Annotated in this window: 477 protein-coding genes and 9 tRNA genes (2 of these 486 running past the window's edge); 317 read left to right on the top strand and 169 right to left on the bottom strand. The window is 47.6% G+C overall.

Annotation, left to right across the window (positions count from 1 at the left end; all coding sequences use genetic code 11):
• Positions 1-257: the 3' portion of a surface-adhesin E family protein gene (locus tag QUE65_RS03070; protein ID WP_286281820.1), read on the top strand. 190 nt of this gene lie to the left of the window's left edge; 257 of the gene's 447 nt are visible here — the last part of the coding sequence; the start codon falls outside the window, past its left edge; its stop codon occupies positions 255-257.
• 286 nt (positions 258-543) lie between these two features.
• The gene (locus QUE65_RS03075; RefSeq protein ID WP_286281822.1) at positions 544-1,059 is read left to right on the top strand and encodes a DUF1003 domain-containing protein; all 516 of its coding nucleotides are present in this window, start codon (positions 544-546) and stop codon (positions 1,057-1,059) included.
• A gap of 273 nt (positions 1,060-1,332) precedes the next feature.
• Here the strand turns inward: QUE65_RS03075 and QUE65_RS03080 are convergent, their stop codons facing one another.
• A complete protein-coding gene (locus QUE65_RS03080) occupies positions 1,333-2,193 on the bottom strand; it encodes an NAD(P)H-hydrate dehydratase (RefSeq protein ID WP_286281824.1) in 861 nt (286 codons plus the stop codon).
• Between the two features lie 2 nt (positions 2,194-2,195).
• Positions 2,196-3,611: an MBL fold metallo-hydrolase RNA specificity domain-containing protein gene (locus QUE65_RS03085; protein WP_286281827.1), complete on the bottom strand. Its 1,416-nt coding sequence runs from the start codon at positions 3,609-3,611 to the stop codon at positions 2,196-2,198.
• An 89-nt stretch (positions 3,612-3,700) separates the two neighbouring features.
• Between QUE65_RS03085 and QUE65_RS03090 the strand changes: the two genes are divergently transcribed.
• Positions 3,701-4,126, top strand: coding sequence for a universal stress protein (locus tag QUE65_RS03090; protein ID WP_286281828.1), 426 nt, complete (start codon positions 3,701-3,703; stop codon positions 4,124-4,126).
• 756 nt (positions 4,127-4,882) lie between these two features.
• Here the strand turns inward: QUE65_RS03090 and QUE65_RS03095 are convergent.
• Together QUE65_RS03095 and QUE65_RS03100 are read right to left on the bottom strand one after the other, a co-directional pair.
• Positions 4,883-5,620, bottom strand: coding sequence for a recombinase RecT (locus tag QUE65_RS03095; protein WP_286281829.1), 738 nt, complete (start codon positions 5,618-5,620; stop codon positions 4,883-4,885).
• The gene (locus QUE65_RS03100; RefSeq protein ID WP_286281830.1) at positions 5,617-6,588 is read right to left on the bottom strand and encodes a YqaJ viral recombinase family nuclease; all 972 of its coding nucleotides are present in this window, start codon (positions 6,586-6,588) and stop codon (positions 5,617-5,619) included. Before QUE65_RS03100 ends, QUE65_RS03095 begins: the two co-directional genes overlap by 4 nt.
• 131 nt (positions 6,589-6,719) lie before the next feature.
• Between QUE65_RS03100 and QUE65_RS03105 the strand changes: the two genes are divergently transcribed.
• The 3 genes from QUE65_RS03105 (at position 6,720) to QUE65_RS03115 (ending at position 8,893) form a co-directional block, all read left to right on the top strand.
• Positions 6,720-6,899 (top strand): hypothetical protein, encoded by a 180-nt coding sequence (locus QUE65_RS03105; RefSeq protein ID WP_286281831.1) that lies wholly within the window; start codon positions 6,720-6,722, stop codon positions 6,897-6,899.
• A gap of 797 nt (positions 6,900-7,696) precedes the next feature.
• Positions 7,697-8,662, top strand: a complete 966-nt coding sequence (locus tag QUE65_RS03110; protein ID WP_286281832.1) for a hypothetical protein — start codon at positions 7,697-7,699, stop codon at positions 8,660-8,662.
• 48 nt (positions 8,663-8,710) lie between these two features.
• Positions 8,711-8,893 (top strand): hypothetical protein, encoded by a 183-nt coding sequence (locus QUE65_RS03115; RefSeq protein WP_286281833.1) that lies wholly within the window; start codon positions 8,711-8,713, stop codon positions 8,891-8,893.
• A gap of 45 nt (positions 8,894-8,938) precedes the next feature.
• On the opposite strand, the gene QUE65_RS03120 is transcribed toward QUE65_RS03115, so the two are convergent.
• Positions 8,939-9,015: transfer RNA gene (locus tag QUE65_RS03120), tRNA-Met, on the bottom strand.
• 210 nt (positions 9,016-9,225) lie between these two features.
• Between QUE65_RS03120 and QUE65_RS03125 the strand changes: the two genes are divergently transcribed.
• The 3 genes from QUE65_RS03125 to radA are packed head-to-tail and all read left to right on the top strand — an operon-like array spanning position 9,226 to position 12,924.
• Positions 9,226-11,067: a potassium transporter Kup gene (locus QUE65_RS03125; RefSeq protein ID WP_286282414.1), complete on the top strand. Its 1,842-nt coding sequence runs from the start codon at positions 9,226-9,228 to the stop codon at positions 11,065-11,067.
• Positions 11,067-11,561, top strand: a complete 495-nt coding sequence (locus tag QUE65_RS03130) for a hypothetical protein (protein WP_286281835.1) — start codon at positions 11,067-11,069, stop codon at positions 11,559-11,561. The genes QUE65_RS03125 and QUE65_RS03130 overlap by 1 nt, the downstream gene beginning before the upstream one ends.
• A 1-nt stretch (position 11,562) precedes the next feature.
• A complete protein-coding gene (gene radA, locus QUE65_RS03135; protein ID WP_286281837.1) occupies positions 11,563-12,924 on the top strand; it encodes a DNA repair protein RadA in 1,362 nt (453 codons plus the stop codon).
• Positions 12,925-12,930: 6 nt separating this feature from the next.
• Here radA and prmB read toward each other — a convergent pair whose 3' ends face one another.
• The 3 genes from prmB to dapD form a co-directional block, all read right to left on the bottom strand.
• On the bottom strand, positions 12,931-13,800 hold the full coding sequence (gene prmB / locus QUE65_RS03140; RefSeq protein WP_286282416.1) for a 50S ribosomal protein L3 N(5)-glutamine methyltransferase: 870 nt from the start codon (positions 13,798-13,800) through the stop codon (positions 12,931-12,933).
• Positions 13,801-13,861: 61 nt separating this feature from the next.
• Complete coding sequence (gene dapE / locus QUE65_RS03145) at positions 13,862-15,010, bottom strand: succinyl-diaminopimelate desuccinylase (RefSeq protein WP_286281839.1); 1,149 nt, start codon at positions 15,008-15,010, stop codon at positions 13,862-13,864.
• Between the two features lie 3 nt (positions 15,011-15,013).
• On the bottom strand, positions 15,014-15,841 hold the full coding sequence (gene dapD / locus QUE65_RS03150) for a 2,3,4,5-tetrahydropyridine-2,6-dicarboxylate N-succinyltransferase (protein ID WP_286281841.1): 828 nt from the start codon (positions 15,839-15,841) through the stop codon (positions 15,014-15,016).
• Between the two features lie 177 nt (positions 15,842-16,018).
• Here dapD and smc point away from each other — a divergent pair, with 177 nt between their 5' ends.
• From smc to ligA, 3 genes are read left to right on the top strand one after another with little or no spacing between them, the layout of a single operon-like run.
• Positions 16,019-19,534 carry a chromosome segregation protein SMC gene (gene smc / locus QUE65_RS03155; RefSeq protein WP_286281843.1) on the top strand — a complete coding sequence of 1,172 codons (3,516 nt, stop codon included), beginning with the start codon at positions 16,019-16,021 and terminating at the stop codon, positions 19,532-19,534.
• Entirely contained in the window at positions 19,534-20,556 is a 1,023-nt protein-coding gene (locus QUE65_RS03160) for a cell division protein ZipA C-terminal FtsZ-binding domain-containing protein (protein WP_286281844.1), read from the top strand. The genes smc and QUE65_RS03160 overlap by 1 nt, the downstream gene beginning before the upstream one ends.
• Positions 20,557-20,565: 9 nt before the next feature.
• On the top strand, positions 20,566-22,581 hold the full coding sequence (gene ligA / locus QUE65_RS03165) for an NAD-dependent DNA ligase LigA (RefSeq protein ID WP_286281845.1): 2,016 nt from the start codon (positions 20,566-20,568) through the stop codon (positions 22,579-22,581).
• Here ligA and QUE65_RS03170 read toward each other — a convergent pair.
• Both QUE65_RS03170 and map read right to left on the bottom strand, forming a co-directional pair.
• On the bottom strand, positions 22,570-25,143 hold the full coding sequence (locus QUE65_RS03170) for a [protein-PII] uridylyltransferase (protein ID WP_286281847.1): 2,574 nt from the start codon (positions 25,141-25,143) through the stop codon (positions 22,570-22,572). The genes ligA and QUE65_RS03170 overlap by 12 nt on opposite strands.
• A gap of 27 nt (positions 25,144-25,170) precedes the next feature.
• Complete coding sequence (gene map, locus QUE65_RS03175) at positions 25,171-26,007, bottom strand: type I methionyl aminopeptidase (protein ID WP_286281848.1); 837 nt, start codon at positions 26,005-26,007, stop codon at positions 25,171-25,173.
• 185 nt (positions 26,008-26,192) lie between these two features.
• Here map and rpsB point away from each other — a divergent pair, with 185 nt between their 5' ends.
• The 16 genes from rpsB to QUE65_RS03255 are packed head-to-tail and all read left to right on the top strand — an operon-like array spanning position 26,193 to position 40,914.
• Entirely contained in the window at positions 26,193-26,942 is a 750-nt protein-coding gene (rpsB, locus tag QUE65_RS03180) for a 30S ribosomal protein S2 (protein WP_215371831.1), read from the top strand.
• Positions 26,942-27,823: a translation elongation factor Ts gene (gene tsf, locus QUE65_RS03185; protein WP_286281850.1), complete on the top strand. Its 882-nt coding sequence runs from the start codon at positions 26,942-26,944 to the stop codon at positions 27,821-27,823. The genes rpsB and tsf overlap by 1 nt, the downstream gene beginning before the upstream one ends.
• 5 nt (positions 27,824-27,828) lie before the next feature.
• The gene (pyrH, locus tag QUE65_RS03190; protein WP_286281852.1) at positions 27,829-28,539 is read left to right on the top strand and encodes a UMP kinase; all 711 of its coding nucleotides are present in this window, start codon (positions 27,829-27,831) and stop codon (positions 28,537-28,539) included.
• 12 nt (positions 28,540-28,551) lie between these two features.
• Positions 28,552-29,112, top strand: coding sequence for a ribosome recycling factor (gene frr, locus QUE65_RS03195; protein ID WP_215371835.1), 561 nt, complete (start codon positions 28,552-28,554; stop codon positions 29,110-29,112).
• Positions 29,113-29,130: 18 nt separating this feature from the next.
• Positions 29,131-29,919 (top strand): isoprenyl transferase, encoded by a 789-nt coding sequence (locus tag QUE65_RS03200; protein WP_286281854.1) that lies wholly within the window; start codon positions 29,131-29,133, stop codon positions 29,917-29,919.
• Between the two features lie 5 nt (positions 29,920-29,924).
• Positions 29,925-30,758, top strand: coding sequence for a phosphatidate cytidylyltransferase (locus QUE65_RS03205; RefSeq protein WP_286281856.1), 834 nt, complete (start codon positions 29,925-29,927; stop codon positions 30,756-30,758).
• Positions 30,759-30,772: 14 nt separating this feature from the next.
• A complete protein-coding gene (ispC, locus tag QUE65_RS03210) occupies positions 30,773-31,981 on the top strand; it encodes a 1-deoxy-D-xylulose-5-phosphate reductoisomerase (protein WP_286281858.1) in 1,209 nt (402 codons plus the stop codon).
• Positions 31,982-31,983: 2 nt separating this feature from the next.
• Positions 31,984-33,108, top strand: a complete 1,125-nt coding sequence (locus tag QUE65_RS03215; RefSeq protein WP_286281859.1) for a M50 family metallopeptidase — start codon at positions 31,984-31,986, stop codon at positions 33,106-33,108.
• On the top strand, positions 33,105-35,450 hold the full coding sequence (bamA, locus tag QUE65_RS03220; protein ID WP_458574766.1) for an outer membrane protein assembly factor BamA: 2,346 nt from the start codon (positions 33,105-33,107) through the stop codon (positions 35,448-35,450). Before QUE65_RS03215 ends, bamA begins: the two co-directional genes overlap by 4 nt.
• A gap of 17 nt (positions 35,451-35,467) precedes the next feature.
• Positions 35,468-35,995 carry an OmpH/Skp family outer membrane protein gene (locus QUE65_RS03225; protein WP_215372520.1) on the top strand — a complete coding sequence of 176 codons (528 nt, stop codon included), beginning with the start codon at positions 35,468-35,470 and terminating at the stop codon, positions 35,993-35,995.
• A 5-nt stretch (positions 35,996-36,000) separates the two neighbouring features.
• A complete protein-coding gene (gene lpxD, locus QUE65_RS03230; RefSeq protein WP_286281860.1) occupies positions 36,001-37,074 on the top strand; it encodes a UDP-3-O-(3-hydroxymyristoyl)glucosamine N-acyltransferase in 1,074 nt (357 codons plus the stop codon).
• Between the two features lie 21 nt (positions 37,075-37,095).
• Positions 37,096-37,542, top strand: a complete 447-nt coding sequence (gene fabZ, locus QUE65_RS03235) for a 3-hydroxyacyl-ACP dehydratase FabZ (protein WP_215371843.1) — start codon at positions 37,096-37,098, stop codon at positions 37,540-37,542.
• Positions 37,542-38,336, top strand: coding sequence for an acyl-ACP--UDP-N-acetylglucosamine O-acyltransferase (gene lpxA, locus QUE65_RS03240; protein ID WP_286281861.1), 795 nt, complete (start codon positions 37,542-37,544; stop codon positions 38,334-38,336). Before fabZ ends, lpxA begins: the two co-directional genes overlap by 1 nt.
• A gap of 6 nt (positions 38,337-38,342) precedes the next feature.
• Positions 38,343-39,506: a lipid-A-disaccharide synthase gene (lpxB, locus tag QUE65_RS03245; protein ID WP_286281863.1), complete on the top strand. Its 1,164-nt coding sequence runs from the start codon at positions 38,343-38,345 to the stop codon at positions 39,504-39,506.
• A gap of 3 nt (positions 39,507-39,509) precedes the next feature.
• Entirely contained in the window at positions 39,510-40,094 is a 585-nt protein-coding gene (gene rnhB, locus QUE65_RS03250) for a ribonuclease HII (RefSeq protein WP_215371848.1), read from the top strand.
• Positions 40,087-40,914 (top strand): TrmH family RNA methyltransferase, encoded by an 828-nt coding sequence (locus QUE65_RS03255; RefSeq protein WP_286281865.1) that lies wholly within the window; start codon positions 40,087-40,089, stop codon positions 40,912-40,914. Before rnhB ends, QUE65_RS03255 begins: the two co-directional genes overlap by 8 nt.
• A 6-nt stretch (positions 40,915-40,920) precedes the next feature.
• Here the strand turns inward: QUE65_RS03255 and ppsR are convergent, their stop codons facing one another.
• Complete coding sequence (gene ppsR / locus QUE65_RS03260) at positions 40,921-41,757, bottom strand: posphoenolpyruvate synthetase regulatory kinase/phosphorylase PpsR (protein WP_215371850.1); 837 nt, start codon at positions 41,755-41,757, stop codon at positions 40,921-40,923.
• A 131-nt stretch (positions 41,758-41,888) separates the two neighbouring features.
• On the opposite strand from ppsR, the gene ppsA reads away from it, so the two are divergent.
• Positions 41,889-44,270 (top strand): phosphoenolpyruvate synthase, encoded by a 2,382-nt coding sequence (ppsA, locus tag QUE65_RS03265; protein WP_286281869.1) that lies wholly within the window; start codon positions 41,889-41,891, stop codon positions 44,268-44,270.
• Between the two features lie 72 nt (positions 44,271-44,342).
• On the opposite strand, the gene smpB is transcribed toward ppsA, so the two are convergent.
• The gene (gene smpB, locus QUE65_RS03270; protein WP_215371861.1) at positions 44,343-44,792 is read right to left on the bottom strand and encodes an SsrA-binding protein SmpB; all 450 of its coding nucleotides are present in this window, start codon (positions 44,790-44,792) and stop codon (positions 44,343-44,345) included.
• A gap of 34 nt (positions 44,793-44,826) precedes the next feature.
• On the opposite strand from smpB, the gene QUE65_RS03275 reads away from it, so the two are divergent.
• The 11 genes from QUE65_RS03275 to QUE65_RS03325 are packed head-to-tail and all read left to right on the top strand — an operon-like array spanning position 44,827 to position 53,383.
• Positions 44,827-45,261, top strand: a complete 435-nt coding sequence (locus QUE65_RS03275; protein ID WP_215371862.1) for a type II toxin-antitoxin system RatA family toxin — start codon at positions 44,827-44,829, stop codon at positions 45,259-45,261.
• Complete coding sequence (locus tag QUE65_RS03280) at positions 45,251-45,613, top strand: RnfH family protein (protein WP_215371864.1); 363 nt, start codon at positions 45,251-45,253, stop codon at positions 45,611-45,613. Before QUE65_RS03275 ends, QUE65_RS03280 begins: the two co-directional genes overlap by 11 nt.
• A 54-nt stretch (positions 45,614-45,667) precedes the next feature.
• Entirely contained in the window at positions 45,668-47,134 is a 1,467-nt protein-coding gene (gene guaB, locus QUE65_RS03285; RefSeq protein WP_286281871.1) for an IMP dehydrogenase, read from the top strand.
• A gap of 19 nt (positions 47,135-47,153) precedes the next feature.
• On the top strand, positions 47,154-48,761 hold the full coding sequence (gene guaA / locus QUE65_RS03290; protein ID WP_286282419.1) for a glutamine-hydrolyzing GMP synthase: 1,608 nt from the start codon (positions 47,154-47,156) through the stop codon (positions 48,759-48,761).
• Positions 48,762-48,785: 24 nt separating this feature from the next.
• On the top strand, positions 48,786-49,484 hold the full coding sequence (locus QUE65_RS03295) for a hypothetical protein (protein ID WP_286281873.1): 699 nt from the start codon (positions 48,786-48,788) through the stop codon (positions 49,482-49,484).
• Entirely contained in the window at positions 49,460-50,212 is a 753-nt protein-coding gene (locus QUE65_RS03300; protein ID WP_286281875.1) for a hypothetical protein, read from the top strand. Before QUE65_RS03295 ends, QUE65_RS03300 begins: the two co-directional genes overlap by 25 nt.
• A 9-nt stretch (positions 50,213-50,221) precedes the next feature.
• Positions 50,222-50,875 (top strand): 7-carboxy-7-deazaguanine synthase, encoded by a 654-nt coding sequence (gene queE, locus QUE65_RS03305; protein WP_286281877.1) that lies wholly within the window; start codon positions 50,222-50,224, stop codon positions 50,873-50,875.
• A complete protein-coding gene (locus QUE65_RS03310) occupies positions 50,875-51,333 on the top strand; it encodes a 6-pyruvoyl trahydropterin synthase family protein (RefSeq protein WP_251371915.1) in 459 nt (152 codons plus the stop codon). Before queE ends, QUE65_RS03310 begins: the two co-directional genes overlap by 1 nt.
• Positions 51,334-51,339: 6 nt before the next feature.
• Positions 51,340-51,798 carry a tRNA adenosine(34) deaminase TadA gene (gene tadA, locus QUE65_RS03315; protein ID WP_286281879.1) on the top strand — a complete coding sequence of 153 codons (459 nt, stop codon included), beginning with the start codon at positions 51,340-51,342 and terminating at the stop codon, positions 51,796-51,798.
• On the top strand, positions 51,795-52,739 hold the full coding sequence (locus tag QUE65_RS03320) for an LD-carboxypeptidase (RefSeq protein ID WP_286281881.1): 945 nt from the start codon (positions 51,795-51,797) through the stop codon (positions 52,737-52,739). The genes tadA and QUE65_RS03320 overlap by 4 nt, the downstream gene beginning before the upstream one ends.
• On the top strand, positions 52,733-53,383 hold the full coding sequence (locus tag QUE65_RS03325) for an SOUL family heme-binding protein (protein ID WP_286281882.1): 651 nt from the start codon (positions 52,733-52,735) through the stop codon (positions 53,381-53,383). The genes QUE65_RS03320 and QUE65_RS03325 overlap by 7 nt, the downstream gene beginning before the upstream one ends.
• Here the strand turns inward: QUE65_RS03325 and QUE65_RS03330 are convergent.
• Genes QUE65_RS03330 through QUE65_RS03360 form a run of 7 tightly spaced genes read right to left on the bottom strand, consistent with a single transcriptional unit; the run spans position 53,367 to position 60,920 of the window.
• Positions 53,367-54,230, bottom strand: a complete 864-nt coding sequence (locus QUE65_RS03330; protein ID WP_286281884.1) for a 23S rRNA (adenine(2030)-N(6))-methyltransferase RlmJ — start codon at positions 54,228-54,230, stop codon at positions 53,367-53,369. The two genes, QUE65_RS03325 and QUE65_RS03330, sit on opposite strands and share 17 nt — an antisense overlap.
• A complete protein-coding gene (locus tag QUE65_RS03335; protein WP_286281885.1) occupies positions 54,223-54,996 on the bottom strand; it encodes a phosphatase PAP2 family protein in 774 nt (257 codons plus the stop codon). The genes QUE65_RS03330 and QUE65_RS03335 overlap by 8 nt, the downstream gene beginning before the upstream one ends.
• An 8-nt stretch (positions 54,997-55,004) precedes the next feature.
• Entirely contained in the window at positions 55,005-56,261 is a 1,257-nt protein-coding gene (locus QUE65_RS03340; protein ID WP_286281886.1) for a glycosyltransferase family 9 protein, read from the bottom strand.
• A gap of 46 nt (positions 56,262-56,307) precedes the next feature.
• Positions 56,308-57,321, bottom strand: coding sequence for a lysylphosphatidylglycerol synthase transmembrane domain-containing protein (locus QUE65_RS03345; protein WP_286281887.1), 1,014 nt, complete (start codon positions 57,319-57,321; stop codon positions 56,308-56,310).
• On the bottom strand, positions 57,318-58,835 hold the full coding sequence (locus tag QUE65_RS03350) for an ArnT family glycosyltransferase (protein WP_286281888.1): 1,518 nt from the start codon (positions 58,833-58,835) through the stop codon (positions 57,318-57,320). Before QUE65_RS03350 ends, QUE65_RS03345 begins: the two co-directional genes overlap by 4 nt.
• 6 nt (positions 58,836-58,841) lie before the next feature.
• On the bottom strand, positions 58,842-59,735 hold the full coding sequence (locus tag QUE65_RS03355) for an NAD(P)-dependent oxidoreductase (protein ID WP_286281889.1): 894 nt from the start codon (positions 59,733-59,735) through the stop codon (positions 58,842-58,844).
• A 9-nt stretch (positions 59,736-59,744) separates the two neighbouring features.
• Complete coding sequence (locus tag QUE65_RS03360; protein WP_286281890.1) at positions 59,745-60,920, bottom strand: MFS transporter; 1,176 nt, start codon at positions 60,918-60,920, stop codon at positions 59,745-59,747.
• Between the two features lie 40 nt (positions 60,921-60,960).
• On the opposite strand from QUE65_RS03360, the gene QUE65_RS03365 reads away from it, so the two are divergent.
• Positions 60,961-61,767, top strand: a complete 807-nt coding sequence (locus QUE65_RS03365; protein ID WP_286281892.1) for a DUF3047 domain-containing protein — start codon at positions 60,961-60,963, stop codon at positions 61,765-61,767.
• On the opposite strand, the gene QUE65_RS03370 is transcribed toward QUE65_RS03365, so the two are convergent.
• A complete protein-coding gene (locus QUE65_RS03370; RefSeq protein ID WP_458574767.1) occupies positions 61,764-62,738 on the bottom strand; it encodes a Bug family tripartite tricarboxylate transporter substrate binding protein in 975 nt (324 codons plus the stop codon). The two genes, QUE65_RS03365 and QUE65_RS03370, sit on opposite strands and share 4 nt — an antisense overlap.
• A 188-nt stretch (positions 62,739-62,926) precedes the next feature.
• On the opposite strand from QUE65_RS03370, the gene apbC reads away from it, so the two are divergent.
• The 11 genes from apbC to QUE65_RS03425 all read left to right on the top strand — a co-directional run bounded on the left by apbC (position 62,927) and on the right by QUE65_RS03425 (position 73,747).
• Positions 62,927-64,045 (top strand): iron-sulfur cluster carrier protein ApbC, encoded by a 1,119-nt coding sequence (gene apbC / locus QUE65_RS03375; RefSeq protein ID WP_286281894.1) that lies wholly within the window; start codon positions 62,927-62,929, stop codon positions 64,043-64,045.
• Positions 64,046-64,057: 12 nt separating this feature from the next.
• Entirely contained in the window at positions 64,058-64,618 is a 561-nt protein-coding gene (locus tag QUE65_RS03380; protein ID WP_286281896.1) for a DUF3305 domain-containing protein, read from the top strand.
• Positions 64,618-65,301, top strand: coding sequence for a DUF3306 domain-containing protein (locus tag QUE65_RS03385; protein WP_286281898.1), 684 nt, complete (start codon positions 64,618-64,620; stop codon positions 65,299-65,301). Before QUE65_RS03380 ends, QUE65_RS03385 begins: the two co-directional genes overlap by 1 nt.
• A gap of 21 nt (positions 65,302-65,322) precedes the next feature.
• A complete protein-coding gene (locus QUE65_RS03390) occupies positions 65,323-67,416 on the top strand; it encodes a 4Fe-4S binding protein (protein WP_286281900.1) in 2,094 nt (697 codons plus the stop codon).
• 9 nt (positions 67,417-67,425) lie between these two features.
• Complete coding sequence (locus tag QUE65_RS03395; RefSeq protein ID WP_286281901.1) at positions 67,426-68,061, top strand: TorD/DmsD family molecular chaperone; 636 nt, start codon at positions 67,426-67,428, stop codon at positions 68,059-68,061.
• A gap of 142 nt (positions 68,062-68,203) precedes the next feature.
• The gene (locus tag QUE65_RS03400) at positions 68,204-68,422 is read left to right on the top strand and encodes a formate dehydrogenase (protein WP_215371898.1); all 219 of its coding nucleotides are present in this window, start codon (positions 68,204-68,206) and stop codon (positions 68,420-68,422) included.
• Positions 68,423-68,480: 58 nt separating this feature from the next.
• Positions 68,481-71,459: a formate dehydrogenase subunit alpha gene (locus QUE65_RS03405; RefSeq protein ID WP_286281903.1), complete on the top strand. Its 2,979-nt coding sequence runs from the start codon at positions 68,481-68,483 to the stop codon at positions 71,457-71,459.
• Positions 71,460-71,487: 28 nt separating this feature from the next.
• Complete coding sequence (gene fdh3B / locus QUE65_RS03410; protein WP_286281904.1) at positions 71,488-72,138, top strand: formate dehydrogenase FDH3 subunit beta; 651 nt, start codon at positions 71,488-71,490, stop codon at positions 72,136-72,138.
• Positions 72,135-72,362 (top strand): hypothetical protein, encoded by a 228-nt coding sequence (locus tag QUE65_RS03415; protein WP_215371903.1) that lies wholly within the window; start codon positions 72,135-72,137, stop codon positions 72,360-72,362. Before fdh3B ends, QUE65_RS03415 begins: the two co-directional genes overlap by 4 nt.
• Before the next feature lie 48 nt (positions 72,363-72,410).
• The gene (locus QUE65_RS03420; protein ID WP_251371918.1) at positions 72,411-73,448 is read left to right on the top strand and encodes a formate dehydrogenase subunit gamma; all 1,038 of its coding nucleotides are present in this window, start codon (positions 72,411-72,413) and stop codon (positions 73,446-73,448) included.
• A 5-nt stretch (positions 73,449-73,453) separates the two neighbouring features.
• Positions 73,454-73,747 carry a hypothetical protein gene (locus QUE65_RS03425; RefSeq protein ID WP_286281906.1) on the top strand — a complete coding sequence of 98 codons (294 nt, stop codon included), beginning with the start codon at positions 73,454-73,456 and terminating at the stop codon, positions 73,745-73,747.
• Between the two features lie 48 nt (positions 73,748-73,795).
• Here QUE65_RS03425 and QUE65_RS03430 read toward each other — a convergent pair whose 3' ends face one another.
• From QUE65_RS03430 to QUE65_RS03440, 3 genes are read right to left on the bottom strand one after another with little or no spacing between them, the layout of a single operon-like run.
• Positions 73,796-74,422 (bottom strand): YbhB/YbcL family Raf kinase inhibitor-like protein, encoded by a 627-nt coding sequence (locus QUE65_RS03430; protein WP_286281908.1) that lies wholly within the window; start codon positions 74,420-74,422, stop codon positions 73,796-73,798.
• A 27-nt stretch (positions 74,423-74,449) separates the two neighbouring features.
• Positions 74,450-75,139, bottom strand: coding sequence for an ATP-binding cassette domain-containing protein (locus QUE65_RS03435; RefSeq protein WP_286281910.1), 690 nt, complete (start codon positions 75,137-75,139; stop codon positions 74,450-74,452).
• Positions 75,132-75,827, bottom strand: a complete 696-nt coding sequence (locus QUE65_RS03440) for an ABC transporter permease (protein ID WP_286281912.1) — start codon at positions 75,825-75,827, stop codon at positions 75,132-75,134. Before QUE65_RS03440 ends, QUE65_RS03435 begins: the two co-directional genes overlap by 8 nt.
• Before the next feature lie 74 nt (positions 75,828-75,901).
• On the opposite strand from QUE65_RS03440, the gene QUE65_RS03445 reads away from it, so the two are divergent.
• From QUE65_RS03445 to cls, 3 genes are all read left to right on the top strand, one after another.
• Positions 75,902-76,450 (top strand): LOG family protein, encoded by a 549-nt coding sequence (locus tag QUE65_RS03445; protein WP_286281914.1) that lies wholly within the window; start codon positions 75,902-75,904, stop codon positions 76,448-76,450.
• A 178-nt stretch (positions 76,451-76,628) separates the two neighbouring features.
• The gene (locus QUE65_RS03450; protein ID WP_286281915.1) at positions 76,629-77,408 is read left to right on the top strand and encodes an endonuclease/exonuclease/phosphatase family protein; all 780 of its coding nucleotides are present in this window, start codon (positions 76,629-76,631) and stop codon (positions 77,406-77,408) included.
• 1 nt (position 77,409) lies between these two features.
• A complete protein-coding gene (cls, locus tag QUE65_RS03455) occupies positions 77,410-78,879 on the top strand; it encodes a cardiolipin synthase (RefSeq protein ID WP_286281917.1) in 1,470 nt (489 codons plus the stop codon).
• A gap of 38 nt (positions 78,880-78,917) precedes the next feature.
• Here cls and cynS read toward each other — a convergent pair whose 3' ends face one another.
• From cynS to QUE65_RS03490, 7 genes are all read right to left on the bottom strand, one after another.
• Positions 78,918-79,361, bottom strand: a complete 444-nt coding sequence (gene cynS / locus QUE65_RS03460) for a cyanase (RefSeq protein ID WP_215372525.1) — start codon at positions 79,359-79,361, stop codon at positions 78,918-78,920.
• 16 nt (positions 79,362-79,377) lie between these two features.
• Complete coding sequence (locus QUE65_RS03465) at positions 79,378-80,286, bottom strand: ABC transporter ATP-binding protein (protein ID WP_286281919.1); 909 nt, start codon at positions 80,284-80,286, stop codon at positions 79,378-79,380.
• Positions 80,276-81,160, bottom strand: coding sequence for a nitrate ABC transporter permease (ntrB, locus tag QUE65_RS03470; RefSeq protein ID WP_286281921.1), 885 nt, complete (start codon positions 81,158-81,160; stop codon positions 80,276-80,278). Before ntrB ends, QUE65_RS03465 begins: the two co-directional genes overlap by 11 nt.
• Positions 81,161-81,165: 5 nt before the next feature.
• Positions 81,166-82,545, bottom strand: a complete 1,380-nt coding sequence (locus QUE65_RS03475) for a CmpA/NrtA family ABC transporter substrate-binding protein (protein ID WP_286281922.1) — start codon at positions 82,543-82,545, stop codon at positions 81,166-81,168.
• 156 nt (positions 82,546-82,701) lie between these two features.
• Positions 82,702-83,880: a CaiB/BaiF CoA transferase family protein gene (locus QUE65_RS03480; protein WP_286281924.1), complete on the bottom strand. Its 1,179-nt coding sequence runs from the start codon at positions 83,878-83,880 to the stop codon at positions 82,702-82,704.
• 2 nt (positions 83,881-83,882) lie between these two features.
• Positions 83,883-85,052, bottom strand: coding sequence for an acyl-CoA dehydrogenase family protein (locus QUE65_RS03485; protein ID WP_215371929.1), 1,170 nt, complete (start codon positions 85,050-85,052; stop codon positions 83,883-83,885).
• 2 nt (positions 85,053-85,054) lie between these two features.
• Complete coding sequence (locus tag QUE65_RS03490) at positions 85,055-86,149, bottom strand: choloylglycine hydrolase family protein (protein WP_286281929.1); 1,095 nt, start codon at positions 86,147-86,149, stop codon at positions 85,055-85,057.
• A 75-nt stretch (positions 86,150-86,224) separates the two neighbouring features.
• Here QUE65_RS03490 and QUE65_RS03495 point away from each other — a divergent pair, with 75 nt between their 5' ends.
• From QUE65_RS03495 to QUE65_RS03510, 4 genes are read left to right on the top strand one after another with little or no spacing between them, the layout of a single operon-like run.
• Positions 86,225-87,418 (top strand): CaiB/BaiF CoA transferase family protein, encoded by a 1,194-nt coding sequence (locus QUE65_RS03495; RefSeq protein ID WP_286281932.1) that lies wholly within the window; start codon positions 86,225-86,227, stop codon positions 87,416-87,418.
• Positions 87,418-87,918 carry a YqaA family protein gene (locus QUE65_RS03500; RefSeq protein WP_286281933.1) on the top strand — a complete coding sequence of 167 codons (501 nt, stop codon included), beginning with the start codon at positions 87,418-87,420 and terminating at the stop codon, positions 87,916-87,918. Before QUE65_RS03495 ends, QUE65_RS03500 begins: the two co-directional genes overlap by 1 nt.
• Positions 87,919-87,958: 40 nt before the next feature.
• Entirely contained in the window at positions 87,959-88,732 is a 774-nt protein-coding gene (locus tag QUE65_RS03505; protein ID WP_286281934.1) for a 3-hydroxybutyrate dehydrogenase, read from the top strand.
• A 35-nt stretch (positions 88,733-88,767) separates the two neighbouring features.
• The gene (locus QUE65_RS03510) at positions 88,768-90,096 is read left to right on the top strand and encodes an NAD(P)/FAD-dependent oxidoreductase (protein WP_286281936.1); all 1,329 of its coding nucleotides are present in this window, start codon (positions 88,768-88,770) and stop codon (positions 90,094-90,096) included.
• Here the strand turns inward: QUE65_RS03510 and QUE65_RS03515 are convergent.
• Entirely contained in the window at positions 90,093-90,719 is a 627-nt protein-coding gene (locus QUE65_RS03515; RefSeq protein WP_458574768.1) for a cysteine dioxygenase family protein, read from the bottom strand. The genes QUE65_RS03510 and QUE65_RS03515 overlap by 4 nt on opposite strands.
• A 102-nt stretch (positions 90,720-90,821) precedes the next feature.
• Here QUE65_RS03515 and QUE65_RS03520 point away from each other — a divergent pair, with 102 nt between their 5' ends.
• Genes QUE65_RS03520 through QUE65_RS03535 form a run of 4 tightly spaced genes read left to right on the top strand, consistent with a single transcriptional unit; the run spans position 90,822 to position 95,138 of the window.
• Positions 90,822-92,177, top strand: coding sequence for a cytochrome ubiquinol oxidase subunit I (locus QUE65_RS03520; protein WP_286281938.1), 1,356 nt, complete (start codon positions 90,822-90,824; stop codon positions 92,175-92,177).
• On the top strand, positions 92,178-93,194 hold the full coding sequence (locus tag QUE65_RS03525) for a cytochrome d ubiquinol oxidase subunit II (RefSeq protein WP_215371944.1): 1,017 nt from the start codon (positions 92,178-92,180) through the stop codon (positions 93,192-93,194).
• A gap of 40 nt (positions 93,195-93,234) precedes the next feature.
• Positions 93,235-94,398, top strand: coding sequence for a CaiB/BaiF CoA transferase family protein (locus tag QUE65_RS03530; protein WP_286281940.1), 1,164 nt, complete (start codon positions 93,235-93,237; stop codon positions 94,396-94,398).
• Between the two features lie 2 nt (positions 94,399-94,400).
• Positions 94,401-95,138, top strand: coding sequence for an enoyl-CoA hydratase/isomerase family protein (locus QUE65_RS03535; protein ID WP_286281942.1), 738 nt, complete (start codon positions 94,401-94,403; stop codon positions 95,136-95,138).
• A 12-nt stretch (positions 95,139-95,150) separates the two neighbouring features.
• Here the strand turns inward: QUE65_RS03535 and QUE65_RS03540 are convergent, their stop codons facing one another.
• Complete coding sequence (locus tag QUE65_RS03540) at positions 95,151-96,068, bottom strand: hydroxymethylglutaryl-CoA lyase (protein ID WP_286281944.1); 918 nt, start codon at positions 96,066-96,068, stop codon at positions 95,151-95,153.
• 102 nt (positions 96,069-96,170) lie between these two features.
• Between QUE65_RS03540 and QUE65_RS03545 the strand changes: the two genes are divergently transcribed.
• Complete coding sequence (locus QUE65_RS03545) at positions 96,171-96,752, top strand: urate hydroxylase PuuD (RefSeq protein WP_215371951.1); 582 nt, start codon at positions 96,171-96,173, stop codon at positions 96,750-96,752.
• A gap of 45 nt (positions 96,753-96,797) precedes the next feature.
• Here the strand turns inward: QUE65_RS03545 and QUE65_RS03550 are convergent, their stop codons facing one another.
• From QUE65_RS03550 to QUE65_RS03565, 4 genes are read right to left on the bottom strand one after another with little or no spacing between them, the layout of a single operon-like run.
• Complete coding sequence (locus QUE65_RS03550) at positions 96,798-97,697, bottom strand: amidohydrolase family protein (RefSeq protein ID WP_286281946.1); 900 nt, start codon at positions 97,695-97,697, stop codon at positions 96,798-96,800.
• Entirely contained in the window at positions 97,684-98,673 is a 990-nt protein-coding gene (locus tag QUE65_RS03555; protein ID WP_286281947.1) for a Bug family tripartite tricarboxylate transporter substrate binding protein, read from the bottom strand. The genes QUE65_RS03550 and QUE65_RS03555 overlap by 14 nt, the downstream gene beginning before the upstream one ends.
• Positions 98,674-98,705: 32 nt before the next feature.
• Positions 98,706-99,497 carry a 3-oxoadipate enol-lactonase gene (gene pcaD, locus QUE65_RS03560; protein WP_286281949.1) on the bottom strand — a complete coding sequence of 264 codons (792 nt, stop codon included), beginning with the start codon at positions 99,495-99,497 and terminating at the stop codon, positions 98,706-98,708.
• A 31-nt stretch (positions 99,498-99,528) separates the two neighbouring features.
• Positions 99,529-100,413: an LpxL/LpxP family acyltransferase gene (locus QUE65_RS03565; RefSeq protein WP_286281951.1), complete on the bottom strand. Its 885-nt coding sequence runs from the start codon at positions 100,411-100,413 to the stop codon at positions 99,529-99,531.
• 69 nt (positions 100,414-100,482) lie between these two features.
• Here QUE65_RS03565 and QUE65_RS03570 point away from each other — a divergent pair, with 69 nt between their 5' ends.
• From QUE65_RS03570 to QUE65_RS03620, 11 genes are all read left to right on the top strand, one after another.
• Positions 100,483-100,995 (top strand): HPP family protein, encoded by a 513-nt coding sequence (locus QUE65_RS03570; RefSeq protein WP_215371961.1) that lies wholly within the window; start codon positions 100,483-100,485, stop codon positions 100,993-100,995.
• A 138-nt stretch (positions 100,996-101,133) separates the two neighbouring features.
• Positions 101,134-101,559, top strand: a complete 426-nt coding sequence (locus QUE65_RS03575) for a universal stress protein (RefSeq protein ID WP_286281953.1) — start codon at positions 101,134-101,136, stop codon at positions 101,557-101,559.
• 58 nt (positions 101,560-101,617) lie between these two features.
• Entirely contained in the window at positions 101,618-104,053 is a 2,436-nt protein-coding gene (locus QUE65_RS03580) for a heavy metal translocating P-type ATPase (protein WP_286281955.1), read from the top strand.
• Positions 104,054-104,067: 14 nt separating this feature from the next.
• Positions 104,068-104,238 (top strand): cbb3-type cytochrome oxidase assembly protein CcoS, encoded by a 171-nt coding sequence (gene ccoS, locus QUE65_RS03585; RefSeq protein ID WP_215371966.1) that lies wholly within the window; start codon positions 104,068-104,070, stop codon positions 104,236-104,238.
• A gap of 81 nt (positions 104,239-104,319) precedes the next feature.
• Complete coding sequence (gene ccoN, locus QUE65_RS03590) at positions 104,320-105,765, top strand: cytochrome-c oxidase, cbb3-type subunit I (RefSeq protein ID WP_286281956.1); 1,446 nt, start codon at positions 104,320-104,322, stop codon at positions 105,763-105,765.
• Positions 105,766-105,778: 13 nt separating this feature from the next.
• On the top strand, positions 105,779-106,423 hold the full coding sequence (ccoO, locus tag QUE65_RS03595; protein WP_286281957.1) for a cytochrome-c oxidase, cbb3-type subunit II: 645 nt from the start codon (positions 105,779-105,781) through the stop codon (positions 106,421-106,423).
• Positions 106,424-106,434: 11 nt separating this feature from the next.
• Positions 106,435-106,602 carry a cbb3-type cytochrome oxidase subunit 3 gene (locus QUE65_RS03600; RefSeq protein ID WP_108508153.1) on the top strand — a complete coding sequence of 56 codons (168 nt, stop codon included), beginning with the start codon at positions 106,435-106,437 and terminating at the stop codon, positions 106,600-106,602.
• The gene (gene ccoP, locus QUE65_RS03605) at positions 106,599-107,522 is read left to right on the top strand and encodes a cytochrome-c oxidase, cbb3-type subunit III (protein ID WP_286281958.1); all 924 of its coding nucleotides are present in this window, start codon (positions 106,599-106,601) and stop codon (positions 107,520-107,522) included. Before QUE65_RS03600 ends, ccoP begins: the two co-directional genes overlap by 4 nt.
• Before the next feature lie 4 nt (positions 107,523-107,526).
• Positions 107,527-108,984 carry a cytochrome c oxidase accessory protein CcoG gene (gene ccoG, locus QUE65_RS03610; protein ID WP_286281959.1) on the top strand — a complete coding sequence of 486 codons (1,458 nt, stop codon included), beginning with the start codon at positions 107,527-107,529 and terminating at the stop codon, positions 108,982-108,984.
• Positions 108,985-109,001: 17 nt separating this feature from the next.
• Positions 109,002-109,190, top strand: coding sequence for a hypothetical protein (locus tag QUE65_RS03615; protein ID WP_286281960.1), 189 nt, complete (start codon positions 109,002-109,004; stop codon positions 109,188-109,190).
• Positions 109,187-109,447, top strand: coding sequence for a hypothetical protein (locus tag QUE65_RS03620; protein ID WP_215371978.1), 261 nt, complete (start codon positions 109,187-109,189; stop codon positions 109,445-109,447). The genes QUE65_RS03615 and QUE65_RS03620 overlap by 4 nt, the downstream gene beginning before the upstream one ends.
• Here QUE65_RS03620 and QUE65_RS03625 read toward each other — a convergent pair.
• Positions 109,440-110,204 carry a cyclic nucleotide-binding domain-containing protein gene (locus tag QUE65_RS03625; RefSeq protein WP_286281962.1) on the bottom strand — a complete coding sequence of 255 codons (765 nt, stop codon included), beginning with the start codon at positions 110,202-110,204 and terminating at the stop codon, positions 109,440-109,442. The genes QUE65_RS03620 and QUE65_RS03625 overlap by 8 nt on opposite strands.
• A gap of 50 nt (positions 110,205-110,254) precedes the next feature.
• Between QUE65_RS03625 and QUE65_RS03630 the strand changes: the two genes are divergently transcribed.
• Positions 110,255-110,977, top strand: coding sequence for a sulfite exporter TauE/SafE family protein (locus QUE65_RS03630; protein ID WP_286281964.1), 723 nt, complete (start codon positions 110,255-110,257; stop codon positions 110,975-110,977).
• Here QUE65_RS03630 and QUE65_RS03635 read toward each other — a convergent pair.
• On the bottom strand, positions 110,974-111,795 hold the full coding sequence (locus QUE65_RS03635; protein ID WP_286281966.1) for a sulfite exporter TauE/SafE family protein: 822 nt from the start codon (positions 111,793-111,795) through the stop codon (positions 110,974-110,976). The two genes, QUE65_RS03630 and QUE65_RS03635, sit on opposite strands and share 4 nt — an antisense overlap.
• Positions 111,796-111,885: 90 nt before the next feature.
• Here QUE65_RS03635 and QUE65_RS03640 point away from each other — a divergent pair, with 90 nt between their 5' ends.
• The 16 genes from QUE65_RS03640 to QUE65_RS03715 all read left to right on the top strand — a co-directional run bounded on the left by QUE65_RS03640 (position 111,886) and on the right by QUE65_RS03715 (position 126,838).
• Positions 111,886-112,749 carry an MBL fold metallo-hydrolase gene (locus QUE65_RS03640; RefSeq protein WP_286281967.1) on the top strand — a complete coding sequence of 288 codons (864 nt, stop codon included), beginning with the start codon at positions 111,886-111,888 and terminating at the stop codon, positions 112,747-112,749.
• An 11-nt stretch (positions 112,750-112,760) separates the two neighbouring features.
• Positions 112,761-113,066 carry an ArsR/SmtB family transcription factor gene (locus tag QUE65_RS03645; RefSeq protein WP_251371919.1) on the top strand — a complete coding sequence of 102 codons (306 nt, stop codon included), beginning with the start codon at positions 112,761-112,763 and terminating at the stop codon, positions 113,064-113,066.
• 23 nt (positions 113,067-113,089) lie between these two features.
• Positions 113,090-113,281, top strand: coding sequence for a YgaP family membrane protein (locus QUE65_RS03650; protein WP_458574769.1), 192 nt, complete (start codon positions 113,090-113,092; stop codon positions 113,279-113,281).
• A 10-nt stretch (positions 113,282-113,291) separates the two neighbouring features.
• Positions 113,292-114,677, top strand: coding sequence for a TAXI family TRAP transporter solute-binding subunit (locus tag QUE65_RS03655; RefSeq protein WP_286281971.1), 1,386 nt, complete (start codon positions 113,292-113,294; stop codon positions 114,675-114,677).
• Positions 114,674-115,876, top strand: a complete 1,203-nt coding sequence (locus QUE65_RS03660; protein ID WP_286281974.1) for a BaiN/RdsA family NAD(P)/FAD-dependent oxidoreductase — start codon at positions 114,674-114,676, stop codon at positions 115,874-115,876. The genes QUE65_RS03655 and QUE65_RS03660 overlap by 4 nt, the downstream gene beginning before the upstream one ends.
• A gap of 113 nt (positions 115,877-115,989) precedes the next feature.
• Positions 115,990-116,463 carry a 4Fe-4S dicluster domain-containing protein gene (locus tag QUE65_RS03665; protein WP_215371992.1) on the top strand — a complete coding sequence of 158 codons (474 nt, stop codon included), beginning with the start codon at positions 115,990-115,992 and terminating at the stop codon, positions 116,461-116,463.
• A 12-nt stretch (positions 116,464-116,475) separates the two neighbouring features.
• Positions 116,476-118,323: an aldehyde ferredoxin oxidoreductase family protein gene (locus QUE65_RS03670; RefSeq protein WP_286281976.1), complete on the top strand. Its 1,848-nt coding sequence runs from the start codon at positions 116,476-116,478 to the stop codon at positions 118,321-118,323.
• Between the two features lie 6 nt (positions 118,324-118,329).
• On the top strand, positions 118,330-119,586 hold the full coding sequence (locus QUE65_RS03675) for an NAD(P)/FAD-dependent oxidoreductase (RefSeq protein ID WP_286282425.1): 1,257 nt from the start codon (positions 118,330-118,332) through the stop codon (positions 119,584-119,586).
• Positions 119,587-119,595: 9 nt separating this feature from the next.
• Positions 119,596-119,847, top strand: a complete 252-nt coding sequence (thiS, locus tag QUE65_RS03680) for a sulfur carrier protein ThiS (RefSeq protein ID WP_286281978.1) — start codon at positions 119,596-119,598, stop codon at positions 119,845-119,847.
• 332 nt (positions 119,848-120,179) lie between these two features.
• A complete protein-coding gene (locus tag QUE65_RS03685; protein WP_286281980.1) occupies positions 120,180-122,237 on the top strand; it encodes a TonB-dependent receptor family protein in 2,058 nt (685 codons plus the stop codon).
• Between the two features lie 139 nt (positions 122,238-122,376).
• The gene (locus QUE65_RS03690; RefSeq protein ID WP_286281981.1) at positions 122,377-123,654 is read left to right on the top strand and encodes a PQQ-dependent sugar dehydrogenase; all 1,278 of its coding nucleotides are present in this window, start codon (positions 122,377-122,379) and stop codon (positions 123,652-123,654) included.
• Between the two features lie 14 nt (positions 123,655-123,668).
• Entirely contained in the window at positions 123,669-124,247 is a 579-nt protein-coding gene (locus QUE65_RS03695; RefSeq protein ID WP_286281982.1) for a c-type cytochrome, read from the top strand.
• A 4-nt stretch (positions 124,248-124,251) separates the two neighbouring features.
• Positions 124,252-124,650 (top strand): VOC family protein, encoded by a 399-nt coding sequence (locus QUE65_RS03700; protein ID WP_286281984.1) that lies wholly within the window; start codon positions 124,252-124,254, stop codon positions 124,648-124,650.
• A 266-nt stretch (positions 124,651-124,916) separates the two neighbouring features.
• A complete protein-coding gene (gene pufB, locus QUE65_RS03705; protein WP_108508170.1) occupies positions 124,917-125,069 on the top strand; it encodes a light-harvesting antenna LH1, beta subunit in 153 nt (50 codons plus the stop codon).
• Between the two features lie 12 nt (positions 125,070-125,081).
• Entirely contained in the window at positions 125,082-125,294 is a 213-nt protein-coding gene (locus QUE65_RS03710) for a light-harvesting protein (RefSeq protein WP_215372002.1), read from the top strand.
• Between the two features lie 104 nt (positions 125,295-125,398).
• The gene (locus tag QUE65_RS03715; RefSeq protein ID WP_286281987.1) at positions 125,399-126,838 is read left to right on the top strand and encodes a PucC family protein; all 1,440 of its coding nucleotides are present in this window, start codon (positions 125,399-125,401) and stop codon (positions 126,836-126,838) included.
• Positions 126,839-126,943: 105 nt separating this feature from the next.
• On the opposite strand, the gene QUE65_RS03720 is transcribed toward QUE65_RS03715, so the two are convergent.
• Positions 126,944-127,138, bottom strand: a complete 195-nt coding sequence (locus QUE65_RS03720; RefSeq protein ID WP_286281989.1) for a hypothetical protein — start codon at positions 127,136-127,138, stop codon at positions 126,944-126,946.
• 83 nt (positions 127,139-127,221) lie between these two features.
• Between QUE65_RS03720 and QUE65_RS03725 the strand changes: the two genes are divergently transcribed.
• Positions 127,222-127,671, top strand: coding sequence for a tetratricopeptide repeat protein (locus QUE65_RS03725; protein WP_286281991.1), 450 nt, complete (start codon positions 127,222-127,224; stop codon positions 127,669-127,671).
• A 5-nt stretch (positions 127,672-127,676) separates the two neighbouring features.
• Here QUE65_RS03725 and QUE65_RS03730 read toward each other — a convergent pair whose 3' ends face one another.
• Positions 127,677-128,636: a tripartite tricarboxylate transporter substrate binding protein gene (locus QUE65_RS03730; RefSeq protein WP_215372008.1), complete on the bottom strand. Its 960-nt coding sequence runs from the start codon at positions 128,634-128,636 to the stop codon at positions 127,677-127,679.
• A 72-nt stretch (positions 128,637-128,708) separates the two neighbouring features.
• Positions 128,709-129,776, bottom strand: a complete 1,068-nt coding sequence (locus QUE65_RS03735) for a tartrate dehydrogenase (protein ID WP_286281992.1) — start codon at positions 129,774-129,776, stop codon at positions 128,709-128,711.
• A 124-nt stretch (positions 129,777-129,900) separates the two neighbouring features.
• On the opposite strand from QUE65_RS03735, the gene QUE65_RS03740 reads away from it, so the two are divergent.
• From QUE65_RS03740 to ppc, 5 genes are read left to right on the top strand one after another with little or no spacing between them, the layout of a single operon-like run.
• Positions 129,901-130,908, top strand: coding sequence for a class 1 fructose-bisphosphatase (locus tag QUE65_RS03740; protein ID WP_286281994.1), 1,008 nt, complete (start codon positions 129,901-129,903; stop codon positions 130,906-130,908).
• Positions 130,909-130,928: 20 nt separating this feature from the next.
• On the top strand, positions 130,929-132,923 hold the full coding sequence (gene tkt / locus QUE65_RS03745) for a transketolase (RefSeq protein ID WP_286281995.1): 1,995 nt from the start codon (positions 130,929-130,931) through the stop codon (positions 132,921-132,923).
• An 8-nt stretch (positions 132,924-132,931) separates the two neighbouring features.
• Positions 132,932-133,996, top strand: coding sequence for a class II fructose-bisphosphate aldolase (gene fba / locus QUE65_RS03750; protein ID WP_215372015.1), 1,065 nt, complete (start codon positions 132,932-132,934; stop codon positions 133,994-133,996).
• Between the two features lie 30 nt (positions 133,997-134,026).
• Positions 134,027-135,049, top strand: a complete 1,023-nt coding sequence (gene gap / locus QUE65_RS03755; protein ID WP_286281996.1) for a type I glyceraldehyde-3-phosphate dehydrogenase — start codon at positions 134,027-134,029, stop codon at positions 135,047-135,049.
• A gap of 4 nt (positions 135,050-135,053) precedes the next feature.
• Positions 135,054-137,864, top strand: a complete 2,811-nt coding sequence (gene ppc, locus QUE65_RS03760) for a phosphoenolpyruvate carboxylase (protein WP_286281997.1) — start codon at positions 135,054-135,056, stop codon at positions 137,862-137,864.
• 10 nt (positions 137,865-137,874) lie between these two features.
• Here the strand turns inward: ppc and QUE65_RS03765 are convergent, their stop codons facing one another.
• A complete protein-coding gene (locus tag QUE65_RS03765) occupies positions 137,875-138,723 on the bottom strand; it encodes an ion transporter (RefSeq protein WP_215372021.1) in 849 nt (282 codons plus the stop codon).
• An 81-nt stretch (positions 138,724-138,804) separates the two neighbouring features.
• Here QUE65_RS03765 and QUE65_RS03770 point away from each other — a divergent pair, with 81 nt between their 5' ends.
• Both QUE65_RS03770 and QUE65_RS03775 read left to right on the top strand, forming a co-directional pair.
• Positions 138,805-139,938 carry an alanine--glyoxylate aminotransferase family protein gene (locus QUE65_RS03770; protein WP_286281999.1) on the top strand — a complete coding sequence of 378 codons (1,134 nt, stop codon included), beginning with the start codon at positions 138,805-138,807 and terminating at the stop codon, positions 139,936-139,938.
• 278 nt (positions 139,939-140,216) lie between these two features.
• Complete coding sequence (locus tag QUE65_RS03775) at positions 140,217-141,401, top strand: pyridoxal-phosphate-dependent aminotransferase family protein (protein ID WP_286282000.1); 1,185 nt, start codon at positions 140,217-140,219, stop codon at positions 141,399-141,401.
• Here the strand turns inward: QUE65_RS03775 and QUE65_RS03780 are convergent, their stop codons facing one another.
• Both QUE65_RS03780 and QUE65_RS03785 read right to left on the bottom strand, forming a co-directional pair.
• Positions 141,402-141,710: a chaperone modulator CbpM gene (locus tag QUE65_RS03780; RefSeq protein WP_286282001.1), complete on the bottom strand. Its 309-nt coding sequence runs from the start codon at positions 141,708-141,710 to the stop codon at positions 141,402-141,404.
• A gap of 11 nt (positions 141,711-141,721) precedes the next feature.
• Positions 141,722-142,663: a DnaJ C-terminal domain-containing protein gene (locus QUE65_RS03785; RefSeq protein ID WP_286282003.1), complete on the bottom strand. Its 942-nt coding sequence runs from the start codon at positions 142,661-142,663 to the stop codon at positions 141,722-141,724.
• A gap of 70 nt (positions 142,664-142,733) precedes the next feature.
• Between QUE65_RS03785 and yjgA the strand changes: the two genes are divergently transcribed.
• Together yjgA and QUE65_RS03795 are read left to right on the top strand one after the other, a co-directional pair.
• Positions 142,734-143,249, top strand: a complete 516-nt coding sequence (gene yjgA / locus QUE65_RS03790) for a ribosome biogenesis factor YjgA (protein ID WP_286282005.1) — start codon at positions 142,734-142,736, stop codon at positions 143,247-143,249.
• The gene (locus tag QUE65_RS03795; RefSeq protein ID WP_215372034.1) at positions 143,250-143,720 is read left to right on the top strand and encodes a methyltransferase family protein; all 471 of its coding nucleotides are present in this window, start codon (positions 143,250-143,252) and stop codon (positions 143,718-143,720) included.
• 27 nt (positions 143,721-143,747) lie between these two features.
• Here the strand turns inward: QUE65_RS03795 and QUE65_RS03800 are convergent, their stop codons facing one another.
• Positions 143,748-144,743 (bottom strand): substrate-binding domain-containing protein, encoded by a 996-nt coding sequence (locus QUE65_RS03800; protein WP_286282009.1) that lies wholly within the window; start codon positions 144,741-144,743, stop codon positions 143,748-143,750.
• 75 nt (positions 144,744-144,818) lie between these two features.
• On the opposite strand from QUE65_RS03800, the gene QUE65_RS03805 reads away from it, so the two are divergent.
• Positions 144,819-145,634, top strand: a complete 816-nt coding sequence (locus QUE65_RS03805; RefSeq protein ID WP_286282010.1) for an ABC transporter substrate-binding protein — start codon at positions 144,819-144,821, stop codon at positions 145,632-145,634.
• A gap of 1 nt (position 145,635) precedes the next feature.
• Here QUE65_RS03805 and QUE65_RS03810 read toward each other — a convergent pair whose 3' ends face one another.
• The gene (locus QUE65_RS03810) at positions 145,636-146,781 is read right to left on the bottom strand and encodes an alpha-hydroxy acid oxidase (RefSeq protein WP_215372039.1); all 1,146 of its coding nucleotides are present in this window, start codon (positions 146,779-146,781) and stop codon (positions 145,636-145,638) included.
• A gap of 98 nt (positions 146,782-146,879) precedes the next feature.
• Here QUE65_RS03810 and QUE65_RS03815 point away from each other — a divergent pair, with 98 nt between their 5' ends.
• The 6 genes from QUE65_RS03815 (at position 146,880) to QUE65_RS03840 (ending at position 150,977) form a co-directional block, all read left to right on the top strand.
• Positions 146,880-147,581: a haloacid dehalogenase type II gene (locus tag QUE65_RS03815; protein ID WP_286282013.1), complete on the top strand. Its 702-nt coding sequence runs from the start codon at positions 146,880-146,882 to the stop codon at positions 147,579-147,581.
• Positions 147,582-147,648: 67 nt separating this feature from the next.
• Entirely contained in the window at positions 147,649-147,924 is a 276-nt protein-coding gene (locus tag QUE65_RS03820) for a heavy-metal-associated domain-containing protein (RefSeq protein WP_215372043.1), read from the top strand.
• A gap of 29 nt (positions 147,925-147,953) precedes the next feature.
• The gene (locus QUE65_RS03825; RefSeq protein ID WP_215372045.1) at positions 147,954-148,214 is read left to right on the top strand and encodes a SemiSWEET transporter; all 261 of its coding nucleotides are present in this window, start codon (positions 147,954-147,956) and stop codon (positions 148,212-148,214) included.
• A gap of 33 nt (positions 148,215-148,247) precedes the next feature.
• A complete protein-coding gene (locus QUE65_RS03830; protein WP_286282016.1) occupies positions 148,248-149,033 on the top strand; it encodes a DUF748 domain-containing protein in 786 nt (261 codons plus the stop codon).
• A 14-nt stretch (positions 149,034-149,047) separates the two neighbouring features.
• Positions 149,048-150,097: a selenide, water dikinase SelD gene (gene selD / locus QUE65_RS03835; protein ID WP_286282017.1), complete on the top strand. Its 1,050-nt coding sequence runs from the start codon at positions 149,048-149,050 to the stop codon at positions 150,095-150,097.
• A 238-nt stretch (positions 150,098-150,335) separates the two neighbouring features.
• Positions 150,336-150,977, top strand: a complete 642-nt coding sequence (locus QUE65_RS03840; RefSeq protein ID WP_286282018.1) for a hypothetical protein — start codon at positions 150,336-150,338, stop codon at positions 150,975-150,977.
• 3 nt (positions 150,978-150,980) lie between these two features.
• On the opposite strand, the gene QUE65_RS03845 is transcribed toward QUE65_RS03840, so the two are convergent.
• A complete protein-coding gene (locus QUE65_RS03845) occupies positions 150,981-151,280 on the bottom strand; it encodes a hypothetical protein (protein ID WP_286282019.1) in 300 nt (99 codons plus the stop codon).
• A gap of 35 nt (positions 151,281-151,315) precedes the next feature.
• On the opposite strand from QUE65_RS03845, the gene QUE65_RS03850 reads away from it, so the two are divergent.
• Positions 151,316-151,726, top strand: a complete 411-nt coding sequence (locus tag QUE65_RS03850) for a thiol-disulfide oxidoreductase DCC family protein (protein ID WP_286282020.1) — start codon at positions 151,316-151,318, stop codon at positions 151,724-151,726.
• Here QUE65_RS03850 and QUE65_RS03855 read toward each other — a convergent pair.
• From QUE65_RS03855 to QUE65_RS03870, 4 genes are all read right to left on the bottom strand, one after another.
• Positions 151,711-152,310, bottom strand: a complete 600-nt coding sequence (locus QUE65_RS03855; protein WP_286282021.1) for an MOSC domain-containing protein — start codon at positions 152,308-152,310, stop codon at positions 151,711-151,713. The two genes, QUE65_RS03850 and QUE65_RS03855, sit on opposite strands and share 16 nt — an antisense overlap.
• Positions 152,311-152,365: 55 nt before the next feature.
• Positions 152,366-152,503, bottom strand: a complete 138-nt coding sequence (locus QUE65_RS03860; protein WP_215372058.1) for a hypothetical protein — start codon at positions 152,501-152,503, stop codon at positions 152,366-152,368.
• Between the two features lie 384 nt (positions 152,504-152,887).
• On the bottom strand, positions 152,888-153,751 hold the full coding sequence (locus tag QUE65_RS03865; RefSeq protein WP_286282023.1) for a ChaN family lipoprotein: 864 nt from the start codon (positions 153,749-153,751) through the stop codon (positions 152,888-152,890).
• Positions 153,751-154,002 (bottom strand): GNAT family N-acetyltransferase, encoded by a 252-nt coding sequence (locus tag QUE65_RS03870; protein ID WP_286282025.1) that lies wholly within the window; start codon positions 154,000-154,002, stop codon positions 153,751-153,753. The genes QUE65_RS03865 and QUE65_RS03870 overlap by 1 nt, the downstream gene beginning before the upstream one ends.
• A 110-nt stretch (positions 154,003-154,112) precedes the next feature.
• Here QUE65_RS03870 and QUE65_RS03875 point away from each other — a divergent pair, with 110 nt between their 5' ends.
• Both QUE65_RS03875 and QUE65_RS03880 read left to right on the top strand, forming a co-directional pair.
• Entirely contained in the window at positions 154,113-154,295 is a 183-nt protein-coding gene (locus tag QUE65_RS03875; protein ID WP_286282027.1) for a hypothetical protein, read from the top strand.
• Between the two features lie 8 nt (positions 154,296-154,303).
• On the top strand, positions 154,304-154,786 hold the full coding sequence (locus QUE65_RS03880) for an MEKHLA domain-containing protein (protein ID WP_286282029.1): 483 nt from the start codon (positions 154,304-154,306) through the stop codon (positions 154,784-154,786).
• On the opposite strand, the gene QUE65_RS03885 is transcribed toward QUE65_RS03880, so the two are convergent.
• Positions 154,771-156,327, bottom strand: a complete 1,557-nt coding sequence (locus QUE65_RS03885) for a cryptochrome/photolyase family protein (RefSeq protein ID WP_286282030.1) — start codon at positions 156,325-156,327, stop codon at positions 154,771-154,773. The two genes, QUE65_RS03880 and QUE65_RS03885, sit on opposite strands and share 16 nt — an antisense overlap.
• A gap of 225 nt (positions 156,328-156,552) precedes the next feature.
• Here QUE65_RS03885 and QUE65_RS03890 point away from each other — a divergent pair, with 225 nt between their 5' ends.
• From QUE65_RS03890 to soxA (QUE65_RS03915), 6 genes are read left to right on the top strand one after another with little or no spacing between them, the layout of a single operon-like run.
• The gene (locus tag QUE65_RS03890; RefSeq protein ID WP_215372067.1) at positions 156,553-157,002 is read left to right on the top strand and encodes a (2Fe-2S)-binding protein; all 450 of its coding nucleotides are present in this window, start codon (positions 156,553-156,555) and stop codon (positions 157,000-157,002) included.
• A gap of 10 nt (positions 157,003-157,012) precedes the next feature.
• Positions 157,013-159,223, top strand: coding sequence for a xanthine dehydrogenase family protein molybdopterin-binding subunit (locus QUE65_RS03895; RefSeq protein ID WP_286282031.1), 2,211 nt, complete (start codon positions 157,013-157,015; stop codon positions 159,221-159,223).
• Positions 159,224-159,226: 3 nt separating this feature from the next.
• The gene (gene soxX, locus QUE65_RS03900) at positions 159,227-159,664 is read left to right on the top strand and encodes a sulfur oxidation c-type cytochrome SoxX (protein ID WP_286282032.1); all 438 of its coding nucleotides are present in this window, start codon (positions 159,227-159,229) and stop codon (positions 159,662-159,664) included.
• Positions 159,661-160,104, top strand: coding sequence for a thiosulfate oxidation carrier protein SoxY (locus tag QUE65_RS03905; RefSeq protein ID WP_215372073.1), 444 nt, complete (start codon positions 159,661-159,663; stop codon positions 160,102-160,104). Before soxX (QUE65_RS03900) ends, QUE65_RS03905 begins: the two co-directional genes overlap by 4 nt.
• Entirely contained in the window at positions 160,101-160,430 is a 330-nt protein-coding gene (locus tag QUE65_RS03910; protein WP_215372075.1) for a thiosulfate oxidation carrier complex protein SoxZ, read from the top strand. The genes QUE65_RS03905 and QUE65_RS03910 overlap by 4 nt, the downstream gene beginning before the upstream one ends.
• Entirely contained in the window at positions 160,427-161,185 is a 759-nt protein-coding gene (soxA, locus tag QUE65_RS03915) for a sulfur oxidation c-type cytochrome SoxA (protein WP_286282034.1), read from the top strand. The genes QUE65_RS03910 and soxA (QUE65_RS03915) overlap by 4 nt, the downstream gene beginning before the upstream one ends.
• Here the strand turns inward: soxA (QUE65_RS03915) and QUE65_RS03920 are convergent.
• Positions 161,182-162,132 (bottom strand): XdhC family protein, encoded by a 951-nt coding sequence (locus QUE65_RS03920; RefSeq protein ID WP_286282036.1) that lies wholly within the window; start codon positions 162,130-162,132, stop codon positions 161,182-161,184. The two genes, soxA (QUE65_RS03915) and QUE65_RS03920, sit on opposite strands and share 4 nt — an antisense overlap.
• Positions 162,133-162,195: 63 nt before the next feature.
• On the opposite strand from QUE65_RS03920, the gene QUE65_RS03925 reads away from it, so the two are divergent.
• Together QUE65_RS03925 and QUE65_RS03930 are read left to right on the top strand one after the other, a co-directional pair.
• Entirely contained in the window at positions 162,196-162,798 is a 603-nt protein-coding gene (locus QUE65_RS03925) for a nucleotidyltransferase family protein (protein ID WP_286282038.1), read from the top strand.
• Positions 162,799-162,802: 4 nt separating this feature from the next.
• Positions 162,803-163,435 carry a class I SAM-dependent methyltransferase gene (locus QUE65_RS03930; protein ID WP_286282040.1) on the top strand — a complete coding sequence of 211 codons (633 nt, stop codon included), beginning with the start codon at positions 162,803-162,805 and terminating at the stop codon, positions 163,433-163,435.
• A 29-nt stretch (positions 163,436-163,464) separates the two neighbouring features.
• Here QUE65_RS03930 and QUE65_RS03935 read toward each other — a convergent pair whose 3' ends face one another.
• From QUE65_RS03935 to QUE65_RS03945, 3 genes are read right to left on the bottom strand one after another with little or no spacing between them, the layout of a single operon-like run.
• Positions 163,465-163,839 carry a DUF2784 domain-containing protein gene (locus QUE65_RS03935; protein ID WP_286282041.1) on the bottom strand — a complete coding sequence of 125 codons (375 nt, stop codon included), beginning with the start codon at positions 163,837-163,839 and terminating at the stop codon, positions 163,465-163,467.
• Positions 163,840-163,849: 10 nt separating this feature from the next.
• The gene (senB, locus tag QUE65_RS03940) at positions 163,850-164,821 is read right to left on the bottom strand and encodes a selenoneine biosynthesis selenosugar synthase SenB (protein ID WP_286282043.1); all 972 of its coding nucleotides are present in this window, start codon (positions 164,819-164,821) and stop codon (positions 163,850-163,852) included.
• Positions 164,822-164,823: 2 nt separating this feature from the next.
• Complete coding sequence (locus QUE65_RS03945; RefSeq protein ID WP_286282045.1) at positions 164,824-166,017, bottom strand: MFS transporter; 1,194 nt, start codon at positions 166,015-166,017, stop codon at positions 164,824-164,826.
• A 122-nt stretch (positions 166,018-166,139) separates the two neighbouring features.
• Between QUE65_RS03945 and QUE65_RS03950 the strand changes: the two genes are divergently transcribed.
• Positions 166,140-166,532, top strand: a complete 393-nt coding sequence (locus QUE65_RS03950; RefSeq protein ID WP_215372105.1) for a VOC family protein — start codon at positions 166,140-166,142, stop codon at positions 166,530-166,532.
• A 10-nt stretch (positions 166,533-166,542) separates the two neighbouring features.
• On the opposite strand, the gene QUE65_RS03955 is transcribed toward QUE65_RS03950, so the two are convergent.
• Complete coding sequence (locus QUE65_RS03955) at positions 166,543-167,091, bottom strand: GNAT family N-acetyltransferase (RefSeq protein ID WP_286282047.1); 549 nt, start codon at positions 167,089-167,091, stop codon at positions 166,543-166,545.
• A gap of 201 nt (positions 167,092-167,292) precedes the next feature.
• On the opposite strand from QUE65_RS03955, the gene QUE65_RS03960 reads away from it, so the two are divergent.
• The 13 genes from QUE65_RS03960 to QUE65_RS04020 all read left to right on the top strand — a co-directional run bounded on the left by QUE65_RS03960 (position 167,293) and on the right by QUE65_RS04020 (position 180,268).
• Positions 167,293-167,460 (top strand): hypothetical protein, encoded by a 168-nt coding sequence (locus QUE65_RS03960; RefSeq protein ID WP_286282049.1) that lies wholly within the window; start codon positions 167,293-167,295, stop codon positions 167,458-167,460.
• A gap of 19 nt (positions 167,461-167,479) precedes the next feature.
• Complete coding sequence (locus QUE65_RS03965; protein ID WP_286282051.1) at positions 167,480-169,177, top strand: cation:proton antiporter domain-containing protein; 1,698 nt, start codon at positions 167,480-167,482, stop codon at positions 169,175-169,177.
• A 28-nt stretch (positions 169,178-169,205) separates the two neighbouring features.
• The gene (locus QUE65_RS03970) at positions 169,206-170,324 is read left to right on the top strand and encodes a DUF3300 domain-containing protein (RefSeq protein WP_286282052.1); all 1,119 of its coding nucleotides are present in this window, start codon (positions 169,206-169,208) and stop codon (positions 170,322-170,324) included.
• Positions 170,325-170,335: 11 nt separating this feature from the next.
• Positions 170,336-170,701 (top strand): Rap1a/Tai family immunity protein, encoded by a 366-nt coding sequence (locus QUE65_RS03975; RefSeq protein ID WP_286282053.1) that lies wholly within the window; start codon positions 170,336-170,338, stop codon positions 170,699-170,701.
• An 87-nt stretch (positions 170,702-170,788) separates the two neighbouring features.
• Positions 170,789-170,980 carry a hypothetical protein gene (locus QUE65_RS03980; RefSeq protein ID WP_286282055.1) on the top strand — a complete coding sequence of 64 codons (192 nt, stop codon included), beginning with the start codon at positions 170,789-170,791 and terminating at the stop codon, positions 170,978-170,980.
• A 63-nt stretch (positions 170,981-171,043) separates the two neighbouring features.
• Positions 171,044-171,925: a DMT family transporter gene (locus QUE65_RS03985; protein WP_286282057.1), complete on the top strand. Its 882-nt coding sequence runs from the start codon at positions 171,044-171,046 to the stop codon at positions 171,923-171,925.
• 270 nt (positions 171,926-172,195) lie between these two features.
• The gene (locus tag QUE65_RS03990; RefSeq protein ID WP_108508243.1) at positions 172,196-172,477 is read left to right on the top strand and encodes an HU family DNA-binding protein; all 282 of its coding nucleotides are present in this window, start codon (positions 172,196-172,198) and stop codon (positions 172,475-172,477) included.
• A gap of 113 nt (positions 172,478-172,590) precedes the next feature.
• Complete coding sequence (locus QUE65_RS03995; protein WP_286282060.1) at positions 172,591-172,971, top strand: hypothetical protein; 381 nt, start codon at positions 172,591-172,593, stop codon at positions 172,969-172,971.
• Positions 172,972-173,031: 60 nt separating this feature from the next.
• Positions 173,032-174,321, top strand: coding sequence for a TolC family protein (locus tag QUE65_RS04000; protein ID WP_286282062.1), 1,290 nt, complete (start codon positions 173,032-173,034; stop codon positions 174,319-174,321).
• Positions 174,322-174,329: 8 nt separating this feature from the next.
• Positions 174,330-175,565 carry an efflux RND transporter periplasmic adaptor subunit gene (locus QUE65_RS04005; protein ID WP_286282063.1) on the top strand — a complete coding sequence of 412 codons (1,236 nt, stop codon included), beginning with the start codon at positions 174,330-174,332 and terminating at the stop codon, positions 175,563-175,565.
• Between the two features lie 3 nt (positions 175,566-175,568).
• Positions 175,569-178,646 carry an efflux RND transporter permease subunit gene (locus QUE65_RS04010; RefSeq protein WP_286282064.1) on the top strand — a complete coding sequence of 1,026 codons (3,078 nt, stop codon included), beginning with the start codon at positions 175,569-175,571 and terminating at the stop codon, positions 178,644-178,646.
• 23 nt (positions 178,647-178,669) lie between these two features.
• Positions 178,670-180,013 (top strand): FAD/NAD(P)-binding protein, encoded by a 1,344-nt coding sequence (locus tag QUE65_RS04015; protein ID WP_286282065.1) that lies wholly within the window; start codon positions 178,670-178,672, stop codon positions 180,011-180,013.
• A gap of 9 nt (positions 180,014-180,022) precedes the next feature.
• A complete protein-coding gene (locus QUE65_RS04020) occupies positions 180,023-180,268 on the top strand; it encodes a hypothetical protein (protein ID WP_286282067.1) in 246 nt (81 codons plus the stop codon).
• A 51-nt stretch (positions 180,269-180,319) separates the two neighbouring features.
• On the opposite strand, the gene QUE65_RS04025 is transcribed toward QUE65_RS04020, so the two are convergent.
• Both QUE65_RS04025 and QUE65_RS04030 read right to left on the bottom strand, forming a co-directional pair.
• Positions 180,320-181,327: an MBL fold metallo-hydrolase gene (locus QUE65_RS04025; RefSeq protein WP_286282068.1), complete on the bottom strand. Its 1,008-nt coding sequence runs from the start codon at positions 181,325-181,327 to the stop codon at positions 180,320-180,322.
• Positions 181,328-181,422: 95 nt separating this feature from the next.
• On the bottom strand, positions 181,423-182,382 hold the full coding sequence (locus tag QUE65_RS04030; RefSeq protein ID WP_286282069.1) for a sodium-dependent bicarbonate transport family permease: 960 nt from the start codon (positions 182,380-182,382) through the stop codon (positions 181,423-181,425).
• A gap of 260 nt (positions 182,383-182,642) precedes the next feature.
• Here QUE65_RS04030 and QUE65_RS04035 point away from each other — a divergent pair, with 260 nt between their 5' ends.
• From QUE65_RS04035 to QUE65_RS04050, 4 genes are read left to right on the top strand one after another with little or no spacing between them, the layout of a single operon-like run.
• Positions 182,643-183,929: a TolC family protein gene (locus QUE65_RS04035; protein WP_286282071.1), complete on the top strand. Its 1,287-nt coding sequence runs from the start codon at positions 182,643-182,645 to the stop codon at positions 183,927-183,929.
• A complete protein-coding gene (locus QUE65_RS04040) occupies positions 183,929-185,275 on the top strand; it encodes an efflux RND transporter periplasmic adaptor subunit (RefSeq protein WP_286282072.1) in 1,347 nt (448 codons plus the stop codon). Before QUE65_RS04035 ends, QUE65_RS04040 begins: the two co-directional genes overlap by 1 nt.
• Positions 185,276-185,286: 11 nt before the next feature.
• Entirely contained in the window at positions 185,287-188,382 is a 3,096-nt protein-coding gene (locus QUE65_RS04045; RefSeq protein ID WP_286282073.1) for an efflux RND transporter permease subunit, read from the top strand.
• The gene (locus QUE65_RS04050) at positions 188,379-188,714 is read left to right on the top strand and encodes a P-II family nitrogen regulator (protein WP_215372144.1); all 336 of its coding nucleotides are present in this window, start codon (positions 188,379-188,381) and stop codon (positions 188,712-188,714) included. Before QUE65_RS04045 ends, QUE65_RS04050 begins: the two co-directional genes overlap by 4 nt.
• On the opposite strand, the gene QUE65_RS04055 is transcribed toward QUE65_RS04050, so the two are convergent.
• Genes QUE65_RS04055 through wrbA form a run of 4 tightly spaced genes read right to left on the bottom strand, consistent with a single transcriptional unit; the run spans position 188,707 to position 191,681 of the window.
• Positions 188,707-189,261 (bottom strand): histidine phosphatase family protein, encoded by a 555-nt coding sequence (locus QUE65_RS04055; RefSeq protein ID WP_286282076.1) that lies wholly within the window; start codon positions 189,259-189,261, stop codon positions 188,707-188,709. The two genes, QUE65_RS04050 and QUE65_RS04055, sit on opposite strands and share 8 nt — an antisense overlap.
• Positions 189,258-190,676, bottom strand: coding sequence for an FAD-binding oxidoreductase (locus tag QUE65_RS04060; protein WP_286282077.1), 1,419 nt, complete (start codon positions 190,674-190,676; stop codon positions 189,258-189,260). Before QUE65_RS04060 ends, QUE65_RS04055 begins: the two co-directional genes overlap by 4 nt.
• A 9-nt stretch (positions 190,677-190,685) precedes the next feature.
• Positions 190,686-191,072, bottom strand: a complete 387-nt coding sequence (locus QUE65_RS04065; protein ID WP_286282080.1) for a DUF2069 domain-containing protein — start codon at positions 191,070-191,072, stop codon at positions 190,686-190,688.
• 3 nt (positions 191,073-191,075) lie between these two features.
• A complete protein-coding gene (wrbA, locus tag QUE65_RS04070) occupies positions 191,076-191,681 on the bottom strand; it encodes an NAD(P)H:quinone oxidoreductase (RefSeq protein WP_286282081.1) in 606 nt (201 codons plus the stop codon).
• Positions 191,682-191,729: 48 nt separating this feature from the next.
• On the opposite strand from wrbA, the gene QUE65_RS04075 reads away from it, so the two are divergent.
• The 3 genes from QUE65_RS04075 to QUE65_RS04085 are packed head-to-tail and all read left to right on the top strand — an operon-like array spanning position 191,730 to position 194,867.
• On the top strand, positions 191,730-192,581 hold the full coding sequence (locus QUE65_RS04075) for a YihY family inner membrane protein (RefSeq protein ID WP_286282082.1): 852 nt from the start codon (positions 191,730-191,732) through the stop codon (positions 192,579-192,581).
• A 15-nt stretch (positions 192,582-192,596) separates the two neighbouring features.
• Positions 192,597-193,700, top strand: coding sequence for a chorismate synthase (gene aroC, locus QUE65_RS04080; RefSeq protein ID WP_286282083.1), 1,104 nt, complete (start codon positions 192,597-192,599; stop codon positions 193,698-193,700).
• A gap of 6 nt (positions 193,701-193,706) precedes the next feature.
• Entirely contained in the window at positions 193,707-194,867 is a 1,161-nt protein-coding gene (locus QUE65_RS04085; RefSeq protein WP_286282085.1) for an MFS transporter, read from the top strand.
• Here QUE65_RS04085 and QUE65_RS04090 read toward each other — a convergent pair.
• A complete protein-coding gene (locus tag QUE65_RS04090) occupies positions 194,856-196,526 on the bottom strand; it encodes an electron transfer flavoprotein-ubiquinone oxidoreductase (RefSeq protein WP_286282086.1) in 1,671 nt (556 codons plus the stop codon). The genes QUE65_RS04085 and QUE65_RS04090 overlap by 12 nt on opposite strands.
• 102 nt (positions 196,527-196,628) lie before the next feature.
• Between QUE65_RS04090 and QUE65_RS04095 the strand changes: the two genes are divergently transcribed.
• From QUE65_RS04095 to QUE65_RS04180, 17 genes are all read left to right on the top strand, one after another.
• The gene (locus tag QUE65_RS04095) at positions 196,629-197,324 is read left to right on the top strand and encodes a CoA transferase subunit A (protein WP_215372159.1); all 696 of its coding nucleotides are present in this window, start codon (positions 196,629-196,631) and stop codon (positions 197,322-197,324) included.
• Positions 197,325-197,360: 36 nt separating this feature from the next.
• Positions 197,361-198,014: a CoA transferase subunit B gene (locus QUE65_RS04100; RefSeq protein ID WP_286282088.1), complete on the top strand. Its 654-nt coding sequence runs from the start codon at positions 197,361-197,363 to the stop codon at positions 198,012-198,014.
• Complete coding sequence (locus QUE65_RS10370; RefSeq protein WP_353506671.1) at positions 198,011-199,831, top strand: alpha/beta fold hydrolase; 1,821 nt, start codon at positions 198,011-198,013, stop codon at positions 199,829-199,831. Before QUE65_RS04100 ends, QUE65_RS10370 begins: the two co-directional genes overlap by 4 nt.
• A gap of 51 nt (positions 199,832-199,882) precedes the next feature.
• Entirely contained in the window at positions 199,883-201,862 is a 1,980-nt protein-coding gene (locus QUE65_RS04115; protein WP_458574777.1) for a RelA/SpoT family protein, read from the top strand.
• A gap of 18 nt (positions 201,863-201,880) precedes the next feature.
• Positions 201,881-201,957: transfer RNA gene (locus tag QUE65_RS04120), tRNA-Val, on the top strand.
• Positions 201,958-202,034: 77 nt separating this feature from the next.
• Positions 202,035-203,957 (top strand): threonine--tRNA ligase, encoded by a 1,923-nt coding sequence (gene thrS / locus QUE65_RS04125; protein WP_286282092.1) that lies wholly within the window; start codon positions 202,035-202,037, stop codon positions 203,955-203,957.
• 44 nt (positions 203,958-204,001) lie between these two features.
• Positions 204,002-204,523 (top strand): translation initiation factor IF-3, encoded by a 522-nt coding sequence (gene infC, locus QUE65_RS04130; protein ID WP_215372542.1) that lies wholly within the window; start codon positions 204,002-204,004, stop codon positions 204,521-204,523.
• A 114-nt stretch (positions 204,524-204,637) separates the two neighbouring features.
• Complete coding sequence (gene rpmI / locus QUE65_RS04135; RefSeq protein WP_108508271.1) at positions 204,638-204,835, top strand: 50S ribosomal protein L35; 198 nt, start codon at positions 204,638-204,640, stop codon at positions 204,833-204,835.
• 16 nt (positions 204,836-204,851) lie between these two features.
• Positions 204,852-205,214, top strand: a complete 363-nt coding sequence (gene rplT, locus QUE65_RS04140) for a 50S ribosomal protein L20 (RefSeq protein WP_108508272.1) — start codon at positions 204,852-204,854, stop codon at positions 205,212-205,214.
• 12 nt (positions 205,215-205,226) lie between these two features.
• Positions 205,227-206,270, top strand: coding sequence for a phenylalanine--tRNA ligase subunit alpha (pheS, locus tag QUE65_RS04145; protein ID WP_286282093.1), 1,044 nt, complete (start codon positions 205,227-205,229; stop codon positions 206,268-206,270).
• 8 nt (positions 206,271-206,278) lie between these two features.
• Positions 206,279-208,720 (top strand): phenylalanine--tRNA ligase subunit beta, encoded by a 2,442-nt coding sequence (gene pheT, locus QUE65_RS04150; protein ID WP_286282094.1) that lies wholly within the window; start codon positions 206,279-206,281, stop codon positions 208,718-208,720.
• A 65-nt stretch (positions 208,721-208,785) separates the two neighbouring features.
• Positions 208,786-209,106, top strand: coding sequence for an integration host factor subunit alpha (locus QUE65_RS04155; RefSeq protein ID WP_215372167.1), 321 nt, complete (start codon positions 208,786-208,788; stop codon positions 209,104-209,106).
• Positions 209,081-209,431: a MerR family transcriptional regulator gene (locus QUE65_RS04160; RefSeq protein ID WP_215372169.1), complete on the top strand. Its 351-nt coding sequence runs from the start codon at positions 209,081-209,083 to the stop codon at positions 209,429-209,431. Before QUE65_RS04155 ends, QUE65_RS04160 begins: the two co-directional genes overlap by 26 nt.
• 19 nt (positions 209,432-209,450) lie before the next feature.
• Positions 209,451-209,527: transfer RNA gene (locus tag QUE65_RS04165), tRNA-Pro, on the top strand.
• 21 nt (positions 209,528-209,548) lie between these two features.
• Entirely contained in the window at positions 209,549-209,962 is a 414-nt protein-coding gene (locus QUE65_RS04170) for a VOC family protein (protein ID WP_286282099.1), read from the top strand.
• A complete protein-coding gene (locus QUE65_RS04175) occupies positions 209,962-210,366 on the top strand; it encodes a PaaI family thioesterase (protein ID WP_286282100.1) in 405 nt (134 codons plus the stop codon). The genes QUE65_RS04170 and QUE65_RS04175 overlap by 1 nt, the downstream gene beginning before the upstream one ends.
• A 278-nt stretch (positions 210,367-210,644) precedes the next feature.
• Entirely contained in the window at positions 210,645-210,983 is a 339-nt protein-coding gene (locus QUE65_RS04180; RefSeq protein WP_215372174.1) for an H-NS histone family protein, read from the top strand.
• Between the two features lie 49 nt (positions 210,984-211,032).
• Here QUE65_RS04180 and QUE65_RS04185 read toward each other — a convergent pair whose 3' ends face one another.
• A complete protein-coding gene (locus QUE65_RS04185; RefSeq protein WP_286282103.1) occupies positions 211,033-211,713 on the bottom strand; it encodes a helix-turn-helix domain-containing protein in 681 nt (226 codons plus the stop codon).
• A gap of 304 nt (positions 211,714-212,017) precedes the next feature.
• Between QUE65_RS04185 and QUE65_RS04190 the strand changes: the two genes are divergently transcribed.
• The 9 genes from QUE65_RS04190 to bamC are packed head-to-tail and all read left to right on the top strand — an operon-like array spanning position 212,018 to position 223,395.
• Complete coding sequence (locus QUE65_RS04190; RefSeq protein ID WP_286282104.1) at positions 212,018-214,870, top strand: 2-oxoglutarate dehydrogenase E1 component; 2,853 nt, start codon at positions 212,018-212,020, stop codon at positions 214,868-214,870.
• Positions 214,871-214,920: 50 nt separating this feature from the next.
• Positions 214,921-216,123 (top strand): 2-oxoglutarate dehydrogenase complex dihydrolipoyllysine-residue succinyltransferase, encoded by a 1,203-nt coding sequence (gene odhB / locus QUE65_RS04195; RefSeq protein WP_286282105.1) that lies wholly within the window; start codon positions 214,921-214,923, stop codon positions 216,121-216,123.
• 10 nt (positions 216,124-216,133) lie between these two features.
• The gene (gene lpdA, locus QUE65_RS04200) at positions 216,134-217,570 is read left to right on the top strand and encodes a dihydrolipoyl dehydrogenase (RefSeq protein ID WP_286282106.1); all 1,437 of its coding nucleotides are present in this window, start codon (positions 216,134-216,136) and stop codon (positions 217,568-217,570) included.
• A 1-nt stretch (position 217,571) separates the two neighbouring features.
• Positions 217,572-218,675: a cell division protein ZapE gene (gene zapE, locus QUE65_RS04205; protein WP_286282107.1), complete on the top strand. Its 1,104-nt coding sequence runs from the start codon at positions 217,572-217,574 to the stop codon at positions 218,673-218,675.
• A gap of 9 nt (positions 218,676-218,684) precedes the next feature.
• Positions 218,685-219,527, top strand: coding sequence for a 3',5'-nucleoside bisphosphate phosphatase (locus QUE65_RS04210; RefSeq protein ID WP_286282108.1), 843 nt, complete (start codon positions 218,685-218,687; stop codon positions 219,525-219,527).
• An 18-nt stretch (positions 219,528-219,545) separates the two neighbouring features.
• On the top strand, positions 219,546-220,748 hold the full coding sequence (locus QUE65_RS04215; RefSeq protein WP_286282109.1) for a tryptophan--tRNA ligase: 1,203 nt from the start codon (positions 219,546-219,548) through the stop codon (positions 220,746-220,748).
• A gap of 11 nt (positions 220,749-220,759) precedes the next feature.
• On the top strand, positions 220,760-221,323 hold the full coding sequence (locus QUE65_RS04220) for a class I SAM-dependent methyltransferase (RefSeq protein ID WP_286282111.1): 564 nt from the start codon (positions 220,760-220,762) through the stop codon (positions 221,321-221,323).
• 23 nt (positions 221,324-221,346) lie between these two features.
• The gene (gene dapA / locus QUE65_RS04225) at positions 221,347-222,246 is read left to right on the top strand and encodes a 4-hydroxy-tetrahydrodipicolinate synthase (RefSeq protein WP_286282113.1); all 900 of its coding nucleotides are present in this window, start codon (positions 221,347-221,349) and stop codon (positions 222,244-222,246) included.
• A gap of 15 nt (positions 222,247-222,261) precedes the next feature.
• Positions 222,262-223,395 (top strand): outer membrane protein assembly factor BamC, encoded by a 1,134-nt coding sequence (bamC, locus tag QUE65_RS04230; RefSeq protein WP_286282115.1) that lies wholly within the window; start codon positions 222,262-222,264, stop codon positions 223,393-223,395.
• 63 nt (positions 223,396-223,458) lie between these two features.
• Here bamC and QUE65_RS04235 read toward each other — a convergent pair whose 3' ends face one another.
• On the bottom strand, positions 223,459-223,692 hold the full coding sequence (locus tag QUE65_RS04235; RefSeq protein ID WP_215372188.1) for a hypothetical protein: 234 nt from the start codon (positions 223,690-223,692) through the stop codon (positions 223,459-223,461).
• A gap of 157 nt (positions 223,693-223,849) precedes the next feature.
• Positions 223,850-225,145, bottom strand: a complete 1,296-nt coding sequence (locus QUE65_RS04240) for a cupin domain-containing protein (protein WP_286282118.1) — start codon at positions 225,143-225,145, stop codon at positions 223,850-223,852.
• 32 nt (positions 225,146-225,177) lie between these two features.
• On the opposite strand from QUE65_RS04240, the gene QUE65_RS04245 reads away from it, so the two are divergent.
• The gene (locus QUE65_RS04245) at positions 225,178-225,801 is read left to right on the top strand and encodes an FKBP-type peptidyl-prolyl cis-trans isomerase (RefSeq protein WP_286282119.1); all 624 of its coding nucleotides are present in this window, start codon (positions 225,178-225,180) and stop codon (positions 225,799-225,801) included.
• A gap of 25 nt (positions 225,802-225,826) precedes the next feature.
• On the opposite strand, the gene cysE is transcribed toward QUE65_RS04245, so the two are convergent.
• Together cysE and QUE65_RS04255 are read right to left on the bottom strand one after the other, a co-directional pair.
• Positions 225,827-226,585, bottom strand: a complete 759-nt coding sequence (cysE, locus tag QUE65_RS04250) for a serine O-acetyltransferase (RefSeq protein ID WP_286282121.1) — start codon at positions 226,583-226,585, stop codon at positions 225,827-225,829.
• 23 nt (positions 226,586-226,608) lie between these two features.
• Positions 226,609-227,364, bottom strand: a complete 756-nt coding sequence (locus QUE65_RS04255; RefSeq protein ID WP_286282123.1) for an RNA methyltransferase — start codon at positions 227,362-227,364, stop codon at positions 226,609-226,611.
• An 80-nt stretch (positions 227,365-227,444) separates the two neighbouring features.
• On the opposite strand from QUE65_RS04255, the gene QUE65_RS04260 reads away from it, so the two are divergent.
• Positions 227,445-228,239: an inositol monophosphatase family protein gene (locus tag QUE65_RS04260; RefSeq protein ID WP_286282124.1), complete on the top strand. Its 795-nt coding sequence runs from the start codon at positions 227,445-227,447 to the stop codon at positions 228,237-228,239.
• Here the strand turns inward: QUE65_RS04260 and QUE65_RS04265 are convergent.
• The 3 genes from QUE65_RS04265 to QUE65_RS04275 are packed head-to-tail and all read right to left on the bottom strand — an operon-like array spanning position 228,232 to position 230,339.
• Positions 228,232-229,020: a UDP-2,3-diacylglucosamine diphosphatase gene (locus QUE65_RS04265; protein ID WP_286282126.1), complete on the bottom strand. Its 789-nt coding sequence runs from the start codon at positions 229,018-229,020 to the stop codon at positions 228,232-228,234. The genes QUE65_RS04260 and QUE65_RS04265 overlap by 8 nt on opposite strands.
• Positions 229,021-229,035: 15 nt before the next feature.
• On the bottom strand, positions 229,036-229,539 hold the full coding sequence (locus QUE65_RS04270; RefSeq protein ID WP_215372199.1) for a peptidylprolyl isomerase: 504 nt from the start codon (positions 229,537-229,539) through the stop codon (positions 229,036-229,038).
• An 11-nt stretch (positions 229,540-229,550) separates the two neighbouring features.
• Entirely contained in the window at positions 229,551-230,339 is a 789-nt protein-coding gene (locus QUE65_RS04275) for a tetratricopeptide repeat protein (RefSeq protein ID WP_286282129.1), read from the bottom strand.
• A 79-nt stretch (positions 230,340-230,418) separates the two neighbouring features.
• On the opposite strand from QUE65_RS04275, the gene cysS reads away from it, so the two are divergent.
• From cysS to QUE65_RS04305, 6 genes are all read left to right on the top strand, one after another.
• Positions 230,419-231,837, top strand: coding sequence for a cysteine--tRNA ligase (gene cysS, locus QUE65_RS04280; protein ID WP_286282429.1), 1,419 nt, complete (start codon positions 230,419-230,421; stop codon positions 231,835-231,837).
• Complete coding sequence (locus QUE65_RS04285; RefSeq protein WP_215372203.1) at positions 231,837-232,475, top strand: DNA-3-methyladenine glycosylase family protein; 639 nt, start codon at positions 231,837-231,839, stop codon at positions 232,473-232,475. Before cysS ends, QUE65_RS04285 begins: the two co-directional genes overlap by 1 nt.
• Positions 232,476-232,513: 38 nt before the next feature.
• The gene (locus QUE65_RS04290) at positions 232,514-233,491 is read left to right on the top strand and encodes an acetyl-CoA carboxylase carboxyltransferase subunit alpha (protein WP_286282131.1); all 978 of its coding nucleotides are present in this window, start codon (positions 232,514-232,516) and stop codon (positions 233,489-233,491) included.
• Positions 233,451-234,731, top strand: a complete 1,281-nt coding sequence (tilS, locus tag QUE65_RS04295) for a tRNA lysidine(34) synthetase TilS (RefSeq protein ID WP_286282133.1) — start codon at positions 233,451-233,453, stop codon at positions 234,729-234,731. The genes QUE65_RS04290 and tilS overlap by 41 nt, the downstream gene beginning before the upstream one ends.
• 51 nt (positions 234,732-234,782) lie before the next feature.
• On the top strand, positions 234,783-236,033 hold the full coding sequence (locus tag QUE65_RS04300; RefSeq protein WP_286282134.1) for an aspartate kinase: 1,251 nt from the start codon (positions 234,783-234,785) through the stop codon (positions 236,031-236,033).
• 22 nt (positions 236,034-236,055) lie between these two features.
• Positions 236,056-236,150: transfer RNA gene (locus tag QUE65_RS04305), tRNA-Ser, on the top strand.
• 206 nt (positions 236,151-236,356) lie between these two features.
• Here QUE65_RS04305 and QUE65_RS04310 read toward each other — a convergent pair.
• Complete coding sequence (locus QUE65_RS04310; protein WP_286282136.1) at positions 236,357-237,001, bottom strand: YajG family lipoprotein; 645 nt, start codon at positions 236,999-237,001, stop codon at positions 236,357-236,359.
• A 156-nt stretch (positions 237,002-237,157) separates the two neighbouring features.
• On the opposite strand from QUE65_RS04310, the gene QUE65_RS04315 reads away from it, so the two are divergent.
• The 15 genes from QUE65_RS04315 to fabG are packed head-to-tail and all read left to right on the top strand — an operon-like array spanning position 237,158 to position 250,034.
• A complete protein-coding gene (locus tag QUE65_RS04315; protein ID WP_286282138.1) occupies positions 237,158-237,403 on the top strand; it encodes an acyl carrier protein in 246 nt (81 codons plus the stop codon).
• Positions 237,404-237,423: 20 nt separating this feature from the next.
• Entirely contained in the window at positions 237,424-238,665 is a 1,242-nt protein-coding gene (locus QUE65_RS04320) for a beta-ketoacyl-[acyl-carrier-protein] synthase family protein (protein ID WP_286282139.1), read from the top strand.
• Positions 238,666-238,679: 14 nt separating this feature from the next.
• Positions 238,680-239,396 (top strand): beta-ketoacyl synthase chain length factor, encoded by a 717-nt coding sequence (locus QUE65_RS04325; protein WP_286282141.1) that lies wholly within the window; start codon positions 238,680-238,682, stop codon positions 239,394-239,396.
• Entirely contained in the window at positions 239,375-240,163 is a 789-nt protein-coding gene (locus QUE65_RS04330; RefSeq protein ID WP_286282143.1) for a lysophospholipid acyltransferase family protein, read from the top strand. The genes QUE65_RS04325 and QUE65_RS04330 overlap by 22 nt, the downstream gene beginning before the upstream one ends.
• A complete protein-coding gene (locus QUE65_RS04335) occupies positions 240,150-240,410 on the top strand; it encodes a phosphopantetheine-binding protein (protein ID WP_286282146.1) in 261 nt (86 codons plus the stop codon). Before QUE65_RS04330 ends, QUE65_RS04335 begins: the two co-directional genes overlap by 14 nt.
• 58 nt (positions 240,411-240,468) lie before the next feature.
• Positions 240,469-240,984: a COG4648 family protein gene (locus QUE65_RS04340; RefSeq protein WP_286282147.1), complete on the top strand. Its 516-nt coding sequence runs from the start codon at positions 240,469-240,471 to the stop codon at positions 240,982-240,984.
• On the top strand, positions 240,977-242,641 hold the full coding sequence (locus QUE65_RS04345) for an ApeI family dehydratase (protein WP_286282148.1): 1,665 nt from the start codon (positions 240,977-240,979) through the stop codon (positions 242,639-242,641). The genes QUE65_RS04340 and QUE65_RS04345 overlap by 8 nt, the downstream gene beginning before the upstream one ends.
• Positions 242,638-243,378, top strand: coding sequence for a glycosyltransferase family 2 protein (locus QUE65_RS04350; RefSeq protein ID WP_286282149.1), 741 nt, complete (start codon positions 242,638-242,640; stop codon positions 243,376-243,378). Before QUE65_RS04345 ends, QUE65_RS04350 begins: the two co-directional genes overlap by 4 nt.
• Positions 243,375-244,289 carry a hypothetical protein gene (locus QUE65_RS04355; protein ID WP_286282150.1) on the top strand — a complete coding sequence of 305 codons (915 nt, stop codon included), beginning with the start codon at positions 243,375-243,377 and terminating at the stop codon, positions 244,287-244,289. The genes QUE65_RS04350 and QUE65_RS04355 overlap by 4 nt, the downstream gene beginning before the upstream one ends.
• Positions 244,282-244,890: an outer membrane lipoprotein carrier protein LolA gene (locus QUE65_RS04360; RefSeq protein ID WP_286282152.1), complete on the top strand. Its 609-nt coding sequence runs from the start codon at positions 244,282-244,284 to the stop codon at positions 244,888-244,890. The genes QUE65_RS04355 and QUE65_RS04360 overlap by 8 nt, the downstream gene beginning before the upstream one ends.
• Positions 244,865-247,171 carry an MMPL family transporter gene (locus tag QUE65_RS04365; protein WP_286282154.1) on the top strand — a complete coding sequence of 769 codons (2,307 nt, stop codon included), beginning with the start codon at positions 244,865-244,867 and terminating at the stop codon, positions 247,169-247,171. Before QUE65_RS04360 ends, QUE65_RS04365 begins: the two co-directional genes overlap by 26 nt.
• Entirely contained in the window at positions 247,164-247,706 is a 543-nt protein-coding gene (locus QUE65_RS04370) for a DUF3261 domain-containing protein (RefSeq protein WP_286282155.1), read from the top strand. The genes QUE65_RS04365 and QUE65_RS04370 overlap by 8 nt, the downstream gene beginning before the upstream one ends.
• Positions 247,703-248,863, top strand: a complete 1,161-nt coding sequence (locus QUE65_RS04375) for a beta-ketoacyl-ACP synthase (protein WP_286282156.1) — start codon at positions 247,703-247,705, stop codon at positions 248,861-248,863. Before QUE65_RS04370 ends, QUE65_RS04375 begins: the two co-directional genes overlap by 4 nt.
• Positions 248,860-249,303 carry an ApeP family dehydratase gene (locus tag QUE65_RS04380; RefSeq protein WP_286282157.1) on the top strand — a complete coding sequence of 148 codons (444 nt, stop codon included), beginning with the start codon at positions 248,860-248,862 and terminating at the stop codon, positions 249,301-249,303. Before QUE65_RS04375 ends, QUE65_RS04380 begins: the two co-directional genes overlap by 4 nt.
• Entirely contained in the window at positions 249,300-250,034 is a 735-nt protein-coding gene (fabG, locus tag QUE65_RS04385; protein WP_286282158.1) for a 3-oxoacyl-ACP reductase FabG, read from the top strand. Before QUE65_RS04380 ends, fabG begins: the two co-directional genes overlap by 4 nt.
• A 96-nt stretch (positions 250,035-250,130) precedes the next feature.
• Here fabG and QUE65_RS04390 read toward each other — a convergent pair whose 3' ends face one another.
• Positions 250,131-250,454 carry a hypothetical protein gene (locus QUE65_RS04390; RefSeq protein WP_286282160.1) on the bottom strand — a complete coding sequence of 108 codons (324 nt, stop codon included), beginning with the start codon at positions 250,452-250,454 and terminating at the stop codon, positions 250,131-250,133.
• 68 nt (positions 250,455-250,522) lie between these two features.
• Here QUE65_RS04390 and galE point away from each other — a divergent pair, with 68 nt between their 5' ends.
• The 5 genes from galE (at position 250,523) to QUE65_RS04415 (ending at position 253,719) form a co-directional block, all read left to right on the top strand.
• On the top strand, positions 250,523-251,512 hold the full coding sequence (gene galE / locus QUE65_RS04395; protein WP_286282162.1) for a UDP-glucose 4-epimerase GalE: 990 nt from the start codon (positions 250,523-250,525) through the stop codon (positions 251,510-251,512).
• Positions 251,513-251,889: 377 nt separating this feature from the next.
• Positions 251,890-252,354 carry a CIA30 family protein gene (locus QUE65_RS04400; protein ID WP_286282163.1) on the top strand — a complete coding sequence of 155 codons (465 nt, stop codon included), beginning with the start codon at positions 251,890-251,892 and terminating at the stop codon, positions 252,352-252,354.
• 91 nt (positions 252,355-252,445) lie between these two features.
• Positions 252,446-252,649, top strand: a complete 204-nt coding sequence (locus QUE65_RS04405) for a hypothetical protein (RefSeq protein ID WP_286282164.1) — start codon at positions 252,446-252,448, stop codon at positions 252,647-252,649.
• Between the two features lie 286 nt (positions 252,650-252,935).
• Complete coding sequence (locus tag QUE65_RS04410) at positions 252,936-253,091, top strand: DUF2256 domain-containing protein (RefSeq protein WP_286282165.1); 156 nt, start codon at positions 252,936-252,938, stop codon at positions 253,089-253,091.
• Positions 253,092-253,191: 100 nt separating this feature from the next.
• The gene (locus QUE65_RS04415) at positions 253,192-253,719 is read left to right on the top strand and encodes a superoxide dismutase family protein (protein WP_286282166.1); all 528 of its coding nucleotides are present in this window, start codon (positions 253,192-253,194) and stop codon (positions 253,717-253,719) included.
• A 6-nt stretch (positions 253,720-253,725) separates the two neighbouring features.
• Here QUE65_RS04415 and QUE65_RS04420 read toward each other — a convergent pair whose 3' ends face one another.
• Positions 253,726-254,751, bottom strand: coding sequence for an isocitrate/isopropylmalate dehydrogenase family protein (locus QUE65_RS04420; protein ID WP_286282167.1), 1,026 nt, complete (start codon positions 254,749-254,751; stop codon positions 253,726-253,728).
• Between the two features lie 64 nt (positions 254,752-254,815).
• Here QUE65_RS04420 and QUE65_RS04425 point away from each other — a divergent pair, with 64 nt between their 5' ends.
• Both QUE65_RS04425 and QUE65_RS04430 read left to right on the top strand, forming a co-directional pair.
• Complete coding sequence (locus QUE65_RS04425) at positions 254,816-255,406, top strand: malonic semialdehyde reductase (protein ID WP_286282431.1); 591 nt, start codon at positions 254,816-254,818, stop codon at positions 255,404-255,406.
• A 31-nt stretch (positions 255,407-255,437) separates the two neighbouring features.
• The gene (locus QUE65_RS04430; protein ID WP_286282168.1) at positions 255,438-255,614 is read left to right on the top strand and encodes a hypothetical protein; all 177 of its coding nucleotides are present in this window, start codon (positions 255,438-255,440) and stop codon (positions 255,612-255,614) included.
• A gap of 2 nt (positions 255,615-255,616) precedes the next feature.
• On the opposite strand, the gene QUE65_RS04435 is transcribed toward QUE65_RS04430, so the two are convergent.
• Positions 255,617-256,027, bottom strand: a complete 411-nt coding sequence (locus tag QUE65_RS04435; RefSeq protein ID WP_286282170.1) for a PaaI family thioesterase — start codon at positions 256,025-256,027, stop codon at positions 255,617-255,619.
• Positions 256,028-256,094: 67 nt separating this feature from the next.
• Between QUE65_RS04435 and QUE65_RS04440 the strand changes: the two genes are divergently transcribed.
• Complete coding sequence (locus QUE65_RS04440) at positions 256,095-256,400, top strand: hypothetical protein (RefSeq protein ID WP_286282172.1); 306 nt, start codon at positions 256,095-256,097, stop codon at positions 256,398-256,400.
• Between the two features lie 13 nt (positions 256,401-256,413).
• Here QUE65_RS04440 and QUE65_RS04445 read toward each other — a convergent pair whose 3' ends face one another.
• Positions 256,414-257,376, bottom strand: a complete 963-nt coding sequence (locus QUE65_RS04445; RefSeq protein ID WP_286282174.1) for a Bug family tripartite tricarboxylate transporter substrate binding protein — start codon at positions 257,374-257,376, stop codon at positions 256,414-256,416.
• Positions 257,377-257,462: 86 nt separating this feature from the next.
• On the opposite strand from QUE65_RS04445, the gene QUE65_RS04450 reads away from it, so the two are divergent.
• Entirely contained in the window at positions 257,463-258,440 is a 978-nt protein-coding gene (locus tag QUE65_RS04450; protein WP_286282175.1) for a Bug family tripartite tricarboxylate transporter substrate binding protein, read from the top strand.
• A 9-nt stretch (positions 258,441-258,449) separates the two neighbouring features.
• Positions 258,450-259,010: an SRPBCC family protein gene (locus QUE65_RS04455; protein WP_286282177.1), complete on the top strand. Its 561-nt coding sequence runs from the start codon at positions 258,450-258,452 to the stop codon at positions 259,008-259,010.
• Positions 259,011-259,289: 279 nt separating this feature from the next.
• Here the strand turns inward: QUE65_RS04455 and QUE65_RS04460 are convergent, their stop codons facing one another.
• Positions 259,290-259,688, bottom strand: coding sequence for a putative toxin-antitoxin system toxin component, PIN family (locus tag QUE65_RS04460; RefSeq protein ID WP_286282178.1), 399 nt, complete (start codon positions 259,686-259,688; stop codon positions 259,290-259,292).
• A gap of 58 nt (positions 259,689-259,746) precedes the next feature.
• On the opposite strand from QUE65_RS04460, the gene QUE65_RS04465 reads away from it, so the two are divergent.
• Positions 259,747-260,286, top strand: coding sequence for a TRAP transporter small permease subunit (locus QUE65_RS04465; protein WP_286282179.1), 540 nt, complete (start codon positions 259,747-259,749; stop codon positions 260,284-260,286).
• 2 nt (positions 260,287-260,288) lie between these two features.
• Positions 260,289-261,728, top strand: coding sequence for a TRAP transporter large permease (locus QUE65_RS04470; protein WP_286282180.1), 1,440 nt, complete (start codon positions 260,289-260,291; stop codon positions 261,726-261,728).
• 6 nt (positions 261,729-261,734) lie between these two features.
• Here QUE65_RS04470 and QUE65_RS04475 read toward each other — a convergent pair whose 3' ends face one another.
• Both QUE65_RS04475 and QUE65_RS04480 read right to left on the bottom strand, forming a co-directional pair.
• A complete protein-coding gene (locus QUE65_RS04475) occupies positions 261,735-262,823 on the bottom strand; it encodes a TRAP transporter substrate-binding protein (RefSeq protein ID WP_286282181.1) in 1,089 nt (362 codons plus the stop codon).
• Positions 262,820-263,086, bottom strand: coding sequence for a TIGR02450 family Trp-rich protein (locus QUE65_RS04480; RefSeq protein ID WP_286282182.1), 267 nt, complete (start codon positions 263,084-263,086; stop codon positions 262,820-262,822). The genes QUE65_RS04475 and QUE65_RS04480 overlap by 4 nt, the downstream gene beginning before the upstream one ends.
• Positions 263,087-263,133: 47 nt before the next feature.
• Here QUE65_RS04480 and QUE65_RS04485 point away from each other — a divergent pair, with 47 nt between their 5' ends.
• The 4 genes from QUE65_RS04485 to QUE65_RS04500 all read left to right on the top strand — a co-directional run bounded on the left by QUE65_RS04485 (position 263,134) and on the right by QUE65_RS04500 (position 264,881).
• A complete protein-coding gene (locus tag QUE65_RS04485; protein WP_286282184.1) occupies positions 263,134-263,502 on the top strand; it encodes a phage holin family protein in 369 nt (122 codons plus the stop codon).
• On the top strand, positions 263,486-264,265 hold the full coding sequence (locus QUE65_RS04490; protein ID WP_286282185.1) for a heme-dependent oxidative N-demethylase subunit alpha family protein: 780 nt from the start codon (positions 263,486-263,488) through the stop codon (positions 264,263-264,265). Before QUE65_RS04485 ends, QUE65_RS04490 begins: the two co-directional genes overlap by 17 nt.
• 17 nt (positions 264,266-264,282) lie before the next feature.
• Complete coding sequence (locus QUE65_RS04495) at positions 264,283-264,423, top strand: hypothetical protein (RefSeq protein ID WP_215372254.1); 141 nt, start codon at positions 264,283-264,285, stop codon at positions 264,421-264,423.
• Between the two features lie 77 nt (positions 264,424-264,500).
• Positions 264,501-264,881: a BLUF domain-containing protein gene (locus tag QUE65_RS04500; protein ID WP_215372256.1), complete on the top strand. Its 381-nt coding sequence runs from the start codon at positions 264,501-264,503 to the stop codon at positions 264,879-264,881.
• On the opposite strand, the gene QUE65_RS04505 is transcribed toward QUE65_RS04500, so the two are convergent.
• From QUE65_RS04505 to QUE65_RS04515, 3 genes are read right to left on the bottom strand one after another with little or no spacing between them, the layout of a single operon-like run.
• A complete protein-coding gene (locus tag QUE65_RS04505) occupies positions 264,882-265,271 on the bottom strand; it encodes a hypothetical protein (protein ID WP_286282187.1) in 390 nt (129 codons plus the stop codon).
• Positions 265,272-265,286: 15 nt separating this feature from the next.
• Complete coding sequence (locus QUE65_RS04510) at positions 265,287-265,667, bottom strand: glycine zipper family protein (protein ID WP_286282188.1); 381 nt, start codon at positions 265,665-265,667, stop codon at positions 265,287-265,289.
• 44 nt (positions 265,668-265,711) lie between these two features.
• Positions 265,712-266,137, bottom strand: a complete 426-nt coding sequence (locus QUE65_RS04515; protein WP_286282189.1) for a gamma-glutamylcyclotransferase family protein — start codon at positions 266,135-266,137, stop codon at positions 265,712-265,714.
• An 86-nt stretch (positions 266,138-266,223) separates the two neighbouring features.
• Between QUE65_RS04515 and QUE65_RS04520 the strand changes: the two genes are divergently transcribed.
• Positions 266,224-266,652: a CBS domain-containing protein gene (locus QUE65_RS04520; RefSeq protein ID WP_215372262.1), complete on the top strand. Its 429-nt coding sequence runs from the start codon at positions 266,224-266,226 to the stop codon at positions 266,650-266,652.
• On the opposite strand, the gene QUE65_RS04525 is transcribed toward QUE65_RS04520, so the two are convergent.
• On the bottom strand, positions 266,649-267,026 hold the full coding sequence (locus QUE65_RS04525) for a carboxymuconolactone decarboxylase family protein (RefSeq protein ID WP_286282190.1): 378 nt from the start codon (positions 267,024-267,026) through the stop codon (positions 266,649-266,651). The genes QUE65_RS04520 and QUE65_RS04525 overlap by 4 nt on opposite strands.
• Before the next feature lie 45 nt (positions 267,027-267,071).
• Between QUE65_RS04525 and QUE65_RS04530 the strand changes: the two genes are divergently transcribed.
• The 10 genes from QUE65_RS04530 to QUE65_RS04575 all read left to right on the top strand — a co-directional run bounded on the left by QUE65_RS04530 (position 267,072) and on the right by QUE65_RS04575 (position 273,779).
• Positions 267,072-267,338 carry a putative periplasmic lipoprotein gene (locus tag QUE65_RS04530; RefSeq protein ID WP_215372266.1) on the top strand — a complete coding sequence of 89 codons (267 nt, stop codon included), beginning with the start codon at positions 267,072-267,074 and terminating at the stop codon, positions 267,336-267,338.
• A gap of 27 nt (positions 267,339-267,365) precedes the next feature.
• Positions 267,366-268,010: an LON peptidase substrate-binding domain-containing protein gene (locus QUE65_RS04535; protein ID WP_286282192.1), complete on the top strand. Its 645-nt coding sequence runs from the start codon at positions 267,366-267,368 to the stop codon at positions 268,008-268,010.
• Between the two features lie 52 nt (positions 268,011-268,062).
• Positions 268,063-269,034 (top strand): tripartite tricarboxylate transporter substrate binding protein, encoded by a 972-nt coding sequence (locus QUE65_RS04540; RefSeq protein ID WP_215372270.1) that lies wholly within the window; start codon positions 268,063-268,065, stop codon positions 269,032-269,034.
• A gap of 4 nt (positions 269,035-269,038) precedes the next feature.
• Complete coding sequence (cnbZ, locus tag QUE65_RS04545; protein ID WP_286282195.1) at positions 269,039-269,809, top strand: 2-amino-5-chloromuconate deaminase CnbZ; 771 nt, start codon at positions 269,039-269,041, stop codon at positions 269,807-269,809.
• A gap of 15 nt (positions 269,810-269,824) precedes the next feature.
• Positions 269,825-270,652 (top strand): aspartate dehydrogenase, encoded by an 828-nt coding sequence (locus tag QUE65_RS04550; RefSeq protein WP_286282196.1) that lies wholly within the window; start codon positions 269,825-269,827, stop codon positions 270,650-270,652.
• Between the two features lie 15 nt (positions 270,653-270,667).
• The gene (locus QUE65_RS04555; RefSeq protein ID WP_286282197.1) at positions 270,668-271,348 is read left to right on the top strand and encodes an RraA family protein; all 681 of its coding nucleotides are present in this window, start codon (positions 270,668-270,670) and stop codon (positions 271,346-271,348) included.
• 46 nt (positions 271,349-271,394) lie between these two features.
• The gene (locus tag QUE65_RS04560) at positions 271,395-271,832 is read left to right on the top strand and encodes a Smr/MutS family protein (RefSeq protein ID WP_286282198.1); all 438 of its coding nucleotides are present in this window, start codon (positions 271,395-271,397) and stop codon (positions 271,830-271,832) included.
• A gap of 26 nt (positions 271,833-271,858) precedes the next feature.
• Complete coding sequence (locus QUE65_RS04565; protein WP_286282199.1) at positions 271,859-272,875, top strand: DUF6352 family protein; 1,017 nt, start codon at positions 271,859-271,861, stop codon at positions 272,873-272,875.
• Between the two features lie 79 nt (positions 272,876-272,954).
• Positions 272,955-273,131 carry a hypothetical protein gene (locus tag QUE65_RS04570; protein WP_286282201.1) on the top strand — a complete coding sequence of 59 codons (177 nt, stop codon included), beginning with the start codon at positions 272,955-272,957 and terminating at the stop codon, positions 273,129-273,131.
• Positions 273,132-273,779, top strand: a complete 648-nt coding sequence (locus QUE65_RS04575; protein ID WP_286282202.1) for a DsbA family oxidoreductase — start codon at positions 273,132-273,134, stop codon at positions 273,777-273,779. It abuts the gene before it with no gap.
• 5 nt (positions 273,780-273,784) lie between these two features.
• Here the strand turns inward: QUE65_RS04575 and QUE65_RS04580 are convergent, their stop codons facing one another.
• Positions 273,785-274,762 (bottom strand): tripartite tricarboxylate transporter substrate binding protein, encoded by a 978-nt coding sequence (locus tag QUE65_RS04580; protein ID WP_286282204.1) that lies wholly within the window; start codon positions 274,760-274,762, stop codon positions 273,785-273,787.
• A gap of 78 nt (positions 274,763-274,840) precedes the next feature.
• On the opposite strand from QUE65_RS04580, the gene QUE65_RS04585 reads away from it, so the two are divergent.
• Genes QUE65_RS04585 through QUE65_RS04610 form a run of 6 tightly spaced genes read left to right on the top strand, consistent with a single transcriptional unit; the run spans position 274,841 to position 279,310 of the window.
• Positions 274,841-275,509: an RraA family protein gene (locus tag QUE65_RS04585; protein ID WP_286282205.1), complete on the top strand. Its 669-nt coding sequence runs from the start codon at positions 274,841-274,843 to the stop codon at positions 275,507-275,509.
• A 29-nt stretch (positions 275,510-275,538) separates the two neighbouring features.
• Positions 275,539-276,066 carry an adenine phosphoribosyltransferase gene (locus QUE65_RS04590; protein WP_286282207.1) on the top strand — a complete coding sequence of 176 codons (528 nt, stop codon included), beginning with the start codon at positions 275,539-275,541 and terminating at the stop codon, positions 276,064-276,066.
• 49 nt (positions 276,067-276,115) lie between these two features.
• Positions 276,116-277,228 carry an S-methyl-5-thioribose-1-phosphate isomerase gene (gene mtnA, locus QUE65_RS04595; RefSeq protein WP_286282208.1) on the top strand — a complete coding sequence of 371 codons (1,113 nt, stop codon included), beginning with the start codon at positions 276,116-276,118 and terminating at the stop codon, positions 277,226-277,228.
• On the top strand, positions 277,221-277,838 hold the full coding sequence (locus QUE65_RS04600; RefSeq protein ID WP_286282210.1) for a class II aldolase/adducin family protein: 618 nt from the start codon (positions 277,221-277,223) through the stop codon (positions 277,836-277,838). Before mtnA ends, QUE65_RS04600 begins: the two co-directional genes overlap by 8 nt.
• Positions 277,835-278,587, top strand: coding sequence for an S-methyl-5'-thioadenosine phosphorylase (gene mtnP, locus QUE65_RS04605; RefSeq protein ID WP_286282211.1), 753 nt, complete (start codon positions 277,835-277,837; stop codon positions 278,585-278,587). The genes QUE65_RS04600 and mtnP overlap by 4 nt, the downstream gene beginning before the upstream one ends.
• 30 nt (positions 278,588-278,617) lie before the next feature.
• The gene (locus tag QUE65_RS04610) at positions 278,618-279,310 is read left to right on the top strand and encodes a fumarylacetoacetate hydrolase family protein (protein WP_286282212.1); all 693 of its coding nucleotides are present in this window, start codon (positions 278,618-278,620) and stop codon (positions 279,308-279,310) included.
• A 4-nt stretch (positions 279,311-279,314) separates the two neighbouring features.
• Here the strand turns inward: QUE65_RS04610 and QUE65_RS04615 are convergent, their stop codons facing one another.
• The 3 genes from QUE65_RS04615 to QUE65_RS04625 are packed head-to-tail and all read right to left on the bottom strand — an operon-like array spanning position 279,315 to position 281,717.
• A complete protein-coding gene (locus QUE65_RS04615; protein ID WP_215372289.1) occupies positions 279,315-279,698 on the bottom strand; it encodes a DUF2237 family protein in 384 nt (127 codons plus the stop codon).
• Positions 279,699-279,708: 10 nt separating this feature from the next.
• On the bottom strand, positions 279,709-280,494 hold the full coding sequence (locus QUE65_RS04620; protein ID WP_286282213.1) for an enoyl-CoA hydratase/isomerase family protein: 786 nt from the start codon (positions 280,492-280,494) through the stop codon (positions 279,709-279,711).
• On the bottom strand, positions 280,491-281,717 hold the full coding sequence (locus tag QUE65_RS04625; protein ID WP_286282215.1) for a CaiB/BaiF CoA transferase family protein: 1,227 nt from the start codon (positions 281,715-281,717) through the stop codon (positions 280,491-280,493). Before QUE65_RS04625 ends, QUE65_RS04620 begins: the two co-directional genes overlap by 4 nt.
• Positions 281,718-281,777: 60 nt before the next feature.
• Between QUE65_RS04625 and QUE65_RS04630 the strand changes: the two genes are divergently transcribed.
• Genes QUE65_RS04630 through QUE65_RS04645 form a run of 4 tightly spaced genes read left to right on the top strand, consistent with a single transcriptional unit; the run spans position 281,778 to position 283,992 of the window.
• Entirely contained in the window at positions 281,778-281,936 is a 159-nt protein-coding gene (locus QUE65_RS04630) for a DUF5993 family protein (RefSeq protein ID WP_215372292.1), read from the top strand.
• Entirely contained in the window at positions 281,933-282,496 is a 564-nt protein-coding gene (locus tag QUE65_RS04635) for a disulfide bond formation protein B (protein WP_286282218.1), read from the top strand. Before QUE65_RS04630 ends, QUE65_RS04635 begins: the two co-directional genes overlap by 4 nt.
• Before the next feature lie 6 nt (positions 282,497-282,502).
• Positions 282,503-283,468 (top strand): Bug family tripartite tricarboxylate transporter substrate binding protein, encoded by a 966-nt coding sequence (locus QUE65_RS04640; RefSeq protein WP_286282219.1) that lies wholly within the window; start codon positions 282,503-282,505, stop codon positions 283,466-283,468.
• A gap of 59 nt (positions 283,469-283,527) precedes the next feature.
• Entirely contained in the window at positions 283,528-283,992 is a 465-nt protein-coding gene (locus tag QUE65_RS04645) for a glycine zipper family protein (RefSeq protein WP_286282221.1), read from the top strand.
• Between the two features lie 3 nt (positions 283,993-283,995).
• Here the strand turns inward: QUE65_RS04645 and QUE65_RS04650 are convergent, their stop codons facing one another.
• The 5 genes from QUE65_RS04650 to trxA form a co-directional block, all read right to left on the bottom strand.
• Positions 283,996-285,387 carry an MATE family efflux transporter gene (locus QUE65_RS04650; protein WP_286282223.1) on the bottom strand — a complete coding sequence of 464 codons (1,392 nt, stop codon included), beginning with the start codon at positions 285,385-285,387 and terminating at the stop codon, positions 283,996-283,998.
• Positions 285,388-285,395: 8 nt separating this feature from the next.
• On the bottom strand, positions 285,396-287,114 hold the full coding sequence (locus QUE65_RS04655) for an ArnT family glycosyltransferase (protein WP_286282224.1): 1,719 nt from the start codon (positions 287,112-287,114) through the stop codon (positions 285,396-285,398).
• 99 nt (positions 287,115-287,213) lie between these two features.
• On the bottom strand, positions 287,214-287,591 hold the full coding sequence (locus QUE65_RS04660) for a type B 50S ribosomal protein L31 (RefSeq protein WP_215372302.1): 378 nt from the start codon (positions 287,589-287,591) through the stop codon (positions 287,214-287,216).
• Positions 287,592-287,711: 120 nt separating this feature from the next.
• Positions 287,712-288,974, bottom strand: coding sequence for a transcription termination factor Rho (gene rho, locus QUE65_RS04665; RefSeq protein WP_215372303.1), 1,263 nt, complete (start codon positions 288,972-288,974; stop codon positions 287,712-287,714).
• A 264-nt stretch (positions 288,975-289,238) separates the two neighbouring features.
• A complete protein-coding gene (gene trxA / locus QUE65_RS04670; RefSeq protein WP_215372305.1) occupies positions 289,239-289,565 on the bottom strand; it encodes a thioredoxin TrxA in 327 nt (108 codons plus the stop codon).
• 122 nt (positions 289,566-289,687) lie between these two features.
• Here trxA and QUE65_RS04675 point away from each other — a divergent pair, with 122 nt between their 5' ends.
• Together QUE65_RS04675 and QUE65_RS04680 are read left to right on the top strand one after the other, a co-directional pair.
• Positions 289,688-292,540, top strand: coding sequence for a PD-(D/E)XK nuclease family protein (locus tag QUE65_RS04675; protein ID WP_286282227.1), 2,853 nt, complete (start codon positions 289,688-289,690; stop codon positions 292,538-292,540).
• Positions 292,537-296,055, top strand: a complete 3,519-nt coding sequence (locus tag QUE65_RS04680; protein WP_286282228.1) for a UvrD-helicase domain-containing protein — start codon at positions 292,537-292,539, stop codon at positions 296,053-296,055. The genes QUE65_RS04675 and QUE65_RS04680 overlap by 4 nt, the downstream gene beginning before the upstream one ends.
• On the opposite strand, the gene QUE65_RS04685 is transcribed toward QUE65_RS04680, so the two are convergent.
• Positions 296,052-296,507, bottom strand: coding sequence for a RidA family protein (locus tag QUE65_RS04685; RefSeq protein ID WP_215372311.1), 456 nt, complete (start codon positions 296,505-296,507; stop codon positions 296,052-296,054). The two genes, QUE65_RS04680 and QUE65_RS04685, sit on opposite strands and share 4 nt — an antisense overlap.
• Before the next feature lie 145 nt (positions 296,508-296,652).
• Here QUE65_RS04685 and QUE65_RS04690 point away from each other — a divergent pair, with 145 nt between their 5' ends.
• Entirely contained in the window at positions 296,653-297,015 is a 363-nt protein-coding gene (locus QUE65_RS04690) for a c-type cytochrome (RefSeq protein ID WP_286282229.1), read from the top strand.
• A gap of 17 nt (positions 297,016-297,032) precedes the next feature.
• Entirely contained in the window at positions 297,033-297,374 is a 342-nt protein-coding gene (locus tag QUE65_RS04695) for a c-type cytochrome (protein ID WP_286282433.1), read from the top strand.
• A gap of 44 nt (positions 297,375-297,418) precedes the next feature.
• Here QUE65_RS04695 and QUE65_RS04700 read toward each other — a convergent pair whose 3' ends face one another.
• Positions 297,419-298,057, bottom strand: a complete 639-nt coding sequence (locus QUE65_RS04700) for a GntR family transcriptional regulator (protein WP_215372314.1) — start codon at positions 298,055-298,057, stop codon at positions 297,419-297,421.
• 151 nt (positions 298,058-298,208) lie between these two features.
• On the opposite strand from QUE65_RS04700, the gene scpA reads away from it, so the two are divergent.
• From scpA to QUE65_RS04745, 9 genes are all read left to right on the top strand, one after another.
• Complete coding sequence (gene scpA / locus QUE65_RS04705) at positions 298,209-300,386, top strand: methylmalonyl-CoA mutase (protein ID WP_286282231.1); 2,178 nt, start codon at positions 298,209-298,211, stop codon at positions 300,384-300,386.
• A gap of 9 nt (positions 300,387-300,395) precedes the next feature.
• The gene (gene meaB, locus QUE65_RS04710) at positions 300,396-301,427 is read left to right on the top strand and encodes a methylmalonyl Co-A mutase-associated GTPase MeaB (RefSeq protein ID WP_286282232.1); all 1,032 of its coding nucleotides are present in this window, start codon (positions 300,396-300,398) and stop codon (positions 301,425-301,427) included.
• 8 nt (positions 301,428-301,435) lie between these two features.
• Positions 301,436-302,968, top strand: coding sequence for an acyl-CoA carboxylase subunit beta (locus tag QUE65_RS04715; RefSeq protein ID WP_108508348.1), 1,533 nt, complete (start codon positions 301,436-301,438; stop codon positions 302,966-302,968).
• Between the two features lie 22 nt (positions 302,969-302,990).
• Complete coding sequence (gene accC / locus QUE65_RS04720; protein WP_286282233.1) at positions 302,991-305,003, top strand: acetyl-CoA carboxylase biotin carboxylase subunit; 2,013 nt, start codon at positions 302,991-302,993, stop codon at positions 305,001-305,003.
• Positions 305,004-305,008: 5 nt separating this feature from the next.
• Complete coding sequence (locus QUE65_RS04725; RefSeq protein WP_286282234.1) at positions 305,009-305,470, top strand: VOC family protein; 462 nt, start codon at positions 305,009-305,011, stop codon at positions 305,468-305,470.
• An 84-nt stretch (positions 305,471-305,554) separates the two neighbouring features.
• Positions 305,555-307,144 (top strand): malate synthase A, encoded by a 1,590-nt coding sequence (gene aceB, locus QUE65_RS04730; RefSeq protein ID WP_286282235.1) that lies wholly within the window; start codon positions 305,555-305,557, stop codon positions 307,142-307,144.
• Between the two features lie 16 nt (positions 307,145-307,160).
• A complete protein-coding gene (tsaB, locus tag QUE65_RS04735) occupies positions 307,161-307,886 on the top strand; it encodes a tRNA (adenosine(37)-N6)-threonylcarbamoyltransferase complex dimerization subunit type 1 TsaB (RefSeq protein ID WP_286282236.1) in 726 nt (241 codons plus the stop codon).
• Positions 307,858-308,373 carry a ribosomal protein S18-alanine N-acetyltransferase gene (gene rimI / locus QUE65_RS04740; RefSeq protein WP_286282237.1) on the top strand — a complete coding sequence of 172 codons (516 nt, stop codon included), beginning with the start codon at positions 307,858-307,860 and terminating at the stop codon, positions 308,371-308,373. Before tsaB ends, rimI begins: the two co-directional genes overlap by 29 nt.
• A complete protein-coding gene (locus tag QUE65_RS04745; protein WP_286282238.1) occupies positions 308,363-308,851 on the top strand; it encodes a DNA polymerase III subunit psi in 489 nt (162 codons plus the stop codon). Before rimI ends, QUE65_RS04745 begins: the two co-directional genes overlap by 11 nt.
• On the opposite strand, the gene lplT is transcribed toward QUE65_RS04745, so the two are convergent.
• Positions 308,852-310,171, bottom strand: coding sequence for a lysophospholipid transporter LplT (gene lplT / locus QUE65_RS04750; RefSeq protein WP_286282239.1), 1,320 nt, complete (start codon positions 310,169-310,171; stop codon positions 308,852-308,854).
• 48 nt (positions 310,172-310,219) lie between these two features.
• On the opposite strand from lplT, the gene alr reads away from it, so the two are divergent.
• Positions 310,220-311,305, top strand: a complete 1,086-nt coding sequence (gene alr, locus QUE65_RS04755; RefSeq protein ID WP_286282435.1) for an alanine racemase — start codon at positions 310,220-310,222, stop codon at positions 311,303-311,305.
• Here alr and QUE65_RS04760 read toward each other — a convergent pair.
• On the bottom strand, positions 311,298-312,164 hold the full coding sequence (locus QUE65_RS04760; protein WP_286282240.1) for an outer membrane protein assembly factor BamD: 867 nt from the start codon (positions 312,162-312,164) through the stop codon (positions 311,298-311,300). The two genes, alr and QUE65_RS04760, sit on opposite strands and share 8 nt — an antisense overlap.
• On the opposite strand from QUE65_RS04760, the gene QUE65_RS04765 reads away from it, so the two are divergent.
• The 7 genes from QUE65_RS04765 (at position 312,158) to QUE65_RS04795 (ending at position 319,794) form a co-directional block, all read left to right on the top strand.
• Complete coding sequence (locus QUE65_RS04765) at positions 312,158-313,192, top strand: RluA family pseudouridine synthase (protein ID WP_286282241.1); 1,035 nt, start codon at positions 312,158-312,160, stop codon at positions 313,190-313,192. The two genes, QUE65_RS04760 and QUE65_RS04765, sit on opposite strands and share 7 nt — an antisense overlap.
• Positions 313,189-313,980, top strand: a complete 792-nt coding sequence (gene pgeF / locus QUE65_RS04770) for a peptidoglycan editing factor PgeF (RefSeq protein WP_286282242.1) — start codon at positions 313,189-313,191, stop codon at positions 313,978-313,980. Before QUE65_RS04765 ends, pgeF begins: the two co-directional genes overlap by 4 nt.
• 143 nt (positions 313,981-314,123) lie before the next feature.
• A complete protein-coding gene (phaC, locus tag QUE65_RS04775) occupies positions 314,124-315,740 on the top strand; it encodes a class I poly(R)-hydroxyalkanoic acid synthase (protein WP_286282243.1) in 1,617 nt (538 codons plus the stop codon).
• 29 nt (positions 315,741-315,769) lie between these two features.
• Positions 315,770-316,510, top strand: a complete 741-nt coding sequence (locus QUE65_RS04780; protein ID WP_108508359.1) for a 3-ketoacyl-ACP reductase — start codon at positions 315,770-315,772, stop codon at positions 316,508-316,510.
• Between the two features lie 45 nt (positions 316,511-316,555).
• Positions 316,556-317,116, top strand: a complete 561-nt coding sequence (gene phaR / locus QUE65_RS04785; RefSeq protein ID WP_286282245.1) for a polyhydroxyalkanoate synthesis repressor PhaR — start codon at positions 316,556-316,558, stop codon at positions 317,114-317,116.
• A 51-nt stretch (positions 317,117-317,167) separates the two neighbouring features.
• Complete coding sequence (gene rimO / locus QUE65_RS04790) at positions 317,168-318,526, top strand: 30S ribosomal protein S12 methylthiotransferase RimO (RefSeq protein WP_286282246.1); 1,359 nt, start codon at positions 317,168-317,170, stop codon at positions 318,524-318,526.
• 83 nt (positions 318,527-318,609) lie between these two features.
• Entirely contained in the window at positions 318,610-319,794 is a 1,185-nt protein-coding gene (locus tag QUE65_RS04795; RefSeq protein WP_286282437.1) for an acetyl-CoA C-acyltransferase family protein, read from the top strand.
• A 3-nt stretch (positions 319,795-319,797) separates the two neighbouring features.
• Here QUE65_RS04795 and serB read toward each other — a convergent pair whose 3' ends face one another.
• Positions 319,798-320,670 carry a phosphoserine phosphatase SerB gene (gene serB, locus QUE65_RS04800; RefSeq protein ID WP_286282247.1) on the bottom strand — a complete coding sequence of 291 codons (873 nt, stop codon included), beginning with the start codon at positions 320,668-320,670 and terminating at the stop codon, positions 319,798-319,800.
• A gap of 13 nt (positions 320,671-320,683) precedes the next feature.
• Positions 320,684-324,298 (bottom strand): transcription-repair coupling factor, encoded by a 3,615-nt coding sequence (mfd, locus tag QUE65_RS04805; protein WP_286282248.1) that lies wholly within the window; start codon positions 324,296-324,298, stop codon positions 320,684-320,686.
• A 46-nt stretch (positions 324,299-324,344) separates the two neighbouring features.
• On the opposite strand from mfd, the gene ispD reads away from it, so the two are divergent.
• The 9 genes from ispD to QUE65_RS04850 all read left to right on the top strand — a co-directional run bounded on the left by ispD (position 324,345) and on the right by QUE65_RS04850 (position 333,300).
• On the top strand, positions 324,345-325,100 hold the full coding sequence (ispD, locus tag QUE65_RS04810) for a 2-C-methyl-D-erythritol 4-phosphate cytidylyltransferase (RefSeq protein WP_286282250.1): 756 nt from the start codon (positions 324,345-324,347) through the stop codon (positions 325,098-325,100).
• A gap of 9 nt (positions 325,101-325,109) precedes the next feature.
• Complete coding sequence (gene ispF / locus QUE65_RS04815; protein ID WP_286282251.1) at positions 325,110-325,604, top strand: 2-C-methyl-D-erythritol 2,4-cyclodiphosphate synthase; 495 nt, start codon at positions 325,110-325,112, stop codon at positions 325,602-325,604.
• A 53-nt stretch (positions 325,605-325,657) separates the two neighbouring features.
• Positions 325,658-325,744 (top strand) — tRNA-Leu (locus QUE65_RS04820).
• A gap of 50 nt (positions 325,745-325,794) precedes the next feature.
• Positions 325,795-327,126 (top strand): trigger factor, encoded by a 1,332-nt coding sequence (gene tig / locus QUE65_RS04825; RefSeq protein ID WP_286282252.1) that lies wholly within the window; start codon positions 325,795-325,797, stop codon positions 327,124-327,126.
• A gap of 31 nt (positions 327,127-327,157) precedes the next feature.
• On the top strand, positions 327,158-327,775 hold the full coding sequence (clpP, locus tag QUE65_RS04830; protein WP_108508366.1) for an ATP-dependent Clp endopeptidase proteolytic subunit ClpP: 618 nt from the start codon (positions 327,158-327,160) through the stop codon (positions 327,773-327,775).
• A 15-nt stretch (positions 327,776-327,790) separates the two neighbouring features.
• A complete protein-coding gene (gene clpX, locus QUE65_RS04835) occupies positions 327,791-329,158 on the top strand; it encodes an ATP-dependent Clp protease ATP-binding subunit ClpX (protein WP_286282253.1) in 1,368 nt (455 codons plus the stop codon).
• 157 nt (positions 329,159-329,315) lie between these two features.
• Positions 329,316-331,748 (top strand): endopeptidase La, encoded by a 2,433-nt coding sequence (gene lon, locus QUE65_RS04840; RefSeq protein WP_286282254.1) that lies wholly within the window; start codon positions 329,316-329,318, stop codon positions 331,746-331,748.
• Positions 331,749-331,774: 26 nt separating this feature from the next.
• Positions 331,775-331,850, top strand: a tRNA-Val gene (locus QUE65_RS04845).
• A gap of 13 nt (positions 331,851-331,863) precedes the next feature.
• Complete coding sequence (locus tag QUE65_RS04850) at positions 331,864-333,300, top strand: peptidylprolyl isomerase (protein WP_286282255.1); 1,437 nt, start codon at positions 331,864-331,866, stop codon at positions 333,298-333,300.
• A gap of 3 nt (positions 333,301-333,303) precedes the next feature.
• Here the strand turns inward: QUE65_RS04850 and QUE65_RS04855 are convergent, their stop codons facing one another.
• On the bottom strand, positions 333,304-333,966 hold the full coding sequence (locus QUE65_RS04855; RefSeq protein WP_286282256.1) for an arylesterase: 663 nt from the start codon (positions 333,964-333,966) through the stop codon (positions 333,304-333,306).
• Between the two features lie 40 nt (positions 333,967-334,006).
• On the opposite strand from QUE65_RS04855, the gene QUE65_RS04860 reads away from it, so the two are divergent.
• The 4 genes from QUE65_RS04860 to QUE65_RS04875 all read left to right on the top strand — a co-directional run bounded on the left by QUE65_RS04860 (position 334,007) and on the right by QUE65_RS04875 (position 339,778).
• The gene (locus QUE65_RS04860; RefSeq protein ID WP_286282438.1) at positions 334,007-334,657 is read left to right on the top strand and encodes an ABC transporter ATP-binding protein; all 651 of its coding nucleotides are present in this window, start codon (positions 334,007-334,009) and stop codon (positions 334,655-334,657) included.
• A gap of 38 nt (positions 334,658-334,695) precedes the next feature.
• Complete coding sequence (gene purL / locus QUE65_RS04865; protein WP_286282257.1) at positions 334,696-338,682, top strand: phosphoribosylformylglycinamidine synthase; 3,987 nt, start codon at positions 334,696-334,698, stop codon at positions 338,680-338,682.
• Positions 338,683-339,456, top strand: a complete 774-nt coding sequence (locus tag QUE65_RS04870; RefSeq protein ID WP_286282258.1) for a spermine/spermidine synthase domain-containing protein — start codon at positions 338,683-338,685, stop codon at positions 339,454-339,456.
• Positions 339,457-339,520: 64 nt separating this feature from the next.
• Entirely contained in the window at positions 339,521-339,778 is a 258-nt protein-coding gene (locus tag QUE65_RS04875) for a hypothetical protein (protein ID WP_286282259.1), read from the top strand.
• 80 nt (positions 339,779-339,858) lie between these two features.
• On the opposite strand, the gene acnB is transcribed toward QUE65_RS04875, so the two are convergent.
• Both acnB and QUE65_RS04885 read right to left on the bottom strand, forming a co-directional pair.
• A complete protein-coding gene (acnB, locus tag QUE65_RS04880; protein WP_286282261.1) occupies positions 339,859-342,444 on the bottom strand; it encodes a bifunctional aconitate hydratase 2/2-methylisocitrate dehydratase in 2,586 nt (861 codons plus the stop codon).
• A 96-nt stretch (positions 342,445-342,540) separates the two neighbouring features.
• Positions 342,541-342,729 carry a superinfection immunity protein gene (locus QUE65_RS04885; protein WP_286282263.1) on the bottom strand — a complete coding sequence of 63 codons (189 nt, stop codon included), beginning with the start codon at positions 342,727-342,729 and terminating at the stop codon, positions 342,541-342,543.
• 93 nt (positions 342,730-342,822) lie between these two features.
• Here QUE65_RS04885 and QUE65_RS04890 point away from each other — a divergent pair, with 93 nt between their 5' ends.
• Genes QUE65_RS04890 through ftsB form a run of 4 tightly spaced genes read left to right on the top strand, consistent with a single transcriptional unit; the run spans position 342,823 to position 347,042 of the window.
• Positions 342,823-344,484 (top strand): CTP synthase, encoded by a 1,662-nt coding sequence (locus tag QUE65_RS04890; protein ID WP_286282264.1) that lies wholly within the window; start codon positions 342,823-342,825, stop codon positions 344,482-344,484.
• Between the two features lie 10 nt (positions 344,485-344,494).
• Positions 344,495-345,364 carry a 3-deoxy-8-phosphooctulonate synthase gene (gene kdsA, locus QUE65_RS04895; RefSeq protein ID WP_215372347.1) on the top strand — a complete coding sequence of 290 codons (870 nt, stop codon included), beginning with the start codon at positions 344,495-344,497 and terminating at the stop codon, positions 345,362-345,364.
• 45 nt (positions 345,365-345,409) lie between these two features.
• Positions 345,410-346,702 (top strand): phosphopyruvate hydratase, encoded by a 1,293-nt coding sequence (eno, locus tag QUE65_RS04900; RefSeq protein WP_286282266.1) that lies wholly within the window; start codon positions 345,410-345,412, stop codon positions 346,700-346,702.
• Positions 346,703-346,715: 13 nt separating this feature from the next.
• Positions 346,716-347,042, top strand: a complete 327-nt coding sequence (gene ftsB / locus QUE65_RS04905) for a cell division protein FtsB (protein WP_215372350.1) — start codon at positions 346,716-346,718, stop codon at positions 347,040-347,042.
• On the opposite strand, the gene hslO is transcribed toward ftsB, so the two are convergent.
• The gene (gene hslO, locus QUE65_RS04910) at positions 347,043-348,017 is read right to left on the bottom strand and encodes an Hsp33 family molecular chaperone HslO (RefSeq protein WP_286282267.1); all 975 of its coding nucleotides are present in this window, start codon (positions 348,015-348,017) and stop codon (positions 347,043-347,045) included.
• 38 nt (positions 348,018-348,055) lie between these two features.
• Between hslO and gltX the strand changes: the two genes are divergently transcribed.
• The 8 genes from gltX to QUE65_RS04950 all read left to right on the top strand — a co-directional run bounded on the left by gltX (position 348,056) and on the right by QUE65_RS04950 (position 353,063).
• A complete protein-coding gene (gltX, locus tag QUE65_RS04915; RefSeq protein ID WP_286282439.1) occupies positions 348,056-349,459 on the top strand; it encodes a glutamate--tRNA ligase in 1,404 nt (467 codons plus the stop codon).
• 34 nt (positions 349,460-349,493) lie between these two features.
• Positions 349,494-349,569, top strand: a tRNA-Ala gene (locus tag QUE65_RS04920).
• Positions 349,570-349,588: 19 nt separating this feature from the next.
• A tRNA-Glu gene (locus QUE65_RS04925) sits at positions 349,589-349,664 on the top strand.
• A gap of 31 nt (positions 349,665-349,695) precedes the next feature.
• Positions 349,696-349,772 (top strand) — tRNA-Asp (locus QUE65_RS04930).
• A gap of 114 nt (positions 349,773-349,886) precedes the next feature.
• Positions 349,887-350,480 carry a hypothetical protein gene (locus QUE65_RS04935; RefSeq protein ID WP_215372354.1) on the top strand — a complete coding sequence of 198 codons (594 nt, stop codon included), beginning with the start codon at positions 349,887-349,889 and terminating at the stop codon, positions 350,478-350,480.
• 51 nt (positions 350,481-350,531) lie between these two features.
• Positions 350,532-350,711 (top strand): hypothetical protein, encoded by a 180-nt coding sequence (locus tag QUE65_RS04940; RefSeq protein ID WP_286282268.1) that lies wholly within the window; start codon positions 350,532-350,534, stop codon positions 350,709-350,711.
• A gap of 172 nt (positions 350,712-350,883) precedes the next feature.
• A complete protein-coding gene (locus QUE65_RS04945) occupies positions 350,884-351,957 on the top strand; it encodes a TauD/TfdA family dioxygenase (RefSeq protein ID WP_286282269.1) in 1,074 nt (357 codons plus the stop codon).
• Positions 351,958-352,067: 110 nt separating this feature from the next.
• On the top strand, positions 352,068-353,063 hold the full coding sequence (locus QUE65_RS04950) for a Bug family tripartite tricarboxylate transporter substrate binding protein (RefSeq protein WP_286282270.1): 996 nt from the start codon (positions 352,068-352,070) through the stop codon (positions 353,061-353,063).
• Between the two features lie 44 nt (positions 353,064-353,107).
• Here the strand turns inward: QUE65_RS04950 and QUE65_RS04955 are convergent, their stop codons facing one another.
• The 4 genes from QUE65_RS04955 to QUE65_RS04970 are packed head-to-tail and all read right to left on the bottom strand — an operon-like array spanning position 353,108 to position 357,237.
• On the bottom strand, positions 353,108-353,953 hold the full coding sequence (locus QUE65_RS04955; protein ID WP_286282271.1) for a M48 family metallopeptidase: 846 nt from the start codon (positions 353,951-353,953) through the stop codon (positions 353,108-353,110).
• Positions 353,954-353,993: 40 nt separating this feature from the next.
• Complete coding sequence (locus QUE65_RS04960; RefSeq protein WP_286282272.1) at positions 353,994-355,634, bottom strand: thiamine pyrophosphate-binding protein; 1,641 nt, start codon at positions 355,632-355,634, stop codon at positions 353,994-353,996.
• 22 nt (positions 355,635-355,656) lie between these two features.
• Positions 355,657-356,289, bottom strand: coding sequence for a hypothetical protein (locus QUE65_RS04965; RefSeq protein WP_286282273.1), 633 nt, complete (start codon positions 356,287-356,289; stop codon positions 355,657-355,659).
• 33 nt (positions 356,290-356,322) lie between these two features.
• Positions 356,323-357,237: a LysR family transcriptional regulator gene (locus tag QUE65_RS04970; protein ID WP_286282274.1), complete on the bottom strand. Its 915-nt coding sequence runs from the start codon at positions 357,235-357,237 to the stop codon at positions 356,323-356,325.
• Positions 357,238-357,365: 128 nt separating this feature from the next.
• On the opposite strand from QUE65_RS04970, the gene gcl reads away from it, so the two are divergent.
• Genes gcl through QUE65_RS04990 form a run of 4 tightly spaced genes read left to right on the top strand, consistent with a single transcriptional unit; the run spans position 357,366 to position 361,512 of the window.
• Positions 357,366-359,156: a glyoxylate carboligase gene (gcl, locus tag QUE65_RS04975; protein WP_215372366.1), complete on the top strand. Its 1,791-nt coding sequence runs from the start codon at positions 357,366-357,368 to the stop codon at positions 359,154-359,156.
• Between the two features lie 31 nt (positions 359,157-359,187).
• A complete protein-coding gene (hyi, locus tag QUE65_RS04980) occupies positions 359,188-359,964 on the top strand; it encodes a hydroxypyruvate isomerase (RefSeq protein ID WP_286282275.1) in 777 nt (258 codons plus the stop codon).
• 36 nt (positions 359,965-360,000) lie between these two features.
• Positions 360,001-360,900, top strand: a complete 900-nt coding sequence (gene glxR / locus QUE65_RS04985) for a 2-hydroxy-3-oxopropionate reductase (RefSeq protein ID WP_458574770.1) — start codon at positions 360,001-360,003, stop codon at positions 360,898-360,900.
• A 6-nt stretch (positions 360,901-360,906) separates the two neighbouring features.
• Positions 360,907-361,512: a YqiA/YcfP family alpha/beta fold hydrolase gene (locus QUE65_RS04990; RefSeq protein ID WP_286282276.1), complete on the top strand. Its 606-nt coding sequence runs from the start codon at positions 360,907-360,909 to the stop codon at positions 361,510-361,512.
• On the opposite strand, the gene QUE65_RS04995 is transcribed toward QUE65_RS04990, so the two are convergent.
• On the bottom strand, positions 361,513-362,373 hold the full coding sequence (locus tag QUE65_RS04995; RefSeq protein WP_286282277.1) for a LysR family transcriptional regulator: 861 nt from the start codon (positions 362,371-362,373) through the stop codon (positions 361,513-361,515).
• 82 nt (positions 362,374-362,455) lie between these two features.
• On the opposite strand from QUE65_RS04995, the gene QUE65_RS05000 reads away from it, so the two are divergent.
• The 6 genes from QUE65_RS05000 to QUE65_RS05025 are packed head-to-tail and all read left to right on the top strand — an operon-like array spanning position 362,456 to position 367,138.
• Positions 362,456-363,187, top strand: a complete 732-nt coding sequence (locus tag QUE65_RS05000) for a succinate dehydrogenase/fumarate reductase iron-sulfur subunit (protein WP_286282278.1) — start codon at positions 362,456-362,458, stop codon at positions 363,185-363,187.
• Entirely contained in the window at positions 363,187-363,537 is a 351-nt protein-coding gene (locus QUE65_RS05005) for a succinate dehydrogenase (RefSeq protein WP_286282279.1), read from the top strand. Before QUE65_RS05000 ends, QUE65_RS05005 begins: the two co-directional genes overlap by 1 nt.
• Positions 363,534-363,896 (top strand): succinate dehydrogenase, cytochrome b556 subunit, encoded by a 363-nt coding sequence (sdhC, locus tag QUE65_RS05010; RefSeq protein WP_286282280.1) that lies wholly within the window; start codon positions 363,534-363,536, stop codon positions 363,894-363,896. Before QUE65_RS05005 ends, sdhC (QUE65_RS05010) begins: the two co-directional genes overlap by 4 nt.
• A gap of 12 nt (positions 363,897-363,908) precedes the next feature.
• Entirely contained in the window at positions 363,909-364,784 is an 876-nt protein-coding gene (locus QUE65_RS05015; RefSeq protein WP_286282281.1) for a fumarate hydratase, read from the top strand.
• 8 nt (positions 364,785-364,792) lie between these two features.
• A complete protein-coding gene (locus QUE65_RS05020; RefSeq protein WP_286282282.1) occupies positions 364,793-365,401 on the top strand; it encodes a fumarate hydratase C-terminal domain-containing protein in 609 nt (202 codons plus the stop codon).
• Positions 365,402-365,416: 15 nt separating this feature from the next.
• Positions 365,417-367,138, top strand: a complete 1,722-nt coding sequence (locus QUE65_RS05025) for an L-aspartate oxidase (RefSeq protein WP_286282285.1) — start codon at positions 365,417-365,419, stop codon at positions 367,136-367,138.
• 44 nt (positions 367,139-367,182) lie between these two features.
• On the opposite strand, the gene QUE65_RS05030 is transcribed toward QUE65_RS05025, so the two are convergent.
• Positions 367,183-368,169, bottom strand: coding sequence for a Bug family tripartite tricarboxylate transporter substrate binding protein (locus QUE65_RS05030; protein WP_215372384.1), 987 nt, complete (start codon positions 368,167-368,169; stop codon positions 367,183-367,185).
• A gap of 95 nt (positions 368,170-368,264) precedes the next feature.
• On the opposite strand from QUE65_RS05030, the gene QUE65_RS05035 reads away from it, so the two are divergent.
• The 5 genes from QUE65_RS05035 to QUE65_RS05055 are packed head-to-tail and all read left to right on the top strand — an operon-like array spanning position 368,265 to position 372,498.
• A complete protein-coding gene (locus tag QUE65_RS05035) occupies positions 368,265-369,200 on the top strand; it encodes an NAD(P)-dependent oxidoreductase (RefSeq protein WP_286282286.1) in 936 nt (311 codons plus the stop codon).
• Entirely contained in the window at positions 369,197-370,207 is a 1,011-nt protein-coding gene (locus QUE65_RS05040) for an Ldh family oxidoreductase (protein WP_286282287.1), read from the top strand. The genes QUE65_RS05035 and QUE65_RS05040 overlap by 4 nt, the downstream gene beginning before the upstream one ends.
• A 27-nt stretch (positions 370,208-370,234) precedes the next feature.
• The gene (locus QUE65_RS05045) at positions 370,235-370,516 is read left to right on the top strand and encodes a UxaA family hydrolase (RefSeq protein WP_215372389.1); all 282 of its coding nucleotides are present in this window, start codon (positions 370,235-370,237) and stop codon (positions 370,514-370,516) included.
• A 46-nt stretch (positions 370,517-370,562) separates the two neighbouring features.
• The gene (locus QUE65_RS05050; protein ID WP_286282290.1) at positions 370,563-371,735 is read left to right on the top strand and encodes a UxaA family hydrolase; all 1,173 of its coding nucleotides are present in this window, start codon (positions 370,563-370,565) and stop codon (positions 371,733-371,735) included.
• 43 nt (positions 371,736-371,778) lie between these two features.
• Positions 371,779-372,498 carry a GntR family transcriptional regulator gene (locus QUE65_RS05055; RefSeq protein WP_286282292.1) on the top strand — a complete coding sequence of 240 codons (720 nt, stop codon included), beginning with the start codon at positions 371,779-371,781 and terminating at the stop codon, positions 372,496-372,498.
• Here QUE65_RS05055 and QUE65_RS05060 read toward each other — a convergent pair.
• From QUE65_RS05060 to QUE65_RS05080, 5 genes are read right to left on the bottom strand one after another with little or no spacing between them, the layout of a single operon-like run.
• On the bottom strand, positions 372,495-373,529 hold the full coding sequence (locus QUE65_RS05060; protein WP_286282294.1) for a dimethyl sulfoxide reductase anchor subunit family protein: 1,035 nt from the start codon (positions 373,527-373,529) through the stop codon (positions 372,495-372,497). The genes QUE65_RS05055 and QUE65_RS05060 overlap by 4 nt on opposite strands.
• On the bottom strand, positions 373,451-374,101 hold the full coding sequence (locus QUE65_RS05065) for a 4Fe-4S dicluster domain-containing protein (protein WP_286282296.1): 651 nt from the start codon (positions 374,099-374,101) through the stop codon (positions 373,451-373,453). The genes QUE65_RS05060 and QUE65_RS05065 overlap by 79 nt, the downstream gene beginning before the upstream one ends.
• The gene (locus QUE65_RS05070) at positions 374,094-377,006 is read right to left on the bottom strand and encodes a molybdopterin oxidoreductase family protein (protein WP_286282298.1); all 2,913 of its coding nucleotides are present in this window, start codon (positions 377,004-377,006) and stop codon (positions 374,094-374,096) included. The genes QUE65_RS05065 and QUE65_RS05070 overlap by 8 nt, the downstream gene beginning before the upstream one ends.
• A 30-nt stretch (positions 377,007-377,036) precedes the next feature.
• Positions 377,037-377,951 carry a bifunctional enoyl-CoA hydratase/phosphate acetyltransferase gene (locus QUE65_RS05075; RefSeq protein WP_286282300.1) on the bottom strand — a complete coding sequence of 305 codons (915 nt, stop codon included), beginning with the start codon at positions 377,949-377,951 and terminating at the stop codon, positions 377,037-377,039.
• Between the two features lie 5 nt (positions 377,952-377,956).
• On the bottom strand, positions 377,957-378,757 hold the full coding sequence (locus QUE65_RS05080) for an IclR family transcriptional regulator (protein WP_286282302.1): 801 nt from the start codon (positions 378,755-378,757) through the stop codon (positions 377,957-377,959).
• Between the two features lie 181 nt (positions 378,758-378,938).
• Here QUE65_RS05080 and xsc point away from each other — a divergent pair, with 181 nt between their 5' ends.
• Genes xsc through QUE65_RS05100 form a run of 4 tightly spaced genes read left to right on the top strand, consistent with a single transcriptional unit; the run spans position 378,939 to position 384,695 of the window.
• The gene (gene xsc / locus QUE65_RS05085; RefSeq protein WP_286282441.1) at positions 378,939-380,717 is read left to right on the top strand and encodes a sulfoacetaldehyde acetyltransferase; all 1,779 of its coding nucleotides are present in this window, start codon (positions 378,939-378,941) and stop codon (positions 380,715-380,717) included.
• Between the two features lie 32 nt (positions 380,718-380,749).
• Entirely contained in the window at positions 380,750-381,733 is a 984-nt protein-coding gene (locus tag QUE65_RS05090; protein ID WP_286282303.1) for a tripartite tricarboxylate transporter substrate binding protein, read from the top strand.
• Positions 381,733-383,151, top strand: a complete 1,419-nt coding sequence (gene sauS, locus QUE65_RS05095; RefSeq protein WP_286282304.1) for an acylating sulfoacetaldehyde dehydrogenase — start codon at positions 381,733-381,735, stop codon at positions 383,149-383,151. The genes QUE65_RS05090 and sauS overlap by 1 nt, the downstream gene beginning before the upstream one ends.
• A gap of 14 nt (positions 383,152-383,165) precedes the next feature.
• Positions 383,166-384,695 (top strand): AMP-binding protein, encoded by a 1,530-nt coding sequence (locus QUE65_RS05100; RefSeq protein ID WP_286282305.1) that lies wholly within the window; start codon positions 383,166-383,168, stop codon positions 384,693-384,695.
• Here the strand turns inward: QUE65_RS05100 and QUE65_RS05105 are convergent.
• The 3 genes from QUE65_RS05105 to QUE65_RS05115 are packed head-to-tail and all read right to left on the bottom strand — an operon-like array spanning position 384,692 to position 388,002.
• Complete coding sequence (locus QUE65_RS05105) at positions 384,692-386,308, bottom strand: GMC family oxidoreductase (protein WP_286282307.1); 1,617 nt, start codon at positions 386,306-386,308, stop codon at positions 384,692-384,694. The two genes, QUE65_RS05100 and QUE65_RS05105, sit on opposite strands and share 4 nt — an antisense overlap.
• 9 nt (positions 386,309-386,317) lie before the next feature.
• Positions 386,318-387,154, bottom strand: a complete 837-nt coding sequence (locus tag QUE65_RS05110; RefSeq protein ID WP_286282309.1) for a beta-keto acid cleavage family enzyme — start codon at positions 387,152-387,154, stop codon at positions 386,318-386,320.
• A gap of 8 nt (positions 387,155-387,162) precedes the next feature.
• Positions 387,163-388,002, bottom strand: coding sequence for an IclR family transcriptional regulator (locus QUE65_RS05115; RefSeq protein ID WP_286282310.1), 840 nt, complete (start codon positions 388,000-388,002; stop codon positions 387,163-387,165).
• A gap of 111 nt (positions 388,003-388,113) precedes the next feature.
• On the opposite strand from QUE65_RS05115, the gene QUE65_RS05120 reads away from it, so the two are divergent.
• From QUE65_RS05120 to QUE65_RS05165, 10 genes are all read left to right on the top strand, one after another.
• Positions 388,114-388,683, top strand: a complete 570-nt coding sequence (locus QUE65_RS05120) for an acetyl-CoA carboxylase biotin carboxyl carrier protein (protein WP_286282311.1) — start codon at positions 388,114-388,116, stop codon at positions 388,681-388,683.
• A complete protein-coding gene (locus QUE65_RS05125) occupies positions 388,680-390,164 on the top strand; it encodes a pyruvate carboxylase subunit B (RefSeq protein WP_286282312.1) in 1,485 nt (494 codons plus the stop codon). Before QUE65_RS05120 ends, QUE65_RS05125 begins: the two co-directional genes overlap by 4 nt.
• A 123-nt stretch (positions 390,165-390,287) precedes the next feature.
• On the top strand, positions 390,288-391,571 hold the full coding sequence (locus tag QUE65_RS05130) for an ABC transporter substrate-binding protein (RefSeq protein ID WP_286282313.1): 1,284 nt from the start codon (positions 390,288-390,290) through the stop codon (positions 391,569-391,571).
• Positions 391,568-392,341: an ABC transporter permease gene (locus QUE65_RS05135; protein ID WP_286282314.1), complete on the top strand. Its 774-nt coding sequence runs from the start codon at positions 391,568-391,570 to the stop codon at positions 392,339-392,341. The genes QUE65_RS05130 and QUE65_RS05135 overlap by 4 nt, the downstream gene beginning before the upstream one ends.
• Positions 392,342-392,368: 27 nt before the next feature.
• Positions 392,369-393,145: an ABC transporter ATP-binding protein gene (locus tag QUE65_RS05140; RefSeq protein WP_286282316.1), complete on the top strand. Its 777-nt coding sequence runs from the start codon at positions 392,369-392,371 to the stop codon at positions 393,143-393,145.
• A 5-nt stretch (positions 393,146-393,150) separates the two neighbouring features.
• A complete protein-coding gene (locus QUE65_RS05145; protein ID WP_286282442.1) occupies positions 393,151-393,930 on the top strand; it encodes a sulfite exporter TauE/SafE family protein in 780 nt (259 codons plus the stop codon).
• Positions 393,931-394,059: 129 nt separating this feature from the next.
• Positions 394,060-394,440 carry a nuclear transport factor 2 family protein gene (locus tag QUE65_RS05150; protein ID WP_286282318.1) on the top strand — a complete coding sequence of 127 codons (381 nt, stop codon included), beginning with the start codon at positions 394,060-394,062 and terminating at the stop codon, positions 394,438-394,440.
• Between the two features lie 2 nt (positions 394,441-394,442).
• On the top strand, positions 394,443-395,831 hold the full coding sequence (locus tag QUE65_RS05155) for an NAD(P)/FAD-dependent oxidoreductase (protein ID WP_286282319.1): 1,389 nt from the start codon (positions 394,443-394,445) through the stop codon (positions 395,829-395,831).
• Positions 395,832-396,178: 347 nt separating this feature from the next.
• On the top strand, positions 396,179-396,754 hold the full coding sequence (locus QUE65_RS05160; RefSeq protein WP_286282321.1) for an HNH endonuclease: 576 nt from the start codon (positions 396,179-396,181) through the stop codon (positions 396,752-396,754).
• A gap of 36 nt (positions 396,755-396,790) precedes the next feature.
• The gene (locus tag QUE65_RS05165; protein ID WP_286282323.1) at positions 396,791-397,771 is read left to right on the top strand and encodes a DUF3108 domain-containing protein; all 981 of its coding nucleotides are present in this window, start codon (positions 396,791-396,793) and stop codon (positions 397,769-397,771) included.
• Between the two features lie 4 nt (positions 397,772-397,775).
• Here the strand turns inward: QUE65_RS05165 and QUE65_RS05170 are convergent, their stop codons facing one another.
• The 6 genes from QUE65_RS05170 to mltG are packed head-to-tail and all read right to left on the bottom strand — an operon-like array spanning position 397,776 to position 402,728.
• The gene (locus tag QUE65_RS05170) at positions 397,776-398,258 is read right to left on the bottom strand and encodes an ion channel (protein WP_286282325.1); all 483 of its coding nucleotides are present in this window, start codon (positions 398,256-398,258) and stop codon (positions 397,776-397,778) included.
• 59 nt (positions 398,259-398,317) lie between these two features.
• Complete coding sequence (locus tag QUE65_RS05175) at positions 398,318-399,031, bottom strand: ankyrin repeat domain-containing protein (RefSeq protein ID WP_286282327.1); 714 nt, start codon at positions 399,029-399,031, stop codon at positions 398,318-398,320.
• Complete coding sequence (locus QUE65_RS05180; protein WP_286282329.1) at positions 399,028-399,816, bottom strand: TatD family hydrolase; 789 nt, start codon at positions 399,814-399,816, stop codon at positions 399,028-399,030. The genes QUE65_RS05175 and QUE65_RS05180 overlap by 4 nt, the downstream gene beginning before the upstream one ends.
• A gap of 11 nt (positions 399,817-399,827) precedes the next feature.
• Positions 399,828-400,967 (bottom strand): DNA polymerase III subunit delta', encoded by a 1,140-nt coding sequence (locus QUE65_RS05185; RefSeq protein ID WP_286282331.1) that lies wholly within the window; start codon positions 400,965-400,967, stop codon positions 399,828-399,830.
• A 53-nt stretch (positions 400,968-401,020) separates the two neighbouring features.
• Positions 401,021-401,656, bottom strand: a complete 636-nt coding sequence (tmk, locus tag QUE65_RS05190) for a dTMP kinase (RefSeq protein WP_286282333.1) — start codon at positions 401,654-401,656, stop codon at positions 401,021-401,023.
• A 4-nt stretch (positions 401,657-401,660) separates the two neighbouring features.
• Positions 401,661-402,728, bottom strand: coding sequence for an endolytic transglycosylase MltG (gene mltG / locus QUE65_RS05195; RefSeq protein ID WP_286282334.1), 1,068 nt, complete (start codon positions 402,726-402,728; stop codon positions 401,661-401,663).
• 99 nt (positions 402,729-402,827) lie between these two features.
• On the opposite strand from mltG, the gene ygfZ reads away from it, so the two are divergent.
• Genes ygfZ through QUE65_RS05245 form a run of 10 tightly spaced genes read left to right on the top strand, consistent with a single transcriptional unit; the run spans position 402,828 to position 410,020 of the window.
• The gene (gene ygfZ / locus QUE65_RS05200) at positions 402,828-403,760 is read left to right on the top strand and encodes a CAF17-like 4Fe-4S cluster assembly/insertion protein YgfZ (RefSeq protein WP_286282335.1); all 933 of its coding nucleotides are present in this window, start codon (positions 402,828-402,830) and stop codon (positions 403,758-403,760) included.
• 17 nt (positions 403,761-403,777) lie between these two features.
• A complete protein-coding gene (locus QUE65_RS05205; protein WP_286282336.1) occupies positions 403,778-404,635 on the top strand; it encodes an NRDE family protein in 858 nt (285 codons plus the stop codon).
• Positions 404,636-404,637: 2 nt separating this feature from the next.
• The gene (locus QUE65_RS05210) at positions 404,638-406,104 is read left to right on the top strand and encodes a protein adenylyltransferase SelO (RefSeq protein ID WP_286282337.1); all 1,467 of its coding nucleotides are present in this window, start codon (positions 404,638-404,640) and stop codon (positions 406,102-406,104) included.
• 21 nt (positions 406,105-406,125) lie between these two features.
• Positions 406,126-406,536 carry a peptide-methionine (R)-S-oxide reductase MsrB gene (gene msrB / locus QUE65_RS05215; protein WP_286282339.1) on the top strand — a complete coding sequence of 137 codons (411 nt, stop codon included), beginning with the start codon at positions 406,126-406,128 and terminating at the stop codon, positions 406,534-406,536.
• Positions 406,533-407,084 carry a septation protein A gene (locus tag QUE65_RS05220; protein ID WP_286282341.1) on the top strand — a complete coding sequence of 184 codons (552 nt, stop codon included), beginning with the start codon at positions 406,533-406,535 and terminating at the stop codon, positions 407,082-407,084. The genes msrB and QUE65_RS05220 overlap by 4 nt, the downstream gene beginning before the upstream one ends.
• Entirely contained in the window at positions 407,081-407,359 is a 279-nt protein-coding gene (locus QUE65_RS05225; RefSeq protein ID WP_353506676.1) for a BolA family protein, read from the top strand. The genes QUE65_RS05220 and QUE65_RS05225 overlap by 4 nt, the downstream gene beginning before the upstream one ends.
• Before the next feature lie 30 nt (positions 407,360-407,389).
• Positions 407,390-408,181 (top strand): peptidylprolyl isomerase, encoded by a 792-nt coding sequence (locus tag QUE65_RS05230; protein ID WP_286282343.1) that lies wholly within the window; start codon positions 407,390-407,392, stop codon positions 408,179-408,181.
• Between the two features lies 1 nt (position 408,182).
• Positions 408,183-408,566: a lactoylglutathione lyase gene (gene gloA / locus QUE65_RS05235; protein ID WP_286282444.1), complete on the top strand. Its 384-nt coding sequence runs from the start codon at positions 408,183-408,185 to the stop codon at positions 408,564-408,566.
• Positions 408,567-408,589: 23 nt separating this feature from the next.
• On the top strand, positions 408,590-409,783 hold the full coding sequence (locus QUE65_RS05240; RefSeq protein WP_286282344.1) for a GNAT family N-acetyltransferase: 1,194 nt from the start codon (positions 408,590-408,592) through the stop codon (positions 409,781-409,783).
• A gap of 3 nt (positions 409,784-409,786) precedes the next feature.
• Entirely contained in the window at positions 409,787-410,020 is a 234-nt protein-coding gene (locus tag QUE65_RS05245; RefSeq protein WP_286222961.1) for a DUF1289 domain-containing protein, read from the top strand.
• On the opposite strand, the gene QUE65_RS05250 is transcribed toward QUE65_RS05245, so the two are convergent.
• From QUE65_RS05250 to QUE65_RS05270, 5 genes are all read right to left on the bottom strand, one after another.
• A complete protein-coding gene (locus QUE65_RS05250) occupies positions 410,017-411,624 on the bottom strand; it encodes an ABC-F family ATPase (protein WP_215372424.1) in 1,608 nt (535 codons plus the stop codon). The two genes, QUE65_RS05245 and QUE65_RS05250, sit on opposite strands and share 4 nt — an antisense overlap.
• Before the next feature lie 71 nt (positions 411,625-411,695).
• Positions 411,696-413,336, bottom strand: a complete 1,641-nt coding sequence (locus QUE65_RS05255) for a gamma-glutamyltransferase family protein (RefSeq protein WP_286282347.1) — start codon at positions 413,334-413,336, stop codon at positions 411,696-411,698.
• The gene (locus tag QUE65_RS05260; protein WP_286282349.1) at positions 413,333-413,941 is read right to left on the bottom strand and encodes a protein-methionine-sulfoxide reductase heme-binding subunit MsrQ; all 609 of its coding nucleotides are present in this window, start codon (positions 413,939-413,941) and stop codon (positions 413,333-413,335) included. Before QUE65_RS05260 ends, QUE65_RS05255 begins: the two co-directional genes overlap by 4 nt.
• Positions 413,942-413,944: 3 nt before the next feature.
• The gene (gene msrP / locus QUE65_RS05265) at positions 413,945-414,913 is read right to left on the bottom strand and encodes a protein-methionine-sulfoxide reductase catalytic subunit MsrP (protein WP_286282351.1); all 969 of its coding nucleotides are present in this window, start codon (positions 414,911-414,913) and stop codon (positions 413,945-413,947) included.
• The gene (locus tag QUE65_RS05270) at positions 414,910-415,617 is read right to left on the bottom strand and encodes a queuosine precursor transporter (RefSeq protein WP_286282352.1); all 708 of its coding nucleotides are present in this window, start codon (positions 415,615-415,617) and stop codon (positions 414,910-414,912) included. Before QUE65_RS05270 ends, msrP begins: the two co-directional genes overlap by 4 nt.
• 95 nt (positions 415,618-415,712) lie before the next feature.
• On the opposite strand from QUE65_RS05270, the gene QUE65_RS05275 reads away from it, so the two are divergent.
• The gene (locus tag QUE65_RS05275) at positions 415,713-416,891 is read left to right on the top strand and encodes an acyl-CoA dehydrogenase (protein WP_286282353.1); all 1,179 of its coding nucleotides are present in this window, start codon (positions 415,713-415,715) and stop codon (positions 416,889-416,891) included.
• Here QUE65_RS05275 and mnmH read toward each other — a convergent pair.
• The 18 genes from mnmH to QUE65_RS05365 form a co-directional block, all read right to left on the bottom strand.
• Entirely contained in the window at positions 416,884-417,939 is a 1,056-nt protein-coding gene (gene mnmH / locus QUE65_RS05280) for a tRNA 2-selenouridine(34) synthase MnmH (RefSeq protein WP_286282354.1), read from the bottom strand. The two genes, QUE65_RS05275 and mnmH, sit on opposite strands and share 8 nt — an antisense overlap.
• A complete protein-coding gene (locus QUE65_RS05285) occupies positions 417,936-418,361 on the bottom strand; it encodes an acyl-CoA thioesterase (protein ID WP_215368372.1) in 426 nt (141 codons plus the stop codon). Before QUE65_RS05285 ends, mnmH begins: the two co-directional genes overlap by 4 nt.
• A gap of 48 nt (positions 418,362-418,409) precedes the next feature.
• Positions 418,410-418,847 carry a DUF2244 domain-containing protein gene (locus QUE65_RS05290; RefSeq protein ID WP_215368375.1) on the bottom strand — a complete coding sequence of 146 codons (438 nt, stop codon included), beginning with the start codon at positions 418,845-418,847 and terminating at the stop codon, positions 418,410-418,412.
• A gap of 5 nt (positions 418,848-418,852) precedes the next feature.
• On the bottom strand, positions 418,853-419,158 hold the full coding sequence (locus QUE65_RS05295) for a 4a-hydroxytetrahydrobiopterin dehydratase (protein ID WP_286279874.1): 306 nt from the start codon (positions 419,156-419,158) through the stop codon (positions 418,853-418,855).
• 8 nt (positions 419,159-419,166) lie between these two features.
• Positions 419,167-419,511 carry a protein tyrosine phosphatase family protein gene (locus QUE65_RS05300; protein WP_286279875.1) on the bottom strand — a complete coding sequence of 115 codons (345 nt, stop codon included), beginning with the start codon at positions 419,509-419,511 and terminating at the stop codon, positions 419,167-419,169.
• A 30-nt stretch (positions 419,512-419,541) separates the two neighbouring features.
• Complete coding sequence (locus QUE65_RS05305) at positions 419,542-419,979, bottom strand: YeeE/YedE family protein (RefSeq protein WP_286279876.1); 438 nt, start codon at positions 419,977-419,979, stop codon at positions 419,542-419,544.
• A gap of 4 nt (positions 419,980-419,983) precedes the next feature.
• Entirely contained in the window at positions 419,984-420,415 is a 432-nt protein-coding gene (locus QUE65_RS05310) for a YeeE/YedE family protein (RefSeq protein ID WP_286279877.1), read from the bottom strand.
• A 16-nt stretch (positions 420,416-420,431) separates the two neighbouring features.
• Entirely contained in the window at positions 420,432-421,559 is a 1,128-nt protein-coding gene (locus QUE65_RS05315) for a YeeE/YedE family protein (protein ID WP_286279878.1), read from the bottom strand.
• Positions 421,560-421,567: 8 nt separating this feature from the next.
• Positions 421,568-421,885, bottom strand: a complete 318-nt coding sequence (locus QUE65_RS05320) for a hypothetical protein (RefSeq protein ID WP_286279879.1) — start codon at positions 421,883-421,885, stop codon at positions 421,568-421,570.
• Between the two features lie 141 nt (positions 421,886-422,026).
• Complete coding sequence (locus QUE65_RS05325; RefSeq protein ID WP_286279880.1) at positions 422,027-422,461, bottom strand: DsrE family protein; 435 nt, start codon at positions 422,459-422,461, stop codon at positions 422,027-422,029.
• Positions 422,462-422,486: 25 nt separating this feature from the next.
• Complete coding sequence (soxB, locus tag QUE65_RS05330) at positions 422,487-424,217, bottom strand: thiosulfohydrolase SoxB (RefSeq protein WP_286279881.1); 1,731 nt, start codon at positions 424,215-424,217, stop codon at positions 422,487-422,489.
• A gap of 20 nt (positions 424,218-424,237) precedes the next feature.
• Positions 424,238-424,846, bottom strand: a complete 609-nt coding sequence (gene soxX / locus QUE65_RS05335; protein ID WP_286279882.1) for a sulfur oxidation c-type cytochrome SoxX — start codon at positions 424,844-424,846, stop codon at positions 424,238-424,240.
• 15 nt (positions 424,847-424,861) lie between these two features.
• Entirely contained in the window at positions 424,862-425,734 is an 873-nt protein-coding gene (gene soxA, locus QUE65_RS05340) for a sulfur oxidation c-type cytochrome SoxA (RefSeq protein WP_458574741.1), read from the bottom strand.
• A gap of 43 nt (positions 425,735-425,777) precedes the next feature.
• Positions 425,778-426,086, bottom strand: a complete 309-nt coding sequence (soxZ, locus tag QUE65_RS05345; protein ID WP_215368412.1) for a thiosulfate oxidation carrier complex protein SoxZ — start codon at positions 426,084-426,086, stop codon at positions 425,778-425,780.
• Positions 426,087-426,138: 52 nt separating this feature from the next.
• Complete coding sequence (gene soxY / locus QUE65_RS05350; protein WP_286279883.1) at positions 426,139-426,591, bottom strand: thiosulfate oxidation carrier protein SoxY; 453 nt, start codon at positions 426,589-426,591, stop codon at positions 426,139-426,141.
• Between the two features lie 96 nt (positions 426,592-426,687).
• Positions 426,688-427,773 carry a c-type cytochrome gene (locus QUE65_RS05355; RefSeq protein WP_286279884.1) on the bottom strand — a complete coding sequence of 362 codons (1,086 nt, stop codon included), beginning with the start codon at positions 427,771-427,773 and terminating at the stop codon, positions 426,688-426,690.
• Between the two features lie 7 nt (positions 427,774-427,780).
• The gene (gene soxC, locus QUE65_RS05360) at positions 427,781-429,154 is read right to left on the bottom strand and encodes a sulfite dehydrogenase (protein ID WP_458574742.1); all 1,374 of its coding nucleotides are present in this window, start codon (positions 429,152-429,154) and stop codon (positions 427,781-427,783) included.
• Between the two features lie 41 nt (positions 429,155-429,195).
• Positions 429,196-429,573 carry an ArsR/SmtB family transcription factor gene (locus QUE65_RS05365; RefSeq protein WP_286279885.1) on the bottom strand — a complete coding sequence of 126 codons (378 nt, stop codon included), beginning with the start codon at positions 429,571-429,573 and terminating at the stop codon, positions 429,196-429,198.
• Between the two features lie 154 nt (positions 429,574-429,727).
• On the opposite strand from QUE65_RS05365, the gene modB reads away from it, so the two are divergent.
• Positions 429,728-430,378, top strand: coding sequence for a molybdate ABC transporter permease subunit (gene modB / locus QUE65_RS05370; RefSeq protein ID WP_286279887.1), 651 nt, complete (start codon positions 429,728-429,730; stop codon positions 430,376-430,378).
• Positions 430,335-431,483 carry an ABC transporter ATP-binding protein gene (locus QUE65_RS05375; RefSeq protein WP_286279889.1) on the top strand — a complete coding sequence of 383 codons (1,149 nt, stop codon included), beginning with the start codon at positions 430,335-430,337 and terminating at the stop codon, positions 431,481-431,483. The genes modB and QUE65_RS05375 overlap by 44 nt, the downstream gene beginning before the upstream one ends.
• On the opposite strand, the gene QUE65_RS05380 is transcribed toward QUE65_RS05375, so the two are convergent.
• From QUE65_RS05380 to QUE65_RS05490, 23 genes are all read right to left on the bottom strand, one after another.
• Positions 431,484-432,689 (bottom strand): O-succinylhomoserine sulfhydrylase, encoded by a 1,206-nt coding sequence (locus QUE65_RS05380; protein WP_286279890.1) that lies wholly within the window; start codon positions 432,687-432,689, stop codon positions 431,484-431,486. It abuts the gene before it with no gap.
• 70 nt (positions 432,690-432,759) lie between these two features.
• Complete coding sequence (gene purF, locus QUE65_RS05385) at positions 432,760-434,298, bottom strand: amidophosphoribosyltransferase (protein WP_286279891.1); 1,539 nt, start codon at positions 434,296-434,298, stop codon at positions 432,760-432,762.
• Positions 434,299-434,300: 2 nt separating this feature from the next.
• Entirely contained in the window at positions 434,301-434,852 is a 552-nt protein-coding gene (locus tag QUE65_RS05390; protein ID WP_286279892.1) for a CvpA family protein, read from the bottom strand.
• Between the two features lie 2 nt (positions 434,853-434,854).
• Complete coding sequence (locus QUE65_RS05395; protein ID WP_286279893.1) at positions 434,855-435,625, bottom strand: SPOR domain-containing protein; 771 nt, start codon at positions 435,623-435,625, stop codon at positions 434,855-434,857.
• Between the two features lie 3 nt (positions 435,626-435,628).
• Positions 435,629-436,933 carry a bifunctional tetrahydrofolate synthase/dihydrofolate synthase gene (gene folC, locus QUE65_RS05400; protein WP_286279895.1) on the bottom strand — a complete coding sequence of 435 codons (1,305 nt, stop codon included), beginning with the start codon at positions 436,931-436,933 and terminating at the stop codon, positions 435,629-435,631.
• A 3-nt stretch (positions 436,934-436,936) separates the two neighbouring features.
• Positions 436,937-437,839: an acetyl-CoA carboxylase, carboxyltransferase subunit beta gene (accD, locus tag QUE65_RS05405; protein ID WP_215368453.1), complete on the bottom strand. Its 903-nt coding sequence runs from the start codon at positions 437,837-437,839 to the stop codon at positions 436,937-436,939.
• A gap of 19 nt (positions 437,840-437,858) precedes the next feature.
• Positions 437,859-438,659 carry a tryptophan synthase subunit alpha gene (gene trpA, locus QUE65_RS05410; RefSeq protein WP_286279897.1) on the bottom strand — a complete coding sequence of 267 codons (801 nt, stop codon included), beginning with the start codon at positions 438,657-438,659 and terminating at the stop codon, positions 437,859-437,861.
• Positions 438,660-438,663: 4 nt separating this feature from the next.
• On the bottom strand, positions 438,664-439,857 hold the full coding sequence (gene trpB, locus QUE65_RS05415; RefSeq protein ID WP_215368457.1) for a tryptophan synthase subunit beta: 1,194 nt from the start codon (positions 439,855-439,857) through the stop codon (positions 438,664-438,666).
• 31 nt (positions 439,858-439,888) lie between these two features.
• Positions 439,889-440,572, bottom strand: a complete 684-nt coding sequence (locus QUE65_RS05420; protein WP_286279898.1) for a phosphoribosylanthranilate isomerase — start codon at positions 440,570-440,572, stop codon at positions 439,889-439,891.
• Positions 440,573-440,574: 2 nt separating this feature from the next.
• On the bottom strand, positions 440,575-441,399 hold the full coding sequence (truA, locus tag QUE65_RS05425; RefSeq protein WP_286279899.1) for a tRNA pseudouridine(38-40) synthase TruA: 825 nt from the start codon (positions 441,397-441,399) through the stop codon (positions 440,575-440,577).
• Positions 441,400-442,773, bottom strand: coding sequence for a FimV/HubP family polar landmark protein (locus QUE65_RS05430; RefSeq protein WP_286279901.1), 1,374 nt, complete (start codon positions 442,771-442,773; stop codon positions 441,400-441,402).
• A gap of 13 nt (positions 442,774-442,786) precedes the next feature.
• Positions 442,787-443,950: an aspartate-semialdehyde dehydrogenase gene (asd, locus tag QUE65_RS05435; protein ID WP_215368492.1), complete on the bottom strand. Its 1,164-nt coding sequence runs from the start codon at positions 443,948-443,950 to the stop codon at positions 442,787-442,789.
• A gap of 25 nt (positions 443,951-443,975) precedes the next feature.
• Positions 443,976-445,046, bottom strand: coding sequence for a 3-isopropylmalate dehydrogenase (leuB, locus tag QUE65_RS05440; protein ID WP_286282449.1), 1,071 nt, complete (start codon positions 445,044-445,046; stop codon positions 443,976-443,978).
• A 53-nt stretch (positions 445,047-445,099) separates the two neighbouring features.
• A complete protein-coding gene (leuD, locus tag QUE65_RS05445) occupies positions 445,100-445,747 on the bottom strand; it encodes a 3-isopropylmalate dehydratase small subunit (RefSeq protein ID WP_215368494.1) in 648 nt (215 codons plus the stop codon).
• Between the two features lie 2 nt (positions 445,748-445,749).
• The gene (locus QUE65_RS05450; protein WP_286279903.1) at positions 445,750-445,962 is read right to left on the bottom strand and encodes a hypothetical protein; all 213 of its coding nucleotides are present in this window, start codon (positions 445,960-445,962) and stop codon (positions 445,750-445,752) included.
• A gap of 19 nt (positions 445,963-445,981) precedes the next feature.
• Positions 445,982-447,391, bottom strand: a complete 1,410-nt coding sequence (gene leuC / locus QUE65_RS05455) for a 3-isopropylmalate dehydratase large subunit (RefSeq protein ID WP_215372575.1) — start codon at positions 447,389-447,391, stop codon at positions 445,982-445,984.
• Between the two features lie 31 nt (positions 447,392-447,422).
• The gene (gene gltA, locus QUE65_RS05460) at positions 447,423-448,736 is read right to left on the bottom strand and encodes a citrate synthase (RefSeq protein WP_286279905.1); all 1,314 of its coding nucleotides are present in this window, start codon (positions 448,734-448,736) and stop codon (positions 447,423-447,425) included.
• Between the two features lie 31 nt (positions 448,737-448,767).
• The gene (locus QUE65_RS05465; RefSeq protein WP_215368502.1) at positions 448,768-449,025 is read right to left on the bottom strand and encodes a succinate dehydrogenase assembly factor 2; all 258 of its coding nucleotides are present in this window, start codon (positions 449,023-449,025) and stop codon (positions 448,768-448,770) included.
• Entirely contained in the window at positions 449,022-449,726 is a 705-nt protein-coding gene (locus tag QUE65_RS05470; protein WP_108508463.1) for a succinate dehydrogenase iron-sulfur subunit, read from the bottom strand. Before QUE65_RS05470 ends, QUE65_RS05465 begins: the two co-directional genes overlap by 4 nt.
• A 16-nt stretch (positions 449,727-449,742) precedes the next feature.
• The gene (sdhA, locus tag QUE65_RS05475) at positions 449,743-451,518 is read right to left on the bottom strand and encodes a succinate dehydrogenase flavoprotein subunit (RefSeq protein WP_286279908.1); all 1,776 of its coding nucleotides are present in this window, start codon (positions 451,516-451,518) and stop codon (positions 449,743-449,745) included.
• Between the two features lie 3 nt (positions 451,519-451,521).
• Entirely contained in the window at positions 451,522-451,887 is a 366-nt protein-coding gene (sdhD, locus tag QUE65_RS05480; RefSeq protein WP_215368507.1) for a succinate dehydrogenase, hydrophobic membrane anchor protein, read from the bottom strand.
• 10 nt (positions 451,888-451,897) lie between these two features.
• Positions 451,898-452,323 carry a succinate dehydrogenase, cytochrome b556 subunit gene (sdhC, locus tag QUE65_RS05485; protein WP_286279909.1) on the bottom strand — a complete coding sequence of 142 codons (426 nt, stop codon included), beginning with the start codon at positions 452,321-452,323 and terminating at the stop codon, positions 451,898-451,900.
• Positions 452,324-452,492: 169 nt separating this feature from the next.
• The gene (locus QUE65_RS05490) at positions 452,493-453,227 is read right to left on the bottom strand and encodes a GntR family transcriptional regulator (protein WP_286279910.1); all 735 of its coding nucleotides are present in this window, start codon (positions 453,225-453,227) and stop codon (positions 452,493-452,495) included.
• 108 nt (positions 453,228-453,335) lie between these two features.
• Here QUE65_RS05490 and QUE65_RS05495 point away from each other — a divergent pair, with 108 nt between their 5' ends.
• Both QUE65_RS05495 and QUE65_RS05500 read left to right on the top strand, forming a co-directional pair.
• Positions 453,336-454,325, top strand: a complete 990-nt coding sequence (locus QUE65_RS05495) for a malate dehydrogenase (RefSeq protein WP_286279911.1) — start codon at positions 453,336-453,338, stop codon at positions 454,323-454,325.
• Between the two features lie 36 nt (positions 454,326-454,361).
• Positions 454,362-454,381: the 5' end (the start) of a hypothetical protein gene (locus tag QUE65_RS05500; RefSeq protein WP_286279913.1), read on the top strand. It continues 361 nt past the right edge of the window; 20 of the gene's 381 nt are visible here — the first part of the coding sequence; the start codon lies at positions 454,362-454,364; its stop codon lies off the right edge, out of view.

Consider the following 454,381-nt stretch of genomic DNA (forward strand, 5'->3'; position numbering starts at 1 on the left):
AACAGTATGCCGAGTCAGTATTTCTATCCTATGAAATTGAATTGGAAATTAATTGCCTAAAGCAACAAGGGCGAATTCTTGGATTTGTTGACTTCTTAGAGCCAATGGGCAGAGGGCAACCCAATCGGATATCTTTTGTCCCGCAAAATTGGGTTTCATTAAGCTCAGCCGGTAAAGATGAGCTAATTTGGAGTTTGGCGTGCGAGGGGTCGCCAATTGCATTTGTACGGGGATGGTCGATTGCTAATACGAAATAGTTATTAATTGACTGTCAAGATTCTTCGATGTTAATTGAATAAAGTTAATCTTGTAATTTGATTGCTTGTTAGCATCTGAGCTTCGCCTCCCCCTGAGCGCACCAGATCTTGGAAATCGCTGTTGGATGGATTGGTGGAATTGAGAGTGAGATTGCTCACCGATGAGATTGATGGGAGTAGGGTGGTGATACCGGATGGAATCTAGTCACAATAAGCGTCTAATGGAATTTGTCGGGAAACCCGACAAATTAGGCGTACAGTAATAGTAACTATATAGGGAGGTTCTATGGTTACTACTACACCTACACATCAAGACCTGCAAACTTTAGAGACCCTTCGTCTTCATAGAAGAGCGCATCGTGAAGGATATCCCGAAAGGATTCCAGTTCATATCCAGCAACCCATAAGTGAATTAACAATAGGTCAACAAATATCAGATGTCGTAGCGAAGACGGTGGGATCTTGGAAATTCATCATCATCCAGAGCGTTTGTATTTTTGGATGGATTACTTATAACTCTATCAATAATCCCAATCCCTGGGATCCTTATCCCTATATCTTGCTCAATTTAATGTTGTCATTTCAGGCCGCCTATACAGCACCGGCGATTATGATGAGCCAAAATCGGTTATCGGAAATTGATCGGCAACATGCCAATAATGACTTTGAAGTGAACGTTAAAGCAGAGTTAGAGATTGAATTGCTGCATCAAAAAATAGATATGCTGAAAGAGAAAGAATTGTATACACTTACCAAGGCGGTCGAAAACTTAAGTCAGAAATTAGATAACTATAAAAGATGATGGCTTAAATTAATAATCATCTTAAAATACAGGGTGTTATTACATCGATGGCACTTTAGTTTTTAACTCTTTTTTGTAAGTTACTGGTTTAACTCCTGTTGTGCCCACCAATAAATTCATTTATAAAGATTTTTGCGACGAAGGTATTTGTTTCATCCGAAGCGGCTGCTACCACATTTGTTTGGTCACGACTTGGTATCGGCATCGCAAGGTACCCTGTCAAATGGAATCAAGAGTCTCCGCCCGGACCCCATTGGGGCCCATGGGGACAATCTAAGCCTGATTAATGAATTTACGAACTGCTTTGGCCAATTCCAGTGCGGTCATGCCATTGGGCCCAATCCCAGCCTCAACCAGTTGATCGGCGGCACGCGCATGAAGCTCAACAGCAAGACAGGTTGCCTCCCATAAATTGAGATGATGGCAAATCCCTTGGGCTGCAAGTGAAGCGATGAGGCCCGTTAAGACATCCCCCATGCCACCGGTTGCCATCCCAGGATTGCCTACATTGCAGGTATAGATCGCATCATTTGGCGAACCAACTAATGTATGGTGACCTTTAAGAACCACATAGCAGTGAAACAGATCAATCAGTAACTGAATAGCCCCTGATCGATTGGCTTGAATTTGTTGCGCCGATATGCCCAATAGACGAGCTGCTTCACCAGGGTGGGGCGTGATTGTGCAGGGATCTTTACGCTCTCGCAATAATTGGGATAACCGTGGGTAGTCAGCAATCAGATTTAAGGCGTCCGCATCTAAGATGAGTGGACCAGTGAACGCAAGACCTACCTCTAAGAATTGTAAAGCCTGATCACTTAAACCTAAGCCAGGGCCAATCGCAAGGCAATCGGGCTGCATGTGCTCAATGAAATCATGGGCGTTGACCACCTCACTAATGTCCTGAACCATCCACTCCGGTTGATCAATCTGCACATGGGCTGACTTCGAATCCAAGACCCCAATCATGGTCCAGCCAGCGCCACTATAAAGCGATCCATACGCGGATAAAAAAATAGCACCGGCCATACCGGGTGCGCCGCCTACGAGTAATACTTTCCCCATATCGCCTTTGTGCGCATCGGGTTTTCGAATCAAGCGTGAACGTAACGCCAGGGCATTTAGGTTTGGCATGATTAGAGAGAGTAGGTGCTATGGCTTTGAGGGATGTGAGGATGCTCCCAGCCCAGTTGGGTATGAATCGCTGCCTTCAGTTGTTCTGCAGCATAGGGTTCTCCATGCGTAATATAAACATGCGAGGGTGGTTTCTTAAACCCTTTTAACCAACGTATGAGTCCAGCCTGATCGGCATGGGCTGATAGCCCCCCAATGGTGTGAATGGACGCTTTCACAGCAACTTCCTTGCCGAACAAGTGCACGAGTTTGGCTTGATCAACCAAACGTCTACCCAAGGTGCCTTGTGCCTGAAAACCGGTGATGATGATCGCATTATTGCGGTGTGGAAGATTCCATTTGAGGTGGTGCACGATCCGACCTGCCTCGCACATACCGCTCGCAGAAATAATAATGGCGCCACCCTTAATGCGATTGAGTGCTTTGGATTCTTCAACGTCGGCAATAAAACGCAGATCTAAGCGATTAGGGTTGGTTTGATACCAATCGTAGATGGCTTGCGCGGCTTCATCGAGGGAGGAGCGATATTCCTCGGTCAATCGAGTCACCGAGGTGGCCATGGGCGAGTCGACCCAGATCGTGAGATAGGGAAGGTGTTTGCGTCGCACTAAATCCATTAATAGAAAAATGATTTCTTGAGTACGCCCAACCGCAAATGCGGGGATGATGATATTGCCATTGTGCTTTAGCGTGTTCGTAATGACCTCGACAAGCTCATCTTCCGTATCCTCAAGCGAACGATGGAAGCGATCGCCATAGGTTGACTCCACAATTAAGGTGTCAGCATGCTCAATTAGCTCCGGATCATTCATTAAAGGTCGCTCGAACATTCCCAAGTCTCCTGAGAAGACCGTGCGATGGCGTTGTTGATTCTCTTTTTGAATATCAATGATCGTAATTGCAGCACCTAAGATATGGCCCGCATCCAAAAATTGAATTTCAATGCCTTGACCTGGAGTAAACCGTTGGTGATAGGGTATGGTCTTGAGTTGTGCCAAGCAATCGATGGCCTCAAGGGTGCTATAGAGCGGAACTGGAAGATCGCCTTTCCAACGGCCCTGAGCTCGTTTGCGTTGGGCGCGTTCATAATCGGCTTCTTGCAGATGCGCGCTATCCAAGAGCATGATTTTGAGCAGAGCGGCTGTCGCAGGTGTGCAATAGATCGCCCCTCGAAATCCTTGAGCGCATAAACGCGGCAATAATCCACTGTGGTCAATGTGCGCATGGGTCAACACCACAAAATCCAGTTCACTGGGAGGAATTGGGAGTTCAGCTAAATTTTTATCGTCTGCCTCACGACCCCCTTGAAACATCCCGTAATCGACCATAAAGGAGTGGTTAATCCCACATGCTTTGCCACGGATTAGGTATTTGGAGCCAGTGACCTCTTGGCTTGCGCCAAGGAATTGGATATGCATAAAAACCTGTTGTATTTGATATAGATCAAAAAGATAGTTAACTAAAACAATACACTGGACTTATTAAATCAAATAGTGAAAGAGAGCATATGAAAATACTACTACCAATTGACGGCTCAAAGACATCATTGAATGCTGCCAAATATGTTGCTCAACTGGTTGCAAATATGCGTAGTAAGTGTTCTGTCACTCTAATTAGTGTTCATGATGATTTTGGTTTAAATCATGTGAAACAGTTTGTCAGCAAAAGCGTGGTGGATGACTATCTCCGTGAAATCAGTGAAAAAGAGTTAAAACCTGCCCAGAAAGCTCTAGATGCAGCAGGCGTTAAGCACAATATGATTATCAAGCGCGGTCATGTTGCTCAAGAAATTCTACAAACTGCCACAAAAGAAAAGTTTGACATGATTGTGATGGGTGCTAAGGGTCGTGGCGGTATGCTCGATCTCTTGATTGGATCGGTTGCTCAACGGGTTGTGTCGTCAGCCAAGCAGCCTGTTCTCTTGGTGAAATAAGTTATTTTTGGTAAAAAAGCACATGATTTCTTAGATCTTTCAATTGCTAAAAAATTGATTTTTCTCAACATTTATTTTTAATTACACTATTAATTGGTTTTATAGCAGGTATGTCAGTTTTCCTGACAACTGCCTGCATACACTAAACCCTCATGCGTGACCCCAGCTGACGATATTCCCCCAGCGTTTTGACGAACATTTATTCAGGGCACTGCAAGCCATTGTTGAGCATTGTGTTACGCAGATTTATCAGCCCTTCTAAGCCGCGGGCCGCTGGCCCGCCCCTTTACTTAGTTTCAATCCGTAGCGTTACTTAAAGTAACGCTTGCCCTGCGAATAACCGGGTTTACATTGTCAAAAATAAAGCTATCTTTATGCAATTTTTATTAAATACACAGTTTGATGGACACCTGACTGATTGCAAAAATTAACCTGTTGAATTCATTGAAGTCTTTGGAGCAATCATTTAATACAGCAATCTGGTTTAGAACATTGCTCCAAACCATCGAAATTACAGAAAATGAGTACTAGCCGTCAAATTCATTCATTTTCGCCACACAAAAACTCGCACACCGATAATTAAATGCTATAAGTCATTGAAATCATAATGGTTTTATTTGGTTGTCTGTTCTCATAATTGACTTATCCAACAGTCTTAATTCTTAAGATTGCAATGGTTCAAAATAATTGATGAATAACATAGAGTTAAATTCACCAAATTTAAGTTAAGTTAGGTTAGGTTAAGTTAGGCAGGTTTTATTTTTTATGAGTCTCTCGTAATAAATGGGCTTTGAGAATAGTGCCGTGACTTACTATCGAGGGTATCCCTGCATGCGGGACCGGGTTCTTAATATCTAGTTGAGTTTTTACCAATGCTGAAGCAGGGCTCTTACATTCAGGAACTGTAATGCCAAAGGCTAGCCGAGCGCATTGCTGCATAGCACGGTGTCGCAGCATGCGCCGTGGCATGACCTGCCAACAGGGGTGCTCGGTTTTGAGTTCGACTAGGTATTCTTTGACGGTAATGGGTTTCACGCGATCGGTGCGGTAGATGGTGCAACTCATCCAGCGTGGGATAGCCCCATCGTGTTCTTTGGATTCGGCAAATTCAATCCCACAAAAGGCAGGTTGGGCGTTAATCAATTTGGCCCAACCGTTGACGGTAATCAAGGCTTGCCACTGACCGGCTTCGTATTGCACGAGATCGATTTCATCGGCTTTGGGATCTAAGCGATACTGCGTAATTAATTGCAAGGTAATGGTGCGTGTATTGATACTCAGGTTTGGATAGCTAGCTAACCATGCCTCCAACTCGCTGCCTCGCATTCCAATGGCTTTAGTAGCTGCTCTTAGGACCGGATCTTTACGGACCGATTTAGCACCTATCTTCGTTTTGGGTATTCGGTTTGCGGCATTAGGTTTAGGGGCACTGGTTTTGGATGCCTTCCCTTTAGGTGGTGGTGAAGGAACAACTTGCGATGGATTGGCGATCATGCGACCTCCAGGGTCTTGTTGCCAGCACTCTGCTCGGTGATTGCTTTGATCACGAGCCGGCGACTTGCTTGATTCATCACTTTGTATTGATCAAAGATGGCAGCCTCTTCGCTTTGGAGTCGTTTGGTATCAATGCGATAACTGGGTTTAGGGGCTTTCCAGGTGGCTAATACGGATCCCTCGTGGGTGAGTATTTCCGCGTCTTGCATCTGGGCCATGATTTGCGTTTTGATGGCACTTAGCTCCCCCTCACACACTTCGCTTTGCTGTGAGAGCTGATGGAAGCGGCGCACAAGATCGACCGTTTGGGAGTTGGCCTCCACGCTGTGCTGTGCTTGACCCTTACTAAAGAGCAATTGGCAGTCGGCCTCCGATTGCACGGGTGGCGGGATGTCTTTTAAGACATGCTCATGCCAAAAGTGAAGGGCTTTATCCAGGACGAGGTTTTCCAGTTCCATGTCACGCTCAATGTGATAAATCCGAAAGTCGGTATTTCCAAAAAGAACCGCGACATCGGTTTGATTAATTCCTGTAACCGCCATGTACCAAATCGCTTGGCATAAATAACTCATTGGCACTTGATCGCTACCGGATTCACCCCATTGACCGCGCGAGAAGGGATTGGCGGTTTTGCATTCGAGGATTTTGGTGGGCGGCTCCTCTAGACCATCGGTATGAATGAAGCGATCAATGTGCGCGCCCATGAACTGGTAGGTCGGATGGATATATATAGACTCATCGTGACGTAAACAAAAACCCGTCGCCTTGGCGTATTCATTGGCGACAAATTCTTCCACAAAGGAGCCAAACCGCAGGGGTAGGCTATCGGGCTGCTTCACTGCTTTACCGGTTTTTTCCAGCCAGACGTCGATGGGGCTACGAAAACTCGATAAGCCTAAGATTGCGCCAATATCCGAGCCGCCTATATATTTAGTACGATCCTGTGTAAAATCATGATTTTTAAGCATATTTAATCTCCATTTAAATATATATCATTACATAAATGATATATTTAATATTATTATAGGTATAATTTAGATTGATTACAAGTGGTCAAATAAAGGCAGCTAGAGCACTTTTAGGGGTTACTGTTGCCGAAATGGCGAAATTGGCTGGTATTGGCTTCACTACTATGGTTCGACTTGAATCGGCTGACGGTGTTCCTGGGGGTAATCTCAAAACAATTACCTCGGTAAAAGATGCTTTTGAAAAAGCCGGCATCGAATTTCTTGGAAGTCCTCAGGAGGGCGCCGGCGTTCGCTGGAAAATTAAGCAGTAATTTTGACTGTGCGCTATGCGTCAGATGGTATGCAGTCCTCATGCGATGAAGTCATGGTGTATTAAGAGATAAAAATCCCAGCAAAGTACTACAACGTCCTACCAAAAAATACTTTGTAACACCAATTACAGGCGTATCGCTGATGAGTTGTTTTAGCGACAAATTTTTTTAAAAAAATTTGCAAAACACCATACCAAATTTTTTATTTTTCCCTATACTATGTTTACGGTATTGCATTTATTAAATGCAGTATCTAGTGGTTGACAAATCAACTACGCCAACATGGGGCCAAAACCCCGTGCACAAACAACGGGTGCTTATTCCCGCTATGAATACGAAATAAGCAACAAAGGGTTTCGTTTGTACCCGCAACAAAAAAGCAAATGCGTGCAGTAACCATTAGTCACCGCTAGTGGGGTTTTACAAGTCGCAATGGCCAAAACTGTTGTGCAATCATGGGCTCAAACACCTATGAACACCAAAATGTCTTCGGACCAAAATCCGATGACATACAAAACGGGCCGCTGACTCCTGCCAAAACTATGTCAGCACAGCAGTAACCACTGCACAAAACCAGTGGGGCGCTTATCCAACGTCTAGGTAAGCGGCAATGGTTCCTAGGGCCATTGCAAATGGACGCAGGGTTTCTTCGTTCCATCAAAACGATGCGTTTACGTAGCTGTTCGTGCGGCACAAACCCGTACGCGTTTTACAACCAGTGCCTTGCGCCATGACGTTGTCGTGGTGTTGGGGGTATCCATTTATTTTTGCCAGATTGGCAGAAAGGTATTGACATTATGAGTAGTAAATTTCAGGGCCAAACTGGGCCCAAAAGCGCGGCAGGCAAGCGAATCGCAAGTCTCAATGCGCTCAAGACCGGTTTATTTGCTAAATCCCCGCTGTTACCTTTTGAGGACGAAGCACAATACAAGCGGCATATCAAATCCGTATGGCAGAGCTTAAGTCCGGAGGACGCGGTACAGGTACAGCTGGTTCAGCAAATCGCCGATAGTATGTGGCGAGGTACTCGCCAAGAGTTTCGCGCAGCCTTGCACCGCGAGGAGGTCTTCAAGCAACTCACGCCTAAGATCCTAGCAGGCATGATGGGGCTTAGTGAAACGCTAGTCTCGCACGCACCAGCGTTTATTGTGACTCCAAATCACCGCTTTGGTCGCGCCTACTTAAAGCAATCGCGCCAACGCTTTGCACAGTACGAGCATTTACAGCGCAATGTGAAGGGGGTTCTCAACTACAACATGGTGTGGCGTAGCTACCCGGAGTTCTTTCAGGGTCTTGATTTATGGTCGAAAAAAGCCGTGTCACCAAATATTTTTATGTTCAATAACCAGGGTATTGAACTCTATTGGCAGACCCACCCCAAAGAACTCGAGGCGCTGATTTCTGAGTACGGCAGTTTCTTATGGTACGTCGTTAATTACGATGATTTGCGTCCTAAAATTCGTACATGGATGGCAATCTGGTTTTTTGTGCGTGGCCGTCACTGCCAAGAGGTCGAAATGTATGACGAGATTGTGTTACGTGAACGCCGCTCTTGTCAGCTCTTACTGGATGCATTTTTTAAGTTGCGTAAAAGTCAGATGGACCACGCACTTGTCATGCATTCACGACTCTCACTCGAGCCACCCAATACGTTATCAGGGATGGGTTCGATTGAATTAGGTGCTGAAGAGATTCCGGAACCCAAAACTCGTTCTGAAAAAAACGAAATGGCAGATTCCGCTGATGAATCAAGCACTTCGTGATTTTGGTCTGAGGTAATTTGCAGGACCTGGCGTGCAGTTTTGCACGCCATGCCACGTTCTTTAACAATTCGAGTGACGGTTAGCCGCGAGGTGGTCAAGGGACCATCTCGCGTGCTACGCTTTTACAAACGGCAAATTCCGATGAATACTTTTTTCCAACGCGTGCTGATCTTATTTGGTGTGCTGTACTTACTCACCGGCATTGCGAAGTATTTGGGGTGGTGGGGGTAGGGCTGCAGTTGAGGATTGTGTAGCGCACATCATCAACTAAAAGATTGGTTGCGGGGATAGGATTTGAACCTATGACCTTCGGGTTATGAGCCCGACGAGCTGCCAGACTGCTCCACCCCGCGCCTGAGACCATGATTCTAGCATTATTAGGCACTCCCTGTCGAGAAAAGCGCGACTGTAGCGTGCTTGGTGGGCGTATCATATAGGCACTTTTGTGAGGAAGGCTATGCGCTATGTCCATTAGTAACCCAGAATTCTCCAATTCATCGCTACTCAAGCCGGTTGAAATTCACGGCACCGATGCGCATCCGAAAAAGAGTTTGCCGCTTATCATGCTCGCTGCAATTGGGGTGGTGTTTGGTGATATTGGCACGAGCCCTCTGTATGCCCTCAAAGAATGTTTTGATCCGACCCATGGCATTGCCTTTAGTCGCGAGGCGCTCTTTGGTGTGATCTCCATGATGATTTGGGCGCTCTTGATTGTCGTCACGCTCAAGTATGTATTTGTGGTGATGCGCGCCGATAATAAAGGCGAGGGCGGCGTCCTTTCATTGATGGCCTTAGCGCTGCGCTCCATTAAGAGTGACAGCCGGCAATATTTTCTGATTATGGTGATGGGCATGTTGGGCGCTTGCATGCTGCTTGGTGAATCCGTCATCACGCCGGCGATTTCGGTGCTCTCCGCGGTCGAAGGCATTGCCATTGCGACCCCCACGCTCGCGAATGCGGTCCTACCAGTTTCGGTCATCATTTTAGTGGCGCTCTTTGTGATTCAACGCTTTGGCACCGCAGCCGTGGGTAATTTATTTGGTCCGATTACCCTCACGTGGTTTATTGTGCTCGCGATCTTGGGATTCATGAACATTGGCCGCGCTCCTGAAATTGTGAGCGCCTTTAATCCGCTCTATGCCCTGCAATTTGTGATCGATCATCCCTTGACTGCCTACATTGTGATGGGCTCGGTGGTGCTCGTCGTCACTGGAGTCGAAGCACTCTATTTGGATATGGGTCACTTTGGTAAAAGCCCCGTGCGCTACGCCTGGCTCTTCTTGGTATTACCCTGTTTACTGATTAACTACCTCGGCCAAGGCGCCTTACTCCTCACCAATCCAGAGGCTGTAAGTAACCCATTTTATTTAATGGTCCCGGAGTGGGCCTTGTGGCCGGTGGTGGGTTTAGCCACCGCGGCCACCGTGATTGCCTCCCAAGCTGTGATTTCAGGGGCTTTCTCCCTGATTAATCAAGCCATCTTATTAGGCTTTGTGCCGCGCATGAATATTTTGCACACCTCCAACGTCGAGCGCGGGCAAATTTATATCCCTGCAGTGAACTGGGCTTTATTGATTATGGTGATTGTGACCACGATGGAATTTGGCGAGTCGGTCAATCTCGCTGCCGCGTACGGGATTTCAGTGAGCTCAACCATGCTGATTACCACCATTTTATTGAGCATTGTGATGCGGCGGGAATGGCACACCAATCCCATCATCATTTTGGTGATGATTGTGCTGTTCTTTGTGATTGACTTTGCCTTTTGGACCGCAACCTTAATCAAAATTAAAGATGGGGGTTGGTATCCCTTGGCACTAGCCATTCTGATTTTCACCTGCCTCATTACCTGGTACCGAGGCCGACAGCTCTTGCGCAATAAGCTCATTCAGGGATCCATTCCACTGGAGATGTTCATTAAAAACTTATTGGCCCATCCACCCCATCGGGTGGAGGGCACCGCCATCTTTTTAACGCCGCACATTGATTTTGTGCCTGCCGCGATGTTGCATAACCTCAAACACAATCACGTGATGCACCAGCGCATCTTCTTTCTGAAATTGAGTACTTGGGATGTGCCCTTTGTGCGCGATGAGGAGCGCTTATCGATTAAAGATTTGGGGGGTAATGTCTATGTGGTGCGCAGCGTGCATGGCTTTAAAGAAATGCCCGACGTGAATAAAGTGCTCGATTTGATTACCAAGCAATATGGTTTGTCCTTTGATCTCATGGATACCACCTTCTTTTTGGCCCGGGACGCCATTACCCCATCCAAATCCCCTGGGATGGCGGTCTGGCGTGAGCGTCTTTTTGCCTGGATGATGCAAAACGCGGCCAAGCCATCGGATTTCTATAACATTCCAGCCAATCGTTTAGTCGAGTTGGGTGCTAAGGTTGAGATTTAATGACGGATCAAAATCGATCATTGGTTTTTGCCATGCTGTTGGCAATGTCCGTTGCTCCAGTCCATGCGATGACGAGTGATGAGCTTGAACTGGAAAAGCTCAATCAAATTGAAGCGCAACTCACGCTGCAGCGCGAATGGGTTGAATATCGCTGGAAAAAAACGAATGCGGAGTGTTATGACAAGTTCTTCGTGAATTCATGCCTTAGTGATGCGCGCGCAAAGTATCGTCGTGAAATTGATCCGATTCGGGCGCAGGAGGTCTTGCTCAACGAAAACCAACGCATTATCAATGAGCGCATCAAAACGGATCGCGATGCACGTCGTGCTGCTGAGCGAGCTGATCCAAAACGGGCACAAGAGCGAGCTGAGAATGAAAAAGCGTTTTTACAAAAACAAAAAGATGCCGCTGCACGCGCCGCTGACCTTGAGGAGCGTCGCAAGGATGCGCCACGACGCGCTCAGGAAAATAAGTCGGGCGTGAAATTAGACTGAGATGGCAAAGACCAAAACACTTTACGTTTGCCAGGCCTGTGGGGGCAGTTCTCCCAAATGGCAGGGACAATGCCCTGCATGCGACGCATGGAACACGCTTGAAGAGTCTCTCGCCGAGACTGCAAACCATCGTTTTCAAGGGCTTGCCAAGTCAATCCCACGACAAAGATTGGTGAGCATTGAGGCACAGGATTCGCCACGATTACCAACCGGAATTGTTGAACTCGATCGCGTCTTAGGCGGAGGATTGGTGGCAGGTGGTGTGGTCTTACTCGGCGGTGATCCAGGTATTGGGAAGTCCACCTTATTATTGCAAGCCTTAGCCGAGCTAAGTATGCAAGGGGTCGATGTTTTATATAGCTCCGGAGAGGAGTCTGCTGCTCAAATTGCATTGCGTGCTCAGCGAATTTCCCTTAATGCACCTCAACTTGAAATCTTGGCAGAGATTCAGCTCGAAAAGTTATTGCTCTCGGTTGAGGCGGCGCAACCGCAGGTTTTAGTGGTTGACTCGATTCAAACGCTCTATTCCGAGGCATTTACATCGGCGCCTGGATCGGTTGCTCAAGTTCGTGAGTGCGCCGCCCAATTAACGCGGCTCGCGAAATCAAGTGGGATCTGTATTTTATTGGTTGGCCACGTTACGAAAGATGGTCATCTGGCTGGTCCTCGTGTGCTGGAGCATATTGTGGATACCGTTTTGTATTTTGAGGGCGATACGCATTCGTCATTTCGCTTAGTGCGCTCCATTAAAAACCGCTTTGGCGCAGTGAACGAGCTTGGCGTCTTTGCGATGACCGAGAAAGGTCTTAAAGGGGTTAACAATCCCTCCGCACTTTTTCTGTCGCAACACCCGCAAACGGTGCCTGGTTCCTGTGTACTGGTCACCCAAGAGGGTAGTCGACCGCTGTTGGTTGAGATTCAGGCGCTGGTTGATACGGCGCATATCCCCAATCCAAGGCGCTTGGCGGTGGGTTTAGAGCAGGCACGCTTGGCTATGCTGTTAGCGGTTTTGCACCGTCACGCAGGCATCGCTTGTTTTGATCAAGATGTCTTTCTCAATGCCGTGGGTGGGGTCAAAATTACCGAGCCCGCCGCTGATCTTGCAGTTCTACTGGCCATCACATCCTCAATCCGCAATCGGGCTCTACCAAAACAGTTGGTGGTATTTGGTGAAGTTGGTTTGGCCGGAGAAATTCGTCCATGCCCTCGGGGTCAGGAACGACTCAAGGAAGCTGCTAAATTAGGATTTAAGATCGCCATTATTCCTAAGGCTAATTTGCCAAAATCAAAAATGACTGATTTACAAATGATTGCTGTTGAGCGGATTGATGAGGCAATCGCTGCGGCGAACGACCTTTTCTAATTGGCTTTAGTGGCGTAAATCGTCTGCCTCAATCAAACAGATTTGCCGATCACCTGCGGATACTTCCATCCAAATTGGTGAAAGATGTCCGAAGGCTTTTTGGAAGTGATCATACTCATTGCCAATTTCAAGTACTAATGCGCCGCGTTCATGGAGGTATTCACTGGCTGAGGCAATGATCTGACGAATCAGATCCATGCCATCTGCTCCACCAGCAAGCGCTTCGCGTGGTTCAGCACGGTACTCGGGTGGCAGACCTTGCATCGATTGCTCATTGACATAGGGTGGATTGCAAATAATTAAATCAAATTGCAAATCCTGCTTTGCAATCGGTTCCCATAGGTCTCCATGCAGTAATTCAATACGGTCACTTAAGTGATGGCGATCCAGATTGCGAGCAGCGAGAGCGAGGGCTGGTAGAGAAAGATCACTCGCTGTAACCTGAAGATCAGGGTAGCAAAGTGCCATCAGCACGGCCAACGAACCATTACCAGTGCATAAATCAAGCACCTGACCATCGGCAGGCAACCATGGCTCAAACGATTCATGAACAATTAACTCAGCGATGAAGGAGCGCGGGATGATGCTTTGCGGGGTGCAATCAAACGGTACGCCCATTAACCACGCCTCACCCAAAAGATAGGCTAGGGGTTGGCGCGATTCAATCCGTTTTTGAGCGATCTCCAGTGCTTTTTGGCTGAGCTCTTTAGAAATCGTGAATTCCAATTGTTCGAGCGTTTCGGAGGGCGACTGCTCCAATTGTTTGCTGACAATCCACAATGCCTCGGACTGTGCATCACTCGCACCATGTCCGTAATGAAGATCGGCTGATTCCAAAACATCCTGAACGCGTTGACAACATGCATCAATTGTCATCACAGACAAATTAGTTGGTATGGGAATGGGGTCCATGCGAATAGGTTAACCCAGCAAATCCTTAGGCAATTAGCTTTTCAAGCGCGCGACGATAAATATTTTTTAGAGGTTCAATTGAGTTCAGTGCCACACGTTCATTGATCTTGTGACTAGTTGCATTCACAGGCCCAAACTCAATGAGTTGGGAGCAAATTTTGGCAATGAATCGACCATCGCTAGTGCCACCGGTAGTCGAGAGCTCGGTCTGAACTTCAGTCTCTGCCAAAATAGCCTCGCGCATAGCGCCTGCTAATTCCCCATCACCAGTTAAGAACGGCTCACCACCTAAAGTCCAGTCGATGCTGAACTGAAGATTAGCTCCCCGCAAGATCGATTCAACCGCCGCTTTTAATTGCTCTGGGGTGCTTTCGGTTGAGAATCGGAAATTAAAGTCAATCACCAACTCACCCGGAATAATATTGTTTGCGCCCGTGCCCGCATGAACATTTGAGATCTGAAAGCTAGTTGGTTGAAAGTATTGATTACCATGATCCCACTCCTTAGCCACCAACGCTGCAAGCGCTGGAGCAATCTCATGAATTGGATTGCGTCCTAAGTGGGGGTAGGCAATATGCGCTTGCACCCCTTTGACTTTGAGTTTTCCTGAGAGCGACCCACGGCGCCCATTTTTGATCATGTCGCCTAAACGCTCGACGGATGTGGGTTCACCAATGATGCAGTAATCCAGTTTCTGACCCCGCTTTTTAAGAAGATCGCATACGATCACAGTGCCATCATGGGCGGGACCTTCTTCATCACTCGTAATTAAAAACGCAATTGAGCCAGAGTGATTGGGATGTGTTTTCACAAATTCTTCGGTTGCCACCACAAACCCCGCGAGGGAGGTTTTCATATCCGCCGCGCCGCGACCGTACAGAAATTGATCACGCTCCGTGGGTATAAAGGGATCATTGGTCCACTGCTCAAGTGGTCCAGTAGGCACAACGTCCGTATGTCCAGCAAACGCCAATACTTTTCCTTTGGGATTGGAACCCCGTTTAATTGCCCAAAGATTGGTCACTTGAAATTCCTTTGGTCCGCTAACGATGGTTTCAACTTCAAAGCCGATCGCTGTTAACCTCTTTGCCATCAGTTCTTGGCAACCGCCGTCCGCAGGGGTGACCGAGCGACATGCAATGAGTTCTTTAGTCAGCGAAAGGGCCGAGGTCATCAATTAGTCACGCAAGAGTTCGTTAATCGCTGTTTTTGCCCGAGTCTGGGCATCCACTTTTTTCACAATCACTGCCGCATACAGACTGTATTTACCGTTACTCGCTGGAATCGATCCTGGAACCACGACCGATCCTGCGGGCACCCGACCATAATGAACCTCACCGGTTTCGCGATCATAAATCTTGGTACTCTGGCCAATATAGACACCCATCGAGAGAACACTGTTCTCTTCGATCACAACCCCCTCAACTACTTCAGAGCGTGCGCCAATAAAGCAGTTGTCTTCGATGATGACAGGGCCTGCTTGAATGGGCTCTAAAACACCACCAATACCAACGCCGCCAGAGAGGTGAACGTTTTTACCGATTTGTGCGCATGATCCGACCGTGGCCCAGGTATCGACCATTGAGCCTTCGTCCACATAGGCGCCAATGTTCACATACGAAGGCATGAGCACAACGTTTTTGCCAATGAATGACCCGCGACGTGCAAAAGCAGGTGGTACTACCCGAAATCCGCCCTTGGCAAAGTCTTCGGGTGAGTAATTGATGAATTTGCTAGGCACCTTATCGTAAAACTGAGTAAACCCACCTGCAGCCATCGGTTGATTGTCCTCAAGGCGAAACGAAAGTAGAACCGCCTTTTTGACCCATTGATTGACATCCCATTGACCAACTGCCCGTTTTTCAGCAACTCGGATCGAGCCATTGTTAAGACCTTCTAAAACCGTGCTGACTGCTTGCTTGATATCGGTCGGAGCGGAGCTTGGGGACAGATTGCTGCGGTTTTCCCAGGCTTGATCAATGGTGTTTTGTAGGGCTTGCGTCATAAGGAGAGGTAACTATAGGATTGATAAGGATTTTTAGAAAATTTGATTTTTGATTGCTCAATAATCATTATATTGGGGCTTGCACGGAAGGGTTAAATGCCCCTGAGATTGTTATCATCATGGATTACAGCGTTTAGACCATTATTTCCCTAATTTGCCTTACTAAGAAGAACATCCGTGCAACTGAAATCAATCAAATTATCTGGCTTTAAATCTTTTGTTGACCCAACCCATTTTGAGTTACCCGGCCAGTTAATTGGTGTAGTTGGTCCGAATGGTTGTGGCAAATCAAACATCATTGATGCAGTTCGCTGGGTACTCGGAGAATCGCGGGCAAGTGAGTTGCGTGGCGAGTCAATGCAAGACGTTATTTTTAATGGCTCTGGCTTACGAAAGCCATCCGGCCGCGCCAGTGTTGAGCTCATTTTTGATAATGCCGATGGTCGTGCGCAGGGCCAATGGTCAAGTTTTGCTGAGCTTTCAGTCAAGCGGGTCTTGACCCGCGACGGTAACTCCAGTTACTACATCAATAACCAAGTGGTGCGCCGCAAGGACGTCCAGGATATCTTTCTCGGAACTGGCCTTGGTCCGCGCGCTTATGCCATTATTGGTCAGGGCACCATTTCTCGTATTTTGGAGTCAAAGCCTGAAGAGTTGCGGGTATTTTTGGAAGAGGCTGCCGGCGTCTCCAAATATAAGGAGCGTCGCAAAGAAACCGCTGCCCGCTTAGAAGACACCCAAGAGAATCTCGTGCGCGTGCAGGATATTTTGCGGGAGCTAGATCAGCAGTTAGCCCGCTTGGAGGCGCAGGCGCAGGTCGCTAGCCGTCACAACGAGCTTCAGACTCAAATGAAAGCGCAGCAGCAACTGCTCTGGTTTGTGAAGCAAACGGAATCGGGTAAGGAACAAGAGAAACACGCCAACTCGATTCGTGAAACCCAAGTGAAACTGGAAGAGGAAACAGCGAAGCTGCGTCACGCAGAATCTGAACTGGAAACAATGCGCACCGAGCAGTATGCACTGCAGGATGTGGTATCAAAAGCTCAAGGTGATCTGTACGAAACGAATGCGGAAATCAACCAAGTTGAAGCAGAGATTAAATACGTTCAAGAATCTCGTCAACGCCTTCATGATCAAGTAGCTGATTTACAAGCGCAACTTGATCGTTGGACGACGCAAGAGAAAGAGGCCGCTCAAGCACAGCGTCAAGCGGAGCAGGAGTTTCGGGCAGCCAGCGAAAACGAAGCAAAATTGCAAGCAGAGTTTTGCGACCTTCAAGCGCAATCACCAAGTCAAGATGAGCGTTTTCAGTTGGCGACCCAAGCACTTGATGAGGCACGCTCTGCATTAGCGAGCCTTGAGCAACGACTCGTTAGTTTGCAAGAGCGTATTCATGCTGGTGCGGTGCAGTTTGAGGATGCCACTGCTCGGGCAACGCGTTTGCAGGATGAGTTGGCGACGATGCGCAAACCAGATGAAGAAGCTCTACAAATGGCTACGGATCGTCACATCATGGCTCAACGCAAAGCCGATGAGGCAAAAGCAAAGGCTTCTCAGAATCAAGAACACGTACCCGCAACAGACGCCAAGCGTCAGTCGGCATTGGATCAGTTACAAAAGGCTAATCAGGATGTGCAGCAAAGCGAGGCCAAACTTGGTGCGCTCACTGCTTTACAAGCAAGCGTTCAAGCGCAAGGCAAGATCGGTCCGTGGTTAGAAAGCAAAGGTTTAAAAGAGAGTAAACGTCTCTGGCAAGAGCTCAAGGTTGAAAAAGGGTGGGAACCTGCTCTTGAATCTGTTTTGCGTGAACGCCTAGCGGCATTGACTGGTAAAAGTCTGAATGAGACCCTAAGCTTAGCTAAAGAGGCGCCACCGAGCCGTTTGGCTATTCTCTTAACGGATGATTTAGAGTCGGGCGATATTAAGGCTCCATCCGGATTTGTGCCATTTCTTTCTCGAGTTCAAGCATCTGGTGTGATTTCCAATGTTTTGCAAGAGTGGTTGAGTAATATTTATATTGCCGACACCTTGGAAGATGCTTTACGCCGACGGACGCAGCTCGGCCGCGGTGCTGCGTTAGTTACTGCACAAGGGCATCTGGTGACACGCGCTGGTGTTCAGTTGTATGCGCCTGATTCTGAACAGGCCGGGATGTTAGCTCGTGCACAAGAAATGGCAAGCCTTGAGAAACAACTCAAAGCACAGCAGTTGATTCAGAGCGAGTTACAAAGCGAGCTCGAGCAAGCCAATGCGAACTATCAGGCTGCACGCGCTGCCGCCGATCAGTCGCGAATCGCAGCCGATCAAGCGGTTCAGGAGGCGCATGCCTTTGAAGTTGAAAAAATGCAGCTAGTGCAAGCCAAAGAGCAGTACAGCACCCGGGCTGCACAAATCGATTCTGAGTTATCGGAAATCAATCACCAGCTAAAGAGTATTTCCGAGGCGAAGACCCAAACCGAGGGGCAGCTCCATGATGCCAACGCTCAAAAAGCGACTCTGGAGTCTCAGCTCGCTACTGCTCAGAATGGCTTAGAGCAGGCCAGTGCATCTCGGGAGCAATTACGTCTTGCCGTGCGTCAAGCAGAAATGACTGCCCAAGAGGCCGCATTTAATACCCGCTCTTTACAGCAACGCATTAGCGATTTACAGCGCGATCAAAGTACCGCCAGAACCCAAATTATGGAACTTCAGGACCGTTTTGATGCCAATCAAAATGAGTTGAAAACCTTAAGCGATGAGGCTGCACAAAATAAATTACAAAGCTTATTGGTAACCCGTTCTGAGCGCGAAGCTGCGTTAGCAAAGGCGAGAACAGAACAAGAGGCAATGCAGCACCAATTGCGTCAGGCGGATGAAGCACGTTTAATGCTCGAGCAAACCCTGCAGCCGATGCGCGACCGAGTGGTTGATTTGCAGTTGCGAGAGCAGGCAGCCCGCTTGAGTTATGAACAGTTCACAACCCTATTGAATGATGACGAGGCAGATTTCCAAGCCCTTGCCGAGCGTTACAGCCCCGATCTGCGTGCAAGTAGCTTGCAAGGCGAAGTCACGCGCCTGAATAATGAGATCCAATCACTAGGACCAGTGAATATGGCCGCTCTTGAGGAGCTATCAAGCAGCCGCGAGCGCAAGTCATTCTTGGATGCGCAATCAGCCGATTTAAATGAGGCGATTCAGACCTTGACCGATGCGATTGCGAAGATTGATGCAGAGACGCGTGATTTATTGCAAGGCACATTTGATCAGGTGAATACGCATTTCGGGCGATTATTCCCAGAACTCTTTGGTGGCGGTCATGCGCAATTAGTCATGACCGGTGAAGAGATTTTGGACGCGGGTGTGCAGGTCATGGCACAACCACCTGGCAAGAAAAACAGCACGATCCATTTGCTTTCGGGCGGTGAGAAAGCCTTGACAGCAATTGCTCTGGTCTTTTCCTTATTCTTGCTAAATCCTGCCCCATTCTGTTTGCTTGATGAGGTGGATGCCCCCCTTGATGATGCCAATACGATGCGCTATTCTGAGATGGTCTCAAGAATGTCAGATAAAACCCAATTTGTCTTTATTTCACATAACAAGATCACTATGGAAATTGCCAGCCAATTGATTGGCGTGACGATGCAAGAACAAGGCGTATCACGGATCGTAGCCGTTGATATTGCATCGGCTGTTTCGATGGTGGAGGCGGCTTAATGCCGCTTGACCAGTTCGCGTCTCAATTGGGTTTGTCTGAGCTTCAACTGGCACTTGGAGCGGTTGGGGTTCTATTCTTAATTTGGGTGGTGATTTATAACGTCCGTAATGCCCGAGCAAAATCAAATGAAACGGAAGAGCGTGTTGAGCCAAGTTCTAATACTTTCAGCACGGAGCCGCTCGAGACCGCCCCTGTTTCGGTAGACGTATTCAATCAACAACTCGGATCGCAAACCATTGATCCTCGGATCGATTGTGTGATTGCTTTGCGTTTTAACCAGGCTATTTCTGGTATCGAAATTTTAGAGGCTCTGAAATCCTGGGCCGATCTTCCCATTCCATGGATGGTCGATGGTCTTCATGCAACCGGCCCTCAGGAAGGCGTTTGGGAAACCCTTGAGGCGAATCACTCTTACCTTGAGATTCAGCTTGCAGTTCAACTCGCCAATCGACGTGGTCCGATTGGGGTTCTCGAGCTATCGGATTTTTGTTCTCGTGTTCAGGCGTTGGCGGAGTCCTTGGATGCCCAAATTGATATGCCAGCGGTAAATGCGATGCTCGATAGTGCAAAAGAATTAGATGCCTTAGCGGCTCAAAGTGACATTTTGTTGGGAATGAACATTGTGTTCGATCAGCAAACATGGTCTTGGCCCCACATTGAGTCTTCGTTAACGCAAAGAGGATATCGACTTAACACTGCAGCCAACTCTTTTGAATACATGGTCGATGGTAAGACAGTCTTTCGAACGGGGACTTTGGATCGGCAAGCGCCAATTGGACAAATTACCTTTCTATTGGAGGTGCCAGTTGTTGCCCGTCATTTGCGACCCTTTGAGCTGATGCTTAATGAGGCTGCCGATGTTGCTCAGGCCTTGCAGGGGCGCTTGGTTGATGACAACGGGGTTCACTTGACCGAGAACTCGGTTTATATCATTCGTGAGCAACTTGACTCTCTCTATGCACAGCTTGATAAAGCAGGCATTCCAGCAGGGTCAAGCGCGGCTCTTCGTTTATTTTCTTAGGATTCGATCTTGAGTCAACACAGATCCTCGGCTGCGGATCGTTATCACGATTTGCAGCGGGAGCTTGCCCGACTCGAGCATGCGTATTACGTTTTAGACCAACCCTTAGTTCCCGATGCTGAGTATGACCGCTTGTATCGTGAGTTATTGGAACTTGAGGCCCAACATCCGGATTGGGTGACCCCCGACTCCTTATCGCAGCGGGTTGGCGGCGCCCCTCTAAAAGAATTTATGGAGGTCAAGCACTCCGTTCCAATGCTTTCCCTAAATAATGCTTTTGAGGAATCTGAACTCATTGGATTTGATCGACGTTGTCGCGAAGGCTTAGGGCTAGACCATGTGGAATATGCGTGCGAACTGAAGTTTGATGGTTTGGCAATTTCCTTGCGCTATGAAAACGGCGTTTTAGTCCAAGCCGCAACCCGCGGAGACGGCGCAAGTGGCGAGGATGTAACAAGCAATATTCGAACAATTCGGGCAATCCCTTTGCGTTTGCAAGGCCCCAATCTTCCAAACGTGATTGAAGTTCGTGGCGAAGTATTCATGCATCGAGCCGATTTTGAGGCGATGAATAAAACTGCTGCAAAAAGTGGCGAAAAAGAGTTTGCAAACCCACGCAATGCGGCAGCGGGAAGCTTGCGTCAGCTCGATTCAAAGGTAACTGCAAAACGTCCCTTGAGCTTCTTTGCCTACGGCCTAGGTGCTTTAGAGCCAAGTCAATGGCTACCCTTAACCCATAGTGAGTTACTTAATCTGTACGAAGTGCTTGGCTTGCCTGTTTGTCGAGAGCGAACGGTGGTGAGTTCACTGGACGGTTTAATGAAGTTCTACGCGGGGATTGCTGCTAAGCGCGAACAATTACCGTATGAGATTGATGGCGTAGTTTATAAAGTGAACTCGTTTACCGAGCAACAGCAATTGGGTTATGTATCGCGTGCACCACGTTTTGCCATCGCGCATAAATATCCTGCCCAAGAGGAAATCACTACGGTTCTTGGTATTGATGTGCAAGTAGGCAGAACCGGAGCGATTACTCCTGTGGCCCGCTTAGCACCAGTTTTGGTGGGGGGTGTTACGGTAACCAATGCCACCTTGCACAACGAGGATGAGGTACGACGTAAAGATGTCCGAATCGGTGATACGGTGGTCGTTCGTCGCGCGGGGGATGTAATACCAGAAATCGTATCCGTGGTGTTAGATCGCAGACCATCTAACACCCAAGTATTTGTCATGCCAACCCGCTGCCCAGTTTGCGAGTCGCACATTGAACGCTTATCGGATGAAGCAGTTGCACGTTGCAGTGGGGGTCTATTTTGCGCGGCACAACGCAAGCAAGCGCTGCTTCATTTTGCACAGCGCCGCGCAATGGACATTGAGGGTTTGGGTGACAAAATTGTGGATCAATTGGTTGATCTCAACTTGGTTCGCACTCCAGCAGATCTCTATCGCTTAGGCTTTGCCGCTTTAGTGAACATGGAACGTATGGGGGAAAAGTCTGCGGATAACCTCTTGCAATCCATTGCTCAATCCAAGAAAACTACCCTGGCGCGATTTATCTTTGGATTAGGGATTCGTCATGTGGGAGAGAGTACTGCCAAAGATCTCGCGAAGCACTTTGGAGGTATTCGTGCCTTAATGGACGCACCAATGGATGAATTACTCATGGTCAATGACGTTGGACCAGTAGTTGCCGATTCAATTGTTAGTTTTATGTCAGAACCGCATAACCGCGAGGTAATCGAGCAACTATTGGTATCTGGAATTGAGTTTCAAAACGAAGAGCGAATCACAACCGTTGATCTGAGCGGTAAGACCTTTGTTCTGACTGGAACACTACCAACACTCTCTCGAGACCAAGCAAAAGAACTGCTCGAGGCAGCCGGAGCGAAAGTAGCAGGCTCAGTCTCTCACAAAACCTCATTCGTGGTTGCTGGTTCCGAAGCAGGAAATAAGCTAGATAAAGCAACTGAGCTTGGCATCCCCATTTTGGATGAAGTAGCCTTACTCAAACTTCTAGGCCGCTAACACTTCCAATAACTCAGTCTCGAGCTGAATTTGTAGTTTTGGGTTCTTGCTGAGGTTGCTGCCATCAAGCAACATGATGTCCTCGACGCGTTCGCCTAGCGTATTAATTCGGGCGGTATGAAGCGATATTTGGTATTTTGCAAGGGCCTTTGCTACCGCGTATAAAAGCCCTGAACGATCTGCCGCTGATAAGGTGAGGGCAAAGTACTGATTGCGCTCATCCGGTTGGAGGCTAACGCGAGCTTGGATTGGAAAGCTCTTCGACTGTCGAGATAAGCGTCCCATATTGGGTTCTGGTAGAGGCGCCGATTTTTTGATGGACTCTGCGAGTTCGTATTCGACTAACTGAATCAAATCACGATAGCTACCACCTTCTTCGACTAAGTGGCTGCCAGATATTTGGAAAGTATCTAAGGCATAGCCATGCTTCGTGGTATGAATTCGTGCATCCCAAATGGAAAAATGATGGCGCTCAAAATAGGCGCAAATTCGTGCGAATAAATCCAGTTGGTCTTTGACATAAACCGCAACTTGTAACCCTTCACCTGCCTGGGAGAGTCGGGCGCGGACAATGGGTTCATTGGTATGCACGTGTGAAAAGAGGTGTCGGGTAAGCCACGCAATATCGCTTGCTTCTTGGCGTAAGAAAAAGGCCACATCCAATTGTTGCCATAGGGCCTGTGGCGCTTCATTATCAATTCCCGCTAAACGTAGTTGGGTTAGGGCTTCTTCTTTGTGTTGAATCAGTTCAGACGATGGATCAGGTTTGGCGCCCCCAAGAACTCGTAGGGTTGCCCGATAAAGATCCTCCAATAACTTGCCTTTCCAAGCGTTCCAGACTTTAGGGCTAGTACCCCGGATATCCGCAACGGTCAATAAATAGAGTGCGGTCAAGTGCCGTTCGTCACGCATTCTTTTTGCAAAGGCGGTAATTACTGCAGGATCAGTAATATCTTGCTTTTGAGCAATCTGACTCATCGTTAGATGTTCGGCAACTAACCAAACCAATAGTTCGGTTTCATCAGAGGCTAAACCATGCTCTTTAGCAAAAGTTCGCGCATCGCGTTTTCCAAGTTCGGAGTGATCGCCACCCCGACCCTTCGCAATGTCATGGAAGAGGGCGGCTAAGACAATGATCCAGTTTTTATCAAAGCTTGCAATGAGGTTGCTACAGAATGGAAACTCATGCGTATGCTCAAGGATCAAGAAATGCCGCACGTTACGTAAGACCATCAAGATGTGTTGATCAACGGTGTACACATGAAATAAATCGTGCTGCATTTGACCAACAATGCGCCGAAACGACGGTAAGTAACGCCCCAGAACACTGGTTTGATTCATAAGACGAAAGGCGGTAGTTACGCCATCGGGCAGTTTGAGTAGCTCCATAAACACAGCTCGATTGCGGGGATCCTTACGCCACGACGCATTCATAAGTTGCCTTGCGTTATAGAGTGCTCGAAAGACGCTGGCTGAAAGGCCATTGATTGCTGGATTTTGGGCAAATACTAAAAATGTTCGTAATATTTGCTCGGGATGCTTTTGATAGAGCTGAGGATCGACAATATCTAATAAACCTTGGCGTTCGATAAACATGATGTTATCGGATCCGGGGATGGGGTAGGTCGTACGCGATTCATTTGGGAACAGGATTGCTTCAATGTTTTGGAGAAGAATCGTATTGAGTTGGCTCACGGCCTTCGCAGCCCAGTAATAACGGCGCATTAACTCCTCGCTGGCAAGTCGACCAGATTCTTGATGAATACCGGTTTGTTTGGCAAGACCTGCTTGAAGATCAAATACCAAAACATCCTGGCGGCGCTTAGCAAGTAAATGCAAATTCGCTCGAATGTTTTGCAGTAACTTCTGATTGCGACTAAGTTCTTTGAGCTCGCGTTCTGTAATTAAACCCCGTTTAAATAAATCGGAATAGCTATTGCCTAGCGAAGCTGCCTTACTGACCCACAAGATGATTTGAAGATCGCGTAAGCCCCCTGGACTCTCTTTACAGTTTGGCTCGAGTGCGTAGGGAGTTTCTTGATACTTGTAGTGCCGCTGCTGCTGTTCCAATAACTTTGCCTGGAAGAAGGTTTTGGGATCCATTGCCTCATCGAAGCTGCGCTTAAATAATTTGAATAGGCCGCGATGACCACCCAATAAGCGGGCTTCTAACACTGAGGTGCGAACTGTAATGTCGTGTTGCGCCTCGGATAGGCATTCCGAGAGAGTACGAACGGCCGAGCCAATTTCTAGACCAGAGTCCCAACAGAGCGCAATAAAGGATTCAAGATTGGACTGCAACTCAGGATCAGTGCTTCGAGCGTCATCAAGCAAGATCAAGATATCAATATCTGAGTATGGAAAGAGTTCAGAGCGACCATAGCCACCAACGGCTAGCAAAGCAGCATCCGTACTGAGATTGCAGCGATTCCATAAATCCAGAAGTTGTTGGTCAGTTGCTTGCGTTAAGCGTTGCATCAATTTGCCGACGTTCTGATGAGCTAAAAAATCAGAACACGCTAATGAGCGAGCATTTTTGAGTGGATGGGATTCCGAACTCATGGCCAAATTTACGAGGATGAAGTAAAACTAAGCAGCGATTGCGGTTGGTCGATAGCTCAGGTTGCCAACACAATCGGGAGCCTTGGGTGTATCTGCAGACCAGGTTAAGACCTCAACGCCATGTTGAGTGACCAAAACGGTGTGCTCCCATTGTGCTGACAGGCTGCGATCTTTTGTTTTCACAGTCCATTGATCCGGCATCGTCCGAATCTCGCGTCGACCGGCATTGATCATTGGCTCAATCGTAAAGGTCATCCCCTCCTCTAACACTTCCCCCGTACCTGGCTTTCCATAATGAAGAATTTGAGGATCTTGATGAAATACCTTGCCAATACCATGGCCGCAGTATTCGCGCACCACCGAATAGCCAGCCTGTTCGGCATGCGATTGAATTGCAAAACCAATATCGCCTAGGCGAGCTCCGGGTTTGACTTGGGCAATACCAAGCCACATGCATTCAAATGTGATTTGATTGAGCCGTGTAGCAAGGATTGAAATATCACCGACCGCAAACATCCGACTTGTATCCCCGTAATAGCCGGCTTGGGTGATTACCGTAATATCCAAATTGACAACATCCCCATTTTTCAGCACCTTGTCACCTGGAATGCCATGGCAAATGACATCATTCACTGAGGTGCAGATCGATGCCGGAAAAGGGGGGTAGCCTGGAGGTTGATAGTTCAGTGGGGCCGGAATGGTGTGCTGAACATCGCGCATATAAGTGTGGCAAAGGCGGTCTAGTTCCCCCGTGCTAACTCCGGGTTTGACAAAGGGGCCAATGTAATCGAGAACCTCGCTCGCTAGGCGGCCAGCTTCTCGCATCCCTTGCAGGTCTTTTTCATCAGTAAATACACTATGCATAGGTCATATTATGGCCGAATCCAATCGATATCGAGTAATTGATTGATCACTAGTGGATTGATATTTAAGGTATAATTTTGCAATCGGGCTCATGGTGAGACCGAAATCCCAGATCAAGCCATCCAGGGTGGCGCTTTTAAGCGCAGTCAGGACTTGATCTTAGAACCAACCCTTAGGAGATTGTAATGTCAGTGACAATGCGTGAAATGCTGGAAGCTGGGTGCCATTTTGGTCACCAAACGCGCTTCTGGTCCCCCAAGATGGCCCCTTATATTTTTGGCCATCGCAACAAAATTCATATTATTAATTTAGAGAAGACCCTGCCCATGTTTCAGGATGCCCTGAAATTTGTGCGTCAGGTGGCTGCTAATCGTGGCACGATTCTCTTTGTTGGCACCAAGCGCCAGTCGCGAGAAATTATTGCCCAAGAGGCGACCCGCGCTGGTATGCCATACGTTGATAGCCGTTGGCTTGGAGGTACGCTTACTAATTTCAAAACGGTTAAAGGCTCCATCAAACGCTTAAAAGACATGGCTGCCGCAAAAGAGGCTGGCGATTGGGAGAAGCTCTCGAAAAAAGACGCTCTCACCAATGAGCGCGAGTTTGATAAGTTACAGAAATCACTTGGCGGAATTCAGGACCTCAATGGTGTCCCCGACGCCATTTTTGTTGTAGACGTTGGTTATCACAAAATCGCTATTACTGAAGCAAATAAGTTAGGTATCCCAGTAATTGCCGTGGTGGATACTAACCATTCTCCAGAGGGTGTTGATTACATTGTTCCTGGTAATGATGACTCGAGTAAAGCGGTCATTCTTTATGTTCGTGGAATCGCAGATGCCATCCTAGAAGGTAAAGCAAATGCTGTGCAGCAAGTCTTGGACTCGGTGAAAGAGGGCGATGAAGAGTTTGTTGAAGAAGGGAAGGAAGACTGATGCCCGCGATTACTGCAGCAATGGTTGGCGAACTCCGCGCCAAAACCGATGCCCCCATGATGGAGTGCAAAAAAGCATTAACGGAGGCCGATGGTGATTTAGCCAAAGCCGAAGAAATTCTGCGCGTGAAGCTGGGAAGCAAAGCCAGTAAAGCCGCCTCACGAATTGCCGCAGAAGGTGTCATTGTTTCCTATATTCAGGGAACAACCGGTGCTTTATTAGAAGTGAACTGCGAGACTGATTTCGTATCGAAAAATGATGACTTCTTAGCGTTTAGTAATGGCTGTGCCAAACTGGTTGCCGAGAAGAATCCTGCAGATGTCACCACATTAGCTACTCTTGAGCTCAATGGTAAGCCTGTCGAAGCCGTGCGCACCGAGTTGATCGGAAAGATCGGTGAGAACATGAACCCCCGCCGCTTTAAGCGTTTTACTGGTGGTGGCCAATTGGTTTCTTATCTCCACGGTAACCGAATTGGTGTAATGGTCGAGTACGAGGGCGATGCAACAGCGGCAAAAGATGTCGCTATGCATATTGCGGCAATGAAGCCCGTTTCTCTATCAACTGCGGATGTTCCAGCAGAAAATATTGCTACCGAGCGCAAGATTGCTGAGCAAAAAGCATTGGAGTCGGGCAAGCCGGCCGATATCGCTGCCAAAATGGTTGAGGGTTCAGTGCAAAAGTATTTAAAGGAAGTCTCTTTGTTAAACCAAGCCTTTGTAAAGAACGATAAGCAAACCGTTGAGCAAATGCTAAAAGCAGCTAATACGACGATTAAATCCTTTACTCTGTATGTGGTAGGTGAGGGAATTGAAAAGCGTCAAGACGATTTTGCTGCTGAAGTCGCTGCCCAAGTTGCTGCTGCAAAGGCAACTGCGTAAGGTATATGCCGGGATATCAACGCGTTCTACTGAAGTTGTCGGGCGAGGCCCTGATGGGTGATGATGCCTATGGAATCAATCCGAAGACGATTGATTCCATGGTTACCGAAATCGCTGAAGTGGTTCAACTGGGTGTTGAAATAGCCATCGTAATTGGCGGCGGCAATATCTTTCGTGGGGTAGCTGGTGGTGCGGCTGGAATGGATCGGGCCACTGCGGATTACATGGGGATGTTGGCTACCATGATGAACTCATTAGCCTTGCAAGATGCGCTCAGACAAAAAGGTGTTGAGGCTCGAGTGCAGTCTGCTTTGCGGATGGATCAAGTGGTCGAGCCTTATATTCGGCCAAGAGCCATTCGAGCCATGAAAGAGGGTAAGGTCGTGATCTTTGCTGCTGGAACGGGTAATCCATTTTTTACCACCGATACAGCCGCTGCATTACGCGCTGCAGAAATGGGTGTTGAGGTGATGCTCAAGGCAACTAAGGTTGACGGTATTTACAGCAGCGATCCCAATAAAGATTCAAACGCAACGTTGTATCCCACAATTACTTTTGATGAGTGCCTCATCAAAAATCTTCAGGTGATGGATGCAACTGCATTTGCTTTATGCCGTGATCGAAAATTACCTATCCGTGTGTTTTCGATCTTAAAACCAGGTGCATTATTAAGTGTTGTTCGGGGTGAACCAGAAGGTACCCTAGTTCACGTTTAAAAGGAGAGTGGCATGTCGGCTGGACAAATAAAGACCAATGCAGATCAAAAAATGCAAAAGTCCATTGAGGCGTTTAAGGCTAATCTCGCAAAAATTAGAACTGGTCGAGCCAACCCCGGTATTTTGGAGCATCTGATGGTGGATTATTACGGTAATCCAACACCAATATCGCAAGTAGCTAATTTGGGACTCGCCGATGCGCGTACCATTAATGTGACTCCTTGGGAAAAAAATATGGTGGCAGTGGTTGAGAAAGCCATTCGCGAATCCGATCTTGGTCTAAATCCCGCAACCCAAGGCACTGTTATTCGGGTACCAATGCCTCCTTTGACCGAAGAGCGTCGTAAAGAACTTACGAAGGTCGTAAAGGCGGAGGGTGAAGAGACCAAAGTAGCGATTCGTAATCTGCGACGCGATGCCAATGAGCATTTAAAGCGCCTTACAAAAGATAAGGAAATCTCCGAGGATGATGAACGTCGTGCCCATGATGAGATCCAGAAGCTGACTGATAAGTTTGTGGCAGACGTGGATAAATTAGTGGTTGAAAAGGAAAAGGAAATCATGACGGTTTAACCGTCTTGATTTGGTCAAATGACCCAAGCCACTACCAGCTCCACGCTCGCCGTTCCTGCCGTTGGTAGTGTTCCCAAGCATGTGGCCATCATCATGGATGGTAATGGTCGATGGGCAACCAAACGATTTATGCCGCGCGTGGCTGGTCATTCAGAGGGGCTCGAGGCGGTTCGCAAAGTTGTTGAGGAGTGCGTTAAGCAAAACGTTGAGTACTTAACGTTGTTTGCCTTTAGTTCGGAGAACTGGCGAAGACCCCCAGAAGAAGTGGGCTTTTTAATGAAGCTCTTTCTTAAATCCCTCCGCAAAGAAGTTACGCGCCTTGCTGAAAATAATATTCGCCTCAAGATGATCGGCGACCTTAGTCGCTTTGGAAGTGCAATCACCGATATGGTTGAGTTCTCCGAAGAAAAAACAAAGGATTGCAATCGTTTAACGCTTACGATTGCAGCCAATTACGGTGGTCGTTGGGATATTTTGCAGGCTATGCAAAAAGCATTTGCTCAAAATCCCCAACTTGATCCAGGGAGTATTTCAGAGGAGTGGTTAACCCCTCATCTTTCCATGGCTTATGCCCCAGAACCTGATCTATTTATTCGCACAGGTGGAGAACAGCGGGTTAGTAATTTTCTTTTGTGGCAACTGGCCTACACCGAGCTGTATTTCACCGACATTCTTTGGCCAGATTTTGATGCGGCGGAGCTGCAAAAAGCCTTTCTTTGGTATGCCCAACGGGAGCGTCGCTTTGGTCGAACCAGTGCGCAATTGGTGAACGAATCCAACCCGATGCCCCTCTCCGATGCCGTCTAATTGGCATGCTTAAAACTCGGATCGCAACGGCTATCGTTATGCTGGGTATTTTGTTGCCAGTATTATTTTTGCTGCCCCCGATCTATCTCTCTGGTTTATTTTTTTTGGTTCTCGTGGCAGCCGCTTGGGAGTGGAGTCGCTTAATTGCTCCCAATGCATCGTATGCAGCTTATTTTTATGCTCTGGTGTGCGCCATGATTGTTCTTTTCCTAGGGCTCTTTGCAATTCCTTCGGTAGAAATTGCTTTACTGAGCATTGCTCTAGCCTTTTGGCTAATTGGTATGCCAATGATCCTATCCCAAGGAATTCATCTTTCATTGTTGCGGTGGCGATTTATTTTTAGTGTCCTCGGATTCATTATTTTGCCGACTGCGTGGTTGTCTTTGGATGTGCTCCGTGAGATTGGCTTGTGGTGGTTATTGAGCGCTTTGATATTGGTTTGGCTTGCTGATATTGGCGCCTATTTTGTTGGTAAGTCCTTTGGTCGACGAAAGCTTGCGAGCCAAATTAGTCCGGCTAAGTCAGTGGAGGGGGCTGTCGGTGGTTTAGTACTATGTTTAATGTATGCGACCGCCTGTGCATGGTATTTTCCTGCCGGCGATACCCTATTTGGGGCTTCTCAGAGTAAATGGGGTTGGGGTTGGATGCTCCTGATGACGGTAATTTTGGTGGCTTACAGCATTATGGGAGATCTGTTTGAGTCGCAGCTCAAACGGATTGCAAAAGTGAAGGACAGCAGTCATTTATTACCGGGTCATGGTGGGTTTTTGGATCGCGTTGATGCTTTATTACCCGTCATGCCAATTGCCGCATTATTCTCGATAATGGTGAGAAGCTAAAACCACCTCGTACTATGCACGATCTCATCACGCGAAAGCTTTGCATTTTAGGATCCACCGGATCAATCGGCGTGAATACGCTTGACGTGATACGTGCTCATCCAGATCAATTTAAGGTGACTGCACTCACTGCTGGTCGACAAATTGAACGTTTAGCCGAGCAATGTTTGGAGTTCAAGCCCAAGATCGCAGTCGTTCACTCTGCAGCTGACGCAAAAACGCTACAGGAACTCCTAAAAGGTAAGGGCCTATCGATCGCAGTGCATCATGGCGAGGCAGGTCTCATGAGTGCCGTAACGGAAAGCGAGTGCGATACCGTCATGGCTGCCATTGTTGGTGCCGCGGGTCTTTTGCCTACCTTACGAGCAGCTGAGCTTGGCAAACGAGTATTACTTGCGAATAAAGAGTCTCTGGTGATGTCCGGTGATATTTTTATGAATGCCGCGATCCAGGGTGGCGCAGAGTTGTTACCAATTGATAGTGAGCACAATGCAATTTTTCAGTGTCTACCACCACACTTTACAAATCCTAAACACACAATACGGATGAAAGAGCGTTTAGGGGTTGAAGAAATTTGGTTAACAGCTTCTGGTGGCCCTTTCCGAAATACCCCAATCGATCAGCTGGCCAATATCACGCCGGATCAGGCATGCGCCCATCCGAACTGGGTGATGGGTCGCAAAATTTCAGTTGATTCCGCAACGATGATGAACAAGGGTCTTGAGGTGATTGAGGCGCATTGGTTATTTGGTCTCCCCCTTGAGCAAATTAAGGTGCTCATTCATCCAGAGAGCGTGGTGCATTCCATGGTGCGTTATCGAGATGGCTCGGTCATGGCTCAGCTCGGGCAACCAGATATGCGCACACCGATTGCATTTGGTTTAGCTTGGCCCAATCGAATTGATGCTGGCGTTGCGCCTCTTGATTTGACTCAGTTATCAGGCTTGCACTTTACTGAACCAGATCTGCAGCGTTTCCCATGCTTAGGACTTGCATTTGCTGCTGCAAAGCAGGGGGGAACGAGCCCAACAGTTCTTAATGCTGCCAATGAGATCGCAGTCGCTGCCTTTCTAGAGGGCCGCTTACCGTATTTAAAAATAGCCCAGGCTGTTGAGTTTGCGCTTAATCAACTCCCCGGTCAAAAGGCCGGCTCTTTAGATGAAGTTTTAGCGGTTGATCGAGAGGCTCGCCTTAGAACCAGTGATTGGATTGCACGCCAATAAGCATGGAAGCGATTTCAACACTTCTTTATTTCTTAATCACCATCGGTATTTTGGTGAGTTTTCATGAGTTCGGACATTACACTGCCGCTCGCATGTGCGGGGTCAAAGTATTGCGGTTTGCAGTTGGCTTTGGAAAACCACTCCTGACCCTAAAATCAAAATCTGGAACGGAGTGGGTAATTGCTGCCATTCCTTTGGGTGGTTATGTAAAGCTTTTGGATGGGCGTGATTCAGAGCAGCAGATAGCGCCCGAGGAGCAAGCGATTGCCTTTGATACGCAACCTTTATGGCAACGTTCATTCATTGTTGCTGCTGGTCCACTTGCAAACTTCTTATTAGCGGTCATCTTGTTGGCATTCATATACATCAATGGTGTCCCACAACTTCCCGCTCAGATTCAAGCGCCGGCCGAACAAACCCTAGCAGCCAACTTAGATATGGAAAAAGGCGATGAGATTTTGGCGTGGAAGTCTACAGGCGATGACGAATTTATACCGATTGTGAGTTGGAACGATTTGCGTTGGCGTTTGTTGGATGCAATTACTGCAGAGCGCGGCTTTTCTTTAGAGCTTGAGGCAGAGTCTGGAAAGCGTCACGTCGTGGAATTTAAGGGAGATGCATTACCCCGTCTTTCACCAAACACCGACCCCTTTGCTCGTTTGGGTATTTTGCCAATTCCAGGCAAAGATGCAGATGGTCAGTCTACGTGGTTTGAGCTTCAGCTCGGTCCAATTGATTCACTTATTTATGCTGGCGAACGGGTTTGGTTGATTACCAAAGTCTCGACGCGAATGATGATTGGTCTGGTTACCGGGGAGACCTCCTTAAAGCAGCTGAGTGGCCCAATAAGTATTGCCGATATGGCGGGCAAATCAGCACAGTTTGGCTGGCAATCCTTCGTCTCTTTTCTGGCACTTCTCAGCATCAGTATCGGTTTATTAAACCTTATCCCTTTACCAATGTTGGATGGCGGCCAGCTCATGTATGATGCATGGGAACTAGTCACTGGAAGGCGCTTATCCATTGAGTTGCAAGCGGTCTTTCAGCGGTTTGGCTTTATATTAATCATTGCACTCACACTATTTGCTGTATTTAACGATCTACAACGCTTATTTCCGTCTTCATGATCCGTTTTTCGTCATTTCTCAATCGCCTGATGCGCTATTTGGCCGGTAGCTTTAGTGCTATCTTTTTAGCCATGGCTGCATTGACTCAACCAGCAGTTGCTGCGGACTCATTTGTTGTTAAAGATATTCGGATTGAAGGTTTACAGCGGGTAGAGCCTGGCACCGTATTTAGTTATCTCCCCGTTCAAGTGGGTGAGCGTTTTACCCCCGAAAAGGCTGCTGATTCGATTAAAGCCTTATATGCGACTGGATTCTTTCGAGATGTTCAGATTCAGGCACAGGGCGACGTCCTAATTGTGATTGTGGATGAGCGCCCCACGATCTCCCGGATTGAGTTCACGGGTATGAAGGAATTTGATCCTGAAGTGGTTCGCAAATCATTACGTAGCGTCGGGGTAGCGGATGCCCGTTTTTATGACAAGGCCTTGATTGATAAAGCGGAGCAGGAGCTTAAGCGTCAATATGTGAGTAAGGGATTGTTTGCGGCCGAGGTGGTTACAACGGTTACGCCAGGAGCGCGAAATCAAGTAGCGATCTTCTTCAATATTGATGAAGGGCCGGTAGCTAAGATTAAGGAAATTAATTTCATTGGTAATAAGGTATTTAGTGAAAGCACCTTGCGCAGCCAAATGCAGCTGCAAACCGGTGGTTGGCTGTCGTGGTACTCCAAAGATAATTTGTACTCGAAGCAAAAGCTAACTGCTGATCTTGAGACCATTCGTTCGTATTACCTAAATCGGGGCTATCTTGAGTTTGTGATCGAATCGACCCAAGTGTCCATTACCCCGGATAAACGCGATATCTATTTGACAATCAGTATTCGTGAAGGTAATAAATTTACCGTCAAGAACATTAGTCTGGCCGGGGAGTTATTAGGCAAGGAAAAGGAGTTTCAATCTCTATTGACCATCAAAGCTGGCGATACCTTCTCATCGGCAAAGTTGGCAGAAAGTACCAAAGCAATTGCTGAGAAACTTGGTTCGTATGGCTATGCTTTTGCAGTCATCAATCCACAGCCCGATATCCGTCGCGATTTGAATGAAGTAGATATAACGTTGGTGATCGATGCGGGGCGTCGAGTCTATGTACGCAAAGTCGAAATTACGGGTAATTCAAAGACGAGGGATCTGGTGATTCGGCGCGAAATGCGTCAGTTTGAGAGCGCCTGGTTTGATAGTGAAAAGATTCGGATTTCTAAAGAGCGAATTGGTCGAACAGGCTATGTGAAGGATAGCGAAATTACCACCGCCGATGTTCCTGGCTCGCCCGATCAAGTCGATGTGAGCGTCAAGGTTGAAGAAAAACCAACCGGTGCGATATCGATTGGTGCCGGATTTTCTTCTACTGAAAAATTAATCCTGACCGCCGGTATTAATCAAGAAAATGCGTTTGGAACCGGAACCAGTATTGGTCTTAATTTCTCGCTCGGTAAGATTAATCAATCCTTAGCACTTTCACAGTACGACCCTTACTTTACTGAGGACGGTATTAGTCGATACACTGACTTTTTCTATCGTTCTAATAAGCCACTGTATTACGTCGGCGATCCCGATTATCAAATTAAATCTTTCGGAACAAACTTAAAGTTTGGAGTACCTTACACTGAGGTTGATCGAGTATTTTTTGGAACTGGTCTCGAGTTTTTCGATATTTACGTGACTCAAAATACTCCGCAACCCTATCAGACCTATGTGCAAGACTGGGGCCAAACCATTCCAAGTCGATTGCAAACTTATAACATTCCAATTACGGTTGGCTGGGCACGCGATGGTCGCGATAGTGCTCTGATTCCATCCAAAGGATCGCTCCAACGTCTATCGGGAGAAGTTGGAACACCTCTTGGTAATCTGCTGTTCTATCAATTAAATGCCCAATATCAGCAATACCATTCATTCTCCAAAGGCAATATCCTGTCCTTTAATGGAGAGATTGGCTATGGCGAGGGTTATGGTAACAAGCCTTATCCCATTACCAAGAACTATTTCGTAGGCGGTATTGGTTCGGTGAGGGGGTATGCACCGGGTTCGCTTGGGCCAAAGTATTTCAACACCACCACGGGCACCTTCTTGCCAACTGGTGGCCAGTCTAAGATTGTCACCAATGTTGAATATACCTTCCCGGTCCCAGGTTCCGGGGTAGATAAGACCTTGCGCCTCTTTACCTTTGCGGACGGCGGTAATGCCTTCCAGGATATTAATTTAGTCCTGAAATATTCTTATGGTTTTGGTTTATCTTGGATTTCTCCACTAGGACCTTTAAAATTTAGCTATGGCATACCGGTAAATGCGCAGCCTACTGATAGAATTCAAAGGTTGCAATTCCAAGTGGGTACAGCGTTTTAATCGTAAGGAAAATGATAATGATTCAGGGATTAATGACCAAAGTGTCTAAATTAGTTATAACTGCATTCTTGACGGGTGTTTGTGCTGTGGCCTTTGCGCAAGATGCCCCGCCTCGCATTGCTTTTGTGAATGCCGAAAAGATTTTTGTTGAGTCCAATATGGCAAAAGCAGCCCAATCGCGTTTGCAAAATGAGTTTGCAAAGCGTCAGAATGAAATTCGGGATGGCGCTCAAAAAATTAAGGCGGCTGCTGAGAAATTAGATAAAGACGCTGCCGTAATGCCTGAAGCGGAGAGAATTCGAAAGCAGAGGGAGCTGGCTGATTTCGATCGAGAGTTACAGCGTAAGAATCGTGAGTTAAACGATGATGCCAATCAACGTAATGCCGAAGAGCGAGCAAAAATTGCAGAAAAGGCAAATATTGCAATTCGACAAGTGGCTGAACAGCGTAAGATCGATGTGATTTTTCAAGAGCCCCCAGCCTACCTCAATCCGAGACTTGATGTGACCGATGAGGTGATAAGGGTCTTAAATAATCTCAAGTAATTCAGATGCCAACCGCCATCGAGCTAGCCGAACAATTTCAAGTTAGCTTGGTGGGGGATGGTTCCCGATTGCTGCGCTCACTCGCTCCGTTAGAGCGAGCTCAATCTGACGAGATCTCCTTTCTATCCAATCCCCTCTATCGCCAACAGGCACTGGCAAGTGGTGCGGGTGCATTAATCGTTAGTGATGCGGACTTCCAGTTTTTGAAAGCCCACTCCCAGTCTGCTGAGACGACCTATTTTGTTTCTAAAAATCCTTACGCCAGCTTTGCCAAGATGGCTCAGTGGTTTGCAAAGCAAGGCGCATCAAGTTACTCCCCTGGAATTAGTCCCATGGCGGTCGTCGATAAAACTTCCAAAATTCCCGCCTCATGCCATATTGGGCCCTTTGTACAAATTGGGCCAGGCGTTTCTTTGGGTGAGCGCACGGTTCTTTTAGGTCAAATCAGTATTGGTGAGGGCGCTAGCTTAGGGGATGATTGCCTCATTTATCCCAATGTCACCATTTATCACGATTGCGTCATTGGCGATCGTTGCATTGTTCATAGTGGTGCTGTAATCGGAGCGGATGGTTTTGGCTTTGCTCCTGATTTTTCGTCGCAAGGGGGTCAATGGCTCAAAATCCCTCAAACCGGTGGGGTGCGCATAGGTCAAGACGTTGAAGTGGGAGCTTGCACAACGATTGATCGGGGAGCGATGGCCAATACCATGATTGGTGATGGTTGCAAGATTGATAACCAAGTACAAATTGCGCACAACGTGGTGATTGGTATTCATACCGTGATTGCTGGTTGTGCCGCTATCGCGGGTAGCACGACCATTGGCAATTACTGCGTAATTGGTGGCAATGCAAATTTTGCGGGCCATCTTCAGATCGCAGACCGAACAACCGTATCAGGCGGTACCCCAGTGATTCGATCCATTACCGAGTCGGGTACGCATATTACCGGCGTTTTTCCTTCAATGCCCCATTCCGCTTGGGAACGAAATGCTGCGATTCTGCGCGGACTGGATAAAATACGGGAGCGGATTCGGGATCTCGAAAGTAAATCTTCAGATTCGGTCACCAAACCCGATTAGTAACTTTTTTATGGACACGCTATGAGTCAAGCAGTGATTGATATTCACAGGATTTTGAAATTACTACCTCATCGGTATCCTTTTTTATTGGTGGATCGGGTCATTGAGTTGGACCCCGGAAAAACGATCAAAGCATTGAAAAATGTCACGATGAATGAACCGTTCTTTCAAGGTCATTTCCCAGACTTTCCCGTGATGCCAGGCGTTCTCATTATTGAAGCTTTAGCTCAAACGGCAGCGCTTTTAACATTCTCCGAAGAGCATGATCCCGAAGATGTGTATTACTTTGCAGGAATTGATGGCGCTCGTTTTAAGCGGATCGTGCTTCCCGGTGATCAATTGATCATGCACGCGACATTTGAGCGCGGTAAGGCTGGTATTTATAAGTTTCAGGTCAAAGCGACTGTCCAAGATGAATTGGCAGCCGAAGCAGCAATTACCTGCGCGGTTCGAAAGAAGAGTGCGTAATGGCCACGATTCACGCAAGTGCCATTATTGATCCCAAGGCGCAATTAGCTGATAACGTTGTTATTGGTCCGTATGCCGTGATTGGGCCACATGTCTCCTTGGGTTCAGGTTGTTCGATTGGATCGCATAGTGTCATTGAGGGGCACACGACCCTTGGGCAAGATAATCGAATTGGTCACTTTGCTGCCATTGGTGGCGAACCGCAGGACATGAAATACCGCGGTGAGCCTACTCAACTCATTATTGGTGACCGAAATACGATTCGGGAGTTCACGACGATTCATACGGGTACCGCGCAAGATCAGGGAATTACTCGGATTGGTAATGACAACTGGATCATGGCCTATGTGCATATTGCGCACGATTGCCAGATTGGTAATCACACCATTTTTTCTAGTAATGCCCAAATTGCTGGACATGTGGAGGTGGGAGATTGGGCAATTCTCGGAGGCATGTCCGGTGTTCATCAGTTTGTTCGGATTGGCGCCCATGCGATGTTAGGCGGGGCCTCAGCGCTAGTGCAAGATATTCCACCATTTGTCATGGCGGCTGGGGATAAGGCGGGACCGCATGGTATTAATGTTGAGGGCTTAAAGCGACGCGGTTATTTGCCCGAGGCCATTATGGAACTGCGCAACGCCTACAAGGTTTTGTATAAAGATGGACTGAGTTTTGAAGATGCAAAAGTCGCTATCGATGCCATGGTAAAGAAACAAACCGATGCTAAAACTCAAGAGGCCTTGGTGCAGTTTCATCAATTTCTAGCCGCCTCTAGTCGCGGCATTATCCGGTAATTCATTTTGCCGAGCCTGGCTTGTGTTGCAGGAGAGCCATCTGGGGATTTAATCGCAGCCCCCGCTCTTGCTGCCCTAAAGCAGATACCATCCACCCGCGATCTCCAGGTATTCGGAATTGGTGGGCCAGCCATGCAAGCAGAGGGTTTTATCTCGCGCTGGCCGATGGAGACCTTGAGTGTGCGGGGCTATGTCGAAGCATTAGCGCAATTACCTGCCATTTTGCGATTACGCTCTGAGTTATTGCATTACCTCTTAAAGGTCGAGCGGCCCGATGTCTTTTTGGGGGTTGATGCGCCTGATTTTAATTTGGGGGTTGAGACTCGATTAAAGCAGGAAGGTATTGCAACCATTCATTTGGTATCGCCATCGATTTGGGCTTGGCGAGGTGGTCGTATTCACAAAATAGCACGTGCGGTCGATCGGGTTCTGTGTTTATTTCCGTTCGAACCCGAGATTTATGAGAAAGCTGGGATTGCAGCAAGCTATGTTGGCCACCCTTTAGCTAGCGAGATCCCAGAGATTGTGGATCAGGTTGGAGCGAAGGAAAGTTTGGAGATTGATAGCATAACGATTGCGGTGTTACCCGGCAGTCGTCAGTCGGAGATTGAATTAATCGGTCCACTATTTTTTGAGACCATGGCCATTCTGGCAAACCAATTCAAGGGGCAAAACCTTCATTTTGTTCTTCCTGTTGCGGCACCCCATTTACGACCTGCAATTGAGGGTTTACGACAGCAATTAGTTACGAGTCATCCCGGTATTCAATTGATCTTATTGGACGGAGATGCCAATTTGGCTTTGGCTGCTGCTGACGTAGTGTTAATTGCTAGCGGCACCGCTACCTTGCAAGCAGCCCTTTGGAAAAAACCCATGGTCATATCGTATAAGGTGCCTTGGCTAACCGCACAGATTATGAAACGTCAGGGATATTTACCTTACGTGGGTTTGCCTAATATTCTCTGTGGTGAGTTCGTGGTACCGGAGCTTTTGCAAGATGCTGCTAAGCCCGAAGACCTGGCTCGCGAAGTAATGCATTGGTTAAATCATCCGGAGGCAGTTCAGGCTCTTCAAAAACGGTTTGAAGAGCTACATCGGATTCTGAAGCGACCGACTGGGCTTCTGGTAGCGCAAGCAATTGAACAAACCGTCCACGACCGAGTTCGGTAGGCCATGAGTACCATCTGGATTTGCGGTGTTGATGAAGCGGGGCGCGGCCCTTTGGTTGGCGCAGTTGTTGCTGGAGCAGTTGTACTGGATCCTCAGCAACCGATTGTTGGGCTAAAGGACTCAAAAAAATTAAGTCCCGCAAAGCGGGAAACCCTTTATACGGAGATTATGTCAAAGGCAAAGGCCTGGGGCATTGGCGAAGCATCTCCCCAGGAGATCGATCAGTTCAATATCTTGCAAGCGACCATGTTGGCTATGCAACGCGCAATACAGTCTCTAGTTGATCAGATGGGCGAGTGGCCAGGTGAAGCCCTGATCGATGGTAATCGTTGCCCTTCATTACCCATCCCAGCGCGCGCAATTGTTCAAGGGGATGCAAAAGAACCGGCCATCTCAGCAGCATCCATCCTTGCCAAGGTGCATCGTGATCGACAAATGCAAATTTTGCATCTGCAATTTCCTCAGTATGGCTTTAATCAGCATATGGGTTATCCCACTGAGGCTCACATTGCAGCTCTGAAGCACTATGGCCCATGCTTAGAGCATCGGCGCTCATTTGCGCCAGTGCGGGAGCTTATTAATGCATAACCCCAAGGGTATTATTTCATCAAAAGAAAATACCTTGCTCAAGCGAATTCGTCAGCTTCAGCAGGTAGGTAGTAAGGGTCAGAAGGCTCGCCATGAGCATCAGCTTGCCGTAATGGATGGAATCCATCTATTGCAAGTATGGCAAGGTGACCCTCGTTTGGAGAGCATCGTAATCACTCAAGGGGCCCTTGCTAATGCTGAAATTGCGCATATCATTCACACGCATTGCGAACAATGCCCAGAAGCTGAAATTCTGTTGGTTGATGAGGTCTTATGGCCTTCAATTAGTGAACTGGAGTGCGCACCTCAAATCATGGGTTTAGTTCGTCTAGAGCCTCTAAAAAATACGTCCAAGAACTTACTGGGCGACACTATTGTTTTAGATGCTGTTCAGGATGCTGGTAATGTCGGAACAATTTTGCGCACGGCTTTAGCGTGCCATTTCTATCAAATCGTGTGTACGGTTGGAACCGCTCATATTTGGTCGCCTAAAGTAATTCGGGCAGCGATGGGCGCACATCGCTATTTGACTTTTTATGAGGCGCAAAGTGTCGATGAGGTGACCAGTAATATTGAGGCACCTTTGTTGGCAACTGCCATGACCGCTAAGCGCTCGCTCTATTCTATGCAAGCACTTCTACAAAAGCCAGTTGCTTGGGTATTTGGTAATGAGGGGCAAGGGGTCTCTCCTGAGCTTTCACAACAAGCCACTTCGATTCGGGTTCCTCAAAATCCAAAGCTGGAGTCTTTAAATGTAGCGAGTACTGCTGCAGTATGTTTGTACGAGACCTTGCGTGTGCGAGGGCAATTTAATACTTAACCATGCCTAGCCGAGTATGGTTTTATCAGAGCGAATTGCCTGTAGGATTGTTGTTGCAATTTCTTCAATCGATTTACTGGTGGTCGAGACCCATGGAATGGACTCGCGCCGCATCATGGCAGTGGCTTCATTAATCTCGTATCGACAGTTTTCTAATTTGGCATAGTTACTTCCCGGTCGGCGTTCGTTTCGAATTTCTGATAAACGTTCGGGGTCGATCGTCAAGCCGAAAATTTTTTGTTTATGAGAGAGTAGATCCTTGGGTAGCCGTCCCCGTTCAAAGTCTTCAGGGATCAGTGGGTAATTTGCTGCTTTCAATCCATATTGCATGGCTAAGTAAAGACTTGTAGGTGTTTTACCAACTCGAGACACTCCCACCAGAATCACATTGGCATCCACCAGATTTTGATTGGACTGGCCATCATCGTGGGCTAAAGAATAGTTAATTGCTTCAATCCGATTTTTATACGCATCCGTATCGGCGTTGTGATGTAAACGATTGATTGCGTGGGTTGAGCGCATTCCCAGAGTTTCTTCAAGGGGTGCCACAAAGGTTTGAAACATATCAAGGACTAATGCCTTGGCTTTTCCAACAATCTGATTAACCTCTGGATTAACCAGGGTGGTAAAGACAATTGCTTGACCATACTTCGGATCAGTGCCATTAATTTGAGATACCGCGTCATGTGCTTTGTCCACAGTATCGACAAATGGAATACGAATCTGTCGAAAGCTGGCTTCAAACTGAGCCAAGATCGATTGACTAAAGTTTTCAGCGGTAATACCCGTCCCATCAGAGACGATATAAACAATGCGGGGCGCGGTATTGGCCAGAAGAGTCATGGTGTTAGATGAGATAAAGATTGATTAAAAAATAGGCAAATTAAGGTCCAGTAATACAATAATGCTCATTCAAGTATGCCCGATTTTAGGAGCAACGCTTTAGCCAGTTTTTTAACTTTACGAGAGTCTTTATGTCTATGCAAAATAAGCAAAACGCCTATGTTTTGCCTTTTGAGGAGCTGCGTGTTGGCGATGTCGAGTCGGTAGGTGGTAAAAATTCCTCATTGGGTGAAATGATTTCACAGTTGGCATCTGCAGGGGTCCGCGTTCCAACCGGTTTTGCCACCACATCGGTTGCATTTCGGGATTTCTTAAAACATAATCAACTCGATCAAAAGATTTCAGAGCGGCTTGCTAAGCTCAATGTGGATGATGTCCGCGCTTTAGCTGAGGCAGGTGCTGAGATTCGCTCATGGATCGAGGGGGCCGCCTTTCAACCTCAGTTAGAAGCTGATATACGCGCAGCTTTTCAAAAACTCGATACATCGAGTAAGGGATCTTTTGCGGTGCGATCCTCGGCAACGGCTGAGGATCTACCCGACGCTTCATTTGCAGGTCAGCAAGAAACTTTTTTGAATGTCTCTGGCATCGATGAGGTGTTAAAAAAAATCCGTGAGGTATTTGCATCACTATATAACGATCGCGCGATTTCCTATCGCGTCCACAAAGGGTTTGCTCACGCGGATGTCGCACTTTCTGCCGGAGTACAACGCATGGTGCGCTCGGATCTTGGGGCAGCAGGCGTGATGTTTACTCTCGATACCGAGTCTGGGTTTTCGGGAGTAGTTTTTATTACTTCTAGCTATGGTTTGGGTGAGACGGTGGTGCAGGGCGCAGTCAATCCCGATGAGTTCTATGTCTTTAAAGAGACCTTAGCCAAGGGCAAAAAGGCCATTATTCGGAAATCATTGGGGTCAAAGTTAATTCAGATGCAGTTTGCTCCCCAAGGTTCCGCAGAGCGTGTGCAGACCGTTGAAGTGAACCCTGAAGAACGCAATCGTTTCTCAATTAGCGATGATGATGTCACTGAGCTTGCAAAGTATGCAGTCATTATTGAGAAGCACTATGGGCGACCCATGGATATTGAATGGGGTAAAGATGGTGAGGATGGCAAGATCTATATTCTTCAGGCACGTCCTGAGACCGTCAAAAGCCAAGCAGCTGATCAAGTAGAGCTGCGCTATCGCTTAAAGGGAAATTCAAAAGTCATTACCACGGGTAGAGCCATTGGCCAAAAAATTGGTGGTGGTCCAGTACGGGTAATTCGAGATGCTAGCGAAATGGATCGGGTTCAGCCTGGTGATGTTTTGGTGGCCGATATGACCGACCCAAATTGGGAGCCCGTCATGAAGCGTGCTTCGGCAATCGTCACTAATCGAGGTGGTAGAACTTGCCATGCCGCAATTATTGCGCGTGAACTTGGTGTTCCTGCAGTTGTGGGTTGCAGTAATGCAACCGATGTCTTACAAGATGGTGCAGTAGTTACTGTTTCATGCGCTGAGGGTGATGAAGGACGTATTTATGATGGCCTGATTGAAACCGAGGTCACTGAGGTAAAGCGCGGTGTTTTGCCTGAGATACCTGTCAAGATCACCATGAATATCGGTAACCCTCAGTTGGCCTTTGATTTCTGCCAACTGCCAAACGCGGGTGTTGGTCTGGCCCGATTGGAATTCATTATTAATAATTATATTGGCGTGCATCCGCGAGCAGTATTGGAATATCCCAATATTGATGCCGATCTAAAGCGGGCGGTGGAGAGTGTGGCGCGCGGGTATCCAAGTCCACGGGCATTTTATGAGGATAAATTGGTTGAAGGGGTCGCAACGATTGCTGCCGCCTTTTATCCCAAGCCAGTCATTGTCCGATTATCGGACTTTAAGTCCAATGAGTACAAAAAGTTGATTGGCGGATCGCGTTACGAGCCAGATGAAGAAAACCCCATGCTCGGCTTTCGGGGGGCATCGCGGTATGTGTCAGAGGATTTTGGGGAGGCATTTGCCCTTGAATGCGCTGCGATGAAGCGAGTACGCGAGGAAATGGGCTTGGATAATGTGGAGATCATGGTGCCGTTTGTGCGAACCATTGCACAGGCAAAGCGCGTGATAGACATGATGGCTAAGTTTGGTCTGCAACGCGGGGTTAACGGCTTGAAATTGATCATGATGTGCGAGATTCCATCGAATGCCATTTTGGCCGATCAATTCCTGGAGTACTTTGATGGCTTCTCAATTGGCTCAAACGATATGACCCAGTTAACTCTAGGGCTTGATCGCGATTCTGGCATGGAGCTCTTGGCCATTGATTTCGATGAGCGCGATCCCGCAGTGGAGTTCATGATTGAGCGGTCGATTGATGCCTGCGTCAAGCAAGGGAAGTATGTTGGCATTTGCGGACAGGGACCCTCTGATCACCCAGACTTTGCCAGGTGGCTTGTGAAAAAGGGAATCACCTCCATCTCACTAAATCCAGACAGCGTCGTACAAACCTGGGAGTTTTTAGCCAAAAATTGATTTCTCATCCTTCACATGTCCAGTAGCGGCTTTAGAAATCCTTATTTGCACCCAAATAGTGCAAATAAGGATTCAGGAGAGTTGCCCGCGCACGATTCTGGCCTTCTCGCGCTCCCAATCACGCTCTTTACTGGCTTCGCGCTTATCGTGTTGTTTCTTACCTCGGGCAAGCCCAATTTCACATTTGACTCGACCTTTTGAGAAGTGCAAATTGAGGGGGACTAAGGTATAGCCACGTTGCTCAACCTTGCCGATTAATTTCCGAATCTCGCTCTCATTTAAGAGAAGTTTCCGTGTTCGGGTTGGGTCAGCATAGATATGCGTCGATGTCGATGAAAGTGGGCTGATATGAGAACCAATTAGAAAAATTTCAGCATTGCGAACGACCACATACGCTTCTTTAATTTGTGCGCGCCCAGCACGAATTGCCTTGACCTCCCACCCTTCGAGGACAAGACCCGCTTCATAGCGTTCTTCAATAAAATAATCAAAGAATGCTTTTTTGTTATCAACGATACTCATGGTTTAGAGTTTTTATAGGTTCCACAGTTTCATTATGGCAGACGTCAATAAGACGGTTTTGATTGGTCAATCCGCTGACCGCATGTATAGCCTAGTTACAGACGTTAGGCGCTATCCAGAGTTTTTACCCTGGTGCGGCGGTGTGGATATTTACGAGCAAACCGAGACGGTGCTTGATGCCAAAATCAAGATTCACTTCAAAGGCATTGAGCAGTTCTTTCATACTCGGAACACAAACCATCGCCCCGATTCGATTGATATGCAGTTTGTCGATGGTCCATTTAAAAAGTTCACTGGGCAGTGGCGCTTCATTCCCTTACGTGAAGATGCATGCAAGATTGAGTTTAATTTGCACTGGGAGTTTAAAAGCGTGATCCTAGATAAGATCATCGGTCCGGTGTTTTCTTATATCGCCAGTACCTTTGTGGACTGTTTTGTAAAGCGAGCGGAGCAACTGTATGGCCACTAAAGCTAAATCCATGGAAATACTTTTATGCGATGCGCGCCAGGATCCGCCATTACTGGAAATTCATCACCTTCCATTCCATGATGTCCAAAAGCCCACGGTGGGTTGGGCGCTTCAAATCTTGGGGATCGCTAACAATCAAGACGATCCAGCGATTAGCCGGAAGGGGTGTTATGGAGTATTTGGTAAGCGAAAGGATTGGGATAGCCCACTCTATGCCGGGGACCGTTTGGAGCTCTATGCACCATTACTGATTGACCCTAAATCGGCCAGGCGAAAGAAGGCTAATCGGGACAAAGACAGCCTTCTAAAAGCGAAAGCGCTGCGCCGCCAGGCAGCAAAACCCAGGCCATGAAGGAGCTTTCGACGCAGAACCTTTATAATCGGATTTTGCGACTAGGGGTTTTGCATGCGACTCATACAAAAAGCACTGACCTTTGATGACGTGCTCCTTGTGCCGGCTTATTCGGCCGTCCTTCCTCGTGACACCAGCTTGGTCACCCAATTAACCCGCGAGATTACGATCAACATTCCCTTGGTATCTGCTGCGATGGATACAGTGACCGAGGGCAGGCTCGCGATTGCCATGGCAAGTGAGGGTGGTATCGGAATCATTCATAAAAATCTAAAGCCGGCTGAGCAAGCCAAAGAGGTGGCCAAGGTAAAGCGCTTTGAGTCGGGAGTCTTACGCGACCCAATCACGATTTCTCCTGAGATGACCGTGCGTCAAGTGATTGCTTTGTCGAGGGAGCATGGATTTTCAGGGTTTCCAGTACTTCAGGGGAAAACGGTGGTTGGCATTATCACCAATCGCGACCTTCGTTTTGAAGAAGATTTAGATGCGACCGTAAAAGCAAAGATGACTCCGCGTGAGCGACTCATCACTGTGAAGGAGGGCGCGAGTCTCGAGGATGCTAAACGCCTCATGAGTAAGCACCGCTTAGAGCGCGTATTGGTTGTCAATGATGCTTTTGAGTTACGTGGTTTGGTCACCGTTAAAGATATTTTGAAAGCTACCGAGCATCCGAACGCCGCTAAAGATAGCGAAGGAAAATTACGCGTTGGCGCTGCTGTCGGCGTTGGTCCTGAGAATGACGAGCGCGTTGAGCTGCTGGTCAAGGCTGGTGTTGATGTCATTGTGGTCGATACTGCACATGGCCATAGCCAAGGCGTTCTCGATCGGGTGAAGTGGGTCAAGCAGAACTATCCTCAAGTACAAGTCATCGGCGGCAATATTGCGACTGGCGATGCTGCGAAAGCACTTGCTGACCATGGGGCAGACGGTGTGAAAGTGGGCATTGGTCCTGGCTCTATTTGTACTACCCGAATTGTGGCAGGTGTCGGCGTCCCACAAATTACAGCAGTGGTAAATGTTGCCGATGCCCTAAAGGGGACTGGTATTCCATTGATTGCAGATGGCGGAGTACGCTACTCCGGAGATGTTGCGAAAGCCCTGGCCGCCGGTGCCAATAGCGTGATGATGGGTGGTATGTTTGCTGGAACGGAAGAGGCGCCTGGCGAAGTCTTTTTATACCAAGGGCGATCCTACAAGAGTTATCGAGGCATGGGCTCCTTAGGCGCCATGGCCGATGGTGCCGCCGATCGCTACTTCCAAGAAGATATCAGTGCTGCCAATGCTGAGAAATTGGTCCCCGAGGGAATCGAGGGGCAAGTGCCATACAAGGGAAGCGTCCTGAGTATCTTGCATCAACTGAGTGGCGGCATTCGTTCGTCGATGGGCTATTGTGGCTGCACAACCATTACCCAGTTGCATGAGAAGGCCAGTTTTGTGGAGATTACTTCTGCGGGTGTGCGAGAGTCGCATGTCCATGATGTGAAGATCACGAAGGAAGCCCCTAACTATCACGTTGATTAAGAGTCGCTTGGGCAAAACTGTGCACGATACGATTCTGATTCTTGATTTTGGTTCTCAAGTTACGCAATTGATTGCCCGCCGTGTGCGGGAGTCAAAGGTCTATTCCGAGATCTGGCCCTATGACTCCGATCCTGAACGAATCAAAACATTTGTAAAAGAACGTCGCTGTAAAGGGATCATTCTCTCGGGTGGACCAAGCTCGGTCACTGAGCCTAACAGCCCCAGGGCTCCAGAGATCGTTTTTCAGCTGAATGTTCCAGTCCTTGGTATTTGTTATGGTATGCAAACGATGGCCGCCCAATTAGGTGGTCAGGTTGCCTCGGCAGAGTCATTGGGCAAAGCGCGTGAGTTTGGATATGCCGAGGTACGAGCCCGCGGCCATACGGATTTACTGAACAATATTGAAGACCACCGCACAGCCGAAGGCCATGGAATTCTAAAAGTGTGGATGAGTCACGGTGACTCGGTGACCGAGTTGCCACCCGGATTTAAATTAATGGCCTCAACGTCCTCATGCCCGATTGCGGGAATGGCCAATGAAGAGAAGCATTTTTATGGCTTGCAATTCCATCCTGAGGTAACCCACACCTTAAAGGGTAAAGAGATCCTAAATCGTTTCGTACATGAGATTTGCCAATGCAAGGCTGATTGGGTGATGGGGGATTACATTGCTGAAGCGGTATCGAAGATTAAACACCAAGTTGGCAATGACGAAGTAATTTTGGGACTATCAGGTGGCGTGGACTCGAGTGTGGCTGCAGCACTGATTCATCGAGCCATTGGACCTCAGCTAACGTGTGTATTTGTCGATCATGGTTTGTTGCGTCTTCATGAAGGTAAGATGGTGATGGATATGTTCGCTCGAAACTTGGGAGTCAAGGTGATTCATGTGGATGCCGAGCATGAGTTCCTATCCCAGCTAAAGGGTGTCACCGATCCAGAGCAAAAGCGCAAAATTATCGGAAAAGAATTTGTTGAGGTATTTCAGCGCGAATCTGGCAAGATCAAAAATGCCAAGTGGCTTGCCCAAGGTACGATTTATCCGGATGTAATTGAGTCGGCAGGTAAGGGTAAAAATAGTACCCATACGATTAAGAGTCATCACAACGTTGGGGGATTGCCTGAGGACATGCATCTTCAGCTTCTAGAGCCATTGCGGGAGTTATTTAAAGATGAAGTGCGAGCCTTGGGCGTTGAGCTCGGTTTACCAAAGGAGATGGTGGATCGCCATCCCTTCCCTGGACCAGGACTTGGCGTCCGGATTTTAGGAGAGGTCAAGCCGGAATTTGCGGATCTTTTACGCAGAGCGGATGCCATCTTTATCGAAGAACTTCGCAATACGATTGATCCAAATACCAAGCAATCTTGGTACGCACTTACGAGTCAGGCGTTTGCAGTCTTTTTGCCTGTGAAATCGGTTGGAGTCATGGGGGATGGTCGGACCTATGAATATGTTGTTGCACTGCGCGCAGTGCAAACCCAAGACTTTATGACTGCGCATTGGGCGCATCTACCACACGAACTGCTTGGCAAAGTATCCAATCGCATTATTAATGAAGTGCGCGGTATTAATCGCGTGGTCTTTGACATCAGTGGTAAACCACCATCCACGATCGAGTGGGAATAGCTATTTTTGTTCTAAGGAGTTTCTATGAACCCCCTACGTCGCCTTGTTATTAGTTCAGCTGCTTTAGCTCCACTGGGTTGCGCAACGGCAACCTTTGATCGCGGCATCCCAGTTGCCGCTCCTAAGAAAATACCCAGTGTGCGCTCGCCCCAATTAGGTCAGGAATGGATCTACTCGCAGTTCGATACATTCTCAAGTCGGTTACTTGATGTGGTAACCGAGCGTATTGAGATTGTGGGGCCAGGAGTTACGATCTCTCGCAGCAATCGCGACGGCGCAAATCTTGCCAGTGAGATTCAATCGTCCTGGGGGATGATTACAACGGATCCGCATTGGGGTCGTATTCTGAGCTATGGCCCTGCGATTCCTCTCTGGCCTGAGCAAATGCAGGCTAATTGGAGTAAGCAATTCACGACTCGTTATTCAATTGCGGGGTACCCAGGTAATTCGTTTGGTTGGCAGCAGTATATGTATTGTGCGGGCTGGGAAAAGCTTAAAGTTCCAGCTGGTGAGTTCACCTGTTTGCGCTATCAAAATCTAATAAATTTTCAGAGTGACGATGCCAATAAGCTGGATTGCATTCGTCACGAGATCATTTGGTTTGCCCCAGAAATTGGACGTTGGGTTGCGCGCGAGTCTTCTGGCTCCTATCAAATTCAGGGTCAAATTGGTGCGGTATTACTCGAGAACAGCACCGCGTGGCAATTGCGTTCCTGGAAGTAACGCGGATGTTGTTTAAATACCTTTCTTGGCGAAGTGCAACCACTGCCATAGCTAGTTTGTTGTTGACCGCATGCCTGGGTTCGGTATCTCACATTCCCAAGACCGAGATTGCGCCACCTCAGGTTGCCCCAGTTGTTCGAGCGCCGGCAGTGGGGCAGCAGTGGATCTATGAAGTTCGCAATGTTTTCAATGGCGAGTTGGTTGATATTTTGACCGAGACCATTGTATCTGTGGGACCAAAAATACAAATTGCCCGGAAGGGTAAAAAACTAGGTAAGTTACCCGATGAGATTCAAGAGCCTTGGGGAATGATTTTGCAAGATCCTCACTGGACCCCGCCACAACGGTTTACTAAGGTTGTACCCCTTTGGCCGCAAGAACTCAAGCCCGGCTGGTCTGGTTTTTACCGGACCCGCTATCAAGTGCTGGGATTTCCAGACAATGATTTCTATTGGGGCCTAACCATTCAAGCAAATGCTTGGAATCGGATTAAAACGCAAGCTGGTGAGTTTGATGCTCTCTATTATGTGAATACCGCAGATTATTTTGAGAGCGATGACTTCATGCGCTACGTTAATAATCGACGCGATCGGGTTTGGTTTGCCCCACAAATTGGCCGTTGGGTTGTGCGTGAAAGCTTTGGCGAGTACCTCTGGCTAGGTATGACTGGTTGGGCTCAATCCATCAAAGAGGACTATCTGCGCTGGGAACTCATTGCGTGGAAGTAATCTCTATTCATGTACTCGGTTAAAGAAATTTTTTCAACCTTACAGGGCGAGGGCGCTCAGGCCGGGCGTGCCGCTGTATTTTGCCGATTTGCGGGTTGTAATTTGTGGTCTGGGCGCGAGGAAGATCGCTCATCTGCCATTTGCCAGTTTTGTGACACAGATTTTGTTGGAACCGACGGCATTGGGGGCGGTAAGTTCGCGAGTCCCGAGGAGCTTGCCAAGGCCATTGAAAACGCCTGGATTGATTCGATGAGAACCCATCGTTATCGCTATGTGGTCATGACCGGTGGAGAGCCGTTATTGCAGCTTGATGAGCCTTTAATCAAGGCCTTGCATGCAAAGCAATTTGAGATCGCGATTGAAACGAATGGCACAATTGCGGTCCCCAAAGGAATAGATTGGGTTTGCTTAAGCCCTAAGGCTGGGGCTGATTTGATTGTGAAGCAGGCCCATGAAATCAAGTTGGTCGTTCCGCAAGCAGGTCATCAACCGATTGAATCAGTTTTACATCGCTTTGAGGCAATGGATTTTCGTCACCGTTACATTCAAGCGATGGATGGCCCCAATCTAAGCGACAATATGGCCTTCGCGGTTGAACTGTGCCAAAAGCATCCGCTTTGGCGCTTAAGCGTGCAAACCCACAAAATGATCGGAATTCGGTAATGCAGCAACTCACGATTACACGTCGCCTGGAATTTGATGCGGGTCATCGCATTCCTAATCATGGTGGGCAATGTCGCCACCTGCACGGCCATCGCTATGCAATTGAGTTAACTGTTCAGGGCCCCGTCCATGAAAGTCGTGGGAAAGCCGATGATGGGATGGTAATTGACTTTGGTGATGTCAAACGTATCGCTTTGACCCATTTGGTTGAGCCCTGGGATCATGCATTTTTGGTCGCTAAGCAAGATACTCTACTGGTTCAATTCTTAGAAAGTTTGCCAGATCATAAAACTGTGGTGTTGGATGATGTGCCAACGGTTGAGAACTTAGTCAAGTTTGCCTTTGATCGTTTGGCACCGATTTTTGCTGCACAGACCCAAGGAAAACTTTCGCTCTTTAGTGTGCGATTGTACGAAACACCCAATTGCTGGGCTGATTATCCTGTTCGAGTGGCTTAAGGACTGATGGTATCGCCACAAGACGAATCGTTTATGCGTCTTGCCATTTTGCAAGCTCAAAAGGCAGCAGCATGTAACGAGGTTCCGGTGGGTGCGGTCCTTGTATTTGACGATCAGGTCATTGGTCAAGGTTACAACCAGCCAATTGGGTTACATGACCCCAGTGCCCATGCAGAAATGATGGCAATTCGGGAGGCAGCTAAATCACTTGAGAACTACCGAATTCCCCAATCAACCCTTTACGTAACATTGGAACCTTGTGCAATGTGCTGTGGGGCTATCCTTCATGCTAGAGTCAAGCGTGTGGTGTTTGGTGCAACTGATCCCAAAACAGGAATGGCCGGTAGCGTCGCTAACCTCTTTGACCTGAAAGCGATTAATCATCAAACTGAAATTGAGGGTGGCGTATTAGCGGATGAGTGTGGCAACCTATTGAGAGAGTTTTTTAAACAACGACGTTCATGAAGATTCATTTAATTGCCCCGTCTGGCGCAAGTCCCGATATGCGCAGCCCAGAAGCTGCCTTGCGCTGGCTTAAGGAGCAGGGTGTAGTGGTGCATAACGCGGCATGCACTGAGCGAGTATTTGAGCGTTTTGCGGGTACGGACCAAGAGCGTTTAGCCGAAATCAATTTAATTCCCACGATTGATCCGAATGACATGGTCATGGCGGTTCGGGGTGGCTATGGCCTACATCGTCTTCTTGATGCGATTAACTGGAAAGACATTGCAATCTCAGTAAAGCAAGGTTTGCAGATTTGTGGTCATAGCGATTTCACCGGATTTCATTTGGGATTGCTTGCTAAAACTGGGGCAATGAGTTTAGCTGGGCCGATGCTCAATTATGATTTTGGTCCACTAAATGAGTATGGTGAGCCACAGACCCCGAGCGCCTTTACCTGGCGCCACTTCCAAACTGCGATTCAGTCGCGCCGCATGAGCGTAGCAGTACCCGATATTCAGCACTATGCTGGTGAAGTCGATCTCTCCCAAAATATTCAGGGGATGCTTTGGGGCGGTAATCTCAGTATTCTCACTACCCTGTTGGGAACCGCCTATTTTCCGAATGCAAAGCAGATTCAGGGTGGGATCTTATTTCTTGAAGACGTCAATGAACATCCATATCGTATCGAGCGTATGTTGTTACAGCTTCATGAGGCTGGAGTGCTTGCGAGTCAGCAAGCTATTATTTTTGGGCACTTTAATCAATACCGTTTATACGAAGTCGATCGTGGTTACCAATTGGATAGTGCGCTCAAGTATGTCCGAGAGCGTTTGACGAAGAAAATCCCGATACTTACTGGGTTACCATTCGGTCACGTGGCTGATAAATTAACGCTACCTGTCGGTGCTCAAGTCAATCTTCAAGCGAGTTTAAAAGGATTTGTATTGGAAGGAAAATGGTAAAACGTGCACGACAAGCAATTATCTCCAGCCTAATTTTTTTGGTATCCACCCCACTTATGGCGCTTGAAGAACCGAAATACACCGTGATTGAAAGCGCTGCTCCATTTGAGTTGCGCCAATATGCCCCTATGATCATTGCCGAGGTCACTGTGGACGGCGACATGAGTGAAGCGGGTAGTAAGGGGTTTCGTTTAATTGCCGGATATATTTTCGGTAAGAATCAAGTAAAAGCAAATGCATCCACTGATGCAAAGTCGAATGAAAAGATCGCGATGACCGTTCCGGTAACGATGGAACCTGCCAGCGAGAAGATTGCGATGACCGCACCGGTGACGATGGAAAATCAAGCGGGCCCTAATCAATGGCGCATGTTCTTTGTGATGCCTGGTCAGTACACCTTAGCTACCTTACCGACACCACTCAGCCCTGAGGTTAAGCTCAAAGAGATCCCGGCGCACCGTAAAGCGGTGATTAGTTTTACTGGGTTTAACTCGCAAGAGAAGACGCAAGAGAAAACAGCGGAACTGAAGGCGTGGATGAAGTCTAAAAATCTGACTCCATTAGGTGAGCCGCAACTGGCGCGGTATAACCCGCCGTGGAGCATTCCTTTCCTGCGGCGTAATGAAGTTATGTTGGACTACTAGTTTCTAAGTCAAACGTTGCTCCCGTATCTTCACCTAAGACCCTTTGTAAGATCGGCAAAGTTCTTTCTAAAAAGGGTGCCAAGGTCCAAACTGGATTAATCACCCATACCCCGCTGAATTGAAGTCGTTTCTCCCCAACTGAATGTGCAATACGCAGCTCGGCTCTTAACCATGGACGCTCGAATTGCTCAGATAAAGCGCGCAAGCGCTTGACCAGTTGCCTAGATTCTGGGCGTTGTAAGACGGGATACCAAATCAGATAGGTGCCAGTTGCAAATCGCTCTAAAGCTTCACTTAAGCTAGCTTCGACCGCTCGGTAATCCGACTTGAGCTCATACGATGGATCCATCAGGATCAAACCCCGACGGCTTGGTGGGGGTAGTAAGGACTTTAGGGACAAAAAACCATCGTGTTGGCGTGCATCAATTTGCGATTGATTGCCTAAGGTCGCAATATTGGTTTGTAAAACACCAATATCGCTTGGGTGGAGCTCAAATAATCGTAGGCGATCCTGAGGGCGAAGGAGGTGCGCCATGATAAATGGAGAGCCGGGATAAACATTCAATGCATCTTTGGAATTGAAATGATCAATTGCCTCCCGATACCCTCTAAAGTCAGGCTGATCAAACTCCGGACTTTTCCATAGACGATCGATCCCTCCTTGACATTCTTGGCTAATAGCCGCATAACCATCGCGTAGCAAATAGATACCGGCACCCGCATGAGTATCAACCAACATCACTGCCGCATCTTTCTCTTGCAGGTATTGCACGCTATGAATCAGTACTAAATGTTTTAAGACATCGGCGTGGTTACCCGCATGAAATGCGTGGCGATAACTAAACATTGGATTGCGGCTTATTTTGGCGCATCACAAACGCCAGCAGTGTGATCAGAACAAGCGCGCTACCGAGGTATTGCAAAAGTTGATTATGCGGAAAATCCAAGACCGTGGTTTGTAAGATATAGAGCTCTACGATTCCAGCAACCGCAATGATCCGAGGAATGAGGCTTGTTGGGTTTAAGTATTGATTCTTTACATGGGTCATTAAATGACTGGCAATCAGGCCACACCAGATGCCTAAGGCAGACCCAACCAAAATATCCCCAGGCCAATGGGCGCCTACAGCGCTGCGTGAGATGCCAGTTAGAGTAGCTATGACAAACAAGACTAGAAGTAAATTACGACGCGCTGGTGTAGTGGCAAAATAAAGTGCACTCGCTACGGAGAACACCGTGAGGGTATGACCAGAAGGTAGCGCATGTTGAAGCAGAGGGTTACCCAAAATCGTAAAACTATTCTCGGCTAGAACACCAGCTGGCCTGGGTAAATTAATCAATGGTTTTAGGATGAGGCTAATAATGGCAGCAAAGCTACCTGCAAGAAGAGCCGCGCAGAGTTGTCGTGGGGCAATCAAGAGTAGCGGAAAGCATAGGGCAAATACTCCCCAGCCATTACCTAAGAACGTAAACCATGCCCACACCCAGTTCGGTAGGATTTGCGCAGCCTGATTCATCCACAGAAAGAGCTGAATCTCTTGGCCACTCACTACCAATACGAGCCACAGGAGAAGGGGCAGAAGAGGAACTGCCCAAGCGCGACCCAGTGACATGGGCATCTTTATGACGCGCGCGCGTGATCGGCCGCAGTAATTTGCACGGCCAACTGCTCCATCACCTGAGACACTGAAATGGATTTCATGCAAACATTATCTTGGCACGGTGTCTTGCGATGGTTAGCAGCACTGACGCACGGTGAGCAGGCAAGATTCGCGGTAATTGGAATAGAGTTACCAAGAGAGCCATAGAGGGCTGGGGTCTCTGGCCCAAAGAGTACAACGGTATGCAACGCAGTAACGGATGAGAAATGCCCAGGACCAGAATCATTCGTGACCATGGCATGTGCAAGCGTATAGAGTGCCGGGAGCTCAGAGAAGCGAACATGGCCCGCAAAATTAAGAGCGCGTTTGACGCTGGCCGCCAGGCGCACACCCTCCACATAAGTATGTTCTGCGGGCGACCCGGTGATCAAGATTAAATCGTCGGGATAGCGCTGATGAACTGCCATGATGAGTTCTGAGAAACGTTCAGGAGCCCAACGCCGCTGGGGTAATAAATCACTTGCGTTTGGATTAATCAAAATGATGCGCTGCTGACCCACTTTGAATGGAATGAGGGCTTGCTGAGCCAAATTCTCAATCCGGATTTGCAAGTTTTGTTTGACGCTAGGATCAATGACTGCTTGGGCAAGACGGATCTCATCATCAGAAATTGTAATTTTGCTAAATGGCAACTCTTGCTGATCAGCAAAGGCAGCATATACCAAGGAAATGAAATTCTTCGCAATATGAATATGGGGGTTGTAATGCACTTTACGTGTCAGCATAGTGCCACGCCATAAACCTTCACCATGAAAAATATCGTACCCCACTCGCCGTCTTGCTCCACATAAGCCAGTTAACAAAGCCGTAAAGCGCGAGAAGAGTTCTAGGTCAATGACAGTATCGATACGATAAAAGCGGGCTTTAATCAAAAATCCCAAGGTATCAAGCGCTAACTTCCAAAGACTCGATGAGTCAATCGTAAAAATATGCTTGGGGTTTACAGTATTGAGTAAACCTAAGCTCGCTGCATTGCTTTTAAAGATTAAAAAATAAATCTCAGCACCATTTGCTTGTGCTTTACGCATTGCAGGATCAACTAAGATCGCACTGCCCATTTCAGAAAGCTCAATAAACAATAGTCGCTTGGGAGGACCTGGTTTTCTGAATGGTTTTGCAATCAAATCGAATAAAGCCACGATCGGACTGGCAAGTGCGCAAAGTGGCACACCGGCCCAGTGGTCAATGGTTCGCATTGCGTTAACGCTGATTGCCATTCTATTTTCCTAACAGTCGAAGACTGTATTTTATGCTGAGCAGGACCTACTTCCGTTTGAGCAGTTGATAAGCGCCCGGGAGGACGCATATCAAGGTGATGGCGCCATAACTAATTGAACCCAAAACGGTCAAGGATGGGCTAATTCCCCATAAGGCAAGCACCGAGGCTAATGTCGCTTCACGCAAACCCCAGCCCGAGATACTAATTGGCAGCATCAGCAATAAACTCAAGGCTGGCAATCCAATCATGAGGGCTTCGGTGGGTACATCGGCGCCATAGGCTTTTAAGCAAAAGCCAAGCGCCAAAATATTAAAACAATGAATACCGACCGCAAAAATAGCCTGACCGATATTGGTTGGCCAAGCAAAGGCAAACCGAATCCCTGGCAAGGAATGATCAAGCGCAAAGCGCGCCAAGAGCCTCTGAATCATTGCCATCAGTGGCTGGTAACTTAATGCAAAAGCCAATAGAGCGCCGCCGCCAAGCATCAGTGTTAAAACCCAATACCCCAACTCAGTTCCCCAAGAAGCGAGAGTGGCGCCACCCAGTACCAAACCAATGCCACCTAAGATATTGTTTCCCATGAGACCGACAACGCGATCTAAGAGGGTCATCGCAAATCCCAGTCGTAATTTGGGACTCTGTTTTGCTAATTCTTCAGCGTGAGACAGCTCTTTTGTTAGTTCATGTTGTTGACCGATTTGTCCGCTACGGGTTAAATGCGTACCGGCAATGGCTCGATAACTGTCGCCCCCTAAAGTACTGGGTAAACCTTGATTAATTAAGCCTCCCGAGAAATACAGTCCGATATATCCCGGCAGGCTGCCTTGAAAGCCTGCGCGTCGCATAAATAAACCCCAACGCAGGCCGCCGCATACGAAAGCAGCAGTGATGCAAAGCGCTCCAGCGATCAGCCATTGGGCTTCTAGCTGCAGCTCGGATTCAAACAGGGTTTTCCAATCAATACCACTCGTTGCTTTCCATAAAAGAGCAATCGACAGAATGATCCGAATAGTGGGCCAACTCTTTTTAAGGACTGTTTTCCATGAGGCACTCATGGGCGTAAGGATAACGCCTCTCGTTGCGGGTTCGCCTTTCCGCCCCAGCCCTGACAATAACTGAGCTCAAACTGGCTAAGTGCCTCACCCATATGACCAATACTAAGTCGATCTAGGGGGCGGCAGGTCCGAAATTGACCTTCGCCCACTGGAGGTTTAAAAGACATTTGTGACCAATTGAGCAAAATCACATTCGATCCCTCGGGCAAGGATCCAAACCACAAATCAAATTGATCAAATCGATCATCCAATACAAAAACAGAAGTCGGTCTGGCATACCAGGCCACTCGGCTTGCTAAGCTCCAATTTTGGACCGCGATGCCGCTCGCTTTTAGTTCTTTAACCAAGAGATTGGCAAGGGTTGATGCGGAGCGCCAGCCATATAAATCAGCAAGGGGATTCGATTTCATCTGATTCGCAATCGGATAGCCTGCAGTCATTACGAGTGTTAGTCCTACTGCAACCAGTGTCCCTTGGATTGCTAAAAATAAACTGATCAGCCAACGCTTGCCTTGCTCCCACCAAAGTGCAAGACCAATACCTGCTAGAGGGGCCAAGCAAAACCAAGCCGGCATTGTCCAATGCGGTAAACCACCACCTCCGGATAAAACAGCAAATACTGCAAAGGGTAGTGCGAAGAAGATGAATAACATTGCCAATTTCACCGAAGACTGGGTCGATGACCAGCGCATTACGCTCCATGAGCCGAGGAGGGGTAGAAATCCAAATACACCAATTTGAATTCCGATAAAGGCGGCAACTCGGCGCCATTGCCAGGTACCGCCGGCACCATGGTCAATTTGATAACGAAATGAGATCCAGTCATGGGTAGCATTCCACAAAATTACTGGGCTGATCACAACAAGTGCAATCAGAATAGCAATGTAAAAGCCTGGATTCTTAAGGGTGCTCCACCGCGGGACACTCAAGCAAGCGATGCTAAATGCCAGTGCGTATAAAACAGCAGTGTATTTACTCAGTCCGGCCAATCCAAACAACACCCCCAACAGAATCCATTGGGAAAATCGATAGTGACCATCTTGCATCATCCACCGCAAAGCCATCCATAAAATACCGAGGGCAAGAGGTGTTAATAGTGAGTCAGGTACCAATCCAACAGCAAGCACATGCGGTAAGGGTGCGAAAACAATGACGGCCACAGCAAATAATCCCGCGCGTGAGGATGACTGAGGCTGCGTTTGCGAATGGTAAAAATTCCATACTTGCTCGGCAATGTGATAGACCATCGTGCACGACACGATCCACAGCACAATCGGGATTAGTCGCAAAATACCATCGGGTGCGTTGATGGCTACGAGTGGCCACTGAATCCATCCCACTAGCGGTGGGTGATCAAAATAACTCCAGGCGAGACGATCTGCATATAAGGCGTAATGCGCCTCATCAACCGACAGCTCGGTAGTAAAACCTAACGCAAGATGGATAATTGTGCCGAGCGCAATCAGAATAAATGCCCAAGCATGCGGTGTTTGCTTGGCAATTAGTGATGACATAGAACGTCAGACTTTATTGGCGAGATACAGTTGGTACAGTGCGTGATAGCCATCGCGCGCCATCCCATCATCGAGCATGAGTTGGTAGAGTCGCTTCGCTTGCTCTAAGCCAGGTAAATGAAGCCCCATTTGCTCGGCAGACTCAATTGCTAGGCCAATGTCTTTAACAAAGTGCTCAGCCATGAACCCTGGGGCGAAGTCGCCCTTGATCATGCGCGGTCCTTGCACATTGAGCTGAGTTCCACCTGCAGCACCGCTCCCAATGACTTTGAGAACGGCTAAGGCATCAAGTCCTGCTGCTTGGGCGTAGCGAATACCTTCACAAACCCCCATGATGGTAGAGGCAATCACAATTTGATTGCAGAGTTTGGCATGTTGACCAGATCCTGCGGGCCCCAGGAGGGCAATGTTATTACCCATGCATTGGAAGATGGGTAAAACACATTCATATGCGCTTGGCTCGCCACCGACCATGATCGACAAACGTGCATCTCGGGCACCGATATCGCCACCAGATACCGGCGCATCAAGAACAAAAACTTGATGTTCACGAGCAAGTTGAGCAATCCGCACAGCCAATGCCGGACTTGAGGTGGTCATATCAATCGCAATACAGTTTGGCTTTGCGCCAGCCAAAATACCATCGACCCCCAAATAAACCTCCTCAACATCCTTTGGATAGCCAATGATCGTGATGATCACATCACAGTGAGCAGCCAACTCTTTTGGCGAAGAATGCCAAATCGCACCTTGCTCAACTAATGCTTTTGCTTTCTCTGGAGAGCGGTTAAAGAGATGCAGTGGATAGCCGGCTTTCAACAGATGCGAAGCCATGCTCTTGCCCATGATGCCAGTACCAATAAAACCAACTGCCGGTAGTGATGTTGTTGGAGAGTTCATGATCGTATTTTAAAGGGGCTGTCCTCGTGTCGGTTTGCGCTGAATTCCAAGCCAAATCAGGGCAAGGGCAATGATCGTGAGCGGAACAATCGATCCTAAATTAAGAAGAGTCCAGCCTTGCGTCGTAATTAGAACCCCAGAGCTCAGTGCTGACAAAGCAGTTGCAAGGAATACAAAGAAATTAATTGCGCCTTGGGCCTTATCGCGTTCCGATGGGCGATAAGCCTCAAGGGCTAATGTCGTACTGCTAGTAAATAGAAAGTTCCAACCCACTCCGAGTAAAAATAGCGCGGTCAAAAAATGAAAAAAGGTAATTCCAGAGAGTGCAATCATGACGCAGGCAATATTGAGTGCCACCCCCGTACGTAACACCCACATCACACCGATGCGCTTAATGAGGGTGCCCGTAAAAAATCCCGGAGCAAACATGCCAATCACGTGCCACTCGAGAACCCAAGCGGTTTTGTCAAAGCTAAATTGACAGGCTTCCATGGCTAATGGTGTGGCTGCCATGAGTAAGTTCATCACACCGTAGGCAAGTGCTGCAGTTAGAGTGCAAACAATAAATAAGGGCTGGCGCATGATTTCAGAAAGAGGCCGACCAGGCTCTTGGTCTGGATCAACGCGCTTTTCAGGAAAATGAATTTGACTAACGACCCCAATCGCAATTAAGGCAACACCGGCTAAAGTGATGTAAGCCCCCGCAAATGGTTGCATGAACCAATCCCGCGTCCAGCTTGCCATATTGGGTCCTAGAACAGCTCCCAAAATTCCACCAGCAAGCACCCATGAGATGGCTTTCTCTTTGGCTGTTTTATCGGCAAGCTCAGCGGCCGCAAACCGATAGAGTTGGGCATTGGCGTTATAAAAACCAGCAATCACTGTGCCAAGGTTCAGAAGCCAAAATTGTTTCTCAAGCGTTGCAAAGGCACACACGAGTGATGAAAAGAAGGCGACTAATAAAGCAATCTGAAATGAGCGTTTCCGACCCAAGCGTCGTTGAACTTTAGCCACGAGGGTCGTTGCCATGGCACTACCGACCACATAGGCCATAACCGGTAGGGTCGCCAGCCAAGGTTCTGGCGCCAGCGCAAAACCCACTAAGCCATTGATGGCAATAAAGGTAACGTTATTGGTGAGATAAAGCCCTTGAGCCAGGGTTAAAAACCAGAGATTTTTATTCATTCTGCATGGTCATAAAAGCTCTACGATAATGCATTGCATCATGGCCAAGTCATTTCATCATCGCATTCTTTATTTTCTTCTGAGCATCTTGATGCTGGGATGCGCAGCAACGGGCTCCAATTCTAATCAGTCTGGCGCAGAAAAATTAGATCCCTTAGTTCCCCGTGAGGAGATTACGAAATTTTCGGAGCAGTCAGTAAATGAACCTTTGCGAGGTTGGAGTTTTTATCGAGTAGCACCCTATAAAAAGAATACGGCCTATCGTCTTGAAAATTATCAGGGCCGAACGGTACTCAGTGCCAATGCAAAAAAATCGTCATCGGGATTGGCTGTAAAACTCAAACCGCGCCCATCGCAACATTTATGGCTTGAGTGGCAATGGAAAGCCACCGGGACTCTTGATAAGGCAAATAATCTAGATCGATATGCTGATGACGCACCTTTGCGGATATTAGTGGCGTTTGATGGCGATCAATCTAAATTGAGCATGAAAGATAAAATGGTAGGCGAGCTTGCACAAATCATGAGTGGTCAAGAGATGCCCTACGCAACGCTGATGTATATCTGGTCACCCAACGGACAGCTCAATCAAATCAAGCCCAATTCGTATACCAATCGGATCAAAATGATTGCGGTGGATGTGGGAAAAGAAAACTTAGGGCAGTGGCGCAAGCACAGCAGAGACTTGACTGCGGATTACCAGGCCGCCTATGGCTATGCTCCAGGCAATGTGATTGGTATTGCGCTTTTGACAGATACGGATAATACGAAGTCCGATACGAAGGCCTATTACGGTGATATCGAGCTGAAATACAAACCATTCTTAAAGTCTAATTCAAAAAACTAATCGATTTTTGCTCCCGCTTGTTTAACAACAACAGCCCACTTTGGCATTTCCTTTTTTAAGAAGGCAGAGAAGTCCTCAGCATTCAAAAAAGCAGGATCAGCACCTTGAGAAATCATCTTTTGTTGTATTTCTTTTGATTCCAGCGTTTGTTTAAAGGCGTTCGAAAGTTTCAAAACAACGTCATGTGGCGTGTTCTTTGGTGCCAAAACTCCATAAAACCCCACAACCTCCAATTTGGCAACCCCAGTTTCATTTACGGTAGGAACATCAGGAAGCGCTGAATTGCGTTTACTACTAGTTACTGCCAGCGCCCGCAGCTTGCCTTGCTTTGCATAATTCGCGGCCTGGGGAATGGATTCGGCCATGAATTGAACTTGCCCAGCCATTAAATCCATAAAAGCTGGCGCACTCCCGCGATACGGAATATGAACCATAAATGTTTTGGTTTCTTGCTTGAGCATTTCAGGGACTAAATGTGAAATGCCCCCATTTCCAGCAGATCCGTAATTCACCTTTCCAGGATTGCGTCGAATATAGTCTATAAATTCACGAAGCGATTGCGCAGGCACTTCATTATTAACAATGAGAGCCAAGGGCTGTTGTGCAGTTCGAGCAATTGGCTGAAAATCTTTGAGTGTGTCATAGGGTAACTGATTGTAAATGGCTGGATTAATCACCATAGTTCCGGTATTCGCTAACAACAGGGTATATCCATCAGCGGGGGCCTGTGCTACAAATTGAGCCCCAACGGTACCGCCGGCCCCAGCTTTGTAATCAATAATGACCGATTGACCAAGCGTTGTTTGAAGGCGATCTGTCAAGAGGCGAATGTGGGCATCAAGGGGGCCGCCCGCAGGAAAACCAATAATGATTTTGATTGGTTTATTGGGAAAAGTGGGGTTAGCTACCGATTGCGTCATTAGACTGAGTAACGAAATCAGTACGAAAAACCCATTGCGTAAGAATCTCATATGGCAAGCTTATCAAAACTACCAAATTCAAGGAGACTTTAGTAGCAAAAAAAATCAACAATCCACCCCAACTTTATTTGGGTACTTTATGGAGCTTAATGATTAATCAAGCCGAAGAAAAAGCCCCCTCTGCTTGAATATCAATTGAGGTCTATCATTATGGGTTTAGAGTTTATTAGTCCTCAGAAGTGGTAAAAAAAGTAAGCAAGGAGACAAAATTGTCGGTTAGTACGGAACAGGTTCAACAGGCCCTAAAAGGGGTAAAAGATCCGAATACTCAAATTGATTTTGTGAGTTCAAAATCAGTACGTAATCTCAAGGTCAATGAGGGAGATATTTCCCTAGATATCGTTTTGGGGTACCCAGCCAAAAGTCAAATTGACCTGATTCGTCAATTGGTCGTTAGTACCATTCGAGAGCTTCCCGGTGTAAAGAATGTCAGCGTGGCCATCACCACCGATATCGTTGCACACGCAGTACAACGCGGTGTGAAGTTACTTCCTGGAGTGAAGAACATTATTGCGGTCGCTAGCGGTAAGGGTGGTGTCGGAAAATCAACGACCGCAGTTAATCTAGCTTTAGCATTAGCTGCTGAGGGCGCTCAGGTGGGAATCTTGGATGCTGATATTTATGGCCCCAGTCAACCGATGATGTTGGGTATTACTGGTCGGCCAGAGTCTCTGGCTGAGAACACGATTGAGCCTATGGAAGGACATGGTTTGCAGGCCAGTTCGATTGGTTTTCTGATTGAACAGGACAACCCGATGGTTTGGAGGGGGCCCATGGTCACCTCGGCCTTAGAGCAACTTCTACGTCAAACCCGGTGGCGCGACCTAGATTATCTGATTGTGGATATGCCACCAGGTACTGGCGATATTCAGTTAACGCTTTCACAAAAGGTTCCGGTGACAGGATCGGTAATCGTTACTACGCCTCAAGATATCGCACTACTTGACGCTCGTAAGGGGCTCAAAATGTTTGAAAAAGTGGGAATCCCCATCATCGGCATTATTGAGAACATGAGTACATACATATGCCCCAAATGCAATCATGAGGAACATATTTTTGGTGAGGGTGGCGGTAAGAAAATGTGCCAAGACTATGGCGTTGACTTCCTTGGTGCCTTGCCATTGAATTTATCCATTCGGGAGCAGGCGGACTCGGGAAGACCAACCGTTGTGGCTGATCCTGATGGTGCAATTAGCGCTATTTATAAAGGGATTGCGCGTCAAGTTGCCATTCGGATTGCGAACCTGAGCAAAGACATGACTAGCAAGTTCCCCAGTATTGTGGTGCAAAAGACCTAAAGGGATCGCATCATGCGCTTTGCCATCGTTCTGCGAAAGGAAAAGATTGATAATCCCTGGCAAAACTATCGTTGGCGCTTGATAGAAGTTGTTCCAGATATCGGTCAGTTTGGTAGCGCTTTGGAGCAAGCGGGGACAGAACTTAACCCCAAGGTAGTCGGGCGATTTTTAGAGCAAGATGACGATGGCGAGTCCTGGTTGTTTGCAGGCTTTGACTTCCAATTTTTTCGGGATGAGGCCGAGGGCTATTATTTAAATTCCACTTCACCCAATCCATGCTGGTTTGTGATGTGGCGTCTTGAAACCGATTTTGAGACTTATCTAGAGCCAAATTCAATGCCGAAGGTAAATAATGAAGATGGGGCGGGGCTTGCGATACCCCATCGATTAATGTTGAGTTACAACGAGGCGGCCCGATTGATTGATGGCGGTGAGCAAGTCGACACAAGTCCCCTTCAAGAAGAGATGAAGGCCTTCCTAGCCCAATACGTTGCTGCCAATTACAAACCAGAACCCAAGAAGCGTGCGAAACCAGCCTCGTTTAAAGGTGCCAATCGCCCAGCGGAGCCCTAATGGCTGAAAATAATTTTTTATCCCGCTGGTCTCGAAAAAAAGCTGGGCTAACTGAAGAGACGGCTTCAACACCGTCGGCTGCACCTATTGCAAAAGTAACTACGCCAACGCCTGCACCAAAGAATGAAGATCGCGAGCTTACCAAGTCATCCCCTGATCAGGATCAAACAAAACCCCCACCACCAACTTTGGATGATGTTGAAAAAATCGATGTGAAATCACCTGATTTCTCAGCGTTTATGCGCCCCGATGTCGATCCTCTAGTGCAGCGGGCTGCTCTTAAGAAGATGTTCAGTGATCCACACTTTAATGTGATGGATGGCCTCGATATTTACATTGACGATTACACAAAATCAGATCCCATTCCATTGGATATGCTCAAGCGTATGCAGCAATCCGAGCTTCTGGGTCTCTTTAAATCGGCTGAGGAACTTTATCCTGATAGCATCCAGAAAACGGAGTCTGAGATAACACCAGTCGAGGATTCACCCGAAAAGCTTGCTTCCAGTTCGCATACAGCGGAGTCCGCCGAATCTAATCCAGCAAAGCCAACTCTGGTTGATCAGAAAAGCACGACCCAGCCAATAGAGATAGAATCTGAGGCAACAAGCCCGAAGGCACCAGAAACAATACCAATTGGAGAGAGACAGGCTAAACGTAATTCTGATCAAACAGATTCTTAATGCGTTTGCTTTAATACAGTGATGAGTAAAAAATTAGTCTGCGATTGCAATCGCAGCATGCCCCTTGACCCTAAGGAACTGGGTTTACCCATTCATACGGCTTTGTGTCGTCAGGAGGTTGGACAGTTTTTAAATGCTTTAAATGAGTCTGAGCCGATTGTGGTGGCTTGCACGCAAGAGCGCGCCCTGTTTTCTGAGCTTGCGACTCAGGCAGAAAAACCCCTGGTTGCGCCCCTTAAATTTGTCAACATTCGTGAGATGGCGGGTTGGTCCAAGAATGCTACCGAAGCACATCCAAAAATTAAAGCATTGCTATCGGTTACCGATTTGCCGGAGCCAGATCCGGTTCCGATTGTCGACTATCACAGCGATGGGCGTATCCTAATTATTGGCCCTGGAGAGCAAGCTTTGTATTGGGCTGAGCAACTGGGTCAGTCATTGGAAGTGAATGTTTTATCAACCGAGCCCAGTCCTTTGCCTACTGGTCGCAGCTATCCCGTTTTTACCGGAAAGATGACAAGCCTTGAAGGTTATCTAGGGCGCTTTATCGCCAAATGGGAACTAAACAATCCTATTGATCCAGAGATGTGTACACGTTGCGGAGCATGCGTTGCCGTATGCCCTGAAAATGCGATTGATTTGTCATTTCAGATTGATTTGGATAAATGCAAGTCACACCGCGCATGTGTTACTGCATGCGCTGGCATCGGCGCAATTAATTTTGATCGAGTAGAGCGTTCTCGTGAGGGTGAGTTTGATCTGATTCTTGATCTACAAACCAATCCCAGTATTCAAATTAGTCAAAAACCACAAGGATATTTTGCTCCCGGCTCAGATCGCTTCAAGCAATCAATGGCAGCTAGCCAATTACTTGGAATGGTCGGTGAGTTTGAGAAGCCAAAGTATTTTGTATATACCGAAAAAATTTGTGCCCATGGGCGTAATGGCAAAGTAGGGTGCTCCGCATGCATTGATGTGTGTTCAACGCAAGCAATTCAGTCGGTGTTTAAAGATGGTCAGGGTAAGGTAGAAGTCAATCCCAATCTTTGCATGGGATGCGGCGCCTGTGCCACTGTTTGTCCCTCAGGGGCGATGCGCTACAACTTTCCAAGCGTTGCGTATCAGGGCCGACAGATCAAAGCACTGGCACAAACGTACTTAAGCACTATTGGTAGCTCGAAGCCTGGTCAGAATGCGCCAACCGTATTAATTCATAGCCAACAGGCCGGCACTACTCTTTTGGAGAACGTTGGCCGTGCTGCGCGGACGAAACCTAAAGAAGTTGTTGGATTGCCAGGATTTGTCATTCCCTTTGCCGTTGAACATATTGCGTCTACCGGAATTGACTTGTGGTTTGGGGCCATGTCCTATGGTTTTGGTGAGGTTGTTTTACTACTGAGTGGTGACGAAGACCCTGGATACCGAAGTGCGCTTACTGAGCAGGCAGATCTAGCCAATTCGATTACGCAAGCATTAGGCTATGGCTTGCGTGTGCGTTGCATGATGGCCTCCTCAAGCTCAGACGTGGATACAGTCAATCGGGTCATGATGGAGTTGCTGACCCGTAAAGCCCCAAAATTGATGGCTCCGCCAGCCAGTTTTGCACTGGCTACCCAAAAGCGCGAGACCCTTGAAATGAGCTTGGAGTATCTCCTGCAATTTGCTCCTCAGGCTTTGCCCGCCGAAGGGTTGCCATTACCAGCCCACTCACCCTTGGGGGCAATTGTGGTGAATAAAGATGCTTGTACTCTATGCATGTCCTGCGTGGGAGCTTGCCCAGAGGGTGCTTTGTTGGATAACCCCGATGAGCCACAGCTCTCATTTATTGAAAAACAGTGCGTGCAGTGCGGATTGTGCGAGCAAACCTGCCCTGAGCAGGCAATTGCCTTAAGTCCCCGTTTAAGCTCAATCGAGCAACGAAAGCAAAAAGTCTTGCTAAATAAGACCGAGCCATTTCATTGCATCAGCTGTGGAAAAGCATTTGGAACCCTAAAGATGGTCGAATTAATGCTTGGCCGTATTGGTACACACCATGCATTTTCTGGTGATGCGCTTGATCGTTTGAAGATGTGTAGCGATTGCCGTGTTGTGGACATGATGAAAAAAGAACTGTGAACAAAATTCATGAGCGAAGCAAATACCCCCCAGACACCAGAACTTAGCCAAGATGGCCTCGCTGAAGACTTAGCACGTGCTGACTTGTATGGCCTCCTTGCTAACTTATTTTTTCAGCCACCGGATCAGATATTGCTTGACCAAATTAGCGCTTCAGGAAATTCTGAGGCGCAAGATAATCAGGCGCCATTAGCCAATGTTTGGATGAATTTGGTCGAAGCAGCGAAGAACAGCAAAGCAGCGGATTGGAAAGCGGAATACGACAGTAGTTTTCTGGGCGTCGGTAAGCCGAATATTTTTTTATACGGTTCGTATTACCTTGCTGGGCATCTTCATGAAAAACCACTCCTCGATATCAGGCGCTCACTTCTGCAATTTGGACTGGAAGCCTCGGATTCAGTCGCGGAAACCGAGGATCACATCGCCGCCTTATTTGAGGTCATGCGTTACTTGATCGCGGGGGAGGATGTGGGCGTTTCTAACCTTACTAACCAAAGGGTTTTTTTCAACGATCACATCCGGGCTTGGTATGACGATTTATGTGATGCTATCGATGCCGACCCGGAAACCCACCTATACAAAGCAGTTTCGGCTTTAACCCGGGAGTTTTTGGCAATCGAAAGTCAAAGTTTTGATATGGTTTAGTTAAATTTAATTGACACAATAGCTTTGGTATTTAAGGGTAAGTCCTAGCGAAAAAAACATGCAAAAACTTACATAAATAATTCAGTTCTTCTAAACTAAATTAGTAGAAATGCAATAACTATATTCGTATAAAGGAATATTTATGGACAGCAAAAAACCAGAAGCAAATGAAAAAACGAAATCCTCGCGTCGTACATTTTTTATTGGCGCAGGAGTCACAGTTGGTGCAGCTGCGGTTGCTTCCCAAACTCCATTAGGGCAAGCCGTTGTTCAAAATGTTGCTGAAGCGGTAACCACCAAACCGGATGGCTATCACTTAACTGCTCACATTAAGAAGTATTACCAAACAACGCTCGTTTGATTGAGCGTTTTTTATTGAACTAACCAATTTATTATTCGCACATCGCAGGAGTCTCACCATGAGCCTAACTCGCAAATCCACCTCAGCCTCTAGCCGGGTTCCATCCCAATTGATCGGTAGCCTCTCGCGCGGACTGCGCTCAGCAGTACCGACCATGGATCGTCGAACATTCTTAAAACGTTCCGGTATTGGTGTTGGTGCTGGTATTGCTGCCACGCAATTGAACATGCTTCAAAAAGCCAATGCGGCTGAGACCAAGGCGATGCTCGATGGCAAAGGTAAGATTGAAGTGAAACGAACAGTTTGTACCCACTGCTCTGTGGGATGTGCGTTTGATGCCACCGTTGAAAATGGGGTTTGGGTTCGTCAAGACCCCGTGTTTGAGTCCCCCATTAACATGGGTGGCGCCTGTGCGAAGGGCGCGGCGTTGCGCGAGCATGGTCATGGCGACTATCGCTTACGGACCCCAATGAAATTAGTCGATGGTAAGTATCAGAAAATTTCTTGGGACCAAGCGCTCGATGAAATTACCGCCAAGATGAAGGATCTGCGTTCAAAATACACGCCGGATTCCATCTTTTTTATTGGCTCATCCAAGTACAACAACGAGCAAGCTTATTTGCTCCGTAAGTTTGTATCGTTCTACGGTACGAACAATACCGACCACCAAGCACGTATTTGCCACTCCACCACGGTTGCGGGTGTAGCCAATACCTGGGGCTACGGTGCGATGACCAATAGCTATAACGACATGATGAATTCAAAGACTGCGTTATACATTGGCTCTAACGCTGCCGAAGCGCATCCTGTGTCGATGTTGCACATGCTCCATGCAAAAGAGAATGGTTGCAAAGTAATTGTTGTTGATCCACGTTATACCCGGACTGCGGCGAAATCGGATCAGTATGTACGGATTCGTTCCGGTACCGACATCCCATTCCTCTTCGGTGTGCTTTATCACGTCTTCCAAAATGGTTGGGAAGATAAGAAATACATCAACGATCGCGTCTTTGGAATGGACGACATTCGTAAAGAGGTGATGGAGAAGTGGACTCCTGCAAATGTCGAAGCGGCTTGCGGAGTTCCAGAGGCGCAAGTGAAGAAGGTTGCAGAAACCATGGTCAAGAATCGTCCAGGAACGATTGTTTGGTGTATGGGACAAACGCAGCACACGATTGGTAACGCCATGGTTCGTGCATCTTGCATCTTGCAATTAGCGCTTGGCAATATTGGCGTTTCTGGTGGCGGTGCAAACATCTTCCGTGGCCACGATAACGTTCAGGGTGCAACCGACGTTGGTCCTAACCCCGATTCCCTACCAGGCTACTATGGCCTTGCCGCTGGTTCGTGGAAACACTACGCTGCCGTATGGGATGTTGATTACGAGTGGATCAAGGGTCGTTATGCCCCCGACATGATGGAAAAGTCTGGAACGACTGTCTCCCGTTGGATTGATGCGGTCCTTGAAAAAGATGACATGGTCGATCAGGCAACCGCGGTCAAAGGCGTGTTCTTCTGGGGCCATGCACCTAACTCCCAAACCCGTGGTCTCGATATGAAGCGCGCCATGGATAAATTGGATCTCCTCGTTGTGGTCGATCCTTATCCAAGCGCAACTGCAGCAATGGCAGCAATGCCTCCTGCTCCAGGAGGAGAGGTCAATAAAAATCGTGCAGTTTATTTGCTTCCAACCACAACCCAATTTGAGTGCTCAGGCTCTGCAACGGCATCGAATCGTTCAGTGCAGTGGCGCGAGAAGGTCATTGATCCGCTCTTCGAGTCTGTTCCTGACCATGTCCTCATGCAAGCTTTTGCTGACCGTTTGGGCTTTGGAAAAGAGCTCTCGAAAAACTACAAGATGCTGGATTCCAAGTTTGCTGGTAAGAACTGGAAAGAGCCTGAGGTCGAATCGATTCTGCGTGAAATTAATAAAGCGGTTTGGACCATTGGTTACACCGGTCATACCCCAGAGCGCTTAAAGGCGCATATGCGAATGATGAGCGTCTTTGATCCAAAGACCTTGCGTTCACGTGGCGGTAAAGATCCTGTGAGCGGCTACGATACAGCAGGGGATTATTTTGGACTGCCATGGCCTTGCTTTGGTAACGCTGCCCTTAAGCACCCTGGTTCACCCAACCTCTATGACACCAGCAAGCACGTGATGGATGGTGGCGGTAATTTCCGAGCCAACTTTGGTGTCGAGAAGGATGGTAAGTCCCTCTTGGCTGCGGATGGCTCGTTCTCGAAAGGTGCCGATATCAAGACCGGTTACCCTGAGGTCGATCATATTTTCTTGAAGAAGTTAGGTTGGTGGAATGAGCTGACCGAGGATGAGAAAAAAGCTGCTGAAGGAAAGAACTGGAAGACAGACCTTTCTGGTGGAATCATCCGCGTCACCATGAAAAACCATGGCTGCCATCCATTTGGAAATGCGAAGGCGCGTGCGGTGGTGTGGAACTTCCCAGATGCCATTCCGATTCACCGTGAAGCGCTTTATAGCACGCGTCCAGACATGGTTGCGAAGTATCCAACCCACGACGACGTGAAGACTTTCTGGCGCTTACCGACTTTGTTTAAGACAGTTCAGGACAAAGCAATTGAAGATAAGCTCTATGACAAGTTCCCCATTATTCTGACCTCAGGTCGTTTGGTGGAGTACGAGGGCGGCGGCGAGGAAACTCGCTCGAACCCATGGCTTGCTGAGTTGCAGCAAGAGAACTTCGTGGAGATTAATCCAAGTGCAGCAGCCAAGCGCGGTATTAAAAACTGGGATTTTGTTTGGGTGAAATCGCCAACCGGAGCCAAGATCAAGGTACGCGCATTGGTAACCGAACGTGTTGCACCAGATACTGCTTTCGTGCCCTTCCACTTCTCAGGATGGTGGGAAGGTAAGGATTTGCTCGATTTTTATCCAAAAGGAGCGTATCCGATCGTTCGTGGTGAGGCTGTCAATACCGGTACTACCTATGGATATGACCGTGTCACCATGATGCAAGAAACCAAGACCACGATCTGTCAGATCGAAAAGGCTGCTTAACTAACACCGCAAAGTCAGGAGATCAACTATGGCAAGAATGAAATTTATCTGCGACGCAGAACGGTGTATTGAATGCAACGGTTGCGTAACAGCGTGTAAGAACGAGAACGAGGTACCTTGGGGCGTTAATCGCCGACGGGTTGTGACCATTAATGACGGTATCGTTGGTGCTGAGAAATCGATCTCGGTGGCCTGTATGCACTGTGCAGACGCACCGTGTATGGCAGTCTGCCCAGTGGATTGCTTCTATCGCACCGATGAGGGCGTGGTTCTCCATAACAAGGACACCTGCATTGGCTGCGGCTATTGCTCGTATGCCTGCCCATTTGGAGCGCCTCAGTTCCCAAGCTCCGGCGTGTTTGGTTTACGTGGCAAGATGGACAAGTGCACCTTCTGCAGTGGCGGTCCTGAGAAGAACGGTAGCGTTGCTGAATTTGAGAAATATGGCCGTAATCGCCTCGCCGAAGGTAAGTTGCCATTATGCGCAGAGCTTTGCTCAACCAAAGCACTGATTGGTGGTGATGGTGACGTGATTGCCGATGTATTCCGTACCCGTGTGGTCAAGCGCATGGCTGCTGGTAAGAATGCAGGCGCCGATGTATTCGGTTGGGCAACCGCTTACGGTAAACCGAATGCCCCCGCACCTGCTGCTAAACCAGCTGCTGGAGGTAAATCATGAAATTAGCCCTGACTGGCACCCTTGTTGCAGCCTCCCTTTTGGTGGCAGGTTGCAACGAGGCAGCCGTTGGTACCTCAGCATCCAAGCGACCCGATATTGCACCTTACATGGGAGCCGATAACGGGTTTATGGCCAAAGGTTGGAAGCCAGGTGATCAAGCGAGCTGGAATGCCGAGATTACGAAGCGTAATCAGCTTCAATCCGAGTACAGCCGAATCAAATAAGAATTAAAACAATTTGGGGATAAACCAATGAATGTATCGTTTGGCTCTATGCTTCGAACCATCCTTGTGGTTTCAAGCCTTGCCGTCAGCTCTTTCAGTTTTGCTCAGCAGGGAACCGCACAGTCACCAACCCCGCAAAAAGTGGAATCAGTCAACATCATGGATGTTGGTAGAGCCCCAAATGCGACCTCGCAAGCTGCCATTGAGGCTGGAAATAATCAACCGGGCAACAATGCGCCGATTTGGAGAGCGGTCAATAGTGAAACAGTGAACTATGTTTCTATACCGAATAAAGAGGCTGGTGTATTAATTCAGAAAACTGGTCAAGAATGGCGCTTAATTCGCAATGGCGTAATTACGGTTTATGGAGCCTGGCTATTGACCTTTGCGCTCTGTGGTGTAGTCGCGATGTACGTCCTCAAAGGGACCATCAAGCTACATGAGCCAATGTCAGGTCGAAAAATTCAGCGCTTCACTTTGTTAGAGCGCATTACCCATTGGACGATGGCCTTTACTTTCGTTGCTCTGGCATTTACAGGCATCATGATTCTTTGGGGCAAATATTTCTTATTGCCATTAACGGGACCAGCATTTTTTGGAGCCTTTTTACTTGTTTGTAAGAATGTGCATAACTTTGTTGGACCCGCATTTACTGTCAGTATTGTGGTGTTCTTCCTTCTATTTGTTCGCCGAAATCTCCCTGAGAAGGGTGATCTTGACTGGGCCTTGGGTTTTGGTGGCCTAATTTCAGGAAAACATATTCCTGCAGGATTTTTCAATTTCGGTGAGAAATTCTGGTTTTGGGTTGGAATGGTGATTTTGGGTTCAGCAGTATCCGCATCCGGTTGGGTGCTCGATATGATCGTGCCATTTATTCAAATCGAATACTGGCGCGGTACGATGCAGATTGCAAACATCATTCATGGTGTCGGAGCGATTTTGATGACCGCACTCGCACTCGGACACATCTACATTGGTACGATTGGTATGCAAGGTTCGATCGATGCCATGAAAACAGGGTATTGCGATGAGACCTGGGCCAAAGAACATCATGAACTTTGGTATAAAAAATTAGGAAAGGGATAAGCACAATGAAACGTTGGTTAGTCAGTATCGCTTGTTTATTTGGTTCATCGCTTGCCTTAGCTGCGTTGCCACCCCCAACTCCTCAACAAGCTGAAGCAGCTGCTCTGGCACGGGCAAAAACGGCCTATGCTGGAACCGTTGCAAACTTTCAGCTTTGCCAATCGATTAATGCGGTTGCGGTGAAATACAAAACGGCTGGCACGCCTGATCCAGCGCCTTGCGCAGCGCCACCCCCATTTGTACCGCCTCCAACAGCAGCAGTTGCGCCAGCGCCTGCAGCGGCGCCTGCTAAAAAATAGCCAGGTTACTTTTCAAAGCAATCCCCAAGTTCTTACTTGGGGATTTTTTTATTTGACAGCGGGATTAAGGGTGTAACGACCCGTGATCTGAGCGCTAGCCAAAATATGACGTTGTAGAGCCGCAAGAGCGGTTTTGCCATCAAAGGTGGTACCGAGGCCCAACGATGCTGTATTTAGGGCGTAGACCGTGAAAATATAGTGATGCCAGATACTGTCATTCCATGGGGGGCATGGGCCGTCATAGCCAAAGTAATTCCCCTTCATTTCAGCGTCACCTGAGAACCATGCGGTGTAATCATTAATACCGTGCTGGGCTCCATGGTGCGTTCCAGGACCGGGTTTGCCACGGGGGACTACTTCAGTTGAATAGTGACTCGCTGGGATCTCAGTAATCGTTTTAGGGATATCGACCATGACCCAGTGAAAGAAATCAATACGAGGTAGAGAGGCGGGAACCGATTTACCCTCTTGATTGACATCATCGGGTTTGGAGGGAACATCGGGATCATGACAAATCAAAGCGAATGATTGTGTACCAGCGGGAACATCGTCCCAGCGCAAATGGGGATTGTGATTTGATCCAAGACACACATGCCCACGATCATTGGGGATACAAAACGCATACTGACCAGGAATTACCGCACCATCTTGAAAACTTGAGCTGACAAGTCGCATAGGGTCTCCTAATATTGAATAATCCAGTTATTGTGCAATAAATTCTCGCGCAAGAAACTGGGATCCCTCTTTGGTCTGAGGGTTTTTAAAGAAGACCCCGGGCGAGCTTATTTCAAGGATTTTGCCGTCTTGCATAAAGATTAGATGGGTTGCTAAACGTTTGACCTGAGCCATATTGTGGGAGGCAAATAAAACGGCTTTCCCATCCTTGGCTAATTGAGCAATCATCTGCTCAACATCATCGCTTGCGTTGGGGTCTAGATTGGCGGTTGGCTCATCAAGCAGGACCAATTTTGGATTTTGTAAGCGGGCGCGCGCAAAGCACAGCTTTTGACGTTCTCCAGCGGAGAGACGTTGTGCAGGATTATTGGCCAAATGGGCAATCCCAACCGATTGCAGGACCTCATCAATTGCCTCATCACGAATGGTTCGATCGGTATCTCTCAATAAGGTAAGGTGCTCACGCACGGTCGCCTTAAGCATTGGTGTGTAATGAAATACCAGCGCACTTTCGTGGGGCGCAAAGGGGCGCTCGCATTGACCAATCGAGGGCTCAATCAAGCCATGGATTAGGCGTAATAAGGTTGTTTTACCAGCGCCATTAGGGCCAACTAGGGCGGTAATGCCTCTTAATGGAATATGGAGATCATCGGATTGCAAAATGGTGCGCCCATCTCGGATGACGCCAACATTATGCAGATTCAGTAATTTATCCATACCGCCGCTCCGCAATCTGTCGAACGACAAATATGAATATATTTGCCAATATCACAATACCAAGTAGGACGATGCCCAGAGATAATGCAAATGCAAGATCACCCTTGCTCGTTTCAAGAGCAATCGCAGTGGTCATCGTACGCGTTACTCGATCAATATTGCCGCCAACGATCATTACTGCCCCGACCTCGGAAATCGCGCGGGCAAAGCCAGCCAGAATGGCGATTGTTAATGAGAAACGACAATCCCAAATCAACCATTTCAGACGAGAAAAATAAGGTAGGCGCAAGGCCATGAAGGTATCGCGATGAATCTTCCAAGAATCCTCCAGCAATTGGCGGCTAAGCGCCGCGATTAAAGGGGTGGTGATAAAAAACTGAGCTACGATCATTCCTTTAACCGTAAATAACCAGCCCCATTCCCCAAAGGGGCCGCTTCTTGACAAAATCAAGTACACCAAAACACCCACAATCACCGTCGGAATGCCCATGAGGCTGTTTAGGATGACGATTGCAACCCGCTTGCCTGCAAACTCTTCAGTAGCCAGCCAAGCTCCCAGGGGAAGCCCGACTAGGGTTCCCAGTATCAACGCTGTGATGCTGACCTGTAAGGAGGTGATGACAATGCGTACGATAGCCGCATCAAGATGGGCTAAGAGTGCAAAGGCATCAATAAAGGTGGAGCTCATGAGCAAAAATCATTAAGAAGACCATTGGATTCTAACAATCAATGTCATTCAAGTCTCGGTGGCACAATGATGTGATGTCAATCACTGTTTGTGTCTTTTGTGGATCTCGACCCGGTTTAAATCCGGCTTGGTCGAATGCTAGCAGCCAGTTGGGCTCCGAAATTGCCAAGCATGGCTGGCGACTCGTCTTTGGGGGCGGCGGTGGAGGGTTAATGGGCGAGCTCGCTCGAGGAGCAATCGCATCGCATGGAACGGTAATCGGGATTATTCCCAACTTCCTTACGGAGGCCGAACCCGTCATTCAAGATCTATCCGAGCTTTATGTGGTTGAAAGTATGGTTGCCCGTAAAGAAATGATGATTGATCTCTCGGATGTATTTGTGGTTCTTCCGGGCGGGATCGGCACGATTGAAGAGTTGTTTGAGGTGTGGACTGGTAATCATGTCAAGGCATACAGCAAACCAATTCTGATTGTGAACTTGAATGGTTTTTATGACTCACTCCTTCAATTTGCTCAACAGCAGTTTGATGACGGCTTTTTAATTGAGCGTCATTTTTCCTACATCACCGTTGTTACCACTATTCCCGAGGCAATTGCTTTTCTGCAATTAAAAGCTAAGTAATTCGGTATCATTGACGCTATGGCTGATGTCATATGTCTATGTAACCAAATATGGGACGAAGATTTGCGAGAGTACTTGGCAACTCATGCAATTAACTCTATTGAGGAGTTGCGCCAAGAGGCATCGATTTGTAATAAATGCATGCAGTGCGAAGAGCTCGTTCAAACTGAAATTTATCATGCGCGCATTCGACGCCAACAGCATTCATCCTAGTGCGATCCAGCCTGCTTCAGGCTTACGGGTCATCACGATTAATATGCATAAAGGGATGTCCCCCCTGAAAATTGACTCCACCGTCTATCGTTTGCGTCAGCGCTTGAGGTCTCAGCATCCCGATTTAATTTTTATTCAAGAATTGCAACAGGAGAACTTACGTCGGCAGAAACGGTTAGTTGCCTGGCCTAAGCATGAGATTACTCATTTTCTGGCCGATGGCTTTTATGCGGACTGGCATTATGGAAAAAATGCGGAGTATCGACATGGTCATCATGGCAATGCCATCCTCTCTAAATTTCCACTGCACAAAGGACATAATTACGATATCTCAGCCTATCGGTTTGAACGCCGTGGCCTTTTGCATTCCATCATTCAGTTAAAAGAAGGCCTACCAATCCATTGTTTTTGTGTCCATCTTGCCTTGCTACAACGTGGGCGAGAGCGCCAAGTGGACGCTATCTTGCAGCATATTGAGACCCTATCGAAGCATGAACCTAGCATCATTGCAGGCGATTTTAATGACTGGCGTAATTCAGCGAGTGAGCCGATGAGCGAAGCAGGCTTTGTGGACGCGTTTGAGAGTTTGTATGGCGTACCGGCTAAAACTTTTCCAAGTGCTAAGCCAATGTTAGCGATGGATCGGATCTATGTACGCGGTCTGAAGATTCATAAAGCGCAAGTATTGACCGAATGGTCCAAACTATCGGATCATTTGGCCATATACGCAGAATTAGGTCACTAACATGATGCACCTGTTCACCGGCACTATTTTTGGGTATCACGTCCCGTGGTTTGTGATCCTCCATGTCGTGATTGCAATCCTATTTTTCCTGCGAATCATTTGGGTGCGACGCCCAGTGGGTGTGGCAGTTTCGTGGTTACTGATTATTGTTTCCTTCCCAATTATTGGACTGATTCTCTATTTGACGATTGGTGAGCGGCCCGTTGGCCGAACACTAACGAGCAAGATCATTCGGATGGAAAAGGAGTACGCCAAAATTAGTAAGGCGATGCGCCAACTACATGAGCCTGACCGAAGCCTCCTGCATCCTGATGCGCATGCGATTAGCCTACTTGCGCAGGCTAAGAACGGCACGCCAGTGGCGGCTGGTAACCAGATCGAACTATTTACCAACTCGCTTGAGATCTTGCAGCACTTTATTGACGAGATTAATCGTGCCCAAAAATCACTTCATCTTGAGTTTTACATTTGGGCATTAGGAGGCGATGCCGATCGAGTCGGCGAAGCCCTGATTGCCGCATCCAAGCGTGGGGTGAAGTGCCGCGTTTTGCTTGATTCTTTGGGAAGTTCGAGCTGGTTTAAATCTGTTTGGCCTGATCGCTTTGCGAGCGCCAAGATCGAGGTAACTGAAGCCTTGCCGATTCAGTTTGGTCGTTTTCAGTTTCGGCGTGCTGATCTGCGTTTGCATCGCAAGATATTCATCATTGATGGCGAGATTGCATGGACCGGAAGTATGAACTTGGTTGATCCCCGTACCTTTAAACAGGATTCTGGGGTGGGGGAGTGGGTTGATGCGATGGTCCGAATCCAGGGACCCGTTGTTTCCCAGTTCGAGCTCACCTTTTCGTACGATTGGAGCGTTGATAACCCACGAGTGATGCATTTTCATGATCGCGATGGTCTTAATAAGAAGCCAGCTGGTAACGCTTTGGCTCAGGAGTTCTCATCGGGACCAGTTTATCGAGATGACATCCTTTATCAAGTCTTACTCTCTGCCGTATTAGACGCACGACGAGAGTTAGTGATTACCACCCCGTACTTTGTGCCCGACGAGGGCTTGGTTCAGGCCTTAATGGCTGCTGCTCACCGAGGGGTGAAGGTCAAGTTAATCGTGCCACGCTTAAATGATTCAACACTTGTTGCATGGAGTAGTCGCAGCTTCTACAGTGTTTTGTTAGGAGCGGGAGTGGAAATCGCTGAGTTCAAGGGTGGGTTACTGCACACCAAGAGCCTTTTGATAGACGAGCGGATAGCTATTTTTGGATCGGTGAACTTTGATCAGCGTAGCTTAAGACTCAATTTTGAGATCAGCCTCATTGTTTATGATCAAACCTTCTGTGCGCAACTCAAACAATTAACGGCCAGCTATCTAAAACGCTCACAGATTATTAATCGGATCGGGTGGGAACGACGACCACGGTGGCGTAGACTGCTTGAGAACACTGCGCACCTGGTATCGCCCCTACTTTAATACCCTAGCCAATGAGGACTGGCTAGGGTTTACTTGGATTAGTACGTTTTATAAGCCAGGTATTTTCCGGATAGGACAACCTGAACACGATCACCTTTTGGATCGGGTTCCCGTTGAATATCCATCGAGAAATCAATTGCACTCATAATGCCATCGCCAAATTCTTCATGAATTAATTCTTTGATGGTTGTGCCGTAGACACTAACAATTTCATACCAGCGGTAAATAAGTGGGTCAGTTGGCACAGCCGTTGGTAACGACCCTTTGTATGGAACAATTTGTAACCACGCCATCTCTTCATCGGTTAGATCAAATAATTTCCCAGCAGCTTCTGCTTGAGCCTTAGTAAAAGTCATTTGGCCTAAGCATCCTGCGGTAACCCATTCCTTGGATTCCCCAATCGATTTGGCAATATCGGCCCACTTTAATTTCTTCTTAACTTTGGCCTCAATAATTTTTTGAGTGACAACTTCACGATTCATCATTTTTGAATGCTCCTTAGTTCATTTGAGTTGATTGATTTGAAACCATTTGTTCTTTTCCTGGTCTTACAAGTCGAGGCTTTAAGCGCTGGGTAATATCCCGAACATTATTTTGGTTTTGAGTGGCATGCGAGCTTTGCTGCACCAATTTTGAGCGATGTACTAGGAAGTCAACGAGATGATTTCGCATTGGGTAGTACATGGAATCGTGGTGCATGGTAGCGCGCTCGCGATTTTTGGGAAGCGTGTTCTCAACAATTTCGGCGATCCGAGCATTCGGACCATTGCTCATGAGCATAATTTTGTCGGATAGCAAAATCGCTTCGTCCACATCATGCGTAATCATGAATACGGTTTGCTTGGTTGATGCACAAATCTTGAGTAGCTCGTCTTGAATGACTCCACGGGTTAGGGCATCCAGCGCTCCAAACGGTTCATCCAATAACAGCATTTTTGGTTCGATGGCAAATGCACGGGCAATGCCAACGCGTTGTTTCATACCGCCTGATAATTCAGAAGGCCTTTTTTGCTTTGCGGCACCTAAGCCAACTAATTCAATGTATTTCTCGGAATGGGCAGTAATTTTTGCTTTGGGCCAGTCTGGGTATTTCGATTTCACTGCAAAATTAATGTTTTGCAATACAGTCATCCATGGCATCAACGCATGACCTTGAAACACCACACCACGTTCTAGGCTGGGGCCTTTAATTTCTCGACCCAACATATAGGCATATCCTGAGCTTGCTTCTTCTAAGCCGGCTAATACATTCAAAATAGTCGTCTTACCACAGCCCGAATGGCCAATGATGCAAACAAATTCACCTTGTTGGATGTCGAAATTCACATTCTCAAAAACAGGAGGAGATCCAGCGACATAAGTTTTGGAGAGGTTTTCAACCTTCAAAAAATCAATATTAGTCTGCATAAGTCACCATCTTTTGTAATTTGGCGAACAACATGTCGAGGAGCATGCCCACAAAACCAATCACCACAATGGCAAAAAGCACACTTGAAATTGCTAGGTTGTTCCATTCGTTCCATAGGAAATAGCCAATCCCAGTCCCGCCAACGAGCATTTCAGCAGCAACAATCACTAGCCAGGCAATTCCCATTGAAATTCGCATTCCTGTGAGAATGGTTGGTGCTGCCGCCGGCAGAATCACTTTAAATGCTTTGCGGATTGGATTGACTTCAAGAGTTTTGGCAACATTGAGCAATTCCTTGCGAACGCTGGCAACTCCGAAGGCTGTGTTAATTAACATCGGCCAGATTGAGCAGATGAAAATCACAAAAACACCAGATATCGATGAATCCTTGATCGTATAGAGTGCGATTGGCATCCAGGCAAGGGGTGAGATTGGTTTTAATATCTGAATGAATGGATTAAGCGCCGCCGAGAGTAGTGGGGACATGCCAATTAGAAAGCCAACTGGCAACGCCACAACAAGCGCTAATAAAAAACCAAGACTAACGCGGGCTAATGAATACGCCAGCTGAATCCCAATCCCTTTATCGTTTGGACCTTTGTCATAAAAGGGATCAGAAAGTTGTTTGTAAAAAGTCTCCCCCATTTGCGTTAAGGTTGGAAATCCTGATTTCTGAGCAGGGGCTACATCCTTGCTGCCCTTGCCCATTAGTAGGTCATATTCAGAATTTCCACTAGATGCGGTCGTGGTCGATACCCGATCCGGTTGATTCATACCTGACTTAGGAGCCGTGGCTAGATGCCATACTGCCAACATCATTAAAAATAAAATGACGGACAGCAGGGCACCTTTTAGCTTGATGGAGTTCATCATTGATCCTATGTTTTTGAGATCGCAAACGACTTGCTGTAGGCAGCCGCAGTAGCAGGATCAAATTCACGACCCATAATCTTGAACTTTGGATTTCCAGTACTAGCCTTCGCTTGCGCAGTAATCGGCGCATTCGTTTCTTGCATGTACTTTCTCGCATCAGTGAGTAGGAATACCTTCTCCGAAATATCCTTGTAGTTCACATCACCTTTGACGTATCCCCACCGTTGCATTTGGGTGAGCATCCATGTAGCCATCGAGTACCAAGGAATCGGATTGAAATCGATACGATCTGGTACGTTTTGTACGTTACCCAGTCCATCAGCAAACTTGCCAGTCAATACTTGCATAACGACTGTTTCGGGTTGATTGAGGTAGTTTTGTGGAGAGATCACTTTGGCAATCAATGGACGGTTTTCGGGGTTGCGAGCCATTGTGGATGCGTTGATGACGGCGCGATACAACGCCGCAAAGGTATTGGGGTTCTTCCGAATAAACTCCTCAGAGGTACCAAATGCACAGCAAGGATGACCATCCCAAATATCTTTTGTCAGAATGGTAATAAATCCTACTTCGTCATATACGGCACGCTGATTAAATGGATCGGGCCCAAGGAAACCATCAATATTGCCCGCGCGTAAATTGGCAACCATCTCAGGTGGTGGCGTGACTCGAATCTGGATATCTTTATCGGGATCAAGTCCAGCCTGGGCTACGTAATAGCGAAGTAAGAAGTTGTGCATGGAATATTCAAAGGGCACAGCAAACTTCATGCCTTTCCACATCTTCGGATCGCGCTTGTCTTTATGTTTATTGGCTAAAGTAATCGCTTGACCGTTAGTGTTTTGGATGGTTGCAACACGCATTTGACTCGGATCGGAGCCGAGTCCCATCGACATGGCGATTGGCATTGGCGAGAGAAAATGCGATGCATCATGCTCTTTGCTCAGCATTTTGTCGCGAATTAATGCCCAACCAGCAGTCTTATTTAATGTGACATTTAATCCTTGTTTTTTGTAAAAACCCAGAGGGTCGGCCATGATGAGTGGTGTGGCGCAGGTGATCGCAATAAATCCAATCTTGAGATCCCTTTTTTCTAATGGTGCTTTTTCTTGAGCCATGGCCTGTAACGCACCTACTGGAAGAAATCCCGAAAGGGCACCCATTGCACCGCCAGTTCCTACGGCTCTTAAAAATGCACGCCGGCGAGCTTCTTGAGGAAATAGTGCCTTGACAAGACTCGCCTCAATGAAATTAGCACTTTCTTGCTCTTCATTGATCTTTTGTAATTTAGCGGCCTCGTGCTCTGCGGCTGATGCGTGCATGCCGCAACTACAGCGGCTACTAAATAGAGGACGATCAGGATCAAATGGCTTATGAATACTCATTGCTGGCTCCTTATAGAAATATCTATAGGTGCTACTGCAAGAAGCATGCCAATCATTAACCCCTGAAGGATCAAGGATTTGTGAGGCAGCAGTAAATTGCTGCAATCACACAATGGTAATGAATACACCAAAAAGGTGCAAAAATGCACCAATATGCTAAATGCTGCCTTTTTCCTTGAACTGACTGATCTGTTCCTGTGAATACCCCAGCTCTTTTAGGATTGCCTCGGTGTGTTCACCGACTCCCGGAATTTTGTCCATCCGATACTCATAGGCAGTATTGATACCTGGAGGTAATAAGGCAGGGATGAGGCCATTCGGTGATTCCACCGAATGCCAACGTTCGCGTGCACGCAATTGTGGGTGATCCCAAAACTGATGCATATCATTTAATGAGGCATTGGCAATCTGCGCCTCCTCGAGTTTGGCTAAAACCTGCTCGCTGGTCATTGCAGAGAAGATCTTCAAGATAATCGCATTGAGTTCCACTCGGTTCTCATTGCGCTTGAAGTTTTTATCAAAGCGCACATCGGTCGCGAGTTCGGGCTGTAAAAGTACTTTCTCGCAAAACAATGCCCACTCCCGCTCATTCTGAAGGCCCAACATAATCGTTTTGCCATCACCGGCCAAATAAGGGCCATAAGGAAAAATGGTGGCGTGGGATGCGCCAGTGCGCGGGGGAGGTGCGGCACCATCCATGCTGTAGTACATCGGATAGCCCATCCACTCCCCAAGTGCTTCTAGCATGGAAATATCAATGACCGATCCCTTACCCGTCTTTTGTCGCTGCAATAGGGCAGCCAAAATATTGGTGTACGTGTACATACCCGCGGCAATATCCGCAATGGAAATACCAACCTTACTGGGGGTCTCAGGGGTGCCAGTAATGGATAAGAGTCCTGCCTCACTCTGAATTAGAAGGTCATAGGCTTTTTTATCCCGATACGGCCCATTCTCACCGTAGCCAGAGAGATTGCAATAAATTAATTGAGGATTGCTTGTTTGTAATGTTTGAGGGGTTAAACCCATCCGAGCCGCTGCACCGGGGGCGAGGTTTTGGACAAACACATCGGCCGTCTCAAGGAGTTTTCGCAGAATTTCTAGGGCAGATTCGTGTTTGAGATCGAGAGTTAAACTTTCTTTGGAGCGATTTACCCACGTAAAGTGTGAAGACATCCCCTTGGCACGTTGGTCGTAGTTACGTGCAAAGTCACCTGCACCGGGACGCTCAATCTTAATAACACGTGCACCGAGATCGGCTAATTGACGCGTGGCAAAAGGTGCTGCGATCACGTGCTCGAGAGCAACGACTGTAATACCGTCCAAAGGTCGCATGACTAAAAAGAGCGCGGTAAGCCAAGCAAGTGCTCGGCCACATAGGAGTAGATCAGATTAGTCGAGATTGGGGCGACTTGGTAGAGCCTGGTCTCTCTGAACTTGCGTTCGACATCGTATTCGCAGGCAAAGCCAAAACCTCCATGGGTTTGTAAGCAAACGTTGGCCGCTTCCCAGGATGCCTTCGCTGCTAAATACTTGGCCATATTGGATTCAGCCCCACAGGGTTCTTGACGATCAAATAACTCACAGGCCTTAAAGCGCATTAAGTTCGCCGCCTCGGTCTCAATGTAGCTATCCGCAATCGGGAACTGAATCCCTTGGTTCATGCCAATGGGGCGATCAAAGACCACGCGCTCAGTGGCGTAGCGACGCGCGCGCTCAATAAACCAATAGGCATCACCAATGCACTCCGCAGCAATTAGCGTTCGCTCGGCGTTTAAGCCATCCAAAATGTACTTAAAGCCCTGACCTTCGGCGCCAATTAAATTCTCTGCCGGGATTTCTAATTGATCAAAGAAAACCTCATTGGTTTCGTGATTGACCATATTCGCGATGGGGCGCACTTCCATCCCTTTGCCAATCGCTTCATGGAGATTAACGATAAAGATCGACATTCCTTCAGACTTCTTTTTAACCTCCGCAAGGGGGGTGGTGCGCGCTAGCAAAATCATTAAATCCGAATGCTGAATACGTGAGATCCAAACCTTCTGGCCATTAATGATGTAGCGATCACCTTTTTTAGTCGCGGTGGTCTTCAATTTGGTCGTATCGGTTCCGGTAGTGGGCTCGGTGACCGCCATGCTTTGTAGTCGCCATTCACCGGAGGCGATTTTGGGGAGGTAGAGTTGCTTTTGTTGGTCTGAGCCATGGCGCAGCAAAGTGCCCATGTTGTACATCTGTCCATGGCAAGACCCAGCATTGCCTCCTGAGAGATTAATTTCTTCCATGATGACGGAGGCTTCGGCAAGCCCCAGTCCTGAACCACCATATTGCTCCGGAATTAACGCAGCTAACCATCCTGCATCGGTCATCGCCTTCACAAACGCTTCAGGGTAACCACGTTCATGATCAATTTTTTGCCAATACGCAGAGTCATAACGCGAGCAGAGGTCACGCAGCGCTTCGCGCATCTCTTGGTATTGATCCGGTTTTGGAATGCTGAGTGGCATGATTAATTGAGGATTTTGTTGGTGATATCGATGCTTTGATAGGGGAGCTGATCGACTGGCCAGGCGCCTGACTTATTACTATCAAAAATCTTTTTTAGGTCTAAAGTGACATAGTTGGTGCGATTTGCATAGTTTGAGATGTGCCATTGCTGATTATTGAGATCTTTAATATTGACCCACTGGGTGTAATCGGAGATCACCTTATCACCATCTTTTGTGGCAGCTACACCAATTGGGATATCGACATTATTCAGAATATGTCCGGTGAGTTGCACACCCTCAGCCCGATTGTTCGGGGCAGTTGCAAGTTGGCGTAAATACGCCGCCCGAATAAATCGGGAGGGCGGAGTGTAATCGGCTGGCAAACCCATGAGGCCACCACCTTGACCAAGCTCTGTGACGTTTTGCCCATTCACCGTTACTGAGCTTCGAGCAAAGTTAGTAAGGTTTAGATAGTTTCTTGCATTGAGAAGATGCCAATCGTAGGTGGGTGAGTTGGTTAATACCTGCGCCACATTGTCATGAATGCGCATTTGACCCTTCACAAATTCCACCACAATGCTGGCACCAGTGCGATCGGTAAACACAAAATGCAACCAAGGCGGTGTAGGTCCTGCTTGTAGGCTTGAGTCATACCAAACCTTGTAACGGGGCAAGTCTTTGCGTAATTCGGCAACATTGGCAAACAGACCTAAAGCAAGCGTCCCAAAATCCAGAATCGAGACGTAATCCAAATCTTTTGCGGTAACGGTTTGGTACTCCGTAAAGCCTGGCAAGAAGTTACCACTCATGCCTAAGCCCGCGCTGTTTTGTCCTTCGAGAAGAGCCGGTGCACCTGGCAAGATTCCTGGGGAGATTCCTACTACGGCATATTTGGTAATGAACTGAATTGGAGGCAACTTAAGATTCTCAGGGGCCGTGGTGCGAAATTTAGTTCCCTGGGGAATGCTATTGATAGTCCATTTCATATCAAAGGCCCATTCCATGGTTCGACCGGCAATCACCGTGCCATCTTTAGCCTGAATATTGACTGCTGTGCAAGCCAATGAGCTGTGGAAAAAACTGAGCAGCGTAAGGCCAAGCAACCATTGTTTCATTGAGATTCTCCAACTCAGGATCTGTAATCTTGTAGTTTAATCTAGATACTTTCTTGATTGATGGGGCTGATTGACATGCAACAAATTCTCTCCGGTATTCGTGTTCTAGAGCTTGGCCAATTGATTGCGGGCCCCTTTGCAGCCAAGACACTAGCAGACTTTGGGGCAGAGATTATTAAAGTCGAGTCACCCCAAGATGGGGATCCCTTGCGTAAGTGGCGCATGCTGCATGAGGGTACTTCTGTCTGGTGGCAGGCTCAGTCGCGGAACAAGCAATCCATTTGCATTGATTTACGCCAACCCGAGGGCCAGGATATTGTGCGACGTTTAGCCCAAGACGCTGATGTTCTGATCGAAAACTTTCGACCTGGAACGATGGAGAAATGGGGCATGGGTTGGGATGCGTTGCATGCGCTTAATCCGAAATTGATTATGTTGCGCGTTTCTGGCTATGGCCAAGATGGACCGCGTCGGGATGAGCCTGGCTTTGCGGCCATTGCAGAAGCAACCGCTGGATTGCGGTATTTAACCGGGCATCCTGGACAAGTGCCTGCTCGCGCGGGCTTATCGCTTGGGGACACCATCGCTGGTTTACATGGCGCACTGGGTGTTTTGCTCGCTCTTTATGAGCGTGATGCCAGAGGTGGTCAAGGGCAAATGATCGATGTGGCACTCTACGAAGCGGTCTTTAATTTGACCGAGAGTCTTTTACCGGAGTACCACGTCTTCGGAGCAATCCGTCAACCCGCTGGCGGAGCTTTGCCTGGTATTGCACCATCAAACGCCTATCCATGCAGCGATGGCCAATACGTATTAATTGCTGCCAATGGGGATTCTTTGTTCAAACGTCTAATGGATCTGATGGGTCGCGATGATTTAGGTAACGATCCCGAACTAGCGCGCAACGATGGGCGAGCTAAGCGTGCGAACATGATTGATGAGGCGATTGGGCAATGGACGAGTCAGCGTACGCTTGAAGAAATTCTGACTGCCCTGCAGAGTATTGCTGTCCCAGCTGGTCGTATTTATACCGCTAAAGATATTGCCGAGGATCCACACTACCGCGCACGTGGTGTGATTAAAACCATTGAAAGTGCAGAGGGTTTGAAGGTGGAGATGCCAGGCATTATTCCGAAGCTCTCCCAAAATCCTGGGGAAATTCGGCATCGTGCCCCAACACTTGGCGAGCATACTGAATCCATTCTCAAACAACATGGATTTACTGTCGAGCAGATTCGGACCTTGAAGGACGCTGGCGTCCTACAGTAATGGAAGCTTTTATTCATTCGGTAATGGATTGGTTTGGTATGCCTACCGTGGGCTTACCAGCAATCTTTATTGTGGCAGCGGTATCCGCTACGCTAATCCCGATGGGTTCAGAGCCCGTTTTGTTTGCTTATGTCAGCTTAAATCCGGATGATTATTGGTTGGCGATTGGAGTTGCTACCTTAGGCAATACCTTGGGCGGGATGATTAATTGGGGTTTGGGATTACTTGCCCGTAATACCTATGAGTCATTGCGGGGCGAAACCCATTCACGCGCACAAGCGTGGCTTGAAAAACGAGGGCCACCGATGCTGTTGCTTTCGTGGTTGCCAATCATTGGCGACCCTTTGTGTTTGGTTGCAGGTTGGCTTCGACTGAAATGGCTGCCCTGCCTGATTTACATGGCGATTGGTAAGCTACTGCGGTACATCACTCTGACATGGTTGCTGACTTCGATACCAAAGTCCTTTTGGCAAGAATTGGGACGCTTAGTGGGTCTATGAGAAGATAATTGTTTTATTGCTTTATACGAGGGTTGTCAGGATGGTTCTAAAAGGTAAAACCGCTTTAGTCACGGGCTCAACGAGTGGTATTGGTCTAGCGATGGCCAAAGCCATGGCCGCTCAAGGTGCTAATGTGATGATGAATGGGTTTGGCGAGAAGGATGCAGCGATCGCCGAGGTTAAGGCTTATGGAGTAGAGGTCGATTATCACGGTGCTGATATGAGTAAGCCCGATGAGATCGCGCAGATGATTGCTGCTACCGAAAAACGTTTTGGAGCAATTGATGTGCTCATTAATAATGCTGGGATTCAGCATGTTGCGAGCGTGGAAGATTTTCCTGTAGAGCGCTGGGATGCGGTGATTGCAATTAACCTGAGTTCGGCATTTCATGCAACGCGCATGGCGCTTCCTGGAATGAAAAAACGCAATTGGGGCCGCATTATTAATATTGCTTCCGTTCATGGACTTGTGGCCTCGATACAAAAAGCAGCGTATGTCGCTGCCAAGCACGGCATCATCGGCTTAACGAAGGTGGTTGCACTAGAGACCGCCCGTACCGGAGTGACTTGTAATGCAATTTGCCCAGGCTGGGTGTTAACCCCCTTGGTACAAAAGCAAGTCGATGCACGTGCACAGCGCGAGACGATTTCTAATGATGCAGCCAAATTAGCGCTGGTCTCCGAGAAGCAACCCTCGGGCGAGTTTGTAAAGCCGGAGCAACTGGCTGCACTGGCAGTATTTTTGTGCGGACCGGATGCATCGGAAGTCCGTGGCGCAGCTTGGAACATGGACGGCGGTTGGACAGCGCAATAAATCACGAGCCAAATCAGAATAAGAAGAATTTCGTAATGCATCGAATTGTCATCGTGGGTGGTGGAGCAGGTGGGCTGGAACTGGCTACTCGTTTGGGGGATCGTTATGGCTCTCGCAAAGGAAAACCGGGAAAGCTATCCGTTACGCTGATTGATAAAAATCGTACCCATATTTGGAAACCTAAGCTGCACGAGATTGCAGCGGGCAGTATGGATCTCGGTGACCATGAAGTGGACTACATTGCTCAAGCGCACTGGCATCACTTTACCTATCGCATTGGCGAAATGATTGGTTTGGATCGTGAACGCAAAGAGGTCATTGTTGCACCGTATCGGGATCACCTTGGTACTGAAATTACTCCGCAACGTTCAATTCCTTACGACATTCTTGTCATGAGTATTGGCAGCCTCAGCAATGATTTTGCGACCCCTGGCGTTGAAGAGTATGCCTTGCGCTTAGAGTCTCAAGATGATGCAAAAAACTTTCATCATCAAATGCTCAATGCAATTATTCGGGCGCAGGCACAAAGTAATCCTCTCTCACCCGATCAACTGCATGTAGCCATTATTGGCGCAGGGGCAACTGGCGTTGAGCTCGCTGCCGAACTGCATCGCACTACCCGCGAAGTTGTCTCCTACGGGCTTGATCGCGTAGACCCCAATAAAGATTTGAAGGTCAGTGTGATTGAAGCCGCCCCCCGAATCTTGCCAGCACTTCCAGCACGTCTATCCACTGCAACGGAAGCCTTACTGCAAAAAATGGGTGTTGAGGTGATTACGAATAAGAAAGTGGCGCGGGTGTTTCCGAAAGAGGTGCAATTTAGTGATAACACGAGCTTGCCTGCAGAGTTAATTGTTTGGGCAGCCGGGGTCAAGGCACCTGATTTCTTGAAAGATATTGGCGGTTTAGAAACAAACCGGATTAATCAACTCGTGGTGCTGCCTACGCTTCAAACTACGCGTGATCCTGACATCTTCGCCATGGGTGATTGTGCAGCTTGCCCTTGGCCAGAAGCAAACGAAGGGCAGGGTGGCTTTGTGCCACCCCGTGCACAGGCAGCGCATCAACAAGCTTCTCATTTATTCAAACAAATTCAGTTACGCCTAGAAAATAAGCCCCTAAAGCCCTATCACTACCGCGATTTTGGTTCGTTAGTCTCACTTGGAAAGTACAGCACCATTGGCAATATGATGGGCGGCCTTATTGGTGGCAGCCTGATGATTGAAGGTGTTTTTGCCAAACTGATGTATTTATCCTTGTACAAAATGCATGAGCTGGCATTGCATGGTTGGGCAAAGGTGAGTCTTGATACCTTAGCGCGCATGATTACACGTCGCACCGAGCCCCACGTGAAGTTGCACTAATTTAGTTCGGCACGAATTTGAGCAGAGCGATCCCAAAGATTGGGGATTTGCGGTGAGGAATAGCCTGAGACAAAGTTTTTGACGGATCCAGTTTGTGGGTCGTAGACATGGCGTTTCACGGCCCCAATGTTGCCGCCATAGACATGAATGCTAATCGAGGGCTGATCGTCAAAGGCATTCTTCACAATATGAATATCCCCGATGGTTGGGCTAACCTCATCCACGTCACCAGGCAATAAAGTTTCTTCTTGACCAATGGGCTCTAGTTGACCGGCAGCATTACGGGCATAACGCTGCCCTTTTTCTGAACCTCGCAGCATACCGATGAGCCCCCAAACCATATGATCATGAATTGGAGTGGCCTGGCCTGGCCCCCAAACAAAACTCACAACCGAGAAGCGCTCGAGCGGATCAGCATGTAATAAATACTGCTGGTAATACTGGGGGTGGGGAACCGTACAAAAATCCGGCAACCAACCATCGGTCTTGATCAAATCTTGTAATAAGGCCTTGGCTTTAGGCCGCACAATTTCCTCGGCTTGGCTCTGACTGACCAATTGGGTCATTTGAGCCACAAAGTGCCGTAGCGGGGCGATTTGATCGGTTGCAGCAGGGTTTGTCATATGACCATTATATGAACACTTTGATCATTTCTCCAGCAAGCAAATATTAGCGAAGACCCTTAAAATTAGACAATTCCATTCATTAAATGCAAGGGGATTGTCATGTTTGACCCCATTATGTTGAGCCGGATCCAGTTTGCCGCCAACATCACCTTTCATATCTTATTTCCAACCATCACGATTGCTTTAGGCTGGGTTCTGTTTTATTTCAAGATTAAGTTCAATCGCACTGGTGAAGTCTATTGGCAAGAGGCGTATCAATTTTGGGTCAAGGTATTTGCACTCACCTTCGCTTTAGGGGTTGTCAGTGGCATCACGATGAGTTTTCAGTTTGGCACCAATTGGCCAGGCTATATGGAGACCGTCGGTAATATTGCTGGACCACTGCTTGCGTATGAAGTACTCACCGCTTTCTTTCTTGAGGCCACGTTTCTTGGCATCATGTTATTTGGTGCAAAGCGTGTTTCGCCGCGCGTTCATACCCTAGCAACCTTCTTAGTAGCCTTTGGTACCACCTTATCGGCATTCTGGATTATCGTGCTCAATTCTTGGATGCAAACCCCACAAGGCTTTGAGATGATCGATGGTCAGGCCCATGCGGTGAGTTGGATGGAAATCGTGTTTAACCCATCGATGCCATATCGGTTTGCACACATGATGACCGCCTCATTCCTAACGGTTTTTTTCTTACTGGCCGGTTTATCAGCCTATCGTTATCTGCAAGGCAGCCGTACTCAAGCCAATAAGGCCATTCTTAAGTTCGGCATCGTAGCAGCCGCAATTGTGACTCCCATCCAGATTTTCTTGGGGGATATGCACGGACTCAATACTCTCAAGCATCAACCGGCTAAGTTAGCAGCAATGGAAGGAATTTGGGAGACTGGTAATGGCGTTCCTGCTGTTTTATTTGCCATCCCCGATGAAAAAACCCAATCCAATAAGTTTGAGATTGCGATTCCGAAGCTCGCTTCGTTTTATTTAACCCACGATTGGAACGGTGAGGTTAAGGGCCTAAAAGATTTTGATAAGACACCACCAGTCAAACCGGTTTTCTTTGCCTTTCGCATCATGGTTGGAATTGGAATGCTGATGTTGGCTTTATCTTGGTATGGGTGGTGGCGGATGCGGCATGGTCAAGATTTGCCAAATTGGTTAGCTCGCGCTTTTGTCTGGATGACTTTCTCAGGTTGGATAGCAGTCGTTGCTGGTTGGTATGTAACTGAAATTGGACGTCAGCCGTATTTAGTACACGGTGTGCTCACTACAGCGCAAGCGGCCACTAAGTTACCCGGCGGTATGGTCTTTAGTAGTTTGATGATGTATCTCTTCCTTTACGTCACCTTAATCATTGCTTACATTTGGGCAATCTTCTACATGGCAAGGCAAGCAGACAAAAAGAGCACTGAGGCAGGAGTGACAGTTCCCATGCAACCCCCATCAACCTCCTTGCAAACCTAAATGATCCCATCAGACTGGTCGCAAGCCTCCGTATGGCTTCCCCTGTTTTTCTTGGGGGCGATGGGCTTTGCCATGTTGTCGTATGTAGTGTTGGATGGCTACGATCTCGGGGTTGGTATTTTGCTTAAACGTGCTGGAGATGCCGACAAAGATGTGATGATCTCTTCGATCGGACCTTTTTGGGATGCGAATGAGACCTGGCTGGTACTTGGTGTTGGTATTTTGCTAGTTGCCTTTCCCTTTGCACACGGTATTGTCCTCACTGAGCTTTATTTACCTGTGGCAATCATGTTGGCTGGATTGATTCTGCGGGGCGTGTCATTTGATTTCCGCGCTAAAGTGAACTTAGCGCAAAAGCCGCTTTGGAACTTCTTATTCTATTTTGGTAGCTTAGTAACCGCGGTATCGCAAGGCGTAATGATTGGGCGTCACATTATTGGATATGAATCCGGGGTATTGGGTTGGGTCTTTGCTGCACTCGTCGGAATTTGCTTGCCTGCAGGATATGCCTTGCTGGGCGCAACGTGGCTCATCATGAAAACTGAAGGGTCCTTGCAATTACGCGCGATTTCGTGGGCACGGGCGAGTTTATGGTTAACTGGATTAGGTATTGCCCTGATCTCAGCAGCAACACCGTACTTCAGTCCAGAAATTATGAGCCGTTGGTTTAGTTATCCGAACATTCTTTGGTTGGCACCGATTCCGATTGCGACTGCGTTCTTATTTCTAATCACGGATCGCGCACTGCATCAACTCAAAGCTAACCCAAGTCAGCGGGAGTGGTTGCCGTTCACAGCGACGGTTGCGATCTTTTGGTTATCGTTTTTTGGTATTGCTTACAGTTTATTTCCCTATTTGATTGTCGATCGCATGACCGTGTGGCAAGCGGCGGCATCCACTCAATCCCTTTGGGTTATCTTCTGGGGAGCTATCGTGGTGTTACCAACCATCTTGGCTTATACCTTGTTCTCATACCGCATCTTTAAGGGCAAGACGCAACCACTGAGCTATTACTAAAGAGGTCGTTAGAATAGGGTATTCCTTTTAAAGAGTGCCCATGAACACCGCTGATCTCTCTGCCTTAAAGCCGCTTGCTGGAATTCGCGTTCTCGAAATTTGTAACGTTGCTGCTGGACCATTTTGTGCTTTGTTACTCGCCGATCTTGGTGCCGATGTCATTAAATTAGAAAACCCCGGCGCAGGAGATACACTCCGCGCGTGGCCTCCCCATACCGGCCCTGAGAATGATCGCTTAAGCGAGAACTTTGCTTCCTTAAATCGCAATAAACGCTCTGTTACCTTGGACTTAAAAAATCCCGATGATAACGCAAAAGCTAAAAATTTAATTGCCAACGCGGATGTATTAATTGAGAACAATCGCCCCGGCGTCATGAAACGCCTCGGCCTAGATTTTGATTCAGCCCTTGCCATTAACCCAAAACTGATTTACTGCTCGATCTCGGCCTATGGTCAAACTGGACCACGTGCCAACGAAGGTGGCTTTGATGTCACGATTCAGGCAATGAGCGGCATCATGAGTGTGACCGGAGAGCCCGATGGAGCACCTGTGAAGTGCGGCGTACCGGTTGCCGATTTCACGGCTGGTTTGTATGGTGCCATGAGTATCTGTGCGCAATTGCGGGCCGTGGCGCAAACGGGTAAGGGCGTTCATATTGATGTACCGATGATGGGTACATCATTAGCAATTGCTGCCTTGCAAACCTCGGAATATTTTGGGGTTGGCAAAGATCCAGTTAAATTAGGTTCGGCCCATCCCCGTAACGCCCCATATCAAGCATTTAAGGCCAAAGACGACTACCTGGTAATGGCAGCCGGTACACAAGCGCTATGGGAAAGCGTTTGTCAGATCTTGAAGAGTCCTGAGCTTTTGCAAGACGAGCGCTTTACTAGCACGGCACTGCGGGCAAAAAATCAAATCGTTCTCAAAGAGTTAATCGAAGCAATCTTACAAAAAGACACTGCTGTTCATTGGATTGCACAATTTAGCCAAGCAGGTGTGCCATGCTGTCCAATCAATCAATATTCCGCCGTATTAAACGATCCTCAAACCCTTGCGATGGGCTGGGTGCAGCCCATGGTGATGGCCAATGGCCAACAAACCAAAACCGTCATTAATCCCATTAAATTTAATGGCACAACGGCTCCCATCGAGCGCAGACCACCGCGCTTGGGTGAGCATAATTCGGAGATCGTGGAGTGAACATGAACACCATACGCGTAGAACATTCGGGGCACATTAAACGAATCTCCCTCAATCGTCCTGAGAAGCGCAATGCGATCAGTTACGAGTTAGCATCTGAGCTACTCGCTGTCACTAAGGAGGCGGAGTCCGATGGTACCCGCTTGCTGATAATTCGAGGCGAGGGCCAGGGCTTCTGTGCTGGATTTGATTTCTCAAACTTTGATGATGCGAGCCCTGGCGATCTGCTCCTGCATTTTGTGCGGATTGAGCAAATGCTTCAAGCCATTGCCCATGCGCCATTTGACACGATGGCATTAGCCCATGGACAGACGATTGGGGCGGGAGCGGACTTGCTCTTGGCATGTCGTCATCGGGCGGGTTCGGAAGATATGCGTATGATGTTTCCTGGGGCTCGTTTTGGTCTGATCTTGGGTTCCCGTCGATTAGCCGAGTGTGTTGGTCCTGATCGCGCGCAACAGTTGATTGGAAATCCGCGCCGTATTGATGCGCATCAAGCTAAAGATTTTGGGATCCTGACCGCCGTCTTGGAGGCGACCGATTGGCATGCCTATGAGGCACAGGTTCTTGAGCACATTCTGGAGATTCCTGCGGATGCTCGAGCCATGGCACTGCATGCGTGTAAGCGAGATACTCGCGCGGTCGATCTTTATGATCTGGTGCAATCCGGATCGGTGCCTGACATTAAACACCGTGTTGCTGAGTATTTAGCTAAAGTAAAAGCCGGAGCGAAGAAGTAGCCAAGAAGTAATTTAGCTCTGACAAATCTTGTCGTAGAGTCGATCAACCTTGCCTGCAAGCAGAACTTGGCTTGGCAAGGGGCGATCAACCAGTGTGCGTAAGTCTGCTGCGCACTCGAGTAATAAATCCAGGTTCATGTGTGTCTTAAAACCCATTAGATCTAGCATGTGTACCAGTTCTTCGGTACAAATATTACCGGTAGCTCCTGGGGCATAAGGGCAGCCACCCAAACCGCCCAAGGACGAATCAAAGCGCACAATCCCGGCCTGAACAGCAGCTAAAGCATTGGCTAAGCCCATGCCACGCGTATTATGAAAATGCAAGGTCCACTGCGTATTGGGATGCTTGGATTGCGCTTGCTCGCAAATTTCAGTGACTTGCCGAGGATTGGCCATACCGGTGGTGTCGCAAATGCTAATACCCCGCACACCTTGATCAACAAAGTGATCAATCCAATGCATTAGTTCATGCGTTGGGGTCATACCACTCATTGGACAACCAAAGCTGGTTGAGAGGGAGATATTGACGGCTACCTTGGATTGATGTGCCAAGGAAATGACTTCACCAAGAGCTTTAGCTGAATCAGCACGGGACATTCGTAGATTGGACTGATTGTGGGTCTCGCTGACCGACATCACGAGATTGAATTCATCAACGCCAACTGCAAGGGCGCGCTCAGCACCACGTAGGTTTGGAATTAAGACCGTGTACTCGACCCCTGGAACACGATCAATGCCACGCATTACTGCTTCTGCATCAGCGAGCATTGGAATGGCTTTGGGGCTTGTAAAAGAAGTCACCTCAATCTTGGCATAGCCAGCATGACTTAAGCGATTAATTAAGCGGATTTTGTCTTCCGTGGGAATAAAGCGCGGCTCTGCCTGAAAGCCGTCACGAGTAACCACTTCTTGGATAAAAACTCTCTTCATTTATAAATCTTATACCGATTTAATCACTACCAATCAGGATCAAGGCAAAAGCCATGACTTTGGTATATAGTTGCAGGGTTTGTTCCTTTAGGAGACTATTAAATGGCATCAATCTTGACCTCCCTTGGCCGCACCGTTCTAGCAGGTTTTGTGCTCTTGGTGCTGATCATTATTCTATTCGGCAGCTCAAATATCGGTAATCCAGGTTGGATTTCTTTTGTATTCCGTTACCTGCATGTGATATCAGGCGTGATGTGGATTGGTTTGTTGTGGTACTTTAATTTTGTACAAATTCCATCGATGCCTAAGATTCCGGATGAGCAAAAACCAGCGATTGGCAAAGTGATTGCTCCGACCGCACTCTTTTGGTTTCGATTCGCCGCCATGGCTACGGTGTTAACCGGAATTATCCTGGCGATTCTGAATGGATATGCCCATCAAGCTTTTACCTTGCAACAGCCTTTCCTTGCAATTGGTCTTGGCATGTGGATTGCCCTCATCATGGCATTTAACGTTTGGTTCATTATTTGGCCCAATCAAAAACGGGCTCTCGGCATTGTGACTGTTGATGCAGACACGAAAGCTAAATCTGCACGTACTGCAATGTTGACTTCACGTATTAATACCGTTTTATCGATCCCCATGTTGTATTTAATGGTGGCTCAGCAGAATATGGGTCTTTAAAAATCCATCGATATTAAAATTCAGCCCGCACTGCGGGCTGTTTTTTTAGGCATCGCCTTCAAATTGATACAAACGCTCTGGGTTCTCACTAAGAACCTGCCTGCGTAACGTTGGGTCTGGTACCCACTCTTGAAGTAAATCGACAAGATCCGCATCATTTGGCATTACCCCCTTGACCATCACATGAGGCCAATCTGTACCCCACACCACTTGCCTTGGATTGGCTGCGATTAAGGCATGCGCAAATGGATTGGTATCGGCATAGGGGACTCTTGCTTCCGATGTGATTCGGTAGGGGCCTGTTAGTTTGACCCAAGCACGCTCCTCACGCATCAGCGACAACAAGTTTTGAAATCCACGATCTTTGACACCGAGATTTGTTTTTAAATACCCAAGATGTCCTAGAACGACTGGGACCGGGAAATTCGATAAGAGTTGTGCGAGATCCGGGAACTCATTAACGTGCATGAGAAATTCTAAATGCCAGCCAAAGGGTGCAATCTTATTTGCCAATGCGGACAATTGGCTAATTGGTAGAACACCTTTAGCCTCAGCAAGATCCACAATATTGCAGCGCACCCCACGAATTCCCGCAAGATGAAGATCTTCTAATGCTGTATCGCTAATATCCCAATCCACCACTGCGACTCCCCGAAAGCGCGATGGATTTTTTTGTATCGCTGCAAGCAGTGCGCGATTATCCGTTCCATAAATACTGGGCTGGACCAATACCGAGCGTTGAACCCCAAGAGCATCGAGTAGTGCCTCATAGTGGGGAAGCAAGGCATCTGGTGGGGTATAGATCCGATTTGCTATGTAGGGATACAGCGACTGAGGCCCACAGATGTGCGCATGGCAATCGGTTGCATTCTTACAAAGAACGAGACCAGGCTTTTTGAGGGCCTGGTCTGGAGCTTGGCAAAGGGGTGCGTTATTGGGGTTCAATCCCAGCGTCTTTGGCAATCTTGGTGTACTTGCTGATTTCACTACGAACAAACTTTTCAGTTTCGGCAAGATTCATTGGTTTAATGGTGATGCCTGCTTTGGCATATGCCGATTTCACTTCAGAGTCCCCTAGGGCACGATTGATATCGGTATTGAGCTTTTGCAAGATCGCTTGTGGTGTGGCCGATGGAGCCCAGACGCCAACCCATAAACCAATATCAAAACCCGAAAATCCTTGTTCGGCAATAGTTGGAATAGTAGGGGCCGCCTCGGCACGGCTCGCGCTTGTAACGCCTAAGGCACGAACTTTGCCACCCTGGATCTGTGAAATGGCAGTTTGTAAAGGAGCCATGTAGTAGGCGGTACGACCAGCAATGGTTTCTTGAATCGCCTCAGGAGATCCTTTGAAGGGGACGTGCAGCATCTTAATGCCAGCGGTTTGATTGAAATACTCGGCGGCTAAATGGGTTGAACTACCGACCCCAGCGCTCGCAAATGGAATATCACCTGGTTTCGCTTTGGCGGCATTGATTAAATCTTTGAGGGTTTTGTAAGGACTCTCAGCAGACACAATCAGCGCATAGGGGCTACTGCCCAAAATATTGACATCGGTCAGACTCTTAAGGTCATAGGGCAGTTTTTTATAAATCGCAGGATTGGCGGCATAGGATGCCGATTGAACCAAAAGGGTGTAACCATCGGGTTCAGAGTTCACCACCACACCTGTACCAAGCAAGCCACCAGCACCGGGACGGTTTTCAATAATGACGGGCTGCTTCCAAGTTTCTGCAAGACTTTTGGCAACAATGCGACCAGCAATGTCAGCGCCCGATCCAGGCGTGAGGGGCACAACCATTTTGACGGTTTTATTGGGGTAGTTGGCTGCGGCGCTTTGTGCTTGAATTGGCAGACTCAATGTCCCAGTAAATGCAAGCGCAGTGGCAGCAATGAGGTATTTTTTAATACGAATTTGCATGATGTCTCCTTTTTATTATGACTGCTTGAGTACTATGCCACAGAATCTAAAAATCCCCGTAAGGCATTATTAAATTCAGCGGGTTTCTCAATGTTTGATAGGTGCGCAGCTTGATCAATAGTGACTAACGAGGACTGAGCAATTAATCGATGCAGCACGGTAGATTGCTCATAGGTACAAGCCGGATCTTGCATGCCCAATAAAATTAATGTTGGGGCTTTTATTTTTAAGAGCATCGTCGATTGCGCCATATCCCGAACCGCACTGGCGCAGCCCAAATAGCCTTCCACGGGTGTCGCCAGAATCATTTTTCTTACTCGTTCAATCTGATCTGGTTCGCGTTCAATAAAGTCGTTTAAGAACCAACGTTTGATGGTTCCATCCACGAGGCCAGCAATCCCTTGTGATCTCGCAATGGCAAAACGCTCTTCCCACATGCTGCGCGGAGGCATCTCGCTCGCGGTATCACAGAGACTTAGCGATAGAACACTCTCTGGATAGTTAGCGCCAATGTATTGGCAAATCATGCCCCCCATGGAGAGGCCTGCAAAATGCGCCTTCTTAATTCCCAGAGCGCGCATCAGGGAAATTAAGTCTTCCGCTAAAAGAGCGATGCTGTAGGGACCCGGGGTCACTTCACTTTGCCCATGACCGCGAGTGTCGTAACGGATCACTCGATAACGGTCAGTAAGCGCAGGCAGGGTGCGATCCCACATTTCGATGCTTGACATCAGACTATTGCTTAAAAAAATCGTTGGACCATTTTCTGGGCCGTCAATTTGATAAGCCATCTTCATTTGGTTAGCGTTAATAAACTGTCTCATCACGATATCTCCTTGAGACGCTATTTTTACACTAATAAATCCGAACTTCTCCAGTAGGGCGATTTTTAAAGCGTTTATGAACCCAATAGTATTCAGCGGGACGCAGACGAATTGCATTTTCAAAGCATTGATTGAGACGAGCGGTATCAGCTTCTTCATCATCACTTGGAAATGACTCAAGTGCTTTACCGATATGGCAAATGTATCCGGAGCAATCAGGATTTAGAGTGGTTTGCATAATGCAAACTTCGGCACCGCTGAGTTTGGCTAAACGTGAAATCGCGGTAATCGTATTGGTTTGAACTCCAAAGAATGGAACAAATACCGAGTCTTTGATACCAAGATCGATATCAGGTGCGATGAAAACAAAATTGCCATTTTTAATTTCTCGAACCGTTTCGATGAGATGCCCTTGCCTTGGAATGGATCGTCCACCAAAGCGACCGCGCCACTCGATGATCTTTTGATCAAAAAATGGATTTTTCATCTTTTGATAGAGCGTCACTCCGCGCGGCCAATCCATTTTCTCGGCTAGGGCACACAAAGCTATACCACCTTCAATGCCTACAAAATGGGGGTTGACCAAAATACGGGGCTTTCGATCCCCTAATTCAATTTCAGAATTAATCTGAATCATTTCATTGATCTGAGCGGGCGTGCCAAGCCAAATCCGACTGCGTTCCAAAATACTGCGCCCAAATAACTGCCAATGTTGCAAAGCCAACACTTCAATTTCTTTAGCAGATAGTTTTGGAAAACAAAGACGTAAGTTAATTAAGACCACGCGCTGACGATCGCTTGGTATATGGGCGACGATCCATCCTAAACCACGACCCAGTTGAATAATCCATGCATATGGAAGAATTAGGACAAAGCGTAACAGTGATACGGAGAGGTGATTAAAAAAGGTTTGCAAATAAGTCCTTGTGAGGTATCACTATATACCTCAATAAAGACCCTACAAACTATGGCGTAAACTGAGCACATGAAACAAACCATTTTGCGGATCCTCTGGGTTTTGGGTGGGGCAAGTGTGGCGTTGTTTTTGGCCTTGCATGTGGTTCGTCCACAGGATTCCACCTTATTACTCGCATCATTAGGTGGTTCCACCTTGTTCCTATTTGGTCTAACAACCCTGCCGCCAACTCAGCCTAGAGCTCTATTTGGTGGACATCTACTATCTGCCCTCATTGGAGTGATCTGTTATCAAGTCTTTGGCGATTCAACTTGGGTGCTGGTCGTATCGGTACTGATTACGATCGCGGTGTTATTGCTAACGAAGACAGTGCATCCGCCCGCAGGAGCCAACCCCTTGATCATGATTCATGCGCATGCTGGGTTTATGGATATTTGGACTCATGTTCTGCTGGGCGTCATCGTATTGGCTGCCACCACATTTGTTTGGTCACGACTTGGTATCGGCACCGCAAGGTACCCTGTCAAATGGAATCAAGAGTCTCCGCCCGGACCCCATTGGGGTCCCTGGGGATCAACGTAAGCTTGATTGATCAATGATCAAACAGCCTGCGCTGGAATTGAATACGTATAAAAACCGGTTGTATTTGATATAGATCAAAAAGATAGTTAACCAAAACAATACACTGGACTTATTAAATCAAATAGCGAAAGAGAGCATATGAAAATACTACTAGCAATTGATGGCTCAAAGACTTCATTGAGTGCCGCTAAGTATGTTGCTCAACTGGTTGCAAATATGCGTAGTAAGTGTTCTGTCACTCTAATTAGTGTTCATGATGATTTTGGCCTTAATCACGTTAAGCAATTTGTCAGTAAAAGCGTAGTGGATGACTATCTTCGTGAAATCAGTGAAAAAGAGTTAAAACCTGCCCAGAAAGCCCTTGATACCGCAGGCGTTAAGCACAATATGATTATCAAGCGCGGTCATGTTGCTCAAGAAATTCTACAAACTGCCACAAAAGAAAAGTTTGACATGATTGTGATGGGCGCTAAGGGTCGTGGCGGTATGCTCGATCTCTTGATTGGATCAGTTGCTCAACGGGTTGCGTCATCAGCCAAGCAACCTGTTCTCTTGGTGAAATAATTTGCCATGAACTCGATAAAAGGGCTGCCTTGGCAGCCCTTTGTTTTTGTAGGCTCGTATGACAACTTCATCGATACCGTGCTACCACTGCGGCAGTGATACTGAGGCTAAAAGCGCCTTGCATGCAGATTTGGGAGGTATCCAGCATCCATTTTGCTGTGCTGGCTGCATGGCGGTCGCTCAAACCATCTATGGGGAAGGGCTTGAAAGTTTTTATCATCGCCAGATCCCTGCTGGCGAACGACCTGACTATTTACTTGCGGGTGATGAGTTGCCCGAAACGCTTGAGGTCTATAACGATCCGACTCTGCAGGCTCGCTTTGTGAAGATTCTGGATTCCGGCTTTGCTGAATCGATCTTGTCCCTCGAAAAAATCCGTTGTGCAGCATGTGTTTGGCTTTGCGATCATCATTTGCAGCGCGTCTTTGGAATTGATGATGTCCAAATTAATTACGTCACGTTAAAAGCCATTGTGCGCTTTGATCCTCAGAAAATTACCTTACCCAAAATATTGTATGAGGTGCAGCGCATTGGATATCTAGCCTGGCCTTATGAGCCCTCGGAGTTGGCTCTACGCAGTAAGCGCGAGCGCAGAAATTTATTGTTTCGTTTGGGGGTTGCGCTCTTAGGCATGATGCAAGTCATGATGTATGCCTGGCCGATTTATACCGACTCTGTTGATCTGTCTCCAGAAAATAATCTCTTACTGAACTGGACAAGTTGGCTATTAACTGTTCCTATTGTTCTCTACTCCGCAGCCCCAATTTTTAGCTCAGCATGGCGCAGTGTGCGCTTTTTTGCGCAAACGCGATCCTTGGGGATGGATGTGCCAATAGCCTTAGCACTGGGGATGGCCTTTACAGTAGGCACCGTCAATTTAGTAGTGGGGGATGGTCCGAGTTATTTTGATTCGATCACAATGTTTGTGGCATTTACTCTTGGGGCGCGTTACATCGAATTGATTGCTAGGCAGGATGCTCAAAGTGGTTCAGAGGCCTTGGCCAAACAGCTTCCCGCTAGCTGTGAACGCTACCTGGATTATCCCAAGAGTACTTCGGTTGAGCGCATACCGGTGGTGCGTTGTCTCGTCGGCGATCGAGTTCGCGTGGGGCCTGGTGAGATTATTCCGGCGGATGGCGTACTAATCGATTCATATACCAGCGTGAGTGAAGCGTTATTGACTGGCGAGTCAAGGCCGATACAAAAGTCTCGTGGTGATCACTTGTTTGCGGGTACGCATAACATTCAAAATAGTATTGCGATGGAGATTACGGCGGTGGGCCAGACTACCCGCTTGGCTGGCATTGCAATCTTGTTAGATCGTGCTCTCCAAGCGAAGCCACCCCTGTTGGGATTGGCCGAAATCTGGGCCGGTCGATTTGTGATTCTTCTAATCATCGCAGCGATCATCAGTAGCGCAACTTGGTTACTGGTGGATCCAAGTAGGGCTTGGCCTGTGATGCTTGGTGTATTGGTGGCAAGTTGTCCTTGTGCATTGTCATTAGCAATTCCTACTGCATTAGCAGCTGCCCAGGGCGCACTTACGAAGATTGGTTTATTTGTGATTCATGGTCGCGCCCTTGAAGGTTTGAGTAAAGCAAACACCTTGGTCATGGATAAAACCGGAACGCTAACGATCGGTGAACCTCGTATACAAACCATCACCGTATTGCGTAATGGCATGACTGAAGGTGAGGTGTTAGCGCTGGCGGTTGGCATGGAAGAGGGACAGAACCATCCTTTGGGCTTGGCATTTGGTCTTGCACTCCGAGAGCGTGGCTTAATGCCTCATCATTTTTTAGAGCGAAGTGCCAATTACTTGGGTAAAGGGTTATCCAATGGTAACTACCGACTTGGTAAGGCCGACTGGGTGGGTGTGCAAGCGTTACCCACCCCATTTGATGCGCTCTATAGTCATGTTTACTTAGGGGATGATCAAGGACTCATCGCTCAATTCAGCTTCTTAGATCGCTCTAGAGAGGGAGTTGCGGCTTTATTGCAATATGCACATGCCCATGGGATTGCGGTTCATCTATTGTCGGGTGATACGCCTGCAACCGTTGAGGCCTGGGCGCACCATCACGGAATTGCACATTACCAGGGTGGTGCTAGCCCTGAAGAAAAATACGAGTTTATTCGTCAACTGCAAGCTGATGGCGCCAAAGTGTGTGCGATTGGTGATGGGGTTAATGATGCGCCGTTCCTAGCAAAAGCCGATGTGTCAATCGCAATGGGAAGCGGCGCTCCATTGGCAGCTGCTGGTGCAGACGCTGTATTGATTAGCTCTAATTTTGAGACCTTGGTGAAGGCATTTTCCTTAGCGCATCGTACCCAAAAAATTATTCGGCAAAATCTTCTATGGGCTTTCTTATATAACGTCACAGTTATTCCGGTAGCAATGATGGCGTGGATTAATCCTTGGGTGGCTGGTATTGGAATGGCATCCTCATCGCTTTTAGTAACGCTTAATGCATGGCGTTTACGTAAGGTCTAGATTAGACTAATTACATGGAAAGCTTGTATTTACTAATTCCCTTATCGCTTTTGCTGGTCGCGGGCCTTGCCTATTTGTTGTATTGGTCGATTCAGGGTGGTCAGTTCGACGACCTCCAGGGCCCCGGCGAGTCAATCTTGCTTGATGATGATGGCCCTCAGCGCAAAGACCCCCCTAATATTTGATCTACATCAAAATACCAACATTGCGCTAACTCGATAATTTCCCAAAGCTTTTAGCCCAGTCATTTTGCTTAGGGAGGTTGTATGGCGTTAGCCATCAGAGGGTCGCAAGACACGAACTTTAATTACAAGGTCGTTAGTCAATTTGCCATCGTTACGGTGTTGTGGGGCATTGTTGGCATGTTAGTCGGGGTGGTTCTGGCAGCTCAGCTGATTTGGCCAGAGATCACAATGAACATACCTTGGTTAAGCTACGGTCGCTTAAGACCCCTGCATACCAACGCAGTAATCTTTGCTTTTGGTGGTAGTGCTTTATTTGCAACCTCGTATTACATTGTCCAGCGTACCTGTCAGGTCCGACTATTTAGCGACAAATTAGCTGCATTTACCTTTTGGGGTTGGCAGCTCGTGATTGTGGCAGCTGCGATTACCTTGCCACTTGGGATTACCACCTCAAAAGAGTATGCCGAATTGGAGTGGCCCATCGATATTCTGATTACGATTGTTTGGGTTGCTTATGCGATTGTGTTTTTTGGCACCATCATGAAGCGCAAGACCAAGCATATTTATGTATCAAATTGGTTCTTTGGCGCCTATATTCTGACCATTGCCATTTTGCATATTGTGAACAATATTGAGATGCCAGCAAGTTTATGGAAGTCCTACTCGGCATACTCTGGTGCACAAGATGCCATGATTCAATGGTGGTATGGTCATAATGCCGTAGGATTTTTCTTGACCACTAGCTTCTTGGGCATGATGTATTACTTCATTCCTAAGCAGGCCGATCGCCCAATTTATTCCTATCGTTTATCGATCGTGCATTTCTGGGCTCTTAACTTTACCTATATGTGGGCAGGCCCCCATCATTTGCAGTACACCTCATTGCCTGATTGGACCCAATCGCTAGGAATGGTGTTCTCATTAATTTTGTTAGCACCCTCGTGGGGCGGCATGATCAACGGCATCATGACCTTATCTGGGGCTTGGTACAAATTACGCAGTGACCCCATCCTCAAATTCTTAATAGTGGCGCTGTCGTTCTACGGTATGTCAACTTTTGAGGGTTCAATGATGTCGATTAAGACCGTTAATGGCTTGTCACACTACACCGATTGGACCATCGGCCACGTTCATTCTGGCGCTTTGGGCTGGGTTGCCATGATCACAATCGGTTCTTTGTACTACCTGATTCCTCGTTTAGTTGGCAAGAAGGAGATGTATAGCACTCGCCTCATTGAGCTTCATTTCTGGATTGCTACCATTGGCGTGGTTCTCTATATTGCTGCGATGTGGATTGCAGGTGTGATGCAGGGCTTGATGTGGAGAGCCTTTGAGGCTGATGGCACATTGACCTATAGCTTTGTTGAATCGGTTAAGGCTAGTTATCCCTTCTACGTGATTCGACTCTTAGGTGGTATTTGTTACTTGGGCGGCATGTTCTTGATGGCGTACAACGTTTTCAAGACTTTATATGGGGAACGCTTTGTGGACGCACGGATTCCAATAAACCTTCAAGTTGCTCATTAATCCGGAGAAAAAAATGTCAGATCAACATCAATTTTTCTCTCACGCCACCCTCGAAAAGAACGTCGGTTGGCTCATCATTACCACCATTTTCGTAGTTAGCGTGGCTGGCCTCGTACAAATTGTGCCGCTCTTTTTCCAGCACTCAACCACCGAGCCGAGCCCGGGCATCAAGCCGTTCACAGCATTGCAATTGGCTGGACGTGACATTTACCAGCGCGAAGGTTGCGTTGGCTGCCATTCCCAGCAAATTCGTACTTTGCGTTCGGAGACCGAACGCTATGGTCCATATTCTGTCGCTGGCGAATCGGTTTTTGATCACCCATTCCTATGGGGTAGCAAACGAACAGGACCTGACCTTGCTCGTGTGGGCGGTCGCTACTCCGATGATTGGCAGCGTATCCATTTGCGTAATCCTCGAGATGTCGTTCCAGAATCGAATATGCCAGCTTATCCATACTTGCAAAATGCACCAGCGAATGTTTCGAGCATTCAAAAACACATGCGTGCATTAAAGCGCCTGGGGGTTCCATATACCGATGACGAAATTTCAAATGCCCCGAAAGAGCTTGAAGGGAAAACGGAAGAGGATGCCTTAGTCGCCTATTTGCAGGGCTTGGGTCTTAATCGCCGCGCTACTACTAAAACTGCCAGCCAATAAAGGAGATCAGCATGCAAGCATTTACCGCTTATCTATCGGCAATATCGAGCACTTTTGGCTTGTTTGTGTTTTTAGGAATTATTTGGTGGGCTTGGTCGAAGCATCGCAAGGCTGCTAATGAGGAGTCAGCAAATTTACCATTTGCACTTCCGGATGAGTTTCAGAAGGATCAATCATGAGTGATTTTTTTAGTCCCGGTTGGAGTATTTTTATTGCGATCGTTACGATCGTTGGCATTATTTGGTGTTTATGGTTATTGATGTCACAACGTAAAACTAAGGTACCAACCGATTCTTCGGGTAACGTAACCGATACGGGTCATGTCTGGGATGATGATCTACGTGAACTGAATAATCCATTACCACGCTGGTGGATGTGGATGTTCATTATCTCGTGCATCTTTGGAGCTATTTATCTGGTTCTTTATCCCGGTTTGGGCGCCTATCAAGGTATCTTGGGATACAGTACTCAAGCAGAGCATGATCAATCCGTGCAGACCGCGAATAAAGATCTGCAACCGGTTTATGCCAAATACATGCAAATGAGTATTGAGCAAGTTGCGGCCGATCCCAAAGCCAACGAAATGGGGCAGCGCTTATTTTTAAACTATTGCGCACAATGCCATGGCTCAGATGCCGGGGGCTCCAAGGGTTTTCCAAACTTGCATGACAAAGATTATTTGTATGGTGGTGAACCCGAGTTAATTCGGACATCGATTGTGCAAGGCCGCGCAGGTGTTATGCCTGCTTTTAGACATCTAAGTTCTGCCCAAATTAGTGAGGTGGTCGCCTATGTCCGCAGTCTCTCGAATTTGCCCGCCAACGATCTGCGAGTTGCTCAGGGTGAGGCTGTCTACAAATCCAACTGTGCTGCTTGCCACGGCCCCGATGGTAAAGGCAATATCATTCTGGGTGCGCCCAATTTAACCGACAGGGTGTGGCTCTACGGTAGTTCAGAGAAAGCGATTACTGAGACTGTGCAAAAGGGTCGAAATGGGGTCATGCCAGGCCATGAGGCAATTCTTACTCCCGAAAAGATTCAGATTCTGACGGCGTATGTTTGGGGTTTATCGCATCAGCCGATGAGCACAAAGAAGTAATCCCATGAATCAAACTTCAGCGACACAGACTGCTGGCGACAGTAAGCCTGTGATCGAGATCGTGGAGCAGTCCCTATACGAAGTTCGTAAACATATTTATCCGCGCTCAGTTAGTGGGCCGTTTGCGAGCTGGCGTTTGGTGTTTGTGGTGCTGACCCAGTTGTTGTACTACGGACTACCGTGGCTTAGCTGGAATGATCGTCAGGCCGTTTTGTTTGATTTGGTACAGCGTAAGTTTTATATCTTCGGGTTGGTATTGTGGCCACAGGATGTGATCTATCTAACTTTGCTCCTGATTTTATCGGCGCTTAGTCTATTTCTGTTTACTGCTGTCGCAGGCCGTTTATTTTGTGGCTACGCTTGTCCGCAAACGGTCTACACCGAAATCTTTATGTGGATTGAGCGTAAAGTGGAGGGTGATCGGTTTGCTCGCATTCGCTTGGATGGAGAAGAGTGGCCTTGGAGTTTTAAAAAGTGGCGACTGAAGATCATTAAGCATGCCTTATGGATTGCAATCGCTCTGTGGACTGGTTTTACCTTTATTGGGTATTTCACGCCCATTAAAGAACTAAGCGCCAACATCTTGGCTTTTTCTTTGGGTCCATGGCAAACGTTCTGGCTGTTCTTCTATAGCTTTGCAACATGGGGCAATGCAGGGTTTATGCGCGAGCAGGTTTGTAAATATATGTGCCCCTATGCACGATTTCAAAGTGTGATGGTCGACAAAGACACCTTTGTCGTGACCTACGACAAGATGCGCGGTGAGCCGCGTGGTAGTCGCAACAAGTCAGAAAATCAAGCTCAAAAGGGCTTGGGTGATTGCGTCGATTGCAGTATCTGTGTTCAGGTATGCCCCACAGGGATTGATATTCGTGATGGTTTGCAATACATGTGCATTGGCTGCGGTGCTTGTATCGATGCTTGTAATCAAGTGATGGATAAGATGCGTTATCCCAAGGGCTTGGTGCGTTATACCACCGAGCGCGCTATGCTAAATCGTGAATCGAATCAATCGGCACGCAGCCATTTATTTCGTCCACGCATCTTGATTTATTCCTCAATTATTTTTGTATTGATCTCGGTATTCTTATTCTCACTCTTTACACGCAATCCACTTCGTGTTGATGTGATGCGCGATCGCGGAGCTCTGGCTCGAGAAGTTGACGGTCGCTATATTGAGAACGTCTATCGAATTCAACTCATGAACTCTTCAGAGTCGCCAATGCGGGTGGCTGTTAAAGCTACTGGTTTGCCAGATATTGCAGTGCTTGATGCTGGTGGTAAGGTTATTCACAGTGTGGTGATTGCGCCAGCCAGTAATTTATTGATTCCTGTGAAGGTGAGTGTGGCGATCAATGAGGTGATATCGGGATCACATCCTATCCAATTCGAGTTTCGTGGTCTGGAGGGTGAGCAAATCCGTTCGCGAGATGAAAAATCAAGTTTTATTGTGCCCCGATAATGAAAGGGAGAGTCATTATGAAAGCAGAATCACAAAGTTCAAAACATTGGTGGAAACAACTTTGGCCCTGGTTATTAATTCTGGGACCAGCATTAGCAGCGATTGGTTGTGCGATCACGATTTATTTGGCATTTACCGTACATGCCGATGAACCCGTGCGCGATGGCATCAAGCGGGGCCTTAAGGTTGAACAGGTGCAACCGTGAAACTGAAGACAGCCATTTGGATTCTTTGGCCTTCTTTTTTGGCAGCAATCATTGCAGAAGGCTTGGTATTTAGTTTATTTAAGCCTGAAGATTTGTTGCTGTTTGGTCAGCCACATCAGTTATCCAATGAGGCGATCTACTCAATTGGTTTTTTTGCCTTTTGGTCCATCTGCGCCATTTCAAGCGCGATCTCATTATTTATCGTGCGCGACTGTTTTTTAGATTCAAAGTCATCGGATGATGACTTGCTTAACTAAGTCGCACAGGCGATGAACAGCTGGTTTTATCATTCGCGTTTGTCACTCCAGCGAGCTGGTAGAGTCCCTCAATGTCGATTAGCTTGACATGACGTTGCTTAATCTGCAATAAGCCAGACTCGGTAAAACGTGACAACATCCGACTCACTGTTTCCATTTGAATCCCTAGGTAACTACCAATGTCCTCGCGACTCATCTTTAAATCGAATTCAGTAAATTCGTATCCACGCGCAGCATACCGCTGGGAGAGATTAATTAAAAATCCAGCAAGTCGTTCTTCGGCTCTGAGAGTTCCCAATGACAGTAAATGACGTTGATCTTGAGTTAATTCGCGACTTAAAATACGGTGAAATTGATGTTGCAAGCTGGGTATTTGTGATGCAAGGGTTTCAAATTCGGAGAAGCGAATGATGCAAACCTCACTTTCTTCGAGCGCAATTGCATTGGCTTGGTATTGGTGCTCGCCAATACCGTCCAAACCCAAAATCTCACCAGGCATATGAAAGCCAATGATTTGTGCGCGACCATCCGGTAATGAATGCTCTGTTTTTAGGGTACCAAAACGAACGCTGTATATGGCGTTGAGTGGTTCACCATGTCGGTATAAGGTATCACCCTTGTGGAGATGGACTCGATCTTTGACGAGAGTGTCCACTTGGGTCACTTCATTGGCAGAAAGACCGAGTGGCAAGCAAAATTGCCCCAAAACGCAGGTGGAGCATTTGTTCAGAATTTCTTTACTGGAAGAAATATTCATGATGATGCATATTTTAGTCGAGTGTCCAAAAAACTTCTATTTCACGCCCCATGCTCAGTAGCACATTATTTATTGGAATTCTTCTAGCCACAATGGCTAGCAGTTGGCATTGTGCTTTGATGTGTGGCGGAATTGCAGCCTCGATTGATCAATCGGTAGCAAAAATTAAGGTTTACCCCAATCGGTCGAAGGTTGTTTGGGATCAAATGGTGGTTCATTTGGCGAGGATTGCCAGTTACATGACTTTGGGGGCGGGAGCTGCCTGGCTGGGGATTGCTTTTTGGAGGCAGGAGGTGATTCCAATTCAGCGAGCATTATTTGGAATTACAGCGGGGATTCTCTTCTATCAAGCCTATCGGTTGATCAATCCAAGCGGTAAGAGAATTACCCATCTTTTTGGTCAAACAATTGCACAGGCCTTATCGCAATGGTGGGCAAAACACTTTGCAAAATCTCGAACTGGGCTAGCGCGTTGGATCACGGGAATGCTTTGGGGCTTGGTACCGTGCAGTTTAGTTTATGGAGTGCTGGCTCTCGCATTCTTGTCGGGCGATCCAATCGTGGGCGCATTACTGATGCTGGCAATGGGATTAGGTACTTTGCCTAGCCTATTGATATTGACCAAGGTCAGTGGTGCCTTGATGCAGTTCGGACAGAAGGCTTGGGTACGATACCTTGCCGCACTCTTATTGATAGTAACCGCTGTTTATGGGTTTTATCGTGGTATGACCTTGCCAGCCGAGTTATTAAAGGGCGGATTTTGTTTGACCTAAAGCGCTTTCATTATCAAACCAATCGCAACGAGCCCTGAGAACCCAGCAAAGATGAGTTGAGTCCACTGACTGCTGATCTTCGGAGCAATCAGGCGACCAGCCATCATCCCGGTAATCGCACCAAAAGCAAATGGGATCGCAACTAGCCAGTTCATGGTTCCGGCAAGCCCAGAGCCTGCGACGCCCCCCAATGAAATAAGAGACAGAACACCCAAGGAGGTGGCAACGATCGATTGCATTGGCAGATCACTGATTCGTTTGAGTGCGGGAACAATCACAAAGCCACCCCCAACACCTAAAAGCCCGGATAAAAATCCAGCCAATGCTCCAGAGCCAATCAGTGCTCGCGCACAAGGGACGGTCCAAATTAAGCGACCAATCGATAAATCGAGAGAGCAGGGTACTGCTTTTGGCTCTTTAAGAATCCCCTTTGATTGTTGATAGGCTTCTACAAAAATACGTCCCGCTACGTAGAGGAGAACAATCGCAAAAATCAGCATCAAGGGTTGATTCGGAATTTGGTGCGCCAGCCAAAGCCCCACGGGTGACAATAGCAAGCCCGCAAAGGCCAGTAGAGTGGCAGCACGATACCTTAACAATCCAGTTCGCAATGCCAAGATGGCGCCGAGTGCCGATGATATGGTTACCGCCATTAGTCCAATAGGACTTGCCTCAACCATGGGTAGGTGGAGAATAAAGACCAGCAAAGGAACCGACAAGATCCCACCGCCGGCGCCCGTTAGCGCCATGATGAGGCCAACGAACACACCAAGCCCTGCAGGGATGACATGGGGTTGAAAGTAACTAATTAAATCCATCAAGATAGTATCAACGACTTGCCTTTAATTAAATCAAAATATATTATATAATTAAATATATTGTAATTCACCTTGGATAAGGAGTAAAGCATGCAAAAGCCAATCGTCAAAGCCTTTTTTGATCAGGGAACTTGGACTTTTACCTACGTGGTTTATGAAAAACCGCATACGCCATGCGTGGTGATTGATTCAGTGCTTAACTATGACCCAAAATCTGGCCGTACTAAGACGAAGTCTGCCGATGAGGTCATTGCCTTCGTCAAAGAACAGGGGCTCACGGTGGATTGGATTTTGGAGACCCATGCCCATGCCGATCACCTCAGTGCTGCGCCGTATCTTCAAAAGCATCTTGGTGGCAAGATCGCCATTGGTTCGCATATTCAGGACGTGCAAAAAGTATTTAAAGGAATTTTTAATCTTGAGAGTGAGTTTCCAACCAATGGCTCGCAATTTGATTACTTGATCGAAGAGGGCCAGGATATATATGCGGGTAACTTAACCATCCATCCCTTATTTGTTCCTGGCCACACGCCTGCATGCATGGCCTATGCGATTGGTGATGCGATCTTTGTTGGCGATACGATCTTTATGCCGGATGTTGGGACTGCGCGTTGTGATTTTCCGGGCGGCAATGCCAAAACACTCTATCAGTCGGTGCAAAAGATTTTGTCTTACCCAGATGACACGCGATTATTTATGTGCCATGATTACCCGCCCACCGATCGCCCGATCGCCTATGAAACTACGGTGGGCGAGGAGAAGTGGAAAAACATTCATCTTCATGAGGGGGTCACTGAACCTCAATTTGTAGAGATGCGTAATCAGCGTGATCAGACCTTGGAGATGCCAGTTTTGATCTTGCCCTCGATTCAGGTCAATATTCGTGCCGGTCACCCACCACCTGCTGAAGCAAATGGTAAGACCTATCTCAAAATCCCTTTTAACGTCCTCTAATTGGTAAATCGATGGCTATCAATATCAATTTAAAGAAAATGCGCCAGTCGGCTGATAAAGCGGTTGATTTAATGAAGGTTTTAGGAAATCGAGACCGAATGATGTTGTTGTGTGAAATTAGTCAAGGCGAAAAGTGCGTGGGTGAGTTAGAAGATTCTTTGGATATTCATCAACCAACCCTCTCACAGCAATTAACTGTTTTGCGGAAGAAAAAGCTGGTTAAAACCCGTCGCGAGGGGAAGCAAATTTATTACTCTGGCGCCAACCCTGTGGCGATGTCGGTGATGAACTTGCTCTATCAAAATTACTGTAAATAACTAATTGATTAAAAAGGAGGTTTATGATGCAATGTAATGTCGGCCATACGGATCGAGTCCTGCGAATTACCGCAGGAAGTTTATTAATTCTTTTATCTTTAAGCGGAGTGATTGGAGCATGGGGATGGATCGGGCTTGTGCCATTAGCAACTGGCATCTTTCGTTTCTGCCCAGCGTATCCGCTCTTAGGGATGAATACCGTCAAAAAGAAGTAACGCATTAATTATGGGCAGTTTCAAGGAAGACTTCAAAGATACCGCTGTTGCAGTTCTTGAAACCGCTCAGGATCAGTACCGAGATGCCATTAGTTTTATTAAAGAAACCTGGCCTCTGCTACTCCTTTTGCTTGTTATTCTGATTGGTCTGCTTGCCTATTGGAATCCGCCCCCACCGCGGCACATCATGATGGCATCTGGTATCGAAGGCGGTTCGTATGAGCAGTTAGCGTCTAAGTATGTAGACTTCTTTGCAAAAAGAGGTGTGACCATTGAATTGGTCCGCACCCAGGGTTCGCAAGAAAACATTACTCGTCTTGCTGACCGCAAAGATCCTATCCAAGCTGCTTTTGTTCAGGGCGGCTCCTTGCATGCTAAACAAGTTCCCGGTGTTGAGTCTCTCGGAAGTGTCGACTATGAGCCGATTTGGGTTTTCTATAAAGGATCATTTTTAAAAAACGGCTTATTGGATCTTGATAAATTCGCTAAAGCACGCGTCGCAATAGGACCCGAGGGCAGCGGCACCCATGTGCAAGCCATGAATATTTTGCGAGTTAGTGAGGTCGATCGACTGCCAAAACTATTACCAATCAAAAATGATGAAGCCGTGACCGCGTTAAAAAACGGTGAAGTTGATATTGTCTTGATGGTTGATGGCTTACGCGCTAAAAATGTCCAGGCTCTATTAAACGATCCAACGGTTAATTTATTGAGCTTTAATCGGGCTGCAGCATATACCAAGAACATCCATTATCTTGAGGAGCTCGAGGTACCTATGGGTGGCTTTAATATTGCGCGTAATTTCCCACCCAATGACACCAAAATGCTTTCTACCGTCACTAACTTACTGATTGACGATCGGATGCACCCGGCGATTCAGTTTCTGTTTCTCATGGCAGCCCAAGAAATCAATGGCAAGGAATCCTTTTTTACTAAGCGCGGTGAGTTCCCTGCATTTATGAACTCGGAGTTTCCAGAAAGCCCGATTGCGCAACAGTTTCATCAACGTGGCTTGCCAGTCTTAATGGACTTTTTACCATTTTGGGTGGCTGAATTTGTGCATCGGATGTTCTTTACATTATTACCATTTTTTGCGATTGCGTATCCAATCATCTTGTCATTACCTAGTTATCGACTAAGACGGGTGCAATCAAAACTCAATCGTATTTATGGGGAGCTAAAGTTTTTTGAGAATGATCTCTTAGTGAGCTACGATCCCAAGAAGTTGCCGGAGTATTTAGAAACGTTAGCTGGAATGGAAAGACGCGCCCTCGCGCTGAAAGTGCCTAAGCGCGCTTCAAGTGATTTCTATACCTTAAGAAGTAGTATTGATTATGTGCGCAACGCGCTGAATCGAGGCGATCACCAAATTCTGGGTCGAGAAAGCGCCATTTGATTTGGGATGCCATCATTATCGGTGGTGGTGCTGCCGGACTTTTTTGTGCAGGAATTGCAGGGCAACTTGGTAAAAAGGTTTTAGTACTCGATCACGCGCCAGTTTTAGGTGAGAAGATCCGCATTAGTGGTGGAGGGCGATGTAATTTCACTAATCTTCATTCGGCCCCTGAACATTTTTTATCCCTCAATCCCCATTTTGTAAAGAGTCCGCTAGCACGGTATTCATCAAAAGATTTCATCAATTTAGTGCGCGAGTACCGCATTCCGTTTCATGAGAAACATCGCGGTCAACTATTTTGTGACAACTCCGCAAAGGATATTATTAAGATGCTACTGACTGAGTGTCAGAAGGGCGATGTCACGATTCATCATCCAGTATCGGTTACCCATATCAGCCAAACGCAATCGCATTGGTCTTTAGAAACGACAGATGGAATTAAAAAAGCGACTCATCTAACCATTGCAACCGGTGGCTTACCGGTACCAGCGATTGGCGCGAGTGATTTTGGGTTACAAATTGCCAAGCAGTTTGAAATCCCAACCACATCGGTACGGCCAGCACTGGTACCGCTTTCGTTTACTTCCAATGAGTTTTCAGCATTCACCAGCTTGGCTGGAATCAGCATAGAGGCGAGCGTTCAGGCAGGACAACGTAATCAAAGTTACGGAACCTACCGTTTTGACGAGGATTTATTGATTACTCATAAAGGTCTCTCTGGCCCTGCTATTTTGCAAGCCAGTAGTTATTGGCAAGAAGGCGAAGCCATTCATATCAATTGGTTGGGTAAGGCTGATTTTGATGCGCTGTTTTCAGAGGCTGACAAAAAAAATGTAGATACGATCCTCGCAGAAGCGCTGCCGCAACGCGTTGCACAATTATTAACTGAGCAACTCAAGCTCACTAAACGCAATTGGGCAGAAGTGTCTAAGAAAGATCGAGAGGTCTTGCGTACTCATTTAACCAAAGCACAAATGAAGCCTGCAGGAACCTTGGGTTGGAAAAAAGCGGAGGTAATGTTAGGCGGAATTGATACAAAGGCCTTAGATGGGAAGACCATGATGGCTAAAAATCATCAGAATCTCTACTTCATTGGCGAGTGTGTGGATGTTACTGGCCACCTTGGAGGGCATAATTTTCAATGGGCTTGGTCATCAGCTTTTGTTTGTGCGAATGCGATAGCGCATCTCAAAAGTTAACAAAATTAAGGGTTTTTACTGACTCAAGATAAAGTTACTTGTTCTTGGCATCGCTTGTCCTTAATATTGACCAATATAAGCAAAATTATCATTTACACGATGGGGACACTCTCATGCAGAAATCACTACTCATTAATGCGGATAAATGCACTGGCTGTTTGCAATGTGAAATGGCTTGTAGTTACGAAAATTACGGCGTATTTAATACCGCCAAATCTCGGATCAAGGTTTTTGATTTTCATACCACAGGGAAAAAGGTTCCCTATACCTGCACGCAATGCGATGAAGCCTGGTGTTTAAAAGCATGCCCGGTTGATGCAATTCGGATTGATGCAAATACTGGCGCAAAAGTAGTGATTGAAGATGTGTGCGTAGGTTGCAAAGTTTGTACGATCTCATGTCCTTTTGGAACAATTAATTATGTCCAGGATTCTGGCAAAGTCCAGAAATGCGATTTGTGTGGAGGCGATCCCGCTTGTGCCACTTCGTGTCCAACCGGCGCCATTACCTACGTTGATGCTGATTGGACCGGCTTGGATCGAATGAGAGCTTGGGCAGACAAGCTTGGCAACCAACCCGCTGCTTAAGAGGAGATCATTATGTCTTGGTCAGGAAAAATTCTTCGTGTTAATTTAACTAAGGGTACTTGCCAGTCTGAGCCTCTTAATACGGCATGGGCTAAGGAGTACTTAGGTTCCCGTGGTCTCGCTTCGAAATACCTTGTCGAAGAAATTGACCCCAAGGTGGATCCCTTATCGCCTGATAACAAAATCATCTGGGCTACCGGACCGTTAACGGGAACAATGGCATCGACCGGCGGGCGCTACACCGTTGTAACCAAAGGCCCATTAACTGGGGCGATTGCGTGCTCGAATTCGGGAGGATATTGGGGAGCCGAACTCAAAATGGCAGGTTGGGACATGATTATTTTTGAAGGTAAATCGCCCAAACCTGTTTATTTATTTATTCAAGATGACAATGCGCAATTATTAGACGCCAGTTCCCTTTGGGGTCAATCGGTTTGGGAAACAGAGCCAAGTATTAAAGCTAAACACCAAGATCCACAAATTCGTGTTTCATGCATTGGTAAGGCTGGTGAGAATCAGGTTTTATTTGCATCGGTCGTCAATGATTTGCATCGAGCCGCAGGCCGCTCTGGAGTGGGCGCAGTGATGGGAAGTAAAAATCTGAAGGCGATTGCTGTTCGGGGAACCAAGGGGGTTGGTAATTTGAAAGACCCCAAAGGCTTTATGAAAGCGACAGCAGCTGCAAAGGCTGTTTTAGCTGGGCATGCTGTGACTGGACAAGGATTGCCGACCTATGGCACACAAGTGCTCATGAATGTGATTAATGAAGTTGGCGCTTTGCCAACGCGCAATCACAAAGATGTTCAGTTTGAGGGTGCTAAAGATATTTCGGCAGAAGCCATGGCCACCCCGCGTGAAACCGATGGTAAGCCTCATCTAGTAACAAACCAAGCCTGTTTTGGTTGCACGATTGCTTGTGGACGAATTTCAAAAATTGACGAGACTCATTTTTCAATTCAGAACCGCCCTCAATACATCAATGCCTCGGGAGGCTTAGAGTATGAAGCTGCATGGGCTCTTGGCGCTGCCAATGGAGTGAATGACCTTGAGGCTTTGCAATTTGCCAATATGGTTTGTAATGAAGAGGGCATGGATCCAATCAGTTTTGGCGCAACGATTGGCGCTGTAATGGAAATGTACGAAATGGGAGTGCTTAAGAAAGAACAATTAGGCATTGAAGCCCCATTTGGTTCAGCGAAAGCGCTTTGCTATTTTGCTGAGATCACTGCAAAAGGCGAGGGCTTTGGAAAAGAGATTGGACTTGGTTCAGCAAAGTTAACCAAAAAATATGGTCAGCCCGATTTATCGATGAGCGTGAAGGGTCAAGAGTTTCCCGCCTATGATGGCCGAGTTGTTCAGGGCATTGGTTTGGCCTATGCAACATCGAATCGAGGCGCATGCCATCTTCGTGGCTACACCATTGCGTCGGAGGTCTTAGGTATTCCAGTCAAAACAGAGCCTACTGAAACGAATGGCAAGCCCGAGCTGGTGAAGGCATTTCAGGATGCTACCGCCGCTTTTGACTCAGCTGGTATTTGCATTTTCACGAGTTTTGCTTGGACCCTCGCAGACGTGGCTCCTCAGGTGCAAGCTGCCTGCGGTGAAGAGTTTACGGTCGAAAATTTAAATACGATTGGCGAACGAATTTGGAATATGGAGCGCGACTTTAATAATCGTGCTGGCTTTACGAGTAAAGATGACAATTTACCGAAGCGTTTGATGACCGAGCCTGCAAAAACAGGACCCGGTAAGGGGACCGTTAGCGGTCTCGATAAGATGCTCCCCGAGTATTACAAAGTTCGTGGCTGGGATAGCGAAGGTCGTCTAAATTCCGAAACGCGCAAACGTTTAGGTCTTTGAGTAATGATGAAGCATGTCATTCTGGGCAATGGCCCAGCGGGAGTGTTGGCTGCTGAGCAGATTCGTCGTCTCAAGCCAAATGATTCGATTGTTCTGATTGGATCAGAGGACTCCCCGCCGTATTCACGGATGGCCATACCTTATTTGTTAGTTGGAAATATTTCTGAAGAAGGAACATTCCTACGAAAAGATGCTAATCATTTCTCCAATTTAAAGATTGAGCAAAAAAAAGCGCATGCAACACGGGTGGAGCCTGGGAGTAGACGCGTCACCCTTGATTCGGGTGAGATTATTTCTTACGATCGATTGCTAATTGCTACAGGATCTAAACCGATTCGACCGAATATTCCAGGAATTGATCTGCCTGGCGTGCATCCCTGTTGGACGCTTGAGGATGCTCGTGCGATTCAAAAGATTGCGAAGCCAGGCGCACGGGTGCTCCAGATGGGCGCAGGGTTTATTGGTTGCATCATTTTGGAGGCACTTGCAAGCCAGGGCGTCAAGCTTACGGTAGTAGAGATGGGCGATCGGATGGTGCCGCGCATGATGACCGAAAAAGCGGGTGGACTCATTAAGCAATGGGTTGAGCAAAAAGGAATCACGGTTTATACGAAGACGAAGGTGGAGGCTATTCAGCAAGGAGGCTCTGGTCTGCAAGTGAGCCTGTCCAATGGCGAGCGTATCGAGGTTGATCTTGTGATATCGGCCACAGGTGTAAAACCAAATATTGAATTCTTAAAAGATTCAAAGCTAAGTATTCATACAGGAATTACTGTCGATGATTGTATGCAAACCTCGGACCCTAATATCTATGCCGCTGGCGATGTCACCGAATCAACTGATTTCTGCACCGGCAAACCTATCGTTAATGCCATTCAGCCCAATGCTGCAGATCAAGCCATGATTGCAGCAACCAATATGGCGGGCGGTCATGCTCAAACCCGAGGCGCTTTACAAGTCAACGTTCTCGATACCCTAGGGCTTATTTCAAGTTCGTTTGGTCAATGGGCTGGTGTTGAGGGAGGGCAGTACGTTGAACATACCAACCCGGATCAATATCAATATATTCGCCTGGAATTTGATCGCGATCGCTTAATCGGCGCGACCAGTTTAGGTTTAACAGATCACATCGGAGCGCTCCGTGGTTTGATTCAGACCCGCGTTGCCCTTGGGGAATGGAAAGATAAATTGCTCGAGGATCCAACCCAAATTATGGCTGCGTATCTAGCCAAGGGGCAATCTCAAGCAGCTTGGATTGCTTAAAATTTCGTGATGCAGGTAACCCTCAAGCTTTTTGCAAGCCTTACTCCGTATTTGCCAAAACACGCCAAGCGCAATGAAGTGCAATTGGATGTACCAGACGGTATTACGGTTGCCCAAATGATTGAAATGCAAAATTTACCAAATCAATTAGTGCATTTGGTTTTACTAAATGGCCACTTTGTTGCCCCAGATCAGAGGGCTACTACGATCATTCAAGAAAATGACGCCCTTGCACTATGCCCACCCGTTGCGGGCGGATAATGCAGTTTGAACGTTTGATGGGTTGTACAACTGAGGATCTATTACGATGGTTACCAGATGCGCTTGGCGACTATTATGGAGATTGTTCTTTAGAAATTGATGGCAAGATATGGCTGCAATCAGCTCATGCAAAGGTACGGATGACTGGATTTACGAGGGATGACCGTCAGATTTCTTTGTTACGGATACCCCAGTTAGATCTTCAATTATGCTTTTTCAATTTAACTATTGATCAAGTTCAGGTGATCTTAGAGCGATTTGACCTATACACAAGAAGGGGCGGAGGTTGAGAATATTGCAGGCTAGTAAAAATAACTTTAAATGGCTTTAATTTGCGCAAACAACCGATCCTTTTAACAAGTCTTCTTGCTTTTCAATTCGCTTACGCCAAAGAGCCCGAGTACGAGGCTCCGCCATTGGATGAGGTGGTCATCTCCGTCAGTGGCTATGAGCAAAAAATATTGGATACAGCTGCTTCAGTTAATGTCGTCACTAGCAGTCAGATCCATAATGGACAAGCAGAAAATAATCTCTCTGAGCCCTTAAATCGTGTACCAGGCATTTTTGCTCTAAATCGCCAAAATTATGCGCAAGATTTACAGATTTCATCTCGTGGCTTTGGCGCAAATTCAACATTTGGTACGCGAGGCATCAGATTGTATGTTGATAATATCCCCGGAACTGTTGCGGATGGACAGGGTCAAATTTCGCACATTGATTTGCCATCCACAGAGCGTATCGAAGTAATTCGAGGTCCATTTTCAGTTTTGTACGGAAATTCATCGGGCGGTGTTATTAGTGTTTTCTCAGAAGATGGCGGCCCCAAAAATAATATTCAACCTTATTTTGAACTAGGTTCATATTCGCAGCGTAAAGCTGGTATTAAGGCAAGCGGCTTATATAAAAATACAAACTACTTATTTGATGTTGGCGATTTTCATACCGATGGCTATCGCGTTCATAGTGCTGCCGACCGATTTAACGCCAATTCAAAGATTAAATTTAGACCAGTGAGTGATTCCGTGATCACTTTCGTTGCCAATAATGTCAACCTCAGTGCCCAAGACCCTTTAGGTTTAACAGCGGTGCAGTTGGCTGCAAACCCCAAGCAGGCTGGTAACAACGCGATTTCTCAAAATACTCGCAAGACAGTTCTACAAACCCAAACTGGATTCACAATTGATACTCGCATTGATCAAAAAAATCAGCTGCTATTTACTCCTTATTATGGGCAGCGTCATGTGACCCAATTTCTTGCTGCAACCAACAATGGAGTTATTGATTTAAAGCGAGATTTTTATGGAATGGATAGTAAGTGGATTCATAAAGATCAATTGATTGGGATGCCATTGACATTCGTTGGGGGAGTTGATTTCAACGAAAATGATGATCAGCGTCAAACTTATCAAAATAATGGTGGTATTCAGGGAGCGCTAGGGCAAACGTATCGGATGAGCGCTAAAAACTTTGATCAATATGCTCATATTGATTGGCGTTTATTAGAGCGCCTCGCTTTAAATTTTGGAGCGCGTAATTCGCAAACAAATTTGAGCTCGATTAGTAATAATCCCAGTCTTAACAATACAAGTAGTGGGTCTCATGCGTATCAAGCCCTGACGAGTATGGTTTCGTTGCAATATTACTTATCCGAAGTTTCGAACGTTTATGTATCGTATGGTTCAAGCTTTGATACACCAACTTTAAATCAAGTGACCTATAACTCATCCTTTACAGGATCTAATTTTGGTTTAAATGCCGCAACGACTAAACAGGTTGAGATTGGTTTTAAGTCTAAATTGTCTAAATCAGCGCAAATTATCCTTGCTCTATTTAATGCAAATACAAGTAACGATATTGTGGTTGGTGCCTCAAGCTTGGGACGAACATCCTTCACGAATGCCCCAAAAACTAATCGTCAGGGTGTAGAAGCAAGCGCCCAATTTATTTTGCCCCATCAATTTGAGCTAAATATGGCGTACACCTTGTTAAATGCAACGGTTAAGGAAGCTTATTTAAATAATAATGCTTACATATTTAGTGGCAATCGGATACCGGGCGTGCCAAATCAAGGATTATTCTCCGAGTTATTGTGGGTGAAACCGAATAAATCCATTGAAGCTGCTGTTGAGGCACGAGTGAATGGTTCGATGGCTGTTAATGACATCAATAGTCCCAGCATGGCCACTGGATATGCTGTTCTGAATCTCAGAACAATGTTTCGACAAGAAATCGCTGGGGGTTGGTCGTTGTCCCAGTTTTTTAGGATTAACAATATCTTGAATCGATCCTATGTGGGGTCTGTAATTGTTAATCAAACGAGTAGCCAATTTTATGAACCTGCCCCAACCCGCAACTGGTTAGTGGGCGCCAAGGCAAATTATCAGTTCTGAGGGCATTTGCTTTGGGGCTAATGAAATGCTATCTATCAGGCAAAACCCTTATTAATTGTTATATCCATTACGGTAAAAAGGGATTAAATTAAAGTACTAACCTAATTAAATAGCACTCGGACAAAAAGGGGAAATAACCATGATCCATCGATCTATTTCAATTGCTTCAATGACTGCGTTTGCTTCATCACTCTTGGTTTTGCAAGGCTGTGCAACCGCTCCGGCCCCTAAGGCTGAGGCGCCTGCCCCAGCCCCGGTTGCTGCTGCGCCCGCTCCGGCATGGAAGCAGGGTATGGGCCCTGATATGGCTAATTCTAAGTTGGCCCCACTGCCTGGAAAGATGACGGTGACCCCTGTTAGCGATATTCCGATTGATAAGTTGAAATTACCACCCGGTTTCAAGATTGAAGTGTGGGCAACGGGGATGCCTGGTGCTCGAGCAATGGCACGCGGTGATAACGGCAAAATCTATATTGGTACTCGAGCAATTGGTCGAGTCTATGAGTTGAGCGACAACGGTAAAGAGCGAACCAGCCGTGTGGTGGTAGATAAACTCGTTCAGCCCGCTGGAGTGGCTTTCAAGAATGGCTCTTTATATGTAATGGCAATTAATAAAGTACTTCGTTACGACGGGATCGAAAAAAATCCAAACGTCACACCGGTTGATCTAACAGCGAAGTTCAATTTACCCCCGGAGCAACATCACAACTGGAAATACATCGCCTTTGGCCCAGATGGTAAGTTGTATGTACCTTTTGGAGCCCCTTGCAATATTTGTGAGCTACCAACTCCGGAATATGCTCAGATTCGTCGGTATAACCCAGATGGATCAGGTATGGAAGTGTTGGCAACGGGCGTGCGGAATACGGTTGGCTTTGATTGGCATCCCACCACCAAGCAACTTTGGTTTACCAATCATGGGCGCGACTGGATGGGAGACGATAAGCCAAATGACACCTTAAGCCGCATGCAAAAAACGGGGTTGAATTACGGTTTTCCCTATTGCCATGAAGGAAACATGCCCGATGACGTTGTGAAGAAGGCTAATCCTTGCGCTGGAGTCGAGCAGCCTGTTGCCTTAATGGGCCCTCATAGTGCCGTGATGGGCCTAAAGTTCTATACCGGCAATATGTTTCCTGCCGAATATAAAAATGCTGCCTTTATCGCACGTAAGGGTTCATGGAACCGTAATCAAAAAATTGGTTATGACGTTGTGATGGTGAAGTCTAGCGCGGATGGTAAAAACGCTAAGATCACCCCATTCATCACTGGCTTTATGAACCCTGCTGACCAATCCTTCTGGGGACGTCCTGCATATTTATTGCAGATGCCAGATGGCTCGATGTTGGTCTCTGACGAGCAATTGGGTGCAATTTATCGCGTGACTTACAAAAAGCAACAAGTAGCAGCTAAGTAATCTGCAGTATTGATGTGCAGTATCTACGAATAGCGACGTTAGCCTTAGGACTTATCTGTTCTAGTGCAACGTCGCTTTCTTTTGCCCAAGATATTAGCGCTAAGTTACAAGTTTGTGGCGCTTGCCATGGCCCAGATGGCAATTCAAAGATTGCGGGCACTCCGTCTTTAGCGGGTCAGCCTAAGACCTTTCTAGAAAATCAGTTGGTGATGATACGGGAGGGAATGCGCGATATACCCGCCATGAAAGGTCAGCTCGACGGTGTAAGTGATGCCGCAATTGTGGCTATTGCTAAGTTTTACTCAAACAGCCCCGCAATATCCCAAGCCGGACCTCGCAATGCAACTTTGTTTGAAAAGGGTCAAACCATTTCAAAAGAGGCTTTGTGTGGAACATGCCATTTGCCAAATTATGTTGGTAGAGATCAGATGCCACGTATTGCTGCTCAACGCGAAGATTATCTTCTCTATAGCATGAGGCAGTTTCGTTCTAATCAGGCTATTGGTAGAGATACAATCATGGCAGCATCACTTTATGGCATGAGCGATGATGATCTAAAAGCCATTGCTCACTATCTTTCTCAATTAAAGTAAGCCCATGACCCTTCTTATTGACCGCGTTGACCACCTCGTTCTTACTGTTACGGATATTGAGAAGACCACCCAGTTTTACGAAAGGGCACTCGGTTTTGAGCGGGAGTTCTTTAAGGGACCGGAAGGGCAGCCACGTTATGCCTTGTTGTTTGGCCCATACAAGATCAATCTTCAAGATAAAAATACCGAGACCCCAACGAAGGCAAAAGTTCCAACCATTGGTGCGGGGGATTTTTGCTTGATCTCAAAGGTGCCACTCGATGACTTTATTGCGCATCTTCAAAAAGTTGGTGTGGCGATTGATACCGGGCCGGTGCAACGGCGTGGAGCGCTTGGGCCAATTCGCTCGGTGTATTTCAGGGATCCGGACGGAAACCTGGTCGAAGTAGCCGAATACATCTAAATTTCACTGGAAAGCACCACAAAAGCCCCAAAAAGGGGCTTTTTTCTATTTCTTTAAATCACTGATTTAACTCAGTAATTTCCTTATTTTTCCATGGGTGGGCATTTAGACACCCAAATATGTATATTTTTATTGACAAAGATATATGTAAAATTAGAATTACACTTAGGAAAAGTAGGTTATTACGATTTTGTGGCAGAGGGTGTCATAAAACCCGCGTGCGGGTGGAGCACGAGCAGTAGGGTGTCTTTCAAAGGGAGAAAACTATGTCAGACCCAAACAAGGTATGGCCCACCGGCTTAACGGAGGCTGAATCTGAAGAGTTGCACCGTAATCTGATTCAAGGCACGCAGTTTTTTGGCATGATCGCAGCTCTTGCCCATTTGCTTGCGTACATTTATTCGCCTTGGCTGAAATAAGGAGATTAAAAAATGATTTACGGAAAAATGTGGTGTGTCGTAAAACCATCCGTCGGGATCCCATTGTTTTTGGGCGCCTGTGCAGTTGGTTCATTCGCTGTTCATACAATGATTCTCAACAATACAACGTGGGTTAAAGCATTTTTGAATGGCAACGCTGATAAAGTCGCAAGCGCTTCGGGCTCATCAGCGGGAGCACCTGCAGCACCTGCAGTGAAGAAGTAAAGTACTTTAATTTTTCACTAGTCCGAGGTCGGCGGGCCTCGGACTTTTTGCATTTTGATAGTGAGTCTTGACGCCGGTTGATCCTGATGGTGAGATAGCTATACATGAAACGCTTAAGCGAGAAACTAGTGCAATCCTGGGCCAGTCTTGGTCCTAAGTTTCTGCCGTTTGCGGATGCCGCTACCCCCGACTTACCCCTCTCGCGTCTTCTGCGACTATCCTTATTTCAGGTTTCGGTTGGCATGGCCTTGGTCTTATTGATTGGCACGCTTAATCGCGTGATGATTGTTGAACTTGGGGTACCCGCTTCTTTAGTGGCGATCATGGTTTCCTTGCCACTCGTATTTGCGCCATTTCGAGCATTAATTGGTTTTCGCTCGGATACCCATCGCTCTGAACTTGGGTGGCGACGTGTTCCCTATATTTGGCTCGGAACCTTAGTTCAGTTTGGCGGCCTTGCAGTCATGCCATTTGCCCTATTGGTTTTGTCCGGCGGTGGAAATTCGGCTAGCGCCCCAGCTTGGATAGGTCAGGCCTCTGCCGCCCTTGCTTTCTTATTCGTGGGGGCCGGTATCCACATTACCCAAACCGTTGGCTTGGCACTCGCAACCGATTTAGCCCCTCAAGAGTCGCAACCCAAAGTAGTTGGACTGATGTATGTCATGTTGCTCCTTGGAATGATTGTGAGCGCATTTGTATTTGCCGCGGTCTTGGAGGATTTTTCACCAGGCCGTTTAATTCAAGTGATTCAGGGGTGCGCAATTACGACGATGATTTTGAATGTGATTGCGCTATGGAAGCAGGAGACCCGTGATCGAAATCGTCGTTTTAAGAATCCCGACCAACCCACATTTAAACAATCTTGGGAGCTCTTTTGCAAAGGCGATCACGCTATTCGTCGCTTAACCGCAGTTGGTTTGGGAACCATGGCATTCACCATGGAGGATGTTCTGTTGGAGCCCTATGGCGGTGAAATTCTTAAACTTAGTGTTAGTTCCACGACATTCTTGACGGCAACCTTGGCAATCGGTGGCTTAATCGGATTTGGCCTTGCATCGCGCGTTCTAAGCCGTGGGGCTGATCCATTTCGGATGGCCAGTATGGGGGCATTGCTTGGCTTACCTGCATTTATGGCGGTGATTCTGGCAGCCCCGTTAGCCTCCGCATCACTCTTTAGCTTCGGGGTCTTTCTCATCGGTTTTGGAGGCGGTTTATTTGGTCACGGTACATTAACCGCTACCATGAACCTTGCACCACCGGAGCAGCGCGGCTTAGCCTTAGGTGCCTGGGGTGCCGTGCAGGCTACTGGGGCGGGTATTGCGATGGCCTTGGGTGGAGTGATTCGTGATCTTATTAATTATTTCGCGATGAGCAGTTATTTCGGTCCTGCTTTGATCGACCCGAGTACAGGCTATATTGCTGTTTATGCACTCGAGATCGTGCTCTTAATTGCGACGATCATTGCCATGGCCCCATTAATCAAGCAACGGGTATTACCGCAACCCTTGCAAACAAGTTCGGGCGGTATAGGTCGTAGTTCTTAATCAAGGAGAAAGCAATGGAAGCTGGTTATGTTGTCGCAATTTTGATTGTTGCCATTGGCGCCATGGTCGCTATCCGGAATATGAATCGCCGGAAATAAGTGTTACCTAGGAATCGCTTTTGCGTTTTTTACCCAAAAACGATTCCACGATGATGGAGCAAAATACTGCCCCGAGAAGGGCGGTAATCACGGCCATGATCGGCCCACTGATTTGCATGCCAAACTCGTAGCCAAATTTTAGGCCAACGCCCACCGCAACTAGGTAGGGGATCAAAAAGAGATAGTTGCGAGGATTCTTCATAGGCATCATCTTAGCGGGAGACGTTCTGATCAGCAATTTTGGTCGAGTTGGATCATAATGATTCATCATTTGGAGGATCCATCATGGCGATCAAACGTTTTGCTATTACTGTTTTCTCAATCGTGTTTTCATTGAGCGCGATCGCAGCAGATACGACCCCAAGTGAGTCAGCTCCCTCTTGGCAAGCGGATGCGCAAAAAGAGATTAAGGCAAATAATTATGATGCTGCCATCAAAACACTACTTGCAGCCAATCAACCCAATTCAGCAGATTGGAATAACCTGCTCGGTTATGCGCAACGCAAAAAGACCCCGCCGGATCTAGCTGCTGCGGAGCGCTACTATCAGGCGGCGTTGAAGATTGATCCAAAACATCGTGGCGCCTTGGAGTACTACGGTGAGTTGTTTTTAATGAAAAACGATTTAGCCGGTGCCGAACAAATGCTGGCAAGACTCAATAAGGCCTGCTTTTTACCTTGTGAGGAGTATCGAGATCTTAAGGACGCAATCGCAAAGTACAAGGCAAAAAAATAATTTCCCTACTTAATCATCCCAGCATTCTTTGCATCCTCCATCGCTAGAGGAGTTTTCTCCTTCATAAAGGCAGGAATTTTATTAACTGGGATATCCACCACAACAAATCCCATATCCTCTAGCCGTTTTTTAGCTTCAGGATCAGCATTGAGTTTGCCGATAAAGTCTGACATTTTTTCTTGAAGAGCGAGAGGCGTTGATTTAGGCATAGCAACTCCTCGATACGCACCATCAACCCAATTAAGCCCCAACTCTTTAAAGGTTGGAACATCGGGTAGTGCGGGATGCCTTTTCTCAGTAGCGATTGCAAGAGTTCTAACCTTACCTTTTTGCTGAATCGCTAAAGGAAGATAGCCCATGGCTCCGCTAACATGCATTCCGATCAGAGAAGAGACCAAATCACCAGTCCCTTTAAATGGAACATATTCCACTTTGATACCAGCTAATTTATTGAAACGTTCGGTTGCCATGTGATTTGCAGAGAATTGAGCTGAACCTGCAAGGGTTAATTTCCCTGGATTTTTCTTGGCTGCTGCAACAAAATCTTGAAAGGTTTTGTAGGGGCTATCGGCAGAAACCATTAGGGCATCAGGCGTAAAGTGGTAATAGTAAATTGCATTAATGTCAGCAGTTTTGTATTGAATACCCTCTTGCAATGGTTGCAAAATAGTATGCGGAATATTGACGCCGATGATGTTTGTGCCATCCGCAGGGTAGGTGTTTAACTGACTCCAAACCATCGCACCACCAGCGCCAGAGCGATTAATCACAATCATTGGCTGATTATATTTTTTGATCGCAATGTCAGCCTGAATTCGGGCCACTATGTCAGATTCTCCACCCGCCGGAAATGGAATAATGTATTGAATTTGTTTGTCGATAATAGGTTGCGCGTGCGCACCACCAAAACCGAATACAAAAAAGATCAAAGCAAGTTGCTTAAAAATACCGATCGTTTTATTCATGGCATTCTCCTTAGGTTTTATTAAGTATTCACGATAAAGATCAAATTTCGTCTTGGTATGAACCCTAAGCACTCAAGAATGAATAGCTTTTATCACTGCATTACTGACGTCAATCATTTTGGCTTGCCCACCTAAATCGCGAGTATGAAGTATGGGATTGGCAGTGACCCCTTCGATCGCCTGCATGAGTAGCTTTGATGCTTCATTTTCACCAAGATGGTCAAGCATCAAGACAATCGACCAAAAAGTACCAATAGGGTTTGCTAAACCTTGTCCCATAATGTCAAAGGCAGATCCATGAATCGGTTCAAACATCGATGGATAGCGGCGCTGGGGATCAATATTACCGGTTGGGGCAATTCCCAAACTGCCTGCTAATGCAGCAGCTAAATCGCTTAAAACATCAGCATGTAAGTTACTTGCCACAATCGTATCTAGAGAGCTCGGTTTATTAATCATGCGGGCGGTTGCGGCGTCTACCAATTCTTTATCCCATTGCACATCTGGGAAATCACGGGCTACCTCACAAGCAATTTCATCCCACATTACCATTGCATGGCGTTGAGCATTTGATTTCGTTATCAGTGTTAATTTTTTTCTTGGTCGTGATCGCGCTATTGCAAAAGCAAAACGTTGAATGCGTTCGACTCCAACACGAGTCATGATGCTAATATCGGAGGCAACTTCAATGGGGTGACCTTGATGAGCCCGTCCTCCAAGACCAGAATATTCACCTTCTGAATTTTCGCGGACGATCATCCAATTAAGATCTTCGGGTTGACAATTTCTTAATGGCGTTTGAATTCCAGGCAATATACGGGTTGGGCGAATATTGGCATATTGGTCAAAGCCTTGACAAATTTTGAGGCGTAGGCCCCACAAAGTAATGTGATCTGCAATCTTTGGATCCCCAGCCGAACCAAATAAGATGGCATCTTTGTTACGTAAATGATTTAGACCATCCTCAGGCATCATGATTCCATGTTTGCGGTAATAGTCACCTCCCCAATCAAAACGTTCGAAGTCAAACTTCATCTGAGGAAAGCGCTTTTCAAGGGCAGCTAGAATTTTTTCGCCTTCGGGGATCACCTCTTTTCCGATTCCGTCACCGGGAATGGATGCAATTTTGTATGTTTTCATGCGCACTAAATCGTTTGTTCTAGAAGGTTTGAGGTTAACAGAAACCGATTTATCAAAAAAGGTGCGCTAACCAAAATATCTGAGAAAATAGAGTTTTAATTAATGAGTCAAAAGACCCGCCACCATGCCAGCAGGGAGAATCACGCTTTTAGAGTATCTACGCCAGCAATCGGCCCAGCATCAATCTCTTCACCCTGATCTTGGTAAGCTTGTTCTAGAAATTGCTAAAGCAGTTCAAGAAATTGCCGTATTGACTTCCCAAGGAGCACTCGCTGGGGTGCTGGGTAGCTTAGAAAGTCAGAACGTTCAGGGTGAGACCCAAAAGAAATTGGATGTTCTCTCCGATGAGATTCTGATTCAGACCTTTCAATCCGGTAATTTAGTTGCCGGAATTGCATCCGAAGAAAACGATGAACCACTGAGTAATCCTAAGGGCGGCTCTTTTTTATGTCTCTTTGATCCACTCGATGGCTCATCCAATATTGATGTCAATGTTTCAGTCGGAACCATTTTTTCAATACTGTCTGCAATCCCGAACACCACGCTTACAGTGAGTGATTATTTGCAAGTGGGGCGCAAACAGATCGCAGCAGGGTATGCGATTTATGGGCCAGCAACGATGCTAGTTTTTAGTTTGGGTCACGGTACACACGGCTTCACCTTGGATGCAGTATCGAGTGAATTCATACTGACACATCCTGATATTCAGGTTCCTGCGGATACTAGTGAGTTTGCCATTAACGCTAGCAATGAGCGCTTTTGGGAGCCACCCGTGAGTCGCTACATCAGTGAATGCAAGCAAGGTAAAACCAGCGTGCGGGGGCGTGACTTCAATATGCGCTGGATTGCGAGTATGGTGGCAGATGTGCATCGGATCTTGATGCGCGGTGGGGTATTCATGTATCCAAAGGATACGAAGGATCCAAGCAAGCCAGGGCGCCTGCGTCTGATGTACGAGGCCAATCCTATGACCTTTGTGGTGGAGCAGGCAGGCGGCCTCGGTTCCACTGGACGTCAACGCATCTTGGACGTTCAACCGGAAAGTATTCATCAGCGGATCCCAGTAATTCTTGGGTCTAAAAATGAAGTAGAGCGTATTGAGAACTATCACCGCGATCATGATCGCGCGTAACACCAACCACACGAATGGATATGAGTACATCATCACTTAATCGTCGCGAACTGGCCAACGCCATTCGCTTTTTGGCCATCGATGCCGTTGAAAAATCCAAGTCGGGTCATCCTGGCGCACCGATGGGAATGGCAGACATTGCCGAGGTGTTATGGCGCGATCACTTGCAGCATAATCCTGCCGATCCGGCATGGATTAATCGGGATCGCTTTGTGCTTTCCAATGGCCATGGATCGATGCTGATCTATGCCTTACTGCATCTCACCGGTTATGCCGTCAGTATTGACGATATTCAGAAGTTCCGACAGTTGCACAGCATCACGGCTGGCCACCCCGAAGTCGGCATCACGCCTGGTGTAGAAACCACCACTGGTCCACTTGGTCAAGGCCTTGCCAATGCGGTAGGGATGGCCTTAGCCGAATCGCTACTCGCTAAGCGCTTTAATCGCCCTGGCCATTCCATCATCAATCATCACACCTACACTTTCTTGGGGGATGGTTGTCTGATGGAAGGCGTCAGTCATGAGGCCTGCTCACTGGCAGGAGTCTGGGGCTTAAATAAACTGATTTGCTTTTATGACGACAACGGCATCTCGATTGATGGGCATGTTGATGGTTGGTTTAGAGACGATACCGCCAAGCGGTTTGAGGCCTACGGTTGGAATGTCATTGGCCCCATTGATGGTCACGACACTAACGCAATTACACAAGCCATCGGGCAAGCAAAGAGCAAGTCCAAGCGCCCCAGCCTGATTATTTGTAAGACCACGATTGGATGGGGAGCCCCCAATATGGCGGGCACGCATGATGTACATGGTGCGCCCTTGGGTGAGAAGGAAGCCCACGCAACGCGCCAAGCATTAGGCTGGACCCACGCGCCGTTTGTGATCCCTGCATCCATCAAAGAGGCATGGAGTGCTCTTGCAGCGGGCAAAGCCAAACAAGCTGCTTGGAATGAGGCGTTTGCCAACTACCAGCGTGAGTTCCCTGAGCTTGCTAAAGAGTTACTGCGCCGCGTTGGCGAGACCTTCCCTGAGGGTTGGGCGAACACCAAATCACAACTCTTTGCCAGCATGAAAGCCATCGAGGCACCGACAGCCAGTCGCAAGTCATCGCAACAGGCCTTAGAGGTTTTGGTCCCAGCCTTGCCTGAGCTCTTGGGTGGTTCAGCCGATCTCACCGGTTCCAACCTAACCGCTGCGAAAGCCAGTGTCACCTGGCATCAAAAGCCCGATCAAGTGGCCAACTATCTGTCATACGGCGTTCGTGAATTTGGTATGAGTGCCATCATGAATGGCATTGCATTGCATAAAGGCTTCATTCCTTATGGTGGCACCTTTGCGGTGTTCTCGGATTACGCCCGCAATGCCATGCGCATGAGTGCTCTCATGCACCAGCGTGTCATTTATGTGCTCACGCACGACTCCATTGGTTTGGGTGAGGATGGACCGACCCATCAACCGATTGAACATGCCTCTAGCTTGCGATTGATTCCGAATCTTGATCTCTGGCGCCCTTGCGATGGATTTGAAACCGCTGTTGCATGGACTGCTGCCATTGAGCGTACCGATGGACCTAGCGCACTCTTTTTATCTCGCCAAAATTTACCTCAGCTCACCCAAGCAATTACGGAGGCCCAGGTATTAAAGGGTGCTTATGTCTTATCAGATGCTCCCAATCCTGAGGCAGTGCTGATTGCAACCGGCTCCGAAGTGAGTCTGGCGATGCAAGCCCAAGCACTCTTACGTACTAAGGGTAAGTCGGTGCGCGTGGTATCCATGCCGTGCACCTCGGCCTTTGATCGTCAGTCTCGAGCGTGGCAAGACGAGGTCTTACTCAAGGGTGTGCGACGAATTGCGATTGAAGCCGGACAGGGTGATTTGTGGTGGAAGTATGTCGGCTTAGATGGTGCTGTCGTTGGTATCAATCGGTTTGGAGAATCCGCACCCGCACCCGCGGTTTATCAAGCCTTAGGTGTTACCGTTGACCGTATTGTTGAACTTGTTTTGTCCTAGAGGAAAAAATGGCATTAATTTCATTAAGACAGCTTTTAGACCACGCCGCTGAGCATCATTACGGATTGCCAGCATTTAATGTGAACAATATGGAGCAGATCCATGCCATCATGCAGGCCGCTGAGCAGGTCGATAGCCCGGTCATTTTGCAGGCCTCGGCAGGTGCACGAAAATACGCTGGGGAGCCATTCCTTCGTATGCTGGTGCATGCAGCGGTTGAGCAATACCCCCATATCCCAATCTGTATGCATCAAGACCACGGCGCCTCGCCTGCAGTCTGCCAAGCCTCGATTCGCAGTGGCTTTTCTAGTGTGATGATGGATGGTTCGCTAAAAGAGGATGCTAAGACCCCGGCTGACTTTGCCTATAACGTGGATGTGACCCGTCGGGTTGTGGATATGGCGCATGCCGTTGGTGTTTCAGTGGAAGGTGAGCTGGGTTGCTTGGGTTCTTTGGAAACTGGACAGGCCGGTGACGAGGATGGCAGTGGCGCAGAGGGTGTGCTCGATCACTCGCAGCTCCTCACCGATCCCGATGAGGCAGCTGAGTTCGTTGCTAAGACGCAAGTGGATGCGCTAGCGATTGCCATTGGTACCAGTCATGGAGCGTATAAGTTCACCAGACCCCCCACTGGTGATATTTTGGCAATTGATCGTATTAAAGCGATTAATCAACGCATACCCAATACGCATTTAGTGATGCATGGATCGTCAAGCGTACCGCAAGAGTGGTTAGCAATTATTCGTCAGCATGGCGGCACTATTAAAGAGACCTACGGTGTGCCAGTGGAAGAGATTGTTGAAGGGATTAAGCATGGTGTGCGCAAGATTAATATCGATACCGATATTCGTTTAGCGATGACCGGTGCAATACGGAAATTTTTCTCAGAGCATCCAGAGGAATTTGATCCTCGCGCTTTCTTGAAAGTTGCCACAGCCGCTGCCAAAGGAATTTGTGAGGCGCGTTTCAAATCGTTTGGGTGTGCAGGGCAAGCCAGCAAGATTAAGGTGATCCCTTTGGAAAAGATGGCAGTGCGCTACGCCAAGGGAGAACTAAAAGCGATTGTGCAGTAATGATTGAGTAAAAGGAATAAAGAGGAAAACATGACGATCCGAGTTGCAATTAATGGATATGGCCGGATTGGCCGGATGGTATTGCGTGCGCTCTACGAAGAGGCGATGCAGAATAAAAAACGCGATATCCAAATCGTCGCAATTAATGCGATGGGTGATATTGATATCAACGCACATCTCACCCAATACGACTCTGCCCATGGTCGTTTTCCTGGAACAGTGAGCATCGATGGCGATTACATGGTGGTCAATGGCGATCGAATTCGGATGTATTCGACCCGTAATCCCCTCGAAACCCCATGGGGCAAAGAGAGTGTTGATCTGGTGCTTGAGTGTTCCGGTAAGTTCACCTCCAAAGAAAAGGCCATGGTGCACATTCAGCAGGGCGCCAAGAAGGTGTTGATCTCAGCCCCCGGTGAAAAGGATGTGGATGCCACGATTGTGTATGGCGTCAATGAGAAGGTCTTAAAACCCACCGATGTGGTGGTCTCTAATGCAAGTTGCACCACCAATTGCTTGGCACCCCTCGTTAAGCCGCTGCTGGAGAAGATTGGAATTGAATCTGGCCTCATGACCACGATTCATGCGTTTACCAATGATCAAGTACTCACCGATGTGTATCACAAGGATAAACGTCGGGCGCGTTCAGCGGTGAGTAGCATGATCCCCACCAAAACCGGTGCTGCAAAAGCGGTTGGTCTAGTGCTACCAGAATTGGCTGGCCGCTTTGATGGCTTTGCGATGCGCGTACCTACTATTAATGTCTCAGTCGTTGATCTCACCTTTATTGCCAAGCGTCCTACCTCGGTCGATGAAGTTCATCAAATACTCAAGGCGGCCAGTGAGCATGAGCTCAAAGGCATACTGGGCTTTAATACCTTACCGCTGGTATCAATTGATTTCAATCACGATCCCCGACCCAGTATTTATGACGCCTCGCAAACGCGGGTTTCTAGCGATGGCAAGTTAGTCAAGGTCTTGGCGTGGTACGACAACGAATGGGGCTACTCCGTACAAATGCTCAATGCGGCACAAGCCCTGATGGCGGTATAAGGCATTGGTCAGTCGACCCTCTACCCGAAAACAAGACCCCGACTCGGCCTTGGTTGACGATATTCGTCTACTAGGGCGCATCTTAGGGGACGTGATTCGGGAGCAAGAGGGCGTTGCAATATTCAATTTGATTGAGCAGATCCGGGTCTTATCGGTCCGGTTTCATCGCCATGCTGATGAGAATGCCAATAAAGAGCTTAAGAAGCTTTTAAAAGGATTAAGTGCCGATGATGCAGTGAAGGTCATCCGAGCCTTTACCTATTTCAGTCACTTAGCAAATTTGGCAGAAGACCGGCATCAGCTACGCCGTCAAGCTGCACAAGAGCGCATTGCTGGCCAACAGCCCGGCAGCATTGATTTAGCTTTAGAGCGGATTCATGCAGCAGGTATTAGTAAGGCAACGATTGTTAAGACCCTCGCTGATAGTTATTTGTCACCCGTGTTAACCGCACACCCAACTGAGGTGCAGCGTAAAAGTATTTTGGATGCGGAGCGGAGCATTGCCCAACTCTTACTTACCCGTGATCAGATTAAAGATCGAGCGAAAGCCTATCAGCTAAAAAAAGATTTGCTGTGTGAGCGCGAGCTTGCAAATAATGAATTACAAATTAAAGCGCGTGTAATTCAGTTATGGCAAACCCGTTTATTGCGCTATACCAAACTGAAGGTTGCGGATGAAATTGAAAACGCCTTGAGTTACTACGAGGCCACTTTTTTACGAGAGATTCCAAAGCTCTATGCTGAGCTAGAAGATCGCCTTGGACAATCCCATATCGCATCGTTTTTACGCATGGGTCAGTGGACTGGTGGCGATCGGGACGGTAATCCCAATGTCACTTCCCAAACCTTGGAATATGCTTTAAAGCGCCAGGCCGAGATGATTTTGCGGCACTACTTAACCGAAGTTCATTACCTAGGAACGGAGCTCTCGCTCTCTGCACTCTTGGTGGGATTTCCTAGGGCAATGCAAGCCTTGGCGAATCGCTCTCCCGATGAGAATGAGCATCGCATGGACGAGCCCTATCGACGAGCATTAACTGGCATTTACTCGCGACTCGCGGCCACATTAAAAGATCTGACTGGCGGTGATGCAGCAAGGCACGCTGTGCCTCCTCAAAATCCATACCAAAGTGCCCAAGAATTCTTAGGTGATTTGCAGATCATTGAGAGCTCATTGCGATCCCACTCTGCTGAGGCGCTCATTAATCAACGCCTTCGAGCACTTATCCGTGCAGTTGAGGTGTTTGGATTTCATTTGGCCACTGTGGACTTGCGCCAGAGCTCAGATCAGCATGAGGAAGTATTGCAAGAGTTACTCGCTGTTGCCAAGATAGAGAAAAACTACCGAGCTTTAGATGAGCCTGCTAAACAGGCTTTATTGATTCGCTTACTGAATGAGGCACGACCCTTGCAGGTGGTTGGCGCAGAGTATTCCCCGCACACGATCAGTGAGCTTGCTATTTTTGCGCTTGCCAAACGTTTGCGTGAGCGCTTTGGTGCCGATGCGATTCGGCACTACATCATTAGTCATACGGAGACCGTCAGCGATTTACTAGAGGTCATATTGTTGCAAAAAGAGCTAGGTCTCATGCATGGCACCTTGGATTCGAAAGCAAGTATTGATCTGATTACTGTGCCTCTATTTGAGACCATTGAAGATTTGCGCAATGCTGCACCCATCATGCGGGACTTTTATGCCTTGCCGGGCATCGCCAATCTAGTGAAGCGTTCGGGTGCCGAGCAAGACATTATGTTGGGCTATTCGGATAGCAACAAAGACGGCGGGATCTTTACCAGCAATTGGGAGTTGTACCGCGCTGAGATTGCCTTGGTGGAGCTCTTTGAGCGCTTAGCCAATAGCCACAATATTCAGCTGCGTTTATTTCATGGGCGTGGTGGAACGGTTGGGCGTGGCGGTGGACCGAGTTATGAAGCTATTCTGGCGCAGCCACCGGGGACGGTCAGAGGCCAAATTCGCTTGACGGAGCAAGGTGAGGTGATCGGCTCCAAATACGCCAATCCAGCGATTGGCAGGCAAAATTTGGAGGCATTGATTGCAGCAACCCTTGAGGCAACTCTATTGCAGCCAACCAAGCCCGCGACCCCATTATTTCTAAAAACCGCCGCCCTGATTTCAGAGTCCAGCATGCGGGCCTACCGCCGCTTGATCTATGAAACTGAGGGCTTTGCAGAATACTTTTTCCAGGCCACGCCGATTCGTGAGATTGCCGAACTCAACATTGGTTCACGACCTGCATCCCGCAAAGCGACACAGCGTATTGAGGATCTTCGAGCCATTCCATGGGGCTTCAGTTGGGGGCAGTGTCGCTTAACACTGCCTGGATGGTTTGGCTTTGGATCTGCCATCTACGCGTTATTGCACGATGGCCAACCAAAAGAGCGAGCTACAAACTTAGCCCTATTAAAACGCATGTATCGACAGTGGCCATTTTTTCGAACCCTCTTGTCGAATATGGATATGGCTTTATCCAAAGCAGATCTTGACCTTGCAGCACTTTACAGTGAGCTCGTTGCTGATGCGCGCTTACGCAAAAAAATCTTTACAGCCATGTGTGCAGAGTGGGACAAGACAATTGCGGCACTCGAGCAAATCACCGGGGAGAAGCAGCGTTTGGCAAATAATCCGATCTTGGCCAGGTCCATTCGCCATCGCTTTCCTTACATTGACCCATTGCATCATATTCAGGTTGAGTTAGTCAGACGTTATCGTGCCGGGCAAAGCGACGAGCGCCTCAAGCGTGGTATCCACTTATCGATTAATGGAATCGCTTCAGGTTTGCGCAACACAGGATAAATGAAGCGAATTACTTGTGGTGGTCGGAGGGAAGCTCAACCCCGCACGCTCGACAGTATTTATCGCTTGCATTGAGGTCATCGGCTAAACAGTTCGGACAGGTTCGAGGATCCAAATCTGGCCGATGACGACGCAATGCCATTTCGCTGGTCACAATTCCAGTTGGAACAGCTAATGTGCCCCAGCCCATCAGCATCATGGCCGAGGCAATCAATTTTCCCAAATCAGTTTTTGGGGTGATGTCACCGAAACCAACGGTGGTCATGGTTGTAATCGCCCAATAAATGCTTATTGGAATACTAGTGAACCCATGCTCTGGACCTTCAACCACATACATCAGCGTTCCCATCACCATCACAATCATTAGCACAACCGATAGAAACACCATGATTTTGCGCCGACTGGCAGCCAGGGCATTTGCTAGGTGGGTGTATTCAACCAAGAAACTAGTAAGCTTGAAGATTCGGAATATGCGCAGAAGGCGCAAGATGCGAACATCGATGAGCGAATGTAACTCGGGAAAGAAGAGCGCGAGGTAGGTGGGTAGAAATGCCACAAGATCAATGATTCCAAAAAAGCTTAGCGCATACTTGCGTCGATCAGGAGCGCAGTAGAGTCGTGCAATGTATTCAATGGTGAAGATGAAGGTAAAAAACCATTCCAAGGAAAAGAGGATGGTATGAAATTTTGCCGATATGCTTTGTACACTATCGAGCACCACTACCAAAATTGAGAACAGAATGACAAAGATCAGAATCCGGTCAAACAGTCGACCGGCACGGGTATCGGACTCAAAAATAACCCGATACAAAGTCTCTTTGAGGCTCTGAGGTTCGTGGTTCCGAGGCTTGGCGGTCATATCGGCCCTAGTGGTTTAAAACAATTAGAATAACGGTTTAACACGTAATCATTAATTTAGCCTAAATAAGAAGGAATTTGCATGCCAGGCCTTTTGCCCAATGTAGACCCGGATGGTCTATTGGAATTCTCGGTGGTGTACACCGACCGTTCTTTAAATCACATGTCGGCGGAATTCAAAAAAGTGATCACCGACATTTCAGCAATTCTTAAGGATGTTTATCAAGCGCATTCAACCATTGTGATTCCTGGAAGTGGGACCTACGGCATGGAAGCAGTGGCTAGGCAATTTGCTCCTGGCAAAAAATGTTTGATTCTTCGTAATGGTTGGTTCAGTTATCGCTGGACGCAAATTTTTGATCTCGAGCAGTTCACCCAAGATGTGCACGTTATTAAGGGTCGCCAAGTTGAGCATACTGCTCAGGGTGCGTTTGCACCTCCTCCGATTGAGGAGGTTGTTGCCTTTATTCAAAAAGAAAAGCCTGATGTCGTATTCGCTCCCCATGTTGAAACCTCTGCTGGGATTATCTTGCCTCCCGAGTATTTAAGAGCCATTGGTGACGCAGTGGAATCGGTCGATGGACTATTTGTATTGGATTGCATTGCTTCTGGTGCGATGTGGGTTGATATGAAAGCCAGTAAGGTTGATGTCTTAATTAGTGCCCCACAAAAAGGGTGGAGTAGTTCCCCATGTTGTGCCTTGATTGGTCTCTCTCTGCGCGCACGGCAAAAAATTGAGCAAACCCAAAGTAATAGTTTCTCGATTGATCTTAAAAAGTGGTTGCAGATCATGGAAACCTATGAAAAGGGTGCACACGTTTATCACACCACGATGCCAACGGATGCGCTAAAGATTTTGCGTAATGCCATGAAGGAGACTCAGTCCCATGGATTTGATTACCTCAAGCAGCAACAGATTGAGTTAGGTAACCGGGTAAGAGCTTTAATGGTTGGTAAGGGTTTTCCGAGCGTAGCCGCGGCTGGATATCAAGCGCCATGTGTTGTGGTCAGCTACACCACTGATCCAGATATGCAGTCCGGTAAGAAGTTTATGGAAGTTGGTTTGCAAACTGCTGCGGGTGTTCCGTTGCAAGTCGGCGAGGGTCCCGAGTTTAGAACCTTCCGACTCGGGCTATTTGGCCTAGAGAAGCTTTTGCATATTGAGCGTGCCATCACACACCTCGAAGCTGCGATGGATAAGATCACAGCAAAGTAATTATTTTTCAATCTTTAAGACAGCAAAGGCAGCTTGCAGGCGCTTGGAGTAAACCTCCTTTAGCGCCTTTACTTTTTCTAGGGTTCACGACCAACACATCATTTGAGTTGTGATTCTTATTTGCTACCTGTCAGCCTGGATTGACAGGCTATTGCATCCAATTGGCTTGATAGCCAATGTCCTATACAGGTCAAGGCAAAACAGCGCTGAAACTGGTATAAATGGGGCTTCGCTTTTTTAAAGCCATTGCCAATTAAAACGACAACGACAGACAAAATATGCTGAAACTTGACCAACATCCATCGGGTAGACATTTTTTACACATTCCAGGACCCAGTCCGGTTCCCTCGCGGATTTTGCGTGCCATCAGTTATCAAACCATTGATCATCGCGGCCCTGAGTTTGGTGAGTTAGGTCTTCAGTTATTGGCTGGTATGCAAACCATTTTTAAGACGAAGCATCCAGTGATTATTTATCCCAGCTCAGGCACTGGTGCGTGGGAGGGTGCTCTTGTGAACACCTTATCACCGGGTGACCTCGTTCTCATGTATGAGACTGGTCATTTTGCAACCCTTTGGAATAAGTTAGCTCAACGTTTAGGAATCAAAACGGAGTTCATTGGCTTACCGGGTGCAGAGGGTTGGCGTCATGGAGTTGACGCTGCAAAAATTGAAGAGCGCTTAAAGGCAGATACAGGCCATCAAATTAAAGCAGTTTGTGTGGTTCATAACGAGACCTCAACAGGGGTTACATCCAATATCGCCGCTGTGCGCAAGGCCATTGATGCGGTAAAACATCCTGCACTCTTAATGGTCGATACGATCTCGGGCCTTGCCTCGGCAGATTTTCGTCATGATGAGTGGGGCGTTGATGTCACTGTGAGCGGCTCACAAAAGGGCTTGATGCTTCCCCCTGGGATTGGATTTAATGCGGTTTCACCAAAAGCGCTAGAAGCCAGTAAGCGCGCAACCTTGCCAAAAGCCTATTGGGCTTGGGATGAAATTCTGGAGTCCAATAAGACGGGTTATTGGCCCTCGACGCCTGCGACCAATTTACTTTATGGCTTACACGAAGCGATCGAGATGATTTTGAATGAAGGCATGGACAATGTGTTCGCTCGCCATCAGCGTCTTGCAAAAGCTTGCCGCGCAGCAGTGGAGGCATGGGGAATGGAAGTGCAGTGTAAGGACCCAGCGGTTTACTCGCCTGTATTAACTGGCGTGCGCACCCCAGAGGGTGTGGATGCTGATGCCCTGCGCAAATTAATCTTTGAGCGCTATAACCTGTCCCTTGGAACGGGCCTAGGTAAGGTGAAGGGTCAATTATTCCGCATTGGGCATTTGGGTGACTGCAATGAGTTATCTTTGCTTGCTGCTATCAGTGGATGCGAAATGGGCATGAACCGTTTTGGTATCAAGCTCAAGGGTAGTGGCGTTCTTGCTGCCCAAGAGGCCTTGCAATAACTACGGCTGATTGAGTTGTTTGCGAAGCGTTTCGATTTCCTCTAAGAGGTCAAGCGCTAAAGCAACGCCCGGTGTATTTACTTCGAGGTCTCGAACTAAACGACTAGCAATCTTGGCGCGTCGCAAGGAGTGACCGGTAAAGCGCCAATCACTCTGGTTTGAACCTTGTGGCTGCAAAACACCTTCGGCCACCCATTCTTCAATATGCGTATGAGTGATTGAACATGCTTGACAGATTTCAGTAACACTTAGATGCAGATGCTCTTCAACCACCACCCCCTCTAGCAATACAGAACGATTGGTATTCATATGGATAGCTCCTATACGTTTGCGCGTGGATTAAATGCGGCAAAGGACTTTGCCATCGCCTGGTAGGACTCTTTATCGGCATCGGTGGTTACTGGTGGGGTAACCAATCGAATGGTTGCATAAAGGTCACCTGGTTCTTGGCTCGGAATGCCTTTGCCCTTCAGGCGTAATTTCTTACCCGCCATGGTGTTGGCAGGTATGTTCAGTTCAACTTTGCCAGTTGGAATGGAGAGGTCTACCGTTGCCCCTAATGCCGCCTCCCAGGGAGCAAGGTTTAACTCCACCGTAACGTCTTTACCATCAACTTTGAAGTAGGGGTTCGGTTTGATCACAATCTCTAAATAGAGGTCACCCGCTTTGCCATTGCCAAATCCAGGACTTCCTTGACCAGCAAGGCGCAAATGTTGACCGCTTCGAATACCCTTGGGGATCTTGACCTCTAAAGTACGCTCTTGCATGCGAAGATGACCTTGATCGTCGAGTGTGGGCATTTTGAGTCCAATGCTCCGCTGCGCACCTAGATAGGAATCAACTAAATCAATCTCAATCTTGGCATGGTGATCTTCACCCGGAATATTGAGTTGAGCACTTTGTTGATTGGCTTGTTGGGCGCGGCGCCCAAAAATGGACTCAAAGAACTCGCTATGGTCAGGATTGGCATGATCACCCCAACCATTACCTCGAAACTCGTATCCAGAATCCCAGTTGGGTGGGGGATTAAAACCTTGACCTCCCGACCAGTTATTACCCATTTGATCGTAGGCAGATTTTTTCTCTGGATCTTTTAGAACTGCATAAGCCTCACCAATTTCTTTGAAGCGTTTTTCGGCATCCGTCTCTTTACTCACATCGGGATGGTATTTGCGAGCTAGTTTGCGATAGGCCTGTTTGATCTGATCAGGCGTCGCATCCCGTTCCAGGCCGAGTATTTTGTAATAGTCTTGATATTCCATGAAGGCAAAAGGGGGAGTCAATCAATAATGCTTGATTTTAATCGGATTGAACCATTCAGTAGAATGGGACATGGCTGAAATTGATCCTTTAATCGCAAACGATGATTTACCACCCAGTAAATCAGAGCTCAAACGTCAAATGGCCGAGCGCCAAAAATTAGCTGAGGCTTTAAGCACCCTCACAAGTGATGCGTTAAAGTCCATTCCAATCGATGAAGATTTGCGCGATGCGATTGCACAGACCTCAAAGGTTCGGTCCTTTGAGGGGATTCGGCGCCATAAGCAATACCTTGGTAAACGCATGCGCGCATTATCCGATGAGGATATTGTAGCCATCAAGAAACAACTTGAAGTCATTGAAGGGCCTGGTCGGGTCGAAACTGCCAAGTTACATCGTTTAGAGCGTTTGCGCGAACGCTTACTGCAAAGTGATGAGGCCTTGCAGGAGTTAATTACTAAGTATCCTGCGCTCGATATTCAGAGTATTCGTACTCTGATTCGAAATGCCAAGAAGGAACGCGAGGCCAATAAACCTCCAAAAGCCTATCGCGAGATTTTCCAATACCTTAGAGAGCTTGAGACTTAAATGAGTAAAACCAAGCACGATCGTGGCGCGATCTACGTATTCATTCAAGCAGTTTTATTAATCGCACTATTCTTTGGTCCGGCCGATCTGCTTGGTAAGCCAGAGACAATCCATTATCCCTTGTGGCTGATTGGTAGGGCTTTTTTCTACCTCGGTCTTGGAATTGCTATATGGGCTGCCATTTCTTTGGGCCCCAATTTGACCCCACTACCAAAACCCAAGCAAAACGGTGAATTAATTCAGACAGGAATTTACAAGATGGTGCGCCATCCCATTTATTTTGGGGTGATTATTCTGGGTTTTGGATGGGCAGCAACTGTGCAAAATTGGTATACCTTTATTGTGGCGCTCGCATTACTACTCTTCTTTGACATGAAGTCCCGCAAAGAAGAAGAGTGGCTATTGGAAAAGTTTCCAGACTATAAGGACTACCAACGGCGCACCAAGAAACTGATCCCACTAATCTATTAATCGATTGCCTGAAAATAACTAGCCGATTCATTTAAGCGCTTTATACCCTGGAGTTTTATTGGAACGATTCTGGATGGCTTTAATGAATGCGATCAAGGTTTTATTGCGCCTGAACTCTGGTTTCATGGCAAGGTAAAACGTTTCAGTCTCAAGTGGAATGAAGTGCAACTTGTACTCTTTGGCGATGTATTGCAACCCAATTCCGACGTCGGCTTGTTCAGCTAAGATGCTGGTCGCAACAGCGCTATGAGTAAACTCCTCGTGCCCATATCCTTTAATTAGTTTGGTCTTTAGGCCTTCGCGCTCTAAGAGTCGATCAAGTAATAGACGTGTACCCGCTCCCTTTTGTCGATTAATCATACGCACCTCGGGCCGAGCAAGATCTCGGATGGATTGAATCTTCAGCGGATTGCCTTTTGCTAACAATAATCCTTGAACGCGCTGCATTAAGGGGACGGTCACCAGACCAGCGCGGCGGAGGTGGTCTTCGATCGCTTTAATTTCAGCAGGATCCGATACATGAAAACCTGCAATGCTTGCTTTATTTTCGATCAGTCGATCCAGGGCATGTCCAGACCCCATCGTTTTATAGTCAATTTCATCAAATTTTGAATGAATTTGCTCAATGAGTGGGTCGTTACTGGTGCAAAAAATATAGCGATCAAGGATTTTTTCAAGATGTTTGGAGAGCTTCTCGCCAATATCCGCAGCTAAGCGCTGAGTCTCATTTGAAAGCTGTAAATCCAAGCGATCGAGCGAATGAATCAGTAATTGACCGGCGGGAGTAATTTTTGAGCCGTGCCCCTTAATCCGTTCTAATAGCTTACAGCCCAGTTCTTGTTCAGCCTCTCGCAGTTCATTCCAAACCGTTCGATAAGAGACATTGAGATCTTTTGCAGCAGCTGCAAGGGTACGCCCCTGATCCACACTGCGCAACAAATTACCAATATGCGTTAAGTCGAGGGTACGCTGATGGTAATTTGGGGTCTTCAGGAGGAGGGTGGGTTGGATCACGAGCTTCATATGAATATTTTTGCATATTGATTATTTAAATCGATCTCTTGATGATAAAACGTTTTCAACTCACTATTGATCATCATGAAAAATCTTCGTGCCATTGTTTCGGTACTGACCCTCTCACTCTTGCTGTCCACAGCTGCGTATGCACAAAAGAGCATCATTGTTTCTTCGACCACTTCGACGGAACAATCCGGTTTATTTGGCCACATCCTGCCACCGTTTGAGAAGAAAACAGGTATTCAGGTGAAAGTCGTTGCTGTTGGCACAGGACAAGCTTTAGATATTGGCCGTCGAGGGGATGCTGATGTGGTATTTGTTCATGACAAGGTCGCTGAAGAAAAATTTGTTGCTGAAGGCTTTGCCGATAAGCGCACTGAAGTCATGTTTAATGACTTTGTATTACTCGGACCGAAAAGTGACCCAGCTAAAGTTACTGGAGGTAAAGATATTCAAGCAGCGCTCAAGAAAATCGCCGATAGTAAGTCAACCTTTGTCTCTCGAGGCGATAAGAGTGGTACCCATGCAGCCGAGTTGCGGTATTGGAAGGGTGCGGACATTGCCGTGTCAGCGAATCTACCTTGGTATAAAGAAACTGGCTCTGGAATGGGTCCTGCATTAAATACAGCATCCGGCATGAATGGTTATATCTTGTCGGACCGGGCAACGTGGCTTACCTTTAAGAACCGCGGTGATCTAGCTATTCTGGTGCAAGGCGATCCAAAGCTCTTTAATCAGTATGGCGTGATGTTGGTGAGCTCTGCCAAGCACCCCAATGTGAAAAAAGCCGAAGGCCAGGCATTCGTGGACTGGATTACCTCAAAAGAAGGTCAAGATACGATTGCCTCCTACAAAGTAGGCGGTGAGCAGCTCTTTTTCCCAAACGCGAAGAAATAACTTAGTAAGTACCAGGCACCAAAATATCGTTGGTGACATTGTGGATATCACGGTGGCCAGTAAATGCCATCGTAAGATCCAGCTCCTTATGAATAATCTCTAAGCATTTTGTAACGCCAGGCCCACCCATGGCGCCAAGACCATAGAGAAACGAGCGACCAATCATCGTACCGCGGGCACCTAAGGCCCATGCTTTAAGAACGTCTTGACCAGAACGAATGCCGCCATCCATCCAAACCTCGATATCCTTACCAACCGCATCGACGATTGGTGGTAGTGCCTGAATACTCGACATTGCACCATCGAGCTGTCGGCCACCGTGATTCGAGACCACAATCGCATCAGCCCCCGATCCAACGGCAGCCCGCGCATCTTCTGGATCCAAAATACCTTTAATGATCAATTTGCCGTCCCAGTGTTTTTTAATCCACTCAACGTCACCCCAATTGAGGCCGGGATCAAATTGTTCGGCAGTCCATGATGACAGGGAGGACATATTCCCAACGCCGGTGGCATGACCAACAATATTTCTGAAGGTGCGACGTGGCGTTTGCAGCATCCCCATGCACCAACGCGGTTTGGTCATCATATTGATCATGTTTGGAATCGTGAGTTTCGGTGGTGCGCTTAAACCATTTTTAATATCTTTGTGACGCTGACCTAAAATTTGCAAGTCCAAGGTGAGTACGAGTGCCGAACATTTAGCAGCCTTGGCCCGTTCAATTAAGCGTTCAATAAAACCACGATCTTTCATGACGTAGAGTTGAAACCAAAATGGTTTCGTGGTTCGTTCGGCCACATCTTCAATCGAGCAAATGCTCATGGTTGACAAGCAGAAGGGGACTCCAAATTTCTCAGCAGCCTGTGCTGCCAAAATTTCCCCATCGGGGTATTGCATACCGGTTAAGCCAGTGGGCGCCAGCGCAACTGGCATTGCTACCTCTTGGCCGACCATCGTCGTTTTGGTGGTGCGATTTTGCATATTGACAGCCACCCGTTGACGTAACTTAATTTTCTGAAAGTCGGATTCATTGGCACGATAGGTGGACTCGGTCCAAGAACCCGAGTCTGCGTAGTCATAAAACATTTTGGGAGTGCGTTTTTGATGGAGAACGCGCAAGTCTTCAATATTGGTAATAATGGGCATGATGTATTTTTAAAGGTTAATACGATTGACTGTATCGGAGAGGCTTGGTATTTGTCTATTATGAATGATTCTAATCAAACCCAAACCCAAACCCCAAGATGAAACCAACTGTACTGGCTTTTGATGTATTTGGAACCGTAGTGGATTGGCATGGCTCAATTGCGGCTGAGGTTGCCCAACTCTTGCCCCAAGCTGACCCTATTGCCTTTGCCAGTGCCTGGCGATCTGGCTATAAGCCTGCCATGGCTCGAGTTCGTAGTGGCGAGCTCGGCTGGACTCGGATTGATGATCTACATCGAATGATCTTGGATCAAGTGCTGACTGAGCTAAAAATTGATCATCTGACAGAAGCCCAAAAGAAGCATCTCAATCTCGCCTGGCACCGATTAAAACCATGGCCGGATACGGTGCGTGGTTTAACACTCCTAAAACAAGACTTTACGATCGTCACTCTGTCCAATGGTAATTTAGGCCTACTTGCTAATATGGCAAAAAATGGCGGCTTACCTTGGGATCTAATTCTTTCGGCCGAAGTATTTCGCCACTACAAGCCGGATCCGCAGACCTATTTAGGCGTTTGCCAAACATTTGATTTAAAGCCACACGAGGTGATGTTGGTGGCTGCCCATAAAGACGATTTAGAAGCGGCTCATGCATGCGGTCTCCAAACGGCATTTATTGAACGCCCTAATGAGTTTGGACCAAAGGTAACCCGAACAGACCTTGGGCAAGAGTCCTGGACGACCTACCATGCCAAAGACTTTATTGATCTAGCAGCGCAACTCAAGGCCGCCTCATAAATAATGATCTAGATCAAACCAAAACCCAAAAAAAAGATCATACTTAAAGAAATTACCGGAGGATTCTATGGCAAATCTAACCATTGAAATTGAGAACCTAAAATGCGGCGGTTGTGAGAACACCATCGTCAAAGGCTTAAAAGCGATTTCTGGAGTTCAAGCAGTCACGGTCGATCATGCAAACCGAGCCGTTGTTCTGGATGCCGACTCTAATTTGCGCCAGCAGATTGTCGATAAGTTGCTGAGTATGGGCTACCCTGAAAAGGGATCTGTAGCGGGTCTTGATAAAGGGATTGCGACCGCTAAATCATTTGTGAGTTGCGCAATCGGCCGTATCAGCTAAGCCATTCATCAATCGGCTAAGATGCCAAGATGTTTCATATTGACATCATTGGCTACTTCGCTGCTTTACTGACCACCTTTTCCTTTCTTGTTCAGGCCATTCAATCCTGGCGAACAAGAGACCTCTCAGGCATCTCGGTGGGCATGTACAGCATGTTTACCCTTGGGGTGGGATTGTGGCTCATTTATGGGATTGTGATTGAGAGTTGGCCCTTAATTGTGACCAATGCGTTGACTTTCCTGTTTGCCCTGAGCATCTTGCTCATGAAATTAAAACAAATGTCAAAATAGCAGAGTGCGCACTGTTATGACTCAATTCTGATAATGAAAATTCTCAAAATGCTTGTACTCTTGATCGGATTGGCGATAGCAATTGCCATTGGTGTTGCGTATTACACGGTTAGTAAATTAGATGGCTATGTGAAGAGCTCAATTGAGAACTACGCCACGCAATCCTTGGGAACAAAGGTAACCGTTGGCGAGGTCAATATTAGCTTGCGTCAAACCCGTGCAAGCATCACTAATCTTGAAGTAGCAAATCCCCCGGGTTTTGCAGGGACTCATGCATTTAAAGCGGGGTTGATCGAGATTCAACTTAATCCGAAGGAGTCTAAACTCGATTCGGTTGTCATTGATCGAGTGCTCTTGAGCCAGCCTAGTGTGCAGTATGTCAAAACCAAAGATTCTGACAATCTATCGGTTTTGCAAAATAATGCAAAGCAATACAGTTCAACCAATCAAAAAGAAGATGCTCAAAGCAAAGCAGGTAAAGCCGGCGATTCTAAGCAGCCACGCATCTTAATTAAGCAGTTTGATATTCAGGGGGCGGATCTAATTTATCAGGATATGAGAATCTTAGGTACAAGCGTTAACCTTAAGTTAGATGACATTCAAATCACTAATATTGATACTGGTAAGGATGGGGCGGGAACTAAAGAAGCGGTTGGAAAAATTATCGATGCCATTATTCCCGTGGTGAAGAATGCTGCGCTCAAAAGCGTCAACACCTATTTGAATATCGCGACGGATACATTACGGAATGTCACCGACAGTGCGCAGCAATACGGTAAGGATGCCATTACCAACATCAAAAAGTTGTTTCAAAAATAATTCGTGAATAACTCATGACTCTCAATGCATATAACGGCCGCCTGACCTCACTCTCGCATGGAGGTGGCTGCGGCTGCAAAATTGCGCCTGGTGTCTTAAGTGATATCTTGCGTGCCTCACCCCTCAAAATGATTCCAGAGTCTTTGTTAGCGGGCTCAGAAAATAATGAGGATGCCGCGGTTTATCAAATTAATGATCACCAAGCGATTGTGGCCACTACGGATTTCTTTATGCCAATCGTCGATGATCCCTATGATTTTGGTCGAATTGCGGCCACCAATGCGATCTCAGATATCTATGCAATGGGCGCTCAACCCCTATTTGCACTGGCATTACTTGGTATGCCAATTAATGTATTACCTCTAGAGGTGATTCAGAGAATCATTGCGGGTGGGGAATCGGTTTGCCATGCGGCGGGTATTCCGATTGCTGGTGGGCATTCCATTGATACCGTTGAGCCCATCTATGGCTTGGTGGCGATTGGCATTGTTGATCCAGCCAACTTAAAACGCAATAGCGGTGCGCAAGCTGGAGACGTAATTATTTTGAGTAAACCCCTTGGAGTCGGTATTTTGAGTGCCGCACTAAAGAAAGAACGTCTTTCTGCTAAAGGGTACGAGGCGATGATTACCTATACAACGCAGCTAAATCAGCCAGGCATTGCACTCTCGAAAATGCCAGAGGTTCATGCCTTGACGGATGTCACGGGCTTTGGCTTAGCAGGGCATCTTTTGGAGATGAGTCGTGGAGCTAATCTTCAAGCTAACTTGACTTGGCATGATATTCCAGTCATTGCCGAGGCAGTGGAGTTTGTTAAAGAAGATATCTATACCGGAGCGTCTACACGTAATTGGCAAGGCTATGGGGGCGAGGTTTCGTTTGGTCCGGCTATCGAAGTGTGGCAACAGCATTTAATGACCGATCCGCAAACCAGCGGCGGTCTCTTGATTGCCTGCGCACCTGAAGCTAAAGACCAAGTTCTGAATTTACTCCACCACTCGGGGTTTCATGAGGCGAAATCGATCGGCCATTTTGGAAGTGGTCAAGGCCTTGCGATGACTTAGGAATAAAGCTGGGTCGTTGCGTTGGTCAATTACCTTAAAACTAGCTACAATCAAATCATTATTTATTCAAAGTAAAGGTTTCGCTATGAAAAACCAGAATTTTGCAGCTTGTTTTCAGTCGTTCATACAAAATATGATGGCTTCCCCCATGAAGCGAGGAGAGTGGTTTTTGCAGTTGATGATTGAAAAGCGTGATCAGCGCTTGAGTAAAAAAATCTATTAATGTTGCTCTGATCGAATGCGATCAATCATGACCCGATGGGGCACACACCTGGCTGTGTGCCTTTTTGTTTTACCCATCAGTGTATCAGCAGCGGGTCTTGCCGATGTGGTTGGTGAGGGACAGATCCGTTTTCTGAAAACCAAGCCTGATCCCAATTCATATACCTATGAATCGAAGGTAACGATCCTAGAGACCAGTCTTGATTCTGGTTTGGTACAAATTCAGACCTGCCATAAAAAATTAGATCCAATTCGTAAGGTGGTCATTCTGTTTAACAAAGACCGAATCCGGGATATTCAAGTGCGGACCATGGATGGCATCGCAATGGCTGAGGTCAGAGACAATCGCGTGACCTTAAGTGAGGTACAAAAAGGTGGATCGATTTGCATTGATTTGCAGTCAAAAGCGCTGGATTCTCTTGGTAATGGTCTTTATCAACTCAATGCTGGTCCCTTGATGCGCAGACTCTTTGATGGCTATTTACCCATGACCGCAAACATGAAGTTCTCATGGCCAGATAAGCTTCTTGCAGTTCAAGAAACTAAACCAGCGAGTCAAGATGGCGTTGATATTAAGTCCGCTAATGATGGTCTGGAGATGGACTTAGTATTTGCCGGAAAAATGACCGCACAGATTTTGCTAAAGCGCTCCGATTAAGGTCTAGAGCTTTTCACAGCGGTATTGCTCAGAGCCGATGGCTAAGCGTGATTCGCTCTGAATTAATTGTGCGATGGACGCTTTGACGTCACCGACCTTGCAGTTTTCATCGAAGTAGCTGACTAGACCAAGGCTTCCACAAAAGCGCAACTGGCGATCACTAATCTTCATGGTGGATTGCTGCAAAACCATCACTACTTTTTTGCTGGAGTCGTTCTCAGGAACGCAGTTCCAAGTGGTGTAATCAGCCTGACTACATGCCATCAGAGCAAAAATAAGGGGTAGGAAGAAAAAAAAGCGCATTTACAGGACAATGGAATTTAAATTCGATCTATTGTATGAGCCAAACCCTGTTACCGCTAACCCTGTTCTATGATGGCGCCTGTCCACTCTGTCAGGCAGAGATTCTTTATTTACAAAGACGCAATCAACGGCAATTACTCCAATTTATTGATGTCAATAGCAGTGCATTCGATCCAGAGCGCGTTGGCGTCTCGTGTCAGGCTGCGCTCGATCAGATGGTTGGACAAATTGAGGGGCAGGCTGCGATTCATGGTGTCCCTGTATTTGCAGAAGCTTATCGGCGCGCTAATTTACCGATCTTGGCTTGGATTTTTTCAAGAAAAACTTTTAGACCCATCTTGAATCTGGCATATCGAATCTTTGCAAAAAATCGCCATGCAATATCAGGCGCCATCGGCCCCTTTGCTTTAAAACTGGTTCAGCGAATTAATCAATCACCTCGATGAAGTAGTGCGCGATTTTGTTGGGCGATTGAGCATTCGCGAGGCCCGGGAATGACCGTAATTGCATCACCGGCTTTTAGGAATCCGGCCTGAAGAACCCGAAGGTACCAACCGCTGCGAGCATCTTGGATCATTGCCTTTGCCGCTGTTGCAACACCCGTCTTCGCAGTGAATTTATAGCAAGGCTCGCGTAATTTAGTAACCGCGCATTCAACGGCTCCAATGCGAAGGCGATCACCAACGTAGACATCGTGCTCGCTTAATCCGCTAATCGTTAGATTTTCACCAAGGTAGCCGTGCTCTAAATGGATGGATTGGCCTTTAGCTTCTGAAAAAAGCGAGGACCAAAATGGATAGTGTTCTTGTGGATACATATAGAGGGCTTTTTCAGTCCCGCCATGAGCTTGGGGATCAGCTTGTTCATCGCCAACAATTCCGGCTCTTGTTACTTCGATTAATTGAGGATTAGTCAGTGTACTAATCGGCGTTTTGTAAATACCTGACATGATTGTGCGAAGCTCATTGTCATCGCGAACCCATATGGGTTTTACCAGTCCAGTACTAATGGTTTCTAGACGAATTGACATAGCCCATTATGCCGAAGAAAGCCCCAAGCTCAAACTCGGGGCTACAGGGATTGGCTTACTTCTTCTCGGCGCGAATCGATTGATCGCACTCGCGAATGCTATGGTTATAGCGGGGATGGTGATTATTTTTGTCGAGTGACGCTTTGCAATCGGCGATGGAATAACGCACATTCGCTGGATTGGAATTTGACATAAAGACTCCTTTATTGATGATTAAAAAAGTCAGGAAAAGTCCTGCGAAAGGAATATAGGGCTCTGCCCGTGAAAATTCAAGGGCGATCGATTAAGATCAAACGATGAACTGGTTAAAGAGGCTTCCCCCATCACGTCGAGAACCGCCTGGCTTTGAGTGGGTCATTTTGCGCTTTACGCCAAAGCTGATGTTCTATGGCACCTGCATATTTGTTATACCGCTCGCCATTTTGTAATACGGCTTAGAGCCCAGCGGATCATCCAAGCTCTGGGAGCTCTATTTAATAGCGGGACTCATCTTCTTCTGGACAATGCTTTTCACTGCCGCTTTATGTGCCTTTATCGTGTATTTAATGAAAGGCCCGGCATTTGTTGCCGATGCGTACTACCTAGAGGATTCGGATTTACCAAAATGAAGGGTAGCGCAGGGGTCGGCACGTTCGATGCTGGGGCTAATCCAAACAAAATCATAGAGTTTGGCCAGCTCCGCCAGTGCTTTAGGGTCACGTCGATCCTCTTCAACAAAACCAACACTCACGCGTTTCTTAGAGGGCTCAAGAAATCTTAAAACTTGGGGCACCCCATAATCATTGCGAACATGGCCATTACCGGCAAACAGAATTGCAGGGGAATGGCGCATCATGATCTGTGCCATCGAGATGTCCGTCAAGCGCTGCACCCGAAACATGGGTTCTAAATACTGGGCGGGAAGCTTGCCACAATGCCCGTCGATCAAATCGTTCTCAAGACTGCGTTTTGCCTCACCTGTCAAAGCACTTTTTTGGTAATCCGATTCCATCGCAGCCGGAATGGACCCACCAGAGAAGATGGTTTTAGAAATTGAACGATCTAGATTGGAGCCATAGAGCGGTAAGCCAGATACTCGAACCGCTTCAAATAGGGGTTGATAGAGCTTCCATGGCCACGCTTTTGGGGAGAACCCTGCTTGCTCCAGCGACTGTAGAGTCGATCCAGTCCATCGGACTAATGGACCGGTTGGCAGATACTCAACAACCGCTGCATATTTTTTGCTGGCAATTACAGCAATCAATCGACCGCGTGCTTCATGGTGGTGGGGGTTATCGTGAAGTTCACCCAGCAAAATATAGTCAGCGCTGATTAGCTCAGCAATCAATCGCTCCTGATTAATGGTGGTCTGATTACGTAAATCAACGATTGAGTTTGCGCTTGCAGCACTGCTAAAAACAAGAAGAATCCAACTTAGATAAATTTTCTTAATGGTATTCATTAAGAATATTTCTCGAGTGCAGCAAAAAAACGTTGCCCCATGGGCGAAACAGGCTGATGAGGCACGCCGACTTGACCAGTTATTCGTTGGACCTCCTGGACTAGCTTGCGTCCAAACCCCATTAACCGGTACATGGGTTGAACATAGATGTACTCAATATCACCGTTATTAGAATACCGGCAGTAAGCGATCGTGGTGTTTTGGTTCTTCATCCAAATCGTTTGCTGATCAACTTCGATTGAATAGTCCATAGGATTGACTGATTGCATTATTTCCCAAATCGCCTGTAGAATGAAACTGGATATTTTATGTTTAGTTTTGAATTCTAGTATTACAAGCTTGTTTGTATTGCCTAGTGTTTATGTACCGAATAATAAAAATCGATCCCGTCAAAGAACTGGCCTACGTTGCTGACGAACCAAAGGGCAAGTCGTTTGAATTTTATTTCCCAAAACTCAGTGATGCTGTTTTCATTGAAGAGTACACCTTAAAGCTTATTAGTAGTGACGGCCGCTACAAAATTATTTCATTGCTCGGCCGATAAGGCTTGGCATGCCATTCTCCCGCATTGAACCAGGCCCGAATAATCAATTTATGCCCATCGAGGCTTGGTTGATATTGGATAGCTATCAGCATTTTCTAGGTAAGTCTTGCATTGAATTAACCAGTTCAAAGAATGCAGCGCAAATGCTCTACGAAGCCCCTTTTGCGGTGGTGGCGCATGATACCTGCGCAGACCCAATTTTTGCCTACGCCAATCGGATGGCTCAGAATGCATTTGAAATGACTTGGGCAGAAATCACCTCGATTCCATCGCGTCAATCGGCAGAGCCGGTCTTGCAAGACGAGCGCCAATCCTTGTTGCAGCGTGTGCAACAGTTTGGTTTTATCGATGATTACTCCGGTATTCGGATATCCAAGGGCGGTAAACGGTTTTGGATCCGTAATGCAACGGTATGGAATTTAATCGATGCGAATGGAGCGAGGGTGGGCCAAGCCGCCCGATTTGATCGCTGGGATTATTTACCAGCCTGACTGTCTCGAAGTTCTGAAGCTTTGTCTTGAATTGCCAACTTGGCTTGATCGGTCATGCGTGCGAGATTGCGAACCTGCATGAGCATGCGTGGATTCTTACTCATGGCGCTTTCATGACGAATTAGAAAATCCCAATATAGGGTGGTAAATGGACAGGCATTAGGACCAGTAGATTGATCAGGCTTAAATGCGCAGTGCTTGCAATAATTACTCATGCGATCAATGTATTTACCCGTTGCAATATAAGGCTTACTGGCCATTAATCCGCCATCGGCAAATTGGCTCATACCAATGACATTGGGTAGCTCTACCCACTCGACAGCATCCACATACATACTTAAATACCAAGCATGAATTTCCTTTGGCTTGACCCCAAGAAGTAGGGCGTAGAGACCGGTGACCATTAGTCGTTGAATATGGTGTGCATAGCCCGTGCGCAAACTCTGAGTAATCGTTTGCGATAAACAATGCATTGGGGTGTTACCGTCCCAGAAGAATGCGGGTAGCGGTTGATTGGCCTTTAACGCATTGAGTTCAAGGTACTTTGGCATGTTCATCCAATAGATACCGCGGACATATTCACGCCAGCCTAAGATTTGACGAATAAATCCCTCAACCGCGGCAATTGGTGCCCGACCTTGACGATAGGCTTCTTCTGTAGCCTTCACCACCTCTTGAGCGGATAGTAATTTTAGATTTAGGGCGCTTGCGATATGCGAATGAAATAACCATGGCTCATCAGTCCACATGGCATCTTGATACACGCCAAACTCAGGTAGACGATGTTGAATAAAGTCATCTAAGACACGCAGAGCCTCTTGCCGATTGACCGGCCACCCAAAGTCAGAAGCACTTGCAGTTACCGAACCGGGATGCGATGCAAACCGACTCTCAACCAGTTCGATCACCTCTTGGGTAATGCGATCGGGCTTGAGGCGCAGTGGTGGTGGTATGGGTGGCGGACCATCTTTACCAAAGGAGGAACGATTTTCGGAGTCAAAGTTCCATTCGCCACCGGCAGGGGAATCGCCATCCATGAGGACACGATGCTTTTTGCGAAGCTCGCGATACCAATACTCCAGACGCAGTTGCTTACGACCTTTGGCGTGCTCAAAAAACTCGCGCACGGTCGAGAAAAAATACCGATCTTCGCGGATTTCTAGTTCAATGCCAGTTTGCAATGCCAGTTGTTTAATTTTCTCAAGAACCCGCCAATCTCCAGGGGCGGTCATAATGAGTCGGCTCGGATTGCATAGGGCAATGGTTCTGGCAAGCTCACCCTCAATGCTTTGGGTATTGTTCGGGTCACCCAGCTCGCTGTAATGTAAGTTAATCTTTTCCTTGCGCAATGCTTGCGCAAAATGTCGCATCGCACTAATAAATAAGGCAATGCGTTGCTTTGAAGACCAAATGTGGGTCGATTCTTCATCGACTTCTGCCATCCATACTGCGTCTTGCTTCACATCAAAGTCGTCAAATGCGCTCGCATCCCGGTTGAGCTGATCGCCAAGGATAACGACTAAGAATCGAGTTTGGGCCATGAATTTAGATGAATTGATTGGTGTTGAGATCGTTGATGACCCGTATTAGAATTTTATGATGAAACAGAAAATTTTATTGAATTCAATGCGTTATCAAATACATTGATCGAAACCGATTTTCCCAACTAGCCCCCATTTATTTTTTTACTATTTGGTATATGATTCTTAAAACCCTCTGATCTAAGAGGAATTTCAATAAGTCAAATAAAATGCAAGGAGACCTGCATGGTAAAGCTAACCGTGAACGGCAAGGCAAGATCGGTTGATGTCGATCCTAACACCCCATTATTGTGGGTGATTCGTGAGCAAATCGGATTAACTGGAACGAAGTATGGATGCGGTATCGCAGCCTGCGGTTCCTGTACCGTACTATTGGATGGTGCAGCGGTCCGTTCCTGCGCCTTGCCCGTTAGTGCTGCAGCAGGTAAAAAGATTGAGACGGTTGAGAGCTTGGCCCAAGGCGGCAAGCTCAGCAAAGTTCAGCAGGCATTTGTTGAAAAACAAGCCCCGCAATGCGGCTATTGCCAGACCGGCATGGTGATGGCAGTCACCGCTTTACTACGAAGCAATCCAAAGCCAAGCGATGCCGATATTGATGCGGCAGTGACCAATATTTGTCGCTGTGGAACCTTTCAAGAAGTTCGGGCTGCGGTTCATGCCGCCGCTAAGGCTTAAGGAGAATACGATGAATGCACCTGTACCAAATTTATCTCGCCGCCAATTCATTGTCGGATCCAGTGCAGTTTCCGCTGGATTAGCAATCGGTTTGGAGTTCCCAGCCGTGATTGGAAGTGCTCAAGCCTCCACAGCGCAAGCGGCAATGCCCCCTGAAATCGGGGTCTGGGTGATGATTCAGCCAAATGACACCGTGATTATTCGTGTAGTTCGCTCTGAAATGGGTCAGGGCACCATTACTGGCTTAGCTCAATTAGTCGCCGAGGAGTTGGAGTGCGATTGGAAGAAAATTACGATTGATTATCCGACCCCAGGAGAGAGCCTAAAGCGTAAAGGTGTATGGGGATCATTCTCCACTGGTGGCAGTCGCGGTATTCGTACCTCTGAAGATTATGTTCGCAAAGGCGGTGCTGCAGCGCGCATCATGCTAGTTCAAGCAGCAGCGAATCAATGGGGTGTTCCTGCTGCAGAATGCTTGGCTTCCAATAGCGTCATTTCCCATCAGGCTAGCGGTCGAACTATCAGTTATGGAAAAGTCGCCGCTGCTGCAGCGAAATTGCCTGTGCCTGACGCTAAGAGCATTGAGCTGAAAGATCCCAAGCGCTGGAAGGTGATTGGTAAGTCGATGGACCGCATTGATAGCTTGGCCGATAAAGTGACCGGCAAACAGGTTTATGCAATTGATCTGCAAATGCCTGGCATGCTAGTTGCTACGATTAAAGAATGCCCAGTATTTGGCGGTAAGTTAAAAAGCTTTGATGCTAGCAAAGTAGCCAGCATGAAGGGTGTAAAAAAGGTAGTGCAGGTTAGTGATACGTCTGTCGCTGTTGTTGCAGACACCTTCTGGCAGGCTAAGGTCGCCATGGATCAGTTGCCCATCGTTTGGGACGAAGGTGCCAATGCCAATGTTCAACAGGCTGATATTCTGAAGCGTCTTGAGGAGGGATTAAATGCCAACGAAACCTTTGTTGGTAATGCCAATGGCGACTTTAAAAAAGCAGCATCGGATGCCTCAAAGAAAATTGAAGCCAAATTCTTTTATCCATTCTTAAACCACGCTCCGATGGAGCCCATGAATGCAACTGCGTTGTGGACTGCGGATAAATGCCGTGCCTGGGTCCCCACACAAGATGGTGAGGCATCTCTTGCAGCCGTGATCGCAGCTTCTGGTCTAACAGCAGATAAATGCGATGTAATCAAGGTCAATCTCGGTGGTGGATTTGGACGACGCGGGGCGTTTCAGGATTACACAACCCAAGTGGTCAATATCGCAAAACAAATGCCTGGTACCCCCATTAAGCTCATTTGGACTCGCGAAGAGGATATGACCCAGGGTCGTTACCATCCCATCATGATGTGCAGGATGACCGGAACGTTTGATGATAAGAAAAATCTAACCGGTGTTCATATGCGCCTCTCAGGTCAGTCCATCTTGACAGCCGTTCGTCCTGCGGTGGTTGCCCAGAATAAAGGCATGGATCCATTGGTTTTCCAGGGCGTGGCAAAAGGTGGAGAGCATGGCATTAGCTATGATTTCCCTAACTTGACGATTGACCATGCCATGCGGAACACGCATGTGCCACCGGGTTTCTGGCGGGGCGTCAATATCAATCAGAATGCTGTCTTTATGGAATGCTTCATGGACGAACTGGCAGAATATGCTGGAATGGATCCAGTCGAATTCAGACGCAAGTATTCAGCCAATTACCCACGCAACTTGGCCGTTCTCAATGCGGTGGCCGATCGAATTGGTTGGACAAAACCTGCGCCCGCTGGTGTATTCCGAGGAATAGCGCAGCAAAAATCATTTGGTAGTTTTGTGGCGGCCGCTTGTGAAATCTCGGTCACCGATGGCAATAAGATCAAGATACATCGGATCGTTGCTGCCACGGATCCTGGTTATGCGGTAAATCCGGCGCAAATTGAGCGTCAGGTTTCTGGATCCTTTGTTTATGGCCTCTCGGCATTGTTTGAAGAAGAGTGCACCGTCAAAAATGGGCGCATCGAGCAAACCAATTTTGATACCTTTGGGTCGATTCGTTTGCGGCAAATGCCAAAAGTAGAAACGATCATTATTCAAGGTGGTGGAAAAGAGTGGGGTGGAATTGGTGAACCCACCATTTCTGTTGCTGCTCCAGCCGTACTCAATGCGTATTACCGTGCAACCGGTAAGCGCGTTCGTACCGTTCCACTCAAGAATAGCGGTATCACCCTTGTGTAATTGATGCGTGTTGGATTTAAGCTAGTCATTTGTGCGTTACTAGCTTTTCCACACCCACTGTATGCACAACTGATTTGGGATGGCGATGCCATCCCAAATTCATTAAGTGGGCAGCCTGGTGATCCCACTCGAGGAAAATCCATTGTCGTAAGTCGTCAAACAGGTTTGTGTATTTTGTGCCACAGCGTGCCATCTACCGAGGAGCGATTTCAGGGAAATTTAGCACCCGATTTGCGCATCAGTGTAGGTAATTTAAACGCCGCTCAACTTCGTGCGCGTCTAGTCGATGCCTCACGTTCTCAGCCCAACACGATTATGCCGTCTTACTATAGAATCGATCATCTTCATCGTGTTGCACCATCATTTGCAGGTAAAACGGTATTAAGTGGTCAAGACATTGAGGATGTGGTTGCCTATTTGCTAACAATCAAAACACCATGAGTTCACGTCGTTTATTTATTTCCTCCATGACGGCCATTTGTCTGAGCCCTTGGCATCGAGCGCAAGCATCGACAAGCGATGCTCAGCAAGTTATTTCAAAAATCATTGGAAATCAGTCGGTCAAAACTGGAAGAATTTATTTTGAGCTTCCGCCTTTGGTTGAGAATGGCAATTTAGTTGCCGTGAAGTGTGCAGTCCAAAGCCCAATGACCGCCAATGATTATGTAAAAGTTATTCATATGATTGCAGAGGGCAATCCACTCCCCAATGTTGTGAGTTGCTATTTCACACCGCTATCAGGAAAGGCGGAATTTAGTACGCGGATTCGACTAGCGGATTCGCAGCGAGTATGGGTTTTGGCTCAAATGAGTAATGGTGATTTCTGGAGAACTTCTGCTGACACGGTAGTCACTTTATCGGCTTGTACGGAGATGATATGAGTCGCTCTTCACGTGCCGTTGTTACCTTTTCAAATCAAGTAAAGCGTGGCGAATTATTTTCAATTCGGGCCATTGTTCAACACGATATGGAATCCGGCTTTCGTCATACCGAACAGGGTGTGCGGGTACCACGCGATATCATTCGGGAGTTTGTTTGCACCTACAATGGCCGACTCGTTTTTCGGGCCGATCTTCATCCAGGAATAGGATCAAACCCGATTTTTATCTTTGATGCAAAGGCCGATCAATCTGGAATGATCGAGTGTAAATGGTCAGGGGATAACGGTTATTTAACCGTACTACAACAGCCAATTACCGTACTATGATTCAAGCGTTTGGTTCGCTTGCCATCAGTTTTTTTCTTTTCACCCATTCGGCACTCGCAGATTCTCGCCAATCGGGATACCAGCTTCTATCCCCAACCAATCAAGCGATGCAAAATGATATGAATCTCAATCCAGCACTTTTTGCAGTGATGGATGGTGAAGCTCTTTGGCAAGAAAAATCCCAGGCCAATGGCAAATCGTGTGCATCTTGTCATGGGGATGTCAAACAATCGATGCGGGGCGTTTTTGCAACCTACCCAAAAATCATGCATCAGAAATTACAAAATATGGAGGGTCAGATCAATGCTTGTCGTACCCGCCATCAGCACTTACCTGCGTTTGCATATGAAAGTAAGCCGATGCTAGCGCTTAGTACTTTGATCGCTTTGCAGTCACGCGGCTCGCCGATTCAGGCTGCACCGCTAGGAGATGTTAAAAAAGAGTATGAGTCCGGTAAGAACCTATATTTTCAACGGATTGGTCAGCTTAATTTGTCTTGTGCACAGTGTCATGATGATCGGGCTGGTTTAAAACTTGGCGGGAGTGTTATTCCCCAGGCGCATCCTACCGGTTATCCCATTTATCGGATTGAATGGCAAGGAATGGGATCGTTGCAACGCCGCTTAAGAAACTGCCTGTCGGGAGTACGTGCCCAAACCTATGCCTATGGGTCGAGCGAGCTGATGCAAATTGAGCTCTATTTAATGCATCGTGCAAATGGCATGATCATAGAAAGCCCGGGAATTCGTCCTTAGGAAGCATTCTTTCCGTATTTAACAGCGATTACCTCTGCCATGATCGAAACTGCGATTTCGGGTGGGGTTAAAGCCCCAATCGCTAGGCCTACAGGGCCATGCAGTCGCTCTAGCTGTTCGGTAGAGAGGTTAAATTCTCTTAGCCGCTCTTTGCGTTTTTGTGTATTGGTATGACTGCCCAATGCTCCAACGTAGAAGGCTTCAGATTGGAGGGCATCAATCAGGGCTAAATCATCAATTTTTGGATCATGCGTGAGCGCCACAATGGCAGTATGCGAGTCCACCCCTAACTCTTGCATCACATCGTCTGGCATTCCTTGAATAAACTGAATGCCCTCGGATCCGATTCCCTCCGCGTACTCTTCGCGTGGATCAATGATGGTGATGTCAAAGTCTGAGGTTAAGGCAAAACTGGCTAAACAAAGAGAGAGTTGACCGGCCCCAATAATGAACATCCGCCAGCGGGGACCATAAATAGTCTGCATTTTCTCATTCGAAAATTGGAACTGTGTAGAGCGATTTCCAATACTTAGGGTTGATTGACCAGTTAGTACGTTCACTTCGCGTAATACGATGGAACGTTTTTTAATACCGCTCATGATCGCCTCAAGAATCGCAAGCTCGGGCCGCGGTTCAACTAAGAGCTGGAGCGTTCCTCCGCAAGGAAGCCCAAAGCGAACCGCCTCATCCTTGCTAACCCCATATTTAACTAATTCAGGTGATGTTCGAGTCAAAATCTCCGTTTGCACACGCCGAATTAAATCATCTTCTACACAACCTCCGGAGACGGATCCAACAACCTGCCCATCTTCTCGTATGGCAAGCCATGAGCCAACTGGCCGAGGAGAGGATCCCCAGGTTTGGACAACCGTAGCTAACGCAACACGCTTTCCATCCTGCAACCAACTAATGGCGGATTGGAGGACTTGATAATCAGTACTATTCATGTACTAGAGTTTAATGGTAGTGTTTAATGCCTATTTGAATTAATCAAAACCCTGATTTTCTATATGCCCAAAATTGCCATTCTTCTTCTTGCTGCTGGTCAGGGGGCTCGATTAGGTGGATATCCCAAAGGACTGCTAACGAAAGATGGGGTGCCCTTACTGAGTCGATTTTGGCTTGAAGCTTCCCAATTGCAGCCGTGCGAAGCCATTACTGTCTTGGGTTTTTATGCAGATCGTTTAAGACCCTTGGCTTTGCAATACTCCAAGACAATCACGAATGATCAACCGGAACGAGGCCAATCCTCCTCGGTCCGAATTGGTCTTGCCGCCTTGCAATCAAATTACGAATATCTATTGATCGGTCTGGTGGATCAACCTCAGATCACCTTACGCGATCTACAAGCCCTCATGACCCACGCAGAGCATGTTCGAGATCAAGTAAGAGCGATTGTTCCTTGTTATCAGGGTCAACGAGGTAATCCAGTCGTATTGACTCGGAGCGCAGTAGAGGCTGTATTAGCGACCCCAAATCAAGGATGTCGAGAGTGGTTGGATCAAAATCCTGATCATGTTTTATTTATTGACATGCCTCATGAATCATATATTCGAGATGTCGATACGATGACCGATCTTGAGTATGAGAATCTTTCGATGAGTCACTCATAATCCAATGAAAAAAACACATTTCGCAGATGATGCAGCCCAATTTTGGGATAAGCGATTTTCGAGGGATGAGTACGTATTTGGCAAAGACCCAAATGTTTACTTAAAAGATCAGGTAACAGGCCGCATGAAACCAGGTGGGAATGCTCTCTGCATCGCTGATGGCGAGGGGCGAAATAGCGTCTGGCTAGCTCAGCAGGGAATGATTGTGGAGGCCTTTGACATATCGCCAGTCGCCGTAGAAAAGGCAAGGCAATTAGCCAAGCACCAATTGGTATCGGTTATATTGAATGTTGCTAGTACCGATTCTTGGACGTGGAAACTGAATCACTACGATTTAATCGCAGCCATTTTTATTCAGTTTGCGACCCCCAATATGCGTGTTGACCTCTTTGCCCACATACGCCAATCCCTAAAACCCGGTGGATATCTAATCCTTCAGGGGTATACGCCCAAGCAATTGGAATATAAGACGGGTGGCCCACCGAGTATTGATCATCTCTACACCACTGAATTAATTCAGGATCTCTTAAGAGGAATGGAAATCTGTGATTGGCAAGAATACGAAGCAGAAATTCATGAGGGTGAAGGACATCGTGGCATGTCTGCCTTGATGGGCGTGGTTGCTCGTAAACTCTAAGCTCTCAAGCGGCTAAGTGGTTGTGAGATTTACTGACCCAAAGAGCGAGGTGGAATTCGCCTCCAAAGATAGACTACCCAGATGCTGCAAAGAAGGTAGAGTCCCACAAAGAAAGAGGGTGGTAAATCCCAGTAAAGGAGTTGATTAAGCTGATAAGCCCAGAATGATTGTGGGGCAGTTGTCTGTCGAAGCTGAGCTTCCAATACTGTCAGTGGGCAGGTGATGGCAAATACTGCCTCGATGGCAATAAAGAGCATGAGACCGGCATGAATTTGACGAAAGCGGCGATTACGAATCCAGGACCAGGAATAAATAAATCCAAGCGGAATGAGCAGCAAGCCCAGTGTAATAAAGAGGGCGATACCAAAGTGAAAAGCCAAGACAATATCCGCAAGCGATGTCATAAAAATATTTTTATTTATTAGATCGTATTGATAGGAATAGCTTGGCGCAGAGTTTTTGAATAGCAGCTTTTTCTTGAACTGGCTTTATCAATTTTTGCAATTGTTTAACTTGTTCTTGAAGATTCTTGTAGAACAATTGATCGGTTTCTGCACGAAGCAGAAGTCTGGCTAAGGCTTTTTCATTACCAACCGGAAAATATCCCAAATAATCTTTTCCAAGCAGCCCACAATTGCCTGCTATCTTTGAGGCAAGTACTGGAACGCCCGCAGCAATCGCTTCAGAAACCACATGAGCGCCACCCTCCATGCGACTAGAAATAACCATGACGTGACTGCGCGCCAGGGTTCTTAGTGTTTTCTGATGACTCACCATGCCTTGCCAGGTATAGCGACTGTATTGATTGGAGTATTGCAATGCTGATTTCTTCATCTGAACACTCATCGCCATCCCCAAGTGTTGAATAGTGATTTGACTGTCGCTGCGCAAATAGGGTAAGGCGCGGATGATACAAAAAGGATCTTTTTCGGGGCGAAGATGCCCAATCACACTCACGCTGAATTGACCTTTGGGCTTTTGCTGCTTTGGTATCTGCGGTACCGACTGATGAATGACCGTTGTCTTATGACGCCATTTTGTGGGGATGATTTGTAATGCCTCTGCCTGTAAAACTACCAATGCATCAGCTAATGCCATCGATTTATGAACCTCTGGGTGGTTTGCCATATCCCGATATAGGTCAGTACCGGTCAGAATCAGAATTAAAGGACGGTTAGGGTATGCGAGCTTAAACGCATCAATTGACGCATGACTTCGATAGGCATGCAAGGCAATCAGAAGGTCGGCGTCTTTTCCGGACCAAGATTCAGTGATGGGGACTCGGTAGCCAAGCTGTCTTAAAAAACCTTGCCATCGTTTGGCGGTCACACGATTACCGTGGAGGCTCCCAGGAGGGGCTGGAGTGACGATTTCGATGCGACTCATATTTAAGAACTGCTCTTTGAAATGCGATTCAAAAAAATAAGTCCTAATACAGGGCCCGGTAGTAATAGCCAGGTAATGTAGTGATCCACGAGGGGCAAGACCAGGGTACTGATTTGAATTGAGATCATCGTGATGGTGAAGCCAATCGCATTTTGAATCGTCAGTGCCGTTCCGACAATTTCGGGTGGGCAAGCCTGGGCCGATAGGGCCGAGAACTGTGGCGAGTCAGCGACGACACTCATGCCCCAAATAAGCCAAAACAAAATTTGCGCCCACAGTGGTAACCCAGCAATCCATGGATAGAGAAGACAGCAGATACCCGATAGTGCTAAAGCGGTTGAGGCAACCTTGACCCCACCCATTGATTTGCTAAGTTGCCCTCCAAGAAAACATCCGAGCGCACCGACCCCGATGACCGAAAATGCCAATCCAGATAAATTCAAGGAATTTTGAACGGGATACGTACTGGCAATCAGAAATGGCACCAGCGCCCAGAAAGCGTAGAGTTCCCACATATGACCGAAATAACCTAATGCAGACCGACGATATGCTGGGATAGCAAAAAGTTGTCGAAAGCCACTTAGCTTCACCCTTGAGGCGGTGCCTAATTTGAGGTGGGGGCCGTCGCCAAGCCAAAAAATAATTCCCATCGCAATGATGGCCAGGAAGGAGGAGAACAGAATCACCTCTTGCCAAGGCCAATCAACACCGAAGTAGCGTGTGGCATGGGGAATAGCCGTTCCCAGAGTGAGCATGCCAACCAATTGCGCGATACGCGAGGATGCCTTTTGAGGATCCCAAGTCATGATGAGTTTCATGCCGATAGGGTAGATGCCTGCTAAACAAATTCCAACCAAGAAACGCAGTGCAGAGCCCATCCAGATGCTATCGGCCCATATCGCAAATGCGGTATTGAACAGTGCCCCAAGTAGGGCACAAGCGGCAAATAGATGACTGGGTCTAAACCGATCCGCAATACCGCTTAAAGCAAATACTAAGGTGCCTGCTACAAAACCCAATTGCACGGCATTGGTCAAAATACCAATACCTGCAAGATTGATATTCCAGGAACCAATTAAATTGTCAGCCACGCCATTGATCGAAAACCACAAGGAGGTTCCCATAAGCTCCGCAATCACAATAAATAACGAAGCTAAATTTGGGCTAATGGTTCGAGAGGGTGTCGAAGTAATCAATTGAATAAATAATAGGACTAACTTTAGTTGCTTCTATTATGGTACTTCTTCATAACAGAACACTTTAATTTATTTGTTGGATGCCATATGATCCATTCATTAGCAACTGTGATGGAGGGGACATGATTGATCATCTGGATCATTTGGTTTTAACAACTGCACACGAGGAACAGTGCATTCATTTCTATACACGCATACTTGGGATGAAACTTGAGTCATTTATTGGGGGAACGCCACCGGTTGAACGTAAAGCATTCAAGTTTGGTCAGCAAAAGATCAATCTTCATATCAAAGGTAAAGAATTTGAACCCAAGGCGGATGTTCCAACACCTGGTTCGCTTGATTTATGTTTTATTGCAGATCGTCCGTTGAAGGAGGTGATTGAGCAATTAAAAATTCTAAATTGGCCAATCATCGAAGGGCCCGTTGTTCGAACTGGAGCAACGACGAAAATAAATTCAGTCTACGTGCGCGACCCCGACCAAAATCTAATCGAGATCAGTGAATTGCTCTAAGAGCTTAGCTTTAGATGGCCTTTGTGTCCTTCAGCCGGTCTTCGACAAAGTAATACCAATTGGCTTGACGTTGCCAATATTCCTTCCATAGGGATCGCCAGCTGGGTTTGGGTAGGTCCATATGACCTTCAACATCGCCGTAGATATTCCTGGATTGCAAGCCGTGCTTATCGCATAAATATCGAATCGCTTGATTTTCGATGACGCAATGCATATAGAGCGTATGGTAGCCACGGTTTTGAGCCCAAGTGATTGCTTCGCTCAATAGTTGATCGGCAATGCCATGTCGACGAAACTCTTTTTTCACAATCACGCCAAATTCCACTGCATCATCAAGACAGGCAATATGAATTACACCAGCCCAGTGTCCATCGTGATGAGCAATCAAAAAATGATGATTTGCCTTGTCCTGTTTAAATTTGCGGATGAGGCGGTTGATGCCCTCAGCACTTAAGCTAATCCCAAAGTAGTTCCTTAGCGTCTGGGGGTCCAAGGTTTTTAGCCACGAGCCGTACCGACTGATTTGAGTTTCGGGCAGGAAGTGAGTGAAAACCGTCATTTCATGACCCCATGGGGTAATTTTTTCGGTTCCTTGCGAGATATGCAAGGCGTGCCTCAGACCAGGCTTCAATGCTATTTTTGAGTAATTTGATTAGATTTTTCATGCTTTTTCCTCTTGTAAAGGTATGATTTAAATAGGAATTAACTCTTTTTAAGGGTTAACCCTAAATCTACTATACGCTTAATTTAAGAATGTTGCATGACAGCATTTGCAAGCGTGGCTTTATCCCAACTCTCCACATTTGCCATTGCAGGAGACATTCCTCAACAACGACTAAGAAAAAAACGGGGAATGCTGATGGAGTATGGTTTTTTGCTGGAGCGTATAAAAACAAAACTGATACTATCGAATGGTTTATATCGATAACGAATAACTATTCCGATCTATGCCACATGACGTTACTCTAATTGCCACTCTTGCCGGAGGTTTTGGATTGGCTCTGATCTTTGGCTTGGCTGCCTCGTATTTGAAAATGCCGCCATTGCTCGGCTATTTAATTGCTGGGGTCATGATTGGACCTGCAACTCCTGGATTCGTTGCAGACATTGGGCTATCGCAGCAGTTAGCAGAGATTGGTGTAATGCTCTTGATGTTTGGTGTCGGACTGCATTTTTCATTTGACGATTTGATGGCCGTCAAAAAAATTGCCGTACCTGGTGCATTACTCCAGATTATTGTGGTTACCGCACTTGGTTTTATGGTTGCAAGCTATTGGGATTTATCAACCATTGGTGCCATTGTTTTTGGCCTCAGCTTGTCCGTTGCAAGTACCGTTGTTCTTTTGCGAGTACTTGAATCAAAAGGCTTGTTAGAAACAGCGAATGGCCAGATTGCAGTTGGTTGGCTCGTAGTTGAGGACCTCGTCATGGTCCTAGCCCTGGTTTTATTGCCTGTATTGGCTGGTATCTATGGGGATAACGCAGCTACTACTCAGCAGGCGAGTTCTAGCGATTTACTGTCTATGATTGGTTTAACCCTTGCAAAAGTTGCCGCATTTATCGCGCTGATGCTAGTAGTTGGGAAGCGTTTATTACCCAAGATGTTATGGTTGGTGGCAAAGAGTGGCTCGCGAGAGCTGTTTACTTTGGCTGTCATTGCTACCGCAATTGGGGTTGCCTTCTTTTCGGCTGAATTATTTGATGTATCTTTTGCGCTCGGCGCTTTCTTTGCGGGCATGATGCTAGGTGAGTCCGAACTGAGTAAACGTGCTGCTGATGAGTCTTTGCCCTTACGCGATGCCTTTGCTGTTTTATTCTTTGTATCGGTTGGAATGGTTTTTAACCCCGAGATTGTTTGGCAAGAGCCGCTTAAATTGTTAATCGTTGTTTCAATCATTCTGATTGGAAATATGGCAGTGGGTATTGTTCTGGTTCTCCTATTTAATTACCCACTTGGAACCGCTTTAACGGTCGGTGTGAGCTTGGCACAAATTGGTGAGTTCTCATTCATTCTCGCTGGCATGGGCCTTGCCATGAATCTAATCCCAAATGAGGCATACAGCCTGATTTTGGCGGGAGCAATTTTATCGATCGCCTTAAACTCCTTCTTATTCAATGGCATTGAACCCGCCCTTGTATGGGCTCGAAAACGCTCTCATCTGGCACGTAGGCTTGATGAGCGACTCGATCCTCTTTCTTTATTGCCAAGTACTGTCAATCAATCGCTCTTACATAAGCAGGTGGTCATTGTTGGTTATGGTCGAGTGGGTAAAAAAGTCTTTGAGAACCTTAAATCACACAATATTAATTGTGTGATTGCTGAAAAAGATCGCGGTCTTGTTGAGAACTTACGAAACCAAAATATTCCTGCCGTAACCGGTGACGCAGCTGATCCTTTTGTATTGATTCAAGCACATATCGCTCGCGCCGCAATCTTGGTCATTGCAACGAAAGATTCGATTGATATTAGTAAGATGGTTGAGACTGCCCGAACCCTTAATCCGGAAGTAAAAATATTTATTCGAGCACGAAACCCTGAAGAGGTTGAGCTTTATGAAAAAGAGGGTTGGGGCAAATCCTTTACCCCCGAGGACGAGTTAGCAGCACGCATCACTGGCGAGGTCGTGGCGGAGATGGCAAAATAATTCATTCTTTTGTGTATCGCTGAAATTAATGGACCCCAAGATCGTGATGGCTAAATCAAAGAAGCCTATTTGTATTGCGGTGAGTGTCGCCACGATGCTCTTATTAGGTGCTTGCGCAGGGGGGCAATCGAATACTGGCTCTGGAAGCTCTGCCTCGGCTAGTACCAGCCCCCAAACATTATCAAATGCGCAACTGGAGTCCTTGGTTTCTCCTATTGCTTTGTACCCCGATTCATTACTCTCCATCATGCTGTTGGCTTCAACTTATCCACTCGAGGTTGCTGAAGCCTATAACTGGCGCTCGAGCAATGCGAGTTTGCAAGGCAGTGCGCTCACCAATGCGCTAAATGCCCAATCGTGGAACGACAGTGTGAAGTCATTAGTTACATTTCCCCAGGCGTTAACCATGATGGGTAAGCAATTGCAGTGGACGCAAAATCTCGGAAATGCCTATAAATTACAACCGGCTGATACGATGAAAGCCATTCAGGCACTTCGTAAGAAAGCGCAAGCCGCCGGTACATTAAAAACGAATGCTCAAATGACCGTGAGTACCGATGCAAGCGGAAACATCATGATTGCGCCACCCAATACGCAAATTGTGTATGTACCAACTTATAACCCAACCCAGGTGTATGGCCCATGGCCCTATCCCGATTACCCACCTTATCCAGCATACGATCCAGCTTGGGGTGCGATGTCTTTTGGGGTGGGTTTAGCGGTCGGAGGGGCATTATGGGCAACGCCAGCTTGGTCAAGTGGCACGATTAATGTCAACAATAATGAGCAACGTCCAAATCGTGGTCTTATTGGTCCTAGCAGCATTGCAAATCAGCAGCGCTTGTTAAATGACTGGAAAAATAACGCGACCCCACAAGAGCGCCAAGATGCGCGCAATGCCGCGCAACGTGCTGACAGTGCATTTCAGAAAGATGCCACTCCAGAGGAGAAAGCACAAGCGAATCGACTTAACCAAGAGGGGCGCTCAGCTTTTTCCGAGGATCGTGCAAACCCCAATGCAACTCGGGAAGCCGCCCAAGAAAATGCGCTGCGGGAGCAAGCTCGCTTTGATGAGAATCGAGATCGTTTTGGGGGTTTTCGTGGAGGCGGTTTTGGAGCAGGTCGTATGGGAGGCTTTAGACGCTAATGGTGCGAATAATGAAAACACTGAGGGTAAGCATTGGATTGGTGATCAGCTTTTTGGTCTTACTTCCCGTTACCAGTTTTGCTCAAGTCAAGCCGCATGATGCATCAACGGCTGCGATGGTGGAGCTTTGTAAGTCGCGAAATGACATCGATGCCCAAAACTTTTGCTTCGGGTTTGGTGAGGGGGTTTATCAAGCCTATTTAGCTAGTCGGCTAGTGGGCTCAAAACCCAGTATTTGCTTTGCAGCAAATAATCACACGCGTGAGCAAATATTGGATGATTTTTTAAAGTGGAATCAGCAAAATCCGCAATTTAACCCAGAGCAAGCTGCCAAAACCTTGATCCGTTTTTTTAAACAACGCTACCCCTGTAAGTGATGGCTTAATCGTTATACAATAATTCTAGTCCCGCCGATTCTTTTTGCTGAAAGGAAAAAAATGCTCCAGATGCTAATTAATGATTCAATGAGTACAAAAGACAAGGTCATGAAAATCGCTGGTTTTGTTGGTATGGTTGTTAGCATTACCCTAGCGTTTTACTTGATCTTCTCAGCAAGTGCCCCTGACTCCAAAACCGCTGTGTTCATATTCTCCCTGGGGTCCGGTCTTGCTCTTGGCTACTTGTCATTTGCTATTAAACAAAAACCCCGAAATTAATTCAATTAATTTGTTCCCTTATGGCTCCATCGCGGAGCCATTTTATTTTCTTGAGAGCCATCGATGAAGCATGAAACCAAAGGTATGTTAGTTGGTTTCATTGGTATTTTTATCTTCAGTCTGACCTTGCCGGTTACCAAAATAGCCGTTGAGATTCTTAATCCCTATTTCTTATGTTTTGCCCGCGCATTACTCGCTGGGATTTTGGCTGGAGCCTATCTGATCTACACCAAGGCACCGATTCCAGATGCTAAACAAATTCGACAATTTGCGATTGTGGCACTCGGGGTGGTCTTTGTCTTTCCGTTATTTATCAATATTGCGATGACCACGGGCGAGGCCTCTCATGCCGGTGTTATTTTGGGAATCATGCCGTTGGCTACCGTGGTTGCGGGGGTTTTGCTGTTCCACGAGAGACCTTCTTTTGGCTTTTGGATGAGCGCCCTGACAGGCTGCGCCTTGGTTTGTACCTATGCCTATTTAAATAGTGAAGGGGGGTTTCGCTATACCGATCTCTTGCTGTTGATTGCCTGCGCGGCAAACGGAATTGCCTATGCGATTGGCGGTAACTTATCGCGGACAATGAATGCGAAACAAGTCATCTCGTGGACTTTAGTACTCTCACTACCGATCAATCTGCTTGGTAGTGCCTTTACATTTCAGGAATCCTATTTCATGGCTGGCACCACGATTTGGATTAGCTTTTTATATCTGGGAATTTTTTCAATGTTTGTTGGGTTCTTCTTTTGGTATGGCGGTATGGCCATTGGCGGAATTTCTCGCGTGAGTCAAGTGCAGCTACTGCAACCTTTTTGCACCTTGTTGGCTTCTGCCATTTTGGTCTCTGAGCCTATTACATTGATGAATATTCTTTTTGCTGGACTTGTGATTACAACTGTCATGATAGGGCGCCAGATGCTCGTTCGTCGGGCGCAGACTGTCTAATTTTATAGACGGGCAGGTGGATTCAGATTATGAAATTAACCGCTAAATCAAGCCAGTAAAGGGTCTGATGGTGGTCTGGATCTCCAAAAAATGCGGGATTATCCCTAGAGTTATCCCCTTGTATTCAAGCAATCCTTGTTGCAAACTCTTGAACATTATCAGTTGCGAATCGCTAAGGAATTGATAATGTATATTTAGAAGACTTCTATTTTGGGTTGCTCTTGCAAGCCATTCTCTAAAGTTTGTTAATTGTTTGTTTAAAGGAAAAATATGAATAAAGCTGAACTCGTAGAAAAAATTGCTGATGATGCTGAACTTTCAAAAGCAAGTGCTGAGCGTGCTCTGAACTCCGCAATTGAAAATATTATCAAGGCAGTAACAAAAGGTGACTCTGTTCAGTTAGTTGGTTTTGGAACCTTTAGTCAAGGTAAGCGTTCGGCACGTACTGGTCGTAATCCAAAGACTGGTGAAGCCATTAAGATTGCTGCTTCAAAAACCGCCAAGTTTTCTGCTGGTAAAGCGTTTAAAGACGCTGTTAACAAGCGCAAATAATACCGATTCGGTATTACCAAAGAAGCCGCCCACGAGGCGGCTTTTTGTTGCCCCGCAACAATTTCAAAGCCGCAAAGCCTTGTAATTCAAACCCAATAGGCTAGAATCCACACATGCTTGAATCAATTGGCAAAAAATTTATACATTGCTTTGTAATTGCATCCATTGTTTTTGGGTGTTCTGTCCAGGCTGCGACCCCATCCTTTCAGGAAGATCTCGATGATTTTGAAGAGATTCACCATGTCGCAGACGGCAATTCCATAACGCCAATTTTTGAGCCGCTTGTCATACTTTGGCAAAATGAAGATCTTGCACAAACGGTTACCTCATCGCATGGAGTAACCGATGATTTTGAAAAACATATTGTTCAAGCCAATGCAGCTACTTGCATCAATTTTTTAAAATACGCACTTCATACTGTTCAAGCAGCATTTTTTGAGCAACACCTTTTAGGATTTCATCAAGCCCGAGCACCGCCGCCCCTGATTGGATGATGTTTTTTAGGGGTAGAGCGTATCTCTACATCAACTTAACCCTTGCTCGGGGATCGTTACTTGTTTTTTGTTAGATCGTTTTTTTGTTTACTAATCGTTTGCTCGTCGATTGGGCAGGCTGTTGCGCAAACTCCTCCGCGGGAGATGGATTTGCGGCAACTGTGGAATGAGCTAAAACTCAACAACCCACAGTTAACTGCTCTACGAGAGAGCTATTTATCAGCCAAAGCAGTTGCTCCCCAAATCGCAGCGCCTGCTAATCCACAATTAGGGCTTGTTTGGTCTGGTATTCCGCCAAATTCTCCCTTGGGCTTGGGTAATGCGGGTAATGCTGGAAGTGCAAATAACTCAATCTCAATTGCTCAGCCATTTCAGTTTCCTGGTAAAAAAAGCCTTGCTTCAGAAATTGCAGACACTTCAGCGGAGTCGCTACTCGCTCAAAGTGAATCGAACTACCTTCAGCTTGGCGCTCAGCTTTCTACTCTCTATTACAACGCTTTATCAGCTCAAAAGCAGTTGCAGGTGTCTAAAGAAATGGTGACGCGGTTTGAATTAATCAAAAACGTATCGCGTTCTCGCTATGCAAATAATTCAGCAGCATATGTTGAGTTTCTAAATGCTCAAGTGGCTCAGAGCGCCGCTCTAGCAGATCAATTTAATTTGGAGAAGCAGGTACAACTTGCTTATCGAAGTATCAATCAATTAATTGGTCGCGACCCGAGAGAAAAAATTGCTTTATCTGGAAACGTACAGCAGGCTATTCGTTCAGTACCCACCCTAATTGAGTTAGAAAATTACGCAGAAACAAGTCACCCGCTGTTGCGCAGCTCTCAGCTCGATGTAGATGCCGCTCGAAAAGGAGTGAGTCTAGCTAAAAAAGCATACCTACCTGATTTCCAGGTCATTGGATCTTCTTACACACCTCGAGGTCCATTCGCTTCAAATAACGGCGCACTTTATTATCAATTTGAGTTCGATATCGTCATTCCCCTGTATTTTTTTATGAAAGAGAAGTACGGGGTGGAGCAGGCTATTCGTAAGCAAGCTTCGGTAGAGGCTACCAACATTTCCAATCGTCAGCAAATTATCTTAGGGGTAGCAAATGCTTATACGGTATTTGAGCAAACTAAGAATCGAATGCAATTTATTCGCGATAGTCAATTGCCACAAGCGGATGCAGCCTATAAGGTTGCCTTGACTCAGTATTCAAATAATGGGCAGGGTTTCAATGATTTGCTAACTGCCCAAAATCAGCTCCGAAGCATCCAAAACCAACTCACTATTGCCGAAAGTGATCTTTTGCAGGCCTACGCCATATTAATGGTTGCTGCAGGTCGAGAGCCATTTTAGGAATCAACATGAAACACCACTTTAATCCCAAAGTAATCCAATTGTTAGAAGAATTTATTCGCAACCTTCAGGATCGATTACAGCGAATCGCTGATGCGTATTGGCAATTATCGCCAGAAAAACGATATCGAATCCGTTTGGCCTCATTTGCGTTTGGTATCTTAGTGCTTGGCTTTGTTGCTGGACGCTTGACTACGGTTCATCGAGTAATTAAAACCGAGCAACAAGATAAAGAAATCGTTGTTGAAAAATCAGGAATGATTTCTTTATCGATGCCCGGAATAGCTCTAAACCCCCAAATTTATCAGTTTGAGAAAGCAAGCTTTCAAAACGTTCCCCAAGAAATTAAGGTTCCCGGACGATTGGTTTTTAATGCTGAAAAAGGCAAGATACTAAGTGCGCGAGTGCCAGGAAGAGTAGAGCGAATTTTTACCTTTGAAGGGGCTGCGATTGATATCGGTAGCCCGATCATTGAGCTTTATAGCCCAGAGTTTAATTCTGCACAGCAAGAATTTTTATTGACCTATCAAACTGTCAAGATCCTGAAGGAATCGAATTCGCTCACCAATCTACTAGCCGATGCAAGAATTACCCAGGAAGCAGCGTTTAACCGATTGCGTAATTTGGGTTATGCCGATTCGGATATTAAAGCGCTTGAGAAATCCGGTAAATCAAGCCCCAATCTGTTAATGCGATCCCCGCTAAAAGGTGTGGTTGTTCGACGAAACGTGGAACCAGGTGCAGTAGTGAATGGCGGTGATCCATTAATGTTCTTGGCAGACCCCAAAGCACTCTGGTTTAGTGGCAATGTTTTTGAGCAAGATGCACGTCGGATTGAGTTGGGCCAACGCATTCGCATTTACCTTGAAGCCTACCCAGATCGAGAGATTGTTGCCAAGGTGAATTATGTTTCGCCCACCGTAGACGCACAATCGCGAGGAATTCTAATCCGAGCTGATATCGAAAATACAGACGGTAATTTACGTCCAGATATGTATGCCAATGGCAAATTACAAATTGGTTCTATGCAGGCGATTGTGGTCCCACAAACTGCAATTGTTCGAGATAAAGAAACCATATACGCATTTATACGGACATCCCCTGAGAACTATCGCCGCATCATGGTCAAAGGCTTTGATTTTGATGGAAAGCGGTTTGCCATTACCGAAGGTGTTGAGCCAAATACCGAGTTATTAGTAAAAGGCGCTGTACTCCTTAACGAACGATTTACTAAGCAGGAGTAGTCTGTGAGCCTTATTAGTTCATTTGTTCGGGGAGTCATCCATAAACGCATTATTGTGTTGGCAAGTTGTGTTTTGCTTCTCATCCTTGGCGTATTTGCACTTCGATCCTTACCTATCCAGCCGTACCCAGGCGTAGCACCCCTAACCATTCAGGCAATTTCACAGTGGCCAGGACGAGGCACTACGGAAGTGGAGCAACAAATCACCATTCCAGTAGAGAATGCCTTGGCAGGGATTCCGGGTGTGCAGACTTTTCGTTCGGTATCGCTCTTTGGTTTATCAGTTGTCACGCTCAAGTTTAATAATCAAACCGATCCGTTTAAGGCGCGTCAAACCTTTATTGCAAATTTATCGAAGGTTGATTTTCCTTCGGGGGTGATATCTAGCATCAGTCCTGATTCGGATGCCACCGGGGAAATTATGCGTTATCAGGTGGTTTCAGAATATGCCGACTCAACACGACGAAAAACACTTCAGAACTACGAAATCTATAAAGAGTTAAAACAAACTCCGGGTGTTGCAGAAGTATCCTCTTTTGGAGGCAAAGTAAGGCAATATCAGGTAGTGATCTTGCCTGAAAAAATGCAGGCAAAAGGCGTAACGCTTTCACAATTAGTGACTGCCTTATCAACCTCAAATGCAAATACGGGGGGAGGGCTATTACCGAGTGGTGAGCAACAGTTCGTAGTGCGTGGAGTTGGATTACTAAAAAATATTCAGGATATTAAACAAGTTGTTGTTGCCACAAATAATGGCATTCCAATCCGCATTGGGGATATTGCAGAAGTCAAAATTAGTCATGCTCCACGGTTAGGTGTATTCCAGTTTGACGATAAGCCCGATGAAGTGGAAGGCATCATCTTCTTGCGACGTGGTGAAAATGCTACTGAAGTATTAGGCAGGGTTCGAGAAAAGATTAATCACATTAACAACCATGTGCTACCACCAGGCATTGAAATCAAGCCATTTTATGATCGACAAAACTTACTCGATATTACGGTTGGTACAGTCAAACACACATTATTTTTTGGTATTTCCCTCGTCTTAGTGGTGCTCTATGTATTTCTAGGTAACTTTCGAGCGGCAGCAGTTGTAGCCGCTGTAATACCACTGGCATTGTGTTTTTCTTTCATCCAGATGGACCTATTTGATGTGCCTGCTAATTTGATATCCCTTGGAGCAATCGATTTTGGTGTGATTGTGGATGCTGCAGTGATCGTCACTGAAAATGTGATGCGACATTTAGAAGACGGTAAAAAGCGCCTCAATCAAAGCATTGTGGTGGCAATTAGTGAAGTACAGCGCGCAATGATTTATTCAGTTTGCATCATTATTGTGGCGTATTCCCCGCTGTTTCTAATGGGTGGTGTAGAGGGAATCATTTTTAAACCAATGGCATTCACCATGGGTTTTGCCTTGATCGCCGCAATGATTCTGAGCCTTACTTTCTTACCAGCCATGATGTCGTTAATTTTTGGCGAAACCTTTCATCATCAACCGCCTCGGTTTATTACGTCATTACTGACCTGGTATCGACCACTACTACGACGCTGGATGGATCAACCACGAACCATCGCTGCTATTTCGGTATTCATTTTAGGGCTTGCACTCTTAAGTACTACGCGTTTAGGAACCGCCTTCTTACCAACACTCGAAGAAAATAATATCTGGCTACGAGTCACATTACCCAATACGGTTGATTTAGATTACTCCGTAAAAATTAGTAATGAACTTAGGGAACTATTCCGTAAACAGCCTGAAATTGAAAAGGTCGCTGTGCAGATTGGTCGACCCGATGATGGAACTGATCCAACCGGGGTATTTAATCAAGAATATGGCTTATACCTTAAGCCGCCAGAAAAAATGCCCAGCGATAGCAGTAAAAAACTTTTGATTGCTAATCTCGAAGAGGAGCTAAAAAAAATACCTGGACTGAGTTATAGCTTCTCGCAATATATTCAAGACAATGTGAATGAGGCCTTATCCGGTGTAAAGGGGGAGAACTCCATCAAGATTTACGGTCCTGATCTTGAAGTGCTCGATGAAAAAGCCCACGAAGTCTTAAAACTCCTCAAAAAAGTTCGGGGTATTGCGGATGAGGGTATCCTAAAAGAACTCGGTCAACCTACCTTAAATATCGAAATTGATCGCGAGCGTGCTGCGCGTTACAACATCGAGATGGATGAAATACAGACCTTGGTTGCAAATGCGATTGGCGGTACTCCGATTACGCAGCTTTTAGAGGACGAAAAAAGTTTTGGAATTGCAATTCGTCTTCAGGAGGATCGGCGAAATGATATTTCGGACATTGCGTCGCTTCTTATCGATGTTCCGGGTGGCGGCCGTATACCGTTATCGATGGTTGCGAAGGTAAAAGTGGGTGACGGACCATTTTTCATTTATCGCGAATATGGTAAGCGCTATATTGCAATTAAATTTAGCGTGCGCGGACGCGATTTGGGCGGAGCTGTGGAAGATGCTAAGTTTCTTGTAGAAAAATCCTTGCACTTACCACCGAATTATTCGATTGCCTGGGATGGTCAGTTTAATCAGATGAAAGAGGCTCAGCGTCGCCTCATGATTATTGTGCCCCTTGCGCTTTTAGGAATTTTCTTCTTGCTATTGAGCGTGTTCGGTAATATCCGCGATGCCTCGATTGTCTTAATTAATGTCCCCTTTGCGGCCATTGGCGGCATCGTCGCCCTTCACTTAGCGGGTGAGACCTTAAGTATTTCAGCGCTCTTTGGATTCTTATCCCTTTTTGGAATCGCAGTGTTGGATGGCGTGATTTTAATTTCCTTTATTAATAAAGTAAGCTCAGAGGACGAATCGCAGATGAAGGATGCGATGGTTGAAGGGGCGAGCTTACGGGTGCGCCCGGTTCTTATGACGGCTTTGTTGTCTGGCCTAGGTTTACTCCCCGCAGCCTTATCGCACGCGATTGGATCGGAGGCTCAACGACCCTTAGCATTAGTCATTGTGGGCGGTATGATCACCGCAACGATTCTGACCCTGTTTGTCTTACCGGTCTTTTATGCCTGGTTACGGTCTCGTAAAGGAGGTAATCTCTATACTGTATAGATTCAATTGATAAAGTATAGAAATTGACTATTAAGGACTTACTGATTATTGGTGACGGTTTTTCAGCCGCTGTCGCCTTGGTTCATCTGCTACGTCAAGGGATTGATTCACAATCCATTTCGATTCTTGGTAAACGTACTCTAGGGCGGGGTAATGCCTATGACTGCGTCAGTCCTGCATTTCGGCTCAATGTGCGTGAGGATCTCCCGATAATCTTCTCTGAGGATCCATTGCATTTTGCGAGGTGGGCTAAAGAGCACATTAATGACCCCCAAGCCAAAACAAGCGCCGGTTATTTCTATCGACGCAGCGATTTTGGGGCATACATGAGTCAATTGGTTCATCATCAACTTAGTGGGAGAGCCATCAATCAGATTCAAGGCGAGGCACAGCGCATCACTGGGTCTGAAGGCCAGTGGCGGGTCGAGCTTAACACCGGTGAACGCATCGTTGCAAAAGCAATTATTTTGGCAACTGGTAATGCCACCCCGACCTGGCCCTGCACACAGCGTGTGGAAGAGACCTCAAACCATCTCACCTTGACTGAGAACCCGTGGCTTGGAGATTATATTCATCGAATACCAGCAAAGGACTCTGTTCTTTTGCTTGGTGGCGGATTGACGGCGCTCGATGCCATCAATGGTTTAGTGGAACAGGGTCATGAAGGTAAAGTCTTCGTGATTTCTCCTCGAGCCATTTTTCCACCTTCCCAGGCGTCATGGACTCGAACTAAGGAACCAGAATGGCCAAATCCGATGAATCCAGCTCGATTGGTGCGCTTTATGCGCCACTATCTCCCCAATACCCCAAGCGATCAATCGGAATGGCAATGCGCGTGGGAGGAGTTACGACCCGATCTCAATCTCATTTGGCAGGGGTTTAATCCGCACCAACGTCGTATTTTGATAAAACGCTTTGGATGGCTTTGGAACCTCTATCGATTCCGGGCTTCACCACAAACCATTGCGGCATACCATCAATTGCGTGATCTGCAACAAATCGAGTTTCGCTGTGGTCGTGCTAATCAAATTGCGGTGCGGGATGGAGCGATTCATGTAACCCTAAGTGAGGGTGAGGTAGTCCGCGGTCAACACCTAATTAATTGCACTGGTGTGGCACGTGACCCACTGCTTGATCAAATGACGCATACCATTGCAAACCCTGATGCACTTAAACATTCGATCGAAATCGATTCACAGCTTGCCGTTCTTGATCAAAACGGCAGAGCCTATCAAAGCCTTTGGATGATTGGGCCAGCGACTATGGGAAGCTTAGGGGACGTGATTGCGGCAAGTGCGATTGCCAAACAAGCTGAGCAGCTCGCGAAATCAATCCGATTAAACTGGATGGTAAATTACCATGTCTAATATTTGATCATGAATCAACTTATAAAGTTTATCCAGGAAAGACTCATCCTAGCAGCTGCTTTAATACTACTTCATGGCTGTGCAGCTGTGTTTACCGATGCATCAGATGCTAACCATGTCACGTTTTTGAATAGCGCAGACGAGTCACTTTCGCAGCTTACCGATAAAGCGAATGCTTACTGCCAACAGTACGGCAAGCGTGCCGTGTATCGCAAGGGCGATAATTTGCTAGTGGCTGTATTCGATTGCCGTTAAGCTTACTTCGTTTTCTTTTGAACGGGCTATTTGCCATAAAGCTAATATTCCCTAGAAAGCTTCTTTCTCCGCTTCTAAATAGGCAAGGCTTGTGTATTTACCAATGTTGCCGTCAAAGCCTTGCATCGTTTTGGCTCGTTTGCTAACCCGTGGGTCCTTGAGTACCAATGATTTGGCGACGCTTAGATCTTGACCATCTTTTACGGCTTTGACGCAGGTATCGTAAATGCCTGCTAAGAACTCACCGTATTCATTGAGGAGCTGTTTGCTCGGCTCCCCATGACCCGGGACCCAAAGTTGGTCCCCCTCAGTGGCTTGTAAATTCTTATAGGCCTTAAATGTGCCCACATACGATCCATCATCAATATTGGCGATGCGATTACCCATGGCAATATCACCAACATAGGTCACCTTGTCTTCAATGACCTGCATGCAAATATCGCCCGGTGTATGCGCAGTGCCATGGTGATGCACCTTAATGCGCACATCACCAAAATGAAATACATCACCGTGATTTGCGTCATGGGTTGGTGGAATTACTTTGGTGCCTGCAGTTGCTTGATTGGTCCAGCGCTCCATTAAATTGCGCCATGCATTGCCTTCAATGCCTTTGATCTGTTTAATGGAGTAAGGATGGGCATAAATGGGCATGACCTTACTGTAGGTCTCAATAAACGCCTGATTACCTAAAAAATGATCGCCATGGTAATGCGAATTAAAAATCGCAATCACCGGCTTATCGGTTACCTTCTTGATCATCCGGATTGCCATTTCACCAATTTGCAAGGAGGCACCGGTATCTAAAATAACCACGCCTTTGCTCGTGACCACAAAGGTGACATTGGCCATCATGCCACGATTTTCAGGTGTTGGAAAACCATCGGGCGAATAAATCAGCCATACATGCTTACTAATTTGCTTTGCAGGAATATCCTTGACTGGCGGCCCTTTAAAAAAATCCTCGGCCGCACTCGCAAACTGCATGGCTTGCGGGGCAAGCATGATTGCGCTGGCTCCAGCGATCCATTTGAGTGCCTGACGACGTGAACGAGCAGCCATTGAATACCCCCATTGATATATTCAGTTTAGCGAATATTTACCCAGCCCCATCAAAATGAGTGATTACCTGAGTAAATTATTCATCCTTGGGGAGGCTACCCCATCACTAATTTGGCAATCTGAGTGTAAAGAGGGATTCCGATGATTAAATTAAGAGGAAAGGTAATACCTAAGGACATACCCATATATAAAGCGGGACTCACCTCGGGTAAGGCGTGCCGTAATACCGCTGGAACCGCGATGTAAGACGCGCTAGCGGCTAACACCATCAATAGAATCGTATTGCCCAATTCCACCTTGAAGAGGTAGCAGAGCAATAACGCAAAGAGCGAGTGACAAAGCGGTGCGATAAAAGCGTACACAATCAAACGTCTGGGTTTGCCCTTGAGATCCACAAAACTCTTTGCACTCATTAAACCCATATCCAGTAAAAAGAATGCCAGCATGCCTTTGAACAAATCCACCGAGAACGGCGCCATTACTTTTTGTCCATCCGGACCTGAAATGATGCCAATCAACATGGCACCGAGAAGCAATAACTGTGCACCATCGGTAAATGACTCGTGCAGTAGTTTGCCCACTTTCATGGGTTGCTTGGATTGCGACACCGAGGATTTCGCACGATTGGCGAGGAAGATTGCCAAAATAATGGCCGGGGATTCCATGAGTGCCATCGCAGCGGCCATATGACCACCATACTCAATCTGAACATGATTAAGGTATTGGGTGGCAGTAATGAAGGTGACCGCACTAACGGATCCATACGTCGCTGCAATTGCTGCGGAATCCAAGGCATTGAGTTTGGTCTTTAAAAAGTAATAACTAACGAGCGGAATAATGCAGGCAAGGGCAATCGCAATTCCTAAACTGGTGGTAATAGCAAAGGTTAGTCCAGATTGGTGCAAAGCGAACCCACCTTTTAGTCCCAGAGCCATTAAAAGGTAAAGAGACAAAAAGCGGGTGATGGGTTGCGGGATCTCGAGGTTGGAACGAACCAATCCTGCAAACACGCCAAAGATAAAAAACAGGATGGCGGGATCAATAATCGTGCTCATGAGTTGTTATTTTCTCATTTTTGTAACCTAGGATCTGAAAAGTGCAACGCACCGCTGTATATGGGCCACCGGAATAGACCTAAATTTATTAGGGAAATCACTAATTCGTAATCTATGGTCAAATCCAATCATCGATTTTGGGGAGTAGCCTGCCTAGCAATAGGTCTTGCGCATCGACATTCCGGAAAGCCGTGAAGAGCTGACCCGGTGCGTGAGGGGAATCAGTCCTTGGCCAGACCAGTTTTTAGTATTGGAAAACTGTGGACTCCTTTATAAATGTGATTCGTCGACTATCGTATGTTGCTCTGATTTGGGCAAGTATCGGTCTACCTGTTTGGGCACAAACGCAATCGAACAAAACGATCTTTACACTGGATCAACTAATCCAACTGGCATTGGAAAGCAATCCACAGGTGATGGCCGCGCGTGATCAGACGCGCGCAATCGGCGGTCAATTGCGAAGTGCGCGGGCAATTCCAAATCCTGAGTTTGAGGTCAATACGGGTCAGCAACGCGGAACCTCGGGTGGTTTAAGTACTGGCAACCTCTCGCAATGGGTTGTCACCCAGCCACTCGACATGCCATATACCCGTTTTCCACGCGTCAATGCGGCCGAGGCGAGCATGCGCGCAGCAGAGGCAAATCGGGTCGCGTTTGAAGTTGAAACTATTGCTCGCGTACGCCAAAGTTTTTATGAGCTTGTGCGCCGCGAAGCCGAATCACGCGCTGCCGATGAAGACCTTGATCTCACTAAGCAAATCCGCGATCGGATGCAGTTACGGTATGACGTCGGGGAGACCGCACGCTTTGAGCTCATTCGTGCGCAAACCGAGTTTCTCAATGCTGAGATCGTTGCCCAAGGAAACAAATTACGAATTGAACAGGCCCGCAGTCAATTGCGAAAAGTTGTTGGCTTTAATCTGCCCGCAAACTTCGAGATCCAAGCTAAGGTTGCATCTATTCCAACTTTACCCGAGCTTAAGGTTTTGCTTGATAACCTTCGTCATCAAAGCCCGGAGTTAAAGCGTGCTAAGGCGGAGGTGGAGGCAAGTGAATCACGTCTGAGTTTTGAACAAAACTCACGCTTACCGCAACTGGCAATCAAGGCTCAACAATATAACGACCCTAACTTTACCGATCGCCTATACGGTTTAGTGGTCAGCATTCCAATTTGGGATTTTCGTCAGGGTCAAATTACCGAAGCCGAAGCGAATGCCTCAAAAGCCCGCAATCAATTGAATGCGCAAATGCAAAACCTCGAGACTCAGTTGGAGTCGGCCTACAAACTCTATGAAATCACCCGCTTTCAGGTCAAAACCTTGGATGAGCGGGTCGTGCAACTTGCTGCTAGTGCTCGCAAGATTGCCGAGACCTCCTATCGCTTTGGTGAGCGTGGCATGTTGGAGTTTTTGGATGCTCAGCGTACGTTTCGGGCTGCACGAAATGATTTGATTCGAGCTCGCTTCGAGTTGGCATCGATTGTGAATGAAATTGAACGTTTGAGTGCTTCTCCTGAGTGGGTAGCCATGATTGAAGGTAAAAAATAATGAGCGCTGAACCTAAATTCAGAAAAAAATTAGCAGATCAAATTCAGAAGGGGCGTGCCCTAATTTTGGAGCAAACCACTTCTGCCATTCATGCAATACGGGATTGGCAAAAGCAAGGCTACGGCCAGATTCGCGAGTTTGTAAATCAAAAAGCTCCAGTGGTTTTGCAAAAGTATGACGCTAGTCCAGCTTGGGTCAAGTCTGGATTCTTTATTTTGCCTTGGGTAGGTGTTGTTTTGTTAACCCTTTATTACTTTGATGTATTTGATTCCAAGCCGACCCCTCGCTTAATTCAAGATCCAAGTATCGTTTATGTGAATGATGACCTCAGTAAATTAATTAAGAATGGGCAGGTCAAATTAGCCCCATTTGTTGAGGAGTTGAGGGTCTCTGGCCGCATTGATTTCAATGAACGGTTCTTAGCCCGCATTGGGGCTAATGTGACAGGTCGCGTATCCGAAATATTGGGTGTGCCCGGTCAAGAAGTGACTCAAGGAGAAGTTTTGGCCAAGATTACTTCAACCGAACTCACTCAGTCACAGCTCGCTTACTTAAAAGCGCGAACCGCAAGTCAGCTCGCGGAACAAGCGGCCAATCGTGCGCGCATTCTCTATAAAGAAGATGTGATTGCACTTGCAGAGTTACAGCGCCGTGAAGCCGAAGCAATGACTGCAAAAGCCGAGTTGCGAGCAGCCAATGATCAATTGCGTGTCCAGGGTATGGATCAGAAAAGTATTGATCGTCTTGCCAAAAGCGGTGTCATTGAATCCATTAATAACGTGATTGCCACGATTCCTGGCCAAATTGTGGAGCGCAAAATTAATCGCGGACAAGTGGTTCAGCCAGCTGAATCGCTTTTTACAATTGCAGACCTCAATACTCTATGGGCAGTTGCTGAAGTTCCGGAGGGAAATTCATCATTGCTACAAAAGGGGCAAAAATCCTCGGTGATTATTCCTGCTTTACGTAATCGCGTGATCGAAGGCGTAATCTCGCACGTGGATGCGATCGTTAATCCACAAACCCGAACTGTGGTTGTGCGGATGGACATTTCAAACACAACCGGGCAGATTCGTCCAGGAATGCTAGCCACGATGTTGATTGATAGTGAACCGGTTGAGCGACTTGTGGTGCCAAGTTCTGCAGTGATTCGTGAAGATAATCAAGATTACGTATTTATTCGTAGCGACGATGATCGCTACCGAATGGTAGCTGTCAAGGCCGGCCCTGAGGGTAAAGGCATGCGCGCGATCCTATCTGGCCTCAAAGAGGGCGAGGAGATTGCCATTGAAGGCGCGTTTCATTTAAATGCCGAGCGCAAGCGTCAGCTTAGTGGTGGTGGTTAAGGCGATTCAATATGATTGAGCGCATTGTCCGGTTTGCCCTTCAACAACGCCTATTGGTGGTGGTGATCTGCGTTTGCCTGTTCTTTGTAGGCCTCTTTGCCACCAAGCGCTTATCGGTCGATGCCTTTCCGGACGTCACAAATATTCAGGTGCAAATCGCCACCGAGGCTCCCGGTAAATCACCAGAAGAGGTTGAGCGCTTTGTCACCATTCCGATTGAGTTGGGGATGACCGGCTTACCAGGGCTTGTGGAAATGCGCTCACTCAATCGCAACGGCATATCCATTGTGACCCTGGTATTTACAGAGAAAACCAGTATCTATTTCGCGCGCCAACTCGTTCTTGAGCGTTTGATTGAAGTTGCCTCTCGTATGCCCGATGGGATCACCCCCGTCTTGGCGCCCCCGACCACTGGATTGGGTGAGGTGTATCAGTACACCTTAGAGCATCCGTCTGATCGAGATCGTCCGCTCACCGAGGATGAATTGCAAGAGCGTCGAACGATTCAGGATTGGGTTGTACGTCCCATGCTTCGCTCAATTCCGGGTGTTGCGGAGATCAATACGCAAGGTGGTTTTGCTAAAGAGTATCAAGTCTTAGTTAATCCGGAGCGTTTGCGTCACTACGGCATTACTTTGCAGGATGTGTATGTGGCGCTGGCTCGGAACAATGCTAATTCGGGTGGCGGTCAATTACCGACCTATGCAGAGCGTTATTTGATCCGCGGGGTAGGTCTGGTGGCAAAGCCAGAGGACATTAGCAAGATTATTCTGAAGGAGGTGAAGGGCACTCCAGTGTATGTGCGTAACGTTGCCGAGGTCATGATTGGTAATGAGATTCGGCAAGGGGCGATTATTAAAAATGGTATAACCGAGGGTGTAGCCGGCATCATTCAAATGAATCGTGGCGCCAATGCCCGAGAAGTGGTCAACCGCATTAAGACCAAGGTTGCCGAAATTAACGAGCGCAAATTACTGCCCGAGGGCTTACAAATCGTACCGTTCTACGATCGGACTGATCTTGTAAACGCTGCGATGTTCAACGTCGCTAAGGTCTTGGTTGAGGGCATCATTTTGGTGATTGTGCTGCTCTTCTTATTCTTGGGTGATGTTCGGTCATCCATCATTGTGGTCGCTACCCTGATCTTGACTCCGCTACTCACATTTTTTGTGATGAATCGCTATGGCATCTCGGCCAACTTGATGTCTTTGGGGGGTCTTGCAATTGCAATCGGCATCATGGTCGATGGATCCGTGGTGGTAGTTGAAAATACCTTTGCTAAATTGGGTGCGCGCCTAAAAATGGGCGAATCTCGAAACCGAATTATCTTGGAGGCAGCCACCGAAGTTGGTAAGCCCGTGCTTTTTGGTGTGGGCATCATCATTTTGGTGTTTATGCCCTTGCTCGCACTTGAGGGAATGGAAGGCAAGATGTTTGCGCCTATGGCGATCACCATTGCGATTGCGCTCACCATCTCACTGATCCTATCGTTTGTACTGTCTCCTGTTCTATGCTCCTACATTCTAAAAGGTGGTAGTGAGGACGATACAAAAATTGTTGCTCGATTACGCAAACCCTATAACTTTATGCTCGATTGGTGTTTAAAGAATCCTCGTTTAGTGGTGAAACGAGCTTTGATCACTTTGGGTGCAAGCGTCGTTCTCTTTATCTTCTTAGGGAAATCGTTTATCCCAGTGATGCAAGAAGGCTCAATCACGCCGGTGATTGTGCGTTCTGCCAATATTGCACTGGATGAGTCGATCAAACTCGAGTTTGAGGCCTTAAAGCGAATCATGACCATTCCCGGTGTTGAGATGGCAGTATCCCGTTTAGGGCGCGGTGAATCCCCGGCGGACCCTGGCCAGCCATTTGAGTCCGATCCGATCGTAACTTTAAAACCCTTAGGTGATCGCGATTTAAGCCAAGAAGAGATTGCCAATCAAATCCGCGATAAATTAAAGACCTTACCTGGTGTGGAGTTAGTCATTTCTCAACCCATTGCTGCGCGGGTCGATGAAATGGTCTCGGGCGTGCGTTCACAGGTCGCGATCAAGATCTTTGGTGACGATATCGAGACTCTCATTAAACTGGGTACTCAGATTAGTCAAATCTTATCGCGCATGAAGGGCAGTACTGATCTGCGGATCGAGCAAGCCTCAGGCCAGAACTATCTCAATATCAAGATTGATCGCGATGCGATTGCACGTTACGGCATCAATGTGGCTGATGTCAACGACGTCATCGAAACTGCAATCGGCGGTAAACAGGCCTCAACGGTTTACGAGGGCGAGCGCCGCTTCCCCATGGTTTTGCGCTATCCAGCCCCGTACCGCGACAAGATCGACGCCATTGAGAACATTATTCTGTTATCGCCCAATGGTGCCCAGGTGATGATGAAGGATCTGGCAAAGATCGAGTTACTCGATGGACCACCACAAATCTCACGCGAGTCGGGTAAACGTCGTTTAGTGATTGGTGTGAACGTTCAGGGCCGTGATTTGGGTGGTTTTGTGGACGAAGCCCAAAAGAAAATTGCACAGGATGTGAAGTTGCCCGAGGGTTATACCTTAGTGTGGGGTGGTCAGTTTGAGAACATGGAACGTGCGATGGCGCGCCTCATGATCATTATTCCGCTAACGATTGCAGCGATTTTCTTTTTACTCTTTATGCTATTCCAATCCATTCGTTTGGCTGGCTTGATTATTTTGGTTTTACCATTCGCATCGATTGGTGGCATCTTCGGTTTATTTATTACTGGCGAGTATTTATCGGTACCCGCTGCGGTCGGCTTTATCAATCTCTGGGGAATTGCAGTATTAAATGGCGTGGTATTAATTTCCTTTATCAAACAGCTGCGCGACGACGGCATGCCACTGCATGAAGCCTTAATTGACGGTTGCGCCCACCGCTTTAGACCAGTGATGATGACTGCCTCGGTAGCGATGTTGGCCTTGATCCCCATGCTATTTTCTGGAGGCCCCGGATCTGAGGTTACAAGACCTCTTGCCATTGTGGTTATTTCAGGTTTAATTACTTCAACCGGCTTAACATTATTAGTGTTACCCGTCTTGTACGGTTGGTTTGAAGAGAAAAAGGTTGAAGCGTGATCGAGATTAAGGCAGTGATTCGTCCTAATAAATTACCCATGGTGCGATCCGCACTCATGGATACCCCAGGCTTTCCGGGCATGACGGTAACCAAGGTGGAGGGTTGTAGCGCACCCTCGCGCGTTGAAAAGACTACGATTAAGGACGAACTCACCGATTACTCGGCAAAGGTTCGGATTGAGATCGTTTGCAGTGACGAAGTGGCCGATGCCATCATGGATCGATTAGTTCAGGCCTGTCAGACCGGGCAAGTGGGTGATGGTATTGTGTGGAAGGTGAACGTCGACCGCGCCTTCTTTATTGCGAAGAACTACCCAAACCCAATTAGTTAAGCGCGCGACTACTGATGGCTTTGCCTTGCGCATTCACTTTCACAAGAAGCATTTGACCTACGCCAATCGACATACCAGTATATGCATAGGTATTGACCTGATGGGTCACCAAAATCAGCGGTAACTTATTTGGCTTAGATAGTTGCTGCCGCACAAATGCCTCCAGCTCTCGAGTCTGCTTACCGCTCTCACTCATTTCGTTAAAGAAGGAACCGAGCGAGCGCTCCGATGTCACTGGACCTTTATTCAGCAAAACCGCCGTATCGAGGCAGCGACACCAAGGGCTGCTGAACATGCGGGCCTCCCGAATTCCTTGCTGACTCAACCAAACACCAATCTCTTTGGCTTGCTGACGACCATACTCCCCAAGATTACGCTGGGTCGAGCAATCGCCCAGTCGATACCCAGATGGATCACCAATTCCAGGGGCATCGGCATGACGCATCACAATCAGCGTTGAGCCAGACTGCAGTTCAGAGAGTAAATTCGCATTGGCAACTGAAGAGATGCAGAAAAATCCCCAGAGAACCAGCAGTAGGCGTTTCACGGTAATACCTTACCTGGGTTCATGATGTTCTTGGGGTCTAAGGCAGATTTAATGGAGCGCATGAGTTGGTGTGCCACCGATCCGCGATGCGCTTCAAGGTCAGGGAGTTTGAGTTGCCCAATACCATGTTCAGCAGAGATGGAGCCGTGGTATTTCTCGACCTGGGAATAGACCACATCATGAATCGCTTCCTCATGAGCGCGATTGAATTCACTGGCATTGACTCCAAGTGGCGGCGCAATGTTGTAATGCAAATTGCCATCGCCCAAATGCCCAAAGTTAATGATGCGGACCCCAGCAAATTGATCCCGAATCAATTGATCGGTCTCGGTGATAAAGGTGTCTAGCTCTGAGATTGGCAGAGAGATATCGTGTTTTAGATTGGCGCCTTCTTGCGCTTGCGCCATGGTGATGTGCTCGCGCATGGTCCAAAACGATTGGGTCTGAGAGAGATTGCTCGCAATCACGGCATCACTTGCAATACCCGCTTCAAACGCAGTCTCAAGCACCTGTTCCATTAAATTACGCGCATGCTCTTCACCTTCATGATCGGATAGTTCAACTAAGACCGTATAAAGGGGATCATTGGCCAAGGGATTTTTCATATGAGGAAACTGTTTAGCAGTCAGGTCTAACGAATCCTTTGACATCATTTCAAAGCCAGTGAGTAAGGCAGCAGTACGCTTTTGAAAAAGACTCAGTAATTCAATCGTTGCTGGAATATTGGGTACTGCTACTAAAGCAGTCCATTGGGTCTGAGGCAAGGGATACAACTTCATGACCGCTGCAGTAATAATGCCAAGACACCCCTCGGAGCCAATATATAAATCCCGCAGATCAAAGCCGGTATTGTCTTTCCGTAAGCTACGTAGGCCATGGAGGATTTCACCCTGCGCAGTAACGACCTCAAGACCTAAACACAGTTCACGGGCATTGCCATAACGAAGAACATTGGTGCCGCCGGCATTGGTGGCTAGATTCCCACCAATTTGACAGCTCCCCTGAGCACCTAGGCTGAGTGGAAACAGAAATCCTTGCGCTTTAGCGGCCTCCTGAAGGGTTTGCAAAATACAACCGGACTCCATCACCATGGTTTGGTTGCTCGGATTAATCTCGCGAATAGCATTCATGCGCTTAAGATTAAGAACAATCTGCTGGCCCGAGTCATTGGGCGTTGCGGCCCCACACATGCTGGTATTGCCGCCTTGCGGAACGATGGAGATTAACGCTTGATCGCAAGCCTTCACAATCTTGGCAACCTCTTGGGTTGTTTTGGGCAGTAAAACGGCTAGCGCTTTACCGTGATAGCGATTGCGCCAATCGCTGAGATAAGGTGCTTGATCATTAGGTTCGACCAATACATAAGCATTTCCAATAATCGACTGACAATGCGAAATAAATTCAGAGTGATTCATGAAACCATTCTAGTGCTTGGATTCGTCTTTTGCTTTCGCCTTAGCCGCTGCTTTGATCGGCTTGAGATACATCAGTAAGGCAACAAAAACAGTGACAGATAGAATCAGTTCGAGAATGGCCATCCACACATTCCAACCCGACTCGGTGATGCGCGTTAATGCTTCGGTGGTGTAGATGAGGATCGCCATACTACTCCATTGCATGGTGTACACATTCGCGCGCCAGACACCTGGCAGCATGATGATCAAAGGCACTGCCTTTAGGATTAACCAAGAACCACCAGGCCGAAGCGGTGCAATTAACCATTCCCAAGCCACACACAACACGATTAAATCAACGATTGCGGCACTGGCAATCAGCACATACTTATCTTTTTTCAGCAATCCACTGAGCATGATTTATTTGCCACCATGAAGACGTAAAGCGACTTCAGCCAAACGCTTACCTTGTGCAATGGCTAAGCGAGATTCTTCTGCACTAATCGGCGCGCTACCATCGGCATGCGCAAGATGCGATACCCCATAGGGCGTGCCGCCAGTGGTCGTATTCATGAGCTCAGGGTTGCTATACGGTAGACCAAGCACCACCATGCCATGATGAAAAAGCGGGATCATCATCGAGAGCAGGGTGGTTTCTTGACCACCATGTAAGCTACCGGTGCTGGTAAAAACACACGCGGGCTTCCCTTGCAGTGCGCCACTTAACCATTGTGAAGAACTGCCGTCGAGAAAAAATTTCAGGGGTGCGGCCATATTGCCAAAGCGTGTGGGTGATCCTAGAGCCAGGCCAATGCATTCCTCTAAATCGGAATACTCTACATAAGGAGGACCATCTTTGGGAACGGGCGGCTCGCTCGCTTCGCAAACGGTTGATACCGTAGGTACGGTTCGCAAACGCGCACTAACCCCAGCCACGCTCTCAATCCCTTGCCCAATAAAACGAGCGAGGGCCTCGGTTGCACCATGGCGGGAGTAGTACAACACCAGAATCTCGGATGAACCCATAGACTGCACTTTCTTTGGAATTTCAGATAGATCCCATATGATACGGTCATGCCATTATCTTTTCTGATCAAGCGTTGGTTGCCCATGGGTAAAGCGCTCTGGCAGCGGAATCAACATTTGCGTTTAAGCCAGGTATCGGCCAGTTTGTCGTTTACTACCATTTTGTCTTTGGTGCCAATGCTGACCATTGGATCCATCTTGCTGAGTCAATTCCCTGCGGTCGTTGATTTGCGTAATGCCTTTCAGGCTTGGCTTTTGAAGAACTATTTCCCAGGCGGCATTAGTCAACAGGTATTTACTTACCTCAACCAGTTCTCCGCTAAAGCAAAGGGATTAACCATCGTCGGTTCGTTAGGGCTTCTGATTACAACGATTTTGACCATGGTGGTGATTGAGCGTGCCTTCAATGAAATTTGGAGGGTAAGCGAGCGCCGACCTTTTCTCAAGAAACTTGCAATTTATTTGGCAGCGACCATCATCGGCCCCATACTTTTGGGCCTTGGCATTTACTTAAGTAGTGTATTGCTGGGCTCAGCGAGTGGCTGGTTCCCCACCTTATCGGCAGGATTTAAGTTCATTAGCACGATTATTCCCAGCCTATTAGCCTTAATTGTTTTTGCTCTCGCCTATCGGATCTTGCCCTACGCACCTGTAAGCTGGCGGGATGCGTTTATTGGTGCTGCTTTTGTGGCCGTCGCTTACGAGATCACCAAGTTTGGTTTTGCCTACTTCATGACCCAGACCGTCTTTTATAAAACGGTTTATGGCACCTTTGCGATCCTACCCCTCATGTTAATTTGGATCTACATCACGTGGTGGCTTACGCTTGCCGGCGCCGTGATCGTTGCCAATTTGCCAACGATTCGGCAAAACCGCCCACCGGAACTGGCCTCTGCCTAATGCCATAATGATGGTATGTCTGGAAATACCTTAGGCCTTCTATTTACGGTAACCACCTTTGGTGAGTCGCATGGTCCTGCGATTGGTGCAGTGGTCGATGGTTGTCCGCCGGGGATGGAGTTATCGGTCGACGATATTCAGGTGGATCTGGATCGACGCAAACCCGGAACCTCCCGCCATGTGACCCAACGTAAAGAAGAAGATAAGGTCGAGATTTTATCTGGGGTCTTCGAGGGTAAAACTACTGGCACCCCGATCGCTTTGTTGATTCGCAATACCGATCAACGCAGTCAAGATTACAGTGAGATCTTGCAAACCTTTCGTCCGGGCCACGCTGATTACAGCTATCACTATAAATATGGGTTTCGTGATCCACGCGGTGGCGGACGCTCCTCAGCGCGTTTAACTGCTCCCGTGGTTGCTGCTGCAGCGATTGCCAAAAAATGGTTGCGTGAGCACTATGGAACAGAGATCGTTGCTCATATGAGTCAACTCGGTGAGATAGCTATTCCTTTTGAGGATGCTCAATACATTACACAAAACCCATTCTTCGCCGCAAATGCCAGCATCATTACGAAGCTTGAAGAGTACATGGATCAACTGCGCAAAGCGGGTGACTCGTGCGGTGCCAAGATTGAGGTGATGGCCCGCCAGGTACCCATCGGTTTGGGTGAACCCCTTTTTGATAAGTTAGATGCTGATATTGCGCATGTGATGATGGGCATTAATGCGGTGAAGGGCGTCGAGATTGGAAAAGGATTTGGCGTGGTAGCCCAAAAGGGAAGTGCTCACGGCGATGAGATGCACCCAGACGGCTTTGCCACAAATAATGCTGGCGGTGTGTTGGGTGGTATTAGTACTGGCCAAGATATACGTGTAGCGATCGCCATCAAACCAACTTCAAGCATCATGAGCCCGAAGCAGACGATTGATTTGCACGGTAAGTCAACCACGATTCAGACCAAGGGGCGTCACGATCCCTGCGTCGGCATTCGGGCGGCGCCAATTGCAGAGGCCATGTTGGCCCTTGTCCTCATGGACCACGCCTTGCGCCATCGGGCTCAGTGTGGCGATGTTTCAGTACAACCACCCGCAATTCCGGCTGCGCGCACCAGCTAAGGATTCATGACAGCATCCTCGCGTTGGGCCTTCGGGGCCTTTTTCTTTTTGTACTTCGCCTACATTGGCCTCATGTCGCCCTATGCAAGCTTGTATTTTGCGGAGCTCGGATTTGGTGCGATCGAGATTGCTGCGTTGATGTCGATGTTGCAAGTGACTCGTATCCTAGGCCCTTTTTCTTGGGGCTGGCTCTCCGATTATTTATCCAACCGAGTGGGCATTATGCGTTTTTGTGGTGTTCTGGCAGTTTTGTGTTTTTGCGTCATCTTCTATTTAGAGCACTACATCCCATTTTTAATCTGGATGTTTATCCTGCACACTATTTTGAGTAGCATGATTCCGCTCGGGGAAGCGGCAACAGTCCATGCTTTATTTAAAGACAATTCGTTTGATCATCGCTATGGTCGTCTGCGCTTATGGGGATCCATTGGTTTTGTTGCCATGGTGTTGCTCGCTGGCGAAGTATTTCAATGGTGGGGAATTGAGGTCCTGCCATGGTTGGGTCTGGGCGTATTGATTGCATTGGCGATTGATACCTTTTTGCTACGCGAGCCCAAGATTGAGCGTCACCCCTTAGTACGCGGAGAACTGCGCGCCGTCTTACAACGCTTAGAAGTACGTTGGTTTTTGGTTTCGGCCTTTGCCATGATCTTTGGTCACGCAGCCCTGTATGTGTTTTATTCCCTTTATCTTGCCGATTTGGGATACAGCAAATCCGAGATTGGATTTTTCTGGACATTGGGTGTGACCGCAGAGGTGATCTTCTTTTACTTCCAAAGTAAAGTCATGTCGCGATATTCCCCAACGAGGGTATTACAAGCAACATTCATGATTGCAGTGATCCGCTTTGTGTTGATCGGTTACTTTGCGACCACCACTCTACTGATTCTGGCGCAGTTAATGCATGCCGCCACCTTCGCAGCGCACCACAGTGCGAGTACCAAATTAATTCAGGGTTGGTTTAGTGGGCCTTTGCAAGCTCGCGGTCAAGCACTTTTCACAACCGTCGCCTATGGCTTTGGCGGCACTCTAGGCGGCTTATGCGCAGGTTGGATTTGGGATCATTGGGGCCCCAATCAAGTCTTTGGTATGGCAGCGGTGGCGTGCGCCTTAGCTGGTGTTGCAATCGCCCAAGTGAAAACCAATCCGAAAGCCTTACATTCCTGAGTAGTTAGGACCACCGCCCCCTTCAGGGGTGACCCACACAATGTTTTGTGTGGGATCTTTGATGTCACAGGTTTTGCAATGCACGCAATTTTGGGCATTAATTTGTAATTTGGGTTTACCTTCTACCTCGATGTACTCATAAACACCGGCAGGGCAATACCGTTGCTCAGGACCCGCGTAGATATCAAGATTAATGGCCACAGGCACGCTTTCATCTTTGAGTGTGAGATGCGCCGGTTGATTCTCTTCATGATTGGTATTGGAGATAAATACCGACGAGAGTCGATCAAAAGTAATCCTGCCATCGGGCTTTGGATACTCAATCACCTGATGCAAGCGAGCTGGTTCGAGGTATTCGTAATCGGCTTTTTTCTGATGAATGGTCCACGGCATATTGCCACCAAACACCTTTTGTTCAATACCAACCATGAGGGTACCCAGATATAAACCTTTGGACATCCACGCTTTAAAGTTGCGTGCCTGTTTGAGTTCGGTATAAAGCCAGCTATTTTTAAAGGCACTCGGGTAGGCCGAGAGAATGTCATTGGCTCGGTTTTCTGAAAGTGCAGACATGGCTGCCTGAGCAGCCAACATACCGGATTTAATGGCTGCATGGCTGCCCTTAATACGGGAGGCGTTGAGGTAGCCCGCATCGCAGCCAATCAGAGCGCCGCCAGGGAATACGGTTTGCGGCAAACTATTTAGGCCACCGGCGGTAATGGCGCGCGCACCATAGGCCAAGCGCTTACCACCTTCAAAAGTTGGTCGAATCGCAGGATGCAATTTATAGCGCTGGAACTCATCAAAGGGGCTAAGGTAAGGGTTTCGATAAGAGAGACCAACGACCATCCCCACCGCAACCTTGTTCTCGCCAAAGTGATACAAAAATGATCCACCATAGGTTTGACTGTCCAATGGCCAACCTGCGGTATGAATTACAAGACCTGGGCGATGGTTCTCCGGAGTCACTTCCCAGAGCTCTTTAATGCCAATGCCATAACTCTGAGGATCGGACTCACGATCGAGTCGGTATTTGGTGATGAGTTGCTTACCAAGATGACCGCGTGAGCCCTCTGCAAATAAGGTGTACTTCGCTCGTAATTCCATCCCGAGTTGGAATTGCTCGGAAACATTTCCATCCTTGTGGATACCCAAATTACCAGTGGCGACCCCACAGACTGCACCCTGGGCGTTGAACAAAATTTCAGCGGCAGCAAACCCAGGAAAAATATCAACACCCAGTTGCTCGGCTTGACCGCCTAACCAGCGAGTGAAGTTACTTAAGCTCAATATGTAATTACCGCGATTACTAAAACAATTCGGTAGCAGAAGGTGGGGAACTGTGAAGGAGCTCGATTCGGTCAGAAAAATGAATTCATCTTTGCTAACTGGCGTCTCGAGAGGAGCCCCCATTGATTGCCAATCTGGGAATAATTCATTGAGAGCGCGCGGATCCATGATGGCGCCTGACAAAATATGAGCACCGACCTCAGAACCCTTTTCTAGGACACAAACGGAGATCTCGCGACCCTCGCGCTGGGCAATTTGTTTGGCATGGATTGCCGCGGACAAGCCAGCAGGGCCACCCCCGACGATCACGAGGTCATAGTCCATGGCCTCGCGTGGGCCATATTGCGCAAGTAATTCCTCGGTATTCATAGCCCTAGTTTAGTGCTTTTGAGCCACGAATCAGTCATGCAGAGCGGTTATCATTTGAGCTTGTTAGGAATTGATTGAAGAACGTGAAAGAAAGTTAGGCGAATGAATAAGATATTTCCCAATGCCCGCGCTGCTCTTGAGGACATTATGAAAGATGGGCAGACCATCGCGGTTGGTGGTTTTGGTTTATGTGGCATCCCCGAAGCCCTGATTGCAGCAGTCAAAGAGTTAGGGACTAAAAACCTAACTGCAATATCGAACAATGCCGGCGTCGATGATTTTGGTTTAGGGATTCTCTTGGCCACTCGGCAAGTCAAAAAAATGATTTCATCCTATGTTGGAGAAAATAAAGAGTTTGAGCGCCAATATTTAGCTGGTGAACTCGAGCTGGAATTTACTCCGCAAGGTACCCTCGCAGAAAAATTGCGCGCAGGTGGTTGCGGTATTCCTGCGTTTTATACCAAAACGGGTGTTGGAACGATTGTTGCTGAAGGTAAAGATGTTCGTGAGTTTGATGGCGAGCAGTACATCTTGGAGCGCTCATTGGTTGCCGATGTCTCGCTCGTCAAAGCATGGAAAGCCGACAAGGCAGGTAATTTGCTATATCGCTTAACTGCCCGTAACTTTAATCCAGTGGTGGCGATGGCAGGAAAAATCACCGTGGTGGAAGTTGAAGAGATTGTGGAGAACGGAGAGCTTATCCCGGATCAAATTCATACCCCTGGTATTTATGCCCATCGGATTGTGCTCAATCCCCATCCTGAAAAACGGATCGAGCAACGCACACTCTCACAGTAACCATTCACTTGAAAAGATTAAACAGAGGAAATTGCAATGCCTTGGAATCGCGATGAAATGGCAGCCCGTGCTGCAAAAGAATTACACGACGGTGACTACGTTAATTTAGGAATTGGGATGCCCACCTTGGTCGCCAACCATGTTCCTAAGGGAATGGAGGTTTGGCTCCAGTCTGAGAACGGTTTGTTAGGGATTGGTCCTTTTCCTACCGAAGCACAAGTCGATGCCGACATGATTAATGCGGGTAAACAAACCGTCACGACCTTACCAGGATCAGCCATTTTTTCATCCGCTGATTCATTTGGGATGATTCGGGGTGGCAAGATCAATATTGCGATCTTGGGCGCAATGCAGGTGAGTGAGCACGGTGATTTAGCCAACTGGATGATCCCTGGAAAAATGGTGAAGGGCATGGGTGGCGCGATGGACTTGGTTGCCGGCGTCAAGCATGTCGTGGTGCTGATGGAGCACGTCGCCAAGAAAAAAGATGGCACGGAAGAAATCAAAATTCTGCCAAAGTGCACTCTCCCATTAACCGGACTAGGAGTGATTAACCGCATCATCACTGATTTGGGTGTACTCGATATTACGCCTAAAGGATTGAGGTTAGTGGAATTGGCGCCAGGCGTGACCAAGGAAGAAATTCAGTCAAAGACGGGTGCTCCCATCGATACTAGTACGGTGCATTGAAGACCGAACATTTACATGCTCACAAACGCGGGGATGCGAGTCATGCCCACGCGATAGCGGATCGCAAGCAATCCTTACTATGGATTGCGATGTTCTTCACTCTTGGGTTTGCATTTGTTGAGTTTTTTGCAGGCTTAATCTCTGGTTCCTTGGCACTGATGTCCGATGCTGGGCATATGGTGACCGACTCTGCGGCGCTTGGTCTGGCTATTCTGGCGCAGTACATTGCCAGACGCCCCCCATCAGCAAAGCATTCCTTTGGCTTTGGTCGAGCCGAAGCACTTGCTGCTTTTGTGAACAGTCTTGTGATGGTAGGTTTGGTCATTTGGATTGTGATTGAGGCCGTGAGTCGGATACAGGATCCGCATCCAGTATCAGGAATGACCGTGACCATCGTGGCCGCACTCGGATTAGCGGTGAACCTCATTGTTGCCTGGGTCTTGTCACGCGATCAAAAGAGCGTCAATACCCGTGCTGCACTGGTGCACGTCATGGGCGATCTCTTGGGATCGATCGCCGCTTTGGTATCAGGGGTTGTGATTCAGTTAACGGGATGGATGCCGATCGACCCCATCTTATCGATCTTTGTAGCGCTCTTGATCCTCAAATCCACAATTGCCATCCTAAAAGAGTCGTACCACTTCTTGATGGAAGGTGTACCGCTGCACATTGACTATGTGAAAGTTGGTGAAGATTTATCCCGTATTGAGGGAGTGATGGCGATCCACGATTTGCATGTCTGGGAGATGAGTCCTGGTCATCCCGCATTGATCGCCCACGTTGAGATTAAACAGTTCAAACAGTGGCCGCGGATTCTTGCAAACCTAACCACCATGTTGCGTGAGTCGTACGGTATTGATCACATTACATTGCAACCCGAAGAGGCTGGCAAACAAGAGCTGGAGCCAACGCCAGTTAGTGTAGAGCAGGCTCGGCATACTGCGTTACTCAATCGGGATCATCATGGGCATACCGATTATGTGGAATGTTCAAGTCCTGCCGGCTCCCATCGCATGGTCTTTCATAGCTGGGGCGATCCTCGCAATCCGAGTGTGCTGTATTGCGTTCATGGCTTATCACGACGTGGCAGTGATTTTCGGGCAATGGCTGAGGCCTTATGCGATCGCCATTTCGTAGTTTGTCCAGATATCGTTGGCCGTGGTGAGTCTGATTTTCTGAGTAATCCGATGTTCTATACCGTTCCGCAATACGTGACCGATATGAAGACCTTAAGCACTAAATTAGGTGTTCACTCAGTCAATTGGTTTGGAACCTCGATGGGCGGTTTAATTGGTATGGTGTATGCGGCAATGCCTGGCAATGGCATCAAGCGACTATTGCTGAATGATGTCGGACCGCGGATTGAGCCAGCGGCATTAATTCGGTTAGCAAGCTACGTGGGTAAACCATTTTCTTATGTGAATCGCGATGTAGCGATGGATAAACTCAAATCGATTTGCGCTCCCTTTGGCAAGCACACGGATGCCGAGTGGGAGCTTCTCAATGGACCCATGCTGATTCAGAAAGATCAGCAGTGGATCTTGCACTATGACCCAGCCATTTCAGTGCCATTTGCCTCGGTGACCCCAGCTTTGGCTCAAGCGGGTGAGTTGGCCATGTGGCAAAGTTTTCAGAGCATTGAGTGCCCCATTTTGATTGTGCGCGGCGCGGACTCCGATTTGCTATCGAGGCAAACGGTTGAAGAAATGTGTCAATTCAATTCGCATGCGAAGAGTGTTGAGATCGCCAATACTGGACATGCTCCTGCCTTTGTTAAAAAAGAGCAAATTGACATTGCACGCCAATTCTTCGTATAGTGTTTTATCAGCAATTCATCATTCATCGCTGTGAGTCTTAACGAGTCAACACTGCCGTTATCGACAAATCCCATCGAAGGGTTTGAGGGCGATGCCTGGTTTGGCGAGCCCGAGGAGGCGCATTCCCACTCGGTATCCGAGATTTTGCAAGCACTACGTTTGGATGAGGCAAGCGTCACAGCCGCCCGTCATTTACATAGCAGCCTTGGAAAAGAACCCTTAACAAAACAACTTGGACCGGATGCCGCTACTTTATTGATTGGGTACCGAGGTCTACGTCAGGCCCAAGCAAAACTGATTAAGCATGACGGACAGTCGCGGGTAGCAGGTCAAGAGGAGATCTTGCGCAAAATGCTGTTGGCATTTGGGAACGATCTTCGTGTGGTACTCATTTATTTAGCCTCGCGCTTACAAACCTTACGCTGGATTGCTAAGCATCGCATCAAAGTAAAGCCGTCTTGGGCTCAGGAGATTTTAGATATTGATGCGAGCTTAGCCAATCGCCTGGGTATATGGCAAATGAAATGGGAGATGGAGGATCTTGCATTTCGGGTATTAGCAGCAGACACCTATAAAGAAATTGCTGGACTATTGGATGCCAAACGCACGGAGCGTGAGCGGTTCATTGCTGATGTGATCGGGCGACTCAATCACGAACTATCGATGACCAATATCAAGGCCGATGTGCAAGGTCGACCCAAACACATTTACAGCATCTGGAAAAAAATGCAGGGCAAATCCTTAGAGTTTGCCAATCTCTATGATGTGCGCGCATTTCGGGTACTCGTTGATGACGTTAAAGCGTGCTATGCGACTCTAGGCTTAGTTCACAACATCTGGCAGCCTGTTCCTAAAGAATTTGATGACTACATTGCAAGACCCAAGCCAAACGGCTATCAATCCTTACACACCGTTGTGATTGATGAAGAGGGGATTGCGTTTGAGATTCAGATTCGTACGCAAGAAATGCATCGTCAGGCTGAGTACGGCTTAGCCGCTCACTGGCGCTACAAGGAGGGCGCGTATGCAGCGCAAGCAAAAGATCTCGGAACGCACAGTGCTGCGGTAGCTTATGAGCGCCAGATCGCATGGGCGCGACAATTGATCTCGTGGAAAGAGGATGCTTGGGAGCAACTCAAGCATCATGAGATTGATGATCATATTTATGTTCTCACTCCTTTGGGAAAAGTGATTGCTCTGGAGAAGGGCTCGTCACCGATTGACTTTGCCTATGCCGTTCATACTGATCTTGGTCATCGCTGTCGTGGCGCTCGGATTGATGGGGCCATGGTACCACTCGATACCGCCTTGCATAATGGTCAAACCGTGGAAATTATTTCTGTGAAGCAAGGTGGGCCCTCAAGGGATTGGCTCAATCCCGAGCGCGGTTATCTGCGCTCACAGCGGGCGCGAGCTCGTGTGCGCGCATGGTTCAATGCACTCGACGATGAAGCGAGTCAAGCCCCCAATAAAGTAAATGATGGCAAGCTCGATAAGAGCATCGATAAGCCACTTGATAAAAAAGACGAGATCCAGATTCGCACGCGTGCGACTGCTGCGAATCAGCGTGGCGACGTATTGGTCGTGGGAGTAGATTCCTTACTAACTCAGTTAGCCAAATGCTGTCGACCCGTTCCTCCCGATCCAATCGCCGGTTTTGTTACACAAGGTCGTGGGGTGTCGATTCATCGTCGCAGTTGCAAAACCTTTCGAGGGCTCTTGGAACGCGCTCCAGAGCGCGTGATCCAAACCGCATGGAGTTCCAAATTAGATTCCGAGCAGGGCGGCAACAAAGAACGTGTTTTCCCAGCCGATTTGTCAATCATTGCACTGGATCGCCCTGAACTGATGCGCGAACTGTTTGAGATTACTTCTAAGATTGGAGTGCATGTGATCGATCTCAAAAAATCGGTTCGTAAAGGCTTGGCACATATCCAATTAACGGTTGAAATCTCCAATGCCGAAGCCTTACGGTTAGTTCAAACTGGGCTTGAGGGATTGCGCGGCGTTACCGAAGTGCGCAGGCGGTGATAAACTCTTGATGAATATAGGCTCGTAGCTCAGCTGGTTAGAGCACCACCTTGACATGGTGGGGGTCGTTGGTTCGAGTCCAATCGAGCCTACCAACGAAACAGATCGGAATGCGCGTTGTGTTCATAGTGTGTGGGACGAACGCGCATTCTCTTTTATGCATGGAGTGGTTATGGTAGCGGTTACTCTTCCCGATGGTTCGAAGCGCGAGTTTGCTGCGCCAGTGACCATTGCTGAAGTTGCCCAATCCATTGGCAGCGGCTTAGCCAAAGCAGCACTCGCGGGCTCTGTGGATGGTCGTTTAGTCGATCTCAGTTACACAATTGATCATGATGTGCAGTTGGCCATCATTACCGATAAAAATCCTGAAGGTCTGGATATTATTCGCCACTCCACGGCGCATTTACTCGCGTATGCCGTCAAAGAGCTATTCCCTGATGCACAGGTCACCATTGGCCCCGTGATTGAGAACGGCTTTTATTACGACTTCTCCTATCATCGCCCCTTTACGCCAGATGACCTAGCTGCGCTTGAGAAAAAAATGCTCGAGCTTGCCAAGAAGGATGAACCTGTCAGCCGTCAAGTGATGCCCCGCGATCAAGCCGTTGAATTTTTTAAACAACAAGGCGAACTCTACAAAGCAGAAATCATTGCAAGCATTCCCCAAAACGAAGAGGTCTCGCTCTACACCGAGGGTAAATTTACCGACCTTTGCCGCGGCCCTCACGTCCCCTCCACTGGAAAGTTAAAGGTATTCAAGCTCATGAAGCTTGCCGGCGCCTACTGGCGTGGTGATAGTAAAAATGAGATGCTGCAACGAATTTATGGCACCGCTTGGACCAAGAAAGAAGATCAAGACGCTTACTTGCACATGCTTGAGGAAACCGAGAAGCGCGATCATCGGCGCCTAGGTAAACAGCTTGATTTATTTCATTTTCAGGATGAGGCCCCAGGTCTTGTGTTTTGGCATCCCAAGGGTTGGGCCATTTGGCAAGAGGTGGAGCAGTATATGCGCCGCGTTTATCAGAACGAGGGTTATCAAGAGGTCAAGGCTCCGCAAATTCTGGATCGTGGTCTTTGGGAAAAATCCGGTCATTGGGACAACTACAAAGAGAATATGTTCACGACCGAGTCGGAGAACCGTGCTTATGCACTAAAGCCCATGAACTGCCCAGGCCATGTGCAAATCTTTAATTCAGGGTTGCATAGCTATCGGGAGTTGCCGCTACGCTTTGGTGAGTTTGGGCAATGCCATCGCAATGAACCCTCTGGCGCATTACATGGGTTAATGCGAGTGCGCGGATTTACTCAAGACGATGGCCATATTTTTTGTACCGAGGATCAGATTCAGGCAGAGGTCGCCGCATTTGACCAAGCGGTTCGTGCGGTCTATCGCGATTTTGGCTTTACAGAAGTCGCCGTGAAATTAGCCCTGCGTCCTGCTAAGCGGGTTGGGGATGATGTCATTTGGGATAAAGCCGAGGCATCACTGCGGGGAGCACTCAAAGCATCCGGTCAAACGTGGGAAGAACTTCCTGGTGAAGGCGCTTTTTATGGACCCAAAATTGAATACCACCTAAAGGATTCGATTGGACGTTCGTGGCAATGCGGCACCATGCAGGTCGACTTTTCCATGCCAGCGCGCCTCGGTGCTGAGTATGTTGCTGAAGATAACAGCCGTAAAGTTCCAGTGATGCTGCATCGCGCTATTGTGGGTTCCCTAGAGCGTTTTATTGGGATTTTGATCGAAAACCACGCTGGCGCAATGCCAGTTTGGCTAGCCCCAACCCAAGCAATCGTCCTTAATATCTCTGAAAATTCGGCCGAATATGCCCAAAAAATCCAGCAAATGCTGAAAAAACAAGGGTTTAGAGTGGAATCGGATTTGCGAAATGAGAAAATTACGTATAAAATACGCGAACACGCATTACAAAAACTGCCTTATTTGCTTGTTGTTGGCGATAAAGAGCGTGAAAGTAATACGGTGGCCGTTCGTGCCCGTGGCGGAATTGATCTAGGGGTAATGCCCGTAGATGCCTTCGTCACCCGACTCCAGCAGGATATTGCCCAGAAAGTCGGACCCGAGCTTAGCTAGGGGGTGTGATGGCTTTTGATTGTTTTTGAGAGAGGAATTAGAAGATCGCTACTGAAAAATTGCAACGCATCAATCAGGAAATTACTGCTCCTGTAGTGCGTTTGATCGGATCCGACGGCAACGTAGTCGGTGTAGTTAAGTTGAACGAAGCCTTACGATTGGCAGAGGAAGAAGATACCGACTTAGTCGAGATTGCTCCGAATGCTGATCCACCCGTGGTCCGAGTGATGGATTTCGGTAAGTTCAAATACCAAGAAGCCAAGCGTCAGCACGAAGCCAAGCTGAAGCAAAAGGTGATTCAGGTGAAGGAAGTGAAATTCCGGCCTGGTACCGATGATGGTGATTATGGTGTGAAGCTGCGTAATCTGATCCGCTTTTTAGAAGATGGCGATAAAACAAAAATTACGCTTCGGTTTCGGGGTCGCGAAATGGCCCATCAAGAAATCGGTGCAAAGATGTTGGATCGACTGAAGGTGGATTTAGAGCCTTACGGTCAAGTCGAGCAATTTCCGAAGATGGAAGGCCGACAAATGGTGATGGTCTTAGCACCCGCCAAGAAGAAGTAAGAGTTTGTAGTAGATGCAGTAGTAGTAAGCAGTACCAAGTAGCGAATGATCGGTACAGGAAGAGCAGCCGTCGGTTGCCACCGTAGTCGCACAGAGAATGAAAAGGGAGCAGTCATGCCCAAAATGAAGACCAAAAGTGGCGCAGCCAAGCGCTTCAAGGTCCGCGCGAGTGGATCGATTAAGCGAGGACAGGCGTTCAAGCGTCACATCCTTACCAAGAAAACCACCAAGAACAAGCGTCAATTGCGGGGTTCCGCTCCGGTCGCGAAATCCGATGTGAAGTCGATTCGCGCCATGATGCCTTACGCATAAATCTTAGGAGAGCACAATGCCAAGAGTAAAACGTGGGGTTACAGCGAGAGCCCGTCATAAGAAAGTCACCGATGCCGCAACTGGTTATCGTGGACGTCGTAAAAACGTATTCCGGATCGCTAAAGAAGCGGTCATGCGCGCTGGGCAATATGCCTATCGCGATCGTCGTAACAAGAAGCGCGTCTTTCGTGCTTTGTGGATTGCCAGGATCAACGCTGCTGTGCGTGAACACGATATGACCTATAGCGTGTTCATGAACGGCATGAAGAAAGCGTCGATTGAACTCGATCGTAAAGTTCTCTCGGATATGGCCGTGTTTGACAAAGACGCATTTGCTGCTTTGGTCACACGCGTCAAATCTGCTGTAGCACACGCTTAAGTTCCTGCAACCATGGTTTCTCTCGACCAACTTGTCGAGGATGCCAAACGCGATTTCTCCAAAGCCAGCGACCCCGCTGCTTTGGAGGATGCAAAAGCTCGGTATCTCGGTAAATCAGGACTCTTAACTGAGCGCTTAAAGGCGCTTGGTGGGATGTCGCCTGAAGAGCGTAAAAGCGCAGGTGCGGAGATCAACCGAGCCAAGACAGCTGTTGAGGATGCCTTAAATGCACGCCGTCAAGCGCTCGCGGATCAAGTATTACAAGCCCGACTTGCGGCTGAAGCAATCGATGTGTCATTGCCAGGTCGTGGTCAGGCCTTAGGTAGTTTGCATCCAGTGATGCGCACCTGGGAACGGGTTGAAACCATTTTTCACTCGATTGGCTTTGATGTTGCCGATGGCCCAGAGATTGAAACCGATTGGTTTAATTTCACGGCCCTCAATAGCCCCGAGAATCACCCTGCACGCTCGATGCAAGACACCTTCTATGTTGATGGGAACGATGCGCAAGGCAAGCCACTGTTACTTAGAACGCACACGAGTCCGATCCAGGTGCGTTATGCCAGCGAGCACGTTAAGCGCTATGGTCAGGATAATATGCCACCGATCAAAGTGATTGCACCGGGCCGGACCTACCGTGTGGATAGCGATGCAACGCATTCGCCCATGTTCCATCAAGTGGAGGGCCTATGGATTGCTAGGGATGTCTCCTTTGCTGATCTAAAAGGTGTCTACACCGATTTCTTGCGCACCTTTTTTGAGACCGACGCCTTGCAAGTCCGTTTTCGGCCATCGTATTTTCCATTTACTGAGCCGTCGGCTGAAATTGATATGGCCTTTGCTAGCGGTAAATTAGCGGGTCGATGGTTAGAAATCTCTGGGGCGGGCCAAGTCCACCCCAATGTGTTGCGGAATATGGGCATCGATCCCGAGCGGTATATGGGGTTTGCCTTCGGATCGGGGCTCGAGCGTCTGACCATGCTGCGTTATGGCATTGACGATCTACGCCTCTTTTTTGATAACGATTTGCGCTTCCTTACGCAATTTCCGGCTTAGTCCGCATCATGCAATTTTCTGAATCCTGGTTACGTCAGTTCGTTAATCCGCCCATTGATAGCGAGGCACTGTCGCATGCCTTGACCATGGCAGGTCTTGAGGTCGAAGAGCGGCGCTCACTGGCCCCACCATTTACTAAGGTTGTTGTAGCCGAAATTATTTCAGCAGAGCAGCATCCTGATGCGGATCGCTTGCGAGTCTGCCGTGTCAATGCAGGACCTAATCATTCTGATTTGCAAATTGTGTGTGGTGCTCCAAATGCACGCGCTGGTATCAAAATTCCGTGCGCCTTGGTTGGGGCTGAGTTGCCTCCTAGCGAAGTCGGTGGAAAACCATTTCAGATCAAGGTTGGCAAGTTACGCGGTATTGAAAGTAATGGGATGTTATGTTCTGGGCGCGAGTTGGGTCTGGGCGAAGACCATGCCGGAATTCTGGAGTTACCCAAAGATGCCCCAGTGGGTGAGGACCTGCGCGAGTACCTGCATTTAGACGATCAACTCTTTACCATCAAACTCACACCCAATAAAGCCGATTGCTTATCGCTCATCGGTATTGCGAGGGAAGTCGCTGCGATTACTGGAGCTGCTCTTTGTGTTCCAAAGCGAGAGCCGCTTGCATCAACGATCAATGATCGCGTGTCGGTCAACATCATGGATGCAGATCTATGTGGTCGCTTTGCTGGACGCGTGATTCGAGGGGTGAATACTCATGTAGCGACACCAACCTGGATAAAAGATCGCTTAGCAAGCGCTGGTCAGCGCAGTATCTCGCCATTGGTGGATATCTCGAACTATGTAATGCTTGAGATGGGCCAGCCCAATCATATCTTCGATCTCGATCAACTAAAGGCTCCGATTGAAGTGCGCTGGGGTAAATCTGGCGAGTCTTTGAAGTTACTCAATGAGCAAACGGTAGAAGCTCATTTGGAAGGAATGCCTGTTGGTGTGGTTGCGGATCAGATAGGCCCCATTAGTCTTGCAGGGATTATGGGCGGTGATCGTACTGCGGTAAGTGATAAAACCCAGAACGTCTATGTTGAGACAGCCTTTTGGTGGCCAGCGGCGATTGCAGGTCGCGCTAGACGGTATCACTTTACAACCGATGCAGGCCATCGTTTTGAGCGTGGGGTTGATCCGCAATTAACCATTTCTGCATTGGACTACCTCAGTCAACTCATTGTGGAGATCTGTGGTGGTCAATTGGGTCCCATCGATGATCAAATCACGCATTTGCCAGAACGTAAAGCCGTATCGATGCGCCTAGAGCGCGCTCAACGTGTGATTGGCATTCCATTGAACATCGAGCAAGTCAGTGATGTCTTCAAACGCTTAGGTCTGGAGTTTTCTGTTTCAGGGCAAGGCGAGGCTAGTGTGTTTACTGTAAAGGCCCCAAGTTATCGCTTTGATCTGGATATTGAAGAGGATCTCATCGAAGAAGTAGCCCGTTTATATGGATTTGAAAACATTCCGGATCACCCACCCAAAGCGGAGTTGAAGATGAGCGCGCCACTGGAGCGTCAACGACCCGTGCACACGCTGCGCCATCGCTTGGCGCATGAGGGGTATCAAGAGGTCTTGAACTTTGGATTTATTGATTCCCAGTCCGAGATGCAGATGGGGCAGAGTAATCCCATTGCCGTATTGAATCCGATTGCAAGTCAATATGGCGTGATGCGTAGTAATTTATGGGGTGGTCTCTTACAGAATTTACGCAGTAATCTAAACCGTGGTGCTGCTCGGGTTCGTATTTTTGAAATCGGTCGGGTATTTGCCAGAGATTCCAGTCAGATGGAGGCCCCTGGTATCGTGGCTGGCTTTGTTCAAACTAAACAAGTAGGTGGCTTAGCCTATGGTTATGCAAACCCCGAACAATGGGGAACACCCAATCGCTTAGTGGATTTCTTTGATGTCAAAGGTGATTTGCAGCGCGTGCTAACTCCTTTGCAGCTCCAGACCAAAGCGGCAGAGCAGGCACATCCCGCCTTACACCCTGGACGTAGCGCCCGCATTGATTTGTGCGATCAAGCGATTGGCTGGATTGGTGAGTTGCATCCAGCTCTACAGCAAGTCTTTGAGCTGAGTTCGGCCCCGGTATTGTTTTTCCTCAATTGGGATGCGATTTGTGATGTGGGCTTACCAGCGCCAACCGAGATTAGTAAGTTTCCTGCGGTGCAACGCGATCTTGCAGTGGTCGTGGAACAATCGGTCGCGGCTCAGACCTTACTGGATGTGATGATGGCGCAGCGTCAACCTTTCGTTCGCAAGATTGAGCTCTTTGATGAGTTTCGTCCTCAAAAAGAGAGTAGTTCGATGGCACTTCATGAGAAAAGCCTTGCGTTTCGGGTCACCTTGGGCAATGATCACGATACATTGCAAGACAAAGACGTGGAAGTTTGTATGACCGCGTTACTGGATGCCTTAAAGAAGCAGTGCAAAGCGCGATTGCGTTAGTACAATTTGGATTTTGATATATTAGTCAATAAATCAATTAATTAGAATCAGAAAAGAGTGTTGTCATGACTGCAAATAATCAAACTGTGACCAAAAATGAACTCTCAGAAGCCTTATTTGATCAAGTGGGTCTTAATAAGCGCGAAGCCAAAGACATGATTGATGCTTTTTTTAATCGGATTGGCGAGACTTTGGAATCCGGTGTCGAGGTCAAGATTTCAGGGTTTGGTAATTTTCAGTTACGCAATAAAACCGCACGGCCTGGACGCAATCCAAAAACGGGCGAGATGATTCCGATTGCTGCGCGACGGGTGGTCACATTTCATGCCAGTCAGAAGCTAAAGGACGCGGTCGAGTCCCATGCTCAGAACCAAAACAGAACCTGATTCCAAAGCGAACACGGTTTCGCATCTTCCCCCAATCCCGAGTAAGCGATATTTCACGATTGGCGAAGTGGGGGAGTTGTGCGGGGTAAAGCCTCATGTGTTGCGCTACTGGGAGCAAGAATTCGTTCAATTACGTCCGCAAAAGCGCCGCGGAAATCGCCGTTATTACCAGCATCATGAGGTGGTTCTGATTCGTCAAATTCGTACGCTGTTGTACGAAGAGGGATTCACCATTAGCGGTGCAAAAAACCGCTTAGACGAGAGTAAATCGACATTGCGCTTACGCGAGGAGCTTCAAGAGGTCCTTCAGGTCTTAAGCCGCTGAGATACAATAATTATTTCGTCGGGGCGTAGCGCAGCCTGGTAGCGTACTTGCATGGGGTGCAAGTGGTCGGAGGTTCAAATCCTCTCGCCCCGACCATCTGCACTCAAGGAAGAAGCCATGCATCCATTCCACTTAGCCTTTCCAGTTGATAACTTGCAAGATGCTCGCGCATTCTATGGCGGCTTACTCGGTTGCCCTGAAGGACGAAGCTCCGATGAGTGGATTGATTTCAATTTATTTGGCCATCAAATTGTGGCGCACTTAGCCGATGGCGAAGCAAAAAATGATGTCCACTCCGATGTTGATGGCAAAAAAGTACCCGTTCGCCATTTCGGCATTGTGTTATCGATGCTCGAATGGGAAGCGATGGCTGATAAATTAAAGAAGGCAGGTATCCAATTTGTCATTGAGCCGTACATTCGGTTTAAGGGTGAGGTCGGTGAACAGGCCACCATGTTTTTCTTAGACCCCTCAGGGAATGCCATCGAGTTTAAGGCGATGGCACACCCCGATCGCTTATTCGCTAAATAATGAGTCGAGATTATTTTGGGTTAACCATCCCATTTCTTGATGTTTTGGGTATTGAGCCCGAGTTTGCCAAGGATGGCCACTCGCGCATTCGTTTAAATCTTCGCCCTGAGCTGCTTAATAGTTTTCATGTGGCGCATGGTGGTGTGGTCATGACTATTTTAGACTTTGCAATGGCTGCGGCGGCACGGAGTTCACACGAACATATTCTTGGGGTCATTACGATTGATATGACCACGAGTTTTCTAAGACCATCCAAAGGCTTACTGATTGCCGAAGGCAAGGTCTTAAAAGCCGGTAATACCGTTAATTATTGCGAGGGCAGTATTTTTAATGAGGCAGGGCAGCTGACCGCAAAGTCTACTGGTAGCTTTATGCTGCGTCGGGCAAAAAATCAAGCTAATTAAATTAGTTAATTTAGTTACTCAGTTAATTATTATATATTTTAGTAATTATTAATCATAACTCATTGATTAATATAAAATAAATAATTATTAAATGCCATGCAATTGATTATTCACTCTAGAGCAAATAATAAATCTTAATTAATAATTTATTCGGATATAATATTAATTCGTAATAATTTAGTCATCAATTAAGAAAAATAAATAAACATTTATTCCTTCCCAATTTTTGATTTATTACACCCTCATTATTATTTAAACATTTAGGGAAATTAATTAATATGTCATCGTACAAAGAGCTACTTGCGCAACGTGAGAAATTGGACAGTCAGATCCAGACGTTGATGCAACGTGAAAAGTCTGAAGGAATTGCAAAGGCTAAAAAGATCATTGATGAATTTGGCCTCACCGCGAGTGATTTGTTTGGTCGTAAGGCTGGCGGCGCTGGTAAGCGTGGTCGCCCTGCTAAAAAGGCAGCTACGAAGAAACGGGTTGCTAAGAAGCGCGGTAAGGTTGCACCAAAATATAAAAACCCTGCAACTGGAGAAACGTGGACTGGTCGCGGTAAAGCCCCAAAATGGATTGCCGGAAAAGATCGCAGTAAATTTGCGATTAAATAATATTAGTTACAAGGACTAAAAAAGCCAGTTCACTGAACTGGCTTTTTCTTTACTCAAATACCGTATTAATCGCTTCGGTAAACAATTTCTCTAATTGTTTGTAGGGGTGTTTATCGGCACATGCACTATAGGTCATTACATTGGTCTTTTCCGGTAAAGCATTGAGCTCTTCGGAGAGTGCTGCGGCGTCGCTGGTCTGTGGTTTTAAATGAACGCCATTCTCTTTAGCCATTTCCAACACTCCGGGGTGAAGTTGCACAAAGGCTTCATCTACCAATAGTGGGATTCGACGGGTTTGAATATTCTTACTTAAGTAATGAATCAAATGCAATTGTTCGATTGGGGGGATTAACGAGTCTAAATAAATCACATCGGGGTAATGGGATACCGCCTGCATGAGCCCTTCAAGGCTATCGAGAGAATGGATTAGTTCAAAGGGGATGGCCCACTCTTGAATCGCCTTTTGCATTTCATCGAGGTTTTCTTGCCGCTTAAAAACCCCTAAAGCGATATGTTGAGCCTGTTTGGCGCGCTGCTGCATTCCCACTTTACGACGGCGTAGCTGTTGATTTAGGGAGCTTGTCAGGATGCGGCGATGCCCACCCCGAGTTTTCCAGGCGGTTAGCTCACCAAGTTCCACCATTTTTTGAACGGTACCTAGCGAGACCTGAAGAACCTTGGCACTTTGTCGAGTACTTAGGTAGGGCTGATTCAGATTAATGGGTTTCATGCTTTCTCCTTTTGTAAATTGGGATAGAAAGAGCATAAAAATCAAATCGATAGAGATCTGTCAGGCAGGGATGAAATGTGGGTAGGAAATTTCCTATAACTGGGTAGGGATCAGTTAACCATCCAGTCAGGTATGCCCTAGGACTTTTACTAATCCATTGATATTGAGGTATTTTTTTCTCCTAAGCCATGCTATCCTTGTAATACATAAGGCATTTGCTTTGCGTTCTGCTAATCGGTTAAGCCGTGTCGCAGATGGTTAAAACCACAGTTTTTTTCGGGTTGCCCGATGAAAGGTGAGCATCATGATGCAGTCCTATAGAGGTTCTTCATACCTCTTTGGGGGTAATGCCCCCTACGTAGAAGAACTCTACGAATCGTATTTATTAGATCCCACATCCGTAGCGCAGCATTGGCGCGATTACTTTGATAACGTCGTTCAGGTTCCGGCCGTAGATGGCTCCAATGGTCGAGATATTGCGCATGCGCCCATTGTGGCTTCGTTTGCTGAACGTGCTAAGCAGGGTCCCATCAAAACGATTCAGGATTCAGCCGACTCTGAGATGGGTCGCAAGCGAGTCGCGGTTCAGCAGCTGATTGCGGCGTATCGCAACGTGGGTAACCGTTGGGCGAACCTAGACCCCCTAAAGCGCACTGAACGCCCCGATATCCCAGAGCTCAATCCATCGTTCTATGGATTTTCTGATAGCGATATGGACATCGTCTTCAATACCAGCAATACCTTCTTTGGTAAAAACCAAATGACCTTACGGGATTTGCTGCAAGCACTGCGCGAGACCTATTGCGGCACCTTGGCTGCTGAGTTTATGAACATTGCCGATCAGAAAATAAAAAAATGGTGGCAAGAAAAACTCGAATCGATTCGCTCGACGCCTAAATTCGCGAATGAACAGCGTAAACAAATATTAGATCGCTTAACGGCGGCCGAAGGACTTGAGCGGTATCTTCAAGCAAAGTATGTCGGTCAAAAGCGTTTCTCACTCGAGGGCGGTGATAGTTTCATTCCCTGCATGGATGAACTCATTCAAGGGGCTGGCAAACGGGGTGTGCAAGAGATTGTGATTGGTATGGCCCACCGCGGTCGCTTAAATGTCCTAGTCAATGTCTTGGGTAAATCACCGAAAGATCTCTTTGCTGAATTTGATCACACCGCCCCTGAAGATTTACCTGCGGGTGACGTGAAGTATCACCAGGGATTCTCGAGCGACATTTCAACGCCTGGAGGCCCAGTGCATTTATCGCTGGCCTTTAATCCATCCCACCTCGAAATTGTGAATCCCGTGGTCGAGGGTTCCGCTCGTGCGCGCATGGAGCGGCGCAATGATCTTTCGGGCAGTCAAGTATTGCCCGTCTTAGTGCATGGTGATGCGGCGATCGCGGGTCAAGGTGTGATGCAAGAGACCTTAGCGCTGTCAGAGGTTCGTGGGTACTCCACAGGCGGCACCGTTCATATCGTCATTAATAACCAGATTGGTTTTACCACCTCAGATCCTCGAGATCTTCGGTCGAGTTTGTATTGCACCGATATTATGAAAACAATTGATGCGCCGGTACTGCATGTCAATGGTGATGATCCTGAGGCGGTAGTCCTAGCAACGCAACTCGCTTTGGAATACAGAACGCAATTTCGTAAGGATGTAGCGGTTGATATCATTTGCTTTCGTAAGCTTGGTCACAACGAGCAAGATACCCCTGCAATGACTCAACCGTACATGTACAGCATTATTGCTAAGCATCCCGGTACACGAAAGTTATACGCCGATCGTTTAGAGGCGCAGGGTGTGTTAGGTGCAGGTTCAGGCGATGAGATGGTCAAAGCCTTTCGTGCTGCGATGGAAGAGGGTAAGCAAACCCTTGACCCGGTATTAAGTAACTTCAAAGGTAAATTTGCAGTCGATTGGTCACCATTTTTAAATAAGAAGTGGACCGATCAAGCTGATACCGCCATACCATTGACAGAGTGGAAGCGATTAGCAGATCGACTCACGACCATTCCTGAGAGTTTCAAAGTGCACCCATTGGTACAAAAGGTGTACACCGATCGTGCCGCGATGGGCCGTGGTGAGATCAATGTTGATTGGGGGATGGGGGAGGCGATGGCCTTCGCATCCTTGCTTGCCAGTGGTTACCCCATTCGTTTATCGGGTGAAGATAGTGGCCGAGGTACCTTTAGCCACCGCCACTCGGTATTGCATGATCAAGAGCGTGGCAATTCAGATTCCAGCTATATTCCTTTGCAAAACATTAGCAAAGATCAAGCACCCTTTACGGTGATCGACTCGATTCTTTCCGAAGAGGCTGTTCTTGGATTTGAATATGGTTATGCAGCTGCTGAGCCCAATACACTCACGATTTGGGAAGCCCAGTTTGGTGACTTCGTTAATGGCGCTCAAGTGGTCATCGATCAGTTCATCGCCTCTGGTGAAGTGAAATGGGGTCGTGTCAACGGTTTGGTGATGATGCTGCCCCATGGTTATGAAGGTCAGGGTCCAGAACATTCCTCGGCCCGCCTCGAGCGCTTTATGCAGTTGTGCGCCGATACCAATATGCAAGTGGTTCAACCCACGACCGCGTCGCAGATCTTCCATCTCTTAAGGCGGCAGATGATTCGGCAATTTAGAAAGCCGCTCATCATCATGACCCCCAAATCCTTACTGCGTCACAAAGATGCGGGGTCACCATTGATTGAGTTCACCAAAGGTGAGTTTCAGACGGTGATTCCGGAGCAAGATGACTCGCTTGATCCCCAAAAGGTAGAGCGCTTAATTGTGTGCTCGGGTAAGGTCTACTACGATTTAGTCAAGCAGCGCGCAGATAAGAAGATCGATACCGCAGCGATTGTGCGTATTGAGCAGCTGTATCCGTTCCCCCATAAGGCGGTCGCCAGCATCATTAAGTCCTATCCCAACCTCACTGAGTTGGTGTGGTGTCAGGATGAACCACAAAATCAGGGTGCCTGGTTCTTCGTGCAACACAATTTGTTGGAGAACATGGGCGAGGGCATGCGTCTTGGTTATGCCGGTCGACCCGCATCGGCCTCGCCGGCTGTTGGGTATGCCCATTTGCATCAGAGTCAGCAAAAGGCATTACTCACCGCGGCGTTTGCCAAGCTCAAAGGATTTGTGGTCACCAAATAGGTGGCACGAACAGAACAGCGATTTAATCTAACTCATTCATAGGACATATCATGGCTTTATTTGACGTAAAGGTTCCACAACTTTCTGAATCGGTTGCCGAAGCAACGCTCTTACAGTGGAAGAAAAAACCGGGCGAAGCCGTCGCCCAAGACGAGATCTTGATCGAGATCGAAACCGATAAGGTAGTGCTCGAAGTACCGGCCCCATCGGCAGGCGTGATGGCTGAAATTTTGGTTGCCGATGGTGGAACCGTAGTAGCTGATCAAGTGATCGCAAAGATTGATAGTGAAGGCAAAGCAACTGCAGCCGCCGCTGCTGCAGCTCCCGCACCAGCCAAAGCCTCAGCGCCAGCCTCTTCTTCAAACAAAGGCTCTATTGCCGCTCCCTCTGCAGCTAAACTCATGGCCGAGAACAATCTGACGGCCAATCAAGTTGCTGGGACTGGTCGGGACGGTCGTGTGACCAAGGGTGATGTGCAAAATGCGATTGCAGGTGGTGCGAAGCCCGTCGCGAGCGCTGCATCACTTCCCATGTCAAATATGCCGCTCGGGGATCGTACCGAGGAGCGGGTGCCGATGACTCGCCTGCGTGCTCGTATTGCAGAGCGCCTCTTGGAATCGCAAGCCAATAATGCGATCTTGACCACCTTCAATGAGGTCAATATGGCTCCCGTGATTGCGATGCGCTCACGCTATAAAGATGTCTTTGAAAAAACCCATGGCGTGAAATTAGGTTTTATGTCCTTCTTTGTAAAAGCAGCGACCTATGCATTAAAGCGATATCCAATTTTGAACGCATCGGTCGATGGTAATGACATTGTTTATCACGGTTACTTTGATATTGGTATTGCAGTGAGTTCGCCACGCGGTTTGGTAGTGCCTATCTTGCGCAATGTCGATCAAATGACCTTGGCTGAGATTGAAAAGCAAATTGCGGATTACGGTAATAAAGCCCGTGAGGGTAAATTAAGTATCGAAGAGTTAACTGGCGGGACGTTTTCGATCTCCAACGGTGGAGTCTTTGGATCGATGCTCTCGACCCCCATTATCAATCCACCCCAATCCGCTATTTTGGGGATCCACGCAACCAAGGAGCGGGCTGTCGTTGAAGATGGACAAATTGTTATTCGTCCGATCAACTATTTAGCCCTGTCGTATGACCACCGGATTATCGATGGTCGCGAAGCAGTCCTTGGGCTAGTGGCAATGAAGGAGCTATTAGAAGATCCTGCTCGTTTACTACTTGATCTGTAAGGAGTAAACCATGAGCCAAGTATTTGATGTGCTAGTGATTGGAGCTGGCCCCGGCGGTTACATTGCAGCAATTCGGGCAGCGCAATTGGGATTTAAGGTAGCCTGTGCAGAGTCCAATCCGTATGCGGATCCCAAAGGCGAGCCACGCTTGGGTGGTACGTGTTTGAACGTGGGTTGCATTCCTTCCAAAGCCTTGTTGGCGTCTTCCGAGGAGTTTGAGAAGATCGGTCATCACGTCGCTGACCATGGTATTCAGGTGGGCTCCGTGAAGATTGACATTCAAAAGATGCTGGCGCGTAAGGATGAGATCGTCAACAAAATGACCGGTGGTATTAGTTTCCTGTTTCGCAAAAATAAAGTGACCAGCATTAAAGGCCATGCCTCGTTTGCTGGAAAAAATGCGCAGGGGTATCAAATCAAAATTACCGGTAAAGATGCCGGAACTATCACGGCTAAGAACGTCATTATTGCGACTGGCTCAAAGGCAAGACATCTCCCTAACATCCCAGTAGATAACGTCCTAGTTTGCGATAACGAGGGCGCGCTTAAATTTGATTCGCTGCCTAAGCGCCTAGGTGTGATCGGTGCAGGTGTCATTGGCCTTGAGCTTGGCTCAGTTTGGCGCCGTGTTGGTTCACAAGTTACGGTCCTCGAGGCCTTGCCAAGCTTTTTGGGTGCATGTGATGAAGGAATCGCAAAAGAAGCCAAAAAGATTTTTACCAAGCAGGGTCTTGATATTCATATGGGTGTCAAGATCGATGGCGTGAAAGCTGACAAGAAGGGTGTCGTGGTCTCGTATCAGGACAGCACAGGTAAACCCCAAAAACTAGAATGCGATCGTCTCATCGTCTCGGTAGGCCGTGTACCCAATACCGAAGGACTCAATCTGGAAGCGATTCAGATTAAAACCGATGAGCGCGGCTTTATCCCGATTAATGATCATACCTGCGCGACCTCAGCACCCGGTGTCTATGCAATTGGTGATGTGGTGCGCGGACCAATGCTGGCTCATAAGGCCGAGGATGAAGGGGTGCTTGTTGCTGAGTTGCTCGCTGGTCAAAAACCGCATATTGATTACAACTGCATTCCGTGGGTGATTTACACCGACCCTGAAATTGCATGGGTTGGTAAGACCGAGCAACAACTCAAAGCAGAGGGGCGCGCATTTAAAGCGGGTCAGTTTCCGTTCATGGCCAACGGTCGTGCGTTGGGAATGGATCGTGCCGATGGCTTTGTCAAAATCTTAGCGGATGCCAAAACCGATGAGGTTCTTGGGGTGCATATTATTGGCCCTAATGCCTCAGACCTGATTGCGGAAGCCGCTTTGGCGATGGAGTTTAAAGCAGCCGCTGAAGACATTGCTCGTGTTTGCCATCCTCACCCCAGCTTATCGGAGGTAATGCGCGAAGCAGCTTTAGCAACGGATCAACGCGCACTCAATATGTAAGTTGAAAGTCGCTGACTTTTACAACCAAGAGTGTAAAGCGCGCGGTTATCATCCAGATCCTGCGCAAGAGCGGGCCATTGTTCGCTTGCAGCAATGCGAAGATCAGTGGGTTGCTTATAAAGAGATTCGGAGTAACGCGCTCACCAAAAAACTCTTTCACCCCGAGTTACCCCGAGGGGTTTACCTCTGGGGCGGAGTGGGTCGCGGCAAATCCTTTTTGATGGATTGCTTTTACGAAGCATCTCCCGTTCAAAAAAAAATCCGGATTCATTTTCATGAGTTCATGCGCGAGGTTCACCGTGAGCTCCATGAGCTTTCTGGATTGGCTGATCCCCTTGATGAGTTAGCCAAACGCATCTCCGATCGATATCGATTGATTTGCTTTGATGAGTTCCACATTGATGATATTGCCGATGCCATGATCATGTATCGCCTTTTAAAGGCTTTGTTCATTGATCGGGTGCAGTTCATCATGACCTCAAACTATCGACCCGATCAGTTGTATCCGAATGGTCTGCATCGTGACCGACTCCTGCCGGCGATTGAGCTTTTAGAGCAAAAGCTCGATGTCTTGAATGTGGATGCAGGTAGTGATTACCGGCAAATTCAGATGACCCGGATTCAGGCCTATTTAACCCCATTAAATGAAGCAACCCATCAGCAGATGGATGATTACTTTCATGAGCTCATCGGTAAACAAATTGAGGCCACCAACCGCATCCTTAAAATTGAGTCCCGCGAGATCCGGGCGCTGCATTTGGCTGAGGGTGTGGTTTGGTTTGATTTCCAAACTCTCTGCGTGGGCCCTCGTTCACAAAATGATTACTTAGAGATTGCCAATACGTTTCATACGGTGATGGTCTCCGAGGTGCCATATATGCCCCCCCGTTTAACCAATGAGGCAAGACGCTTTATTTGGCTGATTGATGTACTTTATGACCATCGTGTGAAATTAATCATGTCAGCCGAAGTACCCCCTGACCAGCTGTATACGGAAGGGCAGGTCGTCAGTGAATTTGCCCGTACCGTCTCGCGTTTAATGGAGATGCAATCCCGAGAATATATTGAGGCACCGCGTCGCCTTATTAATGCGCAACTGACCTAAAATAGGGATATGAGTATGCCTATTAATGCGGATTTACATTGCCACTCGGTCGTCTCTGACGGTACTTTATCCCCAGAGGAGCTCGCCTTGCGTGCTCATCAAAATGGCGTGCATTTATGGTCCTTAACTGATCATGATGTCTTAGGTGGTCAGGCGCGTGCGCAAGACGCTGCGCTTAATTTAGGGATGGAGTATGTATCAGGTGTCGAGATCTCCATTAGTTGGATGGGACAAACTGTCCATATTGTTGGTTTGGGATTTGATCCAAGCAATGTAACCTTGCAAGATGGTTTGCGTGCCACCCGGGATGGTCGTGAAGAGCGTGCTCGCCAAATGGCGGCTCAGCTTGCGCAAATCGGTATTGAAAATAGCTATGAAGGCGCTCTAAAGTTTGCTGGTAATCCTGAGCTCATTGCACGCACGCACTTTGCGCGCTACCTCGTGGAGCAACAGGTCTGTCGTGATATGGATGAGGTATTTAGAAAATACTTAGTTGCTGGTAAACCAGGTTATGTTTCGCACCGTTGGGCAAGCTTAGATCAGGCGGTCGATTGGATTACGGGTGCGGGTGGTGAAGCAGTGATTGCGCACCCAGGTCGCTATCGCTTAAATGCCATGCAAATGGATGAGCTCTATGCCCGTTTTAAGGATCTAGGTGGCGCTGGTATTGAAGTCGTGACCGGTAGCCATAGCCCCGATCAATACCAAACCTATGCGAAGGTTGCCAAGCGTTATGGATTTCTGGCTTCTCGTGGATCGGATTTTCATGATCCCCAGGAAAGCGATATTGATTTAGGGCAGCTTCCCCATCTTCCAGAGCACCTAACGCCCATTTGGTCGGCCTTTCATTAAATAAGCGACAATCCTCTCATGTTTGCAGAACGCGTTTTATCCGGCATGCGTCCCACGGGCGCCTTGCATTTAGGCCATTACCATGGCGTCTTAAAAAATTGGGTACGCCTTCAGGCTGAATACCCCTGCTTTTTCTTTGTTGCTGACTGGCATGCATTAACAACGCACTACGAGACCCCTGAGGTGATTCAAGAGTCGGTCTGGGAGATGGTGATCGATTGGTTAGCAGCGGGTGTTGATCCCAATCAAGCTACATTGTTTATTCAGAGTCGAGTGCCGGAACACTCCGAATTATTTCTTCTTCTAGCGATGGGTACCCCGTTGGGCTGGCTTGAACGAGTCCCCACCTACAAAGACCAAATTGAAAAACTAAAAGAAAAAGATTTGCAGACCTATGGCTTTTTAGGTTATCCCTTGCTACAGGCGGCTGATATTTTGATCTATCGAGCCCTCTATGTTCCAGTTGGTGAGGATCAGGTTCCTCATGTGGAAATGACCCGTGAGGTAGCCCGTCGTTTTAATCACCTGTATGGTCGTGAGCCCGCTTTTGAGGAGAAGGCCCTCGAGGCAGTAAAAAAACTCGGTAGCAAGCGCGCCAAGCTTTACCTGGAATTGCGTAATGCCTACCAAGAGCGTGGCGAGGATGAAGCGCTGATGCAAGCACAGGCCTTATTGCAAGAGGCGCAAAGTTTATCGATGGGTGATCGTGAGCGATTATTTGGATACCTCGAGGGTGCTCGTAAGATTATTTTGGTCGAGCCCCAGGCTTTGTTAACCGAAGCAGCTCGGATGCCAGGTCTTGATGGGCAAAAGATGTCGAAGTCCTATGCCAATACGATTGCCATTCGCGAGGCGCCTGAGGAGGTGATTCGCTTAGTGCGGACCATGCCAACCGATCCTGCACGAGTGCGACGCACCGATCCTGGTAATCCAGCTAATTGTCCTCTGTGGCAGTTTCATCAGGTGTACTCAGACCAAACCACCAAGGATTGGGCGCAGAAGGGCTGCCAAAGTGCGAGCATTGGTTGCCTAGACTGCAAACAACCCGTGATTGATGCGATCTTGCGTGAACAACAACCGATGTTTGAGCGTGCACAACAGTATTTAGATGATCCAAGCCTGCTGCGTTCCATTATTGCGGATGGCTCCGATAAGGCCCGTAAGGTTGCCCAAGAAACCATGCGGGATGTGCGCGAGGCGATGGGCCTAGATGTTGATTGACTCTAAATCACGTGCACGCCGCTCTAGAAACTGCTTCTCCTTGGATTGCCCAATACGCTGACCTGATTGTTCCTGGGGGCAAGGTTCTCGATCTTGCCTGTGGCGGTGGACGACATGCAATCTACCTTGCCAATCGTGGCTTCATGGTGCTGGCTGTTGATCGTGATGAAGAGTCTTTGGCCCGCATTGACCATCAGTTTGTGATGACCCAGCAAATGGATCTCGAAGGAGATCGATGGCCGCTTCCCGAGTCCGAGTTTGGTCAATGGAATGCCATTGTGGTGAGTAACTATCTCTATCGGCCTTACTTAGAACAATTGCCAGATCTTTTGGAAGAGGGCGGTATCTTGCTCTACGAGACCTTTGCAATCGGCAATGAAGAATTTGGTAAACCCTCAAATCCAAACTTTTTACTTCAGCATGGCGAGTTACTAGATCTTGCCAAGCGACATGATCTGCACGTGGTGGCTTATCAGGATGGCTATCGTGCAATCCCCAAACCGGCCATGGTTCAGAGCCTATGCGCTAGCCGGGGACTGCCCAAAATACGCCATCCGTTACAATTTAGCGCTTAAGCCGTTTGATCGATAAAGCCCTTATGAAATCAGCCATGATGACCGGAAGTATGGTTGCAATTGCAACCCCAATGCACGAAGACGCTAGTCTTGATTACGCCGCATTGCGCTCCTTGCTGGATTGGCATGTCAATGAGGGCACCGATGCAATTGTGATTGTTGGCACGAGCGGTGAGTCGCCAACGGTATCGGTTGAAGAACACTGTGAGCTCATCCGTGTAACAGTTGAGCATATCAATGGCCGCATTGCGGTGATTGCTGGAACCGGCGGTAACTCGACTCGGGAAGCGATTGAATTAACCGAGTATGCCAAAAAGGTGGGTGCGGATGCTAGCCTGCAAGTGGTGCCGTATTACAACAAGCCCACCCAAGAGGGCATGTATGCCCACTTTAAAACGATTGCTGAGCGCGTCGATCTGCCGGTCATTTTGTACAACGTCCCCGGACGTACCGTCGCCGATCTTGCCAATGAGACCACAGTCCGTTTGGCTCAGGTGCCAGGGATTATCGGAATTAAAGACGCGACTGGTAATTTAGAGCGCGGCTCACTGCTATTGGCCGAGCTCAAACATAAACAGCTTAACCAGTTTGCAGTCTACTCGGGTGACGACCTAACTGCTTTATTTCTGATGCTGATGGGCGGGCATGGCAACATTTCGGTAACGGCCAATGTGGCACCTCGCCTAATGAGCGAACTTTGCAAAGCAGCGATTGCTGGTGACGCTAAGCGTGCGAGAGAAATTCAGTATCAATTGTTGGCAGTTCATAAACTGATGTTTATCGAGGCTAATCCCATACCCGTGAAATGGGCCTTGCATCAGATGGGGAAGATTCCAGCCGGAATTCGGTTACCATTGACGCCACTTAGCGAGCCATTGCGTGAGCCCTTGCGTCAGGCATTGGGTCAAGCCGGTTTGCTGTAATTTCGTAAGGAACGAATGCGCACGGTTCTACAAACCTTATCCCTGAGTTGCGCGGTTATCACATTGACCGCGTGTGGAACCTTTAGCAGCATGACCGCTAGCGATAAGGTGGACTATAAAAAATCCGGTGATGTACGCGGCCCCAATCTGGCCCTGCCTCCTGATTTAATTACGGCTCAAGCGGATCGCCGCTATGTGGTGCAAGATGGCACTGCGACCATGTCGGAATACAACCAAGCAGTGAAGAAGTCCTCTCAAATGCGTTCCAATGTGTTGACTGGCATCCCCGGAATGAAAATTGAGCGCGATGGTGATCGCAGATGGTTGGTGGTCGATAAGCCCGCCACGGAGCTTTACCCTCAAGTGAAGGATTTTTGGCAAGAGAACGGGTTCTTGCTCGCCATTGATTCGCCATCCACCGGCATCATGGAAACCGATTGGGCCGAAAACCGCGCCAAGATTCCACAAGATATTATTCGCAGAACCTTGGGACGGGTCTTGGATTCTGCCTACGATTCAGGTGAGCGTGACAAATTTAGAACCCGACTTGAGTTACAAAAACCCGATGTCACCGAGATTTACATCACGCACAAGGGCGCCATTGAGACCCCTGTGAAAGACAGCTCTGGGGCAATGATTACAACCCAGTGGATGGTTCGCCCGACTGATCCTGAGCTCGAAGCCGTTTTCTTGGCGCGTTTGATGGAGCGTCTCGGTATGACCCAAGAACAAGCGAAGGCGCAAGTTGCCGCGACTGCTTCAGCTCCAAAAACTCCTAGAGCAAAATTAGTTGAAGAGGGTACAGCGACCCGAATCGAAATGAGCTCCAGCTTCGATCGAGCCTGGCGCGATGTCGGTCTTGCTTTGGATCGTTCTAACTTTACCGTTGAAGACCGCGATCGCTCACGCGGTATTTACTTCGTACGCTACGTCAATCCAAAAGAATTGGGTGACGGACGCAGTTGGTTTGGTCGAACCTTTGGCAAGAGTAATGATGCGGATAAGAAAGCCAAACTCTATCGTGTTGTGGTTCAAACGCGGGGCGATAATCAAGTTGCAATTTTGGTGCAAGACTCCGAGGGCAAACCTGAGAACACCACCACTGGTAATCAGTTGCTCACAACACTTGATCGACAGCTTATTAAATAATCACCATTTAGTACCAAAGAAAAAAGGCGCTCAATGAGCGCCTTTCTTCATGCAGCCTCAGAATTACTTCTTGGCTGGTGCAGCAGGAGCAGCTGGTGCGGCTGGAGCAGCAGCAGGAGCAGCAGGAGCGCCTGCAGCAGGAGCAGCAGCTGGAGCAGCGCCGTCAGCTGGTTTTGCATCAGCAGCTGGAGCAGCAGCAGGAGCAGCAGGAGCAGCAGCTGGCTTAGCTTCTTCTTTCTTACCGCAAGCAGACAAAGCAACGGCCAACATCGCGGCCAAGAGGAGTGACTTCTTCATTGTTTTATTTCCTTTAAATATAAGTCGATTTACAGCAATTACCGGTAATTGTTGTAGGACCTTGAATACGGTTTACGGATGTAATCCCACTCAGATCCGCTCATGATTATAGCAATCACGCAATCATTTGTTCAAATGGTGCTAGCCATTGCAGTGCTTATTGAAGGAGGAGCCAGCCAAAACAATAGGCCTCGTAGAGCGAATTATTTTTTGCAATCAAAGGGGGGTTCACAGACCCATCCAGCTCCTCTGCGTGTATCGTTGATAAGCCCTTATTTTTACTTGATTTTTGCATTCGCTCTCGGGCGAAGTGGTGGTGCTGAGCGAGGGTTTGCCAAGCTTTGATGGTGGCCAGATCTTGACCTTCGGTAACGGCATCGCCATTGCAAAAAACGGTCTCATTTCGGATCAATAATCGGGTTTGGGGGTGGGGCACGAGAGCTCTTTTCTTAAGGGATGCCCCTAGGGCGCGAGGACTGAGTAGCGGATCGGGCGGGGTAAAAATTGCCTGTGGTTTTGGCTCACTCAGGTAAGCGGCAATCCCATTGATAAACGACGGGTTCTGATCAAAGGAAAGACTCTGAATTCGTTGGCGGATTTCATCTTCGAGCTGAGTTGGTAAGCGCGCAGGATCTAAAGAAGCTTCCTGATTCGGATCGGCATAAATCGCTGCGAGTGCAGGGTCGGCTTCTAAGGATTCGGCAAGACGCCATAAACCTTCACTAAGGAGCTCACGGTATGAGGGTGACCGAAAACCGACTGACCAGGTTTGACACCCATCATCAAGCGCCACTCCTTCGTGGGCAATATTGGGCGGTAGGTAAAGTAAATCACCCGGCTCCAATACCCATTCCTGTTCAGGCTTAAAGCGTGCAAGGATCTTGAGTGGTAAATGGGGGCGCAAGCCGAGATCGGCCTGCCCAGATATTTTCCAGCGGCGTCGACCTTCCATCTGAATTAAAAATACGTCGTAGGAGTCGACATGGGGGCCTACACCACCACCAATGCCTGCAATACTAATCATCAGATCATCAAGGCGTGCATCGGGGATAAACCGAAACCAAGACAACACATGCGCAGCAGCAGGGTGCCGCGCCTCAACTCCTTGAATCAATAAAGTCCAATCCCGTTGGCTGGTGGCGGGAATCTCCTTTTTCTTGAAGGGACCGTGATGGAGACGCCATGGCTTCGCTTCTACAAGGCGCGCTTCGCTAAGGCCATCGCATGCATACCCAAAGAGCGCTTTATCAGAAATAGGACTTAACAGCGGAAAGCCAGCATTCTTGCTTAGTGCAAAAGCAGGAATGGCTTGGCGAACCAGGAGTGGGCATTGATGCCAATACCGCCGCATAAATAGTTGGGGGCTAAGATTACCCAAAAGCGGCCACGGCAGATCGAGGGGTAGTGTGGCTGGGGCTTTAGGGGGCTGATAGCGAGAGCGAGTCTTAGTCAAGTAAAATGGCCTTATTGAGGAAACACATCGCTATGAAGATTGAAAAAAATACCATCGTATCTCTTCGTTACAAACTTAGCGATGCTCAAAACAATATTATCGAGGAACCCGACACCCCAATGGTTTATCTGCACGGGGGCTACTCAGGAACCTTCCCAAAGATCGAGAGTGTATTGGATGGCAAGGATATTGGCTTTGAGACCACGGTTCAGCTTGAGCCTCAAGATGCCTTCGGAGAATATGACCCTAATTTACTCAAAATAGAACCGCGGGAGCGTTTCCCTGAGCCTTTAGAGATCGGCATGCAGTTTGAAGGGGTGCCAGAAGAGCAAAGCACCGAAGAGCTCGAAGCGGCATCACTTAATGAGGTGGATGACGATGACGATGATCAGGAAGTTGATAGCTTAATCTACACGGTGACCGATCTGGCCGATAAGCAAGTTGTGCTTGACGGTAATCATCCACTTGCTGGTATGGCTCTGCGTTTTTGGTTGCAGGTCGAAGATGTTCGTCAAGCCACCGAAGATGAGATTGCAAATCAACACCCACAGGGTGAAGACGGTTTTGGAATGGATCTTGCCGACGATGATGATCTGGATGATCTCGATTTATCGGGAACGGCACAACGCGATCAGGGCCCACGAACTTTGCATTAATGGCTAGGGGCCAGCCCCCTGCGTTTTACTCTTTCAGAAGTTTTTTGATGGCGTCTAGCTCACGCTGAGTTTCTTCGTGGCCAGTCAAGTCGCTAGTCTTGCCACCCAACTTCGCTAAGGCCTCTTCCAGGGCTTTGATCTTGTGTTCTTGTTCAATCGTGGCATCGATCAAACTCTTTAATGCCAATGAAACGGGGTCATCGGCATTGGGTGTGATCCCATACGCCGAGAAGCTTGCCTTGCTCGCATCGCTCGCCTCCTTGGGGAGATCGGGATGCAAGATACGAGCGGGTACGCCCACTGCCGTCGCACCCGGCGGAATTTCTTTAAGAACCACGGCATTGGATCCAATGCGTGCACCATCCCCCACGGTAAATCCACCCAATACCTTCGCCCCAGCGCTCACAACAACCCCTTTACCTAGCGTGGGATGGCGTTTTACCCCTTTGTAGAGCGAGGTACCACCCAAGGTGACCCCTTGATAGATGGTCGTGTCATCCCCAATCTCTGCGGTCTCGCCAATCACAATACCAAGGCCGTGATCCAAAAACACCCGACGTCCAATTCGGGCACCTGGATGAATCTCAATATTGGTCAGAAAACGAGCAAGCGATGCCAAAAAACGCGCTGGCCATTTTAGACCGAGGTTCCATAAGAAATGATTAAGACGATGCAGCCAAATGGCATGCAAGCCGGGATAGCAGGTAATCACCTCAAGCCGGTGCCGCGCCGCAGGATCACGCGCAATAATGGCGTCAACATCTTCAAAGAGAGAACTCAACATAGAGATAGTGTAATCCGTGCGCCTTATTTTCTCAGGAGCATCTGTTTGGCAATACCGCGCAAAAGATCAATTTCTTCTTTACGTAAGCGACTTCGGGCAAAGAGTGCTTGCAAACGTGGCATCAGTTTCTTGGGATTTTTCGGATCTAAATAACCAATCGCTTCTAAGCCTGCTTGCCAATGTTCGAGCATGGCGGCAACCGCTGCAGGGTCTGCCAGTTCAGAGACATCTGCATTGGCTGTTGCTTGCGCAGGGTGCTCCAGCAGCGCTTGGCGCAAACCAAACGCACAGACCATCATCGCTTGGGCCAGGTTTAATGAAGGGTAGACGGGGTTGGCAGGTAAAAAGACTCGGTGGGTGCAATAAGCAAGATCATCATTTTCAAGGCCGGTCCGCTCGGGACCAAACACCAGTGCAACAGAGCGATTGGATTGCAATGCATCCGTTAACAAATGAAGACCATCCGCCCAAGGAAGGGCAGGCGGACCAAACTCTCGATCGCGACTGGTTAAGCCTAAAACCACTGCACATTCTTGAATACTAGAAGAAAGGCTGTCATGTGTATTTGCATTGGCTAATACATCACTAGCGCCGCTGGCTAATGCAACTGCATCGGGGTGGGTGTGCATGACGGGCTCTCGGGGACGAACGAGATGGAGTGCAGCAAAGCCCATCGTTTTAAGGGCCCGCGCGGCAGAACCAATATTGCCCGCATGACTGGTTTCTACCATGATCCAGCGGACATGGTCACTGTATTGGGTAAACGACGTCTGAGCCATGAATGAATTCGTATAAAATAATGCCATTGCACTAGAGACCTAGTCGTCTAGTTTGTTCTTATTTAATTTGTCCACTCATTATGCACCCCATGTTAAACGTGGCTGTGAAAGCCGCTCGCCGTGCCGCAACGATTATCAATCGTGCCTCACTCAATCTTGAGCGCTTGCAAATTGATCGCAAACAACATAATGATTATGTAACCGAAGTGGACAAAGCCGCCGAAGAGGCGATTATCGAGACCCTGAGCGAAGCCTACCCAAACCACGGTTTTTTAGCGGAGGAAACTGGTGAGGCTACCAATGGCTCCGATCACATTTGGATCATTGATCCCTTAGATGGCACCACTAACTTTATTCATGGATTTCCGCAATACGCGGTATCGATTGCTCTATCAGTGAATGGCGTTGTGACCCAAGGGGTAGTTTACGACCCCAATCGCGATGAGTTATTTACGGCCACCAAAGGCAGTGGCGCCTACGTGGATCGGCGCCGTCTTCGAGTTGCCGAGCAAACTAAATTAGAGAACGCATTACTTGGCACAGGATTTCCGTATCGGCATGATCAAGACCTGGATCTTTATCTCAAGATCTTTGCCGACATGACCCGTCAATGCGCGGGCCTGCGGCGCCCAGGCGCTGCCTCTCTAGACCTTGTCTATGTCGCGGCTGGCCGCTACGATGGATTCTTTGAGAGTGAACTCAAACCTTGGGATATGGCAGCAGGTGCACTAATTGTGGCTGAAGCCGGCGGCCTCGTTGGCAACTACCGTGGCGAAGAAGGTTTCATGGATAGCGGTGAGATCATGGCAGCCAATCCGAGGATCTTTGCCCAAATGGCCAATATCTTGAGCAAATACTCAAGAATCACTACGTAGACTTAATTAAATCAATGTAGCGCACGCCATTGAGGTCAATGCGCAAAGCACTCGCTTTTGGGAGTACGGTTTCGGGATGATCAAGATCCCAGTCAGATAGCACATAGCGTTGCCATTCTTTACTGCCCATGCTTTCGTGATGCCGTGCAGGTAAATGCGTATGACCATGAATCAAACGCTCTGAGCCATAGGCCCCCATGAGATTGGCGCAAGCGACCAAAGTCACATCCCCTTTGTAACGGGCGACATCGGGGGTGTAACGGGCCGCGCGCTCATACTTTGCGGTGCTATTGCTGCGTAAGGTACGTGCAATCCCGCGCCGCCAATCCAGAGGAAGTCGTAAAAATAGTTTTTGGAGCCAAGGTTTGCGAACCCATGTTCGGAACACTTGATAGCTCAGATCATTGGTGCACAGGGCATCGCCATGGCTAATGACCCACTCATCGCCAGCAATCATGACCTTTGATGGATCGGGGAGCAATTGCATCCCTGACCGTTTAAGGAAGTCTTGGCCGATTAAAAAGTCACGGTTACCATGAATGTAATACGTTTTGGTTTTGCTCGACAAAGCGAAAAGAGCGCGCAGCACCTCTTGCTGAAATGGGGAGCGCGCACCAGCATCGTCACCCACCCAATACTCAAAGAGATCCCCCAAAATAAAAACCGACTCCACATCATTCGTTTCTTTTTCAACAAAGTCAAAAAAGCGTTGCGCCGTCAACGGCATCGACGGCGTGAGATGAAGATCGGAGATGAGTAGGGCGCTGGTGTGATCTGGCATGCTGAGATCGAGGGATTAGTCAGCAATAACCGATGCTTTCTCAATCACCACATCCTCGGTCGGAACATCTTGGTGATACCCAGCATTACCAGTCTGAACTTTCTTAATGGAATCGACCACATCCATGCCGTTACTGACTTTGCCAAATACGGCATACCCCCAACCCTGTGGGGTGGGAGCGCTGTGATTTAGAAAATCATTGTCATTGACGTTGATAAAGAACTGGGCAGTGGCTGAATGAGGATCACTAGTCCGCGCCATCGCAATCGTGCCGCGATCATTCTTGAGGCCATTGTTTGCCTCATTCTCAATTTCATCAAGCGTTGGTTTTTGTTTCATGCCTGCGGTCATGCCGCCACCTTGGATCATGAAGTTATTAATGACCCGATGAAAAATCGTGCCATCGTAGTGGCCGCTATTGACGTAGGCCAAAAAGTTAGCAACCGATTTTGGTGCTTTTGCTGCATCAAGTTCAAGGGTGATGTCCCCGTGATTGGTTTTTAAAAGAACGCTAGGCATAAATAACTCACTTATGGTTTAGAAATCGGTGGATTGGGTCGGTTCGGCGATTTGGGCGGTGGGTTCAGGATCTCCTTAATCGCCTTCGCCCTCAGCCCATACTCTCGTTGATTGGGCTGAAGTTTACTCGCACTCGAGTAATAGCGATCGGCTAGGCGCAAGTAGACATCCGCAAGGTTGCCCTGTGCAAGAACGTAATCGGGTCTTAACTTGAGGGCAAGCTCTAAATAATCTCGGGCCTCAATCCATTGCCCTTGATTGGCCGCTAACGCAGCTAGATTGTTATAGGGTTCTGGCAACTCCGGAAATTGCTGGGTAATCTCGATCCAGGTGGCGCGCGCAGCGTTGACATCACGTAATTCCACTTGGAGGCGTGCTTTGATAAATCGCAGTTGTACATTACGGGGTGTCTTCACGAGAGCCGCATCGATTGCCTTAATGGCGTCTGGGTATTTACGTTCCTTAATGAGTTTCTCAATATGCGTTGGAATCGCATTTTTCATGACCGGATCTGGCTCAATAATTAAGAAGGACAAAAATGGAACCGCAATCGATTCGGATAGTTGGTTATTGCCAGTTTCAGGATTGGGGTTAGTGCTCATGCGTGGTGGATCGGTTGGACCGTAGCCACCCAAATAGGGCGTAGCAGGATTGCCCGAAGTCGCAGAGGGCGGGGTGGTGCTGCAACCAACGACGAGAGCGCAAAACACCACACACAAAGAACGTGAGAACCAAGCAGCAGAACTAAGGTTTGGGTGCTGGGGTGTCATGGTAAGAAGATCACTAAAGTGGCGCGTCATTCGATATACTCATCAGTCTAACAAATTCGTGTGCCGTTCACTCAACACCTTTCGATCCCCGCTCTATCAACCACTGACCATGCTGTCGATTTACAACACCCTGACAAGAACTAAAGAGGTCTTCAAACCGATCGAACCAGGGAAGGTGCGGATGTATGTGTGTGGCATGACCGTTTATGACTACTGCCATTTGGGGCATGCTCGGGTCATGATCGTATTTGATATGGTGGTGCGTTGGCTGCGAGCCAGTGGCTATGACGTGAACTACGTTCGTAACATCACCGATATTGATGACAAGATTATTACGCGTGCGCTTGAGAACCAAGAACCCATTGCAGCACTGACCCAGCGTTTCATCGATGCGATGCATGCCGATGCCAAAACCCTCATGCTCTTGCCACCCGATCACGAACCACGCGCTACTGACTACATTGCCCAGATGCAAGGAATGATTGGTCGTCTCATGGAGCGTGAGATGGCTTATCAAGCCGATGATGGCGATGTCAACTATGCGGTTCGACAGTTCCCCAGCTATGGCAAGTTATCCGGTAAATCCATTGATGAGTTACAAGCTGGTGAGCGGGTTGCCATTAGTGGTAGCAAGCGCGACCCACTCGATTTTGTGCTCTGGAAATCCGCAAAGACCGAAGAACCTGCTGACACCCGGTGGGCCTCCCCATGGGGCGAGGGTCGACCCGGTTGGCATATTGAGTGCTCAGCAATGTCCTGCGAGTTATTGGGACAGCATTTTGATATTCATGGTGGTGGGGCGGATTTGCAGTTTCCTCATCATGAGAATGAGATCGCGCAAAGTGAGGGTGCCATGTATGGATCGGGCTCGATTGATCAACCTGTTGTGCGGTATTGGATGCATAACGGCCATATCCGTGTGAACCACGAGAAGATGTCGAAGTCTTTGGGTAATTTTTTCTTGATCAAAGATGTCTTAGCCCAGTTTGATCCCGAGGTGGTGCGCTTCTTTATGCTCAAGGCTCACTACCGTAGCCCCATTAATTACTCCGATAGTCAGTTAGAAGAAGCCCGCACTGGGCTCACCCGTTTGTATACCGCGCTTAGTGAGCTTAGCGAACTGCCAGCCATTCAAAGCAACCAGGTTGACCCTGCCTGGAATGACCGCTTTGCCCAAGCGATGAACGATGACTTCAATACACCGGATGCGATAGCCGTGTTATTCGAGTTGGTGACCGAGATCCATAAAACCCATGATACGGGACGCAAAGAAGAGTTACTCAATACCCTCTATCATCTAAGCAACACGATCGGACTCCTTTATCAGTCGCCCCAACAGTTCTTGCAAAGTGGAACGCCTAAAGTAGGCTTAAGCCCAGAGCAAATTGAAGCGCAAATTGCAGCACGCCAAGCCGCTAAAGCAGCCAAGAACTTTGCCGCTGCAGATGCAATTCGTCAGCAATTGTTCGAAGAGGGTGTTATTTTGGAAGATAAGCCCGGTGGTCAAACCAGCTGGCGACGCGCCTAATGCCAAAATCACGAACCAAAAAACCAAGCTACTGGGAAGAGGCGTGTGCGGAGCTCATGAAGCAAGACCGCATCTTAAGAAAACTCATTCCCAAGTACGATGACGGTATCTTAGGAAGCCGAGGCGATGCGTTCACAACGCTCGCACGCTCGATCGTTGGACAACAAATCTCAGTTGCTGCTGCGCAATCGGTATGGAACCGAACCTTAGAGACCCTAGGCAACGAGGTGACCCCCAAACGTGTTCTTGATACAAAGCATGACGCCTTACGTGCATCGGGTCTATCCACGCGCAAAGTCGAGTACATCCGCGACCTCGCCGATCACTTTCATCATGGACGCTTACAAACCGAGCGCTGGCCCAAAATGGATGATGAGGAGCTCATTAAGGAGTTGAGTGCAATTCGGGGGATTGGGCGTTGGACCGCCGAGATGTTTTTGATCTTTAATCTAATGCGTCCCAATGTACTGCCACTGGACGATATTGGGCTGATTCGGGCGATCTCGATCAATTATTTCAGTGGCGAACCCGTCACTCGTCATGAGGCCCGCGAGGTGGCAGCCAATTGGGCACCATGGCGCACGGTGGCTACCTGGTATATGTGGCGCAGTATTGACCCAATTCCCGTTGAGTACTGATTTTTGGGGTAAACCCAAAAAGCACATAAAATTAGGCCATGAAGACTACTTTCCTAGACTTTGAGCAAGCGGTTGCAGAGCTTGAGACCAAAATCGAAGAACTCCGCTACGTGCAAGACGAATCTTCGGTGGATATCTCAAGCGAGCTCAAGACACTTTCAGAAAAAAGCCAACTGCTCACCAAAGAGATCTACGAGGGCTTAACGCCATGGCAGGTCTCTCAGGTTGCCCGCCATCCACAGCGCCCCTACACACTCGACTACATCCAAGCCTTATTTACCGACTTTCATGAGTTGCATGGCGATCGCGTTTTTGCCGATGATCAATCGATTATTGGCGGCCTTGCGCGCTTTAACGGCAAACCCTGCATGGTGATCGGTCATCAAAAAGGGCGCGATACCAAAGAGCGTGCATTGCGTAATTTTGGAATGAGTCGTCCTGAAGGGTATCGCAAGGCGATGCGACTGATGCGTCTTGCTGAGAAGTTTGGCCTACCGGTTTTTACCTTTGTGGATACCCCTGGTGCATTTCCAGGGATTGATGCCGAAGAGCGCAATCAATCCGAAGCGATTGGGCACAACCTCTACACCCAAGCAGAACTCAAAGTGCCCATTATCACGACCATTATTGGTGAAGGTGGTTCAGGGGGTGCACTGGCGATTGCGATGGGTGATGTCGTCATGATGCTGCAATACTCAACGTATTCCGTGATCTCACCCGAGGGATGTGCTTCGATTCTATGGAAGACTGCAGAGAAGGCCCCCGATGCTGCAGAACAATTAGCACTCACCGCTCAGCGTTTAAAAGATCTTCAATTGATTGATACGATCGTGCCAGAACCCGTTGGGGCTGCTCATCGTGATTACGAAGCCATGATGGCCAATATGAATAAGGCGCTGGCACGCGCTCTTTCGGAGGTCGAGGACCTGTCAGAGAAAGAACTGCTCGAGCGCCGTCATCAACGGTTCATGAGTTATGGCCAGTTCAAAGAAGTCAAAGCCAAAGACGCAAACTAAACGAATTGGTGTGGCCTTAAGTGGGGGCCTCGATTCCGTTGTACTGCTCGATGCGGTCTGTAAGGTCTATCCCCACGACGCGGTATATGCACTTCATGTGCACCATGGATTACAAACTCAGGCGGATGAGTGGTTGCTATTTTGTGAGCGCTTAGCCAAGCGCTACCGCATTGACTTTGATTTCCGACTCGTGCATTTGCCGATCACTGCGAACATTGAGGCCCATGCGCGCCAAGCGCGCTACGAAGCACTACTTGGGCTGTGTGATCAACACCAACTCGATCATTTGTTGTTTGCCCACCATCAGCACGATCAAGCCGAGACCGTGCTCTTGCAACTTCTGCGAGGTGCGGGGCCTGCAGGTTTGGCAGGAATGCCTGCCCATAAAGAGTTGCAAACTCCCAATGGCAGAACCGTGCAAGTATGGCGACCTCTATTGGAGCAAGACCGTACGCAATTGCAGATCTATGCCAAGCAACACAAGTTGTCTTGGGTGGAGGATCCCAGTAATCAAAATACACGGTATCGCCGTAACGCAATCCGTAAAAAAATCCTACCTGAGCTTGAGCAAATCCAGGGCGGGGCGATTGCTAATCTGGCGCGCAGTGCGCAATGGTTGGCACAGTCCCAAGTTTTGATGGATCAGCTTGCGCAGCACGATGCGCGCACTTGGATCAATCGCAATCAACTCAGTATTGCCCCATTGATGACCCTCCATAAGCAAGACCCAGCCCGAGCCACGAATGTGATGCGATATTGGCTCAAACGTAATCAACTCGCGATGCCCTCAACGGAGCGTTTGCAATCTTGGTGGCGTGACCTAAAGTCTCTCCGTGCTGGCGCTAAATTGGAATGGTTGCATGATCGTCATCACATCCGAGCGTGGCGCAATGCCTTACGAATTGAGTCCGCACAGCCATCCAATCGGGGTCAATGGATCTTTGTGCCAATCCCTGAGAGCTCCAATCAAGCTGGTCTTGCATGGGATTACTGTCAACGGGTCAAGACCATTGAGGGCAGACCCCGAACTGGTGGCGAGCGCCTGAAGATCAAACCCAATACTCCAAGTAAAAGTCTTAAAAATCTCTATCAAGAGGCAGGAGTGCCTCCTTGGCAACGGCAGATCCCACTCTTGTTTATGGACGATGAGCTCATTGCGGTTGAAGGTCTGGGCGTCAGCATTGCCCACCTCACGACCGAGGGTCAGCGCGTTTGGCCTGAGTGGTCCTATTTGGATTAAGAAAAACAAAACCCTGTAAAATCATAGGTTTTGCAATTCAGTAAAACGAATATGTCTTTAATTGTTCATAAGTACGGTGGCACCTCGATGGGATCCATCGAACGCATCCAAAATGTGGCCAAACGGGTTGCGAAGTGGATGCGTGCAGGTCACCAAGTGGTGGTAGTGCCATCAGCCATGTCGGGCGAGACCAACCGCCTGTTAGGGCTGGCAAAAGAGTTAAGTAGTAGCCCAAACCCTAGAGAGCTTGATCAAATTGCAGCAACCGGCGAGCAGGTTAGTTCTGGCCTATTAGCCATAGCTTTGCAAGAGCAGGGGATTAATGCAGTGAGTTATTCGGGTTGGCAGGTCACGGTGCATACCGATTCGGCATACACCAAGGCACGGATCATGGGCATTGATGATGCCAAGATCAAAAAGGATTTGGATGCAGGCCGAGCAGTTGTCATTACTGGATTTCAAGGGGTTGACCCACAAGGTAATGTGACAACACTTGGGCGCGGCGGTTCGGATACTTCTGCGGTTGCTGTTGCTGCCGCTCTGAAGGCCGATGAGTGCTTAATTTATACCGATGTGGATGGTGTTTACACCACTGACCCACGCGTTTGTGAAGATGCGCGTCGCTTAGACCACATCACCTTTGAAGAGATGCTAGAAATGGCAAGCCTTGGTTCCAAGGTCTTGCAAATCCGTTCGGTGGAGTTTGCTGGTAAGTACAAAGTGAAGACCCGTGTGTTGTCATCGCTGACCGATCCACTAATTCCGCTTGATCAAGAAATGAAGTCGGGTACTTTAATTACCTTTGAAGAGGACACCACCATGGAAGCCGCTGTAATCTCAGGAATCGCATTTGCACGCGATGAAGCCAAGATCACTGTGATTGATGTACCAGATCGTCCTGGCATCGCCTATCAAATCTTAGGCCCCATTGCCGAAGCCAATATTGATGTGGACATGATTATTCAGAACCAATCGGTTGAAGGTAAGACGGATTTCACATTTACCGTACCACGCGCTGATTATCAAAAAGCCCTTGATCTACTAAAAAAGAGTGTGCAAGCACATATTGGCGCCAAAGACATCATGGGTGACCCCAAGGTGTCAAAGGTATCAGTAGTGGGTGTAGGAATGCGCTCCCACGTTGGCGTGGCCAGTAAGATGTTCAGAACCTTATCGGAAGAGGGCATCAATATTTTGATGATCTCAACGAGCGAGATTAAGATCTCAGTCGTGATTGATGAGAAATACATGGAACTCGCGGTCAGAGCCCTCCATAAAGCCTTTGAATTGGATCAGAAGTAAACTAGCGGTATTGATGTAATACGGAGACGTGGCCGAGCTGGTCGAAGGCACTCCCCTGCTAAGGGAGCATCTGTGCTAAAACACGGATCGGAGGTTCGAATCCTCTCGTCTCCGCCAAGTCAATTGGTTTTATAAGGGTTTGTAAAGAAACAACACCCTTGTTACCAAAACTGTTACCAAAATTATTTTAGGTAGCTTTGTAGGTAAGGCGTTGTAAGCTTATCAATCCGGTCATCAGTCTGATTTTATGTACCCAATCCCTGATTTCGCCCATGGTACTTCTGGCCTAATTGTCTTCAATTGGGGCTAATAGTAAAAGAGCATCAATCTATTTTGGTTTTCAATTCATCAATGTAAAGTTGAAGAGATTTTTGAATAATTTCAGTCCAATTGCTTTCCGTTGCTACCTGATATCCATCTGAAGCCCTAATACTAATTTGTTTTACCGCTGGGGAGGTTTGACTTTTAATTATTAGCTCCGTGGAAATTTCGCTACTGAGCGTTATCTGCCAGAAGCCAGGGTTCATCCAGGCCCAAAATTTATTGATATTTGCATCAACAATGAAAGTATCCTTATTTACATTGTTGCTGGATTGGATTACGGTGTAACCTTTTTCTTCAAAAGCTTGTTTGATTGATTTGTCAGTAAGTGATTGAACGGTCTGCCCATCTTTTAAGAGAATATCCCCTAGCGCTTTCCCAAAACCGTTTCTTTTGCGTCCAATAGCCCTTGCTTTAATTTGATCCGATTGGTCTTCCGATGGATCGAGGGAAGGAATATCTGGACTTGGAGGACTTATTTGAAAGGTCCGTTTATCTACTACCGAATTAATATAAATTTGTTTTCCATTGGACTGAGCCTGGATTTTTTTTGGGGGTTGAATCTCGAGAGAGCTTCTATTTGTCGCGCACCCAACAAAAAGTAACGGTAGAAGGGAAAAGCAAATTAACTTTGATAAATTTTGCATAGGTTCACTTAGGTATTAAATGTTAAGTATTATGATTCTATCTTTTATAACAATTTCTTTACATAGGGTATTCCTTTATATCTACCCACAGCATCTTTTAACTAATATGCAATTAATTCATATACTTATAAAAATTTTAAAAGTTAAGCTTTAGATATGAGTGACACTTCTTGTTTGCTGGATATTTTGAAAGATATGCTGCATGAAAGGCTGGGTATCGAAAAGACCAAAGTTTCCCTCGATACCTCTCTTGCGGATCTCGGTATAGATTCATTAATGCAAATAGAGCTAATGTTTGATTTTGAAGATAAATACAAAGTGAAAATTCCCGACATCACTGACAGACCATCGACAATTGGTGAGTTGCTCGCTGTTATCGAACCCTACATACAAAAACCTTAGTGATCTGGGGTTCTCCCATTATGAAGAGGCGTGTTGCCATTACCGGTGTAGGATTGATTGATCCACTTAATGAATCAATCAACAATTTTTTTGCCCGTACCATTCGGGGTGAGTCATCCATCAGATATTTCGCTTCTAAGGGCGACCCTGTTCCAGTATCAATACCAGCTGTTTATTGTGCTGACTTTAAAGGCGATGATCTTTTAGGAAAACATAGAACAATCTCAATGGATCGATTTTCCCAGATGGGTTTAGTCGCAGCTTTTGATGCATGGACTAATGCTGGATTTAATGTCCACGATCGGTCACATAAGCCAAATGCGGGTGTTTCCTGGGGTACAGCATTAGGGGGGACCAGAATTTATGAGCAAGGGCTAAGAGAAATGTGGATTAACGGTAGAGAGCGATTACCTCCTCTATCTGTGGTGATGGGAATGAACAATGCGTGTTCTTCCCATATAGCAATTCAGCTAGGCTTAGGTAACTCGTCACTAACCTATTCAGTAGCTTGCTCATCAGCATCTGCGGCTATTGGTGAGGCATATAAACGAATTCGCAATGGCGAAGCAAACATTATGGTAACTGGTGGCTCTGATACCCCCCTGATATATGGAGTAATTCGAGCATGGGATGGTATGCGGGTTCTATCACCAGGCAATGAAGAAAACTCCCCAAGCGCTTGTCGTCCATTTGATAAAAGTCGCTCGGGTCTTGTGTTAGGGGAGGGCGCCGCCGCCCTTGTTTTGGAAGATTGGGATCATGCAATTTTGCGGGGTGCTCGAATCCTGGCAGAGCTTGCTGGATATGGTGCAAACTGTGATCATGTAAATTTAGTCAAGCCCGACTCAAGTGGACAGGCCGCTGCAATTTCTTTGGCTCTCGAAGATGCGGGTATTCCGCCAAAGGATGTTGGTTATGTAAATGCTCATGGAACTGCGACTATAGAGGGTGACCCTAGTGAGATTGAGGCACTTAGAAGCGTTTTTGGACGTCAAGCTAAAGAATTAGCCGTTAGTTCAACTAAATCTACTCACGGGCATCTTATGGGCGCCTCTGGTGCTGTAGAGGCAGTAATCACAGTCCTATGTCTAAAAAATAGTATTGTCCCGCCGACGGCAAACCTAAAGGATATTGATACTTCTTGTGAGGGGGTTCGCCATATTAGGATTGGCGATAGCAATAAATCAGATCTCAAAGCTGCAATATCTAATTCCTTTGCCTTTGGGGGTAGTAACGCAGTTTTAGTTTTCAAATCGACGTAATGAGCGCCGTATAGATGGACCAACGTTCTTACTTTGGAATTGAATCTTGGGCCGCCTGGAGCCCCTCTCTAAAGACTGTTAGTGATTGGTTGTCTTGGGTTGAGAATCCATTTGCCTTAGTTGGAAGTGAGAAACCAAAGATTGAAGGTATACAGCCCATTAATCGTCGGCGCCTTAAGCAGCTTGGCGGAATGGCATTAGAAACTATTCTTAACCTTCCTCAAAAGCAAGCCCCAATCATTTTTTGCAGTCAGCATGGCGAATCGACGAGATGTTATGAGCTCTTGAATGAATTAACGGAAACCGGACAGCTATCTCCTCAATCTTTTAGTTTGGCCGTACATAATTCGATTCCGAGCCTTTACACAATTGATAAGAAACTAAATTCAAATGTAATTGCAATGTCATCAAATGCTGGCATATTTTCAGCCTTAACAGAAGCTATTGGATTGTTTGCTGATGGTGAAAAAGGGGTGCGTATTATTGTTGCCGAAGAACCACTACCAGAAATTTATTGGCCGTATTGCGAGTTCTATCACGAGGCATTTGCATACGCCATTGATCTGATTCCAGCAAAAGATTTTTTTCTTAGTTTTTCAGTTGCAAAAGAAGTCAAGACTACTGAAGCAAATATTTCTATCAATCTTAGCGTTCTTAGATACTTGATCTCTGATATGCTGAGCTATCAAACTACAATTGATAATACCTCTTGGCGATTGGAAAGAGTTTGAAGTTTGACCGTTATTGGCGAATTTTTGCAACAGGACTCTCTTTTGCAATATTTGGTGTTTTCGGAACAACACTTACCGTTCTCTTACTTCCCGTTCTGCTCTTAACTAGAGAATCTCCAGCCCGTCGAAAATTTGGAAAATTACTTCTTAAAATTTCTTTTCAAAGTTTCCTGTGGGGAATTCAGATTCTTGGAATAGTTGATTTGCGAACGAAAAATATAGATCGCCTCAAGACTAATGGGCGTCTAATTTTGGCAAATCACCCAAGCTTGATTGATGCAATCATATTATTTGCGATTATCGATAACCCTAACGGGGTGATTAAATCCACTTTGTTTAACAATCCCAGTATGTACGGATTGGCAAAAATTGCAGGATTAATGCGAAATGTTGAGGGCCCAGAGTTAATAAGAAAATCTATAGAATCTATAAGTGCTGGTGAAAATTTGATAATATTCCCAGAGGGAACCAGGACAAAAGTATTGGGTCAAGTTACATTTAAGAATGGCGCTGCTTATATTGCAATTAAGGGTAAATTTAATATCATTCCTGTACTAATATCTGTTTCTGAACCATTTCTTAGAAAGAACCAAAGTTGGTATGCTGTCCCCCTGAAAAAACCTGTATTAACTGTGTCTGTATTAAATGAAGTTGATGTTGCCACCACGGTGAATACTACTGATGATTTGTTAATTGGAGCTTCTAAACTAACAAAATATTTTGAAAAGCATTTTACGCATGAGTTTAGAGTGTATGAACAGTCTTGAACAAGAGATCAAGGAATTAATTATTAGTAGCTTAAATCTGGAGGATTACTCTCCAGAGGATATTAAGTCTGAGGACTCTCTATTTGATGATGGCCTTGGATTGGATTCTATAGATGCATTGGAGCTTGGTGTGGCGCTTCAAAAGAAGTATGGAATAAAGATGACGAATATTACTAAGATTGAAAGTAAGCATTTTTATTCAGTGTCGTCGCTAGCTAAATTTGTAGCAGAAAATAGAACAATATAAATACCAGAGCCCACATTTAATTACTTAGTTGAAAAATTCATGGGGTTAAGGGGCGTCAATGGATGTCATATTTGCAGCATTGCTACCACTATCCGTTTGGATATTCAAGTTTCTGGATATTCCTTTTTGGATGGCTGGCTTATTCTTGGTACCGCTCATATTTTTTAAAAAAAACCCATATTGGGGTAAGTCGTTGTCCTTAGTGGCAATAGTACTTGGTGCCGCATCTCTTTTGTCGAAAAATGCAGAGTTTGTATATTTATATCCCGTCCTAGTTAATTTAATTCTTTTTGCAGTTTTTATTTTTAGTCTGTTTGGCCAGCAAACAATCATAGAAAAAATAGCGAGACTTAAGGAGGCGCAATTCACTGACCAACAGATTCCTTATGCGCGTAAGGTAACTATTGCATGGACTATATTTTTTTTGCTTAATGGATTTATTGCACTTTTTACAGTATTTATTGAAGATAAAATCTATTGGTCTTTATATAACGGAGGAATTTCATACATCTTAATGGGGTTGATGTTTGCTGGCGAGCTTCATTATCGAAAGAGGCTCATTAAGCATGCTTAGCAATAAACTTTCAAATTTGCTATTGTGTAACCATGATCCTGTATTTATTACTAATGATGGGGTAACGTATTTTCACTTAAAGAGAGATGTAGCCAAAGCGCGCTCTTGTTTTAAGGAGTTCAGCGATCCAGATGTTGTTTTATATGAATCAGATGCATATAAGTTTTTAGTTTGGCTGCTTGCTGCTTGGCAAGAGGGGCGAAAAGTAGTTGTTCCTGTTGATATGAAGATTGCATCTAATTCACTCTTTTCAAAGTGGGTCAAGATAGGTGAATTTGATGATCCTTGCCTCTCTAATTGGGGTGAAGAAATACTCTCCTCGAATATGTTATTTCGTAAATTGGAATTAGATTTCGATGCTTTGGGAGTCTTCACCTCTGGATCTACAGGTGACCCAATAAGAATTGATAAAAAAATTTGGCAGCTCGAAAACGAGGTTGAGGCACTTGAGTATACATTTGGGAGTTCAATACCCAAAGATGTTACGTTTGTTAGATCAGTGAGCCACCATCATTTTTTTGGCATGCCCTTTTCTTTGTTTTGGGCAATTTCCAGAGGTTCAATGATCACAAGGATGGCCATTAAAGGCTCTGATGAATTGAAAGCATTAGAGGCGCAAGTTTTAGTTACTAGCCCATCTTTTTTGAGGAGCATTTTAGAAGTCGAGATACAGCATCAAAATATTAGTCCAGGAATTAAAGCAATCTTTTCTGCAGGAAGCTTATTAGACCAGGATACATATAGAGCCATCAATAAGATCGCCAATAATGGAGTTATCGATATATATGGTAGTTCCGAAACAGGTCATATAGCTTGGAGAAGGTCACCTGATAACCGATGGACCCTTCAAAAGGGCGTTGAGTTCAAAAAACCTATAGATTCCATTTTAGAGATTAAGTCTAAGTTTTGCCCCAACGATGATTGGTTTTCAACTTTAGATCTTGCTCGTCAAATAGATGACTCTTTTGAGATATTGGGAAGAGCGGATCGTATTCTTAAAATCGAGGGGACAAGGGTCTCGATAAGCCAACTCATTAACTGTATTAAAGAATCAGATCTTGTGGTTGATTGTCATATCTACGATCTTGGAAACGGAAGAAGATCTCAGTTGGGATGTGTAATTAAGTTGAGTCGTTTGGGTATTGGACTTATTTTGAAAGAGGGTAGGGTATCGCTAATAAATCTACTAAAGAACTCCCTCAAAGGGAAGATAAATTCCATCGCAATCCCCAGAAGATGGAGATTTGTAGACGAGTTACCCCAAAATTCTATGGGTAAGGTTGTCAAAAATATGTTGTGCGATTTATTTTCTGAAAGTCTTAGGTTTCCAATAATTGTAAGTAGAAGGAATGAGGGTTTGTCCCTAGAGTTAGTTCTAGATATGCCTAAATCTTTGGCTTGTTTTAATGGGCACTTTGATGGTTTCCCTATAGTTCCCGGGGTTGCTTTAATTGAATGGGCTATCAAATACTCACAAGAGAACTTTGGCAATCATGCTTCATTTATTGGCATGTCTCAGGTTAAATTTCAGCAATTTATTAAGCCCAACCAGATAGTGCATCTTAGCTTAGAACAAAATGTGGATTCACAGAATATTAAGTTCATTTATCGAAATACAGATACTATTTTCTCAAGTGGTAACTTAAAATTTAAATGAGCATGAACATCTGCGCATTAATACCTTTTTACAACCATCCAGATACCATTGGATATGTAGTTAATAGGTTATCTGCTTTTAATCTACATATCATCATCGTGGATGATGGTAGTGATGAAAGGTCTAAATTAAGCCTAAAGCCTTTGTTAAGTTTGCCTAATGTGACAGTAGTTACAAGGGAGATTAATGGCGGAAAGGGTGCGGCTGTGATTGCTGGTATGCGTGAGGCGCTTAATAGGGGTTATGTATATGCGCTTCAGGTGGATGCCGATGGGCAACATGATCTAGAAAAAATTCCAGAATTACTAAAATTGAGTAATCAATATCCGGGCAGGATTATTTCAGGTATGCCTGTATATGACGATTCAGTTCCAACCAATCGGAAGCTATGGAGATACGCTACACATATTTTAGTTTGGATTCATACCCTCTCATTTGAAATTCGGGATTCGATGTGCGGATTTCGTATTTATCCACTTGAAAAAACTCTAAACGTTATTAACTCTATCAATAACTTCGGTCAACGGATGGATTTTGATATTGAAATATTAGTAAGATCTTTTTGGGCTGACCTACACATTGTTCAGTTGCCAGTAAGCGTTAGATATCCGATTGATGGTGTATCACACTTTCAACTATTTAATGATAATTTCCTAATTGCGAAACTCCACATAAGATTATTTTTTGGAATGCTATTAAATTCGCCTAAATTACTCTTGAGAAGGGTTATGTCTTGATTCACTGGGCGAATTTAAACGAGGTATCTGCATCCTTAGGAATAAGATCACTTTTTCTTGTGTATAAATTATTTGGCAGATTTCCAGTCCAATTAATTTTGTATCCCGTTGCCCTTTGGTTTTTTATTTTTGCAAAAGTTGCGAGAAGGTCGTCATACGACTATTTAGAACGACTTTATCTATATAGTGGTGGGACTAGCCCAAGTTCATCATGGATAAATGTTTACAGACACATATATTCATTTGCTGAATGCATACTAGATAAATTAATTATTTGGGGTGGAAGGATTGACGATCTTAATTATTCGGTTAATCAAATAAATGAATTTGACAATTTGTTAGAAGATCATAAGGGTGCAATTATTGTGGTGTCGCACTTGGGTAATCTAGATTTTTGTAGAGCGATCGCTAAATTTCGTCCTAATACAGATTTGATTGTTTTGGTACACACCGCCCATGCCGAGAAGTTTAATAAGCTCTTAAGAGATATCAACCCAGATAGTGGTTTGAATATTATTCAGGTATCAAAGTTTTCAATGCAAGATGCAATGCTATTGTCTGAAAAAATTCAAAAAGGCGGGTTAATTGCAATTGCAGGTGATAGGATCCCATTGAGCTGGGGCAATACAATCCCCTTGAGTTTTTTGGGATACAAAGCTGAGTTTCCTGTTGGATCCTATTTGCTAGGAAAGACCTTGAGATGCCAGTTACTTTCACTAATGGCTATTAAAGTTAATGGGCGTTACGAGATATCTTGCAAAAAGATTGCTGATTTTAGTGACCCGAGTAACCTAGAACCCACGGAATTAATCGCCCAAAGATTTGCAGATCTACTTAGAGATGGATGTTTAAGATCTCCTTTTCAGTGGTTTAATTTTTATCCATTTTGGCAAAGTGTGGATCATGGTTAGTTTAATTGGTAGATTCCTGATGTTTGGTTTGGTTTTCTTTTCCGGTGATTCCCTCGCAAATTCGCTGCCGAATCAAATTTCAGGAATGGTCGGATCTGCCCAAACCGTTCGCGGAAAATTTACCCAAATAAAAGTGATATCTGGAATAAGCAAACAACTTGTCTCGGAAGGTAACTTTGTTGTTGATAAAAGTCTGGGGGTTCTCTGGATTACTGAAAAACCTATATATCAAAGACTGAGAGTTTCAAAGTCAACTATTAGGATTGACAATAGGAGTGGAAATCTGATGACGCTTGATGCACGAAGTGAGCCATCAGTTAGATATATCAACGAGTTAGTTATAGCAGTATTTTCGGGTGACATAATTTCTCTCGAAAGACTCTTTAGTTATTCAGGAGAGGTTACTTCTAATAGTTGGACAATTGAACTCATGCCTAAGTCATTTTCATCTACGCCATTCAAAAAAATATTAATGTCAGGTGGTACGACTATAAGCCGGATCACTTTCTTATCAAAGGAAGGGGATTCAACAGAAATTCAATTTAGCGATGTTCGATCTGCAGCCAACCTAACTAATGATGAAGTCATTCAATTTAGGTAAATTCCTTGCCATAGGATTTCTTAGTATCACACTGGGTTTATTGGTGTGGGTGGTTTTTAGTTTTAAAAATATTGTCAGTCATGTTGATAGCAATATATTTTCTTTGCTACCAAACACTGAAAGAAATCAAACTTCAAAAGAATTTATTAACCGCATAAGCAAAAGTGGCGAAAAAAATATATTAATTCTTATAGGTTCGAACGGCCTTGAGCGCTCATTGGAGGCAGAAAAATACTTTAGGTATTTAATTAAAGGGTTACCAGTTACCAGCTCTACTTTTGATAATTACTCAGACTTATTGGCTAAATTAAATAGTCATAAATCAGGATTATTAACACCCGAAGATATTACCAAGTTGAATTCCAATCCACCAAATTATTGGTACGAGAGGTCTAAGTCTTTGGCCTATTCTTTGGGTGCCTCTACAGTTCCATGGAAGGATGACCCATTTGGGCTTCTTAATGATTGGTTATATAAGCTCGGAAAAGTAACCATGGTTAGGCCATATGGAGATAGTTTGGTTGTAGAGGGGCAAGGTAGAAGTTTTGCGGTTATCTCCCTATCAGCTGGTGATTCAGTGAACTCAATTCGTTCTCAAAATTACCTTGCTGATAAATTGGATAATGCTATTACTGATACGAAGGAGAAATTTCCAGGATTAGAAGTGGTGAAATCAGGAATCATTTTTTTTGCTTCAGCTACCACCAAGTCTGTTGAAACGGATGTTTCAATAATTGGTTCAATCTCAGGTATCTTGATTTTGGTTTTGATCTTTTTTGTTTTCAGAAGTTTATATGCCGCAGGAATTGTATTTTTAACTATTTTGGTTGCATTTTTATATGCAGTCCTAGCTTGCTACTTACTCTATCCAAAAATATACATAATGACCATTGCATTTGGTACAAGCTTAATTGGCATGTCTGCTGATTATTGCTTGTATTGGCTGACTGCGTCTATTAGAAATCACAGCGACACATTTGAAAGACGGCGTTATTTAATGCCAGGAATGTTTTTGGCGCTCACTACTACTGCAATGGGCTATCTTTTAATGACAGCAACTCCATTTGAAGTTTTGTCTCAGATGGCAATTTTTTCTGTCAGTGGAATAGTTGCCGCTTGGCTAACAGTTATTTTACTTTTCCCGTATATTGATAGACTGAATTTTGGAGAGCAATTGGGTATTAGTTTGGCTAAACATATTCAATTGATCATGTTTAGATTTTCCAAGAAATTCAAGGTATTTGCATCTATCATTATGGCCGCTCTTTCGTTATATGGATTGCAGACAATTAAAATTGATGATGATCTAAGATCAATGGCAAACTTAGATAAAAATCTTATTTTTGATCAATCAAAAGCAGCAAGTATTTTGGGTATTCCAAGCCCCTCACAGTTTTTTGTTGTTACAACCTCATCTGAACAAAATACTCTACAGAGGACTGAGCGTCTTACTAATGATCTAGAAAAGCTGATTGCCGACGGATTAATAACTGGGTACCAGGCAATTACACAGTTCGTTCCTTCGGTTGCTAGTCAAATGATAGCCAGTAAAGCTTACATATCCCACAATAAAGAAGCTGCCTCTAGATTGATTGCCGAGGAATTTGGAATGAATCAAACTTGGGTTCAGGATCAGGTTAAAGTGGACCCGCCTTTAATAATAGACGATCTTCAAGGCTTGCCGATATACCAGAAGCTCTCTTACTTATGGTTTGACTCTAAAGAATACGGTAATAAATCTACAGTGGTATTGTTAACCGGATTAAATACTGCGAATGCAGTTCAGGTGTTAGCTAAGTTATCTGATAATGAAGTATCTTGGGTTAATAAAACCCAAGAAGTTTCTGAAGAATTCGGCAAATACAGATCTTTATTTACTCTAATAATCGCTGCTAGTTACCTGTTAACTTTTTTGATTTTGTTTATAAGGTTTGGGAAAAATTCTTGGCGGGCCATCACCCCTCCATTGCTCGCAACATTGATTACATTGGCAATACTTTCCTTCTTGAACGAACCAATATCGTTATTAACAGTCATTGCTTTTGCGCTCTTGCTTGGGGTGGGTACAGATTACGGAATTTTTTTACTACAATATCCGGGCGATAAAAGGATATTACTCTCAATTACAGTGGCGGCCTTAATGACTGTAATTTCATTTGGAAGTCTATCATTCAGTAGCATTCCTGCGCTTAATAGTTTTGGGATTACTCTTTTGTTTGGCGTATTTTTATCCTGGCTGTTAGCACTTTTCTTTGCACGACAGGCTCATAGTCATGCGTAGGCTAAAAAATTTTGTTGTTTGTTTTGCAGCCTTATTCCTACTTTCTAGCTGCTCATCCGTTTTTCTTGACAGCACAAATACTAACATTTTGGAAGTGCTTGGAAAACAAAAAACGTTAGATGTACAAATGCAAATTACTAGAGGTGATGGTTCATATGCCATGGATCTAGTGGTTGATATTCGCAATAAAGTTTTAACTGTTATAGGGTCATCTTTTGGTACCCGTATCTTTACTCTCTACTTTGATGGTAATCAAATTACAGAGGGTCCAGGATCCGGGTTTCCCAAGTTGTTGCCTAAAAGACTTGTAATTGACGATATTATTTTGACTTTAGTTATCTTAGAGGCATTTGAAACTGGTTTACCAAAAGGATGCTCAATATTTACAGAGGGCGATTGGCAAAAGATATACTGCAATAGCCAGTTAATCGTTAGGGTGAAATATAAAAAAATGTTTGATAAGAATGAGCAAGTTATTATCGAAAGATTGCATCCGAAATATTTGGTAAGTTTTGTGATAAGTGAAGTAAAGTGACAATTTACATTAGTGAATATGGGATTACTAGCCCTCTTGGATTTGGGCTTGATGAGACGCGAAAAAATCTTTTTTCAAGTAATAGTCCCGGTATGAGTCAGACAGATAAATATAGCCCTGGAAGACCCATATTTTTAGGCCAAGTTATTAGCGAGTTACCAGAATTGGCCAACACACCGGTTAAGCACCAATCGAGAAATAATCAGTTACTACTGGCCTCTTTCAATCAAATTGAAGATAGATTTTTTCAATTGTCTAGAGGGGTTGAAAAAAATCGAATTGCAGTAATTATCGGTTCGAGTACATCCGGAATATCTGATGAAGAAAAAGCCTTTCCTCACGCCATACAGAATAATAAATTTCCATCATCTTTTGATCTAGCTCAAAGATTATTTTGTTCACCGGCAAATTTTTTAGCAGAAAGACTTGGCATTTTAGGTCCCACATATGGGATTTCAACTGCTTGTACATCTAGTGCTAAGGCAATTATTAGCGGGGCTAGATTGCTAAAATCCGGAATGGTTGATTTGGTTATAGCAGGTGGGGTGGATACTCTGTGTAAATTTACTATTGCAGGATTTACCTCTATTGAATCGATCTCAGAGAATCGCTGTAATCCGCTTTCATTAAATAGGTCTGGAATTAATATCGGGGAGGGTAGCGCACTCTTTATCTTGAGTCGCGAGCCTGGAATGGTCTCTATTGCAGGATGGGGGGAGAGTTCCGACGGATATCACATATCTGCACCCGATCCCGAGGGTGTCGGCGGTGAAATAGCCATTAAATCAGCTTTGAGTATGGCCAAAAAGCAATGTGGTGAAGTTGCTTATATCAATCTTCATGGTACCGGTACAACCCACAACGACTCTATGGAGTCTAGATTAATTTCCAGGATGGGGTTTGAGTGTGCCGTGAGCTCTACTAAGGCATTAACAGGACACAGTCTAGGTGCCGCGGGGGCAATTGAGGCCGCTATTTCATGTTTAACTCTTGATAGCGATGGTTATTTGCCGCCTCATGTTTGGGATGAAGTGCAGGATCCTGCGCTGCCCAAACTCAACCTTTTATCAAGACTTTCAAATCCGCCAAAAGTTGTAATGTCAAATAATTTTGCATTCGGTGGAAATAATACGTCACTAATTTTCGAGCGCCCATGATCGTGGATTTGGAACAAATGCTACCTCACAAGTCTCCAATGGTATTGGTAGATAAACTCTTGTCGAACAATAGTTCTTCAGTTGTAGTGGAGGCAACCATCAAAGATGATTACCCCTTTACAAGCGCCCCCATCGGTACATGGGTTGGTATTGAGTTGATGGCACAGTCGGCCGCAATCTTATCAAAACTCACAAAGCAAGCTAATACTGATAAGGCTTCATTGGGATTTTTATTGGGCAGCAGGAGTTTTACTGCTCATGTTTCTGAGTTCATGCCAGGTCAAAAGGTAAGGATAGAAATACAGCTTGATCCGGCTGTTGAGGGTCAGGTAATGGTAAACGCTTACGGCGTAATCAAAACTATATCTGGAGACCTTATTTGCGAAGGCTCGATAACACTCTATGAGCCAACGGATGATGCTATATTTTTATCTAAATGAAGCCAAATAAGACTGCTTTAATTACTGGTGCCAGTAGGGGAATTGGAAAGGCTATAGCCTGGAGACTTGCATCAGAGGGATACGATCTCGCTCTGCACTGTAGATCACGAACAGACGAGTTGAAATTAGCAGCTGAATTAATGGAAAATGAGTTTGGGACTAAAACCTCTCTTTTACAATTTGATGTTGCTGATAGAGTTAGTACAAAAATATCTTTAGAAGAGTATTTGTCTCAGTTTGGTCCACCTTATGCCGTTATTTGTAATGCTGGAGTGACCGCAGATAATTCATTTCCTGCAATGCTGGATCCGGAATGGGACGTAGTTTTAAATACCAATCTTGGATCTTTTTATAATGTACTTCATCCGTTGGTGATGCCGATGGTTTCAACGCGAAAACCGGGGAGGATAGTTACAATTTCATCAGTATCTGGCCTAATAGGTAATAGAGGTCAGGTGAATTACAGTGCCTCAAAAGCGGGAATAATTGGGGCAACTAAGGCTTTAGCTATGGAGCTGGCCAAGCGCAATATCACAGTTAATTGTGTTGCGCCAGGCTTAATAGACACTGATATGGTCACCCAAGAAATCCTTGATGTAGCACTGAAGGCAGTTCCAGCACAAAGGGTTGGTAGGCCCGAAGAGGTGGCGGCAACCATTAGTTTTTTATTAAGTGAGGATGCCTCATATATCACTAGACAAGTAATATGTGTTAACGGGGGCATGTTTTAGCCCCCGACTAAAAGACAGTATTAAAACATTTACATGTCTAAGCGAAGATTGTAATGGTGTGATACGTACGTAACTCTGGGCCCATAAACAAACTAATTATTTTTTCTGAAGCCACCTTTTACCGTAATCAGATACCTGACCTTCACATCTAAAATCGAGATCAATGATCCCCATGTTTGGCGAGCTAGGATCAGCGCGTAAGTTCTCTTTCACCACCTTGATCCCTAACTTATTATTTTCAGCACAAAACCTTTCGGCATGTTGGTAGGCCCGAAGTTTTACTTTGCCCTCATCACCTCTATAGACATTGATTGTGTAAACTCCGTCGCCTTTAGAAATCACACCAGTTGTGGCGGCACAGGAAACCAGTATCAAAGCTAAAAGTGGGACGTAATTTCTTTTTTTATATAAAAAATTCATTATCATTTCCTTTCATTGGCATTAAGTTACTGAATCCTCCCAATAATAATACAAAAATTTAGAAATATATGATTTTATTGACTGGTGCAACCGGTTATATTGGTTCTCATATCTGGGCAGAGCTATTGCAAAATAAATTCGCCGTAATTGGGGTCGATAATTTATCAAATTCAAGCACTGATGTCTTGGCCTCAATTGAATCTATTTCATCAATCCCCCCCGTTTTTTTCCTTGGGGATGTTCGAGATGAAGAATTTCTTATAAATCTTTTTAAGAAAAACCAAATCAATCTTGTAATTCATTTGGCAGCGCTCAAAGATATTCAGCAATCAGCACTGAAGGAGATCGAATATTTTGATGTAAATGTAAATGGTCTTAAAAATGTTCTTAGAGTAATGAACAAATTTTCATGTAAAAAAATTATTTTCAGTTCGTCGGCATCTGTTTACGATCCGTACACAATATCTCCAAAAGATGAATTTTCATATCTAAATCCACTTAGTATTTACGGTAAAACTAAATTGGATGGAGAGAAACTAATTTATGAATCTAATGCGGACGGTTTGAATTTTCAGTCTATGGTGATTAGATATTTTAATGTGGAGGGAAGACACCCCTCTGGGCTTTTAACTAGTAATATTCATAGGAATTCGGGCTCACTTTTTTCTGAAATACATAAGCATTTGTCAGGTGAGCAAGATTTTCTTCCAATTTATGGTGATGATTGGGGTACAAACGATGGTACTTGCATAAGAGACTATATTCATGTATCAGATGTAGCGTCTGGCAACACTAAAGTTATTAATTTATTTAATCGTTCTTCAGACTCATTTGTATTTAATTTTGGCACTGGCTTTGGAAATAGCGTCAAAAACGTAATTTCTGCGTGTGAGCAGGCTACTGGTAAACATATTTACTATAAAATTTACGGCAAAAGAGCTCACGAGGTTGGCATTTCATATGCAAATATAGCAGCAGCGAAAAAAGTACTTGGGTGGTCCCCAAATAAAACCATCCAAGATATTTGTTCAAGCTCGTTGAGTATGTATTGCTCCTGAGTTTGAGCTGATAAGTTTATCTAAGACTCAATAGCAAGCTTTACTTGTCCACCCATACTTTTCTTATATTGCGGAGATACCAGGATAAGATCTCGTCTCCGCCATAATGTCAAGTAGATTAAGAGTCTGCGGACTCTTTTTTTATGTCAAACATTTCCCCTCGCTACTAAGAACCTTTGAAACACAAGTAGCATCATCAATTATTTCCCAGAATAGCGACCCTACCTCCTGAATTGAATGAATAACCTTGGTAGGATATAAATAAACAAACTCAATCTTATTGCTCACAAAAATTGAATCCAAGAAGATATTTTCTTTGCACCTCTGGTGTTTACCTTTTATGCTGGAGTGAACTAGTACGCGCACAAGGAGCTCGCATGGATTTCACAAATCGTAATACGCTGCGAGATTGTTGGATTGTGAACGATAACGTGATGGGTGGCTTATCTCAATCGAGCCTTCGTGAGGATCCTCAAGGCATGTTTTTTGAGGGCCAAATATCACGAGAAAATAATGGTGGATTTGCCTCTATGCGCTCAGCCATTCGTTTTCCACAGGGAACTCAGCACATTGAGCTTTTAGCAAAAGGTGATGGTAAGCGGTATAAGCTGATCTTGCGCACCGAGTTGGCGCCGCGAGTAACGTATGCTGCAGATTTTGTTGCCCTTCCTAGTTGGCAAACGGTTCAATTTAATTTAGGACAATTTAAATCAACATTTCGGGGACGGGCCATTGATGCACCCACCTTATCTTTTTCTGATGTTATCGAGATCGGTATATTAATTTCAGATGGTCAAACCGGAAGCTTTGCAATTCAACTTCAAACACTTCAATCCAAATAATAGGTTTAATAATGCTTTACTTCCTAATCGATTCCATTGAGTTATTGCTTAAAAGATTTTAAATAAGATAGCTTGATAAATCGAGCAAATCATGGTCACCGTAAAGCACAATGCAAATCACTACGAATTTGAAACATTGGATCAAGCAATTGCTTGGGCAAAAGAGTTGGGTGAGTTTGTGACCATTCAGTTTAATGGGATGGAAGTTGTGGGTAAGTTTGGGGCGGATGGAATCCTAAATGGCAAGTTTCCCAACGGTGAAGCGTACACATGGAAAAAGCGCAGAAGACGATAACGAAGCTACTCACCCTTAAAAGTGCTAATCTAGATCATTAATTACGATTTAAAGGAGATATCAATATGGAAATTACGAGCGTAACCCTTGGACTCATCTTTTCTGGAGTCGGGATCGCCACACTGCTTATTATCATTTTTGGCAGCCGTGGATCGAATGACAAAGACCATTAAGCACTGATTGATGATGCCTTTTTAAGGAAATCATCCCTTTGTAATTCTTGATTTCCTGGTCGCTTATCAAATCAATGGGGTGATTACTAAATCAAGGTAGCACGACTGGCACCATGAGCACCCCATTTAAAGGCAATAAAAGTTATTTACCCAGTAAGCCCTGTGCCGCATGTGGCCGAGTCATGACGTGGCGTAAGTCTTGGGCCAAAAACTGGGAGAGCGTGTTGTACTGCTCTGAGGCCTGTCGTAAGAAAAAATCAGCTAAATAGCCTAGTTTGTCAGGCATTTACCTAGTTAAAACCCTAATTCGCCTAGCCTTCACCCCAATTAAGGCATAGAGTAAATGGTCGACACCATAAGGAGATGATCATGAACACCATAAAAATCGTAGTCGCACTATCCGTTGCCGGCCTTGTTGCTGGATGTAACCCCATGGGTGGGGGCTCAGGACAAAAAGCAAGCGCGAACTTAGAGTCGCGATCGGGTTCAAATGTGAAAGGTGATGTGCAATTTGTATGGCAAGGGAGCGATGTTATGGTGACCGCTCGGGTTAGTGGACTCAGGCCAAATTCCGAACATGGTTTTCATGTTCATGAAAAGGGCGATTGTTCTGCGCCCGATGCGATGAGTGCTGCGGGTCACTTCAATCCCGATGGAAAGGCCCATGGATCTCCCGGAAGCTCACACAGTCATGCTGGTGATTTGCCCAATCTCAAGGCCGATGCCAATGGCAATGCCAATTACTCAGCGAAAGTTCACGGTATTACAGTGAACACTGGTCCTGCTGGAATCGTTGGCCGCTCAGTCGTGATCCATCGTGATCCGGATGACTACAAATCACAACCCGCAGGTAACTCAGGCCCCAGAATCGCTTGTGGCTTGATTCGTAGCTCTTAAATCAACCTAGACCAAGCGTTTACAGACGGCGTCTGTGAATTGCTTGGTACTTGCTGTACCTTTAAGATCCCCAGTGCGGACCTGGTCAACATTGAGGGTATCGATGATGGCAGTGCGCAAACGGGTTGCTAAATCCTGTTTGCCCACATGATCAAGCATCATCGCTGATGCCAGCAGAATGGAGACGGGATTAGCAATCCCTTTGCCAGCAATATCGGGAGCGGAGCCGTGCACAGCCTCAAAAATCGCGGTGTTGGTACCAATATTTCCTCCGGGCGCCATTCCAAGACCGCCCACTAAGCCTGCGATTTGATCCGACAAAATATCACCAAAAAGATTGGTACACAACAACATATCAAAACGCCAAGGATTAAGAACCAATTGCATCGCACATGCATCCACAATCATGTCGTCCATCTCAACTCGACCTTCATACTCTTTGGACACATCCCGAGCGGCATCCAAAAAGACACCAGTTAAGAGTTTCAGAATATTAGCCTTATGAACGACGGTAATCTTCTTGCGACCATTCTTGAGGGCGTATTCAAAGGCAAAGCGCGCGATCCGTTTACTGCCTTCATAGGTGTTCATGCCGGTTGATACGGCAACCGCTTTGGGATTGTCACCAACGGGTATTAAGTACTCATGGGCTACATAGAAGCCGCCCAAGTTCTCCCGAATCAACACAATATCGATATTTTCATAGCGACCTGGAATCATCGTTTTGGCTGGTCGTACGTTGGCATACAACTCAAACTCTTCACGTAAGCGCACATTAGAAGACCGAAAGCCGCCACCAACAGGCGTAGTGAGCGGGCCCTTTAAGGCTAGATGATTCTGACGAATACTATCTAATGTTTGCTTAGGTAAGGGATCACCCAGTGCTTCAACACCTGCAACCCCGGCTTGCTGAACTTCCCAGGCAAATGGGCTACCTAAGGTCTCAAAGATTTGGATAGTGGACTCGACAATCTCGGGACCAATTCCATCTCCGGGGATTAGGGTGGCGGTCAAGGGCTTCGATGAACTCATGGTGGGAGCTTAGATTATGATCAGAATTCTCTATTTTAAATCCTTTGAGCGAGCACTCGACAAAATGACCAATCCAATACCAACCAACATCCAAGAGCAACTATTTACTCAAGCAAGAACCGTACATGCCTTTGAATCACACCCAATCAGTGATGAACAGATTAGCCAGTTGTATGAGTTAATGAAGTGGGGGCCAACTGCGTTTAATGCACAGCCCGGACGCTATATCTTCGTTCGTAGCGAAGCAGCAAAAGAGCGCTTACTCCCGGCACTCAGCCCAGGAAACGTTGCGCAAGTGAAAAGCGCATCGGTCACAGTCATCGTTGCTTACGACACGCATTTTTATGAACACTTACCAAGTCTGTATCCGGCCATGGACGCCAAACCCTTCTTTGAAGGAAAGCCAGCGGTGACCGAAGTAGCTGCCTTACGTAATAGTTCCTTACAGGGCGCTTACTTACTATTAGCTGCACGCAGCTTAGGCTGGGATTGTGGGCCGATGTCAGGATTCGATCCCGCTAAAGTAAACCAAGCATTCTTTCCAGATGGTCGCTATCACGCAAATTTCTTAATGAACATTGGCATTGCAAATCCAAGCGGAATTTATCCTCGCGGTCCACGTCTAGCATTTGGGGATGTTGCTCAGATCCTCTAAACTAAGAACTCATTCAATAAAAGGAAGAACCATGGGCTATTTCCCAACCGATACACTGCGCCGTGTGATGATGGCGATCTTTGTGATCCTCGCGATCATTGAGCTAAGCCGTGGATCATGGTTCTTTATTGTGGATATCCTCTTTGCCTTGTCACTCTCACCAAAGATCTTGGCCACTGTGATCGGTATCTTCAAGCGCAAAGAGTAAGTTCAGGATTGTGGCGGTATGGAATAGGTCGCCGTGGCATGGGCGATTGGATCGGGGTCAGATCCTGAGTAAATAAAGACTTCCCCAACCACCAAGCTCTTACCCAGCTTGAGCAGTCGTGATTGAGCACGGATTTCTTGACTAGGCTTTGGCCGTCGTAAGAAATTAATATTTAAGCTTGTGGTGACGGTGAGAGGCACGATGCCAATCTCGCCCAAAATGGCCACATACAAAGCAACATCAGCAAGCGCCATCATGGTTGGTCCTGAAACCGTTCCACCTGGGCGCAACTCCTCTTGGCCCACGGGATGGCTAACCAATGCCGAACGATTGCTGACTTCCAGAATCTGACACTTGGTTTGTGGAAAATCCTTCTTAAAGAAGGTCGTGATTTCATCTCGGGTCGCTGGCATACAAAGTTAGTCCTAATTGATTTGATCAATCATTTTAGGCGAGCCCAAAGAGTGGTTTAATACAGGGATGCGCCACTCCATTTCTTTCTCCTGCCTGCTTCTCACATTTGCCACTGCCAACTTATCCGTCGCGCAAATATCACCGCTTCAGCCCAATGAATTAAAGGCCATCAATGAGCAACCCCTCGTGCCTCCTCAGGGTGTCATGGGTAAACCTAAGCCCTTGCCTCCCGAGACCGCTCCACAAGGCATCATTATTGGACCCAATTATCAAAGCGACACGCGTGGTGAAACGGAGGCTAAATCCCTAGAAGATAACTCTGCGCAGCCCATGAATCCTCGAGAAGGTTTAATTACCATTCCCTTTAATTAAGGCTTTGAGCTGCTCAGTCTAAAGATGCACCCGAGGCCTTCACAATCTTTGCCCAACGATTGATGTCATCTTGCAATAGTTTTGCAAATTCAGCAGGTGAGGCATTCGCTAGTTCCACGCCAGAAGCGGTTAATTTTTCTTTGAGCTCTGGATTTGCAAGGGTGATCTGCATTTCCTTTTGAAGTCTATCGATGACTGGTTTAGGAGTTCCCTTAGGAGCAAATAAACCAATCCAGAGCGTGCCAGAAAACCCCGGAATTTTTTCAGCAATTGCCGGAACGTCGGGTAGAACAGGGGAGCGTTTGGCCGAACTGACGCCCAAAGCCACTAATTTTTGTGTATTAATGTATTGCAATACAGATGGCAAACTCGCAAACGCGATTTGGATTTGACCACCCAATAAATCATTTAAGGCAGGGGCTACACCTTTGTAAGGGATGTGTTGTAGAGAAAGCCCAGCGCTTTGATTGAGCATTTCACCAAGAAGATGATTTAGAGTGCCATTTCCTGCAGAGGCATATTGATAGGTGCCTGGTGGTTTGGATTTCACTAATTTAATAAACTCATCGAGTGTTTTTGCTGGAAAGTTGGCATTGACCACCAGAACATTAGGCACTGACCCTACAAGTGCAATCGGCACAAAGTCATTGACTGGATCAAACCCCGGATTTTTATAGAGCGCAGGGTTAATGGCCTGTGCGCTACTAATGGTCATCAAGAGGGTATGGCCGTCCTTCGGACCATTGGCAACCCATTGGGTGCCGATGTTACCCCCGGCGCCGGGACGATTCTCTACCACGATCGAGCTCTTCATCTGCTCGCCCAAGCGTTGTGCTACTAAACGACCCACAATATCATTGGTGCCCCCTGGTGCTTGAGGGACGATGATGGTAATGGGCTTATTGGGATACGCTAATAATGTCGAGGAGAAAAAGCAGCAAGTAGTAAGGAGGAGGGACTGGAAGAAGCGACGCATAGATTCTCTTTTCGTAAAGTAAGATTCCATCTTAGCCTACAATTAAATCATCATTCAATTCCCTTGATCCATGAACAGAGGTTTACATGAAACATAAGGCTTACGTTGTTCTGCATTTATTGTTCTTAGGTCTTGTTGGTGCGAATATTGTCAGTGCGCAAACAGATGCCTATCCAGTAAGACCAATCACCATGATTGTTCCGACCGCTCCTGGCGGTACCACCGATATATCAGCACGCATGCTTGCAACCCCTTTGGGTAGCGCCCTAGGTCAAACCATTGTGGTGGAGAACAAGGGGGGTGGTAACGGTAATATTGCCGCTGCTCAGGTCAAACGGGCGCCAGCCGATGGCTATATGATCATGATGCAATACTCGGGTTACCATGTAATTACGCCCCATGTGTCGAAACAGCAGCAGTGGGAGCAGAAAGATTTTCAGGCGGTTGCTAATGTGATCTCTGCTCCGCAAATCATTGTCATCCGTGCAGATTTACCGATCAAAAACTTTAAAGAGTTGATTGCCTATGCCAAAGCAAATCCCGGTAAATTAAATTACGCCTCATCTGGTAATGGCTCTTTGCAGCATGTAACCGGCGCAATGCTAGAGCAGCAAGCCGGAATCAAAATGACACACATACCTTACAAAGGAACGGGGCCTGCATTGCAAGATTTGTTAGCCGGCCAAGTTGATATTACCTTTGGTACCGCGCCACCATTTATGCAACACGTCGCTAGCGGAAGGCTGCGAGTTCTGGCGGTTACCGGTAAAACACGCTTACCTAGCTTACCTGATGTACCCACTACGGCAGAGGTTGGTTATCCCAAAGTGGACGCTACATCGTGGTTTGGAGTTTTCGCACCGGCGGGAGTACCCAAGCCTATTATTGATAAGTTAAGCGCTGAAATCGCTAAAGTTGTTCAAAGCCCAGCGTTTAGGCAGCGCGCTATCGATTTGGGTGCAAGCGCCGATTATGAGAACCCCAAACAGTTTACTGACCATGTCGCTAACGAATTAGTTAGTTGGGCTAATGTTGTAAAAGCCGCCAAGATTGAGGCAGAGTAGAGGTTTGCAGTGAAAGTCATTGCTGCTGCAGCATTACTTAGCATCACGTTTAATACATATGCAGTAAGCAATGCCTATGATCTTCACCTGCAGGTCAGTCCGACTGCGGAGCAGTTTCAAATCATTGCAGATTTCAAGGTTGGACTTGGCTTATGTCAAGCTGTTTTGTTTATCCGGGATTATGAGGCTGCAAAAAACTTTCCTGGCATTAAAGAATCCAAAATTATTAGCCGCACCGGCAATCAAATCTTGGTTGAGCGGGTGGTTGAAGAACAAATTCTTTTAATACCAGTGCAAATGCGTTCGATTGTTGAATACAAAGAAGTATCAGACCAAGTGCTTGATTTTAAGCAGGTGAGCGGTGATGCCAAATACTATCAGGGTAGTTGGCGCCTTAACCCCGAGGGCGATGGTACGCGTTTTCAATATCGAGCAACGATTGAATTAAGTTCTTTAGTTCCCTATTCAATTGCCGAGTACTTCATCCGAAATCAAATGACAAAACGCTTTGAGGCAATGGCAGATAGTGCGACGCAACGCAACGCACAAAAGCAATTTATCTGTAAATAAAAGCCCGACGGGTATGCCGCCGGGCCATACCACTCTTCTGAGTGGTTATCGTCGCTACGGGAGTTTGCTGTCCCGTATCGGAGGGGCACAGGAATGTACCCACAAAGGCTGGTATTACTACCAGGCGGGTCACACAATGACTGCGACACCACGATTTCATCCTAAGTCTGATCGCGAATGGAGTCAAGACGAATGCCGATGAAATTTTTTTATCAAGAATCGATTTAAATTAATCACGCCAAGTAAATGTTTTTATTGTCTTATTGCAATGCAGAAGGATTAATACGTTTGCAGGTCGATATTTAGACCTGCTAAGCGCTTGCGCAGCATTATTAGGGCATTGTCTTTACTCACCAATAGAGACGGCCTCGTTTGATAAGCGAGATCAATAAAAATCTGATCATCGGGGTCGCTACACCGCAATGGTGCAGATTCTGTCAGTGTTACTAGATTCGCTAAATTGAGCCATTGATGAAGAATGGCTTCTTGATGAGATTGGCTTAATTGAAACTGCGAGCGACTCAGGACATCGATAAACTCATCGTGCATCGCCTGACAATAAATTAGCTGACGCTCTTGATTCTGAATCATCTGTTGCAAGAGTAGTGAACGCTCGTTCCGAAATACAAAAATATCCAGAAGAACATTGGTATCAAGAATTACTGGTGAAGGGGCCATAGGCTTATCTTAGCGCGACTAGGAAGTTCTTATACACTCCTATTTTCTGCCCAGCGATATGAAGTTATTACAAAAAATCTCTTACCGTATTGATTGTCTAAGCCGCTACGCTGCGTATTTGGCGATTGGCTTGGTGCTGGCTTGCGCTCTCGTTTCAGTGGGTAATGCACTATCACGCTACTTATTTGATATCAGTTCGAACGCCTGGCTTGAGCTTCAATGGTATATGTTTGCAGGCATTGTGATGCTTGGCGCAGCTCACTTACTGTGCACCAATGGCCATATACGAATTGATTTAATCTACCTTCGCCTATCAGCTAGGCAGCGAATTTATCTGGATTTATTTGGCCTGCTATTTTTTGTCTTGCCTTTTTGCATCGTGATGGTAGTCGATGGGTGGCCATGGTTTATGGAGGCCTGGGCGATTGAGGAGCGTTCAGCCAATGCTGGCGGATTGATTCGTTGGCCCGTCAAGTTATTCATACCGATTGGATTTGGACTATTAATTCTGCAAACCATATCGGAGTGCATCAAACGTGTTCTGGTATTGCAAGGCAACGCCAATCTGAACGATTCGTATCAAAGGCCACAGCAATAATCATGAACCACGAATGGATGGCCCCAGCCATGTTTATCGCCTTAATCGTATTTCTGTTAACTGGTTTACCTGTGGCTTTTTCGTTGGCTGCCCTGGGACTCGCCTCAGGCATGATTGCCATCGAATTTGGCTTCTTTCCAGCTCAGTTTATGGCCAATTTGCCATACCGGGTATTTGGCATTCTTTCAAACGAGTTATTACTCTCAATTCCATTTTTTACCTTGATGGGAGCCATCTTGGAGCGTAGTGGTTTGGCAGCGAACTTGTTACATGGGTTTGCACGACTTTGCGGAGGTTTGCCAGGGGGCCTTGCCTATGCAGTGATTTTGGTGGGAGCGATCTTAGGTGCCATCACCGGTACGGTAGCGGCATCGGTGATTGCGATTGGTGTGATTGCTTTGCCAATTATGTTGCGTCATGGTTATAGTCCACGGCTTGCCACTGGCGTGGTTGCTGCATCGGGTACCATTACCCAAGTCATTCCGCCATCGCTGGTCTTAATCGTTCTTGCAGATCAACTCGGAAAATCGGTCGGCGATATGTATCTGGGCGCCATTGGGCCTTCGATTGCCCAAGTGCTTATCTTCTTGGGCTTTGTGTTGGCAATGTCGATCATTCGACCCCAATCCATGCCACCATTACCCAAGGAAGAGCGCCTGTCAAATGGGTGGACGCTCTGGAAAGACATTGTCTTTGCCATTGTTCCATCCCTGGTTCTCATCTTTATGGTTCTGGGAACCATTTTTATGGGTTTAGCAACGCCAACCGAAGCTGGGGCGATGGGTGTGGTTGGGGCGCTGCTACTCGCGTTCATACATGGCGGCTTTAATCTGCACATGCTTTGGGAAGGAATGGTCTCCACCATGCGCATTACAGTCATGGTGATCTTTATCCTCATTGGTGCGACCGTGTTCACCTTGGTATTTCAGGGAGTGGATGGTGGTAAATGGATTGAGCATTTATTCATGGCGGTGGGCGCAGACGATCCAGTCTCATTTTTGATTGTGGTTAATCTGCTCATCTTCGGCCTCGCATTCTTTCTGGATTTCTTTGAAATCGCTTTTATTGTGATTCCGCTGTTGGCACCCATTGCAAAAGATATGGGAATTGATCTAATTTGGTTCGGAATCTTAATTTGCGTCAATATGCAAACGTCTTTTATGCATCCGCCATTCGGCTTTGCACTTTTTTATCTGCGAGGGATTGCGCCACCTAGTATTAAGAGTAGCGATATCTACCTAGGAGCCATTCCCTGGCTGGGCTTGCAATTACTCTTAGTCGGTATATTGATTTTTTATCCAGAGCTGGTCACGGGTTTGTTGGATAAGCCAATCACCCAAGATGTTCAGGGTATCGAGATCAAGCTTGATGACACAGAAAGTGCACAACCTGCAAAACCGGCCCCGAGCGAAGACCCCGCTGATTACTTCAAACGCAAATAAACGGCCTTATAGCTTTTGCCTTGACATAAAGGTATCGTAGCTACCTTCCGCTACCCTAAACCATGCTTGTTGATCGCGTTGAAATGGACGCATCTGCGAGAGAATGCGTTTAAACGCCGGACTTTTTGCACTGGTTTCTTCTAAGAGTTCCTGATTGGCTTTAAAGCAAGCATCCATCACGCTTTGGGGATAAGCACGTAAGATGGCACCCCCTTGTACTAGGCGCCTTAGGGCATTAGGGTTGAGGGCATCGTATTTGGCTTGCATCCACGTATTGGCTTCTGCAGTGGCCGCCTGAATGGCCATTTTGTACGATTCAGGAAGGGCGTCCCATGCTTTTGCATTCACCTGAAATGCTAATGCTGCGCTTCCCTCGTTCCAGCCCGGATAGTAGTAATACTTGGCAATTTTATTCAGTCCAAGTTTCTCATCGTCATAGGGGACTGTGAACTCGGCGGCATCAATCGTCCCTTTTTCTAGTGCCGAGTAAATTTCACCAGCAGGTAATTGTTGGGTGACAACACCTAGCTTGGTTAGTACCTGACCACCCATTCCGCCAGTTCTAAACTTTAAGCCTTTGAGATCATCTACCGTTTTAATCTCTTTTTTAAACCAGCCCGCCATTTGGGTTCCAGTATTTCCTGCTAAGAAATTAATTACGCCAGATTGACGTGCGAACTCATTAAATATTTTTTCACCATCGCCATGTATCCACCATGCGTTGTACTGGCGGGTATTAAAACCAAATGGGATGCAGGTACCAAAGGCCCAGGCAGGATCTTTGCCAATATAGTAGTAGGGCGCCGTGTGATTGCATTCAATAGTCCCTTTTTCAACCGCATCCAATACTTGGAGCGGGGGCACAATCTCCCCAGCGGGATGAACGCTTATCTGAAATTTACCCCCTGTAATTTGACCAACACGGCGGGCGATAAGCTCGGCAGTACCATATAAGGTATCAACACTTTTTGGAAAGCTAGAAGCGCAGCGCCAACGAACCGTATCCGATTGCGCATGGACTGCTGGTGCTAATAGGGTTGAACTGCCTGCAAGCGCCAGGGCACCCGATTTTTGAATGAATGAACGTCGTGTCATGCCTGCTCCTTATTGGTTGATTGCCATCCAATTTGCCAATCCGCTGAATTTAGCAAATCATCAATAGCAATATTAAAGCGCCGTTGGGTAAATACTGCTTCAAGCTCCACAAACCCTGGTGGTATTGCGTGATCTTTGGGATCATGGATGCGGCTTACCAGAAAATGCTTCTCTCGATTTTGAGGTGCAACGGCAGTCCACTTACTAAGTAATAGTTTTTTATTGGAGAGAGGCCGCTTCTGCGCCTTGGCTGGTGAACCCATGATTATTCCTTATACTCGATTCTAAACATTCCTACGAAGAGAGAATCATGACCCTATTTATGCTGACCTGGGCTATTACGTCCTTATCGCTATGGGCGGCAACCTATGTATTCGATGGCTTGCAATTTGATGACTCGGGAGCCTTAATTATTTCTGCTTTGGTCTTGGGCCTTGCCAATGCCGTTGTTCGCCCCTTACTCATCCTATTTACTTTGCCGCTCACCATCTTGAGTCTTGGATTTTTCTTACTGGTGATCAACGCGCTGGTTCTAATGTTGGTTGCTCAGCTAGTGAATGGCTTCGTGCTCTCCGGATTTTGGACAGCCTTCTTTGCTAGCATTTTTATTGCCATTCTGAATGCCATGATTGGATCATTATTTAGCATTAATCGCATCAAAATTGAGCGCATCCGTTAAACAGCCTGCCTTTGTGGTTGAGGTGCCATACACAACCTCACCCAAAATGACTCGATACGAGGGCCCGCTGATTGACCCAAATCCGGAACCTCGCTATTTGGATGCCAAGCGTCGTGAGCTTGACCTTCTTGGACCTGAGCTATTTGCCCAGCACGATACCCCACAGACGCGCGAACTCATTTCTAAGGCAGCTACTGCCTTAAATTGTGCAAATGCATTACCAATTGAAAGGATTGAGGATTTAGCTTTATGCCTCAATGAAGATGTAGCCCTCTTAGAAAACGATGTACTCACCGCCATCTGTTTTTGCTTTCCAAGCAGTTGGGTACCTGCAAAACGGCTAGGTATGGCGCTTGCACAAATTCATCATCCAGTAGCCGATGGGGAGCGACTGGTGCAGGCCAGCCCAAAAATTGCCCACGTGATGAGTGATCCTCAGCAAGGATCCTTTCGTCGCTATGTCTGGACGATTAGTAATAGTGCAGAGTTAAGTCAGCACCCATTACGAAAGTCAAAAGCGATTCCCAAAAGGGTTGAGGATTTGTATTACCGGCTTGAAACGCAAACCACCATGCCAATCAACACCTCTTTGGGGCGAGCCAGTCTATTTCTGGTGAAAGTAGAGGTTTGCCCGTTGATGACGTTTTGGCAAAACCCAGAGCAACGCATACAAATTTGTGCGAGTATTCAATCCATGAGTGAGGCAGTGTTGGAATACAAAAATTTGCGCTCGATTAAAACGTTGCTGCTTGGAAACGACTAACTGAATAGGGCTTTGCGATGGATGATTTTGGACCAATTATTCTGATTGAGGTCGTCCTCGTATTCGGAGGAGTGCTACTTTTTGCCTGGTGGCAATTGCGTGACCTCAAGAAGGAACGCGAGAAGGATCTGAAAAAGAAAGAAGAAGACAAATCCTAGTCATATTGCGCTGCAACCACACTAAGCAACATCGCAATACTTGCTAAAAATTAGAATTACACTAAGATGAACTTACTGTGCCAAAACCAGCGACTAAATACTTTCCCGAAGAAAACTACACCGAACTGGATTTGGTCAGTCTCTCCTATGTGAGTGATGCCACCGAAGAATTTGGTATCTTGGCATTAATGCAGCTGGTTGATAAGGCGTCACGCCGCAATAAGAGCTTAAACGTTACTGGCGTTTTATCGTTTGATAATGGCCGCTTTGGTCAGATCATTGAAGGAAAGCCCAAAGACGTTGAGTTGCTATGGGAAGCAATTCAGCGAGATCCTCGTCACACGAATGTGGTATCGCTGGGAATGAAGCGAATTAACAGTCGGCGCTTCGCTAATTGGTCAATGCGTTTATGTGGCCGAGAAGAAATTACGTCCGCCAATCCCGACATTAAGCTCTAATTATTTTTGCAGTTCGCATTGCATGATGGGGTACCCATCTTGCAAGGCAGCCTCCACATACCGATCGTTCTTATACACATAGACCTTGACACCTTTGCCGTCGCCAATATTGTTGACATTGGTAAATAGCGCGGTCTTGCTATCAATTCGTTTTAAGCTCGCAATCGTAGTGGGTTCACCAATGCTAAATTTTGAACCGGTCCAACGGTCTGGTCGAATAAAATCGCCATTAACCAACTTGCCACGATAGGTCTTCATATAAAGACAATCTTTTTGATTAAGAATCAAGCCAGCAGGATCTTCTTTACGTTCAAACCAACTGGCCTGCAATAGCGTGCTTGTTAGAAGAAGCGGCGTATAGATGGTAAATTTAACTAGACGCTTGATCATGATTTGGGTGCTAAATCAATTGAGAACCTTGTAACCACGGCCTACAAGACATTTCTTAACGATAGCTTCTTGCGACTCATTGCCCTTGTAAGCGCCACCCGCAGCGCCAATCACCGCTCCGGCTCCTGCAGCCTGAACAATTTCGGTACGGTTACCGCCGGTAACCAGTCCTAATAATCCGCCAACCACAGCACCCGCGCCCGCGCCTTTGGCGGCCGTACCACCCATACCGCTAGCTTCTTTGGCATAGTCTTGGCATTCTGCAAGATCCTTTTCGTAGCGGGCTTCATTCACTCCTTTCATATCCACAATGGGGCGAACATCGGCCCCAGCGCAGGCGCCTAGTAGCAATACCGTTAGAGGCATTAGAAAGATTTTGGAAGTTCGATAATTCATGGAATTGCCTCCTCAATGAATTAAATCAAAGGCTGTATCGATCGTCAAGGCTTGAAGTATTCCGTCCTAAAATGACCATCCATAATGCGCTCCAAACCTTGTGGGTCGTGCTGATAGAGATAAACCCAGGCGATTTGCCATTCTGACTTTTCTATCGTTTCAATAGAGCGTATTACGCGGAGATATTCATGCGGCCTGCGATCGTTGGGTGAGCATTCCTCATAGCGATCGATTTCATCAAATAATTGTGGGTTATCTACGCGCCATAGCTCTCCATGAACCCAGCTATCTTCAGGATTGATCGACTCATGAGGCCGATCCATGGCACCCGGATACCAGCTTATTCGATAGAGTAAACCGGGCATCCTTGCCGCACCTAAGCACCTAGCCCCCGCATGAAACTGCCTGGCATTGGGATGGTCAAAAGGGCTCATCAAGGTCCCATAAACAAATAGTAAATCGGTGCTCATGATCGCTTTACATGGAAACCCTAATAGGAGGAAGTTAAAAGCCTATTCACAATCAAAATATTAATAGATGGATAGGGTGCACAAGAATGAAAACCGTTAGTCAGCTATTGGCCGAAAAAAATCACCGGATCGAAACCATTGCTCCAAACATGCCGGTGTTTGATGCCCTAAAACTCATGTTAGAGAAAGATGTTGGCTCACTACTGGTCATCGAATTTGGTGGGCTTGTCGGAATTTTCACAGAGCGTGACTACGCCCGTAAATTGGTCTTGCAAGGTAAAAGCTCACAAAATACCTTAGTGCGGGATGTGATGAGTACCAAACTAATTACAGTTAAGCCAGAAGATACCCTTGATTACTGCATGCAGCTCGTGACCGAGAAACGGATTCGCCATCTGCCAGTGTTAGATGGCAAACGCTTAATTGGCATGCTATCGATTGGCGATTTGGTTAAAGCCGCACTCGCGGAGCAAGCTGCTACGATCGCTCAACTTGAGGCCTATATTAATTCTTAAAGGCCCATTTCTTTAAATACATCCTTGGCAGTACGAAAACTATCAATCGCTGCCGGTACGCCACAATAAATGGCCGATTGCAAAAAGATCTCGGCGATTTCGTCTTTACTCAAACCATTATTCATTGCGCCCTTGACGTGCAGTTTGAGCTCATGGGGTCGATTAAGGGCAGTGAGCATCGCCAGATTAACAATGCTCCGGGTCTTGCGATCAAGACCGGGACGGTTCCAGATTTCATTCCAGCAGTATTCCGTCACTAATTCTTGGAGCGGTAAGTTAAAGTCATCGGCATTGCGGATTGCTTGATCCACATACTCAGCACCGAGTACCTCACGACGGGTTTTTAATCCCTTTTCAAAAGCATCACGATTCATGGCTGTCTCCTTAATCATTTACTAAACAGCAGTATAGTTATAGGCATGGATCATCGTTCGATTCTTATCATTCTGATCATGGCTTTGGGCCTGTCTGCCTGCGGAACCCCGCAAAGCGGCTTTCGGGTAGTTAATCGATCGGACGGCATGATCGGGGTGCAAGCCGTTAAGGGCGCCAAAGAAATTGAGGCACAAGAACTTGCTACTAAAGAATGTAAAAAGAATGGAAAATCCGTCGCCCGAATTTCAGAAGCGCGTAGCACCCATAACGATAATTTTCCAATGATTTATATATACCAATGCCTAAACTAGTTACAGATTGCCTGGTAGCCTGAACGAATGTCTATTTACACGCATACCCAAACCATTCCTCTATTTCCGCTTGGTACCACCTTGTTTCCTGATGGCATCATGCTGCTCAAAATCTTCGAGGTGCGCTACTTAGATATGGTGAAGCAGTGTGTGCGTGAGGGTTCTGGTTTTGGTGTTGTAACACTGAACGGCGGGGATGAGGTGCGCATGCCTGGGCAAGAGGTTAGTTTTAATTCGGTCGGAACCTATGCCCGCATCAAAGAATTTGATCCGGTCCAACCCAGCCTTTTCATGATTCAATGCCATGGTGAACAACGCTTTCGTGTCAAAACCAGCGAGACCAAGCGCAATGGCTTGATTGTTGCTGATGTTGATTTCATCGAAGACGATGCCTTTATGGAGGTCCCTGAGGATCTAAAAATGACCTCAACCGTATTAGGGAAGGTCATACAGTCCTTTAAAGAACAGGGCGCCGCCCTTGGGAAAGAGCTGCCGTTTAGTAAACCCTATCGCTTTAACGAATGCGGCTGGGTCGCCAATCGATGGTGTGAGCTCTTGCAGTTAAGCCCTGGTCAAAAGCAATTTTTCCTAGAACAGGAGAGCCCGCGCCTTCGTTTGGATCTCATTCATGAATTACTCGAGGAGATGGGCGTTTATAAGGCTGTGAAATAATGATTTTTATTACAAAAGCAATATAACTAAATAAATAATTGGAGACAGCATCATGAGATTAAACATTGCATTCGGTTTAATAGCTACAGCGGTTCTGGGTTTTAGCCATGTACACGCTCAAAGTAACTGGCCAAGTGGTCAAACTGTTCGAGTAATCGTGCCTTTTCCTGGGGGAGCAAGCACACTTGATTCGGTGGTTCGTACTCTTACCCCTGAAATGAGTAAGGCGCTTGCATCACCTGTGATTGTCGATAACAGACCTGGCGCCGGAACGGTCATTGGAGTTGATGCAACCGCTAAGGCAACGGATGGAAATACCGTTGGCGGTGTTGCAAATAGTTTTACGGTCAATCAAACCTTAGTAAAAAACCTACCCTACAACACTACGAAAGATTTACAGGCTGTCATCTTGATGGCTAAAACAGCCAATGTGCTTGCAGTGCGTCCTGGATTGCCAGTCAATAATTTGAAAGAATTAATTGCTTATGCCAAGAAGAATCCTGGAAAACTGTCTTATGGATCATTTGGCAATGGTACAACCGCTCATTTTGCGGGAGAAATGCTGAAGTCCCAAGCCGGAATTTTTGTGGTTCATATTCCCTATCGTGGTCAAGGACCCGCATTAACCGATTTGCTGGCTGGAAATATTGACATGATGTTTGGTAACTTGCCTGATTTTCTGCCACACATTAAATCGGGTAAGTTAAAAGCCATCGGCACAACTTATTTGACACGTGCGCCCTTGGCCCCAGAGATCCCAACCATCGCCGAGCAGGGATTCCCGAAATTCGAGACAGACTCCTGGTATGGCATTGTGGCCCCAGCAAGTATGCCCAAAGATCGAGTAGATAAGGTCAATGCGGCAATTAATCAAGCGCTTCAAGATCCTGCAGTCAAAAAGAATTTTGCTGATCGAGGCATTGAGATTATTGGCGGAACACCTGCTAAATTTTCTGAGCACATTCAAGCTGAAATTTCAAAATACGCGCAGATTGTGAAGAGTTCTGGAATGACGATTGATTGATGTTATGCACGCAACAGAACTTTTTGAAGCAGGAAACTATCGCTATATTCCAAGTGTTTTTCAGTACTCGGCCGGAGTCAAGGCTGAGCCTGGTTTTTGCCTCGAGCAGGTTCGCTTTCATCGAGCACTGCCATTGCAAGACGGATTTGAGTATGCCAAAGTGCATCTTCAAAAAATAGGACGTCCGCTGACGGCATTTGCTCACTGTGAACTGCGATCGCCTACCCAATTTGATGATCAAGGATTTATTGCATTCAATCGTCAGTACGTGGCTCAGTTGGAGGCCTGGGGAATATACACACCGGCGTTTGAGAATCGGGAAGCCATTAACCCAGTAGCACGCACAAATGTGTGCCCTAAACATCATGCCCAGAGGCAAGTATCGATGTTTTCATTTACTTATTCAGTGCCCGTTGAATCACCTCGTATTAGTTTTGTCCTCTCGGGCGGAGGCGATGCTAAAAAAGGTCCTGAACCTTATCGAGATCGAATTATTGCGTATGGCGATTGCTCGCCTGAAGGTCTGAAGACCAAAATTGCTTTTGTCATTGACGAAATGACAACTCGATTACGCAAACTGGATTTAACCTGGAATGATGCAACAAAAGTACAGGCCTATACAATTCATGACATTACGCCTTGGATTGATGAGCTGCTTTCAAATCCTGGATTAATTCCAAATGGACTAACGTGGCATTATGCAAAACCACCCGTTGCTGGCTTGGAATATGAGATGGATGTTCGTGGTGGCGTTAGCGAACTTTTTATTAATTAACGATAAATAATGACAGTGACTACAAATTCAAATAAAAAAAATATTCGTGTTGCAATTGCAGGGCTGGGCGCAATTGGCAAATCCTTATCAACGCATCTGGCTTCTGGAGCAATTCCAGGCGTCGAGTTAACTGCAGTGTCTGCCAAGGATCATCAAAAAGCGCAAGAATTTGTCAAAACCCTTGCTCATCCCGTTAAGGTCTTAAAGATTGAAGATCTTGAGCCTGAGGCTGATGTGGTGGTTGAATGTGCTCCTGCGAATTTACTAGGCGACATCATTACACCCTTTTTGAAAAATCAAAAACGTGCAATCGTACTTTCTGTCGGTGCTATCTTATTTCGTCCAGATCTTGTGGAACTGGCTAAGGAAACAGGCGGAGTGATTATGGTGCCTACTGGCGCTTTGATTGGTCTTGATGCAATGGTTGCTGCCGCAGAAGGAAATATTCATTCAGTTCGCATGATTACACGTAAACCACCAAAAGGTCTTGAGGGCGCTCCGCACTTAATTGAACATCATATTTCAGTTGCTAACCTAACGGAACCCTTAAAAATATTTACGGGAAATGCTAAAGAGGCTGCAAAGGGATTTCCTGCAAACTTGAATGTGGTCGTAGCACTTGCACTGGCTGGCATTGGTCCAGAAAAAACCTTACTTGAGATTTGGGCCGATCCGACTGTAGTCCGAAATACGCACACCATTACGGTTGATTCCGATTCAGCCAAGTTCACCATGACCATGGAAAATATTCCATCAGAAAACCCAAGAACCGGCCGCATTGTGGCGCAAAGCGTGGTCGCCATGCTCCGTAAATTAACTTCGCATTTTCAAGTTGGCACTTAACACGAAAGAAATACCATGGGCATGACTGCTGCTGAAAAAGAATCAATTCGTTTGCGTTATTTAGAAGTTGATACATCCAATGTGGCTGACGTTTTAGATAACATGAACTTATTGCAACAAGGATTAGCGGCTGATTTTGGTCCCTATCCAGAAACTTGCAAGCGGATGGCAGGTTGGGCTTATACCATTCGCGGTCAAATGACCCCTTATCCACAAGGCGGAGATGCCGATAAGATGCAAGCTTGTCAAGGCTTATCCCCTGGTGAGATTGGTGTTTGGAGTGGCAATGGCGAGGGAATTTGCTATTTTGGCGAGCTGATCGCCTTGGGCATGAAGGAGCGCGGCTGTGTTGGAGCACTAATTGATGGGGGCATCCGGGATGTGCGTTGGATTGGAGAGCATCAGTTCCCCGTGTTTGCCCGCTATAAAACCTCTGTGCAGTCCATAGGACGTTGGAAAGTCAATGCCTGTCAAGTCCCGGTGTATATGCGAGGCCATGATGGTGGCAATGTCATTGTGCGCCCCGGTGATTTTATTCTTGCCGATGAAGATGGCGCTATTGTGATTCCAGTTGAACATGTTCATACCGTGTTGGTTGAAGCTGAGCGATTGACTGAAATTGAGAAAAATATTCGTAAGGAAATTGCCAATGGGCTTACATTGGCTGAAGCCCTAAAAAAATATGGGCATGTTTAGTTTGTATTGGATAAACATTCCTGTTCGTTTGCGTTAGATTAAGCGGATGTTTACCTGTGTGCTGTGCGGAAATCCACGCGTCATTATGGGCGTTTGTCCGCACTGCGGCACAGATGCCTTACCGCTAAAAGAAAGTGATACGGTTACTGTTAATCTTGAGCTTGGTGGCCCCACTACCGAAGAAGCCCTGAACGCACTAACTGAACATATTCGGACTGCTAGCGAAATTGATATTCGAACCATTATCGTCATTCATGGGTATGGTTCATCGGGTATCGGGGGTAGTATTCGAAGAACCATTCGGGAAGCCCTGGCAAACAATTTTTTTGCCGATCGGGTCGATGAATATATTCATGGAGAAGACCTTGCTCATCGATCTTCAATCTATCAGGATCTGATTAAGCGCCGACCTTCATTGAAATCGCACTTTAAATCGTTTAAAGAGGGCAATCCCGGAATGACGATATTATTGATGCGTCATTAAGACTTATTATTGTTTGATTTCTTACTATGCCAAATTACTGGGCCAGTTCTGGCTTTAACACTCTTTCGTTGAATTCTGATCATCATCTCGTGGTGACGGATGATTTTCTTAGGACCTATCTTGCGCGCCCCGAGCTGAGTCTAATTCCCCAGTCCTGCACCCAGGAGCGCGCTATTCATCAGAGCCTATTGAATTCGCCACGCGAAGAAATTAGCCAAGCCGAGATTCAGAAAATTGCGGATACCGATGTGCAGGCTAACTATGAAATTTGGTTTCGGTATCGAAGTAAGTTGCTGGCTGCAAGCTCCCTCGAGCATTTCTATATGAGCTTATTCCAAGGAAAGGGCGTGGATGTTCCTCCTTTGTTTGTCAGTCAGCTAACCCAAATTTTTCTACGACATATGCTGGGAGAGAACCCAGACCCTTATGAGCTAAGGATGGCTGAGTTCTTTTTTCGAACCCAAAAGGTCAGCATTCTAGAGGGTGGTGTGTTGATGGCGGCTGACCACGAGACCATTGAACGAAATGCCCAGGCTTCGGACTTTGGCAATATTGTTGATCTTCTGAAGAACCAATCATTAGCGGCACGCACTATCGACTTGGATGTATTACATCCTGACAATGCCAAATCCTATTGGGGGCGAGATGAGTTCTTTGATTTTGCAGTTCAGCTCAATTTTGACCAGCCCGCATTACCCGCCTTAGCGCATCTTCTTGAAAAATGGATCAAGCACTTTTTGGGGATTGATACGAGCATTACCCCAATGAAGGAGATCTCTGACTCTAAATGGGTTTGGCATGTTGGCTTAGACGCCGCTGCGACTGAGATTCTCAATGGCCTCTACCAAGAGCAAAGTCTCGATGAAAGCGTGCTGAACCGCTTAATTTGCCTCTTCAAACTCGAATTTAAGGACACGAGCCCGGTGCTTACCCAAGTTCGGGGCAAGCCAGTCTATCTTGGCCTCGCCATGAATGATCAATCCCAGATCAAGCTTAAACCACAGAACCTCCTCTTTAACCTGCCATTAAGCCCTGTTTCATAAGCTTTTTTCTCCTTTTCAATCTTGTGCAATGCAATAATTTTAGGGTATACTATTAGGTATAAACCCTTAGGAGAAGAAAATGACAAGCAATACCATTAAACCAACCTTAGCTGGAAGTTCCATTGGACTGACCGCCGGGTCAAGCGCAGGCACCTTGGCTGCTATCCTCAAAACATTGCGTATGATTGGCAGTGCTTGGGAAGAATCCAGAGTGGAATATAAAAAGCGAGCCATCTTGGGTGGCGGTTGGGAATAATTGAAATCAGTCCGTATTGACTTTGTATCGGATATTGCCTGTCCATGGTGTGCAATTGGTTTGACTGCCCTAGAGCAGGCAGTCGACCAAGTGTCCGATCGAGTATCGGTAGAGATTCATACTCAGCCCTTTGAATTAAACCCGCAGATGCCCCCAGGCGGACGGGATGTATTTGAGTATCTCTCAGAAAAATACGGTAACCCAATTTCGCAAGTTAAGATCAATCAAGAACGAATTTATCAACGCGCTGCAGAAATCGCATTTACCTTTCATCCAGAAGGGCGCAAACGAGTCTATAACACTTTTAATGGCCATCGACTCTTGCATTGGGCGGGCGAGGAATTTGATGCAGCCGCGCAATTGCGGTTAAAGAAAGCGCTGTTTCATACCTACTTTACCTTGGCAGTCAGCATGGATGAGCCCCAACACCTACTAGACGCCGTAGCACGCGCAAACCTGCCAGTCTCACGGGCGCAAGCTGTGATCGAGAGCGATGAATTTTCTCAGGCAGTGCGAGACATCGAGCAGCAGTATGGGCAACTCGGAATTAGCTCTGTACCAGCAGTGATCTTTAATCAACGCCATCTCATTTCAGGGGCGCAAGCACCCGAGGTGTTTGCGCAAGCCATCCTCGAGTACGCAGACTAAACGCGTTATTCCTTGATATTGTTCTGGATCACAAACTTACCCCAGACCCCAATTTGTTTTGCTACAAAAGCATTTGCAGCGTCGGGATTGAGACTAAGAATTTGGATGCCCTGAGTTTTTAGCTTCTCAGCAACCGCTGGAGTTTTGAGCGCTTTATCCACTGCCTTGTACATCGCATTCACAACGGCCGGCGGTGTTTTTGCTGGAGCAATCACTGCCCACCAGGCTGGTGCCTCAAATCCTGGATAGCCACTTTCAGCCAAGGTAGGAACGTTTGGCATATCAGCAGTCCGTTTTGCTGTTGTTACTGCCAACGGAATTAAGCCACCGTTATCGGCATGCGGCTTAATGAGGAACATACTGCCAACGACCAGAGGGATTTGGCCAGCAAGCCCATCTTGTACCATTGGGCCGCCACCGCGATAGGGGGCATGCACCCAATCAACCCCGGTTTTCTTGGCAAAGTCGGCAATCGCCAAATGCCCCAGGCTACCAATACCAATTGATCCATACGTAAATGGTTTCTTCGCCCTCGAGTCAGCCATCAGTTGCTTCATGCTTGTAATTCCAGACTTCTTACTGGCAGCCAAAACCATGGGTGAGGTCCCGATCAGATTGACAGTCACTAAATCGCGAAGCGTGTCATACGGCAAATTGTCTTTAAGGGATGGATTAACACCATGGGTATCAAACACTAGCCCAAAGGTATAGCCGTCTGCCAGTGCTCGTGCTACAGCAGTGGTACCAATGACCCCCGAGGCGCCACCAATGTTTTCAACCACAATATTCTGTTTGAGTTCTGCTTGTAAGACGGGAGCCAGTATGCGGGCCACTTGATCTACAGAGCCACCCGGAGGAAAGACGGCAATCATCTTGATGGGCCGTTGCGTTGGCCAATTACCAAGGTCACTTTGTGCCATGGTGGGGGCAGCAAAACCAACGGCAATCAATAGAGTAGTAACGATTCCAATCAGGGAAGCCATAGCGTCTCCAAAAAGTAGAATGAATCCATCATACTGGATTTGAAATGCCGCGAAACGGCAATACAATGAACGTACACCATGATTAATCCCATTCAAATATTTCCCAGAAAAGAGCCCGCCGACTTAGGCATTCATGCACTGCGGGGTATGCCATCCACAGTCATCAGCGATATGCTGGGACGAACGTTGGTTGCCAAAGGTATCCTCCCCATTCATCGCTCACCAATGTCAGTTTGCGGTAATGCTTTCACAATTAAAGTACGGACTGCAGATAACCTCATGGTTCACAAAGCTCTGCAAATGGTTCGAGCGGGAGATGTCATGGTGATTGATGCGGAGGGTGATATCGGTTGTGCGGTCATTGGTGAGATCTTGACGCGCGTTGCTAAAAGTCGTGGCGTCGCAGGCATTGTTGTTGATGGCGCAGTGCGCGATGTCGATGCGCTCGAAGAGCTGGCCTTCCCATGTTGGGCTCGCGGTATTAGTTTACGAGGTCCCATGAAAGATGGACCAGGAGCAATTAATGTGCCGGTCTCCATTGGCGGAATGATCGTGAACCCCGGAGACATCATTTTGGGCGATCGCGACGGTGTCATCGCTATTCCCCCATCGCTTGCTGCAGAAGCGGCGCGTCTTGGTCAAGAAAAGATCAAACAAGAACAAGAGATCCTCAAAACGATTGAAGCAGGGACCTATGCGACCCCATGGGTCGATGATATTTTACAGAAGAAGGGTATAAAAAATTAATTTAAATTATTAATTTGCTTGGGACAATTATGTTTATAAAAGATTTAATTCGAACAATACCTGACTATCCAAAACCAGGAATAATGTTTCGAGATATAACGACGCTAATTAAAGACCCTAAGGGATTTAATTATGTAATCACTGAATTTTCTAGACGATATTCTGATATGAAAATTGATAAGGTTGTTGGAATTGAGTCAAGAGGTTTTATTATTGGCGCTCCTGTTGCAAATTCTCTTGGAGTGGGTTTTGTGCCTGTTAGAAAAAGGGGAAAACTACCAGCGAAAACCCATAGCTGCGAATATCAACTAGAGTACGGTTTTGATCATGTTGAAGTTCATGTTGATGCTATTAGTACGAAGGAGCGAATTCTATTGATTGATGATTTAATTGCAACCGGAGGAACTGCGGAAGCTGCATGTTCCTTAATTAATCAGTGTGGTGGTGAAATTGTAGAGTGTGCTTTTGTAATTGATCTTCCAGAATTGGGCGGTAAAAAGCGTTTAGAAAGTAAATGCTTAAGTGTCTTTACAATTGTTGAGTTTGCAGGTCACTAAACACCATCAAAATGAATCTTACTAAATATATAAATTCAGATAATTTTTTATGAGAGTTAATAATGAAAATTATCTATCGATTTGGGTTGATGATAATGAGCAATTAAAAATTATTAATCAATTGAGTTTGCCTCATAAATTTGAAGTAACGATATTACATAATTTCGAAGAAGTAGTTGCCTCAATAAAAAATATGCTTGTTAGAGGCGCTGGTTTAATTGGCGTTACTGCAGGTTATGGTATGTGGATGCTTACTAAAGAAGCGCCAAAAAACAGCATAGAGTCCTTTGAGTCGTATATAGAAAATCATGCTGATAGATTAAGATTAGCAAGACCCACGGCTAGTAATTTGGCTTGGGCAGTGAATCGTCAAATTAACAAAATAAAAAGCGGTTCAACAATTGAAGAAAAAATAAATCTAGCTCGAAATGAGGCGATTACCATCGCCGAAGAAGATAGAAATGCATGCTATCAAATTGGTCAATATGGTCTTGAAATTCTCAGAAATCTATCAATAGCAAAACCCGGGAAGGTCATTAATATTTTAACTCACTGTAATGCGGGTTGGTTGGCATTTGTTGATTATGGGACAGCACTTTCACCAATTTTTCTAGCACATGATGAGGGTATTCCGGTTCACGTTTGGGTAGATGAAACAAGACCAAGAAATCAAGGGGCCAGCCTTACCGCTTGGGAATTAGCTACGCATGGCGTTCCTCACAGTTTAATTGTTGATAATGCTGGAGGTCACTTAATGCAACATGGCATGGTTGACGTGGTTTTTACAGGGGCTGATCGAGTTACATTAAATGGTGATGTTGCTAATAAAATTGGCACATATCTCAAAGCCCTTGCAGCTAATGATAATAATGTACCTTTTTATGTAGCATTTCCGTCTAGTACTATTGATTTTACTTTAAATAACTTTAAACAAATACCAATTGAAGAGCGAAGTGGGGATGAGGTGCGTAATATTATGGGCAAATTAAATAATGGTGATTTAGCTGAAGTGCAAATATGTCCAGATTTAACACCTGCTCGAAATTGGGCATTTGATGTTACTCCAAGTCATTTAATAACTGGTTTAATCTGTGAAAAAGGTGTGTGCCCTCCTTCAAAATTTGGTCTTCAAAATATCTTTCCAGAACAATTCAATGAATAATTATTTTGATATTGATGAGGGTGTTGTTAAATATAAATCTAATCATAAATTAGGATCACACCCAATCAATCCTAATTTAACTGAACTTGATCATACGCGTACAAGATTATTTGATTTGGGATTAATCGGTGTCTATAAAAATGGTATCGGCTATGGAAATGTATCGATTAGACATGATGAAGGTTGTATCATTTCAGGAACTGCAACTGGTTCTTCAAGGCAATTAGGTTTAAACGGTTATTGTTATATTCGATCATTTAATTTAGAGCAAAACTTTGTAGATTCAGAAGGTCCAATTAATCCTAGTAGTGAAGCATTAACTCATTGTTCTGCATATGTCGCCAGCTCTGAGGTTAATTGTGTTCTTCATGTACATAGTGAAAAACTGTGGAATAGCTTATTAAATGGAAATTTTAACTTTATTCCTAAGAATATTTCATATGGAACTCCACAAATGGCAAAAAATTTGGCTGATATAGTTTATGAGAGTAAATCATCTTCAGGCATATTGGCGATGGCTGGTCATATTGAGGGTGTTTTAAGTTACGGTGATTCAATTGAATCAGCTTATTTAGAGATTCACAATTTTTTAATTTCTATTGATAAATGAATATAAAAATCGGAATTATTGGTGGAAGTGGGCTCGATAACCCAAATTTATTTAAAGATTCCAAAGATATTCATATGTCTACAATTTGGGGAGATCCATCTTCAGCACTTAAAACAGGCAAGATATCTGGTGTTGATGTTGTTTTGCTCGCGCGTCATGGTAGAGAACATACTATTCCTCCTTCGATGGTTAACTATCGTGCAAACATTCAAGCTTTAAAAGATATAGGCTGTACTCATTTGTTGGCAACTACTGCAGTTGGTTCGCTTCGAGAGGAAATTGAAAGAGGTGATTTGGTAATTATTGATCAATTTATAGATTTTTCTAAACAAAGGAAATCAACTTTTCATGAAAAATTTGATTCTCATAATCCTATCCATACTCCAATGGCAGATCCTTTTGATTCAAATTTACGATCTATACTTATAAAAACATGTAATGATCTTAAGTTGAAATTTCATTCAACTGGAACAGTCGTGACTATTGAAGGACCTCGTTTTTCAACGCGAGCAGAATCTAAAATGTATCGCCTATTAGGTGCCGACATTATTAATATGTCTGTTGCAACCGAAGTTATTTTGGCTAATGAAATTAAATTACCCTATGCTGCTATTGCCATGAGCACTGATTATGATTGCTGGAAAGAGGACGAAGAACCTGTTAGTTGGGAGGCAATCCTTAATGTTTTCAAAGAAAATACAGATAAAGTCATTAAACTAATATCAGCTTCTATTCCTGTAGTGAATTAGCATCTCTCTTCATTTTCTTTCTTACTATCTATGACCACACAATTTATTATTTCCGCTCCAATCACACCCTCCTTGCCCGTTGTCGGTGATAGCAAGCGTTTTCCAGTCAATCGGATCTATTGCGTTGGTCGTAACTATGCCGATCATGCGCGTGAGATGGGGCATGATCCCGATCGTGAGCTGCCATTCTTTTTCATGAAGCCCGCAACTGCAATCGTGACCGATGGCCAAGCGATGACCTATCCTGCATTATCAAAGGATGTGCATCATGAGCTAGAGATGGTGGTTGCTATCGGGAAAGGTGGATCCAATATCTCAGCGGATCATGCTTTAGATCATGTATGGGGCTACGGACTGGGTCTTGACATGACCCGTCGCGATTTGCAAGGGGAAGCCAAAAAAATGGGACGTCCTTGGGATACTGGTAAAGCCTTTGATCAGTCTGCGCCATGTTCAGCCCTCGTACCAGTTAGCCAATGTGGCCATTTATCGAAAGGCCGTATTTATCTCACCGTAAACGGACAGGTGAAGCAAGACGGTGATCTCGCCATGATGATCTGGAATGTGCCAGAGACGATTGCCTATCTATCCACACTCTTTACCCTCATGCCTGGTGATTTGATCTTCTCAGGAACGCCTGCAGGGGTTGCTGCGGTTCAACGGGGCGATGTATTAGAAGGCCATGTTGACGGCCTACCCGTGCTTCACACCAAAATTGTGTAAGGCTTTAAAGCTCCGATTGATTCTCGAGCGCAAATAACTTGAGTGTATCAAAGTCCACATGATCAAGTGCATTGATGTGGGTACTCTCCAGTTTAATCAGTGGCGCGCACCCATTGGCTAGGGCTTCTTGCCAGCGGGTAATGCACAAGCACCATTGATCGCCTGCTTTGAGCCCCGGAAAGTTCCACTCCGGTCTAGGGGTGATGAGATCATTGCCCTGCTGTTCGCTGAACTCCAAAAACTCGTCGGTCATGATGGCGCACACCAAATGCAAGCCAACATCGTGTTCATTGGTCTTGCAGCAGCCATCCCGAAAGAAACCCGTAAGCGGATCAAACGAGCAGGGTACGAGTGGCTCACCAAAAACATTACGCACAATCTCAGGCATTGATCTCCCCTTACTTTCCTTGCCATTGAGGAGGACGGCCCCCTAAGAATGCTGTCACACCTTCTTTAAAGTCTGCACTGCCATAAACCTCTGCAATTAGATCGTCACAATTGGGTAAGGCGTTTCCAATGACACGTGCCAAAATTAATTTGGATGCCTTTTGTGTGATTGGTGCAAGGGCAGCTAATTGCTTGGCAAGATCGAAGCTAAGCGCATCCAGTTCGTCAGACTCACCCGTTTTATATACAAATCCTTGTGCAAGAAGCTCTTGTACGGAGATCAACTCAGCAAGCAAAAGCATTCGCTTCACAATCGCCACTCCCAAATGGGCAGTTAACCAAGCAATATTACTTGGCGATAAAGTATTACCCAAGGTGCGTGCAATGGGTACTCCAAATTTAGCGTTTGGTGTGGCTATCCGAAAATCACATAAAGCCGCAATCGCTAAACCGCCCCCAACCGCGAGTCCATCAATCACTGCGATCGTTGGCATGGGTAGCTGTTGGAGCGGTCCTAAGTAGTGATCAATCATGCGCTCGTAGTGAATGCCATCGGCGCCAACTTGAAATGATTGAAATTGCGCAATATCGCTACCGGAGACAAAGGATTTGCCACCAATCCCTCGCAAAATGGCAACACGTACCGAGGGATTTTGAGAGAGCTCCAAACAAATCGTACGTAATTGCTCATACATCGCCTGCGTCATCGCATTGCGAGCTTTGGGATGATCAAAAAACAGATGTGCGATCGAGTCCTTAATCTCGTAATACACCCTGGCGTTTACAGAATCGATCATGCAGCAAATGCTCCCTGGGTTCGCAGTGACTCAATCTGCGCCGATGTAAAACCAGCTTCCTCCAAAACCTCTTGGGTGTGCTCACCCAACAACGGTGGATGACGCCGAACTTGCTGAGGAGTCCCTTGCATCTTGACCGCAAAGCCAATGTTCGGAACTTTACCTTCGAGCGGATGATCAATCTCAATCTTCATTTGGCGATGTTTGCCATGCTCACTCTCAAAAGCCTGTGGGTAGTCTAAAATGGGACCCGCCGGAATACCCTCGGCTAACATCAAATCAATCCACTCGTTTGCATTCTTTGTCACAAAGGATTTCTCAAGGTCAGTGATTAAGTTCTCCCGATGACCGAGTCGTCCAGCAATGGTTTGATAGGCAGGATTTTGTAAAAGATCTGGGCGGGCTAAGATCGTACAGAGTTTTTGCCAAAGCTTGTTATTGGTAGCGCCCATCACAAAGTACCCATCTTTTGCTTTCACAGCCTGATAGGGGGCAGTCATGCGATTTGCTGTTCCTAAGGCAACGGGTGGTTGACCGGTGCCCCAGTACTCCGAAGTATCCCAAATTGAGAACGCTAACGCGGAGTCAAATAAGGACGCATCAATGTATTGACCTTGACCGGTATTCTTCGCACCAATAAAGGCAGACAATGCGGCGTAGACCGCAAACAAAGCACAACCAATATCAGCAACTGGAACACCGGCTTTCACGGGTTTGCCATCGCCATGGCCAGTGACGCTCATGACCCCGGACATTGCCTGTGCCATTAAATCAAAACCGGGACGTTCTGCCCATGGGCCACTTTGGCCAAAACCCGAGATGCTGACATACACCAAAGCGGGATTAATCTTGCTCATCACCTCGTAACCAACGCCAAGGCGTTTCATGACCCCAGGGCGGTAGTTCTCCACCAAGATATCGGCATCCTTGGCTAATTCAAACAAAATTGCCTTGCCCGCATCAGACTTCAAATTAATCGCGATACTGCGTTTGTTGCGATTCATATTCAAAAAGCCCATGCTATCGGGGCCTTTCATCTTAAAGCCCATAGCACCGCGGGTTTGATCACCCGAACCTGGTGGCTCGACCTTAATGACATCGGCACCCATATCGGCAAGTAGCATGCAGCAATAGGGACCGGCCATCACTTGACTAACATCAAGAACCTTAACGCCCGCGAGCGGTAAGGGGCGATTGGGCTGGTGTGCAGAAGAATTCATCATGGCATTCTAAACACAAAACCATTTTTCGTTTGTGCATACCAGTCTATTAAAATAAGCATCATGTACATGTTTTTACCCTTTGCGATCGCATTACTAGCCGCCATCTTCATTTGGTTCGAAAAGCGTCTACTTGGATTACTGTTTGCATTGGCTAGTGCATTGATTACGGCAGCCTGGTTCATGCATCATGCCTCCGATAAACTGAACATCAGCTTATGAGTCAGTTCACCTTACCATCGCTTAGTGGCATCGGGAACATTGCTCTCCTACTGGTCATTAATTCGGTACTAACCTTGGCTTTTCTCGATCAGTTCATCAATCATGATCTGCCATGCCCCCTATGTATCTTGCAACGAATGGGCTTCACCTTAATTGGGCTAATGTTCCTATTAAACATTCGTTCCGGTGCACAATCTGCGCATTACGGATTTGCAATTCTGTTTGCAATCTTGGGCTTATCGGTCTCCTTGCGGCAGGTACTTCTCCATGTTGCTCCGAGTGATCTCGGTTATGGCGATACCTTCTTTCATCTGCATTTTTATACCTGGGCCTTCGTTGGATTTGTCTCTTTGATGATTAGTATTGCAATTCTTTTAATCATCCCCGATCGCGGCACCCGCAGTCGTCACTGGTTAGCGCAGTTTGTATGTGTATGGTTCATCCTCCTGTTGGTGGGCAATCTACTCTCCACTTTATCGATTTGTAGTTTAGGTCCTTGCGCAGACAATCCCCTGAACTATGCCGGTATTGAGCAACTGCGTCAGTGGCTTGCTAAGTAATCGATTTTGAAACGGCTCATCTTCGTTTGTGCACTCGCGTCTTGCTTGCTTGCGCCGGCTCAAGCGGAACGTGTCTGGCCACGCGAGACCATCCGAATCGTAGTTAGTTTTCCTCCAGGTGGCGCACCCGATACCCTAGCACGGGTTCTGGCAGAGGATTGGCAAAAAACCCTTAATGTGCCGATTGTTGTTGAAAACCGTCCTGGGCATGGCGGCAATATTGGAGCCGATCTCGTAGCCAAAAGTGCGCCGGATGGCTACACCTTGCTCATCGGTACGGTAGGGATTCATGCGATTAATGGTGCGCTCTACGAAAAACTCTCCTATGACCCGATCGCAGACTTCACGCCGATCAGTTTCTTGGCAAGCACGCCCAACGTCTTAATTGTCAGTAAGCAACTTGGTGTGCAATCACTCAAGGACCTCATTGCTCTTGCCAAAGCAAAACCCGATGAGCTTACTTTTGGATCGTCAGGAACGGGTACCTCAATTCATATGTCTGGCGAGCTGTTTAAGGAAATGGCTGGTGTGCAGATTCGGCATATTCCTTACAAGGGCAGAGCACAATCCTTGCCTGATCTGGTGAGCGGTCGCATCTCGATGCTCTTTGATAATTTGGCGTCTGCACTACCTCTCATTAAAAGTAATGAAGTGCTTGCTTTGGGTGTCACCACGCTCAAGCGCTCACCCTCAGCTCCAGAGATTCCGACACTTACTGAGCAAGGATTGAAAGGATTTGAGGCGATATCCTGGTTTTCGCTGATGGGCCCAGCAAAGTTACCGAGAGATACGCAGATGCGCATCAATCAATTGACCCAGCAAACCCTATCCAAGCCAGAGGTCAGAACACGACTAATGAGTGGCGGGCTAGAGCCAAACCCGGGCAGCCCCGAGGATCTTGCTCGGTATATCCAACTCGAATCCAATAAATGGCGCAAAATTGTTCAGCAATCTGGAGCAAAAGCGCAATGATGTCAGCCAAACCGATGTGAGATGCGTTAATTACTCAGAGATAACTACCGGAGCATTCCATGCGACTTCAGGCCCTTCAATTCATCCTCATTAGTAGTCTTGGCGTCGGCCTACTCACTGCTTGCGTATCGGCACCCACTGGCCCCACGATTACCGTCATGCCGCGTGAAGGAAAGTCCTTTGAGGAGTTTAAAAAGGACGATGAGGAATGCCGAAGCTTTGCAGCCCAATCCGTTAAGGATGGCAATACTGCCGCTTTAAAAGAAGGTGCCATCAGCGCTGCCACCGGCGCAGCCATTGGTGCCGCAGCTGGAGCCCTCTATCAAGGTGGAAGCAGCACCAATGTTGGTACTGGTGCAGCGATCGGTATGGTGGGGGGTGCAGCGGTTGGAGCCATGGGCGCTGCCAGTAAAGAATCGCAAGCCCAAACTCAATACAACACCGCCTATCAACAGTGCATGTATACCAAGGGCAATCAGGTACCCGGATTCAAACCGGTTGGTGAGTTTAAGAAGATTCAGTGAGAACTACACCGTTACTGGCGGATTCACTTTTTTGTAATACGCAGCTGTCTTTCTAAATATCCACAGCAGGAGTGCAGCTGCAATGGCTAAGCTCACACTGTTGGCAATCCAAAATCCATTGACCCCTTGAAGGATTTGGGGAGTATTGCCGAGAACATTAAAGCCGAGCAGGTAACCGCCACCAAGGCCAACACACCAGAGCGATCCCGCATAGACCAGCATCGGTAAAAACGAGATGCGATATGCTCGCAAAATAAATGCTGCAACCACTTGCACCGAATCAACTAATTGGTAGAAGCAAATGAACAAGAAGAGGGGCGCCGCTAATAATTTGACATCGGGTGTCGGGTCGTAGAGATCGAGCAGTTGAAAACGAAACACCCAAACAAATAAACCAATCACAATGCATAAGCTGCTGGTAAAAATTACCGATGACCACCCAATTTCTTCAGCGCGTTGCTGACGACCAGCACCAATCGATTGTGCGACTAAGGTCATGGTTGCAATCGATAGGGAAAGGGGCACCATATAAATAACAGTGCCGAGATTGGCGACGATTTGATGTCCCGCCAGCGTAGTGGTACCAAAGCGTGCAATAAATAGCGACATGAAGGTAAATGAGGTTACTTCGATAAAGTAACTCAAGCCAATTGGTGCACCTAAGCGTAAGAGGGTCCAGATCCGATGCCAGTTTGGCCAGCTAAATTGCGCAAAGAGCTTAAACGGTTTGTAAAACCCGCCCGAGATAACAATAATGAGGGTAGCGAAAAACCATAACCAATTAATGATGACGGTAGCTACAGCACAGCCAGGACCACCCATTGCGGCAATACCAAAGCCACCATAAATAAATAAGGCATTAAGCGGAAACTTAAGACCCAAGCCGACCAATTGAACAATCGTAATAATGCCGGGTCTAGACACAGCATTATGAAACGACATCAAAACTCGCATACCCATGCTAGCTGGCAATCCGAGAGCCAAGATCTCAAGGTAGAGGCGTGCTTTATTTTCTAGACCCGCTTCAACCTGTGAGATGCCGAGTAAGAGATCAGCGTTCAAAAGGATTAGGGTGCCAAGCACGGTTAAACCAAGTGCTAGCCAGCCTGCCTGACGAACCTCTTCACCAATTTCATTAAACCGTTTTGCACCAAATAGTTGCCCTGCAATTGGGGTGAGGGCAGCAATTACCCCCGTGAGACCAACGTAGATGCTGATATAAATTGCAGACGCCATGGCCAAAGCTGCCAAGTCCTCGGAGGAGTAGCGAGCTGTCATTGCAGTATCCAATACCCCAAAGGCAATCACCGCTAGTTGGCCAACCAGTAGGGGACCCGCTAATTTAATGAGTTCAGGAACATCGTCTCGCAATCGCGAGATCCGGAAAAATGCCATGCGTCGACTTACTCGGGAATTACTTCATATAAGCGTAAACGCTCATCACGATCGGCAGCGCGTCGATCTTCCCAAAGAAGTTTGAGCTTCTTGTCATGCAGCGCAGAAAACGCGGATGCCGTACTGGCATTGTGCGTTAGAACATAAGGGCACGTTGGATTATCGGCCAAGGGTAAGCGCGTGAAGTAACTAAATGATGCCAATTGGGCCGGACCTAAATTACTGGTATCGATGCAAGTTGCATTGGCAGGTGCTGCCTGCACCAGACGCTCAGCAACAAAACGATAGGTCTTCGCGTAATTGATGGTGGGTAACCATAAGGTCATTAGCAATACCCACATCAGGGTGGTGCCAGATGCCGAGATAATCAAGCACCGCCAAATAACTTTGGGGGCACGCGAGGTTCGCCACTGCACGACCCAGAGCCAAAGAAAAGTAATGCCAAGGGCAATCACAAGAGTGATCCAACTGAACTGAACCTCAAAGCCTGGGATGTAACGCGCCACGTTATTGGCGGTACTAGCAGGGATGCCCGTGGTCTTCGCAAACCAAATGAGCCAAATTGCTACCGCAATGATCGTAAAACTCAACATTGCAAACCAGTCAATAAAGCTAATCACGCTACGACGCAAAATGGGTAGACTGAAGGCGGCCAAGATGGCCATTGGCGGAATCAGAATAATCAAATCATGTTCGTTCGCATTCACCCGAAACAACACATAAACAAGACCAGCCAGCAAGAGACCTAATGGAATGCATAAATGCGGGGCACGCCAGGCGCCCGTATCCTCATGCCGTACCCAGTGAGCAAGCGATACTAAAGCGAGAGGCCATACTGGCCATGCATATGCCCAAAAATTGACGCCCATAAATTGCAAGGAGTTCCAGGCAATATAACGATGCATGGGTGGAGTCTGGGCCCACGCCTGAAGTGCTAATTCTTGGGTGGATGGGGAGACTGCAAAGAGTTGCCATAGCATGGGCCAAATACCAATACCCACGATGGCAATGGCAAGCGAACTCAGTGTCCAATGAACTTGCAGTTTCACCTTGCAGAAAAAAACAGCTGATGCAATTGCTATGGCAATGAGCGCAGTCAACGCCCAATTACTCGAGAGCCCTAAAAGCACTAATCCAAACCCAGTCCAAGCGCCGCCCTGCCAAGGTTTATCCAGGCCACGAATGGTGCCATACATCACAATCGATAGCCCCATGAGTTGCGCCATCATGGGTGTGGTTTCGTGGGTACGCTGAGCAAGACCCACGCATGCTAAAAATATGAGTAGTGCCCCATCGGCGAGAGTCATTCCGTAATCGCGTGTATTGGGCTGGCCACCCAGTGCAAAACTCATGGGTTGAACTTCTTTGCGACGACCCAATAAATAACAGGCATACCAAATGGCAATTGCAGCACCAAAAAAGCAGAGCGCTGAGTAAAGGCGCGCAGCATTCGTGTCGCCAATCCATGAACCAAATAAATCCATAAAGCTTGCACCTAGCCAGTAGGGCAGCGGTGCCCCCATGGATTGCTCACGTCCGGATAGTGATGGGATGAGCCAATCCTGCCAAGAGCCAGTATGCAGATGCCACATGACACCAAACCCAATCGAGTCTTCATTTTTCCAGGGATCGCGGCCAAAAAGACCAGCTAGGCCATAAACGATTGTGAGTGCAAAAATCACAATCCGGGGGATGGAGGCTGTGGCAGCGGCAGTCAGTTTGACCATACTAGTTCATCGTATCCCTGAATACTACGTTGATCCACATTCCCAGAAATGACAAAGGCAGCGCATGCTGCCTTCGGTAACACAAACCACGTATGGTGATTACTTCGCTTTCTTAGCAGCCACCTTCTTTGTAGCCACTTTCTTAGTAGCAGGCTCAGCTTTCTTGGTTTGCGCATCCTTAGCCCGCTTTTCAGCAGTCTTTGCAGCGCCATCGCCAGTTGCCTTAGCCGCGGCTTTGCCACCAAACTTTTGACGAAACTTCTCAACACGACCAGCGGTATCAATAATCTTCTGGGTGCCCGTGAAGAAAGGATGCGACTCCGAAGAAGTTTCAATCTTCGCTAGAGGGTACTCTTGACCGTCTTCCCACTTAATCTTTTCTTTGGTGATGATGGTGGAGCGGGTCTTGAAGCTGAAGTTGTTGGAAACATCTAAAAACACAACTTCGCGGTAATCGGGGTGAATGCCTTGTTTCATAATCAATATCCTTGGAACGGGTAGCCGTTGTGCGTCACGCGTGATCCCACAATACTTGCCCAGGGTTTAATACAGCAAAAGCGAGATTATGCCACAAAATCAACGCTTAAGCTCTAATCATTAGCCGCCTCGGCGCATCAGCTCAAAGAACTCCGCGTTATTCTTGGTGGACTTGAGTTTATCGACAATGAAGTTCATGGCCTCGATCTCGTCCATATCGGCTAGGAGCTTACGCAAGACCCAGATTTTCTGGAGGTTTTCAGGCTTGACAAGCAATTCCTCACGGCGAGTACCCGATTTATTGAGGTTAATGGCTGGATAGACGCGACGCTCTGCAAGACGACGCTCTAAATGAACCTCCATATTGCCCGTGCCCTTGAACTCTTCGTAGATTAAATCGTCCATGCGGCTACCGGTCTCGATCAGCGCGGTTGCCAAAATCGTGAGCGATCCACCTTCCTCAATATTACGAGCAGCACCGAAGAAACGCTTAGGGCGCTGCAAGGCATTGGCATCTACACCACCAGAGAGCACTTTTCCGGAGGAGGGCACTACCGTGTTATAGGCGCGAGCTAGACGTGTAATCGAGTCCAACAAAATAATCACATCTTTTTTCATTTCCACTAAACGCTTAGCTTTCTCGATCACCATCTCAGCAACTTGAACGTGACGGACAGCTGGTTCATCAAATGTGGAGGCAACCACTTCACCACGGACCGAGCGCTGCATCTCAGTAACCTCTTCAGGACGCTCATCGACGAGCAGAACAATCAAGATGGCGTCTGGATAATTTTGGGAGATTGCATGGGCCACATGCTGCATCATCACGGTCTTACCTGACTTCGGTGAAGCGACGATCAGACCGCGCTGGCCAAAACCAATTGGCGAGATCATATCGATAATGCGACCGGTTAGATTCTCTTCAGCCTTGATATCGCGCTCGAGAGCAATATTGCGATTGGGGTGAAGCGGTGTAAGGTTCTCAAACATGATGCGATTTTTGAGATCCTCTGGCGCCATGCCATTGATCTTGTCCACCTTCACTAAAGCGAAGTAGCGCTCACCTTCCTTGGGGGTGCGTACTTCGCCTTCAATGCTGTCACCGGTGTGTAAATTAAAACGACGGATTTGCGCAGGTGAGATATAGATATCATCGGGAGAGGCCATATACGACGACTCGGGTGAGCGTAAAAATCCAAAGCCATCGGGCAACACTTCCAAGACACCATCGCCAAAAACTTGTTCACCAGCCTTAGCGCGCTTTTTAAGAATAGCAAACATGAGTTCTTGTTTGCGCATCCGTTGAGTATTTTCTATCTCGAGACCAGCGGCCATTTCGAGAAGTTGGGAAACGTGAAGTACTTTAAGTTCAGTTAATTGCATGATGTGTGCTTAGGATGAAACAAGAAAGGAAAAGAAAATGGAGGGTGCCGATCGGCTAAGAAAAACGATAAACGGTTACAGCGTTAGATAAATAAGTCGTTTGAAGTTGGGATAAAGTTTGTGGAGGGCCGGATATAGACCGTCATTGAAACTAGATACTACACTAAAAAACGGCAAAACACGTAATTTTTGGGACTGATGAGGGCTAAAACGGGTCAGGCTCGAGTAGTGAGCCTGACTCCGACCATACTAAAACCGATTTAATTACAGATTGCTATCAATGAATGCCGTTAGTTGGGATTTGGCGAGAGCGCCTACTTTTTGAGCAGCAACCGTGCCATTTTTGAACAAAATTAGTGTTGGAATGCCCCGAATATTGAACTGGGCGGGAACGCCTTGGTTCTCATCAACGTTCATCTTCGCAATTTGGATGCGATCGCCATACTCGGTCGAGAGCTCTTCCAAAATGGGTCCGATCATCTTGCAAGGACCGCACCATTCGGCCCAGAAGTCGAGGAGAACGGGTTTGTCAGACTTGAGCACATCTTGTTCAAACGATGCATCACTAACGTGTTTAATGCCGGCACTCATGAAAATTCCTTATGGTTTAAATGGATGAAATTGCTCATCAAAGGGCAATTCCAAACCCTATATTATCAATAAGCCACGATTCATGCCAAAATCCCGCCCCAGCCCTAAGCGAACCAGTTGCTATGCAAACGCATTTGATCATTCCGAACCATGACGCATTAACGCAAATGGCTCAGAAAATCTGGGCGATTGCGGCAGCAAGTAATGAGCGCCCCTTGGTGATTCTGCCCACTGCAGGACCCAATCTGAGTTTGCGTTTAGCGTTAGAGGCAAATCGCGCCTCTAACACAATGCCATTACCTGAAGTGCACAGTCTCGCCGATTGGCTGGCACTCGCTCCAAATGGCTTGCACTTACCAATGCCACAATCGCACACGGAACGGATCTTGCAAACGTATGCCACGATGCAAACGCATCCTAATTTACGGGCTTGGTTTACAGCAGAGGGTGAGGGTGGTGCCTGGAGTTTGGCAAGTGCGATCGTCAGTGCCTGCGATCTTTTATCGCAAAGCGTGCTTCCCCAGCTCGCTTGGAACATTGAGCAATTGGATCTCGAACAAGGGATCGAGCAGGTACAAAGCAAGCTGACCCAAGCGATCACAGAGGCGTATCCCCGACTAGCCCAAGAACTGGTTACGAAAGAATCCGCGGTTCTCTTGGCCTACTGGCGCTATCTCAGTTCCGAGCGCGATCCCATCATGACTCAACACCTCGCACTGGTATCGCATCTGCATCAATGGAAAATGAATCCAGAGACGCGCCGACCACTCATTTGGATAGAAACCATCGAAGAGAATGAATCGCAAGCGCGCTCTGATGAGGGGTTTCTTGGCCATTGCGAGGCGTTCATCCCGGTGCACCGTTTTGTGATGGATTGGAACTCGATTGGTCTGTGGCCCGAGACCATGGATACCCATGCATCTAAGGACGAGCAATTGCAAATCAATCGCTCTGCGTTACTTGAAAAACACATGACGTGCCTGAGCGCAAAACGTTTTGAAGACCTTGCTTGGGAAGCAACGCGTTGCATTGAGAGCCATCTTCTTGCTGGGCGCACTCAGATTGCTCTTGTGGCGCAAGATCGTTTATTGGCACGCCGCACGCGTGCCTTGTTAGCCCGTTTTGGATCCGGCTTATCGATCGAAGACGAAACTGGCTGGAAACTCTCGACCACCCGTGCAGCCGCAGCACTTCATGCATGGCTTGAGTTATTGCGCTCGCCACCACAGGGGCCAAGCGCCAACACCTTACTTGAGTTCCTCAAAAATCCATTTCTGGATATCAGCCAATTGTTTGAAACCACACCAAACGAGATCGCAGTACTGATTGGTGAACTCGAAGGTATGTTGCTCATCAAGCAGGCAAGAGCCTCGTGGGTCAGTTTCTATTTGGCCATTGAAGCAGGAGCAAGTTCTGAGTACGACCCTCGCTTACATCGTCTCTTGCAATCAATCCGAAAGCGAGTCAGCCTTTGGCAGGGGCGTGAGATGCAAAACCTGCTGTGTGCGAGAGCCCTCGAGCAGCTGCAAGACGATCTATCGCACTTTGGGATGCGTGATCAATTTGAGCGCGATGCTGCAGGCTTGCAGTTACTCGCCATGCTCGATAAGCTGGGTTTAGAGCAAAGCCGGCTACCGTCACTGCGCATGCCTCTTGCCGAATGGGTTATCTTTTTAAAGACTCGAATGGAGGAGGAGGTTTATCGCGAGCAGGGCAGTGATGCGTTGGCACGCGTGACCATCTTGCCACTGAGTGCGACACGATTGCGCCGCTTTGATGCCATTGTGATGGTCGGTTGCGATGAACGCCAATTACCGAGTTACAGCGAGACCCCGCTGTTCTTTTCAGAGACCCTGTGCCAGACTCTTGGCGGCACAGATATGGCTTGGCAATACCGACAACAGGCACGCGATCTTTCTCAACTCTTTGCCTCCTACTCCTACATTGATCTTTTATGGCAAAGCGAGGGAGCTAGCGGTGAGCCCCTGCGAGCATCGCCTTGGATCATGCGTTTGCAAGCCAATCTGCCGCAACTTGCAACGCGCGAGGCCAATCGTTTTGCACGATCGGCCGTAGCCAGACCCATAGAAATGTCGCAAGCAACCCGACTTGATGGATTGCCCATGCCGACTCGAATGAGCCCGAGTGCGTATCGGGCGTTACGCGCCTGTCCCTATCAATACTACGTTCGCAGCCTTCTTGGTCTTCGAAAACGCAAGGACCTCGATGAAGCGCTCGATGCATCGATGCTGGGTCAAACCCTGCATCAAATCCTGCGTAATTTTTTCCAAGAACTAAAAAGTACCGAGGCACGCGATGCAAAACGCATGAGCGATTTGGAGTTTCGAAAAGATTGGATGATCACGCACCTCATGCACGCTTCTGAGCAAGGCTTTAGTCGATTACTGGAGGGTGATCAGCGCATCGTCGGTCAGTTGCGCGATTGGCAAAAACAAATTCCTAGTTTTGTGGAGTGGCAACTTGAGCGCGAGTCACAGGGTTGGCGCTTTCATGATGCCGAACGCAAACTTGGCTTTGAGTTCAATTTCTCCGACGAGCATGGGCAATTCCATCAGATTCGAATTGAGGGTTACGCCGACCGAATCGACCAACAACCGAATACCTCATTACTCTCGATCCTGGACTATAAGAATCAAAGTCGTGAAAAGGTCATGGAGCGCAGTACCCAACTCATGGACGATCCCCAGTTATTGCTCTATGCCGAAGCCTTATCTGCACAAGGCCCGATTGATCAGCTTGATTGGGTAGCGCTGAAGATGAACCTCAAGAAAAAAGATGCAAGCAAGCGCTCAGTCACGATCGCGGAGATCCCTCTGGCCATGCAGCAGCTTCATGCGCAATTGCAAAGTGATCTGGGGAGCGTCTGGTCTGGAGGTGCCATGCGAGCTTTTGCCCCTGAGAGCACGTGCCGTTATTGCGATGCCCGCGGTATTTGCCGAAAGGGGATGTGGTGAGCGCTCAGCAATCACTTAATATCTCGATCGTCTGTGATCCACAACGCTCGGTCGTGGTCTCTGCGTGCGCGGGGAGCGGAAAGACCTGGTTGCTGGTTGCACGCCTTGTTCGTATTTTGCTATCCGGTGAGTCGCCCCGATCCATTTTGGCTCTGACCTTTACGCGTAAAGCTGCCCAAGAAATGCGCGAGCGTCTTTATCAGTTGTTGCAATCCTGGACTACCTTTAGTGATCCCGAGATTATCAAAGCGCTTGTGGAACGAGGGCTTGATGCTGAGGCGGCACAAACGCAACTGCAAGCAGCGCGAACCCTTTATCCACGTTTACTTTCAAACCCCCATACCGTATCGATTGATACCTTTCATGGCTGGTTTGGGCGCTTACTGGCTGGGGCGCCAGTCTCCATGGGGGCTCAGTCTGGATTTACGCTGCGAGAGGATGCAAAGCGTTTGCAAGAGGAGTGCTTAGAGGATTGGTGGGCCTCAATGCCTAGCGACATTTTGCAACAGTACGAGTATTTGATTGATCAATTGGGTTCAGCACAGGCTAATCAATTTTTGTTTGGAACCCATGGGCTCGTGCAGCAAAAGGGTGCATGGGTATTTTTCAAGAAAGCCTGTGAAGCTCGCGGTGAATGTGTGACGCAGACCTTACGTAAATGCTGTAACACGCTTTCTCAACCCAATCCTTTATTCACAAAACTTCAAGAAAGTACCGCAAGCCTTGAGCTTAGGATGCTGCACGACGCCTTCTCTAACGGCGGCGTTCGGGATCAGCAGGGACTTACGGAGTTGAGTGGAGCATTGGACGCCCTTGAGCAACAGCAATTGGATAAAGCACTTCATCTACTGATCCCTGTTTTTATGACGCGCGATGAGCTGCCAAGGTCTCGCAAAGATAACGATGCTGCCTCGAAAGCGATTCAGACATATTTAGAAGGACAGAACTACGATCTCAATCGATTTATTGCTATTCGGCAAGCGTGGGCTAGCGCATGTGAACAGTATGTCGAATGGCAATCTCAGCAACAGGCCTTAGCACTGAATCAAGCGTGGTTTAGCATCGGCACAGCCATGCTAGAACACATTGAGCGTGCCAAGGAGCGTATGCGCGTTCGTGATTTTGATGACCTAGAACTTGGTGTCGCACAAATGATCTCTGATCCCCATGTTGCGGCCTATTGGCAAGCGCGTTTGGATGCACGCTATCGCCATATTTTGATTGACGAGTTTCAAGATACCAATCCCTTGCAATGGCAAATTTTGCGATCTTGGCTTGCAGCCTACGGTGAGGATCATCAGAAGCCAAAGGTATTCATCGTCGGCGACCCCAAGCAATCAATTTATCGCTTTCGTCGTGCGGACCCTCGATTATTTACAGCCGCTACGCATTTTTTACAAAAGCACGATCAGGCTCACCTCGAACAGCAAAATACGACGCGTCGTAATGCGCCTGCGATTGTAGAAGCGGTCAACCGTATTTTTACCAGCGACCGAATTCCTAAAGCGTATCCATTTCAGATTCAGAAGACGCTGTGGCATGCCCCAGACATTCCCAGCCATGCAAACCTTGCTGAAGGCGAGGCATACCGTTTGCCATTGATCCCAATCATTGATGAGCCGCAGGCCAATGCACGGGATAACGCCTTGGCGATGCCCCATCTTGATCGCCGCGAGACCGGAGCAAAACAGCAACGATTATTAGAAGGGCAGCGACTTGCGCAATTAATTGATACGGTGATGCGTACCCGCTTAGTGCTTGATGAAGTGGTTGACCCGAGTCATCACCAGCAACGTAACCATGTTTGGCGACCGGCTCGCCCCGGAGACTTCTTGGTTCTCGTCAAGCGCCGTCAATACCTCCCCGAGTATGAAGAAGCATTGCGCCACGCCAATCTATTGTTTGAGAGTCCACGCTTAGGTGGTTTACTTGAGACCCTGGAGGTTGATGACCTGATCGCCTTACTGACCATTTTGAGTAATCCAAATCATGATCTTGCCCTTGCACAGATCTTGCGCAGTCCCTTGTATGGCATGAATGAAGCACAGATGCAAACGCTCTCGGAGTTGGTTCAAAGTAATCGCGGTTATCGCAATTGGTGGGAAGCCTTATCGCACGCCAACGATCATCCATATGCGGACGTCTTTTTAGGTATCGCGCAGCAACTGATGGCGTGGATGGAGTTAGCGAAACATCTCCCAGTGCATGATTTTCTCGATCACGTCTATTACTCGGGCGATATTCGTTGCAAATACGCCAGTGTTTGCCAGCCTCGAGACCGGGATCAGGTCTTAGCCAATTTAGATGCGTTTCTAGAGCTCGCTCTAAATCTTGACGGCGGACGTTATCCCAGCTTAGGACGATTTATCTCTCAACTTAAACAGATGCGTCGTGGTGATCAAGATGAGACTCCTGATGAAGGTGAGATGCGCGGTCAAGTGCCTCTGGATGATGAGGGCGATGATGTGGATGAAGGGGATTTTGATCTGGACACCCACTCAATCGCCCACCGCCAACAACGGATTCGCTTAATGACTATTCATGGTGCGAAAGGATTGGAGGCTCCGTTTGTAATCATCCTGGACTGCAATCACACTGCCATCACAAACCCGGGGCGCGGCGTATTGCTGGACTGGGATCCTGATCATGAAGCGCCAAACCATCTATCCATGTTCACGAAACTGAGCTTATCCAAAGCCCGTGAAGAATTGGTAGAACAAGAGAAACAGATTGCTTTGCATGAGAACTGGAACCTTCTCTACGTGGCACTCACTCGAGCTAAGCAGGGACTGTGGTTGAGTGGAGTAGAGAGTGCGCGTCATCGGCAGCAGGGCGGTTTGGTACCTGATAGTTGGTATGAGCGTTCATGCGAGGGGCAAGTTCCAGTCTTCACAGAACTCGAGGAAGCATCAAATGCCCAAACGCATTCAATCGCCTCGGAACCGTTCAGCGCAAGCGAGATCTCATTTGACTTCCCAGATCTGGTCTTGACGTGGCACGGCACACCAAGCACCTCTTTAGAAACCCAGGCCTTAGGCATCGATGAGCAGCGACGGATGCAAGAGGGCGAGTGGTTTCATCAGATCCTTGAACGGATTACGCCGTCGCAATACCGCATGGCGGACGCAATACCAGACCCTCAATCGCTTGCGAGTCGATTGGGTATCGACGAGGTCAGTGCGGAGCGAACCATCAAGCGCGCCCACTCGGTTTTTACTAGCCCTGAGTTAAGCTCACTCTTTAATCCTGAGAGCTATCGCAATGCCTGGAATGAGCTTGATGTGGTGAGCGAGGATGGGCGATGCTTACGGATTGATCGATTGGTTGAGTTTGATCACGAACTTGTTGTCCTTGATTACAAGCTTAGTATCCCAGAACAAGCGGATCCTCTGTATACCCAATATCAACAGCAGCTCGGACGCTATTGCCAAGCAGTACGAAAACTATTCCCCAACAAGCTTGTACGCAGCCTTTTGATCGATTCACGGGGCCGCGGTGCTAATTTATTGAATTAGATCTCGACAATCATTTCAATTTCAACGCAAGCCCCCAACGGAATTTGCGCAACCCCAAACGCACTGCGGGCGTGCTTACCAATCTCACCAAATACCTCGACGATGAGTTCAGAACAGCCATTCATCACCAAATGCTGCTCAGTGAACTCAGAGCTTGAGTTAACAAGACCCATGACCTTAACAATCCGACGAACGCGATCGAGCGAACCGAGGTGAGCATTGAGAGTTGAGAGTAAATCAATCGCGATGCTGCGCGCAGCCATCTGACCCGTGGCGGTATCCATATCAAAACCCAATTTACCCACCCATGGTTTGCCATCGCGTTTGGCAATATGGCCCGAAAGAAATACCTGATGACCGCTTGTGACAGCCATGACGTAGGCGGCGGCTGGTGCACCAGGGCTGGCTAGGGTAATTCCTAGGTCGCTCAGTTTTTGGGAAATGACGCTCATGAAACTCCTTCAAGGAACGGGGTTAAATCCGAAATCATCGGACAAGCCTTTAGTATATGGAGATGACAAAAATACCTGACACAATTCGCTGTCCGCTATACTTCAGCCTACAAAATATTAACCATTTTGCAACACGATCACGCACATGAACAAAGCCATCGTTACTTCGCTCGGCGCTGCAGTATTCGCCAGCTTATTTTCCCTCACTGCCCATGCCCAAGAAACTAAAGGCTCTGCGAAAGCAGGCGAAGCCAAAGTCTGGATCTGTGTGGGTTGCCATGCCATCAACGACTACCGTGCCGATTGGCCACAGGTCTACCGAGTTCCCAAGCTAGGCGGCCAAAATGCAGATTACATTGCTGCTTCGCTTAAAGCCTACAAATCGGGTGAGCGTAAACATCCGACGATGCGTGCGATTGCTGGAAGCTTGACCGATCAGGACATGGCTGATTTGGCCGCTTACTACTCGGCTCAAACCCCAACCTCTCCCCGTAATCCCTTAAAGTAATTGGAATCGAGAACATGATGAAATCCGCTCTGATCCTAACCTTGCTGAGTGCCTCAATTGGTACAGCCTTTGCCGGAAACGTTACCAAAGGCAAAGAACTAGTAGAAAAGAATAATTGCGCTGCCTGCCATGGCGCTGGCCTCAAGGCTCCCGTTGCTGCGGCTTATCCAAAAATTGCTGGTCAATACGAAGACTATTTGTACTATGCCTTGAAGTCTTATAAGGTGGATGGCAGTTCCTTAGTGGGTCGCAATAATGCCATCATGCAATCGCAAGTAAAGCAATTTAGCGATAAAGATCTAAAAGATATGGCTGCGTACATCGCATCCATTCCAGGCGATCTGATCGTAAAAAAGTAGAGCACCACTGCTTAATAAAGGCCTCCAGGAATATGGAGGCTTTTTTATTTAGCAGCCTCTAAGCCATGAGCAAGATGCGTACGCATGGCCTGCTCTGCAGCAACTGGATCGCGCTTGAGGAGGGCTTTTAAGATCTCACGGTGCTCGCTTAAGGATTGTTGCAAACGACCTGTGCGCGATAAAGAATCCTTGCGTTGCAGTTTTAGAACCTTACGAAGATCAGCAATCACGCTGGTCATCCATGGATTGGCCGCAATGGCAATAATGCGTTCATGAAAACGCACATTGGTATCAAAAAATAAATCGAGGTTGCGATCGGCCGCGGCTTTCTCAAGCCGCAAGTGCAGATCATCTAAGGCATTCAAATCACTTTCTTTAGCCTTGGTGGCGGCCTCCTTGGCAGCCTCACCTTCAAGCAGGGAGAGAACCGTAAAGATTTGCTCGAGATCGCCACGATTGACTTCTGTGACGTAAGCACCACGGCGCAGTTTCATGGTGATCAACCCCTCAGCCGCCAATACCTTAATTGCTTCGCGCATGGGGGTACGGCTAATCCCAAATTCTTTGGCCAATGATTGCTCGTCGATCCAGGCACCGGGTGCTAAGTGGTGAGCAAAAATACGGCTGCGTAGCTGGTCTGCTACTTCTTCATACAGCGGCCGTGATGATAGTAATTTGCTCATTTATATGTAAGTGCTTGTTTATTAAGTAATTATTTTAACCTAACTACATTTTTGAATTCATAATTATGTATTCAATTCTATGGACAAATCCATAAAAGTCAAGCAAAATAGTAAAAATATCAATGCACATTCAGGCACACATGGGGCGCTTATGACGAAGAACGCATCACAACCCAGCGGGCAGTGGCCAACTGCAGCAGATCAATCTCTCGAGCAATGGCAAAAAGCAGCCAGTAAATCGGCTCCAAACGGTAACCCGGATGCCCTGGGATGGGACACACCGGATGGCATTCATCTCAAGGCGCTCTATACCAAGAACGATCTTGAGGGACTGCCCTATGTGAACTCACTTCCCGGGTTTGAACCCTATCTGCGTGGACCCCAAGCCACGATGTACGCGGTGCGCCCATGGACGATTCGTCAATATGCCGGATTCTCAACGGCCGAAGAGTCCAATCGCTTCTATCGCAAAGCCCTCGAAGGGGGTGGACAAGGGGTCTCGGTGGCATTTGATCTCGCCACGCATCGGGGCTATGACTCGGATCATCCCCGCGTTGTCGGCGATGTTGGTAAAGCAGGGGTTGCGATCGACTCAGTAGAAGATATGAAGATTCTGTTTGATGGTATCCCGCTCGACAAAATCTCGGTGTCGATGACCATGAACGGTGCGGTCTTACCAGTCTTGGCAGGTTATATCGTGGCTGGTGAAGAGCAAGGCGTGAAGCAAGAGCAATTGAGCGGCACGATTCAGAATGACATTCTCAAAGAGTTCATGGTGCGCAATACCTACATCTACCCACCTGGACCTTCGATGCGCATCGTCGGTGACATCATTGAGTACACCGCAAAGAATATGCCCAAGTTCAACTCGATTTCCATCTCGGGTTATCACATGCAAGAAGCTGGAGCGAATCAAGCCCTCGAGCTGGCATTCACACTGGCCGATGGCAAAGAGTATGTAAAGACTGCCTTAGCCAAGGGCTTAGATGTGGATGAGTTTGCTGGACGCTTATCGTTCTTCTTTGCCATTGGTATGAACTTCTATCTGGAGGTCGCCAAACTGCGCGCAGCACGAATGCTGTGGTGGCGGATCATGAAAGAGTTCAACCCCAAGAACCCGAAGTCATCGATGTTGCGCACCCATTGCCAAACCTCTGGCTGGTCGCTCACCGAACAAGATCCCTATAACAACGTGGTGCGTACGACGATTGAAGCGATGGCCGCGGTCTTTGGCGGAACACAGTCCCTGCACACCAATTCATTTGACGAAGCGATTGCCTTGCCCTCGGAGATGTCCTCCCGAATTGCGCGCAATACCCAATTAATTTTGCAAGAAGAAACTCATATCACGAGCGTGGTTGATCCGTGGGCAGGATCGTTCATGATGGAGAAACTCACCCAAGAGATGGCCGATGCTGCCTGGGAAATTATTTTGGAAGTGGATCAGATGGGCGGCATGACCAAAGCTGTGGAAAGTGGTTGGGCCAAACTAAAGATCGAAGCGGCCGCTGCACAAAAGCAAGCCAAGATTGACTCCGGGTCGGATGTGATTGTCGGTGTCAACAAATACAAACTGCAAGAGGAGGGCTTAGTCGATGTCTTGGTGATTGATAACGATATGGTTCGTAATAATCAAATCGCTCGCTTAAAGGACATCAAGGCTAAACGCAATCAATCGCAGGTTGACAAAGCTTTGGCTGATCTAACAGCAGCAGCCGAGAACAACACAGGTAATTTATTGGATTTAGCGGTCAAAGCAATTCGTTTACGCGCAACGGTGGGCGAGGTGTCGGATGCTTTGGAGAAAGTCTATGGGCGCCACCGTGCCGATACGCAAAAGGTGACCGGAGTGTACGCAGCCGCATACGATTCAGCCGAAGGATGGGAAAAACTCAAAGTGGAGATCGCTGAGTTTGCTAAAGAACATGGACGCCGTCCGCGAGTCATGATTGCGAAGCTTGGACAAGACGGACACGATCGGGGTGCCAAAGTGGTGGCGACCGCCTATGCCGATCTGGGCTTTGATGTCGATATGGGACCTTTGTTTCAGACACCAGAGGAGTGCGCGCGCCAAGCCATTGAGAATGACGTGCATGCTTTGGGTATTTCTACCTTAGCAGCGGGTCATAAAACCTTAGTACCCGCAATTGTGGCGGAACTCAAAAAACAAGGTGCTGATGACATCATTGTGTTCGTTGGCGGTGTGATTCCACGACAAGATTACGAGTTTCTGTATGAGGCAGGCGTGAAGGGCATCTACGGACCTGGTACGCCGATCCCAGCGTCAGCAAAAGACGTGCTCGAGCAAATTCGGAACAACCTACGCTGAGCCCTTGCGATGCCCAATGCCCCAAGCGATGAGCAGTTAGTGGCGGCCTTGCTCGGCAAACCGTGCACTGAGCAACGTCGAGCATTGGCTAAAGCCATTACCTTGTTGGAGTCAACGCGACTCGATCATCGCACTCGCGCCGATCAATTACTCAACACCATTTTGCCGCACACGGGACGATCCTTTCGTCTCGGGATCTCAGGAGTGCCTGGAGTAGGTAAATCCACCCTCATCGAGAACTTAGGTCTTTACTTAATCTCAAAAGGCCATCGAGTTGCTGTCCTTGCAATTGATCCCTCATCGAGTTTGTCCGGTGGATCAATCCTCGGAGACAAAACCCGCATGGAACTTCTCTCCGTCAATGAGAACGCCTTTATTCGTCCAAGTCCCTCATCGGGCACTTTAGGCGGTGTTGCTGAGCGCACTCGCGAGGTGATGCTCTTAGCGGAAGCCGCAGGTCATGATGTGGTGATCGTCGAGACCGTTGGGGTAGGGCAAAGCGAGATTGCGGTGGCTGGCATGACCGATCTCTTTATGTTGTTGCAACTCCCCAATGCCGGCGATGATTTGCAAGCCATCAAAAAGGGAGTGATGGAGATCGCTGATCTGATTGTGATCAATAAAGCCGATCTCGATCCCAATGCGGCAACCCGTGCCCAAGCATTTATTACCAGCTCCTTGCGCTTAATGGGATTTCAGGGGAATCCAGACCACGCCGCTCATCATGCCGAGCAATGGCATCCCGTGGTCATGCAAATGAGTGCACTCCTTAATCAAGGTGTGGCGCAGTTATGGGATGAGATCGCACGCTTTCAATCCCTTGAAACGAAAAATGGCCATTTACAGACGCGTCGCCGTCAGCAAGCCACGGCCTGGATGTGGGAACGTATTGATAGCGCGCTCAAAAGTAATTTTAAGAACCATCCTGGCGTACAGCAGTTATTACCTGAACTCAGTGCCGCAGTAAATGCGGGCACGATCGCCCCATCCGTAGCAGCGCGTCGCTTACTCGACGCGATGCAAACACCCGATATTCGATAGGAGTTTTTATGCAAGACATTATTTCTCAATTGGAATCTAAGCGTGAGTTAGCGCGTCTCGGTGGCGGTCAAAAACGCATTGCTGCTCAGCACGCCAAAGGCAAACTCACGGCACGCGAGCGGATTGAGCTGCTACTCGACGAAGACTCATTTGAAGAGTGGGATATGTTTGTGGAGCATCGCTGTACGGATTTTGGCATGGCCGATCAAACCGTACCGAGCGATGGCGTCGTCACCGGATACGGCATGATTAATGGTCGCTTGGTGTTTGTGTTCTCGCAAGACTTCACAGTTTTGGGCGGCTCTTTATCGGAAGCTCATGCCGAGAAAATCTGCAAGATCATGGATCAAGCCATGAAAGTCGGCGCGCCTGTTATCGGACTAAATGACTCGGGTGGTGCGCGGATTCAGGAGGGGGTGGCTTCACTTGGTGGCTATGCGGAGATCTTTCAGCGTAATGTATCCGCTTCGGGTGTAATTCCGCAAATCTCTTTGATCATGGGTCCTTGCGCAGGTGGGGCCGTGTACTCACCCGCATTGACGGATTTCATCTTCATGGTGAAAGACACCTCGTACATGTTTGTGACCGGACCCGAGGTAGTAAAAACCGTAACGCACGAGGATGTCACCGCAGAAGATCTGGGCGGTGCGAACACCCATTCCACCGTATCCGGTGTTTGTGATCTAGCCTTTAATAACGATGTCGAGGCAATCATGATGCTGCGACGCTTTTATAGCTACTTGCCGCTCTCGAATAAAGAAAAAGCCCCATTTCTGGGTGGCTTGGTTTGGTCGGACGAGCCCGATTACTCACTTGATACCTTAGTACCCCTCAATCCTAATCAGCCCTATGACATGAAAGAGCTGATTCATAAGATTGTGGATGATGAAGATTTCTTTGAGTTGCAGCCCGACTATGCGAAGAACATCATCATTGGCTTTGCCCGCATTGGTGGTCAGACCGCTGGTATTGTTGCCAATCAACCGCTGGTACTCGCAGGGTGCCTTGATATCAAATCATCGATTAAAGCTGCTCGGTTTGTGCGCTTTTGTGATGCCTTTAATATCCCAGTTGTAACTTTGGTCGATGTACCAGGCTTTATGCCAGGCACCGCACAAGAGTACGGTGGCATTATTAAGCACGGTGCTAAGTTGCTCTACGCTTACGCCGATTGCACCGTTCCGAAGGTCACCTTAATTACACGCAAAGCCTATGGTGGTGCCTACGATGTGATGGCATCCAAGCATTTGCGAGGCGATGTGAACTTTGCCTGGCCTTCGGCAGAGATTGCAGTGATGGGACCGAAGGGTGCCGTTGAAATTATCTTTCGCGAAGAAAAAAATGATTCGCAAAAGATTGCCGAGCGTGAAGCGGAATACAAAGCAAAGTTTGCGAATCCATTTGTCGCAGGACGGCGTGGCTATATTGACGATGTGATCATGCCCCATGAATCACGTAAGCGCATCGCACGATCGCTGGCCATGCTCCAAGATAAGGATTTACAAAATCCACCCCGTAAACACGGCAACATCCCACTTTAATTTAATTGACTGAGCAATCACTATGTTTAAGAAAATCTTAATTGCTAACCGCGGTGAAATTGCTTGCCGAGTGATGTTGACCGCTAAACGGTTGGGGATCCAAACGGTAGCGGTTTATTCTGAGGCGGATGCCGAGGCCCGTCATGTGCGCATCGCCGATGAGGCCGTTTGCATTGGACCACCACCATCGCGAGAGTCGTATTTGCGTATGGATCGCATCATTGCTGCCTGCAAAGAAACAGGAGCGCAAGCAGTGCATCCAGGCTACGGGTTCTTGTCTGAGAACGAAGAATTTGCCAAACGGGTTGAGGAAGAGGGCATTATCTTTATTGGCCCTAAATACCAATCGATTGCTGCGATGGGTGACAAGATTGCCTCCAAGAAACTTGCTTTGGAGGCAAAGGTAAATACCATCCCCGGTCACAATGCAGCCATTGATGACCCACAGGCTGCGGTAAAAATTGCGCAGGGCATTGGTTACCCTGTGATGATCAAGGCCTCTGCCGGCGGTGGTGGTAAGGGATTACGCGTTGCGTATAACGATCAAGAAACCGCCGAAGGCTTTGTGGCCTGTAAAAACGAAGCACTCAATAGTTTTGGTGATGATCGCGTGTTCATTGAGAAGTTTGTGGAAGAACCACGGCATATCGAGATCCAGGTATTGGGTGATGCGCATGGCAATGTGGTGTATCTGTGGGAGCGTGAGTGCTCCATTCAGCGCCGCCATCAAAAAGTGATTGAAGAAGCACCATCACCCTTCTTGGACGATGCCACCCGTAAAGCCATGGGCGAGCAAGCGGTTGCTCTTGCTAAAGCAGTTCACTACCAATCTGCAGGTACTGTTGAGTTTGTGGTTGGCAAGGATAAGTCTTTCTATTTCTTAGAAATGAACACGCGCTTGCAGGTTGAGCATCCGGTCACGGAGTGTATTACCGGGCTTGATCTTGTTGAGCAAATGATTCGGGTGGCCGCTGGAGAGAAGTTGGCCTTTACCCAAAACCAAATCCCACGTAAAGGCTGGGCCATGGAGTGCCGCATCAATGCGGAAGACCCATTACGTAACTTCTTGCCCTCGACCGGGCGCTTAGTGAAATATCAGCCACCCGCATCAAACGATGGTGTACGAGTTGATACGGGTGTGTATGAGGGCGGTGAGATCCCGATGTATTACGACTCCATGATTGCCAAACTGATTACGCATGGAACCAATCGCGATGAAGCGATGAGTAAAATGCGCGGGGCGCTCAACGAGTTTGTGATTCGGGGGATTCATTCAAACATTCAATTCCAATCCGCCTTGTTGCAGCACCCACGTTTTCTATCGGGCCAGTTCAATACTGGATTCATTGCTGAAGAGTTCCCCAAAGGATTCTTAAAAGAATCCGTTCTACCAACTGACCCCAATCGTTTACCAGCCCTAGCCAGTTTTGTGCACCGCCGGTATTTGGAGCGCGCCAAATTGCTTGAAGGGCAACTCTTGGGCCACGAGATGAAGATTACCCAAGAGTTTGTGGTGATGCATGGTGAGACCTCCTACAACACCAAGATTGAGCAGCGTGATCACGGTTACCAAATATCCGTCAAGGCCAATCAAGGAAAACACGCGATGACGGATTATTTCCTTGAGAGTGATTGGCAACCGGGTTCCATTCGCTTGGCGTATCGCTTAAACGATGAGCCCATGGCATGTGCGCAAGTGGAGCGTCCAGGTTTAGGCTATGTGTTGATGCAAGATGGCGTGCATTTTGACTGCGTGGTGCTTAGTCCATTTGGAGCAGAGTTGCAACGGCGCATGCCCTATAAAGCACCGCCTGACACATCGAAGTTATTACTGTCACCCATGCCTGGTCTCTTAACGAAATTGCATGTGGCTAAAGGGGAGAAGGTCAGTGCCGGTCAGAAGTTGGTCGTGATTGAAGCCATGAAAATGGAGAACACGCTATTTGCTGCGCAAGATGGCATCGTGGCAGATATCTGCGCTAGTGAAGGATCGAGTCTAGCGGTTGATCAAATCATTATTCAGTTTGCAAAGTAATCATCATGAGCCGACCATTCAAGATCTTAGGTATCCAACAAATTGCCATTGGCGGCACTGACAAGCAAAAACTGAAAGCCTTGTGGGTGGATCTCTTTGGACTGCAATACAAAGACACCTTCGTATCTGAGCGCGAGAACGTCGATGAGGATATATGTGCCATCGGTCATGGCCCCCACGAAGTTGAAATTGATTTGATGCAACCGTTTGATATTGAGAAAAAGCCAGCAGTGCATCAAACGCCACTCAATCATATTGGCCTGTGGGTCGATGATTTACCAAAAGCAGTGGAGTGGTTAACGCAGCAAGGACTGCGCTTTGCCCCTGGCGGTATCCGCAAAGGAGCGGCTGGCCATGACATTATTTTTGTTCATCCCAAAGCCAATGAAGAATTTATGTTTTCAGGTGAAGGAGTCTTGATTGAGTTAGTTCAAGCTCCACCCGACGTGATTGCTGCATTGGCATAAACCCCGATTTGTGTGCAGTGCAACAAATCAGGCATAATAGTTATCAATTTGTCATTTAATCCTTAAAACCGATTAGGAGTATTCATGTCTGGCGCCCCAACCATCGAATCCAATGGCATTGAGCTCAAAGCTAAACTCAATCCGGATTTCGCAACTGTTGTTTCCCCCGATGCCCTCGAGTTTGTTGCTAAATTGCATCGAGCCTTTGAGCCACGCCGTCAAGAACTCCTCAAAAAACGAGTCGAACTAGCAAAAAAATTAGACGCTGGACAAAAACTCGATTTTTTACCTGAAACCAAATCAATCCGTGAGGGCGATTGGAAGATTGCTCCAGTACCGAAGGCTTTGGAAACCCGGCGTGTTGAACTAACGGGTCCCGTTGACGCCAAGATGGTGATTAATGCGCTGAACTCTGGTGCCGATTCGTATATGGCGGACTTTGAGGATTCTAATAGTCCCTATTGGGAAAACATCGTTCAAGGACATGTCAATTTAAAGAAAGCCGTGCGCCGCGATATTGCGCTCAATCTCTTTGGTAAGGAATATAAGCTCAATGAGAAAACCGCAACGCTAATTGTTCGCCCTCGCGGTTGGCATCTCGATGAGAAGCACGTCCTAGTGGATGGTCAGCGCGTATCGGGTGGCATTTTTGACTTCGCCATCTTCACCTTCAACAGTGGCAAGTATTTGGAAGCAAGAGGCTTGGGACCATTTTTCTATTTGCCAAAGATTGAAAGTCATCTCGAAGCGCGTTTGTGGAATGATATTTTCACCATGGCTGAGAAAGAGCTTGGCTTGAAGCACGGTAGCATTAAGGCAACCGTATTGGTAGAGACCATTAACGCAACTTTTGAGATGGACGAGATCCTCTATGAGTTGCGTGACCACAGCGCGGGTTTAAACGCAGGTCGCTGGGACTACATCTTCTCCGCGATTAAAAAGTTCAAGCTGGATAAAAACTTCTGCTTAGCCGATCGCGTGAAGGTAACCATGACCTCGCCCTTCATGCGCTCGTACGCACTCTTTCTATTAAAGACCTGCCATAAGCGTGGCGCTCCAGCAATGGGAGGCATGAGCGCGTTCATCCCAATTAAGAACGATCCTGAAAAGAATGCAATCGCACTTGCTGCCGTATCGACGGACAAGCGTCGCGAGGCAACCGATGGCTACGACGGCAGTTGGGTTGCTCATCCTGGCTTGGTTGAGCTATGCATGAATGAGTTCAAAGCCGTATTGGGTGATAAGCCCAATCAATTTGATCGGCAACGCGATGACATTCAAGTAACGGCTGGGGATTTACTCAACTTTGCTCCAGAAGGCCCCATTACGGAAGCAGGACTACGTTACAACATCAACGTAGGTATTCATTACATGGGCGCTTGGTTGGCGGGCAACGGTTGTGTGCCGATCCACAATTTGATGGAAGACGCGGCTACCGCTGAGATCAGCCGCTCGCAAGTTTGGCAGTGGATTCGGTCCCCCAAAGGGGTTCTCGATGACGGTCGCAAAGTCACCCTTGAGCTAGTTCGTCAACTGATTGGTGAAGAGTTAAAAAAGGTTAAGGATTCAGGTGCTGTTGGACAGTTTGACCGATCTGCCAAGATTTTTGAGGATCTGGTTGCCAATGATCATTTTGTGGAGTTCTTAACTCTGCCGCTGTACGAAGAATTCTAAATTTAGGACGCTAGGCATGCGCATCTTGGCCATCGACACTTCGACCTCGTGGTGTTCGGTGGCCTTATGTTTTGATGATCAGCCGATTGTGCATCGGCACGAGCAACTTGGTTCAAAAGCCAGTCAACATCTCTTGCCATGGTGCAGTGAGCTACTTCAACAGCTTGGTGCAGGCTTTAAAGATCTTGATGCGCTCGCGGTGGGAGTCGGACCCGGTGCATTCACTGGAGTGCGCCTCTCAGTTGCAGTTGCTCAAGGCTTATCAATCGGTTCGCAATTTCCAGTCATTCCCGTAACCAGTCTTGATGCCATGGCATTGCAATTTGTAGAGCACTATCAAACGCCTCAAAATACGACATTCACCATGGCTCTGGATGCCCGCATGGGTGAAGTGTATTGGGCTCGCTATCAACGCAAGCAAACCCAACCTAATCCCCTTCATCCCATTCAACTGACGGTGCCTGCTGAGATCCCAGATAACGGTGAGGACCTAATTGCCGGAAATGCACTGGCCGAGTACACCGATTACTTTGCCAATCATTTTGTTGGCCGACAGTTTGATGCGCAATTAGTACCCAACGCACTGAGTATCTTAGAACTTGCCAAAGACCGTTACCAAGTAGGCCAAGTGATTTCGGTCGAGCGGCTTGAACCCCTTTATATCCGTAATAAAGTCGCCCTCACTACCCAAGAACGTAATGATGCCGCAAGCCGTGCCCCAACCGGTCATTTGCTTGGCTGAGCTCGTTTTGGAGTTGATGACCGAGTCAGATCTGGATACGGTCATGGCGATTGAGGCTAGCTCCCATCGTCACCCGTGGTCACGCGGTAACTTTATTGATTCAATTCAAGCAGGCCATTGGGCATATTGCCTTCGCGAGGTGAGTGATCCCAGTAAACGAATATGGGCCTACTGTATTTTGCTTCCAGCGGTGGATGATCTGCATCTTCTGAACATTACGGTGGATACCGATCTACGTGGTCAGGGTGTGGGGCTGCGCCTCATGAGCGCTATTCAAGCGATAGCGAGTAATTTGTCGATCCCACGCATCTTGCTCGAGGTTCGTCCAAGCAATGAAGCGGCGATTGCTCTGTATGAGAAAGCAGGGTATGAGGAGTTAGCACGACGCAAAGCCTATTACCCAGTAGAATCGTCTTCTGGAATTCGCGAAGACGCGATTGTGATGGTAAAAAACATCGACTCCTCAGTCAAACCCTATGCACATTGATGAACGCTCACGTTACCTGAAAGAAATGGGAATCACAGAGTGGTCTGTGCGCTCCACTGCGAACGACTCTGCGCCAACTGCCGAGTCTCAACAGGCCATTCCAAATCAAGAGCCCAAGGTGTATTGGCTGTTTTATGGTCAAGCACCCGGCGGGGATCAAGAGCGCTTATTTCAGAACATGATTTTGGCGCTCGGGCTCTTACCTAAAGAATGGGAATGGCGCTCACCAACGAATACGCAAACACCGAGTACGCATTTACCATGCGTGGCATTTGCCTTTGGTGAGCAAGCTGCACAGGTATTAAGTGGTGAGCAAGATCCACTCACCCAGTTGCGCGATGTCGTGCTTGAGATTGCTGGTCAAGATATCCCATTGATTGCAAGCTTTGATCTGGCCCACTGCCTAAATCGGCCAAAAGATAAAGCCTTAGTCTGGCAAGACCTATTACTGGCTCGCTCCGTATTGCAATCCCTCTAATTAGTGCTTGGCCTCACCAATCAGATGCAGTGAGTCGTACTCGGCCTGATTGGCTTCGTGTTTTTTAATCACGAGCCACATGGTGAGCGCAACACCCAAACCAAACCCTGTAATCACAATCGGAACAGGAACGTCGAGCCAAATTAAGAGCGCATACAGCATGAGCATCATGAGTACTGAGAGGTTTTCATTGAAGTTCTGAACCGCAATGGAGTGACCCGCAGACAGTAAGACGTGACCGCGATGTTGTAAGAGGGCATTCATGGGAACCACAAAGTATCCCGCTAACCAGCCCACTGTAATGAGAAGCGCATAGGCAGGGATGAGATTGAAGTTGACTTCCAATGCCCCAATCTTAAAGAGCACGATCGAAGGAATGTATTCAATATGGTAAATAGCCATGATGCACACCAGTAAGCCCATCACGACGCCATAAGGTAAGACCTTTAAAGCGGATTTCAATGGAATGCGCGATGCAGCCCAAACTGCGCCCCCTGCAACACCAATGGCGGAAACCGCTTGCAAGATAGCCCCTTGCGAGAGGTTCATATTGAGCGCGGTCTCAGCCCACTTCAACACAATGAACTGCAGGGTCGCACCAGCGCCCCAAAATAAGGTAGTTACCGCCAACGAGATTTGGCCCAAACGATCACGCCACAGAATATGAAAACCCACAAAAAAATCTTTGGTCAACTGAATGGGGTTAAGGTGCTGCTCAGGGTAGCGGGCTCCCGTATCTGGGATCTTTAAGTTAAAGAGTGCTGCGATCAAGTAAATAAACATAATGATCGAGATTGCAGATTCAGCAGGACTATCAACACCGGTAGTAATGACTGGCAAATCAAAGCTCATCAGGGAAGCGGATACCTTGCTGCTAATTAACACGCCACCCAAGACCGTGCCAGCAATAATCGAGCCTACGGTTAAACCTTCAATCCAACCATTTGCCGCCACCAACTTTTCTGGGGGGAGTAATTCGGTCAAGATGCCGTATTTGGCTGGGGAGTAAGCGGCAGCACCAAGACCCACAATGGCGTAAGAGGCTAGTGGATGAGCACCCAAGAGCATGGCAGCACACCCAATAATTTTGATGGTGTTGGTGATGAACATCACCTGACCCTTGGGTCGGGAGTCAGCAAAGGCTGCGACAAAGGCGGCCAACAATACATACGAGAGCACAAAGAAAAGTTTGAGAAGCGGGGTCATCCAGTCCGGGGCAGCGAGCTGGGCTAAGAGAGCGATGGCCGCAATCAGCAGGGCGTTATCGGCGAGCGACGAAAAAAATTGCGCCGCCATAATGGTGTAAAAACCTGGTTTCATTCGTACAATTGCTTCATTTACTAGATTAGAGCATGAAAGGGGAGATTTCTGGAGCGCCCGATTCTGGCAACGATTAACACTGCTGCATTAGGCCACAATTTAAGGCGGGTCAGAGAACTCGCCAGTAATTCTCGCATATGGTCTGTGGTTAAAGCCCGTGCCTATGGCCACAGCTTAAAGGCGGCGCTGGTAGGGCTCTCACAAACCGATGGTTTTGCAGTCTTAGATCTTGATGATGCGCGCTGGTTGCGGGCCCAGGGGTGGATCAAGCGGATCTTGCTTCTGGAGGGTCTTTTCCAAGAGGCGGACATCCAGGCAGCGATTGAGTTGAACTGCGATGTGGTGGCTCATAACCCCAATCAAGTCACATGGCTTGAGAAGCAGAGTCATCCCATGACCATCTTCTTAAAACTCAATTCCGGGATGAACCGATTGGGTTTTCGTCCCGAAGCCTACCGGCTTGCATACCATCGCTTGCATGCTGCTGGTCACCGCATGAACCACATGACCCATTTTGCAAATGCCGATTACATCGATCGCGAACCGTCCGTGGGCGCGCAAATGGAGTGCTTTACCAGCACAATTGATGGATTGACGGGAGAAACCTCGCTGGCTAATTCTGCAGCGGTCTTATGGCATCGCAATGCCTTGGGCGATTGGGTTCGTCCTGGCATTATGTTGCACGGTATTTCCCCATCCGGTCAGTTTGCGGATATTGCCCATGCTAATTTGCAAGCGGTGATGACTCTCTCCAGTTCGATCATCGCCATTCAAGACTTAGAACCCGGCGACGCCGTGGGTTATGGATCCCGATATCGGGCAACTCAACCCATGCGAATTGGTGTCATTGCCTGTGGCTATGCCGATGGCTATCCTCGCCATGCCAAGGATGGCACTCCGGTCTGGGTTCATGCCAAGGAACCTGGTCAATCCCGAATTTGCCCGATTGCGGGTCAGGTCTCGATGGATATGCTAACCATTGATCTAACCCACGCTCCATGGGCAAGCGTTGGCACTAAAGTGGAACTGTGGGGCAAGAACCTACCCGTGGATGACGTAGCGATGCATGCCCAAACGATTGGCTACGAACTGGTGTGCGCGATTGCACCCCGGGTACCCATCCAAATTATTTAGTGATCCAGAACTGCCACCACTTGCGTTCTTTCTGAACTCGCTTACCGGTCTTAAAGATCTGACTATCAGGAAAGTTCAGCTTAAAGACGCGCATCGCATCAGAACTTAAGTCAGTCATTCCCAAGGCTTGGTAGGACTGAATCAAAATATAAAGCGCCTCTTCAACTGCGGGTGCGCGGTCGTAATCCCGAATCACAAGTTGGGCACGGTTCGCAGCAGCCAAATAGGCGCCACGGTCATAGTAATAGCGCGCCACAATGACATCGGCCTCCGCTAATGAGTTGACGATGTAGCGCATGCGATCGAGCGAGTCAGGCGCGTATTTACTATTAGGGAAGCGCTCGACCACGACCTTAAAGGATTCAAAGGCTTCCTTGGCAGCCTTGGGATCACGTTCACTCAGATCTTGTCCAGTCAACTTACCCATAAAACCCAAGTCATCATTAAACGTGATGAGACCTTTAAGGTAATACGCGTAATCTAAATTCGGATTGCCTTGATGCAATTTAATAAAGCGATCGATTTGCACCATTGCTTGAGCAGGCTCTTGGGCCTTCCAAAAACAATACGCTGAGTTAATTTGCGCTTGTTGCGAGTAGGGACCGAATGGAAAGCGCGCCTCCAGTTTCTCAAAGTACTGACCGCACTTATCAAAATCATTCTCATTCATCTTATCGCGCGCCTCGGTGTAGAGCTTTGCCTCTGACCAGCCTAAGGTTTCATCGGTGCTGGTATTCGCGCATGAGGTGAGAAGCATTACAGAAGAAACTAGCGAAGCAAGAACAACAAGCCTTAAACTAGCACGATGGTGCCCCATAGGGGGAATTGATAACACAATAAGGTCCTTCCAGCGTGGCATTGCCGCAAACTCCTGATCCGAATTCCACTGATTATATCGATGATGAGGATTTCATTGCCCTTGAGATCCCTGATGCATGGGCCGGTGAGCGTTTAGATAAAGTCTTAGCCCATTTTTTAACCGATTACTCACGCAATCGGATCCAGTCATGGGCCAACCAAGGGGCCGTTCTGGTCGATGGCAAGGTGGTTAAATCACGGCAGATTTTGCGCGGCGGTGAAGCAATTCGGGTCTTTCCGCAAGAGATGCCAGAGCAGCACGCCTTTGAGCCAGAAGAGATCCCCCTCAATTGCATCTATGAAGACAATCACTTACTGGTCTTTAACAAAGTGGCTGGGATGGTGATGCATCCAGCGGCTGGGAACTGGACCGGAACGGTATTGAATGGCCTACTGTTTCATTACCCCGAGCTCGCGCAGTTGCCACGTGCTGGCATTGTGCATCGATTGGATAAAGATACCTCAGGGCTCTTTGTGGTGGCGCGTACTGCATTGGCTCAAACCGCCTTAGTACGGCTATTGCAAGATCATTTGGTTGAGCGACGCTATCTTGCATGGGTTTGGGGCGATACCCCTTTGCATGGAACGATCAATGCGGCCTTAGCGCGTGACCCCCGTGATCGACTCAAGATTGCCGTAGTGCCTGCCGATTCCAAAGTGGCCAATGCGAAAGCCGCACGCACACATTTCAAAAGGTTGGCCCTTGGCGCCTATCAACAGAGTAAGGTCTCATTATTGGAATGTCGTCTTGAGACCGGACGAACCCATCAAATTCGTGTGCATCTTGAGTCCTTGTCTTATCCTTTACTTGGCGATCCAGTCTATCGTAAGCGCATCCCAGCAGCCGCGAGTCAATTGTTCTTAAAGCGCCAAGCGCTCCATGCCTTTGCATTGGAGTTTGTTCACCCAAGTACTAACGCACCGATGCAATGGTTTGCCCCCATTCCAGACGATCTCATGGAGTTGCACGCGCAAGTGCAAATGAATCGCGCAATTCTTCCTAAACCGTTTCATGAATCTTCCTCATGAGCCCGCTTCGCATTCTTAAACCCGATTGGCCAGCACCAGCCAATGTGCATGCATTTACGACCACCCGAAAAGGTGGCTTTAGCCAAGCACCTTATGATCAATTCAACTTAGGAGCGTTTGCCGGTGAGGAGCTCCAGGTCGTCCAACAAAATCGGGCCTTACTAAACGCCTTATTACCGCAAGCACCGTTTTGGATTAAACAAGTGCATGGAACGGATGTGGTTATGGCGCAAGGTGTTCACGAGGGCATTGGCGATTCCATCATTGAAGCCGATGCGAGCGTCACGACTCATCCTCAAACTGTTTTGAGTATCTTGGCAGCCGATTGCATGCCAGTGTTATTGACCAACCGATTTGGAACAGCGGTGGCGGCAGCGCACGCGGGTTGGCGGGGATTGTGCGCTGGTGTTTTAGAAAATACCGTTGCAAAACTTCTAAAGGAATCCTCTTGCACACCATCAGATTTGCTGGCATGGATTGGTCCGAGCATCTCGGTAGCCCATTACGAAGTCGGAGCTGAAGTACGAGCTGCGTTTATCGCATCGGCAGCGCAATTTGATTATCAACTCGATGCCGCATGCTTCATTCCCAATCATGCATCCGGTCCTGATAAATATTTGGCCGATCTGCCACGTATTGCCAAATCTCGACTACAGGCCTTGGGTATTAAAGCGGTTTATGGTGGTGATTTGTGCACCTACCGTGACCCTGAGTGCTTTTACTCCTATCGCCGCGAAACCCCCACGGGACGCTTTGCCAGCTTGATTTGGTTCAATCCGAAGTCCTAGTCATCAGGGCCCTTGCCGTACCATGGCCCATTAATCCTGATAAATGCTAGGGTTAGTGCTTATAACCCTAGCGTCATAATCATCTGAGAATAGAGACGTACTGTTTAGTTTGTTTTACACCTTTTAAGAAAATCACCATCATCATGAATTTGGGTAATTCACCAAGCTTGGCCCCGCAATACATGGCCATGATCCCCGCAGAAAAGCTCTCTGAAATTCAAACAAAATACCTCGAGGACCTCGGTAAATTAGGCAAGGATCCCAATGCCTTGGAGTTTAAAGACCGGCGCTTTATGGGTGAAGCGTGGCAAAACCCCTGGAGCAAGGCGCTGGTATCGACTTACCTATTGAACTCGCGTTATTTGAACGAGCTCGTGCAAGCGGTGCAAACGGATAACAAAACTCGTCAGCGAATTGAGTTTGCCACCAATCAAATGATCGATGCCTTATCGCCATCGAACTTCTTAGCCACTAATCCAGAAGCGCTTGAGACCATTCTGAAGACTCAAGGCCAATCGATCCAGAAAGGCATTCTGAACTTATTAGGGGATCTCGGCAAAGGCAAGGTGAGCCAAACCGACGAGAGTGGTTTTGAGGTCGGCAAAAATCTAGCGCAGACTGAGGGTGCCGTCGTGTTTCGCAACCCGCTCTTTGAGTTGATTCAGTACAAGCCATTGACCGACCAGGTTTATGAGCGCCCATTCTTGATGGTACCTCCGTGCATTAATAAGTACTACATACTGGATTTGCAACCCGATAATTCGGTGGTGCGCTATATGGTGAGCCAAGGGCATACGGTGTTCTTGGTCTCCTGGAAAAATCCAGACACCAGCATGGATCGCATCACTTGGGATGACTATGTGGGCACGGGCGTCCTTGAAGCAATTCGGGTTACACAGGAAATTAGTCAACAAGACAAAATCAATATATTGGGCTTCTGTGTGGGTGGCACACTAGTCAGTACCGCACTCGCAGTGCTCGCGGCACGCAAAGACGATGCCATTGAAAGCTTGACACTGTTAACCACCTTATTGGATTTCACGGACACGGGAATCTTGGACGTCTTCATTGATGAGTCTTTGGTTAACCTGCGCGAGAAATCCATTGGTGGTGCTGAGGGACGCTACGGCCTCTTATCGGGCTTGGAATTAGCCAATACGTTTTCGTTCTTACGGCCCAATGAGCTGGTGTGGAACTACGTGGTCGACAACTACCTCAAAGGAAACTCGCCGCCGCCATTTGACTTGCTCTACTGGAACGGCGACTCCACCAATTTACCTGGCCCGATGTATTGCTGGTACCTGCGCCATACCTATTTGCAAAATGATTTAGCAAAACCCGGCAAGCTCAAGGTCTGTGGTGAAGCAGTTGATCTTGGTAAGGTTAAGGTACCCGCCTACATTTATGCCTCACGCGAGGATCACATTGTTCCATGGCAATCTGGATACGAGAGCACCCAAATCCTAAAGGGCCCAATTCGCTTTGTGATGGGGGCATCGGGTCACATTGCTGGTGTGATCAATCCACCCCATAAGAAAAAACGCAATTACTGGACCAACTCCAATTTACCGAAATCCGCCGCCGCTTGGTTTAAGGGCGCCGAAGAGGTACCTGGCAGTTGGTGGCCGGACTTTACTCAATGGCTTACTCAATATGGCGGCAAGCAAATTCCTGCACCAACGGAGTATGGGCGGGGCAAATATAAGAAATTAGTTGCAGCGCCTGGCACCTACGTCAAAGAAAAGGCGCAAAAGGTTTAATCGATTGATCTGAATACAAGGAGAAGATGATGGCACAACGGATTGCATATGTAACGGGTGGTATGGGCGGCATTGGCACGGCAATTTGTCAGCGCCTATCCAAAGGCGGCTTTAAGGTAATTGCTGGCTGTGGCCCAAACTCACCGCGTAAGGATCGCTGGATTGGTGAGCAAAAGGCCCTAGGTTATGAGTTCATTGCCTCAGAGGGCAATGTATCCGATTGGGAAAGCACCAAAGCGGCTTTTGAAAAGGTGAGGGCTGAGGTTGGTCGCGTTGATGTGTTGGTGAACAACGCCGGTATCACCCGGGATAGCGTATTTCGGAAGATGACCCCTGAAGATTGGAAGGCGGTCATTGATACCAACCTGAACTCACTTTTTAATGTCACCAAACAAGTGATTGATGGCATGATCGATAACGGCTGGGGCCGGATTATTAATATTTCTTCAGTGAATGGTCAAAAAGGGCAGTTTGGTCAAACCAACTATTCCACCGCCAAAGCTGGATTACACGGCTTCACCATGGCGCTCGCCCAAGAGGTTGCCAGTAAGGGCGTGACCGTCAATACCGTTTCTCCGGGCTATATTGCAACCGATATGGTCAAAGCGATTCGGGAGGATGTGCTCGAGAAGATCATTGGCACCATCCCGGTGAAGCGTCTTGGAACCCCCGATGAGATTGCCTCGATTTGTGCCTGGATTGCCTCGGACGATGGTGCTTTCTCCACTGGCGCTGACTTCTCGCTCAACGGAGGGATTCATACAGGCTAAACTAAGGGGAAATTCTGCATTGCAACAACGAGCAAGGGAATAACCATGGCTACACGAACAAAACGGGTTGGCGATGAGCGCCTAATTAAGAAGTACCCCAATCGGCGTCTTTACGATACCCAAACGAGTACCTATGTGACCCTCGCTGACATTAAAGAGCTGGTAATGGCATCGGAGAGCTTTAAGGTGCTCGATGCCAAAACGGACGAAGATCTGACCCGCAGTATTCTTTTGCAGATCATTCTTGAGGAAGAGGCCTGCGGGATGCCAATTTTCTCTACCCAAATGCTCCAGCAAATGATCCGTTTTTATGGGCACTCGATGCAAGGTTTAATGGGTAGCCATTTGGAACGCACCATGCAATCCTTTATGGATATGCAGCAAAAGTTATCGGAGCAATCCAAGTCGATGACCGGTGGTGGCACAGAAGCCTGGACCCAAATGATGAACTTGCAAAATCCCTTTATGCAAAATCTGATGACTAACTATATGGATCAGAGTAAGGACTTGTTCTTAAAAATGCAGGAGCAAATGCAAGGCTCAAATCAACTATTTACCGGTTATCCATTCAAAAGCAAATCCGACGCATCGGATTCCAAATCCTAATTACCGAGTCCTCACGCACTCATTATTTAAATTCAAGATCGGGCGTTATTTGTGGTTGCAAAAGTAGGATTTGTTTCGTTGGGTTGTCCCAAAGCATTGGTTGATTCAGAACTGATCTTGACCCAGTTGAGTGCCGAGGGTTATGAGACCGCAAAAGACTATGCGGGAGCCGATCTGGTGATTGTTAACACCTGCGGTTTTATTGATTCTGCAGTCGAAGAAAGTTTATCGGCGATTGGTGAGGCCTTAACCGAAAACGGTAAGGTGATTGTGACTGGTTGCTTAGGTGCCAAAAAGAATGCCGATGGCAGTGATCTCATTACGAGTATTCATCCTAAAGTATTGGCTGTGACTGGACCGCACGCAACGGCGGAAGTCTTGCAAGCTGTGCACACTCATTTGCCTAAACCGCATGATCCGTTTATGGATCTCGTGCCCCCAGCGGGCATCAAACTGACCCCGAAGCATTACGCCTATCTCAAAATCTCTGAGGGTTGTAATCATCGGTGTAGCTTTTGCATTATTCCCAGTATGCGAGGTGATCTGGTATCGCGCCCCATCGGCGATGTATTGCAAGAAGCCCAAAAACTTTTTGAGTCGGGAGTCAAAGAGCTCTTGGTGGTCTCGCAGGATACCAGTGCCTATGGCGTTGATATTCAGTACCGCACCGGCTTTTGGGATGGTAAGCCGATCAAGACACGCTTGTATGATTTGGCACTTGCACTGCATGAACTTGCGCTAAGGCATCAAGCCTGGGTGCGCATGCATTATGTGTATCCCTATCCCCATGTGGATCAGATTTTGCCGATCATGGCGAAATTTAAAGATACGGGATTTGGGCTCTTGCCGTATTTGGATATTCCGTTTCAACATGCACACCCCGATGTGCTCAAGCGCATGAAACGACCTGCGAGCGGAGAAAAAAATCTGGATCGTATTGCTGCATGGCGAGCGATTTGTCCCGATCTTGTGATTCGTAGTACGTTTATTGCTGGATTCCCTGGCGAAACCGAAGATGAGTTTTCAGCCTTACTGCAATTTATGGAAGAGGCGCAAATCGATCGAGCTGGGTGCTTTGCCTATTCACCGGTGGAGGGCGCCACGGCCAATGAGCTCGACCACCCCGTGCCTGAGTCCCTTCGTGAGGAGCGACGCTCCCGCTTCATGGCGCTCGCCGAGGAACAATCGAGCCGACGCTTACGGCGATTAGTCGACCAACGCATTCGGGTATTGGTTGACCATGTAACCCCTGAGGGTGGAATCGGTCGGAGTGCGGCCGATGCCCCAGAAATTGATGGGATTGTAAAAATCTTGCCACCCAGTAAGCCTTCCAAGCGCTTCCGGGTTGGGGAGTTTGTGAGGGCTACGGTCCTAGAAACTCAAGGGCATGATCTGATTGTGGAAGTCTAGATAATTCGTAATGAATGAGTAATACTTGGGTAGATAATTGAACGTGTCGGTTGATTGGCTAATTTGCAAAGAGGGGAAAAATGATGAGTCGTGAAGTCGTGGTTTTAAGTGCAGCGCGTTCTGCAATTGGAAGTTATGGTGGCAGTCTCAGTGGCATGGAGCCATCGGAATTGGCTGGCGTTGTCATGAAAGAGGCGGTTGCCCGATCTGGCGCCGATCCTGCCAAGATTAACTACGTAACGGTCGGCAATACCATGCCAACCGACTCACGCTATGCCTATGTGGCTCGTGTTGCAGCCATTCAAGCGGGACTGCCGATGGACTCGGTCGCGATGGCCGTTAATCGTCTGTGCAGTTCTGGATTACAAGCGATTGTGACCACTGCGCAGGGCATCATGCTCAACGACTATGACTATGGAGTTGGTGGCGGTGTGGAAGTGATGTCGCGCGCGATGTATGGAGCCACAGCGATGCGTAACGGTGCACGCATGGGCGATACGAAGATGATTGACCTCATGGTCGCAGTACTCACCGACCCCTTTGGTGTTGGCCATATGGGCATCACGGCAGAGAACTTGGCTGAAAAATGGAAGATCACGCGCGAAGATCAAGATGCCTTTGCAGTGGAGTCGCATCGCCGTGCTGCTGCTGCGATCAAAGAAGGCCGCTTTAAATCCCAAATCGTACCGATTACATTAAAAACCCGAAAGGGCGATGTGGTGTTTGATACCGATGAGCATTGCAAACCGGATACCACCATGGAGACCTTAGGAAAAATGAAGCCCGCCTTCAAAAAAGAGGGTGGCACAGTGACCGCAGGAAATGCATCGGGTGTCAACGATGGCGCCGCCTTCATGGTTTTAGCAGCAGCCGATGTCGCTGCCAAAGCTGGACAAAAGCCAATTGCGCGTTTGGTTTCTTATGCAGTGGCTGGTGTTCCTAACCACATTATGGGCGAGGGCCCAATCCCCGCAACCAAGATTGCCTTGCAACGTGCTGGATTGACGCTAGACAAGATGGATGTGATTGAATCCAATGAGGCCTTTGCTGCTCAAGCAATTGCGGTGACCAAAGGGTTGGGCTTGGATCCAGCAAAGACCAACGTGAACGGTGGTGCGGTTGCACTCGGTCACCCAGTGGGTTGTACGGGTGCTGCGATTGCCACAAAGGCTATTTTTGAGTTACATCGCACCAATGGTAAGTATTGCTTAGTCACCATGTGTATTGGTGGTGGTCAAGGCATTGCCGCGGTATTTGAGAAGTTCTAAGCCTTACAGCAGTTCGAGGACTGCATCTAAGCCGACGTTGTCTAAAGCGACGTCGGCTTTTTCTTTAACAATGGCCTTGGCGCGATAGGCAACGCTTAAACCACAATCGGCCATCATCAATAGATCATTGGCGCCATCACCGATCACGATCGCAGAGCGCTTATTGAGATCAAAACGCGCGCATGCACTTTCCACAAAACGATTCTTGGCAACGCCATCCACAATATCGCCCAAGACCTGACCAGTGAGTTGATCACCCGTAATCTCCAGTTGATTGGAATGGGTTTCGCACAGGGAAAGGCGTTCTTGCATGCGATCGGTGAAGAATGTGAAACCACCAGAGACCAAAAGCGTGTGCATATCTCGTTCGTGGGCACCGCTAATCAGTAACTCCGCCCCTGGATTAAGTTGTAAGCGTTCCTCATAAACCGCATGCAAGGCCGAGATGGGTACACCCTCTAATAAGGCGACGCGCCTTCGCAGACTCTCCGCAAAGTTTGGAATCTCACCCCGCATCGTAGCCGCAGTAATTTCTGCAACTGCTGCTTTCTTACCAACAAAATCCGCAATCTCATCAATGCACTCAATATTGATCAGGGTCGAGTCCATATCCATGGCTAAGACCTTGAGCGCAGTGGAATCAAAACCAGCCGGCAGAATCGCTAGGTCGCAACCGCGCTCAGAGCAATACTGGCGCAGACCATTGCGCTCGAATGCTTCAATCTCACGCAACAATAAAAATCGCCCAGCACGATGTTGAAAGCCGATCCCTAATGTATGCAAGGCACGCTCTAGGCCAGAGATCAATTGGGGATCGGCCGCTTTTGATCCTAAGATCTGCAAACTAGGGAAGGGGTGAGACGATGAAGGCACCATCAATTAATTATGCCTAAGCCGTTGATGAGAGCGCAGGGGTTGGAAATGCATGAGCGGAAGCTACCAAAGCAGTGCTTAGGAGTTTCATGAGCTGCCGAATTGCCTCGATGCGCTGCTCAAGCTGATCAAACGCGGATCCTTTAGTAGGTAAGTATTTAATCCGATCTTGACCATTAAGTTGCACTTGGGGATTGGATTGCACCAAGCGAATCAATTTCACGGGATCTAAGGGGGGATGTGCAATAAAGGTTATCTGAATACCATTTGGACTCGCATCCATTTTCTGGATTCCATACAAGACCATTTCAAGGCGCAGGCGATGGGTCTCATAAAAGGCTTTTGCTGGATCGGGTAAATTTCCAAAGCGATCGACGAGCTCCTCGCGTAACTGACTTAAGCCATCAAAGTCCTCACAGCTAGCAAAGCGTTTATACAACGATAAGCGCTCGTGAACATCGGGGCAATAATCGGCGGGTAAGAGAGCAGGCGCCCCTAAATTGACATCAGTAATAGCTTGCATGGGAGAGAGCAGATCGAGCTCTTTGCCACTGCGCAATGACTTGACGGCGCGATTGAGCATCTCGGTATACAACTGAAACCCAATCTCATGAATCTCACCCGATTGTTTTTCACCCAAAACCTCGCCAGCCCCCCGAATCTCTAAATCGTGCATGGCCAGATAAAAACCAGAGCCTAGTTCTTCCATTGCCACAATCGCATCTAAGCGTAAATTGGCTTGCTTGGTGAGGGCATCCGGATCGGGTACCAAGAGATATGCATAGGCTTGATGGTGCGAGCGGCCCACCCGACCGCGTAACTGGTGCAGCTGGGCTAAACCAAACTTATCAGCGCGGTGCATGATGATGGTATTCGCTGTGGGTACATCGATCCCAGTTTCAATAATGGTGGTGCAAAGCAAGACATTGCTACGCTGGGTCACAAAATCACGCATCACTGCCTCAAGTTCACGTTCGTGCATTTGACCGTGTGCGACAGCAATTCGGGCTTCAGGTAGGAGGATTTGCAGAGCTTGCTTGCGATTTTGAATCGTCTCCACTTCATTGTGCAAGAAATACACCTGACCACCGCGCTTGATCTCACGCAGGACCGCTTCACGAATCACGCCATCGCTCTCTCGTCGCACAAAGGTCTTAATGGCTAGACGTTTCTGAGGAGCAGTAGCGATGACCGAGAACTCACGCAAGCCCTCAAGTGCCATTCCTAAGGTACGCGGTATTGGGGTCGCAGTGAGTGTCAAGATATCCACCTCAGCACGCAGCGCCTTCAAGGCATCTTTCTGACGCACACCAAAGCGATGCTCTTCATCAACAATCACTAAACCAAGGCGAGCAAATTGCGTTTCTTTGGATAGCAGCTTATGGGTACCAATCACAATATCAGCATCACCCGTAGCAATCGCAGCCAATGCAGTACTAATTTCCTTTGTGGTCTTAAAGCGCGAGAGCTCGACAATGCGCACAGGCCAAGCGGCAAAGCGATCCTTCCAAGTGGCGGCATGTTGCTCCGCTAAGAGGGTGGTTGGAGCCAGAATAGCCACTTGCTTGCCACCCATGACCGCAATAAAGCTGGCGCGCAGTGCCACTTCGGTTTTACCAAAGCCGACATCACCGCAGACCAAGCGATCCATCGGCTTGCCGCTGGTCATATCACCAATCACTGCAGCAATGGCATTGGCTTGATCGGGGGTCTCCTCAAAACCAAAACTTTCCGAGAATGCCGCATAGTCATGCGCTGAAAACTCAAAAGCATGACCTTTGCGGATTGCTCGTGCCGCATACAGATTGAGAAGTTCTGCTGCCGTGTCCCGAATTTGCTGAGCAGCCTTACGTTTGGCTTTATCCCACTGACCAGACCCCAGTTGATGTAAGGGTGCCGAATCGGGATCGGCTCCTGCGTAGCGCGTCACCTGATGCAATTGTTGAACGGGCACATACAAAGTTGCATCATGTGCGTAGACGAGATGCAAGAACTCCTCGAAGGCGGGCGCTTCTTTGGGACCTGCCATATTCAGTAATACCAAGCCTTGGTAACGACCAATGCCATGCTCAACATGAACCACGGGGTCGCCCACTTTGAGCTCGGATAAATCTTTAAAGAGGGTATCGGGATCGGTGTTACTGGTTTCTTTACTACGACGCTGACGTGCTGTTTGGGTAAAGAGCTCAGCCTCGGTAATGAGGAGTAATTGCTGCGGTTGCCACACAAATCCATTAAAAAGTGGCGATACGCAACACCCAAAACGTTCATTGCCCTTCATAAAATCAGCAATGGTGTTTACGCTCTGTGGATGCAAAGCAAATACCACATCCTCAGAAGCCCCGAGATTACTTTCCTCAATCAGTTGCCGAATGGATTCCAGCCGTCCCGCACTCTCAGCGCAAATTAGTACACGCCATTCATTTTGTGCAACCAGCCAACGTAAGCGTTTTAAGGGATCTGCATCGCGTCGATGAACAGCAACATCTGGCAATGACGTAAAAACCGGTTCTGTGCTCGAATCTAAAGCGGTTTGTGATTGAAGGACAAAGCGTGGATACGGCTTCGCAATCGTATAAAACTGCTCTAAGCTCAAAAATAAATCATGGGGCTTTAGAACCGGGCGCTCGAGATCGTGCTTGAGAAAATCGTAGCGTTGCTCGGTATCTTTCCAAAACTGCGTGATGCTGGTTTCAATATCGCCGACATAACCCACACATATTGCATGGTGATGATCGGATTCATTGCTGCGTACAAAGTAATCGAAGATCGTTGTGGTTTCATCAAAGAAGAGTGGGAGATAGGATTCAATTCCTGCCGTCGGAATTCCAGTGCTGACATCTTTATAGATCGCACAACGCGTGGGGTCCCCTTCAAAATACTCGCGCCAGCGTCCTCGAAAGGCGGTCCGTGAGGCCTCATCGAACGGAAACTCATGACCTGGAAGTAAGCGGATTTCTTTAACGGGATACAAACTACGTTGGGTGTCTGGATCAAAGGCGCGAATATGTTCAATCTCATCGCCAAAGAGATCGAGTCGATAGGGTAGGGATGAGCCCATCGGGAACAAATCAATCAAGCCACCGCGGATGCTGTATTCACCGGGGCGCATTACTGCGCTGACGGGGTCATAACCTGCCTGTTGCAATTGCAAACGAAGCGCCTCTTCATTTAAGCGTTCCCCTTGACGAAAGAAAAAAGTATGGGCAGATAAAAATGCGGGTGGCGCGAGGCGTTGTAAGGCTGTGGTTACTGGCATCAAAATGAGATCGCAGGTGCCATTTTGCATTTCGTAGAGCGTGGCTAAGCGCTCTGAGATTAAATCTTGATGCGGCGAGAAATGATCGTAGGGCAAGATCTCCCAATCCGGCAGCAAACGAATACGCAATTGCGGAGCAAAGCTCGGAATCTCTTCCAACAATCTCTGGGCATCGGTTGCACTAGCGCAAAACACCACAAACTGGCTGTAGTGCGCGCGGTAGGCAATTGCCATTTGTGCAAGGAGTGCTGCATCGGCGGAGCCAACTACGGAATCGAAGGTAAAGCGCTGCCCCGCCCGCAGCACGGGAATAGGGGGTGTAAGTAAAGCAGCAGACCTTGGCGCTGCCGCTGGATTGACAGCATCCGACATCTAGAAGCATTATAGAATCAGGTATGCATTCCAATCGAACCCTGCTATGGCAACCATAAGCAAACGTTGCCATGCTGTACTGCCCTCTGCAGGGATGGGTGTGCGCTTGGGCGGTGATCAGCCAAAGCAATTTCGGCATTTGGCAGGTAAGCCCATGTTGCTCTATGCCTTAGATGCTTTCTTTCGATGCCCCGAGGTGAACTCCGTTTGGATCGGAATGAGTCCTGGCTCCAATCCCTTGATTCATGATCTGAAATCCCGCTACCCCAATCCGACCAAACGCTTTGAGTTTCTAGAAACCGGGGGCCCCACTCGGCAGCAAACCGTATTAAATACCCTTGCAGCAATGCTTGATCTTGGTGTCGATCCATACGATTGGGTATTAGTGCACGACGCAGCCCGCCCAGGTATTACCCCTGAATTAATTGTTCGACTCATCACCTTAGTGAAGGCCCAAGAGCAAGTCGATGATCAGCAGCAGGCACTGCAATCCGGTGGCCTCTTAGCGATGCCAGTTGCTGACACGATGAAAGAAACCACGCAAGACGCCATGCGCTCACAAACCACGATTGATCGCTCCCGTCTTTGGCAAGCCCAAACCCCACAAATGTTTCCTCTTCAGGTTTTGCACGATGCCCTTGATCAAGCGATACGCGATGGAGCCAATATTACCGATGAAGCTAGTGCAATTGAGCGCTTAGGTGGGCAACCCCTTTTGGTGGAAGGTGCCACCCGAAACTTTAAGGTGACGCACCCGGCAGATTGGGACTTGATGGAGCTGGTACTCAGTGAGCGTCGGTAAAATAGCGTCATGACAACTAGCATTCCATTTCGGATCGGACAGGGGTATGACATTCATGCCTTAGTCCCTGATCGCAAATTAATTCTTGGGGGAGTAACCATTCCCTATGAAAAGGGACTGCTTGGTCACTCGGACGCCGATGCACTCCTGCATGCCATTACCGATGCACTTTTAGGTGCTGCAGGATTGCATGACATTGGGCAAATGTTTCCGGATGACGATGCGCGCTTTAAAGATATGGATAGCCGAGTTCTTCTGCGTGCAGCCTTGCAAAAAGTGCAAGCGGTGGGCTATCAAGTGGGTAATGTCGATGCCACTGTAATCTGTCAAAAACCAAAATTAGCCACGTACATACCGGAGATGGTGCGCAATATTGCCAGCGACTTGAAGGTGACCGATAGCCACGTTAATTTGAAAGCCAAAACCAATGAATCCTTAGGCCATCTGGGTCGGGGTGACGGAATCGCGGTGCATGCCGTAGCTCTCCTCTATAAGGCATTGTAGAATCTACCTTTTACGTGAATTCTGAGCCAGTTCGTGTCTGCATCGCTTAAATAGCGAGGATGGCGAAATTGGTAGACGCACCAGGTTTAGGTCCTGACGCCAGAAATGGTGTGGGGGTTCGAGTCCCCCTCCTCGCACCACACGGCTGCTTGGCTTAGTCTTCACATCTAACCTTCATAAAGAGGCTGTAGTGCAAATCGAAAACTTAGGTAGCTTAGACCGCAAAATTACTCTCCAATTTAATCGTGCTGATGTGAATCAAGCACGCGAGGCCCGTTTAAATAAGATTGGTAAATCCATGAAGATGCCCGGCTTTCGTCCAGGCAAGGTGCCCAAGAAAATGGTGGAGCAGCAATACGGCCTGCAAGTGGATTTTGAGGTTCAGTACGACAAAGCCTCTCAACTCTTTTATGAGGTTAGTAAAAAAGAGGGGATTAAATTAGCCAGCCAACCTCGCTTGGAACCCAAAAGCGAAATTGGAGCTGATGAAGTTGTGTTTGATGCCTTCTTTGAGGTTCTGCCCGAAGTCAAGATTGGTGACTTCAGTAACTCGGAGTTAACCCGTTACACCACCGAAGTAAACGACCCTGAAATCGATCGGGCGCTCGATGTTCTTCGCAAACAGCGCGTGCACTATCACTCCCGCGGCGAAGCAGGTGACCACGGTGATGGTGGTTCGGATACCAGCGCTCAAAAAGATGATCAAGTGACTCTGGATTTTGTCGGCACGATTGATGGCGTGGAGTTTGCCGGCGGTAAAGCCGATGACTTCAAGTTTGTGATTGGTGCGGGTCAGATGCTCCCTGAGTTTGAGGCTGCAGCATTGGGACTCAAGAAGGGCGAGAGTAAGACCTTCCCTTTAAGCTTCCCAGCGGAGTATCACGGCAAAGAGGTGGCAGGTAAAACTGCCCAGTTCACAATTACGATGAAGGATGTGGCCTGGCCCCATTTACCTCCAGTCGATGAAGAGTTTGCCAAGTCCCTTGGAATTACCGAAGGCGGTGTCGAGAAAATGCGTAGTGAGATCAAAGCCAACATGGAGCGTGAAGTGAAGCGGCGCACCGAGGCTCTTCTTAAAAACCAAGTGATGGATGAGTTGATTAAGCAATGCCAACTCGATGTTCCCAAATCATTAATTACTAGTGAGCAAGAGCGTTTGATTGAAGGCGCTCGTCAAGATCTAATGCAACGGGGTATCCCTAACGCCAAAGATGCACCAATTCCAGCCGAGATGTTTGCAGAGCAGGCCGACAAGCGCGTGCGTCTTGGTCTGATTTTGTCGGATCTCGTTAAGCTTCACAACTTAACCGCCACCCCTGATCAAATTAAAGCCTCAATTGAGGAGACCGCAGCAACCTACGAGGATCCTAAGGAAGTGGTGCGCTGGTACTACAGCGATCCAAGCCGCCTTAAAGAGGTAGAAGCCGTAGTTCTTGAGGAGAATGTGGTTAAACACATTTGCGGTCTCGCGAAGGTAACCGATAAATCGGTTAGTTTCGAAGAGCTCAGCAAAATGAGTTAATCTAATAGCCAATGATCAATCTAGAAAGTCAATGAGCATGAGCGCACTTGAGACCCAAGCCCTTGGTTTAGTCCCGATGGTGGTAGAGACCTCTGGACGAGGAGAGCGTGCTTACGATATTTATTCGCGCCTATTAAAAGAGCGGGTGGTATTTCTGGTGGGTGAGGTCAATGACCAAACTGCCAACTTGGTGATCGCGCAATTGCTATTTCTGGAGAGCGAGAACCCCGACAAAGAGATCTCCCTCTACATCAACTCCCCGGGTGGATCGGTGTCTGCTGGTTTAGCAATCTACGACACCATGCAATTTATTAAACCGCATGTAAGTACCTTGTGCATGGGTATGGCTGCCAGCATGGGAGCCTTCTTGTTAGCTGCTGGTGAAAAAGGCAAGCGTTATGCCTTACCCAACGCCCGTGTGATGATTCATCAACCTTTGGGTGGTGCACGAGGACAAGCCTCTGATATCGAAATCCAAGCCCGCGAGATCTTGTACTTGCGTGAACGTTTGAACACGATCTTGTCGCAGCGTACTGGTCAAACCATTGAGACTATTGCTAAAGATACGGATCGTGATAACTTTATGTCAGCCGAGCAGGCCCGCGATTACGGTTTAGTCGATAAAGTGATCGATCAGCGCGGTAGCTAATAGTAAGAACGAGCGATGAGCGAAACCACCACCACGGATAAAACGCTGTACTGTTCCTTCTGTGGCAAAAGCCAGCATGAGGTCAAAAAACTGATTGCTGGCCCATCAGTGTTCATTTGTGACGAGTGCATTGATCTGTGCACTGACATTATTCAAGAAGAGATTGCCAAAGAGCCTCTCAGCACGAAAGGCGACGCGCTCCCGTCTCCGCAAGAGATTCGGTTAAACCTAGACCAGTATGTGATCGGCCAAGATCTGGCCAAGAAAACCCTAGCCGTTGCTGTTTATAACCATTACAAGCGCCTATTGCACTTGCCTGCACCGAAAGTGAAAAAGGCAGATGGCGACAAAGCAGAAGCAGCAAAAGATGGCAAGAAAACTGCGACTGCACAAGCGGGCAATAACAAGCCACTGGTTGATGGTGTGGAGTTGGCAAAAAGTAATATTTTGCTCATTGGTCCGACTGGTTCTGGTAAGACCTTGTTAGCGCAAACCTTAGCGCGTATGTTGGATGTGCCTTTTGTGATGGCCGATGCTACGACGCTCACTGAGGCGGGATATGTGGGCGAAGACGTTGAGAACATTATTCAGAAGCTCTTGCAAAACTGCGACTACAACATTGAGAAGGCAGAGCGCGGCATTGTGTACATTGATGAGATCGATAAGATCTCGCGTAAATCCGATAACCCCTCCATTACACGTGACGTCTCCGGTGAGGGTGTGCAACAAGCATTACTCAAATTGATTGAAGGCACGATGGCTTCGGTGCCACCTCAGGGTGGACGCAAGCACCCCAATCAAGACTTCTTGCAAGTCGATACCACCAATATCCTGTTTATCTGTGGCGGTGCCTTTGATGGTCTAGAGAAGGTGATTGCGCAACGTACGCAAAAGACCGGTATCGGTTTTGGGGCAGAGGTTGCTGCCAAGGATAGTCGTGGCATTGGCCAGCTTCTCGCGGAAGTGGAACCCGAGGATCTCATCAAGTTTGGCTTGATTCCTGAGTTGATTGGTCGTTTACCAGTTCTAGCAACCTTAGCCGAGCTCGACGAGACCGCCTTGGTGGCCATCTTGACCGAACCTAAAAATGCGCTAGTTAAGCAATATCAAGCATTGCTTGGCATGGAGGGTGTGGAGCTCGAGGTGCGCGCCGAGGCTTTGAGTGCAATTGCTAAGAAAGCCATTGCCCGTAAGACCGGTGCTCGAGGCCTGCGATCCTTGCTTGAAGGCGTGCTCATGGATGTCATGTACGAGCTGCCATCAATGAAGAATGTTCAAAAAGTCGTGATTGACGACAGTACGGTGCAATCTGGCACTAAGCCGTTGATTGTGTACAAGCAGGGCAGTGATGAGAACGAGTCATCCCTGACCAAAAAGGCCTAGGCCTTTGCCACAAAACCCCCAAAATCAGGCTATTTTTGCAAAATTAACCCTAAATTGGGGTATTTTTCATCTTTTTTGTATGATTGGTATTGAGTTTCCTAATGAACTCCCCACATAGGTAGTATGCTAGTCATAGATCTAACTGGAGAACAACGCAATGCCAGGACAATTATTACTTCCTTCTGAACCCATCCAGTTACCTTTGTTGCCCTTAAGGGACGTGGTGGTTTTTCCCCATATGGTGATTCCATTATTTGTGGGTCGCCCCAAATCCATTAAAGCCCTCGAGGCTGCGATGGAAACCGGCAAGAGCGTCTTGTTGGTGGCACAGAAAGCCGCAGCGAAAGACGAACCCTCGGTTGAGGACCTCTATGAAGTGGGCTGTATCGCTAGCATCTTGCAAATGCTCAAACTCCCTGACGGTACCGTGAAGGTCCTCGTCGAAGGCTCGCAACGGGCTGAAGTGAGCCAGATTGAGGATAGCCTAGGCTACTTTAGTTGCGAAGCAACTCCTAAAGAGATTGAGGTGGTCGATGCGCATGAGACCGAAGCGCTACGCCGTGCGATCATGGCTCAGTTCGATCAGTACGTCAAACTCAATAAGAAAATCCCCCAAGAGATCTTGGCATCGCTTGCTGGTATCGATGATCCAAGCCGCTTAGCCGATACCATTTGCGCACACCTGCCAGTAAAGCTTGAGCAAAAGCAGCGCTTACTGGAAATGAACGGAGTAATGCAGCGCTTAGAGAGCCTCTTAACGGATCTGGAGAGCGAGATTGATATCTTGCAAGTGGAAAAACGCATTCGTGGCCGCGTGAAGCGGCAGATGGAAAAGAGTCAGCGCGAGTACTACCTCAACGAGCAGGTCAAAGCGATTCAGAAAGAATTGGGTGAGGGCGAAGAGGGCGCTGACCTTGAGGAGTTGGAGAAGCGCATTAAAGCTGCGCGCATGCCAAAAGAGGCCTTGAAAAAAGCCGAGTCTGAGCTCAAGAAACTAAAACTCATGTCGCCGATGTCGGCTGAGGCAACCGTCATCCGTAACTTCATCGATACCTTGGTCAACTTGCCATGGCGCAAGAAGAGCAAGATCAACAACGACCTGACTAACGCCGAGAAAGTATTGAACGAAGACCACTATGGTCTGGATAAGGTTAAAGAGCGTATCTTGGAGTACCTCGCGGTTCAGCAACGAGTCGATCGCGTCAAAGCACCCATTCTGTGTTTGGTTGGTCCGCCCGGAGTGGGTAAGACCTCGCTTGGGCAATCGGTTGCACGCGCCACAAACCGTAAGTTCGTGCGCATGGCCTTGGGCGGTGTGCGCGATGAGTCCGAGATCCGCGGTCATCGTCGAACCTATATTGGCTCGATGCCAGGCAAGATTCTGAGTAGTCTCACCAAGGTCGGTGTGCGTAATCCATTATTCCTGCTTGATGAAGTCGACAAGATGGGCATGGACTTCCGAGGCGATCCCGCGAGCGCTCTACTGGAGGTCTTAGACCCCGAGCAAAATCATACCTTCCAAGATCACTATGTCGAAGTCGACTTTGATCTATCGGACGTGATGTTTGTGGCAACCGCAAATTCGCTCAACATCCCAGGGCCATTATTAGATCGTATGGAAGTGATTCGCTTAGCGGGTTACACCGAAGATGAAAAACTCAGTATTGCGAAGAACTACCTTATCCCAAAACAAAACAAGAACAATGGCTTAAAGGATGGCGAGCTCACTATTGAAGAGAGCGCGATTCGAAACATCATTCGGTATTACACGCGAGAGGCGGGCGTGCGTGCACTCGAGCGCGAGATTAGCAAAATCTGTCGTAAGACCGTGAAGATGTTGCTACTCAAAAAAGAGAGTGCGCCCATCAAAGTGGATGCCGACAACCTTGAGAAATTCTTATCGGTGCGCATGTTTGATTTTGGCTCAGCGGCCAAAGAGAATCAAATTGGACAGGTTACGGGTCTCGCATGGACTGAAGTCGGTGGTGATTTGCTCACCATCGAAGCAGCACTAATGCCAGGTAAGGGTACGATTACTCGAACCGGCTCTATTGGTGATGTGATGAAGGAGTCCGTTGAAGCTGCAAGAACGGTGGTCCGCTCACGCGCCAAGGGTCTTGGAATCATCGATGAAGGCTTTGAGAAAAAAGATATTCATATTCACTTCCCAGAGGGAGCCACTCCCAAAGATGGTCCATCAGCAGGTATTGCAATCACAACCGCATTGGTCTCGGTCTTTACCGGAATCCCCGTGCGTTCGGATATCGCGATGACCGGTGAGATCACCTTGCGAGGCGAAGTGCTCCCCATTGGCGGACTGAAAGAGAAACTTCTTGCTGCGCATCGCGGTGGGATTAAGTTGGTCCTGATTCCAGAAGAGAATGTGAAGGATTTGATTGATATTCCAGATAACGTGAAGAATGCAATCGAGATCGTCCCAGTGCGCTGGATCGATAAGGTCTTAGAGCTTGCCCTCGAGCGCAAACCTGAACCCTTGCCCGATCCTAGCCCTGAAGAGTTGGCCAAAAAGGCTGCCGAGGCTTCTAAGCAAACGAGCAGCCCCACGAGTGGAGATGTAATCAAACATTAAGTTACAATCTCGGTTGTCAGTTTTAAGGGTGCTTAGCTCAGCTGGTAGAGCGTCTGCCTTACACGCAGAATGTCAGCGGTTCGATCCCGTTAGCACCCACCATTTCTTCTAATCCATGTTCGATTCCGTACGCAAACACCAAAAACTTCTGCAAATTGTCTTATTACTTTTTGTAGTTCCTTCCTTTGCAATGTTTGGTATCTCGAGTTACACCGACTTTTTTGATAAAGATACGGATCTCGTCAAGATTGATGGCAAATCAATCACCACGGTTGAAGTGGATAACAATGCCAAGCGTCAAGCCGAGCGATTTGGTGGAACCAGTCAAATTGCGCAGAGCCTGCCATTCCGACAAGCGGTTTTGGATGAACTAATCCAACAGCGTCTCTTGGTATTTGCGGTACGCGACCTCAAACTAAATATTAGTAATGCTTTTCTAAGTCAAAGCTTAGCTCAGATCCCCGAGATTAAAGCCATGTATAAACCTGATGGCAGTTTTGACTCGGCACGCTATCGTCAGCTCTTAGCCAATGTGGGGATGACCGTTGATCAATTTGAGACCGCTCAACGCTTTGATCTGATGATTCAGCAGCTGGTTACCGCAGTGGCGCGTACCGAGTTACCCAATCCAAAATTAGCCAGCATGATCTCAACGATGTATGAGACCGAACGGCAAGTTCAAGCCCTGCGCTTTACTGCAACTGATTTTGTGAACAAGGTGAACCCGACCGATGCTCAATTGCAAGAGTACTATGAGGCAAACACCAAACTCTTCGAAGCCCCAGAAACCATTGATGTGGAGTTCTTAGTACTCAAGGCTGACCCTAAAGAAGACGCTAAAGTATTTAATGACAGGGCTGATCAGTTTGCGAACATCACTTATGATCAAGCGGACAGCTTAAAACCCGCAGCGGATAAATTAAAGCTCTCGATTCAGTCGGCTAAAGGGGTGGGGCGTAATGGTCAAGTAAGCCTATCCAAAGATCACCCCATGAATGACCGACGCGTGGTCCAAGCCTTATTCAACGATGAAGCGCTGAAGAACAAACGCAATATTGAAGCAGTACAAATCGCTCCGGGTACATTTGTGTCGGCACGCGTTGTGACCTTCTATCCTGCCAAAGTTCTGCCTTATAAAGAAGTAAGTGCTGAAGTACGTCGCCAGTTCAGCCTAAAGGCTGCTCAAAAACTAGCAGCCCAAGCAGCGGGTACGCGCTTTGAGGCCCTGCAAAAAAATCCCAACGACACCAATGGATTTGCTAAGCCAGTGTGGGTCTCACGTAATAAACCAACCGATCTTGTTGGCCCACAGTTGGATGTGGTGATGGCGGTTGATCCAGCCAAACTACCTGTCGTGGTGTCTGCCCAAGGATCTGATGGAATTACTCTGTATCGCATTGATCAGGTTCGGCAACCACCGGCCGGGGATCCAAAAATGCGTGCCGCACAAGCACAGCAAATGGAAGCATTGGCAGCTCAAGCTGAGTTTGCAGCCTTCCTCAATCACATGCGCATCCTGGCGGATGTGAAGATTGTCAATCCTCTAAAGTAACAATCAATTTGTTATAAGAAGCTCTCGATACGGTTCGAGAGCCTTCCATACATTGTTAAACAGGATTGGTTGAGCCTGTTCGTTTGGATGAATCCGATCCGCCTGAAATAACTCAGGCCGTGTAGCGACACCTTCCAGGAAAAAAGGCAGTAGGGGGACTTGCTCTGATTGCGACAGCGTCACAAATAGGCGTGCAAATTGTTTGGTGTATTCCTGACCATAGTTGGGAGGGATTTGCATCCCAAGCAGCAAAACTTCAGCACCACTTTTCTTGCTCATCACAATCATCTCTTTGAGGTTTTTCTGGGTAGATGAAAGGGAGAGCCCTCGTAAGGCATCATTGGCGCCCAGCTCAATAATCACCAAGCGTGGCTTAATCCGCTTTAGAAGATCAGGCAGACGACTTAAGCCACCTGCAGTGGTCTCACCACTAATGCTGGCATTAGCCACTTGCCAAACACTGCCATCTTTACGTAATTGATTCTGGAGAAATCCTACCCAGCCGCTGCCGCGTGGCAGCCCATATTCTGCAGAGAGGCTATCGCCGAGAACCAGGAGTTGTGGAGTCGCGCTTGGGGTCTTAGTTGTTTGTGCCTGCAAGGGTGTAGTACTGGCGAGTAAGATGGAGGCCAATCCAACAACAAATTGTCTAAACAAAGGGTTCACAGTGACTATTGTGCATGAATCTACCCCAGTCTTGCAGGCCATGGGTGTGGGTAAAACGGTTCAAACCAGCGATGGGCCGCTTGCGATCTTGCAAGACATTCATTTCGCAATCCAGGCTGGAGAATCCGTCGCGATTGTGGGGGCATCGGGCTCTGGCAAAAGTACACTTTTGGGTCTGATGGCTGGCTTGGATCAAGCAACTAGTGGTTCGATTGATCTTATGGCGCAGAATTTAGGACGATTGGACGAAGACGGTCGGGCAAAACTAAGAGGCCAGTTCGTCGGATTTGTATTTCAATCCTTTCAACTGGTGCCGCATCTCAATGCCCTTGAGAACGTAATGCTGCCTCTGGAGATTCGAGGTGTGCCTCTTACGCAAGCGCGCGAGTTAGCTGCCGATTGCCTCGCACGTGTTGGCCTGTCGCAGCGCTTGATGCATTACCCTAAAACCCTATCGGGTGGTGAGCAGCAACGGGTGGCCTTGGCCCGAGCGTTTGTTAGTAAGCCAGCCATCCTATTTGCAGATGAACCCACCGGTAGTTTGGATGAGGCAAGTGGCTCCAAAGTCATTGAACTCCTTTTTGAGCTCAACCGCGAGAATGGTTCTACCTTAATCCTGGTCACCCATGACCCTCAATTAGCACAGCGCTGTAGCCGTCAGTTAATACTTCAAGGCGGTCGTCTTCTCTAAAAATAGCTTGAGGATCGCTAGGATCTTATAATTGCGGGATGTCCTTTTTCCGTTGTCTGCCCGGGGCTGATGCCCTCTCTGTATTCCGTCAACAACGGCTTCTGAGTCACCTCCATCAGGAAGGGATTGAACTTCAGTCGATTCATGCTCAGTACCTGCACTTTATCTGGTCTGTCAACGAACTAAGCAGTCAGGAGCTCTTAACGCTTGAGGCCTTACTGCAATATGGTGAACCATATCAAGCAATCGCCACACCCAATCGTGCCATCGTGATTCCACGCTTTGGGACGGTTTCTCCATGGGCAAGTAAGGCGACGGATATCGCTCATCAATGCGGATTGGATGTGTTGCGGATCGAGCGCGGTATTTGCTATCAATGGAGTGCAAAGCGAACGCTCAGCCCAGAGCAAGAACGCATTCTTCAAACCAGTCTGTTTGATCGCATGACCGAAATCATTATTGCCTCGTACGAAGAAGCGAATGCTCTGTATCAAACGCTGCCAGACCGTCCGTTTACTCGCATTGATGTGATCGGCATGGGTCAAAAGGCGCTTGATGATGCAAACCAAGCCTTAGGGTTAGCACTCTCGGCTGATGAGATCACGTATCTTGAAGAGAACTTTAAGCGCTTAGGTCGCAATCCCAGTGATGTTGAGCTAATTATGTTTGCGCAAGCGAACAGCGAACACTGTCGCCACAAAATCTTTAATGCAAGTTGGACAATCGATGGCCAGAATCAAGAGCACTCGCTCTTTGCCATGATTCGGAACACGCACCGTTTGCAGCCGAAGGGAACCGTTGTTGCTTACTCGGATAACTCAGCGATTATGGAAGGCTGTGAAGCCGATGTATGGAGTTCCACAGGCCCCGCCGGGCAATATCGCACTAAGCGAACTCTGGTGCATACCTTAATGAAGGTAGAGACCCACAACCATCCCACTGCGATTGCTCCTTTTCAGGGGGCAGCGACTGGATCGGGTGGTGAGATCCGCGATGAGGGCGCCACCGGGATTGGTGGTAAACCCAAAGCAGGACTCACTGGATTTTCAGTATCGAACTTGCATATCCCTGGCACAAACTTGCCCTGGGAGCAAAAGCCCTATGGCAAACCAGAGCGTATCGCGACCCCCTTACAAATCATGATCGATGGCCCACTGGGTGGTGCCGCTTTTAATAACGAGTTTGGTCGCCCTAACTTGGGTGGGTATTTCAGGGTCTTTGAACAAACCATTGCAGGTAAGCGCCGCGGATACCACAAGCCCATCATGATCGCCGGTGGCATTGGTGCGATTGAAGACATCCACACCCATAAGAAACCCATTCTGGATGGCGATTTGCTCATTCAGTTAGGCGGCCCCGGGATGCGCATTGGCATGGGCGGTGGCACAGCAAGCTCGATGGCAACAGGTACCAACACCGCCGACCTTGACTTTGACTCCGTTCAACGCGGTAACCCAGAAATTGAGCGTCGTGCGCAAGAGGTGATTAATCAATGCCGCTCCCTAGGAGAGAACAATCCGATTGTGTCAATCCATGATGTGGGTGCAGGTGGCTTATCGAATGCATTTCCCGAGCTCGCTGATAGCGCCAAGCTCGGTGCGCAATTTGAGCTTCGAAAGATTCCGTTAGAAGAGAGCGGCATGAGTCCCGCTGAGATCTGGTGCAATGAGTCGCAAGAGCGGTATGTCATTGCCATCCACGCCAAGGATCTCGAACGCTTTGCCTCCATCTGTGAACGGGAGCGCTGTCCCTATGCGGTCGTTGGCCATACTACCCAAGATCGGCAGCTGCAATTGCACGATCAGCAGCAAAGTACTAATTCAGATCAATGCTATCCAATTGATATGCCGATGGAGGTACTCTTAGGTAAGCCTCCCAAAATGCACCGTGATGTACAAAGTACGCATGAGCAATTTGCTCCAATCAATTGCAACGACATTGATCTCAAAATGGCGATTGAAGCTGTATTGCAACAACCAACCGTAGCCAGTAAATCGTTCTTAATCACGATTGGGGATCGCACCGTGGGTGGTTTGAACTCGCGCGATCCCTTTGTTGGACCATGGCAAGTACCGGTAGCTGATTGCGCAGTAACCACCATGGACTACCACGGCTATCGCGGTGAGGCCATGAGTATGGGTGAGCGCACTCCCGTCGCTCTCTTTAATGCGCCCGCGGCGGCCAAGATGGCGGTGGGTGAAGCCATCACGAATATTCTGGCAGCGGATGTTCAACGCATTGAAGACATCAAACTCTCGGCGAACTGGATGGCTGCTTGTGGTCAGGCGGGTGAGGATGCCAAACTTTTCGCCTCAGTAGAAGCAGTCGGCATGGAGCTCTGTCCGGCACTGGGGATCTCGATCCCAGTCGGGAAGGATTCTTTATCAATGGCCACGACCTGGCAGAATCAGAATCAAACCAAGCAAGTGATTGCACCCGTGTCGCTCATCATCTCGGCCTTCGCCCCAGTGCATGACGTTCGCAAAACACTGACACCACAACTCAACACCGAGATCGCGGATACCGAACTCATTCTGATTGATCTGGGATGTAACCAAAATCGCATGGCGGGCAGCATTGTCACCCAAGTATTTGATCAAACCGATACCGAAGCGCCATCCGTTGACAGACCTGAGGTCCTCAAAGGTTTTGCCAGCGCAATTACACAACTGCGTGCCAAGCAAATGGTCTTGGCCTATCACGACCGTTCGGACGGAGGCCTACTCGCCTGTATCGCGGAGATGGCCTTTGCCAGTCATTGCGGTATTTCCATCAATGTTGATCTACTCTGCATTGATGCGCGCACCGAACAGGATTACGGCGATGCGAAGAATTGGGCGAGCCAAGTCAGCGGTCGCCGCCATGAACAAACCATTCGGGCGCTCTTTAATGAAGAGCTTGGGGTGGTGATTCAGATTGAGCGTTCGCAGCGCGATCCGGTCTTTGCTATCTTGCGAGAACAGGGCATTAGTGCCTTTAGTCATGTGATCGGTAAACCCAACTCGAATGACACCTTAGAGATTTGGCGCGATGCAAAATGCGTTTACTCAGAGAGCCGCATGACCTTGCAAAAGCTTTGGCAAAACACCAGCTATCAAATTGCACGTCTACGCGATAACCCCGAGTGCGTTGATAGTGAGTTCAATGCCTTGGATGACGCCAAGGACCCGGGCATGAGCCCGAAGCTCACATTTGATCCCAACGAGAACATCAGTACACCTTACCTCCAAAAAACAATTCGCCCAAAGATCGCCATATTACGAGAGCAGGGTGTGAACTCACATCTGGAGATGGCGTATGCAATGGATCTTGCTGGTTTTGCTACGCACGATGTCCATATGAGCGATTTGCTGGCGGGCCGCACACACCTTAATGAGTTTCAAGGCCTAGTTGCCTGTGGTGGATTCAGTTACGGCGATGTACTCGGAGCCGGTGAAGGATGGGCTAAGACTATTCTCTTTAACACAATGCTCAGCGATCAGTTCAGAGCGTTTTTCAATCGCTCAGACAGTTTTGCATTAGGCGTTTGCAATGGTTGCCAGATGATGAGTAATTTATCGAAACTCATTCCAGGGGCAGATGCCTGGCCGAAGTTCACTCGCAATCAATCAGAGCAATACGAAGCGCGTTTGGTGATGGTGGAAGTCTTGGATTCTCCATCGCTATTCTTCAAAGGTATGGCTGGAAGTCATTTACCCATCGCAGTAGCACATGGTGAAGGCTATGCGAACTTCAAACACCAAGGCAATGATCAACAGGTTGAATCCAATCACTTAGCAGCCATGCGCTTTGTTGATCACTACGGCAAGCCAACTCAGCGCTATCCATTTAATCCCAATGGCTCGCCTCATGGACTCACGGGTGTAACGACTACCGATGGCCGTTTCACAGTCATGATGCCGCACCCCGAGCGAGTGTTCAGAAATGTGCAAATGAGTTGGCATCCCAAAGAATGGCATCAGCACGCGGATGGTGCAAGCCCGTGGCTCCGCATGTTCCGTAATGCCCGCGTTTGGGTGAACTAGGTGGCAAGCAACAAAACATCGTTTCCCCCGGTTACGTTCTCCGAGTCTGGTGGTATTCGCTATCTGCATTTAGGTACACCTTGGATTCAAGGTGCGATGCGGATTCGGGATCCAATCGAAATCTATCTTGAGTACTCCCAGCAAATGATGGCGTGGCTTCTGTTTTTACAAAGTCGGCCTGGAATGCAAGTCACTCAATTGGGTCTTGGTACCGGATCCTTAGCGAAGTTCACCCTTGAACATTGTCCTGGTGTACACAACATCATCGTGGAAATTAATCCAGCGGTGATCATTGCGGCTAAGACCATGTTTGATCTACCCACAGATCCCAACTTAACGATTATTGAAGATGATGCGTTGGCGTATGTGAAGAACACGCGCCATCACCAACAGTCTGATGTCTTGCAAGTGGACCTGTACGATGCGCAAGCCAAAGGGCCGGTATTGAGTTCACTCGAGTTTTACCAAGCCTGCTACCAAAGCTTAAAAGCAGTTGGGGTGATGACCGTTAATTTGTTCTCACAGCATAAAAGTTTTGACATAAATCTCAATAATATCTGCAAAGCGTTTAAGGGCAGGGTACTCATCTTCCCAGAATCGCACGATTGCAATGCGGTCGCCATTGCCTTCAAGGGTCCCATGATTAAGACGGATTGGGACCCTATTGTGCAACGCGCCAAAATGATTGAAACAACGACGGGACTTCCAACCAAGCCTTGGGTACAGGGTTTGCGAACAGTCAATGCGCATCAAGAGGAAGCTCTAGCCATCTAAATAAACCTTTTCTTTTACAGATTTATGTGTAATATTTACTTTACATATCTAATCTGGGGTTTTGATGATGACCGATACAACTTTTATTACCCTGTTCATCCTCTTTGGTGCATGTTTTGGGTTTGCAACCTACTCAGAGCGGCATTTATTTAGTGAGGGTCCTCACAAGGCAAAGAGTTGCGACGAAAATCCATTTGAAAGTCGTGCGTTTTGGGTATTACTTTGCGCCTTACTCTGGCCTATCATGGTCGTCACCAGAATCCATAGCGCTTGGCTACTTCACAAACGCAAAAAGCAAGCGAAGCCGGTTGCCTTGCATTGATATTTGAATCACCGAAGAGTAAGAACTAAAATAAAAAAGCCCAAGGCCTAAACCCAGGGCTTCTTTACTTTAAGTGACGCTTAAACACTCACTGTATCAGCAACCTCACTAAAGTCTTTGATCTTGTCAAAGTTCATGTAGCGATACACATCATTGGCTTTGGCATTGACCGCTTGGAACTGTTCCAGGTACTCGGCCATAGTCGGTATCCGACCGAGTAGGGCGGCGACCGCAGCGAGCTCAGCGGATGCTAAATACACCCGTGTATCAATCCCCAAACGATTAGGGAAGTTGCGTGTTGATGTAGAAACCGCCGAGGCACCCTTGCGCATCTGGGCTTGATTACCCATGCACAGCGAGCAACCTGGGGACTCCATGCGTGCCCCGGTGCGACCCAGAATGCCGTAATAGCCTTCCTCGGTGAGGATCATGGCATCCATCTTGGTGGGCGGTGCTACCCAGAGGCGCGTTGGGATATCGGTTTTACCTTCGAGGATCTTACCGGCAGCACGGAAGTGTCCAATATTGGTCATGCACGAACCAATAAACACTTCATCGATCTTGTCACCCTGAACCTCAGAGAGGTACTTCACATCATCTGGATCATTGGGGCAGGCCAAGATTGGTTCTTTGATCTCGTTTAGATCGATCTCAATGACCTCAGCATAATCGGCATTCGCATCGGCCTTGAGTAATTGTGGATTTGCGATCCAACTCTCCATCGCTTTGATACGGCGTGCGAGGGTGCGCTTATCTTCGTAGCCATTCGCAATCATCCACTTCATAAGCGTAATGTTGGAGCGCATGTATTCGATAATGGGCTCTTTATTGAGGTGCACGGTGCAACCACCGGCAGAACGCTCGGCTGATGCATCCGACAGTTCAAAAGCTTGCTCGACCTTCAGATCAGGTAAGCCTTCAATCTCAAGAATACGACCCGAGAACACATTCTTCTTACCCTTTTTCTCAACGGTGAGAAGACCACGCTTAATCGCAAAAAGAGGAATCGCATTGACCAAGTCCCGCAAGGTAATACCAGGTTGCATTTGACCTTTAAAGCGAACCAGTACGGACTCGGGCATATCAAGTGGCATGACACCGGTTGCAGCCGCGAATGCGACGAGACCCGACCCAGCAGGGAAGGAGATACCAATCGGGAAGCGAGTGTGGCTATCGCCACCGGTGCCACAAGTGTCCGGCAACAACAAGCGATTTAACCAACTATGAATCACACCATCACCTGGGCGCAGTGAGACGCCACCGCGATTGGTCATAAACGATGGCAGTTCATGATGGGTACGAATGTCCACCGGCTTTGGATAGGCTGAGGTGTGGCAAAACGATTGCATCACTAAGTCTGCTGAGAATCCCAAGCAAGCAAGGTCTTTTAGTTCATCGCGGGTCATTGGACCCGTGGTGTCTTGCGAACCCACGGTGGTCATGTGAGGCTCGCAATAGGTTCCTGGACGAACGCCTTGGCCCTCTGGCAGGCCGCATGCACGACCCACCATCTTCTGGGCCAAGCTAAAGCCCTTCTTATTATCGGGTGGGCTAATCGGCACTTGGAACTCCGTCGATGCGGGTAAGCCAAGTGAGGCGCGTGCCTTAGCCGTTAAACCGCGACCAATAATGAGTGGAATGCGACCGCCGGCGCGAACCTCATCGAGGATCACTGGCGACTTCAATGTGAACTCGGCAATCACCTTGCCATCTTTGTAAACCTTACCTTCATAGGGGCGCAGTTCAATCACATCACCCATATTCATTTGGTTAACGTCAAGCTCAATGGGGAGGGCACCCGCATCTTCCATGGTGTTAAAAAAAATCGGTGCAATTTTGCTGCCTAAGCAAACACCACCATAGCGCTTATTGGGTACAAACGGAATATCTTGACCGGTCCACCACAGAACGGAGTTGGTGGCTGATTTACGAGACGACCCAGTGCCAACGACATCACCCACATAGGCAATTTGATGACCTTTTTGCTTAAGCGCCTCAATCTGCTTCATAGGGCCACGCACTCCAGCCTCATCGGGCTCAATACCTGAACGGGGGTTCTTGAGCATCACCGTCGCATGCAGCGGTATATCGGGACGGCTCCACGCATCAGGGGCTGGGGAGAGGTCATCGGTATTGGTTTCACCGGTGACCTTGAAGACCGTGAGGGTCATGGATTTTGGTACTGCAGGCCGGCTGGTAAACCATTCTGCATTGGCCCAACTCTGAATCACAGCCTTAGCATTTGCATTACCTTTTTCGGCTAACTCATTGACATCATTAAAGTAATCAAACATGAGCAAGGTTTTCTTGAGGGCTTCGGTCGCGGCAGCGCCACACTCCTTATCTTCTAGCAATTCAACTAATGGTTTGATGTTGTAACCCCCGAGCATAGTACCCAAGATTTCAGTCGCCTTAATCCGTGAAATGACAGGAGATTGCAGCTTCCCTTTGGCAAGCGCATCCAAAAACTCGGCCTTAACCTTGGCTGCCTCATCCACTCCAGCTGGCACGCGATAACTAATTAAATCAAGGAGTTGGGCCTCTAAACCTTTAGGGGGGTTCTGAAGCATTTTGACTAACTCAGCAGTTTGATCCTTGGTTAATGGGAGGGCGGGGATGCCTTGCGCAGCACGTTCAGCTACGTGGGATTGGTATGCGTCTAACATAAGATTCCTGATCAGAAGTGGGCCAAAAGAACAGGCTACATTGTAAAACTTTACTGACAGCGGATCTAGAGAAAATACCCCTAATCCGCTTGATCTTTAGAGGATTTGTTCGTCCTTTAAGGCCCAGACGAGGGCGATCACCCAGCCAATTAAGGACCAGCCTAAAAAGAGGTTCAAGGCAAGAATAGCCCCGGTATTGGCGCGCTTACGGTAAAACGCAATGGCTGCTGGTAAGAAGTAAAAGAGGGAGAGAAGGGTAATGAGAATGGCAAAAAATAAACGCATTCCTAATTTTACTTAGGGCAAGTCCGAATCCTCCTTTTTTTCAATCCGCCCAAGCTATCGTTATAATTGCGTATTACCAATAGACGTTAAGCGATGACCAAATACGTTTTTGTCACTGGTGGTGTGGTTTCTTCTCTGGGAAAAGGAATTGCAGCCGCCTCGCTTGCCGCGATTCTTGAATCACGCGGCCTGAAAGTCACCCTCCTAAAATTAGACCCTTACATCAACGTTGATCCTGGAACCATGAGTCCGTTCCAGCATGGTGAGGTCTTTGTAACCGAAGACGGGGCTGAGACCGATCTCGATTTGGGGCATTACGAGCGCTTTGTGAGCGCAAAGATGCGCAAGAGCAATAACTTCACCACGGGCCAAATTTATGAGTCGGTAATCCGCAAAGAACGCCGCGGTGAGTATCTTGGCAAGACCGTTCAAGTGATTCCACACATAACCAATGAGATACAGGCCTTTGTGGAAAAGGGTGCCAAAGCGAGTCATGATGGCCAGGCCGATATTGCGATTTGCGAGATTGGCGGTACCGTCGGTGACATCGAGTCGCTCCCGTTCTTAGAAGCGGCACGCCAAATGAGCTTGCGCCTCCCCAAAGGCGATTGTGCATTTGTGCATCTCACTTTAGTACCCTGGATTCAGAGTGCGGGGGAGTTGAAGACCAAACCCACGCAGCACTCGGTGCAAAAACTGCGCGAGATCGGTATATTGCCAACGGTCTTATTGTGTCGCGCCGATCGCGAGATTCCGGATGATGAGCGCGCTAAGATTTCTTTGTTCTCCAATGTCCGAGAAGAAGCAGTCATCTCGGTGTGGGATGTCGATACGATTTATAAGATTCCGAAGATGTTGCACGAGCAAGGCATGGATGAGCTCATCTGTCAGGAACTCAATATTCATGCAAAGCCTGCTGATCTAGCGATGTGGAACTCGTTGGTGTACGAGCTTGAGCATCCTCAATACGAGGTCACGATTGGCATGGTCGGTAAATATGTGGATCTCACCGAATCCTATAAATCATTGATTGAAGCCCTGCGCCACGCTGGAATTCATAACCACACCAAAATTAATATTCGGTACATTGATTCCGAGCGCTTGGAGCAAGGTAATTTAGAGTGCCTCTACGATCTCGATGCCATTTTGGTACCCGGTGGATTTGGTAAACGCGGCACCGAAGGGAAGATCAAAGCCATTCAGTATGCGCGTGAAAACGGCGTACCGTATTTGGGGATCTGCTTAGGCATGCAGCTTGCTGTGATTGAGTTCGCACGGCATGTTGCGAATATTGACGCAGCCAACAGCACTGAGTTTGACCCCGATACGCCCAATCCCGTTGTGGCTCTCATTACCGAGTGGCTTGATCGCGAGGGCAGGATTGAAAAACGAGCAGCCGACTCAGACATGGGTGGCACGATGCGCTTGGGTTCACAAAAATGCCCAGTAAAACTCAATACACTCGCGCACAGTATCTATGGATCTGAAGTGAATGAGCGTCACCGCCATCGTTACGAGGTGAACAACATCTACGCACCAAAGCTTGAGAAAGCCGGTATGGTCATTTCTGCGCGGACTCCGAATGAAGATTTGCCAGAGATGATGGAGTTACCCAAATCAATGCACCCATGGTTCTTTGGAGTGCAGTTTCACCCGGAGTTCACCTCAACGCCAAGAGCAGGGCATCCCTTATTCTTAGCCTACATCCGCGCAGCGCTCGCGCGTCAGACTGCTAAAACAGCAGTTGCTGCGTAATCGGACTCTTATGTTTAATCATTTGTGTGGCTTCGAGATTGGTTTAAACAAACCATTTTTCTTGATCGCAGGTCCCTGCGTCATTGAGTCGGAACAGTTTTCAATTGATACCGCAGGACAAATTAAAGCGATTTGCAAGGAACTGCATATCCCCTTTATTTATAAATCGTCTTTTGATAAAGCCAACCGTTCTTCAGGAAGTTCGTTTCGGGGACTGGGAATGGAAAAAGGCTTGGCGATCTTAGAGAAGGTCAAGAAGCAAATAAACGTTCCTGTTCTCACCGATGTGCATGAGATCAGTGATGTGAGCGCAGTGGCGTCCGTGGTTGATGTCTTGCAAACCCCAGCGTTTTTGTGTCGCCAGACGGACTTCATTGCTGCCGTTGCTCAAAGTGGTAAACCAGTCAATATTAAGAAGGGGCAATTTTTATCCCCTCATGAGATGGGTAATGTGGTCGATAAAGCCCGTGCGGCAGCGCGTGAGAAAAACCTACCCGATCAGTTTATGGTGTGTGAACGCGGCGCCAGTTTTGGTTACAACAATTTAGTATCGGATATGCGCAGCCTTGCCATCATGCGCTCGACTAAGGCCCCCGTTGTATTTGATGCAACGCACTCGGTGCAATTGCCTGGTGGTCAAGGTAGCAGTAGTGGTGGCCAACGCGAGTTTGTGCCAGTTCTAGCGCGTGCAGCGGTAGCAGTTGGTATCAGCGGTCTCTTTATGGAGACCCACCCGGATCCTGCTAAGGCACTCTCGGATGGTCCGAATGCAGTACCGCTTAATCACTTAAAAGATTTATTAGCAACACTCCAACAATTGGATCGTGTTGTGAAGCAAGCCAATATGTTTTTAGAAGACCGATTTGTTGATCGTTCTTAAACAAATCGTTGATCTTCATCACCGAACAGATACCTAGGAGAAATCATGAGCGCAATTGTTGACATTATTGGTCGAGAGATCTTGGACTCGCGTGGCAATCCCACCGTTGAGTGCGATGTTCTGCTTGAATCCGGTGTGATGGCACGAGCTGCCGTTCCATCGGGTGCATCGACCGGTTCTCGTGAGGCGATTGAGTTGCGCGACGGTGATGCCTCTCGCTATCTTGGCAAAGGCGTACTAAAAGCGGTTGAGAACATCAATACCAAAATCGCAGAAACCGTATTGGGTTTGGATGCCAGTGAGCAGGCCTTTTTGGATCGTACCCTAAACGACCTTGACGGTACCCACAATAAAGCGGGACTTGGAGCCAATGCGACGTTGGCGGTATCAATGGCCGTGGCACGCGCTGCAGCGGAAGAGGCAGGCTTGCCACTCTATCGTTATTTTGGCGGCTCAGGTGCTATGCAATTGCCAGTACCGATGATGAACATCGTCAATGGCGGCGCTCATGCGAACAATAGCTTAGATATTCAGGAGTTCATGATCATGCCAGTGGGTGTGGACAGCTTTCGGGAAGCACTGCGCTGTGGTGCCGAGGTCTTTCATGCGCTCAAGAAAATATTGCACGATAAAAATATGCCAACCTCGGTGGGTGATGAAGGCGGCTTTGCCCCCAACTTCAAGAGTAACCAAGAGTGCTTAGAAACTATTCTGAGTGCGATTGAGAAAGCGGGCTATCACCCCGGTGACAATGTGTTGCTAGCCTTAGATTGTGCGGCGAGCGAGTTCTATAACGATGGTAAATACCATTTATCGGGTGAAGGCTTGCAACTCAGTTCTACCGAGTTTGCCGATTACCTAGGCAATCTGGCTAATCAGTTCCCGATTGTGTCGATTGAAGATGGAATGCACGAGAGTGACTGGGATGGCTGGGCAACCCTGACCCAAAAATTAGGTCAAACAATTCAGCTCGTTGGCGACGATCTCTTTGTCACTAACACTCGCATCCTCAAAGAGGGCATTGACAAAGGCATTGCTAACTCGATTCTGATCAAAATTAATCAAATCGGTACGCTCACCGAGACCTTTGCAGCGATTGAGATGGCTAAACGCGCCAATTACACCGCCGTCATCTCCCATCGCTCTGGTGAAACCGAAGACAGCACGATTGCCGATATTGCAGTGGGCACCAATGCTGGCCAAATTAAAACCGGTTCACTCTCGCGCTCTGACCGAATTGCTAAATACAATCAGCTCTTGCGCATCGAGGAGGATTTGGGTGATGTAGCGAGCTATCCTGGTAAAGCAGCGTTCTACAACTTGCACAATCTAAAGTAAACCGGCTTGCGCGATGCGCCTGATTATCTACTCGATGCTGGGATTGCTGATCGTGATTCAGTATCCGCTGTGGTTTGGTCAGGGTGGATGGTTAAAGGCTTACGAGTTAGAGCGTCAGCTTGAAGCCCAGATCCAAAAAAATAAAGCCTTAGAAATTCGGAACAATAAACTCGCCGGTGACGTGAAGGATTTAAAAGAGGGCACGCGCGCCATTGAGGAGCGGGCTCGATCCGAGCACGGGATGATTAAAGAAGGTGAGTATTTTGTGCAGATTGTTCCTAAGGACGGCGTTCCTCAGAACCCTAATCTCGCCCCGGCACCAACTGCTCCAAAGCAATAATTAATGCCCCTTGGAAGCCGGTCGTACGGCATCGCTAAGCGTCGAGCTAGTCAACGTTTGTTTGCAGTCAACTGCATCAAAACGATATTGCATGCCACAGAAGTCGCAGCGGGTCTCAACGGCACCGAGTTCGGCCAAAATGCTATCGACCTCTTCTTGACCTAGCATCCGAATCACATCCGCAACCCGCTCACGCGAGCAGCGGCAGGCAAAGCGAACGAGGCGTATTGGAAAGCTGCGCACACCAAACCGTTCGGATTCCTCTAAAAACAAGCGACGCAATAAGGTCTCTGGTGAAACCTCGAGGAGTTCTTCATTGGTAATGGTGCTTCCAAGCATCTGAATTCGTTCCCAGCCCTCGGCCATCATCTTGGGATCGTATTGTGAGGCGCCGCCGGCATCGGGCATGCGTTGCAATAAAAATCCGCCTAAGGATTGTGAGCTGGAGGTGAGCCAGATGCGCGTATCAATTTGTTCTGAGTGTTGCATGTATTGCATGATGGCTTCACTCACCGTTTCAATCGGTTCATCAAGACCGGGGTGGGTGGAGGATGGCCGTTTTAATGCCACAATGCCTTGATACGGCGTTTGAGAAGGTTTGCGATCGATCGGATCTAAGGTGATGGCTAAACGTCCAGAGCCCTCCGCATCGAGTAACTCGGCAAGCGTGGCATTGTCAGGAATTTCACCAAAATCAGGATTGAGAGAAACGCTTGCCCGAATTTCAAGTTGAGAGGTGCATTCAACCACCAAAAGTTGAATCGGCCCCTTACTCTGTGCCTGAATCATGAGGGTGCCATCAAGCTTAATGCTAGCAGTCAGGAGGGTGGCGGCTGCAACAAACTCACCCATCACCTTTTGCACTGCCGGTGGATCCTTGCGTAAGGCCACTATGTTCTGCCAGGCACTTCCAATCGAAACAAATTCACCCCGAACGGGGGCTCCATCGCATACAAAGACCAAAAGCTGATTCATTCTAAAAATATCCCGAGCAGTTCTGACCTGAGATAATACTGCCCATGCGTATTCGAACCCGTTTTGCCCCAAGCCCAACCGGCTTTATTCATTTAGGTAACCTGCGAAGTGCGTTGTATCCATGGGCCTTTGCCAGAAGTAAAGGTGGGGACTTTATCTTGCGGATTGAAGATACCGATCAAGAGCGCTCCTCACTCGAGGCCGTTGAGGTGATTTTAGAAGGAATGCATTGGCTTGGCTTGGATCCGGATGAAGGGCCAATCTACCAAATGCAACGCATGGATCGCTATCGTGAAGTTCTCAAGCAGATGCTTGCCGATGGCTCGGCATATTACTGTTATATGAGCGAAGACGAACTCAATCGTTTACGTGATCAGCAAATGGCTAATAAAGAGAAGCCACGCTATAACGGCTTCTGGCGTCCTGAGCCAGGCAAGACATTGCCAGAGCCCCCGAAAGATGGTTTACCAGTGATTCGTTTCAAAAACCCGATTGGTGGCTCCGTCATTTGGAAGGATGCGGTCAAAGGATTAATTGAAATCAGTAACGATGAGCTCGATGATCTTATCATCGCTCGTCCTGATGGTACCCCCACCTATAACTTTTGTGTGGTGGTTGATGATCTCGATATGCAGATTACCCACGTGATTCGGGGTGATGATCACGTCAACAATACCCCACGGCAAATTAACATCATGAAAGCCCTTGGTGGTACGCCACCGGTCTACGCGCACTTACCAACGGTCTTGGATGAAAGTGGTGAGAAGATGAGTAAGCGAAATGGTGCCCTGAGTGTGCGCGACTATCAAAAAATGGGCTATTTGCCTGAGGCCGTTCTAAATTACCTTGCTCGATTGGGTTGGTCACACGGCGACGCTGAAATTTTTACCCAAGAGCAGTTTGTGAAATGGTTTGATCTGGAGCACTTGGGGCGCTCACCCGCACAACATAACCCTGAAAAATTACTCTGGCTCAATCATCACTATATTCAGCAAGGTGATGCAAAGCGCCTTGCGCAGTTATGTATGCCGTTTATTCATCAGCAGGGGATTGATCTCTCGCAGGGTCCTGATTTTGAGTCAGTGGTCAACTTACTCAAGGACCGTACGAACACCTTGATAGAGATCGTCGAAGGCGCTAAGCTTTTTTATCAGGGTCGACCCAATCTAAATAGCGAGCAAATTGCACAAAATATCCCGACCGCTGTGATTCCTGCCATTGCAGATTTTAGAGACAGACTAATAGCATCAAATCCCAAAAGCAAAGAAGAGGTTGCTAGTCAACTAAAAGCCACGCTAGCCCAGTTTCAACTCAAGATGCCAGCCTTGGCGATGCCAATCCGGTATGCATTATTTGCCACCACCCAAACACCAGCACTCGATGCAGTGATTGCAGTCATGGGTAAAGACGAAGTCATCGAGCGTCTGTCAAAAATAGGCTAAAATCTTGGATTGTTTTGAAAGTGCATCAATATAAGGGGGTATAGCTCAGCTGGGAGAGCGCTTGCATGGCATGCAAGAGGTCAGCGGTTCGATCCCGCTTATCTCCACCAACAAAACAAGTAGTCCAAGGTCCCCATCGTCTAGAGGCCTAGGACATCACCCTTTCACGGTGAGTACGGGGGTTCGAATCCCCCTGGGGACGCCAGTCATGCAGTGACGCGCATGATGCAGTATCTGGAGCGGTAGTTCAGTTGGTTAGAATATCGGCCTGTCACGCCGAGGGTCGCGGGTTCGAGTCCCGTCCGCTCCGCCAATTTCTAAAAGCCACCTTCGGGTGGTTTTTTCATTGAATGGTCATGAAACCCACTATCATTACAGCAATATTCTCGTTTGAGGTATTTTTGTTCATTAACTATAGAGGAATTTCATGAAGAAAATTGCACTTGTAAGCGCAGCAGTACTAATGATGGGCACATCGGTTGCCATCGCCCAAAATAAACCACAAGCTGTGGTTGCTGTTGAAACTGCTCCAGGCGTCTTAAAAGTAGCTGAAGGTGTTCAGTTCCAAGGTAAATTCAAATCCGTTGATCCAAAAACCCGTCAAGTCGTCATTGTTGGCCCCAATGGCAATGAGTTCAAAACCGTCTTAGGCGATGAGGTCAAAAACTTTAACCAAATTAAAGTCGGTGATATCGTCACCCTCACGCATGTTGAGATCTTGGTAGCCGATATTAAAAAGCCAAGCAAAGTTGAAATCCGTGAGCGCATTGAAACTGAAAAAGCAGCGCGTGCAAAGTTGGGTGATAAACCCGCTGCCGCGATTGAGCGTCAAGTTACTGTAGTTGCTGATGTGACCGCTGTGGATGAGAAGAAAGGCACGATTACTCTGCGTGGCGCAACCCGTACATTGGATCTCAAAGTGAAGGATCCGAAAGTACTGAAAGGCGTAAAAGTTGGTACCCAAGTGGAAGCAACGGTTACTGAGATCATTGCGATTGAAGTAACCGCTCCTAAGAAATAATTTGTATCGTATTAAAGACCCGTCTGGTGTGAGCTAGGCGGGTTTTTTATCATGACGCTGAAGAAAACCGATTTAGCAAAACGCCAAGGTTTGCAAATTGCTTTGCGGATGAAAAACGCGAGCAAAGCTGACTTGTTAGACAAACAGGCAAAGGGCAGGCCAAACGCAAAACCAGCCCCTTTATTGCAGTCAATTTTGAGCAAAACGAAACAAGACGACTCCAAGTCGTAAGTAAGTATTACCCCGCAGTCATCTAGACTCATCTACGCAATTTGGATATGAAGCCTATTCATATTCAAACTAATTGATCTGATAAACCCCATTTTTGCTTAAATTTAGGCTATTTTTGTAATAGACTAATTTCAATCCATTAATACAGTAACCATTCGAAGTGGGGGTCGCGATGAGAACCAGTCAAGCAATTAATGCCGTGGGCAGCATCCCCAAAGCGATTGATGGACCTTGCGCATGGCGAGGATCTGACCTTGCTCAGAAATCCGATTGGATTGTGCATTGGACCTCCGCACAAGTCGCCGAACTCGAGCGTGCAGCAGAGCACTTTGCTAGCACTGGACTTGCGCTTGAGAACATTACGCCTGAGAGTTTTCCCCTTCAAAACCTAAGTTCATTGATTGGGGGGCAATTGCAAGAGCTCTTGCATGGTCGTGGTTTTGTGATGCTTCGTGGTTTGCCGATCACAAACTGGTCGATAGAGAAGGCTGCCACCATTTACATGGGCATTGGTCGCCATATGGGTAGTTTGCGTAGCTCCAACGGCAAGGGCCATCTTTTGGGTCATGTGCGCGATCAAGGCGCCAAGGTTGAAGCGGGCGCACGTTTTTACCAAACCAACAAGAAGCTGGATTACCACACTGACTCTGCTGATATTGTGGGTCTCTTATGCCTCCAGAAAGCGAAGCAAGGCGGAGAGTCCTTTATTGCAAGTTCAATGGCGGTCTATAACGAACTCGTGAAGCGCCGCCCCGATCTGATTCCTGCGATGTTTACCCCATATCCTACCGACCGTCGTGGCGAGGTGCCCGAAGGTCGCGACCCATGGTTTGAGATCCCGATCTTTAACTGGTATCACGGTGAGCTATCGTGCGTTTATCTACGCCACTATATTGAGGAAGCGCAACGCCGCTTTCCGAATGCTCCGCGCTTAACTAAAGAGCAAGTGGAGGTGATGGATTTGATCGATGCAATCTTGCAAGAACCCGGTTTCCCATTGCAAATGGCGTTTGAGCCGGGCGATATTCAGCTCTTGCACAACCATCAAATTCTGCACTCTAGGAATGACTTTGAGAACTGGCCTGAGCCTGAGCGTCACCGTCATTTGCTAAGACTCTGGATTGCCCCACCATCGGGCCGCCCATTGCCCGATTACTTTGCCTCCCGCTGGGGCAATGTCACGCCTGGCGACCGGGGTGGCATTATCGTGCCGGGTACCAAACTCTCCGTAGAACTGAGCACCTAAAACCCTAAAGGCGTTATACCTAGTTATTACCCTGATTGGTTTCCCAAAAATCGACTTGTAGTATGGGTTGTTGTACTTATAAATACATCCCATTGTGGAGGAGATCCAATATGCTGAAGTCTAGTAAACGCCTGATCGGCAAATCAATTCTTGTGGGACTGGTGGCCAGTGCGTTTGGCATGAGTCCTGCGCTTGCGCAAAACTACCCCAACAAAACCATCACCTTGATTGCTCCCTATGCTGCTGGGGGTGACAGTGATTTCTCGGGCCGCAATCTCGCTGCGGTAGCGAGCAAGATGATTGGTCAACCGGTTGTGGTTCAAAACGTAGTAGGCGCATCGGGAACCATTGGTTCACAAAAAGTACGCACCTCACCACCAGATGGCTATACCTTATTGGTATCGCGCGGTGGATCGCAAGCCATTACACCAGCACTGGATAGTAATACGCCGTACAAATGGAATGATTTCACGATGATCTCGTTGTTGGATTTCAATCCGGTGGTGTGTGTGGTTAAAAATGACGCACCCTACAAGAACATGAAAGATTTGATTGATGCGATCCGCGCTAACCCCGGTAAGCTCAACTACGCAACCGCAGGCCCTGGTACGACACAGCATTTAGCCGTAGAAGTGATGCTCAGTCAACTTGGATTGCCGTCTACCGCGGCGATGATGATCCCCTACAAAGGAGGCGGTGAAGCAACGACTGCGTTATTAGGTGGTCAAGTGCAATTCATTTGCAACAATCTAACTACCATGGTTGGCCAAATTAAGGGCGGTGCCATGCGTGCATTAGTTACATCAACCCCTAACCGCCTCAAAGACTTCCCTGATGTGCCTACCGCTAAAGAAATGGGTATAGGTAACCTCGAGCAAGTCATGGGATGGAGTGGTTTATATGGACCCCCAGGGATGCCTGCTGAGGTAGTGAACAAATGGCAAGCTGTTTTGAAGGAAGTCGCGAAAGACCCAGCTTGGTTGCGCGGTAACGATACCGTTGGTGCAATCCCAGCGATTCGTTCACCCCAAGACACTGAGAAATTTGCAAGGGAGCAATTTGAGCTCTATAGCAAATTAGGAACACAACTGAACCTAAAGAAATAAACAAAAGGTCTTAAAAATCACGGCCCCATCATTAGGGGCCGTTTTTATTTGGTCGCGCTGTTCCGCTTCGCTGCCTCGTACAAGGGCATCACTTTGGGAATCAATGCAGAAAGATCCTTAATGCGATTCTCATTCGAGGGATGGGTCGATAAAAACTCAGGTGGGTTCTTGCCCTGACTCTCTTTACTCATCTTTTGCCACAATGTAATGGCAGCCCGCGGATCATAGCCACCACGCGCCGCTAGCTCTAAACCAATCGCATCGGCTTCACGTTCATTCTGCCGCGAGTTTGGCAATACCAGCACGTACTGCATGATTTGATTGGCCGCATCAATCGATTGAGCCGAACCTGCACCTGCTGCGGCAAGCGCAACATTACTAATGATGTTTTGAGCAAGTGCTTGCGAGACCTGCTCACGCCCATGCTCCCGAACCGCATGAGCAATCTCATGACCCATGATGGCAGCAATCTCATCATCGGTTAAGTTGAGTTTATTAATAATCCCGCTATAAAAGGTAATGCGACCACCGGGTGCACAGGTGGCGTTCACAATGGGGGAATCAATTAACTGCAGACCCCAGTTCCAATTACGCGTATCGTCCCGAAATACCGCCGTCTGCGGAATCAAGCGATTGGCAATGGTCTTAAGGCGCTCATATTCAGGGCCACTGGTAATAAGTATCTTTTTCTTCTGCGCCGCCTTGGCCTGTTGCTCATAACTAATGGCGGACATCCGATCAATTTGCGCTGCGGAGATCATCATGAACTGAGAGCGCTCGACTCCAACGACCCCAGGACGACTGGTATTGGCGCATGCCACCAAGAGGCAGCATGCCACCAAAACGCTAATTACGGTTTGAATAAACCTTGGTTGATAGATCAGGTGCATAGTGGATAAACGCCTGATAAGGGAGAGTGGATGACCTGAACTAGCTGCGCTTGAGATTCGGGGCAGGTAGGCCCTCGATCAAAATGTTCAAGATCGCCGGTAGGCCTTTGGCTTGTAAACGCTGCGCAGCGGGTAAGACATCAAGCGCATCGGTGACTAGTTCACCGGCACCACCAAAGGCGAGCGCAACCTGATCGTAGCGTGATGGAAGAAGTTCACATCCTTTGGCCCGTTCTTGACCATACTCCCGAATCTGAATCTGATACTCGGCATTCCAGCAGGCATCATTCCCCACCACACCAATGAATGGTAGTTGATAGCGTACGGCAGTATCGAGTTCCGATGAATGAAAGCCAAAGGTGCCATCCCCCATGACCGCAACGACCGGAACCCCGGGCTTGGTGAACGCTGCCGCAGTGGCAAAAGGAAGTGCAGCACCAATCGAACCAGCAACACCATTAATCACACGATTTGGGGCATGCAGACAGGCTTGAGCCCATTGACCAATTTCACCACCATCAATCACCAATACCGAATCTGGATGGGAGTCGAGAATGGCTTGTAAGGCAAGCATTGCTCTGCCGGGATGCGCATGATTGGGCGTCTTGGATGTGGCGGTCGACCAAGTATTGGGACGATAGGCAATCGCCTCATTCACCCATGGCAGCCAACTGGCATCCTGCGGTTTGGTGGGCACACTCTGCGCCGCATGCAGTAGGGCATCCATCGAAGACGATAAATCCGCATGAAGCGCCATCTCTAAGCGTGAGCCAAGTGCATTCTCAGAGCGCTTGAGTTCAGTCGCTTCAGAATCAATTTGCATAAAGCGGGCATCGGCCTTAAACGTTGGTGCGTTCCCAAATTTGAGTGTGAAGTCCAATCGTTTCTCAAGCAGTAAGACACAATCGCTTTGCGCAAGAACCTCGGCAAACGCACCTAAGCTCGGATCGCCCACGCCACGAGGACTCTCTGTCGCAATCACCGGGACGCCAAGCGCTTTACTCAATGCATGGAGTTGCTTCGCGTACCGATAGCAACCGCGCGGACCAACGATAACAACCGGCTTTTGAGCAGCACGCAGTTGCGTAACGATCGACTGCGCTTTCTCAGAAGTAAGGGGAGCGTTTAATGTGAGTTTGGGTGCGCTGGGACTTGGTGTTGCAGAGGCATTTGGTAAAGGGCTCTCAAGAGCATCGGCAGGCAGGCTGAGATGAACAGGACCAGGTCGACCTGATTGGGCAATCGCACACGCTAACTGAAAATCTGCAGCGAGATACTGCGGTCCTGCACAGGTCCATGACGCTTTGCATAAAGGCGCTGCAATATCCGCTTGGGACATTTCTTGGAAGGCGCCTTTGCCCAATTGATTCAAAGGAGCATGACCCGATAAGAGCACGACTGGGGATTCGGCCATGGCGGCGGTGTACAAGGCCGACACTGCATTGGCATGACCTGGACCACCGGTCACCATCGCGATACCTACTTTGCCACTCAAGCGAGCATACGCATCGGCCATGTGAACCGTTGCTGCCTCATGACGCGTATGAATTAATTTAATGGGTTCATCAATCACCGCATCAAAAATTGGCATGATGTGATTACCCGAAAGTGTAAAAATTGAATTTACACCCTGTGCTTTAAAGGCATCCACCAATGAATGCGCGCCATGCCGTTCTGCCATGATGACTCCTTTATGAATACTTTTATTTTTTCTGGGCAGCAGCCGGAGCGGGAGCGGTAAATGAAGCCGCCATTGCATCGTATAAAACAATCTTGACCTCATCGTTCACCGCAATGTCTTTGAGTAAGGCGGCATTCTTGATGCGGTAGATGTCTGGCTTACCTTTAGGACCCTTCACTGAAATTGTCAGTTTCTGGCGATCAATGCCAATCACGGTGGCAATAATGGTCGTGGTGTTCGAAATCACAGAGGCAGGCTTACTACCAAGTGGAGCAGAAGTTTGACTGGTGGTTTGCACTTCGCTACGAATGCCTTGGTTGTTCACTTTGAGCAACTCAATCACAACCGCTAGTTCATGGGTGACGGTGAGGCGATCACCCACCTTAATTTGAGGAAAGTTTTTAATCTCCGGGCCGGCTACAAAATTAGTGACCGTACCGTCCTTATCTTTTAAGGTCACGGTGCGGGTTTTGCTATCCACCTTAGTAACCACTGCATCCACTAACTGATAGACCTCATCAATACCAGCTGCTGCAATGGGCGCCTTGTTGGGATCAACCACTGCTGGCTTGGTTTGGGCAAGGGTTGTGCAAGAAAACCCAATACTTAAAACGAGGACTGCAAAATTTTTTGTGGTGCGTGTTAATAAATTCATGATTTTGATTAATGGTTGATGATTACCAAGTGATTATGACCCGATTTCTCTAGCCCACCAGTTTCCCTTAAATTGACCTGCCAGCCAATCGATTAATTTACTGACCTTGCTGGTCAGAAGTCGTGGTGAGCTATAGACCGCATGGATCTCTTGAGCGGGCATGGTCCAATCCTCGAGGAGGGGTTTGAGGTGACGACTTTGAACCGAGGTATGGGCCACGTACCAAGGTAAGGCAGCAATACCGAGATGTTGTCTGGTGGCCGATAGAAGTGCTGAAAGATTATTAGTGTAGAGGGGGCCTTGCACTTGAATGGACTTGTTCGAGCCGTCGCGACCTGTAAATTGCCAGCGATGGTCTCCTTGAACGGAGCTGTAAATCAGTGCGGTGTGACGACTCAAATCGCTGGGAATCGAAGGTGTACCAGCTTGCATGAGGTACTCAGGGGTAGCAACAAGGACCCAGGGATTAAGACCCAAAAAGCGCGCACCCAAACTGGAATCGGATAATCGCCCCATCCGAATGGCGAGGTCAACACCTTCCTCGACCAAATTAATGTAGCGGTCATCTAAATTGAGGCTCACCTGCAACTGAGGATGCTCTTGCATGAATCTCAAGACCAGTGGGGTTAAAACACGTCGACCAAAGGCTACCGAGCTACTAATATTGAGTTTGCCCTGCACCTCAGATTGCAACAGACCCGCAAGGTTCTCAGCATCCTCAACCTCATGAATAATCGTTTTACACTTCTCGTAATAGATCTTCCCAATTTCAGTGGGGGTTACCCCACGGGTACTGCGGTGGAGTAACAGAGACCCCAAGCGCTTTTCTAGGGCAGCAACGTGCTTCGTGGCCGTCGGTTGGGTAATGCCCAAACTGCTTGCAGCCTTACTGAAAGAGCCAGTTTCAACTACCCGTATGAATAAGGAGATGCCTTGAATTCGATCCATAAGTCGATGATTTAAATAGTATAAAACATATATATTCCAAAATAGAATAGATGATATTAAGGTATCACACTTCTCAGAATACCTCAATTTAAGGATGATTCATCCATCTTATTCAAAAGGAGGCAACAATGGCACTCATGAAAGCCGCAATGGCAGCTGTTTTGGTAATGGAAAAAGAGGGTATCACCACGGCATTTGGTGTGCCTGGCGCCGCAATTAATCCGCTCTACGCACAATTGCGTGAGCGTCAATCAATTACCCATATTTTGGCCCGTCACGTTGAGGGCGCCTCGCACATGGCTGAAGGCTATACCCGTGCTAAGGCTGGCAATATCGGTGTTTGCATCGGTACGTCTGGCCCCGCTGGTACTGACATGATTACTGGTTTGTACTCTGCAAGCGCTGATTCGATTCCAATCCTCTGTATTACTGGTCAAGCACCACGTGCTCGTCTATATAAAGAAGACTTTCAAGCGGTTGACATCGAGAGCATCGCGAAGCCAGTAACCAAAATGGCGGTGACTGTGCGTGAACCCGGCTTGGTGCCACGCGTATTTCAGCAAGCGTTTCATGTGATGCGCTCCGGACGTCCTGGTCCGGTGCTCATTGACTTGCCAATCGATGTGCAGTTAGCCGAGATCGAGTTTGATATCGATACCTATGAGCCATTGCCCGTTTACAAACCATTTGCTAATAAGAAACAAATTGAGAAGGCAATGGAGATGTTGATGTCGGCCGAGAAGCCATTGATTGTGGCCGGCGGCGGAATCATTAATGCGGATGCAGCAAATCTTTTGGTGGAGTTCGCTGAAATCACTGGCGTTCCAGTGATTCCTACCTTGATGGGTTGGGGCTCGATTCCAGATGACCATCCCTTGATGGCTGGTATGGTTGGCTTACAAACTTCCCATCGTTATGGCAATGCCACGATGTTGGCTAGCGACTTTGTCTTAGGAATTGGTAATCGTTGGGCAAATCGTCATACCGGCTCAATCGATGTGTATACCAAAGGCCGTAAGTTTGTGCATGTGGATATTGAGCCAACTCAGATTGGTCGTGTATTCAATCCCGATTACGGCATTGTGTCTGATGCGAAAGCAGCCCTCGAACTCTTTGTTGAGGTAGCGAAAGAGTGGAAGGCAAAAGGCAAACTGAATAATTACAGCGATTGGGTCTCGCGTTGCCAAGAACGCAAGCGCCTGATGTTGCGCAAAACAAACTTTGACAATGTGCCGATTAAACCCCAGCGCGTATATCAAGAGATGAACCAAGCATTCAAGCGCGATACGGTTTATGTATCAACGATTGGTCTGTCCCAAATTGCGGGTGGTCAGTTCTTACATGTTTACGGTGCGCGTCAATGGATTAACTGCGGTCAAGCAGGCCCCTTAGGTTGGACAGTGCCTGCTGCACTGGGTGTGTTGGCTGCTGATCCAACCCGCACAGTGGTAGGTCTTGCTGGCGATTATGACTTCCAGTTCCTGATTGAGGAGTTAGCGGTCGGTGCTCAGTTCCACCTCCCATTGGTCATGGTGTTGGTGAACAACAGCTACCTTGGTCTCATTCGCCAAGCTCAACGCGGCTTTGATATGGATTACTGCGTACAGCTTGCCTTTGACAATATCAACGTACACGATGACAACTTAAAAGGCTATGGCGTTGATCACGGTAAGGTGGTTGAGGGCTTGGGTTGCAAAACCTTGCGCGTAACGCAGCCAGGCAAGATTCAGGAGGCCTTGATTGAAGCGCAGAAGATGGCTAAAGAATACCGCGTGCCCGTAGTTGTTGAGATCATTTTGGAGAAGGTGACCAATATCGCAATGGGCACCGAGATCAATAACATCAACGAGTTTGAAGATATTGATTGCCGTCATCCCGCTGGTACCGAAGGCTTGGTAACAGCTGGTCTTTTAGAATAAGTCTTTTTTTAACTCAACCAGAGGAATTGGAATGCCAAAGTTTGCTGCAAATTTATCGATGTTGTTTAACGAAGTCCCATTCATGGAGCGCTTTGACAAAGCAGCGGCTTGTGGTTTTAAGGCAGTCGAATTCCTCTATCCCTATGCCTATGCGGCGAGTGAGATCAAAGCCAAGCTTGATCATAACCAATTGAAATTGGTGTTACACAATATTCCTGCTGGAGATTGGGATGGTGGTGAGCGGGGCATTGCTTGTTTGCCAGACCGCATTGATGAATATCGTGCAGGGGTTGCGAAGGCCATCGAATACGCAACCGCTCTTGGGGTTGGTCAGCTGAATTGCCTAGCCGGTAAGGCACCTGCCGGTATTGACCCAAAAGTATTGCACGCCACCTTTGTGAGTAATTTGAAGTACACCGCTGGCGAGTTTAAAAAACATGGTCTCAAGCTATTGATTGAGCCGATTAATACCTTTGATATTCCAGGTTTCTTTCTATCAACCACTGCTCAAGGTATTGCTATCCTCGATGAAGTGGGCGCCGATAACGCTTTCTTGCAATATGACATCTACCATGCGCAACGTATGGAAGGTGAGTTAGCAAACTCCATCAAAAAATACCTAAACCGTATTGGGCATATGCAATTAGCGGATAACCCGGGGCGTAACGAACCTGGTACGGGTGAAATTAACTACACCTATCTGTTTAAGTTCATTGATCAATTGGGTTATCAAGGCTGGATCGGCTGCGAATATAAGCCAGCTACCACCACTGAAGCTGGCTTAGGCTGGTTGAAGTCGGTTTCCTAAAATTAATTTAGTACGTTATTTTTCAAAGGGATTGCTATGAGTGCAAAGAAATTGGGTTTTGTTGGCTTAGGTATTATGGGTTCTCCGATGGCTGGTCATTTAATCAAGGGCGGCCATACGGTTTATTTAGCAACGCGAAGCCAGGTACCCGAGGAACTCATTAAGGCAGGAGGTATTGCGTGCAAGACGCCTGCTGAGGTTGCTCAGCATGCCGACATCATCTTCACAATGGTTCCTGATACTCCCGATGTTGAAAAAGTTCTCTTTGGTGAGAACGGCATTGCCTCCGGGATAAGCAAAGGCAAGAGTGTGGTGGACATGAGTTCCATCTCACCAATTGCGACCAAAGAGTTTGCTAAAAAGCTTAACGATCTCGGTTGCAATTATGTCGATGCTCCCGTGTCTGGTGGTCAGGTTGGCGCACAAAACGCCACGCTCTCGATTATGGTTGGAGGAGACGAAGCGGTATTTAATCAAGTCAAACCGCTCTTTGAACTAATGGGTAAAAATATCAACCTCGTGGGTGGTAATGGCGCAGGACAAACTGCAAAAGTAGCCAATCAAATTATTGTGGCGCTAAACATTGAGGCGGTTGGTGAGGCTCTCTTATTTGCTGCTAAAGCTGGCGCCGATCCTGCCAAGGTTCGTCAAGCATTGATGGGCGGCTTTGCGAGTTCAAAGATTTTGGAGGTGCATGGTGAACGCATGGTCAATCGCACTTTTAATCCAGGCTTTCGGATTGAGTTGCACCAAAAGGATTTGAACTTAGCCCTTAGTAGCGCCAAAGCACTTGGTGTCTCTTTGCCCAATACGGCGACTGCCCAAGAGTTGTTTAATTCATGCGCGGCTCACGGTGGTAAAGCATGGGATCACTCGGCTATGGTCAAAGCGCTTGAGACCCTGGCGAACTTTGAGATTGGACAAAAAGCAAACTAAGGCACCATGCCCGATCATCCTGATCTGCTGATTGTTTATTTACATGGATTTCGGTCTTCACCGAACTCCTCAAAAGCCCAGTTAACCAAGGATGCCATTGCATCCTTGGTCGAGAAGGGCAAGTCAATTCAATGGTATTGCCCCCAACTACCGCCATCGCCTGGCGAAGTAATTGCCATGGTTAAGGCCAATATTGCAGCAGTAAAACCTAAACGCATCAGCTTTATCGGTTCATCGCTTGGCGGATTTTATGCAACCCACCTAGCTGAACAGTTTCCGAGTGCTCGCGCGGTGTTACTCAATCCAGCAGTACGAGCCGCTCGGGAGTTAGCGCCCTACGTTGGGCAACTCACTGCCTATGACAGCGATGAACCTTTTGATTGGCGAGCAGAGTATGTCGAGCAGTTGCGTCTACAACAGGTGGAAAAGATAACGCATCCCGAGCGCTATTTGTTAGTTGCAGCAACCGGTGACGAGTTGCTTGATTGGCATGAGATGGTCGACTTTTACCCCAATGCAAACCATGAAGTTATTGAGGGGAGCGATCATGGCATTACCGAGTATCCCTTGTATCTCGATCGGGTAGTTCACTTCGCCTGCTATCTCGACTAATTAATGAGCGGAGTTAGCTCCGGTTCTAAACTGCTCTTCGATGGCCTTGGTAATTTTGGTGCGAGCATGGTTCTTGCGCTCTAGTAGACCTACCCGACGATAAATGGTTTTACGAGGTGGATTGGCAATTACGATGCGTTTGTCTTTATCCCACTCGACATTCGCCAGCTTTGGCACCACGGCATAGCCAAAGCCTTGGCGAACTAATTCAATAATGGCCTCAACCGAGTTAACCACCATGCTGTTGCGTATCTCCAGACCATTGACTCGAATAAATCGATCGACTAGCTCCCCAGTCCAGGTTTTGGGTTCAAACCGAATGAAGGGTAGATTGGATGGATCCTTACCCTTGGGGTAAATCAAAACCATCGCTTCCTCATACAACAAAGTCCAGCGAATACTTTTTGGTAACGCGTAGGGGGACTCCGTCACAATCGCTGCATCGAGTAGACCATCGATCACCTGCTGCAAGAAGTCGCTCGATAGTCCTGTGCTAATTTTTAGTTCAAGGCCAGGATACTCATCTTTCAAATGATCCAGTGTTTTGCCAAATTGCCCCATCAAACTTGAAACAAGCGCGCCCACTGTGAGTGAGCCCGATAGCCCAGTTCGAAACTGACTTCCAAGGGATTCGTAGCGGGAGAGGATGTCTTGGATGGGCTCGATTAGAGCGCGGCCCTGATTATTAAGAATCAGTGAGCGCTTATTGCGATCAAATAATGTTACCCCCAATTCAGCCTCTAACTGGGCTAGCTGCTGTCCTGCTGCAGCAGGGGTTAAGCCAATTTCACGGGCGGCGGCAGCCACGCTACTGTGACGCGTAATGGCAATGAAGTTTTTAAGAACCCGAATACTGGACATGAACTTAATCGTAAAGTATTTTTTTATCTGAATTAAAATACTATTCGATTTATTTTTTATTGTCTATCCCTATAATGTGGATATGAATGCAAGCATCCTCAAAGTAAAGGTCTGGCGGGGCACCGATGACGGTGAGTTCGTTGAGTACGACGTGCCGCGTGCCGCCAATCAAACGGTATTGGACGTAGTGACCTATATCCAGCGCAAAATTGATCCGACCTTGAGCTATCGCTTTGCCTGCCGTGTGGGAATGTGCGGCTCTTGTGCGATGACCGTCAACGGTAAGGCCCGTTGGACCTGCCGGACTCATGTGGCCAAAATTGCCGATCAAAATACCCTTGAGATTGCACCCCTGGATAATTTACCCATCATCAAAGATCTGGCAACCGATATGCGCGAGTTCTTTGACAAAATGAGCAAGGCCGTCGGTTACTTTAAAGGGGACAAGACCCGATTTGATGATTTTGCTCAGGTCAAACCAGATTCTGAAGAACGTCAACTGGCTAACGCGGGTATTGAGTGCATCGGGTGTGGTGTTTGTTATGCATCGTGTGAAGTGGTCTCAGCGCGCGACAGTTATTTAGGTCCAGCTGCTCTCAATCGTGCTTGGACCCTTGTAAACGATGAGCGCGATACTCAGCAACTCGATCGCTTACGAGCAGTTGCTGGTGATGCAGGCTGTCACTCGTGCCATACACAAGGGACTTGTTCAGAGCGCTGCCCCAAACAGATTGAGCCAACTGCAGGAATTGCTGGTTTGAAGAAGATGGTTGGTCGAGCAGCAGTGAGAGGTAGTAAGTGGGGCAAGCTGTAATGACCAGCAGCGCCATTCTCCAGGCTAAACTTTGGTACTACCAACGCATCAGTGCGATGGTGCTCACACTGTGTGTCGCAATCCATCTCATTATCATTTATTACGCCATTCAAGATGGTTTAAGCGCCAGGGAAATCTTGGCACGCACACGCGGCAATCTTGCCTTTGCACTTTTCTACGAGATCTTTGTTCTAGCCTGTTTTGTTCATGCCCCCATTGGCTTAGCGAATATTCTGCGTGAGAACATCCAAAGTGGGTTTCTGATTCGAGCACTTCCTGTGTTACTTGCGGCATTCATCTTGATCTTAGGAACAGCCGCGGTCATCGGCGTGGTGTGGGGTACGCCATGAGCCAGGTAGGGCGTCGACTTGATTTTCGAACGAAGGCGCATTGGTCTTACTTTGCGTATTACTTGCATCGCGTCTCGGGCCTCTTACTAGCTTGCTTTTTACCCCTCCATTTTTTCCTGCTCTCGCGCTCTTTGTATGGCGAAGCCGAGCTTGGTCGCTATCTGCAATTTACTGATCACCCCATGGTCAAGTTTGGGGAGTGGGGTTTAGTGACCCTGCTAGCCCTTCACCTAATCGGCGGCACTCGTTTATTGGTCATCGAGTTTGGTATTTGGAAAGGTTTGCGTAAGGCCTGGGTCCAGGTTACATTGATTGGCTCCTTGCTTTGTGGGGCCTTATTTTTAATTCTTTCTCGTTAACATCGATCATCTATGGAATTGAACCTGCAACACGTTGAAGACGCATGCAAAGAACTTTATATCCGGGCCCTGAAATTACTACCGGACGATATTAAAGAGGGGATCAATACGCTTAAGCATAAGGAGAGTGATGCTCGTGCGCAAGTGGTACTTGGAACGATGGTCACGAATATTGCGGTGGCCGAACGAGAAGATAATTTGCTCTGTCAAGACACCGGTTTGCCGATCTATAACGTTTGGATTGGTCGCGATGTTCATTTTGATGGGCTTCTTTTGAAGCAAGCGATTCGAAAGGGGTGCGAGCGAGCCACAACAGAGTATCCACTTCGCTCATCGGTAGTGCATCCGATTACACGCAAGAACAACCACACTTCGTCAGGTATTGAGATGCCAGCAATTCATCTTGATTTCATGGATAAGCCCGGCGTGATTGAGATTGAAATGATTCCCAAAGGAAGTGGCTCGGAGAATAATTCATTTTTAAAGATGGCTATTCCTGCCGAAGGAATCTTAGGAGTTAAAGCATTTGTGATCGAGAGTGTCGTGAACGCTGGTGGCAAAACCTGCCCACCCACTATTGTGGGCGTCGGCGTCGGCGGTACATCCGACCAATGCGTGGCACTTGCAAAGCGCGCTGCGACCCGGCCACTTGGTAGCATTTGCAGCGATGCTGAAGGTGCTAAGTTGGAGAAGGAGTTAAGCGCTGCAGTCAATCAATTAGGAATTGGCCCCCAGGGACTTGGTGGTGATGGTACGGCGTTTGCAGTCCATGTGGAATTAGCAGCAACGCATATCACCATGAACCCTGTTGCTGTGAATATGCAATGCCATTCGGCACGTCGTGCGCGTGCAACGATTGGATCGCGTGGCATTGAATACGGCTTTTAAGGACGGTCATGGCACATTACAACCTCGCAACCCCAGTTAGTGAGAGCGATATCCGCAAGTTGAGGATTAACGATACGGTCACCTTGCAACAAACCTTGTTTGGTATCCGCGATGCGACCCAAATCCATTTATTTGATCGGGGGCGCAAAACTAAATTTGATCTGCAAGGTCATGCCGTGATTCATACGGCACCCAATGTACGTAAAGTACCAGTTAGCCCTGAGTTCCCAGCAGGCTATCAAGCAATTTGCATTGGTACGACCACATCGGATCGGATGGAGCGCTTTACAGAACCCCTGATGCGAGAATACGGAGTACGCATGATTGTGGGCAAGGGTGGTTTGCGCGAGTCATCCGCAAACGCCTTTCAAGAATTTGGCGGTGTCTATCTCGCCATTATTGGCGGTACTGCTGCACTCGAGACCACTTGGATTGATCAGATTGAGGATGTGGATCTCGATGATCTAAACCCAGAATCACTTTGGAAGTTCAAGATTAATCAATTTGGTCCTTTATTAGTGGCCATGGATAGCCATGGTGGCAGCATCTATCAAGAAGTGAAGTCTGAGGTTGCAAGCAATAAGGCAGCAGTACTAAAGAGCTTAGGTATTGTCTAAAGAGAGAAGGGCACTATGACATCGATTGAAACCATCAAGACCGATATCTTGGTTCTTGGCTCCGGTGGAGCGGGTCTCTTTGCGGCGTTGCATGCGCATCAAGCCAACCCCAACTTGCATATTACGATTGCGGTGAAGGGCCTCTTGGGTAAATGCGGTTGCACCCGTATGGTTCAAGGCGGCTACAACGTTGCGCTGGCCGAGGGTGATTCGGTTGAGCGTCACTTTATGGATACCATCGAGGGCGGTAAGTGGCTATCCGATCAAGAACTGGCTTGGACCTTGGTGACCAAATCGGTTGAACGAATTCATGAGCTTGAAAATGAGCTAGGTTGCTTCTTTGATCGCAACCCTGATGGCACGATTCATCAAAAAGCATTTGCTGGTCAAACCTTTGATCGCACAGTCCACAAGGGCGACCTTACTGGCATCGAAATCATTAATCGCCTAGCCGAACAAGTATGGGCTCGTGGAATTCATCGCCTAGAAGAGCATCGTGCGATTGAGTTAATCAAGAGCGCTGATGGCAAGGCAATCGCGGGCGTATTGATGCTCAATATGCGCACTGGTCAGTTTGTGATGGTACGTGCCAAGGCAGTATTACTGGGAACCGGTGGCGGCCCCACCATGTACAAATACCATACCCCATCGGGCGATAAAAGCTGTGATGGTTTAGCCATGGCCTTGCGAGCCGGCCTTGTCCTACGTGACATGGAGATGGTGCAGTTTCATCCAACTGGAATGTTAGCTGGACCCGATACGCGCATGACCGGAACGGTTCTGGAAGAGGGCTTGCGGGGAGCTGGCGGTTATCTCCTAAATGGTAATCAAGAGCGCTTCATGGGTAACTACGATCCGCGCAATGAGCGTGCTACGCGTGACATCGTCTCACGATCGATTTACTCCGAGATGCGTGCTGGTCGAGTCAGTCCAAATGGTGGGGTTTATATTCAGATGCATCATCTGGGACCCGAGAATGTACGTAAATTATTTAAAGGAATGGTTGAACGGTGTGCCGACTCGGGCTTTGATTTAGCGGGCGGACTGGTTGAAGTGGTTCCCACCGCTCACTACATGATGGGTGGCGTAGTATTTCATGCCGATACCAGTACCGATTTACCCGGCTTATTTGCTGCTGGTGAAGATACCGGTGGTGTACATGGTGCCAATCGATTGGGCGGTAATGGGGTTGCAAACTCCACGGTGTTTGGCGGGATTGCCGGAGACACGATGGCGCACTATGTATCCAATCGAGAATTCTTAGAGCCCAATCAAGAATCGATTGAGCAAAGTATTGCGATGCATCGCAAACCGCTCACGCAAGCCCAAGGCGATATTGAGTTCATTCGTGACGAGTTAGCCGATTGCATGTGGGATCAAGTAGGCATCTTACGTAATCAAAATGATTTGGTGGCAGCACGTGAGCGCTTGGATCGACTTGACGCGATGTTGCAAACCATGGGGGTGGGTGATACCAACCCAGCATTCAATCTGACCTGGCAGGATTGGATGAATCTACGTAACCTATTATTGGTTAGTAAAACGGTTGTTGAGGCTGCCTTGGTTCGTGAGAACTCTCGAGGAGCCCACTACCGGGAGGATTATCCTGAGGAGGGTGATCTGGAGACTTCCTACTACACCGCTGTGCAAATGGATGGGGATCAATTAAGAATTGATAAAAAACCCGTGATATTCAGTATGGTCAAGCCGGGTGAAACGATTTTGGTGGAGGCATAAAAAAAGCCCAGATAAACTGGGCTTCAACCAGGAGAGACTTGATATCAATTGGCAGTCAAATTACGCGCCTTGATCACCTTTTCCCACTTCAGTGATTCTGAATTAATCTGAGCCTCTAGTTCTTTGGGGGTATTGAGTACCGCAGTCAAACTATTTTGCTCCAGACTCTTTTGCATCGCCTCGCTCTTAACTGCCTTTACTGCAGCGGCATAAATCTTATCGGTGATGACTTTGGGGGTATTTGATGGAGCCATTAATGCAAACCAGCCAACGTTCTCAAAGCCAGGTATTGCTGCTTCGGCAACCGTTGGAATATTAGGAAGCGCTGGTAGGCGTTTAGCACTGGTTACTGCCAGAGCTTTGATCTGACCGTTCTTGATAAATCCAGTCGATGCAGGAACGTTACAAGCACAAAAATCAATTTGGCCAGCAATTAAATCAGTGAGCGCTGCTGCTTCACCCTTATATGGGATGTGAGTCGCATTAATACCTGCTGCAGTAATGAAATTTTCTCCAGCTAAATGCACTTGGCTACCAATTCCAGCAGAACCAAAATTTAAGTTCTTTGTTTTAGCAAGAGCAATTAGGTCATTGAGATTATTGACTGGTAATTTTGGATTGACCGAAATAATCATGGGGCCACTCACTAATGTAGAAATTGGAGCGAAATCCCTTGAGTAATTAATCGCCATTTTCTTGTACATGTGCGGATTAACCGTCAACATGCTTCCAGAGGCCAATAAGAGGGTATAGCCATCTGCAGGGGATTTTGCAACTGCTTCAGCACCAATATTTCCACCGGCACCACCACGATTTTCGACGATCACGTTTTGACCCAAAATCGGGGTCATCTGCTGAGCCAATACACGACCAATAATGTCGGTCGTTCCTCCTGCAGCAAAAGGAATAATTAATTTAATGGGTTTATCAGGCCAGGACTGCGCCTGAATTCCTGGACTTGTAAATGCAATCGCACTTACTGCAATAAGACCGAGTGCAAACTTGAAGCGATTTCGTATTGCTTTGAACATGCTGATCTCCTTGGTTATCTATTTATTACCCATTTAAACATGATTTTGATGACCGAATCCTTGCAAGAAATCTAAGTCATCTATATGATATGGATATGTCAACCATTTTCATCTCGGAATTCATTACCAGTCAAGCCCTAGAAACCCTTAAGGCTCGGCATACCGTTATTTACCAACCCGATGCGTATCAAGACCCAAAACAAATGACTGATTCCTTGATTGCTGCCCAAGCTTGGATTGTGCGCAATCTTACGAAAGTGTCTAAGGAGTTGGTTGAGGGGGCTAAGCAGTTGAAGGTGGTCGGTCGTTTGGGTGTAGGCCTAGAGAATATTGATTTAAATGCCTGCGCCGAGCGAGGGATTCGGGTGATTCCTGCCACCGGTGCGAACGCTGAATCTGTTGCTGAATATGTGCTTGGGACGGCAATGGCGCTGATGCGCTCGTATCGCGAGGCTAGCACCGAGACCCTTGCAGGAAAATGGCCCCGACCGACTTACTCTAAATGCCATGAAATTTCTGGCAAAACCATTGGGATTATTGGATTTGGCAGCATCGGTCGTGTTGTTGCAGAGAAAGCATTGGCTCTAGGACTTCGTTGCATTGCCTACGATCCCATCATCAAAGAGTCCTCCATTACGATAAAAGGCGGAGATGTAGCAATGCGGACGCTGACCGAAGTGCTTGCAAGTAGCCACATCGTTAGCCTGCATTTACCACTTCTCCCTGAGACTAAGGGTCTATTGAACCAGGCCTTGCTTGATCAAATGCAAGAGGGTGCTTATTTAATTAATACAGCCCGAGGTGGCATTGTCGATGAGCTCGCGCTTGCGCAGTCTCTGAAATCCGGCAAGCTCGGTGGAGCAGCGCTCGATGTCTTTGCGGTTGAGCCCGCAAAGGATCTTAGTCATTTTGTTGGGGTACCAAATTTAATTCTGACGCCACATGTGGCAGGTGTCACTGAAGAAAGTAATGATCGAGTGAGCAATATGATTGCCCGCGAAGTGAATCTATTTTTGGAGAAAAATACGTGAGTCATTCATTTCAGGAATTGGTGCAACTCGCTTATCAAGGCTTGTGTGCCGCCGGAGTTAAACATGATGCTGCAGCCGATACTGCCTTGTTTTTAGCCTTAGCAGAGGTTGATGGGTTGGCCTCTCATGGCCTAGCCCGGGTTGCCCAGTATTCGGGGCATGCAAAACATCAACGCATTAATACCCAAGCTGTCATTAAGACGCATCCTTATAAATCGGCGGCGGCATTAGTTGATGGACAAGATGGCCTTGCATTTCCGGCGCTGAAGTACGCAACGGATCTTTCAGTACATCTTGCGCATCAGCATGGTGTTGGATTGGTAGCAATTAAGAACACCCATCATTTTGGTGTTGCAGGGCACTACACTGAAGCTGCTGCTAGGGCAGGATACATCTCAATTCTGTTAGGTAATACTCCTGCTGCGATGCCAATGGCTGGTGGCAGTAAAGCAGTCTTCGGAACTAATCCGCTTGCTGCCGCATTTCCGGTTCAAGGGAAGGATCCCTTGGTGATTGATATGTCACTCTCGGCTGTAGCGCGCGGCAAATTACTAGTGGCATCGAAAAAAGGGGAATCCATTCCTTTAGGTTGGGCCCTGACCGCCGACGGACAGCCCACGACCAATCCCAACGAGGGTCTTAAGGGTTTAATGGTGCCACTGGGCGGAGACAAGGGTTCGCTATTAGCGCTCATCATTGAACTACTCGCAGTTGGTTTATCAGGAAGTCAGTACTCGTATGAAGCCGATAGCTTCTTCTCAATGAAGGGCAATAAGCCACGATTAGGCCAACTCATCATTACGATTGATCCTGGTTTGCCTGGAAAAGGCATTTACCGAAACCGAATACTCGATTTAATTAATACATTTGCAAGCGATGCCGGAGTGCGCTTACCTGGTCAGCGTCGCTTTACAGTTCGCCAGAAGGCAATGAAGTTAGGGGTTGTAGTTAATGAAGCGGTATTGCAAGAAATTCAGAATGGTATTCAAAGCGGTTGGAATAATTAATAAGTTAATCTTTAAAGGAGAGTAAACATGATTCATTTTGTCGTACATGAACCCGGAGATGTAGTGGGTGTTGTCGTGGTCGAGGGCGTTAATTCTGGAACCAATTTAACGGGTTGGGTCATGGAAGGCGATACCACTCTCAACATTAAGTCAGAGAGCGATATTCCGATCGGTCACAAAATTGCACTGCAAGACCTCAAAGTTGGCGATACCGTTATTAAATATGGCGTAGATATTGGTAAGGTGGTTGCCCCGATTAAGAAGGGCGAACATTTGCATGTGCAAAACGTTAAGACAAAGCGCTGGTAATCGATTGGCTAGCTAATTAACTTATTTTTAATTGAGAGAAGAACAAATGATTGATTTAAAAAAAGCGACCTTTATGGGATATCGTCGTGAAAACGGACGGATGGGAATCCGTAATCATGTGATCATTATGCCCCTGGATGATCTGTCAAATGCTGCTTGCGATGCAGTGGCAAATAACATTAAAGGGACTGTGAAAATTACTCACCCCTATGGGCGTTTGCAATTTGGTGCCGATTTAGAGCTTCATTTCCGTACCTTGATTGGTGCAGGATGTAATCCCAATGTCGCAGCGGTGGTGGTCATCGGTATTGAGCCCCAGTGGACTGCCAAAGTAGTGGAAGGAATTAAAAAATCGGGCAAACCAGTCGAGGGATTCTGGATTGAGGGTAATGGCGATACCACAACGATTGCGAATGCAAGTCGTGCTGCCTACAAATTTATGAAACACGCATCGAAGTTGCAGCGCGTTTCTGCCCCCTTATCGGAGCTTTGGGTTTCCACAAAATGCGGTGAGTCTGATACAACATCAGGTTGCGGCTCAAACCCAACAGTAGGTAATGCCTTTGATAAGCTCTATGAGATTGGATCTACATTAGTCTTTGGCGAAACAACCGAGCTGACAGGCGGTGAGCATTTAGTCGAAGCGCGTTGCCGTACTCCTGAGATTAAGGCGAAGTTTAAGATGATGTTTGATCGTTACCAAGGCGTTGTCGAACGCAATAAAACCAGCGATCTTTCTGATTCTCAACCCACCAAGGGTAATATCGCAGGCGGCTTAACGACCATTGAAGAAAAAGCACTTGGCAATATTCAGAAAATTGGTAAAAAGTGCATGGTCGATGGCGTGTTAGATAAAGCTGAAATGCCGACTGGTAAAGGCTTATGGTTTATGGATTCCTCATCGGCCGCTGCCGAAATGGTGACCCTATGCGCTGCCTCAGGATTTGCTGCCCATTTTTTCCCAACTGGGCAAGGCAATGTGATTGGTAACCCCATTCTTCCTGTCATTAAGCTCTGCGCAAATCCAAAAACAGTACGTACAATGTCTGAACACATTGATGTCGATGTTTCAGGAATCTTGCGCCGTGAAGAAAATATGGATACAGCAGGAGAAAAACTATTGGATGCGCTCTTACGCACAGCGAATGGTGAACTAACAGCTGCTGAAATTCTGGGTCATAACGAATTTGTAATGACCCGTCTTTATGAATCTGCCTAAGTAATTAAGCTGGTCATCCAGATATTGGATGACCAATTCTTCCATGAAAGCGATTACTGCATATCAAGAAGTAAAGCAAAAAATCACACGCGATATTGTGAATGGTCGCTATTTCATTGGCCAAGCCTTGCCAGCAGAAAAAGAATTTGCTAAAGAATTCAAGGTATCGATCGGCACGCTTCGTAAAGCGGTTGACGAGTTAGTCTCCGAAGGTATCGTAATCCGTCGTCAAGGCAAAGGTACGTTTATTGCTGAGCATGATGAGCAACGTCTTTTATATTATTTCTTTCATGTAATCAAGCATGATGCTGATCATAAAAATTACCCTAAGGTCGAGTTAGTATCGTTTCAAAGCGCAACCGCAAATGGTGAAGAGGCAAAAAAACTTCAACTAAAAGAGGGTTCACCGGTATGGCGAATTGTGAATCGTTTATCGCTTGATGGGCAGTGTGTGATCGTTGATCGACTCACGCTTAGTAAAGAGCGTTTTCCAACATTGACACGCAGTGCATTTCAGAATCGCGAGGGAAGTATCTATCAGCTGTATCAAGCCCAATACGGACAATCCGTGGCGCGAACCAGTGAGCGATTGCGTGCTGGGGCAGCAAGTAAGCAAGATGCTGAATGGCTCAATCTCAAACCTGGTGAGCCTGTAATTATGATTCGCCGCATTGCTCTTGGAATTGAAGACGAGCCAATCGAATGGCGTATCTCCACCTTAAATACTGAATGCCATGAGTACTTCAGTGAACTAGGTGCCTAAGCGATTCGCTGGTAGTAAAGATTTTGTGGGTGATTTGATTCCGCAAAAAATAACCACCGCTCTGCCATTAAGCCAAGTAGGTGCACCATAAATGCGATCACAATTAAATTCAAATTAATCTGGCTTACGGCAACCGCCAACAGAGTGACCGGAATAATATAGGCCCCAAAAAATGCAAGCTTGCGAACGTTAGCAATAAAAAATATCGACTGTTGATGAAAAAATTCTCGGGTATTAAAACTACCGCCCATCATTCCCATCGAGATTTGTCGAACTGGCGTTTGTTGGATTCCGGTTGCTGATTGCAGAGTCGATTTAGGTTTGAGGGTACGATTACGCTTCCAGATCCAGAGTTTTAGAGTGAGCGAGAACAATAATAAGAATGCAGTAAATCCTGCAACACCAGCAATATTTTGAGTGGTTACGATGGCTTCACCCGAAAGCCATGCTGACCAAATAACAAATAAAACCATCAATAAAAACCAGCCTGAGGCAAATCCAAGGGCAATAAAATTGACCATGGTCATTGGATGCGCCCACTCCTGAATAAACCGAATGCATTGGTAGATCATGGCAGTACAAACCCACAAAAGGATTGCAAAGATACTAAGTAATCCCCATAGCCAATTTGGAATAGCACTGAAGTACCAAGAATAAATATAGGCTAGTACGGTGAGGGCAATAAAACTAGGCATTACCAAAACCTCGCGGGAGAGCCAAGATGTTCTCCACATCAGAATGGCGCGCCAAGCACGCTCAGGATGCCCTAGATGAAAAAACGAGGCAAGCAATCCTCCCGCCAGTAGCAACAAGATAATTGGGAAGGCAAGGTAGTTCATGAACTGATTGGGTAACGGATCGCCTGCTAGATGTAAAACTAGAAGGCTTACCACCATGCCTTGCGCCATGCCAGCCATACTAGTGAAGAAGACGAGTGAGAAAGCGGGATGCATTAGTTTTCTGCCTTTACTGCGGCAATTGTTTCGGTAATAGAGCGTGGCAAGTAGTGATTCGCTGGTTGGGTCTGCCATTCAGGCATGAGGCCATAACCACCGCGTTCGGCAATTACCTTACTTGCCTCAGATTGTGGATCATGCACATCACCAAAGATTCGTGCACTTGTTGGGCAGGCCAAAACGCAAGCTGGTTTGCGTTCTGCTTCGGGTAAGGTCTCACTGTAAATACGATCCACGCATAAGGTGCACTTGGTCATCACCTGCCGGTCTTCATCAAGTTCACGGGCTCCGTAAGGGCAGGCCCAGGCACAATACTTACAGCCAATGCACTTGTCATAGTCCACCAGCACAATGCCATCCTCTTTACGTTTGTAGCTCGCTCCGGTTGGACAAACTGGCACACAGGGCGGTTCTTCGCAATGCAAACACGATTTAGGGAAATGCACGGTCTCCATTTTAGGGAAGACGCCGGCTTCGTAGGTTTGAACTCGATTAAAAAAGGTACCACTCGGATGCGCGCCATAAGGATCTTGATCGGTCATGGGGCCGGCGGATCCCTGAGTATTCCATTCCTTGCATGAGGTAACACACGCATGGCAACCCACACATACATTTAAATCAATCACGAGTGCTAGTTGTTTACTCATTAGAACTCTTATTTACGTAGGATGAAGAAAAGAGCATTCCGGGAACTTCTTTGGCTTGCGCTGTTGGCCACGTATCCATATCTTCACTGGATCCGGCGGGTGAAAGCTTGACGCGCACATCGTACCAACCCGCTTGACCAGTAATCGGATCTGAATTACTCACTCGAAATGTGCCATTCATGGTTTTAATGGGCAACTCCTCAGTAATTAGATGATTGAGCAAAAACCCTTTTTTGGATTCATCCGCATTGGGATCAAGATGCCATGCCGATTCAGCTTTACCAATGGCATTCCAAGTCCAAACGGTTCCTAGTTCAACAGCTTGAGTGTGGCGCGCCATACAGCGCACTTTGCCCCATTGGGATTCCACCCAGATCCATGCACCATCCTCAATGCCATGATCAATTGCAGTTGCAGCATTAATAAACAAATAATTATGGCTATGAATTTGTCGCAACCAAGCGTTTTGAGAATCCCAGGAGTGATACATCGCCATCGGTCGTTGCGTAATCGCATTGATCGAGAACTCATCTAAATTAGTAACTGCATCTTCCAAGGGTGGATACCAAAATGGCAAGGGATCAAAAAACTCAATGATGCGCTCTTTAAGATGCTCAGGTGGGACGCGACCAGGGCGCTGGCCTTTAGCAGCCAGTCGAAACTGTTGAACAATATCGGAATACACCGCCAAAATAATCGGATCATTCTTTTGGCGTAGGGCATTGGCTTTGGCAAAGTCTAAGTAGCCTTGATTCCAATTGCGCATGTATTGATGCTCGGGGGGCATGCTGTAATGAAAGACGCAATTATTTTCTTGATAGCGCTCCCACTGGTCAGGGTTGGATTCGCCACGAATACTTTTCTCACCATCCTTGCCACGCCAACCCATTAAAAATCCAATACCCGAATCCGGGGTCGTCTGGAAGTTGGTAATGAAGTCGGGGTAATCCTTGAACTTTCTTTGTCCATCCGCTGTTGTGAACGCCGGGAACTTTAAGCGGGATGCAAGTTCAATTAAAACATCTTGAAATGGTTTGCATTGCCCGGTTGGAGGTAAAACCGGAATGCGAACTGAATCACAGGGCCCATCAAATTCTGAGATGGGTCGGTCCAACATACTCATCGCATCGTGGCGCTCAAGATAGGTTGTATCCGGAAGTACGAGATCAGCAAAGGCCACCATCTCCGACTGAAATGCATCGCAGATCACTAAAAATGGAATCTTGAACTGTCCATTTTCATCTTTGGCATTGAGATGCTGTCGAACTTCCATGGTGTTCATGGTGGAGTTCCATGACATGTTAGCCATGAAGATCATCAAAGTATCAATCGAGTAGGGATCGCCTTTGACCGCATTGGTAATCACGTTATGCATTAAGCCATGGGCAGCCAAAGGATGCTCCCAGGTATAGGCCTTGTCAATTCGTAGAGGCTTACCATCTCGATCAAGTGCTAAGTCCTCTGGACGGGTTGGCCAACCAAGCGGTGCTTTCGCTAAGGGCGTATTCACCTGAATGTCATTTTCCGAAGAGGGCGGTTTGATGTTGGGAGGAATCTGACGGGGATACGGAGCTTTATGTCGAAACCCGCCTGGGCGATCGATGGTACCAAGCAGGGTCATTAATACAGCTAAGGCACGTGTAGTTTGAAAGCCATTTGAGTGGGCAGATAGACCACGCATCGCATGAAATGCAACGGGACGTCCAGTTACCGATGTATGTTGCTGCCCAAACGAATCAGTCCAAGCAATCGGTAGCTCAAAGGATTGCTTAAATGCTGTGTGTGCCATTTCTTTGGCTAGTAAACGAATACGTGCCGCAGGAATGGAAGTAATCTTCTCGGCCCACTCGGGTGTGCAGGATTTCACTTGCCGACGTAATAATTCAAATGCAGGTGCTACTCGCTTGCCTTGATGAGGACCAGGACCCATCACATATTCGCCAGAGAGAGCAGGGTCGACATCATTTGCAAAACATGCTTTCGCAGTATTGCTTTTGGTATCCCAAATGTACTTATTGTGAGGAATATCAGCATTAATTGGATCTGATTCAGGATCAAACAAAAATAAACCTTCTTCAGGACCCGGATCCAGACAAACGAGCTGCGATGAATTGGTGTAGCGCTTTAAGAATGGATGATCGACTTGATTTGCCATAATCAACTCATGCATCAATGCCATAAATAGCGCACCATCAGTGCCCGGTTTAATCGGAATCCACTCATCGGCAATCGCAGAATAGCCAGTTCGCACTGGATTAATGGAGATAAATCGACCGCCATTGCGTTTGAACTTTGACAAAGCAATCTTCATCGGATTGCTGTGATGATCTTCTGCAGTTCCGATCATCACAAATAACTTCGCTTGTTCTAAATCAGGGCCACCAAATTCCCAAAAGCTACCGCCAATCGTATAAATCATGCCAGCTGCCATGTTCACCGAGCAAAAGCCTCCATGGGCTGCATAGTTTGGGGTACCAAATTGACGAGCAAATAAACCAGTAAGGGCTTGCATTTGATCGCGACCGGTGAACAAAGCAAATTTTTTGGGATCCGTTTCTCGAATGCTTCGTAAGCGATTCTCTAAAATACTAAATGCCTGATCCCAAGAAATTTCCTCAAACTCCGACTGACCGCGCTCTGAACCAGGTTTGCGTAAGAGAGGTTTCGTGATCCGGGCGGGTGACTTCTGCTTCATGATGCCCGAGGCACCCTTAGCGCAAATGACTCCCTGATTGAGGGGATGGTTTGGATTGCCATCGATATAGACAAGCTCACCATCACGTAAATGGGCCCGAATGCCACAGCGGCAAGCGCACATGTAACACGTCGTTGTTTTTATTTCAGTGGCTGGCTTGGTGTCCTGAACTGGATCGTGCAAGGGCTCTGAGGAAAGGAATTTAAACATACGATGAATGCGTTATTAAATAGTCATTATCTAGGAAGGGTCAGTCAGCTGCATTGCTATGGCTGTTGAGGCAATTCGAGAAAAGATGGAGTCAGAACGGGAGGTCAGAATGATCGGAACACTTGCGCCTAAAACGACACCAGCGCATTCAGCGCCGCCAAGATACACCAATGATTTATAAAGAATATTACCAACCTGTAAATCCGGTACTAGGATTAAGTCCGGATCACCAGAAACTGAAGACCGAATTCCCTTAATTTGAGCCGAAACACTTGAAATTGCATTATCAAACCCGAATGGTCCCTCAATGATTGCACCCGGATAAATTGGATTGGTTTGATGAAACTCGACGAGTTGGTTTGCATCGGTTGTGGCTGGCATTGCAGGATTAATGACTTCGGTCGCTGCAACGATTGCGACCTTGGGGGCCATGATCTTCAGTTTGGCCAGCGCCTCTAGGCTATTTCTCAAGATATGTTTCTTTTGCTCAACATCAGGCGCTATATTAACTACACAATCACTAATTCCTAATAACTTAGGATAGCTGGCAATATCAAAAACGAAGAGGTGACTAATTCGATTTTGGGTTCGTAAACCATCGCGACTGACCACGGCAGACATGAGCTCTTCAGTATGGAGTGAGCCTTTCATCAGAGCCGCACATTTACCTTCCTTGACCATTTCTACAGCTTTTTTGGAGGCAGCGATTGGATCATCCTCTGTATCAACTATTTCAATGCCATTCATATTCATTGACAGCTGATTGGCTAATTGCTCAATCTTGAGACGCGGTCCAATCAAAACGGGAATGCATAATTTGTGGGTGATGATATGTGCAACGGTCTCGAGTGAGGGTTGACTTAGTGGAAAAACAACGCCTAACTTTTGTTGGGTTTTTGTCCCATCAATCCACTTTTGCAGCCGATCGTGTTGAGTTTGGCTCATTCGGCTTAATGCAATGTGGAACTAATTTGCTCTGCAGCGAGCAGTAATTTTGGAATATATTCCATCGCTTGATTGAGCGGGAGTCGAGCAGTGGCCGCATGAATTGCAATTGCTGCAACGACTTCTCCATCACGATCTTTAACGGGAACCGCTACGCACGAGACCCCAAGGACGTATTCTTCGTTATCGACGGCATAACCGTTCATTGCAATGCGATCAAGTTCAGATAGAAGAACATTCCGATCGGTAATGGTGCGGTGCGTAAATTGCTCAAGTGGTAGCGTCTCAATTAAGCGTTTTTTCTCAACCTCTGGTTTGTACGCCAGAAGTAATTTTCCACTCGCACTGCAGTGGGGTGGCAAAACAGATCCAGGTGGTAAATGCAGTCGTAAAGGCCAGTTGGCCTCAACCCGATCCAAGTAAAAAAGTTCACCGCGTCGCAAAATCGCCAAATTACAGGTTTCTTTTAGATCACTCACTAATTTGCGCAAAATCCCATGACGAACCGCCGAAACACTGTCATGACAAAGTGCTTCAATGGCAAGTCGTGAGAGTCGTTCGCCAGGCGCATAAGTTTTACCACCCGGTTCGCGAACTACAAGTCCTGCTTCTTCAAAGATGGCGAGGGTGCGATGTAAAGACGCCTTTGGCATCTTAGTAATTTGCATCAGTTGAGCGAGGCTCGCAGGCTGGCGCAATCCCACCAAAGACTCCAAAATCGTAATTCCGCGTAACATGGAAGAGTTCTCTGAACCCTGATCTTTTTTGGAGGTTTCCCCAAAATCCAAGGTATCTAATTCATTCATGTCCCAATTTATCCCATATTTTTCATTAATTTGTTCATTTTAACTGAACAAACGAAAAATAATAGCTATTTTAACTAGTATTAATACTAATATGAAACAACTTGTTCAGTTAAACTGAATACAATATGATCTAGTGAATACATTAACGACCCCCCATTTAAAGGAGTAACGCATGAACCAAATGTCCAACCCCAATCGAATTGTTGTTGATGGAGTACAAAAAATGACCCCATCCGAAGCGTTTATCGAAACGTTGGTTGCTCAGGGAGTGACTGATGTATTTGGTATTGTTGGATCAGCATTTATGGATGCATTGGATATTTTCCCAGCAGCGGGAATTCGTTTTATTCCAGTTGCTCATGAACAGGGCGCTGTTCATATGGCCGATGGCTACGCACGTGTGTCTGGTCGCCATGGTGTTTGCATTGGACAAAATGGACCTGGTGTTACTAATTTTGTAACGGGACTTGCTGCAGCTTATTGGGCGCATTCGCCAGTGGTGATGATTACGCCCGAAACCGGCTCGATGACCATGGGATTGGGGGGCTTCCAAGAAACCGAGCAATTGCCCATTTTTTCTAAGATTACAAAATATCAAGCGCATGTGATGAACCCACGTCGTATGGCCGAGTTAACTTCGCGAGCATTTGATCGAGCCTTGCTTGAAATGGGCCCAACACAAGTAAACATACCGCGCGACTTTTTCTATGGCGATATTGAATGTGAAATTCCTAAGCCGATTCGTGTCAAGTTGGGTGCCGGCAGTGAAAAAGCCTTAGAAGATGCTGCTGATTTATTAGCAAGCGCCAAGTTTCCTGTCATTTTGGCGGGCGGCGGAGTCATTATGTCGGGCGGTACTAAAGAGGCGATCGCACTTGCTGAATTCTTAAATGCTCCTGTTGCAAATAGCTATCTCCACAATGATTCATTCCCCGCTTCTCATCCACTCTGGGTAGGACCTTTGGGCTATCAAGGTTCGAAAGCAGCGATGAAACTTATTTCTAAGGCTGATGTTGTTCTTGCTCTTGGTACCCGACTAGGGCCATTTGGAACGCTACCTCAGCACGGACTCGATTACTGGCCAAAGAACGCCAAAATTATTCAAATTGATGCGGATGGCAAGATGCTTGGTTTAGTAAAACCAATCTCGGTTGGCATCAATGGTGATGCGAAAGAAGCTGCTGCTGCACTCTTAGCAAAACTAAAAACGCGGAATGTTACTGCTGTTCAGAATAAGGCCGAACGCGATGCGACGATTAAATCGGAGAAAAAAACCTGGGAAGACGAGCTAAATACTTGGACCCATGAAAAAGATCCCTATTCGATGGATATGATCAAGGATAGCAAAGCGATGCACCCTCGCGAAATGTTGCGCGCTATTGAAAAGGCATTACCAAAGAATTCTATGGTTTCCACGGACATCGGTAATATTTGCTCAGTATCAAATTCATACCTGCGTTTTGACGAGCCCCGTTCGATGTTTGCGGCGATGAGTTTTGGTAACTGTGGTTATGCTTTCCCAGTTGCGATTGGCGCCAAAATTGCCGCTCCAAATCGTCCTGCATTTGCTTATGTGGGCGATGGCGCTTGGGGGATTAGCTTAAATGAACTATTAACCTGTGCGCGTGAGAAAATTGGTGTCACAGTTATATTGTTCAATAATGGTCAGTGGGGTGCAGAGAAGAAAAATCACGTTGATTTCTATTCCCGCCGCTACCAGGGTGTTGAGCTTATTAACCCCAGCTGGGCGGCAGTCGCAAAATCGTTTGGTTGCGAAGGTATAACTGTTGATAAGGTTACCGATGTTGGTGCAGCCATTCAAACAGCCGTTAAAAATCAAGCGGAAGGTAAAACCACCGTTCTTGAAATGATGGTCACTAAAGAGCTGGGTGATCCATTCCGTCGCGATGCATTAAGTAAACCTGTAAGACATTTAGATAAGTACAAGTCGTTTGTATAAAACCGGTTGATACAAGCTCTAGGGAGACAAAGATGCAAACTATTCAAAATAAAAAAGGGTTGAAGTTCTTCATTGCAGCAGTAACACTTTGGGCAGGTGCGGCACTTGCTCAATCTGGTAATTATCCGAACAAGCCGATTAAGTTCATTGTTCCTTACCCACCCGGTGGCGGCACCGATGTGATTGCGCGTATTGTGCAAGAACCTCTAAGTCAAAATTTGGGTCAACAAGTGATCATTGAAAATCGTGGTGGAGCGGGCGGATCGATTGGTAGCGAATTAGCTGCCAAGTCCCCGCCGGATGGTTATACCGTGCTATTTACACTTTCATCGCACACCATTAATCCTGCCATTTATCCAAAACTTGGATTTAATACAGAGCGCGATTTTTTACCCGTTGTTACTATAGCCTCGCTTCCTCAGATACTGGTTGCGAACCCAAATTTCCCTGCCAACTCAGTCAAAGATGTAATTGATATGGCACGATCCAAACCAAACTCGATTTCGTATGCCTCTGTGGGTAATGGTTCACCTGGGCATTTAGCTGGAGCGATGATGGCTGGATCTGCGAACGTCAAGATGACCCACATTCCTTATCGTGGTGGTGGTCCGGCTGTAACGGATGTAATGGGAGGTCAAGTGCCGCTATTGTGGGTTTCCATTCCTGCAGCAGCCAACTTTGTAAAGACTGGCAAACTAAAAGCATTGGCGGTTTCCACGACCAAACGCTCTGCGGTTTTCCCCGATGTGCCCACCATGGCTGAGTCGGGTTTTAAAGACTTTGAAGTGGATTCATGGTATGCCATGTTTGTGCCCGCTAATACCCCTAAAGCAGCAATTGATCGATTAAATGCGGCTGCGAACAAAGTCCTTGCGATGCCTGATGTCAAAGAAAAACTCTTAAACCAAGGCGCTGAAGCAGTGGGAGGTTCTCCTGATGCGCTGGGTAAAGTCGTGAAAACAGAGCTCGCAAAATGGGATAAGGTTGTGAAGGAAAACGGTATCAAAGCTGAGTAATGAATACCAATACAGTATCTCCCGTCGTTGATTTGGTTCAACGAGCCCGAGTAGCCCAACAAATTCTCAATGGGTACTCTCAAGAACAAGTTGATTTGCTTGTCCAATCGGTCGCTTGGGCAATTCTTGAGCCAAATCACAACCGTGAGTTAGCAGAACTTGCAGTACGGGATACCGGGTTGGGTAATGCGGAAGATAAATTCAAAAAGAATCATCGCAAAACTCTGGGGCTAGTTCGCGATTTGAGAAGGGCAAAGACGGTTGGATTAATCTCACATAATCCAACTACGGGCATATCAGAATATGCTCGTCCGGTTGGGGTAGTGGCTGCTATTACGCCTTCAACTAATCCAGGCGCAACCCCAATCAACAAAATACTAAATGCCTTAAAGTGCCGTAATGCCGTCATTGTGGCTCCATCGCCCAAAGGACAAAGCACTTGCGCGCGTTTAATTGAATTTGTTCATCATCAGCTTGACCGAGTAGGAGCCCCGCGTCATTTGGTTCAATGCTTACCTGCGCCAGTAACAAAAGAAGCCACTCAAGAGCTCATGCGTATGGCTGATCTCGTTGTGGCAACAGGATCTCAGGCGAATATTCGAGCTGCATATTCTTCTGGTACGCCAGCATTTGGAGTGGGTGCCGGCAATGTAGCTGTCATCATTGATGAGTTTGCTGACCTACAGTCGGCTGCACAAAAAGTTACCGTTTCAAAAACTTTTGATAATGCAACAAGTTGTTCAAGTGAAAACGGTGTAGTACTAATTGCTTCGATATATCAAGATGCGATTGCTGCCCTAGAGAATTCGGGAGGGGTTTTACTTGATGCCGAGGATAAAAAACGCCTTGAAGGATTTATGTTTGCTAATGGCAAGCTTACATCAGCTTTTACCGCTCAGTCGGCCCCATCTATTGCAGAGAAAGCGCAACTCAAACACCCAAATGCAAAATATGCACGCTTCTTTATGGTTGCTGAAACCGGTTTTGGTCCATCGGCACCATTCTCTGGCGAGAAATTAAGTCCTGTGTTAACCGTTTGGAAAGCAACTGACTTCAATGATGCGAAACAAATTGTGCAAGGCATTTATTCGTTTCAAGGGGCAGGGCACTCAGTGGGTTTACATACGGCAAGCTCTGGCAATATGATGGATGAGCGTGCCAGCCAATTGGCCCAAGAATTGCCGGTATCGCGAGTAATCGTTAATCAAGCCCATGCGATCGCAACTGGAGGTAGCTTTGATAACGGCCTGCCGTTCTCCTTATCAATGGGGTGTGGTACCTGGGGTAGAAATAATTTTTCAGAAAATATGAGTTACAAGCATTACTTAAATATTTCTCGGGTGGTGCGCGTTATTCCTGAAGAAGTTCCAACGGTAGACGATTTGCTTCAAGAATACTTTCAGCGCTTTCCTCACTAGGTAGAGCCTGTCAATTGCATCAAAACGCTGGTCATCTCCAATCGGTATTGCAGTACTGGGCGCAAGAGCAAGCCAATCAGGTTTTGTTGTATGCACCTGAGCCAAATTTAACGATCACCTACCAAGCGCTTTTAATTGAAGCAGAGCATCTTCATACATGGTTAGATGCTCAAGGAATTAGCCCCTATGGCCATATTGGGCTCTTTATGCACAATGGTCGACAAACAACTACGCTTTTTCTGGCCACCATGGTTGGCGGTCGAGTGATTACCCCATTTAATTTATTAGCCCCTCCAGAGCAACTCGCATATGCATTAGATCACAGCGATATTGAGATTTTGTTCTATGCACCAAAAAATCGTGATGCTTTACAGGCAGCGCTGCCGAATGTAAAGCGTCGTTTTTTGATGATTGAACTTGATCCTGATGCGGCAGTTGGTCCTTATATGGACTCCCAGGCTAAAACTTTACCGCCAGTAAAACCAGAGCAGGGTGCCTTACTGATGTACACCTCAGGAACCACTGGTACCCCAAAGGGGGTTCTCTTAAATCATGCGAATCTGATGCATGCTGGCAAGTCGGTTGGTGCATGGCATTCACTCAGTCAGCGCGATATTGTTCTTAGCTCACTCCCGATTTATCACATTAATGGTCAATGCATTTCCACCATCACGCCGTTTTATACCGGTGGTGGAATTGTTGCGCCTCATCATTTTTCGGTAAGTGCTTGGTGGAATCTAGCTGTGCGTTACCAAGCAACATGGATCAATATGGTTCCAACCATCATCGCTTATCTTATCAACGCGGCCAAGTCATCGGGGATTAGGCCATCAACCGAAGATCTTAAATCCATACGTTTTGGACGCTCTGCCTCAGCGCCATTACCTCCTGAGCAACATAAAGAGTTTGAGGCGTTATTTGGAATAACTGTCATTGAGGCGATGGGGATGACAGAATCATCATCAATGGTCTTTTGTAATCCCCATGACGAGCGAAAACGTTATGGTAGTCCGGGTCTTCCTTGTGGGGTCGAGGCAAAAGTAATTGATAGTTCTGGAAATGAAATCAGTAATCAATTGATTGGAGAAATTTGCCTTCGCGGTGCAAACGTGATGCACACCTATTACAAGAATGATGTTGAAACTCAAAAGGCATTTGATGCAGATGGCTGGCTTAAAACCGGAGATCTTGGGATGCGCGATGATGATGGGTTTTATTTCATTACGGGACGATTAAAGGAACTCATTATTAAAGGCGGTGAGAATATTGCCCCGCGCGAAATTGACGAGGGACTCTTAAAGCATCCAGCCGTTCTTGACGCTGCAGCGGTTGGTATTCCGGATGATAACTATGGCCAAGAAATTATGGCCTGCATCATTCTCAAAGAAGGGGCATCGTGCTCTGAAGAAGAGCTTCGGGGATTTTGTCATCAAAACTTGGGAAAGTTTAGAACTCCCAAAATCATGAAATTTGTGGAAGAGCTGCCGCGCGGTGCTTCTGGCAAGGTCCAACGTCTAAAACTATTAGAGCTTTTGACGGTTTAGACTCGGTTATTCTGATCTTGCAAGATTAGATCGGCCGCTCTCTCACCCATCATGACGGCAGGCCAATTCGTATTTCCGGAGGGAAGGGTGGGCATTGCCGAACAATCAACCACACGCAATCCTCCCACTCCCCGAACCCGTAATTCACAATCTAGTACTGCATCTTTTTGTTGAGATGGTCCCATCTGGCATGTTCCAGTTGGATGAAATATGGTTGCCCCATTATTTCGACAAAATTCAAGCAGATCCTCATCGGATTCTGCCCGTTCTGGCTTGATCTCTCGACGGATTAGGCCTTGCAAGGGGTTTGTTTGAGCTATTTTTCTTGCAAATTTGACTGCCGCTATGCTGGTAGCGCGATCGTGTTCCGTGGTTAAATAATTTGCAACAATTTTGGGTGGTATGAATGGATCTGGGGAAACAATCTCGATATAGCCTCTCGACTCTGGTCGTAACTGGCACACGGACATTGTGAATCCTGGAAAGGGGTGCACCTTGCCCCCCGCCATATCTGCAGATAGGGTTGCCAAATGAAATTGAATATCTGGCGTTTTTGATTGTGGCATCACTTTTGTGAATAAACCACCCTGATTAATTCCGATTGAAAGTGGTCCAGACCGAAACAGTAGCCAATCTAAACCAATCTTGATTCGACCCATGAGGGATGACAATTCCACATTGGTTGAGATATTTTGATTCAATTCATAAATCAATCGGTATTGCAAATGATCTTGTAGATTTTTACCAACCCCTGGTGAGTCATGAACGATTGGTATCCCAAATTTCTGCAACAAATTGGCTGGGCCAATACCAGAAAGCTGAAGTAATTGCGGGCTTTGTAGTGCGCCAGCACTGAGAATAATTTCCTTCTGGGAAGCAATTTGATGCTTGCTACCCCCTTGAATATACTCGATACCGACTGCTTGTCGATCCTTAAAAAGAATCTTGCTCACTTGAGCGTTCGTAATAATGCGTAGATTTTGACGAGACTTAATGGGCTTTAAGTACGCTTTGGCAGCGCTACACCTTAAGCCATTGTGCGTGCTTAATTGGTAGTACCCAACCCCCTCTTGTTGCAAGTTATTGAAATCGTCGGTGGTGGGAACCCCTAACTGATTAGCGCTTTTGATAAACGCTTCGACTAGTGGGTGGGTCTTTTTGATGGATGATGCGCGCAAAGGACCGATTTGAGAGTGAAGCGGCTCTCCGAGACGGTCATTTCCTTCAGCTTTTTTAAAGTAGGGCAGTACCTCATCCCATGACCATCCATCATTCCCTAAATCATGCCAATGGTCATAATCTTCTTTCTGACCACGGATAAAAATTAAGCCATTGATTGAACTAGACCCTCCCAAACACTTGCCACGAGGCCAATAAATCGGTCGATTATTCATTTCGGGGTCTGGTTCGGTATGAAACTTCCAATTTACGGATGGGTCCCACATGGTTTTTCCATAACCGATCGGTAAGTGGATCCATGGCGAATAATCAGGAGGACCAGCCTCAATGAGGCAAACGGAATGCTTGGGATTTGCTGAAAGCCGATTTGCTAAAACACAGCCGGCAGACCCAGCACCAATGATGATGTAGTCAAAGGAGCGAATGGAAGACAAGGGGAGGGCTCAGTGCGTTAGACGAAGACCTAATATTTGACGTGCTTGGGCTCCGGTAGCAACGGGCCTGCCTCGATCGCGTGCCATCTTGGCAAGACGCCCAACGAGCTCCGCATTATCTTTGGCCAGTCGGGTCTCATCAAACCGAATGTTATCCTCCAAGCCAGTCCGCACATGGCCTCCAAGTTCAAGCGCCCATTCATTAACAACCAACTGATTTTTACCAATGCCGGCCGCCGTCCAGGTTGCATTTGGCATCACATCTTTTAATTCCTTAATTAAAAATTCAAGAATCGTGCGACGCACCGGCATCGCGTTCGGTACGCCCATCACAAACTGCACATGTGGAGGCGGCAACAGCAGGCCTTTCTTCACTAAATTAGCAGCGTTATAGAGCATTGCTAAATCAAAGATTTCGACCTCTGGTTTAATTTCATACTTGAGCATTTCACTAGCAAGGCCTTCGACAAAGTCGGTTGGATTTTCATAAATACCCACCGGAAAATTAGTTGAGCCCGTTGCCAGTGAGGCCATATCCGGTCGATGAAAAAGCATTGACCCTCTAGCAGATTGATCGCGTCCGCGGCCACCCGTTGAGAACTGAATAATCATGTCGGGGCAGTGTTTCTGGACACCTTCTTGGACTTGTGCAAACAAATCAGGATCCGAACTCGGCGTTTCATCCGGATTGCGAACATGAATGTGAACGAGAGAGGCACCAGCTTCATATGCTTTATGGGTTTCCTCAATTTGCTCCGTTGGAGTCACTGGCAAGCCTGGACAATCCTTCTTGCGTGGCACTGCACCAGTAATTGCAACAGTGATAATGACTGGTTGTTGATTCATACAAACTCCTATTTCAATTCAATATCTTCAACAATGCTTTTTTCAATCTCAAGCGCTGCGCCACGAAGTAAAAGGACCGATTTTTCAGCAAGCGCAAGATTAAAACGGGGCGTTGGACCATGTGCTGCGAGCGCAGCAAACACCTTTTGCTTTTGATCACGGACCGGAACAGCGACACAGACTGATCCCTCAAGGTACTCACAATCATCTAATGCATAACCTTGTGAAATGATTCTATCGATTGCCGGTAACAATGTTTTGTAATTAGTCATTGTTTTTGCTGTATAGCGGTCAAAAGGCTCGTGCCCTAAAATGCCACGAATTTGTTTTTCAGTGAGAAACGATAAAAACAATTTGCCGCTTGCTGTGCAATGCAGAGGTACTCGCATACCAGAATCGATATGCAAGCGAATCGGTGCTGTGGTTTCAATCCGATCTAGATACAACACCTCGTTGCCATCACGAATATTAAAGTTACAAGTTTCACCTAGGGTAGTAACTAAGCGTTTGATAATGGCAATTCGTTCTGACCGCACTGAATCGCTAGCTAAAAGTCCTATACCCATTTGGCGAAATTTGGCACTTGCTTGAAAACGACGTCCGTGTAAATCGCGCTCAACGAGGCCCTGTGCCAGCAATATATTTAATAGACGAAAAACCGTGGGTTTTGCAAATCCTAAGCGGGAGGAAATTGCCTCCAGAGTTAAAGGAAACTCAGAATTAGCTACTGTTTCTAGGATAAGCAAAACCTTCTCGGCCATGCTCGATTTGCTAGTTTCGAGTCGTGTAACCGTCGCCAAGCGTTTTGGGACATCGCTTTTTGTATTTAATGCGGTTGAACTGCTCATTTCGATATTAAGTTCCAAAATGACTGGAAAAGAATTAGGTATAAACCCTTAAATTATTTCATCAGACGATACTTTATATTCCATCTAAGAGAATACATTAATTCGATCCCCGTGGCGACTTCATCAAAAAAACAGTCGGACAAGACCAAATCAGCCCGTAAGAAGGTTCTGGCGACAAAGCCGAAGCCCATAGTCGCCCAACCTGCGACGTCGCTCACCATGCAGCAAGTTAAAGAAGCAATTGCCTTACTGAGGGATGCTGGGACGTTCACGACGTTTTCGTATCGCACTCCAGAGTTTGAAATTGAAATTGAATTACAAAAAAAGATTGAGTCTCAACCGGTTGCAGAAGCGGTTTTGCAACCGGCCTTAACCGCTAGTGCTGCAGTACCTAAGGTGGCTGAAATCCGCCAAGCTCAATCAGAAACACACCCAACTGGGTTTTTCGAGATTAAAAGCCCGATGGTGGGAACTTTTTATCGACGACCCAACCCAACTGCAAAGCCTTATGTTGAGGTGGGTAGCAGGGTTGAACCAGATACGCCAGTATGCATTGTTGAGGTGATGAAGTTATTAACTACCATTCCAGCTGGAGTGCGTGGACACATTGCTGAAATTTGCGTTCCTGATGCCGCCAGTATTGAAACTGGTCAGGTGCTTATGCGGATTGACCCATCATGACCATGCAAAAAGCCACGAAGCCACGGGTCAAAAAACAGCCATTTCAAATGATTGACGTCACATTACGTGATGCCCATCAGTGTTTATGGTCAACCCGGATGACGACTGCACAGATGTATCCAATTCTTCGACAAATCGATACCTCTGGTTATCAATACATCAATATATTAGGCGGCGCGGTATTTGATGTGATGGTCCGGTTTTTACGTGAAGATCCGTGGAAACGAATGACTTTTCTTAGCCAACAGTTAAGCACACCCACTGATGCCTTGACTCGAGGACAGAGTATTTATACCTTTGAATTGTTTGCGGATGACGTGGTTGACCTAAACATCCAGTTACTGGCTCAATCGGGGATTACGGTATTAACGGTCTACGATGCCTTGAACGACAATCGCAACATTATTTCATCCGTTCATTCTGGTAAAAAAAATGGCTTACTCATTAATGCAATGCTGACCTATGCCTTAAGCCCGGTTCATGATGATGCATATTTTGTCGAGCGCGCAAAAGAGTTAGTTGATTTAGAGGTTGACTTCATTTCAGTGAAAGACCCAACTGGGTTATTAACCCCAGAGCGAGCCAAAACGCTGTTTCCAGCTCTTGTCCACGCAGCACAGGGAATGCCCCTGAAGTTACACTCGCATTGTCAGTCAGGGTTGGCCCCTTTAGTGTACGAGGAGGCTATAAAAGCAGGATTTGATTACGGGTATGTAGCCACCGATTGCTTGGCAAATGGTGCTTCCTTGCCCTCTGTGGTTGAGATACTGGAGTTGGCACAACGCCATGGTCGAGATCCAGCAATGAATATTCATGCGCTGCAAGCGGTTGATGAATATTTTGACTGGGTCTGTACTCGTGATGGTCTGCCCCGCGGCGTGAAACAGACTGTAGATCCCGCATTGTATGAACATCAAATTCCGGGCGGAATGATTTCAAATCTTCGCGCACAGCTGATTACTCTGGGCATCCCGCATCGAGAAAAAGAGATATTGGAAGAGACAGCGCAGGTGCGCAAGGACCTTGGCTATCCAATTTTAGTGAGTCCATTTGCACAATATATTGTGACTCAAGCGGTTTTAAACGTGATGCAAGGTGAACGCTACAAAACGATTCCAGACGAAGTAAAACTTTATCTAAAAGGACACTATGGAAGGCTGGCTGGAACACCAAGTCCTGAAGTGATGGCGCGAGCCAATGTGGACTATGACCCTAGCGAGCGCCCGGGTAATCGCATAGCACCAGCTATTCCTGCATTAAAGAAACGCTGGGGGAAGGGATGCTCGCCAGAGCAGCTCTGTTTGCATGCTTTTTATCCACCAAATCTTGCGCTGGGTTTAAAGGATGGGGCGACAGAGGCATTACGGCAGGGGGCCGAACTTCTTCCATTTAGGGAATTATTTACCTATCTGAGACGGCAAACCAACTTTTCACGAGTTCGAACTCGGTTTGGAAATGTCGAATTGACCATTTCACAATAATTAGTAAATAGCAATAGGGGACACCATGGAGATACAAGCAGTGCAAATATGCTAGATTGAGCGAATAAATTTCACGGTATGTTTTGATGTAGAAGTACTTGAATCAATGACAAGGAGACAAAAATGAGTCAATTAAATGTGAAGCGAAGAATTTTTAATACACTTGCTGTTGCAATGATGGCAGGGGCAGCCTTACCTACGTGGGCCCAAGGTGCACAGTTCAATGACTATGGATGGCCAACTTCGGCTAATGAAAAAATATCGGCTAAATCAGTTGCCTGGTTGAAAGAAAAGGGCTGGTGGCCAATTCAAGTTGCTTTCCAGCCGCCTTGGTCTGGTCAAAATACCATTAACTTGGTCATGGATAAAAGAGGTTTATTAGCCAAACGGGGCGTGGATGCCAAGTTTCAGGCATTCCCATCTGGTCCAGCAATTAATGAAGTGATCATTTCAGGCCGTTTTCAGTTCGGGAATGGCGGTAACTTTCCATTCACAACACTATTTGACAAAAACGTCCCCGTTAAATCGATTGCCATTATTAATGTCAACTTAATGCATGCAATCCTAGTGCCATTAGATTCGCCCATTAAGTCGATTGATGACTTTAAAAACCGTAAAGAGCCAGCCACTATTGGTATTGTTACCGGATCCTCGGCGGAGTTCTACATTCAAGCGGCTGCCAAAGTGCATGGCATTGTGGTTGGTAAAGACATCATTCTAAAGAACATGCCTCCTGGCGAACAAATGGCTATGCCTAAGGGTATTGATGCTGTGGTTCCATGGGATCCAACCCCATCTATCATGGTGAATGAGCGCAAGAACGCACGCATCATTAACGATAGCTTCCCCTATAACATTTATGGCTCATCGTTCTATGTCCGCCAAGAAGTAATTGACAACGCTCCAGACGTTGTTCAAGCCTTTACGGATGCAATCGTGGAGGCAACATTATGGATTCGCAAGAATCCAGACGAGGCTGTCAAAGCAATGCAAGAGGATCCAAATCTAAAGAACTTCTCTCCTCTCATTTTGCGTCAGCAAATTGACTCATATAACAACCTCTATAAGCCAACTTACCTCCATCCACTTCCACAGTTCTGGGGTAGGGCGAATGAGACCACCTATGAATGGTTATTTGAGAACAAGAGAATTCAAACAAAAGCAACAGCTGCTACCTACGCTGCCGCAGTCGATTCGCGCTTTATGGATCGTACCTTCGCAAAAGTAGGCTGGGCTATACCGAAGTTACCTCCATTTTTGCCCGCTACGTTTAATGCGCCATTGGATAAGATACCTTACCCAACCTATTCAACTCCGTTGAATACAACTAAGCCTCAGGCCTTTCCTGAAAGAGGTGATTTAACCAAAGATTGGTCCTTTGATGGTAAGGTATTCAAGAAACAATGACGAGTCTCTCATGGGTATTAAATCTTCGCCGATTAATTCTGCTAGCGGTACTGCTGTGTTGTTGGGAGTTCGCTAGCCGTTTTATTCTCGACAAAACCCAAGCAACGCTATTACCCCCGCCTACGGGGGTTTTAGCTGGAGCTGTTGAACTCGCCATGTCAGGCGAGCTCTGGAAACACATCCGCGATAGTTTGAGACGCGAATTTATTGCGTTTTGCTATGCGAGTGTGGCAATCCCACTTGGGGTGATGATGGGTTGTTTTAAATGGATCAATGAGCAAGTGGATCCAATTATTGAGATCCTCCGGCCCATACCTCCAATTGCTTGGATTCCTCTTAGTATTTTGTGGTTCGGGGTTGGCAATACACAAAATCAGTTCATCATTTTTCTTGGAATCTTTTTCCCAATTCTGCTCAATACAATTGATGCTGTAAAAAATGTTGAGCCTAATTTAATTCGAGCCGCTCGCTGCTTAGGGGCGAATCATTGGAATGTGATCACTCGTGTTATCTTGCGTGCCGCATTACCTCAAATTGTGACCGGTATTCGAATCGGTTTGGGCGTTGGTTGGATGGCACTGGTTGCCGCTGAACTGGTGGGTGCTAATTCAGGATTGGGCTTTCTAATTAATGATGCCCGAACAGTTCTACGAACGGATTTTATTTTGGACGGCATGATTGCTATTGGGCTGATCGGTTTAATTATTGATCGAATCATTCGCATTGCTGCTCGAAAACTGATGCCGTGGTCACGTGCTCTAAATAATTAATTTGCTCGAGAGAAAGCGATTTTTTAAATGTCAGCATTAAGCGTAAAAAATATTAGCAAGATATTTCCGGCACTCAATAATAAGAATCAATCCGTTCAGGCGCTGCAGGATGTTTCCCTAGAGGTTAATGAGAATGAATTTGTTTCAATCTTGGGTCATAGTGGCTGCGGCAAGACGACATTATTAAATCTAATTGCTGGATTCGAAGCGCCTACCTCTGGATCAATTTTCTGCGCCGGGAAAGCAGTTAAAGATCCAGGCGCTGACCGTTCAATGGTTTTTCAAGACTATGCACTGTTTCCTTGGTTAACAGTACGGGACAACATTGCGTTTGGACTGCATTTAAAGCGAATTAATTCAGCTTCGATTGAGCAGAGCGTGATGCACTTTGCTAACTTAGTTGGTCTTAGCGCATTCGTTGATAGCTACCCTCATCAACTTTCTGGAGGGATGCGGCAGCGCGTCTCGATTGCACGTGCGCTGGCTGTTAACCCTACGGTTTTGCTAATGGATGAACCTTTTGCAGCGCTTGATGCACAAAATCGCTCTATGATGCAACAGGAAATGATTCGCATTCTGGCTGAAGAAAGTAAAACGGTTGTTCTGGTAACGCATAGCATTGAAGAGTCGATTAATTTATCGGATGTCATTGTTGTAATGACCCGTCGTCCTGGTCGTGTGAAGGCGGTAATTCGTGTCCCTGAGCCTCGAAAGATGATTGAAGATACACCAAATTATCTTGAGATTCGTAAAAAAATACGCGACCTGATTAACGATGAGCACGATATAAGCGACACTGTTTGATTGCAGTGGACTGGTTCTTAGTTGCTCTGTTAGCGGCTTGTGCATTCTTAGCAGGCTTATTTCGTCGTCTTTCTGGATTTGGTGGTGCCATGGTGATGGCGCCATTGCTAATTGGCTTTTTCCCTTTGGTTTATGTAATACCAATCGTAATGACCATTGAATTGCTCGCCGGGATTTGGCTAGCAAAAAATTGGAAAGTTGAAAAAGAGGATCGACCACGGATTTATCGCCTCTTAATTGCATCTACTATTACGCTGCCTTTTGGAATCTACATAGGTGAACAAATTGATCCGCAGCACCTAAAAATTATTGCAAGTATTGCGGTGTTTTGGTTTTCACTATTTTTGCTTTTACAGCCTCATGTTCGACTTACACTGGGGTCTACTAAAGATCATTTGGCCGGCGCTGGCGCTGGGTTTTTATTGGGCTCCTGCGGTTTTGGTGGCCCGATTATTGCACTATATTTGGGGGCAAGCACGCTGGATTATCGACATGTGCGTGCTATTTTGTCTCTTGTGGTTTCGGGCTTAGCGCTACTGGGAATCATATTTGCTGTTTTATTTAATGAAAACCTTTCTTGGTTACCTTGGCTAACAGTCGGCCTTCCAGCGTTTATGTTAGGTTTTGTGGTTGCGAGCTATATTGATCGAATGGGATTGATGACGGAATCGAGATTACGTCGCTTCTCACTCTATTTTCTGCTAATCAATGCCTTGGTTAATGGGTTTATTAGCCTGCTTTTACTCAATGACCGAATAACTTTGCCCACATTGCTTAATGAATAAATGCTATTCAAAAATACCGATGATTATCAGTAAGGAGAGGAGGGTTATTTTTTATCATCTTCAATAAAAATACCCTCGAAATTTCTAAGAAATAAAATAAATTAACTTATCAAGAATGACCAATAAATCATGAACATCTCACCCCCAGTTACTATTCAAACTCTTCAGGCATTTTCAGACGCATGGAATGCACATGACATCGATGCATTGATGTCCTTTATGGCTCCTAACTGTATATTTGAGACAGTTTCCGGTTCTGATATTTACGGAAATCGCTTTGAAGGACATGCTGCAGTTCGAGAGGCATTTGCTGCTGCCTGGAAAAATTTTCCGGATGCACAATGGCTAAATGGTAAGCATTTTGTTGCCGGTGATCGTGGCGTATCCGAATGGCTATTTGTTGGCACTGGTGTAGATGGCAAACGAGTTGAGGCAAATGGTGTGGATGTATTTACATTTGCTAACGGTAAGATATTAGTAAAAAATGCTTTTCGTAAAATGCGAACATAGCAATGAATACAACCACCCTTGATTTAACCTCGCAGCTCTATAACCCACGTTTTGATCCTCTCGTAGATCAACGGGTTGGTCATGCAATGGCCTATGCACCAACGTATTGGGTTGCAAGCGCTGGATCGCCTCCACCAAATGATGGGCCCATCACACACGATATTGAAGCCGATGTTGTAATTGTTGGGGGTGGTTTTACTGGACTGGCAGCCGCTTTATTTTTAGCGCGTGAGCACGGGATTAAAGCCACTCTACTTGAAGCCAATCAATCCGCTTGGGGCTGTACGAGTCGCAATGGTGGACAGGGTCAAAATGCCAGTGGCCGTTTGTATCGATCCCAGTGGATAGAGCGTTGGGGTCTTGATGTCGCTAAACGTCTTGATGCCGAGATTCGAAATGGCTTTGAAACGTTTAAGAGTCTTGTGGCAGAAATTGACTGTGACGCCCAGGATCATGGCCATTTATATGTCGCTCATCGTGACAAAAAAATGGCTTTTTTAAGTAACGAAGCAAAAGTGATGCGAGAGATTTTTGGCTACAAAACACGCATGCTAACTCGATCTCAGTTGCAAGAAGAGTTTTGTCATGATCAGGAAGCGTGTGGAGCACTTTATGAGCCTGAGGGTGTTGGTGTTCATCCCTTAAAACTAGCATTTGGATATCAACGCTTGGCTCGCTCGTTAGGCGCGAAAATTCATACTGGAAGTCCAGTGATTCGTTGGTCGCAGCGCGATGGGAAGCATTGTCTGGAAACTCCCGGGGGTAAAGTCTACGCAAAAGTTGTTGGCTTGGCCACAGGTGCATACGGTGGGCAATCGCTAACACCTCATTTGCGTAATCGGGTTATGCCTATTTTGTCGAACTCAATGGTAACCCGTGTACTTACGGAATCAGAGCTTGCAGAGGTAGCAGTAAAAAAACCTGCTTTTATTACAGATACTCGCACATTGCGTTTTTATTACCGTCTTTTGCCCGATCGAAGAATGCAAATCGGTAGTCGTAGCGCCGTTCATGGTGCTGATGCAACCGCACCTAAACATTTGCAATTACTCCGCGACGGTCTTGCGCGAAAGTTCCCTAGCTTGAAAAATATCCCTGTGGATTACTCTTGGTGGGGTTGGGTCGATGTCTCCCATGACATGATGCCGCGTATTGTCCAGCCTGACCCCGAGCAATCCGTTTTTTATGCTTTGGGTTATGGTGGTAATGGCGTGTCCTTTTCAGCGCATGCTGGAAGGCGCCTTGCTCAACGAATGGCCGGTAAGTCCGATTCGGCATTTGATTTACCCATCTATAACTCACCATTGCCAGGACATTTGTTTGCACCGTTTCGTCGCTTAGGGCAATCTTTACTCTATCGCTGGTATTACTTAAGGGATGAAATTTTATAACTGAGTAATAATTTGTTTTAAATCAATAAGTTATAAAAATAACATACAATCAATGTAAAGCTCATTTAATGAGCTTCACCTAGACCACAATGGCATTTATCCAATAAGGAGAATGCCATGAAAAAGCTATCAGAATGGATTGTTTGGTTGGTATTTGCAGAGCGGCCAGGGGAGTGGGGTCGTAAAGAATGGGTGTGCAAGCGATTTGATTAAGGGCTGCATTTAATCAGTCGATTAAGCATAAATCCTCTAGGGGCTTGAAAAACGTCATCTTTTTATAGCAAACTTAGACTATATTAGGTATCAAGCGTGCAATGGCGCAAATACCATGGCAGAGAGGAGGAGTGGTGCTCAGCATTTTGAAGTTAGATGCGGGCGGTATCCCTCAGTGCTGGATTGATGCTGAGGATGCAACCCGACATTACGCGGATGACAGCGTCTCATGGACGCTGGGTGAACCCATCGCCGTCATGCGCGGAGGCATTTCACGCCTGACTGGCCGTCAATCGATCATTGAGCTGCACTCCATCATTGCCGTTAAAGGCTCTGCAAAAATTAATTTGTTTGATGTAGTTCCAGCCATTACAAAGCGCAAGCTCTATCGCCGCGATCGCGGACTTTGCGCATATTGCGGATGCCGAATCTCGGAGCATGATGCCGAAGCAGAGCATATTATTCCAAACAGTAAGGGCGGCAGCTACACTTGGATGAATCTCGTTGTCTCATGCCGTCCTTGCAATCAACGCAAAGGGAATCGCACGCCCGAGAGAGCGGGGATGAGCCTTCTCTACGCCCCTTATACGCCTAGTTTGTACGAAGATATGATTTTGAAGGGCAGAAATATTTTGGCCGATCAGATGGATTTTCTAGCTGCCAATTTGCCAAAGGATAGTCGCATCTTGCAAGACCCCTTTTGGGTCTAATTGATTGCTAGCAGCAATCGTTGACTTAAATCGCCGATGAACGGTTTGCGCCTACTCAAGCCGCGCACAATTGTGCTGCTTGCGATATTAATATCCGTTTTCATTCACCTTTATATATTCATTGGATTTCCTAGTTTTTTATTCTCGAAGGCCGCACCACTTGAGGATGTGACTGTCGCCGAGCTTCGGGTAGAGCCCATTAAGAAAGTTCAGCTAAGTAAACCAGCCGCGCCCGAACCGAGTATTCGTGATCAAAGTTCGAATGCTGTGGGCGATGGTGTCGTTATTGAATCTGGAAGCGGTAATGGTCAGGGCCAAACAGAGCAGGAAGGGCAAGCTTTTCGGGTTCCTGATCCGGGGATTTATTATTACGACGCCTATCTCGATGGGCAATACTTACAAACAGCCTCGATCGAGTGGCAGTTTGATCCTAAGCTTGGCTATCGCTTGTTTATCAATATTCCTTACGCATTTGTTGGACCCTTTATTTTTGAATCCAGAGGAAAAATTGATGCATACGGATTAGCTCCTGATTTTTATGTAGAGCACCTTGGGAGTCGGCCAGCTCGGTTTACCCGCTTTGATCGAGATGGCAAAGGAGGAGGGAAGTTGTTTTTCTCCCAAAAACCAGATCAATTGAAAGAGATTCCACCTGGCACCCAAGATCGCTTTAGTCTGATGATGCAATTGGCTTCCTTACTTGCTGGAAATGACCAGATTGATGAAAAAGGAACCGTGCGTGAAATCCCGATTGCTAATCTGGATACCGTTGAAACCTGGCGCTTTCAAAGCCAAGGCGAAGAATTATCGGATGCAGTTTCAACTCTGGGCCCCACAGTGCTACGGCATTACAAGCGTTTGCCTGTAAAAGAAATGGATCACAAACGAAGAAATGATATTTGGTTAGTTAAAGATTTTGGCTGGATACCGGGAAGGGTGCGTCTTGAAAATGAAAAGGGCAGAACCTTTGAGCTCTTTCTAAAGCAAGTTGACCCAATCGCTGATTTACCCAAATAAACGCTTATTGGATCTTTTTCTTGCGAATGATTTGACCAATCATATTAAAGAGAACGGCTCCAGACATCGAGGCAGCAAAAATGCCGCTGAAGGCAACAACAATCGGTAAGATTTTCCAGTTTTCGGGTAATGGAAAGGTTCCGTATCCAACCGTGGTGTACATCTCACCAGCAAAATAAAATGCGTTGATATCAACCTCAAAAATATTGAGTGCAATTAACGCATAGGTCCAAATGATGATATCCACGATGTGGGTTATAAATACGATCCCCACAGCCATCATATAAAACGGGATGGATAACCAAAACATCCCAGTGTGATCTGCCCAATCGATTAAAACCTGATAGATCTTACCCACCAACAATATAAATAATGCATGGGCAACTAACATGGCAATCGCCGTTAAAAAGACAATATAGAGTTCGCTGAGTGGCAGGCTATTGCCAACTTTCTCAAAAAGGGTAAAGAAGTTTGGTAGGTCTGCCACGGTTATTTGACGGTTCGTCTTTTATTTGACATAATAATGATTATACGCAGATAAAGATATTAGCCCTTAGGCTTGGATTCAACGCTTACAGGCTTTGGACCCCCTTCATATTTGGTCTTGTAAAGCTTCTCCCAACGCGAACGCAGACCCCTAGATACCTCTTCCTGATTAAATAAATCAGCAACATCAATCGCACTGAATCCTTGGTGATTGCGGATTTGCAGATCAGCCCCACGGTCAAGTAATAATCTGACCAACTGAATATTGCCCGAGCGAACAGCCATCATCAAAGGGGTTGTATCGCTATCAGACAAGGCATTCACCTGGGCGCCCTTATCCAATAGAAACTCAGCAATCTGTAGGTGACCATTGGTGCAAGCGTAATGCAGCGGTGTCCAGCCAGATTTATTGATAGTGGCTGCCCGTTTATCAATTAAAGTCTTTACCTCTGGCAAAAGCCCATACAAGGATGCCATCATTAAGACGTTTTCACCTGAAAGGTTTGGCTGATCCACATCCAAATTCTTCAGGGTTAAAAGGTAGTCTAGGGTTGTGCGCGAGTTCTCCCTCACTGCGTAGACCGTAATTGGATTTCCACCCCGGACTAATAAATTAGGGCTTATGCCCTCTTGCAGTAACTTTTTAACTTGTGCAAGGTCGTCAAATTGAACAGCGCGGGCCATACGATCAGCCTGTTCTTGGGATTGGGCTGTTGCAATACTTGAAAATAAACTAAGGGCGGTAAGAACAATAAAACTGCGGCGTAGCATCATGAGTAACTTCTATTTAATTGAAAACACTGAAAAAAATTATTTGTAGTGTGCTGGGCTATTTGCTCAAGCGTTTCACCACGTAATTGCGCAATATAACTTGCAACATGCGCTACCCAAGCTGGTTCATTGGTTTGACCGCGATGCGGTACAGGAGCCAAATACGGTGAATCGGTCTCAATGAGCAGTCGATCCAATGGCAATGCCTTACAGGTCGCCTGAAGATCTTTGGCATTCTTAAAGGTGACGATTCCGGAAAAAGAGATATAAAACCCAAGCTCAATCGCCGCCTTGGCTACCTCATAAGACTCTGTAAAGCAATGCATTACTCCGCCAATTGCGTCAGCACCCTCTTCGCGCATAATGCGCAACGTATCCTCCGAAGCAGAACGCGTATGAATAATTAAAGGCTTTTTGGCTTGCAAGGCAGCGCGAATATGGGTCCGAAAGCGCTCACGCTGCCACTCCATCGATTCGTAAGATCGATCTCCCATCCGGTAGTAATCAAGCCCGGTTTCTCCAATTGCAATCACCTTGTTGTCTTTGGCTTCCTCAACTAAAAACGCAAGGGTTGGCTCTGGGGTATCTTCGTAATCCGGATGAACGCCAACCGAGGCAAATAAATTTGGGTAGGTGTGAGCCAGTCGCTTCACCTTAGGGAAATCTGGAATATCAACAGAGATGCAAAGTGCGTGACTCACCTTGGCTCGCACCATGTTTTCTAATACCTCAGGAAGGCGATTTTGATACTCTGGGAAATCGAGGTGGCAATGCGAATCAATCAACATAACCGCTAATTTTAGTCCCCAAAGAGCTGTTGATATTGCAAGAGCATGGATTCCATTTGCACCCGTGTGGACAAGGGGTGATTCTCATGGCGACGAGCGAGTGTAAGGGTTGACCAAAGTCGCTGCGCTTTGGTTAATTGCAGTTGAGATGCGAGCTGACTAATTCGTTGTGCGTGCCGGCGGTAATAGCGCACCTCCCCTAGCTGATATGACAGTTGCAAATCAAAGAGCCAGCGTTGCATACACACCAATAATGCGGAATATGGGGCTTTCTGAACCTTCTCAGCGCATTCAAGGTAGCCAATTTTGGGTCCGTTACTCAAGGCCTCTACTAGTATTCGTGTGGAATTGATGGCTAGACCAACGCCATCTTTATCATCCCCTAAATGCCTAGCAACGATCTGGTCCCTTGCGCTCAAGGGTGCACCAGCTTGTTCATCAATTGTGGCCTCTAGCTCCTCTGCACGAACGGCATCTGAGAGAAGTATTTTCAGTTCAGATTCCAACCAGTTAAGCGCCAGTTCTCGACTTGGTTTTGGCAGGGCAATGAGTTGGCAACGCGATCGTATGGTTGGCAAGACGCGATCAAGACGATCGCTAACTAGGATAAAGATCGTATCAGGATTAGGTTCTTCAAGGGATTTCAGTAAGGTATTGGATGCATCCTCGCGCAGACTTTCCAGTGGATAAATCAGAATAATCCGTTTGCCGCCCCGGTGTGAACCAATGTTGATACCGCCAAGCACTGCCCTAAGCTCATCAATTTTGATGAACGCGCTCTCTTTTTTTCTATCGCCATCGTCTTGACCCTCTGGGGCTACAGGATCCATTTTGGGGCTACCCTCAAGCTCCGCTTGAACTAAGCGGCCTTTTAAGCTTTGGGGCAACAAAGTAATACAGTCTGGGTGATTACCAGTATCAAACCAGCGGCAAGCCTCACAGGCATTGCATGGCTTTTGCCCTGTGGAGAACAAATCAGCCTCACAGAGCAGCGCCTTAGAAAGCCAGCGCGCAAAATCAAATTTGCCTATTCCTGGTTGACCATGAAACAAAATAGCTTGAGGCATTGACTCCAAATCAAAGGCTCTACCAAGCGCCTCGAACCATGGCAATAGCTTGACGGATTCGTGATGCGAATTTTCTATGGTCATGGGATTTAGATAAAATCTATCGACAATTAATTTATATAAATCATTAACTTAGATTAATAATTCAACTGAATTTCTGATAAGTGCTTCCAGATGCGCTCTGGTGATTGCTGGGCATCGATCACCACAAAACGCCCGGGATCAGACTTGGCGCGGCGCAAGTACTCGTTACGAACCTTCTCAAAAAAATCAAGATCCAGACGCTCGAACTTATCGGGGGTTCTGGCCTTGGAGCGACGCTCCTGCGCAACGTGCCCAGGTAGATCAAATAAAAGAGTGAGGTTTGGCTGAATTAAATCTGCCCCCCTCCTCTGCACCAGAGTCTCAAGGGTATTAAGGGTTTCAAGACTTAATCCCCTCCCCCCACCTTGATAAGCAAAGCTGGCGTCAGTGAAGCGGTCAGAAATCACGATCTTGCCGGATTGCAAGGCAGGCTCGATAACTTGAGCCAGGTGTTCACGTCTTGCAGCAAACATTAATAAAGCCTCGGTCTCAATGTGCATGGGCTCTTGCAATAAAAGCTGCCTGAGTTTTTCTCCCAACGGGGTACCGCCCGGCTCCCGAGTGAGCACTATCTCTTGCTGTGGATAGCGTTGTCGTAGATGATTTGCAAAGGCCTCAAGGTGTGTGCTCTTCCCGGCACCATCGATGCCCTCAAAGCTAATAAAAAACCCAGAGCGATGAATAGGCATGAAGTTATTTCGCTGTCTTGGTCGACGATTGGGTGGGCAAACGCTGGTACCGATCAACAGCGGCCTCGTGTTCCTTCAAGGATGCAGAAAAATGGCTGCTGCCATTACCCTTTGCAACAAAATACAGCGCATTCGTGGGCGCAGGTTGCGCAGCGGCGATGAGCGATTCTTTAGAGGGCATTGCAATTGGGGTTGGAGGTAAGCCATAGCGCATATAGGTATTGTAGGGAGTATCGCAGCGTAAATCCGTTTTTCTGATATTGCCATCAAATTGCGGTCCAATTCCATAAATGACGGTGGGATCGGTTTGTAACATCATCCCTTTCTTAAGCCGATTATGAAAGACGCCCGAAATTAATCCGCGCTCAGAAGCCTGCCCTGTTTCTTTCTCAACAATCGATGCAAGGATCAGTAATTGATATGGGCTCTTTAGGACCTGATCATTTGCATGGCCCTGAAGGTAAAGATCCCATGCATTTGCTAATTGTTTTTGCATACCAGCGTAAGCCCGTTGATAAATACTTAAATCCAAATCATCAGGATCAAATACATAAGTATCTGGAAATAACCACCCTTCCACATCCGGCTGAGTAAGGCCTAAGAGTGTGGCAAGCTGGGCTCCGCTGGCCGATTTCGTTTGATGAATGAGTGCTGGGTGCGTATCAATGGCAGCTCGTACTTGCCAAATGGCCATTCCCGGAATGATCTTCACCGATTCACGGACTCGCTCGCCCCGAGCCATTTGCAGCAAGATCTGGCCTAAGCTTGCATTTACCGGGAATTCATAGGTACCTGGCTTCAGTGATGTGCCGACACCTAGCGATCGGGCGCCAATTTGGAAGGCCCAGCTTGGAACCCTGATTCCTTGCTCCTGCAACTGAGCTGCAATTTTTGAGACCCCTGATTTGGGCAATACCTTATACCGGGCGGTAGCATTTGTACCATCGGTTTGATTAGCCAGGGCAGATTTAGCTGGCACCACTCCCCATGTAAATAGCACGAGGTAATGCAAACAAACAATCCCGATGAGCAAGCCAAGCCCGAGGCCCAAAAATCGTTTACTTAGAGTCATGGCATGAAATATGGATTTAGAGGTCTTAGAAAGTTTCTGTACATAGCACTATGATAAAAGCCTAACTTAGTACACGACCATCATGAACCGATCCACACCATGAATCCACCAACCATTTGCCGTTTACCAGACTGGGGCTTGATTCTCGTTGAGGGGCCTGATGCGAGTTCTTTTTTGCAAGGCCAATTAACGAATTCAGTCCTTGGATTAAGCCCCACTTCTTCTGGAGCAATAGCCCAAGGAAGTTCTGCGGCACGGTTAACGGGGTACTGCACAGCAAAGGGTCGTCTACTTGCTTCTGCGTGGATCAGCTTGCATTCATCCCCTGCGGTGACGCAATATGCCTTGTTTGTCTCACGCGATATTGCGGCAGTTTTTGCAAAACGCTTGACCATGTTTGTTTTGCGCTCCAAGGTGACGGTACGCGACATGAGCGAAGCGTGGTCGATTTATGGGGCTCTTGAGCCGATAGCGCAGGCACTTCCCCATCTTCCCGCCGATGCAATCGCCCTGGCGATGCAAACCCCAGAAGATAGCAATCTGATGAAACGAATTGTGTTTGCCTCACAGATGACGGTTGATGCGCAAGCCAATGCAAGTGCCTGGAATATGGCTGAGGTCCTTAGTGGAATCCCTCGAATTGTGGCGGCTACCCAAGATCAATTTGTGCCTCAAATGGTAAACCTCGAATCCGTGGGCGGGGTCGATTTCAAGAAAGGGTGCTACCCAGGTCAAGAAGTAGTTGCCCGTAGCCAGTATCGAGGCGCAATCAAACGACGCCTCTTTTTGGCAAAAGCACAAACTCCCATCGAGTCCTGCCCGCCAGGAACCGAGATTTTTCATGAGGAAGATCCTGGCCAGCCGGCTGGCATGGTCGTGCTCTCAAGCCCCAATTTGAATAATCCTCTTTGGATCGATATTCAGATTGAATGCAAATCAGAGCTTGCTCAAAGCAGCAAACTTCACCTTGGTGAAGCTAGCGGCCCCAGTCTGGAGCTAGGAAAACTACCCTATTCCCTCGTTGAGATTTAATCAGGCATAGTATTGGTATGTGCCTCATTTTATTTGCCTGGAAATCGCACCCAAAATACCCGTTGGTGGTAGCCGCCAATCGGGATGAGTTTTATGAACGTAATACCAGTGGTATTGGTTGGTGGCCTGAGCACCCAGATGTATTAGCAGGTCGAGATCATGCCGATGTGATTGGTAGTCCCGGTACTTGGTTAGGGCTTAATAAGCATGGCCGATTTTCTGCGCTCACCAATGTGCGCTCTCCGAGTGAGAAAAAGCCGGATGCCAGAACCCGGGGTGAACTCCCCTTTTTATATCTAACTAGCTCTGATAAACCCAACCACTTTATTGATAAGCACAGTAAGCGCTTTGACCAATACAATGGTTTTAATTTATTGATGGCCGATTTGAGTGATCCGAATGATCCTCAAATGCATTGGGTAAGCAATCGTGTGGTGATGGGCAAATCAGTGCGTCCTCGTAAAACTTTCCCAAGTCAGCCTCTTAGTCCAGGTGTGTATGGGCTATCGAACGCCATGCTCGATACACCCTGGCCTAAAGTAAATCACCGCATTGCTGCATTTGCTCAAACCCTAGCGATGGATGGTGGAAGCTTAAAGAATGCCGATGCCTATCTGCACTTATTAGCCGATGACCATCAGGCTCCCGAGCAAGAGCTTCCGAGCACAGGCGTTAGCTTGGAATGGGAGAAAGCACTTTCTGCTGCCTTTATTCGAACAGAACACTACGGCACGCGCTCAAGTACTATTTTGCGGGTTCGCCAGGATGGTAACTACGAGATGGTTGAGCGGCGGTTTGATGCCAACGGCGTGATTGCGCACGACGTGATTACCGGTAATTTAATTGGCTCAGCGTGGGCTAATTACTCGGTATAGCAATGGCCTTTCCCCTCCAGGGTGACGATACATGTCAATCGATTGCACCTACACCCCTACCAGAGCCCTATTGGGTCGGATTCTCTTCTGCGCTTGGGCAAGAACTGGGCATTCCCCTCAATGACACTGGCTTACCTTCCGATCCACGCTGGTTAAGCGTCTTAAGTGGGAACGCGCTCGAAGTCGAAGAGCACCACTTTTCAAATCCAATCGCAACAGTATACAGCGGTCACCAATTTGGTATTTGGGCCGGTCAACTCGGCGATGGTCGCGCCATTCTATTAGGCGATATTGGTCCTTACGAGATTCAATTAAAGGGCTCCGGTATTACTCGCTACTCGCGCATGGGCGACGGCCGAGCGGTATTGCGTTCATCGATCCGTGAGTTCTTAGGTAGTGAAGCCATGTATGCGCTTGGTATACCAACTAGTCGAGCATTGGCGGTTACGGGATCCAAAAAACCAGTGATGCGTGAGACCTTGGAGACCGCTGCGGTATGTACTCGCTTGGCACCCAGTTTTCTGCGCATTGGTCATTTTGAGCATTATGCGGCTGCGCGCCAAACGGAGCATCTCACGCAATTGGCGGACTATCTCTTAGATAAACACTATGAGGAGTGCAAAGATAGCGACGATGCCTATCTAGAACTATTTAAATCAATTAGCTATCGCAGCGCCGAACTCGTTGCACATTGGCAGGCAGTGGGCTTTTGCCATGGCGTCTTAAATAGCGACAACATTAGCGTTTTAGGGCTCACGATCGATTACGGCCCATTTGGAATGATGGATCGTTTTCAAATGGATCACATCTGTAATCACAGCGATTCTCAAGGCAGGTACGCCTATCATCGGCAACCTCAAATCATGCATTGGAATATGGCGTGCTTGGCAGGCGGTATGTTGCCTTTGTTGGAGAAAACCGATTCAACCGAAGTGGCCCAGCAGAAATTGCAAACTGCGCTTGAGCAATTTCCGACTCAATACCGGCAGGCGTGGTTAAAACGTTTTCGAGCAAAACTCGGGCTGCACGAGGAGCATCCAAATGACTTCCCCCTCATCGAGAACTTATTGCAACTCATGCATCAGAATCGGGTGGATTTCACGACAACGTTTCGTCTTTTTGCCGAAGTCCAATCCATGGCTAATGACCAATCTAATCCATTGCGCGACCACTTTATTGACCGCCAGGCTTTTGATGTTTGGATGCAAAGCTATTTGGATCGATTAAAACTTGAACACTCCTCTGATCTGGTTCGCCAGAGTGCCATTCTTAAAACAAATCCAAAATTCATCCTACGCAACTACCTCGCACAGCATGCCATCGAACTCGCCCAGCAGGATGATTTTTCAGAAGTCCAAAAGCTCTTGCATATCCTTGAGAATCCTTACGCAGAGCAATCGGAGTTTGAAGCTTATGCAGCACCGCCCCCTAAGGAGCTTGAGGATATTGTCCTGAGTTGCTCGTCTTAATCCTTCTTTACAATCCAATCCATGACTAAAACTGATGAACAATACCGTCAAGAACTCTCTGATATTGAGTATCGGGTAACGCGCCGAGCGGCAACTGAACCACCCTTTTCGGGTCGCTACTGGGATCATTGGGAAAATGGTCTCTACAATTGCGTCTGCTGTGGCACCCCGTTATTTTTATCGACCACCAAATTTGATGCTGGCTGTGGTTGGCCAAGTTATCACACTCCCGCCAATCCCCAAGTGATCAGTGAGCATCGGGATGTATCACACGGCATGATTCGGACCGAGGTACGCTGTGCAAATTGCGATGCCCATCTAGGCCATGTCTTTGAAGACGGCCCCCAGCCCACGGGACTTCGGTACTGCATTAACTCGGCGTCATTGCGTTTTGAACCTAGCCAAAATGCCAGCCTTAAGCCATCCCCATGAAAAAATTTCTTTTTGATCTATTCCCGGTCATCCTATTCTTTGCTGCATTCAAACTTGCCGATATCTATGTGGCAACCATTGTGGCGATCATTGCAACTGTTGCGCAAATTGTGTGGCTTTATATTCGTCGGGAAAAAATTGAGGGGATGCAGTGGGCTAGCCTAATCCTAATCGTTGTATTTGGCGGCCTTACTATTTTGTTAAAAGACAAAACCTTTATTCAGTGGAAGCCTACGGTTCTCTATTGGTTATTTGCCGCAGTACTTTTCTTTAGTGCTCAGTTCTTTAAGAAAAATTGGATTGAGAGCCTCATGGGAAAGCAAGTTACCTTAAAGCCAGGTAGCCCGCGCTCGATTTGGTTAAAGCTTAATCATGCCTGGGCAGCATTCTTTTTCTTCATGGGCGTTCTCAATTTGTATGTGGCCTATACCTTCTCTGAAGATGTGTGGGTGAACTTTAAGCTCTTTGGCGGAATTGGCTTACTGATTCTTTTCATCATTGCCCAAGGCCTGTGGTTAAGTCGCCATATGGAGGGAGATGAAGCATGATGACCAATCAAGAGCGCATTACTTTATTCCAGACCGCACTGCAAAAACAACTCCAACCCTTAGCTCTCCTCATCGAAGACGAGAGTCATTTGCATGCCGGGCATGCCGGGGCCGCAGGCGGTGCAGGCCACTTTCGGATCAAGATTACTGCGCAGGCATTTGCTGGGCTTAACTCCGTTGCGCGCCATCGACTCGTTTATGGCGCCTTAAAAGAGTTTATGCCTCACGAGATCCACGCCCTCGCCATCCATGCACTTGCACCAAATGAGTCATAATTCTTCTTTTCGCTTCTTTATCTTCAATCTATGTGCCTAACCAAAAAAATAATCCTAGCCTGCTCAATCGGTCTACTGAGCGCCTCCGTAACCGCCCAAAATGCAGCGATCGTAAATGGCAAGCCTATCCCGAAGGCACAACTTGATCGCTTGATTAAAAATTCAGGCCAGTCGGCAACCGATCCGAAAATTCGTGAGCAAGGCCGTGAATTGCTCATCACGCGCGAACTCATCCTTCAAGAGGCGGATAAGCGTGGGGTAAGCCAAAAAGATGATGTGAAAGATCAAATTGAGCAAGCTCGCTTGGGTGTTTTGGTGGGCGCACTCTTTGAAGACTATATTGATAAAGGCGGTATTACGGAGGAAGATTACAAATCAGCCTATGACTCCATCAAGAGTCAATTTGGCGGCAAAGAGTACAAAGTCCGTCATATCCTGGTTGAGAAAGAAGCCGATGCCAAAGCCCTGATCGCAAAGATTAAAGCCGGAGCAAAATTTGAGGATCTGGCTAAAGCCAACTCTAAAGACCCAGGCTCTGCTCCTGACGGTGGAGAGCTTGGCTGGGTGAGCGATAAAGCGCTAGTCCCAGAGTTTTCCAAGGTCATGACGACGTTGAAAAAAGGTCAAATGACCGATAAGCCGGTCAAGACTCAATTTGGCTGGCACATTATTCAGCTCGAAGATGTTCGTGACGTTAAGATTCCGTCCATGGCAGAAATCAAAGAGCAATTGAAATCCATGTTGATGCAAGATCAAGCTTGGCAAAAGGCTAAGTTCTCTGAAATGATGAAGAAGATTCGTGAGAAAGCGCGCATTGAGTAATATGATTTTGCACACCATGCTGCGCGTGGGTGATATTGCCCGATCAGTCGATTTTTATACCCGAGTATTAGGGATGAATCTATTGCGCACGACCAATCGCGAGGAGCAGAAATACTCGCTCGCTTTTGTAGGATTTGGGAATGGTAATGCGGATGGGCAAGCAGAGATTGAACTCACGTACAACTATGGGGTGTCTGCCTATGATCATGGTACCGCGTATGGACACATTGCGATTGCCGTGCCCGATGTCTATAAGGCATGTGAAGATATTGCTGCTGCCGGGGGTAATATCACGCGTCCTGCCGGCCCCGTTCAAGGAGGCGAGACCTTGATTGCCTTCATCACCGACCCCGATGGATACAAGATTGAGCTGATTCAGCGCTGATTTGAAAGACTTGGCTGATTCGTATGCAAGCTAAGTATGAGGTTCGGGTTCTAAATCAAATTTCGGATGTCCCACAGGCCGCATGGACCTCAATCCTTCCACCCTCTGCCGGCCCCTTCATGCGGTACTCTTTTCTGAGTCTTTTGGAGAAAACCGGTTGCGTGAGCGCAGAGACGGGTTGGAAGCCATCGCATCTGGCGCTTTATGACGCCGATGGCCATACGCTTCTTGGCGCATTGCCGCTCTACCTTAAAACGCACTCTTACGGAGAGTATGTCTTTGATTGGTCATGGGCAGAAGCCTATACCCAAGCAGGGCTGCCCTACTTTCCAAAAGCACTCGGTGCTATCCCATTTACTCCGGTTACTTCTTCGCGCTTGTTGGCCCGATCAACCGAGCATCAAGAGGCACTAATCGCTGGTTTAAAACAATTGGTTGGCGAGCTAAGCCTATCGTCCGCTCATATTCTTTTTCCGGTTGAGGAGGAGGCAAATCTTCTTGGTAATGCGGGATTTTTAAAGCGTGAGTCCGTACAGTTTCATTGGCACAACCAGGGTTACTCTGATTTTGAAGCCTTTTTATCCACCCTCACCATGAAACGCCGCAAGAACATTAAGCGCGAACGTAAACAGGTTCAAGGGGCAGGCATCACCTTTGAACACCTTCCTGGAGAATTGCTTACTGAAGAGGATGTGCTGTTTTTCTATCGCTGCTATCGCAATACCTACCAAAACCACTACTCCAGCCCTTACCTAAATCAACTCTTTTTTCAGGAGTGGGCGCAACAAATGCCCAATCATCTCCATTTAATCGTTGCAAAGCGTGAAGGGCAAGCGATCGCCTGTGCCTTATTAGTCATTGATCGTGAGTTGAGCAAAGCTTATGGTCGGTATTGGGGATGCGTCGAGCAACACCCCTGCCTTCATTTTGAGACCGCCTTCTATCAAGCAATTGACTATTGTATCCGCGAAGGAATCCAAACCCTGGAAGGCGGTGCGCAAGGCGAGCACAAAATGGCACGAGGATTTATGCCGACCACGGTCTCGTCATATCACCATCTGAGTGATCCACGTTTTGCTGCTGCGGTGGCACGATTTCTGGAGCGCGAACGTCAAGGCATTGGTCAATACCTCGATGAGCTGGCTGAACATAGCCCCTTGCGCCAGGACTCTGATTCAAGCAGCCTCGGCAGAATTGAACTCGATGCATTAAAGTAAGGCATGAGCTCAATCAATAACGGTGCTAATTCTTTAGGAATCGGAGATAGCGATTCTGACTCCCCGTGCATTGGGATCTGCTCGACCCTCTTTGATGAAATCTGTAAAGGCTGTGGTCGCACTGCCCTAGAAGTCAGCAACTGGGTGTTTATGAGCCCTGAGGAGAAGCAATCTGTCTGGGTTCGCATTCAGGCAGAGGGCACAGCGATGCGCTTTACCCGCGAGCAAAAATCTTAACCCGCCAACTCCTGGCTACGCAGGTACTCCTCATACGTTCCTGAATAATCATTGATCGTGCCATCAGGCTTGATCTCCAGAATTCGGTTCGCTAGTGCCGAGACAAATTCGCGGTCATGGGAGACAAAAATCAGAGTGCCATCGAATTTCTCAAGGGCGATTTGTAAGCTCTCAATCGATTCCATATCCATATGGTTGGTCGGCTCGTCCATTGCAAGCACGTTGTGCTTTTGGAGCATTAACTTTCCCCAGATCATGCGCCCCTTCTCGCCACCCGATACCACTTTCACTGATTTACCAATCTCATCGCCTGAGAACAAAAGACGTCCTAGGATGCCTCGCACAACTTGATCGTCATCGCCTGGTTTACGCCATTGCGTCATCCACTCAATCAGGTTCTCATCATTAGGAAAGCATTCGCTGGTATCTTGCGGCATGACACCCACATTGGCATTTTCAGCCCACTTCACATCCCCGGTATCGGCAGCAATACCATCAAAGCGTTTACTCAACATGGTTTTCAGTAAGGTGGTCTTACCCGCACCATTCTGACCAATAATGGCGATCTTCTCACCAGGACGAATCGCAATCTTGAAGTTCTTGAAAATTACCCGATCAAATTTTTTAGTAAGGGCATTGCACTCTACTGCCATGTTGTGCAATTTCTTCTCGGTCTCAAACCGAATAAATGGGTTTTGACGGGATGACGGCTTAATATCTATGAGCTCGATCTTCTCAAGTTGGCGTTGACGGGAAGTAGCCTGTCTCGCTTTGGAAGCATTGGCCGAGAAGCGACTCACGAATGCCTGCAGTTCAGCCATCTTCTCCTTGGCCTTCGCATTGGCTGCCATTTGCTGGGCACGCGCCTGGGTCGATGCCAGCATGTAAGAGTCGTAGTTTCCGGGGTAGACCTTCAACGTACCGTAATCCATATCCGCCATATGCGTGCACACCTCATTTAAGAAGTGTCGATCGTGCGAAATGATGATCATGGTGCTATTGCGTTGATTCAGGATTTCCTCTAACCAATGAATCGAATGAATATCTAAGTTGTTTGTTGGCTCATCAAGCAATAAGACATCGGGATCCGAGAATAAGGCTTGGGCAAGTAAAACGCGCAATTTCCAGCCCGGCGCAATATTACTCATGGGACCGTTGTGTTGTTCCAGCGGAATGCCAATACCAAGCAGTAGCTCGCCAGCGCGTGCTTCAGCGGTATAGCCACCAAACTCAGCGTACTTGGCTTCAAGCTCAGCGGCACGCATGTAGTCTTCATCGGTCGCATCGGGATTGGCATAAATGGCATCACGCTCTGCCGCCGCTTGCCACATTTCTGCATGACCCATCATCACCACATCGAGCACTCGAATGTCTTCATAGGCAAACTGATCTTGGCGTAATTTACCAAGACGAATATTGGGTTCAAGGCTGACGTTGCCAGCCGATGGCTCTAGTTCCCCTCCAAGGATTTTCATGAAGGTGGATTTGCCACAACCATTGGCACCGATTAAGCCATAACGATTACCGCCACCAAATTTGACGGAAATATTTTCAAACAAGGGCTTCGCCCCAAATTGCATGGTGATATTAGACGCGTTTAACACAGAAACTTTCTCAATAAGGGTGCCGTGCTGGCAAAGCTCATCATTTTAACGGTCTTCCAACCGAACGATGGTTAATAGGCTGCCGCAAGCCCATCTCGACGACTATCGCTCGCTGCAACATAGCCATCGCTGATCCTATCCGATAAGCGCCAAATGAACTGACCAGAGCCAAAATCCATATAGGGATCATCCACCTTTTTGAGAACATGCCCTCGCTCGATGAGACCCTTAACCGTTTGAGGATCCATATTGGCCTCCACATCAAGACTAAAGTCCCGATTGACCTTCCACCGTGGTGCATCGCAAGCCGTTTGCGGTTGTTGTTGATAGACCAACATCCGCAAGAGGGTTTGTAAGTGCCCTTGCGGTTGCATATCACCGCCCATCACCCCAAAACTCATTTGCGGAACGGTTTTACCATTTACCTCTTTGGTCAAGAACGCGGGAATGATCGTGTGAAAGGGTCGCTTATTGCCTGCTACTACATTGGGCGATTGAGGATCGGATGAAAACCCATACCCGCGGTTCTGAAAACTAATTCCCCAATTCGGTTCCACCACTCCTGAACCAAAACCCATGTAATTACTCTGAATAAACGAGATCATGCGCCCTTCTTCATCGGCAGCACTCAAATAAATAGTACCTCCCGTATTGGGCATGCCAAATGTAAATTGGGTCGCGCGTTGTAAATCAATTTGCTCTGCTCGCTTGGCAAGATATTTGGGATTGAGCATCTGTGCGGGGCTGACCACCATCGAGCGTGGGTCGGCCACATAGCGGTAAATATCTGCAAAGGCTAATTTCATGGCCTCGATTTGCACATGCTGACTCTCAACACCATCGACTGGATACTGTCCCAAATTAAGGTTCTCTAAGATACCCATCGCCATTAGAGCGCCGATCCCCTGTCCGTTTGGTGGGATCTCGTGCACGTCATAGCCTTGTACCCTGGTTGAGATTGTGCCAACCCAATCGGGTTGATAGTTGGCTAAATCGCTCGCCTTTAATGCCGCTTGGTGCTCCTGCGCAAAACGAATAATCGAACTGGCAATTTCACCCTCATAAAAATCGCGGATGCCCTTCTGAGCAATTTGCTTTAATGCATTTGCGGCTTCTTGGAAATAAAACATCTCACCCGTGTGTGGTGCTCGGCCATGGGGCATGAATGCCTTAGCAAACCCAGGTTGTGGGCTGAGCTCGTTCACAGCAGCAGCCCACTTATGGGCCACGATTGGTGCGACCGCGTGCCCACGCTCCGCGATCTCAATGGCAGGTTGCAGGAGATCAACCAAGGGCAAGGATCCAAAGCGCTGATGAAGCGTATCCCAGCCCGCAATAGCGCCTGGCACAGTGATGCTATCCCAACCTCGCATAGGGCGATTCACAAAACCCTGTGCGTCACGACCATACTTGGTGGCAAAGTAGTCAAGACTCCAATCGGCCGGCGAGACCCCTGAGGCATTTAATCCATGCAGTTCATGCCCGTCCCAAACGATGGCAAAACAATCACTACCCAAGCCATTCGATACTGGTTCAACAATCATCAACGCAGCTGCTGCAGCAATCGCAGCATCAATTGCATTCCCACCTTGCTGCATCATCTTCAAACCTGCTTGGGCAGCATAAGGGTGCGAGGTCGAACAAATATTACGACCAAAAACAGGCATCCTTACCGTGGGATATGGGTTGTGCCAATTAAACGATGAGCTCATGATCGTGTCTTTATTCTTCGAAGTTGTTCACGGATAACGGGAATCCGCACTACTAACAATACCAAGATTATCCCAGCATAGATATAAACGGTCTGGAAATCGTTTTTACCGGCCTTATGCCAAAGATAATGCAGCACTGCAAGAATCGCAATCAAATAAATCAGGCGATGCAATTGACTCCAACGGCGCCCCAACCAGTGCATCGATGCTCGGTTTGAGGTAATTGCCAATAAACTCATGCACACAAAAGCAATGAAGCCCACCGTAATGAATGGGCGCTCGATCACATCAGCAAACATCTCTTGGAGGTTAAGGTAATGGTCTAGCCAATACCAAATGGTGAAGTGCAAGAATGCATAGAAGAATGTAAACAGCCCGAGCATTCGTCGCATTTGGATCCACCCCGACCACGCAGTTAACCAATGCATTGGACTCATCGCTAGGGTGATACACAAAAAGGTAATGGTCCAAGTCCCCGTTGAGCGGGTAATAAACTCGACGGGATTAGCCCCCAACTGTCCGGCATAGGCCAGAACGAATAAACGCACAAGCGGAATCAGCGCTACAACAAAGGCCCAGCGCTTGATCTGCGCGATTGCCACCATGGTTTAGTAAAACTTACGCAAATCCATCCCTGCATACAGTTTGGCAACATACTCACCATAACCATTAAAGGGCTCGGTTTTAATCTTCGGCGCAAAGATACCGCGACCGTCAATACGACGCTCCGTAGCCTGGCTCCAACGGGGATGACTCACGGCTGGATTAACGTTTGAATAGAAACCATACTCACGTGGTGCGGATGCGCTCCAACTAGTAAGTGGTTGTTTCTCGGTCAAACGAATGGTCACTAAGGATTTGGAGCTCTTAAAGCCATACTTCCAGGGCACGATCAAACGAATGGGCGCACCATTTTGTTTGGGCAATAACTCACCATACATCCCAAAGGTTAATAGAGTTAATGGGTTCATGGCCTCGTCCATTCGCAGACCCTCACGATAGGGCCAATCGAGCACAGGTCGCTTTAATCCAGGCATTTGTTTTGGATCAGCAAGGCTGATGAACTCCACATACTTGGCCGATCCGAGTGGCTCGACTCGATTGAGAAGGTTTGATAAGGCGTAGCCATTCCATGGAATCACCATCGACCAGCCCTCGACACAACGGAGTCGATAAACGCGTTCTTCCATGGGCGCCAATTTCAGTAAAGCGTCAATATCAAGGGTGACGGGTTTCTTCACCATCCCTTCAATCGATACCGTCCAAGGCCTGGTTTGCAAACGATCAGCAAACTTTGCCGGATCCTCCTTATCCATCCCAAACTCATAGAAATTGTTATAGCTCGTTGCATCCTCATACGAAGTTTGAGTCTCACGCGTTGAATATGGCTCGTTTAGCTTTGCGGGTAATTTCTCACGAGGGGCTACTGGTTTTGCAAAGGCATCGCGCTCAAGCCACGATCCCATTCCCAATGCAGCACCTCCCAAGGCAAGATTTTTTAACCACTGGCGGCGATCCTCTGCAATCGCACGTGGGGTAATTTGACTCGGATGAATCGTGGGGTCTTTAAATGTCATCGATCTACCTTTAACTGAAATGGTGTGAAATTCGTATTAGTGTCGTAATAATCTTCATTCTCTTTGCGCTTTAAGTATCCCACTACCGCATAAGTCAGTGGGGTTGCCAAAATCTCCCAAGAGGTTTTGAGGATGTATTGAGCAATCGCAACCTGAATAATCTCGGCGGTAGGCCAAATGGCATAAAAGGCCAAGAAATAGAATAATGAAGAATCCACCAACTCACCCACCGCGGTTGAGCCAATCGTGCGGGTCCATAAATATTTCCCCTGGGTCCAAATCTTCATTTTGGCAAGCACGAAACTATTGGTAAGGCTGCCACACCAAAATGCGAGCATGGAAGCCAAGGCGATTCGCCAGGAGTTACCAAAGACCGTTTCTAGGCCGTGTTGATAATTTGCCATATACGATCCTGGCGCCACTGGTAACGCGATGACGATCAGCGCCATGATGGCAGCAAAGCCTAAGGCAGCAAATCCAGCCCATACTGCACGGCGATCATAGGCGTAGCCATAGACCTCCGTGAGAATATCGCTGAAAAAGTAGGAGATCGGGAAAAATAAGATCCCAGCACCAAAGATCACATAACCAAAATATGGAAGCTCAACCGTGGCGGCCTTCCCAGCCCCAATAAAATTCGAGCACAGCAACACGGCAACAAAAGCGCCTAAGATGAGGTCGTAATAACGATACTGACGACGCATGGGAACGAAGGCCTTATAGGTTCAATGAGGCGGTTAAAAGGGTAAATATTTCATAGAATAGCGGTATTGATATGAATTCACAGAATAGGTAAAAAATGAGTAAGCCGCAGTTTCATTGGGAAGACCCCCTCCTCCTGCAAGACCAATTGACCACCGAGGAGCGCATGGTTGCCGATGCGGCCCGTGAATACGCCCAAGGGAAGCTGGCTCCGCGGGTGCATGAAGCCTATCGTTCGGAATCAACCGACCCATCCATCTTTCGAGAAATGGGTGAGCTAGGCCTTCTCGGTATTACGATTCCAGAGGAATACGGTGGCGCTAGTCTTAATTATGTGTCTTATGGCTTAATCGCCCGAGAAATTGAACGGGTTGATTCTGGGTACCGCTCCATGATGAGTGTGCAGTCCTCACTGGTCATGGTGCCAATCTATGAATTCGGTAGCGAGGCTCAAAGGCAGAAGTACCTACCCAAACTAGCCACTGGTGAGTGGATCGGATGCTTTGGTCTCACAGAACCCAATTACGGTTCCGATGCGGGTGGCATGATCACGCGCGCCAAGAAAGTACCTGGCGGATTCTCGCTCACAGGCTCCAAGATGTGGATCTCCAACTCCCCCATTGCGGATGTGTTTGTGGTCTGGGCCAAGAACGATGAGGATCAGATTCGGGGCTTCATCCTTGAAAAAGGCATGAAGGGCTTAAGTGCCCCGAAGATTACAGGCAAGCAAGGTTTGCGTGCCTCAATCACGGGAGAGATCGTGATGGATGAAGTGTTCGTACCCGCCGAAAATGAGTTCCCAGAAATTACGGGTCTTAAGGGTCCCTTTACCTGCCTGAACTCAGCGCGTTATGGCATTTCTTGGGGCGTGCTCGGTGCCGCCGAGTTTTGCTGGCACACAGCGCGTCAATACACCTTGGATCGTAAACAGTTTGGTAGACCCCTCGCAGCCAATCAACTCGTCCAGAAAAAATTAGCCGATATGCAAACCGAGATTACCTTGGCACTGCAAGGCGTTCTGCGATTGGGGCGGATGAAGGATGAGGGAACTGCTGCTCCAGAGATTACCTCCATCATGAAGCGCAACTCCTGTGGTAAATCACTTGATATTGCACGGATGGCACGTGATATGTTGGGTGGCAATGGCATCTCGGATGAGTATGGCGTGATCCGTCACATGCTCAATCTGGAGGTTGTTAATACCTACGAGGGCACGCACGATATTCATGCCCTCATTTTGGGTCGAGCCCAAACCGGTATCCAAGCGTTTAGCTAGATTGCAGAAGTTGCTGCGCTAAGTCAAGATAACTCGTTTGCTCTGCGCTTGGTACTGTCAGAGACCTAGCATTTTTGTATTGGCTAAAGTTGCGAGCAATTGAATCTTGATACGCTGGGTCGTAATGCTTGATTAGTAATTCTTCAACCAATGCTGGATAGCGCCCCTCTGTAGCCAGTTGCTGCCATTTTGTAATTTGTTCCTTGCCGTAGCGTTGCGTCAATAGACTGAGCAAATGCTGTAGTTCATCGTGATTACTTAAAAGATGCACGTACTCTTGCATCAACACATCAACCCGGACTGAGCGATCGGCCTTGATTTCAACGCAATCCCCCTGCCGAATTTGATCCATCAGCGCATCGGGAATATGCAGACAACCCACCTTCTTGCTCTCGGATTCCACATAAATGGTTTGGTCAAACTTGAATTGCCGCAACGCATTCCATAAGCGACTCTCGAACATTTTTTGACTGGGTTGTGCCTGATTAGGCAGACCACCAAGCACTGAACCGCGATGCGCCGCGAGGTCTTCAAGATCCAGCACCTGAGTTTGTCCATGCAATGCTTGTAATAATCGAGTCTTACCACTGCCTGTCATGCCACAAATGACGATGAACTTTGCTAAAGGCGCCCATCGCTCCAGATCAGCAATCACTTGGCGTCGATACCCTTGATACCCGCCTTGCAGCTGCTGGGCCTTCCAACCGATACGTTGCAGAATGTGGGCAAAGGCACCGCTGCGCTCCCCGCCTCGCCAACAATAAACCAAGGGCCGCCACTCCCGCGGCTGGTGAATAAAGTGTTCTTGCAAATGGTTGGCAATATTTTTTGCAACCAGCGCCGCGCCTAATTTCTTCGCTGCAAAAGGAGATTCTTGCTTGTAGAGCGTGCCGACCGTGGCACGCTCCTCATTGTTCAAAACAGGGCAATTGATAGCCCCTGGAATATGATCAAGTGCGTACTCAGCAGGCGAGCGAGCATCGATGATGCAGTCAAACCGATCTAAATCTTGACCCAATAGCTCGGGCGCGAGCAATGCTGAACTCAACGCAGTCCTAAATTTTGCTTAATGGGTTCTGGCCATGGCGCAGGACGATTGGTCTTGAGGTTGACCCACACCAAGGTTGCGCCACCAGCTGCACACAGCTCCTCGGGGTTGCTAGCAAGCGACATGAGGTTATACGTATCCACACTGGTTCGCCCCACTTTACCAATATAGGTGCGCACCAGAATATCGGCTGGATAGCTCACTTGGGTATAGAAATTACAAAACGCGTTCGCAATTAAAGCGCCGCCCTCATCGTGATGGGCACCAAATCCAAAGGATTCGATCCAGTGAATACGGCCTTGCTCCATATACCGAAAGTAAAGCGTGTTGTTGACATGACCAAATGCATCCATATCACCCCAACGTAAGGGGATGATGGTTTCATGAACAAATGTCTTATCAGCAGGAATTTCAATGCGCATGATTGGGGAGTTCTAAATGATGAATAAGGGCGCTAGTTTACTCTTCGCTTACGATTCCATCCGTATTTGAGCTCGCAGATCACTATAGAACTGAGGCCTGGCATCCTGCGGCACGAAGATCCCAATCGGCAGTTCCCGATCACTCTCCTCCACCCGAATTAAGCGCTTGCCACTCTCTTCTTGTGTGAGTGTTAACCACCGCGTGTTAAAGACATGACGTTCGATCTTGCCACCGATATTCTTTTCAATCTGCAGTGCGGTGCCATCGATGGCAATCGATTCATAATCGAGCGCATGGCGAGCATAGATAATGAGAGCAATACCTAGGACAGTTAATTCAATCACAGTGAAGATCAAAATCATCCAAACGCCATGGAGCAAGAAGTAGGTTGCTATAAACGATGAAAACAGAAACATCGATAAATAGAAATAACCAACCTGACGTGGCGTAAACGAACAATTTCGTTTCGTATGCCACGTACGCATGACGATTATTTTGCTAAGAGAGTGTTGGCGTATCGATCCATGGATCGGGCCAAATCCAGATCGAGCTTTGTGAGTCCGCCAGCATCATGGGTCGAGAGCGTGACCTCAACCCGATTCCAAACATTAAACCACTCGGGATGATGATTCATTTGCTCAGCCATGAGTGCACATTGAGTCATGAACGCGAAGGCTTCCTTAAAATCCTTAAACTGATACGAACGGGTAATGGCATCCCGATTGGTAACCATCGACCAATGCGCTAAATCAGTAGCTAAGACCGAGCGCTCGTTAGGACTGAGTAAGCTCGCCATTTCTATACTTAGGAGTTTTGTAAAGCGAGTTGATACAAGAAGGTTGAGCGAGCCCCCGAGCGACAAAAGGCTAAGATGGGTTGCGGCATTGATTTGAGGAGTTTTGCCATCTCCACCACTTGCTCGGGAGTAATCGCCCCACTCACAACCGGTAAGTAAGCATATTCCAGACCATGCTCTTTAGCCATGGCAGCAATCGACGCATTGCTAGGTTGCTCAGGACCCTCTTCGCCATCTGGACGATTGTTAATAATGCTCTTGTAGCCCTGCTTTGCAATTTGATCAACATCGCTGGGTTCAATTTGACCAGCGGTTCCAAAATTGGGGTTATGGCACGAAATGTGAATGCTCATACGATCCTTACAAAATAACGTATCTTGAATTTAAACAGACTTTTTCTGGGTTTGCTCAAACAACCACATCCCGGCAACCATGGCGATAACAAAAATCAGCGCCTTCATTTCACCAGAGCCGAGAGAAACGAGCGCGGGTCCTGGACAGAAACCAGCAAGACCCCAACCCACTCCAAACATTGCACTACCCACAACCAGAGGGCGGTCAATATCACGCCGCGTTGGGATATGCATGGCACCACCTAAAAAACTTTGAGTACGTTTCTTGGCCAAGTAGAAAGCAACTAAACCAATCAGTACTGCACCGCCCATGACAAAAATAAGTGACGGGTCCCAATTACCGGCGAGGTCGAGGAAGGCCAAAATTTTTGCAGGATTGGTCATCCCTGAAATCATTAATCCAAGACCAAACAGAACGCCAATCAGATACTCGCTGCCGTTGGAGAATAGGGATTGATTCTGACCCATCGATTCAGATCCAATGCCGCACGAGATACACCACCAAGAATCCGCAACCCATAAATGTGAGGGTTGCAAGCAAGGAGCGTGGTGATAGGCGCGATAAGCCACAAATGCCATGGCCACTGGTGCAACCCGATCCGTAGCGAGCCCCAAACCCAACCAATAAACCAGCGATGATGAGTGTGAGGTAATCCGCATCAATAACTGCAGTCGTGTTCATCTGAAACACATATTTTCCCCACAAGGGGGCGGTTAGCAATCCCAACACGAAACTGGCGCGCCACAACCAATCGGTACTCTTGGGTCCAATCAGGCCACCCAAAATGCCACTGATTCCGAGAATGCGACCGTTGATCAACACATACAGCGCGGCTGCGATTCCTAAAATAATGCCGCCAGCTAATGCGGGCCCTGGGGTAAAGGATGTCCAGTCAATCGTCATCACATCATTTTAATGCTTAACAAGGCTTTGGACTCATGCGCCACTGTAAGTATTGAAGCCCCAAATAGCCTCCCAAGAAAAATCCGGGGAGCGCAATAAATGCATTCAGTGCCAGAGTTGAAATCCCACTTAAGCCTTGGCCTACCGTGCAGCCCATTGCGGAAACTCCACCAAATCCCATGAGTGCAGCACCCACGAGATGGTTGGCTGTATCTTCCACACCTCGAAAGGCTTCCCAACGAAAACGCTTACTGATCACGGCGCTGATCGCTGAACCCGCAATCATGCCTAATACGGCCACGATGCCAATGGTGAGCACTTTGGATTTATCGCTGGTGAACATCAACCAATCGAGTGAATAAGCATACGGCGCCACAAATGAGAGACTTTCCATCCGACCTGAGTTAGTCACCAAGAAGGCCTCTTGCAAGGTATTGGGATCTTCCTCGAGGTGCGCAAAGTGCCCGGATACCCACCAAATCGCGGTGATTGCAAGGCCAACGCCTACTCCTGCTAAAAGATTCTCAACATTCCAAAACGATTTCTTCAAAAGCGCATAAGCGATGAAGGCACCACCAATACCAAGCGACAAAATCCAACGCAATTGCTCTTTGCCCATGCCAAAACTCGCAGAGAGAACGCTGGGTAAATCCTGTGTGGTTTTGAGATTCAATGCCACCTGATCGATGGAATTGGTTCTCAGGACCCCCAAAAATCCGCGCATGGTCATATAGGCAACCAGTCCCAACACAATGAAAACAACGATGGATTTGAGATTGCCGCTGCCGATTCGAACCAGGGTTTTGCTACCGCATCCCGATGCCAGCACCATGCCGATCCCAAACAGAACGCTACCAATGAAGGTAGAAAGATAGAGTACGCGGTTACCGGTATAAAGCGATTTGGTGACATCAATCCAGCCAAGATGGGACATGAAGGCAACCCCCAAGATTGCGATACCAATGGCTAAACACCATTGGCGCATGCGCGACCAGTCCTCCATCAAAATCCCATCCGATACAGCACCAAGTGTGCAAAAGTTCGTGCGTTGCATGATGGCACCCAACGCGGCAGTAATCACAAAGGTAATCAGCAAAGCCTGGCTACCCAGAGAGCGAATCTGCTCTGGCGATAAATCAGTCATGATGATTCCTAGGGTTTAAATTTGTAGTATTGCTGGTTGAGGTAAGCCACCACGTCTGCTTCATCCTCAGGGAAAAGATCAAGGCGCAACTCGGTATTGCACCGTGCGACCATGACCTTCAAGCGATCCAGCCCTTGGACCCTACGATCTTTACGGGTGTACATCAAGGTGCCATCGCCAAAGCCAGACTTCTCAGCATGGCACTTGTAGCACTTGGTATCTTCAATGGTTTTGCCATTGGCAAGGTTCGGTGCCGCCAGCGCAGGCTGCGCAGCCAACCCAAAAAGAGCGCCAATCAGAACTGCTAAAGTCGCTAAAGTCTTCATAGTCTCAAAATATAGTAATTTCAGAAACTGTGATTCTATCGAACTGAATGAAAAAACTACAGCAAAATCATGGTTTTAGAAGCCAAAATCAAGATGATTCGGTAATACTAATATAAGTAAAAGTTATAAAGCAATGAGTCATTAAGGCCGAATATAAGCGTATTTATCCTTAAATTGCAGGTCAGCAATCCGAACCACGCCAGAAGGCGTGAACTCCGCATCAAGAATAAATTGGTCACGCTTGAGGTTGCGGTTACGTAAAGTGATCTCACAAACCTCAAAGCGCACGCCTCGTGACTTTAATGCGGCAACCAATGGCGCATACTCAGTGCCACTTTTATCCTTGCCACCCTCCATCAGGATATCAACGCCATTAGCGTGGGTCACGACAATAATTTTGGTTTGAGGTGAGACATCCAAGTGATTGCGAATATTGCGTAAGCCTTTTAAACCCTGGGTAGCCGCATCATCGATGTGATAAACCACCTTCGTTGGTTCCGCGCTTGCTAGATTAGAACCAACTGACAAACTGACGGCTAGAAAGCCCATCAATACTGTACGAATGAATGCTTTCATGCCACTCTCCATTGAAAAAGAACAACTAAATTGGGGCCATCCCCGGATTACCTTTAACACCTTTAATGACGGGCTCATTGAGCTTGACCGCTTTAACGGTTTTCACTTCCCGCAAATGCCGCGCCATGAGATCCCAAATGGCCTCACCACCCGCATTCTTTGCCTCTTCTGAGACCGGCGCCCAGCCAGCTACCTTATAGGTCTTGCCTGCTTCAATGAGGTTGCCATTCAGACGCATCTCGGAGATACGCTTGCCAGCGCCACCCGCTGGATCAATCGTGTATTGCAAACCACCGACCCGAACCATATCGCCACCCTGTTGGTAGTACGGATCAGGGTTGAATAAGTTATCAGCCACGTCTTCTAATACTGTTTTGATCATCTCACCACTCATATTGGTGACCGTGGTGTAGGGATATGTAATCGCCGTTTGATCAAGCAGATGTTCCATGGTGATGGACTCGCCGGGCAATAAGGAAGTGCCCCAACGAAAGCCCGGTGAGAATGAGATCTCCGCATTCTTTTGCTTTAAGAGACCATCTAAGATCACTTGATCAAAACTACCATTGAAGTTGCCACGGCGATACAAGAGACCATCAGTCACTGCAAGCTTCTCGGCAAGCTTAGACTCGTATGGCGCCCGAATCTTCTTAATCAAGGCACTCATTCCTGCGTCTGCGGGTAATAAGTTCGAGAACACAGGCAAAAGTTTGTAGCGGAAGTCGGCAACCTTGCCGCCCTTCACATCAAAATCCAAAACGCCTAAGAACTTACCATTCGATCCAGCGTTGGTAACTAAGGTGACGCCACCGGGATTTTTCACTTTAACGGGGGCTGGAACTCCATCGTGGGTATGGCCACCCATGATGGCATCAATGCCTCGTACCCGAGAGGCCATCTTTAAATCCACATCCATACCATTGTGCGAGAGCACCACAACCACTTTTGCACCCTTGGCGCGAGCCTCATCAACCACCTTTTGCATATTCTCCTCTTGAATACCAAAGGTCCAGTTGGGCGTGAAATAACGCGGATTTGCAATCGGTGTATACGGGAATGCTTGACCAACCACGGCAACCTGAACACCATTCATGGTCTTCATGGCATACGGTGCAAAGACCGCATCACCAAAGTCGGCGGTCTTAATGTTTTGTGCCACAAACGAGACCTTACCCCGGAAATCCTTCTCCACAATCTCCATGACGCGTTTCTCACCCAAGGTCATTTCCCAATGGGGAGTCATCACATCAACACCCATCGCAAGACAGGCGTCCACCATATCCTGACCGTTGGTCCAAAGCGCAGTTCCCGAGCCCTGCCAGGTGTCACCACCGTCGAGCAATAAAGCGCCAGGACGGTTAGCCTTGATTTGTTTGACCAAAGTGGCGAGATGGGCAAAGCCACCGACCTTGCCGTAGGTCTTCGCTGCAGAGGTAAAGTCTAAATAGGTAAACGCATGTGCATCACGGGTGCCAGGTTTCACCCCATAAAACTTCAATAGATACTCACCCACCAAATGGGGTGGCTTGCCCTCTTGTGCGCCTATGCCTAAATTGACATTGGGTTCACGAAAGTAGATTGGGAGCAATTGCGCATGGCAATCGGTAAAGTGCAAGAAATGCACATTGCCAAACTTTGGCAGGTCATAAAACTTCTGTGCAGCACTTTGAGCATGAGAAAAATTGGACTGCAAGCTCATTCCGCCAGCCGATGCCACTGCAAGGGCCTGCAGAAACTCCCGTCTACTAAAAGACATACAACTCCTTCGAAATTGGTTTACTGATTAACAGGAGAATTCGGGTCTAGTAACAGAGCCATCACGTCTTGCATTTGCTTCTCGGTCAACAAATTGAAGTGACCAAAGCGCGGCATATTGCTGCACACGTTGTAAGCCTTGGAGTTATAAATCCGATTCCAGGTATAGGTCACCACTTCTTTGCTGTAACCTCGCAATTTGCCATAGTTCCAGAGGCTTGGGCCAATGTTTCCATAGGAAAGCTCTGCTTTATTAATTTGATGGCAGTTATAGCAACCACCGCCATTCGCAGCATCGGCTTTATCGCTCCAAGTTGCACCACGACCGCTTTGGGCAATGCGCTCACCGGCCTTCCAATCGCCGATGTATTTACCATCAGCCGGTTGCTTAATGGTTGCCATATTCGCTTTCTGAATCGACTCGGCCTGCTTTGCATTACCCTTACCTGCTAACACTGCAGGATCCGAGCAATATTTTTGTGCTGCATCTTGCTTTAATCGGTCAATCGAGGCAATTCCCTTCGATTGAAAACTATCCTTCATCATCTTGTCGAACTTTGCATCAGCAAATGCAGAGCCCACAGGTAACGCTAATAAAGTTGCTGCTGTAATTAGATATTTATTCTTCATGTTGTTCTCCAGCGATTAGCGTTTCAGACCAGGGGCAGCCATCTTGCCGCCATTTGCCATGACGGCCATATACATCGAGACCGCAATCGTGTCATCGGATATATAAATTGGCTCTGGGAAACGTTGCTGACGATAACAATCATTCAAACGGTATTGCATGGTCCAAAAGGTACCGCTCGATACTCGGTATGCAGGCCAGGCTCCCCAGCCTAAGGCTGCACCGGCTTGAGTCGTTAAGTTTGGCAAATCTTGTAAACGAATCCGCTTACCAGGATCGGCGTGGCAAGAAGCGCAGGAGAAATCCATCGGACCAGCTTGATAAAAGAATGACTTCTTACCAAGCTCGTACATTTCTTTTTCTTTAGGATGCTTCATTGAAACATTAATGGTTGACCCTTTGGAGTTGGCGACCACATAAGCAACAACTGCCTCTACGTCTTTGCGCTTACCTTGGCCAAAATTACCGGCAATGATCTCCTTTGCATCAAAACCCTGCAGACGCTCCATGCAGGTCACGATACGCGACTCCAGATCTTGAACTTTGTTGGTGTCTTTAAAGTATTTCGGCAGGACGGCATAAACACCCTTCACTACACCGGGTCCCAAACCGAGATCGCACTTTTCAAGAGTGGCATTCTTGGGGCCCATGGCTTTTTTCCAGAGTTCCTCACCAGCCATTTCATACAAATCAGAGGGATTGCCATCCGCAATCATGGCACGGTACTTCTCAATCTCAGCCGTTGGCGCACCAGCTGGAGCAGCAGAAGCTGCTGCCTGTGGAGCAGGTGCAGGTGCCGCTGCTTTCTTTGGCGGCTCAGGTGTGGTACAGGCTTGCAGAACAAATAGCGAGGACACAAAGAGTGCCCCGCGAGTCCAGTGTTGTCTCATGATTCCCTCTTATTGTTTTGATCAGTGAAGTACAAAATACAAATTACGAAACCGTTGCCTCATCGGTCCGCTTACCGCCTTTGTTATCAACCCAACTAACGGTTACTTTGTCACCTTTGGCACCCTTGTACTTGAAGTTCAAGAATGGGTCTTTAGATACTGCTGGACCAAACTCACCCTTAAAGACATCTTTGCCGTTGGCTTTTGCAGTCACAGTGCTAATAAACCACGCTGGAATCGCCTTGCCTGACGCATCTTTGCGCTGACCTGTTTCCATATCATGTTTCATTAGGATTTTGACATCCACCACACCGCCGCTCTCGGTTGCTCGTACGCGCATCGGATCTGACATTTTGCTTCCTCTCTAATTCGTTAAATAAGTAATAAGCTATTCGGTTTAATCATTAACCGCCGCAACCACCCAGGGTTACTTTCACTTCTTTCACCGCCACGCTCCACTTGTTGTCGGCTTTCACTAAAGCGTAAACGTTGGAGGTTTGTCCCATCTTGATCCGGGTTGTGACAAATGGCTCGGTACCGGCAGGAATGAAGAACTGAGCAGCCAAGGCGCTTGGGTTCTTGTCCACCAAAATTGCCATTTGCTGGGCTTTAAGAGTGGTGTTAATGCCAACAGGAACTACGGCACCGTTCTCGGCAATATCCGGAGCAATCATCGTGATTGCAGCTGAATTCTCTGGCTTACCGGCACCTAGTACCTTGAATACATCATCCAAAGTTTTGCCTTCGAAGGCGGCTTTGTTCCACTCTTGCGCTTGCGCAGGAGTAATCAAACCTGCTGAAGCCATCAAGCCAAAAATGGCTGAATACTTCATTACATCACGTCGTTGCATATCCATAAAAACTCCTTGTTATCAACTGCTACTCATTAGTTGTTGCTTACCTAAAACTATAAAGTGTATATAACCCTACTTCAGTTAGTGCTAACCCTTTAACTATTTTCCCCCATTTAACATCCACTGCACCAAGATCTTGTTGTCCGCATCGGATAACTGGGTTTGAGCCGGCATCGGAATTGCACCCCAAACACCTGCACCTCCCGCCTTCACCTTCTTCTCAAGCATGGCTTGGGCATTGGCAACGCCTTTATATTTATTGGCAACATCAGCAATCGATGGGCCAACTAATTTCGCTGCCGGTGCGTGACACGCTGAACAGTTTTCTTTCTTAAACAAATCGGCTGGGCCTACCGCTTTGGGTGCGGCACTAGCGGTTGATATCATCATCATGCCAGAGGATGGCAAAGCAGCCACTGGTGGCTTTGTGGTATCAACGCCACGATACGGGCCATACTCCCGGTTTTGCTCTGCTAAGTTATTGTGCGCATTACGAGCATAGTCTGGTAATACCGATCCGATCGCAACGTGTTGGGCGCAATTGGCCATGCATGCCGTATTTTTCACATCGGGTGTGCCCTTCACCGTCCATAAGCCATGCTTCTGGGTCATGCCATTACGGTTAGGCATCATGCCTTGCACTTGCGCAATATTTTTGTTCGAGAGCACAAAGTCGTCAGGAACCACTTCACTGAGATTCAGCATGAAAGCAACCAAGGAGTAGGTTTCATCGACCGTGAGGGTGCGCGGTGCATTCCATGGCATGGCGCGATGGACATAATCCCAAAGCGTTGAGATCGTTGCCACCTTCATGATCGTGGTTCGTTGGGGTTGCTTATCGCTCATCAACGATGCGACCCGACCAGTTTTAATATCGTCCTTCGTGGTTCCTCCAGCAATGGGTGTAAACACCTCATTGGACTCACCAAAGGTACCGTGGCAACTTGCGCATTGTTTTTCCCAAAGCTCTTGACCCTTTGCAACCGAGCCCGAGCCAGCTGGTAAGCCCTTAAAGTCAGGGCGCACATCAATATCCCAAGCCGCCACTTCTGCAGGGGTCGCATTACGGCCCATATTCATATAGGGCTTTGGTTTGCTTGCCGCTGGAGCGGTTTGAGCATTTACCTCAGTACCACTTAAAAAAATGGTGGTGGCAATTACCGCGCTGGCAAGAAAAGGTTTCATCAAAACATTAGCCGACTTGAACATTGCTAACCTCGCCATTGGTATCAACCTTCCACGATTGAATTGCATTGTTGTGATAAATCGAGCGTGTACCGCGTACAGCTCGTAATTGACGAATGGTGGGTTGTACATAACCCGTGTCATCAATTGCGCGCGATTGCATGATGGTGGGTGAACCATCCCAGACCCAATCGATATTGAAGCGCGTCAAAGCCTTCGTCAAAACGGGGGTCTCAAGACGTGCCGTACGCCAATTGTTACCACCATCAAACGAGACATCCACCCGCTTGATCTTGCCACGACCCGACCACGCTAAACCGCTCACGTTGTAGTAACCCTTATCAAAGAGTTGCTGACCACCCGATGGTGTGGTGATCACCGATTTGCATTCCTGAATCGAGGTGTATTGACGATGCAAGCCATCTGGCATCAAGTCAATGTAGTGAATCGCTTCATCCTTCGTTGCATAGGACATATCACCGACTTCAATGCGGCGTAACCACTTCACCCAACTCACGCCCTGCACACCTGGTACCACGAGACGAATTGGGAAGCCGTTCTCAGGGCGCAGCATCTCTCCGTTCATCGCCCAAGCAACCATCACATCATCCAGCGCCATCTCCATAGACATCGTGCGGGTCATACCGGAGCCATCGCCACCCTCGGCCAAAATAAACTTGCCCTTCTTTAAATCAGCGCCGCAAATATCCAGAAGGGTTGATAGTGGTACGCCGGTGAACTCGCAGCAGGACAACATGCCGTGGGTATATTGCACAGTTGGTACAGCCACATTACCCCACTCTAGGCCGGTATTAGCACCGCACTCAATAAAGTGAATGCGCGATACCGATGGTAGGCGCATGAGATCGTTCATCGTGAACACTTTTTCATTCTTCACAAGGCCGTTGATCATTAAGCGGTGCTTATTGGGGTCGATGTTGTACCAGCCCTGATGATGGCGCTCAAAGTGCAAACCATTTGGGGTAATGATGCCAAATAGGCCCTGCAGCGGTGTGAACGCTACGGATGCCGCCGATACCCGCGTCAATCCGGGCGACTCACGACGTACTAAGTTCTTCTCATAAATGGATGGTGTGCCATACGGCTCAGTGGCAACGTTTTTACCCAGAGTCGTTTGCCAAATTTGCTTCTCCAGAATTGCTGGGTCGCCCTGGGGATTTGCAAGGGCCAGACCGCTGCCTGCAGCGCCGACACCACCAAGGGCCGCCATGAAGCTCTTGCGCAGAAAGCCGCGACGGGTCTCATCAGCACCATGTTGGTTGATTTGCGCAATTGCTTCTTGCGATAGAAAATTCTCGGGTGCCTTCCGAATGAGATTCGGGTTACTGAGGGATTGCATCGTTTTGCTTCGTTCACTCATATTCATCAAGGATTAGATGGTTAAACAAAAAATCATCAGACTTACTCAAACAGTTCATTCATGACGCGGCCACAAACGCGTTGGCAGATTTCTAGCGTGGCGTCATCGCAGATCGAGTAATAAACAGTGGTGCCAACTTTACGACGTGCCAATATTCCTGCTTCATGGAGGGTTCCTAAATGACGCGACACATTTGCTTGGCTGGATTTTGAATGCTCAATGACCTCACTGACCGATTTCTCGCCCTCGCACAAGGCGTACATAATGCGCAAACGGGATGGCTCAGCAAGGACCGCAAAGAACGCAGATACCTCTTTAAAGAGTGCTTCCATTTGTTCTGGGGATAATGGTTTTTTAGCCAAGCCACCCGCGAAGCCCTGGGCAATAGGGTTTTTTGAGAAGGAGGATGAGCTTGCCATAAATATGCGTAGTTGCGCATATTACACCTAAAATACGTCCAAAGGAATATACAGAGATACCCTGATTCAATCGTTCTAGAATAGAGTGCTGTGATTGGCTGGAACCTCGTTTTATTCTAGAAAAGTTAGATAACCAACTGATTTAATTCACGAATTGTTAGATACCCAAGCGATTTTTCTATCCCTGCAGTTGGCCTTTTGGACCTTGCTGGTTTTAATCCCCATTGGGATCTGGATTGGCTATCACCTAGCCCAGGCGGGCCCCTGGAAATCCTGGGCTGAGGCGGCACTCGCTCTGCCCTTGGTGTTGCCACCCACGGTTCTTGGTTACTACTTCATCGTGGCATTTGCTGGCAAAAGCCTCTTCGGGGAGCCCTTGGTGTTCTCTTTTACCGGTCTCTTGGTTGCCTCCATCATCGTCAATCTTCCTTTTACCATCCAACCCATCCAGCGGGCCTATGAGGCAATCCCCACCGAGATCAAGGAAGCAGCCAAGGTCAGCGGGCTTAGCACTTGGCAGCGCTTTCGCTTAATTGAACTGCCCCTTGCATGGCGTGGCATTGTGAGTGGTGCCGCCATGACCTTTGCCCATACCTTAGGCGAATTTGGGGTGGTCCTCATGGTAGGTGGTGCAATTCCTGGAGAAACCAAAACCGCATCGATTGCGATCTACGATAAGGTGCAAACATTCGATACCGCAGGGGCCGGTTCACTCTCCGTAATCTTGTTACTGATCTCGCTTATTGCCATTGCTATTTCCTATGGGATCTTTGGCCGCAACAGCGCGGGGGTGCGCCGTGCTTAAGGTTCACCTTCAGCAGACCCTTCCCAATCCCCTATCGATTCAGTTAGAAATCGATGCTGGGGAGGTTCATGCGCTAGTGGGCCCCTCTGGTAGTGGTAAGACGAGTATCTTGCGCTCCATTGCTGGGCTTCATCATCCTGAATTTGGTTTTATTGAGTGCGACCAGGCGGTGTGGCTTAATCGGGATCCGGCCCGTGGCTCCATGATGACAATGCCACCAAATCAACGCTCTTGTGGATTCTTATTCCAACAATACGCCCTGTTTCCACATCTCAGCGCGCTCGATAACGTATGCATGGCGCTTTACAACACGATTAGTGATCCGCAAATGCGCCGCACTGAGGCTCAGCGCTGGCTCGATGAGCTCAATATTGGTGAGCTTGGAGAGCGTTTACCTAAACAATTATCGGGTGGTCAGCAACAGCGCGTTGCCCTCGCGCGTGCCTTGGCGCGCTCACCCAAGATGCTTTTGCTCGATGAGCCCTTCTCCGCCATTGATATTCCGACGCGTCAGAAACTTTACCAAACGCTGGCTGAACTTCGTAAGCAGCTCAACATCCCCATCATCCTGGTCACGCACGATCTTCGAGAAGCCCACTTATTAGCCGACCGAATCACTGTGCTCGATCAAGGTGTCGGTTTGCAGACCACGGACCCACAATCCTTATTTACGAAACCGCGTAATGCGCGCGTTGCCCAGCTCGTTGGGATTCCCAACCTCTTTCATGGGGTATTTAATGGCGGCACCTTATCGTGGGGGGCAAGCCCTTGGTCCTTTCACGTTGTTGATAAGGGTCGGATTCCTCCAAATTCTCAAGTGGCATGGGTCATTCCCCAAGAGGGGCTTAGCGTTCACACCGCTCCAGATGGCCAACGCATTCCATGTCGCGTGAACACCATTAGTTCTTTGGGCCAAATTGCACTCATTGAGTTTTCGATCGATGGTCTTGACGAACACTTAACATGGGAAGCCTCTGCTGCAGAGGTTAAGCGTTTAGGTTTAGTACAGGATGCGCAGGTTTACCTCGAGCTCGATCGTAAGCTAATTCATATCATGCCGTTGCGACCGATTAACGACCCGCGTCGTTTTGTGGGTACTACGTAATTACTTTTTTAAGCCAGCTGCTAGATCACGCTTGAGATCATCGATGTTCTCAAGACCGACAGCAATCCGCACCAAGCCATCCACAATACCCGCGTCTTTGCGCGCTTGCGGTGTAATTCGGGCGTGAGTGGTGCTCGCTGGATGCGTAATCGTGGTGCGGGTATCCCCAAGGTTTGCTGTGATCGAGCATAAGCGTGTTTGATTAATGAGCTTGTAGGCCGCCTTTTTGCCACCCTTTAGGACAAACGACACAATCGGCCCACCCGCTTTTTGTTGACGCTTCGCTAAGGCATGCTGTGGATGACTCTTTAGACCAGGGTGATACACGCGCTCGACTCCGGCTTGCTTCTCTAACCACAACGCCAAGGCTAAAGCATTCGCACTCTGCGCTTGCATTCTCAGCTCTAAAGTCTCGAGCCCTTTCAGAAATACCCAGGCATTAAAGGCCGAGAGCGTCGGTCCCGCGGTTCGTACAAAGGGAAATACCTTGCCCATCACAAAATCACGACTACCTACAATTGCCCCACCGACGACCCGCCCTTGCCCATCAAGATACTTGGTCGCCGAATGGATCACCACATCTGCGCCGAGCGCTAAGGGCTTTTGCAAGGCTGGCGTGCAAAAACAGTTATCCACCACGAATAACGCCTTTGCCTTTTTAGCAATCTTGGCAACCCCTGCAATATCAGCGATCTCCGTTAGCGGATTGGACGGGGTCTCCAGATAAAAGAGCTTTGTATTACTTTGCACTGCTGCCTGCCAGCCCTTTAGGTCAGCAATTGCCACATAGGTTGTTGTGATCCCAAAGCGACTCAGAATTGAGGAGAACAGTTGCGTGGTCGCACCAAAGACGGATTTAGAACACACTACGTGATCACCCGCCTGCAGATGCGCCATCGCCGTTGTCAGAATGGCGGCCATTCCAGAGGATGTAGCAATACATGCCTCACCCCCCTCAAGTGCCGCAAGTCGATCCTGAAACATGCTGACCGTTGGATTGGTAAATCGTGAGTAGATAAATCCTTGATCAGCATTGGCAAAGCCGTGCTCTGCTTCTTCGGCTGAGTTAAAGCAAAAGCTCGAAGTCAAAAACATCGCCTCGGAGTGTTCCTGATAATCGCTTGAACGACGAGTGCCAGCCCGGACCGCCAGGGTCTCGGGCGCTAAGGTTTTGAGATTGGGTGTGGGTCGTGCAATTTTTTTCATAACAGAAGAAGTTTGACAGGTAAATGAGAGGCTGTCACGCACAGCGTGCCGCAGATGCCACAGCTGTTGTTTAGTCTCCGTTGGCTAAATGCAAATGCAATTGCGAACGTGCAAAGTCACTGGGGTCGCTTTTGCGATCCTCTTCATTGTTTGCGATATTGCGTGCCGCTTCGAGTGCATCTAAATAAGCTTCAGTGATATCACCTGTAATGTAATTGCCATCAAAGCACGATGCCTCAAAATTTTTGATGTTGGGATTAATGTCTTGAACCGCTTTTTTCATATCCTCAACGCTTTGATAAATCAGTTGGTCGGCACCAATCAGATCATTGATCTCATCGTGGGTACGACCATACGCAACGAGTTCACTGCGGGTTGGCATATCAATGCCGTAGACATTGGGAAACCGTACTGGAGGTGCAGCAGAGGCAAAGATCACTTTCTTGGCGCCAGACTCGCGTGCCATTTGCACAATCTCATACGAGGTGGTACCCCGCACAATCGAATCATCCACAATTAAAACGGTCTTGTCTTTAAACTCAATCCGCATCGCATTTAATTTCTGACGAACCGATTTCTTGCGCACCGCTTGACCAGGCATGATAAAAGTACGACCAATGTAGCGGTTCTTAAAAAATCCTTCGCGATACGAGATACCTAAGCGCTTTGCAACCTGAAGCGCAGCAGGTCGACTCGAGTCAGGAATCGGCATCACCACATCAATTTTGCTAACGTCGGTCTCCGCCCGAATCTTTTCTGCTAAGTAGTCACCCATGCGCATCCGTACGTTATAGACGGTCACACCATCAATGGTTGAGTCGGGGCGAGCTAAATAGACGTATTCAAAAATACAGGGGTTAAGACTGGCACTCGGAGCGCATTGGCGCGTATGAAAGTTTCCATCAAGATCAATGTAGATTGCTTCACCTGGGACCACATCACGCACAAAGGTATAGCCCAAGCCTTCAAGAGCAACCGACTCGGAGGCTATCATCCACTCGGTTCCCTCGGGTGTATCGATCTTGCCGATGCACAGAGGACGAATCCCAAAGGGATCCCGAAATGCCAATAAACCAAATCCAGCAATCAAAGAGACAACGGCATAGGATCCCTTTACCCGCTTGTTAAGACCTGTAACAGCCTTAAAGATAGAGTCATCATCCAATGCGGCGCTATTCGTCTCCTTTTGCAACTCGTCGGCGAGTACATTGAGCAAGACCTCGGTATCGGAGTTGGTGTTGATATGGCGGCGATCACGGTACGCCATCTCACTTCGCAGCATCGGGGCATTGGTTAGATTGCCGTTGTGGGCCAAGATAATGCCAAAGGGTGCGCTGACATAAAACGGTTGTGCTTCCTCTTCACTGCTCGCCGAGCCAGCAGTGGGGTAACGCACTTGGCCAATACCCGCATTACCAACGAGACTGCGCATATTGCGCGTCCGGAACACATCGCGCACTAGACCGTTGGCCTTATGCATGGCAAATGAATTACCGTTCATCGTGGCTATCCCGGCTGCGTCCTGTCCGCGATGCTGCAACAGGAGCAAGGCGTCATACAAGAGTTGGTTTACTGGTCGATGCGAAATCGTTCCGACAACACCACACATAGTTAGCCCCCTGCCGATCGGTAAGGATCGGTCATTGAAATTGCATTTAACTGCTTCGCCCAGTTTTCAGGTAACCATGAGCGGATCAGTCCAGCCCCCTGCTCAAGCACCGGCCGAATTGCCGATGCCTGCCATGCCTTGGTTTGTTGTGCACCAGTAAGCGCGCCCAAGGTACTCAATACAACTAATACGAGGGCACCACGGACAAATCCAAATATCAAACCAAAAAATCGATCGACCAAAGTGAGTCCTGCACTTGAGAGTAAAGATTGAAAGGCGCGTGCCAATAAACCAGCTGCTATTAATACCGCAACAAAGATCAGTAGGAAAGCACTAGCTAAACGCGCAGCCTCATTCGGAATAAATGCAGAAAGCCACTCGGTGGCTAAATAATTGCAGAAATGGTAAGCAAGCCATGCGGCAGCAAACCATGCGACCAGTGCAATGATCTCCCGAAAAAAACCGCGCCATAAGCCAACCACTGCTGAAACGACCAAGATGCCAATCGCAAAATAATCCAAGGTTGTTAATTGCATGGCGTTTAGTGATTGCATGATTAGTTCTTATTCGACTCAACAATGCGAGGACTTAGGCCAAGCGAGCGAATTCGTTTCTCGGCCGACTCTGCTGCCTCGCGCTCACCAAAGGGGCCGGCTCGAAGCAAATAGAGTTTGACACCCTCTGTGTTATTTCGGGTCAGAACGTAATACGGAATTTTGTTCTCTTTTAACTTGGCAACCCAACCATTAGCGCGCTCTTCCGAAGCAAAGGCTCCAATCTGAATCACAAACTTGCCATTGGCTAGCGCTTTTGCATCGGTTGAGCCTACGGGCTCCTTACTCGTGCTCACCAACTCTTCACCCGGAGCCAAACCTAAACTTTTATTGACCGCATTGGATGCTGCGGGGGCTGGATTCGTTGGCTTGGGTGCTGCTGCAGGAGTGCTAGCGGTCGGCGCGGGCGTTGGATTCATTTCAGGCTTTGGCTCTGCTTTTAGTTCCACCGGCGCTTTTTTATCTGACTCGATACCAAGTACGCCCGCTGCCGGATTTGGTAAGTTACTGACGATTTGCACTGTGATGTCGTTGGCTACCGGCTTTGGTTGTTGATCCAAAATTTGTGGCAATCCAATCACCGCAATTAAGACTAAGGTTGCTGCGCCAATTAAGCGATGACGAGCCCGTTGCTTCTCAGGGTCTTCGGTCAGAGCAAGTTCTTCGGCACTTTCTTCGTGAGGCTTTGCACGCTTTGGGAAGGTGCGCCGAGCCAGGGGCTCAATTTTTTGGGGGGCAGGCTTGCGTCGAAACAGGTTCGATAAGAAGGTCATGGATCAATGTGCCTGGTTATTTCGATAAGCCATTACGCCTGAAACGGTATAGAAGGATCCGAAGACTAGAATTCTATCACCCTCACCTGCTTTATCCAACGCCGCTTGATAGGCGGCACCTGGATCCATAAACACCAAGGCCTCTTTATTAAATGCGCGCAGGCGCTTTGCAAGATCAGATGCTGATGCGGCTCGTGGTGTAGGTAAATCGGTGCAATACCAATAATCGACAGTATTTAATAGGGGCTTTAAAACACCATCAATATCCTTATCGGCCATCGCCCCAAATACTGCATAGGTATAGGGGTGGTAAGCCATCGCTTCAATGCTTTCGGCCAAGGTGGCCGCAGCATGGGGATTATGCGCAACATCCAATACCACCGTGGGTCTACCAGGCAAAACTTGAAAGCGTCCGGGCAACTCCACCAAGGCCAAACCATTCCGAATATCCTGAGCGCTAACAGGCAGACGATCATGCAAAGCAATTAAAGCGGCGATCACCGCTGAGGCGTTGAGCAGTTGATTGGCACCCCGTAATGCTGGGTAGCCTAACCCACTAAAGCGCTTACCTCGACCTGTCCATCCCCATTGCTGTTGATCACCTGTAAATGAATAGTCTTTGCCCATTAGCCAGAGATCTGCTCCGATCGTATTGGCATGGTTGATTAACGATGTCGGTGGCATTGGGTCAGCGCAGATTGCAATTGCATTCGTTCGAAAAATACCGGCTTTCTCAAAAGCAATCGCCTCACGGGTATTACCTAAATAAGCCATATGATCGAGATCAATACTGGTCACAATCGCGCAATCCGCATCCACAATATTGACTGCATCGAGGCGTCCGCCCATCCCAACCTCTAAGATCACTGCATCAAACGATGCATTGGCAAAGATATCCATAATCGCCAAGGTGGTGAACTCAAAATACGTGAGGGTTGGCGGATCATTTAATCGACAGCGAGCTTGCTCGACACGCTCAAATGCCTTTAGTAAATCTGCATCACTAACATCGGCACCATTCATTCTGGCGCGTTCATTAAATCGCAAGAGATGAGGGGATGTATGACACGCCACCTTATATCCAGCGGCTAGCAATATGCTTTCTAGAAACGCACACGTAGAGCCTTTGCCATTGGTTCCACCCACCGTAATGACCGGGCATGCAAATTTCAGTCCGAGCGATTCCTTCACTCGCGAAATGCGAGCAAGACCCATATCAATCCCAACGGGGTGAGCAGTTTCCAAGTGGGATAACCACTGGTCTAGGCTGGTAAATAAGATTGGTTGGTTCTTTTGGAGTTCAAGCACGACTTAGCTCGAACTATTGGTTTGCAACAATTGCTTGGGCAATTTCTCAGACGGGATCTTTTGCAATAAGGCGAGTAATTTTGCAAGCTCAGAACGCATCTGCCGACGATCAACAATCATGTCGATGCCGCCCTTTTGCATCAGAAACTCCGAGCGCTGAAAGCCTTCGGGTAATTTCTCACGCACAGTTTGCTCAATCACGCGCGGGCCAGCAAAGCCAATTAAGGCCTTTGGTTCGGCCATCACCACATCACCCATAAATGCAAAGCTCGCCGAGATACCACCCATGGTGGGATCCGTTAACACACTGATGTAAGGTAAGCCTGCCTGCGATAGTTTGGTCAACATCGAGTTGGTTTTAGCCATTTGCAAAAGCGATAACAAACTTTCTTGCATGCGTGCACCGCCGGTGGCAGTAATGCAAATGAAGGCACATTTCTTTTGGATCGCTTCTTGAACGCCGCGTACGAAACGCTCGCCCACCACCGAGCCCATCGAGCCACCCATGTACTCAAATTCAAAACACGCCACCACCGCAGGAATGGATTCAATCTTGCCAGCAATTACCACCAAGGCTTCCGACTCACCCGACGCGTCACTCGCTTGCTTTAAACGATCGGGGTATTTTTTGCTGTCCTTAAACTTAAGAGCATCAACGGGATATACCGATTCACCAATTTCAAGACGTGGCTTAGGATCTAGTAAATGATCAAGGCGTTTGCGCGCATTGATGCGCATATGGTGTGAGCATTTTGGACAAACTGAGAGATTGGCCTCAATATCGCTGCTGTAGAGAACCGCATCGCAACCACCGCATTTCACCCACAAGCCTTCAGGAACAGTCTTCCGATTGGCCGGATCACTTTGTTGAATCTGGGGCGGGAGTATTTTATCAATCCAGCTCATAGCGGTATTGTAACGACCTTCAGTTCTGGTCTAGGGCCTGGCGGATTTCATGGATAAAGCGCTCAAGCACCTGTAACTCTTCCCCCTTTTTTGCTTCCTCAAGCAATTGCACGATGCGACTACCGATCACCACCGCATCGGCCGTTTTAGAAACTGCTTTCGCGCTCGCCGCATCCCGAATTCCAAAACCCACTGCGACGGGGATCGAGGTCTCTTGCCGAATTAAAGGCAACACACTCGCAACATCTTGGGTATTGAGGTTATTCGCTCCAGTGACCCCACGCAGCGAGACGTAATAGATATAGCCCGCAGCAATTTGTGCTGCATGATGAATCCGTTCTTGACTGGAGGTGGGTGCTAGCAAGAAGATTGGATCAATGCCTTCGCTACGCATCTGCTTTGCAAACTCTTCACATTCTTCAGGCGGATAATCCACAATTAAAACCCCGTCGACACCCGCTGCGTTAGCAGCTTTTGCAAAGGCCGCATGACCCATTTGCTCGACCGGATTAGCGTAACCCATCAACACAACGGGAGTAGTTTGATTCTTCTTTCGAAACTCCTGCACATTGCCTAAGCATTGCTTGAGTGTCACTCCTTGCGCAAGTGCACGCTCGGACGAGCGCTGAATTACCGGACCGTCGGCCATCGGGTCAGAGAATGGGACGCCGAGCTCAATAATATCGGCCCCACCTTTGACTAAGGCATGCATCACATCCACCGTTAAGCCTGGATGGGGGTCGCCTGCCGTTACAAATGGAATCAGCCCCTTTTTATTCTTGGCCTTCAGACCAGCAAATACACCAGCAATCTTCGACATGAACCTAGCCTTCCGAACCGGTTGCTTGAGCAACCGTATGCATGTCTTTATCGCCACGACCAGAGAGATTAATCAAAATGACTTTGTCTTTGCTTAAGGTCGGTGCTAATTTGCAGGCATATGCTACTGCATGGGAAGACTCAAGCGCCGGAATAATACCTTCAATACGACAGCAGTCGTGGAAGGCTTTTAAGGCATCGTCGTCGGAGATGGCTACGTACTCGGCTCGGCCAGAATCTTTCAACCACGCATGCTCTGGCCCAACACCCGGGTAATCCATCCCAGCGGATACCGAATGGGTCTCGGCAATTTGACCATTCTCATCTTGCAAGAGATAAGTGCGATTGCCATGAAGGACGCCTGGCTTACCAGCGCACAGCGCAGCAGAGTGATCGCCAGTTTTCATACCACGACCTGCCGCTTCAACGCCCACTAGACGCACATTAGGTACATCAATATAAGGATAAAAAATACCCATGGCATTTGACCCACCGCCCACACAAGCCAATACATAGTCAGGCTGTCGGCCGATCATCTCCGGCATTTGAACTTTGCATTCGTCCCCGATCACACTCTGAAAATCTCTAACCATCATGGGATAAGGATGTGGTCCCGCAACCGTGCCAATAATGTAGAAGGTGTTCTCGACATTCGTAACCCAATCGCGCATCGCTTCATTGAGTGCGTCTTTGAGGGTTTTGCTTCCGGACTCAACGGGGACCACTTTGGCACCGAGTAATTTCATGCGATAGACGTTTTGAGCCTGTCGCGCAACATCGACTGAGCCTTGATAGACTGTGCAGTCCAAACCAAAGCGGGCACAGATGGTAGCGGTTGCTACACCGTGCTGCCCTGCACCGGTTTCAGCAATAATGCGTGGCTTACCCATGCGCTTGGCCAACATGGCTTGGCCAATCACATTGTTAATCTTGTGAGCACCAGTATGGTTTAAGTCTTCACGCTTGAGATAAATCTGCGCCCCACCCAATTGCTCACTCAAACGCTTGGCGTGATAGACCGGGGATGGGCGTCCCACAAAGTGCTTTAACTCGTAATGAAACTCTTCAATAAATGCAGGGTCGTGTTGATATTTTGCGTACGCTTCTTTGAGCTCATTTAATGCATACATCAACGTTTCAGAGACAAAGATGCCGCCGTATGGACCAAAGTGGCCACGTTCATCTGGTTTATCGTACATAGGAACCTCGACTTGGTTTAACGCTTGCGCGTTAGGAATGACTGGTTGGTTTGGTTTGGTCTGCGCTTCGTACCGCATCCACAAACTGCCTGATTAATGCCGGGTCTTTCACCCCTTTACGAATCTCAACTCCGCTTGAGATATCAACCGCACAAGGGTGCAGACGAGCAATGGCCTCGCCAACGTTGTGCGAGTTCAACCCACCACTCAAAACGACCCGATGCGCGTTTACGTTTGCCCATGTGTTCGGTATAAGGTTCCAATTAAAGGCGGTACCACTACCGCCGTAGCCGTCGACTAGTGCATCGAGCAAAAATCCGACAGCATCCCCGTATTGTAGGGAAAATTCAGGGAAATTGAAGGACTGGCCAATTCGGGCCGCCTTGATCCAGGGCAAGCCCCCTGCTAGCCGTCGACATTGTTCTGGGGTCTCATCTCCATGAAATTGCCACAAAGTAATGGCTGCATTGGCCCGAATCGCCTCCATCTGATTGGGAGTGGGATTAACCACCAGTCCCACCGCATCGGTTGAAGCAGGCAATTGGGTAATTAAGGTACCCGCGTCTTCTGGGGTGATCGCTCTGGGGCTTTGGGGATAAAAGACAAAGCCTACCGCATCAACCCGAGCCGCCACCGCAGCTTCAATATCAGCGGGCGTACGTAGGCCGCAGATCTTAATCCGGGTTTGAGTGGGTGTGTAAGTCAGTAAGCCCATGGTTAAGGTAGGAGCATAAGCTCTTTTGGAAAACCAGCATTGTGCAAATGCGGTGCTGGAATATCAAATTCTTCTGGATAACCCACACGCACCAAGTACAGCCCATCAGGGTAAAAGGTTGGCGCTGCTAAATCCCGGTTTCGACCTGCAAGGACGGATTGCATCCAATCACTAGGTTGCCGACCTTGGCCAATATGCAAAAGACTTCCCACAATATTGCGCACCATGTGATGCAAAAAGGCATTAGCCCTCACCTTCACGTAGACAAAGGGTTGTTGATCCACAATGGCGCATTCGTAAAGGTGCTTCACCGGGGTCTTGCTTTGACACTCTGACGCCCGAAACGATGAGAAATCATGTTCACCCACTAAGTGCTGTGCTGCGGCTTGCATCTGCTTAATATCAAACCACTGGCCAGCTGGCAGCATGTGATAGCCATAGCGCTGATGCAAGATGGGTGAGCGTGTTGGTCCAGCCAGTAAGGCATAAAGGTAGGTGCGCTCATGGGCACTAAAACGCGCATCGAAATCATTCTTCACGGGCTTAGCCCAGTTCACCACCACACTGGGGGGCAAGAAAGTATTAATCCCTCGTACCCAAGACCAATCATCCCGCACCACTGCGGTGTCAAAGTGCACAACTTGACCGAGGGCATGCACACCGGTATCGGTTCGACCCGCTGCAGTGGCCCTCACCGCTTGCCCGTCACCAATAAACTGGCCAATCGCCGATTCGAGTACAGCCTGGATAGTGGGTTGATTGGGTTGAACTTGCCACCCGCAATAGGCGCGGCCATCATACTGCACGCCTAGGGCAATTCGCATCATTTAATGGTCGTTGCGTTGATTGATCTCAGCCATCAGGCCACGAGCGGCAATGGTAATTTGCGGATCAATCTGACTGCTCACCAGCAGAATTTCTTCCAAGGCTTTGCGAGCTGCCTCAAAATCCTCAATGGTAATGTAGGCCTTTGCTAAATTGAGCTTTACCCGCAAGGCATCTGCATCGTGCTGCGCAGGGGGTGGGCTCAGATTTAAATCTAAGCTCGATAAGATGGCGGCTGCATTAGGAGGAATTGCGGCAGGGTTAGCAGATGCCATCGAGCCTGCATCGGCAACCGTGGTTTTACTAGGTTGTGATTCAGCACGGCGTGAGTAGCGCGCCAGCCACCAAAGCAGCAAGCCTGTGATCGCTGTTAAACCAAGACCTACAACCGCTGGGCCCCATTGATCCATGCCTGACTTCGGTAATGGCTGCTCACCTGCGTTCAAAGCCGCTTTGCGAGCCTCGAGGACTTTTTGCAAGTCGGCAATATTTTTCTCAAGCTCTGCAACGCGAGCTTTCGTTTGTGCCAAGGCCTTTTCTTGAGCAACGATCTCTTCGATATAGCGTCGCGTCTCGGCCTCATCGCCTGAGCCAGGACCAATGCGTAAGCGATCCTCTCCCACTCCCGATGCCGCGCTAGGAGTTTGACTGACCACTTTATTTGGGGACGTGCTTTGAGGGGATTCGCCACGCTGCTCTCGCCAAGCCTGATTTGCTTCTTGTACAAATTCTTTTGCCTGTGCAGGTGTAATTGAATTTAATACGCTAGCATCCGGTTTATTTAACTGGGCGCCTGCTCGCAGACGGTGAATACTCCCACCAATGAATGCATCGGGATTGGCCTTATACAAAGCAAGTAGGGTTTCATCTAAATCAGCGTTGCCCAGTTGAGGCCTGATTTGCGAAGCAATCTCACTTAAACTTTGGCCGGGGCGCACGGTAACCTTGTTGACATCGCCGACCATCAAGCTGTAGGTCTTGGCAATACCCCCATTACTCCACTTGAGCCCTAAGATGATGTCAATAAAGGGGTCGTTATCAGCGTCAATCGGGCTCTCCGTCTCCACCACGATCAAAAATTGATCGGGCTGATTGCGCTTTAAGGTAATCGATGGCTTGTAATCCAAAATCCGAGGAGAAATACCAAGGCGCTCATACTCCGTCTTAGCCACCGGATCAATTGCTAATGACTCCATGTAAGGCTTATCCTCGGCCCCGGTTCGAACGGGAATCTCAGCCCGCAAAGCCTCTTTAGGCTTAGACAAAATAATGGGTGAGCCAAGCGTTACGGCTTGTGAACTTGGCACCATGAAAAAGATCACGATGGCCAGAACGAGCCAGTTAAAGAGAGTTTGCAAGACGCAACGCCAAGGCATTTCTGAATTGACCCTAGTGATTGATCAAAATACGCAGCATGCGACGTAATGGTTCAGCAGCACCCCACAGCAACTGATCGCCAACCGTGAATGCGCCAAGATACTCCGGACCCATCGCTAATTTATGTAAACGCCCAATCGGAATAGTCATCGTGCCACTGACCGCTGCGGGCGATAGCTCGCGCTCGGTTAGTTCTCGCTCATTGGGGACTACCTTGACCCACTGGTTATCAGCCGCTAGCATCTTTTCAATCTCAGCAAGCGGAATATCCTTCTTTAACTTCACGGTCAAGCCTTGGGAGTGACAACGCATGGCGCCAACGCGCACACAAATGCCATCGATTGGAATGCTACCCGGCGACCGAAATGGCGGATTACCCATAATTTTGTTGCACTCCGCCCCCGCCTTCCACTCCTCTTTGGTTTGACCGTTTTCAACTGGCACATCAATCCATGGGATCAAACTACCTGCCAAAGCGGTGTTACGAAAGTTCGTTTTAGGGAACTCTGCTGATCGAATGGTCTGTGCAACCTTGCGATCAATATCCAAAATCCATGAAGCTGGATTAGCAAGTTCACTAGCAACGCTGTGGTGCAAAGCGCCCATTTGCTCAAGCAGCTCGCGCATGTTCGCTGCTCCAGCACCTGATGCTGCCTGATAGGTCATCGCGCTAATCCACTCAACCATCCCGCTCTTGAGCAATCCGCCCATTGCAAGCATCATCAAGCTAACGGTGCAATTACCGCCAATCCAGTTCTTGCCACCAGCATCCAAAGATGTATTAATTACCGGGCGATTAATGGGATCGAGCACAATCACCGCGTCATTTTCCATTCGCAGTGCGCTCGCTGCATCAATCCAATGGCCCTGCCAACCCGCTGCTCGCAATTGGGGATAAATGGCTTTGGTGTAATCACCACCCTGACAGGTCAGAATCACATCGCAACGAGATAAGGCCTTTAGATCATTGGCATCTTGCAAACGGGTCTCGGATTTGGTGACCCGTTGACCATTAATCAACGGCACCTCACCACCCGCATTGCTGGTACTAAAGAAAATGGGTTCAATGTGGGCAAAGTCATTCTCGTCTTGCATGCGTTGCATCAACACGCTGCCAACCATGCCGCGCCAGCCAACTAAACCAACCAAAGGATTTACTAAAGGGGTATAAGCCATATCAAACTGTTCTATTCATTCATCATTAACCAAGTGCTGCAACAACTGCGTCACCCATCTCGGAGGTGGATACACGTTTCATACCAGCCGTATCAATATCGGCCGTACGATAGCCTTGAGCAAGTACTCTTTGCACGGCATTCTCGATACGCTCTGCCTCGCTTGCCATATTCAGTGAGAACCGCAACATCATGGCTGCCGACAAAATAGTAGCTAGGGGATTAGCAATATTCTTTCCTGCAATATCAGGTGCTGAACCATGACTTGGTTCATATAAACCTTTATTGTTCTTATCAAGCGATGCCGAGGGCAACATCCCAATCGAGCCCGTGAGCATAGCAGCCTCATCCGACAAGATATCCCCAAATAAATTACCCGTGACAATCACATCAAAGGATTTGGGGGCACGCACCAATTGCATCGCGGCGTTATCGACATACATGTGGCTTAACTCCACATCGCTGTATTCCTTCGCAATGCGCGTCATGACCTCCCGCCAGAGCTGCGAAGTTTCTAAGACATTGGACTTATCCACACTGCATACCTTGCGATTGCGCTTACGAGCAGCTGTAAAGGCCACATGCGCAATGCGCTCAATCTCGGGTTCGCTATAGCGCATGGTGTCAAAGCCCTCACGTGCTCCTGCAAAGAGACCATCAGGAGCATTACGAATACCCTTGGGTGAGCCAAAATAAATATCGCCATTGAGTTCCCGCACGATCAGAATATCAAGACCACCAACGATTTCTGGTTTTAAGCTTGAGGCGGCGGTTAACTCTTTGTAACAAATTGCTGGGCGGAAATTAGCAAAAAGACCTAGGTGCTTGCGTAGACCTAAGATGGCTTGCTCAGGCCTTAACTCGCGCGCTAAGGTGTCGTACTTCCAGTCACCAACGGCGCCAAATAAGATCGCATCAGCTGCTTTAGCTAAATCAAGCGTGGCTGGTGGTAGTGGATGGCCTGCTACATCATAGGCAGCGCCCCCAACTGGAGCGGTTTCCAGCGCAAGAGGTAATCGGAGTGCTTCAAGAACTTTTACCGCTTGAGCAACAATTTCCGGGCCAATACCGTCGCCCGGTAGAACAGCAATCTTCATCATGAACCTTTATCTAATAGCGCTGGCCTACTCAGCGCCAGGATCGCGCCAGATTACGGGAGCTGGGTCGCAAGCCATGGCATCCGCAATAAGCGTTCTGCCTCAAAAGCTTTTATTTTATCGGCATGCCGTAAGGTCAGACCAATATCGTCTAAACCATTGAGTAAACAATACTTCCGAAATGGGGTGACCTCAAAGCTGTAACGTCGCCCATCTGGGGCAATGACTTCCTGACGCTCAAGATCAATGGTCAACTGATAGCCCGAAAATGCCTTGGTCTCATTAAATAAGTGATCAACCTCCTGCTCCGATAACACCACAGGTAAGAGACCATTCTTAAAGCAATTATTAAAGAAAATATCCGCAAAACTTGGGGCAATAATGGCTCGAAAGCCAAATTGCGATAAGGCCCAGGGCGCATGCTCTCGAGAACTACCGCAACCAAAGTTCTTACGAGCAAGCAAAATACCGGCTCCTTGATAGCGCGCTTGATTTAGTACGAAGTCAGGATTAAGGGGCCGATTTGAGCAGTCTTGACCCGGCTCACCCTGATCCAAATACCGCCACTCATCAAATAAATTTTGACCAAAACCAGTTTTCTTAATCGATTTAAGAAACTGCTTCGGAATAATCGCGTCGGTATCGACATTCTCGCGATCCAATGGGGCGACTAGGCCTTGATAAACCGTAAATGCATCCATAATTAGTTCACTGGGGTGACGGTAACGTCTTTGTTGTTCGGACTTGTGCTCGGAGAATTAGAAGACTTCGGTGCAGTTTCCACGGGCTTAGCTTGTGGATCCATTTTCTTACCCATCTCCTGCAAATCTTTACCCACACCAGTCCAGGTATTGGAACACGCTGTGAGCGTGATTGCAAAGAGAAGAATTAATCCAGTGCGCATTGAAAAGTTCATATTCAGATTCTAAGAAAGATTAAGCGATCTTGCGCACATCCACAAAATGCCCTTCGATCGCCGCGGCTGCAGCCATTGCAGGACTCACTAAATGGGTTCGACCACCCGCCCCCTGACGCCCCTCAAAATTGCGGTTGGATGTTGATGCGCAACGCTCTTCAGGCTCGAGGCGATCGGCATTCATAGCGAGACACATCGAGCAACCCGGCTCGCGCCACTCAAAACCAGCGGCCTTAAATACCCGATCAAGGCCTTCACGCTCAGCCTGGGCTTTCACCAAACCAGAGCCTGGCACTACGAGGGCTTGCTTCACATTGACCGCCACTTTCTTACCCAATCGCTCAACCACTTTAGCGGCAGCGCGCAGATCTTCAATTCGGCTATTGGTGCATGAACCAATAAAGACTTTATCCAGATAAATCGTGTCAAGTGGTAAGTTGGGCTCTAGTCCCATGTATTGCAAAGCGCGCTCCATCGCTTGTCGTTTCACAGGATCACGCTCACGCTCTGGATCAGGTACGCGACTACCGATCGGTAAAACCATTTCGGGGGAAGTTCCCCAACTCACTTGCGGTGCAATCTCTTCTGCCCGTAACTCAACAATGCGATCAAAATGAGCTCCAGGGTCTGAATGCAAAGTGCGCCAATACTGCAAAGCTTGGCGCAAGGCTTCACCCTTGGGGGCATAGGGACGACCTTGGATGTACTCAATGGTGGTTTCATCAACGGCTACTAGGCCGGCACGCGCACCTGCTTCGATCGCCATATTGCAAATGGTCATGCGCCCTTCCATCGACAACTGACGAATGGCTTCACCAGCAAACTCCATGGTGTAGCCAGTGCCACCGGCAGTACCAATCTTGGCAATCACCGCCAAAATAATGTCTTTTGCTGTGCTACCAGGTTGCAAACGACCTTCAACCCGAACTAACATGTTCTTACTCTTTTTCATGAGCAAGGTTTGGGTTGCGAGCACATGCTCTACTTCGGATGTACCAATACCAAAAGCCAATGCTCCAAAAGCGCCATGGGTACTGGTATGAGAATCCCCACATACCACGGTCATCCCAGGCAAGGTGGCGCCCTGCTCGGGGCCAATCACATGCACAATCCCTTGGCGTTGGTCATTCATTTTGTATTGGGTAATACCAAAGCGATCGCAATTTTGATCCAAGGTATCGACTTGTAACTTGGAGACGGGATCGGCAATGCCTTCAGAGCGGTCTGTGGTGGGCACATTGTGATCAGAGACTGCGAGGTTCGCTGAAATACGCCAGACTGGACGTGCAGCAAGGCTTAAGCCTTCAAAGGCTTGAGGGCTAGTTACCTCATGAAGCAACTGACGATCAATGTAGATCGTGGCGGTGCCGTCCTCTTCCGAATGAACGACGTGCTCATCCCACAACTTGTCATAAAGCGTACGCATAATCCCCTTTAAAGCAAATGAAGCAATAAAACGCTTATTTTCGCTCAGAAATGGGAGGAACGGCTCGTGGGATTGCACCCGCGAACAACTGACGTGGCCGACCAATCTTGTATTCAGAGTCGGTAATCATTTCTTCCCACTGGGCAATCCAACCAACGGTTCTAGCAAGCGCAAAGATGCAGGTAAACATCTCAGTCGGAATACCAAGCGCCCGCTGCACAATACCTGAATAGAAGTCCACGTTTGGATAGAGCTTACGACCCACAAAATAATCGTCCTCAAGGGCAATTTTCTCAAGAGTCATGGCGAGCTTGAAGAGCGGATCATTTTCAAGACCGAGTTCTTTGAGAACTTCATGGCAGGTCTCACGCATTAACTTAGCGCGGGGATCAAAGTTCTTGTATACGCGATGACCAAAACCCATCAGACGCACATTGGAGTTCTTATCCTTCACTTGGGTAATAAATTCACCAATCTTTTCTACGCCCCCGCTTGCTTGAATCGAGGTCAGCATCTCAAGGCAGGCTTCATTCGCGCCACCATGGGCTGGGCCCCAAAGGCATGCAATTCCAGCGGAGATCGCGGCAAATGGGTTGGTGCCAGAGGATCCCGCCAAGCGCACGGTCGAGGTTGATGCATTTTGCTCATGATCGGCATGCAAAATAAAGATACGGTCGAGGGCACGAACCAAGACTGGATTGACTTTATAGGGCTCGCATGGTGTTGCAAACATCATGCGCATGAAGTTGGCGGTATAGGACAGACTGTTGTCTGGGTACATAAACGGTTGACCAATCGAGTACTTGTACGACATTGCCACCAAGGTTGGCATCTTGGCGATCAAGCGAATTTGTGCAATCTCACGGGCCTTCGCATCACCGTAATCAATCTCATCATGGTAGAAAGCAGCCATCGCACCAACCAAGCCGGTTAACACGGCCATTGGGTGTGCATCGCGCCTAAATCCTCTCAAGAAGAACTGCATTTGCTCATGCACCATGGTGTGGTGCATGACCATATCCTGAAACTCACTATTTTGTTTCTGATTGGGTAGTTCCCCATTAATTAGAAGTTGGCAAACTTCCAAGAAGTCGCACTTGGTTGCTAACTCTTCAATCGGGTAACCGCGATAAAGCAATTCACCTTTATCACCATCAATGAAGGTGATCTTTGAGCTACACGATGCTGTAGACAAAAAGCCGGGATCGTAGGTGAACTTTCCGGTTTGACCATAGAGCTTCCGAATATCAATCACGTCAGGACCTTGAGTGCCCTTATAGATGGGTAGCTCGATATCGGGCGTACCGTCGGAGAAAGAAAGTTTGGCTTTGATGTTCGATTCAATCATGGTTCATTCCCAATCAGTCAATGCAATTCAATTATCGTTGACGCAACATTCCCAATACCGCTCGAGCAGACTCCGAATCCATCGCTGGCTTTAACTCTTGACGAGCTAACAATAGATCCAGCAAATCATTGTCATCCAATTGCAAGAGCGTTGATAACGCTTTACCCTGCTCTTCATTTAGTTCATGAGCGAATCGATGAAAGAAACGCTCCAGAATTAAATCGTTTTCCAACAAACCGCGTCGCGCTGCACTGCGAAGCTGATAAATCTGCTTGGCATCAAGGCTCATACTGCCCGACGCACCATCAATTCTTTAATCTTGCCAATCGCTTTGGTCGGGTTGAGATGTTTTGGACATACGTCAACGCAGTTCATGATGGTATGGCAACGGAACAAGCGATACGGATCTTCTAAATTGTCTAAGCGCTCAGCGGTTGCCTGATCGCGGCTATCGGCAATAAATCGATAGGCTTGAAGTAGACCTGCGGGACCAACAAATTTATCGGGGTTCCACCAAAACGATGGGCACGAGGTTGAGCACGACGCACACAGAATGCACTCATACAAGCCATCAAGCTCTTCTCGTTCCGCCGGACTTTGCAACCGCTCTTTCTCGGGCGGCGGCATGTCATTAATTAAGTAAGGCTTGATCGAGAGGTATTGCTTAAAGAAAAGGGTCATGTCGACAATTAGATCGCGCACCACGGGCAGGCCTGGCAAAGGACGCAGGGTAATCTTTTGGGGCAAAGAACGCATATTGGTTAAGCAAGCCAAACCATTCTTACCATTAATGTTCATTGCATCCGATCCACAAACACCTTCGCGGCAGGAGCGACGATAGGAAATGCTCTCGTCTTGCTTCTTCAGGGAGATCAGAGCATCTAAGAGCATGCGCTCGCCTTTGAGCTCAAGCTCATAGCGTTGCATCCGCGGCGCCTTATCAACCTCTGGATCGTAACGATAGATTTCAAAGATACGGGTATCACTCATAGTCTTTATCCAAGTATTAGAACGTACGCTCTTTGGGTGGAACCGACTCCACCGTCAGGGGCTTGAGTTGTACAGGCTTGTAATCCAAACGATTGCCTTCGTACCAGAGGGTATGTTTCATCCAATTGGCATCGTCCCGCTTCGGATGATCGTCATGCGCGTGCGCTCCGCGACTTTCCTTACGCGCTGCCGCCGAAATCATGGTGGAGTTTGCTGTCTGAATTAAGTTGTCGATTTCTAAGGCTTCAATTCGGGCGGTATTAAAGATCTGGGACTTGTCCTTGACCCACACATGTTTCGCACGCTCGGTGAGTTCTGCCATCTTACGAACGCCCTCGTCGAGTAACCCTTGGTTACGGAACACACCAGCGTAGGTTTGCATCGTCTTACGAATATCGTTAGCAAGATCTTGTGCGTACTCACCCGAACTGCTGTTATCAAGCTTCGCAATCCGTGCGAGCGTGTACTCGCCAGCATCCGCAGGCAGTGGCTTATGTTCACGGGCTTTTAAGTTGGCCTGTACAACATGATTGCCTGCAGCGCGTCCAAAGACCAAAAGATCCAATAAGGAATTGGTACCAAGACGATTTGCACCATGCACTGAGACGCATGAACACTCACCAATTGCATAGAGACCATTCACAATCGTATTGGGGTTACCATTTTTCGGAATCACCACTTGACCATGAATATTCGTAGGGATGCCACCCATTTGGTAATGGATGGTGGGTACGACTGGAATGGGTTCTTTGGTCACATCCACGTTCGCAAAGTTCATGCCGATTTCGTAGACCGAGGGTAAGCGCTTCATGATGGTCTCTGCACCAATGTGCGTGAGATCCAGCACCACATAGTCACCATCTGGACCGCAACCGCGCCCTTCTTTGATCTCTTGATCCATTGAGCGCGATACAAAATCACGTGGGGCTAAATCTTTTAGCGTTGGTGCATAGCGTTCCATAAAACGCTCACCATTTTTGTTCCGCAGAATTCCGCCTTCACCACGGCAGCCCTCGGTGAGCAAAACGCCTGCGCCTGCCACACCGGTTGGATGAAACTGCCAGAACTCCATATCCTCTAGCGGTAAGCCAGCGCGAGCCGCCATACCCATACCATCACCCGTATTGATATATGCATTGGTCGATGCAGCCCAAATACGGCCCGCTCCACCAGTAGCCATCAAGGTAATCTTGGCCTCAAGGATGTAAATCTCACCCGTTTCCATTTCAAGTGCAGTGACACCAACGACATCACCCTCCGCATCCCGAATCAGATCAAGCGCAAGCCACTCCACAAAGAAATGCGTCTTGGCTCGCACATTGCGTTGATACAAGGTATGCAACATGGCATGGCCGGTTCGGTCCGCTGCAGCACAGGCACGTTGCACTGGTTTCTCACCATAATTAGCGGTATGACCACCAAAAGGCCGTTGATAGATCGTGCCATCGGCGTTGCGATCAAATGGCATCCCAAAGTGCTCAAGCTCATAGACCACCTTAGGTGCCTCACGGCACATAAACTCAATCGCGTCTTGATCACCTAACCAGTCAGAACCTTTGATGGTGTCATAAAAGTGATAGTGCCAGTTATCCTCACTCATATTGCCAAGTGATGCGCCAATGCCACCCTGCGCAGCGACCGTATGCGAACGGGTTGGGAATACTTTGGATAGAACGGCGACGCTGAGCCCTGCCTCCGAGAGTTGCAAGGCTGCACGCATCCCGGAACCGCCGGCCCCCACGATCACAGCATCAAAACGCCTGCGGGGTAGTGTTTTTTTAATGGCTGTCATTCCTTACACTTTCCATAAGATCTGTATGGCATACGCTGCACAACCGACGAGCCATAAAACGGTAATCACTTGTAGACCTAAACGAATGCCAACGGGCTTCACGTAATCCATCCAAATATCACGCACACCAATCCAAGCGTGATAGAAAAGGCTGAGTAAGGCAAGGAGGGTCAGTAGCTTCATGAACTGATTGGCAAACAAGCCTGCCCAACCGTCATAACTGGGGTTACCGTTCAAAAGATAAGCGATCAACAGAACAACGGTGAAGGCAACCATAATGATTGCTGTGACGCGCTGAATAATCCACTCTTTGAGTCCGTAATGAGCACCAACGACCAGACGCTTTGGACCAATATTATTTTTTGACATAGCGTGTGACCTAAAAGAGACCAAACAAACGCAGACCCAGTATGGCAGTCAGCGTGAGACTAATCACCATGACCGATACTGCTGAGCGATTCGCGGCGGCTTTGTCGACCCCAATCTCTAGATCGAGAAATAAATAACGAATTCCGGCGCAGAAGTGATGCAGATATCCCCAAATCAACCCTAAGCAAATTAATTTCACGAATGGGTTGCCGAGCAAACTCGAGAAATACGCAAAGCTGAGCTCGGAGGCTAGACTTTTATCGAACAGGAAGAGAATGAAGGGAAGAAACAGAAATAAGGCGGCGCCAGAAATGCGGTGGAGAATAGAAACTTTGCCAGGCCATGGAAGTCGATATTGGGCAAGTTGCGCAATTCCGATGTTCCGGAACACTGGCCGCTGTTGGGCTGGATTTGAGTCCTGGTGTGAGTCACTCATAGCTGGTTGTAATCCTGACTGATGAAGGGCCAAATTGTTAAATTGTTGTGTTGCAACATATTCTATTAGAAACGTAAGACTTAGTGGACACTTTTTTGCATCAAATAAGCTAACTTATTGATTTTAAGTAATTTTATTAATTTTTCTTTAGGTGTTTCTCCTTAACCCATCAACTTAATTCATTCACATAGTGCAACTTCGTGGTCTCGTAATAGGCCACACGGACCTCAACTGGCTTGTTGCCATAAGTGAAGCTGCGGCGCTCTACCGATAAAAGGGCTGCGCCAGTCGTAAGACTGAGGTGGGAAGCCAAGTCCGCATCTGCGTTAACGGCCTTAATTTGTTCCTGAGCCCAGACCATGTGGGTATTGAATTCGCTCTCATAAAAGCCGTATAAGGGACCATTCCAAGTATTTAAACGTTCCAAGGAAATGCCCTCAAAACGTTTTGGTAGCAAGTAAATGGTCTCAAAGACCGTTGGCTGACCACCAAAGCGCTGAATCCTCTTGACCTCCATCACCGAGTCGCCTGTCTTTAGCTCCAAAAGCGCGGCAAGGTGCGCATCGGCCGAGCGCAATTCGCAGCTCAGAAAAGTGCTTCGCAGAATCAACTCTTTGCCATCGTCTGGAACAAGACGCAAAAACCGAAATTGCACCGCATCTTCGCGGTGACTCGCCACAAATGTGCCCTTCCCTTGGTGCCGCACCACCACATTCTCTGCAGCAAGTGCGTCGATGGCTTTACGGACAGTTCCTTGGCTTACTTTGTAGCGCTCGGCTAAGTCCATTTCACTGGGTATCGGTTGCCCAGGCTGCCACTCACCGGCTTGTAAGCTCTCCAATAAGAGATCTTTGATCTGTTGGTACAGGGGGCTAAAGTTGGCAGCTTGCTCTACGGATCGCATTGTTACTTATCTAAATTCTTTTATCTTATAAAAGACTTCATGCTAGTGTAAATGTAAACTAGCGATTTGTAAGCAAGTTCATCATTAACCCTTTATCCGGAGTTTGTAATGGCAAAAGCCCCCATGCGTGTCGCTGTCACTGGTGCAGCAGGTCAAATTGGTTATTCCCTACTATTTCGTATTGCCAATGGCGATATGTTGGGCAAAGATCAGCCCGTCATTTTGCAGTTACTCGAAATCCCCGATGAGAAAGCACAAAAAGCGCTCAAAGGCGTGATGATGGAACTTGAGGATTGCGCATTTCCTATGTTAGCTGGCATGAGTGCCCACAGCGATCCCATGACCGCGTTCAAAGACATTGATGTGGCTCTACTCGTTGGTGCACGCCCTCGCGGCCCTGGTATGGAGCGCAAAGATTTACTCTCCGCCAACGCGCAAATTTTTACAGCACAAGGCAAGGCGCTCGACCAAGTGGCCAAGCGCACCGTCAAGGTATTAGTGGTTGGTAACCCCGCCAATACCAATGCTTACATTGCCATGAAATCCGCGCCCAGCTTACCAGCGAAGAACTTCACTGCCATGTTGCGCCTTGATCACAACCGCGCCCTTTCCCAATTAGCAAGTAAGACCAACAAAGCGGTAGCGGATATTGAGAAACTCATTGTGTGGGGTAATCACAGCCCAACCATGTACCCCGACTATCGCTTTGCTACCGTCAACGGCCAATCGGTCAAAGACCTCATTAACGATCCGGCTTGGAATAAAGATATCTTTATTCCAACGGTGGGCAAGCGTGGTGCTGCCATCATTGAAGCGCGCGGCTTATCGTCAGCCGCATCCGCTGCGAATGCGGCAATTGATCATGTCCGTGACTGGGTCTTGGGTACCAATGGTAAGTGGGTCACGATGGGCATTCCCTCGGGCGGTGATTACGAAATCCCTGCCGAGATTATTTATGGCTTCCCAGTCACTTGTGCCAATGGTGAGTACACCCTTGTTAAAGGTTTAGAAATCGATGCGTTCTCGCGTGAGCGCATGACCCTGACCTTAAATGAGTTACTTGAAGAGCAAGCGGGTGTAAAACATCTTTTGGGTTAAGATCAGTGCATTGATAAACGCACTACAGGAGATGGCATGCGCAAATTACGAAGCTC

Source organism: Polynucleobacter sp. HIN8, assembly GCF_030297615.1.
Taxonomy (GTDB): Bacteria; Pseudomonadota; Gammaproteobacteria; order Burkholderiales; family Burkholderiaceae; genus Polynucleobacter.

What these genes read in the sequence shown, in the direction of transcription:
- cynS (WP_215372525.1), bottom strand. Translation starts at nt 79,361, where the DNA reads ATGAATCGTGAAGTTGTCACTCAAAAAATTATTGAGGCCAAAGTTAAG.
- QUE65_RS03205 (WP_286281856.1), top strand. Translation starts at nt 29,925, where the DNA reads ATGCTTAAAACTCGGATCGCAACGGCTATCGTTATGCTGGGTATTTTG.
- QUE65_RS04530 (WP_215372266.1), top strand. Translation starts at nt 267,072, where the DNA reads ATGGATCATCGTTCGATTCTTATCATTCTGATCATGGCTTTGGGCCTG.
- QUE65_RS04535 (WP_286282192.1), top strand. Translation starts at nt 267,366, where the DNA reads ATGTCTATTTACACGCATACCCAAACCATTCCTCTATTTCCGCTTGGT.
- QUE65_RS03935 (WP_286282041.1), bottom strand. Translation starts at nt 163,839, where the DNA reads ATGACATCGCTTGCGGATATTGTCTTGGCTTTTCACTTTGGTATCGCC.
- QUE65_RS03415 (WP_215371903.1), top strand. Translation starts at nt 72,135, where the DNA reads ATGAAATTAGCCCTGACTGGCACCCTTGTTGCAGCCTCCCTTTTGGTG.
- QUE65_RS03570 (WP_215371961.1), top strand. Translation starts at nt 100,483, where the DNA reads ATGAAACAAACCATTTTGCGGATCCTCTGGGTTTTGGGTGGGGCAAGT.
- QUE65_RS05375 (WP_286279889.1), top strand. Translation starts at nt 430,335, where the DNA reads ATGGGATCTTTGGCCGCAACAGCGCGGGGGTGCGCCGTGCTTAAGGTT.
- QUE65_RS03675 (WP_286282425.1), top strand. Translation starts at nt 118,330, where the DNA reads ATGAAGCATGTCATTCTGGGCAATGGCCCAGCGGGAGTGTTGGCTGCT.
- QUE65_RS04045 (WP_286282073.1), top strand. Translation starts at nt 185,287, where the DNA reads ATGATTGAGCGCATTGTCCGGTTTGCCCTTCAACAACGCCTATTGGTG.
- QUE65_RS04075 (WP_286282082.1), top strand. Translation starts at nt 191,730, where the DNA reads ATGCCATTATCTTTTCTGATCAAGCGTTGGTTGCCCATGGGTAAAGCG.
- QUE65_RS04580 (WP_286282204.1), bottom strand. Translation starts at nt 274,762, where the DNA reads ATGGCTTCCCTGATTGGAATCGTTACTACTCTATTGATTGCCGTTGGT.
- QUE65_RS04970 (WP_286282274.1), bottom strand. Translation starts at nt 357,237, where the DNA reads ATGGATCGAATTCAAGGCATCTCCTTATTCATACGGGTAGTTGAAACT.
- bamA (WP_458574766.1), top strand. Translation starts at nt 33,105, where the DNA reads ATGATCCGTTTTTCGTCATTTCTCAATCGCCTGATGCGCTATTTGGCC.
- QUE65_RS05175 (WP_286282327.1), bottom strand. Translation starts at nt 399,031, where the DNA reads ATGATGCTACGCCGCAGTTTTATTGTTCTTACCGCCCTTAGTTTATTT.
- QUE65_RS05420 (WP_286279898.1), bottom strand. Translation starts at nt 440,572, where the DNA reads ATGGGCTTACTGACTTACACACCCACTCAAACCCGGATTAAGATCTGC.
- QUE65_RS05055 (WP_286282292.1), top strand. Translation starts at nt 371,779, where the DNA reads ATGAAAGCGATTACTGCATATCAAGAAGTAAAGCAAAAAATCACACGC.
- QUE65_RS03100 (WP_286281830.1), bottom strand. Translation starts at nt 6,588, where the DNA reads ATGCTTAAAAATCATGATTTTACACAGGATCGTACTAAATATATAGGC.
- queE (WP_286281877.1), top strand. Translation starts at nt 50,222, where the DNA reads ATGTACTCGGTTAAAGAAATTTTTTCAACCTTACAGGGCGAGGGCGCT.
- QUE65_RS05395 (WP_286279893.1), bottom strand. Translation starts at nt 435,625, where the DNA reads ATGACCTTCTTATCGAACCTGTTTCGACGCAAGCCTGCCCCCCAAAAA.
- QUE65_RS03740 (WP_286281994.1), top strand. Translation starts at nt 129,901, where the DNA reads ATGCCAGCAGGGAGAATCACGCTTTTAGAGTATCTACGCCAGCAATCG.
- QUE65_RS04415 (WP_286282166.1), top strand. Translation starts at nt 253,192, where the DNA reads ATGAACACCATAAAAATCGTAGTCGCACTATCCGTTGCCGGCCTTGTT.
- QUE65_RS03860 (WP_215372058.1), bottom strand. Translation starts at nt 152,503, where the DNA reads ATGTCAAATTCCAATCCAGCGAATGTGCGTTATTCCATCGCCGATTGC.
- truA (WP_286279899.1), bottom strand. Translation starts at nt 441,399, where the DNA reads ATGATGCGAATTGCCCTAGGCGTGCAGTATGATGGCCGCGCCTATTGC.
- QUE65_RS03885 (WP_286282030.1), bottom strand. Translation starts at nt 156,327, where the DNA reads ATGGCCCAAACTCGATTCTTAGTCGTTATCCTTGGCGATCAGCTCAAC.
- QUE65_RS03600 (WP_108508153.1), top strand. Translation starts at nt 106,435, where the DNA reads ATGCAAGCATTTACCGCTTATCTATCGGCAATATCGAGCACTTTTGGC.
- QUE65_RS05285 (WP_215368372.1), bottom strand. Translation starts at nt 418,361, where the DNA reads ATGCGCATTGAAATTCCTGCTGATAAGACATTTGTTCATGAAACCATC.
- QUE65_RS03525 (WP_215371944.1), top strand. Translation starts at nt 92,178, where the DNA reads ATGATCCCATCAGACTGGTCGCAAGCCTCCGTATGGCTTCCCCTGTTT.
- QUE65_RS03450 (WP_286281915.1), top strand. Translation starts at nt 76,629, where the DNA reads ATGCGCGCATTCGACGCCAACAGCATTCATCCTAGTGCGATCCAGCCT.
- QUE65_RS04510 (WP_286282188.1), bottom strand. Translation starts at nt 265,667, where the DNA reads ATGAATTATCGAACTTCCAAAATCTTTCTAATGCCTCTAACGGTATTG.
- QUE65_RS03625 (WP_286281962.1), bottom strand. Translation starts at nt 110,204, where the DNA reads ATGAATATTTCTTCCAGTAAAGAAATTCTGAACAAATGCTCCACCTGC.
- QUE65_RS03975 (WP_286282053.1), top strand. Translation starts at nt 170,336, where the DNA reads ATGAAAACACTGAGGGTAAGCATTGGATTGGTGATCAGCTTTTTGGTC.
- QUE65_RS03110 (WP_286281832.1), top strand. Translation starts at nt 7,697, where the DNA reads ATGAGTAGTAAATTTCAGGGCCAAACTGGGCCCAAAAGCGCGGCAGGC.
- QUE65_RS03340 (WP_286281886.1), bottom strand. Translation starts at nt 56,261, where the DNA reads ATGGCAATCAGCGTTAACGCAATGCGAACCATTGACCACTGGGCCGGT.
- QUE65_RS04780 (WP_108508359.1), top strand. Translation starts at nt 315,770, where the DNA reads ATGGCACAACGGATTGCATATGTAACGGGTGGTATGGGCGGCATTGGC.
- QUE65_RS03995 (WP_286282060.1), top strand. Translation starts at nt 172,591, where the DNA reads ATGCTTGAATCAATTGGCAAAAAATTTATACATTGCTTTGTAATTGCA.
- QUE65_RS05000 (WP_286282278.1), top strand. Translation starts at nt 362,456, where the DNA reads ATGAATGCAAGCATCCTCAAAGTAAAGGTCTGGCGGGGCACCGATGAC.
- QUE65_RS03830 (WP_286282016.1), top strand. Translation starts at nt 148,248, where the DNA reads ATGAAAATTCTCAAAATGCTTGTACTCTTGATCGGATTGGCGATAGCA.
- QUE65_RS03365 (WP_286281892.1), top strand. Translation starts at nt 60,961, where the DNA reads ATGGCCAAGTCATTTCATCATCGCATTCTTTATTTTCTTCTGAGCATC.
- QUE65_RS03400 (WP_215371898.1), top strand. Translation starts at nt 68,204, where the DNA reads ATGGACAGCAAAAAACCAGAAGCAAATGAAAAAACGAAATCCTCGCGT.
- QUE65_RS03870 (WP_286282025.1), bottom strand. Translation starts at nt 154,002, where the DNA reads ATGGACTATTCAATCGAAGTTGATCAGCAAACGATTTGGATGAAGAAC.
- acnB (WP_286282261.1), bottom strand. Translation starts at nt 342,444, where the DNA reads ATGTTAGACGCATACCAATCCCACGTAGCTGAACGTGCTGCGCAAGGC.
- QUE65_RS03985 (WP_286282057.1), top strand. Translation starts at nt 171,044, where the DNA reads ATGAAGCATGAAACCAAAGGTATGTTAGTTGGTTTCATTGGTATTTTT.
- QUE65_RS05390 (WP_286279892.1), bottom strand. Translation starts at nt 434,852, where the DNA reads ATGCAATCACTAAACGCCATGCAATTAACAACCTTGGATTATTTTGCG.
- QUE65_RS03430 (WP_286281908.1), bottom strand. Translation starts at nt 74,422, where the DNA reads ATGCGACTTGTCAGCTCAAGTTTTCAAGATGGTGCGGTAATTCCTGGT.
- ispF (WP_286282251.1), top strand. Translation starts at nt 325,110, where the DNA reads ATGACAACTAGCATTCCATTTCGGATCGGACAGGGGTATGACATTCAT.
- QUE65_RS03875 (WP_286282027.1), top strand. Translation starts at nt 154,113, where the DNA reads ATGTACCGAATAATAAAAATCGATCCCGTCAAAGAACTGGCCTACGTT.
- QUE65_RS03505 (WP_286281934.1), top strand. Translation starts at nt 87,959, where the DNA reads ATGGTTCTAAAAGGTAAAACCGCTTTAGTCACGGGCTCAACGAGTGGT.
- meaB (WP_286282232.1), top strand. Translation starts at nt 300,396, where the DNA reads ATGCCCAATGCCCCAAGCGATGAGCAGTTAGTGGCGGCCTTGCTCGGC.
- QUE65_RS03980 (WP_286282055.1), top strand. Translation starts at nt 170,789, where the DNA reads ATGAGTACAAAAGACAAGGTCATGAAAATCGCTGGTTTTGTTGGTATG.
- QUE65_RS05255 (WP_286282347.1), bottom strand. Translation starts at nt 413,336, where the DNA reads ATGAGCTCATCGTTTAATTGGCACAACCCATATCCCACGGTAAGGATG.
- QUE65_RS03160 (WP_286281844.1), top strand. Translation starts at nt 19,534, where the DNA reads ATGCCGCTTGACCAGTTCGCGTCTCAATTGGGTTTGTCTGAGCTTCAA.
- soxA (WP_458574741.1), bottom strand. Translation starts at nt 425,734, where the DNA reads ATGAGACAACACTGGACTCGCGGGGCACTCTTTGTGTCCTCGCTATTT.
- QUE65_RS03360 (WP_286281890.1), bottom strand. Translation starts at nt 60,920, where the DNA reads ATGAATAAAAATCTCTGGTTTTTAACCCTGGCTCAAGGGCTTTATCTC.
- soxZ (WP_215368412.1), bottom strand. Translation starts at nt 426,086, where the DNA reads ATGTCAGATCCGATGCGCGTACGAGCAACCGAGAGCGGCGGTGTGGTG.
- QUE65_RS04555 (WP_286282197.1), top strand. Translation starts at nt 270,668, where the DNA reads ATGGGCATGACTGCTGCTGAAAAAGAATCAATTCGTTTGCGTTATTTA.
- QUE65_RS03485 (WP_215371929.1), bottom strand. Translation starts at nt 85,052, where the DNA reads ATGCCACTCAGCATTCCAAAACCGGATCAATACCAAGAGATGCGCGAA.
- thiS (WP_286281978.1), top strand. Translation starts at nt 119,596, where the DNA reads ATGCAGGTAACCCTCAAGCTTTTTGCAAGCCTTACTCCGTATTTGCCA.
- QUE65_RS03095 (WP_286281829.1), bottom strand. Translation starts at nt 5,620, where the DNA reads ATGATCGCCAATCCATCGCAAGTTGTTCCTTCACCACCACCTAAAGGG.
- mtnP (WP_286282211.1), top strand. Translation starts at nt 277,835, where the DNA reads ATGAATATAAAAATCGGAATTATTGGTGGAAGTGGGCTCGATAACCCA.
- ygfZ (WP_286282335.1), top strand. Translation starts at nt 402,828, where the DNA reads ATGAATCCACCAACCATTTGCCGTTTACCAGACTGGGGCTTGATTCTC.
- QUE65_RS04005 (WP_286282063.1), top strand. Translation starts at nt 174,330, where the DNA reads ATGAAACACCACTTTAATCCCAAAGTAATCCAATTGTTAGAAGAATTT.
- QUE65_RS03490 (WP_286281929.1), bottom strand. Translation starts at nt 86,149, where the DNA reads ATGAAACAATGGTTGCTTGGCCTTACGCTGCTCAGTTTTTTCCACAGC.
- soxB (WP_286279881.1), bottom strand. Translation starts at nt 424,217, where the DNA reads ATGTCTTTTAGTAGACGGGAGTTTCTGCAGGCCCTTGCAGTGGCATCG.
- QUE65_RS03075 (WP_286281822.1), top strand. Translation starts at nt 544, where the DNA reads ATGGTTACTACTACACCTACACATCAAGACCTGCAAACTTTAGAGACC.
- QUE65_RS03805 (WP_286282010.1), top strand. Translation starts at nt 144,819, where the DNA reads ATGAAAAATCTTCGTGCCATTGTTTCGGTACTGACCCTCTCACTCTTG.
- QUE65_RS03500 (WP_286281933.1), top strand. Translation starts at nt 87,418, where the DNA reads ATGGAAGCTTTTATTCATTCGGTAATGGATTGGTTTGGTATGCCTACC.
- QUE65_RS03555 (WP_286281947.1), bottom strand. Translation starts at nt 98,673, where the DNA reads ATGCAAATTCGTATTAAAAAATACCTCATTGCTGCCACTGCGCTTGCA.
- QUE65_RS04450 (WP_286282175.1), top strand. Translation starts at nt 257,463, where the DNA reads ATGAAACATAAGGCTTACGTTGTTCTGCATTTATTGTTCTTAGGTCTT.
- bamC (WP_286282115.1), top strand. Translation starts at nt 222,262, where the DNA reads ATGCGCACGGTTCTACAAACCTTATCCCTGAGTTGCGCGGTTATCACA.
- QUE65_RS04725 (WP_286282234.1), top strand. Translation starts at nt 305,009, where the DNA reads ATGAGCCGACCATTCAAGATCTTAGGTATCCAACAAATTGCCATTGGC.
- QUE65_RS03125 (WP_286282414.1), top strand. Translation starts at nt 9,226, where the DNA reads ATGCTCGCTGCAATTGGGGTGGTGTTTGGTGATATTGGCACGAGCCCT.
- QUE65_RS04365 (WP_286282154.1), top strand. Translation starts at nt 244,865, where the DNA reads ATGATGAAGTCATTCAATTTAGGTAAATTCCTTGCCATAGGATTTCTT.
- QUE65_RS04030 (WP_286282069.1), bottom strand. Translation starts at nt 182,382, where the DNA reads ATGAGCACGATTATTGATCCCGCCATCCTGTTTTTTATCTTTGGCGTG.
- QUE65_RS04275 (WP_286282129.1), bottom strand. Translation starts at nt 230,339, where the DNA reads ATGACGCGCCACTTTAGTGATCTTCTTACCATGACACCCCAGCACCCA.
- QUE65_RS03545 (WP_215371951.1), top strand. Translation starts at nt 96,171, where the DNA reads ATGGCATCAATCTTGACCTCCCTTGGCCGCACCGTTCTAGCAGGTTTT.
- QUE65_RS04065 (WP_286282080.1), bottom strand. Translation starts at nt 191,072, where the DNA reads ATGCTCAGTGGATTGCTGAAAAAAGATAAGTATGTGCTGATTGCCAGT.
- QUE65_RS03670 (WP_286281976.1), top strand. Translation starts at nt 116,476, where the DNA reads ATGTCTTGGTCAGGAAAAATTCTTCGTGTTAATTTAACTAAGGGTACT.
- QUE65_RS03970 (WP_286282052.1), top strand. Translation starts at nt 169,206, where the DNA reads ATGGACCCCAAGATCGTGATGGCTAAATCAAAGAAGCCTATTTGTATT.
- QUE65_RS04745 (WP_286282238.1), top strand. Translation starts at nt 308,363, where the DNA reads ATGCACATTGATGAACGCTCACGTTACCTGAAAGAAATGGGAATCACA.
- gltA (WP_286279905.1), bottom strand. Translation starts at nt 448,736, where the DNA reads ATGATTGAATCGAACATCAAAGCCAAACTTTCTTTCTCCGACGGTACG.
- QUE65_RS03905 (WP_215372073.1), top strand. Translation starts at nt 159,661, where the DNA reads ATGAGTTCACGTCGTTTATTTATTTCCTCCATGACGGCCATTTGTCTG.
- QUE65_RS04435 (WP_286282170.1), bottom strand. Translation starts at nt 256,027, where the DNA reads ATGCCAGCGACCCGAGATGAAATCACGACCTTCTTTAAGAAGGATTTT.
- QUE65_RS04320 (WP_286282139.1), top strand. Translation starts at nt 237,424, where the DNA reads ATGAAGAGGCGTGTTGCCATTACCGGTGTAGGATTGATTGATCCACTT.
- QUE65_RS03895 (WP_286282031.1), top strand. Translation starts at nt 157,013, where the DNA reads ATGAATGCACCTGTACCAAATTTATCTCGCCGCCAATTCATTGTCGGA.
- QUE65_RS03800 (WP_286282009.1), bottom strand. Translation starts at nt 144,743, where the DNA reads ATGAAGCTCGTGATCCAACCCACCCTCCTCCTGAAGACCCCAAATTAC.
- msrP (WP_286282351.1), bottom strand. Translation starts at nt 414,913, where the DNA reads ATGACATTTAAAGACCCCACGATTCATCCGAGTCAAATTACCCCACGT.
- QUE65_RS04485 (WP_286282184.1), top strand. Translation starts at nt 263,134, where the DNA reads ATGACCCTATTTATGCTGACCTGGGCTATTACGTCCTTATCGCTATGG.
- QUE65_RS03780 (WP_286282001.1), bottom strand. Translation starts at nt 141,710, where the DNA reads ATGAATACCAATCGTTCTGTATTGCTAGAGGGGGTGGTGGTTGAAGAG.
- QUE65_RS03990 (WP_108508243.1), top strand. Translation starts at nt 172,196, where the DNA reads ATGAATAAAGCTGAACTCGTAGAAAAAATTGCTGATGATGCTGAACTT.
- QUE65_RS04370 (WP_286282155.1), top strand. Translation starts at nt 247,164, where the DNA reads ATGCGTAGGCTAAAAAATTTTGTTGTTTGTTTTGCAGCCTTATTCCTA.
- tsf (WP_286281850.1), top strand. Translation starts at nt 26,942, where the DNA reads ATGCCCGCGATTACTGCAGCAATGGTTGGCGAACTCCGCGCCAAAACC.
- QUE65_RS04405 (WP_286282164.1), top strand. Translation starts at nt 252,446, where the DNA reads ATGGTCACCGTAAAGCACAATGCAAATCACTACGAATTTGAAACATTG.
- QUE65_RS03825 (WP_215372045.1), top strand. Translation starts at nt 147,954, where the DNA reads ATGTTTCATATTGACATCATTGGCTACTTCGCTGCTTTACTGACCACC.
- QUE65_RS03815 (WP_286282013.1), top strand. Translation starts at nt 146,880, where the DNA reads ATGAAACCAACTGTACTGGCTTTTGATGTATTTGGAACCGTAGTGGAT.
- QUE65_RS04540 (WP_215372270.1), top strand. Translation starts at nt 268,063, where the DNA reads ATGAGATTAAACATTGCATTCGGTTTAATAGCTACAGCGGTTCTGGGT.
- ppsR (WP_215371850.1), bottom strand. Translation starts at nt 41,757, where the DNA reads ATGACTCTTCTGGCCAATACCGCGCCCCGCATTGTTTATATCGTCTCT.
- hyi (WP_286282275.1), top strand. Translation starts at nt 359,188, where the DNA reads ATGCCAAAGTTTGCTGCAAATTTATCGATGTTGTTTAACGAAGTCCCA.
- QUE65_RS03370 (WP_458574767.1), bottom strand. Translation starts at nt 62,738, where the DNA reads ATGAGATTCTTACGCAATGGGTTTTTCGTACTGATTTCGTTACTCAGT.
- QUE65_RS03655 (WP_286281971.1), top strand. Translation starts at nt 113,292, where the DNA reads ATGGGCAGTTTCAAGGAAGACTTCAAAGATACCGCTGTTGCAGTTCTT.
- tkt (WP_286281995.1), top strand. Translation starts at nt 130,929, where the DNA reads ATGAGTACATCATCACTTAATCGTCGCGAACTGGCCAACGCCATTCGC.
- QUE65_RS03795 (WP_215372034.1), top strand. Translation starts at nt 143,250, where the DNA reads ATGAGTAAAACCAAGCACGATCGTGGCGCGATCTACGTATTCATTCAA.
- QUE65_RS04410 (WP_286282165.1), top strand. Translation starts at nt 252,936, where the DNA reads ATGAGCACCCCATTTAAAGGCAATAAAAGTTATTTACCCAGTAAGCCC.
- QUE65_RS04515 (WP_286282189.1), bottom strand. Translation starts at nt 266,137, where the DNA reads ATGAGCACCGATTTACTATTTGTTTATGGGACCTTGATGAGCCCTTTT.
- QUE65_RS03480 (WP_286281924.1), bottom strand. Translation starts at nt 83,880, where the DNA reads ATGCGACCTTTGGACGGTATTACAGTCGTTGCTCTCGAGCACGTGATC.
- QUE65_RS03445 (WP_286281914.1), top strand. Translation starts at nt 75,902, where the DNA reads ATGTCAATCACTGTTTGTGTCTTTTGTGGATCTCGACCCGGTTTAAAT.
- sdhC (WP_286279909.1), bottom strand. Translation starts at nt 452,323, where the DNA reads ATGAGTGACTCACACCAGGACTCAAATCCAGCCCAACAGCGGCCAGTG.
- pcaD (WP_286281949.1), bottom strand. Translation starts at nt 99,497, where the DNA reads ATGAGACAGTTTATTAACGCTAACCAAATGAAGATGGCTTATCAAATT.
- QUE65_RS03930 (WP_286282040.1), top strand. Translation starts at nt 162,803, where the DNA reads ATGAAAAAAACACATTTCGCAGATGATGCAGCCCAATTTTGGGATAAG.
- QUE65_RS05075 (WP_286282300.1), bottom strand. Translation starts at nt 377,951, where the DNA reads ATGAGCCAAACTCAACACGATCGGCTGCAAAAGTGGATTGATGGGACA.
- QUE65_RS04470 (WP_286282180.1), top strand. Translation starts at nt 260,289, where the DNA reads ATGAACCACGAATGGATGGCCCCAGCCATGTTTATCGCCTTAATCGTA.
- QUE65_RS04210 (WP_286282108.1), top strand. Translation starts at nt 218,685, where the DNA reads ATGAGTATGCCTATTAATGCGGATTTACATTGCCACTCGGTCGTCTCT.
- serB (WP_286282247.1), bottom strand. Translation starts at nt 320,670, where the DNA reads ATGGTGCCTTCATCGTCTCACCCCTTCCCTAGTTTGCAGATCTTAGGA.
- QUE65_RS03115 (WP_286281833.1), top strand. Translation starts at nt 8,711, where the DNA reads ATGCCACGTTCTTTAACAATTCGAGTGACGGTTAGCCGCGAGGTGGTC.
- QUE65_RS05165 (WP_286282323.1), top strand. Translation starts at nt 396,791, where the DNA reads ATGAACGGTTTGCGCCTACTCAAGCCGCGCACAATTGTGCTGCTTGCG.
- lpxA (WP_286281861.1), top strand. Translation starts at nt 37,542, where the DNA reads ATGGCCACGATTCACGCAAGTGCCATTATTGATCCCAAGGCGCAATTA.
- QUE65_RS03085 (WP_286281827.1), bottom strand. Translation starts at nt 3,611, where the DNA reads ATGCATATCCAATTCCTTGGCGCAAGCCAAGAGGTCACTGGCTCCAAA.
- tsaB (WP_286282236.1), top strand. Translation starts at nt 307,161, where the DNA reads ATGCGCATCTTGGCCATCGACACTTCGACCTCGTGGTGTTCGGTGGCC.
- trpB (WP_215368457.1), bottom strand. Translation starts at nt 439,857, where the DNA reads ATGTACGATAAACCAGATGAACGTGGCCACTTTGGTCCATACGGCGGC.
- QUE65_RS03540 (WP_286281944.1), bottom strand. Translation starts at nt 96,068, where the DNA reads ATGAAGAGAGTTTTTATCCAAGAAGTGGTTACTCGTGACGGCTTTCAG.
- pgeF (WP_286282242.1), top strand. Translation starts at nt 313,189, where the DNA reads ATGAGCCCGCTTCGCATTCTTAAACCCGATTGGCCAGCACCAGCCAAT.
- dapA (WP_286282113.1), top strand. Translation starts at nt 221,347, where the DNA reads ATGAAATCAGCCATGATGACCGGAAGTATGGTTGCAATTGCAACCCCA.
- QUE65_RS05320 (WP_286279879.1), bottom strand. Translation starts at nt 421,885, where the DNA reads ATGAAGACTTTAGCGACTTTAGCAGTTCTGATTGGCGCTCTTTTTGGG.
- QUE65_RS05325 (WP_286279880.1), bottom strand. Translation starts at nt 422,461, where the DNA reads ATGAAAGCATTCATTCGTACAGTATTGATGGGCTTTCTAGCCGTCAGT.
- QUE65_RS03730 (WP_215372008.1), bottom strand. Translation starts at nt 128,636, where the DNA reads ATGAATAAAACGATCGGTATTTTTAAGCAACTTGCTTTGATCTTTTTT.
- QUE65_RS05035 (WP_286282286.1), top strand. Translation starts at nt 368,265, where the DNA reads ATGTCAACCATTTTCATCTCGGAATTCATTACCAGTCAAGCCCTAGAA.
- QUE65_RS04955 (WP_286282271.1), bottom strand. Translation starts at nt 353,953, where the DNA reads ATGCACCTGATCTATCAACCAAGGTTTATTCAAACCGTAATTAGCGTT.
- dapE (WP_286281839.1), bottom strand. Translation starts at nt 15,010, where the DNA reads ATGACCTCGGCCCTTTCGCTGACTAAAGAACTCATTGCATGTCGCTCG.
- aceB (WP_286282235.1), top strand. Translation starts at nt 305,555, where the DNA reads ATGTCTGGCGCCCCAACCATCGAATCCAATGGCATTGAGCTCAAAGCT.
- QUE65_RS03765 (WP_215372021.1), bottom strand. Translation starts at nt 138,723, where the DNA reads ATGACCGCCAAGCCTCGGAACCACGAACCTCAGAGCCTCAAAGAGACT.
- QUE65_RS04655 (WP_286282224.1), bottom strand. Translation starts at nt 287,114, where the DNA reads ATGGTCAAACTGACTGCCGCTGCCACAGCCTCCATCCCCCGGATTGTG.
- mfd (WP_286282248.1), bottom strand. Translation starts at nt 324,298, where the DNA reads ATGTCGGATGCTGTCAATCCAGCGGCAGCGCCAAGGTCTGCTGCTTTA.
- QUE65_RS03775 (WP_286282000.1), top strand. Translation starts at nt 140,217, where the DNA reads ATGCTGAAACTTGACCAACATCCATCGGGTAGACATTTTTTACACATT.
- lpdA (WP_286282106.1), top strand. Translation starts at nt 216,134, where the DNA reads ATGAGCCAAGTATTTGATGTGCTAGTGATTGGAGCTGGCCCCGGCGGT.
- QUE65_RS03920 (WP_286282036.1), bottom strand. Translation starts at nt 162,132, where the DNA reads ATGAATAGTACTGATTATCAAGTCCTCCAATCCGCCATTAGTTGGTTG.
- QUE65_RS03385 (WP_286281898.1), top strand. Translation starts at nt 64,618, where the DNA reads ATGGCTGAAAATAATTTTTTATCCCGCTGGTCTCGAAAAAAAGCTGGG.
- QUE65_RS04390 (WP_286282160.1), bottom strand. Translation starts at nt 250,454, where the DNA reads ATGAATTTTTTATATAAAAAAAGAAATTACGTCCCACTTTTAGCTTTG.
- QUE65_RS05050 (WP_286282290.1), top strand. Translation starts at nt 370,563, where the DNA reads ATGATTGATTTAAAAAAAGCGACCTTTATGGGATATCGTCGTGAAAAC.
- QUE65_RS04060 (WP_286282077.1), bottom strand. Translation starts at nt 190,676, where the DNA reads ATGAATCACTCTGAATTTATTTCGCATTGTCAGTCGATTATTGGAAAT.
- sdhC (WP_286282280.1), top strand. Translation starts at nt 363,534, where the DNA reads ATGAGCCAGGTAGGGCGTCGACTTGATTTTCGAACGAAGGCGCATTGG.
- gcl (WP_215372366.1), top strand. Translation starts at nt 357,366, where the DNA reads ATGGCACTCATGAAAGCCGCAATGGCAGCTGTTTTGGTAATGGAAAAA.
- leuD (WP_215368494.1), bottom strand. Translation starts at nt 445,747, where the DNA reads ATGGATGCATTTACGGTTTATCAAGGCCTAGTCGCCCCATTGGATCGC.
- QUE65_RS03580 (WP_286281955.1), top strand. Translation starts at nt 101,618, where the DNA reads ATGACAACTTCATCGATACCGTGCTACCACTGCGGCAGTGATACTGAG.
- QUE65_RS03105 (WP_286281831.1), top strand. Translation starts at nt 6,720, where the DNA reads ATGGCGAAATTGGCTGGTATTGGCTTCACTACTATGGTTCGACTTGAA.
- QUE65_RS03725 (WP_286281991.1), top strand. Translation starts at nt 127,222, where the DNA reads ATGGCGATCAAACGTTTTGCTATTACTGTTTTCTCAATCGTGTTTTCA.
- QUE65_RS04960 (WP_286282272.1), bottom strand. Translation starts at nt 355,634, where the DNA reads ATGGCAGAACGGCATGGCGCGCATTCATTGGTGGATGCCTTTAAAGCA.
- QUE65_RS04260 (WP_286282124.1), top strand. Translation starts at nt 227,445, where the DNA reads ATGCACCCCATGTTAAACGTGGCTGTGAAAGCCGCTCGCCGTGCCGCA.
- QUE65_RS04190 (WP_286282104.1), top strand. Translation starts at nt 212,018, where the DNA reads ATGATGCAGTCCTATAGAGGTTCTTCATACCTCTTTGGGGGTAATGCC.
- QUE65_RS04565 (WP_286282199.1), top strand. Translation starts at nt 271,859, where the DNA reads ATGCCAAATTACTGGGCCAGTTCTGGCTTTAACACTCTTTCGTTGAAT.
- QUE65_RS04085 (WP_286282085.1), top strand. Translation starts at nt 193,707, where the DNA reads ATGACAGCATCCTCGCGTTGGGCCTTCGGGGCCTTTTTCTTTTTGTAC.
- QUE65_RS03785 (WP_286282003.1), bottom strand. Translation starts at nt 142,663, where the DNA reads ATGGAATATCAAGACTATTACAAAATACTCGGCCTGGAACGGGATGCG.
- QUE65_RS05260 (WP_286282349.1), bottom strand. Translation starts at nt 413,941, where the DNA reads ATGGTGGCAATCGCGCAGATCAAGCGCTGGGCCTTTGTTGTAGCGCTG.
- QUE65_RS03330 (WP_286281884.1), bottom strand. Translation starts at nt 54,230, where the DNA reads ATGTTTAGTTATCGCCACGCATTTCATGCGGGTAACCACGCCGATGTC.
- ftsB (WP_215372350.1), top strand. Translation starts at nt 346,716, where the DNA reads ATGCGCCTGATTATCTACTCGATGCTGGGATTGCTGATCGTGATTCAG.
- QUE65_RS04570 (WP_286282201.1), top strand. Translation starts at nt 272,955, where the DNA reads ATGACAAGCAATACCATTAAACCAACCTTAGCTGGAAGTTCCATTGGA.
- QUE65_RS05310 (WP_286279877.1), bottom strand. Translation starts at nt 420,415, where the DNA reads ATGACGATTGACTGGACATCCTTTACCCCAGGGCCCGCATTAGCTGGC.
- ntrB (WP_286281921.1), bottom strand. Translation starts at nt 81,160, where the DNA reads ATGATGAACTCCATCAAGCTAAAAGGTGCCCTGCTGTCCGTCATTTTA.
- QUE65_RS03395 (WP_286281901.1), top strand. Translation starts at nt 67,426, where the DNA reads ATGAGCGAAGCAAATACCCCCCAGACACCAGAACTTAGCCAAGATGGC.
- fdh3B (WP_286281904.1), top strand. Translation starts at nt 71,488, where the DNA reads ATGGCAAGAATGAAATTTATCTGCGACGCAGAACGGTGTATTGAATGC.
- ccoN (WP_286281956.1), top strand. Translation starts at nt 104,320, where the DNA reads ATGGCGTTAGCCATCAGAGGGTCGCAAGACACGAACTTTAATTACAAG.
- glxR (WP_458574770.1), top strand. Translation starts at nt 360,001, where the DNA reads ATGAGTGCAAAGAAATTGGGTTTTGTTGGCTTAGGTATTATGGGTTCT.
- wrbA (WP_286282081.1), bottom strand. Translation starts at nt 191,681, where the DNA reads ATGGGTTCATCCGAGATTCTGGTGTTGTACTACTCCCGCCATGGTGCA.
- QUE65_RS04495 (WP_215372254.1), top strand. Translation starts at nt 264,283, where the DNA reads ATGGATGATTTTGGACCAATTATTCTGATTGAGGTCGTCCTCGTATTC.
- QUE65_RS05210 (WP_286282337.1), top strand. Translation starts at nt 404,638, where the DNA reads ATGGCCTTTCCCCTCCAGGGTGACGATACATGTCAATCGATTGCACCT.
- QUE65_RS03630 (WP_286281964.1), top strand. Translation starts at nt 110,255, where the DNA reads ATGCTCAGTAGCACATTATTTATTGGAATTCTTCTAGCCACAATGGCT.
- QUE65_RS03735 (WP_286281992.1), bottom strand. Translation starts at nt 129,776, where the DNA reads ATGAAAACATACAAAATTGCATCCATTCCCGGTGACGGAATCGGAAAA.
- aroC (WP_286282083.1), top strand. Translation starts at nt 192,597, where the DNA reads ATGTCTGGAAATACCTTAGGCCTTCTATTTACGGTAACCACCTTTGGT.
- QUE65_RS04675 (WP_286282227.1), top strand. Translation starts at nt 289,688, where the DNA reads ATGCAAACGCATTTGATCATTCCGAACCATGACGCATTAACGCAAATG.
- QUE65_RS05025 (WP_286282285.1), top strand. Translation starts at nt 365,417, where the DNA reads ATGACATCGATTGAAACCATCAAGACCGATATCTTGGTTCTTGGCTCC.
- phaR (WP_286282245.1), top strand. Translation starts at nt 316,556, where the DNA reads ATGGCTACACGAACAAAACGGGTTGGCGATGAGCGCCTAATTAAGAAG.
- QUE65_RS04615 (WP_215372289.1), bottom strand. Translation starts at nt 279,698, where the DNA reads ATGCCTGAGATTGTGCGTAATGTTTTTGGTGAGCCACTCGTACCCTGC.
- lon (WP_286282254.1), top strand. Translation starts at nt 329,316, where the DNA reads ATGCCAGGACAATTATTACTTCCTTCTGAACCCATCCAGTTACCTTTG.
- QUE65_RS04695 (WP_286282433.1), top strand. Translation starts at nt 297,033, where the DNA reads ATGAAATCCGCTCTGATCCTAACCTTGCTGAGTGCCTCAATTGGTACA.
- tmk (WP_286282333.1), bottom strand. Translation starts at nt 401,656, where the DNA reads ATGCCTATTCATCGCTCTGGGTTTTTTATTAGCTTTGAGGGCATCGAT.
- QUE65_RS03520 (WP_286281938.1), top strand. Translation starts at nt 90,822, where the DNA reads ATGTTTGACCCCATTATGTTGAGCCGGATCCAGTTTGCCGCCAACATC.
- QUE65_RS04430 (WP_286282168.1), top strand. Translation starts at nt 255,438, where the DNA reads ATGGGCTATTTCCCAACCGATACACTGCGCCGTGTGATGATGGCGATC.
- cysE (WP_286282121.1), bottom strand. Translation starts at nt 226,585, where the DNA reads ATGTTGAGTTCTCTCTTTGAAGATGTTGACGCCATTATTGCGCGTGAT.
- QUE65_RS03090 (WP_286281828.1), top strand. Translation starts at nt 3,701, where the DNA reads ATGAAAATACTACTACCAATTGACGGCTCAAAGACATCATTGAATGCT.
- ispC (WP_286281858.1), top strand. Translation starts at nt 30,773, where the DNA reads ATGCACGATCTCATCACGCGAAAGCTTTGCATTTTAGGATCCACCGGA.
- QUE65_RS03420 (WP_251371918.1), top strand. Translation starts at nt 72,411, where the DNA reads ATGCTTCGAACCATCCTTGTGGTTTCAAGCCTTGCCGTCAGCTCTTTC.
- QUE65_RS04965 (WP_286282273.1), bottom strand. Translation starts at nt 356,289, where the DNA reads ATGAATTTATTAACACGCACCACAAAAAATTTTGCAGTCCTCGTTTTA.
- QUE65_RS05245 (WP_286222961.1), top strand. Translation starts at nt 409,787, where the DNA reads ATGAGCTCAATCAATAACGGTGCTAATTCTTTAGGAATCGGAGATAGC.
- QUE65_RS03350 (WP_286281888.1), bottom strand. Translation starts at nt 58,835, where the DNA reads ATGTCATCACTAATTGCCAAGCAAACACCGCATGCTTGGGCATTTATT.
- QUE65_RS04700 (WP_215372314.1), bottom strand. Translation starts at nt 298,057, where the DNA reads ATGAGCAAATTACTATCATCACGGCCGCTGTATGAAGAAGTAGCAGAC.
- selD (WP_286282017.1), top strand. Translation starts at nt 149,048, where the DNA reads ATGACTCTCAATGCATATAACGGCCGCCTGACCTCACTCTCGCATGGA.
- QUE65_RS05355 (WP_286279884.1), bottom strand. Translation starts at nt 427,773, where the DNA reads ATGAAACCTTTTCTTGCCAGCGCGGTAATTGCCACCACCATTTTTTTA.
- QUE65_RS04265 (WP_286282126.1), bottom strand. Translation starts at nt 229,020, where the DNA reads ATGCCAGATCACACCAGCGCCCTACTCATCTCCGATCTTCATCTCACG.
- QUE65_RS04160 (WP_215372169.1), top strand. Translation starts at nt 209,081, where the DNA reads ATGCTCAGAACCAAAACAGAACCTGATTCCAAAGCGAACACGGTTTCG.
- QUE65_RS03515 (WP_458574768.1), bottom strand. Translation starts at nt 90,719, where the DNA reads ATGACAAACCCTGCTGCAACCGATCAAATCGCCCCGCTACGGCACTTT.
- msrB (WP_286282339.1), top strand. Translation starts at nt 406,126, where the DNA reads ATGACTAAAACTGATGAACAATACCGTCAAGAACTCTCTGATATTGAG.
- QUE65_RS05180 (WP_286282329.1), bottom strand. Translation starts at nt 399,816, where the DNA reads ATGTTGATTGATTCGCATTGCCACCTCGATTTCCCAGAGTATCAAAAT.
- QUE65_RS03855 (WP_286282021.1), bottom strand. Translation starts at nt 152,310, where the DNA reads ATGTCAATTCGTCTAGAAACCATTAGTACTGGACTGGTAAAACCCATA.
- QUE65_RS03700 (WP_286281984.1), top strand. Translation starts at nt 124,252, where the DNA reads ATGACCCTTCTTATTGACCGCGTTGACCACCTCGTTCTTACTGTTACG.
- QUE65_RS05230 (WP_286282343.1), top strand. Translation starts at nt 407,390, where the DNA reads ATGTGCCTAACCAAAAAAATAATCCTAGCCTGCTCAATCGGTCTACTG.
- mtnA (WP_286282208.1), top strand. Translation starts at nt 276,116, where the DNA reads ATGAGAGTTAATAATGAAAATTATCTATCGATTTGGGTTGATGATAAT.
- QUE65_RS03575 (WP_286281953.1), top strand. Translation starts at nt 101,134, where the DNA reads ATGAAAATACTACTAGCAATTGATGGCTCAAAGACTTCATTGAGTGCC.
- QUE65_RS03405 (WP_286281903.1), top strand. Translation starts at nt 68,481, where the DNA reads ATGAGCCTAACTCGCAAATCCACCTCAGCCTCTAGCCGGGTTCCATCC.
- QUE65_RS03710 (WP_215372002.1), top strand. Translation starts at nt 125,082, where the DNA reads ATGATTTACGGAAAAATGTGGTGTGTCGTAAAACCATCCGTCGGGATC.
- QUE65_RS04180 (WP_215372174.1), top strand. Translation starts at nt 210,645, where the DNA reads ATGTCATCGTACAAAGAGCTACTTGCGCAACGTGAGAAATTGGACAGT.
- QUE65_RS04360 (WP_286282152.1), top strand. Translation starts at nt 244,282, where the DNA reads ATGGTTAGTTTAATTGGTAGATTCCTGATGTTTGGTTTGGTTTTCTTT.
- QUE65_RS03310 (WP_251371915.1), top strand. Translation starts at nt 50,875, where the DNA reads ATGCAGCAACTCACGATTACACGTCGCCTGGAATTTGATGCGGGTCAT.
- soxY (WP_286279883.1), bottom strand. Translation starts at nt 426,591, where the DNA reads ATGGATATGCAACGACGTGATGTAATGAAGTATTCAGCCATTTTTGGC.
- QUE65_RS03965 (WP_286282051.1), top strand. Translation starts at nt 167,480, where the DNA reads ATGCCACATGACGTTACTCTAATTGCCACTCTTGCCGGAGGTTTTGGA.
- QUE65_RS04585 (WP_286282205.1), top strand. Translation starts at nt 274,841, where the DNA reads ATGATTAATCCCATTCAAATATTTCCCAGAAAAGAGCCCGCCGACTTA.
- map (WP_286281848.1), bottom strand. Translation starts at nt 26,007, where the DNA reads ATGCATAGTGTATTTACTGATGAAAAAGACCTGCAAGGGATGCGAGAA.
- QUE65_RS04520 (WP_215372262.1), top strand. Translation starts at nt 266,224, where the DNA reads ATGAAAACCGTTAGTCAGCTATTGGCCGAAAAAAATCACCGGATCGAA.
- QUE65_RS04645 (WP_286282221.1), top strand. Translation starts at nt 283,528, where the DNA reads ATGCGACTTCAGGCCCTTCAATTCATCCTCATTAGTAGTCTTGGCGTC.
- QUE65_RS04445 (WP_286282174.1), bottom strand. Translation starts at nt 257,376, where the DNA reads ATGCGTCGCTTCTTCCAGTCCCTCCTCCTTACTACTTGCTGCTTTTTC.
- QUE65_RS03345 (WP_286281887.1), bottom strand. Translation starts at nt 57,321, where the DNA reads ATGAGTGCCTCATGGAAAACAGTCCTTAAAAAGAGTTGGCCCACTATT.
- QUE65_RS03325 (WP_286281882.1), top strand. Translation starts at nt 52,733, where the DNA reads ATGGTAAAACGTGCACGACAAGCAATTATCTCCAGCCTAATTTTTTTG.
- QUE65_RS04935 (WP_215372354.1), top strand. Translation starts at nt 349,887, where the DNA reads ATGAAGAAAATTGCACTTGTAAGCGCAGCAGTACTAATGATGGGCACA.
- QUE65_RS04990 (WP_286282276.1), top strand. Translation starts at nt 360,907, where the DNA reads ATGCCCGATCATCCTGATCTGCTGATTGTTTATTTACATGGATTTCGG.
- soxX (WP_286279882.1), bottom strand. Translation starts at nt 424,846, where the DNA reads ATGAAGAATAAATATCTAATTACAGCAGCAACTTTATTAGCGTTACCT.
- accD (WP_215368453.1), bottom strand. Translation starts at nt 437,839, where the DNA reads ATGAGCTGGATTGATAAAATACTCCCGCCCCAGATTCAACAAAGTGAT.
- ppsA (WP_286281869.1), top strand. Translation starts at nt 41,889, where the DNA reads ATGTCTATGCAAAATAAGCAAAACGCCTATGTTTTGCCTTTTGAGGAG.
- QUE65_RS03215 (WP_286281859.1), top strand. Translation starts at nt 31,984, where the DNA reads ATGGAAGCGATTTCAACACTTCTTTATTTCTTAATCACCATCGGTATT.
- QUE65_RS04285 (WP_215372203.1), top strand. Translation starts at nt 231,837, where the DNA reads ATGCCAAAATCACGAACCAAAAAACCAAGCTACTGGGAAGAGGCGTGT.
- QUE65_RS05110 (WP_286282309.1), bottom strand. Translation starts at nt 387,154, where the DNA reads ATGAATCAACAACCAGTCATTATCACTGTTGCAATTACTGGTGCAGTG.
- QUE65_RS03130 (WP_286281835.1), top strand. Translation starts at nt 11,067, where the DNA reads ATGACGGATCAAAATCGATCATTGGTTTTTGCCATGCTGTTGGCAATG.
- ccoO (WP_286281957.1), top strand. Translation starts at nt 105,779, where the DNA reads ATGTCAGATCAACATCAATTTTTCTCTCACGCCACCCTCGAAAAGAAC.
- QUE65_RS03380 (WP_286281896.1), top strand. Translation starts at nt 64,058, where the DNA reads ATGCGCTTTGCCATCGTTCTGCGAAAGGAAAAGATTGATAATCCCTGG.
- QUE65_RS03475 (WP_286281922.1), bottom strand. Translation starts at nt 82,545, where the DNA reads ATGAGTATTCATAAGCCATTTGATCCTGATCGTCCTCTATTTAGTAGC.
- QUE65_RS04460 (WP_286282178.1), bottom strand. Translation starts at nt 259,688, where the DNA reads ATGGCCCCTTCACCAGTAATTCTTGATACCAATGTTCTTCTGGATATT.
- QUE65_RS03635 (WP_286281966.1), bottom strand. Translation starts at nt 111,795, where the DNA reads ATGGATTTAATTAGTTACTTTCAACCCCATGTCATCCCTGCAGGGCTT.
- QUE65_RS05130 (WP_286282313.1), top strand. Translation starts at nt 390,288, where the DNA reads ATGAGTCAATTAAATGTGAAGCGAAGAATTTTTAATACACTTGCTGTT.
- QUE65_RS03810 (WP_215372039.1), bottom strand. Translation starts at nt 146,781, where the DNA reads ATGCCCATTATTACCAATATTGAAGACTTGCGCGTTCTCCATCAAAAA.
- QUE65_RS04635 (WP_286282218.1), top strand. Translation starts at nt 281,933, where the DNA reads ATGAGTCAGTTCACCTTACCATCGCTTAGTGGCATCGGGAACATTGCT.
- QUE65_RS04875 (WP_286282259.1), top strand. Translation starts at nt 339,521, where the DNA reads ATGATGACCGATACAACTTTTATTACCCTGTTCATCCTCTTTGGTGCA.
- guaB (WP_286281871.1), top strand. Translation starts at nt 45,668, where the DNA reads ATGCGACTCATACAAAAAGCACTGACCTTTGATGACGTGCTCCTTGTG.
- QUE65_RS03355 (WP_286281889.1), bottom strand. Translation starts at nt 59,735, where the DNA reads ATGAACTCTCCAACAACATCACTACCGGCAGTTGGTTTTATTGGTACT.
- senB (WP_286282043.1), bottom strand. Translation starts at nt 164,821, where the DNA reads ATGAGTCGCATCGAAATCGTCACTCCAGCCCCTCCTGGGAGCCTCCAC.
- QUE65_RS04715 (WP_108508348.1), top strand. Translation starts at nt 301,436, where the DNA reads ATGCAAGACATTATTTCTCAATTGGAATCTAAGCGTGAGTTAGCGCGT.
- QUE65_RS03840 (WP_286282018.1), top strand. Translation starts at nt 150,336, where the DNA reads ATGCGATCAATCATGACCCGATGGGGCACACACCTGGCTGTGTGCCTT.
- QUE65_RS04995 (WP_286282277.1), bottom strand. Translation starts at nt 362,373, where the DNA reads ATGTCCAGTATTCGGGTTCTTAAAAACTTCATTGCCATTACGCGTCAC.
- QUE65_RS03820 (WP_215372043.1), top strand. Translation starts at nt 147,649, where the DNA reads ATGGCAAATCTAACCATTGAAATTGAGAACCTAAAATGCGGCGGTTGT.
- cysS (WP_286282429.1), top strand. Translation starts at nt 230,419, where the DNA reads ATGCTGTCGATTTACAACACCCTGACAAGAACTAAAGAGGTCTTCAAA.
- QUE65_RS04525 (WP_286282190.1), bottom strand. Translation starts at nt 267,026, where the DNA reads ATGAATCGTGATGCTTTTGAAAAGGGATTAAAAACCCGTCGTGAGGTA.
- QUE65_RS04245 (WP_286282119.1), top strand. Translation starts at nt 225,178, where the DNA reads ATGAAGATTGAAAAAAATACCATCGTATCTCTTCGTTACAAACTTAGC.
- sauS (WP_286282304.1), top strand. Translation starts at nt 381,733, where the DNA reads ATGAATACCAATACAGTATCTCCCGTCGTTGATTTGGTTCAACGAGCC.
- QUE65_RS05305 (WP_286279876.1), bottom strand. Translation starts at nt 419,979, where the DNA reads ATGGGTCAGAATCAATCCCTATTCTCCAACGGCAGCGAGTATCTGATT.
- QUE65_RS03295 (WP_286281873.1), top strand. Translation starts at nt 48,786, where the DNA reads ATGAACCCCCTACGTCGCCTTGTTATTAGTTCAGCTGCTTTAGCTCCA.
- QUE65_RS03865 (WP_286282023.1), bottom strand. Translation starts at nt 153,751, where the DNA reads ATGAATACCATTAAGAAAATTTATCTAAGTTGGATTCTTCTTGTTTTT.
- dapD (WP_286281841.1), bottom strand. Translation starts at nt 15,841, where the DNA reads ATGACGCAAGCCCTACAAAACACCATTGATCAAGCCTGGGAAAACCGC.
- QUE65_RS04630 (WP_215372292.1), top strand. Translation starts at nt 281,778, where the DNA reads ATGTACATGTTTTTACCCTTTGCGATCGCATTACTAGCCGCCATCTTC.
- QUE65_RS04610 (WP_286282212.1), top strand. Translation starts at nt 278,618, where the DNA reads ATGACCACACAATTTATTATTTCCGCTCCAATCACACCCTCCTTGCCC.
- QUE65_RS03275 (WP_215371862.1), top strand. Translation starts at nt 44,827, where the DNA reads ATGGCAGACGTCAATAAGACGGTTTTGATTGGTCAATCCGCTGACCGC.
- QUE65_RS04625 (WP_286282215.1), bottom strand. Translation starts at nt 281,717, where the DNA reads ATGATGAATTCTTCTGCACACCAGCCCAATCGCCCCTTACCGCTCGCG.
- QUE65_RS03335 (WP_286281885.1), bottom strand. Translation starts at nt 54,996, where the DNA reads ATGTCACTGGGTCGCGCTTGGGCAGTTCCTCTTCTGCCCCTTCTCCTG.
- QUE65_RS03080 (WP_286281824.1), bottom strand. Translation starts at nt 2,193, where the DNA reads ATGCCAAACCTAAATGCCCTGGCGTTACGTTCACGCTTGATTCGAAAA.
- purL (WP_286282257.1), top strand. Translation starts at nt 334,696, where the DNA reads ATGTCCTTTTTCCGTTGTCTGCCCGGGGCTGATGCCCTCTCTGTATTC.
- QUE65_RS04660 (WP_215372302.1), bottom strand. Translation starts at nt 287,591, where the DNA reads ATGAAACAAGGCATTCACCCCGATTACCGCGAAGTTGTGTTTTTAGAT.
- ccoP (WP_286281958.1), top strand. Translation starts at nt 106,599, where the DNA reads ATGAGTGATTTTTTTAGTCCCGGTTGGAGTATTTTTATTGCGATCGTT.
- QUE65_RS05155 (WP_286282319.1), top strand. Translation starts at nt 394,443, where the DNA reads ATGAATACAACCACCCTTGATTTAACCTCGCAGCTCTATAACCCACGT.
- QUE65_RS03690 (WP_286281981.1), top strand. Translation starts at nt 122,377, where the DNA reads ATGATCCATCGATCTATTTCAATTGCTTCAATGACTGCGTTTGCTTCA.
- ispD (WP_286282250.1), top strand. Translation starts at nt 324,345, where the DNA reads ATGGCAACCATAAGCAAACGTTGCCATGCTGTACTGCCCTCTGCAGGG.
- QUE65_RS05205 (WP_286282336.1), top strand. Translation starts at nt 403,778, where the DNA reads ATGTGCCTCATTTTATTTGCCTGGAAATCGCACCCAAAATACCCGTTG.
- QUE65_RS03845 (WP_286282019.1), bottom strand. Translation starts at nt 151,280, where the DNA reads ATGCGCTTTTTTTTCTTCCTACCCCTTATTTTTGCTCTGATGGCATGT.
- fba (WP_215372015.1), top strand. Translation starts at nt 132,932, where the DNA reads ATGGCATTAATTTCATTAAGACAGCTTTTAGACCACGCCGCTGAGCAT.
- QUE65_RS04940 (WP_286282268.1), top strand. Translation starts at nt 350,532, where the DNA reads ATGACGCTGAAGAAAACCGATTTAGCAAAACGCCAAGGTTTGCAAATT.
- QUE65_RS05465 (WP_215368502.1), bottom strand. Translation starts at nt 449,025, where the DNA reads ATGAGCCTTGATGCCAAGCAGATTTATCAGCTTCGCAGTGCAGCGCGA.
- QUE65_RS03280 (WP_215371864.1), top strand. Translation starts at nt 45,251, where the DNA reads ATGGCCACTAAAGCTAAATCCATGGAAATACTTTTATGCGATGCGCGC.
- QUE65_RS03910 (WP_215372075.1), top strand. Translation starts at nt 160,101, where the DNA reads ATGAGTCGCTCTTCACGTGCCGTTGTTACCTTTTCAAATCAAGTAAAG.
- QUE65_RS05080 (WP_286282302.1), bottom strand. Translation starts at nt 378,757, where the DNA reads ATGAATGAATTAGATACCTTGGATTTTGGGGAAACCTCCAAAAAAGAT.
- QUE65_RS03530 (WP_286281940.1), top strand. Translation starts at nt 93,235, where the DNA reads ATGAACACCGCTGATCTCTCTGCCTTAAAGCCGCTTGCTGGAATTCGC.
- QUE65_RS04185 (WP_286282103.1), bottom strand. Translation starts at nt 211,713, where the DNA reads ATGAAACCCATTAATCTGAATCAGCCCTACCTAAGTACTCGACAAAGT.
- galE (WP_286282162.1), top strand. Translation starts at nt 250,523, where the DNA reads ATGATTTTATTGACTGGTGCAACCGGTTATATTGGTTCTCATATCTGG.
- scpA (WP_286282231.1), top strand. Translation starts at nt 298,209, where the DNA reads ATGACGAAGAACGCATCACAACCCAGCGGGCAGTGGCCAACTGCAGCA.
- QUE65_RS05015 (WP_286282281.1), top strand. Translation starts at nt 363,909, where the DNA reads ATGGAATTGAACCTGCAACACGTTGAAGACGCATGCAAAGAACTTTAT.
- accC (WP_286282233.1), top strand. Translation starts at nt 302,991, where the DNA reads ATGTTTAAGAAAATCTTAATTGCTAACCGCGGTGAAATTGCTTGCCGA.
- QUE65_RS03390 (WP_286281900.1), top strand. Translation starts at nt 65,323, where the DNA reads ATGAGTAAAAAATTAGTCTGCGATTGCAATCGCAGCATGCCCCTTGAC.
- QUE65_RS04950 (WP_286282270.1), top strand. Translation starts at nt 352,068, where the DNA reads ATGCTGAAGTCTAGTAAACGCCTGATCGGCAAATCAATTCTTGTGGGA.
- QUE65_RS03960 (WP_286282049.1), top strand. Translation starts at nt 167,293, where the DNA reads ATGACAGCATTTGCAAGCGTGGCTTTATCCCAACTCTCCACATTTGCC.
- QUE65_RS03955 (WP_286282047.1), bottom strand. Translation starts at nt 167,091, where the DNA reads ATGACGGTTTTCACTCACTTCCTGCCCGAAACTCAAATCAGTCGGTAC.
- rplT (WP_108508272.1), top strand. Translation starts at nt 204,852, where the DNA reads ATGCCAAGAGTAAAACGTGGGGTTACAGCGAGAGCCCGTCATAAGAAA.
- QUE65_RS04270 (WP_215372199.1), bottom strand. Translation starts at nt 229,539, where the DNA reads ATGCCTAGCGTTCTTTTAAAAACCAATCACGGGGACATCACCCTTGAA.
- cnbZ (WP_286282195.1), top strand. Translation starts at nt 269,039, where the DNA reads ATGCACGCAACAGAACTTTTTGAAGCAGGAAACTATCGCTATATTCCA.
- QUE65_RS05045 (WP_215372389.1), top strand. Translation starts at nt 370,235, where the DNA reads ATGATTCATTTTGTCGTACATGAACCCGGAGATGTAGTGGGTGTTGTC.
- lplT (WP_286282239.1), bottom strand. Translation starts at nt 310,171, where the DNA reads ATGAAACCAGGTTTTTACACCATTATGGCGGCGCAATTTTTTTCGTCG.
- QUE65_RS04600 (WP_286282210.1), top strand. Translation starts at nt 277,221, where the DNA reads ATGAATAATTATTTTGATATTGATGAGGGTGTTGTTAAATATAAATCT.
- QUE65_RS04335 (WP_286282146.1), top strand. Translation starts at nt 240,150, where the DNA reads ATGAACAGTCTTGAACAAGAGATCAAGGAATTAATTATTAGTAGCTTA.
- rho (WP_215372303.1), bottom strand. Translation starts at nt 288,974, where the DNA reads ATGCAATTAACTGAACTTAAAGTACTTCACGTTTCCCAACTTCTCGAA.
- QUE65_RS04890 (WP_286282264.1), top strand. Translation starts at nt 342,823, where the DNA reads ATGACCAAATACGTTTTTGTCACTGGTGGTGTGGTTTCTTCTCTGGGA.
- QUE65_RS05290 (WP_215368375.1), bottom strand. Translation starts at nt 418,847, where the DNA reads ATGCGTACGTGGCATACGAAACGAAATTGTTCGTTTACGCCACGTCAG.
- soxX (WP_286282032.1), top strand. Translation starts at nt 159,227, where the DNA reads ATGCGTGTTGGATTTAAGCTAGTCATTTGTGCGTTACTAGCTTTTCCA.
- pheS (WP_286282093.1), top strand. Translation starts at nt 205,227, where the DNA reads ATGGTTTCTCTCGACCAACTTGTCGAGGATGCCAAACGCGATTTCTCC.
- QUE65_RS04590 (WP_286282207.1), top strand. Translation starts at nt 275,539, where the DNA reads ATGTTTATAAAAGATTTAATTCGAACAATACCTGACTATCCAAAACCA.
- QUE65_RS05380 (WP_286279890.1), bottom strand. Translation starts at nt 432,689, where the DNA reads ATGAAAAAAATTGCACGACCCACACCCAATCTCAAAACCTTAGCGCCC.
- QUE65_RS04420 (WP_286282167.1), bottom strand. Translation starts at nt 254,751, where the DNA reads ATGAGTTCATCGAAGCCCTTGACCGCCACCCTAATCCCCGGAGATGGA.
- trpA (WP_286279897.1), bottom strand. Translation starts at nt 438,659, where the DNA reads ATGTCGAAGATTGCTGGTGTATTTGCTGGTCTGAAGGCCAAGAATAAA.
- QUE65_RS04425 (WP_286282431.1), top strand. Translation starts at nt 254,816, where the DNA reads ATGACCAATCCAATACCAACCAACATCCAAGAGCAACTATTTACTCAA.
- QUE65_RS04300 (WP_286282134.1), top strand. Translation starts at nt 234,783, where the DNA reads ATGTCTTTAATTGTTCATAAGTACGGTGGCACCTCGATGGGATCCATC.
- QUE65_RS04025 (WP_286282068.1), bottom strand. Translation starts at nt 181,327, where the DNA reads ATGGCTGCTCGTTCACGTCGTCAGGCACTCAAATGGATCGCTGGAGCC.
- asd (WP_215368492.1), bottom strand. Translation starts at nt 443,950, where the DNA reads ATGGCTTATACCCCTTTAGTAAATCCTTTGGTTGGTTTAGTTGGCTGG.
- QUE65_RS03440 (WP_286281912.1), bottom strand. Translation starts at nt 75,827, where the DNA reads ATGAGCTCCACCTTTATTGATGCCTTTGCACTCTTAGCCCATCTTGAT.
- QUE65_RS05490 (WP_286279910.1), bottom strand. Translation starts at nt 453,227, where the DNA reads ATGCGATCCGTAGAGCAAGCTGCCAACTTTAGCCCCCTGTACCAACAG.
- clpP (WP_108508366.1), top strand. Translation starts at nt 327,158, where the DNA reads ATGAGCATGAGCGCACTTGAGACCCAAGCCCTTGGTTTAGTCCCGATG.
- QUE65_RS04215 (WP_286282109.1), top strand. Translation starts at nt 219,546, where the DNA reads ATGTTTGCAGAACGCGTTTTATCCGGCATGCGTCCCACGGGCGCCTTG.
- QUE65_RS04290 (WP_286282131.1), top strand. Translation starts at nt 232,514, where the DNA reads ATGAAGACTACTTTCCTAGACTTTGAGCAAGCGGTTGCAGAGCTTGAG.
- QUE65_RS04480 (WP_286282182.1), bottom strand. Translation starts at nt 263,086, where the DNA reads ATGGGTTCACCAGCCAAGGCGCAGAAGCGGCCTCTCTCCAATAAAAAA.
- QUE65_RS04505 (WP_286282187.1), bottom strand. Translation starts at nt 265,271, where the DNA reads ATGATCAAGCGTCTAGTTAAATTTACCATCTATACGCCGCTTCTTCTA.
- QUE65_RS04340 (WP_286282147.1), top strand. Translation starts at nt 240,469, where the DNA reads ATGGATGTCATATTTGCAGCATTGCTACCACTATCCGTTTGGATATTC.
- QUE65_RS05365 (WP_286279885.1), bottom strand. Translation starts at nt 429,573, where the DNA reads ATGGCAAGCTCATCCTCCTTCTCAAAAAACCCTATTGCCCAGGGCTTC.
- QUE65_RS05005 (WP_286282279.1), top strand. Translation starts at nt 363,187, where the DNA reads ATGACCAGCAGCGCCATTCTCCAGGCTAAACTTTGGTACTACCAACGC.
- QUE65_RS04440 (WP_286282172.1), top strand. Translation starts at nt 256,095, where the DNA reads ATGCGCCACTCCATTTCTTTCTCCTGCCTGCTTCTCACATTTGCCACT.
- QUE65_RS03715 (WP_286281987.1), top strand. Translation starts at nt 125,399, where the DNA reads ATGAAACGCTTAAGCGAGAAACTAGTGCAATCCTGGGCCAGTCTTGGT.
- QUE65_RS03880 (WP_286282029.1), top strand. Translation starts at nt 154,304, where the DNA reads ATGCCATTCTCCCGCATTGAACCAGGCCCGAATAATCAATTTATGCCC.
- rnhB (WP_215371848.1), top strand. Translation starts at nt 39,510, where the DNA reads ATGAGTACCATCTGGATTTGCGGTGTTGATGAAGCGGGGCGCGGCCCT.
- QUE65_RS05115 (WP_286282310.1), bottom strand. Translation starts at nt 388,002, where the DNA reads ATGAGCAGTTCAACCGCATTAAATACAAAAAGCGATGTCCCAAAACGC.
- QUE65_RS03650 (WP_458574769.1), top strand. Translation starts at nt 113,090, where the DNA reads ATGATGCAATGTAATGTCGGCCATACGGATCGAGTCCTGCGAATTACC.
- lpxD (WP_286281860.1), top strand. Translation starts at nt 36,001, where the DNA reads ATGCCAACCGCCATCGAGCTAGCCGAACAATTTCAAGTTAGCTTGGTG.
- thrS (WP_286282092.1), top strand. Translation starts at nt 202,035, where the DNA reads ATGGTAGCGGTTACTCTTCCCGATGGTTCGAAGCGCGAGTTTGCTGCG.
- QUE65_RS04690 (WP_286282229.1), top strand. Translation starts at nt 296,653, where the DNA reads ATGAACAAAGCCATCGTTACTTCGCTCGGCGCTGCAGTATTCGCCAGC.
- rpsB (WP_215371831.1), top strand. Translation starts at nt 26,193, where the DNA reads ATGTCAGTGACAATGCGTGAAATGCTGGAAGCTGGGTGCCATTTTGGT.
- yjgA (WP_286282005.1), top strand. Translation starts at nt 142,734, where the DNA reads ATGGCTGAAATTGATCCTTTAATCGCAAACGATGATTTACCACCCAGT.
- QUE65_RS03465 (WP_286281919.1), bottom strand. Translation starts at nt 80,286, where the DNA reads ATGCAGACTAATATTGATTTTTTGAAGGTTGAAAACCTCTCCAAAACT.
- QUE65_RS04885 (WP_286282263.1), bottom strand. Translation starts at nt 342,729, where the DNA reads ATGCGTTTATTTTTTGCCATTCTCATTACCCTTCTCTCCCTCTTTTAC.
- QUE65_RS05020 (WP_286282282.1), top strand. Translation starts at nt 364,793, where the DNA reads ATGGCACATTACAACCTCGCAACCCCAGTTAGTGAGAGCGATATCCGC.
- QUE65_RS04860 (WP_286282438.1), top strand. Translation starts at nt 334,007, where the DNA reads ATGGGTGTGGGTAAAACGGTTCAAACCAGCGATGGGCCGCTTGCGATC.
- QUE65_RS04325 (WP_286282141.1), top strand. Translation starts at nt 238,680, where the DNA reads ATGGACCAACGTTCTTACTTTGGAATTGAATCTTGGGCCGCCTGGAGC.
- QUE65_RS05430 (WP_286279901.1), bottom strand. Translation starts at nt 442,773, where the DNA reads ATGCCTTGGCGTTGCGTCTTGCAAACTCTCTTTAACTGGCTCGTTCTG.
- eno (WP_286282266.1), top strand. Translation starts at nt 345,410, where the DNA reads ATGAGCGCAATTGTTGACATTATTGGTCGAGAGATCTTGGACTCGCGT.
- ccoS (WP_215371966.1), top strand. Translation starts at nt 104,068, where the DNA reads ATGGAAAGCTTGTATTTACTAATTCCCTTATCGCTTTTGCTGGTCGCG.
- QUE65_RS03950 (WP_215372105.1), top strand. Translation starts at nt 166,140, where the DNA reads ATGATTGATCATCTGGATCATTTGGTTTTAACAACTGCACACGAGGAA.
- QUE65_RS04400 (WP_286282163.1), top strand. Translation starts at nt 251,890, where the DNA reads ATGGATTTCACAAATCGTAATACGCTGCGAGATTGTTGGATTGTGAAC.
- QUE65_RS04255 (WP_286282123.1), bottom strand. Translation starts at nt 227,364, where the DNA reads ATGGCTCAGACGTCGTTTACCCAATACAGTGACCATGTCCGCTGGATC.
- QUE65_RS05495 (WP_286279911.1), top strand. Translation starts at nt 453,336, where the DNA reads ATGGCAAAAGCCCCCATGCGTGTCGCTGTCACTGGTGCAGCAGGTCAA.
- prmB (WP_286282416.1), bottom strand. Translation starts at nt 13,800, where the DNA reads ATGACAATTGATGCATGTTGTCAACGCGTTCAGGATGTTTTGGAATCA.
- QUE65_RS03255 (WP_286281865.1), top strand. Translation starts at nt 40,087, where the DNA reads ATGCATAACCCCAAGGGTATTATTTCATCAAAAGAAAATACCTTGCTC.
- QUE65_RS04020 (WP_286282067.1), top strand. Translation starts at nt 180,023, where the DNA reads ATGAATCAACTTATAAAGTTTATCCAGGAAAGACTCATCCTAGCAGCT.
- QUE65_RS05295 (WP_286279874.1), bottom strand. Translation starts at nt 419,158, where the DNA reads ATGGCGAGCTTACTCAGTCCTAACGAGCGCTCGGTCTTAGCTACTGAT.
- hslO (WP_286282267.1), bottom strand. Translation starts at nt 348,017, where the DNA reads ATGAATCAGCTTTTGGTCTTTGTATGCGATGGAGCCCCCGTTCGGGGT.
- QUE65_RS04465 (WP_286282179.1), top strand. Translation starts at nt 259,747, where the DNA reads ATGAAGTTATTACAAAAAATCTCTTACCGTATTGATTGTCTAAGCCGC.
- QUE65_RS05220 (WP_286282341.1), top strand. Translation starts at nt 406,533, where the DNA reads ATGAAAAAATTTCTTTTTGATCTATTCCCGGTCATCCTATTCTTTGCT.
- QUE65_RS05275 (WP_286282353.1), top strand. Translation starts at nt 415,713, where the DNA reads ATGAGTAAGCCGCAGTTTCATTGGGAAGACCCCCTCCTCCTGCAAGAC.
- pheT (WP_286282094.1), top strand. Translation starts at nt 206,279, where the DNA reads ATGCAATTTTCTGAATCCTGGTTACGTCAGTTCGTTAATCCGCCCATT.
- odhB (WP_286282105.1), top strand. Translation starts at nt 214,921, where the DNA reads ATGGCTTTATTTGACGTAAAGGTTCCACAACTTTCTGAATCGGTTGCC.
- tilS (WP_286282133.1), top strand. Translation starts at nt 233,451, where the DNA reads ATGGCCAGTTCAAAGAAGTCAAAGCCAAAGACGCAAACTAAACGAATT.
- frr (WP_215371835.1), top strand. Translation starts at nt 28,552, where the DNA reads ATGTCGGCTGGACAAATAAAGACCAATGCAGATCAAAAAATGCAAAAG.
- gap (WP_286281996.1), top strand. Translation starts at nt 134,027, where the DNA reads ATGACGATCCGAGTTGCAATTAATGGATATGGCCGGATTGGCCGGATG.
- kdsA (WP_215372347.1), top strand. Translation starts at nt 344,495, where the DNA reads ATGTTTAATCATTTGTGTGGCTTCGAGATTGGTTTAAACAAACCATTT.
- QUE65_RS03890 (WP_215372067.1), top strand. Translation starts at nt 156,553, where the DNA reads ATGGTAAAGCTAACCGTGAACGGCAAGGCAAGATCGGTTGATGTCGAT.
- QUE65_RS05240 (WP_286282344.1), top strand. Translation starts at nt 408,590, where the DNA reads ATGCAAGCTAAGTATGAGGTTCGGGTTCTAAATCAAATTTCGGATGTC.
- smpB (WP_215371861.1), bottom strand. Translation starts at nt 44,792, where the DNA reads ATGAGTATCGTTGATAACAAAAAAGCATTCTTTGATTATTTTATTGAA.
- QUE65_RS05135 (WP_286282314.1), top strand. Translation starts at nt 391,568, where the DNA reads ATGACGAGTCTCTCATGGGTATTAAATCTTCGCCGATTAATTCTGCTA.
- QUE65_RS03640 (WP_286281967.1), top strand. Translation starts at nt 111,886, where the DNA reads ATGCAAAAGCCAATCGTCAAAGCCTTTTTTGATCAGGGAACTTGGACT.
- QUE65_RS04170 (WP_286282099.1), top strand. Translation starts at nt 209,549, where the DNA reads ATGCATCCATTCCACTTAGCCTTTCCAGTTGATAACTTGCAAGATGCT.
- phaC (WP_286282243.1), top strand. Translation starts at nt 314,124, where the DNA reads ATGAATTTGGGTAATTCACCAAGCTTGGCCCCGCAATACATGGCCATG.
- xsc (WP_286282441.1), top strand. Translation starts at nt 378,939, where the DNA reads ATGTCCAACCCCAATCGAATTGTTGTTGATGGAGTACAAAAAATGACC.
- QUE65_RS03850 (WP_286282020.1), top strand. Translation starts at nt 151,316, where the DNA reads ATGAGCCAAACCCTGTTACCGCTAACCCTGTTCTATGATGGCGCCTGT.
- QUE65_RS04235 (WP_215372188.1), bottom strand. Translation starts at nt 223,692, where the DNA reads ATGAAGAAGTCACTCCTCTTGGCCGCGATGTTGGCCGTTGCTTTGTCT.
- QUE65_RS04175 (WP_286282100.1), top strand. Translation starts at nt 209,962, where the DNA reads ATGAGTCGAGATTATTTTGGGTTAACCATCCCATTTCTTGATGTTTTG.
- QUE65_RS03770 (WP_286281999.1), top strand. Translation starts at nt 138,805, where the DNA reads ATGCCAGGCCTTTTGCCCAATGTAGACCCGGATGGTCTATTGGAATTC.
- QUE65_RS03615 (WP_286281960.1), top strand. Translation starts at nt 109,002, where the DNA reads ATGAAAGCAGAATCACAAAGTTCAAAACATTGGTGGAAACAACTTTGG.
- QUE65_RS05140 (WP_286282316.1), top strand. Translation starts at nt 392,369, where the DNA reads ATGTCAGCATTAAGCGTAAAAAATATTAGCAAGATATTTCCGGCACTC.
- QUE65_RS04795 (WP_286282437.1), top strand. Translation starts at nt 318,610, where the DNA reads ATGAGTCGTGAAGTCGTGGTTTTAAGTGCAGCGCGTTCTGCAATTGGA.
- QUE65_RS03925 (WP_286282038.1), top strand. Translation starts at nt 162,196, where the DNA reads ATGCCCAAAATTGCCATTCTTCTTCTTGCTGCTGGTCAGGGGGCTCGA.
- QUE65_RS05185 (WP_286282331.1), bottom strand. Translation starts at nt 400,967, where the DNA reads ATGACCATAGAAAATTCGCATCACGAATCCGTCAAGCTATTGCCATGG.
- QUE65_RS05150 (WP_286282318.1), top strand. Translation starts at nt 394,060, where the DNA reads ATGAACATCTCACCCCCAGTTACTATTCAAACTCTTCAGGCATTTTCA.
- QUE65_RS04620 (WP_286282213.1), bottom strand. Translation starts at nt 280,494, where the DNA reads ATGATCGATTCTGTAAACGCCAGGGTGTATTACGAGATTAAGGACTCG.
- QUE65_RS03720 (WP_286281989.1), bottom strand. Translation starts at nt 127,138, where the DNA reads ATGAAGAATCCTCGCAACTATCTCTTTTTGATCCCCTACCTAGTTGCG.
- QUE65_RS04560 (WP_286282198.1), top strand. Translation starts at nt 271,395, where the DNA reads ATGTTTACCTGTGTGCTGTGCGGAAATCCACGCGTCATTATGGGCGTT.
- QUE65_RS05300 (WP_286279875.1), bottom strand. Translation starts at nt 419,511, where the DNA reads ATGAGCATTCACATTTCGTGCCATAACCCCAATTTTGGAACCGCTGGT.
- QUE65_RS04475 (WP_286282181.1), bottom strand. Translation starts at nt 262,823, where the DNA reads ATGACACGACGTTCATTCATTCAAAAATCGGGTGCCCTGGCGCTTGCA.
- QUE65_RS03425 (WP_286281906.1), top strand. Translation starts at nt 73,454, where the DNA reads ATGAAACGTTGGTTAGTCAGTATCGCTTGTTTATTTGGTTCATCGCTT.
- sdhA (WP_286279908.1), bottom strand. Translation starts at nt 451,518, where the DNA reads ATGACAGCCATTAAAAAAACACTACCCCGCAGGCGTTTTGATGCTGTG.
- soxC (WP_458574742.1), bottom strand. Translation starts at nt 429,154, where the DNA reads ATGAGTGAACGAAGCAAAACGATGCAATCCCTCAGTAACCCGAATCTC.
- QUE65_RS05225 (WP_353506676.1), top strand. Translation starts at nt 407,081, where the DNA reads ATGATGACCAATCAAGAGCGCATTACTTTATTCCAGACCGCACTGCAA.
- ccoG (WP_286281959.1), top strand. Translation starts at nt 107,527, where the DNA reads ATGAATCAAACTTCAGCGACACAGACTGCTGGCGACAGTAAGCCTGTG.
- gloA (WP_286282444.1), top strand. Translation starts at nt 408,183, where the DNA reads ATGATTTTGCACACCATGCTGCGCGTGGGTGATATTGCCCGATCAGTC.
- QUE65_RS04380 (WP_286282157.1), top strand. Translation starts at nt 248,860, where the DNA reads ATGATCGTGGATTTGGAACAAATGCTACCTCACAAGTCTCCAATGGTA.
- QUE65_RS03435 (WP_286281910.1), bottom strand. Translation starts at nt 75,139, where the DNA reads ATGGATAAATTACTGAATCTGCATAATGTTGGCGTCATCCGAGATGGG.
- QUE65_RS05030 (WP_215372384.1), bottom strand. Translation starts at nt 368,169, where the DNA reads ATGTTCAAAGCAATACGAAATCGCTTCAAGTTTGCACTCGGTCTTATT.
- QUE65_RS04090 (WP_286282086.1), bottom strand. Translation starts at nt 196,526, where the DNA reads ATGAATACCGAGGAATTACTTGCGCAATATGGCCCACGCGAGGCCATG.
- QUE65_RS03645 (WP_251371919.1), top strand. Translation starts at nt 112,761, where the DNA reads ATGGCTATCAATATCAATTTAAAGAAAATGCGCCAGTCGGCTGATAAA.
- QUE65_RS03200 (WP_286281854.1), top strand. Translation starts at nt 29,131, where the DNA reads ATGACCCAAGCCACTACCAGCTCCACGCTCGCCGTTCCTGCCGTTGGT.
- QUE65_RS03170 (WP_286281847.1), bottom strand. Translation starts at nt 25,143, where the DNA reads ATGAGTTCGGAATCCCATCCACTCAAAAATGCTCGCTCATTAGCGTGT.
- QUE65_RS04310 (WP_286282136.1), bottom strand. Translation starts at nt 237,001, where the DNA reads ATGCAAAATTTATCAAAGTTAATTTGCTTTTCCCTTCTACCGTTACTT.
- leuB (WP_286282449.1), bottom strand. Translation starts at nt 445,046, where the DNA reads ATGAAGATTGCTGTTCTACCGGGCGACGGTATTGGCCCGGAAATTGTT.
- QUE65_RS05470 (WP_108508463.1), bottom strand. Translation starts at nt 449,726, where the DNA reads ATGAGTGATACCCGTATCTTTGAAATCTATCGTTACGATCCAGAGGTT.
- QUE65_RS04040 (WP_286282072.1), top strand. Translation starts at nt 183,929, where the DNA reads ATGAGCGCTGAACCTAAATTCAGAAAAAAATTAGCAGATCAAATTCAG.
- QUE65_RS03510 (WP_286281936.1), top strand. Translation starts at nt 88,768, where the DNA reads ATGCATCGAATTGTCATCGTGGGTGGTGGAGCAGGTGGGCTGGAACTG.
- QUE65_RS05090 (WP_286282303.1), top strand. Translation starts at nt 380,750, where the DNA reads ATGCAAACTATTCAAAATAAAAAAGGGTTGAAGTTCTTCATTGCAGCA.
- QUE65_RS04345 (WP_286282148.1), top strand. Translation starts at nt 240,977, where the DNA reads ATGCTTAGCAATAAACTTTCAAATTTGCTATTGTGTAACCATGATCCT.
- QUE65_RS05315 (WP_286279878.1), bottom strand. Translation starts at nt 421,559, where the DNA reads ATGACTGATTTATCGCCAGAGCAGATTCGCTCTCTGGGTAGCCAGGCT.
- QUE65_RS04850 (WP_286282255.1), top strand. Translation starts at nt 331,864, where the DNA reads ATGTTCGATTCCGTACGCAAACACCAAAAACTTCTGCAAATTGTCTTA.
- QUE65_RS05125 (WP_286282312.1), top strand. Translation starts at nt 388,680, where the DNA reads ATGACCATGCAAAAAGCCACGAAGCCACGGGTCAAAAAACAGCCATTT.
- purF (WP_286279891.1), bottom strand. Translation starts at nt 434,298, where the DNA reads ATGTGTGGTGTTGTCGGAACGATTTCGCATCGACCAGTAAACCAACTC.
- pyrH (WP_286281852.1), top strand. Translation starts at nt 27,829, where the DNA reads ATGCCGGGATATCAACGCGTTCTACTGAAGTTGTCGGGCGAGGCCCTG.
- rpmI (WP_108508271.1), top strand. Translation starts at nt 204,638, where the DNA reads ATGCCCAAAATGAAGACCAAAAGTGGCGCAGCCAAGCGCTTCAAGGTC.
- tadA (WP_286281879.1), top strand. Translation starts at nt 51,340, where the DNA reads ATGGTATCGCCACAAGACGAATCGTTTATGCGTCTTGCCATTTTGCAA.
- sdhD (WP_215368507.1), bottom strand. Translation starts at nt 451,887, where the DNA reads ATGTCAAAAAATAATATTGGTCCAAAGCGTCTGGTCGTTGGTGCTCAT.
- QUE65_RS05450 (WP_286279903.1), bottom strand. Translation starts at nt 445,962, where the DNA reads ATGAACTTTTCAATGCGCACTGGATTAATTCTTCTCTTTGCAATCACG.
- QUE65_RS03535 (WP_286281942.1), top strand. Translation starts at nt 94,401, where the DNA reads ATGAACACCATACGCGTAGAACATTCGGGGCACATTAAACGAATCTCC.
- radA (WP_286281837.1), top strand. Translation starts at nt 11,563, where the DNA reads ATGGCAAAGACCAAAACACTTTACGTTTGCCAGGCCTGTGGGGGCAGT.
- QUE65_RS04100 (WP_286282088.1), top strand. Translation starts at nt 197,361, where the DNA reads ATGCCTTGGAATCGCGATGAAATGGCAGCCCGTGCTGCAAAAGAATTA.
- cls (WP_286281917.1), top strand. Translation starts at nt 77,410, where the DNA reads ATGATGCACCTGTTCACCGGCACTATTTTTGGGTATCACGTCCCGTGG.
- QUE65_RS04350 (WP_286282149.1), top strand. Translation starts at nt 242,638, where the DNA reads ATGAGCATGAACATCTGCGCATTAATACCTTTTTACAACCATCCAGAT.
- QUE65_RS04945 (WP_286282269.1), top strand. Translation starts at nt 350,884, where the DNA reads ATGAGAACCAGTCAAGCAATTAATGCCGTGGGCAGCATCCCCAAAGCG.
- QUE65_RS04315 (WP_286282138.1), top strand. Translation starts at nt 237,158, where the DNA reads ATGAGTGACACTTCTTGTTTGCTGGATATTTTGAAAGATATGCTGCAT.
- QUE65_RS05060 (WP_286282294.1), bottom strand. Translation starts at nt 373,529, where the DNA reads ATGGCAGACCCAACCAGCGAATCACTACTTGCCACGCTCTATTACCGA.
- QUE65_RS05070 (WP_286282298.1), bottom strand. Translation starts at nt 377,006, where the DNA reads ATGTTTAAATTCCTTTCCTCAGAGCCCTTGCACGATCCAGTTCAGGAC.
- QUE65_RS05270 (WP_286282352.1), bottom strand. Translation starts at nt 415,617, where the DNA reads ATGCGTCGTCAGTATCGTTATTACGACCTCATCTTAGGCGCTTTTGTT.
- QUE65_RS03320 (WP_286281881.1), top strand. Translation starts at nt 51,795, where the DNA reads ATGAAGATTCATTTAATTGCCCCGTCTGGCGCAAGTCCCGATATGCGC.
- trxA (WP_215372305.1), bottom strand. Translation starts at nt 289,565, where the DNA reads ATGAGTGCCGGCATTAAACACGTTAGTGATGCATCGTTTGAACAAGAT.
- clpX (WP_286282253.1), top strand. Translation starts at nt 327,791, where the DNA reads ATGAGCGAAACCACCACCACGGATAAAACGCTGTACTGTTCCTTCTGT.
- QUE65_RS03495 (WP_286281932.1), top strand. Translation starts at nt 86,225, where the DNA reads ATGCAACAAATTCTCTCCGGTATTCGTGTTCTAGAGCTTGGCCAATTG.
- soxA (WP_286282034.1), top strand. Translation starts at nt 160,427, where the DNA reads ATGATTCAAGCGTTTGGTTCGCTTGCCATCAGTTTTTTTCTTTTCACC.
- QUE65_RS04685 (WP_215372311.1), bottom strand. Translation starts at nt 296,507, where the DNA reads ATGAGCGTCATTTCCCAAAAACTGAGCGACCTAGGAATTACCCTAGCC.
- pufB (WP_108508170.1), top strand. Translation starts at nt 124,917, where the DNA reads ATGTCAGACCCAAACAAGGTATGGCCCACCGGCTTAACGGAGGCTGAA.
- QUE65_RS04760 (WP_286282240.1), bottom strand. Translation starts at nt 312,164, where the DNA reads ATGCCACGCTGGAAGGACCTTATTGTGTTATCAATTCCCCCTATGGGG.
- fabG (WP_286282158.1), top strand. Translation starts at nt 249,300, where the DNA reads ATGAAGCCAAATAAGACTGCTTTAATTACTGGTGCCAGTAGGGGAATT.
- mltG (WP_286282334.1), bottom strand. Translation starts at nt 402,728, where the DNA reads ATGACTCTAAGTAAACGATTTTTGGGCCTCGGGCTTGGCTTGCTCATC.
- QUE65_RS03225 (WP_215372520.1), top strand. Translation starts at nt 35,468, where the DNA reads ATGATTCAGGGATTAATGACCAAAGTGTCTAAATTAGTTATAACTGCA.
- QUE65_RS04095 (WP_215372159.1), top strand. Translation starts at nt 196,629, where the DNA reads ATGAATAAGATATTTCCCAATGCCCGCGCTGCTCTTGAGGACATTATG.
- QUE65_RS04650 (WP_286282223.1), bottom strand. Translation starts at nt 285,387, where the DNA reads ATGGCATTTTTCCGGATCTCGCGATTGCGAGACGATGTTCCTGAACTC.
- QUE65_RS03665 (WP_215371992.1), top strand. Translation starts at nt 115,990, where the DNA reads ATGCAGAAATCACTACTCATTAATGCGGATAAATGCACTGGCTGTTTG.
- QUE65_RS04155 (WP_215372167.1), top strand. Translation starts at nt 208,786, where the DNA reads ATGACTGCAAATAATCAAACTGTGACCAAAAATGAACTCTCAGAAGCC.
- fabZ (WP_215371843.1), top strand. Translation starts at nt 37,096, where the DNA reads ATGAGTCAAGCAGTGATTGATATTCACAGGATTTTGAAATTACTACCT.
- QUE65_RS05065 (WP_286282296.1), bottom strand. Translation starts at nt 374,101, where the DNA reads ATGAGTAAACAACTAGCACTCGTGATTGATTTAAATGTATGTGTGGGT.